Here is a 461,373-nt window from a genome sequence, read left to right as displayed (position 1 = left end):
ATAACCATCACGTCAGTGCGGAAGACTTATACAAACGCCTGATCGATATGGGTGAAGAGATTGGTCTGGCGACCGTGTATCGCGTACTGAACCAGTTTGATGATGCCGGTATCGTGACCCGACATAATTTCGAAGGGGGCAAATCCGTCTTCGAACTGACTCAACAGCATCATCACGATCACCTGATTTGCCTCGACTGTGGCAAAGTGGTCGAATTCAGCGATGACTCTATCGAAGCGCGCCAGCGTGAGATTGCCACTAAACATGGTATTCGTTTAACGAATCATAGCCTCTATCTTTACGGCCACTGCGCTGAAGGCGATTGCCGCGAAGATGAGCATGCGCACGACGGTGTTGCAAAATAAGTTTTGAATCACGTCAGTCCCCCGCTCAACGTTGAGCCGGGGATTAACGTATCAGTAAAATTTAAGTACGAAATAGTCACAATCACCGCCAACCATCCGCCGACTATCCGCAAAATGTGATAACCTCCCCCGCGGCTAAATCAAAATAACACGCGTAGAAAACGTGATGACTCAAAAACTCCAAATGAGCCATTATGTCCCACAACATTTTATTTTTGTTACTTTTATATGCGCACCAGACGTTAGAACCCGCATGGAACAGTTAAGAGGCTCACGGTGTTAAAAGAAGAGATCTTTGCATTTTTGGCAGAAGAGACCCGTCATTTTTCTTTTGACTCGCTGGACGACTTTCATACGGCCCAAACGATGGCAGAACACTTCAATGTGAAGCGTAATACCATCAGCCACTATCTGAATCAGCTCATTGACGATAATCTGGTCATAAAACTGAATACCCGGCCCGTCTATTTTCTGCACAAAGCCGTTTTTGAAGAACAGTTTTTTCGTGTCAGTCAGTCCGTCTTCTCAGGCGCCGCTGAGCTAAAAAAGCATCAATATAAACAACAAGACACGTTTGCCGGATTGATCGGTTCCCAGGGAAGTTTAGTCCCCGTTATAGAAAAATTGAATACCGCGATCTGTTATCCCCCTCACGGTCTGTCAGTAATGCTGTATGGCCCGACCGGCAGCGGTAAGAGCATGCTGGCACAATTATCCTGGCAGCGAGCTGTGGAGAAGAAAATCCTGCCCCCCACCGCGCCATTTATTGCGTTCAATTGTGCTCAATATGCCAACAACCCTGAATTACTTTCGAGTCACCTCTTTGGCTATATCAAAGGTGCATTTACAGGGGCAGATAAAACCAGCGAAGGACTTCTGCAAAAAGCCGATGGAGGGGTGCTATTTCTGGATGAGATCCACCGCTTACATCCGGAGGGTCAGGAAAAGTTATTCACCTTTATGGATACCGGGCGTTTTCGTCGCATGGGGGAAAGCGAAAAAGAAATCAGCGCTCAGGTCAGACTGGTTTTCGCCACAACCGTCTCGCCCAAAGAGTATTTTCTGGAAACGTTTATACGTCGTATCCCGCTGAATATTGCCATTCCTTCGTTGGAACAGCGCGGTGAAGCGGAAAAAATCCAGTTTATTTATGCCTTTTTCCTGCATGAGTCGAAACTGCTCAAGCGCAATATCAAACTGTCCCCACAGGTGCTGAACGTCTTAAAACGACACATCTACAGCGGAAATATCGGTGAATTAAAAAATACCATCACCTGCCTGAGTGCCACGCGTTTTGCAAAGTCTCAAGCAGATCAGTGCCTCTCTTTACACTTAGACGATCTACCAGACAGCTTTATGCCGCATGGTGTGCAAATTAATCACCAGGTTGTAGGAACCGCTGTCGTATTTACCCCTTCGATGACGCTACAGCAATTGGTTCTCCCTGTAGTACCGTTGAACCATTTTATTAGTGAATTCTGGGATAAGATCTTCAGCCTGTTTCAGCAAAATAGCGAAAATGTACTGCTCCCAGAAGTCTCTCGTGAAATCGATACGCTGTTCGATAAGATCATATTTAACCCAACGGCACAAAACGATCACCCGGCCATTTATTCACATCTCAATACTATCCAGGATATTGTTCAGCAGATAGAAAGCAAACATTCGGTCCAATTTAACGGTAATCGACTGTACGGCTTAGCATGGTATTTATTTACTAAAAATAAGCAGGGTAATGACGGCATCCTGGCGCATAAAAAAACGCTCAAAAATTTACATCAGTATATTAGCCAACATTTGGCAGAAGAGAACCTGATTGCGAGTATGTTATCAACACAGATCGCCCAGCGATTTGATCTCAAGATTACCCAGGAAGATGACGTTTTCTTCACGCTATATTTGAAAAGTATGAAGATGGTGACCGTTGCACCACGAACCAAAGCGGTCATTCTGGCACATGGCTATGCAACGGCCAGCAGTATTGCCAATGTCGTGAACCGCATGTTGGGTGAAACCCTTTTTGCCTCCTTCGATATGCCTATCGACACGGCCATCAAAGATATCGCCAGTAATATACTGCAGTACATTAATGATAATGATATGTCCAATGGGCTGGTCATTCTGGTAGATATGGGGTCGTTAACGGATATTTACTCTGAGTTCAATAAAAGCATCCATTTCCCTGTCGCCATTATTAATAATGTCTCCACGGCAATGGCGCTACACGTCGGTGAGTTATTATTAGATAACGCTCCGCTGGAAAGCATTGTTGAGAACGTCACCTCTTACCAAAAGAATGACAGTAAAATCATCTATTCAGAGCAGGTCAAACGTCCAGTAATCATTACCAGCTGCTATACCGGAATGGGTACGGCGCAGCGAATACAGACATTGCTGGAAGACAGTATTCCGAAAGAAGCAGGGGTGGATGTTATCGCCTATGACCACCAGCTACTGCTTTCAGAGTCCTCCCGCCAGTCACTGTCTCAGTTCTATGACATTATTGCTGTTGTCGGAACAGCTAATCCGGATATCCCCTTTATTCCCTATATTTCATTGGATGACCTGATCAGCGGCCGGGGTGATGTTCGCCTGGAAACGGTTTTCCAGGGCATTGCTGATACCGATATGATTCAGACCATCAACGACAGATTGGTACATAACTTTTCGCTCAAGCGGGTCATCGCTCAGTTGACGATTCTGGATACCGGAAAAATCCTTGAGCACCTTGATATCTGTATCAGTACTCTCGAAAGATTACTCAAAAAACGCTTAGCCAATGAGACGAAGATTAACCTGTATGTCCATGCCAGCTGCATGCTGGAACGTTTGATTCGTCAGATTCCTCTTGAGAACTACCCGGCACAGCAGACGCTTAGTCAAAGTGATAAAGAAACACTGTGCATGATTCAGGATGCCTTTAGTGTCATAGAAGATACCTATAGTGTCACCATTCCGTTCAGCGAAATTGGCTATATTTACGATATCATAAAATCAAATTAATCCTTTAAAATCATAATGATGGATTAACCCCCCCCCCTCTCACCTCCTTCCGCTTTGACATTAGCTGGCATGATTCCTGCTATCTCAATTCAGTCTCATCATTTATGGCGACACCTGTAGTGTCGTCACTCATTGTGGAGCATGGAGCGGTATGCGTAAGTTTTTGTTCGCCAGTCATGGCAGATTTGCTGATGGAATCAGGGATTCACTGGAAATGGTCGTGGGTAAAAATGAAGATATTTCCACGCTGTGTGCCTACACCGAGGATGTGCCTGATATCAAACTCAGCGTACAAAAATTCATGAGCACGTTGGGCAGCCAAGATGAAGCCATTGTGATCACCGATATCTCTAAGGGAAGCGTGACTAACGAGTTTATTACTCATCTTGACGATCCGCGCCTGCATTTAATCACCGGACTCAATTTACCGTTACTGATTGCATTGATTCTGGAAAACCCCGATACCGACGACACCCAAGCGCTAATTAGAACCGCCGTTCTGGAATCCAAAGAAACCATCCAGTACTGCAATGATGTGTTATTCAACAGCACCCCAAAATCAGATGATTTTTAATGCCAGGAGCGAACATGAAAAATAAAGTTGAAACGTTATTTGGTGACAATAAATTCATTCTTGCCATGCTGCATTTGAAAGGTGAAAACGACCGTGATGTCCTCGAAAATGCAAAAAAAGAGATCGCTATCTATCAACAAAATGGCGTAGATGCGGTGATTGTTGAAAACTATTTTGGCACCCCTGCACAAGTTGAAAGCGTGCTGCATTACCTCGACAGCACTCAACCGGGTATTACCTACGGCGTCAATCTGTTAGACGATGATAAGAAAGGGTTTGAGTTAGCCAAAAAATATCACGCCAGCTTTATCCAGTTAGATTCTGTTGCCGGACATTTGCCTCTCGATGAAGACCTCTCATTTGCCCAATTTATTGAGGAAAATCGTCGCAATGCTTCTTTTGCCGTATTCGGTGGTGTACGTTTCAAGTATCAACCCTACAAATCTGGACGCAGCTTGCAGGAAGACCTGACGCTAGGGATGCAACGCTGTGACGCCATTGTCGTCACCGGTGATGCCACCGGACAGGAAACAGATGAAGATAAAATCCGCGAATTCAGGGCCATCATTGGTGACTTTCCATTAATTATTGGTGCCGGGATCACCCTCGACAATTGTCAGCATCAGTTGACCATGGGTTCAGGTGCAGTGGTAGGAAGTTATTTCAAAGATACCTATAAAGACACCGGCGATGTCTGTGCCGAACACGTTTCACAGCTAATGCAAAAGGTTAAACAAAATGATTAAATTATTACGTGTAGACCATCGCTTATTACATGGCCAGGTAGCTTTTGCCTGGACTGCGGCGCTGCAGGCCGATTGCATTCTTATTGCCAATGATGACATCATCAATGATGAGTTAAAAATGACGGCCATGCGCCTGGCGCGACCGAATAACGTTAAATTGGTTATTAAAAATATTGCAGATTCGATCAAAGCCTTACAAAGCGGCGCGACAGAAAAATATAACCTCTTTATTGTTGTTGCATCGATTAATGATGCACACGCGTTGGCAATGGAATACGAAAAAATTGTCAGTATCAATCTGGGTGGGATTAAATCTGCACCGGGCACGCGTCAAATATCAAAAGCCATATTTATTACCGACCACGACGTTACACAATTAAAAGAACTGGATAACAAAGGTGTCGAACTTGAGATCAGGCAAGTACCGAACGATACCCGACTGAAAGCTATCGCCTTACTGGGATGAGGTAGTGGATATGAGCTTACTAATGCAATCCTTTTTATTGGGTGGTTTATCCTGTGTCGGTTACCTGGACTCCATCTTCGGTACCGCCATGCTCCGACGTCCGATCGTAATGGGGCCGTTGGTGGGGCTAATTATGGGCGATCTCACCAATGGCATCATTATTGGTTCGGCCATTGAACTTGTGCTGTTAGGCGCATTCCAGATTGGCGCATCTAATCCCCCTGATGTGACGTCTGGCGGTATTTTAGGCACCGCCTTTGCCATTGCCTCTGGGCAAAACGTGGCCACTGCCGTAGCTCTTGCGGTACCTATTGCTACGTTGGTATTGGTATTACAAAACGCCGTGTATATCTTTGTCTTGCCGATATTTTGCCGTCGCGCAGACAAACATGCGTTAAATGCCAATATCAGCGGCGTGGTCCGCATGCATATTTACTCTACCCTCGCCTGTTCCGTGCCGTTTGCGATTCTGGTTGGTTTTGCTTTTTATGTTGGGACGCCGGTGGTTAATGCCATTCTCGAATCGATCCCCAAAGATATTATGACGGGAATGACTATCGCCACGGGCATCTTACCGGCGCTCGGTTTTGCCATGCTGGCGAGAATGATCATCAACAAAAAAGTATTCCCCTATTTCTTCTTTGGTTTTCTACTAGCGGCATATTTAAAACTACCGCTGGTCGGGATCGCCCTGTTTGGCCTGTTCCTCGCAATCGTACTCGTTAATAACGAAGCAAAAAAACAAGAGGTCATCGATGACAACGAATTCTGATGTCAAAATTACCAAACGCGATCTCTGGAGCGTCTATTTCCGCTCATTGACCATGGAATCGTCGTGGAACTATGAGCGTATGATGCATATGGGTTATACCTTTTCGATGGTGCCCATTATCCGTAAAACGTGTAAAACCGACCAGGAAATCTCCGACGCGCTGGTCCGGCATTTGGAGTTTTTTAATACCACGCCTCACTTGTCGACGCTGCCGCTGGGGATTACGTCAGCCATGGAAGAGCGCCGGATGCTCGACGATGACTTCGACGCCAGCTCAATCAACGCCGTGAAGGCATCGCTGATGGGTCCATTAGCGGGTATTGGTGATTCATTCTTCTGGGGAACGCTGCGTATTATCGCCGCGGGGTTGGGGATTTCATTAGCATCATCCGGCAATATTCTGGGACCGCTACTGTTCCTGCTGGTGTTTAACATTCCCCACTACTTTATCCGCTACTTCTGTTTGATGGGCGGTTACCGACTGGGTGCTGATTTCTTCAAAAAAATGGAGGAGTCGGGAATGATGCAGAAAATCACCTACGGTGCGGCAATATTGGGGCTGATGGTCATAGGAGGAATGACCGCCACCATGGTCTCATTGAACGTTCCCTTTGTGATTGGCGAAGGTGCTTATGCCGTGCCGTTACAAAAGATTTTAAACGATATTATGCCGTGTCTGTTACCGATGGGGGCATTTGGCGTAATGTATTATCTGTTAGGGAAGAACATCCAAATTTCCCGCATTCTTATTGGCATCGTTGTCGTATCAATACTGGGTGCCTATTTGAATATTCTGGGTTAACAAAAACAGCAACGGGCGGAGACTATCCGCCCGTTTTTTACCTGTCATTTTACTGCGCTGTGTTCTTGCTGCGGATTTCCCGCCATACCTTGTCGCAATCAGCCGAAACGGCCTGATCGTTGCCCGTACGCGTCGCCTGGATACACTGCTGATAATCCAGTACGCGAACACTTTCTTCATTGGCAAACTGCTGGTGCTGCTTTTCTTTCTTCAGCACGTTTAACACGCTTTGGCAGGCCTCGATTTTCTCTGGCGATCCCTGTGCGGTGTTGATGCAGGCGCTGTAGGCTTCTTTCAAACGGCTGTCTTCTTTTGGCGCCGGAGATTGTGCGCAGGCCACCAGCCCAGATGCCATGACGGCGATGAGTATCAGTTTTTTCATAGAACAGTCCTCAACGTTGCGGCAGGCACCTGGCCTGCCGCGGTTGGCATTAGAAGATGGTGAATGGTGCAATCACGATGAACTTCACGTCGCGCTCATCCTGGAACATGTTGCCGTAACCACCACTCCAGCTTGGGATGTCTGAATGGTTGTCGTATTGGGTGAAGTGCAGTTTAAACATCGTGCCTTTCGCACGACCGTCCTGCAGGGTGTAGACCGCATCCAGGCTGTAAGACGATTCTTCGATGGTACGATTTTTGTCGTAGTATGCATCCGGGTTAGTCTGCCAGGTCGATGGCTTCGCGTCCCAGGCGTAAACATAGGAGGCACCCACAGCCCAACCCGGCAGGTTCCAGTTTTTCAGGTCATACATTGCGCCAAAGAAAACCGCTTTTTCGCCGTTGGCGTTGAAGTCAGAGCGGTTATCCCACCACACGTCCAGACGACCGTTTGAGGAGGCATAGGTTGGCGTCATACGCTGCAGGAAATAGCCCTGCTGTCCGTCCGCTTTCACCCAGGTACCTTCCAGACGCAGATCAACCACTTCTGCCACTTTGTAGCCAAAGGTCAGCGCCTGCAGCCAGGCGGTACCGTCATAAATATTGTTAACGGTACGGTCATCAACCTTATCGCGTGCGCCGTAGAACTGATAGCTGGTGGTGAATGGATTGCCGCCTAAATCAAATTTGTAACTGGCTTTCGCGAAGTATTGATCGACATAGCCTTCGGACTGACCAAATGCCGCTTCCAGCAACAGGTTGTTTTTGAAGTCATATTTCGCGCCGACCGAATGAAGGTAATCTACCTTGGTCTTTTTATCGGCCTGATAGAATTTATCGACTTCGATGTGCCACGGTGCTTTATATTCGTTGGCCCACATGTAGGAGAAGCTCAGCGCACCGGCATCACCATAGTCAAAGTTAGCACCGGCTTCAGCACCCTGATAAGTACCCGGCATAAAGCTCCAGTGCGGAGCCAGCAACGTCTGCCCGGTGGGTTGAATATAACCAGCGCGCGCCCAGGTTGGGCCGTATTTGAATTTAGCTGCTGCTTTATAAAGGCTAATCCCGCTCTTATCGCCGGAGTAATCTTCGTCATAGCCTTTATTTTTGGAAGAGAATGCGATTTCGTTTGGATGACCGCTTTCGCTACTTTCGTTCATTTCAATAGCGGTAAATGCAGCGATATCAATACCAAACATATCAGCCGCGTAACCGGACTGGAAGTCGAGGTTGGCGTTCCAGGTGGAGTGCGAAAGGTTGGTTTTGTATTTGTCATGATCGGTCACATCTTTACGGTCACGCTCACGCTGCCAGTAATAGATGCCGCCGGTTAAGGTTGAGTCATCAATAAATCCTTCGGCATGTACCTGGGGAGCGACAACAAAACCCGACATTGCTGTGATACCGGCGATAGCCAGCGCCAGCGTACTACGTTTGCCACTAAACGTACGCATATGTTAATCCTCTTTGACGTATAACCCTTCGTCTTTCAAGCCGCATCTGCGTTGGCGTTCCTCGCTCATCCCAGTCACGTACTGATGTACGCTCTTGGGAATTCGCTGCGTCGCCGCCTTGATGCAACTCGAAATCCATTGGGTATAAAATGCTGCCGGTAAAAGCGGTCAGCGAAAAAACAAAAAGTAAAAAAAGTAGCGCTGAGAAAACCTCATTGACTACAATGAATAGACTATTTTTCGCGACGCGAATTATCAATCTCTTTTTGTAACCAGTATGTAAGAATATGAGCAACCGCACATATTTGATTGCTTTCTGTTACATTTTCATGTGCAGATATAAAAACGTTGAAAAATGAAAAAAATGCTTGTTTTCCATATGGATGAAAGCAGTTACAGTCAGAGTCGTCCTCGGGCATAAGGTTTTGATAGGTAATTAACTAATTCTCAGGACACGACGTAATAATAATTAATTCGCTCTGCAAACAGAGCCAGTAATGCAGGATGTCGAGATAAAAAAAACGCCGCAGAGCGCGGCGTTTGACAGGGGGTATTGCAGCTTACTCGCCCACTTTAGCCCACGTATCACGCAGACCCACAGTACGGTTAAACACCAGCTTATCCGCCGTTGTATAGCGGCTATCGAGGCAGAAGTACCCTTCACGTTCAAACTGGAAGGCTTTACCCGCAACGGCAGCCTGCAGCGATGGTTCGCCATAGCCCTGTTTGATAACCAGTGAATCCGGGTTAATAACGGACAGGAAGTCATCCGCCGCCCCTGGGTTCGGCACGCTGAACAGACGATCGTACAGACGGATTTCAATTGGCAGTGCATGTGCCGCACTGACCCAATGAATAACGCCTTTGACTTTACGCCCATCGGCCGGATCTTTGCTCAGCGTGTCAGCGTCATAGGTGCAGAAAATAGTGGTGATATTGCCTTCTGCGTCTTTCTCAACACGCTCGGCTTTAACAACATACGCGTTGCGCAGACGCACTTCTTTGCCCATCACCAGACGCTTGTACTGCTTGTTGGCTTCTTCGCGGAAATCTGCGCGATCGATCCAAATCTCACCGCTAAACGGCACTTCACGGCTGCCCATTTCCGGTTTATTCGGATGGTTCGGCATAGTAACCAGTTCGCTTTCACCCTGCGGATAGTTTTCGATAACCAGTTTCACTGGATCGATAACCGCCATCGCGCGCGGTGCGTTTTCGTTGAGATCTTCACGAATACAGGATTCCAGAGAGGCGATCTCAATAGTGTTATCCTGCTTGGTCACGCCAATACGTTTACAGAACTCACGGATAGCGGCAGCAGTATAACCACGGCGACGCAGGCCAGAGATAGTCGGCATACGCGGATCGTCCCAGCCTTCAACGTGCTTGTCGGTGACCAGCAGGTTCAGCTTACGCTTGGACATCACGGTATATTCCAGATTCAGGCGCGAGAATTCGTACTGGCGCGGGTGAACCGGAATGGTGATGTTGTCCAGTACCCAATCGTACAGACGACGGTTGTCCTGGAACTCCAGCGTACACAGGGAATGCGTGATGCCTTCCAGCGCATCGCTGATGCAGTGGGTAAAGTCGTACATCGGGTAGATGCACCACTTATTACCGGTCTGGTGGTGCTCGGCAAATTTAATGCGGTACAGCACCGGGTCGCGCATGACGATAAACGGAGAGGCCATATCGATTTTCGCGCGCAGGCAGGCTTTCCCTTCTTCAAAACCACCGGTACGCATTTTTTCGAACAGCGCGAGGTTCTCTTCAACGCTACGATCGCGGTACGGGCTGTTTTTACCAGGCTGCGTCAAGGTGCCACGGTATTCACGGATCTCGTCAGCTGACAGTTCGTCGACGTACGCCAGGCCTTTGTTGATAAGCTCTACCGCATAGGCATGCAGCTGGTCGAAGTAATCCGACGAGTAGCGAATATCGCCAGTCCAGTGGAAACCTAACCATTCAACGTCATTTTTGATGGATTCAACGTACTCGATGTCTTCTTTAACCGGGTTCGTATCATCAAAACGCAGGTTGCACTGGCCCTGGTAATCTTGCGCAATACCAAAGTTCAGACAAATGGATTTCGCGTGGCCAATGTGCAGATAGCCATTTGGCTCCGGCGGAAAACGGGTATGGATAGTGGTGTGCTTACCACTGGCCAGATCTTCATCGATGATCTGACGAATAAAGTTACTCGGGCGGGCTTCAGCCTCACTCATCGTGGATTCCTCAAAGCGTAAACAACGTATAACGGCGTATGATCTTATAAGCAGGACTGACTGACAACCTTTAGTTACGCAAAATACGTATCAGACAGTCATTATGCGGGCATTTGCTGCAAAAAAAAGCGGCGGAGATTGCTCCCCGCCGCTGGTGACGCATTTCATGTTGCCGGATGGCAGCGCTTACGCCTTCTCCGGCCTACGCGCGATTACTTACTTTTAATCTCGTACAGTGGCGTTTGACCGGCAACCACATGGCCTTCGGCTTTAATCACCAGGCCACCGAAGTCATCGCTGTTGCTGCAGACAACCGGGCTAATCATTGAACGAGCATTGGCGTTCAGGTATTCCAGATCCATTTCCAGGATTGGCTGACCTGCTTTGACTTCCGCACCTTCTTCCACCAGACGCGTAAAGCCTTTACCTTCCAGCGCCACGGTATCGATACCCATGTGGACCACGATCTCCGCGCCTTTCAGCGTTTCCAGGCAGAACGCATGGTTGGTATTGAAGATTTTCACAATGGTACCCGCTGCCGGAGAAACCACGATTTTGTCGGTTGGTTTCACCGCCACGCCGTCGCCGACCGCTTTGCTGGCGAAGGCTTCATCAGGCACCTGCTCCAGCGCAACCACGTCACCGGTAATCGGAGAAACCAGCGCTTCAACGGTGACAGCATTCGCCACAGCCTGCGGTTTTGCAGCCGGGGCTGCTGCAGGCGCGCTGTCAGCAGACGCTGCGGCAACTGGACCACGTGCGACAACTTTCTTCATTTCGTCGCCAATAGATTCCGCTTTCGCGCCGACGATGACCTGAATAGTCTGCTTGTTCAGCTTAACCACACCGGAAGCACCCAGGCGTTTACACATTGCATCGCTCACTTTCGCGGAGTCGACAACGGTCAGACGCAGGCGAGTGATACAGGCATCAATGGCTTTCAGGTTATCGGTACCGCCAACCGCAGCAATGTAGCTGGTGGCCAGTTGGGCTAAACCTTCTTCAGTGTTGCTGTTGGCTTCGTCAGTAACAATTTCATCGTCTTTATCTTCGCGGCCCGGCGTTTTCAGGTTAAACATACGAATAACCGCGCTGAACAACACAAAATAGATGACGAAGAACACCAGCCCCATCGCAACCAGCATCCAGACGTTCTTACTTGCAGCCGGCAAGTTGTACATCAACACGTAGTCGATAGCACCTGCTGAGAAGGAGAAGCCCGCGTGGATCCCCAGTAATGTCGCAACGAACAGGCTGATACCCGTTAACAATGCGTGCAGGAGATACAGCAATGGTGCCAGGAACATGAACAGGAATTCCAGCGGCTCGGTCACACCGGTCAGGAACGCGGTGATGGCCACGGACAACAGCATACCGCCAACCATCGGACGACGCGCTTTCGGAGCGGCAAAGTACATTGCCAGTGCCGCACCCGGCAGACCAAACATCATGATCGGGAAGAAGCCGGACATGAACATACCTGCAGTGCCGTCACCCGCGTAGAAGCGGTTGATGTCACCGTGGAAGACCGCACCTGCCGCGTTGGTGAATTCACCAATCTGGAACCAGGCGATGGTGTTCAGAACCTGATGCAGACCGGTTGGGATCAGCAGACGGTTGATGAAACCAAAAATACCGGAACCCAGCGCACCAGCGCCCACGATCCACTCACCACCCGCATGGATGGCATTTTGTACCGGCGGCCATACGTAGCCGAAGATAGCCGCCAGAACCAAACAGAAGAAACCGGTGGCGATTGGCACAAAGCGTTTACCGCCGAAGAAGCTCAGGAAGTCAGGCAGTTTGATGCCAGACCAGCGGTTATACACGGCACCGCCGACCAGACCGGTAATGATACCTGCCAGCACACCCATATTGATCGCCGGGTTAATGGTAACCATTGCTTTGGTCAATATGAAATAACCAACGGCACCTGCCAACGCTGCCGCACCCGCACTGTCTTTAGACCAGCTGGATGCCACACCGATGGCAAATATTAACGCGAGGTTATCAAAGATGGCCCCACCCGCTTGCGCGATGAAGGCGACGTTAAGCAAATCTGGTTGGCCAAATCGCAGCAACAGTGCCGCGACAGGCAGCACAGCGATGGGGAGCTGTAACGCCCTACCCAGCCGCTGGAAAAAACCTAAAATATTCATTTTATTCCCCCTACGAGACCCCGATTAGGCTCCTTTGAAGCCATATTTTTATTGTGCGACCAATTCTGACAGCAAGATATTCTGGAACAACGATATTAACCATTCATCTACATTCAGAGTGTGTGGAAAATTAATTCGTATCGCAAATTAAAAGCGTGTTTTTTGTGATTACAGTCACCAAATATCGTTATTAACCCTCCCTTCCACTGGCTAACTACGAAAACTTATTTTATCATTCAAAAAATCGAAACGGATTGATCCTTACCGATGCAAAACCAGGTTACGCTTAATACTGCACAGCGACTCAATCCGCCAACTGCTTACATTGACTACTGAGGTGAAGAATGAGACTGATCCCCCTGAATACCGCTGAACAAGTCGGCAAATGGGCTGCTCGCCATATCGTTAACCGTATCAACGCGTTCAAACCAACGGCAGATCGTCCGTTCGTTCTGGGCCTGCCGACTGGCGGCACCCCACTGACAGCCTATAAAGCATTAGTCGAAATGCACAAAGCGGGCCAGGTTAGCTTCAAACATGTTGTCACATTTAATATGGACGAGTATGTTGGCCTGCCGAAAGAGCATCCAGAAAGCTACCACAGCTTCATGCATCGCAACTTCTTTGATCATGTTGATATTCCAGCAGAAAACATCAACCTCCTCAATGGTAACGCACCAGATATCGATGCAGAATGCCGTCAGTATGAAGAAAAAATCCGTTCCTACGGTAAAATCCACCTGTTTATGGGTGGTGTAGGCAACGACGGGCACATCGCATTTAACGAACCGGCGTCGTCTTTAGCCTCTCGTACGCGTATCAAAACGCTGACTCACGACACACGCGTGGCGAACTCTCGTTTCTTTGACGGTGACGTAAGCCAGGTGCCGAAATATGCGCTGACCGTTGGCGTGGGTACACTGCTTGATGCCGAAGAAGTGATGATTCTGGTGCTGGGCCACCAAAAAGCGCAGGCTCTGCAGGCTGCCGTTGAAGGTAACGTCAACCATATGTGGACCATCAGCTGCCTGCAGCTGCATCCAAAAGCCGTTGTGGTTTGCGATGAACCTTCCACAATGGAACTGAAAGTGAAGACGCTGAAATACTTTAACGAGTTAGAAGCCGAAAATATTAAAGGTCTGTAATGCTGTTTCCGCCCAGCCGAAAGCGTTGCAGGGCGGCATTTTTTTGAAATCGGGGGTCGGAATGTATGCTTTAACCCAGGGCCGGATCTTTACCGGTCACGAAATTCTTGATGACCATGCGATTGTCGTCGCTGATGGCCTGATAGCCAGCGTTTGCCCACTGGCTGAATTACCGCCGGAGATTGAACAACGCTCATTGAATGGGGCCATTCTTTCCCCCGGTTTTATTGATGTGCAGTTAAACGGCTGCGGCGGCGTGCAGTTCAACGATACGGCAGAAGCTGTGACCGTTGAAACGCTGGAAATCATGCAGAAAGCTAACGAGAAATCGGGCTGCACTAACTACCTGCCTACGCTTATCACCACCAGCGATGAGTTGATGAAACAAGGCGTTCGCGTGATGCGTGAATACCTGGCAAAACACCCGAATCAGGCATTAGGACTTCACCTTGAAGGCCCATGGCTGAATCTGGTGAAAAAAGGTACCCATAACCCAAGTTTTGTTCGTCAGCCTGACGCTGCGCTGGTCGACTTCCTGTGCGATAATGCCGATGTGATCACCAAAGTTACGCTGGCACCAGAAATGGTTCCTGCTGACGTGATCACCCGACTGGTCAATGCCGGTATTGTCGTTTCAGCAGGTCACTCAAACGCGACGGTAAAAGAAGCCAAAATCGGTTTCCGTGCGGGCATTACCTTTGCAACACACCTGTTCAACGCCATGCCTTACATTACTGGCCGCGAACCGGGTCTGGCTGGTGCCATCCTTGATGAAGCCGATATTTATTGCGGTATCATCGCCGATGGTCTGCACGTCGATTACGTTAACATCCGTAACGCTAAACGCCTGAAAGGTGACAAGCTGTGCCTGGTGACCGACGCCACCGCGCCGGCGGGTGCAAATATTGAACAGTTCATTTTCGCTGGTAAAACAATATACTACCGCAATGGACTGTGTGTGGATGAGAATGGCACCCTGAGCGGCTCGTCATTAACCATGATTGAAGGTGTACGTAATCTGGTTGAACATTGCGGCATTGCGCTGGATGAAGTGCTGCGTATGGCAACACTTTACCCCGCTCGCGCCATCGGCGTGGACAAGCAACTCGGCAGTATCGCCCCAGGCAAAGTCGCCAACCTGACCGCGTTCACACACGACTTTAAAATCATCAAGACCATCGTTAATGGCAACGAGGTCATTACAGAGTAAGAGAAAGAATGACACCAGGCGGACAAGCTCAAATAGGTAATGTTGATCTCGTAAAACAGCTTAACAGCGCGGCAGTTTATCGCCTGATTGACCAGCATGGGCCAATCTCGCGCATCCAGATTGCCGAACAGAGCCAGCTTGCTCCCGCCAGCGTAACTAAAATTACGCGCCAGCTTATTGAACGCGGGCTGATCAAAGAAGTGGATCAGCAGGCCTCCACCGGGGGCCGCCGCGCTATCTCTATCGTCACTGAAACACGCAACTTCCACGCCATTGGCGTGCGTCTTGGCCGTCATGACACTACGCTAACGCTGTACGATATGAGCAGCAAAGCCGTCGCTGAGGAGCACTACCCCTTACCCGAGCGCACCCAGGAAACGCTGGAACATGCGCTACTCAATACCATTGCCACCTTTATGGACAGCTGCCAACGGAAAGTCCGTGAGCTAATTGCCATCTCCGTTATTCTGCCAGGCCTGGTTGACCCAGAAAGTGGCGTCATTCGCTATATGCCGCATATTCAGGTTGAAAACTGGGGGCTGGTCGAGGCGCTGGAAAAACGGTTCCAGGTGACCTGCTTTGTTGGTCACGATATCCGTAGTCTGGCACTTGCCGAGCACTATTTCGGGGCAAGTCAGGACTGCGAAGACTCCATTCTGGTGCGAGTGCATCGCGGAACCGGTGCCGGGATCATCTCCAATGGCCGCATTTTTATTGGCCGTAACGGCAACGTTGGCGAGATTGGCCATATTCAGGTAGAGCCGTTGGGCGAGCGCTGTCACTGCGGTAACTTTGGTTGTCTGGAAACTATCGCGGCCAACGCGTCCATCGAGCATCGCGTGCAAAACTTACTCAAGCAAGGTTATCCAAGTCGGCTAACGCTTGATGATTGCAGTATCAAATCTATCTGTAAGGCTGCCAACAAAGGCGATAACCTGGCATCGGAAGTGATTGAGCACGTGGGCCGCCACCTGGGTAAAACTATCGCTATAGCCATCAACCTGTTTAACCCACAAAAAATCGTTATTGCTGGTGAGATTACAGAGGCAGATAAGGTCCTGCTGCCAGCGATCGAAAGCTGCATTAATGCCCAAGCGTTGAAGGCATTTCGCCACAATTTACCCGTGGTTCGCTCCACGCTGGACCACCGTTCCGCCATTGGCGCATTTGCGCTGGTGAAACGCGCCATGCTCAACGGAACGTTGCTACAACGTTTGCTGGAAAGCTAATACACCTCACTCTTCAAGCTGCCTCTGTATCGCTGAGGCAACTCGAATAATTGAGTGTATTTTATGTATAGTAACGCCTTCTTATTTTGATGTCGGATTGTCCATGGCCATTAAGAATGTAATTTGTGATATCGACGGCGTGCTGATGCACGACAATGTTGCCGTACCGGGTGCGGCAGAATTTTTGACCGGCGTGATGGAGAAAGGCTTGCCGTTAGTCCTGTTGACTAACTACCCTTCGCAGACCGGACAGGATCTGGCAAACCGCTTTGCCACCGCAGGTGTCAATGTTCCTGACAGCGTGTTTTATACCTCCGCCATGGCTACCGCCGATTTCCTGCGTCGCCAGGAAGGAAAAAAAGCCTATGTTGTCGGTGAAGGCGCACTGATCCACGAACTGTACAAAGCGGGCTTCACCATTACCGACGTTAACCCCGATTTTGTGATCGTCGGCGAGACGCGTTCCTACAACTGGGACATGATGCATAAAGCGGCATACTTTGTGGCCAATGGCGCACGTTTCATTGCCACCAACCCGGATACGCACGGTCGCGGTTTTTATCCTGCCTGTGGTGCGCTGTGCGCCGGTATTGAGAAGATTTCAGGCCGTGAGCCCTTCTACGTAGGTAAACCCAGCCCGTGGATTATCCGCGCGGCACTCAACAAAATGCAGGCGCACTCGGAAGAGACCGTCATTGTTGGCGACAACCTGCGTACCGATATTCTGGCTGGCTTCCAGGCCGGTCTTGAAACTATCCTGGTGCTGTCTGGCATTTCCACCCTTGATGATATCGACAGCATGCCGTTCCGACCAAGCTGGATCTACCCGTCCGTTGCCGAGATAGATGTTATTTAAGCAACGCTGTGCCGGATAACCCTAAGAACACGTTAACCGGCACACTAAATAACCCCATCTAATAAAACCGCCATTTTTCTGGCGATTCATCAATAAATACGCTCATTACATACTCTTTTTTCACTATTCAACAATCATCATTGAGTTTTTTCTTTTCTCCTCACCAAACTCCTTGCGCCCTCTGCGGCTTTACGGCATTTTCTTTATTAAGCAAACATAAAAAGCATCACGCAACGGGTTAACGGAGAAGGTTATGTGTTCTATTTTTGGCGTATTTGATATTAAAACCGACGCAGTTGAGCTGCGTAAAAAAGCCCTCGAGCTGTCTCGTCTGATGCGCCACCGCGGCCCGGACTGGTCGGGTATTTACGCCAGTGATAACGCGATCCTGGCACATGAACGTCTGTCCATTGTCGACGTTAACGCCGGTGCTCAACCGCTATACAACGTGAAAAAGACGCATATCCTGGCGGTAAACGGCGAGATTTATAACCATCAGGCGTTACGTGCTGAATACGGCGATCGCTATCAGTTCCAGACCGGTTCCGACTGCGAAGTTATCCTTGCGCTGTACCAGGAAAAAGGGCCTGAATTCCTTGACGACCTGCAGGGCATGTTCGCCTTCGCACTCTACGACAGCGAGCAGGATGCGTATCTGATCGGCCGCGATCACATTGGGATTATCCCTCTGTACATGGGTCATGATGAACACGGCAACTTGTACGTGGCGTCTGAGATGAAAGCGCTGGTTCCTGTTTGCCGCACCATTAAAGAATTCCCGGCCGGTAGCTACCTGTGGAGCAAAGACGGGGAAATCCGTCAGTACTATCAGCGCGACTGGTTCGAATACGATGCCGTAAAAGACAATGTGACGGATAAAGACGAACTGCGTCAGGCGCTGGAAGATGCGGTTAAAAGCCATCTGATGTCAGATGTGCCTTATGGTGTGCTGCTGTCTGGTGGCCTGGATTCGTCCGTGATTTCCGCTATCACCAAAAAATATGCAGCGCGCCGTGTTGAAGATCAAGAGCGCAGTGAAGCCTGGTGGCCGCAACTGCACTCCTTCGCCGTGGGCCTGAAAGGCGCACCGGATCTGAAAGCCGCTCAGGAAGTCGCCAACCACCTGGGGACCGTACACCACGAGATCCATTTCACCGTACAGGAAGGCCTGGATGCCATCCGCGATGTGATTTATCACATTGAAACCTATGACGTCACCACCATTCGCGCCTCAACACCGATGTACTTAATGTCAAGAAAAATCAAAGCGATGGGCATTAAAATGGTGCTGTCAGGCGAAGGTTCTGATGAAGTATTTGGCGGTTATCTTTATTTTCACAAAGCGCCGGACGCAAAAGAACTGCACGAAGAAACAGTACGTAAACTGCAGGCACTGCATATGTTCGACTGCGCCCGAGCCAACAAAGCCATGTCGGCCTGGGGCGTTGAAGCCCGCGTACCGTTCCTCGACAAGAAATTCCTCGATGTCGCGATGCGCATCAACCCACAGGATAAAATGTGCGGTAACGGAAAGATGGAAAAACATGTCCTGCGTGAATGTTTTGAATCCTACCTGCCAGCCAGCATTGCATGGCGTCAGAAGGAGCAGTTCTCTGACGGCGTCGGTTATAGCTGGATTGACACGCTGAAAGAAGTGGCGGCAGAGCACGTTTCCGATCAACAACTGGAAACCGCCAGCTTCCGCTTCCCGTACAACACACCATCGTCTAAAGAAGCGTATTTGTACCGTGAGATTTTTGAAGAGCTGTTCCCGGTAGCCAGCGCCGCCGAGTGTGTGCCGGGTGGCCCGTCCGTCGCCTGTTCTTCTGCCAAAGCCATCGAATGGGACGAAGCGTTCAAAACCATGAACGATCCATCAGGCCGTGCGGTTGGCGTGCACCAGTCGGCTTATAAGTAAGCCCATCATCCACTAAGAGCCCTGAGGGGCTCTTTTTTTATGTCGGTTTTACGTGCGGAAAAACAATTAATAACGAATAATTGCCGAATATTGCGTCACGCTGTTCGCAACCTAACCAAACAGTCACATTCCAGCTATTTTCAATGAAAAAGGGGTTGACGCTTCAAGGCTCAATACGCATAATGCGCCCCGCAACGCCGATAAGGTAACGCGAAAAAAAGATGGCTACGTAGCTCAGCTGGTTAGAGCACATCACTCATAATGATGGGGTCACAGGTTCGAATCCCGTCGTAGCCACCATCTTTTTTGCGGGAGTGGCGAAATTGGTAGACGCACCAGATTTAGGTTCTGGCGCCGCAAGGTGTGCGAGTTCAAGTCTCGCCTCCCGCACCATTCACCCGTAAGCGTTGCACGGATGGGGTATCGCCAAGCGGTAAGGCACCGGTTTTTGATACCGGCATTCCCTGGTTCGAATCCAGGTACCCCAGCCACTTTTCTTCGATATAGCGGTTCACCGCAACGGTCATTGGGGTATCGCCAAGCGGTAAGGCACCGGTTTTTGATACCGGCATTCCCTGGTTCGAATCCAGGTACCCCAGCCATCGAAGAATATGATAGTATTTGGCTACGTAGCTCAGCTGGTTAGAGCACATCACTCATAATGATGGGGTCACAGGTTCGAATCCCGTCGTAGCCACCATATTAAGGGCGTATCGATTTAATTCGGTAAATCCAAAAAATTGTTGGGGTATCGCCAAGCGGTAAGGCTCTGGTTTCTGATACCAGCATTCCGAGGTTCGAATCCTCGTACCCCAGCCAATTTCAAAAAGTCGTCCACTTTGTGGGTGCACCCGTTGGGGTATCGCCAAGCGGTAAGGCTCTGGTTTCTGATACCAGCATTCCGAGGTTCGAATCCTCGTACCCCAGCCATTTTAGAAAAGCTCGCTTCGGCGAGCTTTTTGCTTTTCTAACGCCGGGTGACGGCAAGCCTTACCCGGCCTACATGACGCGTAGGCCTGATAAGCGCAGCGCCATCAGGCACCACTTGAGCTACAACCCTAACGCATACTTCAGCGCCTGACGTTTTAACACGCCTGCACGCTCGGCGGCCATTAGACCAAGATTGCGCATAATACGCAGCGGCTGCAGGTTGTTGCTGAATCCGGCGTAAAACAGATCCATACCACTTTGCATGATGAAGTTATCGGTCATACGACGCGTTTGGTAGCGCTTCAGTACCCGCTGACTGGCCCACTGCTCACCATAGCTACGGGCGTTCACCAGCACATCAATTAACGCATCGACATCACGGTACCCCAGATTCACCCCCTGCCCGGCAAGCGGATGAATGGTGTGCGCAGCATCGCCCACCAGCGCCAGTCCTGGCTGTACATACTGCAACGCGTGGCGACGAGTAAGTGGAAACGCCCCTGCGGCAACAGGCGTAACGTCACCCAGACGTGAAGGGAAATATTTTGCGATTTCCGCCTGGAGCTGCGCCATATCGAGACTCTGCAACTGGCGGATGCGGGCCGGAGAGTCATACCACACCAGCGAAGCCCAGTTATCGAACAGCGGTAAAAACGCCCGCGGTCCGTCAGGGGTAAACTGCTGCCAGGTACTGTCTCCCGGTGAATTCTCACATTGCACGGTAATCAGCATGCAGGATTGCGCGTACTGCCAGGCATGGATGCCAATCCCGGCCATTTGACGTACCTGAGAATTCGCGCCATCGGCACCAATCACCAGTTTTGCCGTTATCTTTTCACCGCCAGTCAGTTCAAGCTCATGCCGATCGTTATGTTGATGCAGAGAAATCAGTGATGCCGGCACGCGCAGGGTCACGTTGGGATGCGCCTCCATCGCCTGCCACAACGCCTGTTGCAGGACGTTGTTTTCGACCATATAGCCCAGCAATGGGAGTTTTAGCTCTGCCGCATCAAACACCACATGGGCATTCTCCCACTCCCAGGTTTCCAGACGACGATATGGATGAGTGCGCATGCCCTGCACCGCATCCCAGACACCCAACCCTTTCAGCAACGATGCAGACGCGGAGCTAATGGCTGAAATACGGATATCGGGCTGACTGTCAGCCACAAACGGCACGGGCGCGGCGTGCTCTATTACCGTCACCCTGAATCCATGCTGCGCCAGTCCCAGCGCCAGCGCGCCGCCGACCATCCCCCCGCCGACAATGGCAATTTCCGTTGGTTGATTTGTCATGGTCAATCATCCTGTTACATGTATTGTGTAAGTTTACAGGATTTTTTACCCCTTGAGGCTGACATCCGTCATACTGGTCACAACCGCGCCAACGCAGTACACTATGCGCCCTGCATTTCAGCCACAATTTCGCAAGAGCAAGTCGATGACTAAAAAACTCCATATTAAAACCTGGGGCTGTCAGATGAACGAATACGATTCATCGAAGATGGCCGATCTGCTGGATGCCACTCACGGGTATCAACTGACCGACGTGGCGGAAGAAGCGGATGTGCTGCTGCTGAATACCTGCTCAATTCGCGAGAAGGCTCAGGAAAAAGTTTTCCATCAGTTAGGTCGCTGGAAACTCTTAAAAGAGAAAAACCCGAATCTGATTATCGGCGTGGGTGGCTGTGTCGCCTCCCAGGAAGGCGACCATATTCGTCAACGTGCACACTACGTCGACATTATTTTTGGGCCACAAACCCTGCACCGCCTGCCGGAAATGATCAACAAAGTGCGCGGTAGCACCAGCCGTAGCCCAGTGGTGGATATCAGTTTCCCGGAAATCGAAAAGTTCGACCGCCTGCCGGAACCGCGTGCTGAAGGTCCAAGCGCGTTTGTGTCCATCATGGAAGGCTGTAACAAATACTGCACTTACTGCGTGGTGCCCTACACCCGCGGTGAGGAAGTCAGCCGTCCGGCGGACGATATCCTGCTTGAAATTGCCCAACTTGCGGCGCAGGGCGTACGTGAAGTCAACCTGCTGGGGCAAAACGTTAACGCCTGGCGCGGTGAGAACTACGACGGCACGACCGGCTCATTCGCAGATTTACTGCGTCTGGTGGCGGCGATCGACGGCATTGACCGTATCCGTTTCACTACCAGTCATCCAATTGAGTTCACCGACGATATCGTTGAAGTCTATCGCGACACCCCGGAGCTGGTAAGCTTCCTGCACCTGCCGGTACAGAGTGGCTCAGATCGCGTACTAAACCTGATGGGACGTACCCATACCGCGCTGGAATACAAGGCGATCATCCGCAAACTGCGCGCTGCACGCCCGGATATTCAGATTAGCTCCGACTTCATCGTGGGCTTCCCTGGCGAAACCACACAAGATTTCGAGCAGACCATGAAGCTGATTGCCGACGTTAACTTCGACATGAGCTACAGCTTTATCTTCTCAGCTCGTCCTGGCACGCCTGCCGCCGATATGGTTGACGACGTCCCGGAAGAAGAGAAAAAGCAACGTCTGTATATCCTGCAGGATCGCATCAACCAGCAGGCCATGGCCTGGAGCCGCCGTATGCTCGGCACCACCCAGCGTATTCTGGTCGAAGGCACGTCGCGTAAAAGCGTAATGGAGCTGTCGGGTCGTACCGAAAATAACCGTGTGGTGAATTTTGAAGGCACCCCGGATATGGTCGGTAAGTTTGTGGATGTTGAAATTACCGACGTCTGGACTAACTCCCTGCGCGGTAAAGTCGTGCGTACCGAGGACGAAATGGGCCTGCGCATCGCAGAAAGTCCGGAGTCGGTCATTGCGCGTACCCGCAAAGAAAACGATCTGGGTGTCGGCATTTATCAGCCGTAATTACCATAACCCCTCCTCTATCCCCTAAAGCGACAAACGAGCAAATCCCCAGGAGCATAGATAACTATGTGACTGGGGTGCGCGAGTGCAGGCAACGCCTCTGCGGCTTGAAGTATGACGGGGAGGGTCTTGTATTTCCTCTCTACGCCCCCATCTTCATTGCAATGCTTGCGCCTTTTCCCTGTGGCGTGAATAATTTCCCTACATGCCGGTAAATGTTCGACGTCCGGCGATATCTGCATAAGAGGAACGGTTTGAACATAGACACTCGCGAAATTACCCTTGAGCCCGCAGACAATGCCCGTCTGTTGAGCCTGTGCGGTCCTTTTGATGACAACATCAAACAGCTTGAACGTCGCCTTGGTATCGAAATTAACCGCCGCGACAACCACTTTAAGCTGACCGGTCGCCCGATTTGCGTTACCGCTGCGGCAGATATTTTACACAGCCTGTACGTCGATACCGCGCCAATGCGCGGCAAGACGCAGGACATCGAGCCGGAACAAATTCACCTGGCAATCAAAGAAGCGCGTGTCCTTGAGCAGAGCGCAGACAGCGTGCCGGAGTTTGGCAAAGCGGTGAATATCAAAACCAAGCGTGGCGTGATCAAACCGCGTACGCCGAATCAGGCGCAGTACATCGCCAATATTCTCGACCACGACATCACCTTCGGCGTCGGTCCTGCAGGGACGGGTAAAACCTACCTGGCGGTAGCCGCCGCGGTCGATGCGCTCGAGCGTCAGGAAATTCGCCGTATTCTGCTGACCCGTCCGGCGGTTGAAGCCGGTGAAAAACTGGGCTTCCTGCCGGGCGATCTCAGCCAGAAAGTCGATCCTTATTTACGTCCGCTGTATGATGCGCTGTTCGAAATGCTCGGTTTTGAGAAGGTGGAGAAGCTTATCGAGCGTAACGTCATTGAAGTCGCCCCGCTGGCTTATATGCGCGGCCGTACGCTGAACGATGCGTTCATTATCCTTGATGAGAGCCAGAACACGACTATCGAACAGATGAAAATGTTCCTGACCCGTATTGGCTTCAACTCCAAAGCGGTGATCACCGGCGACATTACCCAAATTGACCTGCCGCGCAGCACCAAATCCGGTCTGCGTCATGCCATCGAAGTGTTGGCTGAGGTCGATGAGATTAGCTTTAATTTCTTCCATAGCGAAGACGTGGTACGCCACCCGGTGGTTGCCCGTATCGTGACGGCGTATGAAGCCTGGGAAGAAGCAGAACAAAAACGTAAAGCCGAACAGGCAGCGGAACGCAAGCGTGAAGCCCAGGAACAGGAACAAAAATGAGTCAGGTTATTCTCGATTTACAGCTGGCATGTGAAGATAACGCCGGTTTACCGGATGAGCGCCAGTTTCAGGCATGGCTGGATGCGGTGATCCCGCAGTTTCAGGAAGAGTCAGAGGTCACCATTCGCCTGGTCGATGACGCTGAAAGCCACGAACTGAATCTGACCTATCGCGGGAAAGACAAGTCAACCAATGTGCTGTCCTTCCCGTTTGAGGCCCCACCGGGCATCGAACTGCCGCTGCTGGGCGATCTGGTCATCTGTCGTCAGGTGGTCGAAAAAGAAGCGCAGGAGCAAGGTAAGCCTCTTGAAGCCCACTGGGCACACATGGTTATACACGGTAGCCTGCATCTCTTAGGCTACGACCATATCGAAGACGACGAAGCGGAAGAAATGGAATCCCTCGAAACAGAGATTATGCTTGCTCTGGGCTATGAGGATCCGTACATTGCCGAGAAGGAATAACCTGCTACCGGTCAAGCCGGTGACAGGTCACCACGCCGGGCACTGAGTTTACGTGCCTTGAGCAATCTATTAACTAACATGAGAACCCATACGACGCCATGAGCGACGACAATTCACACAGTAGTGACACCTTACACAGCAAAAAGGGATTCTTTTCCCTGTTACTGAGCCAACTTTTCCACGGTGAACCAAAAAACCGCGACGAACTGTTGGAGCTGATCCGTGATTCCGGGCAAAACGACCTTATCGATGAAGATACGCGCGATATGCTCGAAGGGGTGATGGACATTGCGGACCAACGTGTTCGCGACATCATGATCCCCCGGTCCCAGATGATCACACTGAAACGCAACCAGACTCTGGATGAGTGTCTTGATGTCATCATCGAGTCCGCCCACTCGCGTTTCCCGGTGATCAGCGAAGACAAAGATCACATTGAAGGGATTCTGATGGCGAAAGACTTGCTGCCGTTTATGCGCAGTGATGCCGAAGCTTTCAGCATGGAAAAAGTGTTACGCCCGGCGGTTGTCGTACCTGAGAGCAAGCGTGTTGACCGCATGCTGAAAGAGTTCCGCTCTCAGCGGTACCATATGGCTATCGTTATCGACGAGTTCGGCGGTGTCTCGGGTCTGGTGACCATTGAGGACATTCTTGAACTGATCGTCGGTGAAATCGAAGATGAATACGACGAAGAAGACGATATCGATTTCCGTCAGCTCAGTCGCCACACCTGGACCATTCGTGCGCTGGCCCCGATCGAAGACTTCAACGAAGCCTTCGGCACCCACTTTAGCGACGAAGAAGTCGATACTATTGGCGGTTTGGTGATGCAGGCCTTTGGTCATCTGCCCGCACGTGGAGAGACTATCGACATTGATGGCTACCAGTTCAAAGTTGCCATGGCCGACAGCCGTCGTATTATTCAGGTTCATGTCAGAATTCCGGACGACTCACCCCAGCCAAAACTGGACGAATAAACCCGAAACTGGATCAAAGACTACATGGCATTTGCCCCCTTAATTGAACGCCAGCGCATTCGCCTGCTGCTGGCGTTATTATTCGGTGCCTGCGGGACGCTGGCGTTCTCTCCGTATGACATCTGGCCTGCGGCGATTATTTCGCTGATGGGTCTGCAGGCCTTAACTCTCAACCGTCGCCCACTCCAGTCTGCCGCTATCGGCTATGTCTGGGGAATGGGTCTTTTTGGCTCCGGCATCAACTGGGTCTATGTCAGCATTGCGCAATTTGGCGGTATGCCAGGCCCGGTTAACGTATTCCTTGTGGTATTGCTTGCGGCATACCTCTCGCTGTACACAGGTTTGTTTGCGGGCGTTCTGTCGCGCCTGTGTCCAAAAACCAGCTGGCTGCGGGTGGCGATTGCTGCCCCGGTAGTCTGGCAGATAACCGAATTCCTGCGCGGCTGGGTGCTGACCGGCTTCCCATGGCTACAGTTTGGCTACAGCCAGATTGACGGCCCGCTGAAAGGCCTGGCGCCGGTAATGGGCGTCGAGGCGATTAACTTCCTGCTGATGATGGTCAGCGGCCTGCTGGCGCTGGCGTTAGTCACACGTAACTGGCGTCCTCTGGTTGCTGCCGTGGTATTGTTCGCTCTGCCCTTCCCGCTGCGTTACATCCAGTGGTATACGCTGGAGCCAGAAAAAACAACCCAAGTTTCGATGGTGCAAGGTGACATTCCGCAGTCGCTGAAGTGGGATGAAGGTCAGCTCATCAACACGTTGAAGATTTACCTTGATGCCACGCAGCCTGAAATGGGCAAATCACAGCTGATCATCTGGCCAGAGTCCGCTATTCCTGATCTGGAGATCAATCAGCAGCGTTTCCTCGACATGATGGATGACCTGCTAAAATCTAAAAACAGCACGCTAATCACCGGTATTGTTGACGCGCGCCTTAACAAGCAAAACCGCTACGATACTTACAACACCATCATCACGCTGGGTAAAGACAGTCCGTACAGCTATGACTCCAGCAATCGTTACAACAAAAATCACCTTGTCCCGTTTGGTGAGTTTGTGCCGCTGGAATCGATTCTACGCCCGCTGGCGCCGTTCTTTGACTTACCCATGTCATCCTTCAGCCGAGGGCCGTATGTGCAGCCACAGCTGCAGGCACACGGCTTTAAGCTGACGGCGGCAATCTGCTACGAAATTATTCTTGGCGAACAGGTACGGGATAACTTCCGCCCGGATACGGACTACTTGCTGACCATCTCCAATGATGCCTGGTTTGGTAAATCCATCGGTCCATGGCAGCACTTCCAGATGGCGCGCATGCGGTCACTGGAGCTGGCGCGTCCGCTGTTGCGTAGCACTAATAATGGCATCACGGCGGTGATTGGCCCGCAAGGTGAAGTGCAGGCCATGATCCCGCAGTTTACCCGACAGGTACTGACCACCAGCGTTACCCCGACAACGGGTCTCACGCCGTATGCGCGTACCGGAAACTGGCCGTTATGGCTGATTACCGCGTTGTTAGGCTTTGGCGCGATCATCATGAGTCTGCGCCAGCGTCGTAAATAATCTCTGCTCTCGTCATATTGCCGGATGTTGGCGCTCACGCGCCTTGTCCGGCTAACACATCCCCTCTCCACTCCCATTCTGGCACGCCTATTGCTTTGTTATACAAGGCAAACGCTGTTTTGGTTGAATGTGCAACCTGGTCGCACCAAATTTGAGCACAGGTAGCACCTGAAATGTGCAACAAGATATTTTTGCCCTCAAACGGTGCGGCGCACTTCGCAAAAATAAACAATAACACAGCAAATTCTTTACATTCATCCAAACTAAATGTTAACAAACACATACAAGACTGCACTTTTAAGTAGCAAACAATAACAACATCACAATGGGTATCAATGCGTCCCTGACGCAGACGATAAAGGAGTTGGATATGCAATTACGTAAGCTCGCCACTGCCATGCTGGTCGTGGGAATGTCTGCCGGTCTGGCGCACGCGGAAGATGCCGCCCCTGCGGCAAGCAGCACCCTGGACAAGATCGCTAAAAATGGCGTCATCGTCGTCGGACACCGTGAATCCTCGGTCCCGTTTTCCTACTACGATAATCAGCAGAAAGTGGTCGGTTATTCACAGGATTACTCCAACGCAATTGTTGAGGCCGTGAAGAAAAAGCTGAACAAACCTGACCTGCAGGTGAAGCTGATTCCGATTACCTCCCAGAACCGCATTCCGCTGCTGCAAAACGGCACCTTCGACTTTGAATGTGGTTCAACCACCAACAACGTTGAACGCCAGAAACAAGCGGCATTTTCTGACACCATTTTCGTTGTCGGCACCCGCCTGCTGGCGAAAAAAGGCGGCGACATCAAAGATTTCGCTGACTTGAAAGGCAAAGCGGTGGTTGTGACTTCCGGTACCACCTCGGAAGTGCTGCTGCATAAGCTGAACGAAGAACAAAAAATGGATATGCGCATCATCAGTGCGAAAGACCACGGTGACTCTTTCCGTACCCTCGAAAGCGGTCGCGCCGTCGCCTTTATGATGGATGACGCCCTGCTGGCTGGTGAACGCGCGAAGGCGAAGAAACCGGACAACTGGGAGATCGTCGGCAAGCCACAATCTCAGGAAGCGTACGGCTGTATGCTGCGTAAAGACGACGTCGCGTTCAAAAAGCTGATGGATGACACCATTGCGCAGGCACAAACTTCAGGTGAAGCAGAGAAGTGGTTTGATAAATGGTTTAAAAACCCTATTCCGCCAAAGAACCTGAATATGAATTTCGAACTGTCGAGCGAGATGAAGGCCCTGTTCAAAGAACCAAATGATAAAGCACTCAACTAACTAAAATAAATGGGGCGAGTTCACCTGGCCCTCACGATTGTCGGGAAGCATGGACAGACTATACGCTGAGTGGCCGTTCCCCACTCAGCGCGAAAAATGAGCTTCTCAACAATCTTCGAGGGTAGCGCTGCTACCCTTTTTTTTTCTGGAGTAGATTTATGTCTATAGACTGGAACTGGGGGATTTTTTTACAAGAAGCCCCGTTCGGCAACACCACCTATCTCGGCTGGCTCTGGAGTGGTTTCCAGGTCACCGTCGCGCTTTCAATCACCGCCTGGATTATTGCTTTCCTGATAGGTTCCCTATTCGGCATCTTACGCACCGTTCCCAACCGTTTCCTTTCCGGGATAGGCACGTTGTATGTTGAACTGTTTCGTAACGTTCCGCTGATCGTACAATTTTTTACCTGGTATCTGGTGATCCCGGAACTGCTCCCAGAAAACATTGGCATGTGGTTCAAGGCTGAGTTGGATCCCAACATCCAGTTTTTCCTCTCCTCAATGCTCTGCCTGGGGCTGTTTACCGCCGCCCGCGTTTGTGAGCAGGTGCGCGCCGCGATTCAGTCTTTGCCTCGCGGACAAAAAAACGCCGCGCTGGCGATGGGGCTGACGCTACCGCAGGCCTATCGCTATGTTCTGCTGCCCAACGCCTACCGCGTGATCGTACCGCCGATGACATCAGAAATGATGAACCTGGTGAAAAACTCCGCCATCGCCTCAACCATCGGTCTGGTCGATATGGCAGCACAGGCAGGCAAGCTGCTGGATTACTCTGCCCACGCCTGGGAGTCGTTTACGGCTATCACCCTTGCCTACGTCTTGATTAACGCCTTTATTATGCTGGTGATGAATCTGGTTGAACATAAAACTCGCCTGCCTGGCAATTTGGGAGGCAAATAATGTACGAATTTGACTGGAGTTCCATTGTCCCCTCCCTACCGTATCTGCTGGATGGGCTGATGATCACGCTGAAAATTACCGTTACGGCGGTCATTATTGGCATCGTTTGGGGAACTATCCTTGCGGTAATGCGTCTGTCCAGCTTCGCGCCCATTGCCTGGTTTGCGAAGATCTACGTGAACGTATTCCGCTCTATTCCGCTGGTCATGGTGCTGCTGTGGTTCTATCTGATTGTACCAGGGTTCTTACAGAACGTATTAGGCCTGTCACCGAAAACCGATATTCGTCTGATCTCAGCGATGGTGGCGTTTTCGATGTTTGAAGCGGCGTACTACTCAGAGATTATCCGTGCCGGGATCCAGAGTATTTCTCGTGGACAGTCCAGCGCCGCGCTGGCGTTAGGGATGACCCACTGGCAGTCGATGAAGCTCATTATTCTGCCGCAGGCATTTCGCGCGATGGTGCCGTTGCTGCTGACCCAGGGCATCGTTCTATTCCAGGACACCTCGCTGGTCTACGTATTAAGTCTGGCAGATTTCTTCCGTACCGCCTCCACCATTGGCGAGCGTGACGGCACACAGGTCGAGATGATCCTGTTTGCTGGCGCCGTCTATTTTGTATTCAGTCTGAGCGCATCGTTGTTGGTCAGCTATTTGAAGAAAAGGACAGTTTAATGATTACCCTGAAAAATGTTTCTAAATGGTATGGTCACTTTCAGGTTCTGACCGACTGCTCCACGGAAGTTAAAAAAGGTGAAGTGGTGGTAGTTTGCGGTCCGTCAGGCTCCGGTAAATCGACGCTGATCAAAACGGTAAACGGCCTGGAGCCAGTGCAGCAGGGTGTGATCACCGTTGACGGTACCGTCGTGAATGACAAAAAAACCGATCTGGCCAAACTGCGTTCTCGCGTGGGCATGGTCTTCCAGCACTTTGAACTGTTCCCACATTTGTCGATCATCGAAAACTTGACCCTGGCCCAGGTAAAAGTACTTAAACGCGATAAAAAGCCTGCTCGCGACAAAGCACAAAAACTGCTTGAGCGCGTAGGACTGTCGGCCCATGCCGATAAGTTTCCGGCCCAGCTTTCTGGTGGACAGCAGCAGCGCGTGGCCATTGCCCGGGCGCTGTGTATGGATCCTATCGCCATGTTGTTTGATGAACCCACCTCAGCGCTCGATCCAGAAATGATCAACGAGGTGCTGGACGTCATGGTCGAGCTGGCTCATGAAGGGATGACCATGATGGTGGTCACCCACGAAATGGGCTTCGCTCGGAAAGTGGCGAACCGGGTAATCTTTATGGATGAGGGTAAGATTGTGGAAGACTCGCCGAAAGAAGAGTTCTTTGCCAATCCAAAATCAGACCGCGCCAAAGACTTCCTCGCCAAAATATTGCATTAATCTTTCCGGCGCGCACATCAAAGTGCGCGCCAAATCACGCTTTCTTTCTTCGCATCTCGAATCACATACAGCCCGGCGTTAACCTTGTCACGAAGTCCCACCCACAAGGAGTCACAATGGCACTTCCGATCCTTTTTGATTGCGATCCAGGTCATGACGACGCTATCGCAATGGTTCTCGCCCTCGCCTCACCGGAACTTGATGTTAAAGCCATAACATCCTCAGCGGGCAACCAGACGCCTGATAAAACCCTGCGTAATGTGTTGCGTATGTTAACGCTGCTCAACCGATCGGATATTCCCGTTGCCGGAGGCGCGTTGAAGCCCCTGATGCGCGAGTTGATAATTGCCGATAACGTTCACGGAGAAAGTGGCCTGGACGGCCCCGTACTGCCGGAGCCGGCATTTGCCCCGCAAAGTTGTACAGCCGTGGAGTTAATGGCGAAAACCCTGCGCGAAAGTCCGGAACCGGTCACGATTGTATCAACTGGCCCCCAAACTAACGTAGCACTGCTGCTGAATAGCCACCCCGAGTTGCATAAGAAAATCGCCCGTATTGTGATTATGGGCGGCGCGATGGGACTCGGAAATTGGACACCGGCTGCTGAGTTCAATATTTATGTTGATCCCGAAGCGGCAGAGATGGTGTTTCAATCAGGTATTCCGGTAGTGATGGCCGGGCTGGACGTCACACATAAAGCACAAATTCATCGTGAAGACACCGAGCGATTGCGCGCGATTGGCAATCCTGTGGCGAGCATTGTCGCTGAGTTACTGGATTTCTTCTTCGAATATCACAAAGACGAGAAATGGGGATTCAAAGGCGCACCGCTACATGATCCATGCACCATTGCCTGGTTACTGAAGCCCGAACTGTTTACCACCGTTGAACGCTGGGTCGGCGTAGAGACGCAGGGAAAATACACGCAGGGCATGACCGTAGTGGATTACTATTTCCTGAGCGGAAATAAACCCAACGCCACGGTTATGGTTGACGTTGACCGGCAAGGTTTTGTCGATCTGCTGGCCGAACGGCTCAGGTTTTACGCCTGACATTTATCATTAAGTGCGTAGGCCGGATAAGACGCGTCGCGTCGCATCCGGCACAAAAATCACGGCTCAAATGGTCTGCGCTGGAACTGATCGTGACCACATTTCGGGCATAGCGGCAGCACGTCTGGCGTGTAAACGGCTAAATGGAAGTGGCATTTCTCACAGACCAGATTCCCCAACCCGACCACCTCACCACTGTGATAAACCCCGTGATGACTCAGGTCCTGGAATACTTCGCGCCATTCAAGCTGGGTTTTATCGGTAATATCTGCCAGTTCTTGCCAGATACTCTCTTTGATGACCCGCATAAAAACGCTGTCAGTCTCCTCATCAAGACTCTCTTCATAACTGATCGCGAACTCTTCAAGGTCGCGTCTGACGGCCCTGGTGAGTTCTTCTACCTCGGTTCGCGTTAACTCCCCGGTCTGCATAACTCGCTGACGTGCCTGGTCCACCAACGCATCGATATCGCGTTCACCATTGCGCAGACGTTCGCTAAGTGACGTCACCAGTTCACGGTAATATTGAGCAACCTTGTTCATCGCTTCGCCTCCTGGGTCGTTAACTGTCTATAATAATAGACGTTATTTACACTACGCTTTGCAAGACTGTCCACAGAGTATGTAAATTCGTGCAATATTTATCCTTGCGGGAATTCAATGCTGAATGCGCGAAAGGCTGTTTTGACGCGGACGTTTGGGCTATGCTATGCGGATCTGAAACACCACATCTAAAGCTACGTTTGTAGCTGTATTGAAAACAGGACCACTGGCTGCCATGCAAGAGCAATACCGCCCGGAAGAGATAGAATCCAAAGTACAGCTTCACTGGGATGAGAAGCGCACATTTGAAGTTACCGAAGACGAGAGCAAAGAGAAGTATTACTGCCTGTCTATGCTTCCCTATCCTTCTGGTCGACTACACATGGGCCACGTACGTAACTACACTATCGGTGATGTGATCGCCCGCTATCAGCGTATGCTGGGCAAAAACGTTCTGCAGCCGATTGGCTGGGATGCATTCGGCCTGCCAGCTGAAGGCGCGGCGGTGAAAAACAATACCGCGCCTGCTCCGTGGACGTACGACAACATCGCTTACATGAAGAACCAGCTCAAAATGCTGGGCTTCGGCTATGACTGGAGCCGTGAGTTCGCGACCTGCACCCCGGAATATTACCGTTGGGAGCAAAAGTTCTTCACTGAACTGTACAAAAAAGGTCTGGTGTACAAGAAAACCTCTGCGGTTAACTGGTGCCCTAATGACCAGACAGTACTGGCGAACGAACAGGTTATTGACGGCTGCTGCTGGCGTTGTGATACCAAAGTTGAGCGGAAAGAGATCCCGCAGTGGTTCATCAAAATCACCGCATACGCTGACGAACTGCTGCGCGACCTGGACCGTCTGGATCACTGGCCTGACACCGTAAAAACGATGCAGCGCAACTGGATTGGCCGCTCTGAAGGCGTGGAGATCACCTTTGATGTCAACGGTTATGACAACACGCTGACCGTTTACACCACCCGCCCGGACACCTTTATGGGTGCCACTTATCTGGCCGTTGCCGCAGGTCACCCGTTGGCGCAGAAAGCCGCGGCGAATAACCCGGAACTGGCGGCGTTTGTTGACGAATGCCGCAACACCAAGGTTGCCGAGGCTGAAATGGCGACCATGGAGAAGAAAGGCGTCGACACTGGCTTTAAAGCGATTCATCCGCTGACCGGTGAAGAGATCCCGGTTTGGGCTGCAAACTTCGTGCTGATGGAATACGGTACAGGTGCCGTGATGGCCGTGCCGGGTCACGATCAGCGCGACTACGAGTTCGCAACCAAATATGGTCTGAGCATCAAGCCAGTTATCCTGGCGGCGGACGGTTCAGAGCCGGATCTGTCTGAGAAGGCACTGACCGAGAAAGGCGTGCTGTTTAACTCTGGTGAGTTTAACGGTCTCGATTTCGAAGCGGCTTTCAACGCCATTGCCGACAAGCTTGTCGAAAAAGGTGTGGGTGAGCGTAAAGTTAACTACCGTCTGCGTGACTGGGGCGTTTCCCGTCAGCGTTACTGGGGCGCTCCAATCCCAATGGTCACGCTGGAAGATGGCACCGTGTTGCCAACCCCAGAAGATCAGCTGCCGGTTATTCTGCCGGAAGATGTGGTGATGGACGGTATCACCAGCCCGATTAAAGCCGACCCCGAGTGGGCAAAAACCACCGTTAACGGTATGCCGGCTCTGCGTGAAACCGACACCTTTGATACCTTTATGGAATCATCCTGGTACTATGCGCGCTACACCTGCCCGCAGTATCAGGAAGGCATGCTGGACTCTAAGGCTGCCAACTACTGGCTGCCGGTTGATATCTACATTGGCGGTATCGAACACGCCATCATGCACCTGCTCTATTTCCGTTTCTTCCACAAGCTGATGCGTGACGCGGGCATGGTAAACTCTGACGAACCGGCTAAACAGCTGCTGTGTCAGGGCATGGTGCTGGCGGATGCCTTCTACTACGTCGGTGCCAACGGCGAGCGTAACTGGGTTTCTCCGGTTGATGCTATCGTTGAGCGCGATGAAAAAGGCCGTATCGTGAAGGCGCAAGACGCCGAAGGTCATGAACTGGTCTATACCGGCATGAGCAAGATGTCCAAGTCAAAAAACAACGGTATCGACCCGCAGGTGATGGTTGAGCGTTATGGCGCAGACACCGTGCGTCTGTTCATGATGTTCGCCTCTCCGGCTGATATGACGCTTGAATGGCAGGAATCCGGTGTTGAAGGAGCTAACCGCTTCCTGAAACGTGTCTGGAAACTGGTTTACGAACACACCAGCAAAGGTGATGTTGCGGCCCTGAACGTTGACGCATTGAGCGACGATCAGAAAGCGCTACGTCGCGATGTTCACAAAACTATTGCGAAAGTGACCGATGATATCGGCCGTCGTCAGACCTTTAACACCGCGATTGCGGCGGTTATGGAACTGATGAACAAGCTGGCGAAAGCACCGCAGGAAGACGAGCAGGACAGAGCCCTGATGCAGGAAGCGTTGCTGGCCGTTGTGCGTATGCTCAACCCGTTCACCCCGCACGTATGCTTCACCTTGTGGCATGCGCTGAAGGGCGAAGGCGATATCGACAACGCACCGTGGCCGGTTGCTGACGACAGCGCAATGGTCGAAGACTCAACGCTGGTTGTGGTGCAGGTGAACGGTAAAGTACGTGGCAAAATCACCGTTCCAGTCAACGCCACCGAAGAGCAAGTTCGTGAGCGTGCTGGCCAGGAGCATCTGGTAGCAAAATATCTTGATGGCGTTACCGTACGTAAAGTGATTTATGTACCGGGTAAACTCCTCAATCTGGTCGTTGGCTAAGCGCGGGAGGAAGCGTGCGACATCTGACAACTCTGTTGTTATCCCTGGTGGTGCTGGTCACCGCTGGGTGTGGTTGGCATCTGCGTAGTACTACGCAGGTACCGCCCACAATGAAAACTATGATCCTGGACTCTGGCGATCCGAACGGCCCGTTAAGCCGCGCGGTACGCAACCAGTTACGTCTGAACAACATCGAACTGCTCGAAACAGGTTCTATGCGTAAAGACGTACCGTCCCTACGTCTGGGTGCGGTCAGCATTTCTCAGGATACGGCATCTGTATTCCAGAACGGTCAAACGGCTGAATATCAGATGGTGATGTCGGTCAGTGCCTCCGTTCTGATTCCAGGCCATGACATTTATCCGATCAGTGCCAAGGTCTATCGTTCGTTCTTTGACAACCCGCAGGCTGCACTGGCGAAGGATAACGAGCAGGATATGATCGTTAAAGAAATGTATGACAAAGCGGCCGAACAGTTGATTCGTAAGCTGCCAAGTATACATATTGCTGATACTCAGTCATCCAGTGATGACGTACAGCCTGCTGAGAATGAAACAGCCGCGCCAACGTCTTCTCCGGCACGTGTTTCCACCACGCTGGGTAACTGATGCTCAAGTTGTACCCTGAACAACTCCGCGCACAGCTCAAAGAAGGGCTGCGCGCGGCGTACTTATTACTGGGCAACGATCCCCTCTTGTTGCAGGAAAGCCAGGATGCCGTCCGTCTGGCCGCCACTGTGCAAGGATTCGAAGAACACCACACGTTCACCCTTGATACCAGCACTGACTGGGGGGCTATTTTTTCCCTCTGCCAGGCCATGAGCCTATTTGCCAGCCGGCAGACATTACTTCTACAACTGCCTGAAAACGGCCCTAATGCCGCCATTAACGAACAACTCGCCACGCTGGTTACCCTGCTGCATGACGATCTGCTGCTGATTGTTCGCGGCAACAAGCTGACTAAAGCACAGGAAAATGCCACGTGGTATACCAGTCTGGCGAGCCATGCTGTTCAGGTGAGCTGCCAGACGCCAGAGCAGGCGCAGCTCCCTCGCTGGGTTGCCGCCAGAGCGAAACAAAGCAACCTGCAACTGGACGAAGCCGCCAATCAGCTATTATGTTATTGCTATGAAGGTAACCTATTAGCCCTGGCGCAGGCGCTGGAGCGGTTATCATTGCTGTGGCCTGATGGAAAACTCACGTTGCCTCGTGTGGAGCAAGCGGTTAACGATGCGGCGCACTTTACCCCCTTCCATTGGGTCGATGCGCTGTTGATGGGCAAAAGTAAACGCGCGCTACATATCCTGCAGCAACTGCGCCTTGAAGGCAGTGAGCCGGTTATTCTGCTGCGCACGATACAGCGTGAATTACTGTTACTGGTCAACCTGAAAAGGCAATCAGCCCACACACCATTACGCGCCTTGTTTGATAAGCATCGGGTATGGCAAAACCGCCGCGGCATGATGGGTGATGCGCTAAACCGGCTGTCATCTGAGCAATTACGCCAGGCGGTACAGTTGTTAACGCGCACGGAAATTACGCTTAAACAAGATTATGGTCAGTCAGTATGGGCCGAGCTTGAGGGACTTTCTCTTCTGCTCTGCCATAAATCACTGGCAGATGTTTTTATTGATGGTTGATATGAAATCATTACAGGCTTTGTTCGGTGGCACCTTTGATCCGGTGCATTATGGTCATCTTAAACCCGTGGAAATTCTGGCTAATCTGATTGGCCTATCACGGGTGATTATCATGCCTAATAATGTGCCGCCGCATCGTGCGCAACCCGAAGCCTCCAGCGCACAGCGTAAACAGATGCTTGAGCTGGCAATTGCTGACAAGCCTTTGTTTATCCTGGATGAACGTGAGCTAAAACGAGATACGGCCTCTTACACCGCCCAAACTCTCAAGGAGTGGCGCGAGGAACAAGGGCCACTCGCGCCGCTGGCGTTTATTATTGGTCAGGACTCACTACTCACCTTTCCTTCCTGGCATGATTCCGACACCATTCTGGACAATACCCATCTCATCGTCTGCCGACGACCGGGGTATCCGCTGGAGATGGCGCAGGCGCAGCACCAGCAGTGGCTCGAACGTCATCTGACTCATTCGCCAGATGACCTGCACCAGCTTCCTGCCGGGAAAATTTACCTGGCAGAAACCCCCTGGTTCAATATCTCCGCTACCCTTATCCGCGAACGACTGGAACACGGTGAGCCGTGTGACGATTTAATGCCAGACTCCGTGCTGGACTATATCAATCAGCAAGGGTTGTACCGCTAAGCGCGTAGCGTAATGCCACCAGCAGGCGGTTGTTCTCTTCAGCGCCACGGACAGCCACCCGGTAGTAACGCGCATCCAGCCCCGGATAGTTAGCGCAACTGCGGATCAACACATGCTGTTCCAGCAATGATTTTTGCAAATCTAAACCCGGTCTTTCGCAGCGTAACAGGCGATAATTTGCCCGTCCGGGATACACCGTCAGGCCAGGCAGATTTTGCAGTTGTTGATCGAATCGGTTCCCCTCATGCGCCAGCCATTCCCATGTCGCCTGCTGATAGACGCTATCGTGGAGAATCATTTCGCCCGCCAGTGCGGCAAAGGCATTGATTGACCAGGGCATTTGCCGGCTGCGCAGGTGTGCTACCGCCTGCTCGTTGCTGTTAACCAGATATCCCAGGCGCAGGCCGGGTATCGCATAAAATTTGGTGAGTGAACGCAAAACCCAGATGTGCGGATTCTCTTGCAACAGCGGAATAAACCCCTGTTCCCCGGCGATAAAATCGATAAACGCTTCATCGAGGATCAATGCGATCCCGAGCTGTTTACAACGCCGAGCTATCTCCTGCAACAGGTGATGTTCGGGCAACAGCCCGGTGGGATTGTTAGGTGTACACAGGAACAGGCAATCCAGCTCCGGGGTAAGAGCATCGAGAATCTCTCCGGTCAGCTGCCAACCGTCCTCTTCGCGCAGCGCAAACTCGTGTATTGCGCATTCGCCCCATTGCAGTGCCCGGCGATATTCCGCAAATCCGGGAATGACGATCATCGCATGACGCGGCTTAAGACCATCAACCAACGTAAAGATCGACTCCGTCTCCCCGTTACCGGCGAGGATCCACGACGCAGAAACATGATGTTGCTCCGCCAGCGTGGCATGCAAGTGGGCGTAATCCACGTCCGGATAGCGCTCAGCACGGTCCAAATTGTCGATTAGTGCGCGTTTTAAGCTTGCCGGCATACCCAGCGGGTTAATATTCGCGCTAAAATCCAGCAATTGCTCAGGCGGGATACCCAACAATGCGGCGGCTTCCCGGGTGTTACCGCCATGCGCGCTCTTCAATAAAGACATCGTGCCGCTCCAGTTTAAAAAGGGTATTTTATTGAAAAATCTCTGCGTAATCAGGGCAAACATCATGTTTTATGCGAATAGCCTCACGAGGGAAAAATGAGACTCTGGTTAGTACGTCATGGAGAGACCGACGCCAACGTTGCCGGGTTATACAGCGGTCATGCCCCTACATCGCTCACTCAGCGGGGAATAACCCAAGCTGAAACACTGGCCGCACTGTTACACAACGTTCCTTTCGACCACGTCCTCTGCAGCGAGCTTGAACGCGCGCGCCATACCACGCAGTTGCTCTTAGCAGGGCGCGACGTTCCACTGCGGATCATGCCCGAGCTTAATGAAATGTTCTTTGGCGACTGGGAAATGCGCCACCATCGCGATCTGGCGCGTGAGGACGCAGAAAACTATGCGCTGTGGTGTAACGACTGGCAGAATGCGACCCCCACCAACGGCGAAGGTTTTCAGGCATTTTCACAGCGAGTTGAGCGCTTCATTGCCCAACTTGCTGATTATAAAAATTCGCAGAACCTTCTGGTGGTCAGCCATCAGGGCGTACTCAGCGTGCTGATCGCCCGGCTCATGTCAATGCCCGCGGCATCAATGTGGCATTTCCGCGTTGAACAGGGGTGCTGGAGCGCAATTGATTTTTGCGACGATTTTGCGGTGCTGAAAGTGTTAAACAGCCGGGCCATATGGCGCGAGGGGGAGTGAATACGCGGTTTTTTCTGTCGAAGGGGCTCGTGCCCATTGACACCCCATGACAGGCTGCTATTCTCCGCAGCCTGACTTTTCCCGCCTTTCAGAGCTTTGCAGAAATTGTTTTACAAAAATGGCGATGCATTCTGTTGCGTGGGGTGGGATGATAGCGCACCTCAAAAGCGCTTTCGGAGACATTTGTCCCGATATCGCCTCTGGTTCAGGTATACTAACAAGCCTTTTTAACTCTTTTCACCCAGGGGGAACACTTGCAGGGTAAAGCACTTCAGGATTTTGTAATCGACAAAATTGATGACCTTAAAGGTCAAGACATCATCGCCTTAGACGTTCAGGGCAAATCCAGCATCACTGACTGCATGATTATCTGCACCGGCACATCCAGCCGCCATGTCATGTCTATCGCTGACCACGTTGTTCAGGAATCTCGCGCCGCTGGCCTGCTGCCGCTTGGCGTTGAAGGTGAGAACGTGGCCGACTGGATCGTCGTCGATCTCGGCGAGGTGATTGTCCACGTTTTACAGGAAGAAAGCCGTCGCCTGTATGAACTGGAAAAACTCTGGAGTTAATGCGTGAAGCTGCAACTTGTCGCTGTGGGTACGAAAATGCCTGACTGGGTGCAAACCGGTTTTACGGAGTATCTCCGTCGGTTTCCAAAAGACATGCCTTTTGAGCTTATCGAGATCCCAGCAGGAAAACGCGGCAAGAACGCGGATATTAAACGCATACTCGATAAAGAGGGTGAACAGATGCTGGCTGCCGCTGGCAAAAATCGCATCGTCACCCTTGATATCCCAGGAAAACCCTGGGACACGCCGCAACTGGCAACCGAGCTGGAACGCTGGAAACTGGATGGTCGTGACGTCAGTCTGCTGATTGGCGGACCGGAAGGATTGTCTCCAGCCTGTAAGGCTGCCGCGGAGCAAAGCTGGTCACTCTCTGCATTAACCCTTCCCCATCCTCTTGTTCGGGTTCTGGTGGCAGAGAGTCTGTACAGAGCGTGGAGCATTACCACCAACCACCCTTATCACCGTGAGTGATCATTGAGTCTTGAGTAGATTAAGCAGCGGATGAAACTACAGAATTCTTTTCGCGACTATACGGCTGAGTCCGCGCTGTTTGTGCGTCGGGCGCTGGTTGCTTTTTTGGGGATTTTGCTGCTCACTGGCGTGCTGATCGCCAACCTGTATAACCTGCAAATCGTTCGTTTCACCGATTATCAGACCCGTTCAAACGAAAACCGCATCAAACTGGTGCCGATCGCCCCCAGTCGCGGCATCATTTATGACCGTAACGGCATTCCCCTGGCCCTCAACCGCACCATTTACCAGATAGAAATGATGCCTGAGAAGGTCGATAACGTTCAGCAAACGCTGGATGCGCTGCGGGAAGTGGTTGATCTCAATGACGACGATATTGCCGCCTTTAAAAAAGAACGAGCACGTTCCCACCGCTTTACGTCCATTCCGGTGAAAACCAATCTGACGGAAGTGCAGGTAGCACGCTTTGCCGTCAATCAATATCGTTTTCCCGGTGTGGAAGTCAAAGGCTATAAGCGCCGTTACTATCCCTATGGCTCTGCGCTAACTCACGTCATTGGTTACGTCTCAAAAATTAACGATAAAGACGTTGAACGCCTGGACAAAGACGGCAAGCTCGCCAACTACGCCGCTACCCACGATATCGGTAAGCTGGGTATTGAACGTTATTACGAAGACGTTCTGCATGGTCAGACCGGTTACGAAGAAGTTGAAGTCAACAACCGTGGTCGCGTGATTCGCCAATTGAAAGAAGTGGCGCCTCAGGCCGGACACGATATCTATTTAACGCTGGATTTAAAGCTCCAGCAATATATTGAAACCCTGCTGGCCGGCAGTCGTGCCGCCGTGGTGGTCACTGACCCGCGTACCGGCGGCGTGCTGGCGCTGGTTTCTATGCCCAGCTACGATCCCAACCTGTTTGTGGACGGTATCTCCAGCAAAGATTATGCAGGGTTGCTCAATGACCCCAATACCCCACTGGTTAACCGCGCGACGCAAGGTGTTTACCCCCCTGCCTCAACCGTTAAGCCTTACGTGGCGGTATCCGCACTAAGCGCGGGCGTGATTACCCGTAATACCGGGCTGTTCGATCCAGGCTGGTGGCAGTTGCCCGGTTCTGAAAAACGTTATCGCGACTGGAAAAAGTGGGGGCATGGTCATCTGAACATAACCCGCTCACTGGAGGAATCTGCGGATACGTTTTTCTACCAAATCGCCTATGATATGGGGATAGACCGTCTTTCAGAGTGGATGAGTAAATTCGGCTATGGCCATTATACGGGGATCGATCTGGCCGAAGAGCGAGCCGGTAATATGCCAACGCGTGAATGGAAGCAAAAACGGTTTAAAAAGCCATGGTACCAGGGTGATACTATTCCGGTGGGTATCGGTCAGGGGTACTGGACAGCAACCCCTATTCAGATGAGCAAATCGCTGATGATTCTTATCAACGACGGCGTGGTAAAAGTCCCGCATCTGCTGATGAGCACCACGGAAAACGGCAAGCAGGTGCCATGGGTTCAGCCGCATGAGCCGCCGGTGGGTGACATTCATTCCGGTTACTGGGAAATTGCCAAAGACGGTATGTACGGTGTTGCAAACCGTCCTAACGGTACCGCGCATAAATATTTTGCCGGTGCACCGTATAAAATTGCGGCAAAATCCGGTACCGCTCAGGTCTTCGGTCTGAAAGCCAATGAAACCTATAATGCGCATAAAATTGCCGAACGTTTACGCGATCATAAGCTGATGATCGCATTTGCGCCCTACGATAAACCCGAGGTCTCTGTCGCGATTATCCTCGAAAACGGCGGGGCCGGTGCGCCTGTAGGTACCATCATGCGCCAGATCCTTGACCATATTATGTTGGGCGACAACAACACCAATCTGCCTGCGGAAAACCCGGTGGCTACCGCAGCTGAGGACCAATAATCGTGACGGATAATCCGAACAAAAAAACGTTCTGGGATAAAATTCACATCGATCCCACGATGTTGCTTATTTTGCTGGCACTGCTGGTTTACAGCTCGCTGGTTATCTGGAGCGCCAGCGGCCAGGATATTGGCATGATGGAGCGTAAGGTCGGCCAAATAGCCATGGGTCTGGTCATCATGGTGGTGATGGCGCAGATCCCTCCCAGGGTCTACGAAGGCTGGGCCCCCTATCTCTATATTGTCTGTATTATTCTGCTGGTAGCGGTAGATGCCTTTGGGGCCATTTCTAAAGGCGCACAGCGCTGGCTGGACCTCGGCATTGTGCGTTTTCAGCCATCTGAAATTGCTAAAATTGCAGTCCCGCTGATGGTAGCACGCTTTATCAACCGTGATGTTTGTCCGCCGTCGCTGAAGAATACCGCTATTGCGCTGGTGTTGATTTTCATGCCGACACTACTAGTCGCCGCGCAACCTGACCTCGGGACCTCTATCCTTGTTGCCCTTTCCGGCCTGTTTGTACTGTTCCTGTCGGGCTTAAGCTGGCGCTTAATCGGCGTGGCTGTGGTTCTGGTCGCCGCATTTATCCCGATACTGTGGTTCTTCTTGATGCATGATTACCAGCGTCAGCGCGTGATGATGCTTCTCGACCCTGAAACCGACCCACTAGGCGCGGGATATCACATTATTCAGTCTAAAATTGCTATTGGTTCCGGCGGTTTGAGCGGCAAAGGCTGGCTGCACGGTACGCAGTCACAGCTTGAATTTTTACCCGAACGCCACACCGACTTTATCTTTGCGGTGTTAGCCGAAGAGCTTGGGCTAGTAGGGATCTTAATTCTGCTGGCGCTGTACATTTTGCTGATTATGCGTGGGCTATGGATTGCCGCCCGAGCGCAAACCACTTTTGGTCGCGTCATGGCCGGTGGTTTAATGTTGATATTATTCGTTTATGTCTTCGTAAATATTGGTATGGTGAGCGGTATTCTGCCCGTAGTAGGGGTTCCACTCCCGCTGGTCAGTTACGGAGGCTCTGCACTGATTGTGCTGATGGCCGGGTTCGGGATTGTGATGTCGATCCACACCCATAGAAAAATGTTGTCGAAAAGCGTGTAAGGGGTACGCAATGCGTAAGCAGTGGCTTGGAATCTGCATCGCAGCAGGAATGCTCGCGGCGTGTTCGAATGATGATGGTCAGCAACAGGGTGCTGTCGCGCCGCAACCAGCGGTGTGTAATGGTCCGATTGTTGAAATCAGCGGAGCCGATCCGCGTTTTGAACCCCTGAACCCAACGGCTAATCAGGATTACCAGCGTGATGGTAAAAGCTATAAAATTGTTCAGGATCCCTCTCGCTTTAGCCAGGCCGGATTGGCCGCAATCTATGATGCGGAACCCGGCAGCAATTTAACCGCATCCGGTGAGGCATTTGATCCCATGCAGCTCACCGCTGCGCATCCGACATTACCGGTTCCCAGCTACGCCCGAATTACCAACCTGGCAAACGGCAGGATGATCGTCGTACGGATTAACGATCGTGGTCCTTATGGCAACGATCGCGTGATTTCACTTTCACGCGCTGCGGCCGATCGTCTGAACACCTCGAACAATACGAAAGTGCGTATTGATCCGATAATCGTCGCGCAAGACGGTTCGTTGTCAGGCCCCGGTATGGCGTGTACGACGGTTGCAAAACAGACTTACGCCCTGCCGTCTCGTCCTGATTTAAGCGGGGGTAACACTATGCCTTCTGCACCGGACGCAGGCCAGCCGCAAGGCGATATTCGTCCTATCAGTAATTCAACGCTGAAAAGCGATGACGCTACCGGTGCGCCAGTTAACAGCAATGGTTTCCTTGGTGCGCCAACTACGCTCGCCGCAGGCGTGCTCGAAGGCAGCGAACCCACACCGGCTCCACAGCCCGTAACAACAGCGCCTGCAACAGTGTCAGCACCGGTATCTGCTCCGGCCGCTGCTACATCCGTTGCTGCAACCAATGGCCGTTATGTCGTTCAGGTGGGTGCCGTCAGCGAGCAGGCCCGTGCGCAGCAGTACCAAAAACGACTGAGCCAGCAGTTTGGCGTGCCGGGCCGCGTGGTACAAAACGGTGCCGTATGGCGTATCCAGATGGGGCCGTTCACCAGCAAAGCGGAAGCCAGTACATTGCAGCAGCGCCTGCAATCCGAAGCGCAATTACAGTCCTTCATCACTGGCGTGTAGTAACGTAAAGCAGGCACCCGTTCTGTCAATTTCTGTCAATGACATTAACAAAGTCATGTGGAAAGTCGGATGCCTGTAAGTTACGCATTTGCTATAGTAGGGCACTTTTTTTACTTTCATCACGGACGTCGTAGTTCAGACCATGAAGACCACTTTTTCCGCTCGTTTCGTGCAGCGCATCGCGCTCACCGCGGCTCTCTGCGCAGCCTCTCTCTCTGCTGCCCATGCCGATGACCTGAATATTAAAACCATGATCCCGGGCGTTCCGCAGATCGACGCGGAGTCCTATATCCTGATTGATTACAATTCAGGAAAGGTTCTGGCCGAACAGAATGCGGACACTCGCCGCGACCCCGCCAGCCTGACCAAAATGATGACCAGCTATGTCATCGGTCAGGCCATGAAAGCCGGGAAATTCAAAGAAACCGATTTGGTCACCGTGGGCAATGACGCGTGGGCTACCGGTAACCCGGTGTTTAAAGGTTCATCGCTGATGTTTCTGAAACCGGGAATGCAGGTTCCCGTTTCACAATTGATCCGTGGTATTAACCTGCAATCCGGCAACGACGCTTGCGTGGCAATGGCTGACTTTGCTGCCGGTAGTCAGGATGCTTTCGTCGGCCTGATGAACAGCTATGTTAATGCGCTGGGACTGAAAAACACCCACTTCCAGACCGTCCACGGTCTGGATGCTGAAGGTCAGTACAGCTCAGCACGTGACATGGCGTTGATTGGTCAGGCGCTGATTCGCGACGTGCCTAACGAATACTCTATCTACCGAGAAAAAGAGTTCACTTTCAACGGCATTCGTCAGTTAAACCGTAACGGCCTGCTGTGGGATAACAGCCTGAATGTTGACGGGATTAAAACCGGTCACACCGATAAAGCGGGCTATAACCTGGTGGCATCCGCAACCGAAGGTCAGATGCGTCTGATCTCTGCCGTCATGGGCGGTCGTACCTATAAAGGTCGTGAAACCGAAAGCAAAAAGCTGCTGACCTGGGGCTTCCGTTTCTTTGAAACCGTGAACCCACTGAAGGTCGGCAAAGAATTTGCCTCTGAACCGGCCTGGTTTGGTAATACCGATCGTGCCTCGTTAGGTGTTGATAAAGATGTCTACCTGACCATTCCGCGCGGCCGTATGAAAGATCTGAAAGCGAGCTATGTGCTGAACACCACTGAACTGCACGCGCCGCTGCAGAAAAACCAGGTTGTCGGCACCATCAATTTCCAGCTCGACGGCAAAACCATTGAACAGCGCCCGCTGGTGGTCCTGCAGGAAATCCCTGAAGGCAACTTCTTTGGTAAAATCATTGATTACATTAAATTAATGTTTCATCACTGGTTTGGCTAAAAATTGAGCACTTGAAAGTGTGATTTACGTCCCCATATACTAGGTATCCAGATAACTCCCACTCAGCGTGGGAGTTATTATTTTTTGATGTAACGCCGGAGCTGACATGAAAACCAAACTTAACGAACTGCTTGAATTCCCTACTCCATTTACTTACAAAGTAATGGGGCAGGCGTTGCCGGAGTTGGTTGATCAGGTGGTTGAAGTGGTACAGCGCCATGCGCCAGGTGATTACTCTCCAACAGTAAAACCGAGCAGCAAAGGCAACTACCACTCGGTCTCTATCACCATCACTGCTACGCACATTGAGCAGGTTGAAACCCTGTACGAAGAATTAGGCAACATCGACATCGTACGTATGGTGCTGTAACAGCCTGTCGGTTACCCGTTGCATTCTGCTCGGGTAACCTCTCTCTCCTTCCCCTGTGATATACTTTCCCCTCTTTATATTCTCTACTCGATGTGAGTATCTACGGAGATACCGTTTTGTATCAGGATAAAATTCTTGTCCGCCAGCTCGGTCTTCAGCCTTACGAGCCCGTCTCTCAGGCCATGCACGAATTCACCGATACCCGCGATGAAAACAGTCATGATGAAATCTGGCTGGTAGAGCATTATCCGGTCTTCACTCAGGGGCAGGCAGGCAAAGCAGAACACGTTCTGGTGCCGGGTGATATCCCCGTTATTCAGAGCGATCGTGGCGGTCAGGTAACGTACCACGGCCCAGGGCAACAGGTGATGTATGTCCTGTTGAACCTCAAACGCCGAAAACTGGGCGTTCGCGAACTGGTCACGTTGCTGGAACTAACCGTGGTAAACACGCTTGCAGAAATGGGTATCGATGCACACCCACGAGCCGATGCGCCAGGCGTTTACGTCGGTGAAAAGAAAATCTGTTCGTTAGGGTTACGGATTCGTAGAGGATGTTCATTCCATGGCTTAGCGCTTAACGTGGATATGGATTTGTCGCCTTTCCTGCGCATCAACCCTTGCGGCTACGCCGGAATGGAGATGGCGAAAGTTTCACAGTGGGACAGTCATGCCACCACCGAAAGCGTTCGTCCTCGTTTGCTGGCAAACATATTAGCGCTACTCGGTAACCCACCACACGAGTACGTCGCAGACTAAAAACGGGGCAGACATTGCCGCAGCATATGTTGTGGCAAATGGCACAAAACAACAACTATTTTACATTTTGCCAGCCTGTCAGGCTGCTTTCTGGCCCGTTTCAATGATATACTGCGTATCACTAATTCAAAAATAGTTGATAAATACAACATTCCCTTGAATTGAAACGCTTTCCTTCGTTATTCGCAACTGGAACACGCAAGCTATGAGTAAACCCATTGTGATGGAACGCGGTGTTAAATACCGCGATGCCGATAAGATGGCTCTTATCCCGGTAAAAAATGTGGCAACAGAGCGTGAAGCCCTGCTGCGTAAACCGGAATGGATGAAAATAAAACTGCCAGCGGACTCCACTCGCATCCAGGGCATCAAAGCGGCAATGCGCAAAAATGGCCTGCACTCTGTCTGCGAAGAAGCGTCCTGCCCTAACCTGGCTGAATGTTTCAATCACGGCACCGCAACCTTTATGATCCTCGGCGCGATTTGTACCCGCCGTTGCCCATTCTGTGACGTTGCCCATGGTCGTCCGGTTGCCCCGGATGTCAACGAACCGTTAAAACTGGCTCAAACTATTGCGGACATGGCGCTGCGCTATGTCGTCATCACCTCCGTCGATCGCGACGATCTGCGCGATGGCGGTGCTCAACACTTTGCGGACTGCATCACAGCTATCCGTGAGAAAAGCCCGTCGATTAAAATCGAAACGCTGGTACCTGACTTCCGTGGTCGAATGGACCGCGCGCTGGATATCCTCACCGCAACGCCGCCAGACGTGTTTAACCACAACCTTGAAAACGTACCGCGTATTTACCGCAATGTACGTCCGGGTGCAGATTACAACTGGTCACTGAAGCTTCTGGAGCGTTTCAAAGAAGCCCATCCGGAGATCCCAACCAAATCAGGTCTGATGGTGGGTCTGGGTGAAACCAACGCGGAAATCATTGAGGTCATGCGTGACCTGCGTCGTCATGGCGTTACCATGCTAACGCTGGGGCAGTATTTACAGCCAAGCCGTCACCATTTGCCGGTTCAGCGCTATGTTAGCCCGGATGAGTTCGATGAAATGAAAGCGGAAGCTATGGCAATGGGCTTTACCCATGCAGCTTGCGGTCCATTTGTACGTTCTTCATATCATGCAGACATGCAGGCAAAAGGGCTGGAAGTGAAGTAATCGCGTAATACTCACTTACATTTCAGCAATAAAAAAACCGGCAAATTGCCGGTTTTTTTCATGCAGAGTTTGCAGTACGAGCATCATGCTCCTGACATCACTCTTTATGAGAAAGCTTCTCAGCCTGAACGCTACCATCTGCATCTTTCTTCGCATCGGCATTTTCATCGTTCATCGCTTTCTTGAAGCCTTTAATTGCCGTTCCCAGGTCTCCACCCAGAGTACGTAACTTCTTGGTACCAAACAGCAGAACGACCAGTGCGGCAACCACCAGCAGTTTGGTAATACTAATCTCACCCATAGATACCTTCTTCACTTAAACCAGGCTGCATAAAGCGCCATATTAACCTGAGAATTTTAACGGCCTTTCGACGCGGGCACACAATAGCAATCTGTAACAAGGTGAATCAAGTCTTGTTTAAAAAAACGTCATAATAATTGCGGTGGCGCAAAGCGTCGGTTGCGTAACACCGGAAGTTGCGCCCTGACCTGTCGCACTCGCTCGGCAGAAACCTCAGTAACAATCAGCGCGGGTGTTTCTGCGGCAGCGGCAATCGTCACGCCAAACGGATCGATTATCCGGCTTTGACCAATATTCTTATTGCCACACTCACCGGCAGCAATCAGATAGCAGGTCGCATCCAACGCTCTGGCCGCCAGCAGCGTAGCCCAGTGATGTTCTTTTAGCGCACCGCGTACCCAGGCCGCAGGGAGTACCAGAATATCTGCCCCCTGCAAAGCATGTGCTAATGCCAGCTCAGGGAAGCGTAAATCGTAACAGGTCATCAAACCGACTTTAAGACCTTCCACGTCCAACAGCGGCGGTACGACATCGCCTGCATCAACATTACGCGACTCCTGAATCGAAAAAGCATCATAGAGATGTAATTTGGCGTAATGAGCCACAACCTGACCTCTTCGTAGCGCCACCAGCATGTTAAACGCCCGTCCCGGCAGCGAGGGAACATGAATCGTCAGGATCGTTGTCATCTCATTCTGCACGCTTTCTCGCAGTAATCGCGTCAGAAATCCCCCTTCCAGCCATTGAGCAGATTTCACTGACAGGTCAGGGTCAAGATCGTCACGGGCCAGCAACGCTTCGGGTAAGACCAACAATGAGACGCCCTCGCCCGCGGCCTGGGACATCAATGATACGCACGTTTCGGCATTTTTCTCCCATGAGGGACCCACGGCGAATTGCCCTGCAGCAACGAACATACTCCCTCCTGAAAAAACGGTTAGGCTCGCCAATAATGATTATTCAGCGTTACACTCACACTATATACAATCAAATAGCAGGATTATGCAGTGTCACAACTCCTTTTAGCGGTTTTTATTGGCGGTGGTACAGGTAGCGTAGCCAGATGGCTGTTGAGTATGCGATTTAACCCCCTTCATCAAGCGATTCCCTTCGGCACGCTGGCTGCAAACTTAATTGGGGCGTTTATCATTGGTATGGGGCTGGCGTGGTTCAATCGCATGACCCACATTGACCCTATGTGGAAGGTATTGATTACGACAGGCTTTTGCGGCGGGCTGACCACCTTCTCAACATTCTCAGCAGAGGTAGTGTTTTTACTGCAAGACGGACGTTTTGGCTGGGCAATGGTGAACGTACTGATCAATCTGTTGGGGTCTTTTGCGATGACCGCCCTGGCGTTCTGGCTGGTTTCCGCTTCTTCGGCACACTGAAGATAAAAAAACCCGCAATTAAGCGGGTTTTGAATTCTTGCTGTCGTATGCTTACAGAGCGGTTACGTTTGCAGCAGAAGGGCCTTTGGCACCGTTAGTGATTTCGAACTCTACACGCTGACCTTCAGCCAGAGTTTTAAAACCATTGGTCTGGATTGCAGAGAAGTGTACGAACACATCTTTGCTGCCATCTTCCGGAGTAATGAAACCGAATCCTTTGGACTCATTAAACCACTTAACGTTACCTTTAATCTTAGACATCAAAATTACCTTTACATGAAAAATAGACACAAATGCTGTGTCGGGTATCAGTACAACAATTGTGGTGGACTTTGTCCAGTCGAACTTTGCCAAAAAGTGATAAATGTCGCGTTATTTTTGCAGTAACGTTCGTAACCAATTGTTTTTTAATGGTTTATACTTAGCTGTATAACAATACACATCGTTCATCAAAACTGGAAACGCATCCAGGCAAAATAGACATTCCCGTTATTATACGTACCGGGTATGTAGGTCATCTGAAACGTTGCCGGACCATAACCTATCGATGCCAGTGGCAGTATCACCGGCACAGGAATGTAGTTCCAGTTATCACGCGCGGTGAAACCGGCGGTAAAGCCCAGACCAGTATGGAAGTTATCATCGGCCAGCGGGCGCCAGGTTTTTTCCCAGCCATATCCTCCGATGGGTTCCCACTTATTGTAGGAATCCTTAAAGGCCATAATATACAGCCCGTGCCAGTTGCCTTTATCATCCCAACGGGACTGACCAAATCCCGCTCCCCAGGGGCGTTCATTGTAACGATCTGTTTTATCTTTATCGTAGGCAAATCGCGCATGCCAGGTAATGGCGGGCACGTACAGGTCATAATGCTCCGGCTGCTGCCAGGTTTCACTGACATTATCTGTGAAGGTATCAAACCAACCTTTATCTTCAGCTGTGGCCTGTGGAATAACAGCCAACTGAATAAAAACAAATGAAATAAACAGGAAATAGCGCTTCGCGACAATCACAACGTAATTACCATTCTGGGGTTCTGCATTAATTGTAGCAAAGCCATCCTTAATGTTAACTTAACGAAAATGCTTAGGGTTAAAAATCAGAATATTCCCTTCGTATGCGCGTAGTTTATTTCCCTTATATTTCCCGAGCCTTATCTGAAACGGTCATTACTCTATTAATATCAATAAATTGTTCATTTTACATGCAAAAGTTAAATAAATTAACAATTAGAAAACAAAACAAGATCAATTCAATGTCAAATCCCACACAACCACAGACGACTTCACACTTTTTGATTGCAGCATTCCCGGTCCATCCGCTATGTTGAAAAAATGGCTCAGCCATTGGTTTAATCCGTATTTTTATTGATTTCAATCAGCGAGGGTTATCCGTTTATTAGGCACATTCTCTCACCGTTTTATGCTTTTTTTAGTTTTTTTACTTTCTGGGCGTCAATGTGACAGGGGAAATAATGTTGACATTTATAGAACTCCTTATCGGAGTTATGGTTATTGTGGGTGTAGCGCGCTACATCATTAAAGGTTATTCCGCGACCGGCGTACTGTTTGTCGGTGGCCTGGTTTTACTGATTATCAGCGCCCTGATGGGTCATAAAGTTTTGCCCGGTAGTGCTGAAAGCACGGGCTACACAGCAACAGACATCGTTGAATACATTAAAATTTTGCTGATGAGCCGCGGTGGCGATCTCGGCATGATGATCATGATGCTGTGTGGTTTTGCCGCCTACATGACGCATATTGGTGCAAACGATATGGTGGTTAAACTGGCTTCCAAACCACTGCAATATATCAACTCACCCTATGTGTTAATGATTGCCGCCTACTTTGTCGCCTGCCTGATGTCACTGGCGGTTTCTTCAGCGACGGGGCTGGGCGTACTGCTGATGGCAACCCTCTTTCCGGTCATGGTTAACGTGGGTATCAGCCGTGGTGCTGCGGCGGCCATTTGCGCCTCCCCTGCCGCCATCATTCTATCCCCCACTTCTGGTGATGTGGTTCTCGCCGCCAAAGCCGCAGAAATGCCGTTGATCGACTTCGCATTTAAAACCACGCTGCCGATTTCCATTGCCGCCATTATCGGCATGGCGATTGCCCACTTTTTCTGGCAGCGCTATCTGGACAAAAAAGAGAACGTTTCTCACGAAATGTTAGACGTGGCCGAAATCACCACCACCGCGCCATCGTTTTACGCCATCCTGCCGTTTACTCCGATTGTCGGGGTTCTCATTTTTGATGGTAAGTGGGGACCGCAACTGCACATCATTACCATTCTGGTGCTGTGCATGCTTATTGCCGCAGTGTTGGAGTTTGTCCGCGGGTTCAATACCCAGAAGGTTTTCTCAGGTCTGGAAGTGGCCTACCGCGGCATGGCTGATGCCTTTGCTAACGTGGTAATGCTGTTAGTTGCCGCCGGTGTTTTCGCCCAGGGTCTGAGCACTATCGGCTTTATTCAGAGCCTGATATCGATCGCCACCTCGTTTGGCTCCGCAAGCATTATTCTGATGCTGGTGCTGGTTATTCTGACCATGCTGGCAGCAATGACCACCGGCTCCGGTAATGCCCCGTTCTATGCCTTCGTTGAGATGATCCCAAAACTGGCGCACTCTTCAGGCATTAACCCCGCTTACCTCTCCATCCCGATGCTGCAAGCGTCGAACCTGGGGCGTACGATCTCCCCGGTCTCTGGTGTGGTCGTTGCCGTTGCGGGTATGGCGAAGATTTCACCGTTTGAAGTGGTCAAGCGCACGTCTGTGCCGGTGATGGTCGGGCTACTGATTGTCATTATCGCCACGGAAGTGATGGTGCCCGCTACAACCGCCGTGATTGGAGGTTGATAGCGAACAAAATGTAGGCCGGATCAGGCGGTTACGCCGCCATCCGGCATTGCAACCGCACGTTGCCGGATGGCGATGCTAAAGCATCTTATCCGGCCTACGTCAGAAATCCGCATTTAGCCGCCATGATAAATACGCTGCGGCCGCCCAACCTTCCCGTGAATAATCTCCGCAATAATCAAATGCCGGCTGGCACAGTACTCCAGATAACGCCTGGAGGTTGTGCGGCTGATGGTCAACGCCTGTGCAATGGTCTCCGCAGTATGGTGTACCGTCGGATCAGCGAATAATTTCAGCACCGCATTCAGCGTTAGCGCATCAATACCCGTAGGCAAATCCCCTTTTGGTTCACCCCGCGCATAAGCGTTAAACATTTCATCAATCTGCTTTTGACTGGCACTGTCGTTACCCGCCAGCATGCGTCTGCGCTGCTGATAGCGCGTTAGCGTCTGCCCCAGTCGCTCGTAGGCAATCGGTTTGACCAGATAATCAAACGCCCCGCCGCGCACCGCCTCTGACACCGTATCCATGTCACTGGCAGCCGTAGTAAACACCACGCCGCCAGGGTAGCGTGCCTGAGTCAACTCATGTAGAAGGGTAATGCCCTTACCGTCCGGTAAATAGTTATCCAGAAGAATCAGACCGGGCTTAAAACGCGCGATCATCATCCGCGCCTGCTCCAGGTTCCCCGCCAACCAAATCTGGCTGAAACCGGGTATATGGCGGATATATTCAGCATGCATCTCCGCCAGCAGCGTTTCATCCTCAACGATCAATAGCGTTAATGGTTCCGTCATCGTTTTTTTTCACTTTCGGAAGAAATAGAGAAAATAAAGTGCCGCAGGGGGTGTTATCTTCAAGCGTAATAACCCCATCACAGCGCCTCACATAACTTGCAATCAGATACAAACCGATGCCATGTTCACCTGGTTCATCGGTACGGGTGCTCACACCCTGTTCAAATATTTTTTCACGTAACGCTTCCGGTACGCCACACCCTTGGTCGGCAACTTCAATGATGACCTCATCCCCTTCATCACTCAGAAACAGTTCAACAACCTTATTCCCTTGCTGGGTACGTAAACTGGCCTCAAATGCATTATCAAGCAGATTGCCAACAATTGCTGCAAACTCTGTGCTATCCAGCCCTTCGGGAAGTTGATGAAGTTGACTTCCGGGAACAATCGTCATTTTGAGCCCCAATTCCCGCGCACGCTGGACTTTACCAAACAGCAGACCGGCAACCTGGCGATCGGCAAAGGCACCGCGCAGGTCATCAATCAGCTGCTGCTGGGCCTGGGATTCCCCCTGCACCATCTCAAGCACGCGATCGTATTCTTTCATTTGCAGCAGGCCATTAATGGTCGACATCCAGTTCAGATGTTCATGACGCAGTGTTCTCAGGCTCTCAACATATTGTTTGATTTGTGTCAGCTGGGCATTGAGGGTGGCTATTTCATCTTTGCTACGAAAACTGATAATCGCCCCGAGTAATTCATCGCCGGAACGAATAGCCTCACGGTTGGCGATAACGCTTAGCCCGTTAAAATTCACCATCGCATCCTGACGTTGCTCCGCAATCTGCTGCGTAAAAAAGTCCGACGGATTAACAACCTCATCAATGGGTTTCCCCAACCACTGCCGCCCTGGCGACGGAAGCCCCAGCATTTTTCGCGCACTGCGATTGATAGCAGTTATGCACCCGTCCAGGTCAACGGCAATCAAGCCTTCGTATACCGAGCTAAATAACGCGTCCTGTTGGCGCACCACACGGGCAATTTGTTTGGGCTCCATTCCCAGCATCTGGCGGCGAATATGGGCGGCAAAAAACCAGGAGAGCAGCATCAGTAACAACAGCAGCAGAAGAAACACACCCGCCATCGGCAGTAAAAAATCCGATCGCCAACTGTCGATTTTACTGATCAAATAACCTATCGAAACCACGCCAATAATCTTGCCATCATCATCAAAAATGGGCGTTTTAGCGCGCATTGCCAACCCAATAGATCCCGTCCCGGTAATAAAGTAGCTTTCCCCATTTGCCAACGCACCGGGCTTGGTGAACTGCATTGGGTAGCCAATTTTTTGCGGATTCGGATGGTAGAGGCGAATAGAGTTCTCATCACCGATCACCACATAATCGAAATCAGTCCCGCTCTGAAGCTTGTCGGCAATGGTCGCCAGACGCGTGTAATCGCGATGCTTCACCGCAGTGATGATACTGTCGTTAGAGGCGATGATTTTCGCCTGGTTCATTGCCATATCACGGACGTGCGTTGTCAGGTAGTCTTCAAAACTGGCGGTGAAGTATTTCGCCAGCGCGGCGATGATAAAAATGGAAACGACCAGGATCAGCAGGAAAATACGCAATGGAAACGCCAGTCTGCGGAAAAAAGAAAACCGTGTTTTATTTTTATGTTGTGACATAATTTTTCCTCAACGACGTTAACCGCAACTTATTTTTTTGTATTTGTAATGAAAATGTTTTATTTACAAGTCACGGCATAAAATAGGATCGTTACAGATTCCCCACCTTAAATCAATTAAACAAATTAAAACCACGCGCTATTTCAGGGTTAAATTAATTAAAAAACTTAAAACCATAAAACACATAAAAACCTTCTAACGTATTGTGAAATAAATCAAAATTTACCTCTAAAATACCCCTTACGATGTATGCAGTAGGGAAAAAAAGAAATACTCCGTAATAAAAAAAACTTCCCTTCATTTGCAAACAAAACGTTATCAGGTTGCTAAGCCTGGCAACAAAACCTAAAAGCCAGTAACAAATATACCATCAGGACACTTTTTACTATGTTCGGTAATAATATATTCTCGCACGTGAAGCGCTCAGAAAATAAAAAGATGGCGGCTATCGCTCAATTTCTGAAAGAGAATGATTTGAGCGTGGATACGACCGTTGAAATATTTATCACCGTCACCCGTGATGACCGCCTGATTGCCTGCGGCGGTATTGCCGGAAATATCATTAAATGCGTGGCTATCAGCGAAACCGTGCGCGGCGAAGGCTTAGCCCTGACGCTCGCCACTGAGCTGATCAATCTCGCGTATGAGCGTCACTGTACGCATCTCTTCATTTATACCAAAACCGAATACGAAGCGCTGTTTAAGCAGTGTGGCTTCTCTACGCTGACCAGCGTACCGGGCATTATGGTGCTGATGGAAAACAGCACCACGCGTCTGAAGCGTTACGCCGAATCGCTGACAAAACAGCGTCGCGAAGGAAAAAAAATTGGCTGTATCGTCATGAACGCCAACCCTTTTACCAACGGTCATCGTTTTCTGATCCAACAGGCAGCGGCACAGTGCGACTGGCTACATCTGTTTCTGGTAAAAGAAGACACCTCACGCTTTCCGTATGAAGACCGTCTGGATCTGGTACTTAAGGGAACAAAAGATATTCCGCATTTAACCGTGCATCGCGGATCGGAATACATCATTTCTCGCGCCACGTTCCCGTGCTACTTCATTAAAGAGCAGAGCGTCATTAACCACTGCTACACCGAAATAGACCTGAAAATCTTCCGCCAGTATCTGGCCCCGGCACTTGGCGTCACGCACCGCTTCGTCGGTACCGAACCGTATTGCACCGTCACCTCCCAGTACAACAACGACATGCGCTACTGGCTGGAGACCCCAACGCTCCCCGCCCCACCGATTGAACTGGTGGAAATTGAGCGGCTGTGCTTCCAGGAGATGCCGATTTCCGCCTCCTGGGTACGCAAGCTGCTGGTTAAAAAAGATCTCACGGCTATCGCCCCTCTGGTTCCTGAAGCCACGTTGCACTACCTGCAAAACATGCTTGAGAGAACCTCGCCAGGCGCGGTAGTCCGCCAAAATACCCCCGCATTAGCAACAGGTGAAAAATGAAAATAAAGCAGGCAGCCGTCGCAGGCACTCTCGAGTCCGGTGATGTGATGATTCGCATCGCCCCGCTCGATACGCAGGATATCGACCTGCAGGTTAACAGTAGCGTTGAAAAACAATTTGGTGATGCCATTCGCACCACCATCCTCGACGTTCTGTCCCGCTACAACGTACGCGGCGTGCAATTAAATGTTGATGATAAAGGCGCACTGGACTGCATTTTACGCGCGCGACTGGAAGCATTACTGGCCCGCGCCAGCGGCATTCCGGCACTGCCATGGGAGGATTGCCAGTGATTTCTGAATCTTTGCAACAACGTAAATCCCGCACACGCCGTAGCATGCTGTTCGTACCGGGCGCCAATGCCGCAATGATCAGCAACTCGTTTATCTACCCGGCAGATGCGCTGATGTTCGACCTGGAAGACTCCGTCGCACTGCGCGAGAAAGATACCGCGCGTCGTCTGGTGTACCACGCGCTGCAGCACCCGCTGTATCACGACGTTGAAACCATTGTTCGCGTAAATGCCCTCGATTCTGAATGGGGTATCAATGACCTCGAAGCGGTCGTTCGCGGTGGCGCTGACATCGTGCGTTTACCTAAAACGGATACTGCGCAGGATGTTATCGACATCGAAAGCGAAATTCTGCGTATCGAAAACGCCTGCGGTCGCGAACCTGGCAGCACCGGTCTGCTCGCTGCTATTGAATCACCGCTGGGCATCACTCGCGCCGTTGAAATCGCTCACGCCTCTGAACGTCTGATCGGTATTGCCCTGGGTGCAGAAGATTACGTGCGTAACCTGCGCACCGAGCGTTCGCCGGAAGGCACCGAACTGCTGTTTGCCCGCTGCTCTATTTTGCAGGCGGCACGCTCTGCGGGCATTCAGGCATTTGACACCGTTTATTCCGATGCCAATAACGAAGCCGGTTTCCTGCATGAAGCCGCACACATCAAGCAACTGGGTTTTGACGGTAAATCGCTCATCAACCCGCGCCAGATCGACCTCCTGCACAACCTGTATGCGCCAACGCGCAAAGAACTGGCGCACGCCCGTCTGGTTGTAGAAGCCGCTGAAGCCGCCGCTCGCGAAGGCCGTGGCGTTGTCTCCCTGAACGGCAAGATGGTCGACAGCCCGGTTATCGAGCGCGCCCTTCTGGTTATCTCCCGTGCAGAACTTTCCGGCATTCGCGAAGAATAAGGCAAAAAAATGACGCAGAAAATCGAACAGTCTCAACGACAGGATCGCGTGGCGACCTGGAGCCGTCATGCTGAAAGCGACCTTTCCGCTTTCCACAGCAGCGCAAAAGTCGCGTTACAGGCACAAAAACCCCGCGACAAAAAACTGTGCGCTAACCTGGAAGACGCTATTCGCCGTTCAGGTTTACAGGATGGAATGACTATCTCTTTCCACCACGCTTTCCGCGGTGGCGACCTGACCATTAACCTGGTGATGGATACCATTGCCGCCATGGGCTTTAAAAACCTGACGCTGGCGTCCAGCTCCCTGAGCGACTGTCACGCTCCGCTGGTGGAACACATTCGTCAGGGCGTCGTCAGCCGCATTTATACTTCCGGTCTGCGTGGTCCGCTGGCGGAAGAGATCTCCCGCGGTTTACTGGCTGAACCTGTGCAGGTCCACTCTCACGGCGGTCGCGTACACCTGGTGCAAAGCGGTGAGTTAAGCATTGACGTAGCCTTCCTCGGCGTACCGTCCTGCGACCAATTTGGTAATGCTAACGGCTACACCGGTAAAGCCTGCTGTGGCTCACTCGGCTACGCCCGTGTCGATGCCGATAACGCTAAACAGGTGGTCCTGCTGACCGAACAACTGCTGAGCTACCCGCATAATCCGGCCAGTATCACCCAGGATCAGGTGGATCTGATCGTGCAGATCGAGCAGGTCGGTGATGCGGACAAAATTGGCGCCGATGCAACCCGCATGACGACCAACCCGCGTGAGCTGCTGATCGCTCGCAGCGCGGCAGAGGTGATTGCCAACTCCGGCTACTTCAATGAGGGCTTCTCTTTGCAGACCGGTACCGGTGGCGCCTCGCTGGCCGTAACCCGCTTCCTGGAAGACAAAATGCGCAGCCGCGACATCCGCGCCGACTTCGCACTGGGCGGCATCACTGCCACCATCGTTGACCTGCATGAAAAAGGGTTAATCCGCAAACTGCTGGATGTACAGAGCTTCGACAGTGCCGCCGCAAAATCCCTGGCCCGCAATCCAAACCATATTGAGATCAGCGCTAACCAGTACGCTAACTGGGGTTCGAAAGGCGCATCGGTTGACCGTCTGGATGTCGTAGTGCTGAGCGCACTGGAAGTGGATACGAACTTCAACGTCAACGTGCTGACCGGCTCCGACGGTGTGCTGCGCGGCGCATCCGGTGGCCACTGCGATACCGCTGTCGGTGCTGCACTGTCGATTATCGTCGCCCCACTGGTTCGCGGTCGCATCCCGACGCTGGTTGATAACGTGCTGACCTGCGTCACCCCTGGCTCCAGCATTGACATCCTGGTCACTGACCACGGTATCGCCGTCAACCCTGCACGTCCTGAACTGGCTGAACGTTTGCAGGAAGCGGGGATGAAAGTGGTCTCCATCGACTGGCTGCGCGAGCGTGCACAGCAGCTTACCGGTCAGCCACGCGCCATCGAATTCACCGACCGGGTGATTGCCGTTGTGCGTTACCGCGACGGTTCAGTGATTGATGTTGTGCATCAGGTGAAGGAATAAGCCATGCACCTGCTCCCTGAACATGCCACCTGCCACGCGGTTTCTATTCCCGAGCTGCTCGCCAGCCGCGATGAGAGACAAGCACGGCAGCATGCCTGGCTCACCCGCCACTGCGCGCCACTGGTCTCTTTTACCGTGGTCGCACCGGGTCCGATTAAAGACAGCGAACTCACTCGTCGCATTTTTAATCACGGTATCACTGCCTTGCTCACGCTGGCGGAAAAATCGGGCTGGATAGTCAGGGAGCAATCTACGCGGGTTTCTGCCAGCGGGCCGGAAGGTCTGTTGTCTATAGAGGCCCCGGCACACGACCTCAAGCTCGCCACCATAGAGCTTGAGCATTCACACCCGCTGGGACGGTTATGGGACCTCGATGTCCTGACTCCGGAAGGAGAAATCCTGTCTCGCCGTCATTTCACGCTCCCTGCCCGCCGCTGCCTGCTGTGCGAGCAAAGCGCAGCCGACTGCGCGCGGGGTAAAACCCACACGCTTTCCGAGTTACTTATTCGCATGGAGGAACTGCTGCATGATGCCGATTCCCGCAACATCGACTAAATCCGCCGTTCTTCCTCAGGATTTACCAGAAGCGTACGCGACGCTCGCGTGGCGTGCCATGCTGACGGAAGTCAACCTGTCTCCCAAACCCGGTCTGGTGGATCGTATTAACAACGGCGCGCACAAAGACATGGCGCTGGATGACTTTCACCGCAGCGCCGAGGCGATCCACGCCTGGCTGCCGCGTTTCGTCGAATACGGGGCCTTCAGCGCGCAACTGGTACCTGAAGATGTGCTGAAAGGACTGCGTCCGGTGGGGATGGCCTGCGAGGCCGAGATGTTTCGCGCCACTGCCGGGGTGAACACCCATAAAGGCAGTATCTTTTCGCTGGGATTGCTGTGCGCCGCCATTGGTCGCCTGCACCAGCTCAGCCAGACCGTCACACCTGAAACCATTTGCTCTACAGCAGCAGCCTTTTGCCGCGGCCTGACCGAGCGCGAACTGCGCCAGAACAATCAACAACTCACGGCTGGCCAACGTCTGTATCAACAACTGGGATTAACCGGGGCTCGCGGTGAAGCCGAAGCGGGCTATCCATTAGTGATCCACCACGCACTACCGCACTACCGCGCATTGCTGTCTCAGGGTCGCGATCCTGAACTGGCATTGCTCGATACCTTACTGCTGCTTATGGCAATCAACGGCGATACCAACGTAGCTTCCCGCGGTGGCGCTGAGGGTCTGCGCTGGTTACAGCAGCAATCTGCCACATTATTGCAGCAAGGGGGAATTCGCACCCCCGCCGATCTCAATTACCTGCACCAGTTCGACCAACAGTGCATTGAACGCAACCTCAGTCCTGGAGGCTGTGCCGATCTGCTGATTGTCACCTGGTTCTTAGCTCAGATTTCACAAGTTCATCATTATCACCATTAAAGATCCTTTCCGGAGAATCATTCATGTCTTTATCAAAAGATAGTATATGGAAGTTACTGGCCCCGCTGGTCGTCATGGGTGTCATGTTTCTTATCCCCGTTCCTGATGGAATGCCCCCGCAGGCCTGGCACTACTTTGCCGTGTTTGTGGCCATGATTGTCGGTATGATCCTCGAGCCTATCCCGGCAACAGCGATCAGCTTTATCGCCGTGACAATTTGCGTTATCGGCAGCAACTACCTGCTGTTTGATGCCACAGAACTGGCGGACCCCACCTTTCACGCCGGCAAACAGGCGCTGAAGTGGGGTCTGGCTGGCTTCTCCAGCACCACCGTCTGGTTGGTGTTTGGTGCGTTCATCTTCGCACTGGGTTATGAAGTCACCGGTCTGGGTCGTCGTATCGCGCTGTTCCTGGTGAAGTTCATGGGGAAACGTACCCTGACACTGGGCTATGCGATTGTTATTATCGACATCCTGCTGGCGCCATTTACACCGTCGAACACCGCGCGTACCGGTGGTACCGTTTTCCCGGTTATCAAGAACCTGCCGCCGCTGTTTAAATCATTCCCGAACGATCCGTCAGCTCGCCGTATCGGCGGTTATCTGATGTGGATGATGGTGATCAGTACCAGCCTGAGCTCCTCTATGTTCGTTACCGGCGCTGCACCAAACGTACTGGGTCTGGAATTCGTTAACAAAATTGCCGGTATTCAAATCAGCTGGCTGCAATGGTTCCTCAGCTTCCTGCCAGTCGGTATTATTTTGCTGATCGTTGCGCCGTGGTTATCCTACGTTCTGTACAAACCCGAAGTCACTCACAGTGCAGAAGTTGCCGCATGGGCCGGTGACGAACTGAAAACCATGGGTAAACTGACCCGTAAAGAGATGACCCTGATCGGTCTGGTGCTGCTGAGCCTGGGTCTGTGGGTATTCGGCGGCAAGCTGATTGATGCCACCGCCGTGGGTCTGCTGGCGGTTTCTCTGATGTTGGCTCTGCACGTGGTACCGTGGAAAGACATCACCCGCTATAACAGCGCATGGAACACGCTGGTCAACCTTGCCACCCTGGTGGTAATGGCCAACGGCTTAACCCGTTCCGGTTTTATCGACTGGTTCGCTAACACCATGAGCTCACACCTGGAAGGCTTCTCGCCTAACGCGACCGTGATCGTGCTGGTGCTGGTGTTCTACTTTGCTCACTACCTGTTTGCCAGCCTGTCTGCGCATACCGCGACCATGCTGCCAGTAATTCTGGCGGTCGGTAAAGGGATCCCGGGCGTGCCAATGGAACATCTGTGTATTCTGCTGGTGCTGTCCATCGGTATCATGGGTTGTCTGACACCGTATGCCACCGGCCCTGGCGTGATCATCTACGGCTGTGGTTATGTGAAGTCCAAAGACTACTGGCGTCTGGGCGCCATCTTCGGCGTTATCTATATCGCCATGCTTCTGCTGGTCGGCTGGCCGATTCTGGCAATGTGGAGCTAATCGTACTTCTTAGTCCTTAGCAAAAACGCGTAACGAAAATGATGCCGCTCAGCTAAACCTGAGCGGCTTTTTTTATGATTTAATAGATGACATTCAGAAATTATATAAGTATCCGAATTCATCATGACATCGACATGGCGTTATTGCTCTTTGCTGGCGGCACTTCTGCTGCCGGTTTCTGCGGCCCAGGCCGAACAACTTCAGGCAAAACAGTACGGTGACTTTGATCGCTATGTGCTGGCGCTCTCCTGGCAAACCGGTTTTTGTCAGAGCCAACACGAACGTAATCGTCAGGAACCCGACGAATGCCGCCTGCAAAAAGAAACCGCAAATAAAGCTGATTTCCTGACCGTTCACGGTCTGTGGCCTGGCCTACCAAAATCGATTGCTGCCCGCGGTGTAGATAATCGTCGGTGGATGCGCTTTGGCTGCGCCACGCGCCCTATACCAAACCTGCCGGAGGCTCGTGCCAGTCGCAAATGCGCCGCGCCAGAAACGGGGCTTTCGCTGGAAAGCGCCGCAAAACTGAGCGCTGTGATGCCCGGCGCTGGCGGAACATCGTGTCTCGAACGTTACGAATATGCCAAACACGGCGCCTGTTTTGGTTTCGATCCGGACGCGTACTTTGGCACTATGGTGCGAATGAATAGCGAGATAAAAAATACCGAACTCGGCAAATTTATTGCCGACAATTACGGACAAACCGTCAGCCGCAACGCATTTGACGCCGCCGTCGCGAAAACCTGGGGTAAAGAAAGCGTGAAGGCAGTGAAGTTAAGCTGTCACGGTAATCCGGCCTACCTGACTGAAATCCAGTTTACGCTCAAGGCAGCCACCATTAATGCCCCGCTTTCCGCAGCATCGTTCCTGCCGCAAGCGCATCCTGGAAACTGCGGCAAGCAGTTTATCCTCGACAAAGTCGGTTATTGATCGCCTGAATGTGAACTAAATCACTTCAAACCTGGGGTAAGTCTCAGTATCATCATAAAAGCTAAACCCTTGCCGCCTGACGGTGAGGGTTTTCTTTTGGGATTATTTACCTGCGCACCCGCAGTATCGACGACATGGAGTAATAAATGTCCAGACCAACTATCATCATTAACGACCTCGATGCTGAGCGCATTGACCGCCTGTTGGAGCAACCTGCGTTTGCGGGTTTACCGATTGCTGACGCCTTAAACGCCGAGCTGGATCGCGCCCAAATGTGTTCTCCAGAAACCATGCCGCACGATGTCGTCACCATGAACAGCCGCGTGAAATTCCGCAATCTGAGCGATGGTGAAGTCCGAGTGCGTACCCTGGTGTATCCGGCCACGATGACCGACAGCAGTACTCAACTGTCGGTGATGGCCCCGGTAGGTGCTGCCCTGCTGGGTCTGCGCGTTGGCGACACGATCCACTGGGAACTGCCAGGTGGTACATCAACCCATCTCGAAGTCATCGAACTTGAGTACCAGCCTGAAGCTGCGGGCGACTACCTGCGCTAACTCTGTTATAGCAAAGCTACTCGCTTTATCTTACAGGGGATGCTTACGCATCCTCTTTCCGATGATATCCCCGCCCCTCATTGACATTATTGCTGCTTTCCCTTTCCTGCTCGCAAAACATAAATCTGTGTCGTGACTGACAGAATCATTTTTAATACTATGCTGTTATGTGTTCATGTAATGACAAGGAGAATGTTTATGTACAACACAATCATAATGCCTGTTGATGTATTCGAAATGGAACTGAGCGACAAGGCTGTTCGCCATGCAGAATTTCTGGCACAGGAAAATGGGATTATCCATCTTCTGCATGTGCTTCCTGGCTCCGCCAGCCTGAGCCTGCATCGTTTTGCTGCTGACGTTCGCCGTTTTGAGGAACATCTGCAGCACGAAGCGGAAACCCGCCTGCAAACGATGGTCGGTCACTTCAGTATTGATCCTTCTCGCATCAAACAGCACGTTCGCTTTGGTAGCGTACGTGATGTAGTCAACGAGTTGGGCGAAGAGCTGAACGCCGATGTGGTGGTCATTGGATCGCGCAACCCATCAATCAGCACCCATCTGCTGGGTTCTAACGCCTCCAGCGTAGTCCGCCACGCCACCCTGCCGGTGCTGGTCGTTCGTTAAAAAAAGGGGCTACCTTTCGGTAGCCCCTTTTTATTCCGCATCGATGTTATTTCATCGAATCGGTAAGCCTGAAACGCGTTTGCGACCTCAGGCATTTTCCTTCTTTTGCAGGTGAGTCTTACTTTCTTTCTTATTGTACGGTGGAGCGAATCAGGTAATCAAAGGCGCTCAGTGATGCTTTTGCACCTTCGCCGGTAGCTATGATTATCTGTTTGTACGGCACGGTGGTGCAGTCACCCGCAGCGAAAACCCCTTTCACGCTGGTTTCACATTTGGCATCAATAATGATTTCGCCCATGCGATTACGCTCAACGGCGCCTTCCAGCCAGTTGGTGTTTGGCAGCAGGCCAATCTGCACAAAAATACCCGCCAGTTCCACATTGTGGACGTCGCCGCTGACGCGATCGCGGTATTCCAGACCGGTCACCTTGCTACCGTCACCCTTCACTTCAGTAGTTTGCGCATTCAGAATAATGTCGACGTTTTTCAGGCTACGCACTTTATTTTGCAGAACCTGATCAGCCTTCATTTCCGGCGCAAACTCAATCAGCGTCACATGTTCAACTATACCGGCCAGATCGATAGCCGCTTCAACGCCCGAGTTACCGCCGCCAATCACCGCCACGCGTTTGCCTTTAAACAGTGGGCCATCACAGTGCGGGCAATAGGTTACGCCTTTGGTCCGATACTTATCTTCGCCCGGTACGTTCATGTTGCGCCATTTGGCACCGGTGGCAATAATAATGCTGCGTGCTTTTAGCACCGCGCCGGAGGCCGTTTCAATCTGGTGCAAGCCGCCTTCCTGCGCAGCAGGAACCAACTTGCTGGCGCTCTGGCTATCAATCACATCAACATCATAGTCATCAACATGTGCTTTCAGCGCGCCTGCCAGTTTTTGACCTTCGGTTTTCGGCACCGAGATATAGTTTTCGATATCAACGGTATCCAGCACCTGACCGCCAAAGCGTTCACCCATCAAGCCGGTACGAATACCTTTACGTGCGGAATACACTGCCGCCGCCGCCCCTGCAGGACCCGAACCGACGATCAGCACATCATAGGCATCACGTTTATTCAGCTCTTCTGCCGCGCGCTTCTCAGCACCGGTATCGACTTTGGCGACGATTTCCGTCAGCGTCATACGCCCCTGACCAAACTCTTTGCCGTTCATATACACGGCCGGAACACCCATCACGTTGCGATCGGTAACCTCATTCTGGAAAGTACCGCCATCAATCGCCGTATGCTTGATACGCGGGTTCAGCACCGACATCAGGTTCAGCGCCTGCACCACGTCAGGACAGTTGTGGCAGGACAGTGAATAATAGGTTTCAAACTCAAAATCGCCATCGAGATCGCGGATCTGCTCCAGCAGAGACTGCGCTTCTTTTGACGGATGACCACCGGTCCACAGCAGCGCCAAAACCAGAGACGTAAACTCGTGGCCCAGTGGAGAACCGGCAAAACGCGGTCCCTGGTGAGAACCTGGATTAGTAATCAGAAACGATGGCTTACGTACTGCCAGCGTGTTGTCTTCTTTAAAGGTTACTTTCTCTGACAGTTCAGCAATTTCAGTTAGCAGTTCCTTGATTTCTGCCGATTTAGCGCTGTCATCCAGCGTAGCAATCAGCTCAACAGGTTTGGTCAGTTTCTCAAGGTAAGCCCTGAGCTGGGTTTTCATATTTGTGTCGAGCATTGTTCTTCCCTCTCTGAAAACATCATCATGCAAGCCGATTTCACGGGACTGCATCAATGCAACTTGCGTCATGATGCTGGAATAAAATGGGCGCGCCTGCGCCCATGACTGACGTAATTTCCTAAGTATTTCGCGTCAGAGCAAGGCGGCTAGCCTGAGAATCCCCGGGAGCTTACAGAAGTAAGTGACCGGGGTGAGCAGGCGACGCCATCACGGCTATGACGTGAAAGACGACGGAAATTTAGATTTTACCGACCAGGTCCAGGGACGGCGCTAATGTAGCTTCACCCTCTTTCCACTTCGCCGGGCACACTTCGCCAGGGTGAGAAGCGACATACTGCGCGGCTTTAATTTTACGCAGCAGGTCAGACGCATCGCGGCCGATACCTTCAGCGGTAACTTCGATCGCCTGGATGATACCCTGCGGGTCAACAACGAACGTTGCGCGGTCAGCCAGACCTTCATCTTCACGCATGTTGTCGAAGTTACGGGTCAGGGCGCCAGTCGGGTCACCGATCATCGCGTATTTGATTTTAGCGATGGTGTCAGAGCTGCTGTGCCAGGCTTTATGCGTAAAGTGGGTATCGGTAGATACAGAGTAAACGTCTACGCCCAGCTTCTGCAGTTCTTCGTAATGGTCTGCCACGTCGCCCAGTTCAGTCGGGCATACGAACGTAAAATCAGCCGGGTAGAAGAAGAAAACACTCCAACGACCTTCGATATCTTTCTCGGTAACTTCGATGAACTCACCGTTTTTGAACGCCTGGTTTTTGAAAGGTTTAATTTTGGTATTAATCAAAGACATCTGTACTTCCTCCGTGTTTTCGTTGAGGGATAAGTTAACGAAAATCTTTCATCAGGGCTAATGCGTTTCCTTTATCAAATCAATAAGCGTTAACTAACAACCGACTCAACAAAATGTTGTGAAACCGTAGCAAAAAGTAAAAAGGCCCCCTTTGCAGGGAGCCCATTACCCGAGTTACCCGCAGATAACTTCAGTGCCAGCGGACTGGCTAAGTGTTGCGCTCTACATTACCTTAACAAAGGTTGTAACAGCGATTGGGATTACATCACCCCACTCAAGAAAGGGCAATCGACAGACCGTCGGTCTTACCTATGGCTGTGATAGGTTTTGCAATTCAGCCCCCTTTCCTTTTGATTTTATAAGGAAAATCAATGTTTAAACGTACATTACTCTTCGCTTTGCTCCCTGCCGTCGTGCACGCCGAAGAACTCCCTGCCCCGGTAAAAGCCATCGAAAAACAGGGCATTACCATCCTCAAGCCGTTTGACGCGCCAGGTGGAATGAAAGGTTACCTGGGAAAATACCAGGATATGGGAGTGACTATCTATGTCACGCCTGACGGGAAACACGCCATTTCCGGCTACATGTATAATGAAAAAGGCGAAAACCTCAGTAATACATTGATAGAAAAAGAAATCTATGCACCTGCAGGCCGTGAAATGTGGCAGCGCATGGAAAAAGCGTCGTGGATTCTGGACGGGAAAAAAGACGCGCCGGTTATTGTCTATGTTTTCGCCGATCCCTTCTGCCCATATTGCAAACAATTTTGGCAACAGGCACGTCCATGGGTTGATTCAGGAAAAGTACAACTCCGGACATTGTTGGTCGGCGTAATCAAGCCCGAGAGTCCGGCAACCGCCGCAGCAATTCTGGCCAGCAAAGATCCGGCTAAAACATGGCATGACTATGAGGCCTCTGGCGGTAAACTCACGCTGAAAATGCCAGAGACGCCCCCTTCCGAGCAGCTGAAGGTATTGAATATCAACCAAAAATTGATGGATGACTTGGGCGCTAACGTCACGCCGGCAATCTACTACATGAGCAAAGACAACACATTACAACAGGCCGTCGGGCTGCCGGATAAAGAAAAACTGGACATTATAATGGGTAATAACTAAAACTAATATTATGAGTGATTGTTATCATTCTCATTTCAATCACTCATGATGCATTTTCTACTCGTCAAATTAATACTGACTGTGATACTTTAGTTTAAGTTAACTATTCATTAAGCGTATAAAAGATTCTTAAAAGAAATAACTTGCAATTCAAATATATAAAAATGAAATATTTCCACATAAAATAACAATGAGAATATACATATGGCTAACCTCTATGACCTTAAAAAATTCGATCTCAACCTATTGGTTATTTTTGAGTGTATTTATCAACATTTGAGTATCAGTAAGGCCGCCGAAACGCTGTATATCACGCCATCCGCCGTAAGTCAGTCGTTGCAAAGACTACGCACACAGTTTAATGACCCTCTATTTATTCGGTCTGGTAAAGGGATCACGCCTACGGTGACAGGCATTAACCTGCACCATCATCTTGAGCAAAATCTTAACAATCTGGAGCAAACGATAAATATCATGCATAGCTCCAGCCTGAAAAAGAAGTTTGTCATTTACTGCCCACAACTTGTTACCGGTTTTAATATAAAAGAGTTAATTCATTATCTGAGAGAGGATGCCGATGTCGAAATTGAACATCATGATATATTAATGTCAGCAGAAACGGCTGAAAACATATTGGCTTATCGCAAAGCAGATCTGGTCGCTACTATTGTACCCGTGCGCAATCGTTCCATTATCTGCGCCCCGTTCAAAACCATCGAAGGTGTATTGGTTTGCAGTAGCAACCACCCCAGAATAAATGCTTCAAGCACACTTAAACAAGTACTGGAAGAACAGTTTACCTCTCTTCTCTCTGAAGAACTGGGTATGAAAGAGTACCAGTCAAAAACTAACGAATTTATGGCCAATCGTAATATAGGGTTTAGCAGCGACTCTCTTATTTCAATTACCAACGTCATTGCCAGTACTGATATCGTTGGTATTATTCCCAGAGTCATTTTCGAGCACTACGCACCTATTTTCAATCTAAAAGAAATAGATATTGGTATAAAGATACCGTCAGCCCAACTTTTTCTGATGTATAATCGCGTCTCACTTAACAACAGCGGCTTTGCTGAATATATAAAAAGAATTATACCCGCGAGCGAATGAGCCAACATCGTTCATTTTTTAATTCAATGCATGCGCGATATGAATCAACAGAACTCATACATCAAGTAAATATATTTAAAAAAGTTGCATGACACGTAAATTAGCATATCTTATTGCAACCATTTATTATGTATAAAAATAATAAAGTTACGACCTGAGCTTGATATGTCTGTTTATAAAATACCGCTAAGTAAAAATGTACTTGAAGCCGCTCAGGAGCGCATTACGTGGACGCTGGAAACGCTGCCGCGCATTTGTGTTTCATTATCAGGTGGCAAAGATTCAGGGGTGATGTTGCATCTGACGGCCACACTGGCCCGTCAGATGCATAAAAAAATTCACGTATTATTTATCGACTGGGAGGCCCAGTTTTCCTGCACTATCGACTATGTGCAGGCATTGCGCGAACATTACTCCGACGTTATTGAACGGTTTTATTGGGTCGCCTTGCCGTTAACCACGCAAAATTCACTCTCGCAATTTCAGCCGGAATGGCAGTGCTGGGAGCCGAATACGCAATGGGTTCGCCAACCGCCAGCAGATGCCATTACCGATCCCGAGTTCTTCCATTTCTATCAGACCGGAATGACCTTTGAACAATTCGTTCGCGAGTTCGCTGACTGGTTTTCAGAAAAGCGGCCGGCCGCAATGCTGGTCGGGATCCGTGCCGACGAGTCATATAATCGCTTTGTCGCGATTGCCAATTCACATAAGCAGCGGTTTGCCGATGATAAACCCTGGACCACCGCCGCGCCTGGGGGACATACCTGGTACATTTATCCCATCTATGATTGGAAAACGGCCGATATCTGGACCTGGTTTGCTAAAACCAATATGACATGCAACCCCTTGTATAACCTGATGTACCAGGCCGGTGTCCCGACGCGATACATGCGCATTTGCGAGCCCTTTGGCCCGGAACAACGCCAGGGCCTTTGGCTCTATCACGTTATTGAACCGCAGCGATGGGCAGCCATGTGCGCCCGCGTGAGCGGCGTTAAAAGTGGGGGTATTTATGCCGGTCATGACAACCATTTTTACGGACACCGGAAAATATTAAAACCGGATCATTTAAGCTGGCAAGAGTACGCCATGCTGCTACTAAACAGCATGCCAGAACAGACAGCTGAGCACTATCGCAACAAAATCGCCGTCTATATTCAGTGGTATAAGAAAAAAGGTATGACCGATATCCCGCAAAATCAAGACGGTGATATTGGGTCCAGAGATATCCCCTCATGGCGGCGAATCTGCAAAGTCCTGTTGAATAATGATTACTGGTGTCGGGCGCTTTCTTTTAGTCCAACAAAGTCAAAAAGCTACCAACGCTATAACGAACGCATGAAAACAAAACGTCAGGAATGGGGGATTTTATGCAACAACGATTAACACAGGAGCTCCTCGGTTTTCTTTCTGAACTCCCCGAAAAAGAGCGAATTGAGGCCATAAATGAATTCAGAATAGCCATCCACAGCGTCAGTCCTTTTCGCGAAGAGCCGGTAGATTGTGTGTTATGGGTCGAAGGAAATCATATTACGCCTAACGACTACAACCCTAATAACGTGGCGCCGCCGGAGAAAAGACTGCTGCTGAAATCCATCGAGGCAGATGGATTTACCCAACCCATCGTTGTGGTTCACTCAACGGAAGAAGAATATGAAATCATTGATGGTTTTCATCGACATGAATTAGGCAAAAGCAAACCCTCGCTGAGATCCCGACTAAAAGGTTATTTACCCATCACCTGCTTGCAGCGTGAACGCCATGAACGCATGGCGGCAACGATTCGTCACAACCGTGCTCGCGGACGGCATCAAATCCACGCCATGTCTGAAATTGTCCGTGAATTATCACTCCTCGGCTGGAGTGAAGAAAAAATCGGTAAAGACCTCGGGATGGACAGTGATGAGGTATTACGTCTCAAGCAAATCAACGGTCTGCAAGAATTGTTCGCCGACCGCCGATTCTCCAAAGCCTGGACGGTGAAGTAACTACAGCGCGGCCAGGCGTTCTGCTGCCGCCAACAGCGTCGATTCCTGCTTGGCAAAACACAGGCGAATCAACTTGTGTGGGAAAGGATCGGCGCAAAAAACTGACAGAGGGATCGCTGCTACCCCCACCTCTTTGGTCAGCCACTGGCAAAACGCCACATCATCGAGATCCGAGACGGCACTGTAATCGATCAGCAAAAAATACGTCCCTTCGCAGGGCAAAATGTCCAAACGACTGTCACGGAGTGCGTTCACCAGCACATCACGTTTTCGCTGATAAAACGCGGGCAGGTCGCGGTAATGCGTTGGGTCGGCCCGCAGCATATCCGCCAGTGCCAACTGCGCTGGCGTATTGACCGAGAAGGTCAAATACTGGTGTACCTTACGTAATTCGACGCTGATGTTTTTTGGCGCCACACAGTACCCAACCTTCCATCCGGTCATATGGTAGGTTTTGCCGAATGATGAGACCGCAACCGCACGCTCGCGCAGCTGCGGATGTGCCAGCACGCTGGCATGCCCTTGCGCGGCAAAGCAGATGTGTTCATAGACTTCATCGCTTACCACAAAAATATCGCGTGCTTTAATGGCCTGCCACAGCGCATCAAAGTCTGCTTTTTGCCAGACGGTGGCAGAGGGGTTATGCGGTGTGTTGAGGATCACCAGTCGGGTCCTGTCGCTCAACAACGCGGTAAATGCCTGCCAGTCCACGCGAAAAGATGGCGGCTGCAGCGCGATACGTTTAACCACGCCGCCAGATAGCGCCACCGCGGGCGCATAGCTGTCATAGCTCGGGTCAAAACAAATCACCTCATCGCCGGGTCGCACTAAGGCCGTAATCGCCGAGTACAGTGCTTCCGTCGCTCCCGCCGTCACCGTAACCTCACTGTCAGCATCCGGTTTATAGCCGTATAACTCGGCGGTTTTGTCGGCGATGGCTTCACGCAGCGGCTGCACACCTGTCATGGGGGCATATTGGTTCGCCCCTTGCGCTACATGGTACGCCAGGCGTTCTTGCAGATAGTGTGGGCCGTCAAAATCCGGGAATCCCTGCGACAGGTTAATCGCCTGATGTTCCTGCGCCAGGGCGCTCATTTGCGAGAATATGGTAGTGCCTAAATTGGGGAGTTTGCTTTGCACAATCAGCGAGTTATTACTCATTATTGTTATCCTGACGTGTGATGTTGTGGTTGAAGCCACTATAACACGATGTTAGTATTTGGCAATCAAGACGTTTAGACGTCTATATAAAAATAACCTGCGTGGACAGGACAGCCAAAAGGACAACACAACATGAGTCAGAGCGAAATTCGCGTCGTCGTCGGCCCGGCCAATTACTTTTCCCATACCGGCAGCCTGTCCAGACTGCATGATTTCTTCACCGCCGACATACTGTCGCGCGCCGTCTGGGTGTATGGTGAGCGTGCTATCGCCGCTGCCCGTCCCTATCTGCCTGGCGCATTTAATTGTGACGGGGCAAAGCACCTGCTGTTTACCGGTCATTGCAGCGAAACAGACGTTCAGCAACTGGCAGAAGATGCCGGTGATCACCGCAGCGTGGTGATTGGCGTGGGCGGCGGCACATTACTCGACACCGCCAAAGCGCTGGCCCGTCGTCTCGGTTTGCCTTTCGTGGCGATCCCAACCATTGCCGCGACCTGTGCGGCCTGGACGCCTCTCTCCGTGTGGTACAACGATGCCGGTCAGGCGCTGCACTTCGACATTTTCGATGACGCCAACTTTCTGGTGCTGGTGGAGCCGCAGATAATCCTCAATGCACCAGAGGAATACTTACTGGCGGGCATCGGCGACACGCTGGCGAAGTGGTACGAAGCAGTCGTGCTGGCACCGCAGCCCGAAACGTTGCCGCTGACCGTGCGTCTGGGGATCAACGGCGCGCTGGCCATTCGCGACGTGCTGCTGGAATACAGCGAGCAGGCGCTGGCTGATAAAAAGCAGGGGAAACTGAGTCAGGCGTTTTGTGATGTGGTGGATGCAATCATTGCCGGCGGCGGCATGGTGGGCGGTCTGGGCGAGCGTTACACCCGCGTGGCGGCGGCACATTCGGTGCATAACGGTCTGACGGTGCTCCCGCAGACGGGGGCGTTTTTACACGGTACCAAAGTGGCCTACGGCATCCTGGTACAGAGTGCGCTGCTGGGGCAAGACGATGTACTGGCTCAACTCACTTCAGCCTACCAGCGTTTCAATTTACCCACCCGGTTGGCCCAGTTAGACGTGGATATAAATAACCGTGCTGAGATCGATAAGGTGATTGCGCACACATTGCGCCCGGTGGAATCCATTCACGCACTGCCGGTCACGTTAACACCAGAAACCCTGCGCGCGGCGTTTGAGAAGGTGGAATCGTTTACGGTGTGAGTGCGATGTGGGTTACCTGATGGTGGGTTGCCTGATGGCGGCTTCGCCTTATCAGGCCTACGCAATGCGGTGTTGTAGGCCGGATAAGCGTCAGCGCCATCCGGCAAAAAATCAACAGCACTTCGCCCCACCCTTGCCCCCATAGCGCGCATCCTGACGCTCACGGAAGAATTCTTCGTAGGTCATCGGCGCCTGCTCCGGGTGCGTGACGCGCATATGCTCAACATAGTTGTCATAATCCGGCACGCCAATCATCAGGCGGGCGGTTTGACCTAAATATTTCCCGGCTTTTGCGAGTGTTTCAAACATAGTCATTCCCTGTCATGCAAACGCCCTCCCCGCTGCGGAGAGGGCTTGTGGGTTATGAGAATATTAGTGCGCGCCTTTCGCCTGCGCCACGATCTCTTCGACATTCTCTGGCATCGGTTCGTACGGCGTTTCTTTTGACGTCGGTTTGTCCTCTTTCAGCGCGGCCCTCGCCGTTTTAATGGCGAACAGACCCAGAACCACCACCACCACCATGAAGAAGATGGTCAGTCCAGCATCCAGACGGTTGTTAAACACCAATTGTGAAAGCTGCGACTGGGTGTATTGCGCCGGAATGTTACCGCTGTCGATCATCGCCTGGAACTTGTTGGCGATCGCCAGGAAGCCAATTTTGGTATCCGGGCTAAACGCTTTCTGCCAGCCGGCGGTCAGAGTACAAATCAGCAGCCAGGCGGTTGGCACCAGCGCCACCCATGCGTAGCGCTGACGTTTCATCTTGAACAGTACCACCGCACACAGCATCAGCGCCATGCCAGCCAGCATCTGGTTGGCGATACCAAACAGCGGCCACAGGGTGTTGATACCGCCTAATGGATCCACCACGCCCTGGTGCAGGAAGTAACCCCAGGCCAGCACGCACAGCGCCGTTGCCAACAGGTTCGCAGGCAGTGAATCAGTACGCTTCAGGCCTGGTGACACCACGCCCAACAGGTCCTGCAACATAAAGCGTGCAGCACGCGTACCGGCATCGACCGCGGTCAGAATAAACAGGGCTTCGAACAGAATAGCGAAGTGATACCAGAACGACACATCCATCATGCCACCCAGCGCACCGTGCAGAATGTACGCCATCCCTACCGCCAGCGTAGGCGCACCGCCCGCACGAGAAATAATGGATTGCTCGCCCACTTCGTTAGCGATTTGATGCAGGGTATCCGGGGTAATGGCAAAGCCCCAGCCACTGACCACCTGCGCCGCAGAAGCGACCACATCCACCGTGCCTGCAGGTGCCAGCACCGCCATCGGGCTGTTCATCGCAAAGTACACGCCCGGATCGATGATACACGCAGAGACCAGCGCCATGATGGCGACAAAGGACTCCATCAGCATCCCGCCGTAGCCGATAAAACAAGCCTGCCCTTCATTTGCCAGCATCTTCGGCGTGGTGCCGGACGCAATCAGCGCATGGAAGCCAGAAACCGCCCCGCAGGCAATGGTAATAAACAGGAATGGGAACAGGTTGCCCGTCCACACCGGACCGGTGCCGTCAACGAATTTGGTCAGCGCAGGCATGGTCAGCGTTGGACGCATGATCAGAATGCCCACTGCCAGGCCGACAATGGTACCAATTTTCAGGAAGGTAGACAGGTAGTCACGCGGTGCCAGCAGCAGCCACACCGGCAGTACGGCGGCCACGAAGCCGTAACCCACCAGCATCCAGGTCAGCTGTACACCGGTAAAGTCAAAGTACGGTGCCCAGGTTGGGCTTTCAGCCACCCAGCCGCCGGAAATAATGGCAAACACCAGGAATACCAGGCCGATAATCGACACCTCACCAATGCGACCCGGACGCAGATAGCGCAGGTAAATGCCCATAAAGATCGCCAGCGGGATGGTAAACGCTACGGTGTAGGTTCCCCACGGGCTGTGGGTCAGCGCTTTCACGACGATCATCGCCAACACCGCAAGGATAATCACCATGATCATAAAACAGGCCACCAGCGCAATCACACCCGCCGTTGGGCCCATCTCTTCTTTCACCAGTTCGCCCAGGGAACGGCCATCGCGACGGGTGGAGACAAACAGCACCATAAAGTCCTGCACCGCGCCCGCCAGTACCACCCCGGCCAGTAGCCAGATCATGCCCGGCAGGTAGCCCATTTGCGCTGCCAGCACCGGTCCGACTAACGGACCCGCTCCGGCAATCGCCGCAAAGTGGTGACCAAACAATACTTTTTTATCGGTAGGAACGTAATCCAGGCCGTCGTTATGCCGCACGGCTGGCGTCATACGCGTCGGGTCCAGTGCCAGCACATTTTTCGCGATGTACAGGCCATAAAAACGGTAGGCAATAAGATAGACACAGACCGACGCCACCACAATCCACAGCGCGTTGATCTGTTCACCACGGTTTAACGCAATATATCCCAGGGCAAATGCTCCGATAACGGAGAGCAATGTCCAGAGAAGGTATTTCCCTGATTTATTCATGGTTGTTGTCCGTTTGCGTGATCCAGAAAGATGTTACATTTTGTTTCTATAACACCTTTCCTGAATTTAACAACCTGACAACCACATAAACCCGAGACTCCACTGACTATTTACATTGCATTGTTAACTAGATCACTTCATTTACCTGTTAAGCCTGCAATTTCATTTTACGATGTCGGCAATGTCACCCCATCACCGCCGTGCCTAAGCGACAGGTACAGCAGCGCCGTCCTTGCTCATCAAAAATCACGATCTCCCAGCTTTGGTTCTGCCGCCCGAGATGCAGCGGCTGACAAACGCCGCGCACTTTTCCCTGCGATACCGCACGATGGTGGGTAGCATTGAGTTCCGTACCGACCACACATTGTCCATCGCGGGTCATCATGTAGCCCGCCATCGATCCCAGCGTTTCCGCCAGTGCCGCCGACGCGCCACCGTGCAGCAGACCAAACGGCTGATGGGTACGATGGTCCACCGGCATTTCAGCTTCCAACACGTCATCGCCCAGCCGGGTATAGACCACGCCTAAATGCGCCACCAACGTGTTCTGGCTGGTGGCATTGAGTTCATCGAGCGTGAGGTGTCGTTTCCAGATCATCATTACGCTCCCAGCGTCGAGCCGCCGTCCACCACGATATCCTGCAAGGTGATATGGCTGGCCAGATCGGAGGCGAGGAATAAGACAGTGTTGGCGATTTCCTGCGGACGAGCAATCTTACCCAACGGAATGCCAAGCTTAAACTGCTCGCCAAACCCGCGAATACGCTGCTGTTCGGCGTCGTCACTGACCCACAGCGTACGTTGCATATCGGTGTCGGTCGACCCCGGCGAAACCACATTACAGCGCACGCCACTCGTAGCCAGTTCCAGACCGACGGTCAATGCCAGGCTTTTCAGCGCGGCTTTTGACGCGCCGTAAGCGCTCATACCGATGCGTGGCGTATGTGCCGCATCCGATGCAACGGTGACTATCGCCCCGCCCTGCTGGCGGCGAAACTGCGCCATGGTGTGCTGAAACAGATTGAACGCGCCGCCCACATTGACAGCGAAGGTCTGCTGCCAGTCCTCAGCGCTCAGCGCGTCGGTTGGCCCCATACGTAAAATCCCGGCGGCGTTGACCAGCACGTCCAGCCGCTCGGTGTTCGCCAGCAAGCGCTCGCACACCTGCGCCACCTGCGGTGCATCCGCCACATTCATTACCTCGGTGGCAAACGGATAAGCTTCACCGTCAAACGCCAGATCGAAGCCGGTCACCCGCGCACCCGCGTCAACAAACGCCAGCGCCGTGGTGTAACCAATGCCTTTTCCTGCGCCGGTGACCCAGACGGTTTTGCCTGTGAAATCAAACCCAACCATTACTTCACCTCGCGGGAAAGCAGTTTCCACCAGGCGTCAATGGTCGGATTTTTCGCCAGCATCACGAAGTCGATATCGCCATGCACTTTACGCCAGCGGGCGGCCAGCGCCATCATCCGTACCGAATCCAGACCGTAGTCGATCAGATTTTCGTCATCCAGCGGCTCATCGGATTCATCCAGCAATGGCAAAATTACGCTGCGTAGCGCCTCTTTACTGGCAGGCACCGGCGTTGGCAAGAGTTCCTGCGTCATCACTACCCGACCAGAGCGTCCGGCAACATATTTCAGCGACATCAGGTGTTCGTCGCGGCTAAAGTCAGCCAACGCATCGGCCACCATAAACGGCTTAATGTCGCGCATGAACGCGTCGGTTGCGGTGGTCATACAGCCAATATGCGCGTAGACGCCGGTAATAATCAGCTGATTACGCCCAGTTTCTTTCAGCATCTGTTCCAGCGGGGAGCGATGAAACGCGCTGTAGCGCCATTTCACCAGGATTGTATCCGCTTCGTCCGGGGCCAGCGCGTCGACAATCTTCTGCTGTTCCGGCGAGCGCGTCAGCCCCGGTCCCCACATATCGTTCAACAGGGCACGGTCTTCATCGCTTTGATCTTTCGGCTGGGCAGTGTAATAGACCGGAATGTTATGCGCTTTGCAGTACTGGCGCAGCGCGGCGATATTAGCCACTACCTGCTCCATCATCGGGCAGTTATCGCCCCAAAAACCGATAAAATAGTCCTGCATGTCGTGGATCAGCAGCGCAGCACGCTCGGGTTCAAACGCCCAGTCAACTTTATTGGCGGGAACATCAAGCGCGGTGGGCAGCGCATAAGCCTGCAGTTTAGGAATTGCCATCTCTTTTCTCCTTCAGGCCAGTGAACGTGATGCCAGCCACTGACGTAATTGTTTTTTATCCACTTTCCCGACCGGGGTTAGCGGCAGCGACGCCACGCACTCGACGCGGTCCGGTAATTTGAACTCCGCCACGCCCTGCTCACGCAGGAAACGACGCACCTGAACTGCGCGCAGCGGTTCTTTCACCACCAGACAGGCACAGCTTTTCTCGCCCATCAACTCATCGTCCACGCTGACCAGCGCCGCATGAACCACCGCCGGGTGGCGCAGTAACAGGTTTTCTATCTCTTCGGCGGCGATCTTCTCCCCGCCCCGGTTGATCTGATCCTTCTCGCGCCCTTGTACGGTGATGTAACCATCATGATCGATGGCGATCAGGTCGCCTGAGCAGTAGAACCCGTTGGCATCAAAGGCGCTGGCGTTGTGTTCAGGACTGTTGAAATAGCCGCGGAAGGTATACGGCCCGCGCGTCATCAGGCGTCCGGTCTCACCCTGCGGCAAAGGATTACCGTCGGCATCAGCCACCCAGACCTCGTCATCCGGGCACATCGGGCGTCCCTGGGTATTGATGATTCGCTCAGGACTGTCGTCCAGACGGGTGTAGTTCACCAGCCCTTCCGCCATGCCGAAGACCTGCTGTAACTGACAGCCGATCTCTGCCGGAATACGGGCGGCAAGCGAAGCAGAAAGCCTCGCCCCACCGACCTGCAACAGTTTCAGCGATGCCAGTTGCGCATGACTGCCCCATTCTGCAATCGCCTGCAGCCACAGGCTTACCGCCGGGGGAACCAGCGCCGTGACGTTAACCTGATGCTTCTCAATCAGCGGGAAGCACAGCGTGGCGCTCGGGTCCGTCGCCAGCACCACGGTTCCACCGGCGAGGAACACGCCCAGCGCGCCCGGTGAGCTCATGGCGTAGTTATGCGCGGCCGGGATCGCACACAGATAGCGCGTTTCTTCGGTAAAATGGCAAATTTCGTTGCTGCGCCGCACGCTGTAGTAATAATCGTTATGGGTACGCGGGATCAGCTTCGGCGTCCCGGTGGTGCCACCGGAAAGTTGGAAATACGCCACTTCATCGGCAGGCGATGGCGTGGCGGTAAAATCGTGAGCAGGCTGGCTTATCGCATTTTGCAGGTTGTGTTCACCCTCGTCATTGAGCAGCAGCACCACGCGTAGCGAGCTGTGTTCACTCACAAATGCGTTCAGGAAGTCATCCGCAGCAAACAGCGCATGTGCGCGGTCAGCAATCAGCAGCACCGGTTTGATTTGCGTCGCGTAGGCGTTGAGCTCAGTGCGTTGATGGCTGTACAACCCAAAAACCGGAGCCACGCCCAGCTTGAGCAGCGCAAAGAAGGTGATATACAGCTCCGCCACATTGCCCAACTGCACCAGCGCGGTTTCACCGGGTTTAATGCCCTGACGACGCAGGCTGCTGGCAAGATTGTCCGCTGCCTGGTTAAGCTGGCGGTAGCTCAGATGCCGCGCTCCATCAATCACCGCCGTATGGTCACTGTCGGCATGACGGGTCAGAATGTCGGTCAGCGGCAGATCCTGCCAGTAGCCTTTTTCACGGTAACGGCGGGCAAATTCTTCCGGCCAACGGGTGAAAGGAATACTCATTATCGCTCCTTAGAGGCCTGGTCAATAAGGCTCTTAATGCAGTCCAAAAACATTCAACATGGTCGAAAGCTTGGCACCCGTTTCACGCCATTCGGCAACCGGGGAAGAGGCAGGCACAATGCCGGCACCGGCGAAGAAACGCACCTGATTACGCAACAGCTTCGCGCAGCGGATCGTCACCACCCACTCGCCATTGCCCTGCGCATCACACCAGCCGACAATGCCGCCAAACAGTTCGCGCTCGAACGGCTCCAGCTCGGCAATCAGTTTCTGCGCAACGTGATGTGGAAAACCGCTCAGCGCTGGCGTCGGATGCAGCAGGCAGGCCAGCGTCAGGGCGTTTTCCTCGGGATTAGCTTGACCCTCAAATGGCGTACCGAGATGCCAGAGCGTGGGCGTGGTGACCAGTTGAGGAGAAGACGGCAGTTGCAGTTCACGACTGCGATCGCGCAGTACCGTTTTCATAGCCTGCGTCACGAGATCGTGTTCATGGCGGTCTTTCTCGGAGGCCAGCAGGCGGATCCCGGCTTCTCTGTCCAACACGTCATCCGGCTGACGCCGCGCCGAACCCGCCAGTGGCAATGAACTGAAATGGTCACCGTCTTTACGTAACAGCAACTCCGGACTGGCGCCGATCAATACGCCGCCATCTTCGATCGGCACATGGAAGTTATAACTTGCCGGATTTTGCGCCACCAGACGCTCCAGCAGCGCACCGCTGTCAATGTTGGCGTCGGCGGTGATATCGATCAGCCGCGACAACACCACTTTGTCCACTTCCGGGGTGGCGGTCCGGGCCGCCGCCTGGGCGACCATGTGTTCAAATACGTCCTGTTCAGGAATCGCTTTACGTTCCACGACGCTCAGCGACTGATGCGCGGTAAAGTAGCGCGACGATTGTTGCTTCGCCGTGCGGGAGAAGCTCTGCCAGGACCGGGGGATAAACAGCGACGATGGCTGGCGGGTATCAAAGGGGATGGCCCCAACCATGATGGGATTCGCGATACCCTGCGATTTGGCATCGGCAAACAGGGCGTGCATTTTTTGCTGGAACGGGCTGTCCGGTGAATCCCCATCAACTGCCGGTTCCGCATAGCGGGCAAAGCATCCTGACGTCGTAAAGCTACGGTACGGCGACATAAAGAAAAAACTGTCGGGAGCGAGTGTTGCCATAGTCTGCGGTATTTCCTCGGCCAGTGACGTATCCATATCATCCTCCAAAAATGATAAAGGTTTTAATAATGATTATCATTTATATTTTCGGTCGCTAACCTAAAAGCAAAGCGCCGGTATGTCAACTCTTGCCGTCACACAATGTGCGACTTAGGCTTGCATCCCTGTCCGCTAACAATGAAAATGAGAAGCATTAACTACATTGATAACAGGAAACTTATTCGTGCGACTCCCCGCGTTTTACCGAACGGCGCTCTTATTGGTTGGGCTGTCTCTTTCAGGAATTTCTTTAAGCCATGCTGCTGACTGGCCGCGTCAGGTCACCGACAGCCGTGGGATTCATACGCTGGAACAGAAGCCACAGCGCATTGTCTCCACCAGCGTGACGCTGACCGGGTCGCTGCTGGCCATTGATGCGCCAATTATCGCCAGCGGGGCCACCACGCCGAATAACCGCATCGGCGATGCACAGGGTTTTTTACGCCAGTGGAGCGAGGTGGCAAAAGCCCGCAAGCTGAGCCGTCTGTATATTGGCGAACCGAGCGCCGAGGCCGTTGCCGCACAAATGCCGGACCTGATTCTGATCAGCGCCACCGGCGGTGATTCTGCCCTCGCCCTGTACGATCAGCTGTCCACCATTGCCCCCACGCTTATTATTAATTACGACGACAAAAGCTGGCAGTCGCTGCTGACGCAGTTAGGTGAGATCACCGGGCATGAACAACAGGCGGCGGCACGCATTGCCGAGTTTGATAAGCAGTTGCAGGCGGTTAAGCAGCGCATTACCCTGCCGCCACAGCCGGTCAGCGCGCTGGTGTACACCGCCGCCGCGCACAGCGCCAACCTGTGGACGCCAGAGTCTGCGCAGGGCCAGCTGATGGAGCAGCTCGGTTTCACGCTGGCACCGCTGCCTGCCGGACTGCATACCAGCCAGAGTCAGGGCAAACGTCACGACATTGTGCAGCTTGGCGGTGAGAATCTGGCAACCGGACTGAACGGCGAGGCGCTGTTCCTGTTTGCGGGCGACAGCAAAGATGCCGACGCCATTTACGCTAACCCGCTGTTGGCACACCTGCCAGCCGTGCAGAATAAACGCGTCTACGCACTGGGCACTGAAACCTTCCGTCTGGATTACTACAGCGCCACGCTGCTGCTGCAACGCCTCTCCGCACTGTTTTAATCTTTAGTGCCGGATGAGGTTTACGCCTTATCCGGCATTCACCGGCATCTGCCGAAAACGACGGACCTCACTCAACAGCAACAGCAGCAACAGACCAACGATAGCCAGGCCGAATCCACTGACGCTTGCCGACGCGACCGGCGTCATCATCGCACCCAAACCGCCTAACAGCGCTGCGCCGATGGCATCACCGGTGACGTTCTGTGCGGTCCACAAACCGTTAATGCGCCCGAGCATCGCTTCCGGCGTCTGCGTCTGTAACAGGGTGTACTGCAACAGAGAACTCACCGCGCTCAGCCAGCCAAACAGCGCCAGGCAGACCACGCCCAATTGCCAGACCGGCATCAGTCCAAACAGACCAATTGCGAGGAAGGACGCCACGGTCGACGTCAGCATAATCAAACCAGGACGCACGCTGTGCGCCAGTTGCCCGCTGGTCAATGCGCCGATGGCGGCACCCAGCGGGATCGCCGCATACAGCAGACCAATCTGGGCGCTCGACATCTGCCAGCTCATCGCCAGCGCCGGGTAAAGTACGCGCACAGCGCTGGCCATGGTCAGCAGGCCGCCCAACAGCGCAATGCCGCCAATCAGCGGACTGGCAAGCAGGAAACGAAATGCTGCCAGCAGGGATTTCAATGGGTGTTCACGTGGCTGGGGCGGCGGCGGTAATGCAGGAAGGCTCAACAACGGCAGTAAGGTAATAAAAGTACCTGCCGCCGCCAGACCATAGTTCCAGGCCACGCCGCCGGTGGCGAGCAGTACCCCACCTACCATCGGCGATATCACCGATCCCAGGCGCACCGTCAGCATGGTGATGGCCCCCGCCTGCATCAGGTTTTCACGCCCAACCAGCGCCGGCGTTGCCGCCAGCAGCGCCGTAACGCCCAATGAAGCAAAAAAGCCGTCCCATAAACCGAGGATATAAATTGCCAGCAGCGACGGTTCCGGGAGCAGCGCGTTCAGACACAGACCAATAAAGCCAATGCCGCAGGTGCCACGCGCCAGCAGGATCACTTTTTTACGCTCATAGCGGTCGGCCAGCACGCCGCCGATCATCAAGCCAATAAACATCGCGCTGCCGGTGAGCGTTACCGACAAACCAACCTGCCAGGTCGACTGTGTCATCACCTGGATCTGTACCGGCACCGCCACGCCGAGTAGTCCCAGAGAGACGATGGAAATAAAACGGGCAAGGAAAACGGCGCGAAATGCAGGGTGGGTCTTTAGCAGGCTGAGATTGAGCAGCCAGGATTGTCGATTCATTACAGAGCCTTACCAGGTACTTTTTCAATATCCATTCTATGGCTGCACATGCTAACATACCTAAATAAGATCGATAACGATAATTACTATCATTATCAAGGATAGTTGATATGTCATGCTCTGTTTCCGCGACACGCGCCTTTGCCGTGCCCGGACTGTTGTTATTACTTGTTGTCACCACGGTATTAAGTCTGGTTATTGGCGCCAGGTCGCTCCCTGCCTCCGTGGTGCTGGATGCGCTCACCGGCAGTTGTCATAGCGCTGATTGCACCATTGTGCTGGACGCGCGGCTCCCGCGTACGCTGGCAGGATTGCTCGCAGGCGGCGCGCTGGGACTGGCGGGTGCCTTGATGCAAACGCTGACCCGGAATCCGCTAGCCGACCCCGGTATTCTTGGCGTCAATTCTGGTGCCAGCTTCGCCATTGTGCTGGGGGCCTCGCTGTTCGGTTTCTCCTCCCCGCAAGAGCAACTGCTGATGGCCTTTTCCGGGGCGCTAGCCGCGTCGCTGATTGTCGCCTTTACCGGCAGCCAAGGGGGTGGTCAGCTCAGCCCGGTTCGCCTGACGCTGGCTGGCGTGGCGCTGGGGGCAGTACTGGAGGGATTATCGAGCGGCATCGCCCTGCTCAACCCTGACGTCTACGATCAACTGCGTTTCTGGCAGGCCGGTTCGCTGGACATTCGCAGTCTGCAAACCCTGAAAGTGGTCCTGATCCCGGTACTGATCGCCGGAGCCGTAGCCCTGTTCCTCAGCCGTGGCCTGAACAGTCTGAGCCTGGGCACGGATACCGCCACTGCGCTGGGCAGTAAAGTCGCCCGTACGCAGTTTATCGGTCTGCTGGTAATCACCGTCCTGTGCGGAAGCGCGACCGCGATTGTCGGCCCTATCGCTTTTATCGGCCTGATGATGCCGCATATGGCGCGCTGGCTGGTGGGAGCCGATCACCGCTGGTCGCTGCCCGTCACCTTACTGGCAACGCCTTCCCTGCTGTTAATTGCCGATATTATCGGTCGCCTGATTGTGCCCGGTGAGCTACGCGTATCGGTGGTCAGTGCGTTTATCGGCGCGCCGGTGCTTATTTTTCTGGTACGCCGTAAGCAGCGTGGAGGTGGCGCATGATGCACCTTTCTCGTCGACTGATGATCAGTTGCCTGCTGCTGGTTGTGGGCTGTATCGCCGTCGGATTATGGAGCCTGCGTAGCGGCGTTGTGACGCTGGAAACGCAGCAGATCATTGCCGCCCTGCTGGGCGATGCACCGCGCAACATTACGCTGGTGGTGACGGAATGGCGTTTACCGCGCGTGCTGATGGCACTACTGATTGGCGCGGCTCTGGGCGTCAGTGGCGCAATATTCCAGTCACTGATGCGTAACCCGCTGGGCAGCCCGGACGTGATGGGCTTCAATACCGGCGCCTGGAGCGGCGTGCTGGTGGCGATGGTGCTGTTTGGCCAGCATCTTACCGCCATTGCGCTGGCGGCCATGCTCGGCGGGGTCCTGACCTCGCTGGTCGTCTGGGCGCTGGCCTGGCGCAACGGTATAGAAACGTTCCGCCTGATTATCATCGGCATCGGCATTCGCGCCATGCTGGTGGCGTTTAACACCTGGCTGCTACTGAAAGCCTCCTTAGAAACCGCGCTGACGGCCGGACTGTGGAACGCCGGATCGCTCAATGGTCTGACTTGGGCGAAAACCTGGCCATCCGCGCCGCTGATTATTCTGATGCTGGTGTGCGCCACGCTGCTGGTGCGCCGCCTGCGCTTGCTGGAAATGGGTGATGACAGCGCCTGTGCGCTGGGCGTCAGCGTCGAACGTTCGCGTTTAATGATGATGCTGGTGGCGGTAGTACTGACCGCCGCTGCCACCGCGCTGGCGGGACCTATCTCGTTTATTGCCCTTGTCGCACCGCATATTGCCCGTCGCCTTAGCGGCACTGCTCGCTGGGGATTAACCCAGTCAGCGCTGTGCGGCGCACTGTTACTGCTGACGGCCGATTTATGCGCCCAGCAGCTATTTTTGCCTTATCAGCTTCCGGTCGGCGTTGTCACCGTAAGCCTCGGCGGTATTTATCTTATCGTCTTGTTAATTCAGGAGTCCCGCAAAAAATGACCGAATCAGTAGCCCGTTTGCGTGGCGACCAATTAACGCTAGGGTATGGCAAGTTTACCGTGGCAGAAAACCTCGACGTGTCGATCCCCGACGGCCACTTCACTGCCATTATTGGCCCCAACGGCTGCGGGAAATCAACGCTGCTGCGCACATTGAGCCGTCTGATGACGCCGGCGCACGGCAAGGTGTGGCTGGATGGTGAACATATTCAACATTACGCCAGTAAAGAGGTGGCGCGCCGCATTGGCCTGCTGGCGCAAAACGCCACTACGCCGGGCGATATTACCGTTCAGGAGCTTGTTGCCAGAGGCCGTTATCCGCATCAGCCGCTGTTCACCCGCTGGCGTAAAGAAGATGAAGACGCGGTGATGAACGCCATGAAAGCTACCGGGATCACCCACCTGGCAGCACAAAGCGTAGATACGCTTTCCGGCGGACAGCGCCAGCGAGCGTGGATCGCCATGGTGCTGGCGCAGGAAACGTCAATCATGCTGCTTGACGAGCCGACCACCTGGCTGGATATCAGTCATCAAATAGATCTGCTGGAACTGCTCAGCGAGTTAAACCGCGAGAAGGGCTATACGCTGGCCGCCGTGCTGCACGATCTGAACCAGGCCTGCCGTTATGCCACGCATTTAATCGCGCTTCGTGAAGGGAAGATTATTGCCGAGGGTGCGCCGAAGGAAATTGTTACGCCGCAGCTTATCGAAAAGATCTACGGACTGCGCTGCATGATTATTGACGACCCAGTGGCCGGAACGCCACTGGTGGTGCCTCTTGGGCGTCAGAAATAACGTTATTTATTGTATGGCGACGTGTTCGTCGCCATACAATAATAAATCACACCAGTTGCTGCCCAAGGATCGCAATATCACGTTTACGCGATAGCATGGCATAATTCAGCAGCGTCCCACCGCACGCCGCCATTCCCCCCAACAGCGCCGCCAGAATAACGATCATGGATTTCGCGGGGCCGTCTTTTTTCACTGGCAGAGACGAGGCAAGTTGATATTTAAACGGTGAGAATTTGACGTCGCTGACATTCATCGCCAAGAGCTGTTCAACGTGATACTGGCGGTTACGCAATTCACCGTTGATCTCTGCTACATCGGTTACTGATTTTTCGATTTCTAATTTACGCGCAATGCCATCCGCACCCAGCGAAATAGAGAAATCAGGATCGTCCTTCACGGCTTGTCCATTACTGTAAACCGGTTTTTTGATGCCAGCCGCATTCGCAATCTCGAGCGAATAATTCAATCTCTGAATGTTTGCATCCAATTGATTCTTCAGTCTGATTCGGTCCATCGCCAGTCGTTCTTTCTCAAAGCTGGTTTTGATGGCCAGTTTATTGCGAATATTCTCCAGCGTTTCTGTCACAACACGGTCAGAAATAAACTGGATATACCCTGCCAGCACGGCCTGCGCTTCTTCAGCCAGCGGTGCGGTAAAGCTTAGCGTCCACGCGATATACAGCGAGGTTTCATTCTTCTTACCCTGATTTGCATCAACCGCTTTCATTTTTTCACTGAGGCGTACTATCGCCCGATGCAAATCCATTTCGTCTATATCAGCGCCTTTCAGCTGATCCATCACATAAGGTGAAGAGCGCAGGTACTCTTCCAGTAGCGATGGCGACTGAAATTTCTTGATAAACAGGTTAAATACATCACCACGGTTAACGCTAATATCCATGTCCAGCACACGCAACTTGGTCAACGCATTCTCAAGTCCCTGCCACTGCACGGGTTCAGCTGGGGTAACAATTGCCTCACTGGTCCATTTTTGCGGAAGCAGAAAAGACACCAGAATCCCCACACAGGCAAACGCGAAGACGGTAGCAATAATCTTGTTCCTGGCGCGCCACAAAATCTCGAGCAGGTTGAATAAATCAATTTCATTACCGCTTAGCGTAGTCTGCGGATAAGCAGCTAATTCTGAATCATTATCTTTCTTTATTTTTAATGATGACATGTTGTGTAACCTGAATTTCTGGCCAAAAGAAACGTCTTCCTGTAGACAAAGTCTACCAGCTAATAAGAATTATCCGAAACACTCTTTGCCCCTAATAACCTGCCAGATATTATATTCAGAATTTATTAAGCCTTATGGTCTCACAGATCAGCATAAACAAAACAACCCCATAACATTTTATTTACATTATGAGGTTATTCAAATAAGCCAATAGTGAGTATTCCCGGCTACGCAGGCGGAGCGATCAACCTGTTTATTATCGGCCCAATACTCTCAAACGCTGCCGGCGAAATAATATCAACGTGTGCACAGTCCTGACGGTAGATATCCAGACTGGCTATCCACGGCGACCAGCTGTGTTTAGGGCTGACGCCCTGCGGTAGCGTACGTTCGGCCACAAACAACGTAGCATGACCGTCAAAAGCCACGCTGTGCGCGGTGGTTAACAGACGCACCGCATCGGCATAGTTACCCTCAATGGTGCTAAACAGCGTGTCGGACGCATTGCCCTGCTGGGCCGCCAGAAACGCCTCGCGTTCGCGTTCGATTTCCGCCAATACGGCAGGATCCAACCCATTGGCCTCTTTTTCCTGCCAGTTTTGCGTTTCCGGCGGCCAGGTATCCAGCAACCCCAGGAATGCAACCTTCTCTCCCCTGGCCTGCAAGCGTGCCGCAATACCCTGCGCCAGCGTGCCGCCCAGCGAATACCCCAGTAAATAGTAGGGGCCGTGAGGCTGCTGCTCCAGCAACGTTTTAAGATGGTATTCACAGACCTCATCGAGATTTGCTGCCGTCTGCATCGGCCCACTAGGCCGTGGCGACTGAATGCCAGTAATTGACCACTCAGGGTTCAAATAGCGCGATAACACGCTAAACTGCCAGGCAAAGCCGGACGCCGGATGGAAACAGAACAGCGTTGGGCCGTGGCTGGTGCGCAGCGGTAGCAGCGCTTCAAACCCCAGTTGCTGTGACTGTGCGTCATCGTTGCTGTCCAACAGCGTACTGAGTTGTTCAACGGTGGAAGCAACCATCACCTGCCCTGGCGTCACCTGGCGTTCAAATACGCGGCTCAACTGCGCCGCCAGCTTCATCGCCAGTAACGAATGACCGCCGAGCGCGAAAAAGTCTGCTGCTACATCATTAACTTCACAGCCCAGCAGCGCGGAAAAGGCCTCGGTAATGGTGGTCTCCGTGCCCGGGTATGGCGCGCGTCCTGCCGTGCGCGGCGTCAACTGCGGCATCGGTAAGGCTTTACGATCCAGCTTACCGTTGGCGCTGAGCGGTAACTCCGCCAGCTGCAATAACACGGTCGGCACCATATGCGCAGGCAGCGTTTCACGCAGTCTCGCCTGTAGTGCGGGAATATCCAGCGGTAACCCCGAATGCGACACCAGATACCCGACCAGCTGGCGCGCATCGCCGCCGGTAGCTACCGCCTGATTGAATACGCAGGCATGAGCCACGGCATGCTCGACATCCGGTAGCGTCTGCATTACCCGATCAATCTCACCCAGTTCAATGCGCTGCCCGCGAATTTTTAGCTGGTCATCGCTGCGCCCGAGGTATTCCACCGCACCATTATCCAGCCAGCGCGCCACGTCCCCGGTACGGTACATGCGTTCACCGGGCGCAAACGGATCGGCAATAAAACGACTTGCCGTCAGGTCCGGGCGGCCCAGATACCCCTGCGCCAGTTGGATCCCTGTCAGGTACAGATCGCCCGCCACGCCGACAGGCACCGAGCGCATCATGGCATCAAGGATCCGCAGGCCCGTATTCCAGACCGGATAGCCAATCGGCACGCTGTTGCCGGTCACGGCGGCAAGCGCATCTCCGCATGCCGGATACCAGCTGACATCCACCGCCGCTTCGGTCGGGCCGTACAAATTGTGCAGCGGTGCGTGGGTCAACTGTTCCCACTCGCGGCACAGTTCTGCTGGCAGGGCTTCACCGCTGCAGAACACCTGCTTCAGCGTAGCGCAGCTTTCCCGCGCCGTCTCCGGCGTCAGCGAGGCAACAAACGCCGCCAGCATCGACGGCACAAAGTGCGTGGTGGTTACGCCATATTGTGCAAAGAACTGCTGCATCGCCAGCGGGTCACGATGCGCCTCAGGCTCCGCCATCACCAGCTTTGCGCCCGCAATAAACGGCCAGAAAAACTCCCACACCGAGACATCAAAACTGCATGGCGTTTTTTGCGCCACCACATCATCGGCGGTCAGCGGATAGTGATTTTGCATCCACAACAGGCGGTTAACGATGGCGGTTTGCCCCACCATCACCCCCTTTGGTCTGCCGGTCGAACCCGAGGTAAAGATGATGTAAGCGGTATGCTCTGGACGCGACACCGCGCGCTGCGAGATATCCTCGCGAGACAGCGGCGCGTTATAGCACACACTGTCCAGCCCCGGAATATCGCGAAAGCGGGACAGCTGTTCTTCGGTAGTGATCAACAACGTAGGACGTGCGTCTTCCAGCATCATCCGCAGACGATCGTCCGGGTAGCCGGTATCCAGCGGTAGCCAGGCAGCCCCCGTCTCCACAATGCTGTGCAGTGCCAGCGTCAGGAACACAGAGCGCGGTAAGGCCACGGCAACGCTGTCGCCTGGTCGCACGCCGCGTTCACGCAGTACCTGCGCCAGTGCAACAACCTGCTCACGCATTTCGCGGTAGCTGAACTGATAGCGAGCGTCGGCCAGCGCCGGCGCATCCGGTGTTTTCGCGGCCTGTTCCGCCACCAGCGCGCTGAGCGTGGTGAACGGAATATCAATTGCCGTCTCGTTTATTTGCGCCAGCTGTTCCTGTTCTGACGGCAATAGCATATCGGCATCGCCGCAGCGCAGCGCCGGGTTTTCGGCAAACTGGCCCATCAGCGCGGTTAAACGCGACGCATGTTGCGCCAGCGTCGCCTCATCATAACGCTGTTTATTGGCGAGAATTTCAATGCTCAGACCGCCGTTTTCATCCGGGAACAGCGCCAGTTCCAGATCGTTAACCGGCCCGGTCGCCAGCGTATGGGTTTGCGCCTGGATGCCGGGAAGATCCAGCTGGTAGTCAAAGATTTTCACGTTCAGTACCGGACCAAACAGCGCCTCTTCACCGGCCGCTCGGCCGCCGTCGCGCACAATTTGCTCCGCATCATAACGCTGATGACGACGCATCTTCTTGAGCTGCCCGGCCAGTCGTTTCGCCAGTTCAGGTAGGCTTTCCGCGGCATCAAGATGCACACCGAATGGCAGCACATTCAACACCGGCCCGGTTGCCGTTAGCGCCGCCGACCCCATGCGGCGCATGAAAATAAACCCGGCGGCATAATCCATCCGGCTGCATAAACGCCCCAACCATAGTGCCACCAGCGCCAGTGCTAAATCCGCACGCTGAATGTCAGGCATGCGCGCGGCAAGCTGGCGGAATACGCCGTCGGGGGCGGTCAACTGCATGCGAATAATATCCGCACTGGTCGCCCGGCCCGGTAGGGGTTTGCCCGACAGCGAAGCCGGTGGCGGCAACTGCTCTCGCTGCCCGGCCCAGAATGCGCCGTCACGTTTATACGCCTCGCTGTGGCGATACTGCTGATACTCTTCCACCACCTCGGCAAAGGGGGTAAAAGGTGATTCCGGCGTCGGTTCGCCGCGCTGCCATGCGCGGTAAATGGCGGCTATCTGGCGGGTGATGGCAGGAAAACTGAAACCATCCACCAGCAAATGATGATAGCGCTGATACCAGTACCAACGGTTATCTGCCACTTGAATAAGTTGATGGCAGACCAGGGGTTTTGCGCCATCGGCACGAATGTCTTGCTGCAAGTCAGCCTGCATCAACGCCCGAGCGGCGTCGTGCGGACTGGCCATGTCACGGACATCGATAATCTCGGGTTGCGTAAAAGTGAACGTTGGATCAACCCACTGCCAAACCTCGCCGTTGTCTTCGCAAAACCGCATACGCAGGGTATCAGCATGCCCCAGACCGACAACAACCGCTTTCGCCAGCAGCGGTGCGTTCAGTTCCCCGGTTAATTCCACGTAGTGCGCGACGCTCCATGCTGAAGGCAGCGTGGAGAGTTTTTCCGCCATCCAGATCCCCGGCTGGGCCGCGACTAACGGTAAGCGCTGAGTCATTCTGCCTCCTGTACATCGGCATAATTTGCAGGTGTTAGCGTGGTCCAGTTTTCCGCGAGCCATTGCTGGCAGGCTTCCTGGGATTGCGGTTCGCATGCGATGGCCCAGCCAGCAGGAAGCGAGCACTGCTGCGGCCAAAGGCTAAACTGACGTTGGGGATTTTGCAGAATGTAAAACTGCCCCTGCGGGTTATCGAAAGGGTTACTGAATTCCATACTCAACTCCTGTCGTGGAACATCGTCCGGTTAAATCGTGTCGGTGAGCGGCTGCCAGAGCGTCATCAGCCCGTGCATTAAGCCGCCGCGCCAGCAAAGCGCGTCGTGTCCACCTTCAACCTGACGCCAGAAAATAGACCGTGGTGCATACGGTAACTGTGCGAAGAGCGCCTGATTGGCGCGAAAAATAATCGGTTCACGAATTCCGGCTTCCAGAACAATACGCAGCCCCTGCGCGCTCAACGTTCCGGCCCTCAGTTGTTCAATCACGATCCCATCCTGATGCCCTGCGCGATGCGGCCACCAGTAAGATCCGGACTGACTGAGCACGCAGCCAAAACGTTCCGGCCAGTTCAGACCGGCATACAGCGAGGACAAGCCCCCAAAGCTTTGCCCGGCGACGACCGTGCGCTGCGGATCGTCACTGAACGCGGCAGTCGCGTTCACCAGCGGCAATAACTCCTGCTGTACCGCCAGCCAGAAATCGGCATTGCACGGCAGCTCGCGACTGCGATGAGGCGTATCGATGGCATCAATCAGGAGATAAACGGCAGGAGGGAGCAGATGTTGTCGGGTCAGTGAGGTCAGCGCGGGCCAGACCGGCATGCTGTGCGCCCAAAACTGTCCGTCCAGCAGGACTGCCAGCGGACGTTCCCCGGGATTTGCCTCGCCGGTGGTAAACACCCACACGCGGCGCGTATTACCTAACCTTTCGCTGTGCCATTGCAAGCAAAGCGCTGGTGAATCCGGAGGTTGGGGACTGTCCCAGCCAGGCTGAACGGGGGCGTCGGGCATTTCCAGCGCTGAGACCGCATGCCCGCGCCCGCCTTGCCAGCTTTGAGGATTGAGGGGATCGGCGATGGCCTGCGGCAGCAACTGTCGCCAGCCTTCGCGTAATAACGTTTTGTCTGGAGTGTCGCCTGCGTTCAACGTGGCAAAAATGTCGTCTCGTGTAGAAGGGATGAAACAGTAACTGCCGCGCCAGCGGGCGTTCAGGGTAATGCTCCAGCACCAAACATCTGTACCGTCAATACGTTGCATCGACTGGGGAACGGCATTTTGATGGTGGTCGGTCACGCCGGTAATGTAGACCCACACGCGACGAATTGTTGAGTGTTTTTCCGTTCCCTGCGGGTCACGCCACCAAAACGTCACGCGGTAATCGCCGCTGTCCTCACGCACCCATTCCGGGCCATTTTTTGACTGCCACCACGCCTCGCTTCCCATCATTAACGCCGTCACCGTCATAACCCCATGTTTATTGTGCAATTTTAAATCTAATCGTGAAATATATTGATAATATTATTGATAACTATTTGCATTTGCAATAGCGTATTGTCGCGCTGTGGGAAGCGCGTACAGTTTTTCACCACTCATAAACCGACCTGACGCTGCGAACTTTTTCTGGAACGGATGGTTTTCGCAGGAGCGGGCGACATCAGGCCAAATGCCCCACAACGGCACATTGGTTCACGTGGCTAAAAGAAAGCAGGACATACAATGAACAACAAGATTCATTCACTGGCCTTATTGGTCAATTTAGGGATTTACGGGATAGCGCTGCCAGCCATGGCAGAAGATAAAACCGATAGCACCGCCGTCTCGCATGAAGATACCATCGTCGTTACCGCCGCCCAGCAGAACCTGCAGGCGCCAGGTGTTTCCACCATCACCGCTGATGAAATCCGTAAGAATCCTCCCGCGCGCGATGTGGCGGAAATCATCCGTACCATGCCTGGCGTTAACCTGACCGGTAACTCAACCAGCGGCCAGCGCGGCAACAACCGTCAGATTGATATTCGCGGCATGGGGCCAGAAAACACCCTGATCCTGATCGACGGCAAGCCGGTCACCAGCCGCAACTCCGTACGTCAGGGCTGGCGCGGCGAGCGTGATACCCGTGGCGATACAGCCTGGGTACCGCCGGAAATGATCGAGCGTATTGAGGTGCTGCGTGGTCCTGCTGCGGCGCGTTACGGTAACGGTGCTGCGGGTGGTGTGGTGAATATCATCACCAAAAAAGGCAGCAACGAGTGGCATGGTTCCTGGGATACCTATTTCAACGCCCCGGAACACAAAGAAGAAGGCTCCACCAAACGCACCAACTTCAGCCTGAATGGCCCACTGGGCGGGGATTTCAGCTTCCGTCTGTACGGTAATCTTGATAAAACGCAGGCTGACGCCTGGGACATCAACCAGGGTCACCAGTCAGAACGTACCGGGACCTATGCCAACACCTTACCGGCGGGTCGTGAAGGGGTCATCAACAAAGACATTAACGGCGTAGTGCGATGGGACTTTGCCCCACTCCAGTCTCTCGAACTGGAAGCCGGTTACAGCCGTCAGGGCAACCTGTACGCGGGTGACACCCAAAACACCAACACCAACCAGTTGGTGAAAGATAACTACGGTAAAGAGACCAACCGTCTTTATCGCCAGAACTACTCCCTGACCTGGAACGGCGGCTGGGATAACGGCGTCACCACCAGCAACTGGGTACAGTACGAACACACGCGTAACTCCCGCACCCCGGAAGGATTAGCTGGCGGTACGGAAGGGATCTTCGATCCGAAAGCGTCGCAAAAATATGTCGACGCCGACCTGAGTGACGTCATGCTGCACAGTGAGGTCAGCATTCCGCTGGATCTGCTGGTCAACCAAAATCTGACGCTCGGTACCGAGTGGAACCAGCAGCGTATGAAAGACATGCTGTCCAACTCGCAAACTTTTATGGGCGGTAATATTCCTGGTTTTAGCAGCACCAACCGCAGCCCGTACTCGGATGCCGAGATCTTCTCTCTGTTCGCCGAAAACAACATGGAACTGACCGACAGCACCATGCTGACGCCGGGCCTGCGTTTCGATCACCACAGCATCGTGGGCAATAACTGGAGTCCGTCTCTGAACCTGTCTCAGGGACTGGGCGACGACTTTACCCTGAAAATGGGCATCGCGCGGGCCTATAAAGCGCCGAGCCTGTACCAGCTCAACCCGAACTATATTTTGTACAGTAAAGGCCAGGGCTGCTACGCCACCGGTTCCGCCAGCGGCATCGGCTGCTACATGATGGGCAACGACGACCTGAAAGCGGAAACCAGCATCAACAAAGAAATTGGCCTGGAGTTCAAACGCGACGGCTGGTTGGCCGGAGTCACCTGGTTCCGCAACGATTACCGCGATAAAATCGAAGCCGGTACCGTGCCGTTGAACCGTATTAACAACGGTAAAACAGATATCTACCAGTGGGAAAACATTCCTAAAGCGGTAGTAGAAGGCCTGGAAGGTACGTTGAACGTCCCGGTTAGCCAAACCGTTAACTGGACCAACAACATCACCTACATGCTGCAAAGTAAGAATAAAGAGACCGGTGAACGTCTGTCGATTATTCCGCAGTACACGCTGAACTCCACGCTGAGCTGGCAGGCGCGCGACGATCTGTCCTTGCAGTCCACCCTCACCTGGTATGGCAAACAGCAGCCGAAGAAATACGATTACCAGGGCAAACCGGTGACCGGCAGCTCGGCTGATGAAGTCAGCCCGTACAGCATTGTCGGCCTGAGCGCGACCTGGGATGTCACCAAAAACGTCAGCCTGACCGGTGGCGTGGATAACGTCTTTGACAAACGCCTATGGCGCGAAGGGAATGCCCAGACCACGGGTGATATTGTGACCGGAAATTATATGGCGGGCGCAGGCGCGTACACCTATAACGAACCGGGCCGCACCTGGTATATGAGCGTTAACACGCACTTCTGATAACGTTTTTCCCTCTCCTCCATCGAGGAGAGGGAATTCGTGAGCCATCATGCACACAACCCACATTCCACTGTCCTTCGCCAGCCATACGCTGCATCTCGTTGAATTTGCCCCCGACAGCCTGCATGAACACGATCTGCTGTGGCTTCCTCATTACGCCCAGCTCGCAGCCTGCGGGCGTAAACGACAAGCGGAGCATTTAGCGGGGCGTATTGCCGCCGTCCATGCGCTGCGTGAATATAGCAGTAAAGCCGTGCCCGGCATCGGCGAACGCCGCCAACCGCTGTGGCCACCGGGTCTGTTTGGCAGCATCAGCCATAGCGCCTCGACCGCGTTAGCAGTTGTCTCGCCGCATCCCATTGGGCTAGACATTGACGCTATTTTTACACCCGACACCGCTACCGAACTGGCTGACAGCATTATCGACCACCATGAACGACAGGTTTTGCAAGGTTGCCCGGTCCCCTTTCCGCTCGCCTTAACCCTGGCGTTCTCCGCCAAAGAGAGCGTATATAAAGCGTTCAGTGCGCAAACTCGCGGACTGCCGGGCTTTGCCAGCGCCAAAATCATCGCCCTCACCGCCACGCACTTAACGGTGCAAATAATGCCGTCATTTTCGGCAAACCTCGGCGGACTGAACGTCAACGTGCGCTGGGCATCTCGCGATAACAGCGTCATTACCCTGTGTGACGCTACTTTTTAACAAACTCACCAATCGCCTGATACGTGGCCTGTGCTTCCTGCGGGACTTTATCTTCCAGCATCAAATAGGCATGAGTCATCCCCGGAAAGTGAACGTGCTGTACGGGAATGCCCTCAGCTTGCAGTTTGGCAACAAAGGCAAAGTCCTCATCGCGCAACGGATCCAGCCCGCCGCTAAAGAGTAATGTGGCCGGAAAATCTTTACGCAATGGAAAATAGAGCGGCGATGCCAGTTTACGATCTTCATCATTCTGGAAATACTGCTGGAAGTACCAGCGTATTTTGCTTTCATCGAGCAGTTTCCCTGTGCCATTTTCCTTCACGGACGGCCAGCCTAACGTGTAATCCAGACTCGGGTAGATCAGCACCAGCCGATTAATCAGCCCCGGCTGATGACGGGAAAGCGACGCGGCGAGCGTTGCGCTGAAAGCACCGCCACCGCTGTCACCGACCAGGGTCAGTTGACGCTGATAGGGAATGTGCTGACGCTCGAGCAATGAATAGACATTTTCGACCACGGCTTTAGCATCGGAGAGACCTGCCGGATACGGGTTTTCCGGTGACCGCCGATAGTCGACCGACACCACCGTGTTGCCGGTTGCCGTCGCCAGATGCCGGGCTACGGGATCGTAGACCTCCACTGACCCACTCAGGTGTCCGCCGCCGTGAATAAACACCAACACCGCTGGCGAACCGGCTAATGACGGACGATAAATACGTACCGGGATGCGACGCTCCCCGGTATCCACTTCATCATTGATGACCGCTGCCATGGGGTCGGAAGTGGTGACGTTGGCTTTGGTCAGCGCCGCTAATCCTGCTCGCGAACTGAGCGTGTCGTAAACCGGTTTATCCGTAGCGGGTTGGGCAGCGAGAAATGCCGCCAGAGGTGCTGGCGGGGCTTGCGTCAGCGGGCCATGTTCCTGTTGCCAGCGTTGCTGATAGCGCTGTTGCTGCTCCTGCAACGCGTCAGCGCTGACCGCTGCGCTGAAAAGACTCGCCGCCATGGCGACTGCGGCGGGTTGAACTAAGGCCTTGCCGGATAACCCGAATCGGCTACCTGATTTCATGGTACGTTCTCCGTTGAACCGTTTCGCGAAAGAGTATAGCCGTTGCTAATAATCTGTCTGAACGGTTATGGCGGATGACGGCGTTATCCCTGCCGACACGCAGCCAGCGACTGACGCTGCTGACCCTGCGCATCAAAGTTTTCCGCGGCCAGCCAGCGTTGTAAAACGGCATCACGTTGTGGCCATTCACCGTCAATCATCGATAGCCAGTCGCTGTCGCGGTTACGGCCCTTGCGCACAATTTTTTGGCGAAAACGTCCTTCAAAAACAAAACCTAAGCGTTCTGCCGCCCGTCTCGACGCATCGTTCAGCGAGTCACATTTCCACTCCACACGACGATACCCGAGGGCAAATGCCTGACGCAGCAGCAGCCAGACGGTTTCCGTCCCCAGCACCGTATTTTTCATCCGCGGCGACCAGGTTACATGACCAATTTCGACCGAGCCGTTCTCGCGGTCCATCGCCATAAAGCACACCAGCCCGACGGCGCGCCCCGAGCGCAAATCGATAACCGCGTAGGGAACCAGCCCGGCGTCAGTAGATTTTCCCTTCACCCAGTGGGCCGCTGCCGCAACGCTCGTCGGCCGCTCGCTGGCAAGCCAGGTCCAGTCACGTTCGTCCGGCGCTTGCGCATAGGCGTCAAATAAATCGGCGGCATGGCGGTCTGCATCCAGCACCTCAAGACGGCAATAACGACCCTCCAGTACAACCCGAGGCAGCACTGACGCCCCATTCCAGTCCGGCAGGACATCGCCTACCGTCTGTCCATACAGATTAATTTCCGGCACTGCTCACCCCCGTTGTGAAAGCAAAAAACAGTTATAGCACCTGTCATTTTGCGTTCAAAGCGCAGGATGTGGATTTCCCTTATCGTACGGAAAACCGCCAGTCCTTCTATACTCTAAGGATTTCGAGTTGCAGGAAGGCGACAAGACTGCAAATTCCTGGGAGCTTACTAAAGTAAGTGACCAGGATGAGCAAGCGCTGTCAACGCACCTGCGGCTCGAAAGACGACGAGTAAATACTGATTAAAAATCAACGCTCGAGGGAACGCTATGTCACTACCCGACTTTCATGTCTCCGAACCGTTTACATTGGGCATTGAGCTGGAAATGCAGGTGGTTAATCCGCCAGGCTATGACCTGAGCCAGGACTCTTCCCGACTGATTGACACCGTAAAACCGCAGCTCACCGCCGGAGAAGTGAAGCACGATATCACCGAAAGTATGCTGGAGATGGCAACCGGCGTCTGTCGTAATATTGATCAAGCGGCAGCAGAGTTTTCCGCCATGCAGCAGATAATCCTGCAGACCGCGGCGGAGTATCACCTCGACATCTGCGGCGGCGGCACGCACCCGTTTCAGACATGGCGGCGTCAGGAGGTGTGCGATGACGAGCGCTACCGGCGCAACCTGGAGAACTTTGGTTATCTCATCCAGCAGGCAACGGTGTTTGGCCAGCATGTTCACATAGGTTGTACCCACGGCGACGACGCCATTTACCTGCTGCACGGCCTGTCACGCTTTGTGCCGCATTTTATTGCGCTCTCTGCCGCCTCACCGTATATGCAAGAAGCCGATACGCGATTTGCCTGTGCTCGACTCAATATCTTCTCAGGATTTCCCGATAACGGTCCGATGCCGTGGGTTAACAACTGGCAGGAGTTTGAGGGATTATTTCGTCGACTGGCCTACACCAGCCTCGTTGACAGCATTAAGGATTTGCACTGGGACATCCGCCCCAGTCCGCACTTTGGCACGGTAGAAGTTCGCGTAATGGACACCCCGCTCACCCTCGAGCATGCGATCAACATGGCCGGGCTCATTCAGGCTACGGCCCACTGGTTGTTGAAAGAGCGTCCCTTCAAACATCAGGAGCGTGATTACCTGCTGTATAAATTTAACCGTTTTCAGGCCTGCCGCTTTGGTCTGGAGGGGATCGTTACCGACGTGCATACCGGCACTCATCACCGACTGGCGGATGACACACTTCGATTGCTGGAGCTTGTCGCCCCCTCGGCGGATAAAGTGGGTGCCGCCAGTGCCATTGACGCCTTACACCAGCAGGTAAAAAATGGGCACAACGAAGCACAGCGCATGCGTGATTTTGTGGCCGATGGCGGATCGCTAAGCGGACTGGTGAAAAAACATTGTGAGATCTGGGCGGGGCGTTAAGCGAGGGGTTTGCGTTAGCACGGGAGATCCCGGACAATGGCCTTTTAACTCAAGTTTAACAATGTTATGAAACACCCGCTTGAATCACTGATGACCGCCGCCGGGATCCTGCTGTTGGCCTTTCTGTCCTGCCTGCTGCTGCCCGCGCCTTCGCTTGGCCTGGTGCTGGCGCAAAAACTCGTCGCCACTTTACATTTGATGGATCTTAACCAGTTTTATACGTTGCTATTTTGCTTGTGGTTTTTACTGCTTGGGGTGATTGAGTATTTTATTCTGCGTTTTATCTGGCGACGCTGGTTCTCGCTGGCGGATTAGCCCCGCGAGAACCTTTCGTCGTTAATGCGTACGGCTGTGGTTTTCTTTGCGGTACGCCCCAGGTGGCTGGCTGAACGTACGGGTGAAGATACGCGTAAAGGTTTGTTGCGAATCGAAGCCGTACTTCAGGCAGATATCGTACACTTTCTGGTCGGTATCACGCAAATCACGCGCCGCCAGCAGCAGCTTACGCTCGCGAATGTAGCGCCCAAGGCTCTCGCCTTTATACTGCATAAACAGACGCTGCAGATGCCATTTTGAATATCCCGCGTGGCGGGCAATATCATCAATGCGCAATGGTTGATTCAAATTATCATCAATCCATTCGACAATCGTCTCGATAACTTGTGCAGAAATCGTCATCGTTATCTCCCTTTTTTCATTGAGCCGCTGGCTGCCACCAGGCCGTGAACGGTTGGTCCGGTTCGGACAGTACTACCGGCTCACCCAGCATCGGCGTCAGCAGACGGTAATCTTTGAGACGGCTGGCCAGCGCCAGACGCTTGTAGGGATCGTCCCAGCTATGTTTCGCCAGTACAAAACGACCGGCATGACCGGGCACAACGGCTTTGGCATGGAGATCGGCGGATGCCTGCGCGGTCTCTTCCGGCATCATATGAATGAACTTCCAGTCCTGGTCATATTGACCGTTCTCCATAATCGCCACATCGACCGTGCCGAACTGTTCGCCAATCGCTTTAAAATGCGGCCCGTAGCCGGAGTCTCCACTGTAATAAATATTTTGCTCTGGCGTTTCCAACATAAAGCTGGCCCACAGGGTCTGGTTACGCTTGATGCCGCGCCCTGAAAAATGCCGTGCCGGCAGGACATGCACAATCAGTGAGTCCGTCACTCTGACGGACTGATTCCAGTCCCGCTCTTCAATTATCTCGCTGTTCATTCCCCAGTACCGCAGATGCGACCCGACGCCAAGCGGCGTAATCACCCGCTTAATCTTCGGCATCAACGCCTTTATGGTGGCAAGATCCAGATGGTCATAGTGGTCGTGCGAGATGATGAGCAGATCGATTTCGGGCATGTTTTGAGCCGTCCACGGATACTCCCCGACAAAGGCTTTATTCAGAAATGAAAACGGCGCAGCGTAGTTGCTCAATACCGGGTCGATCAGAATGCGTTGACCCGCCAGCTGCAAATACCACGAGGAATGACCCAGCCAGACGAGAGTATCCTGCTGCGGTGACAGACGCGCGAGTTCGGTTGCCACCAGCGGCAATGGTTGCGCAGGGCGGGCATTTTCGCGCTTCGCGACCAGAAATTCCCACCAGGCTGCCAGCATGCTTTTGTTGCCGGTGTAACCCAGCGTGGGCACCTGATTATGAAACTGTCCGTCACGGTAGTGTGGTGACTGTTCAACCTCACTCAGTTGTGCCCCTTGCGGCGCCTGACCGAATCCGGCATTGAGTACAAACGGTAAACTTGCAGCTGCAGCAATGAGCATAATAACAACCACACAAACGGTGAGACGCCTCATATCCTGACCTTAAACGCGCCCCTTTCCGCTGGTTTGCGCGACTGACTCTTGATTATGAGTGAGTAAGCACTCATTATAGAAATCGCAAGTTCGCCGTCAAGATGATTTTCAATCTTTGACATTCACCGTTGCGGTGCTGCGAAGGCCGTGATTCAATCGTGTTTTTAACAGGCTTAAGGGTAAAGTGTAGTGGCTCGTCCGAAGAGTGAAGATAAAAAATTGGCATTACTGGAAGCAGCAACCATAGCATTTGCGCAGTCCGGCATTGCGGCCTCTACCGCCGTCATTGCCCGCAATGCAGGCGTTGCTGAGGGAACTTTATTTCGCTATTTCGCGACAAAAGATGACCTCATCAACGAACTTTACCTCCATTTAAAGCACGATATGTGCCAGTCAATGATGGCTAACCTGGACCGTTCAGTGACCGATGCCAAAACCATGATTCACTTCATCTGGAATAGCTACATTAGCTGGGGCCTGCATCACACCGCCGGACATCGCGCCATCCGTCAGCTTGCCGTCAGCGAGAAAATCACCAAAGAAACCGAGCAACGGGCTGAGGATATGTTCCCCGAACTGCGTGATTTTTGTCATCGCTCGGTGCGCCCGGAGTTTATGTCCGACGAGTATCGCGCCTTTGGTGACGCGTTTTTCCTGTCACTGGCTGAAACCACAATGGAATTTGCTACCCGCACCCCTGCCCGCGCCGATGAATACATTGCCATGGGGTTTGAAACCATGTGGCGCGCCCTCACCCGCGAGGAAAAATAATGGACGGTCAGACATTACATGCGTGCGCAAAACGCCTTGCGCTTGAACTGCCGTTTACCGAACACTGCTGGCCGTTTGGCCCGGAATACGACGTCTTTAAGGTCGGCGGCAAGATTTTTATGCTGGTCTCAGAGCATCACGGACGCCCGCTGGTCAACCTGAAGTCAGACCCGCAAAAGTCGCTGCTCAATCAGCAGATCTACCCCAGTATCGAACCCGGTTACCACATGAATAAAAAGCACTGGATTTCAGTTTATCCCGGTGACGATATTACCGAGTCCTTACTGGCAGACCTGGTGAACGACTCGTGGCATCGGGTGGTGGACGGCCTACCTAAGCGGGAACAAAAACGCCTGCGTCCCGTCTGATTTATCGCTAACCCCGATAAGTGTTTATGCCTTTTTCTGTCTTATCTTTTTGCCGCTTTCCCTGTACCCTGCTGAAACAAAACGCACCCGCAGGGTAAGAAAAACGACCAGGAGTTTTTATGGATATTGTTTCTGTCGCCTTAAAACGCTACTCCACCAAGGCATTCGATCCGACCAAAAAACTGACCGCTGAGCAGGCAGAAAAATTAAAAACGCTGCTGCAGTTCAGTCCGTCCAGCACCAACTCGCAGCCGTGGCATTTTATCGTGGCCAGCACTGACGAAGGCAAAGCGCGCGTAGCCAAAGCCGCCGCCGGCGGTTTTGTGTTCAACGAACGTAAAATCCTCGATGCGTCCCACGTCGTGGTGTTCTGCGCCAAAACAGCGATGGACGATGCTTGGCTGGAACGTGTAGTGGATCAAGAAGAAGTCGATGGTCGTTTCGCCACGCCGGAAGCCAAAGCCGCCAACCACAAAGGCCGAACCTTCTTTGCCGATCTGCACCGCAAAGAGCTCAAAGATGATGCGCACTGGATGGCAAAACAGGTGTACCTGAACGTCGGTAACTTCCTGTTAGGCGTGGCGGCAATGGATCTCGATGCGGTACCCATCGAAGGCTTTGATGCCGCGGTTCTCGATGCAGAATTTGGTCTGCAAGATAAAGGATTCACCAGCGTGGTTATTGTCCCGGTGGGCCACCACAGCGTAGAAGACTTCAACGCCGCGCTGCCAAAATCACGTCTGCCGCAGGAAACTACCCTGACGGAAGTCTGATCCTCACATTTGCATAACCTCCACACAGCGGTCATCATAGACCGCTGTTTATTAAGGAGACGTTATGCAGGAATTGATATCTCAGGTAGAAGACCTCGGCATTGAAATGAATCACACCACTTCGCTGGTGATGATTTTTGGCATTATTTTTATCACCGCCATTATTGTTCACGTTATTTTGCACTGGGTGGTACTACGCGCATTTGAAAAACGCGCCAACGCCAGCTCCCGCCTGTGGCTGCAAATCATCACGCAGAACAAGCTATTTCACCGCCTGGCGTTTACGCTGCAAGGTATCATCGTCAATATACAGGCCGCGCTCTGGCTACAAAAAGGCAGCGAAGCCGCAGAGATATTAGTCACCTGCGCCCAGCTGTGGATCATGATGTACGCCCTGCTGTCGGTCTTTTCTCTGCTCGACGTTATTCTTAATCTGTCGCAAAAACTCCCCGCCGCCTCGCAGTTGCCGCTGAAAGGCATCTTTCAGGGCATCAAGTTAATCGGCGCGATTCTCGTCGGCATTCTGATGATTTCGCTGCTGATTGGTCAATCACCCGCCATCCTGATAAGCGGTCTGGGTGCCATGGCGGCGGTCTTAATGCTGGTGTTTAAAGACCCGATCCTCGGTCTGGTAGCCGGAATACAGCTTTCGGCCAACGATATGCTCAAACTGGGCGACTGGCTGGAAATGCCGAAATACGGCGCAGATGGTGCGGTGATCGATATTGGTTTAACCACCGTCAAAGTACGCAACTGGGATAATACCATCACCACCATTCCCACCTGGTCGCTGGTCTCTGACTCGTTTAAAAACTGGAGCGGCATGTCAGCGTCCGGCGGCCGGCGAATTAAGCGCAATATCAGCATCGATGCCACCAGCATTCGTTTTCTCGATGAAGATGAGCGCCAGCGATTGCATAAAGCGCATCTGCTGAAACCGTATTTGACCACGCGCCTTCAGGAAATTAACGAGTGGAACCAGCAATTAGATGCGCCTGAATCCGTCTTGAATCATCGCCGGATGACCAATATCGGGACGTTTCGCGCCTACCTGAACGAATATTTACGTCACCATCCGCGCATTCGCAAAGATATGACGTTAATGGTGCGCCAGTTAGCTCCGGACGACCACGGGTTGCCGATTGAGATTTATGCTTTTACTAATACAGTGGTGTGGCTGGAATATGAAAGTATTCAGGCTGACATCTTCGACCATATTTTTGCTGTGGTCGAAGAGTTCGGATTACGTATTCATCAGTCGCCGACCGGGAATGATATTCGCGCCCTGTCAGGGGCGTTTCAGCGTTAATCTTTAGCTACTGGCGCGCGCAATATAGCGCCAGTCCATCATCACCCTTTCTGTTGGGGCATCGGGGTTATCGATTTTATTCAGTAATAACCCCACCGCCTTGCGGCCAATATCACGCGAAGGTTGCTCAATAGTTGAAAGCTGTGGGGAGACCATTTCAGCCAATTCCGTACCGTCAAAGCCCACCACGGCGATATCCTGCGGGATCTGTAACCCGGCGTTGCTAATAGCACGCATCGCACCGGCTGCCAGCGTGTCCGATACCGCAAACACCGCGTCGGGTTTCACCTCCGCCGCCAGCAGGTTTTCCATCGCCGCGATCCCGGCGCGGGAACTTAACTCACGGGCGTACTCCACTGCCTGATACTCCAGCGATAACGCATGCAGCGCCGCCTTGTAGCCGCGTTCACGCAAACGGGCGTATTTATAGCTCAGGTCATGGTTGATCAGCGCAATACGCCGATAGCCCTTGTCTACCAGATGCGATATCACCGACTGCGCGGCGTCTACATCGTTAATGCCCACACAGGAAACCGCGCCTTTATCGGCATATTCCGCACACTGCACCCACGGAGCATCGCCAATCAGGGTGGTCAGTTCCGGTAATTTTGAGAAGGCATCCATGGTGATGATGCCGTCAACAATTTTACCTGACAGCAGCTTCAGCGCTGACTTCGAACGCGCTGTATCGGAACCAGAATTACACAGCAGAATGCGATAACCATTTTTCTCCGCCTCCTCCTCAATACCTTTCACCACCTCGGCACAAAATGGGTTGGCAATGTTGGAGACCATCACGAGGATCATTGAGCTTCGCGCCGTGCGCAGTTGACGAGCCAGCAGGTTGGGCTGGTAATTACTTTCCTTAATAGCCTGCAGCACACGCTCACGGTTTCTGGCCTTGACGGACTCACTGTTATTCAGCACACGTGATACCGTCGCTACCGACACACCGGCAAGCTGGGCGATTTTTTGAATAGACATAACGACGACACATCCTGCGTTTTACGCTTTGTGCTGAGGCTACCATAAAATCACCGCCCGGCGAACCGGACCGGTTTAACGCTGTACCGACACCCAGCGCTGCTGTTGATGGCTTTTTATAATCGCATCAATGACGTACATCACGTCTGCACCATCCTTGAACGAGGCAAAACGTCGGGCCTGTGGCGCGGGCATTTGGCCTGTCTGTACGGCCTGATAGAACTGCAGCATCATATTTTTAAACGCATCCGGCCAGCCCTCAATATGCCCACCGGGGAAATGCGCGCTGGCGGCGACATCGGCATTCATTAGCCCCGGATCGTCCGTCAGGATCTGGTTCGCCTGCTGGCGGTGGCCCACCCACAGTTGCTGCGGCGTTTCCTGATCCCAACTCAACGCGCACTGGCTGCCGCTAATCTCAAAGCTCAGATGGTTTTTGCGCCCGGCGCTAACCTGCGAGACGCTAAAGCAGCCTTTGCTGCCGTCGTCAAACCGCACCAGCACCGACCCGCGGTCTTCGGTGGTCACCGGTTTATCCTCCAACTGCCGACCAACCGTCTGCGAATTAAACGTCGCACCACCGGCCGCGTCCGCTTTCCGCGTGGGCCAGACGATCGCGAGATCGGCCATCACCTCAACAATGCGTTTACCGGTGACAAACTGCACCGTGTCGCACCAGTGCGAGCCAATATCGGCCACCGCCCGCGAGCCGCCGCCCAACGCCGCATCAACCCGCCAGTTGTAGTCGGTCTCCAGCAGCATCCAGTCCTGTAAATAGCTGCCCTGCACGGCAAACAGACGTCCAACGCTGCCATTGCGTACCATGCTGGCCGCCTGCTGCACCATCGCAAACTGGCGATAGACAAAACTCACGCCGTGCACGACCCCCGCCTGCTCCGCCAGCGTCACCAGTTCATGGGCCTCTTCGGGGGTCATGCACAGCGGTTTTTCAGAAAATACGTGCAGTCCAGCACGCAGTATCTGCCGGTTGATGTCGGCATGCAGATGATTCGGCGTACAGTTGTGGACCACCTGTAGCCCCGGGTGCGCCAACAGCGCTTCCACACTGCCATATGCATGAGGCACCTGTAGCACACTGGCCCGCGCCTGAGCCACCGCCAGCGAACTGTCGCAGAGTGCCACCACCTGCACATTCCCCAGTCGACGCAGCGCCTCAATATGCGCAGGCCCAATAAACCCGCTGCCAATAATGCCAACCTGGATCATTTGCGTACCTCATCGCCTGCGGCGAAATCATCAAATGCGTGGGATGAAACCGGAATAATATGCCGCTGAATAAACTCACGGCCTTCGCGGGCACCGGTTTCTGCGTCTTTCAGGCAGCATTCCCACTCCAGTACCGCCCAGCCGGGATAATCATATTGAGTGAGCTTGCTGAAAATCGTTTTGAAATCAACCTGCCCGTCGCCTAATGAGCGGAAGCGTCCAGCGCGGTCGATCCACGGCTGGTAACCGCCGTAGACGCCGCTGCGGCTGCTGGCTCGATACTCCGCATCCTTGACATGAAACGCTTTTATGCGCGAGTGATAGGCGTCGATAAATCCGAGATAGTCCATCTGCTGCAACAGCAGATGGCTGGGATCGTAGAGCATATTGCAGCGCGGATGATTATCCACCAGCGCAAGAAAACGCTCAAACGTGATGCCATCATGCAGATCTTCGCCGGGATGAATTTCAAAACAGACATCAACCCCCTGCTCATCAAAACCGTCGAGAATCGGCCGCCAACGGTCAGCCAGTTCCTGAAATGCCTCGGCAAAACGCTGCGCATTATGCGGCGGCCAGGGGTAAAAATAGGGCCACGCCAGCGATCCGGAAAACGTGGCGTGCGCCGTCAACCCCAGTTTTTGCGAGGCTGCCGCGGCCTGGTGTAACGTCCGCGTCGCCCACGCCTGTCGGGCCTGAGGATTACCGCGTACCGCCTGCGGCGCAAAACCATCAAAAGCGTCATCGTAGGTGGGATGAACGGCAACCAGTTGGCCTTCGAGATGGGTGGATAATTCGCTGATCGTCAGTCCGTGCTGCGCCAGCATTCCACGAATATCATCGCAGTAAGTCTGGCTAACAGCGGCCTGTTCAACATCGAACAGCGACGCATGATTACACGGCATCTGTATGGCTTTGTAGCCCAGACCCGCGGCCCACTGCGCCAGCCCGTCCAGGGTATTGAACGGGGATTGCCCGCCGATAAACTGCGCCAGAAAAATCCCCGGTCCCTTAATGGTTCTCATAACCCCTCCTGAATATTACGCCTGCTCTTTCTCGTCATACTTGAAAGAGAAAAGGAAAATCACGGCAATCACCGCCGCTGCAACCGCCGGGATCCACCAGAACGGGATCCATGACTCAGGTACTGCCTGCCCCGCCACCAGACGGTTATACAGCGCACCGGAAATTTGCGAGCCCAGCAGCATACCGATCCCGTAGGTAAACATTACGATCATGCTTTGCGCCTGACCTTTCACCTTTTCCCCGGCAATACGGTCGGTGTAGATAAAGCCGACCACAAAGAAGAAGTCGTAACACACCCCGTGCAGCAAAATACCGAGATACAGCAGGATGCGCCCTTCTTCGCTGATGCCCAGCGCAAAGAAGGCGTAGCGCACAAACCAGGCACACATACCGATCAGCAGCATGTATTTCACGCCCAGCCGTCTGAACAGGAATGGGATCACCAGCATGAAGAAGATTTCGGACATCTGACCGAACGACATCGCGGTACTGACATCCCCAACGCCCGCATCCGCCAGAAACGATGCGGTGTACGCGTAGTAGGTCCCCAGTGGTACCGAGATTAACGTAGCGCAGAGTGAGAAGACGAAGAAATGACGGGTTTTGAGTAAGGCGAAAGCATCGGCGCAAAACAGATCGCGGACTTTTACCGGCAACCCTTTCGCGGGCGCAGGCGTGTTTGGCAGCGTCAGGCTGTAGAGCGCCAGAATCACAGAGATAACCGCCGCCAGCGTAAAGATGCCGGTGGTATCCGAAATACCGGTCACGCCGATAAAGATCCCCGCAACAATCCAGCCTATGGTGCCAAATACCCGCACTACCGGGAAGGTTTTGTCTTTATCCGACAGGCTGTGAAACGCAATATTATTGGTCAGCGCCAGCGTCGGCATGTAGCACAGCGTGTAGCCAAACAGCAGGCCAATCAGCAGCGCACCGTTTTGCGCTACCAGCGCCTGCGGCACAAACCACAGGATCGCCGCCCCGGCGAGGTGCATCACCGCCATCACTTTTTGCGAGGCGAAAAAGCGATCCACCAGCATACCTAAGACAAACGGCGACAAGATTGAGGCTATCGGTCCGGCGGAAAACGCATCGCCAATCAGCAGCGACATGTTGTGCTGGCTCATCACCAGCCCCAGCGTGACGGACCAACTTCCCCAGATAAAGAACTGTAAGAACATCATCAGCGACAGCCGCGGCACCAGCAGCCGGTACTGTACGCTCTGTTTTCCACTACTCTCGGTTGTCGACACCATTTTTTGCCCCACCCTTAAAAAAGTAATCGATTACAAATAAGTTCAAATGAAAAGTAATCGATTACAAAATAAAGATCCTGTCAGTAAGAACAGAACTGGGAGATCAATCACGATAAAGTTCAGGGAGTGACCGATCTCATCGCAAAGGATGAGATCGGTAAGGGATTAGCGGGCTTTACGGCGCAGCAGTTTGAAGGCCACAAACAGGAACAGGATCCATGCCGGTAGCAGCATCGCCGACAGACGCATCTCATCCATGGTGCACATCAGCACCAGAATCATGCCGAGGAACGCAATACACAGGTAGTTTCCGGCCGGGTACAGCAGCGCTTTAAACTGAGTGTCACGCCCTTTGCGACGCATTACCGCGCGAAAGCGCAGGTGCGCCAGGCAAATCATGATCCAGTTCAACAGCAGCGTCGCCACGACCAGCGCCATCAGCAGGCTGAAGGCCTTTTGCGGCAGCGCGTAGTTGATCAGCACCACCAGCGAGGTGATCGCCCCGGAAAGCACCAGAGAGTTAACCGGTACGCCGCGACGGCTGACGCGGGTCAAGAACTTCGGCGCATTGCCCTGCACGGAGAGGCCAAACAGCATGCGGCTGTTGGAGTACACGCCGCTGTTATACACCGACAGAGAAGCCACCAGAATAACGAAGTTCAGCGCGGAAGCCACCACGTTGCTGTCAAGATTATGGAAAATCATCACAAACGGGCTGCTGTTTGATTTCACTTCAACCCACGGGTATAGCGCCAGCAGCACCACCAGTGAACCGATGTAAAACAGCAGAATACGATACACCACCTGGTTTACCGCTTTCGGAATACTTTTTTGCGGATCCTGCGCTTCTGCCGCAGTAATACCGATCAGTTCCAGTCCACCAAAGGAGAACATGATCACCGCCAGCGAGAGGATCAGCCCGTTCCAGCCGGTGGCAAAAAAGCCGTTATAGCGCCAGAGGTTATCGATACTTGCCTGTTCGCCACCGTGACCAGAAAACAACATCCAGACGCCGAAGCCAATCATGCCAATAATCGCCAGCACTTTGATCAATGCAAACCAAAACTCGGTTTCGCCATACAGTCGCACGTTGACCAGGTTGATGGCATTGATGATCACGAAGAATACGGCGGCCCAAATCCAGGTAGGCACATCGGGAAGCCAGTATTGCATGTAGATCCCAGCCGCCGTCAGTTCAGCCATGCCGACCAACACAAACATCACCCAGTAGTTCCAGCCAGACAGAAAACCGGCAAACGGTCCCCAGTATTTATAGGCAAAGTGGGCAAACGATCCGGAAACGGGTTCTTCAACCACCATTTCGCCCAGTTGGCGCATGATCAGAAACGCGATGATCCCGGCTACGCCATAGCCCAACAGCACCGCCGGTCCTGCCATTTGAATCGCCGGGCCAATGCCCAGAAACAGACCCGTACCAATTGCGCCGCCCAGCGCAATTAACTGAATATGGCGGTTTTGCAACCCCCGCTGAAGCGTCGGCTCACTCGTTGACGCGGCATCGGACACGCTGGTGTCGGATGCAGATGACGCGTTTTTCACGCCCTACCCCTGTGTCGTTTATATTGAAGGGGCTTCTTTTAACATTTCAACCTGGTTGTCGCAAGGCGCAATCGTTTGGATACGCCGGGCATCCTTGCCCAACGCACCGAGGCGCAGGAAAAAAGTCACCAATCAACGGGCGTTAGCGGAAGCCAACGCGTTGTTGTTATTTATTCAGATCAATACGCACCACGTTATCGGGTGCATCCGTGGAGTGGTCTTTATTGAATTTCTGCTTCACAGTGACAAACAGCGTTTGCCCATCCGCAGAGAGCAGCAGGCTATTCGGGTTCGGCGGCAGATCCCAGCTTTTCTTCACACTGTAGTCGGTTGCATTCAGGCTAAGTAGTTTCCCGGCATCACGCTGGGTAATATAGATTTCGTTGCGCTTTGCATTGAATTTCACCGCTAACGAATCGCCAACATCGAGTTGCTTGAGCAATTTACCGGTGTGGATATCCAGCACCAGAGTCGTTTTCGCTTGCGAGTTATCGGTGACAAACAAACGGCCCGTTTGCGCGTCTTCTGCCATATTCAGCAACAGCGCAGGTTTCTCACCCAGCGGCTTCCAGCGTTTCTCTATACGCTGATTACGCGGGTTGATCACCAGTATTTCGCCGCCGCCATTGGCGGCATAAATACGCTGAGTGACGTCAGAGTAATGCAGACCGGTCATCCATTTACCGGTGTTTTTGATACGGGTTTTCAGCTTCAGGGTTTCGGCATCCACCACCCAAATTACCGCCGGGTCAGCCACCGCGCCAATATAGAGCAGGCCATTATGCAGCAGCACCTGGCGCGCACCGTACGGGAAACCTTCGGCATTACGTTCCGGGAACAGTACACGGTTTTTCACTTTACCATCGGCGGTATTCAGGGCGCTCAGGCCGCCGTCCAGTGAGTTGGTAACGTACACCGTTTTACCGTCTGGCGAGAGCGCCATACCAAAGTTTTTCATATCGGTATGGCTTAGACCGAGCGTCTTGAGCGTTTTCGGATCCAGTTTGTAAACCACCCCGCCCTGGACATCTTTAAATCCTTCCGCACTGGCAACATACAGTGCATCGCCCGCCGGACTCAGCGCCATTTCATACAGACCATCAGCCAACGCACGCTGCTGGACATCAGTAGCAGCTGGCGTCACCGCTTTTTCCTGTACCGCCGTACGACTGGCTGGCGTTGAATGTGCGGCACAGCCACTTAGCGCTGCGGCAATCAGCAATGCCAGAGCGGATGTTGTTTTTTTCATTGCGGGGATCCTTACCAGAGTGTACGGAAATGGTTAATAACAAAAGAGAATGAGAACTATACGCATTATCTTTATTGAATCAAGAATAATTAGATCGTGAATAAAAAAGATGAAACGGAGGTTTGAAGAGTGCGACTGACGCGCGCTACCTCCGCTTTCTTATAATTACCGTGAATTATTCTGGACGAAAAGGCACCGCAGGCCACAAAATGCACCTTACTGTTTTTTCAACATTTTTAAACGCGTTCCCCAGGTCAGGTTCCTGTCACGCGCTTTAAGCCACGCCGGGCAGCGACCGTCATGAATAAGATCATTAAACGTCTTGAAATCATCAAAAGTGCCATCGAACTGGAAGATGACGAGATCATTTTCCAGCAACTAGTGCATTTGAAAAATGACACGTTGACGGACGTACCGAAGACGATCGTTCAGGCGCTTGAAGCACGACGCTTCAGCGATGCCCTGCATGAAATCACCGGCTGGCTGCAATCACAGCGAGCGGTATCAACGTGGCAAGATCCCGGCATCGCTGCCAGCAAACTTGAGCTAAAAGCACTTGAAACACAGTTGCGCGACTTAATTGATAAACGCAATGCACGCATTCAAATCCTTGATGACTTCAACGACTTGTATCATCAGCACCTTGGGCCGCTGATGAGTCGTATTCTCGAGTTGCGTAAACATCTGGCCGCCAGTGCGCAACGTAAGCAGGAAGCCGAGCGCAAACGCCGGGAAAAAGATTATCAGTCCTGTCAGCACTTTATTTCTCAGGCGGTCGATCAACTGGCGCAGCTCAAACAGCAGTGGATGAGCCAGCGTTCAGACTCGCGCGAATCAGTGGAAACCCGGCAGCGCATTCAGCAGCAAACGGAGCTTATCACCGCCCTGCTGGCGGAAATTCGCGAACTGGAAAACGACTTTTCCCGCCAGGATGACAGCGCCACCCGCCAGGCGCAGGAAGAAGCCCGTCATGAATATGATGAATATCAGGAGCAACAGCAGGACGCGCAGCATCGTTATAACCGCGAACGGACACTTTCTCATGATGAGCGCAATGAACTAAAACGCCTGTGGCGTCAGGCCAGTCGCCTGTGCCACCCGGACGTGGTTGCGGATGACCTGAAAGATAAAGCGCACCAGATGATGGTACAGTTGAATCAGGCGCGACAAAATGCCGATCTGGCCGCCGTTCGTACGCTGCTTACCCAGTTGCAAAACGGTCTCGAACCGATGATGGCAAGCGACCGCCTTAACGATCTGCAACATTTACGCCGCAAGATACAGCAGCTCAGAGAGCAAATTAGCAGCTTGCTCAATGAAATTAGCGAACTGGAAGCTGAGAACGCCTGGCGCCTCGCCGCCTCTGTGACAGATAAGGAAGCCTACTTTGCCGACCAACAACGGGCGTTAACCGAGATCCGCAATACGCTGGAAGATCAGGTACGCCAGGTCGAGCAAGAACTGCTGGCCGGATAAGCCGACGACGTACAAAAAACAAGCTAATCGCTATTCTTTCGTGTGATTTTCAAATTAAGCACAAAAAGACAATTTTAGAATTAAATCCTTGAAACTTATAAAATCAAAGAACATAACACCATAAAACAAAATGAAGACGTAAATAAATTTGAATATGGCAATATTTTCATCCCTCCCCTATACACCCTCCGCGCCAGCCTGGTTTAAGTTAAGAATTATCTTACAGCGTTCTCATTGTGCTAAAAATGAGCCCTATCCAACTGAATTACGCTCTTTTTTGGCGACCTTCTTAGCCACACCTATCAGAATCCCCTGTGTCTCTAGGGTTATCCAGTCCGCAATTTTCTCGATTCATAAGCGAAATCTATCAATCAACTGCCCAGAGGTGATTTAAACGATTTATCTTAAATTTTAACAAAGTGTAATATCAACATTAAGAATAGTTAAAGATTTTAATAAATACAGAAAGTATCTGTTGAAACCGAAATTAATAAGGATACGTTCAAAACACAGAACGGAATATTCGTTTTAATTAACATTTCACGCATCGCGAGGAACTCTTTTTAATAAAAAAAAGAGGCGATTGCTTGCATCAAAATTTCAAGGAGATCGTTATGTCTAAAGCTGTATTTTTGGGTGACTCACTTTACCCGTGGCTTGGCATGCGAGAAATTTTACGTGGTTCAGCATTATTTACGGATATCACGTACCACTCCTCTCAGACGCTTTCTGCCGTCAACATACATTCTCATAAATTGGATTGCATCATTATTAATCCTGGCAATTCTGATTTTTTAAAATATGCCAGAGTTATCCGCAACATGGCCTTACGCCCTGCGACGATGATTATCGTTCTGGCCGATGAAGCCACTTTTTCACTTTTTCAAACCGTTTGCGGGATGAACATGCATTTTCTCGATCAAGACGACTCTCTTGATCAACTTTTGCACGCATTCACCTCTATCACTCAAATAAAAAAATCACGCACTATCAAAGCAGTACATAACAAAATAACCGCAAACGAATTTAACGTCATGATGATGTTGGCCCGCGGTTGGACGCTGACTCAAATCGCCGGCGCATCGCAAAAAAGTGAAAAAACCATTGGGGCGTACAAAAGCAACATTGCCAGAAAGCTTGGCAAAACCAATACCCGGCTCAAGTACACCATCTCGCACTATAGCCAGCCGTAACTGACTTATTTAAGGACGACCATAACGATTATTTTTTAAAAGGGACTCACTTTCAGTTCGTCTTTTATTCCGCGAAACCCGGAAGGGATCCCCATTTTTAAAAATCGACCTGCCAGGTAGCACTCCCGCGTGCCAACCATAGCCAACAACTCAACGTAATAACGCATGCAATATAAAATGCAGATAAGGGTTATATATGAATAAAGTTTACAGCATTATTTGGAACGCGGTACTCGGTATCTGGGTTGTCGTTTCTGAATTAACCAAAGGCAAGAAAAAAAGCAGTTCGCGTAAAACTGTCGCGGTATTGGCGGCCAGTGCATTAAGCGGTGCTTCAATGCTGGCATCTGCGGCACCGATTATCGATACAGGTGAGCACAATATTTATACTGACTATCAGAGAGGTATTTCAGCTGAGGTAAATGAAGGAATTCATAATTATGGCTTCTTATATGAAGATAACTCTACCGGTCAGGCGCTCAACATCAGCGGCGCAATCCCAACGATTGCCCCAGGTCAAAGCGGCGTTGTGGAGTCAACCACCATCAGAGAGCTGCTGCAAAACGGAAAAATCACCCTAAAAGCCACCGGGCCGGATCAGAACGTCAAAACGATCTCCACCGTGGAGCAACTGGCAGAATACCTGACTCATACTCAATCGGCGAAACCTTCGCAGAGCATAGATTTTGATGTTTTTGATCCGGCGCTTCCGGGAGAACCCGAGCCAATTAAAGTCTTCGATACCAGCGCATTAGCCGGTTTTATCACCGAATCACAAATCGGTGATGCGGTGTTGAACACTTATGATCCACAGCAAACGCAAGTCTATAAGCAATTTGGTATCGCTCTGGCGACAAACGGAGGCATCGCCAATCTGAATATTGGCAACGACACGCTTTACGTACGTGACAAGGCCAATACCATCGAATTGCTGGCCAAGGACTCCTCACTGCTGCAAGCGCAGGGTGCCAACAGCCAGGTGAACTGGAAGTCCGATAACTACATAAAATTCAACGCTGCCCCGGTTGTACCAACGGAAACATTTAACGGTTCACAAACCACCTCCGTATTTGGCACTGATGTAACGCTACTGGCTTACGGTTATAACGACACCGGTGAGGTTATCGAAACAGGTACCAAAACGTTCTCGATTACAACGGCCGCGGAGCTGGCTGAGTTCAATAGCTGGCTATTAGGCGAAAGTGATGACGCCGCACAAAAACCGGATGGACAAAAAGTCAGCCAGATCCAGCTGTGGCTGGATGCCGAAAATAGCCAAATAACGACGGTATCCGCTGCGCAAGCGAAGTATGCCGAGTTGATTGAAAACGTGCTTAGTTCCGGTAAAAAATCTGACGTTATCACCTGGGATTATGACGTCTGGACCGACGGCCTGTCGCATACGAATAACACTACCGCCGGGCGTGGTGAACTGCACGCCATCTATGCCAACGGCGCTGGGACTACCGGCACCCTGAACCAAGGTGCGATGATCGCCGTTGACGGCAGCATTAATGGCGTAATGAAAGCCATTGACGGTGGGGTTATCACTAACCTCGGCGAACTGAACGCATTGCGTTCCTCCGGCGGGCAAAGTCTGGCCATCGGCATGTTGGCGAAAGACGCCACTGCTACCAACCACGGCACCATCAACTCCGGGTTGTTTATTGATAAAGACGGTAATCAAAAGGTCAACAGCTATGGCGCATTTGGCATGCAGGGGCAAGGCGCCAGCACCATTACCAACAACGGCACCATCAACCAGGCCATCACCACCGATAACTTCGGTACCGCCTCTGCCGCCGATCCCTGGAGTAAAGATGATCCTGATACCTCGCTGACGCTGGCCATTGGCATGCAACTGTCCAACACTGCACAGGGCGTGAATAACGGCGATATCAATATCGTCGACGGGAGCAAAAACAGCGCATCCTTTGGTAAAGGCACCGCCTTTGGCGTAGAAGTCGCCGACAACGCGACATTTACCAACGCGCAGAATGCCTCTATTTATCTTGGCCGCGACGCCAATGACCTGTCCCTGGATGCCACCCTGCCAGGCGGCTCCAGCCCAAGCGCCGGGATCATGACCAAAAGTGCCAGCGAGGTCATCAATAAGGGGCTCATCACGCTGGGCGTCGGCATACGCAACGCTGCGGGGATCTTGATCGGCAACGCGACAGGCAACGTGCTGAATACCGGCAATATTGTGGTCAATGGCGATGGTCGTGGAGGGAATATCAAGAACTACGGCATCACTGTTCGTGACAGTGGCGCTGAAAATGGTCAGATCATTCGCAATGACGGCAAGATCAACGTCAATGGCACCAACAACGTCGGTATTCACGTCAGCGCGACGAAAAAAAATGCCCTGGTGACCACCAGCGACTCAGGCTCTATTGTGGTAGACGGTACCGGCGGTGTGGGTAACCGTAACTACGCTATCTGGGCTGAGGGTGGCGTTAATGGTCAGGCGACGGTCAACGTCGATTCCGCTATCACACTTAACAAAGCCGGGAACATCGGCGTGCACGTGCGTGATAACGCCATCGCGAATGTCGACACCCTGAGCAGTCCACTATTCAACAACACCAACCAGATTGGTTATTACCTGTATGGCAAAGGGGCTACCGCCAACATTGGTCAGGCGGTGATGAATGACAACGGCCAGGAGCGTACCACCATTTTCCGCATTGCCAATGGTGCAAAACTTGCAGGTAATACGACCAACCCGAAAGATAATTCGAGTTCCAATCTCGACCTGACCTTAAGCGGTAAAAACTCCGTCGGCGTCCTCGCCACCGGCGGAGGCAGTAGTGTAGACACCGGCGAAGCCACGTTTAGCGTGAAAGGCTCCGATTCCGCAGCCCTGCTGATTGAAGGCGGCGCGAAAGGGACCATCAGCGATAAAACCACCATCAATTTAACCGGTGAAAGAACCATTGCCGGGATTGTTGACGGTAAGGCACATAAGTTGAATGGCGACGACGAGCAAGGTAACCCGACTGAAACTACCCTCACCTCAAACGCGAAGATCACCTCTGAAACTGGCGGTAACGAGGTTATTGCCTATGTGGCAAGAAATCTCGGCAATCTGACCCTTGGTGCCAACGCCATTATCGATCTAGCCAGCACCGACAGCATCGGTGTTGATGTACAGCAAGGCGGGCGTTTCACCAACAATTCCGACAATGCCCTGCATGTCAGTAACGGTATCGGTGTTCGGGCTTCGGGAGCCAGTGCGCAGATTAATAAACTGGGCCAAATCCTGGTCGATGATGGTACTGCCGGTGTTCTACTGACTGAAGGTGCCAGTTTACTGATTAATGGCATTTCCGGTGACAGTATTACCACCAACGGTTCCGCTGACGGTATTCGCCTCGCCGATAAAGCCGGTGCGCTGTCCGCGCAAAGCGTGATGATCCGCGCCGATGGAACTGGCGCAGGCATTCAAAACGATGCCAACAACAACAATATCCTGCTGCGCAACGTGACCATTGACTCCAACGATGGCGCGGGGATCCGCACCAGCGTGGCGCTCACCATGACCGATCGTGACAGCGAGGGAAATATCCTCAACGTTCACGGGAAAGGTACCGGCTTCGCCTTTGAACAACGTAATGGCGGCGAAACATCGGGCGACCTGAGCATAGGCAAAGGCTATACCATTGAGGTCCTTAAGGCTGAAGGCAGCGGTATTCGCGCGAATACCGATGGCGCGCTCACCACCAATGCCGATATCAATGTACGTGACGGCGCAGGCGGCTCGGCGATCATCGCGAAGAACGTCCGCGCCGTCAGCAATAGCGGCAAAATTATCTCTGCCAGCACCAGCGCACCGGTGATTGATGCCAGCGGTGACAGCAATAAAAAAATCACCAACACCGGCACCCTGCAGGCCATCAACGACACGGCCGTAGCCATTCAGTCTGGTAAAGGCAATGACGCCATTGATATCAGCGGCGGTGTGACCAGCGGCGTGATCAACACCGGTGAAGGCACGGACACCTTTAACTGGCAAAGCGGCACCTTTGCGGGCGAGGTGAATTTCGCCGGCACCGGCGGTAACAATACGGCCAAGATCGGCGATGTATCACTGGATAAAACGCGCCATATCATTACCGCTGCGGGTACGGGCAACGCCCTCACCTTCACCAACACCCACGGCGACAGTGCAAAAATTGGCAGCCTGAACAGCGATAACCAGACCACCGGCACCAACATTGGCACTGGCTGGGACTCGCTGACCATTACCGGGTCAAACGCGGATGTCCGCGTCGTTGAAAATCTGAGTCTGGCGAGCAAAACCATTGCCGTAAACGATGGTGCAACGCTGCGTACCGGCGACCACGTCGAGTCCACCAGCACCGCCGCGACCATTGGCAATTATAACGTGAAAACCCAGGGCACCAGCAGCAGGGTTATCTTTGATACCCAGGGTGATACGTCAGCCGCGCAAATTTACGACGGCGTCATCAGCGGTGACGGGAAATTTGAACGTGCGGCAGGTGGGACTACGATCTTCACCGCCAACAACACCTACACCGGTTCCACCTCCATTGATCAAACGGGGACGCTGCAGTTAGGTTCCGGCGGCGATACCGGCGAAGTCAGCGCCGTATCAAACATCCTCGACAACGGCGTACTGGCGATTAATCGCGCCAATAATGTGCTGCTCGGCGGCGTCATTTCGGGTATCGGCGCGCTGCAGCAAATCGGCGGTGGCATTACGCGCCTGGCGGGCGATAACACCTATACCGGTGACACCACCGTCACCCACGGTACGCTGCTGGTAAACGGTAATCAGAGTGCGGCTACGGGCGCAACCACCGTCAGCGGCATGTCCACGCTTGGCGGTAACGGCACTATCGGCGGCAACGTGCTGATGAACGACGCCTCGACCCTCAGCGCGGGTGACGGCGGTGCGGGAACGTTAACCATTAACGGCGGCCTGCAACTGGGCAGCAAAACCACCTCCGCCTTCGAGCTGGGTCAGGCGTATACGCCGGGTGGCGCGCTGAATGACCTGATTACTGTCAGCGGCAATCTGCAACTGGACGGGACGCTGGACGTCACCACGTCTCAGGGCGGTAATTTTGGACCGGGTGTGTACCGTATTTATAACTACGGCGGCACGCTGGATAACCGGACGCTGGAGCTGGGCGCGGTGCCAGACAGTCAGGATAAGAGCAACATTTTTGTCCAGACCGCTATCGACAAACAGGTCAACCTGGTCAACGCCAACGGCGTCACGCTGCAATTCTGGGACGGCGCAACCGTCAACCAAAGCCACGGTAAATCGGGCATTGAAGGCGACAGCAAGATTGACGGCGGCGATGGCAAATGGATGGCGATTGGCGATCAGGGTGACAACAACTGGACAACGGCCACCGGCGAGGGCAACGCGCCGTGGGCGCAGAAATCCTTCGCCGTGTTTACCACCAAAGGCGGTACCGTCACCGTGGATGACGCCAAAGGTGACGTCAATTTCTCCGGAGCACAGTTTGACGCCGACGGCTATGTCGTGAAAGGCGATGCGCTCAACGCTTATGCCACCACCGAAACGGCCACACATGCGGGTCAAACGCCGGGCACCGGTGAACTGCTGCTGCGCGTCGGGGCCGGTGGCGCGGGACAAAACTATACCGCGACCATTGAATCTATCCTTCGCGAGGCCAGCGCCCGCGATCGGCTGACGCTGGTGAAAACCGACCTCGGCCGTCTGATCCTCAGCGGTGATAACGAATATCGCGGCGGCACGCGCATTGACGGCGGCACCTTGCAAATCTCCGCCGACAGCAACCTCGGCCAGAGTGGCACGGATTTGGTCATCAATAACGCCTCCACGCTGCAACTGGGCGCTGATTTGACCAGCAACCGTACCATCGAGCTGGGCGCCAATGCTAACGCGGCGGTATTTGATCTCAATTCGCACCATTTCACCCCAACCGGCGATATTACCGGAGATGGCAAGCTGAAAGTGACCAGTAGCTCAAGCGATGCGGGCAGCACCTTAACGCTTGACCGCGCCAACAGCTACCAAGGGGAAACCGAAATTGCCGGGACCGGGAATAGCCATAATGTGACGGTTAACGTCAGCAAAACCGGAGCGTTCGGCAGCAATGAAAGCAGCACTGTTAACGTCAATAACGGCGCAACGCTGAACATCAATGGTGCAGACACCAGCCTGACATCGCTGACCATGAACATCGCCGACAGTCTGTTAACGCTGGCCGATACCGTCACTGCCGCCAGCGCCAACCTGAATCTGACAGGTAAAGCGAAAGCAGTATTACGCGATAAAGCCACCGCTGCTAACGCGACGGTCAACGTAGCGAAAGACAGCACCCTGGCACTGGAAGACAACGCCAGCGGCGGCAATGCCACGGTAAACAACAGCGGCCTGATGACCGCGGCTGATAACGCGATGGCGGAAAATACGGTGGTCAAAAACCTGGCGGACGGCCTGGTGGATGTCAGCGCAGTCAACAGCGCCACCTCCATCGGTTCACTGTCCGGTGCGGGTAATGTCGAGCTGGGTAACAAGCAACTGTCGCTGGGTAATCTAAATCTGGCTGACACTATCAGCGGCGTTATCAGCGGCAACGACGGCAGCCTGGTGAAAATCGGCGACGGTACGCTGACCCTGACCGGCGACAACACCTGGACCGGCATCACGGATGTTGACCAGGGCGTGCTGCTGGTCAACGGTAATCAGTCTGCCGCAACCGGCCTGGTCACGGTGAAAACCGGCGCTACGCTCGGCGGTAACGGCATTATCGGCGGCGCGGTGGATGTGCAGGATAACGGTCACATTACCGCCGGTGCGGCCATCAACAGCGTCGGTAAACTGACCACCGGTTCGCTGACGCTAAGCGATAACGCACAGCTGGATTATCAGTTTGGTCAGGCCTATACCCCAGGCGGAGCTTTCAACGATCTGATTGATGTCAACGGCGATCTGACGCTTGACGGCAAGCTCAACATCGAGACCTCACCGAACGGCAGTTTTGACGTTGGGGTTTATCGCGTGATCAACTATACCGGCACGTTGACCAATAACGTGATGGATATTGCTAACGCACCGGAAGCCGCTGACAGCCTGTATGTACAAACCTCGGTTAAAAATCAGGTAAACCTGGTCAACCATGCCGGGCTGACGCTGCGCTTCTGGGACGGCACCGGCGGTGAGAACGGCAACCTGAAAAACAACGGCGTGATTAACGGTGGCGACGGGATCTGGCAATCCAGCCAGGGGAATGACAACTGGACCACCGATGAATCCACGCCAGAAGGCGCGCTGAACGCGCCATTTACCGATGCCGCGTTTGCCGTCTTCCAGGGCGAGGCAGGCAATGTGACGGTCGATAACAGCAAAGGCGATGTCATCATCAGCGGTGCGCAGTTCGCCACCGACGGTTATCGCGTTGGCGGTGAGGCTATCACCACCGATACCGCCAATACGCTGATCCGCGTTGGCGATGGTACGGTAGACGGCGTTAACTACACCGCCACCATTGACAGCGTGATCCGCGGCACCGGCGGCCTGAATAAAGGCGATCTTGGTACGCTGATCCTCACGGGCGACAATACCTACAGCGGTGGTACCACTATCACTTCAGGTACGCTTCAGGTAGCCGGTGATACCAACCTCGGCGCAGCAGATACTGGCATCACCTTTAATGGTGGTACGCTGAAATATGGCGACGCGTTCGATACCGCACGTCAGGTAACGCTGGAATCCGGTGGCGGGACGTTCGACACCAACGGGCACGATGTATCCCTGCTGACCGAAGTCGAAGGTCATGGTCAGTTGATTAAAACCGGCAAAGGTTCACTGACCCTGACGCTGGATAACACCTACACCGGCGGTACCACCATCAACCAGGGCGTATTACAACTCGGCACCGGCGGCGATATCGGCAGCATTCAGGGTGATATCGTTGATAATGGCGTGCTCAGCGTCAATCGCGCTGATACCCTGGCATTAACCGGTGATATCAGCGGCAAAGGTCAACTGCACCAGACCGGCAACGGCACCACCGAGTTGCAGGGTAAAAACAGCTACAGCGGCGCAACGCTGATTACCCACGGCGTGCTGCAAGCGGGTGATACCAACACCCTGAGCGCGGCGTCGCACCACTATGTAGTTGCGGACACTACGCTTAACACCCAAGGCTACAACCAGACGGTAGCCGGGCTGAGTAACGGCGGCGATGTGTCGCTTGTCGGTCAGCAAATTGGTACAACCTTAACCGTCAAAGGAGACTACACCGGCGAGAAAGGCACCCTCAACATGGCAGCCACGCAGAATGGTCGCGGCGCGGGTATTGCCGATCGCCTGATTATCGACGGCGGTAAAGCCAGCGGGAAAACGTTGCTAGATGTTGACGGCTCCGGCCTCGGCGCGCCTACCGTGGGTGACGGCATCGAAGTGGTCACCGCGCTGAATGGCGCCACCACCACCGCGCAGACCTCGCGAGACGCCTTCCATCTTGCCGCTGAACGCATGGCTGCGGGTGCATTTGAGTACCAACTGCACGCCGGTAACGCGCAAGGTCAGGGTGAAAACTGGTATCTGAGAAGCGAATACCGTCCGGAAACCATGCTGTACTCCGGCCTCGCCAGCGTCGTTCGCCAGGGTGACATCAGCCTGCTGGGTAACATGCACCAGCGTATGGGTGACGAGGTGAAACCGGGTATTGATGAAGATAACCGCGCGTGGGCCAGAATGATTGGTTACTCCGGCAAAACCAAGCTGGATGATGCGACAGGGACACAAACCAATTCACATACCATGGGCATCCAGGTCGGCGTCGATATGTACGCCAATGAAAGCTGGAATGCCGGGATGTATGCCAGCGTGCTCGACATCGACAGCAGTGTTAAAGGCACCAAAACCGGCAGCGATGGCAAAGGCGGTAATATCGATGACAACGCGTTTTATGTTGGCGGTTATGCCACCTGGTTCTCGGATGACGGAATGTATGTCGACAACGTCCTGCAGTACGGTAACCATAAATCCCGTCTGTCGGCATCCGGAAATAACGGCTCGCACACGGTGAAAGGCAATACGCTGACGGCCTCAACGGAAGTGGGCAAGTCATTCCGTTTAGGCGCCAGCGCCTGGAGTCTGGAGCCTCAGGCGCAGTTGATCTATCAGTACAGCAACTTCGATAACAGTACGTTGGATGGCGTCACCCAAACGAAGGTCAAGATGGATACCGCCGATTCGTTTACCGCGCGTCTGGGTGTACGTCTGGTCGCAGACTATGATACCAACCACGGTAAATTCCAGCCTTACGGCCGGGTGAACGTCTGGCAGGGTCTGGGTTCAAAAGACAAGACGCAGTTTAGCAATGCGGTTGCCACCACTACGCTGGAATCGTCACAGCAGTACTCCAGCACCGAAGTCGCCGCCGGACTGAGCTGGTCTATTGACCGGAATGTGCAGGTCTACGGTGAATTGGGTACGCAATTCAGCAACGGCAGCAGTAAGTCGCAGATTGAAGCCCCGGTGAATGCATCTATTGGCTTTAAGAAATCGTTTTAATCTAACGTAAACGTAGCCAGCCCTCTGTTATTACAGAGGGCTTTTTTATGCGCGAGGGAATCAACATCGGTTGTCCGGCGGTTGTCCGGATAACGCGCGTGCGCCGCCATCAGGAAAAAGGCGTTATAGCCCAGGGAGAGAGTGATTAACGGCTAAATTGGGTTAACAGTGCGGGAATGTCTTCGGCCATCACCGGAGGAGAGATGAAAAAACCCTGAATTTTATCGCAGCCAATCAGCGTCAAACGTTCTAACTGGGCATGGGTTTCTACCCCTTCCGCCAGCACTTCAATGCCAAAATTGTGCGCTAATGAAATAATACCCTCAACGATCTTTGCCGATCGGGTATCGGGCTCGATGCCTGCAACAAATTCTTTATCAATCTTTAAGGTATCAAACGGATACTTCAGCAGATAATTAAGGTTAGCGTGCCCGGTACCAAAATCATCAAGCGCCAGCTTCACCCCAATCGCCTTCAGTTCTGTCATGTTTTTAGCGGCTATCTGGCTGTCGCACAGCGGCGACGTTTCCGTGATCTCTATTTGGCATCGATGAGCAGGCAGTCCACTGGCGGCGAGATTTTGTCTGACACGTTGTGGGAGCAGTGGATCGCAGAATTCAAGGGCAGAAATATTAACAGAGAGAGAAAGAGGGTCTGGCCAGGAGGCGGCAATATCCCATGGAGGGTTGCTTACCATCTCCTCTATGGAAAATATATTGCCGCTATTTTCCAGCACCGTAATAAAAACATCAGGGGAGATCATGCCCATCTGTGGGCTATTCCAACGCATTAATGCCTCAAACCCACTAATAGTGTGGGTTTGTAAGTTAAAAATAGGTTGATAAACCATATAAAGCTGACTGGTATTGAATGCTTTTTCAAGCGCCGTTAGCACATCACTGGAATCTAACACACCCCTTCCCCCCCATCACCACAACAAAAACCAGTCGAAATCACTCCCAAATTGTATCTACTTTTACGTATTTCACATCAGAAAAGAATATTCAGATCAGGGTAAAAAAGACAAGCTATGGGTAAACCTAATAATTAATTTATTTAAATCAGAGGTATTGGCCAGCCCCAGTTTCGTAACGACCCGCATCTTGTGCGCTTGAATCGTTTTATAATTCAAACTGACTAATTCAGAAATTTCTCTGGCAGTATAACCACTTACCAACAGATTGAGGATCTGCTGTTCTCTTTCCGTGAGCCTTTTCTGCGACCGATACAGTCGGGGATTCCATTTCCCAGCCGCCAGCGTAGCCAGTTGTCCAAAATCACGCAGTGATGACTTTTCCGTCAGGACAATGGTCTTTTCCACATATAATAACTCAACACATAATTTCGCCACCAAACTGTCAGCGACAATGACAATAACGTTATTATAAAATTTAAATCGGTTTTTATTCAAAAACTGCACAATTGCAGAACACGGTTGTTCATTGTTAATGATATTAAAAACCATTGTTTGATGTTGGCACAATGATGATTGCTGCAACATATCCTCAAACGGGAATGTTTTGATAGGGATATGTTTACTTGTCAGATAGGCGAACATACCGCTGCCCACAAAATTATCAGTGCCGCACATCAACATCCTGTTCACCGTTCCTTATAAACTTCGAATCTTATTACTCATTAAAAATTTGATGATTATTTTCTCGACTTCCGCCTCTTCACGACGGTTCTTATAGTCAAACTCGCACGATATCTGGTAGCAGGAGTACAACTGATTATCATCATCAAACTCATTGATCATGACGACATCAATCACTTTGAGATCAAGCAGTAAACTGCCAAACACATCAAAATCCAGGGCGGCACCTTTAATAACCGCATCTTTATAAAGGAATCGTGCATTCACATCCTTAACGATTAATGCGCAGCCCCCCTGAGAAATATTTTTAACCTTCAGTGAGTAATTTTCGCCGTTTTTGTAACGACCAGAACAGAAAAAATCATAGCCCTTGAGGAAGGAGAAACGCTGATTTTGTCGCTGTTGCGCAAAGAAAATCATATCCGGGATAAGGTACGACAACCCTGCTTGCGCATCACCTGCGGACGCCTGTTCGTATCTGGCGCTAAATTTAACAATCCCGCTATCACTGTGCAGGATGAAGTATTGGACCTTTTCAGGAACGATGTCTTTGTGCGGAGAAAGCACAAAGCGCTCGAAATCAATCTTTTCTAACTGTGTGATAACGCTGTTGTTTTCACATAAGACTTCCAGTTTAGTCTTCTTGTGCAACTCTTCGCGCAGGATCGCTATGATTTCAAACTTGTTGTCCTTTGCTAATCCAAAGCTCATTCTCAAACCCTTATTTCCATATTTAAGAAATGTTCCGGTCTTGTTCGCAGACAAAAACACGAAATCAGCATCCACTCCTGGCGCTTAATTACCTTAGTGGATTCCATGTCAAACTGTTGATAAAAATTTAAGTTTTTAACTATCTTTAATGTTTTATTGATATGTAAAAACGTTTGATACGGGTTAATTCTAGCTGAAGTGAAGTCTAAAACCACGCGAAGTTGCGCAACAAGCATAACAAAAAAGAATAACAAGACGTTTTCAGCAGGGGTTTGGGGATAACGAATTTAGCTTATGGCAAAAAAAGCCAGCATCATGCTGGCTCCGGTAATTACCGTATTAAACTCTAGTGGCATACTATCTTACAGAGGGTACAACGTGAGAAAATCAGTACTGCTGCTTAACGAGGGTCCGAGCTGAATCCGCAATAATCATTACTGCACCCGCCAGCATTAATGTATCTTTTAACACTAGCCGCCCGGCCCCCGATAAATACGGGAAACCATGGTGCAGATCGCCTAGCGGCATAACCCATGCTTCCGGCGTGGTGATTAAAAAAGACAGGGTGACAATCGGTGTAGCGAATGCCAGAATCCCGCCGATTAATCCCAACCTGCGGCTGAGCGGATTTGCCAGCACCAACAAGGCAATAATTATCTCAACCACGCCCAGTCCATTAGAGAAGCTGTAGGTATTATTCGCTGCTTGCCATTCCCGCTCCTGCGGTTTAAATTCCCCTTCATGCGTCAAATGCTGCTGATACTCTTGCGGATGTTCATAAAAAAATGACATTAGCGGACTGTTGGCCACGAATGGCGTAATACTGTCGGCTTCGTATGGAACGAATTTTAATAATCCAATCCAGATAAACACAATGGCGATGCTCAGGCGAATCAGGGCTAATCCGATGCGATCGGCCTTGCCCAGTAAGCGAAGATATTTTTCCATACTAACCGCCCTTACTTGTACAAAATCGCCGTAGCGTAAGTGCTGCTGTCAATACGCATTGAGGTGATTTTCCACGATGATGCCTGTTTCTCCTGCGCCAGTTTTGCAATGGCCTCCTCAATCACAGAAGGCGCGGCTGAGACGGCTGACACGCTAACGTGGGCAATTTCGGTTGGCGACTGCGCCAGCGCGGAAAACGTGACAGGTGCAGTCAGTAAAGAGGTCATCAGTAAAGTTGCTTTCAACATATTCATTTCTATTTCCATTAACCAGTCAATTCAGTGTTAATATAATAAACTCACACATTCTATTTATTGCCATCCGTAACGCCAGAATAACTGTTCATACGTATTATTTAGGTACTGTGCTACACGCATAAAAAAAGCCCCACACGGGTGGGGCAAAAAGGCAGACACAGCGTTTTATTATTTAACTAATGCGAATAGATCGTTTAATGATTCGCTCATGCTCGGGTGGGTAAATATTTGGTCACGTAAAACGGTATAGGGTAATCCCGCATCCATAACGGTTTTAACGATATTAATCATTTCATGTGAATCCACACACAATAGCGAGACACCTAATATCCGTTGGGTATTCACATCAACCACGGCTTTGAGCATACCGCGCGTATCATCCATCACCCGAGCCCGCGGGATCGCCGTAACGGGTAACGTCACGACCTGAACCTCCGCCCCGCTGGCTCTGGCCTGCTCTTCGCTCATCCCCACGCGAGAAAGCGGCGGTGTCATAAACACGGAATACGGCACATTCTGGCGGTCGCCGGTGTTGCGCAACCCATCGCCCAATAAACTGTCGCGCACAATGCGGAAATCATCCAGCGAGATATAGGTAAATTGCAATCCGCCAGTCACGTCGCCCATGGCCCAGATATTATCTGCCGAGGTGCGCAGATATCTATTCACGATAATTCCGCCCCGATCGTTGACGTCCACGCCAGCATTTTTCAGTTGCAGTGCTTCCGTTGCCGGTTTACGCCCCGAGGCGATCAGTAGCGCGTCCACCGAATGCGTCTCTTCTGGCATCTGTATCTGTACCGCACCGTCCTGGGACGATACCGAGTGTACATTGGCATTCAGAATCAGCTCGACACCTTTGTCGCGCAAAATGCGGGCAATGGCATCAGCGACATCCCGGTCTTCACGCGGTAAAAATAGCGGCGCGGCTTCAAAGATAGTGACCTTGCTTCCAAAATTGGCAAACATGGACGCGAATTCCACGCCAATGTACCCGCCGCCCAAAATCCCCAACCGCTGAGGACGCTGCGCCAGATTCAGCAACCCAGTGCTGTCGAATACGCCAGGTGTGCTGGATAATCCTTTAATATCAGGCATCGTCGACTGCGCACCGGTATTAATGAAAATCTTCTCGCCGCGGAGTTCACGCGTGCCGGTCGCCTGGATGACCCGCACAGTATGGTTGTCAACAAACTCAGCGCGCCCTTCAATCACATCGACATTGTCCAGACCGGCAAGGTTATGGAAGTTTTTATCACGCAGAAAGCGAACAACGTCTGTTTTGCGTTGCATTGCGGCGGCAAAGTCATGCTGCATTTCGGCATCATGCACCAGCGTTTTAGTGGGTATACAGCCGATATTGATACATGTCCCGCCATACATGGTGTTGGACTGCTCAATAATCGCCACCTTCCAGTCTGCTTTTGCCAGCGTCGCCGCCAGCGTTTTACCTGCTTTGCCAAAACCAATAATGATCGCCTGATACTGATTCATACTGCCTCTTTGCAAAATCACTGTTCATTTGTTAACCCGAAGTATAAGGACTGACGAACATGAACAGCGTATCCATAACGCGCTTATTTATGTCAAATCGTCTAAAGTGAACCATGCAAATTTGTGAAAGCACAAACCATATTACCAACTAACCATTTGATGGTATTAATTTAATATAAAATTATAGCGATAATGGCGATATCTCCCTAAGGGTATAAAATTGTTCAGGAGTCTTGATGGACGCGCTTAGCCGATTATTAACGCTTAATGACCCGCAGGGGTCTATTGATAAAAACTGCTTGTTGAGCAGAGACTGGCAGTTGCCACATGCGGCGGGAGAGCTGTCGGTTATTCGCTGGCATACGGTAACTCAGGGTGCGGCTCAGCTTGATCTCCCGGACGGCTCGTCCTACACGCTGCATCCTGGCGCAGTGGTTATGCTGGCACAAAACTCCGCCCACCGGCTGTGCCAGTCAGGCGAGGAACAAACGCATCTCGTCTGCGGAAGCCTACGGTTGCAGTCATCTTCACGCTATTTTTTAACCGCACTGCCGGAATTGCTCATTCTGGCCCCTGAGGAAAATAGCCCTGTTGGTCAGTGGCTGAGAGCCATGATTGAACTGCTGCAACGGGAATCAATGAGCACGCTGCCAGGTTCTGAGGTGGTATGCAGCCAGCAATGCGCCACGTTGTTTACCCTTGCTGTACGCGAGTGGCTGACACGGGCCGCGCCGGGCAAAAACATGTTGAATCTGCTGCTGCATCCCAAACTGGGGGTTATCGCTAACCTGATGCTGGAGTTGCCCGCTCATCCGTGGACTGTCGAAGAGCTGGCGCAGCGCGCGCATATGTCGCGGGCCAGCTTCGCGCAACTGTTTCGTGAAGTCTCAAACTCCACGCCGCTCGCGGTCTTAACCACATTGCGTCTGCAATTCGCCGCCCAGATGTTAGCGCGTGATTCACGGCCGTTGATCGTGATTGCTGAGGCGGTGGGCTATGCCAGCGAATCATCGTTTCACAAAGTCTTTCTGCGTGAATACGGCTGCACGCCGGGTGAGTACAGAAAGCGGGTCAAGGCGCTGGAAAAATAGCGTTGCGCCGTATTACGTTCTCCGGCGCAACGCTATTCAGGCGTTATTTCTGCGAACGATGGCGGTGCAGCCACATCAGCTTATACGCCGCCGGAATGATAAACAGCGACAGCAGCGGCGCGGTGATCATACCGCCAATCATCGGGGCGGCAATCCGGCTCATCACCTCCGACCCGGCCCCGGTGCCCCATAAAATCGGCAGCAGGCCGGCAATAATCACCGCCACGGTCATCGCTTTGGGGCGCACACGAAGCACCGCCCCGTGATACAGCGCCTCATCCAGCTTAGCCACCGTAAAGGTCTGCGGATTTTCCAGCGCGGGCTCCGCCTCAATGGCGTGACGCAAATACATCAACATCACCACGCCAAACTCGGCGGCAACACCTGCCAGCGCAATGAATCCAGTGCCGGTCGCCACCGACATATGGAACCCCATCCAGTAGAGGAACCAGATCCCACCCACCAGTGCAAACGGCACGCTGGTGATAATCAGCAACGCTTCACCAAAACGACGGAACGCCAGATACAGCAGCACGAAGATGATCATCAGCGTCATCGGCACCATCAGTTTGAGCTTATGGCTGGCGCGTTCAAGCAGCTCAAACTGGCCCGAAAACGCCACGCTGGTCCCCGGTTTTAGCTGGACATTTTCGGCAATCGCTTTTTTCAGATCGTTTACCACCGAGACCATGTCACGATCGCGGGCATCGATATAGATCCAGCTGGTCGGGCGTGCGTTCTCGGTTTTCAACATCGACGGGCCTGAAACAACCTTCACATCCGCCACATCCGCCAGCGTGATTTGTTGCTTCATGGGCGTCAGGACCGGCAATTGTCGTAACGCTTCCGGACTGTCACGATAGCTTTGCGGGTAGCGAAGATTGATCGGATAGCGGGCAATCCCTTCCACCGTTTCGCCCACCATCGCACCGCCGACTGCCGAGGTAATGAACAGCTGTACATCACCTACGGTCATGCCATAACGCGCGGCCTTTTCACGTTGAATATCGACGCTGAGATAGCGCCCGCCTTCCAGACGTTCCGCCAGCGCAGACGCGACGCCCGGCACGGTCCTCGCCACCTCTTCGATTTGCTCCGCCGTGGCGTCAATGTCCGCCAGCACGGTGCCCGAGACCTTAATCCCGATTGGACTTTTGATCCCGGTAGACAGCATGTCGATGCGGTTACGAATCGGCGGTACCCACAGGTTCGCCAGGCCCGGCAGCCGGACCGTTTTATCCAGTTCCTCGATGATTTTGTCCATCGTCATCCCCGGACGCCACTGATCCTGCGGTTTCAACTGGATGGTGGTTTCAACCATTTCCAGCGGCGCGGAATCGGTAGCGGTTTCAGCCTTACCGGTTTTACCAAATACCCGCGCCACTTCCGGCACGGTCATGATCAGCTTGTCGGTTTTTTGCAGCATATCCGCCGCCTGCGCCGCCGAGATCCCCGGCAGGGTCGAGGGCATATACAGCAGGTCACCTTCGTTGATCTGCGGTAAGAACTCGCCACCGACTTTATTGAGCGGGAAAATAACCGTCAGGATCGACAACACCGCCACCAGCAGGGTGGCCTTCGGCCAGTGCAGCACCTTCAGCAACAGCGGATGATAAATGCGGATCAGAAAACGGTTAAGCGGGTTACTGCTTTCCGCCGGGATCGTGCCGCGGATCCAGAATCCCATCAGGATTGGGATCACCACAATCGCCAGCAATGCGGCCCCGGCCATGGCATAGGTTTTGGTGAACGCCAGCGGGCCAAACAGTCGCCCTTCCTGCCCCTCAAGGGTGAAAATAGGGATAAACGACAGGGTAATAATCAGCAAACTGATGAATAGCGCCGGTCCCACTTCCACCGAGGCGTTGGTGATCACCTGCCAGCGCGTGGCGTTATCCAGCTTTTCTCCCGGATGCTGATGCGCCCACTCTTCCAGCCGCTTATGCGCGTTCTCAATCATCACAATCGCGGCATCAACCATCGCCCCTACAGCAATGGCGATGCCGCCAAGCGACATAATGTTGGCGTTCAGTCCCTGGAAATGCATCACGATAAACGCAATACACAGCCCCAGCGGCAGGGAAATAATGGCGACCAGCGCCGAACGGATATGCCACAGGAACAGCGCACACACCAGCGCCACAACGATAAACTCTTCCAGCAACTTGTAGCTCAGGTTATCAATCGCGCGGTCGATAAGCTGACTGCGATCGTATGTTGTAACTACCTCAACGCCTTCCGGCAGGCTGCTTTTCAGCGTCTCAAGTTTGGCTTTGACGGCGGAGATTACGTCACGTGCATTTTTACCCGAGCGCAGGATCACCACGCCGCCCGCCACTTCACCTTCACCATTCAGTTCGGCGATGCCACGGCGCATTTCCGGTCCAATTTGCACGCGGGCAACATCGCGCAGGTAAACCGGCACACCGTCAGCCCCGGATTTCAGCACAATAGTATTGAAGTCATCGAGGGTTTGCAGATACCCGCTGGCACGCACCATGTATTCCGCTTCCGCCATCTCCACGGATGAGCCACCCGCCTCCTGGTTAGACGCATCCAGCGCCGATTTCACCTCAGCCAGGCTGATCCCGTATTGCGTCAGCTTCATCGGGTCGATAACCACCTGGTACTCTTTGACCACACCGCCTACCGACGCCACTTCTGCGACATTGGGAATCGTTTTCAACTCATACTTTAAAAACCAGTCCTGCAGAGAACGCAGCTCGGCCAAATCGTGTTTGCCGCTGCGGTCCACCAGCGCATATTCAAAGATCCAGCCGACGCCGGTGGCATCTGGCCCCATTTCCGCGCTGACGCCTGCGGGCAGTTTTCCCTGCACCTGGTTGAGATATTCCAGTACACGGGAGCGTGCCCAGTAAGGGTCGGTGCCGTCTTCAAAAATGACATACACGTAAGAGTCACCAAACTGCGAGAAACCGCGCACCGTTTTCGCACCAGGCACCGACAGCATGGTGGTGGTCAGAGGATAAGTGACCTGATTCTCAACGATTTGTGGCGCCTGTCCCGGATAGCTGGTTTTAATAATCACCTGCACATCTGAGAGATCCGGCAGTGCATCTACTGGGGTGTTGATAATGGTCCATGTTCCCCAAATACTGAGGAACAACGCCCCCATCATCACCAGAAAACGGTTAGCCACTGAGCGGCGAATAATCCATTCAATCATGTGTTATATCCTCAGTGTGAATGGGTCGCCGGGGTCGGCATTGCGGGCATAGCCGCGGCGTCTGGCGTCCCACTCTTCCGGGCGCGCATGCGGTCCAACGCCCCGGCGATATTCGCCTCGGAATCAATCAGGAACAGGCCGCTGGAGACCACCTTCTCACCTTCCGTCAGACCGGAGCGGATAGCCGTTAGCCCCTGAGATTCATGGAATACGGCAACCTGCTTCGGCACAAAGCGTCCGTCGTTATCCACGGTGATCACCCGCTGCTCGCTGCCCGTATCAATCAGCGCTTTGGACGGGATCAGCAGCATCGGCTCACTTTGTGTTTTCAGCTTGAGGTAAGCATTCATCCCCGGCTTGAGTGCCTCGTCAGGGTTTTCGACCTGCAAACGTAACTGGAGGGTACGCGTCGTGGCATCCACGCTCGGCAAAATACTCCACTTGCTGATGGTGAATGTTTTATCCGGCCAGGCGGGTACGGTAATCGCAAACTGCGAGGCGTCTTTAATCAGCCAGGCGATAGACTCCGGGACCGATGCGCTGACCCACACCGGATCCATGCCCTGAATTTTTGCTACCACGTTATCTTTCGAAATGTTCATGCCGGTGCGCAAATCAAAGGCGGTGATCACCCCATCGATGGGCGCGCGCAGGGTGAAGCGGGTTTGAATTTTCCGCGTCGATTTTAAGCGCTGGATGTCCTGTTCGGGCATCCCGGCCAGACGCAATCTTTCGAGAATACCATCGACTTGAATGGCGGTACCGCCGGTCTCGCGCAGCAGCAGATATTCGCTCTGCGCTTCAACCCAGTCGGGGATGGTCAGATCAATCAGCGGCGCGCCTTGCTTAATTTTATCGCCAACGGTCAGCGGATACACTTTTTCGATAAATCCCGCTGAGCGGGCCTGCACAATCACAAACTGATATTCGTTATAGCTAACGTTGGCCGGGAACGTTTGTGCATACTGCAGCGGTCCACGACGTACGGCCTCGGTTTTTAGCCCCAGATTTTGGGTTTGCGTCGGATCGATTCGCACCCCTGCGGCGGCGTCGCTCGCGGTCTCTTCATCGGCATATTTCGGGATCAGATCCATATCCATAAACGGCGATTTACCCGGCTTATCAAAACGGGTATTCGGATACATCGGGTCATACCAGAACAGGACTTTACGCGCTTCTTTTTGCGCATCGGGGCCACTGTCGGTCGGGACGTTTGCTGATGACAAATAAGGATAGATACCGACGGCAATAACCCCACCGACAATCATGCTGGCAAGAATAAGCGCGGTATTTTTAATATTTAAAGACGCCATAGTGATTTCCATTGCGCGAGTGTCTCACCCGCGTTCAGAGAAAACGGGTGAGAATAAAAGAGACCTGCGACTGCGTTATTGACTGACGTGAATATCACGTAATACAGAGAGATTTCCCTGTTGAACAAAGGTAAAGGCGACCTTATCGCCGGGCTTAATATCATCAGCCTTCGTTTCCGGGACCAGCGTAAATCGCATGGTCATCGCAGGCCAGTTCACCGCCGGAATAGGTTCGTGCTTGATGGTGATTTTTTTGCTCGCCGTATCAATAGATTCAATCACGCCCGTGGCGCTAATGACTTGCTCCTGCTGGGTAGCGGTCTGCATATTCATCATCTCGCCATGCTGATGCTCATTGGCCTGAGCGTTAAACATGACCACAGACAACACAGTAAACAAAGCGGCGTTAGCGGTACTTTTCATGTCATATACTCCTGAGAACTTATAATTAAATATCATTCAACCCAGCCGCCGCCTAAGGCAGCAAACAGCTTAATTTCATTAACCTGCTGGGCGTAATTAAGATCGAGCAGTGATTGCCGGGTAGCGAATAAAGAACGCTCAGCGTCCAGTACTTCGATATAACTCACCACACCATGTTGATAGAGCGCTCTGGCGCGTTGCAGCGTGATTTGCAAAGAGTCCAGATAGCGCTGTTGAGCGGTAATTTGATCTGCCAGGCTTTGGCGCAACACCAGCGCATCCGCCACTTCTTTAAACGCGTTCTGGATTTTTTGTTCGTAATTCACCACCGACTGCTGCTGACGAATTTCGGCCAAATCGAGGTTTGACTGATTACGTCCGGCGTTAAAAATCGGAATATCGATTTTGGGTACGAAATTCCACATGCCGCTGGCGGCATTAAATAAGCTGGAGAGGTCACTGCTGCTACCCGATAGCGAACTGGTGAGGGTAATGGACGGGAAAAAGGCCGCCCGTGCAGCACCGATGTTGGCATTTGCCGCCATTAATGCATGCTCGGCTTCTAAAATATCCGGTCGCTGAAGCAGTATTTGCGATGGCAGCGACGGCGGCAGCGTCACCGCGTTGATATCACCGTGGCTGCGTGCCCGGTCATCCGGTAATTTCCCGTAGGTGCCAAGCAACAGTTGCAGCGCATTATTCGCCTGCGCCAGTTCGCCTTTACGTTTGGCAATATCGGCGCGCGTGCTTTCAATTACGCCCCGCGCCTGTTCCAGCGCCAGCACATTGGTGCTACCGGTTAACAGTTGTTTCTCAACAAAAGCGTATGAACGCTGATAGTTTTGCAGCGTCTCTTCGGCAATTTTCAGCTGCGCGTAAGCCAGTCGCTGGTTGAAATAACTTTGCGAGACGTTGGAAATTAACAAGATATGCACCGCCCGACGCGCTTCTTCACTGGCAAAGAAATTCTGTCGTTCGGCTTCACTCATATTTTTCAGGCGACCGAAGAAATCCAAATCGAAACTGAGATTCAGCCCGGCCTCAAATTCTTTCTGCGTGCTGGTTTCGCCTTTAAATTTGCCGCTATAGGTACCGCTGGAGCCAGCATTAAGCTGCGGATAGCGGTCTGCGTCCGTCACCCCATATTGTGCTCGTGCTTCCTGAACCTTGAGGGTGGCCATGCGCAGATCACGGTTATTCAGCAACGCCTCACCAATCAGCGCTTTCACCTGATCATCAACGAAAAAGGTGCGCCAGCCCGTATCCTGGTATCCCTGTGGTGCCGGTACCAGCGCATTCTGGCTCAACGAAAATTGCTGCGGTATCGGCATTGCCGGACGCTGATACTCCGGCGCCAGCGAACAACCGGCCAGAATAAAAACAACGCTGAGAGTAAGAAGCTTAAATTTGCACATAGTTCTTTTCGTCCAAACCGGACTGGAATGTGAATTTATTACCGTGCACCTTACCGAATCGACTCTGTTTAAGCGGTGACAGGAAAATGACAAAGCTGTCATTTTCCCAATAACTCATTGCTATCCGATCCCGCTTCTCTAGAATTGAAACCCGCACAGCCAGTGGGTGAAGGAGAATGTGATGAAGATTTTGGTCGTCGAAGATGAGAAAAAAACCGGCGAATACCTGACGAAGGGCCTGACGGAAGCCGGTTTTGTTGTCGATTTGGCGGATAACGGCCTGAACGGGTATCACCTGGCCATGACCGGCGATTATGACCTGATCATCCTCGACATCATGCTGCCTGACGTGAACGGTTGGGATATCGTGCGTATGTTGCGCAGCGCTAACAAAGGCATGCCGATTCTTCTCCTCACCGCGCTGGGCACGATTGAACACCGGGTCAAAGGCCTGGAACTGGGGGCGGATGATTATCTGGTGAAACCCTTCGCCTTTGCCGAACTGCTGGCTCGGGTCAGAACGCTGCTGCGCCGTGGCGCGGCAGTGATTGTCGAAAGTCAGTTTCAGGTTGCGGATTTAATGGTTGATCTGGTCAGCCGAAAAGTCACCCGCAGTGGCACCCGCATTACCCTTACCAGCAAAGAATTTACGCTGCTCGAGTTTTTCCTGCGCCATCAAGGGGAAGTATTACCCCGCTCGCTGATTGCCTCACAGGTCTGGGACATGAATTTTGACAGCGACACCAATGCGATTGACGTCGCCGTAAAGCGCCTGCGTGCCAAAATTGATAATGACTTTGAACCGAAGCTGATTCAGACCGTACGCGGTGTGGGATATATGCTTGAGGTACCGGATGGCTATTAAACGCCTGCAGCGCCCTTTTTCGCTGGCCACGCGACTGACCTTTTTTATCAGCCTGGCAACCATCGCTTCGTTTTTCGCCTTCGCCTGGATAATGATCCACTCGGTGAAAGTCCATTTTGCCGAGCAGGATATCAACGATTTAAGAGAGATCAGCACCACGCTGGAACGGATCCTTAATCAACCCAACGAACCGGAATCCCGGCGGCTGGAAATCTTAAAAAACGTGGTTTCCGGTTACTCTAACGTTATTATTTCACTGGAAGATGCTAACCAAAAAGCCATTTTCCATTCACCTGGTGCGCCGGATCTGCGTCAGTTTATTACCCATGCGAAACCGGATAAAAACGCCGGTAATAATAATGTCTTTTTAATCTCCGGCCCCATGCTACGCACGCAAAATCACGAGCACGGGGAAAACACGCCCTCCAACTGGCGCATGATTCGTTTGCCGGTAGGCCAGTTAGCGGACGGCAAACCGGCCTGGACGCTGTATATGGCGTTATCGATAGACTTTCATCTGCACTATATTAACGATCTGAAAAACAAGCTAATTATGACGGCATCGCTGATCAGCATGATGATTATTTTCATCGTATTGTTCGCCGTCTATAAAGGTCATGAACCGATCCGTAACGTCAGTCGCCGTATCCAGAACATTACCTCCAAGAATCTCGATGTCCGCCTCGATCCCCAGGCCGTACCGATAGAGCTGGAGCAGCTGGTCGGGTCGTTTAACCATATGATCGAACGCATCGAGGATGTGTTTAAACGCCAGTCTAATTTCTCAGCGGATATTGCCCATGAGATCCGCACCCCCATCACCAATCTGGTCACCCAAACGGAAATAGCACTTAGCCAGCCCCGTAGCCAGAAAGAGCTGGAAGATGTGCTCTATTCCAATCTCGAAGAGTTTGGCCGAATGTCGAAGATGGTGAGCGACATGCTGTTCCTGGCACAGGCGGACAATAATCAATTGATCCCGGAAAAGACGGTACTCAACCTGGCGGATGAGGTCGGTAAGGTGTTTGACTTCTTCGAGGCGTGGGCAGAAGAGCGCGAGGTAAGTTTACGCTTTGAGGGCCGCGCATGCTGGGTGTCTGGCGATCCGTTAATGCTGCGCAGAGCCCTGAGCAATTTGCTGTCGAACGCCATGCGTTACACTTCCAAGGGCCAGTCGGTGACCGTACGGGTAAAAGAGGCGGACGAACAGGTACACATTATTGTCGAGAATCCCGGCACGCCCATCGCCGCGGAGCATCTGCCGCGACTGTTCGACCGTTTCTATCGCGTAGACCCATCACGACAGCGTAAAGGTGAAGGGAGCGGCATTGGCCTGGCGATTGTGAAATCAATTGTCGCGGCCCATCAGGGAAAGGTGGCGGTCACCTCTGACACCCACGCTACCCGCTTTATTCTGACACTGCCAAAACACGCAAATTAGCCCTGCAGGGTGGCACGAATGTGCCATCCGCTGACCTGCTGGCATCTTTATTGATTCTCTGACGTAACCGTCATAATTCTGTCACCTCGCTGAGCGCGCCTGCTTATTATCATTTCTTCCGTAAACCCATACTGGAGAAATATGATGAACAAGATGTCTTCTTTTTTTGCTATTGCATTTTTTATCTCAGCTGGCGTGAATGCCGCAGAAAGTGTTGATCCCCATCAACAGGCGGCGATGGCCCATGACATGATGAATAATAGCGATGCCTCTGCCCATCAGAAAATGGTGCAGGCACATCAGATGCAAGTACGTAATAGTCAGTCCACTAAGGCCGTTGCGCCGTCATTTTCACAAATGGATGAGCATGAAAAAGCAATGGTTGTACATGAGTCAATGAATAACGGTCATGCGTTTTCACATCAGCAACAGGCAGAAAAACATCGCCAACAGATCCCCGCACAGGGATAACTCATGTACTATTCTGGATGAATAACACCACTATCCCATTACGGATGGAAATTCCATGAATAAGCTATTCAGCGCCTTTGATTTTCAGCAAACACGTCAGCGCCTGCTGGCCAACATAAAATCACATGGCCTTGTTTTATTTGGCGAGTTTGATCATGCCAAAGCTGCTGCCGAGGTGGAGTTAATACTTCCACCCACTACGGTACTTATTTTTGGTAACCCCAAAGGGGGTACTGCTCTAATGTTGCAGCATCCAGAATTAGCGCTCGACTTACCCTTCAGAGTATTAATTAGCCAGCAACCGGACGGGCTGGTTTGGGTCGGTTTTCATCCGGTCGAAACGCTGGAGAAATACGGGCTGGATACGCATGCTATTCAGGCACTAAAAAAACTGGAAAATCTTGTAGAACAAAGCATTGCCAGCATTGACTGAGTCACACACGCAGGCTTATTGTTCAATAAGTCTGCATTTCTCATTACCTCCTTCATTCTTTATCTCCTCGATTAATGTCAATATTAATATTCCATTAAATCGCACATCAAAAATTAAACAACCTCCAGAATAATAAATAAATTGTATACAATACGTAAAATACCTACGTATTATGTTGTATATCCCCATGATTTAACGCCATCAGAAAATATAAATTAGGAATCCCCCTAGTATTCACCGTTAATATTTAATGGGAAACTTTCTTCGTCATAAACATGACAGCAATAAAATCAATATTCCTATAAATAAATTTAATGATGATAGTGAGTAACAGAATGAATAAACGTCTGCTGGCCATCTTTGTTCTGGGTCTGACAACCGCGACAACTGCATGCGCCATTACCCCGGCGATGCAGAAAAAATATGAACGCTCAGGCTGTACACAAATGAGTGAACTCAACGGTTGCGATGTGAATAAATCCTATGAGTGGAACCGCGATCACGGGTTTATCGACAATGCGGAAAACCATCATCAGCGCCATCATCGTCATGATGAAGACCGCCAGAACAGCGGTAATCAGGATAATCATGACCAGGCCGGTATCGACGGTAAGTTCACCGGTAATTACGTGGCTAAATTTGAAAACGGTCAACGCAGCGTTGATATTCACGTAGAAGATTCCGGCGTTTACATCAACGGCAATGAAGTACGCGATGTGAATACCTATAAAGATACGATGACATTCCGCGTGGGGTATGCCACTTACACCCTGAAAGCGAACGGCCGCGGTAGCTGGAACGATAGCGACGCCGGTAACGCTGGCAAGATTGTGCGTGAATAACGGATGACACCACAATGAAAAAACTGATATCTGCACTGGTAATCATGGCCAGCCTGGCAGGCTGTGCTGAGCATCCGTACCTGTCTGCCGCAGCCGCAGGTGTAGGCGCTGCAGCGGTTGCCACGGCGATTGCTAACCACAAGAATCGTGAATCCAAACGCGATAAAGAGCATAAACGCCAGGAGCAGGAAGACAGAGAAAACCAGCACGCCTGGCGACATCACCACCGCCATGACGACGACAAAGACCAGTACTATCGCCGCTGAGTAGCCCCGAAGAGCGCTGAGATCACAGCGCTCTTACCTTCTGTGCGTTACAGTATGATGCTTTAACGCCGGAGTCTGGTATGGCTTTAACCCTTACGGTATTGCTTGAAAACACACGCGCTGCCGGTGCTGACAAATCATTGCAGGCAGCCCCTGGGTTAAGCCTGCTCGTCCAGGATGAAACAACCTCTGTTTTGTTTGATACCGGGCCGGATGACAGCTTTAAGCTGAATGCCGCGAGAATGGGCGTTGACCTGTCTCAACTTACCGCCGTGGTACTCTCGCACGGGCATTACGATCACTGTGGCGGCGTGCCGTGGCTGGCGGATAACACGCGCGTCATCTGCCATCCGCACATTGCCTGCGAGCGTTATTCTGCAATCACCGTTGCCGGATATAGCCAAAAAATCAAAAAATTATCACGCGAGAATGATTACTCTCGCCTGCATATGACCTATACCCGCGAGCCATTCCCGATTAGTGAGCGCTTTCTGTGGTCCGGAGAAATAAACGTGCCGACGCCACAGGCTTACGGCGTTATTCAGGAGCAAACACCCCAACCGGATTACATCACCGACGAAGGCGTATTGATTTATCAGTCTGAGCGTGGACTGATCATTATTACCGGCTGCGGGCATCGAGGAATAGAGAACATCGTCCGCCATTGTCAAAACATTACGGGTATCACCAGGATCTACGCCCTGATCGGCGGCTTTCATTTACGCGCGGCGTCGCCGCAAAAATTGTGGAAAACGCGTCGGTTTCTCCGTCAACAAAAGCCCGAAAAGTTGCTCGGCTGTCATTGCACCGGTTCGTGGGGACGTTTTTGGCTGCCCGGAACAGACGCGCCAGCAACGGGAGATGTGATTGTTCTGGCTGAGTAAAAACGGCATACCCAATAAGGAAAACGGAAGCCTCGCGGCTCCCGTTTTATCTTCGTAACAGGAGTGAGTTAACTATCACTACATCGTAACGATAGCGGGCTCATCAAATACGGTCAGTTTTGGCGCTTCGCCGGTGTATTTTTCTGCATACACCAGACTGGTATTGCCTGCGCAGCCATTCGCCAGCCTTGAGGTTGGAATATCTGCCGTCAATACGTTGGCGCCGCCGTTTTTACAGATACCGTTTTCAATATCTGGCCAAGCCCCTTCATGAATACAGATGATCCCTGGTTTGATTCCATCGCTGACGTGCGCCCCAACCAGCACCTGTCCACGACCATTCCAGACGCGTACCAAATCCCCTTCGACGATACCTCTGGCTTTTGCATCGTCCGGGTGAATAGTCACCGGTTCGCGATTAGCAATCGCGTACTCTTTACGCAGCGCAGCGTAGTTCAGCTGGCTATGCAGACGATGCGCCGGATGCGCCGTCAGTAACTGCAGCTGATCCTTATCCGCAGAACCTTTCCACTCATCCGGTTCAATCCATGACGCATGCGGCGGACAGTCTTTGTATTTATAGCCCTCAATCGTTTTCGAGTAGATTTCAATCTTACCGCTCGGCGTACCGAGCGCGTTCATCACCGGATCGCTGCGGAAATCGGCGTAGCGCACATATTTGTTGTTCTTCTCATTTTCCCGCATTTCTATCAGTTTATTCTGCTGCCAGAATGCGTTGAACTGCGGCATAGCCACACGCTGGGCGCGGGCGGCTTTTTGCGCAACGTCGTAGAATTGCTTCAGCCACGCCATTTCGTCTTTGCCTTCGCTATAGACTGCTTTTCCGCCAGGCTTGAGCATTTCGGCCAGATCAGCAAATACGTCAAAGTCATTCCGCGCTTCAAATTGCGGCTCAATGACCTGCTTCATCGGCACCAGGTGCTGATTACTGTAATCGCCGGTCATGGTCAGATCGTTACGCTCAAACGAGGTGGTGATCGGCAGGACAATATCGGCATGTTTGGCTGCGGCCGTCCAGTAGCACTCCGAGATAACAACCAGTTCGGGCTTCTGCCAGGCTTTAATTAAGCGGTTGGTATCCTGATGATGGGTAAAGTTAGCGCCACCCGCCCACCAAATCATTTTGATCTCCGGGAAGGTCTGCTCTTTACCATTATGCTGATATTTTCCGCCCGGATTCTCCAGCGCTTCGACGATGCGCGCTACAGGCAGGTTCGTCACGGCATCAGAAACCGCCCAGTCATTTCCTGCTGACGAGCCACCCTCAATTTTGGCCGAAATCGCCGGTAATACCCCGCCGGTACGCGTCGGGTTTCCACCGTTGGAGTAGTGATAAGAGAAACCAAAACCACCGCCTTCGGTACCAATTTGCCCGAGCATTGCCGCCAGCGTCACCAGCATCCAGTGTTTTTGCTCACCGTATTGCTGACGTTGGATCCCCCACCCAGCCATCAGCATGGTTTTGTTACTGGAGAAAATGTCTGCCAGTTTCTCCAGCTGTTCCGCAGGTACGCCACACACACCTGATGCCCATGCAGCGGTTTTCTCAATACTGTCGCTCTTGCCCAGCAGGTACTCTTCAAACTGCGGATATCCGGTGGTGTATTTTTCCAGGAACGCTTTGTCGTGGAGATTTTTCTTCACCAGCGTATGGGCAATGCCGAGCATCATCGCAACGTCAGTGCCCATGTTAGGCGCGATCCAGGTGGCATTATCCCCAAAGAATTCAATCGTTTCAGAACGCATCGGATCGATTGCGATGACGCTTTTCCCTGATTTCTTCAGCAGATTAAAATATTCGATACCTTGTTCGTCCGTACTGCTCCAGGCAATTTTTAATGTATTCAGCGGGTTCATACCCCACAGCACTACGACCTGGCTGTGTTCCAGCACCATAGGCCAGGTGGTTTGCTGTTCGTAGACTTCAACCGATCCTACAACGTAGGGCATGATGACCTGCGCGGCCCCGGTAGAATAATCCCCGGTATGCCCGGCATATCCACCCGCCATGCTCATATAACGTTGCAGCAACGTTTGTGCTTTATGCAAAACCCCGCTGGAGCGCCAACCGTAAGAGCCAGCAAACACCGAGGCTGGACCGTAACTGCTGCGGATCCGGTTATGCTGTTCATGAATCAGTTTTAGCGCCTGCTCCCAACTCACCCGCACAAAAGGATCGCTGCCGCGTTTGCCGTCCGCTTTACCCGGATTTTCCATATAGCTTTTGCGCACCATCGGATATTTTACGCGGATATTGGTGTGCACCTGGTCCGGCGCAGTTTGTTGTAATGAATTCGGTACTGTTTTCGGTAATGCACCTTTTGAAGAAACAACCTTGCCGTCTTTTACTTCCACATACACAGCTCCCCAACGTGCGGCCGTCAGGATTGCCCCGCCATTTTGGCCTTCCGCCCAGGCTGGCATCGGGATCACCGAAGAAATCGCCATAGTCCCGGTTGCCGCGCCAGCCGTCTTGATAAAGTCACGTCTTGTGAGTTTCATGATTTCTCCTGGTGTTATCGCTTATTTGTTCATGTCTTTCGCGTTGTACTGGAAGTAACGGCTCAGGATATCCAGTTCGTTTTCACTGATATTGGTGCGCGCGCCCATCCCTTTTGCCACTGAAGGCCAGGCGTTGAGCGTAAAGTGATTAGCAGGAATCGGTGCATGGCAACCTGCGCAATACACATTGTCGAGCTTGCGGGCGTAATCCCACATCGGTTCACGACTGGCGAGCGCGGAGCCACTCCATTCTCCTTGCAGAGCCACGTCCCGCCACGTATTGCCGTAGTCATCCTTTTTCCAGTCGGAGAGAACCTTGAGCGATTGCTGTCCTTTTTCACTGAGGCTTGCAAGGATCAAACGCTGCCCAGCCGCGTAGTAAATAACCTGTTCACTTCCCTGCATCTGGCTGCCGCGGATCTCCACCAGCCGTGAATTTTCCATTGATTTCAGTACCTGCATTTGGGTCGCCGGATAAACCGTTCCCAGATCACCGAGCGGGGTATTACTGACGGCATAAAGTTTTTCTGCCGTTGCAGGCGTGGAGGCAGACTGTGCCTCGAGCCCTTTTAGGGCACTGTCATCCATTTTTATTTCAGGAGGGAAATGAGCGACGCCTTTGTGGCAATCAATACAGGTTTGTTTTTCCGCAATCCCCATTTTGTGCATTTTCTGCGCATCGGCGCTTTGTGCAGCAAGATCCATCGCATCCATACTGTGGCAACTGCGACAAGTCGCCGAGTCGCTGGCTTTCAGTTGCGCCCACACGGTTTGCGCCATTTCCAGGCGATGTTCTTCAAACTTTTCTGGGGTATCAATTTTCTTAGTAACGAACTGATGATAAACATCTTTTGTTGCCCGGAGTTTGGCAACCAGGAAATCAAGTCCTCCTTGTGGAATATGACAATCCGCACATTCAGCGCGAATACCTTTCTTATTTTGAAAATGGACCGAACCGGTATATTCCTCATAAGGTGCTTGCATCGTATGGCATGACAGACAAAATTCAGTACTCGACGTTTTATGTAATGTCCATTGCCCAGCCAAAACGATCACAGCCCCCAGAACAATGCACAGCAGCATTGTCCATAGAATAGTTTTATTTATTTTTCTCATTTTTCATTCCCACAGGCAACCTACCCTTTAATAGGTAGACAGTAATTACACTGGCTGGGTTACTTATTGATATTCATCAAGGCCAGAAGGAAATGAGAATCAGCAGATAGGCAAGTTTGAAGGCGATCGCATATTTATTACAACAGAGGTTTTTCTTTAAAATTCAACATAAAAACAGAACAATAAACCTAGCGATAAGTTTAATAACCCATTATTAAATAAAATATCAGTGTAAAAAGTGGAAGACCCAGTCCAGGGGCATCTATCCCCCCCAAAAAATACCACGTTATATAAATAAATACATAATGGAAAGAAAAAAAATGAATCTCTTTCACCAGGTATGAGATAGGGAGATAAGCACCTATTCTTGATCTGGCTGCTTATTATACAGGTTATCAATTCGCTACACTCAGGATGGCGGTATAACAAACAAGAGGTGGTGAATATGTATCGTTCTATTCTGGTGCCGATTGATATCTCTGAAACCGATGTAACGCGTCAGGTGATCCCACAGGTCGAGGCGCACGCAAAAACCGCAAAGGTCCATTTTTTAGCCGTTATCCCTACTGTCCCATTCTACGCATCACTGGGACTGGCCTACTCCAATGAATTCCCGGACAGAAGTGGCATTCAAGCTAAGGCCACCGAAAAGCTGCAAGAAATTGTTAAACAATTCAACATTCCTGCCGGCAGGACGGAACTGCACGTCGTTTACGGCCCGCCTAAAGATCAGATCTTAAAGTTAGCGGAAGCGGTAGATGCAGAACTCGTCATCATCGGTTCGCATAAGCCGGGTTTTAGCACTTATCTGCTGGGTTCAACGGCCTCCGCCGTGGTGCGCCACGCCAAATGCCCGGTGCTTGTAGTGCGGTGACATGCCGACAAAAGACCATACATACGGGAGCGAATCAGCTCCCGTTCTTATTCGTTTCGGATTTCCTGAGTCTCGCAGAAAAAGTCAAATACGGAGCGAATGGTGGTTTGTTGCAATGGCGAATACGACAGGGATGATTAGAGAGGAATGCTGTAAAATGGTACGCCCTGTAGGATTCGAACCTACGACCTACGGCTTAGAAGGCCGTTGCTCTATCCAACTGAGCTAAGGGCGCATTGCGAAGTGAAAACTTCATGCGGATGAAACGCGTGAATTATACGGTCAGCGCCTGCTGAGTCAATGCCTTTTGTTCTGGTTGCTTGCGAAGTGTACGAATGGTGGTTTTTTCTGCTCGTCCACGGGTATCCAGGAAATCACCTGGTAACAACTGAGGCGCCGTAAAGCCCGGTTTAAGGTTAAATGTATTTAGAAAATTAATGATTTTGCTTAACATTCTCCTACACCCTTCCCTGCGGTTTAGGATCCCTTCAATGTTAAGTATCGCCATCAAAGACGAAAATAATCACTTCGAACATGGTCTGAAAATCATCATTACTCGTCTGACGAATCAGTGGCGTCAGGAGATTTGCTTCTTGCCTGTCGACGATATCGATCGTGCAGACATCGCCTTTTTATCGCTGGATGAAGAGTGGCTCAGCGCGGGTTGTTACGAAATCCCCCTCCACACCCGTCACCAGCATCGGGTCATTATTTGCAGAAAATGCGATAAAGATAAGCTGATGTTCAGACCCTGCCTGTACATGCTACCGCTGATTTATCGCGAAGATGATGTCGAAGAGATCGGCAAAAAAATGGTACTCATTTTGCAAAAACGCGCACTCCGTACCAGCGTCCCTGCCACCATCTGTCACTACTGCACCACCCGCAACTTTTCCATTGCAGAGCGTCAGTTTTTAATGTTCCTCGCCAGCGGATATACCTCCGCCGAAACCGCACAGCTTCTTGCACTCAGTGAGGTAGAAGCGAAGGTAACGCGTCGGAGTATTATGAGAAAACTGCAGGTGAAAAATGAACAACAATTCTTAAGATACATCAGGGTTAACCTGAGTTTTCTACAAAATTGAACCGTTTCTTATGCACTGGAAACTTTATGAGAAATGTCTCATGTGCAATTAAGTATATGCGCCTACTGCCCCCATTTCTATGCTGCCACAATAATGCCTATGTGTTATTTCCGGGGTAAAAATAAAACACTCTCGGTAATATTTGCTCCGCGTGGGAGAATATCATGATGCCGAGCCTGTTATTGTGCAACGATAAATATGAGTACGCACATCCTTCAATAAAAAATGATGCTAACGTTCTACTTTCAACACTGAAATTAGAACCCATTGTCGAGTTATCGACTTCGCACCGATACGGCTTTGAAGTCCTGACCCACCTCCCGCGAAAAATGAATAGCGAGAACTATTTTCGCCAGCTTTCTTTCGCACAACAACAAAGCCTGTTTTATCGCCAAATAGCCAACATCGTACATTATCAGCCCGGCTACGTTTATTCACTGAACCTGCCGATGAAGGCCTTTCTGAACTGGACGTCATTTCATTGGCGTGATGTTACGTATCCACCTAACCTTGTCATCGAAATACAGGACCCTGCTACATTCTTTTTGCTCAATGTTGCTCAACGCCATGTGGCGTATAACGCTATGCAGCATGTTGAAGCGTCAGGCACCCCTATCTGGATGGATGACGTCAATGAAGAATTACTCATCGCATTCATTGAGGCTAATTGGCACCTGTCAGGCATTAAACTGGATAAAAATACCTTTTGGACACTGAGTAAAAAACCCAGCAGGCTCCAGCAGATCATTAAGAAAGGACAAGCAATCGCAAATCAGGTGATTGTCGAAGGGATTGAAACCCAAACGCACAAGGAAATTGCCCAGCGAGCCGGCGCAAATTTGGGGCAGGGGTATTTATGGCCCGCCATTTATCCAGGGCAGGAGAAATAAAACGGAAAGGAAAACAGGAAGGATGCGCAGCGTACTACGTCGGGAACGACATCGCCGTTTACAAAACACTCACTGTACCCATCAATATCATCACTGTGCGCCGCAGGTATTTGACCGGCTTGAGTATCTGGCACAAAAAATCAATTATACATTACCGGGAGACACTGTATCTCAGGCAATTATCACCACTGATTACTATCTCGCATTTACACTGAACCGCTATTTATTTTCAGGTACCCGTACGGCTGTTTTCCAGAATTTTGAGTCGGCGCTCGACAGTCTGCAATCCCCTGAATCCAGTCAGTTAGTGATTGATATGGAAGGATTGCCATTCTCGTATTTCGAGACGATCCAACAGTTACGCCTGCTGGTTAAACAGCGTAATGACATACAGATTTTTTTATTACTCAACGATAATGACGAAAGTCTGGGTAAATTTATTGCCATGACCGGTCCTTTTTATGTTCTCCCCCGCCGTCAGCGCCTTGCAGACATACGTCACGCTTTATTATCGCCAAATCTAAATAATATTCATTCTTCGCGTTTAAACCTGGCTGACTGGGAGATGGTTTCATTACTATTGCAAGGTGAATCCTTAAAAAAGATTGCCTGCATACAAAACCGGCCTTACCACCGGGTTATCTATCGTCTGAATCAACTGATTACGTACCTCGGATTGCCACACCGCCAACGTTTTTTGCATCTGATACACCGTCTTAACGCTACCTCTCATCATTTAATTTAACACCATAAACCTTTGTGAAATAAGATTTTTTAGGAAATTACTTATTTATCACTGAGACGCCCCATGTAATTTTTACATAAATTTAATATTTACAACTAATCCTGGTATTATGCCTGCGGCGTGCAACGCACTTAACCCTACGAACTCTGTGCATTACGTCGTAATGGCCATCTAAGACCTCCTTAACAAAACCTAAACAATCAGCCTGTTGTGTTGTTTTTAGTATTTTAAAAAAACTTTCAATCTGCCATAATTAAAACAGAAGGAAAATAATACTAACAATCGTAAGCATATTGGGTTCTTTCAGTATATCGTAACAACCATTAAGAAGTTACTTACCGCAAGACTTTTCCGAATGAGTAGAGTAGGTATAATCCCTACTGTTTAATGATTAATTGTAAATTTTTCCTGGTGTGAAATGGATATTCCACACACTCATTGTTCTTACCAAGAACGGCTGAATAAACAAGGATGAAGTCTTATTTATTCGGTTCTTCTCGCAGAACAACCCTTGGCTATTTGACAATATTAATAACGCCTGATGTTTTATCAAAATCGCAAGATACACGAACAGTTTGAGGCATACAACAATGAAACCAGCATCCGTTATCATTATGGACGAACACCCTATTGTCAGAATGTCGATAGAAGTGCTGCTCGAAAAAAATAGTAATATCGAAGTGGTACTGAAAACTGACGACAGTCGTACAGCAATTGATCACCTACGCACCTATCCTGTCGATCTCGTCATTCTGGACATTGAACTGCCTGGTGCCGATGGATTTACCCTACTCAAGAGAATTAAATCACTGCAGGAAAAGACGCGGGTTCTGTTTCTGTCCTCAAAATCTGAATCTTTTTACGCCGGACGCGCTATCCGGGCAGGTGCAAATGGTTTTGTCAGTAAACGCAAGGACCTGAATGATATCTACAATGCGGTGAAAATGATCTTATCCGGTTATTCTTTTTTCCCGTCAGATACGCTTAACTTTATTAATAACATTAATATACGTAAAGGAGAGCTGAATGACATGCCGCTTTCCAATCGCGAGGTCACGGTGCTACGTTATCTGGCAAATGGGTTATCCAATAAAGAAATTGCAGAGCAGCTATTACTCAGCAATAAAACGATCAGTGCGCACAAAGCCAATATCTACTCTAAACTTGGTTTGCATACCATTGTCGAGCTGATCGATTACGCGAAAATGCATGAATTAATGTAACCCCACTCCCGACGAGATGACATTCGGGAGTGAGTGGTCAGTTATAGTTGATCATAAACGTCGCATCAGCCCTGGCAAGTCCGGGCTGGACCCCATCCGCTAAGGCAATATAGTTGGCGAAAAAGGTCAGTGTGGCATTGCCATTTTCGTCAATACTCACCGTCTGGCTCGCCTGTTCGAGCGGCAACCGTGTACGATCGCTGTCATGCAGTTCAATCGCCACCTTTTGCGCCATCGCCGTATTATCCAGCGCCAGTAGCGTGGTACCCGCTGCCGGCGTACCGGAAAAGGTGATTGACGCCGACCCAGGCGGGCAGCCTTCCAGCTTTAGCGAAAAAGGAACCGGTTGGGTGGTATCACCACTGGTTTTTAACTGCTTTGTCGGCCAGGTACCGAGGTCCACGTATTTATTGCTGTCGCTGGCAATCACGGCACAGGTAAAGTCCACTACATTACCGCGCAACTCAATATTGATCTCGCCCAACGACGTATCCGCCCGACTTAGCGAGGTAAACGACAGCAAGGCAGCAACCACCAACAGTATGCGAATGACCATTGCGCGCCTCTTAGTCATAATCTACTCGCAGATATCCACGGGCAGTAAATGGCCCTTCCGCCGGTTTATTGCCCGTCACGCTAACCGGCCACGCCCGGATACTGACGCTCGCCGCGGCGTTATCATCCAGGCGAAACGGAATGGTGCTGGACAGGTTGTTAGGTGTTAGCGGTACGCCGCTGCTGTCGGCAACAATAAAGCCTAAATCGGCGTTGTCCGACACCATCATTTGCCCCGAAGATCTTTCAGCCTCCACGCGCATGGTCAGGTAGGCCTGCGCGGCAACATTGGTACATTTTATGGCCATCGTTTTAGTCTGCGGGTTAACGCCTTCTGGCCGATTTCCAGCCCCAGCTTTGCTAAACAACGACGCGCCGATATCACCAAAATCAAACTCGACAACCTGTCCGGCATTCACTTCGCAGTTTTGCGGCACCTCGACCTTGCCGCTGTAGCTGATGGTGTATACCGGCACACTCAGGGCATCGCCGATGCTGGTCGTGACATAGACCCTGAACATCGTTTGGCGGGGGATTGGTACCATGTTAATAAATGAGCGGATCACTTTTAATTTGAATACCAGCTTTGAATCCATGACGCCAAAGGGTTTCTGCTTGGGTACATTTGGGTGAGTCCCCATACGAATATCGTTACGTGGAGGATAAAACAGTCCGGCATAGCTGTCGGTGATACTCATAGCCCCCAACAGGTAATCATTCAGCTTTAAATACTGAAAGCCCCCTTCCGTACTTTGCACCGGGAGTTCCGTCACGTAGCTGCGGTAGGTGTAATTTACCGTCGTCCCCGCAGGACAGGTCGCATTAACCCCAACCCAACCGGACTTTTCCGGCAACGTCACGACCTGACCGGGGCGGTTATTACTGCTGTTAAAGACGTTCGACAGATCGTAAAACACATCCGTCGGCGTGCCGTTCGAATTCTGGCAGACCGTGGCCCATGACGAATTTGCCAGCAGCAGTAAAGCGCTCCCGAGTAACCAACCAGTTTGTCGTTTCATCGTATTATTCCTTTCATGCCGACGGGCGTTCGCAGGTCACATTGGTGAGCGTTACCGCCTGTTTCAGGCTCTCCTCAGGCAAGGCATAGTGCGCCGTACAGCGCGCGTTCGCGCCTTCGCCCCACTGGATCAGCAACTCGCCTTTTAGCGGCAAACCGCTCAGGTAGATTTGTCCATCGTCTCCCACCATGCTGGTTACGCCGCTGGCGGTTTCACGCACAATGGAGCCAAACGGTACCGGTTTTCCCGCCTGTTGCGCCGTAATTAACGCGCGCACGCCGATACGTGTATCAAACGCCGCTCTTACCAGCGCCCCCTGTGTCGGTACTACGCTGCTGACGTTATTTTCCACATCGGTATGGTTGTTCATTGAATTGGTATCCAGCGCCACACGGTTATAGCGATAGACGGTGGCGTACGGCATGACCGCGTAGCCACGCCAGTCGGTCTGCACCCCGGTCTGGTTCTCTATCCTTACGCCCTGGGCGCCTGGTGCTTTGATCAGCACATTGGTATCGCCCAGCGGCTGGCTCAGGGTGATTCCGTCCGCATGCCCAATCACGCCGCCGGAGAGCTGCCAGTTATAGTCATGCTGGTCGCGGTCGTAGTTGTATCCCATACCCAGCGTGCCATAGGTCGCCTGCCAGTTTGCGCTGGCGCTACCGCTGTAACCGTTGGTGCTGCTGTGCCCCTGGTTTACGCTGTAGCTCAGGTTGCGCCCGTCAAGCAACGTCCCGCCAATCCCGCTCTGCCAGCTGTTTTGTCCGTTGCTATTGCGGTTAGCGTTGAAGGTGGCATAGGTGCGATCGAGCGCGTTATCGCGCGTGTAGCGTCGCCCGGTCAACAGGCTAAACGGCACCGACATATTGAAGGCCAGAATCCTGTCGGTGTCGGCAATCCCTACCGATTCGTTCCACGACCAGGAGAGCGAATAGCTAATCCCCTGCCAGCCGCTGGCATAGCCGAGCTGATACCAGGTGTTGGTATCGGACGTATTCCAGTAAGTTTGCTGACTGCCTGAGACATACAGCGATCCGTAATCTCCTAGATTCTGCGAGATGTTGATCTGAAAACGGCCTTTTTTGCTGTAGCTCAGATTGTGATAGCTCTGGACCACCGGCACTTTATGGCGATTGCCGTCGCTGTCGTATTCGTACTCGTAACCTTCCATATTGCGATACGCCACGTCGTCAAGGGTATAAAACCCCCGGGTCGAATAGCGATATCCCAGTAACTGGAAGTTGGTGCCGACATTATTCAGTGATTTTGCGTACAGAAAACGCAGCGATTGCCCCTGGTGGGTGCTGTCATCCGCCAGTTGGCTGCGCGCATGGGTTAAATCGACGGAGACCGCACCCCAGTCGCCGAGGTTGCGCCCGGTACCGAACACCAGCGCGCGGTAACGAGAGGCCAACTGCGTGCCGCCATAGGCCGTATAACCTTCAGGTAGCCCGGCGATTAACGTGCCCTGGACGAAAAACGGTGATGACTGTTGGCTGTTACCGCTGCGGAAATCCCCGGCCACCAGGTCGTATTTCAGTCGCCCTTCGCGCTGTAACAGTGGAACCGTGGAGTACGGGACGGTATAGCGCTGCTGGCTGCCATCTTTTTCATCTACCGTCACCTCCAGGTCACCGCTGGACGACGTCGGGTTGAGATCGGTAATCGAGAACGCCCCAGGCGACACATAGCTTTGGTATATAACATAACCGTTCTGGCGAATGGTCAGTTTCGCCGCCGTACGGGCAATGCCGCGAACCGTTGGTGCGTACCCCTGCAAGCTATCCGGATACATGCTGTCTGACGAGTAGAGCCGCGCCCCGCGAAACCCGACGCTGTCAAAGACGTCGTTACCGGTGTTGCTGTCGCCCATCACCAGCTCACCTTTCAGCGGGATAATGGCGCGCTGAAGCCAGGTACCGATGTTTTTCCAGCTCTGCGAGTGATATCCGTCGCCTTTGGAATAGCTCCAGGCGCCGTTGTTTCTCAGCCGCCAGGGGCCATAGTTCAGGCCGCTCAACATGCTTAAGAAATAGCTGTCAGAATCGCTGCCACGACTGCCGGTAAAGCTGTAGTTCACCAGCGCAGCCGGGATCCCTTCATCCCATTCCTCAGGCGGAATATATCCCCGCGCGCTATTCAGCATACTGGCCTGCGGCAAGCTGATGTTCAGGCGCAGCGTAGAGAAATCGAAGGCGATTTCGCTGCCGGGGATAGCCTCGGGCAAATTAATACAGGTACTGTTCGGGTCCTGACTGAGCGCCGGAAACGCCGCCGTGTTGACCCCTAGGCGCTTAACCCAATCGAGACCAAAACATGGCGTCAGCCCACCAGATTTCTCGCCGGTACTCGCCTTACTGGTGGCAAAATGAACATCCTGGGTGGCAATAAATTCATCATTACGCCAGATATCCACGCGGTAGACGCCCTCAGGCTGGTGATTCCCTTTTTCAAAACGCGACAAATCCGCCACGGACGCCGTATCCGCAGATAAAAATGCCGGGTTAAAATAGCTTTCCCCGTGGCCTGACAGCGGAAATAAGGCAGCCAGCGTGGACAACGCCACGCCCGCCAGCGGTGGCGTAATCCCCGGTAACCGGCCAGGTAAGTACGTTGTCTTATTCATCGTTTATCAACGCACGCTAACCGTTTTGGCAGGTGTCACTGCGCCGTAGTCATTAACCGTCTGGAACGTCACGCTGCCCTGAACGCCCGCAGGCAGCGGGATCTGCGCCGCGTTCTTCGGTGCCACCATGACGTTATCAACCTTCGTTTTTCCCACATTGAGGTTAACCAGCGTGACGTAATACGCTGACGGATTCGTAATTTTCAGCTGTGTGCCGGAACGGGAAAATTGCAACATGCCGGGCGCGTCTTCCGGTACCTGTGGCAGGTTATTTGGGCGGACAAAGAGTTTAATACGCGACAAAATCGCCAGTTGCAGAACGTTTTTACCCTCAAGGCTGTCTTTATTGACTGACGGGATCGCCTTCACGTTCATCCAGAACAGCGATTCGCGGTCTGTAGGCAGTGGCTGACCGGCATAGATAATGCGCAGCGTATTTTCACTTTTGGGCTCGCTGACAAACAGTGGAGGCGTCACCACAAAGGCTTTTTCTTTAACGCCTGCGCTATTCTCAATCCATGAATTAACCAGGAAACGTTCTTTAGTATCGCTATTGCTAATAGCCAGCGATGTTTGTTTAGCCTCGGCGGGATAAATAACGCGGGTAGCACCTAATGCAATTCCCCCAGCAGCCTGAGCACTGCAGGAAACAAATAAGGTGAGGAAAATAATAAAACCTGATTTAAGATAATTAAACATGGCTACAAATACCTTTGGTGTGATTATCGTTGGTAAATAAATCAGGGATAGACCAACGTAAACCACACGTCTGAACGAAGCGTTCCCGGCGTTATCTTTTCCGAGACAGCCCGATAGCGCGCGGTGAAGTGAAACGTCATTTCCTGCGTTAAAATTGGGGCGTAATGACGCGGCAGCGCATTCGGAATAATTTGTCGTTGCCCCTCATCAAATAATGCCAGGCCAATACCCGAGGCCGCAGACGCCTCACCGCTGGCCAGAAAGACCTGCGGATCTTCTGCAGGCGTGACGCCGGCAAACGCAATCCCAACATGGTCATAAACGTCGGCGCTGCAGGATGTTAAGCGCAGTGAAAACGGTACGCTGGTCGAGGCAAAGCTTCCCGGTTCGCCAAATGCGTTGGTGCGATACTGCCCCATCTGTACCCGCAAGTTCTGGCTATCGGTGGCCACCGTACAGGCCCCATTGACCAGTTGCCCACGCAGGTGAAGGCGACCGCTTTCCAGTATTACCGTGTGTGCAAGCGCAGGCATTACGCACAGCATTCCCGCCAGCGTCATGCCTTTGAAAATCAGTTGCCACATCCTTCGTCATCCCCGGATATTGCCTCATCCATTGAGGCTGTCGTCTTCCTTGCGCCAATCAGAACGGCTTATTCGTACTTCATGATGAAGGTGGCGTCGGCGTTTGCCTGGCCTGGCGTGGCACTTGCAGCGGTCGCTTTATAACGTGCGGAGAAACGCAGGGTGTTGGTGCCTTCTACCAGCGCCTGGGCAGTAGAGAAGGTGGCACCATCTGGCTTCAGCGCGGTAGACGCGTTGTCCAGAATTTCGATACCTACACCGCCAGCCGTGGTGGTGTTATTCCCTGAAGATACCGCCAGCAGAGCTGAGTTGGAGGCATCCGCCTGACCCGAAAACGCCACAGCTGCCGTCGCGGCAACCGCAGGATCGCAGTCGTTCAGCACGATGGAGAACGGAATCTGTGCCGTGGTATCGCCGATGGCTGCAAAGCTGGCGGTACGATATTGCCCTAATGTCACCACCTGATCGGCTGACTGTGTGCTTACCGCACAAGCTGCATTGACCAGTTCACCTTCAAAATGAACAGTACCGCCGCTCACGCTGACCGGATCGGCTGCGACGGCGGCCCCTGCAACTAACATCAGGCTGGCAATAACAGAAGTATTTATTAATTTACGTTTCATGGATTTCCCTTGAATTACACACATCCGGTTCCGGTATCCTGCCGGCTCCGTTTGAATCATTATCGACATAAAATGTCAGGCAAATTATCTCTGCATCCTGTAAAGATATATATCGAAAGAGAATTAATGATGCTTGACCCCAACTCTCCTGAGCGCGAGATTCACTAATTAATCTTTACGAATATGACAATTCGTCACAGGGATAAATTAAACATTTCAATTAATGAAAAATACCTGCAAATCCTTGTAATGGCCCTGGCTAATTCTTATTGGGATCTAAGAAATGTCTGGGTAAATATTACTTAAACACCACCACAATGGTACGTAACAGACTGGTTTATGACGTATTACCCATGAAAACAGAAGGGTGATGAGTTGTTTCACTAACGTTAAAATTAATTAGCGTACTCAGTAATTATTCCTGTCTTTACGATATTGACACCTCACCCGTTCGCACAGCGAGACGTTCCTAATCTCACCTAAAAATGCAAACGAAAACTGACAGCACGCCGCGCTTCTGACAAAATAGTGACATCCCCTTCGATTTAACGTAACAGACGGAATCCTCTCTCTGATGGCAGCAAAGATTATTGACGGTAAAACGATTGCGCAGCAGGTACGCTCTGAGGTGGCTCAAAAAGTTCAGGCGCGTTTAGCGGCTGGATTACGCGCCCCAGGCCTGGCTGTTGTGCTGGTAGGTAGCAACCCGGCTTCGCAAATTTACGTAGCAAGTAAACGCAAAGCCTGCGACGAAGTGGGGTTCGTCTCCCGCTCCTATGACCTGCCTGAAACCACCAGCGAGGCGGAACTTCTTGAGCTCATTGATACGCTCAATGCGGATGCCGCCATCGACGGTATTCTGGTCCAGCTGCCGTTACCGGCGGGGATCGACAACGTTAAGGTGCTGGAACGCATTGCACCGGATAAAGACGTCGACGGCTTCCACCCGTATAACGTCGGTCGCCTGTGCCAGCGTGCACCGCGCCTGCGTCCGTGTACGCCTCGCGGCATCGTGACACTGCTTGAGCGTTACAACATCGATACCTACGGCCTGAATGCCGTGGTGATTGGCGCCTCAAACATTGTCGGTCGTCCGATGAGCATGGAGTTGCTGCTGGCGGGCTGTACCACCACGGTAACCCACCGCTTTACCAAAGATCTGCGTCGCCACGTAGAGCATGCTGACCTGCTGATTGTCGCCGTCGGCAAACCGGGTTTTATTCCCGGTGAATGGATCAAAGAAGGTGCGATTGTGATTGATGTCGGCATCAACCGTCTGGAGAATGGCAAGGTTGTTGGCGATGTGGTCTTTGAAGATGCCGCTGCGCGCGCCGGGTATATTACACCGGTGCCGGGTGGCGTTGGCCCGATGACGGTCGCCACACTTATCGAAAACACGCTTCAGGCGTGCGTTGAATACCATGATGTAAAGGACGTTTAAGATGGCCACATTTTCACTGGGTAAACACCCACACGTTGAACTCTGCGATCTGCTAAAGCTGGAAGGCTGGAGCGAAAGCGGCGCCCAGGCAAAAATTGCCATTGGCGAAGGGTTAGTGAAGGTCGATGGAGTAGTAGAAACACGTAAACGCTGCAAAATCGTTGCCGGACAGACCGTGAGCTTTGAAGGTCAAAGCATTAACGTCGTGGCATGATCCCAGGGCCGGATGGCGGTTCACACCACATCCGGTCCGTTCCCCCTGATTTTCAGATAATTAACTTCACCTTCACTTCACACCAGACTGTTAGCCTATCGTTTTCTTATACGAAGCGACTATCATGCCAACCATCGTTACCCACGCAGCTGTACCTCTTTGTTTAGGATTGGGTCTGGGGCTCAAAGTCATTCCCCCACGCTTGTTGTTTGCCGGGGTTGTACTGGCAATGCTGCCTGACGCCGACGTCCTGTCGTTTAAGTTCGGTATTGCCTACGGCAACGTGTTCGGTCACCGCGGATTTACCCACTCGCTACTGTTCGCCTTCGCGGTGCCGTTACTGTGCATCATGATAGGTCGACGATGGTTTAAAGCCGGGCTGGTTCGCTGCTGGTTATTTTTGACGGTGTCGTTGCTGTCACACAGCCTGCTGGATTCGGTGACCACCGGAGGAAAAGGCGTTGGCTGGCTGTGGCCATGGTCAGATGAGCGCTTCTTTGCGCCGTGGCAGGTGATTAAGGTTGCGCCGTTCGCGCTGTCACGCTACGCCACGCCGTATGGGCATCAGGTGATTATCTCGGAATTAATGTGGGTGTGGCTGCCGGGAGCCGTCATGATGGGTGTGCTGTGGTGGTACAGACGTCACTAATAGTGCCTGATGGCGCTACGCTTATCAGGCCTACCGATCATTCCATCGTAGGCCGGATAAGGCGTTAGCCGCCATCCGGCAATTGAGAGAATTACTTACGACGCCAGGTGGTGCCTTGTGGGCCATCTTCCAGCACAATACCCATCTCGTTCAGACGGTCACGTGCCGCGTCGGCCGCCGCCCAGTCTTTCGCTTTACGGGCATCTAAACGCTGTTGGATAAGCGCTTCAATCTCAGCGACCTCACCGTCATCCGCCTGCGCACCGCTTTGCAGGAACGCTTCCGGATCCTGCTCCAGCAGGCCCAGCACGCCGGACAGCTTGCGCAGATGCGCGGCCATGGCGTTAGCCGCCGCCATATCTTCACCCTTCAGACGGTTGACCTCACGCGCCATATCAAACAGCACCGAGTAGGCTTCCGGCGTATTGAAATCATCGTTCATTGCTTCAATGAAACGCGCTTCAAAGGCATCACCACCGGCTGGCGCCACGGATTTGTCAGTACCGCGCAGCGCGGTGTACAGACGCTCCAGTGCAGAACGTGCCTGCTTCAGGTTCTCTTCGCTGTAGTTCAGCTGGCTACGATAGTGGCCGGACATCAGGAAGTAGCGAATGGTTTCGGCGTCGTAGTATTTCAGCACGTCGCGCACGGTAAAGAAGTTGCCCAGTGATTTGGACATTTTCTCACGATCAACCATCACCATCCCGGAGTGCATCCAGTAGTTGACGTATTCGCCGTCGTGCGCACAGGTGGACTGGGCAATTTCGTTTTCATGATGCGGGAACATCAGGTCAGAGCCGCCGCCGTGAATATCGAAATGGTTGCCCAGCTGTTTGCAGTTCATCGCAGAACATTCGATGTGCCAGCCCGGACGGCCTGCTCCCCACGGGGACGGCCAGCTCGGCTCGCCCTCTTTGGACATCTTCCACAGCACGAAGTCCATCGGGTTACGTTTCACATCCACCACATCCACGCGGGCACCCGCCTGCAGCTGATCCAGATCCTGGCGCGCCAGCTGGCCGTAGTGCGGATCGGTCGGCACGTCGAACATCACGTCGCCGTTATCAGCCACGTAAGCGTGACCTTTGGCGATCAGCTGTTCGGTGATTTCAATAATTTCCGCAATATGATGCGTCGCACGTGGTTCGAGATCCGGGCGCAGGATATTCAGCGCGTCGAAGTCGTTGTGCATTTCCGCGATCATCCTGTCGACCAACGCCACAAAGCTTTCACCATTTTCATTAGCGCGCTTAATGATTTTGTCGTCGATATCGGTAATGTTACGCACGTACTTCAGCTTATAGCCGAGGAAGCGCAGATAGCGCGCAACCACGTCAAAAGAGACGAAGGTACGTCCGTGACCAATATGACAGAGATCGTAAACGGTGATACCACACACGTACATGCCGACTTCCCCGGCATGAATAGGTTTGAATTCCTCTTTTTGGCGCGTCAGTGTATTAAAGATTTTTAACATCGAAGATTCCGTGTAGACGTGTGTGGATAACAAAGCCCTATAATACCTATAAATTGGCCCCGAAGCAGCACACTTTGCAAGGTGATCGAATCTTGCGGTTATGCTATAACACACCCCTAACTCTGACCCTGACCAGGGTCGAAGCACCACTCTATCGGAACAGGATGCAAAAATGGTTACTTTCCACACTAATCACGGCGATATCGTAATCAAAACATTTGATGATAAAGCGCCTGAAACAGTTAAAAACTTCCTGGACTACTGCCGCGAAGGTTTCTATAACAACACCATTTTCCACCGTGTGATTAATGGTTTCATGATTCAGGGCGGCGGTTTTGAGCCTGGCATGAAGCAAAAAGAAACCAAAGAGGCTATCAAAAACGAAGCCAACAACGGTCTGAAAAACACCCGTGGTACGCTGGCGATGGCCCGTACTCAGGCTCCGCACTCCGCAACGGCGCAGTTCTTCATTAACGTTGCCGACAACGACTTCCTGAACTTCTCCGGCGAAAGCATGCAGGGCTGGGGTTACTGTGTATTTGCTGAAGTGGTTGAAGGTATGGACGTGGTTGATAAAATCAAAAACGTTTCTACCGGTCGCAGCGGCATGCACCAGGACGTACCGAAAGAAGACGTTATTATCGAAAACGTGACCGTCAGCGAGTAATCGTGGCGACACTGTTTATTGCAGATCTTCACCTCTGCACGGAAGAACCGGCGATTACCGCCGGTTTTCTGCGTTTTTTAGCCGGTGAAGCACGAAAAGCCGATGCGCTGTATATTCTTGGCGATCTGTTCGAAGCTTGGATAGGCGACGATGACCCCACTCCGCTGCACCATGAAATCGCCGTCGCAATAAAATCGCTAGCTGATTCCGGCGTCCCCTGCTTCTTCATTCACGGCAACCGTGATTTTCTGCTCGGCAAGCGTTTTGCCCGCGAGAGCGGCATGACCTTGTTACCCGAGGAAAAAGTGCTCGACCTGTATGGCCGCAAGGTGCTGATCATGCATGGCGACACGCTGTGTACCGATGATGCCGGTTATCAGGCATTTCGCGCTAAAGTGCATCAGCCCTGGCTACAAACACTGTTTCTTGCTCTGCCGTTGTTTGTTCGCCAACGCATTGCCGCAAAGATGCGCGCCAACAGCAAAGCCGCCAACAGCAGCAAATCGCTGGAAATTATGGATGTGAATCCGCAGGCCGTGGTTACCGAGATGGAAAAACACCAGGTCCAGTGGTTAATTCACGGGCATACCCATCGCCCGGCGGTGCATGAACTGACAGCCAATAGACAACCTGCGTTCCGCGTAGTATTAGGTGCGTGGCACAGCGAGGGTTCAATGGTTAAGGTCACGCCCGACGACGTTGAGCTGATCGCGTTTGCATTTTAATTCCCTTTTTATCTATATTCTCATGATTTAGATCATCACTTCTACTATCTACAAAGTTATGCTGATTAAAATAAGTTAATAAGGGATTATTATGAAAATAGACCGTGATTTTATTCATGAGATAGTTAATAATTTTCATGGCAGCATTATGCTTGATGGAGATTTATGTGATTACTCTCATTTTTCACCTGACAATGAAAACTATGATGATAAAATATATCAGAAAATTTATGCTCTGAAATATATCCCTGCATATTATTTTGAATATTGCGTACTCGCATGGGAATTATCTGAGAGATTAATGAAAAATGACATCAAAAATATAAATATTTCTTCCTTTGGCTGTGGATTACATCCTGACTACTTCGCTCTTTTACATAATTTAAAGAATGTTAAATTTGATTACCATGGATATGATACCTGTCAGTGGACAACAAGAGAATTACTCCCCCCCTCCAATGACAACCTATATTTACATACAGTCTCGGCTTCAGCAATAACCCAAGACTCGATTAATAAAACAGATGTTTTCATTTTCCCTAAATCCCTCGGTGATATTGCCGAGAATATAGATATAAAAGATTTTTCTGCTAGAATTTCAAATTCAAAAAAAAACAGAGTTTTCTTTTTGAATTCTTTTATTACTGTAGACCATAAACTAAACAATCATCACACAGAAATATTCTCTCTTTTCCATAAAGAAATGTTAAAAAAAGGATTTATAACTTCAGACTCTAATGAAAGAACATATTACCGTGGTGACCATATATATCAAGGATTAAAAGGAATTGATTACTCGTTTGACTACCCGCAAAACATACAGCTTTGTGAAGATGTAGAAAAATACGATTGTAAATGTCGAGTTGTACACAACCCTGTACTAACAAATAGTTATATGAACTATCAAATCCTGGAATATTCGCGATGATCATCAGCGCCAGTCGCCGTACTGATATACCTGCATTCTATAGCGAATGGTTGATGAACCGTATTCGTACCGGTTTTTTACTCACCCGAAACCCATTCAATTATCATCAAGTATCTCGGGTATCCCTACGACCAGAAGACGTGGATGCTATTATATTCTGGACACGGAACCCAACGAAACTACTTCCCTACATTGACGAAATTATTGATATTGGGCATCGTTTCTACTTCCAGTTCACTATAACTGGCTATCCGCGCTTGCTTGAGACAAAAATGCTCAATCCACATAAAGCGATCGGTGTGTTCAAACAGCTTTCGGAAAAAATTGGGGCAGAGAAAATCATCTGGCGTTATGACCCTATCCTGCTTTCAAATATACTTCCTTTTGACGAACACCTTCGCCTGTTCAGCAAACTTGCGGATGAATTAGAAGGATATACTCGCCGCGTAGTAATTAGTTTCGCAGATATTTATCAAAAAACAGAAAGGAACCTTAAAACTATCGACTCGCTAATTTATAGCGATATTACACAAAACCATGAACTCTGCTTATCTCTTGCGCAACATTTTTCCGAAATTGCCCAGCAACATAGTCTATCTATTTATTCCTGCGCTGAAGAAATAGACCTTGTTAATCAAGGCATTCTACATGGAAAGTGTATTGATGAAGCGCTTATTAACGATTTATTTGGATTGTTATTACCCAATAACAAAGATCCCGGTCAGCGCGAAGCATGTGGTTGTATTAAAAGTATTGATATAGGGGATTATAATACCTGTATGCATGGCTGCAAATACTGCTATGCAACCTACAATCACAATCAAGCCAACAATAATTTCAAAAAACACAACCCCCAGAGCCCGTTTTTGCTGGGTAATGCTGACGATGTGGATCCCCATCTGTTAGAACCAGTGGCTTTTCAACAAAAATTGTTCTGACCTCTTTAAAATGCAGCTGCTCAGCACGCGCAATCGTTTTCCTTGACGTTAAAACATGCTATTCTCTGTGGCCTCAAAAGTCGAGTGTTGTGCACCACAGGAGTTTTCAGACGCATGTCTTCCCGCAATAATCCGGCGCGTGTCGCCATCGTGATGGGGTCCAAAAGCGACTGGGCTACCATGCAGTTCGCCGCCGAAATCTTCGAAATCCTGAATGTCCCGCACCACGTTGAAGTGGTCTCTGCCCACCGCACCCCCGACAGACTGTTTAGCTTCGCCGAAAGTGCTGAAGAGAACGGCTATCAGGTGATTATTGCAGGCGCAGGCGGTGCAGCACATCTGCCCGGTATGATTGCCGCCAAAACGCTGGTACCGGTATTAGGTGTTCCGGTGCAAAGCGCAGCGCTGAGCGGCGTAGACAGCCTGTACTCCATCGTGCAGATGCCGCGCGGTATTCCGGTGGGCACGCTGGCGATTGGTAAAGCGGGCGCGGCGAATGCGGCCCTGCTGGCGGCACAAATTCTGGCGACACACGATAAAGAACTGCATCAGCGTCTGCACGACTGGCGTAAAGCACAGACCGACGAAGTACTGGAGAACCCGGACCCGCGAGGTGCGGCATGAAGCAGGTTTGCGTACTCGGCAACGGTCAGCTAGGACGCATGTTGCGCCAGGCCGGTGAGCCGCTGGGGATTGCGGTCTGGCCCGTCGGGCTGGATGCCGAACCCGCTGCAGTTCCCTTTCAGCAAAGCGTGATTACCGCCGAGATTGAACGCTGGCCGGAAACCGCACTAACCCGCGAACTGGCGCGCCATCCGGCGTTCGTCAACCGTGATATTTTCCCTATTATTGCCGACCGTCTGACGCAAAAGCAGCTGTTTGACAAACTGAAGCTGGCTACCGCGCCGTGGCAGCTGTTGGCAGACAAAAGCGAATGGTCTGCGGTATTTGAAACGCTGGGAGAGCTGGCGATCGTCAAACGCCGCGTCGGCGGCTACGACGGTCGCGGGCAGTGGCGTTTACGCGCCCACGAAACAGAACAACTGCCGGATGACTGCTACGGCGAGTGTATCGTCGAGCAGGGTATTAACTTCTCCGGCGAAGTATCGCTGGTTGGCGCCCGCGCCCACGACGGCAGCACCGTCTTCTATCCGCTGACTCATAACCTGCATCAGGACGGCATTCTGCGCACCAGCGTCGCGTTCCCGCAGGCCAATGCCAAACAGCAGGATCAGGCCGAGGCGATGCTGTCTGCCATCATGCACGAGCTGGGCTATGTTGGCGTAATGGCGATGGAGTGTTTTATCACCCCGGAAGGCTTGCTGATCAACGAACTGGCCCCGCGCGTACACAACAGCGGACACTGGACACAGAACGGCGCCAGCATCAGCCAATTTGAACTTCACCTGCGCGCCATTACCGACCTGCCGTTACCTGTGCCGGTGGTGAACAGTCCGTCAGTGATGGTGAATTTAATTGGCAGCGACCTGAATTATGACTGGCTGAAACTGCCACTGGTGCATCTGCACTGGTATGACAAAGAGGTGCGCGCAGGTCGTAAGGTCGGTCACCTGAACCTGACCGATGGCGATACCGCTCGCCTGAGCGCCACGCTGGAAGCGCTGATTCCCCTGCTACCGCCGGAATATGCCAGCGGCATTATCTGGGCACAGTCCAAACTGAAATAAGCCATTAATGCCGGGGAATGGAATTTGTCCTTCCCCGGCCCCTCCTCTGGCGCGTAAAATCCCCTCCATTGCTGTTTTGTATTTTCAGGATTGAACATGAACGATGGAACGGACTATCGCGCGATTCTGCTCGCCGGTACGCCCTTAATCGATGTACGCGCCCCCGTTGAGTTTCAACAAGGTGCGATGCCGGGTGCAATCAACCTTCCCCTGATGAACGATGACGAACGTGCCGCGGTCGGGACCTGTTACAAACGTCAGGGACCGGACGCTGCGCTGGCACTGGGACATCAGCTTGTGAGCGGTGACATCCGCCAGCAGCGAATGAATGCCTGGCAAGCGGCCTGTCGCCAACACCCTGAGGGAATTTTATGCTGCGCACGCGGCGGTCAGCGTTCACACATTGTGCAGCAATGGCTGCGTGAATCCGGCATTGACTACCCGCTGGTCAGCGGCGGTTATAAAGCCCTGCGTCAGGCTGCGATACAAATAACTGAAGAGTTGGTGCAAAAACCAATTGTCTTAATTGGCGGCTGTACCGGCAGCGGTAAAACGCAGTTGGTGCAATTGCAGCCAAACGGCGTGGATCTCGAAGGTCTGGCGCACCATCGCGGCTCTTCTTTTGGTCGCACGGTTGAGCCGCAACTGAGCCAGGCCAGTTTTGAAAACCTGCTGGCGGTCGAGATGCTGAAAACCGACGGCCGTCAGGACCTGCATCGCTGGGTGCTGGAAGATGAAGGCCGCATGATTGGCGCCAATCATTTGCCCGAGTGCTTGCGCGAGCGCATGACTCAGGCCACGATTGCGGTGGTTGACGATCCCTTTGAACTGCGCCTTGAGCGGCTGCGTGAAGAGTATTTCGTGCGCATGCACCACGATTTCACCCAAGCGTACGGGGAAACCCAGGGCTGGCAGGAATACAGCGAATACCTGCACCACGGTCTGTTCGCCATCCGCCGTCGTTTAGGGTTACAACGTTTTGCGGAACTGACCGAACTGCTCGACGTCGCGTTGAACGAGCAACAGGCCAGCGGCAGCACCGACGGTCACATGGGCTGGCTGGTGCCGTTACTCAACGAATATTACGATCCGATGTATCGTTACCAGTTAGAGAAGAAAGCCGCGAAAATCGTCTTTCGCGGCACATGGCAGGAGGTGAATGACTGGGTTCAGACGCATTAATGCCGGTCGCGCTTATCCGCGCGTTTCGCCAGCCAGTCGCCCAGCACCTGAACAACCTGTACCAGAATAATCAGCGCCACCACGGTGACGATCATGACCTGGGTTTCGTAGCGGTAATAACCGAAGCGAATCGCCAGGTCACCAACGCCGCCGCCACCAACAATCCCGGCCATCGCGGAATAGCCGATCAGGCTGACCAGCGTTATCGTCAACCCACGCAGCAGGCCGGCACTGGCTTCCGGTAACAGCACCGTACAAATGATGCGCATCGGGCTGGCGCCAAAGGCCTCCGCCGCTTCAATAATGCCTTTATCGACCTCGCGCAGGGCGCTGTCCACCAGTCGGGCATAAAATGCAATCGCCGCTACCGACAGCGGTACCGACGCCGCAATCGGCCCGATGGTATTGCCGAGCAAAAACTGAGTTAACGGCAGCAGCAGCACCAGCAGGATCACAAACGGCACCGAACGGATGATATTCACCAGCACGGAGCTGAGCAGATACACAAAACGGTTCTGCCAGAATAAATGACGGTCGGTTACGAAGATTAAAAAACCCAGCGGCAGGCCGCCAACAATTGCCAGCACCGTTGAGATGCTCAGCATCTGGAAGGTTTCATTGAACGCCAGCGTCAAATCCGGCAATAAATCATCCACGAATCACCTCCACCTGTGCGGTACGTTGACGAATGTGCTCCACGGCGACATCGACCGCCGCAGGATTATGCGGCGCGGTCAGTTGCACCACCAATATCCCCAGCGCCCGCTCGCCAATATATTCAATTTTGCCGTGCAGGATATTCACCGCCACGCCAAATTTCACCGCCACCTCGGACAGCACCGGCTGTTCTGCCGAATCGCCAATAAACAGAATTTTTAACAGCTGCCCCGGCAAATGTTGCCGCAGGCGATCCGGTAGCGTCAGGTTGAGCGTGTGTGATACCAGCTGTTGGGTAAACGCGTGCTGCGGATGGGCAAAAACATCAAACACCTCGCCGGATTCCACCACCTTGCCACCGGACATCACCGCCACGCGATCGCAGATAGATTTGATCACGTTCATCTCGTGGGTGATCAGGACGATCGTGATCCCCAGTTGGGCGTTGATCTGCTTGAGCAGTGCCAAAATGGTAGCGGAGGTTTCCAGATCCAGCGCCGAAGTCGGTTCATCGCAGAGCAGCACATCCGGGTGGTTGGCAATCGCACGGGCAATACCCACACGCTGCTTTTGCCCGCCGCTGAGCTGCACCGGATAACGGTTGGCCTTATCAGACAGTCCCACCAGGGCCAGGATCTCCGTCACGCGTGGGGCAATTTTACTGCCCTCCCAGCCTGCAGCCTTCAGGCTGAAGGCCACATTTTGCGCCACGGTGCGGGTATGCATCAGGTTAAAGTGCTGGAAGATCATGCCGATACGCTGACGCGCCTTGCGTAATTGACGTCCCTCAAGCGCGGAGATTTCCACGCCATTCACTTTTACGCTTCCCTCGCTCGGGCGCGTTAAGGCGTTCAGGGTACGCAGCAGGGTACTTTTTCCCGCGCCGCTGGTCCCAACAATACCGAATATCTCGCCTGCGCCGATCCGCAGGCTGACGTCATCAACCGCACGGGTTGACGGCCCACGGCCTGCGGCGAAGTCCACGCAAACCTTCTCTATCTCAATCATAGCCACCTCAGAAATGCGAAAAGGGCAGTCATCGCTGCCCTGTTAACCCATTGGCGCAGCGATTACTGGGCTGCCGACATCCATTCCGGTTTCTGGAAGGCGCTGTAAATATTTTTCGGGTCGTCAATCACCGCGCGATAAGCCGGTGATTTCACCGCCTCAACAATGTCTTTGGCGAACGGTTTATCCGCATCTTCACTGCGTACCGCGATGATATTTTTCAGGTTTTCATCCAGATTCTCTTGCTTCAACGCACTTGCGAGATCCAGTTTTGCGGCAACGGCGAAGTTACCGTTGACCAGCGCGCCGGTCACGCCGTCGAGCGTACGCGGCAACTGCGCAGCTTCCAGCGGTTTGAAAATCAGCCCTTTCGGGTTGCTGGCGATATCACGCTCGGAAGCTTTAGTGGGATCGATATTATCTTTAATGGTGATCAAATCGATAGATTGCAGGAAGCGCAGCCCGCGAGCCAGGTTGGTGGGATCGTTGGAAAGCGTAATCACGTCCCCTTTTTTCAGCTCATCCAGGCTTTTGATTTTATGTGAGTAGAACCCCATTCCGGCCGTCGGGACCACAATCAGTTTGCTCAGTTTCAGGCCTTTGTCGGCAGTGAATTTGTCAAAGTACAGCGAGTGCTGGAACAGGTTAGCGTCAATGCTACCGTTGGAAAGCGCCATATTGGGCTGGACGTAGTCGCTGAATTCGCGCACCACCACCTTGTAGCCCTTTTCTTTCAGCGTCGGGGCAATAGCCTGTTTTACCATGTCACCATAAGGACCCGGCGCGACGCCGAAAACGATAGTCTGTGGATCGCTATTGGCGTGAGCAAACTGTAAGCCGCAGGCCAGTAATAATGCTCCGGTCGCGATGCGTAAATTGTGGCGCAATCCCATAATCTCTCCATTTTAACGTTGTGATGTGGTGTCTCACGCCGTTCATGCGGCGTTGTTGTTGTTGACCTGCCTAACAGGCTGATTGTTAACATGACACAGATCACAACCTGCTGTCCTTGAAATTATTTCATGATGTTGCAGAGTGTGTAATTGAAGGGGAAGGCATGAAAAAAGCCGGATGGCGGCACAAGCACCTTATCCGGCCTACAAATAACTCGATTACGCTGCTCTCGTAGGCCCGATAGCACACGTGCATCGGGCATTCCGTTTGGCAGGTGTTCGATTAGAAATCGTAACGCAGACGCACCAGGTTCATGTCGCCCAGGTTGTCGGTGCTGGAGGTAAAGACGTGTTCGTAATCTACACGGAAGCCGTAGTCCAGCTGGAAGCTGATCCCCACGCCGTTGTCGGTGCGCAGGTAGTTACGGCCATTCACGTATTCAATACGATCGCCCATAAAGTAAGGCTGAACGGATTTCAGTGCATACTGGCCAACCGGGAAAGTGTAACCGGCAAAGTATTCCAGACCCCACGCGTCACCGGCAAAATAGTCGTTAACCGACACTTTCTTGGTGGTCATGAAGTTTTGATACCAGCCGCCCCCCAGGGAGAAGGTCCAGTTGTCCGGTTTCCAGCTCAGCGCAGTACCCACGATGTTCTGATCGTACGTTTTGCTGCTGTTGCCGCGCATTTCCGCACGGGTGTAGTTCCACGCCGTACCCCAGGTTAAGTCATCGGTAATGTGGTAATCGGCACCCAGCGAGCCGCCGCCTTTACGTTTGTAGCGCAGACCGTTGTTCGGGTTGTAATCATCGCTGAAAAGATAAGAGGCGTAGAGATCTACATCGCCCACGGTTTTCTTATACTTCAGTGATTTACGCGTACGATATGAACCATCGTAGTCGCCATTAATCCCGTTACCTGGTGCCTGACCGATCATGTCGTAGTCCCAGATATCTGTTTTCGCACCGACCACATCATAGTAAATGCTGTTCTGTTGACCAAAGGTCAGCGTACCCCAGGTCGCACTCTTCAGCCCGGTGTACAGCATACGACGCGTGGTGTCGTTGGCGCCGTCGGCATGGTGATTATCCCAGTCGAACATCGCCGGGAAGTTAACACCCAGCTCGTAGTAGCTCACCCAACTGATGTCATCAAACAGATAGTAATCTGCGGCGAAGCGGAAACGGGTACCGCCATCGAAACCGTTACGCTTGTAGCCATTCTTGCCATCGTCGCCCGCCATGTTCTGGAACTGGGGACGGATACTGCCACCGACGGTGAAGTTAAGACGGCTCAGCGGATTACCCGCCTGCGGATCTTGTTTCAGGACGGTGATTTCCGCCTGGGCGGCGAACGTCGTTAATGCCACTGCTGCGCCGATCGATACCGCCAGCGCTGTTTTTTTTATAGTCATGGATTGTTTCACCTTGATAGATAGCCTGCCAATTATTCAGCATACAAATATTAACGTTTATTAATACTCGCGTGTTGGCGGGTTTTTATTGTTCCGTGCGGTTAAATATCAAGGAGTTATCAATTTGTGCGGGATAAACGAAAAATACGCACCGGTGTAAAAACCGGTGCGTAATCATCACTAAAATGAATTAATTGTTAAACTGACGAAACAGGGCCTTGCCTTTTAGCAGACGTGCGCCGAGCCACCCACCGCATAATGAGAGCAGCAACGCCCCGCAAACCGGTAAGATGACCCACAGCCGCCAGTCAGGCTCCCACGGGAAATCAAACACGCGGGTTTGCAGAACCGCCAGCGCGGTTTCTGCGCCAATGGCCGCGACCAGCCCGGAGACCATCCCCAGCATGGCAAACTCGCACCAAAGCGTGGTGCGCAGCAATTTCTTGCCCGCCCCCAGCGTCCGCCAGACCACCAGTTCCTGATGCCGCTGACGCATGCCGACCTGCACCTGAGCCAGCAGCAGCAGCATGCCACAAGCGGTAACCAGCACCACCATCACCTCCAGCGCCCGGCTGACCTGTTCAAGCACCTGGCCAACCTGTTTGAGGATCGCGCCGATATCCAGCAGGCTGATGGTCGGAAACTCGCGGTTAAGCTGCGTCAGCATGCCGTTGCCATTTTCCCAACGGAAGCTGGTCAGCCAACTTTGCGGCTGCCCGTCCAACGCGCCCTGCGGGAAGATAAAGAAGAAGTTAGGCCGCAGGCTTTCCCAGTCCACCTTACGCAGGCTACTGACCGTAGCGCTGAAATCCTGGGTGTCACCCATAAAGGTCACGCGATCGCCAAGTTTGACGTTCAGTCGCTTCGCCAGCCCTTCTTCCATCGACACTTCACCTGCTTTTGGCGGCCAACTTCCGGCGGTTAACGGGTTATGATCCGGACGGGTATCCTGCCAGGTCAGGTTCAGTTCGCGGTTGAGCGACTCATCCTGATTACCTTCGGTTGCCTTGTCATTGATGGCGGTCAGACGCGCCCGCACAATCGGGTAGAACGACTCAGGGATCACCTGATGCTCGGACAGGAACGCCTTCAGCGGCCCCACTTGTTCAGTGGCAATATTGATGAGGAAGTAGTTCGGGCTTTCCGGCGGCATTTGCTGCTGCCAGCGGTCGAGCAGATCGCCCCGTAACACCAGCAACAGCGCCAGTAGCATAAAAGAGAGCGAAAAGGCCGACAGCTGACTCAGCGTTGACCACGGCTGGCGCAGTAAGCGACTGACCGCCAGACGCAGCGGCAGCGAGGTGAGCGTCAGGCCGCGCAGCAGGTTGAGCAGCATCCAGCCCAGCACGCCGCACAACAGCGCCAGCACCACCGCACCGGCCAGCACCGCCCACAGTAGCATGCTTCCGCCCATCAGCCCGGCCAGCAGCGCAACCACCACGATCGTCGCCACGGGCAAATAGATCTTCAGCGGCCAGACGTTGGCCACCACGTCGCGGCGCAGCACCCGCAGCGGCTGCGTGGCCAGCAGCAGACGATAGGGACGCAGCCCGACCAGCAGTGAAATGACGGTCATGGTGCCGAACGCCCACAGCCACGGCCACAGGCTGGCAGGCGGCAATTCACCCGGTAAAACGGGCCTGAGCAGCAGCACCAGTATGCGTTCAAACAGCAGACCACACGCCCCGCCGGTGATACCGGACAACGCCAACACCATCAGCCACTGGCCGACAATCAGCTTGCGTAGCTGCGCCCTGCCCGCGCCGAGCGTTTTTAGTATCGCCACCAGATCGTAGCGGCTGCGGCAGTAATGATTCATCGCCACGGCAACGGCGGCAACCGCCAGCAGCAACGTTAACAGTGCCGACAGCAGCAGGAACTGTTGCGAGCGTTCGAGAGATTTCCCCAGCGCGCCTTCATCTTGTTCCAGCCCGTACCAACGCTGCTCCGGTTTTAACTGCGGCAACAGCCACTTTTCATAATCTTCCAACTGCTGCGGCGTGCCGCCAAATTTATAACGCCAGGTCACACGGCTTCCAGGCTGGACGGCCCCGGTTTTTTCGACATCGGCAAGATTCATCATCAGACGCGGCGCGATCTGGAACGGGTTAAACCCGGAATCCGGCTCCTGTACCACCTCGCCAGCAATACGCAGCGTGGCGTCCCCGACATCAATGGCATCACCGATTTTCAAATTGAGCAGCGCCATCAGACGCGGGGCCAGCAGCACCGAACCGGGCTGCGGTTTCAGCCCTGGCGGGTTGGTTTGCAGCGCGCCATACAGGGGGTACACGTCATCCACCGCTTTGACGTTCGCCAGTTGCGGAGTATCGGCGGCAAAGGTCATGGTGGCGAAGGTCAGCTGTTCGCCCACCTTCAGGCCGCGCTGTCGCGCCTCGTCAATCCAGGCTTTCGGCACGTCCCGCGAGCTTTGCAGCGCCCGGTCGCCCGCCATAAATTCGCGGCTTTGCTGACTCAGCCCTTTTTCCATGCGGTCGCTGATATTCCCCAGCGCCAGCACGCAGGCCACCGCCAGGCTGAGCGCCAGCCAGACAATTAATAATGAGGGCGAGCGCCATTCGCGCCAGAACCAGCGTGCAATCATGCCTCCTCCTGTAGCAGCCCGTTAACCAGACGTAAACGCCGGTCGCAGCGCGCCGCCAGCTGCGGGTCATGCGTGACCAGAATCAGGGTGGTGCCGTGTTCACGGTTGAGAGAGAACAACAGATCGGCAATTTTGTCTCCGGTTTGCCGGTCGAGGTTGCCCGTCGGTTCGTCGGCAAACAGCACGTCCGGGCGTCCATTAAACGCCCGCGCCAGCGCCACGCGCTGCTGCTCCCCGCCGGACAGCTGGGCCGGAAGGTGGTCAAGGCGTTTGCCTAGCCCCAATTGCTCCAGCAAAGCTTTGGCTCCAGCCTGACTGCTGCCACTATTTTCCCCGCGCAATAACGCCGGTAGTTCGACGTTCTCGAGTGCGTTGAGGGTCGGAATGAGCATGAAGGACTGAAAGACAAAGCCGACATGCTGCGCGCGCAGCTGCGCCCGGGCTTCTTCGTCCATACCGTGCAACGGTTGCCCAACCAGGTTGACTTCGCCGCTTGTGCCATCGTCCAGCCCGGCGAGGATCGCCAGCAGCGTGGATTTCCCCGAACCCGACTCACCAATCAGCGCAATGGTCTCGGCGCGTTTGACAACCAGTTCAACTCCGGTAAGGATGGATAGCTCCTGATCACCCTGACCGACGGATTTCTTAAGATGATGAACTTCAACGATGTTTTCCGCTGGCATTTGCCCTTCCTGTTCCTGGTTCTGTTAACTTTCCGCGCCGCCGCGGCGGACACGTTATTAATTCTGGGTGACAGCCTGAGTGCCGGATACCGAATGTCGGCCAGCGCAGCGTGGCCAGCGCTGCTGCATGACAAATGGCAAAACAAAACATCGGTGGTGAATGCCAGCATTAGTGGCGACACCTCACAACAGGGCCTGGCGCGTCTGCCCGCATTACTGCAACAACACCAGCCACGCTGGGTGCTGGTCGAACTGGGCGGCAATGACGGCCTGCGCGGGTTTTCACCTGCGCAAACTGAACAAACCTTGCGTAAAATTTTACACGACGTCAAAGCGGCAAAGGCCGAACCGCTGCTGATGCAAATTCGTCTGCCAGCCAACTACGGTCGCCGTTATAATGAAACCTTTAGCGCAGTTTATCCAAAGCTCGCCAGCGAGTTTGATATTCCTCTGCTGCCCTTTTTTATGGAAGAGGTCTATCTGAAACCCCAATGGATGCAGGATGATGGTATCCACCCTAATCGTGACGCCCAGCCGTTTATCGCCGACTGGATGGCGCAACATCTCACACCTCTAGTAAATCACGACTCGTAAAACAACGGAGATCCTGACAGGTAAAGTTATGCAAAAATCGGTCTTAATAACAGGATGTTCCAGTGGAATCGGCCTGGAAAGCGCGCTTGAGCTAAAGCGCCAGGGTTTTCAAATTCTGGCAGGCTGCCGCAAACCCGACGATGTCGCACGCATGAACGGTATGGGATTCACCGGCATCTTGCTGGATCTGGACTCTACAGAAAGCGTGGATCGCGCAGCCGATGAGGTGATCGCCCTGACCGATAATCGTTTGTATGGGATCTTTAATAACGCCGGATTCGGCGTGTATGGCCCGCTGCCGACCATCAGCCGTGAGCAGATGGAACAGCAGTTTTCCGCCAACTTCTTTGGTGCGCATCAGTTGACCATGCGCCTGCTGCCCGCCATGTTGCCCCACGGCGAAGGGCGTATTGTGATGACGTCATCGGTGATGGGCCTGATCTCCACGCCGGGACGTGGGGCCTATGCCGCCAGCAAATACGCGCTGGAAGCCTGGTCCGATGCGCTGCGTATGGAGTTACGCCACAGCGGCATCAAAGTCAGCTTGATTGAACCCGGCCCTATCCGCACCCGTTTCACCGAGAACGTTAACCAGACACAGAGCGATTCCCCGGTAGAAAACCCCGGTATTGCCGCACGGTTTACGTTAGGACCTGAGGCCGTGGTCGCCAAAGTGCGTCATGCTTTTGAGAGCGATAAACCGAAACTGCGCTACCCCGTCACCCTGGTGACCTGGGCAGTCATGCTGTTGAAGCGCCTGTTGCCAGGTCGCGTAATGGACAAAATTTTACAGGGCTGAGTTGAAGCCAGCGCGTCTGCCCCCATGTAAAAACAAATCGACGAATAGAGAGTGACTCCATGTCCGTACAAAATATTGTCAATATTAACGAATCTAACCTGCAGCAGACCCTTGAACTGTCGATGACCACGCCGGTCCTGTTCTATTTCTGGTCTGAACGCAGCCAGCACTGTCAGCAATTGACGCCGGTGCTGGAAAGCCTGGTCGCGCAGTACAACGGTCAGTTTATTCTCGCCAAGCTGGACTGCGACGCCGAGCAGATGATCGCCTCGCAGTTTGGCCTGCGTGCCATCCCAACGGTGTATCTGTTCCAGAACGGTCAGCCGGTGGACGGTTTCCAGGGTCCGCAGCCGGAAGAGGTGATCCGTGCGCTGCTCGAGAAAGTCCTGCCAAGTGAAGAAGAGCTGAAAGCACGCCAGGCCATCGAATTCATTGAAGCTGGCAACCACGCTGACGCACTGCCGCTGCTGAAAGAAGCCTGGCAGATGTCCAACCAGAGCAGCGAAATTGGCCTGCTGCTGGCAGAAACGCAAATCGCCCTGAACCGCTCCGACGATGCCGAAGCGGTGCTGAAAACCATTCCGTTACAGGATCAGGACACCCGCTATCAGGGTCTGGTCGCCCAAATTGAACTGCTGAAGCAGGCAGCGGACACGCCGGAAATCCAACTGTTGCAGCAGCAGGTCGCAGACAACCCGCAGGATGCCGCACTGGCCACCCAACTGGCGATCCAACTGCATCAGGTCGGACGTAACGAAGAAGCGCTGGAGCTGCTGTTCAGCCACCTGAGAAAAGATCTTGCTGCCGCTGACGGCCAGGCGCGTAAGACCTTCCAGGAGATCCTCGCCGCATTGGGCACCGGCGATGCGCTGGCGTCGAAGTATCGTCGTCAGCTGTACGCGTTGTTGTACTAATCCGCGTGATGTTGCCCGATGGCGCTTGCGCTTATCGGGCCTACAAATTCTACAAATACCGATCCCGTAGGCCGGATAAGGCGGTAGCCGCCATCCGGCTTCACATTACGTCTTCTTCAGATGCGTTACGACTAATTGGTGACGCGAATTATAGAACTTCCGATAGGTTAAATAGCAGGCGATAATGGTCGACAGGCTGGCGGTAGAAAGCAGCATGAAGGTCACCATAATCTGATATTTGATCGCTTTTACCGGATCGATACCGGCAAAGATTAACCCCGACATCATCCCCGGCAAGCTCACCAGACCGACGGTTTTCGCGGAATCAATGGTTGGGATCAACGACGCACGAATACTGTCGCGAATTAACGGCGCGGAGGCAATCTTCGGCGTGGCGCCGAGACTCAACTTTTCCTGAATTTGCTGCTGTTCGCTGTTAAATCGCTGGCCCAGATTGTTATAACACAGCCCGACCGCCACCATCGCGTTGCCCGCAATCATGCCGGAAATCGGGATCACCTGCATCGGCGTGAACGCAATGGAGCCTGACAGCACCAGTACCGCCAGCGTCAGTCCGGCCCCTGCCGTTATTGCAATAAACGACGAGATAAAGGCGTTGCCGATATATTTACTGCGTTTTTGCGCGTTATAGGCGGCGTTAAGACAGATAAACAGCACCATCAATAAGGTCAGAATACTGTGATTCACGCCAAAGATATATTTCAGCACGTAGCCGACGATAATAAGCTGGATAACCGCCCGACATACGCTCCAGAGAATATCTTTTTCCAGCGCCAGTTTTTCTTTATGGCTAATCAGAATAGCCACCACCACCAGCATCATCGCTAATGCCAGCGACTCATTGGTAATATTATGCTCGTTCATTGCGTGTTTCCTGCATTTCTCCGGCATGCGGTTGGAGGGTTATGACATTATCCGCATGATTAATTTCATCTTTGTCGTGCGTCACCCACAACACCGCCATATTTTTCTCGCGAACGTAGCGATGTATAAGCTCATTTACATTCCGCTTATTGGTTTCATCCAGCGCGCTGGTGATTTCATCGAGCAGCAGAATTTTGGGCAAAAACTGCAAATTACGAATGAGCGAGACGCGTTGCTTTTCACCGCCGGACAGTTCATTGATGCCTTTTTTGAGGATCGTCTCGGGCAGCTCAAAGCGCGCCAGATCGGCGAGAAATGCCTCTTCTTGTGGGTGTTTATGCCGAATTTGCCACGGAAAAATGAGATTGTCGTAAACGGTGTCGCCAAACAATGCGGGGGTTTGCGCACAATACGAGACCTGCTGTCGATACGCTTCGGGTTTGAGCGTGGATATCTCCTTTCCCTCAAAGAGGATCTCACCGTTGCTTGGGCTAATTAACGAGGCCACAATCTTCAGCAATGTGCTTTTACCGCAGCCGGATGGGCCTGTTATGAGCTTAAATTCCCCGGCGTGGAGATTAAAACAGATATTATTGAGAATCTTCGTGTTACCCGCATGCCAGCCGACATCGTTGAGCTGGAGCAAAATACTGCTTTCTTCCATTATCATTCCCTTTTCACCGCTTTCGTGCAGACAGTCTATCCCTGTAATTTATTATTGGGGAGCCACCTTGATAAATCGGGTATAATTTGACTTATCAGGCAGTAAAGGACAGCGTAACAGGAGGTTTTATCGATGCTCATTTTCATCCCCATTCTCATTTTTGTCGCGCTGGTGATTGTTGGCGCAGGCGTCAAAATCGTCCCTCAGGGATACCAGTGGACGGTGGAACGCTTTGGTCGTTACACCAAAACCCTGCAGCCAGGCTTAAGCCTCGTGGTACCGTTCATGGACCGGATTGGTCGTAAGATCAATATGATGGAGCAGGTTCTCGATATTCCGTCGCAGGAAGTTATCTCCAAAGATAACGCCAACGTGTCCATCGATGCGGTGTGCTTTATTCAGGTGATTGATGCGCCAAAAGCGGCGTATGAAGTCAGCAATCTGGAACTGGCGATCATCAACCTGACGATGACCAACATCCGTACCGTTCTCGGCTCGATGGAGCTGGACGAGATGCTTTCCCAGCGCGACAACATCAATACGCGTTTGCTGCATATCGTTGATGAAGCCACCAACCCGTGGGGCATCAAAATTACCCGTATTGAAATCCGCGATGTGCGCCCACCGGCCGAGCTTATCGACGCCATGAACGCCCAGATGAAAGCCGAACGAACCAAGCGCGCCTATATTCTTGAGGCCGAAGGGATCCGCCAGGCCGAAATCGTCAAGGCCGAAGGTGAGAAGCAGTCGAAAATCCTGAAAGCGGAAGGTGAACGCCAGTCCGCGTTCTTGCAGGCCGAAGCGCGCGAACGTTCCGCCGAAGCTGAAGCCCGTGCAACGCAGATGGTGTCTGAGGCCATTGCCGCCGGGGATATTCAAGCCGTGAACTACTTCGTGGCACAGAAATACACCGAAGCGCTGCAACAAATCGGTTCGTCCAATAACAGCAAAGTGGTGATGATGCCGCTGGATGCCAGCAGCCTGATGGGCTCCATTGCCGGTATTAGCGAACTGATTAAGGACAGCGCCAGCGAGCGGAACAAATCATGATTGCGATGATTCTGGTTCATCCACACCTCTTCTGGCTCAGCCTCGGCGGTCTGTTACTGGCCGCTGAGATGTTGGGCGGCAACGGCTATCTGCTGTGGAGCGGTGTGGCGGCAGTCATCACCGGTCTGGTCGTCTGGCTATTGCCGCTCGACTGGGCATGGCAGGGCGCGATGTTCGCCGTCTTAACGCTGCTGGCAGCCTGGCTGTGGTGGAAGTGGTTGGCAAAGCGTGTGCAGGAACAAAAACCGGCAGACAGCCATCTCAACCAGCGCGGACAGCAACTGGTCGGCCGCCGGTTTGTGCTGGAAACGGCGCTGGTGAACGGGCGCGGACATATGCGCGTGGGCGACAGCTCCTGGCCGGTCAGCGCGCGTGACGATTTGAGTGCAGGAACACAGGTTGAGGTGATTGCCGTTGAAGGCATTACCCTGATTATCAGAGCCTTATAACCCACATAATGACAGGAATAAAGATTATGGTCAGGAAGACACCCCTCGCCTTTGCCGTGTGTACCTTGCTGGCGGGTGCCCCACAGGCATTCGCCTCTTTTGATATGGAAGACTGTAAATGGAGCGATGCGAGCTGTCTGCTGAAAGGCATCCCGGTACTCAGCCCGGAAAACGACACCCGTGATAACCTGCTGCGTCTGTTGAGCCAGGAAAAATCATTCACCCTGCCAGTGCAGTCACTGCCTGCGGATGTTACCCGCTCCCGCGATTACTATTTTGCATATCATCCACAGTGGGATGAAATATCTCCGCCGCCAGCCGACGCCCCAGTGCAAAGCAAAGATGATGCGCTTGCCCGCCAGATGGCCGAACTGCAGATTACCGTCGAAGAGACAAACGCCGACGACGCAGAGCATGAGAACCGCCATGTGTCGAATACGACAGCCAGCGTCAGCCAGTTCTTTGCCGCACTGCTGGCGGATACTACGTTAACAGCTGAACAACGCCAGGCGTTAGCCCGGGCACGCCTGGGACTACTGTCCGGCGCGAGCGCTGAGCAAATTACATCCTCGCTTGCCACCATCCCTGCCGACGGCTTTGCGCAACAATACAAAACCTATCTGATCGCCGCCGCCCGTTTCTATGAAGGCGACTACGTCACTGCCGAACAGGATTTCACGCAGCTAGCCACCAGCAGTAGTCCCTGGTTGGCAGAAACCGCGCAATACATGCTGATGCGCACGGCGCTGAACAAAAGCAGCAAGTATAGCGACGGGCAGTACGGCGATTTTAATATCGACAATGTCAACCGCAAAGACGCCACTCAGGCACAAAAAGAGGCACAGAGCTATTTGCAACGCTGGCCGGAAGGAGTCTACGCCAATTCCGCACGCGGCATGCTGCGCCGGATTAACTGGTATTTGCAGGCATGGCCGCCGCTGGCTGGGCTGTATGAACAAGCCTTCCAGCAGACAACCGACGCACAGCAGCTGCGCGATACGGTCATCGAGTACGATAATGTTTTCGGTATGCAATTCTTTGAAGGCCCCGTGGTGGAGGCCTTCCCCGACGCGCCGCTGGTCAGCTATATCGAACTGCTGCGCGCGCTGCGTTTGAATGGTGATTACAAACTGACATTAACCCAAGAACAACTCGACGCCAGCAAACCGGTATTTGAGAAGAGCGGAAAACTCGCCCTGTGGCAGGATCTACAGCTGAATATGTGGATGGCAACGGGCAATTACGCAGCCATTGTGCAGGCGGTGACCCCTGCGCAAAAACTCCCCGCACACGACATTCTCGCCTTCAGTGAGCAGGTGCTGTACGGCGCAGCGCTGATGGGGCAACAGCAGTGGCCCGCCGCCCGCGCGTTCTGGCAGCAGCTACTGAAAATCAGTCAGGACCCCGAACAGCAGCAGTATGTACAGGCCAAGCTGGCGGCAACGCTGGTTTACAGCGGCGACATTGCGTCTATTTTCGCCCCGGACAGCGCGGTGACGAACCTGCGTTTTCGTTCGCAGGTGTTAAAAGCACAGGCAACACCAGAGCTGCTGCGCCAGCAGGCCACTCGCGGCCCCAACAACGAAGAACGCACCATCGCCCTGCATACATTGTTGGTACGCGATCTCACCGAGAATCGTTTTAGCGACTGGTTGAACGACAAAAAGCTGGCTGGCGCGATTACGCCACCGGTGATTGGCGAGTCGTTTGCTGATGTGAATCTGAGTACCTTTGACTGGAACGGCGACGCCGCCCAGGCCGGTTACACCTGCCGTAGCCTCGATGAAACGGTCACTGTGCTAAGCAAAAAAGCGGATGATGCCCACGCGCTGAACTGCCTGGGGGAATTCTTCCGCACTTCGCAAACCCATGTTGCTCTGCAGGCAGACCGCGCCGGTAACGACGTGCTGGTCACGGCCATCTCACGCAAAGAGCCGTTCGGACAGTTTGACCGCCAGCGTTATTATCAGCAGGTGATCGCTTCCCCCAACGCAGAAGTCGAAGACAAGAGTTTTGCGCTGTACCGGGCCATCATGTGCTATGCGCCATCGGGTTATAACGAATGCGGCGGTGAAAAGGTGGACAAGTCGCAGCGTAAAGACTGGTACACACAGTTGAAGACGCAGTATCCAGGAAGCCCGTGGACGCAAAAACTCAAATACTACTGGTAATTGCGCTGCTGAGCGGACAGGCTCAGGCCGCAGAAACGGTAGCTGCCCGTGAACATCAGGCTTTTTGGTTATGGTCCGGGGTAAAAGCCAGCGACGAGCTGCGGGACGCGCAAACGGTGTATCTGCACCAGGGGGAAGTGCTGACCCGCTCGGGCCAGGTGGTCTTTCAGCGTCTGGGTCTGCCGGTCAGCCGCCTGACCTTTCCGTCAATTTGGCTGACCGTGCGTTTTACTACCCTCGACGTACCGGATGCGATCCCGGCACGTATCGTGCGGCTGTTGCAGCGCTGGCAGGCCGCAGGCAACCACGTGGTCGGTCTACAGGTTGATTTTGACGCGGCAACCCATCAGCTCGCCGATTACGCCCGATTTCTGCAACAGCTGCGCCAACAATTGCCGCCGGAGTTCGCTCTTGGGGTAACCGGACTGCTGGACTGGGCCAAGACCGGCGATGTCGCCACGCTGAATGCGCTACCGGTTGATGAACTGGTGGTGCAGAGCTATCAGGGACGTCACACGGTAGCCAATTATCAGGCGTATCTGCCCGCACTCACCCGGTTACACATTCCGTTTAAGCTCGGGCTGGTACAACACGGTAGTCGGGATGTGCAGGCGGAAGCGCAGTTGGAGACATCACCATGGTTTCGTGGCACGGTGGTCTTTATGCTGCAACCGCCTCGCCTTTAGGCCTTCGCTTTGTGGTGGCAGCAGCCGGAGAGATTATCAATGATCGGACATTCGGCGCTGTCATCGCCGGGACAGCTGTCCGCCAGCGCCAGCAAATGCGTGCGCATCGCCTGGAGTTCGTTAATGTGCCGCTCAATGTCCGCCACTTTTTCCAGGGTGCGCTTTTTCACATCCGCGCTGTGGCGTGCCGGATCGTTAAACAGGTTTACCAGCTCACCGCACTCTTCAAGGTTAAAGCCAACCTGCCGCGCCTGACGCAGCAACGTCAGTTCGTTCAGATGTTGCTGCGTATAGGTGCGGTATCCGTTTTCGCTGCGCAGCGGCGGCGTCACCAGCCCTTTCTCTTCATAAAAGCGGATAGCTTTACTGGTTAAACCGGTTTTTTTAGCAACATCGGATATATTCACATCTTCCCCCTTGACCTTCCCCTTGATGGAAGGTTTAACCTTTATAACAGTTAGTCAAAACGATTGCCAAGGTCAATAAACCACCGACCAATCATAGAGGATTATTGTTATGTCTCAAACCATCGACCTGACCCTGGACGGATTGTCCTGTGGTCACTGCGTTAAACGCGTCAAAGAAAGTCTCGAACAACGTCCGGACGTTGAGCAAGCGGATGTCACTGTTACCGAAGCACACGTTACCGGTAGCGCCAGCGCTGAAGCGTTAATTGAAACCATCAAACAAGCCGGCTATGGCGCAGAGTTAAGCCACCCAAAGGCTAAACCGCTGGCGGAGTCATCAATCCCGTCGGAAGCGCTGACAGCGGTCTCTTCTGAGCTTCCGGTAGCGACGGCTGAAGATGACAGCCAACAGTTGTTGTTGAGCGGCATGAGCTGCGCCAGCTGTGTTTCCCGGGTACAAAATGCGTTGCAAAACGTACCGGGCGTCACGCAGGCACGGGTAAATCTGGCGGAGCGTACTGCGCTGGTAATGGGCAGCGCTTCCGCCGAAGAATTAGTCCAGGCCGTAGAGAAAGCTGGCTACGGCGCTGAAGCCATCGAAGACGATGTTAAACGTCGTGAACGCCAGCAGGAAACGGCCGTTGCCACCATGAAACGCTTTCGCTGGCAGGCAGCCGTTGCGCTGCTGCTGGGCGTACCGGTGATGGTGTGGGGCATGATGGGCGATAACATGATGGTCACCGCCGATAACCGTAGCCTGTGGCTGGTCATCGGTCTGGCGACGCTCGCCGTGATGGTCTTCGCAGGCGGTCACTTTTACCGCAGCGCATGGAAAAGCCTGATGAACGGCACCGCCACCATGGATACCCTGGTGGCGCTCGGAACCGGGGTGGCCTGGCTCTATTCAATGAGCGTTAACCTCTGGCCGCAGTGGTTCCCGATGGAAGCACGCCACCTCTATTATGAAGCCAGTGCGATGATTATCGGTCTGATTAACCTCGGACATATGCTGGAGGCGCGCGCCCGTCAACGCTCCTCCAAAGCACTGGAAAAACTGCTCGACCTCACGCCACCGACCGCGCGCGTGGTGACAGAAGAAGGCGAAAAAAACGTCCCGCTGGCCGATGTTCAGGCAGGCATGTTACTGCGCCTGACCACCGGTGACCGCGTCCCGGTGGACGGTGAAATCACCCAAGGCGAAGCCTGGCTGGATGAAGCCATGCTCACCGGTGAGCCAATCCCACAACAAAAAGGCGAAGGCGACAGCGTCCACGCCGGTACGGTGGTTCAGGATGGCAGCGTGCTGTTCCGCGCCAGCGCTGTCGGCAGCCATACCACCCTGTCGCGCATAATTCGCATGGTCCGTCAGGCGCAAAGCAGCAAGCCAGAGATTGGCAAGCTGGCTGACCGCATCTCCTCGGTGTTCGTTCCGGTGGTGGTAGTGATTGCGCTGGTCAGCGCCGCAATCTGGTATTTCTTTGGCCCGGCACCGCAGATTGTCTATACGCTGGTGATTGCCACCACCGTACTGATTATCGCCTGCCCGTGTGCGCTGGGTCTGGCAACACCGATGTCGATTATTTCCGGGGTCGGTCGTGCCGCAGAGTTTGGTGTTCTGGTCCGCGACGCCGATGCGCTGCAGCGTGCCAGTACGCTTGATACCGTGGTGTTTGATAAAACCGGGACGCTGACCGAAGGGAAACCGCAGGTTGTCGCCATCAAAACTTTCGGTGATATCGATGAAGCGCAGGCCATCCGTCTGGCCGCAGCCCTTGAACAGGGTTCCAGCCACCCGCTGGCCCGCGCGATTCTGGATAAAGCCGGCGATGCGGCCCTGCCGCAGGTCAATGGGTTCCGTACGCTGCGCGGCTTAGGCGTTAGCGGTGAAGCGGAAGGTCATAGGCTGCTGCTGGGCAACCAGACGCTGCTCCATGAACAGCAGGTGGTCACCACAGAGATGGAAGCTGAAATCACCGCGCAGGCCACTCAGGGGTCGACTCCGGTGCTGCTGGCGATTGACGGCAAAGCGGCCGCACTGCTCGCGGTACGTGACCCGCTGCGCAGCGACAGCGTGGCGGCACTGCAGCGCTTGCACCGCGCCGGGTATCGTCTGGTGATGCTCACCGGGGACAACCCAACCACCGCTAACGCTATTGCCAAAGAAGCAGGCATCGACGAGGTGATCGCGGGCGTTCTGCCGGACGGAAAAGCAGAGGCGATTAAACGCCTGCAAAGCCAGGGACATCAGGTGGCGATGGTCGGTGATGGGATCAACGATGCGCCAGCACTTGCCCAGGCTGATGTAGGGATTGCCATGGGCGGTGGCAGCGATGTCGCCATTGAAACCGCGGCGATTACGCTGATGCGCCATAGCCTGATGGGCGTAGCGGATGCGCTGTCTATCTCGCGGGCCACCCTACGGAACATGAAGCAAAATCTGCTCGGCGCATTTATCTATAACAGCATTGGTATTCCCGTTGCCGCCGGGATCCTGTGGCCGTTTACCGGTACCCTGCTTAACCCAGTAGTGGCTGGGGCGGCGATGGCGCTCTCTTCCATCACCGTGGTAAGCAACGCGAACCGACTGCTGCGCTTTAAACCCAAAGAGTAACCCTGTTCCGGATGACGCTAACGCTTATCCGGCCTACAAAATGCAGGTGATATCGTAGGCCGGATAAGACGCTTTCGCGTCGCCATCCGGCGATTCACGCATTGCACCTTCCTGGACCACGCGCTAGCATGTGATTTTTCAACGGGAGGTCGTATGGATCTGTTATACCGGGTAAAAGCATTATGGTCTGCACTACGCGGTCACCATTATACCTGGCCTGCTATCGACATCTCGTTGCCCGGTAATCGCCATTTTCATCTGATTGGCAGTATTCATATGGGCAGCCGTGAAATGGCCCCTCTGCCCGCCAAACTCCTGAAAAAGCTCTACCGCGCCGACGCGCTGATCGTCGAAGCCGATGTTTCCGGTGACGATGCCCCGTTTGCTAACCTGCCCACGTTTGCCGCTCTGGAAGACCGCATCAGCGACGAACAGCTCCGCCACGTGCAAAAAGTCAGCGCTGAGTTGGGCATTTCCCCTTCCCTGTTTTCCACCCAACCTTTGTGGCAAATCGCCATGATATTGCAGGCAACCCAGGCGCAGCAGTTGGGGTTACGTGCGGAATACGGAATTGATTACCAACTGCTGAAACAGGCGAAGCAGGCGCAAAAGCCGGTTATCGAGCTGGAAGGTGCTGCCAGCCAAATCGATCTTTTATGTCAGCTACCGGATAACGGTCTGGCGTTGCTGGACGATACCCTGACACACTGGCATACCAATGCCCGTCTGCTGCAACAGATGATGGGTTGGTGGTTAAAAACACCGCCGCAAAATAACGATCTCACGTTACCCAATACGTTCAGTCAGTCGTTATATGACGTCCTGATGCACCAGCGAAATGAGGCATGGCGGGACAAGCTTAACGCGTTGCCCGCAGGCCATTATGTGGTGGCAGTAGGCGCACTGCATCTTTATGGAGAAGGGAATTTGCCGGAGATGTTGCGATAAAAAAATGGCCAATATTTCTATTGGCCCGTCAAAGAGGAATTTCATCATTATTATTATGCCGACGCTTAAAGCATCGGTGTAGGTCGATTGTCGCTCAAAGTCAGCATCCTGCCAATACTATTGCGCAAGATGGTACTATTTTTTCGACCGCCATCAGGCGTATGCTTTAGTCGTATTTTGTCTGAGCCAGGAAAAATTGCTATGACACCCGCCGTTAACTTACTCGAAAAAAACAATATTTCGTTCCAGATCCATACCTATGATCACGATCCGTCAGAGACTAATTTTGGTGATGAAGTGGTGCGTAAACTGGGTCTGAATGCAGATCAGGTCTATAAAACGCTGCTGGTTGCCGTGAATGGCGATATGAAACATCTGGCCGTCGCCGTCACGCCGGTAGCCGGACAGTTGGATCTGAAAAAGGTCGCCAAGGCGCTGGGCGCGAAAAAGGTCGACATGGCCGACCCGATGGTGGCGCAGCGTACCACCGGCTATCTGGTGGGCGGCATCAGCCCATTAGGGCAGAAAAAAAGATTGCCGACGCTTATCGACGCCCCCGCCCGGACGTTTGACACCATTTATGTTTCCGGCGGCAAACGCGGGCTGGATATTGAACTGGCGGCGGACGATTTGGCCAAAATTCTGGATGCGAAATTCGCCGATATCGCACGCCGCGATTAACCTGTTTTGGAATGATTGCCTGATGGCGCTACGCTAATCAGGCCTACAACTGAATACTCTACAGACTCGTAGGCCGGATAAGGTGCTTGCACCGCCATCCGGCACTGCGCTCAGTTATTGCCAGCTAACTTCACCCTTCGGCTCAAACGCACTGGCATCCAACGGTGAATTATTCTGCACATACTCTTTCAATACTTCCGCATCGATAAACCCGGTATTCACATAACCCGGTTTGTTATCAATTCGCGGATAGCCATCACCGCCGGTGGCGTTGAAACTCAGCGTCGCCATGCGATAGGTTTTGGCCGGGTCGACGGGCTCGCCGTTGATTTTCAAATCGTTAAGCTTGCCGTCCTTCGCCACAAAGCTAACGTTGGCAAATTGCGGATAGGCACCCGAGTCCGGCTTCATTTGCGCGACGGCGGTCAGATAGTCAACCACCTCTTTACCACTCATATCGGCATAGACCACTATGTTGCCAAACGGCTGAACCTTGAGCACGCTTTTATAGGTAATATCGCCGCCTTCAATGGAGTCACGGACGCCACCACCGCTCATCACGCCAAAATCAGCACCGGTGCGCGCCATTTGCGCCGCCAGTAGCAGACGCCCCATATTGGTCTGAACAAAACGGACTTTGCTGCGGTCTCCTTCCAGACGCCCATTAACGCTACCAATTTTGACCTCCAGCTGCGCTTTGCCTTTATTCTGGAACGGCGTTAGCAGGGAAAGCATTTGCGGGTTTTCAGCGATTTCCGGGGTGAAAAGTACGCGCTCACTTTTGCCGTTATCCCAGGTCACTTTCTTCTTCAGGTTTACCGGAATGAGCTGGTAGTTGACCATTTTCATTTCGCCGTTGCGGAATTCAAAGTCCGCGCGGCCTACGTATTTTCCCCACTCGTGCGCTTGGACGATCCAGATACCATTTTGTTTATCTGGCGCACACGGGGTACCTGGTACGTAATCCACCTGCTTTTTGTTTTCCGATGCCATGCACACCGGATCCTGTGAGTGACCACCCACAATCATCGCCAGCGCGCCTGCGGGCAGGCTACGCGCCATTTCCACATCGCCTGGAGCGTTGGAGCCGTGGTTGCCGTTGTCGTAATGCCCCATGTGCGTGGTGGCAATAATGACATCGGGCTTTTCACCCATATTGAGTTCCTGAATCACCAGCTTGGCTTCATCCGCAGGTTTACGGAACTCGATATCGATGAAGAACTCCGGGTTGCCAATTTTCGCCGTGTCGTCGGTGGTTAAACCGATAACGGCAATTTTTAAATCCTGACGCTTAAAGATGGCCCAGGGTTTGAATAAACGCTCACCGGTGCTTTTCTGGTAGATGTTGGCGGAGAGGAGCGGGAATTTGGCCCATTTTTCCTGCTGTCGCAACACGGTCAGTGGATTATCAAATTCGTGGTTTCCCACCGCCATCGCGTCATAGCCAATCAGGTTCATGCCGCGAAAATCCGGTTCAGCATCCTGAAGATCGGACTCCGGTACACCGGTATTAATGTCACCGCCGGAAAGCAACAGGACGCTTCCGCCCTCGGCTGCCACCTCATGACGAATACCGTCCACCAGCGTTTTTTGCGCCGCCAGCCCGTATTCGCCGTATTCGCTGCGCCAGAAGTGGCCGTGATGATCGTTGGTATGCAGAATGGTTATTTTATAGGTTTTATCTTTTTCGTAAGCCTGAGCAGGCTGACCTGCCAGCGCAAAGGCGGCAAATAATGCCAGCGTCACGCCCCGTTTCAAAAATTTCATGCTTCTCTCCCTGACCCAATATCAACCGCTGAAATTACAATGATATGAAATAATAGCCGAAAATGTTTTCAGAAATGAGACTTCCTTCAAACACCTTCCGCAGGTATGTTAGTCGGATAATAATTACACCTGTTCCTGTCTCATCATTACTGAAGTGGACCTATGGCTACCAATCAAACCGCTCAACCGCTCCCCGGCTCTGCTGCGCCGTCGCAAAAAGCACGCACCTCGTTTGGCATTTTAGGGGCGATCAGCCTTTCTCACCTGCTCAACGATATGATCCAGTCGCTGATCCTGGCGATTTATCCGCTGTTGCAGTCAGAGTTCTCGCTGAGCTTTATGCAGATCGGGATGATTACCCTGACTTTCCAGCTCACCTCCTCGTTACTTCAACCGGTGGTAGGTTACTGGACAGACAAATATCCGATGCCATGGTCACTGCCTATTGGCATGTGCTTCACGCTGAGTGGACTGGTATTACTGGCAATGGCCGGTAATTTCCATATGGTGCTGCTCGCCGCTGCGCTGGTCGGCACAGGTTCATCGGTGTTTCACCCGGAATCGTCTCGCGTGGCACGGATGGCTTCCGGCGGTCGCCATGGTCTGGCCCAGTCTATTTTCCAGGTGGGCGGTAACTTCGGCAGTTCTCTGGGGCCATTGCTGGCGGCTGTCATCATCGCGCCATACGGTAAGGGTAATGTAGCGTGGTTCGTGCTGGCCGCGTTGTTAGCGATTGTGGTACTGGCGCAAATCAGCCGTTGGTATTCGGCCCAACATCGGATGAGTAAAGGTAAGCCGAAAGTCGCCATCGTTAACCCGCTACCGCGCAACAAGGTGGTGCTGGCGATTAGCATCCTGCTGGTGCTGATTTTCTCCAAATACTTCTATATGGCGAGCATCAGCAGCTATTACACCTTTTATCTGATGCAAAAATTCGGATTATCGGTACAAAATGCGCAGTTCCACCTGTTTGCGTTCCTGTTTGCCGTTGCGGCAGGGACGGTTATTGGCGGACCGCTAGGTGATAAAATCGGTAGAAAATATGTCATTTGGGGCTCTATCCTCGGCGTAGCGCCGTTTACCCTCGTTTTACCCTATGCAACGCTGGAATGGACCGGGATTTTAACCGTGATCATTGGTTTTATCCTGGCATCGGCCTTTTCTGCCATTCTGGTATACGCTCAGGAGCTGCTTCCGGGGCGTATCGGCATGGTTTCTGGGCTGTTTTTTGGTTTTGCCTTTGGCATGGGCGGCTTAGGGGCCGCGGTGTTAGGGCTGGTTGCCGACCATACCAGTATTGATTTGGTCTATAAAATATGTGCTTTCCTGCCTCTTCTGGGGATACTGACCATATTCTTGCCTGATAACCGACATAAAGCCTGATTTTATGGCGGCCAAAAGTAAACTTTGGCCGCCATCACTTACAGTGACCATCAGCGTTTGCTCTATGCTCCCCCCCGCAGTTATCCGATCCGTGCTTTTTTACGACTAAATTCCTGTTTTCATCAAATTTCAATAATTATTCATAAACATAAACATTAAAATTGTCATAAACTATTACTCGTAATTAGGGTTTTCAGGATCACCACAGCAATCAAAGGAGACGGAATGCATCACGCCACCCCGCTTATCACCACCATTGTTGGCGGCCTTGTGCTCGCTTTTATATTTGGCATGCTTGCCAATAAACTGCGTATTTCTCCTCTGGTGGGATATCTGTTAGCGGGCGTTCTGGCCGGTCCATTTACACCTGGTTTTGTTGCGGATACCAAGCTTGCGCCGGAACTGGCAGAACTTGGCGTGATCCTGCTGATGTTCGGCGTGGGGCTACACTTTTCGTTGAAGGATTTAATGGCGGTAAAGTCCATCGCCATTCCCGGTGCGATAGCCCAGATAGCCGTGGCGACGCTGCTGGGTATGGCGCTTTCAGCTGTGCTGGGCTGGTCGCTGATGGTCGGTATCGTCTTTGGATTATGTCTGTCTACCGCCAGTACCGTGGTGCTACTGCGCGCGCTTGAAGAACGACAGTTGATTGACAGCCAGCGCGGGCAGATCGCCATTGGCTGGCTGATTGTTGAAGACCTGATGATGGTGCTAACGCTGGTTCTCCTGCCAGCCATCGCCGGTATGCTGGAAAAAGACAACGTTGGCTTTGCGTCACTGGCCGTTGATATGGGCATCACCATCGGTAAAGTAATCGCGTTTATCGCCATTATGATGCTGGTCGGTCGTCGCCTGGTGCCGTGGATCATGGCCCGTAGCGCCGCCACGGGCTCGCGTGAACTGTTTACCCTGTCGGTACTGGCACTCGCATTAGGTATCGCGTTTGGTGCCGTAGAAGTATTCGATGTTTCCTTCGCACTGGGCGCGTTCTTCGCCGGTATGGTGCTGAACGAATCTGAACTGAGCCACCGTGCGGCGCATGACACCCTGCCGCTGCGTGATGCATTTGCGGTGCTGTTCTTTGTTTCCGTCGGCATGCTGTTCGACCCATTGGTCCTGATCCAGCAACCGCTGGCTGTGCTGGGCACGCTGGCAATTATCATCTTTGGTAAATCCCTCGCCGCCTATTTCCTGGTGCGCCTGTTCGGTCACTCTCAGCGCACAGCGCTCACCATTGCCACCAGCCTGGCGCAGATTGGCGAATTTGCTTTTATCCTCGCCGGCCTTGGCATGGCGCTTAACCTGTTACCACAGGCGGGACAAAACCTGGTGCTGGCCGGGGCCATCCTGTCCATCATGCTAAATCCAGTGCTGTTCGCCGTGCTGGAAAAATACCTCGCAAAAACCGAAACGCTGGAAGAGCAGACGCTGGAAGAAGCTATCGAAGAAGAGAAGCAAATCCCGGTCGATATCTGTAATCATGCCCTGCTGGTCGGTTTTGGCCGCGTCGGTAGCTTGTTAGGTGAAAAACTGATGGCTGCGGGTATCCCGCTGGTGGTTATCGAAACGTCGCGGACTCGCGTGGACGAGCTACGTGAACGTGGGATCCGCGCGGTACTGGGCAATGCAGCCAACGAAGAGATCATGAACCTGGCGCATCTGGACTGTGCGCGCTGGCTGCTGCTGACCATCCCGAATGGTTATGAAGCCGGTGAGATTGTGGCTTCCGCGCGTGAGAAGTGCCCGACGATTGAGATTATCGCCCGCGCGCATTATGACGATGAAGTGGAATACATTACCGAGCGTGGTGCTAATCAGGTGGTGATGGGTGAACGTGAAATCGCGCGCACCATGCTGGAACTTATTGAAACGCCACCAGCGGGTAACGTTGCTACCGCCAGTTAATGTTGTGTGCCGGATGGTGCTAGCGCTTATCCGGCCTGCGGGTACACCGCATAATGCAGGCCCGGTAAGCAATAATGCCACCGGGCAATGTCGCGCAATACCGCTTAACGCTCCCAGTAAGCCTCTTCGAGGCTGTCTTCCTTCTCCGGCAATCCGCGCGTCAGGCGCGGTGAATGCTGGTTCAGCACCTGATAACTCACGCGATTGGCATATTTACACACCTGCGCTAACGAGGAATAGGTCAGCCAGGTGTACTTGTGCTTGCTGGAGTTCGGCACATTGCCGCGATGGTAGCTGTTTGCCGTAATATCATGCAGCAAGGCCGCCAACGCACCGTCACCCGCGCCGTTGGTGTTCATGATTTTCTCCGGGCCACCCATGTACGGGGCAATGTGCGAATAAATGCGCAACGGGTTGATACAGTCTTTATGGCGCATCGCGCGGCTGAACTCGTACTGGTTGAATTCGGCAATGGCGCCCGGCAGCAGCGGATGCTGCGTTTTGCGTTTGACCTCATCTTCCGTAAACCCAGCCATATACAGGCCCACCGGACCGGCGGTACACAGCACCAAATCCACCCAATCCAGCGCTTTGTCAGATGCCAGCAGCGGGTCATTCAGGCCGGTCAGCGCTTCGGCTTCTTCTTCGTTCATCGCCAGAATGGAGACATTCTCTTTCAAGAATTCCTGCCACCACTGCGGGTTATCCGCAATAACGAATTTGGTTCCTAAGGTCAGCACCACCGGGACATTGTGCTTTTTGGCGAACTCAATGGCCTTCATGGTCGCTTCCGGCATCGGCTCGCCCGGTTCGCAGCGCACCAGATATGAGGTCAGCACCAGCGCAGAGGCACCGGCAATCACCGACTCGGGAATGCTGTCTGCCCGCAGTTTGTTCATGTGACCGGGGCTGATGGCGAAGGTACGCTCGCCGGATTCGCCAATCAGCGTGAAGCAGCGACCAATCGGCCCGTCAACGCCCTGCAGGTAGTTCAGATCGGTACGGCTGGAGGTATTGCATAAATAGCGATACGCGTAGCTACCAATCTCAATGTTGCTACACATGACGCCCAGCAATACAGAGCGGTCATCCGCCAGTACCGAATAGTTGTGCATGGTGTTACCGATGGTTCCGCCCGCAAACTGATGGGTGATTAAATTGTCACGCACCAGTTCCTGATAGAGCGCCTCAGCAACATCATCAGCAATCACCAGAGAATGCCCGGCGCTTAATCCATAACGCTTCACAAAGTCGTCATCGACTTTGGCTTCTATATCCACCAGAGTCTGGTCGATACCGACGACCCAGGCGGCGCTGGTCTCGTTTTCAGGCTGAATTTGTTGCAGCAACGGATCGCGCGCGCTGACGGGAAAATAGTGTTTGGATTTGCGTTTGCCGGGAAATTTCATGGTCGATTTTACGGGTGGTTAACTGAGCGATGCATGGTAGCACATTCCCTCCTGCGCGCGCGATGCGGTGCTAATTTTCAATATCGGGCGGTGAGATCGCAGTTTATCTGCCGTTAATTTCTACAATACATCACCTTTTACAAGGAGCGTTTTATGCAGCCGGAAAACAAGATCCCCGTCCTCGACCTTATTTCAGACGAGATGAAAAGCGTGGTGAACTTTCATCGCGATGACCTGCCGCCGTGGCCCGCCGCGGATGATTTCGTTGCCCAACGCCAACACTACGTGCATGAGCGTCAGTTCTGGAATGCCGATGCTCCGCAGATGAGTACCCGGGAGTGCGTCATTTCTACCGCGTGCGGCCCGGTGGCGACGCGGATTTACTCCCCCCAACCCCATAGCCAGGCCACACTGTACTATTTGCACGGCGGCGGTTTTATTCTCGGTAATCTGGATACGCACGATCGCATTATGCGCTTGCTGGCGAGTTACACGCGCTGCACGGTAATTGGCATCGACTATTCACTTTCGCCGGAAGCGCGCTTTCCGCAGGCCATCGAAGAAATTGTCGCGACCTGCCAGTACTTTCATCACCATGCCGCTGACTATGCGCTGAACGTAGAGAATATCGGTTTTGCCGGTGATTCCGCAGGCGCCATGCTGGCGCTTGCCAGCGCACTGTGGCTACGCGATAAGCAAATTGCCTGCGGTAAGGTCGCGGGCGTGCTGTTGTGGTACGGGCTGTACGGTTTACGGGATTCGATCAGCCGACGACTGATGGGCGGAGAATGGGATGGCTTAACGCGAGACGATCTGCAGATGTACGAAGACGCCTATCTGCGCAGCGTCGATGACCGCGAGTCGCCGTACTATTGTTTATTTAACAACGATCTCACCCGCGATGTGCCGCCGTGTTTTATCGCCAGTGCAGAGTTTGACCCGCTGATTGACGACAGCCGCTTACTGTTCCAGACGCTCCAGGCGCATCGGCAGCCCTGTCAGTACAAAATGTACCTCGGCACGCTGCACGCCTTCCTGCATTACTCGCGGATGATGAAAACCGCCGACGATGCCTTGCGGGATGGCGCGCGTTTCTTCAGAGCGCAGCTTTAGCGATAGGCAGCGGTCAGTTTCAGCATCATTTCGATGTGTTCCGGTGCGTCATTCAGCGCCGGAATATATTCGTATTTCTGCCCGCCCGCTTCGAGGAAAATTTCTCGGTTTTGCTCGGCGATTTCTTCCAGCGTTTCAAGGCAATCAGCAGCAAATCCCGGACACATGACCTGGATATGTCGGGTTCCTTTTTCCGCCAGCATTTTAAGCGTTTCGTCGGTATACGGCGTCAGCCATGGTTCCCGACCGAAGCGTGACTGGAAGGTCATCATCACCTTTTCCGGCTGCAGCCCTAACGCCGACACCAGCTCCCGCGTGGTGTCGCGACAGCGTTGCGGGTAATCATCGCCTTCATCAGCGTAGCGCTGTGGAATACCGTGGTAAGAAAGCAGCAGTAAATCGGGTTCGCCGTGCCGGGCAAACGCATCTCGGGCGCTTTTGGCCAGCGCATCAATATACGCGCTGTCGTCTGCATAATCGCGAATAAAGGAGACGCCGGGGATCGCACGCTTGCGCGCTAAAATGCGCGCCAGTTCATCCCACACCGCGGCCACCGTTGAGCAGGAGTATTGCGGATACAGCGTTAACACCACAATGTGCTCAACGCCGCTCGCTAGCAGTTCGTCGACCGCGCTTTCCAGCGAGGGGGAACCGTAGCTCATCCCCAGCGCAACCGGCGTATCCGGCAGGCATTTTGCCAGCGCCTGTTGCTGACGGCGGCTGTAGACCATCAGCGGCGAGCCTTCATCCATCCAGACTGACTGGTATAGCTTCGCGACGCGCGGCGCGCGCAGCGGCAGGATCACTCCGCGCAGCAGCGGCCACCACAGCAGACGGGGAGTATCGACCACGCGTGTGTCGCTTAAAAACTGGCGCAGATAACGTTTAACTGCTTCGGGTGTGGGGGCATCGGGGGTGCCGAGATTTGCCAGCAGGATACCGGTTTTCGTCTGACGCATTACCGCCTCGTATTGATTCAAATTGTTGATAATTGTAGCGGAAAAGCGAGGAAGAAGAACTAATTGCTGCGAGAGGTAAGAATATGCCTGATGGCGCTGCGCTTATCAGGCCTACGAGATAATGGCAGGCCTGATAAGGGGTTCACAACGCTAAAACTTAACCGAGGATTTTTTCCAGGTCAGCGCGAACAGCGGCAACAGCCTGCGTACCGTCAACTTTCGCGTATTTGGTTTGACCCGCTTCAGCTTCTTTCTGGTAGTAACCAATCAGCGGGGCAGTCATCTGATGGTATTCAACCAGACGCTTACGCACGGTCTCTTCCTGGTCATCTTTACGGGTGGTCAGTTCATCGCCGGTCACATCGTCTTTGCCTTCAACTTTAGGTGGGTTGAATTTGATGTGATAAACACGGCCAGATGCCGCGTGAACGCGACGACCAACAATACGGTCAACGATCAGTTCGTCCGGTACCGCGAATTCCAGAACGTAATCCACAACGATACCCGCTTCTTTCATGGCGTCAGCCTGCGGAATAGTACGTGGGAAGCCGTCCAGCAGGAAACCATTACGGCAGTCTTCCTGTGTAATACGCTCTTTGACCAGCGCGATCACCAGCTCATCGGTCACCAGTTTACCGGCGTCCATGATGTCTTTCGCTTGTTTGCCCAGCTCGGAGCCAGATTTCACGGCAGCACGCAGCATATCACCGGTGGAGATTTGCGGAATACCATATTTCTCCATGATGAACTGAGCCTGAGTCCCTTTACCCGCGCCCGGAGCGCCAAGCAGAATGATACGCATTACGAAAATCCCCTTAAAGGTTGTCGATATTTTAAAAAAGCGCTAAACGATACCACCATCACGCAATTGGCTCAAGAAAGGCGCTTGACGCTGAAACGTTTAACAGCAGGATATCGTGAAATATCATTAATTGCGTACGCTATATTCTACCCAAACACCCCGCGCTTACCCCCGACGCACGGTCTTTCCTGCGTTCTGATTCAATTTTTCCAGTGCCTGTGCCACAGTTGCCTCATCCGGTACGCTAATCGTGCATACCGGGATCTGTCCAAGCTCACGATGTTTCGCCATGCCGAGATTATGGTAGGGCAATATTTCACTGTGCAGGATAGCCGCATAGCGTTCGGTTATCGTGCGGATCGCCGCCAGATGCGCATCATTGAGGTTATATCCCGGAATCAGCGGGCAGCGCAGGATCACCTGTGCGCCAATCTCATTAAGCGTGTCCAGCGTGCTCTCCACCACGTGTTTCGCAATACCGGTATGGGCTTTATGTGCACGCGCGTCGGTCACTTTGTAATCGAGAAGAAACAGATCCACCCACGGGGCGATTTCGCGATACCGCTCGGGACGAGAGGCGCCGTTCGTTTCAAGACAGACGTGCAAACCGGCGGTTTTCGCCGCTTTTGCCAGCGCCAGCGCAAAGGGAAACTGGAACATCGCCTCCCCGCCGGACAAGGTTATGCCGCCCCCGGTTTTGTCAAAGTAGGGTTTATCCTTGATGACCTCTTCAAGGATCTCAGTCACCTTCCGGGTCTGCCCATAGATTTTAAGCGCCTGCGCCGGGCATGCCTCAACGCAGCGTCCGCACGCCTGACAGGCGGCATAATCTATCTCATGCCGCCCTTGGGCAAACTGGTGGCATCCGTGCGGACAGACCTCTGCGCAACGCTGACATTGCAGGCACTTATGTTCCAGAAACGCCAGCTGCTTTTCGGCTCTCAGCGACTCCGGATTGTGGCACCAGACGCAGCGCATCTGGCATCCTTTCAGAAAGACGGTGGTGCGGATCCCCGGCCCATCGTGCAGTGAAAATTTCTGAATATCAAAAACCGTGCCCGCTTCGCTCATCATCCACCTCAGTCGTTCAGCGTACGGTTCAGGATTTCCTGCTGTACATCTCGGTCCAGATTGACAAAACGCGCACTAAAACCACCGACGCGAACAATCAAATTAGGGTAGTTTTCCGGGTGTTGGTACGCCGCCTCCAACTCCCCCTTACCCACCACGCTGACCATCAACTGCGGCCCGCCGCGCTCAAAATAAGAGTGCATCAACGCCTCCACCAGCGGGCGACGGGTGTTGAATAACCCTTTGCTGAATTTGATGTTTTGTACCGAACCGGCGTGATATTTTGCCTCCAGTTTCAGCAGTGAGTTCAGCATCGCCGTCGGACCATTTTTATCCGCCCCACTCTGCGGGTTGTTGGCGTTGCTCATATAAATACCTTTATGCCGCCCATCGGCTGAAGCGCTGGTTGCACGCCCCCATTCGGTATTCACCTGATTGTTGATGATCACCACCAGATAGCTGTCCAGCCCTACTCGCCTCGCCGCATCGCGTACGCCGGTACAAACATAGCGATGCATCATCACCGCCAGGTCATCCGCCGCATTGTCATCATTACCAAACTTAGTCGCCGCGATCAGTGCCCGCTTGAGGTCGTCATAGCCCACGAAATCCGCTTTCAGCGCCGCAATCAACGTTGTGTAGTCATAACGCTGCTCGGTAAAAATAACCTGTTTGATTGCCGCCAGTGAATCTGCCGCATTGGTATTGCCATAGGTTTCGTTAGTACCGCCGAGGTAGCGCACGCCGCCGTCAAGCAGCGCCTTATCGCGCGCCACGCAGTCTGCCGTCAGGATCGAGGTAAACAAGAAGCCGACCTGTTCATTCATCACCCGATACGACAACGCCTGAGCGTGCGCCGTGATATCAATGTAGTAATCCAGCAACCGCTGGTAGTTATTCAGCACGTCATCAAAGCACGATATCTGTTCTGGCGGGGTTAACGCCACACCGCCGCTTTTTTGTTTATCATCCCAAAAATCGATGCCGCCGCTGAGCGAGATATTGAGAATTTTAAGCAGGTTAATACAGGTATTCGGCGTGCCTACACTTCGCCCGGCCAGCACAAACTCGCCGCAGCCAAAAGGAACATACTGCTCGGCCTCCGTTTCCCCCACCTGCATCGCGTCCATCACCGCCGGAATATTGACGTCATCGTTATACAGAATGGGATAGGTCAGGCCGGTGCCAATCACCGTCAATGCCTGTTGCCAGATTGCGTTGTCCATTCCCTGATAAATACGTAAAGTAAATTGCGGTTCCGTATCACCATTTTCCTCAACGGCTTGGATCGCCAGTCGACAATAGACATCCGCATTTTTCGGGTTACGCCGCCCTTTCCCGCCAACCACCACGCGACCATTCACCGTGGTTTTCCGCGCTTCAATCAGGCGGTAGTGGGAACGGATACACGCAATGGCCTGGCGTTCGCTTAGACGTCCGGCGTCAAGATCGGCCACCAATAAATCACCCAGGTAGTCATCCATACGGCCATAATTCACCACGCCAGCACACAGGCTGTAGAGCCAGCTCAGTTCAATCCCCTGGATGAAAGTTGCAGGTTTGTCATGACGAATAGCGCCCAACTCGCGCATTAACAGCAGCAGATGCTTACAGCGCTCCACATCCGTGCATTCCACCATCTCATCGGCAGCTATTTCAATGTGACGGTCAATCACCTGCTGCAAAATGCCCAGTACGTCCTTGAAAGATTGCTGTAACTGCACCGCGGCCTCATCCCCGGCGCGTTCAGCCTGCAGTTGCTGCTGTTCGATGCGTTGCAGCAACCCACCGATCCCAAGCGTCATCAACTGCGGATAATCCAGATACATGCCGCTTAAACGCGCCGTCGCAATCGCCGGAAAGTTAACGTCAACGAATTTGCCGAGCGTGTCATCGGTCAGCGCCTGGCGAAAATAGACGGAACGGGTGTCATGCTCGCGCCAGAAGCGCTCAAGCACATCGATTCGGTATTGTTGGTCGGGGAACTCCAGCATTTTCCGCAGTTCGTCCAGCCGGGCAAAATTGCAGTAATGACCCACACCGCCAACTGAGGTGACGCAGCCAAAACCAATCGGCAGCGCATCGACGCGTCCCAGGATCAGATCGTCAGCACAGGGACGGCGGAACAGCGTGGGGTAAAGCGCCTGCAGACAGCGGACCTCGCGCTGAAAACGCTCCGGGGTTGACTGAAACGCCTCGGTGTAGGCCTCCATAATCGCGAGTTGTTCTTCCGGGCTTTTTTCGCACGGGATCTTTTTATTCACATCAACTTGTTCGGCGATAATCGCTTGTTTGCTCACGGCCCTGCCTCCAAAAGAAACGCCCCCTATTAACTTGTAATTACAAATTACGATCCTTGACCTAAATCAAAAATCAATAAACGAACAAATCATCATCAATCACATTGTGTGAAACAGCCTGCATAACCGAAATAACAGTCAAATACGCATCTAAAGAGATGATCAATATCAAGATCATTTCGCAGGTAAACTTTTAGCCTCTGCGAAAGTTGTAAATACAAATAATCATAGAGAGTCTACTGTGAAGATAAACGACCTTGTTCAACCGGCGTTGATTTGTCTGGATCTCAAATCAAACCAAAAAGACGCGGCACTTGCTGAACTCGCCGACCTGTTATTGCGCGCGAATAAAATTCGCGACACCGACGCGTTTCTCCAGGAGGTATGGGCACGAGAAGAGACCGGGAATACTGGATTTGAAGGCGGCGTTGCGCTGCCGCACGCACGTTGCGACAGCGTTTTATCACCGGCGGTGGCGATAGGTATCAGCCGTCAGGGCATTGATTATGGCGCGGAAGATGGCCAGCCGACACATCTGATCCTGATGATCGCCTCAGCAAAACAGGCCAGCACTGCGCATATCGATGTGTTGGCACAGATCTCTTCACGTCTGGTCGAAGAGGACAGCGTCAGGCAGATCCTGGCCTGTCAGGACGTTCAGGCGGTCGTGGACTATTTCTGCCAACAAGAGGCGTGTCACGAAAAGGTTAGTGCTGAGGCCTCTCGTGGGCTGATTATCGGCGTAACCGGCTGCCCGGTGGGTATCGCGCACACTTACCTGGCCGCTGAGATGCTGGAAAAAGCCGCTGCGGAAATGGGTTATGAAGCCATTGTTGAAACCAACGGCTCTATTGGCGTCAAAAATGTACCCAGCGACGCTGATATCGCCCGGGCTGACGCCATTGTCGTCGCCTGCGATAAGCAGGTCGATTTGGACCGTTTTAATGGCAAAAAGGTGGTGATTACTGGGGTCAAAGCGGCCATCAAAGATGCACAGGGATTGATTCACCAGGCCCTGGCGGCACAGCCTTACCAGGCGAGAGCCACAACGAAGACCCAGACGTCGAGCACCACGGTACGCAGCCAGTTGTACAAGTCTCTGATGAATGGGGTCTCCTATATGATCCCGTTTGTGGTCACCGGCGGGTTAATGATTGCCCTCGCGCTGGCACTGGGTGGCGTGCCGACACCGTCCGGACTGGCTATCCCGGAAGGAAGCCTGTGGAATCAAGTACTGAATGTCGGCGTCGTTGGCTTCACGCTGATGATTCCAGTCCTCGCCGGGTATATTGCATTCGCCATTGGCGAGCGGCCCGCCCTGGCTCCAGGGCTTATCGGCGGCTGGATTGCCAATACCGGTTCGTTTTACGGAGCCAGCGCCGGCTGCGGGTTTATCGGTGCAATTATTGCCGGACTGCTGGTGGGTTATTTCATCCGCTGGCTGACCCACCTTTCATGGCACAAAATGCTGCTGCCGCTGGTGCCTATCATGATCGCGCCGATTGCGGGCACCGCCTTCATCGCCGCATTATTTATCTTTGTTATTGGTGCACCAGTTGCTGATCTGATGGCCTTCCTGAATCATCTGCTGACCAACCTTTCCACGGGTAATATTATTTTAATCGGTCTGGTGATGGGGCTAATGCAGGGCTTTGATATGGGGGGACCGTTTGGCAAAGTGGTCTTCATGTTCAGCGTGGGTCTTATCGCCCAGGGGCAAACTCAGTTTATGGGCGCGCAGGCAGCGGCCATTCCGGTTGCGCCACTGGGTATGGCGCTGGCGGCCTTTATTGGCAGACGCTTTACGTTATTTGATGACGAGGAGTTCGAAAACGGTAAGGCGGCAGCGGCGATGGGACTGGTCGGAATTTCTGAGGGCGCGATTCCCTTTGCCGCCCGCGATCCGCTGTCTGTTATTCCAGCCAACATGATTGGCTCTGCGGTGGCATGCATCCTCGGTTTTGTTTTCGGATTACATTGCAATGTCGCACATGGTGGGCCAATTATCGTGCTGCTCGGCGGTTTCGATCAGCCACTGATGGCGTTGATCGCAATGAGCGGCGGCATTATCACCACAGCCGCAATTGCTATTGTGCTCAAACGACTTAGAATGGCGAAAAAGCAGCAATTACTCGTTCAATCGCAAGCCTAACCAAGGGCGCGTCGTCAGACGCGCCAGAACGGACGCCATGAAGTATCTTGATATCTACCTGTTGTTAAGAGAGAAAATCCTCAAAGGGGAATACGCTGCCGGTGAACCGGTCGAAGGTGAACATGCGCTGGCAGAACGCTATGGCGTCAGTCGACCGACTATTCAGAAAGCCGTTGCGCGGCTGAAAAGAGAGTCATTTGTCCATACCCGGCAGGGTTCAGGGATCTTCGTGAACCCGCCAGAGTTTTATCAGGACAACAATGTCATTACCTTGTCAGAGCGTATACACCGCGATCAGGCGCTGGACAACGTGGTACTCAGTTACGACGCACTTTCGAGCGATCCCGAGATCGCCGCGCTTTTCGACTTACCATCAGATACACCGCTGATCCACTATCGTCGCATGCGCATCATTAACCAGCAGCCGACTATCATTGAAGAAACCTGGATGCCGCGGGCGTTGTTCCCGGCGTTCACTGAGGAAAACTGTCGCCAGTCGGTGCTGCACTATATTGAGCAAACCTGCGGCTACGCCATCAGTCACGATGTAAAAATCTGGTCGGGGAAAATACTCAATGCAGATGAGGCGTGGCTGTTACGTTTACCGGAAGGACAAATCAGCTTGTGTATTAAGCACAAAGTCTATTTGCAAAGCGGCGAGCTGGCACAGTACACCCAGGAAACGCTGGCAACCAATAGCGTAACCACGGTGTCGATGCGTTAAGCATAAAAAAGGGCAACCTGCGTTGCCCTTTTACGATAATGCTCAATCTGTGGTGAAATTACGACACCAGCAGCTGGTTCATGCGACGGATAAACTGGTTAGGATCTTCCAGCGTGCCGCGTTCTGCGAACAGCGCCTGATCCAGCAGCAGTTCAACCCACTCTTTAAACTGCTCATCATCCTGGGTATCCGCCGTGCGTTTAACCAGCACGTGGTCCGGGTTGAGTTCAAAGATATATTTCACTTCCGGTACGGCCTGACCCGCAGCGGCAAACAGCTTCGCCATTTGCGTGCTCATTTCGTCCGCATCGGTGGTTACGATAGCCGGTGTGTCGGTCAGACGGTGCGTCAGGCGCACTTCTTTCACGCGATCGCCCAGCAGGTTTTTCACGCGCTCAACGAACGGGGTCAGCGCTTTTTCAGCTTCTTTTGCCGATTCGTCGACTTCATCCGCCAGTTTGTCGATAGACTCGTCAGCTTTAGCAACGGACTGGAACGGCTTGCCGTCGAACTCGGTCAGGTAGTTCATCATCCACTCGTCGATGCGATCGGACAGCAACAGAACTTCGATGCCTTTCTTACGCAGCAGTTCCAGGTGCGGGCTGCTCTTCGCCGCCGCATAGCTGTCAGCGGTGATGTAGTAAATCTTCTCCTGTCCTTCTTTCATCCGCGACACGTAGTCTTCCAGCGACACGGTCTGTGCAGAAGAGTCGGTGTGCGTAGAAGCAAAGCGCATCAGCTTGGCGATGGTTTCCTGGTTGGCGTGGTCTTCCGCCGGACCTTCTTTCAGGACCAGGCCAAACTGTTTCCAGAAGGTCTGGTATTTTTCTGCATCGTCTTTCGCCAGTTTTTCCAGCATCTGCAGTACGCGTTTGGTCAGCGCGCTGCGCAGGTTACGGGTGACGGTGCTGTCCTGCAGGATCTCACGGGACACGTTCAGCGGCAGATCGTTGGAATCTATCAGACCGCGCACAAAACGCAGGTAGTTCGGCATGAACTGCTCGGCGTCGTCCATGATGAACACGCGCTGGACGTACAGCTTCAGACCGTGCTTGTGATCGCGGTTCCACATATCCCACGGAGCCTGCGACGGGATGTACAGCAGGCTGGTGTACTCCTGCTTACCTTCCACACGGTTGTGGCTCCAGGTCAGCGGGTCGGTGAAGTCATGAGCGATGTGCTTGTAGAATTCGTTGTACTCGTCGTCTTTGATTTCCGACTTGTTACGCGTCCACAGCGCCTGCGCCTTGTTGATTTTCTCCCAGGAAACCACGGTTTCACCGTCTTTCTCTTCCTGTTTTTCAATCTCTACCGGCAGGGCGATATGGTCAGAATATTTGCTGATGATGGAGCGTACACGCCAGTCATCGAGGAACTCATCTTCCCCTTCACGCAGGTGCAGGGTGATTTCGGTGCCGCGATCGTCTTTGGTAATGTCGGCCACGGTGTATTCACCTTCGCCCGCAGACTCCCAGAACACGCCGTTCTCCGGCTTGTCGCCCGCTGCACGGGTGCGCACGGTGACTTTGTCAGCCACGATAAATGCAGAATAGAAACCAACCCCGAACTGGCCGATCAACTGGCTGTCTTTCGCCTGATCGGAACCCATAGATTCGAGGAAAGATTTGGTACCGGATTTAGCAATGGTCCCCAGATGATCGATAACGTCATCGCGGTTCATCCCCACGCCGTTGTCGGCGATGGTCAACGTACGCTTATCTTTATCGAAGGAGACACGCACGCGCAGTTCACCGTCACCTTCATACAGGTCCGGGTTAGACAGCGCACGGAAACGCAGCTTGTCTGCCGCATCGGAGGCGTTAGAGATAAGCTCACGCAGGAAGATTTCTTTATTGGAATACAGAGAATGGATCATCAGGTGCAGAAGCTGTTTTACTTCTGACTGAAAACCACGAGTTTCTTGTCCTTTCATGTAGATCTACCTCAACAATGCCATTTTTAATGGTAAAAACACGTTGAGAGTGAAATGGGGACAGGGAATGATAATTTCAAGCGGAAACCGCCGTCGCGGCTTCCGTTTGTTCAGAATTTAATCTTATGACGCCCGGCAAGAGAGTGCGACAGCGTGGTGCCATCGACCATTTCCAGCTCACCGCCAACCGGTACGCCGTGGGCGATACGGCTGGCTTCAACGTCATATTGCATGCACAGCTCAGCAATGTAGTTGGCGGTAGCCTCGCCTTCGACCGTCGGGTTGGTCGCCAGGATCACTTCATTGATGTGCTCAGACGCCAGTCGCTGCTCCAGACGATCAAGCCCGATATCATCAGGCCCGATGCCATCCAGCGGCGACAGGTGTCCCATCAGCACGAAATAACGGCCGGAAAACTGCCCCGTTTGCTCAATGGCGTAGATGTCCGCAGGACTCTCTACCACGCAAATTTGGCCGTTTTCCCGGCGACGCGGATTCGCACAGATGTTGCATACTTCTTGTTCTGTGAAGGTGCGGCAATCAGCACAGTGGCCGATTTCCGACATCGCCTTCGTTAACGACTGCGCCAGACGCATCCCGCCGCTGCGATCGCGCTGAAGTAGCGCGAACGCCATGCGCTGCGCTGACTTCGGGCCAACGCCCGGTAGGCAGCGCAGTGCTTCCATAAGCTGAGTTAACAGCGGGCTGGTTTGCATCAGAACGGCATCTTAAAGCCAGGCGGCAGCTGCATACCAGAGGAAACGGAGGCCATTTTCTCTTTCTGGGTCTCTTCAATGCGACGAGCCGCATCGTTGAATGCCGCAGCAACCAGATCTTCCAGCATGTCTTTGTCGTCTTCCAACAGGCTTGGGTCGATTTCCACACGACGGCAGTTATGCGCGCCGTTGATGGTCACTTTCACCAGACCCGCACCCGATTCGCCGGTCACTTCCAGCTTGGCCACTTCTTCCTGCATCTGCTGCATTTTTTCTTGCATCTGCTGGGCCTGTTTCATCAGGTTACCCAGACCGCCTTTACCAAACATAGGCTTCTCTCTCAATCACGTTAAGGGATGACAACCATAAAACCATGGAAAATGGCTTACGATCAAATGGGGCGAATACTCTCTTCGTCCAGCTCCGCATCGAAGAAACGACGCAGCGTCTGAATGTTATTATCCGCAATAATTGACTCACGCGCCTGCGCAAGTTTCTCTTCATAAATGGCCTGACGCCACTCCAGCGGCGTGCGCACCGCAGGATTATCATCTTCAACGATGGTCAATTCAACCGCTGAGCCCGTTAAGCTGCTCAATGCTTCAGCAAGTCGTTGCTGCGCACCGCTGGAATTGAGGTGCCGCTGCGTGGAACGCAGGTGCAGGCGAACCTCGTTGCCATTCTCTTCTTTCCAGGCATTGAGCGCCACCTGCTCCACCAGCTTAGGCAATGACAGCTGACTGACCTGCGCGGCCCACGGGTCGCGTTCAATGGCTTCCGCCGCCAGTTTTGCCGCCAGTTCCGGTGTTTTTTCATGTTCCAGCGCTTTTTTCAGCGCCTTTGGCGTGGCAACAACTTCTTTGACTTCTGCAACCGGATTGGTCGTCTTCCAGCGATAGGCTTCTTTTTTCGCTGGTGCCTTCTCCAGCGTAGAGGCCGCCGGGCGCGCCTGAACGCGTTCCGTCACCGACGCCAGTCTTTCCAGCGCAGCATTATTCACCGGCCGCGCGCGGGATGCGGCTGCCGGTTCACTCTTTTTTGCTTTGGTCGCTCCCTGAGCACGCTGCAGCTGACTACGCGCAGCCAGCACCTGGCTGGTTGCCTCAGACAACGGCACGTCCTGATGCGCAGGCGCAGGTTGTTGCTCCGGGGCCTGTGTCGGTGCCATGATCGCGGTAGGAGCCGCGGGTGCAAACGACTGGCGGGGAACTTCGGGTTCCGGTAGCGGGACGCGCGGGTGAAAAGCCAGCGCCCGCAGCAGCGTCATTTCTACGCCCATACGCCTGTCCGGCGCATACGGCAGCTCTTTACGTCCAATTAACAGAGTCTGGTAATACAGCTGAATATCGGTCGGCGGCACGGTCCGCGCCAGTTCGCGCATACGTTGTTCAATGGCGGCCATATCGCTACCGAGCGCGGAAGGCGTGAGCTGAACCATCGCAATCCGGTGCAGCAACGCCAGCATCTCAACCAGCAGCGCTTCCCATTCAATACCACGCGCGGCAGCGTCATTAACCAGCGTCATGGCGCGTTCGCCATTCCCGGAAACCACCGCCTCAACCAGAGACAGCGCTTGATCGTCGTCAAGCGTACCGAGCATGGTACTCACCGCCTGAGTTGAGACCTGGCCGTCGCCGCTGGCAATCGCCTGATCGGTCAGGCTTAGCGCATCGCGCAGGCTCCCGTCCGCCGCGCGCGACAGCAGCTGCAGTGCACGCGGTTCGTGGGCGATGTGTTCCTCATTGAGGATATGCTCAAGCTGATGGCGGATCTGCTCAACGTCCAGCGCTTTAAGATGAAATTGCAGGCAGCGCGACAGGATAGTGACCGGCAGCTTCTGCGGATCGGTAGTCGCCAGCAGGAACTTAACGTGCGCTGGCGGCTCTTCGAGCGTTTTCAGTAAGGCGTTAAAACTGTGGCGCGACAGCATGTGCACTTCGTCGATCAGATAGACTTTAAAGCGTCCACGTGCGGGCGCGTACTGGACGTTATCCAGCAGGTCGCGGGTATCTTCGACCTTGGTACGCGACGCGGCGTCAATTTCAATCAGATCGACAAAACGTCCCTGCTCGATTTCACGGCAGTTGTCACACACCCCGCAGGGCGTGGCGGTAATGCCGGTTTCACAGTTGAGTCCCTTCGCCAGCAGACGGGCGATAGAGGTTTTACCGACGCCACGGGTGCCGGAAAAAAGATAAGCATGATGAATACGCCCTAACGACAAGCCGTTAGCCAGTGCCGTCAGCACATGTTCCTGGCCGACGACGTCAGCAAAGGTTTGTGGGCGCCATTTTCGGGCTAAGACCTGATAACTCATTGGCAGGCTCTGAAAGGCTGGAGGGTGGATTCACAGGGGAGTAATGCTAACACAACCTCGCAGCGACGGCGAGGTTGACACGTTATATTCGGGCGTTATCGTTGCAGTCAGTTTGGTTTCGGGCAGCGCACAGAAACCGGAGCGTACACGTAGTACGTGAGGATTTTGAGCACTGACCGGGGCCAAAATGGCAAAAAAGATAGTCCGACTTAGTGGCCCGGGAAAGGGACCAGGCTGTAGCAGGCCAGCCCTTGTTTTTCCAGGCGCTGTTCGCCACCCAGATCGAACAAATTGATGATGAACGCCGCATCGGTCACTTCACCACCCAGACGGCGGATCAGCTTCACGGTCGCTTCGATGGTTCCGCCGGTCGCCAGCAGATCGTCTACAACCAGAACTTTGTCGCCCGGTTTGATAGCATCAACATGGATTTCCAGCTGATCTGTGCCGTATTCCAGCTCATAGCTTTCAGCAATTACTTCGCGTGGCAGTTTATGGGGTTTACGCACCGGAACAAACCCGACGCCCAACCCCAGGGCGACTGGTGCGCCAAAGAGGAAGCCGCGCGCTTCGGTGCCGACAACTTTCGTGATACCCGTATTTTTGTAACGCTCAACCAGCAGTTCAATGCTGAGTGCGTAAGCTTTCGGGTCTTCCAGCAAGCTGGTGACATCGCGGAAAAGAATGCCCGGTTTTGGGTAGTCGTTGATGCTTTTGATGCTATCTTTGAGAAACTCAAGCTGCTGTGCAGTTGCGGTCATAAGTTTGTGCCTGATTGATACGGTATTACTTCACGGCGCACTATATACTCCATCCTCGACGCGTCTTGAATGATTTTTTGTATATATAAAGAGCAAAGGTTACATCTGTTTAACCTTTGACCGCCTGCGCCTGTGCTCGAAAACGGTCAAATTTACTGGCTGCGGGAGACAATTGCAACAGCGATTATTATGCTTCAGTGCTTTTGTTGCTCTTCATCAACCACCGGGATCCGCCACATAAAAATCAACAAGCAGGCGAGAATAACCAACAGCAGTCCGCGTACCCACATCATCTCAACCAGCCACAGCGAAACGCCAAACGTCAGCAAAATAAACACAATGGCGCGCGGCTTTGCCCCTGACGGCATCGCACGGTGTTTCTGCCAGTGGCGCAGATAACCGCCGAACCATGAACGGTACAGCAGCCAATCGTGAAAACGCGGCGATGAGCGGGCAAAGCACCAAGCGGCCAGCAGCATAAACGGTGTTGTGGGCAACAGGGGCAAAACCACACCCAGCGTGCCTAACACTACCGCTATCCAGCCAATGATGATTAGAATAATGCGTCGCATAATATCAATACTTAACACAGAGAATCGCTACTTTAGCATAACGGTTCTCATTTTCATCGGAGTGTTATCGTGAAAACCGCCCTGCTGCTTCAGACGCTCGAAAGCCAGCTCAACAGCCTGCGGCAGCGTTGCGCCCCTCTTGCGCATCACGCAACGCTTAGCGCCCGCTTCGATCGCCAGCTTTTTCGCACCCGCAGCACACGGTTACAGGCCTGCCTGGATGAAGCCGATGCTAACCTGAGCGCGTTACGCCATGCCGTTGAACACCAGCAGCGTCCCCAGGTAGCCTGGCTGGCTGAACATTTAGCGTCTCAACTGGAAGCCATTTCCCGTGAGACCGCCACCTGGTCGCTCAGAGAATGGGACAGCGCGTCGCCAGGGCTTGCCCGCTGGCAGCGCAAACGCGTTCAACATCAGGAATATGAGCGCCGACTGGTCGAGATGACACGCGAACGTAAGGCTCAACTGGCTCGGGCAACTAATTTTGAGGAGCAGCAGCGCCTGCTACGAGAAGTGGAAGCCTTCGAGGCGCGTCTGGCACGCTGTCGCCATGCGCTGGAAAGAATAGAAAACGTGCTCGCACGTATCACCCGTTAATCGTCGGAGAATGTATGTCACTTGAAAGCGCCCCGGACGAAGTCAAACTGGCCGTCGATTTGATTGTCTTACTTGAAGAGAATCAGGTTGCGCCTGAAACCGTGCTGAAAGCACTAGAGATCGTTAAGCGGGATTATGAAACGAAACAGCTCGCATCATCCAAAAAAGAACGGTAGCAGGATTGCCTGATGGCGCTGCGCCATCAGGCAATCACATTTCCTATTAGCCTACTGAAGGCGTCGGATCATCACCGTTGATGATGTCACGCTTCACCTCGGTCACGGTATCCCCTTTGGCGTTGTGCAAGTGCACTTCGAGTTGGTTAAAGGCGATATCAATGTTGTTTTCACGGCACAAGCGGTCAACCGCGCGGTTAAGTTCATCAACCGTGTGGCTGCGGTCGCGCAGTTCACGGACATACAGACGCAGTTCGTGATCCAGCGTGCTGGCACCGAAGGCGGTGAAGAACACGGCTGGCTCAGGATCGTGCATCACTTTCGGGTGTTCCATTGCCGCCTGCAGCAGCACTTTCTTCACTTTATCGAGATCTGAACCGTAAGCGACCCCAATGCGGATAACCAGACGCGTGGTGGTATCTGAAAGCGACCAGTTGATCAGTCGCTCGGTCACAAACGCTTTGTTCGGGATGATCACTTCTTTGCGATCAAAGTCGGTAATGGTGGTCGCACGAATACGAATCTTACTGACTGTCCCGGAATAAGTGCCAATCGTGACGGTATCGCCGATACGCACCGGGCGTTCGAACAGAATGATCAGACCCGAGACAAAGTTACCGAAGATTTCCTGTAAGCCAAAACCGAGACCGACCGACAGAGCCGCGGCCAGCCACTGCAATTTATCCCACGATACGCCGAGCGACCCGAAGACCGTCATCGCACCGATAGCAATGATCGCGTAGTTGAGGATTGTGGTGATCGCATACGATGCGCCCTGGCGCATTTTCAGGCGCGACAGCACCAACACTTCCAGCAGACCCGGTAAGTTGCGGATCAGCGCCCAGGCCACCATTGAGGCAATAATCGCAAACAGCAGGCTGCCCATAGTGACATCTTTCACCACCGCGGCACCGGCTTCTGTGCCGTTGTAATGCCAGAGCGTGATACTGTCGAGATAGCTGAACACGGTGATCAGATCGGACCATATAGCCCAGAACAGCACGCCAAACAGGGCCACCATCAGCAGCATGGTAATACGCAGCGTTTGCTGGTTGACCTGCTCCAGCGCAATGGTAGGTTCTTCCTGCGGCTCAGCGCCTTCGGCCCCTTCTTTCACCAGGTTCTCACGACGGGCAAGTGCACGACGCCAGGCAATTCGGCGCGCCGCAACGCTCAATCCGCGCAGCACCGTCTGGTACAGCAGGTTCCAGATGATCACCAGATACACGGTCTCAATCCAGCGACCGGATAAACGCAGCGTGGTATAGAAATAACCGGTCGCCGTCAGCACCATTAGCGCGATCGGAATAATCGACAATACGGTTATCGTCACCAGGCGCAGACCGTGCGATTCCTTATCACGCCAGCTCTCACGACACATTGGCCATACCAGGAAGGCAATAAGTAGCAAGTTAAAGAAAATAACAATCTGCCCAAGCACATCATCCATCAGATTGAGAGGCGAAAGCTCAGCGACCACCGACCAGAAATTCAGCGGCAGCAGTGCCAGGCTAATACGCACAATCTGGCGACGCCAGTGGCTGGTCTGTTTCGCGGGCATGCCGAAGTGGCGGATCGCCACGCCGTCTTTTTCCAGCACCTTCCAGCACAGGCCAAACACCAGCCAGAAGACGGCCATTTTCTTGCTAAATGCCCATAGCAGATCGCTGACGTTCAGTTGCATAGTCAGCAGAATCAAGCCCACGGCAAGGATAATCAGGCATGCGGGCAAGGCGCGAATCAGATCGATCAGTATCGCTTTAGGTGTGTTGAGCTGGCTGTCATTGCGCAAGTTACCCACCGCGGCGGCGAGTTTCGCCTGGTACGCTTTCAGCCACTTCAGGCGCCAGCGGATAAGCCCGGCTACCAGCAGCAGCGGCAAACCGGCCAGGAATGCGATAAACACCGCCGGCCAGGCTTTTTCCCAGTTCACGGTGATTTTCATCGACTTAAACTGGTCTTTGAGCGTTTGCGGGAAGGATTTCACCCAATCCCAGTCCATTGGGCGGTTGCTGTTAACCCAGAAAATTTGCTGAGTGAGGATGCTCTTGAGGTTCTTCGACACGCTCATTAACTGCTGCTGGTTGATCTGCAGGTTAATCGCCATCATCAGCTGATTTCCCAACTGCTTATTCAGCTGGTCCAGCAGTTCACGGCGCATATCCACAACCTGCAGCAGCGCATCATGAACTTCGCCGTTCACTTCATTGCTGTGCCCTTCTTCCAGTTTGGCAACGAAGGCATCATTCTGGAACAGCGCATCACGCTGCTGGTTGACTTCAAATTGCTCCAGACGCAGATCGGCAATGCGGTTAGTCATATCAGCAAGCTCGTCTGCCGACGGCAGCGTTTGCTGCTGCTGATACAGAATGCGCGATAGCAGCAGACTGCCCTTCAGCACAGCGATTTGTTCTTTAATATTGCGTTCCGATTGCAGCGCACGATCAAGCCAGTTTTTGACTTTAATGTTTTGCTGCATCAGTGAGTTGCCGTTTTCCGTGGCGGAAATCAGGCGCTGGCTAAGCTGATGGTTAATATCCAGTTCCTGTTTTACCAACGGATTGGTCTGGATACGATCCGCTTCATCTGGCGTCACTGCTTCCTGCGCGGTTTTTTCGGTTAACGTCAGACGTTTGCTGTTCACCGCTTCCTGCAGCAACTGGAGCTGATGCTCGAGCCTGTTGGTGTTGGACGTCACGTAATCCCGTTGTTTTTGCAGGGTATCCTGCAAAACCGTGTTGCCCTCCAGGCTTTTACGCTGCTGGTCGATTTGCGCATTCAGCAATGCCTGCTGCGCCTGAAGCAGCACCTGCTGGCTGGGGCGTAATGCCGCCTCGCCAACGCTGGTTCCATCCAGGCGATTGCGGATTTGCTGCATTTGCTGCGAGGCGGTGTACATCGCGTTTTGCACGCGCTCAGGCTGCGTCTGCAACGAGACCAGTTGGCTGTTATAAGCGGCCAGATCGTTTTGCGCGCTTTGCAGGTCATCCAGCACCTGGGCGACGCGCGACTCGAGTTGTCGCAGAGAGAGCGCGCTCAGTGTTTTTCGCGTTTCATCGTCATTATCGACATCGCTGAGCGAATTTAACGCCGCCGTCGCCTCGCGCATTTTTTCCGGCGCCTGGGCCACTTTCTGGCGTAGTTGAACGGTCTCGTCCTTCACGCGCTCAATTTTATCGAGCGTGGCGAGGGTATCGATAAGATCCTGCTGAACCAATTTATCCTGCGCAGAAAGGTCTTTTTGTTTATTCAGCGTGTCTAGCTGGCTCTGAATATCCGCTTTCGTCGGCAGTTCGCCATTCTGTTGCGCTCGCGCAAATGCTGATGACTGGCAAGACAGCAATAGAATGAAGAAAATAATGGTAATAGCAATGAGATGCTGTGAACGTTTATAAAGCTGCAACATAGTCATGAGGATGAATGTTTCTAACCAGAAAAGTGACCGAAAATAGTCAAGCAGCTAGAATATCACGGCTGTGATGGACAAAATAGCAGGGGTGAAAATGTCCAGGAAAATTCCTGGAGTGAAACCCTCTGGTCAGCAGGTCTCAGGCACGCGAAGCGTAGGGCACAGCAGACACATTTCCAGCAGCACAGCGACATATTCACGCGCGTCTTTTTTCAGATCAAAAGACTCTGGTGCAAATAACCAGTTTTCTAAAATGCCGGAAAGATAGCTGCGCAGTAACACCGCCACACGACGCGTGTTCAGATTCTCCGGCAACATTTTTGCGTTCATACAGTTGCGAAGGGTTTGCTCGATGCGATCATAGTTTTCAAGACACAGGCTACGTTGTGCCAACTGAACAGAGGCTATTTCCCCGACAAACTCGCATTTGTGGAATATAATCTCCATCAGCAAACGCCGGCGTTCTTCTGTCACGGTAGCTTCAAGAACGTAAACTAAAATTTCTCTTAATACTGATAGTGGATCGTCAGGGAATTTTGCCTGATACTCAGACTCTAGTTCATCAATATTGGGTTTTGCCAGCTCCCAGATTTCACTGAATAAATCCGACTTGTTTTTGAAATGCCAATAGATTGCACCACGCGTGACGCCAGCGGCTTTTGCGATCTCTGCAAGCGAGGTGGAAGAGACCCCTTGTTGCGAGAACAAACGCAGAGCTACATCGAGAATGTGTTGACGCGTTTCCTGCGCTTGTTGTTTGGTTTTTCGTGCCATATGTTAGTGAATTTACAGGCGTTAGATTTACATACATTTGTGAATGTATGTACCATAGCACGACGATAATATAAACGCAGCAATGGGTTTATAGGCTTTAAGCCATTGATCAATTTGAAATCGGACACTCGAGGTTTACATATGAACAAAAACAGAGGGTTAACGCCTCTGGCAGTCGTTCTGATGCTCTCAGGCAGCTTAGCGCTAACAGGATGTGACGACAAACAGGCCCAACAAGGGGGCCAGCAGATGCCAGAGGTTGGAGTTGTGACGCTCAAAGCTGAACCTCTACAGATAACAACTGAACTCCCGGGTCGCACCAGTGCTTTCCGCATTGCAGAAGTTCGCCCTCAGGTTAGCGGCATCATCCTGAAGCGTAATTTCACAGAAGGCGGTGACATTGAAGCGGGTGTGTCTCTCTATCAGATTGATCCTGCTACTTACCAGGCCGCATATGAAAGTGCAAAAGGCGATCTGGCTAAAGCGCAGGCGGCAGCTAATATCGCTCAGTTGACGGTGAATCGTTATCAGAAACTGTTGGGTACCAAGTACATCAGTCAACAGGAATACGATACCGCCAAGGCCGATGCGCAACAGGCAAATGCGGCCGTTATTGCCGCGAAAGCCGCAGTAGAAACGGCGCGTATTAACCTGGCGTATACCAAAGTCACGTCGCCAATTAGCGGCCGTATTGGTAAGTCTGCCGTTACGGAAGGTGCCCTGGTGCAAAACGGTCAGGCGACCGCGCTGGCAACCGTACAGCAGTTGGATCCGATCTATGTCGACGTCACACAATCAAGCAACGATTTCCTGCGACTGAAACAAGAGCTGGCGAACGGCAAACTGAAGCAAGAGAACGGTAAAGCGAAAGTGGAACTGGTGACCAGCGACGGCATTAAATTCCCGCAATCCGGTACGCTGGAGTTTTCTGACGTGACGGTTGATCAGACCACCGGTTCTATCACGCTGCGCGCCATCTTCCCTAACCCGGATCACACCTTACTGCCGGGTATGTTCGTCCGTGCTCGTCTGGAAGAAGGGATCAACCCAACGGCAATACTGGTTCCGCAGCAAGGCGTAACCCGTACACCGCGCGGTGAAGCCAGCGCGTTAGTTATCGGTGCAGATGACAAAGTGGAAACCCGCCAGATTGTGGCAGCACAAGCAATTGGCGATAAATGGTTGGTCACAGAAGGACTTAAGCCAGGCGACCGCGTGATTGTCACGGGGCTGCAAAAAGTACGTCCAGGCGCGCAGGTAAAAGCGCAGGAAGTCACCGCGGATAACAACCAGCAAGCCGCAAGCGGTAGCCAGCCTGAACAGTCCAAGTCTTAACTTAAACAGGAGCCGTTAAGACATGCCTAATTTCTTTATCGATCGCCCCATATTTGCGTGGGTGATCGCCATTATCATCATGTTGGCAGGGGGGCTCGCGATCCTCAAATTGCCGGTAGCGCAATATCCAACTATTGCACCGCCTGCAGTGACGATCTCCGCGACCTACCCTGGCGCTGATGCGAAAACAGTACAGGATACTGTTACGCAGGTTATCGAACAGAATATGAACGGTATCGATAACCTGATGTACATGTCCTCCAACAGTGACTCCACGGGTACCGTGCAGATCACCCTTACCTTCCAGTCAGGTACGGATGCGGATATCGCACAGGTGCAGGTACAGAACAAACTGCAGCTGGCGATGCCGTTACTGCCTCAGGAAGTTCAACAACAAGGGGTTAGCGTAGAGAAGTCTTCAAGTAGCTTCCTGATGGTTGTCGGTGTTATCAACACCAACGGCACCATGACCCAGGAAGATATTTCAGACTACGTGGGCGCTAACATGAAGGACGCCATCAGCCGTACTTCAGGTGTGGGTGACGTTCAGCTGTTCGGTTCCCAGTACGCAATGCGTATCTGGATGGATCCGAACAAACTGAACAACTTCCAGCTGACGCCGGTTGATGTGATCAACGCCATTAAAGCGCAGAACGCCCAGGTTGCAGCCGGTCAGTTAGGTGGTACGCCACCGGTGAAAGGCCAGCAGCTTAACGCGTCAATCATCGCGCAAACCCGTCTGACCTCTGCCGATGAATTCAGCAAAATTCTGCTGAAAGTGAATCAGGACGGTTCTCAGGTTCGTCTGCGTGACGTGGCGAAAGTGGAGTTGGGTGGCGAAAACTACGACATCATTGCGAAGTTTAACGGCAAACCGGCTTCCGGTCTGGGTATCAAACTGGCGACAGGTGCTAACGCCCTGGATACCGCTAGCGCCATCCGCGCTGAACTGGCGAAGATGGAGCCGTTCTTCCCATCAGGCCTGAAAATTGTTTACCCGTATGACACCACGCCGTTCGTGAAAATCTCAATTCACGAAGTGGTGAAAACGCTGGTGGAAGCAATCATCCTCGTGTTCCTGGTTATGTATCTGTTCCTGCAGAACTTCCGCGCGACGTTGATTCCGACCATTGCCGTACCGGTGGTCTTGCTGGGTACCTTTGCAGTGCTGGCCATTTTCGGCTTCTCGATAAACACCCTGACGATGTTCGGGATGGTGCTCGCCATCGGCCTGTTGGTGGATGACGCCATCGTGGTGGTCGAGAACGTTGAGCGCGTTATGGCGGAGGAAGGACTGCCGCCGAAAGAAGCGACGCGTAAATCAATGGGCCAGATTCAGGGCGCACTGGTGGGCATCGCGATGGTGCTGTCAGCGGTATTTATCCCGATGGCATTCTTTGGCGGATCTACCGGGGCAATCTACCGTCAGTTCTCCATCACCATTGTTTCTGCAATGGCGTTGTCAGTACTGGTGGCGTTGATTCTGACGCCGGCTCTTTGTGCCACCATGCTCAAACCGATCGCTAAGGGCGATCACGGAGAAGGCAAAAAAGGCTTCTTCGGCTGGTTTAACCGCATGTTCGATAAGAGCACCAACCACTATACCGACAGCGTTGGCGGCATTCTGCGCAGTACGGGTCGTTATTTGGCGCTGTATCTGATCATTGTCGTCGGCATGGCTTATCTGTTCGTTCGCCTGCCAAGCTCCTTCTTGCCGGATGAAGACCAGGGGGTATTCCTGTCCATGGCTCAGCTACCTGCAGGTGCTACGCAAGAGCGTACCCAGAAGGTGCTGGACGAAATGACGGATTACTATCTGACCAAAGAAAAAAATAACGTTGAATCGGTATTTGCCGTTAACGGCTTCGGTTTTGCGGGACGCGGTCAGAACACCGGTATTGCCTTCGTGTCGTTAAAAGACTGGAGCGAACGTCCGGGTGATGAGAACAAGGTCGAGGCAATCACCGCTCGCGCGATGGGGGCGTTCTCGAAGATTAAAGATGCGATGGTCTTCGCCTTTAACCTGCCCGCAATTGTCGAACTGGGTACCGCAACTGGTTTTGACTTCCAGTTGATTGACCAGGGTGGTTTGGGCCATGACAAACTAACACAGGCGCGTAACCAGCTGTTTGGTGAAGTGGCTAAGCATCCGGATCTGTTGGTCGGTGTTCGTCCTAATGGCCTGGAAGATACGCCGCAGTTCAAGATCGATATCGATCAGGAAAAAGCGCAGGCGCTGGGCGTTTCCATTAGTGATATTAATACAACGCTGGGTGCAGCATGGGGCGGAAGCTACGTGAACGACTTCATCGACCGCGGTCGTGTGAAGAAAGTTTACGTCATGTCTGAAGCGGAATACCGTATGTTGCCGGAAGATATTGGAAACTGGTACGTTCGCGGTAGCGATGGACAAATGGTACCGTTCTCCGCCTTCTCCACTTCGCGTTGGGAATACGGTTCACCGCGACTGGAACGCTATAACGGTCTGCCTTCCATGGAAATCTTAGGCCAGGCCGCACCGGGTAAAAGTACCGGTGAAGCAATGGCAATGATGGAGCAACTGGCAAGCAAACTGCCGTCCGGTATCGGCTATGACTGGACCGGGATGTCCTATCAGGAACGACTGTCTGGCAACCAGGCTCCGGCCTTGTATGCCATTTCACTGATCGTCGTCTTCCTGTGTCTGGCAGCACTGTACGAGAGCTGGTCAATTCCGTTCTCCGTTATGCTGGTGGTTCCGCTGGGGGTTATCGGTGCGTTGCTGGCCGCGACGTTCCGCGGATTAACTAACGACGTTTACTTCCAGGTAGGCCTGCTCACAACCATTGGGTTGTCGGCGAAGAACGCGATATTGATCGTCGAATTCGCCAAAGACTTGATGGATAAAGAGGGTAAAGGGTTGATCGAGGCGACGCTGGATGCAGTTCGTATGCGTTTACGTCCGATCCTGATGACCTCGCTGGCCTTTATTCTTGGCGTTATGCCGTTGGTTATCAGCTCCGGCGCAGGGAGTGGCGCGCAGAACGCCGTTGGTACTGGCGTAATGGGCGGGATGGTTACAGCAACCGTACTGGCTATCTTCTTCGTTCCAGTGTTCTTTGTGGTGGTTCGCCGCCGCTTTAGCCGCAAGAATGAAGATGTTGAACACAGCCACCCGGTTGATCACCATTGATTCATCGCTAATGAAAAGGCCGCGCAAGCGGCCTTTTTTCTGGAAAAATCATAAAAATCACTTATTGTGATTACGTTTATTTTCTGCCGAGTGAATAAGCGATATAATCCCTGTAGGCTTAAAGGCTATTCTTAAGAATTCTTGAGGTTTCTTATTTTACCTGAATAATTATTAAGATTAATCCTAGCAGCTAATCTGCATTGTTAGAGGTTGCCTTTGATTGCTAAAGCTAACTCCGTTAACCTGATGATTGCCCGAACAATAAAGAAGTTGTTCCATTTCGAATACCTTCATTTTTAAGGTAAAATGTAAAAAGGGTGCCACATCATAATTTTACGCAATTGTAATTTTTCATGATATGACGATGAAATCTTTTTTAGAGTAGATTATAGTTAAATCATCAGGCGTCACGGGCAAGTTTCAGGTAGTTTGTTGTATCCACCCCGAAGGTGTTCGGTTAGTTTAAACCACTAAGAAGGGGATGCGCTATGGACGAGTACTCACCCAAACGGCATGATATCGCGCAGCTTAAATTTCTCTGCGAAACCTTGTATCATGACTGTCTTGCAAACCTTGAACAAAGCAACCATGGCTGGGTTAATGACCCGACTTCAGCAACCAGCCTGCAGCTCAACGAACTGATAGAGCATATTGCAACCTTCGCACTTAATTATAAAATTAAGTACAATGAGGACAATAAGCTGATTGCGCAGATTGATGAATACCTGGATGACACTTTTATGTTGTTCAGCAATTATGGTATTAATACGCAGGATTTGCAGAAATGGCGAAAGTCCGGAAATCGACTGTTTCGCTGTTTTGTCAATGCCACCAGGGCTAATCCTGTTAGTTTGTCTTGTTAAAAAATATTACAATCATAGGTAAGAGTTATGTCTGATAAACCATTAACTAAAACAGATTATTTGATGCGTCTTCGACGCTGCCAGACAATTGACACGCTCGAGCGCGTTATTGAGAAAAATAAATATGAATTGTCCGACAATGAACTGGCTGTATTTTACTCAGCAGCAGATCATCGCCTTGCTGAATTGACGATGAATAAGCTGTACGACAAGATTCCAACTTCCGTTTGGAAATTTATTCGCTAATTGTTCACGAGGTTAAGTCAGGTATCGCGTTAGATTTGTTTGTCTGGCTGACCACCTCCTCATATTTACAATAGTTATTTAATTCAAATCAGGTGACTTCGATCACAATAAGGTAATGGGAACGCTCCCCTGTGCGCATTGCGTTTTATTGTTTTGCCATAATGAACGTTCGGCAAACAGAAGATGCAGACTGTCCTGCATAACCTGTTGGGTCAAAAACACCGTTGTAGGCGGCAATCCTGCGCGCCTCATCAAAACGCTATACGTTCAAATGTAACTGTTATGCTAAATTGTGGTTAATCTGTTACTTTTTTCAGGCACTATCCCCTCTTAAAATGGGTCGATCCCACCTGAATATTGAAGACATCACGAAGGCAAGAGATGACAGAAATACAGCGCCTGCTCACCGAAACAATTGACGACTTAAATGTGCGCGAAAAGCGCGATAACAGACCGCGCTTTAGCATCAGCTTCATTCGCAAGTATCCGGGACTGTTTATTGGCATGTATGTCGCCTGGTTCGCCACGCTGGCGGTTATGCTGCAATCAGAAACGCTGGTCGATTCAGTGTGGCTGCTGGTGGTATTGTTTGTCATCCTCAATGGTTTTTTCTTTTTTGACGTCGCGCCGCGTTACCGTTTCGAAGACATCGACGTGCTGGACTTCAGAGTCTGCTATAACGGCGAATGGTATAACACCCGTTTTGTTCCGCCAGCGCTTATCGAGACCATTCTGCATTCACCGCGGGTGGATGGCGAACGTAAAGCCCAATTGCAAAAAATGATGGCGCGGAAAGGCGAACTCTCTTTCTACGACGTCTTCACGCTAACTCGCGCAGAAGCTGCCGGTCAGTAGCTTGCCTACCAGCCAATAAAAAAGTGCGTACCCGCTGGCACGCACTGGTTTCCCTGAAATGTTGGCAAAATGTCTAACGTCTTTTCTTCCTGCCCTGCACCGCTTTAAATCGCGGATTCGTTTTGCAGATAACATACAAACGCCCTTTGCGTTTGACTATCTGACAGTCAGGGTGGCGCTGTTTGGCACTGCGAAGTGAATTAAGAACCTGCATATTAACCTCGCTTAGTGCCAATAAAATGGCCAAAACGTTTCTGGAAGCGCGCCGCACTGCCCTCGTTGTCGAACGTCTTCTGCTTCCCGGTGTAGTACGGGTGTGATTTAGACGAAATATCAAGGGTCACGTAGGGATACGTTTGTCCCTCAAATTCAATCTCACGTTCCGTTTTGATGGTCGAACCGACCTTAAAGTACTCATTGGCACTGGTGTCGTGGAATACCACAGTACGATAAAAAGGATGGATATCCGGTTTCATAGCAACCCCTAATTGTTACATTATAACATAACAATAAAGTACACTACTCTCGTCCCTGGCTCAACCTCATTTACACTGTGGGTAATTAATCTGGAAATACCCCTCTTAAATCTATTAGGTCATTCGAATAGATTTTTCACTTTCGGATATACTTTCCCTACGCTGTGTAAATAAGGATATCACTGTGACAACACGACATTTGATCGGCCTGGTGACCGGAATACTGATTCTGTCCATCCTTGCGCCAGTGGGTTTGAGTCTGTGGCTGGCGTATCGTCAGGTTGAAACTAAATTTATGGACGAGCTTGATTCTTACACCAGCCGGGTTGCTTTGCGCACAGAAAGGGTCGGCGAGCAGGCGAAAAAAGCATTACGCCAGATTGAGACCTTCAAGGGAGAACCTTGCGGAACGGAACATTTACTGGAAATGCGTCGTTTGTCATACAGCTATCGTTACATTCAGGAAGTGGTGTACCTCAAGGACAACGTCCCGCAATGCTCTTCCCTCGAGAATAAAAGCCGTGCTGTCGCCTTCCCTGCGGCGATGAAAGTCACCGAGGATGGCTACCGTGCCTGGTTAACCACGGATAACGACTTAGGTATCCAGCGTTTTATGGCTGCATTAGGCAGCGAAAACTATGTGGTGATGGTCGATCCCGCCACGTTCATTGACGTTGTTCCGTTTGGTTCGTGGCCGATTGATGTCGCCATTATTGGCGCCGATAAAAGCAGGATTGTCACCAGTAGCGGAACGCTACCAGAAGATATTTTGCAAAATTTTCAACAAGATAATGCCACTACGCATTTGCAAAAAGAGGGCGTTATTTACAACGCCCGCCCCTTCCCTGCATTAGGTATTACCGTCGTCAGCTGGGCATCTACGCTGCCGCTGAAAAAAATATGGCACCGACAGGCGCTTATCTGGCTCCCGGCGGGAATTCTTATCGGTCTGCTGACCGCCGCCTTTGTTCTGCGTATTTTACGTCGTTTGCAGTCTCCCCATCATCAGTTGCAGGAGGCTATCCAGCGCCGTGAAATTAAGGTGTACTATCAGCCGATCATTTCTCTTCGTACCGGGAAAGTGGTAGGTGCCGAAGCGCTGGCCCGTTGGCCGCAGCCCGATGGCAGTTTTCTCTCACCAGAGATTTTCGTCGCGCTGGCACAGCAGACCGGCCTGACAACCCCTCTCACTCGCCTGATTATCGAAAGCGTGTTTGACGATCTGGGCAAATGGCTTCATCACCATCCGGAGCAGCATATCTCCATCAATCTTGAAGCCGATAATCTGACATCAGAAACGCTGCCAGGTCTGCTCAGCCGGAAGGTGAATCACTATCAGATAAACCCGTCGCAAATTGCACTCGAACTCACAGAACGCGCCTTTGCCGATCCGAAAACCAGCGCTCCGTTCATCGCCAAGTACCGCCAGGCCGGCCATTCGATTTACATTGATGATTTTGGCACCGGTTATTCCAGTCTCAGTTACTTGCAGGATCTGGATGTCGATATTTTGAAGATCGATAAATCGTTCGTGGATGCGTTGGGATACAACAACGTGACGCCGCATATTATCGAGATCGCAAAAACGCTGAAGCTGGAAATGGTGGCAGAAGGTATCGAGACGAAAAATCAGGAAGAGTGGCTACGACAGCATGGCGTGCAGTACGGCCAGGGCTGGCTATACAGTAAGGCATTGCCAAAGGCAGAGTTTATCCTGTGGGCGGAGACACGACTGTAGCCGACATGCGAAAAGATTGAGATGGCTGGCGGCACGCCGCACAGCCAGTCACGTCAGTCACGTCAGTCACGTCAGTCACGTCAGTCATCCATAATGGGCGAGAATCCACCGTAGATCATGCGCTTGCCATCAAAGGGCATCGATTCGCCAAATTCCTTCATTCGGGGATCGGACATCATCTTCTGATTCGCCGCGTCACGGACTTCTTTTGAAGGATACTCAATCCAGCTGAATACCACTTCTTCATGATCCTGCGCTTTTACCGCCATGCGAAAATCGGTCAATTTGCCGTCAGGGACATCGTCTGCCCAGCATTCCACCACGCGCAATGCACCGAACTCCTTGAAAAGCGGAGCCGCTTTTGCCGCCATCGCGATATACGCCTCCTTGTTTTCAGCGGGTACGGCAACCACAAAACCATCAACATACTTCATGAGAAAAGCCTCCGAAGTTTACTGCGCGGCAAGCCAATTCTGGCCGCGTCAGTCGAGATTAAGTTTAGTCGTCAGCCCGCGATCATGCCGTAGGTTCATTCCGAACCCGAATGCGTGACTGCGGCTGATACCGAAACCACGGCAGGCAAAGCTGAATGAGCGGACCAATCGCCAGTGCATACAGCACCGTACCAACGCCCAGGGTTCCCCCGAGTAGCCAACCGATAAGCAACACCGACACTTCGATGGCCGTTCGAATTCGCCTCACCGGCCAACCGGTACGCGCGTGAATGCCGGTCATCAGACCATCTCGTGGGCCAGCACCGAACCCCGCACCGATATACAGACTGGTCGCTAAGGCGTTCAGTATCACCGCAGATACCAACAGACCGCTGCGGGCAAACAGGGATTCAAATCCCGGGATTACCATCAGCGCCACATCAGCCGCCAGCCCAATCATAATGACATTACTCAATGTGCCAAACCCCGGACGCTGGCGTAGTGGGATCCATGCCAACAGGACCAATACGCCCACGGCAATAATCACCAAGCCGATGTTCATCGACAACAGATTTGCCACACCCAGATGAAAAACGTTCCAGGGATCAGCGCCTAAATCCGCACGCACAAACATCGCCGTCGACACGCCGTAAAGCGTCAGCCCGATAAACAATTGCAGTAAACGACGCAGCATGCTTTTCTCCTCTCCCTGCGCAGACAGTCTTCATCTTCAACGCAATTGGCACTATGATTAATGACCAGTTTCCAAAAAGTGGACTGCAATGTCATCTCGCCGTTATGGAAGTCAGTCTCTCCAGCGCCTGCTCGGGCACTGGCAGGAGAGTCCCTCACGTACCCCAATCTGGCGACAGCTGGCCGAAGCCTTGCGTCTGCTGATACTGGATGGCCGGCTGGCGCTGGATAGCCGGCTTCCCGGCGAGCGCGAACTTGCTACGGTGCTGGAAGTCAGCCGAACAACTATCGCCAGCGCAATGGCACAGCTGCGGGAAGAAGGATATCTGGAAAGCCGCCAGGGTAGCGGCTCACGGGTGATCCTGCCGGAACATATTCGCCATGTACCGACTCGCACCGTCACCGGTACCGCACTCGATCTGTCCACCGCCGCGCTCAGCGCGGGTCCCGAAATTCATCAGGCTTACCAGCAGGCGCTGTTTGCCATACCGCAGCATCTGTTAAGTTCCGGGTATCTGCCCCAGGGGCTACCGTCTTTGCGCGAATCCATTGCCCGGCATTACTGCGAACGCGGATTATCCACGCAGCCGGATGAGGTTATGGTGGTCAATGGTGCAGTCAGCGGGCTGGCGCTGATCCTGCGGTTGCTTACCGGTCCAGGCGATCGCGTAGTGGTTGATCATCCCACTTACCCGCTCGCTATTGCGGCGATTCAGGGGGCCTCCTGCCGACCCGTGGGGGTGTCGCTGCCCGAACAGGGGTGGGATACTGCGGGTCTTGTCGCCACCATCGCACAAACCGCCCCACGCATGGCCTACCTGATGCCGGATTTTCACAATCCTACCGGACGTTGCATGGACGCCGCCACACGCCAGGTGGTGGCCGATATCGCCGCCAAAACGCACACCACGCTGGTGGTGGACGAAACCATGGTCAATCTGTGGTATGACGCCCCGCCACCACCGCCGCTTGCCGCCTTCAATCGCGATGCACCCATCATTATGTTGGGGTCTGCCGGTAAAAGTTTCTGGGGAGGATTACGTCTTGGCTGGGTGCGGGCGTCATCACGGACTATTGCCGCACTGGTGCAAACCCGCGACACGTTCGATTTAGGCTCACCGGTGCTGGAACAGCTCGCTACCGGCTGGCTGCTGGATAACGCCGCGCAGTTTCTCCCGGACAGAAGACAACTGCTCACCGCCAGACGCGACCAGTGCCATACTCTGATGCGATCGCATTTCCCGGAATGGCAATTTACCCAACCGCAGGGCGGGTTATCTTTCTGGGTAGAATTGCCCGATACGCTGGCGACGCTGTTTGCCACTCGCGCCGACAGCGCCGGTATTCAGTTAGGTACCGGAACGCGCTTTGGGTTAGCGGGTGCATTCGATCGTTTCTTACGCATGCCCTTCGCGCTGCCGGATGACACGATGCGCGCCGCCTTCAACACATTGCAGCCGATCTGGGACACTCTGCGTTCACAGGCAAGTCATGGGAAAATACGTAAAATAATCTAAGTGACGAGGAAAGGTGAAAGAGATTGCCGAACGGCAGAATTGGGTGGGGGCCCTGCCAGCTACATCCCGGCACACACGTCATCTGCCTTGGCTGCTTCCTTCCGGACCTGACCTGGTAAACAGAGTAGTGTTGCGGGAGAACCAACAGAGCCCCCATTGAGAGCGTTGTTAACCAACGCGCAGGCGCATTATCACTGCTGCACCGTGTAATTGCAACCCATCCAGCACCAGATGCTGTTTTCTTGTGCAATGCGGCTTCACTCACCCGCCATTCCAGATTATGCTGGGGAATTAGCGCAGGAATAACTGATGGATATACAAGACTCTTTCCCCCAACGCGTCTGGCAAATTGTCGCCGCAATCCCCGAAGGATTCGTCACTACCTATGGTGATGTCGCCAGACTTGCCGGATCTCCGCGCGCAGCGCGTCAGGTCGGCGGCGTCCTCAAACGGCTTCCCGAAGGCAGCACCCTGCCGTGGTATCGAGTCGTTAATCGCCATGGTGCTATATCGCTGACCGGGCCGGATCTACAGCGCCAGCGTCAGGCATTGCTGTCTGAAGGGGTGGTGGTTTCGGGAAGTGGGCACATCGATTTACAACGTTATCGCTGGGTGTATTAACCCTCCCCTGGCGGAGAGGGTTATGCCAGTCTTAGTACTGCGTAGGTGCAGGGACGGCTGAAGACGGATTCACCTGCGTGGGAGACGTTGACGGCACCGTAGTTGCCGCACCACCGCTGGCCTGAACCGGAACTTCCGTCTGCTGAACAGGAACCAGCGTCAGATCGGCCTTGGTACCGCCCTGGTTGATAACCGGCTGCACGGTGTCCGTAATAAACACCAGTTTGTCGTTCACCATAATGGCTGCACTCAACAAAATACGGGCGTTCGGCTGAATATCTGCCGGGTTAAACGGCAGCACAAAGCTAAATGGCGCCTGCTTCCCTTCAGTACGCACCGCTTTTTGCGACAGAACTTTTGACGGGGCATCCGCCAGCGAAGCGTCCGACAGTGTGACGGTCAGTACGGCATCCGGTGGCAGCGCAACTTTCTGGCGGATCCACACCGTACCAGAAACATTCGGCTGTTGAATTTTTGACTGTGTGTCAGCAATTGACGTAGTAGGGCTTGGCGCAGGTGTCTGAATATCTGCACTTTTATCAGCACAGGCCGCCAGCGCGACCGCAACGGCTAAACCACTTACCATGTGCACGAGTTTCATTAAATTCTCCTTATCGTCAATGCACCAGCGAGAACTTTCCTCGCCAGAAGAGTGGTTAACAAAAACATAACGTGACTAAGTGTGGCACAAAGTAGCTATTTTTGCCTGCAATCGACCGGTAATTCAGACAATTGCACCCATCGGACCACTTTCAAAATTGCGTTATACTCTGCCTACTTCGCTGCGACATCGACATGACCTGGAGAGCACCTATGAGTCTGGCACTAAAAAGTTTGCTGACATTGTTGAATTTGGAAAAAATTGAAGAAGGACTCTTTCGCGGCCAAAGTGAAGACTTAGGATTACGCCAGGTTTTTGGCGGGCAGGTCGTCGGACAGGCGCTGTATGCCGCTAAAGAAACCGTACCGGAAGAGCGGCTGGTGCACTCCTTTCACAGCTACTTTTTACGTCCTGGCGATAGCCAAAAACCGATAATTTACGATGTCGAAGTGCTGCGCGATGGTAACAGTTTCAGCGCTCGCCGCATTGCCGCCATCCAGAACGGGAAGCCCATTTTCTACATGACCGCCTCTTTTCAGGCGCCGGAAGATGGCTTTGAACATCAAAAAACCATGCCGCACGCACCTGGGCCCGACGCGCTGAAATCCGAAACCGAAATTGCCCGTTCAGTAGCGCATCTGCTGCCGCCGCTGTTGAAAGAGAAATTTATCAATGACCGCCCACTGGAAGTGCGTCCGGTGGAGTTTCATAACCCGCTCAAAGGCCATGTCGCCGAACCGGCACGCCAGGTGTGGATCCGCGCCAACGGTACGGTGCAGGACGACCTACGCGTGCATCAGTATCTGCTGGGTTACGCCTCCGACCTGAACTTCCTGCCTGTGGCGCTACAACCGTACGGAATTGGTTTTTTGGAGAAAGGGATTCAGATAGCCACTATCGACCATTCGATGTGGTTCCATCGTCCTTTCAATATCAATGAGTGGTTGCTGTATAACGTCGAGAGCACCTCTGCCTCCGGTGCCCGGGGCTTTGTGCGCGGGGAATTTTATACACAGGACGGCGTGCTGGTTGCCTCTACCGTACAGGAAGGGGTGATGCGCAATCGCAACTGATGTCTTATCCGGCCTACAGACTACATCTGTCGTAGGCCGGATAAGCGTTTAGCGCCATCCGGCAGAGTGAAATATCAAGCGTTGTAGGCGTTTTCACCGTGGCTGTTCACATCCAGCCCTTCGCGCTCCTGCTCTTCCGGTACGCGCAGCCCTACCGTCATGTCCGCCAGCTTATAGCCGATGAAGGCCACCACACCGGACCAGACAATGGTAATCGCCACGCTTTCGAGCTGCACCAGCACCTGATGCCCCATGGTCACGCCCTCAGCAAAACCTACGCCACCCAGCGAACTGGCGGCGAACACCCCGGTCAGAAGACAGCCGACAATGCCGCAAACGCCGTGCACACCGAACACATCGCACGGGTCATCAACGCGCAGAAAACGCTTCAGCATCGTCACGCCCCACAGCCCCGCCAGACCGGCAATTGCCCCGATGATCAACGCACCGCCGACGCCAATGTAACCACAAGCAGGGGTCACGCCAACCAGGCCCGCAATGGCACCAGAACACGCCCCCAGCAGCGACGGTTTACCGCGCAGCGCCCACTCACCGAAGATCCAGCCGAGAATGGCAGCAGCGGTCGCCACCACGGTATTCACAAAGGCCAGCGCAGCGATTTCATTTGCCGTCCCCGCAGAACCTGCGTTAAAACCAAACCAGCCGATGTAGAGAATTGCGGTCCCGGTAAAGACCATCGGCAGGTTATGCGGTTTGAAAGCCTCTTTGCCAAAACCCACACGCTTGCCAATCAGATAAGCGCCCACCAGCCCGGCGATCGCGGCGTTGATATGCACCACCGTCCCGCCCGCAAAATCCAGCGCGCCATGGGAGGCCAACAGACCACCACCCCAGACCATATGCGCAATCGGAATGTAGGACAGCGTCAGCCATACCACCACAAAAATCAGTACCGCAGAGAAGCGAATGCGTTCAGCCAGCGCCCCAACGATAAGTCCAACGGTGATGCAAGCAAATGAGCCCTGGAACGCAACGTGAATGTACTGGTAGAAACTCCCCGTTACCGCCGTCAGGGCAATGTTTTTCAGCATCACCCAGTTGAAGTTGCCGAAGAAACTATTCCCCTCGCCAAAGGCCAGCGAGTAGCCATACACCACCCATAAAATGCAGACCAGTGCGAACGTCACCGTCACCTGCGTCAGCATCGACAGAACGTTCTTGCCACGAATCAAACCGCCGTAAAACAGCGCGATGCCCGGAATGGTCATAAACAACACCAGCGCGGTACATATCATCATAAAGGCGTTATCAGCTTTGTCCGCGACGGCTGGCGCTGCCATCGCCAGTCCCGGCAGCAGTGCCAGTGAAGCGATACCCGTTTTCATCGTTGCTATCTTCATTTTTTGGTTTCCTATCACTGTGTGCCAGAAGTTACAGTGCGGCTTCGTCGGCTTCGCCGGTACGAATACGAATCACACGTTGCAGCTCGGCGACAAAAATTTTGCCGTCGCCAATTTTTCCGGTATAGGCCGACTTGCTGATGACGTCGATCACCTCATCAAGCTGATCGTCGGCAATCGCCACATCAATCTTCACCTTCGGTAAAAAATTGACGCTGTATTCGGCTCCCCGATACAACTCGGCATGGCCTTTCTGTCGACCAAAGCCCTTCACTTCGGTGACGGTCAGCCCCTGAATACCAATAGAAGACAGTGCTTCACGGACGTCTTCCAGTTTGAACGGTTTGATTACCACGGTAACCAGCTTCATAGATCCCCTCCAGTCAGAATTCAGTAGTGGCTGCAGATACACAGGATGAATATTGCAAGGGGTGTGCCAGAAATGAAAAACGCGGGGTGATTCAGGCTCGCAGGGCGCGGCCGGGGTAGAAAAAGAAAAAACGCACTATAACGGTGCATAGTGCGTTACATTTTTGCACCAGATTGTTGATGCCTCTTGAACCAATTTAGCCGTAGGCCTGAAACGCACTGCGCCATCAGGCAATAATGGAATCCTCATGCGCACTGGCCGCCAGCTCTTCACCGGCCAGTTGCAGCTGATACATTTGCCAGTAGCGGCCTTGCGCCGCCAGCAATTGCTGATGTGTGCCGCGCTCGACGGCCTGCCCCCGGTGCAGCACCAGAATGGTGTCTGCTTCCACGATCGTGGAGAGTCGATGGGCAATCACCACCAGCGTAGTGTGTTCGCGCACAGCAGCCAGCGCCTGCTGAATGGCCTGCTCCGTGCCGGAGTCAATACTGGCAGTGGCTTCATCCAGAATCAGTACCTGCGGCGTTTCAACCAGAACCCGCGCCAATGCCAGCAGCTGTTTCTGCCCCACGGACAAATTATTGCCCTGTTCGCCCAATCGGGTGTGAATACCGTCACTCAGACCGCGTGCCAGCTCAGCCAGCTGTACGGTCTCCAGCGCCTGCCACACTCGATCTTCAGAAATATCGCGGCCCAGCGTGACGTTTGCCAGGAAGGTGTCCGCCATCACAACCGGATCCTGCTGCACCATCGCGACGCCCTGACGTAAGACGCCGTGACTCAACGAGGAGAGGGGGCGCCCGTCCAGACGGATCTCCCCTTGCGTCAGCGGATAGTAGCCCATCATCAGGCTGGCGAGCGTACTCTTGCCACTACCGGTATGCCCAACCAACGCCACAAAACTGCGTGAAGGCACGGACAGGCTAATATTTTTCAGCACCAGATTGTCATCGCGATAAGCAAATGACACGTTATCAACCTCAATGTTGCCACTCTTCAGCGGCTGATCATCATCGCCATAATGCTGACGCGGTCTGTCCATCAGTTCGAAGACGCGCTCACCGGCGACAACCGCTTGCTGCAGCATAGATTGTTGGGTCGTCAGCTCAATCAGCGGCTCGTTCAGACGCCCGAGATAGCTGATAAACGCATACAGCACGCCAACCTCGATGGACGAGCCAGAGGTCACGCTGAACAACATCAGTAAACCACAGAGGATCAGGGCGGAAAACAGGCTCAGCAACGGACGCAGTAAAAAACCGTCCAGCCGCAAGGTCTGCATGCGTGCCATGTAGTGCGAACGGCTGGCCTCGCCCATGCGCTCCCCAAAGCGCGCCTGCTGGCGAAACTGTTGGATCACGCTCATACCGTTAATGACTTCATTGAAGCCATCATTGATATCGGCCAGATAGGCACGAACGCGGCGCACAATCGGCGTGCTGTAGCGCTGATAAATCACCATCACCACCATCACCGCCGGGAATATAGCCATCGCCACCAGCGCCATACGCCATTCGAGGCTAAACATCGCCACCAGCATGGCACCAATCAGAGCCGCACTGCGCAGTACCGTTGCCACGACCGTCACGTACAGGTCGCGGATCACTTCAGTATCGTTGGTTACACGAGAGATAAGCTGTCCGACGGGCTGGATGTCAAATTCACTCAACGGTTGGCGCAGCGCAGCATCCATTACATCCGTGCGTAGCTGTTGCACCACACCGACGGCAGCCTGGTTAAACAACAGTGACTGCGCATAGTGCAGTCCCGCCGCCAGCAGTTGCAGACCGACATAAGCCGCAACCAGACCGGCTACCATCGCCAACGGCAAATTGTTTTTCGCCACCATGTTATCAATAAAGTAGCTTATCAGCAGAGGACCGCTGACTTCTGCCGCCGCCGCCACCCACAGCATCACCACCGCAATGCCCAGCGGTTTTCGCCACGGTGAACCATAGCGCAGCAGCCGTTTCAGCGTCGGCCATAATTGCCCAAAGCTACGCATTCGCCGCCTCCTCATTTAACGTAGGGGCATCAGACAGCGCGGCTTCCAGCTGCTGATAGCGATACATATCGCGGTACCAACCGGGTTGCTGGCCCAGCGTGTCATGGTCGCCACGCTGGGCAATATGTCCGTGCTGCATCACGATAATCTCGCTGGCTTCCGTCAGCGCCGACAAGCGGTGGGCGCTGATAATAACCGTTCTTCCCTCGCCCCACTGGCGCAGGTTATGCAGGATCTGATGTTCGGTACGGCCGTCTACCGCCGACAGCGCATCGTCAAGAATCAGAATTTCCGCATTAAGCAGCAGCGCGCGGGCAATAGAAATTCGCTGTTTTTGCCCGCCCGAGAGCATCACGCCCCGCTCGCCCACTTCGGTGTCATATCCCTGCGGCAAACGTAAAATATCCTCATGCACGCTGGCGAGGCGCGCCACATGTTCGATTTCGGCCTGCGTCGCCTGCGGGCGTCCAAGTGCAATGTTATTGCCGACGGTGTCCGAAAACAGGAACGGCGTCTGGCTAACAACTGCCAGCCGACTGCGCCAGCTATCAAGCTGTAAGCGCGTCAGCGGAATGTCATGAAAGCGCACGTCGCCCTGGGTAATATCAAAGTGGCGCTGGATCAGCGACAGAATGGTACTTTTTCCCGCACCGGTCGGCCCACAAATACCCAGCATCTGCCCAGGCTTAAGCTGGAAATTAACGTTTTCCAACGTCGGGCGCGCCATCAGCGGGTAGCTGAATTCACGAATCGCAACCGCCAGTTCCCCGCGCCCTTCCGGCACGGGTTCCGTGCCATCATTAACCACGGGAGCTTCCGCCAACATGGCGCGAATACGGCTGTAGGCGGCGCTACCGCGCTCGACGATATTAAACATCCACGCCAACGCCAGCATCGGCCAAATCATCAGACCGAGATACATCATAAAGCTGGTCAGCTGACCGAGCGTCAGCGAACCGTGAACCACCATCCAGCTTCCACCGCCAATCGCCAGCAGGTTCGCCATACCAATAGCGATATAAATGGTGGGATCGAAGCGGGCGTCGATGCGCGCGACGCGCATATTTTTCTTACCGGTATCCTGCGCATCTGCGGCAAATAAGGCTGACTGCCGGTCCTCCAGACCAAAGGCTTTAATCATGCGAATGCTGGTCAGGCTCTCCTGAGTACGATCGTTGAGGCTGGAGAATGCCGCCTGCGCTTGCTTAAAGCGGTTATGAAGCCGATCGCCGTAACGCTTAATCATCAGCGCCATCACCGGCATCGGTAGCAAGGCAAATAGCGTCAACTCCCAGCTTATTTGCGTAGACATGACGATAAGCACCGCACAGCCCATCACCAGCGAGTCGACCAACGTCAGCACACCTTCTCCGGCGGCGAACACCACCCGGTCAACATCGTTGGTGGCGCGCGCCATCAGATCGCCCGTGCGATGGCGCAGATAAAATTCAGGATGTTGACGGCTCAACTGACGGTAATAATCTTCGCGCAGCTCAACTGCCAGCTGGTAGGATGCCCCAAACAGCAGCACGCGCCAGACGTAGCGCAGCAAATAGACCACCACCGCAATCAGCGCAATTGTGCCAACCCACATTAGCAGGCGTTCGGTCGTGAAGCGTTGAGCCGTCACGCCATCAACAATAATTCCGACCACTTTAGGCGGAATAAGTTGAAGGATAGCGATGATGATAAGCAGGGCCACTGCCCCGAGGTAGCGACGCCACTCCCTGCGAAAGTACCAGCTTAATTGAGCAAATAATCGCACGCGTTATGTCCTGACATGATTTCCGACAATGAGCGCCGGGAGAATTATTCAATAGGTAGAGCAGTTGTGTATTTAATCTGTTCCATCGCAAAGCTTGAGGTAACGTCCGACAACCCCGGCACGCTGTTCACCAGCCGTTTGTAGAAGTCATCATAGCGTTTCATGTCGGCGACCTGCACTCGCATCAGGTAGTCATACTCCCCGGCCATGCGCCAGAATCCCAGTACCTCTGGCATCCCGGTCACTTCAGTCACAAAGCGACAGTACCATTCACTGCTGTGATGCTGCGTTTTGATCAGCACAAAGGCCGTTAACCCAAGTCCCAGCTTTTCGGGATCCAGCAGCGCAACTTTGCCAAGCAGAACGCCGTCATCCTCAAGTCGCTTGAGTCGTTTCCAGCAGGGGGTGGTTGTCAGATTAACGGCATCTGCGAGTGCCTGCAAAGAAAGGGTACAATCCTGTTGCAGCAAGCTGAGCAGCTTGCGGTCAATTTTGTCTAACATATCCACTCCACAGAGAAGAATTTTCTCCCTACATTCTATTTTAAAGGCTAAATGGCAACAATTTTTTCCGTGCTTTTCGTTACTCTAGGCACAAAATGACAAATGGATATTAATGATGAATAGCTCCTGGGTTAAAAACGCCATCAATGAAATCAATGCGGATTATCAACGCTCCGCAGATACTCATCTTATCCGCCTGTCACTTCCGGCGTTCCCGGGGATTCAGCTGTACCTGAAAGATGAAAGTACACATCCGACCGGTAGCCTGAAGCATCGACTGGCGCGTTCACTGTTCCTGTACGGACTGTGCAATGGTTGGATCAAAGAAGGCACCACCATTATTGAGTCGTCTTCCGGCTCCACGGCGGTTTCTGAAGCCTATTTCGCCCGCCTGCTGGGGCTACCGTTTATCGCCGTCATGCCGTCCTGCACGGCAAAACGCAAAGTTGAGCAGATTGAGTTTTACGGCGGTCGCTGCCATTTCGTGGAAAGCGCCTGCGAAATTTATGCCGCGTCTGAACAGCTGGCCCGTGAACTCAACGGCCATTATATGGATCAGTTCACCTACGCCGAGCGCGCTACCGACTGGCGCGGCAATAACAATATTGCCGACAGTATCTTCCGCCAGATGTCATGCGAGCCACATCCCGTTCCCCGCCACATTGTGATGAGCGCCGGAACCGGCGGCACGTCAGCAACCATTGGGCGCTACATTCGCTGCCAGGGTTACGACACCAGGCTGATGGTGGTCGATCCGGAAAACTCTGTTTTTCTGCCATACTGGCAGGCGCGTGACGCCACATTACGCAGCCCGGTGGGCAGTAAAATCGAAGGTATCGGTCGCCCGCGCGTCGAGCCCTCTTTCATTCCGGACGTGGTTGATGAAATGCTGCGCGTGCCGGATGCCGCCAGCGTCGCTACCGCGCACTGGCTGGAAACGCAGTTGGGCCGCAAAGTCGGAGCTTCAACCGGGACCAATATGTGGGGTACGCTGCAACTTGCCGCCCGCATGCGTGAGGCTGGAGAAACAGGTTCACTGGTAACGTTACTGTGCGACAGCGGCGAACGTTATCTTGAGACCTACTACAACCCAGAGTGGGTTAATGCGCATATTGGCGATTTGACACCATGGAAAGCGGAAATCGCCCAACTGCTGAATACCCAGTAAACCGGCAAAAAAAAGCCAGACCTAATGGTCTGGCTTGCTGGAAGGGATCTCTCATTCGGGGGAATAAGGTAGATGCGGATTATCCAGCCAATGTGTTAAAAAGTGCGATACCGCCTGATTGCGACAATGTCCAATCACCGGTAAATCAGGAAGCTCAGCAATTAATTGCGGCATGGCGTTGCCCATAATCAAACCTCGCCCCACGCTGCCCAGCATCTCGCGATCGTTCATCGCGTCACCAAATGCCATGCACTCAGCCATAGAAAAACCTAAATGGTCACTCAGTACCGCCAGCGCGGAGCCTTTGTTACAGCCCAGCGGCAGCACTTCAAGACAGTCTACGGCGGAAAAACAGAGATTTGCCTGCTCACCCAGCGCCTCATTCAATTGAATGCGCAGGCGTATCAGGTCGTCATGATCGCCGCAGAAGCAGATCTTCGTCACCTGATGCGCGGGGATACGTTTCACATCCACGACCTGATAACGGAATCCGCTGTACACATGCGCCTTGAGGATCGACGGGATCTCCTGCCCGGTGAACCATCCATTGTCATTGAAGACATGCATGCTGGCCTGGGTATCCCACTTCTGATGCAGGACGATATCTGCTGCCTCGGGTGCCAGATCCTGACGATGCAGTACATCCCCTTCCAGCGAATGAATACGCGTCCCGTTACCCGTTATCAAAAATGCGTCCAGCGAGAGGGTCCCTAAGATATGACGCATCTCCAGCACATGGCGGCCAGTGGCAAACGTCAGGGTGATGTCGCGTTCACGCAGGCGCGCCAGCGTCGAGAGTGTTTCGTCACCTAAATGGTGATTCGGCATCAGCAGGGTGCCATCCATATCAAATGCAGCCAGACGAGCCATTTCTTTCTCCACACTGTGACGCGGTTAACTTGTGGTTCAGTATCACCTGAGATATACGGAAGTAATAGTGAATAGATAAAACGAATTGTTCCGGGTTTATGTTGCCCGAAGGATGAAGTGCAAATGCGACTTTTGAATCGATTGAATCAGTACCAACGCCTCTGGCAGCCCTCAAACGGAGAGCCGCAGTCGGTCACCGTCGGCGAACTGGCTGAACGCTGTTTTTGCAGCGAGCGCCATGTCCGTACGCTGCTACGCCAGGCACAGGAGGCGGGCTGGCTGGCATGGGAAGCACGCTCAGGACGCGGAAAACGGGGACAATTGCGCTTTTTGGTCACGCCCGACTCGCTGCGTAATACGATGATGGAGCAGGCGTTGCAAAAGGGAGAACAGCGTAGCGTGCTGGAGCTGGCGCAGCTGGCTCCCGGAGAATTAAGAACGCTGCTGCAGCCGTTTATGGGCGGCCAGTGGCATAACGATACGCCAACCCTGCGTATTCCCTACTATCGCCCACTTGATCCCCTCCGCCCCGGCTTTCTCCCCGGTCGTGCCGAACAACATCTTGCCGGGCAAGTCTTCTCCGGACTGACCCGTTTTGACAGTACGACCCAGCGCCCCTGCGGTGATTTGGCCCACCACTGGGATATCTCCGCCGACGGCCTACGCTGGGATTTCTATATTCGCTCCACGCTGCACTGGCATAACGGTGACGTGCTCAGCACCTCGCAGCTACATCAACGCCTGCAACAGCTGCTGGAGCTGCCCGCGCTCAATAAATTATTTATCAGCGTGAAGCGTATTGAGGTGACTCACCCTCAATGCCTGACGTTTATTTTACATCGCCCCGACTTCTGGCTGGCACACCGTCTGGCCAGCTACAGCAGTCATCTGGCGCACCCGGAACAGCCGCTCGTCGGCACCGGTCCGTTTAGGCTGACGCTGTTTACACCGGAACTGGTCCGTATCGAGAGCCATGACCACTATCACCTCAGCCACCCGTTGCTGAAAGCCATTGAATTTTGGATAACACCGCAGCTTTTCGACCAGGATCTGGGTACCAGCTGCCGCCATCCGGTGCAAATTGCCATTGGCAAGCCTGAGGAACTGCCGATGCTTAGCCAGGTCAGTAGCGGGATCAGCCTCGGATTTTGTTATTTAACACTCAGGAAAAGCGCACGACTGAACGTGCTTCAGGCGCGTCGGCTGGTCAATATCATCCACCGCTCTTCCCTGTTGCAGACGCTTGAGGTGGAAGAGAATCTGATTACCCCAAGCAATGCGCTGCTGCCAGGGTGGACCATTCCGCAATGGGATCAGTTGGATGAAGTGGCCCTGCCGGAAAAACTGACGCTGGTATATCACCTGCCAGTAGAGTTGCACGCCATGGCCGAACAGCTTCGCCAGGTACTGGCAACGCTGGGCTGCGAGTTAACGCTGATTTTTCACAATGCCAAGAACTGGGACGGTGACCATCCTCTGGCCCAGGCCGACCTGATGATGGGCGACCGGCTGATTGGCGAAGCACCAGAATATACACTTGAACAGTGGCTACGCTGCGATCAGCTCTGGCCACATGTTCTGGATGCCCCGGCATTCTCTCATCTACAGGCCACGCTGGATGCGCTGCAAACCCAGGCTAATGAGGATCATCGTCACGCGGCGTTACAGCAGGTTTTCACTAACCTGATGAATGACGCCACGCTAACGCCGCTGTTTAATTACCATTACCGCATTAGCGCCCCACCGGGCGTCAACGGCGTGCGACTCACTCCCAGAGGCTGGTTTGAATTCACCGAGGCCTGGCTGCCGCCGCCTTCATCGTGAAGAAGCTGGTCGACGCCGCGCCCAGGCGCTACCATAGGGTTTTCGTTATTTGTCAGGAAAAACCATGAAACGTGCCGTTGTCGTATTTAGTGGAGGTCAGGACTCCACCACCTGTCTGGCGCAGGCGCTGCATCAGTATGATGAAGTGCACTGTGTGACCTTTGATTATGGTCAGCGCCATCGCGCTGAGATTGATGTCGCACGTGACCTGGCCTTAAAACTCGGCGCACGCGCGCACAAAGTTCTCGACGTCACGCTGCTTAGCGAACTGGCGGTCAGTAGCTTGACCCGCGATAACATTCCGGTACCGGATTACGAACCAGAAGCCAACGGCATTCCCAACACCTTTGTGCCCGGACGTAATATTTTGTTCTTAACGCTGACAGCGATTTATGCATATCAGGTGCAAGCGGAAGCGGTCATTACTGGCGTTTGCGAGACCGATTTCTCCGGCTATCCTGATTGTCGCGATGAGTTTGTCAAAGCACTGAATCATGCCGTAAGTCTGGGCATGGCAAAAGATATCCGCTTTGAAACCCCGTTGATGTGGCTTGATAAAGCCGAAACCTGGGCACTGGCCGACTACTGGGGCAAGCTGGATCTGGTGCGTGAAGAGACGCTGACTTGCTATAACGGCGTTAAGGGCAACGGTTGCGGCCAGTGTGCCGCCTGTAACCTGCGTGCCAACGGCCTGAAACATTATCTGGCGGATAAACCGGCAGTGATGGCGGCCATGAAGCAGAAAACCGGGTTAAAGTAATTTATCGCGATGATAATGCCGGATGGCGACGCTAATGCGTCTTATCCGGCCTACAAATCGGTATCATTTGCAGGCCTGATGTTTGCAGGCCCGGCAATCTTCCCTTACTTCACCATCTGCTCCAGCTTTTCGCGCAACTCCCCTTCCAGCGGCAGCGCTTTCTGCGTTTTTAAATCGATACAGACGAAGGTAATCAACGCATCGGCCACTACCTGCCCTTCCGGCTCTAACGTGATGGTCTGGTTTAACACACCGCTTTTGCCATTTAACTGTTGTACCTGACTGGTGACCGTCAGCAGATCACTCAGCACGGCGGGGCGCCGGTAGTTGATATTAATGTTAACCACCACAAAAGCGATGTTGTGCGCGGTCATCCACTGGAAGCTATCACTGTTTTCCAGACCGTCCCAGCGGGCTTCTTCCAGAAACTCAAGGTAGCGGGCATTGTTAACATGTTGATAGACATCGAGATGAAAACCACGAACTTTGATTTGTGTTTGCATAGCGCAGGAACCCTAATTTGTTTTTATAGGAATAGACTTGAGGATAAGGAGGCCATAACTGGTATGACCTCTACAGTCTGGCAAATTTTCAGCGCTCTGCAAGTTATTAAAGTGTTAAAACAGCCAGGTTACGCTCCACCAGTGAACTGCCCATTCCCGGCACCTGTTTTAAGTCATCAACCGTTTTAAACGGCCCGTACTCCTCCCGATAGCTGACAATCGCCTGCGCTTTCTTTAGCCCGACACCATTCATGACCCGCGCTAAATCCTCCGCCGACGCGGTATTGATGCTTACCCTGGTGCCTTCATCATCGCTGGCTTTCGTCGGTACCGTCGCTTTGCTATGCGCCGCACCCGCGCCCTCAGCTTTGGTCTGGACCGCCTGGCTTTTGGCGACCGGTTCCGCGGCCAGAGTACTTTGGCTCACGCCAGCACAGGTTAATGAAAGGGTGATAAGCAGTGCTTTGATTCCATGTTTCATACTGTTTTCTCCTTGTTTGTTAACAGTGGAATCACGATAGCGAGGTGGAGAACGGCAGACAAATGGCAAAATTCAGAAATGGAAAAGGCCGCGAAAGCGGCCTTTGGTGTATACAACTTTTTGCAATTTTTTGCGAAGCGTCTCGATTATTGCTGCTGCTCCAGCGCGTCACCGACTTTAATTTTTGCCGCTTTACGCAGGTTACTCATCAGCGCTTCGAAGACAATCTGCGCGTTGTTCTGAGTAATCCCCTGAACCATTGCTTTCTTCTGCTCTTCTGGCATTGAACCCGCTTTCACCGCGTCGAGCGCCAGCAGAACAACGTTGCCCTGCATATCGTTCGCTACGCCGTAGCTCGGCTTGTCATTCGCCGGCAGCGCCAGACCAAACGCCGCCTGGCTCAGCGGATCCTGACCTGTACGGCTCAGGGTTTTCGCTTCACCAAAACTCAGACCTGCCGCTTTCATTGCTTCATCGCCTTTACCGGCTTTCAGCGCAGCCAGCAGTTTGTCGGCATCCAGCTTCGCTTGCTGCTCTGCTTTGTTATGCTTAACAAGCGCGGTTACCTGATCTTTCACTTCAGCCAGCGGCTTAACAGCTTCCGCTTTGTGCTCAGCAATACGCAGCACAAACGCGCGATCGCCATCCACGGTGATGATGTCAGAGTTGCTGCCCGGAGTGCCATTCTCACCAACCAGGCCACCATTGAAAATGATGTCTGAAACCGGTTTGAAATTCAGCTCTTCAGGCAGGCTGTCACGGCTAAACCAGCCTGTTTCAACGGCTTTCATACCCGCTGCCTGCTCAGCCCCCGCGAGGGATTCGTTATCGTTGCTTGCCGCATCGCTGACTTTCTGCTGCAGCGCATAGTAGGCATCCAGCGCTTTTTCCTGCTTCACTTTCGCCGCAATCTCGTCACGTGCTTCGCTCAGCGGTTTAACCTGCGCTGGCTGGACATCATCAAGACGAGCAACCAGGAAACCCACAGAAGACTTGATCACGCCTGACAGTTGGCCTTTTTCTTTCAGACCCGCATTCTTCAGCTCTTCTGGCGTGGTGGATTCTTCCAGCCATCCCATATCACCGCCGTTACGGGCAGAGATAATGTCGGCGGATTTTTCCTTCGCCAGGGCGGCAAAATCACCACCTTTGTTCAGCGCATCCAGTACCGCTTTGGCTTCATCTTCCGTTTTGGTCTGGATGATGCTGTAGCGATTACGCTGCGGTTGAGTGAACTGATCCTGATGCTGGTCATAATAAGACTGAATATCCGCATCGCTGGCTGTTTCCTGCATAGCTGCAGCATCCAGCTTGATGTAGCTCACACGGAACTGCTCCGGCATCATAAAGTGGTTTTTATTCTGCTCGTAGTAGCTGGCAACTTCCTGCTCGGAAACCGACTGTTTCGCTGCAAGTGCGTTGACGTCAATAGTCGCTTCACGCACGATACGCTGCTGTGCAACCAGCGCCGCCAGTTCGTCCGTTTCACCCTTCAGCATGAACTCTGTCCCGGCTACGCCGTTGATCAACTGCTGGGTGGTGAGCTGGTTACGCAGCGCCTGAGCATACTGGTCTGCGGTCATCCCCATCTGATTTACAATTGCGTTATAGCGGTTGTTATCAAATTTACCGTCAACCTGGAAAGCAGGCGTTGAGAGGATAGCCTGTTTAACCTGCTCATCGCTGATGCTGAGCTTCAGTTCGCGAGAGTATTGGTCCAGCAGCGCTTCGTCTACCAGACGATTCAGCACCTGCTGACGCAGCGTTTTCATGTAGCCTTCATTCGCCGCCAGCTCAGAGAACTGATCGCCCAGCTGCTGCTGCATGCGATTACGTTCACTGTTAAACGCATTCTCAAACTGCCCGCGGCTAATTTCCTGGCCATTCACTTTTGCGGCGTAGTTGTTGCTTCCGCCAATCAGGTAACCACTCACGCCGGTCAAAATGAACGACACGATAATGATACCGAAAATAATCTTGAGCACGAGACTGTTAGCAGCCGTGCGTAAGCTGTCCATCATGGTGTAACCACACTCCGCTGTAGGTGACTGTATACCTCACGCAGCATAGCGTTTTCTGAACGCTGCGTGGAAAGGTCTATTGTGACAAGAAACAGGGGCGATTGTCAGCCCACAACACGTAGAAAGTCCCGGAATCACAAATAAAAAAGGCACATCTGTTGATGCGCCCTTGTACTTAGTCACATCCCCAAAGGGGGAATCACTTAGTTTACCGCGTCTTTCAGTGCTTTACCTGCACGGAAACCCGGTACTTTAGCCGCGGCGATAGTGATCTCTTTACCAGTTTGCGGGTTGCGACCAGTACGGGCAGCACGCTCTTTAACGGCAAAAGTACCAAAACCTACCAGCGCTACGTCATCACCTTCTTTCAGGGATTCGGTAACAGAAGCAATAATTGCATCTAACGCACGTCCAGCCGCAGCTTTAGAGATATCAGCCCCTGCAGCAATTTTGTCGATCAGTTGAGATTTATTCACTCTTCTCTTCCTCTTTATAATTTATATCGCACCTGAATCCTTCAAAGTGCGAACGCGCAGCAGTTATATCAGGCCTGCCATGCCCTTACAACACCCGTTAATGATGGCAAGCCTAATCCGTCATCTAAATTAGCTATACAAAAAAAGGCTGGCAAGCCCGAAATGGCCTGCCAGCCCTGTTTTTATTGACGCTCTTTGCGCGAGGTCACTATTTTGCCGTCACAACCTGCATACCTGAAGGTTCGTTTTGCAGTGCCAGAGTCAGAACTTCCTCAATGCGCTTCACCGGATGGATGTCCAGATCGGCGAGAACGTTGTCCGGAATCTCTTCCAGGTCACGTTTGTTTTCATCAGGAATTAAGACCGTTTTGATACCACCACGGTGTGCTGCCAGCAGTTTTTCTTTCAAACCACCGATCGGCAAAACCTGACCACGCAGGGTGATCTCGCCGGTCATGGCAACATCCGCACGAACCGGGTTACCGGTCAGGCACGATACCAGTGCGGTACACATAGCAATACCTGCGCTTGGACCATCTTTCGGCGTTGCCCCTTCAGGGACGTGAACGTGAATATCACGTTTTTCGTAGAAGTCCGGGTTAATACCCAGTTTCTCCGCACGTGCGCGTACCACGGTCAGCGCTGCCTGAATGGATTCCTGCATTACTTCGCCCAGAGAACCGGTGTAGGTCAGCTTGCCTTTACCCGGCACACAGGCGGTTTCGATGGTCAGCAGATCGCCACCCACTTCAGTCCACGCCAGACCAGTGACCTGACCTACGCGGTTTTCGTTGTCCGCACGGCCGTAGTCAAAGCGCTGCACACCCAGGTAGTCGTGCAGGTTATCGCCATTGATCTCGATATGTTTCAGTGACTTATCAAGCAATAGTTGTTTCACCGCTTTGCGGCACAGTTTGGAGATTTCACGCTCCAGACTACGCACGCCCGCTTCACGGGTGTAGTAACGAATAATGCCCACAATGGCGCTATCGTCGACCGTCAGTTCACCTTTTTTCAGCGCGTTACGCTCAATCTGCTTCGGCAGCAGGTGGCGTTTAGCAATATTCAGCTTCTCGTCTTCGGTATAACCGGACAGACGGATCACTTCCATACGATCCAGCAGCGGTGCCGGAATGTTCATGGAGTTAGAGGTCGCAACAAACATCACGTCGCTGAGATCGTAGTCCACTTCCAGGTAGTGATCGCTGAACGCCACGTTCTGTTCGGGATCCAGCACTTCAAGCAGTGCAGACGCCGGATCGCCACGCATATCGGAAGACATTTTGTCGATCTCATCGAGCAGGAACAGCGGGTTTTTAACGCCCACCTTGGCCATTTTCTGGATCAGTTTGCCCGGCATTGAACCGATATAGGTCCGGCGGTGACCGCGGATTTCCGCTTCGTCACGCACGCCACCCAGCGCCATACGGATGTATTTACGCCCGGTCGCTTTAGCAATGGACTGCCCCAGAGAGGTTTTACCCACCCCCGGCGGCCCTACCAGGCACAGGATCGGCCCCTTGATTTTGTTGACTCGGCTTTGAACCGCAAGATACTCAAGGATGCGGTCTTTCACGCGCTCCAGACCATAATGATCGGTATCGAGGATCTCCTGCGCCTGACGCAGGTCTTTTTTGACCTTGCTACGCGCGTTCCACGGTACCTGCACCATCCAGTCGATGTAGCCGCGAACCACGGTCGCTTCTGCCGACATCGGAGACATCATTTTCAGCTTCTGCAGTTCTGCTTCCGCTTTCTCTTTTGCCTCTTTCGGCATTTTCGCCGCGTCGATTTTACGCTTCAGCGCTTCGTTTTCATCCGGCGCGTCGTCCATCTCGCCGAGTTCTTTCTGAATGGCTTTCATTTGCTCGTTCAGATAGTACTCACGCTGGGACTTCTCCATCTGCTTTTTCACGCGGTTGCGAATACGCTTCTCAACCTGCAGCAGATCGATTTCAGATTCCATCATTGCCATCAGATATTCCAGACGTTCGTTAACGTCTGACATCTCCAGCACGGACTGCTTATCCGCCAGTTTTAGTGGCATGTGCGCAGCGATGGTGTCCGCCAGGCGTGCAGGATCGTCAATGCTATTAAGCGACGTCAGCACTTCTGGTGGGATTTTCTTGTTCAGCTTGATATAGCCTTCGAACTGGCTGATTGCGGTACGCACCAGCACTTCCTGTTCGCGCTCATCAATGGCCGGCGAATCAAGGTACTCCGCTTTCGCAGAGAAATGCTCGCCGTTATCAGACAGCGCAGAAATACGCGCGCGCTGTAACCCCTCGACCAGCACCTTTACGGTGCCGTCAGGCAGTTTCAGCATCTGCAAAATAGAGGCCACGGTCCCGACGGTGAAAAGATCGTTTACACCCGGCTCATCCGTTGATGCTTCTTTCTGTGCGACCAGCATGATTTTTTTATCATGGTCCATGGCCGCTTCCAGACAACGGATAGATTTTTCCCGCCCTACAAATAAGGGTATGACCATGTGCGGATAAACCACCACATCGCGCAACGGCAATACGGGGATTTCAATGCGTTCAGAACGCTCAGGATTCATAGAGCTCTCTCTTAGTTTAGTGTCCGCCAGGTAATCAGGTGGCATTGCTGTGCTTCTTATTACCACCTTTAACATGTATGTCAGTATATGGGGATGTTTCCCACACATTCAACGCCATGTTTACGGAAAAATAAAAGGGGAGATAAAATCCCCCCTTTTTGATTAACCGATTGTATAAAATGGTTAATTATTCGCCAGATGCCTGCTGCGCTTCCGGCTTACCGTAAATCAGTAATGGCTTGCTCTGACCACCGATAACGGACTCGTCGATAACCACTTTTTCGACGTCTTCCATAGAAGGCAGATCGTACATGGTGTCGAGCAGTGCAGCTTCAACGATAGAACGCAGACCACGTGCACCGGTTTTACGCGCCATCGCTTTCTTGGCGATAGCATCCAGCGCTTCGTCACGGAATTCCAGATCCACGCCTTCAAGATTGAACAACGCCTGATACTGCTTGGTCAGGGCGTTTTTCGGCTCTTTCAGGATTTGGATCAGCGCATCTTCGCTCAGCTCGGTCAACGTTGCCACCACCGGCAGACGTCCGATGAACTCAGGGATCAGACCAAATTTGATCAGATCTTCCGGCTCAACCTGCGACAGCAGTTCACCTTCGCTGGCTTTATCAGACTGGGCTTTTACCGTCGCGCCAAAACCAATGCCGGAGCCGGTTTCAACACGGTTAGCAATCACCTTATCCAGACCGGCAAATGCACCGCCACAGATAAACAGGATCTTAGAGGTATCAACCTGCAAGAACTCCTGCTGCGGATGTTTACGTCCGCCCTGCGGAGGCACAGCAGCAACCGTACCTTCGATCAGTTTCAACAGCGCTTGCTGGACGCCTTCGCCGGAAACATCACGCGTGATGGACGGGTTATCTGATTTACGCGAAATCTTGTCGATCTCATCAATATAGACAATGCCGCGCTGCGCTTTCTGTACGTCGTAATCGCACTTCTGCAACAATTTCTGAATGATATTTTCAACGTCCTCACCCACATAACCTGCTTCGGTCAGGGTGGTGGCGTCGGCCATAGTGAACGGAACGTCCAGCAGGCGCGCCAGCGTTTCAGCCAGCAGCGTTTTACCGGAACCCGTCGGGCCGATCAGCAGGATGTTACTTTTGCCCAACTCGACGCCATTGCTGGTGTCGCCGTTGCGCAGACGTTTGTAATGGTTGTATACCGCGACCGCCAGCACTTTCTTCGCCTGCTCCTGACCGATAACGTAATCGTCCAGGTGGTTGCGAATTTCATGCGGCGTCGGCAGCGCACTGCGTTCACGATGCGGTGCGACTTCCTTAATCTCTTCGCGAATGATGTCATTACATAAATCAACACATTCGTCGCAGATATACACGGATGGTCCGGCAATCAGCTTGCGCACTTCATGCTGGCTTTTGCCGCAAAAAGAGCAGTACAACAATTTGCCCGAGCCATCTTTGCGTTTATCTGTCATGGGTCAAAACCTCTTCTTTGTTCTTTGTGCCGCACACGACGACGCAAATGCCATTCTCAGGCGCAAGCCGCTTGTCAGCGTTGTGCCGCCCTTCATTAGTATATACACAAAATCATTCGAGCTACATCGAGGCGGCAACTAAGCGACTCCCCAGGCGCTTACATAAGTAAGTAACTGGGGGGAGCGCTGGCAGCCAACAAAGAGGTAGCGTGAAGGATGAAGTGTATAGCGACACACTTGCGTCCTGGGCATCAATTACGATGGGTCAAAATCGAGTCGACCAGACCGTACTCTACTGCTTCAGAAGCAGAGAGGAAGCGATCGCGCTCGGTGTCACGTTCAATCTGCTCAAGCGATTGACCCGTATGATGCGCCATAAGTTCATTCATGCGCCCTTTCACTTTAAGGATTTCACGGGCATGAATTTCAATATCCGTTGCCTGGCCCTGGTAACCGCCCAGAGGCTGGTGGATCATGACGCGAGAGTTAGGCAGGCAGAAGCGTTTATCTTTTGCCCCTGCAGTCAACAGGAACGCGCCCATTGAGCACGCCTGGCCCATACAAATGGTGCTAACGTCCGGCTTAATAAACTGCATGGTGTCATAGATAGACATCCCTGCGGTAATTACCCCACCCGGGGAGTTGATGTACAGGTAGATATCTTTTTCTGGGTTTTCCGCTTCCAGGAACAGCATCTGCGCCACGATCAGGTTAGCCATATGGTCTTCGACCTGGCCGGTCAGAAAAATGACGCGTTCCTTAAGTAGACGAGAATAGATATCAAAAGAGCGCTCGCCACGTGAGGTCTGTTCAATGACCATCGGCACCAGCGCCATATGGGGTGCAAAGTTATCTCGTTCGCCGCTGTATGACATTTCCGTCTCCTGGATAAAATTTGAAAAAACCTGCTGTGCTGATTGTAACCTTATGGACGGATTATCAGCTAGTCCCTCAGTAATGGGTACGACATCGCCATAATTCAAGCATAACAATCTTTTGTTGTAACGCTAACACTGAAACGCTGTTTTCGCACCCTTCCCATGCAAAATGCGTGACAAAAAAAAACCCGCCACCGGAAGGTGACGGGCTTATGTGCGAATTTCGTGCTAAAAACGCGACGAATTACGCCTGCTGGTTCATCAGTTCGTTGAAGGTAGTGGCTTTTTCCGTCACTTTTGCCTTCGCCAGAACCGCTTCAACAGCCTGCTCTTCCAGAGCGACGTTACGCATGTTTTCCATCAGCTCTTTGTTCTTGCTGTAGAATTCAACCACTTCTTTCGGATCTTCGTAAGCAGAAGCCATCTCTTCGATCAGGCCTTTTACGCGTTCTTCGTCAGCTTTCAGCTCGTTGGTACGAATAACTTCGCCCAGCAGCAGGCCAACAACAACGCGACGCTTAGCCTGTTCTTCGAACAGTTCACGCGGCAGTTCCAGAGCTTGTTTCTCGTTGCCACCGAAACGCTGTGCAGCCTGACGACGCAGAACGTCGATTTCGTTGTCAATCATGGCAACAGGAACGTCGATGTCATTCGCTTTTACCAGACCTTCGATCGCCTGAGACTTAACGCGGTTACGCACGGCGCCTTTCAGCTCGCGTTCCATGTTTTTACGCACTTCAGCACGCAGACCGGCAACAGAACCATCTTCCACGCCGAAACGCTTGATGAATTCTTCAGTCAGTTCTGGCAGTTCACGTTCTTCAACTTTCTTCAGGTTGATAACGAATTTAGCCGCTTTACCTTTCAGGTTTTCAGCGTGGTAGTCTTCCGGGAAGGTCACTTCGATAGTGAACTCTTCGCCAGCTTTGTGACCTTTAACGCCTTCTTCGAAGCCTGGGATCATACGACCCTGACCCATTGCCAGTACGAAGTCAGACGCTTTGCCGCCTTCGAACTCTTCGCCGTCTACAGAACCGGTGAAATCGATGGTGACACGGTCTTCTGCATCAGCAGCGCCGTCTTTGTCTTTCCAGGTCGCCTGCTGCTTACGCAGGGTGTCCAGCATGACGTCAACGTCAGCGTCGGTGACTTCAACAACCGGTTTTTCAACTTCGATTGCGTCCAGACCCTTCAGCTCAACTTCCGGGTAAACTTCAAACTCTACCGCGTAAGTAAAATCTTCACCCAGTTTGTATTCGCCCGGAACGTAGTTCGGAGAGCCAGCCGGATTAATTTTTTCTTTGATGATTGCATCAACGAAGTGACGGCTCATCAGGTCGCCCAGAACGTCCTGGCGAACAGAAGCGCCATAACGCTGAGCAACAACATTCATCGGTACTTTTCCCTTGCGAAAGCCGTCAATACGCACTTTCTTCGCTACGTTGACCAGCTCGCTTTTCACAGCGTTTTCGATGCTGTCAGCAGCGATAGTAATCGTTACACGGCGGCCAAGGCCTTGAGTGGTTTCAACTGAAACTTGCATCTTGTTACCTCAAAAAATCACAGTGCTCGGTCAACTCTTCTCCGCAAGCACAGGTTGTTGGCTTCGCGGAACCGGGATGTTCTCAAAATCAATCACATTCCCTGTCGTCAGAATCATCCCGAAGACATTCCGAAAAATAAGACGCGCATTATAGCGGCATCACTTTTATGAGTCGAGAACGGTTATCGCGCGTTGCTGCGGCTTTTTTCACAATTCCCGGCTAATTTTTGTCTGAATACTGTACGACTGACTCAGAATTCAGACAAAATAAAACGGCCCGTAGGCCGTTTTCACATAATCTGTAGCAACATACTGGAAAAGCGCCGGTTGTTGCAAATCCGTTTTTCTACGCGATGCTTCCCGCTCCACGACAGGGAGGCGATGCAAAAATCGTGTCCTGCAACGCTTCCCACTCCTTGGTGGTGTAGGTATGCAGGGCTAACGCATGTACGGTTGTGGAGAGTTCCGCCGTTAACGTACTGTAAATCATCCGATGACGATTAAGAAAACGTTCACCTGTAAAGCGATCGCTGACCAGCACAACCTTAAAGTGGCTTTCAGAACCTGCCGGAACATTGTGACGATAGCTTTCATCCACAACTTCGAGGAACACGGGTTGGAACGCTGCCCTTAATTTTTCTTCTATTTGCTCACGAATCATCATGAAATTTTTCCTCCGACAACGCTGAGATGTCACCCATCCCTTTAAATACTAGCCGCTTTTACCGTTTCCATTACACCTTAGCAACAAAAAATTAGCGTTTATCTGATTTTCTCAGCCAAACGAATGAAGTTCACTGATTCAACTGTCCGGTTTATTGCAAAAAGTCCATTTATGGTCTCATCAAAGTAGATAAACGGACAACGCAATGAATTTACATGCGTTACCCACTTCCCCTCGTCTCTGGCAATGTTATGATGGCGGGAATTTTCTCTAACCATAAAATGTAGATCCACTGAGAACCCCTGGCATGTTTAAAAAAATCCTCTTTCCGTTAGTCGCGCTGTTTATGTTAGCTGGATGCGCAACGCCACCGACCACCATTGACGTTTCGCCAAAAATTACCCTGCCGCAGCAGGACCCTAGCCTGATGGGTGTGACCCTCAGCATTAATGGGGCCGATCAGCGTCAGGATCAGGCTCTGGCCAAAGTCACCCGCGACAATCAACTGGTAACGCTGACTGCATCCCGCGATCTGCGTTTCCTGCTGCAAGAAGTGCTGGAAAAACAGATGACCGCACGCGGTTATATGATTGGTCCAAACGGTGCTGTTAACCTGCAAATCATCGTGAGCCAGCTGTACGCCGACGTGTCTCAGGGTAGCGTGCGTTACAACATCGCCACCAAGGCAGACATCGCCATTATTGCTACCGCAGCCAACGGCAACAAGATGACCAAAAACTACCGCGCAAGCTATTCTGTTGAAGGCGCGCTGCAGGCCTCTAACAAAAATATTGCTGATGCCGTTAACAGCGTCCTGACCGATACCATCGCTGATATGTCTCAGGACACCAGCGTTCACGATTTCATCAAGCAGAACGCACGTTAATTTCTGCCCTTATGGCCCGGCGCACGTCGGGCCTAAAGACGCCATGTCCAGTCACTACTTACGTATTTTTCAGCAACCTAAGTCAGCAATTCTGCTGATGCTGGGTTTTGCTTCCGGTTTACCGCTCGCGCTGACCTCCGGTACGCTTCAGGCGTGGATGACGGTCGAGAACATCGATCTTAAAACTATCGGCTTCTTTTCTCTGGTCGGTCAGGCCTACGTCTTTAAGTTCCTCTGGTCCCCTGTGATGGACCGCTACACACCGCCGTTTTTGGGTCGACGTCGAGGCTGGCTGCTGACCACACAGATTTTGCTGCTGGTTTCTATTGCTGCAATGGGTTTTCTGGAGCCAGGCACGCAGTTGCGATGGATGGCAGCACTTGCGGTAGTAATCGCCTTTTGCTCAGCGTCGCAGGATATCGTCTTTGATGCCTGGAAAACGGATGTTTTACCCGCCGAAGAACGCGGCACCGGCGCTGCCATCAGCGTGCTCGGCTACCGCTTAGGGATGCTGGTTTCCGGTGGCCTGGCGCTGTGGATGGCCGATCGCTGGCTTGGCTGGCAAGGCATGTACTGGCTGATGGCGGCTCTGCTGGTACCGTGTATTATCGCCACCCTGTTAGCCCCCGAACCCACAGATGCGATTCCGGTCCCTAAAACGCTGGAACAAGCAGTTGCCGCGCCGCTGCGCGATTTCTTTGGCCGTAACAACGCCTGGTTAATCCTGCTGCTGATTGTGCTGTATAAGCTTGGCGATGCCTTCGCCATGAGCCTGACCACCACCTTTTTAATCCGCGGCGTCGGATTTGACGCCGGTGAAGTTGGGGTGGTCAATAAAACGCTGGGGCTGCTGGCGACAATTGTTGGCGCACTGTACGGCGGGATCCTGATGCAACGCCTGTCGCTATTTCGCGCATTGCTGATTTTCGGCATTTTGCAGGGCGCATCGAACGCGGGTTACTGGTTGCTCTCCATTACCGACAAACATATGTTTAGCATGGGTGCGGCAGTATTCTTCGAAAACCTGTGCGGTGGGATGGGGACAGCAGCATTTGTCGCTCTGCTGATGACGCTGTGCAATAAATCCTTCTCCGCAACGCAGTTTGCCCTGCTCTCCGCGCTTTCCGCTGTGGGGCGCGTTTATGTCGGCCCGGTCGCGGGCTGGTTTGTCGAAGCACACGGTTGGCCCACGTTTTATCTGTTCTCCGTCTTTGCCGCGATCCCAGGCCTTATTCTGTTGCTGGTCTGTCGCCAGACGCTGGAACATAGCTGGAAAAACGAAAGTTTTATCCCGCGCACGGAGTTTCGTAGCGCGTACAACCTGGCATTGATGACGCTGGTGGCGGGCTGTTGTTTGCTGGTGGCCTGGCTGTTACTGCTGACAATGAACGCCCTGGACTACACTAACTTCTCCTTCCTGCCGGAACTGCTTGAAGTTGCGGTCGTGGTCGCAGTCTGCGGTGTGGTATTCGGTGGATTGCTGGATTATCTGGCGCTGCGCAAAACGCGTCTGGCGTGATGTTGCATATTTATGCTCTAAATAATTCGAGTTACGGGACAAAAGGCGTGAGCGTTTTGAACAGCGCTTGCGCTGGCCCCGTAGGGGAGAGTCCGAAAGGCCGAATCACGCGGCGACGCAGCAAATCCCCAGGAGCTTACATAAGTAAGTGACTGGGGTGAGCGAGGACAAATTCGTCGGGAACGAATTTGAACGCTGTTCACAGCGCCCATAAGGGTGAGGCCCAGGATGGGCCGAGTTATTGCCAACACACCCGTAGCTTGAAGTATGACGAGCATATTTGGCCGTTGTAATAACTCTGCGTAATTATAACGGCTAAATAAACAACACTTAATAAAAATATTATTTGTTGTTTTGTGCGCCATAGATTTTGGAAATTATTGACGCCTTTTATAAATTCTATTTTCCTTACTCGATTCAGCCAACGCCATTCTATTTTTTGTTCTCTAATTGTCCTTTTAATGATAATCAATTGTTAATTAATTGTTTTATTTTAGCATTGGTTATACCAATTGCCCTTCGCACTGCCCCCGCATGCCCGCTTTCGTTATAACGTGATGTTGCAACAGGTTCTTAAAGTCAACGCGGTATATATTGCAACATATGTGACATGCACGGCAGAACCCGGTAACACAGATCCAATGATGTTTACAGTAATGTAACCTTCCCGTAAAATGCCCTCACACTTTAAACGCCACCCGGTCCCGTGGAATTGAGGTCGTTAAATGAGACTCAGGAAATACAATAAAAGTTTGGGATGGTTGTCATTAATTGCAGGCACTGCATTACTCAGTGGCTGTAATTCTGCGCTGCTTGACCCTAAAGGACAGATTGGTCTGGAACAACGTTCATTGATACTGACGGCATTTGGCCTGATGTTGATCGTCGTTATTCCTGCCATCTTGATGGCTGTTGGTTTTGCCTGGAAGTACCGTGCAAGCAATAAAGATGCGAAGTACAGCCCGAACTGGTCACACTCCAATAAAGTGGAAGCTGTGGTCTGGACGGTGCCTATCTTAATCATCATTTTCCTTGCCGTACTGACCTGGAAAACCACGCACGCGCTTGAGCCAAGCAAACCGCTGGCGCATGACGAGAAGCCCATTACCATCGAAGTGGTTTCCATGGACTGGAAATGGTTCTTCATCTATCCGGAACAGGGTATCGCTACCGTGAATGAAATCGCCTTCCCGGCGAACACTCCGGTTGAATTCAAAGTGACATCCAACTCCGTGATGAACTCCTTCTTTATCCCGCGTCTGGGTAGCCAGATTTATGCCATGGCCGGTATGCAGACTCGACTGCATCTGATCGCCAACGAAGCCGGTACTTATGATGGTATCTCCGCAAGCTACAGCGGACCAGGCTTCTCCGGTATGAAGTTCAAGGCTATCGCAACAAAGGACCGCGCCGAATTCGACCAATGGGTTGCTAAAGCTAAACAGTCCACGAACACCATGAGTGACATGGCAGCGTTCGAGAAAGTGGCTGTACCAAGCGAATACAACCAGGTGGAATATTTCTCCAACGTGAAACCGGATTTGTTTAAAGACGTTATTAACAAATTTATGGCTCACGGTAAGAGCATGGACATGGCCAAACCAGAAGGTGAGCACAGCGCACACGAAGGAATGGAAGGCATGGACATGAGCCACGCGGAATCCGCTCACTAAGGGGCCGAGGAAGAATACGATGTTCGGAAAATTGACACTGGATGCAGTCCCGTTCCATGAACCAATCGTCATGGTTACGATCGCTGCCATTATCATCGGTGGGGCGGCCTTACTGGGCCTCATTACTTACTTCGGTAAGTGGACCTACCTGTGGAAAGAGTGGCTGACTTCGGTTGACCACAAACGTCTTGGCATCATGTATGTCATCGTCGCCATCGTCATGTTGATTCGTGGCTTTGCTGACGCCATCATGATGCGTAGTCAGCAGGCGCTGGCGTCTGCAGGTGAAGCGGGCTTCCTGCCACCTCACCACTACGACCAGATCTTCACGGCTCACGGCGTGATCATGATCTTCTTCGTCGCCATGCCATTTGTTATCGGTCTGATGAACCTGGTGGTTCCGCTGCAGATCGGCGCACGTGACGTTGCCTTCCCCTTCCTGAACAACCTGAGCTTCTGGTTCACCGTTGTCGGCGTTATCCTGGTTAACCTGTCTCTGGGCGTAGGTGAATTCGCACAGACCGGCTGGCTGGCCTATCCGCCGCTCTCGGGAATAGAGTACAGTCCAAGCGTCGGGGTTGATTATTGGATATGGGCGGTGCAGTTGTCCGGTATCGGTACAACCTTAACCGGTATCAACTTCTTTGTGACCATCATCAAGATGCGTGCACCGGGTATGACGATGTTCAAGATGCCGGTATTTACCTGGGCATCTCTGTGCGCCAACATCCTGATTATCGCCTCCTTCCCAATCTTGACGGTTACCGTCGCGTTGCTAACCCTGGATCGCTATCTGGGCACCCATTTCTTTACCAACGATATGGGCGGCAACATGATGATGTACATCAACCTGATTTGGGCCTGGGGCCATCCGGAAGTGTACATTCTGATTCTGCCGGTCTTCGGGGTGTTCTCCGAAATCGCAGCGACCTTCTCGCGTAAACGCCTGTTTGGCTACACCTCGCTGGTGTGGGCAACCGTGTGTATCACCGTTCTGTCGTTCGTTGTTTGGCTGCACCACTTCTTCACCATGGGTGCAGGCGCTAACGTTAACGCCTTCTTCGGTATTACCACCATGATTATCGCCATCCCTACCGGGGTGAAGATCTTCAACTGGCTGTTCACCATGTATCAGGGCCGTATCGTATTCCACTCAGCGATGCTGTGGACGATCGGCTTCATCGTGACCTTCTCAGTCGGCGGTATGACCGGCGTACTGCTGGCGGTTCCGGGTGCGGACTTCGTACTGCACAACAGCCTGTTCCTGATTGCGCACTTCCACAACGTTATCATCGGCGGCGTGGTATTTGGTTGCTTCGCCGGTATGACCTACTGGTGGCCAAAAGCGTTTGGCTACACGCTGAACGAAACCTGGGGCAAACGCGCATTCTGGTTGTGGATCATCGGCTTCTTCGTGGCATTTATGCCGCTGTATGTGCTGGGCTTTATGGGTATGACCCGTCGTCTCAGCCAGCAGATTGACCCGCAGTTCCATCCGATGCTAGTCGTTGCCGCCTGTGGTGCCGCGCTGATTGCACTGGGTATCCTGTGCCAGCTGATTCAGATCTACGTGTCTATTCGCGACCGCGAGCAGAACCGTGACCTGACCGGTGACCCGTGGGGTGGTCGTACGCTGGAGTGGGCAACCTCTTCCCCGCCTCCGTTCTACAACTTTGCCGTTGTGCCACACGTTCACGAGCGTGATGCCTTCTGGGAAATGAAAGAAAAAGGCGAAGCGTATAAGCAACCTACGCACTATGAAGAGATTCATATGCCGAAGAACAGCGGCGCCGGTATCGTCATTACCGCCTTCGCAACACTGTTTGGTTTCGCCATGATCTGGCATATCTGGTGGCTGGCAATTGCAAGCTTCGCAGGCATGATTATCAGCTGGATCGTGAAAAGCTTTGATGAAGACGTGGATTACTACGTGCCGGTCCCGGAAGTCGAAAAACTGGAAAATCAGCATTTCGATGAGATTACTAAGGCAGGGCTGAAAAATGGCAACTGATACTTTAGCGCACGCGAATGCCCACGCGCACGAACACGGGCACCACGATGCAGGTCAGAACAAAATCTTCGGATTTTGGGTCTACCTGATGAGCGACTGCATTCTGTTCTCTATTCTGTTTGCAACCTATGCCGTTCTGGTGAACGGCACCGCAGGTGGCCCAACAGGTAAGGACATTTTTGAGCTGCCGTTCGTACTGGTAGAGACCTTCCTGCTGTTATTCAGCTCCATTACTTACGGCATGGCGGCGATCGCCATGTACAAGAACAACAAGAGCCAGGTGATTTCCTGGCTGGCGTTGACCTTCTTGTTCGGTGCCGGATTCATCGGGATGGAAATCTATGAATTCCACCACCTGATTGTTAACGATATGGGCCCGGATCGTAGCGGTTTCCTGTCGGCGTTCTTCGCGCTGGTTGGTACGCACGGTCTGCACGTCACTTCCGGTCTTATCTGGATGGCGGTGCTGATGGTGCAAGTTGCCCGTCGCGGCCTGACCAGCACTAACCGTACCCGCATCATGTGCCTGAGCCTGTTCTGGCACTTCCTGGATGTGGTGTGGATCTGCGTGTTCACTGTTGTTTATCTGATGGGGGCGATGTAATGAGTCATTCAAACGTGAGCGGCGGCGCATCCCATGGCAGCGTAAAAACCTACATGACAGGTTTTATCCTGTCTATCATCCTGACGGTCATTCCGTTCTGGATGGTGATGACAGGTTCTGCCTCTCCTGCCGTTATTCTGGGGACTATCCTCATTATGGCAGTGGTACAGATACTGGTTCACCTGGTGTGCTTCCTGCACATGAATAGCAAATCTGATGAAGGTTGGAACATGACGGCCTTTGTCTTTACTGTGCTAATCATCGCCATTCTGGTTGTGGGCTCCATCTGGATTATGTGGAACCTGAACTACAACATGATGATGCACTAAGAGCGGCGATTATGATGTTTAAGCAATACCTGCAAGTAACGAAACCAGGCATCATCTTTGGCAACCTGATCTCGGTGATTGGTGGATTCCTGCTAGCCTCTAAAGGTAGCATTGATTATCCCCTGTTTATCTACACGTTGGTTGGGGTGTCACTGGTTGTGGCGTCGGGTTGTGTATTTAACAACTACATCGACAGGGATATCGACAGGAAGATGGAGAGGACCAAAAACCGTGTGCTGGTTAAAGGTCTGATTTCTCCTGCGGTCTCGCTGGTATACGCCACCTTGCTGGGTATTGCTGGCTTTATGCTGCTGTGGTTTGGCGCGAACCCTCTGGCCTGCTGGCTGGGGGTGATGGGCTTCGTGGTCTATGTTGGCGTGTACAGCCTGTACATGAAACGCCACTCGGTCTACGGTACGCTGATTGGCTCACTCTCCGGCGCTGCGCCGCCGGTGATTGGCTACTGCGCCGTGACGGGGAGCTTTGACAGCGGTGCGCTGATTCTGCTGGCGATTTTCAGCCTGTGGCAGATGCCGCACTCTTACGCCATCGCGATTTTCCGCTTTAAGGATTATCAGGCTGCCAACATTCCGGTACTGCCGGTGGTGAAAGGCATTTCGGTGGCGAAGAACCATATCACGCTGTATATCATCGCCTTTGCTATCGCCACGCTGATGCTGTCTCTGGGCGGTTACGCCGGCTACAAATATCTGGTTGTGGCGGCTGCGGTCAGCGTCTGGTGGTTAGGCATGGCGCTGCGTGGGTACAAAGTGGAAGATGACAGAGTCTGGGCGCGCAAGCTGTTCGGTTTCTCCATCATTGCCATCACCGCACTGAGCGTCATGATGTCCGTCGATTTTATGGTGCCAAACTCGCAGAACCTGCTGACTTACGTCTGGTAAGTTAATCGTCACATCTTCTATGCCGGATGGCGGCTAACGCCTTATCCGGCCTACAAAAAGCACATTGCTTGTAGGCCGGATAAACGTAACCCCATCAGGCATCTTCCAGTTTATTATTCGTCCAGATTTCAAACAGCCATTTCCCCGCTTCAGCCGACTCAGCAAACATCCTTACAGTTAACGGTAAACGTGTTGCTTCCACTTCTTCCCGTTTAGCTTTGAACCATCTCGTGAATAGTGGCAGATTGTGCCATGGATAATAAGGTTTCCAGTTCACACATGATAAATCGACTTTGAACTCTTTCTCATATCTATCCAGAGCACTGTGGAGATCATCACCGGGGGCGTCAAACAATTCTGAGTCGAGTTCTAAAGGAACCTCCTTCCAGTTTTCATCCAAAAACCCAGGTATTTCTTCCCTGAAAAGCTTTAACACATCGTCTTGAATACTCATTAGAATGATGTCCACTGAATGCGATCTTTAGGTCGAGCAATTAAATTGTATTTTAGCTGCGTCTTTCTTGATACTTGCACAAGTGCATTTACTAGACCAATCCACCCAAGCCAAGGTATATACCGAGCAATCACAGCAGCAAGTTTGTTAGTGCTTTGTATCCTGAAACCCACTGGGGTGGGGACTTTAATACCAAATGGAACCCGCGCATCTCTCAGAAGCATTCTCCCATATTTGGAAACAACACTTGTTCCTTCAATAGCCCCAGAAGGTTTCTGTCTTGTCTTCAACCAAGGTTGACCAGCCAGAATAGCGGCTCCCGATTCAATACCAATTCCTAACTCATCACAAAACTGTTCCAGAAAGATGAGATCGAACAATTCCCCAGCTGATAGATTGCTGTGACCGTGATACCAATAGGTACCCTTAGCTTCTTCCGTAGTGTCCATTCAATCACCTATTATGCCGTCTGCCGGTCATTCCATGCATCGGTATAGATAATGTTCCCGTCGCAATGCTTCCAGGTGATTTTTTCGTAGCGTAATTCGATGGTTTCAAGATGGTTATTGTTCATGTCCTCTGGACCAGCCATTGTGGGAGAAACGGAGACAATCCGCACGCCTTCGAGCAGCATATTGAAATACTCCACCTCCTGACCCGCATCATTAATCTTGTACCAACGAATCTCAGCAGACTTAAGATTTTGGCCTGTTGCAACCGCTTTGTATAAATACGGACTAGAGTAGTCGAACTCTTTGGCAATCATCATCGGCGAATGCTGGCGTGTGCCTGTTGGCTTACCCGTTGCATTATCGGTAGGGATAGAGAGATTATGATGAAACCCCTTAAATTCAATACTGTTTTCTCGTCCCTTCACGTCGCACCCGCCTTTGATCAGCGCGCCGCCATCGTCATACATCCACATATTGCCCGGAATCGCCATTTTCCCTGTTCCTTATTCCGTAAAAAAAGACCACAAAAAATGTACACTTGAAATTATTGCATGTAAATTAGTTGCCATCGTAACAACAGTTTTTACACCTCTTCACGGCTCCACATATTGTAGTGGTTTACCCCATCCTCTCCCCGCTTTACACTAGGCGCGAAATTAAAACAGAGGTGGGAATGAACGATTATAAAATGACGCCCGGTGAGTTGCGCGCCACCTGGGGTTTAGGGACCGTATTCTCGTTGCGCATGCTTGGCATGTTTATGGTCCTGCCGGTTCTGACCACCTATGGCATGGCGCTGCAGGGCGCCAGCGAAGCGCTGATCGGGCTTGCCATCGGCATTTATGGTCTGGCACAAGCGGTCTTCCAGATCCCCTTCGGCTTGCTTTCCGACCGCATCGGTCGTAAACCGCTTATCGTCGGTGGGCTGGCGATATTCGTTTTCGGTAGCGTGATTGCCGCGCTCTCGGACTCTATCTGGGGAATTATACTCGGACGTGCACTGCAGGGTTCCGGGGCGATTGCCGCCGCGGTGATGGCGCTGCTGTCTGACTTAACCCGCGAACAAAACCGCACAAAAGCGATGGCGTTTATTGGCGTCAGCTTTGGTATCACCTTCGCCATTGCCATGGTGCTTGGGCCGATCGTTACCCACGCGCTGGGATTACATGCGCTGTTCTGGATGATTGCCGCACTGGCAACCACCGGTATCGTACTGACCATTTGGGTGGTTCCCAATAGCACCACCCACGTGCTGAACCGCGAATCGGGCATGGTCAAAGGCAGCTTCAGTAAAGTCCTGGCGGAGCCTAAACTGCTGAAGCTCAATTTTGGCATCATGTGCCTGCATATTTTACTGATGTCCACTTTCGTCGCCCTGCCAGGCCAGCTGGCAAAAGCGGGCTTTCCCGCCGCCGAACACTGGAAGATTTATCTGGTGACGATGCTGCTGTCCTTTGTTTCCGTGGTGCCGTTCATCATCTATGCCGAAGTAAAACGCCGGATGAAGCGGGTATTTCTATCGTGTGTGGTGCTGATCCTGGCTGCTGAGATTGTCCTGTGGAGCGCTAACATTCGTTTCTGGGGGCTGATTGCAGGTGTTCAGCTCTTCTTCCTCGCCTTTAACCTGATGGAAGCACTTCTCCCCTCGCTCATCAGCAAAGAATCACCGGCGGGGTATAAAGGAACGGCGATGGGCGTTTACTCCACCAGCCAGTTCCTCGGCGTCGCCATCGGGGGTTCGCTGGGTGGTTGGGTGGTCGAAATGTTTGATGGTCAGGCGGTATTTTTGGCAGGCGCATTACTGGCTGCAATCTGGTTACTGGTGGCCAGCACGATGAAAGAGCCGCCGTATGTCAGCAGCCTGCGCGTGGAAATCCCCCCTGAGATCGCCGCAGATGACACACTAAAACAGCGACTGCAGGCAAAAGAAGGCGTGAGTGAGGTGTTAATTGTGGCAAAAGAGCATTCTGCCTATGTGAAAATCGACAGCAAAGTGACCAATCGATTTGAAATTGAGCAGGCGATAAGCCAGGCGTGAGGATTGCCGGATGGCGACTATCGCCTTATCCGGCCTACAAATAGCGTGTGCGATCGGTAGGCCTGATAAGCGTAGCGCCATCAGGCAGAACGGCTTAGTCGCGGAAGTTCTTGAACTGGAACGGCTGGCCGAGATCGCCGCCACGCACCAACGCCATGACGGATTGCAGATCGTCACGCGCTTTGCCGGTCACACGAATTTCTTCGCCCTGAATCTGCGCCTGCACCTTCAGTTTGCTGTCTTTAATCAGCTTGACGATTTTCTTCTGTACCGCGCTTTCAATGCCCTGCTTCAGCTTCGCTTCCACAAACCAAGTTTTTCCGCTGTGCGTAAAGGTTTCCGGTACGTCCAGTGACGTCCCTTCAATCCCGCGCTTCAGCAGCTTGGCGCGCAAAATATCCAGCAACTGATTAACCTGGAAATCAGACTCGCTCAGCACCTTAATGGTCTTATTGGCTTCATTCAGCTCAAAAGTGGCTTCAACGCCACGAAAATCGAAGCGTGACTCCACTTCGCGGCTCGCGTTATCGACCGCGTTACGCGCTTCCTGAAGATCAACTTCAGAGACAATATCGAAAGATGGCATCTTTTCCTCTCCCTTCGTTTTTGATGCGAAGCATAATACCTGCAAAGTTACTCAACAGACAGCGCTATACTAGGCTGTATCCCCTAATTGTACGTGCCAATGGTAGCGGCGAACAATAATGGGATGCAGACGATATGGATTAGCACCTGGTGCTGTTGCAGGTGAGGAGGATGAATGAGAATTACCGTACTGGGATGCGGAGCCTTAGGGCAGCTTTGGCTTACCGCGCTATGCAAACATGGACATGGGATTCAAGGGTGGCTACGCGTGCCACAACCTTATTGCAGCGTGAATTTGATTGACACGGATGGGTCAGTTTTTAATGAATCCCTGACGGCAAACGATCCCGACTTTTTGGCAAAAAGCGATCTGTTACTGGTGACGCTGAAAGCCTGGCAGGTTTCTGATGCGGTAAAAAGCCTGGCAACTATTCTGCCTAAGACCACCCCAATTCTGTTGATTCACAACGGAATGGGCACCATTGATGAGCTGCAAAGCATTACGCAACCACTGTTGATAGGCACCACCACGCAGGCCGCTCGCCGTGATGGCAACATCATAATCCATGTGGCGAAAGGAACAACGCGCATCGGCCCGGCGCGTGAACAGGATGGCGATTTCAGTTATCTGGCTGAGATCCTGCAAGAGGTGCTGCCTGACGTTGCCTGGCACGACAACATCCGCGCGGAACTGTGGCGCAAGCTGGCAGTGAATTGCGTCATTAACCCACTCACCGCGCTGTGGAACTGCCAAAACGGCGAGTTACGCCAGCATCCTGAAAAAATAGCGCAGATATGCGAGGAAGTGGCGGCGGTTATCGAACGCGAAGGCCACCATACATCCGTGGATGATTTACGCTATTATGTTGAGCAAGTAATTGACAGTACGGCAGAAAATATCTCATCCATGCTGCAGGACATTCGTGCTCTGCGCCATACGGAGATTGACTACATTACCGGTTATTTGTTGAAACGCGCGCGTGCGCACGGCATCGCCGTCCCGGAAAATGCCCACCTGTTTGAAATGGTAAAGCGAAAGGAAAGTGAATATGAGCGCTCAAGCACTGGTATGTCTCGCCCCTGGTAGTGAAGAGACCGAAGCGGTCACCACTATCGATCTGCTGGTTCGAGGCGGGATCCAGGTAACAACCGCCAGCGTAGCCAGCGATGGCGACCTGACGATTGTCTGCTCGCGCGGTGTCAAGTTGCTGGCGGATGCACCGCTGGTTGAAGTCGCCGACGGCGATTACGACATTATCGTGCTGCCCGGCGGTATTAAAGGCGCAGAATGTTTTCGCGACAGCCCGCTGCTGATTGAAACCGTTAAACAGTTTCATCGCTCCGGGCGTATTGTGGCAGCTATATGTGCCGCAGCCGCCACCGTGCTGGTTCCGCATGACATTTTCCCCATCGGCAATATGACCGGCTTCCCGGCGCTGAAAGACAAAATCCCCGCTGAACAATGGCAGGACAAACGCGTCGTCTGGGATCCGCGCGTCAACCTGCTGACCAGCCAGGGGCCAGGAACATCAATTGATTTTGGCTTAAAAATCATTGATCTGCTGGTCAGTCGCGAAAAGGCTCATGAAGTGGCGTCACAACTGGTGATGCCCGCAGGCATTTATAACTACTACGAGTAACACTTAGGCCACTCCCTCTAAAAGGAACCGTTATGAAAGGATATCTGAGCGGAGTGGTTTTACTGCTCCTTTCCAGCACCACCGCCGCAACCCAGCTTGAAATTAAGAGCCTTGAGTACCGTTATCCCAATAGCACTGAAATGCAGTATCGCGTGCCATGGTTTTCCTCAACGGATAACCCGCAGGTTGCAAAACGCATTAACGATTATATTTTCGCAAGCTTCATCAATCGGTTACCAGGGAATAACCCGCAGGCGACAGTGAATCAGTTTGCGAAATCAGAGATGAATGCCACCGCCAACCTTGACTACACGGTCGAGTATCGCGACGCCAACGTGCTGACCCTGAATATGTTTGCCGAAGGCTGCGGGGCCTATTGCGAGTCGTATAACGTGCCGATGAGCTTCGATTTAGCCAATGGCGCGGCAATTACCCTTAACGATCTCTTTTCTCGCGCCACGATGGCCGAATTAAATACCCGCATCAGAAAAGATATCCGCAGCCAAATTGATACCTTTGTTGCCGCACAGAAATCACAAAAGTCGGAGCCAATAAAAGAGGAAGACGGTGAAGATTTGGGCTATGACGACTTCTACGCCTCATGCGCCACCTACACCGAGGGGTTGTACTACATCGACAAATTCTCCCTGCAAAAAGATCATCTGGCTTTCCTGAACGGACGCTGTAGCAACCACGCCAACCGCGCGGGTGATGAACTGGGCGATTTCACAACAAAAATCCCGACCGCAGATCTGCATAATCAGTTCACGCCATACGGCCAGTATCTGACAGGCGCAAAGGGTACAACACCGGTTGAGCCCGCGCCCGGCATCGACGGCAAGGTGATGTACGGCACGCTGGGAAAAAGCCTGCGTATTGTGTTGAAGGTGGACTGCAAATACGGTGATTATTTTGAAGGGGCTTACTTCTACCAGAAATTTGGCGCACCGATTGAATTAACCGGCAAGTGCGACACCGCCAACAATCAACATTATGAACTGAAGACCTCTGACGCAGAACAGGCGCAAGAGAAGATGACGCTGGAATTGAAAGACGGTGTCTATCAGGGCGTCTGGGAGTCGAACGGGAAGACGCTTCCCGTGCGTTTTGAATAATATCGTGATATTGCCGGATGGCGGTGTAAACACCTTATCAGGCCTACAAAGACGTACAGTTTGTAGGCCTGATAAGCGCAGCGCCATCAGGCAGAAGTCACTACGGGCGATACACCTTCACGTTTGCAAAACCCTGCTCGCGCAGATACAGCGCCTGCAGGCGGCTCATCACACCGCGTTCACACCACAGCAGCCAGGTTTTATTCTGGTCCAAATCGCCAAAGTGGGTGCTCAGCTTGTAGAACGGCAGCGAAACCACGTCCACGCCTTCCACTTTCAGCGGCTTATCATCCTGTTCATCCACAGAGCGGATGTCCAGAATCACGTCGTTGGGGCCAAAACCGCTCACGGTTTCAACTTCCACCACGGCCTGCTCGGTCTGCTGAGCGATATCGCGGATATCGATATTATTGGCTTCTTCCACCACTTTATCGAGGATGGCAAAATCGAAGTTTTGTTCTTCGGCTTCAATCTTCGCTTTAATGGCTTTTACCGTCGGGCTTTTTGAGATAACACCGCAGTATTCCGGCATGGTACGAGCAAAGTCTTCGGTACCAATTTCACGCGCAAGATTAATGATGTGTTCTTTATCGTGCGAGATCAGCGGACGCAGGATCAGCGTGTCGGAGACGTTGTCGATCAAACGCAGGTTAGTCAGCGTCTGGCTGGATACCTGCCCAAGCGCTTCACCGGTCACCAGCGCCTGGACGCCGTAGCGCTCGGCCACTTTAGACGCCGCGCGAACCATCATGCGCTTGAGGACCACGCCCATCTGGCCATCGTCAACTTTCTCGAGGATCTCACCCACCACCGGTTCAAAGTTGATGGCGACAAAACGTACGCGATGCGAACTCCCGAAGCGGTTCCACAGGTAATGCGCCACCTGACGAACACCGATTTCGTGCGCCGCACCACCGAGGTTAAAGAAGCAGTAGTGCACGCGGCAGCCGCGACGCATCAGCATATAGCTGGAAACGCCAGAGTCAAAACCGCCGGAAATCAGCGACAGTACGTCTTCCTGGGTGCCAATCGGATAGCCGCCAATACCTTCGTAGCGACCTTTCACCAGCAGCAGTCGGTCGTTTTCGATTTCAAGATTGACGGTCACATCAGGTTTGGTCAGCTTCACGCGCGCGGATTCAATATGTTGATTCAGCCCACCGCCAACATAACGTTCCACTTCAATGGAGCTAAACTCATGCTTACCACGGCGCTTCACGCGCACGCAGAAGGTTTTGCCTTCCAGTTGATCGCGGTACTGCACCAGCGCTTTCTCGAAGATATCGTGCATATCGGTAAACGGCACGTCTTCCACTTCGAGAATATGGTGGATACCCGGAATGCGGGTCAGCGCGTCACGAATATCCAGACGCTGGGTTTCATCTTTGGCGCGAACCTCAACATGGTCCCAGTGGCGGACGACAGCAAGGTCTTCATCATAGTGTTTTAAAACGTTACGGATGTTCCCTGTCAGAATTTTTATAAAGCGCAAACGCACAGATTGGCTTTTGATGGTGATTTCTGGGAACAATTTAATGATAAACTTCATGGCGGCAATGGTTCTTTGGCAAGCATCAAAGGCTTGTATTGGGGAATAATACAGCAGCCCATACCTGCGGCTGCATCCAGGCGCGGAAGTATACCACTACGCGAGCTTCCTGTGCACATTGCGCATTATTTGATAATTGCCCGAAGTCCGTTACCATGGCTTGGGCTGAAAATATTGAGAGTCAGACATTCATTATGCCGAAGAAAAATGAAGCGCCCGCCAGCTTTGAAACAGCGCTGAGCGAGCTGGAACAGATTGTTACCCGTCTGGAAAGCGGCGACCTGCCGCTGGAAGAGGCGCTGAACGAATTCGAACGTGGCGTACAGCTGGCGCGTCAGGGACAGGTTAAGTTGCAACAGGCTGAACAGCGCGTGCAAATCCTGCTGTCTGAGACGGAAGATGCCGCCCTCACGCCTTTTACACCGGATAATGAGTAAATGGATTTTACGCAGCAGCTACAGGCTTGCGTTGAGCAGGCCAACCAGGCACTGAGCCGTTTTATCGCGCCATTGCCCTTTCAGAACACTCCCGTGGTCGAGACCATGCAGTATGGCGCATTATTAGGCGGTAAACGTCTGCGCCCATTCCTGGTATACGCAACCGGTCAGATGTTTGGCGTCAGCCTGAGTACGCTCGACGCTCCCGCCGCGGCGGTTGAGTGCATCCATGCTTATTCGCTGATGCACGATGATTTACCCGCGATGGACGACGACGATCTGCGACGCGGCCTGCCGACCTGCCACGTTAAGTTTGGCGAGGCGAATGCGATTTTAGCGGGTGATGCGCTGCAAACGCTGGCGTTTTCCATTATCAGTGACGCCCCCATGCCGGAGGTCGCCGACCGTGACCGCATCGCCATGATCTCTGAACTGGCTCAGGCCAGCGGTATTGCCGGCATGTGCGGCGGTCAGGCGCTGGATCTGGCGGCTGAAGGCCTCCAGGTTGAGCTGGAGGCGCTGGAGAAAATCCATCGCCATAAAACCGGGGCCTTGATTCGCGCCGCCGTGCGTCTGGGGGCATTAAGTGCCGGAGACCAAGGCCGAAACGTCCTGCCGATACTCGACAAGTACGCCGAAAGCATCGGTCTGGCGTTCCAGGTTCAGGATGACATACTGGATGTGGTAGGCGATACTGCAACATTGGGTAAACGTCAGGGTGCCGACCAGCAGCTTGGCAAAAGTACCTATCCTGCACTTCTGGGTCTTGAGCAAGCCCGGAATAAAGCCCGGGATTTAATCGAGGATGCCCGCCAGTCACTCAGTCTGCTGGCCGCACAGTCACTCGATACCTCGGCACTGGAAGCGCTAGCGGACTACATAATCCAGCGTGATAAATAAACCAACATATCCGATGAGCTTGCGATGAGTTTTGATATAGCCAAATACCCGACCCTGGCGCTGGTCGACTCCACCCAGGAGTTACGCCTGCTGCCAAAAGAGAGCCTGCCCAAGCTTTGCGACGAACTGCGCCGCTATTTGCTCGACAGCGTGAGCCGTTCCAGCGGGCATTTTGCCTCCGGTCTGGGCACGGTGGAGCTGACCGTCGCGCTGCACTACGTCTACAACACCCCGTTTGACCAGTTAATCTGGGATGTGGGACATCAGGCGTACCCGCACAAAATTCTGACGGGGCGCCGCGATAAAATCGGCACCATCCGCCAAAAAGGTGGCCTGCATCCGTTCCCCTGGCGTGGCGAGAGCGAGTATGACGTTTTAAGCGTCGGACACTCCTCCACCTCCATCAGCGCCGGTATTGGCATTGCGGTTGCCGCCGAGAAAGAAGGCAAAGAGCGCCGTACCGTTTGCGTGATTGGCGACGGTGCCATCACTGCCGGCATGGCGTTTGAAGCCATGAACCACGCGGGCGATATTAAGCCCGACATGCTGGTTATCCTGAACGACAACGAAATGTCGATTTCAGAAAACGTCGGCGCGCTGAACAACCACCTGGCACAACTGCTCTCCGGCAAACTGTATTCCTCATTGCGTGAAGGCGGGAAGAAAGTCTTCTCCGGCGTGCCGCCGATAAAAGAGCTGCTTAAACGTACCGAAGAACACATTAAAGGCATGGTAGTGCCGGGTACGCTGTTTGAAGAATTGGGCTTTAACTACATCGGCCCGGTAGACGGTCACGACGTGCTGGGACTGATCACCACGCTGAAGAACATGCGCGACCTGAAAGGCCCGCAGTTCCTGCACATCATGACCAAAAAAGGTCGTGGCTATGAGCCTGCAGAAAAAGATCCAATCACGTTCCATGCGGTACCCAAATTCGATCCGTCCAGCGGATGTCTGCCGAAAAGCAGCGGCGGCCTGCCGAGCTACTCCAAAATCTTCGGCGACTGGCTGTGCGAAACGGCGGCCAAAGACAACAAGCTGATGGCGATTACCCCGGCCATGCGCGAAGGCTCCGGTATGGTGGAGTTTTCACGTAAATTCCCGGACCGCTACTTCGACGTGGCGATTGCCGAGCAGCACGCGGTCACCTTTGCTGCCGGACTGGCAATTGGCGGCTATAAGCCGGTGGTCGCGATTTATTCCACCTTCCTGCAACGCGCCTACGATCAGGTGCTGCATGATGTCGCCATTCAGAAACTGCCGGTCCTGTTCGCCGTGGATCGCGCGGGGATCGTGGGCGCAGATGGACAAACCCACCAGGGCGCGTTCGATCTTTCTTTCCTGCGCTGCATCCCGGAGATGGTCATTATGACCCCGAGCGATGAAAACGAATGCCGCCAGATGCTGTTTACCGGTTATCACTACACTAACGGCCCGGCCGTGGTGCGCTACCCGCGCGGTAATGCGGTTGGTGTTGAGCTGACACCGCTGGAAAAATTACCTATTGGTAAAGGCATCGTGAAGCGTCACGGGACAAAAGTGGCAATCCTTAACTTCGGCACCCTGATGCCAGAAGCCGCTCAGGTTGCGGAATCGCTGAACGCCACGTTGGTCGATATGCGCTTTGTCAAACCACTGGACGAAACGTTGATTCTGGAGATGGCGGCCCGTCACGAGGTGCTGGTTACGCTGGAAGAAAACGCCATTATGGGCGGCGCGGGCAGCGGTGTAAACGAAGTGCTGATGGCGCATCGTAAGCCGGTTCCGGTGCTTAACATTGGTCTGCCTGACTTCTTCATCCCACAGGGGACACAGGACGAAGCGCGCGCCGATCTCGGTCTTGATGCCGCCGGCATTGAGGCCAAAATCAAGGCCTGGCTGGCATAATCCCCTCCCCGCTCCTGCTATGCTTAATGATTAACACGCTAAGCAGGAGCGGAATATGCAATACAACCTCTTAGGAAAAACTGACCTTCGGGTTTCTCGCCTTTGTCTGGGCTGCATGACGTTTGGCGAACCCAATCGCGGCAACCACGCCTGGACGCTGCCGGAAGAAAGCAGTCGCCCAATTATCAAATATGCTCTTGAAGGCGGTATTAACTTTTTTGATACTGCCAATAGTTACTCCGCTGGCAGCAGCGAAGAAATTGTCGGTCGCGCCCTGCGTGACTTCGCCCACCGCGACGAGGTGGTGGTCGCCACAAAAGTATTTCACCAGGTGGATGATTTAGCGGAAGGGTTATCCCGGGCGCAAATCCTGCGTTCTATCGACGACAGCCTGACTCGCCTTGGCATGGACTATGTCGATATCCTGCAAATTCACCGCTGGGATTACAACACGCCTATCGAAGAAACCCTGGAAGCGCTCAACGACGTGGTGAAGTCCGGCAAAGCACGCTATATCGGCGCCTCTTCGATGCACGCCTCCCAGTTTGCGCAGGCGCTGGCCTTGCAGAAACAACACGGCTGGGCGCAATTTGTCAGCATGCAGGATCACTACAACCTTATCTACCGTGAAGAAGAACGCGACATGCTGCCGCTGTGCTACCAGGAAGGCGTGGCGGTGATCCCGTGGAGCCCACTGGCGCGGGGACGTCTGACGCGCCCCTGGGGTGAAACGACCGCGCGCGTTGTGTCGGATGAAGTCGGCAAAAATCTGTACCGCGAGAGCGATGAAAACGACGCGACAATAGCGGAACGGTTAACCGGGGTGAGTGAGGAAATCGGCGCTTCGCGCGCGCAGGTAGCGCTGGCGTGGCTGCTGAGCAAACCGGGCGTCGCTGCGCCCATAATTGGCGCCTCGCGCGAAGAACAGCTGGATGAGTTGCTCAACGCGGTCGATTTAACGCTAAAACCGGAACAGGTTGCCGAACTGGAAATGCCGTACAAACAGCATCCGGTGGTGGGATTTAAATAATCTGGTATTGCCCGATGGCGCTGCGCTTATCGGGCCTACAACATAACCCAGGGAAGGATTAAATAATGCCAAGCGGCCAGTGATGCCCGATAAAATAGAGGATCCCTGCGGAAAATATCCCCGCCACAATATCGTCGATCATAATCCCCGTACCGCCATGCACGTTACGATCGAACCAGCGGATCGGCCAGGGCTTCCACATATCCAGAATGCGGAAAATCACAAATCCGGCGGCGACCCACTGCCAGTCGAGTGTCGGCAGAGCCATCAGGGTTATCCACATCCCGACAAACTCATCCCAGACGATACTGCCGTGATCGTGTACACCCATATCTTTCGCCGTTTGATGGCACAGATAGACACCGATACAAATAGCCAGCATGACGACCAGTGAATACAGCTGCCACGGCAGAAACGTCATCAAATACCAAAATGGGATCGCCGCCAGCGATCCCATGGTACCGGGTATAATTGGACTTAATCCGCTGCCGAATCCGGTGGCCAACAGGTGCCACGGATTACGCATACTCAAACGGCTTTTTGCGACATCTTTTTTAAGGCGCAGCAAAATGGTCATATCCTTTCCAGTCAAACGTGACAGGCTTACCGTCACGCGTAAAGTGCATCCCTTCCACGTCCGCACTCATCTGCCCAATGCAGGTAAATGATACGCCAAGATGCCCCAGCGCGACGTCCAGTGCACCACGGTTTATTTCCGGTACGGTAAAGCATAACTCATAATCTTCACCACCTGAGAGCGCCCAGCGCAGCGCCTGCTCCGGCTCAACGTGCTGAGATAATGCCGTGGAATACGGTAACGCATCGACATTAACGCGTGCGCCGCAGCCGCTGGCATTAACGATATGTCCAAGATCGGAAATCAGACCGTCGGAAAGATCGATAGCCGCACTGGCCAGGTCGCGCAGGGCCTGCCCCTGTAAAATTCTCGGCGTGGGACGCAGGTGACGTTTAAGCAGATACTCCGCGTCTTTGGCATCTGTTACCTGCAATCGGTTTTGCAGAATAGCCAAACCGGCAGCGCTGTCGCCCGGCGTACCGGTAACGTAAATCCAGTCACCCGGCTTCGCACCCGAGCGTTTTAAGGCTCGCCCGACCGGGACGTAGCCATGGATACCCAACGTCATCGACAGTGGCCCACGCGTGGTATCACCGCCAATCAGCTGCATATCATAGTAATTAAGGAGTTCAAACAGGCTGTCACTGAAGGCTTCGAGCCAGGATTCATCAACGTCAGGTAACGTGAGCGCCAGCGTCAGCCATGCCGGGTCAGCTCCCATCGCCGCCAGATCGCTTAAATTAACCGCCAGCGCTTTCCAGGCCAGGTCCGTTGGATCAATATCGGGAAGGAAGTGATTGCCTGCCACCAGCGTGTCGGTGCTGATCGCCAGCGTTTGTTTTTCAGGGATGTTCAGGAGTGCGCAATCGTCACCAATGCCGGTTTCGACGTCAAGACGAGAGCTTCTAACACGGTCAAAATAACGGGCAATCAGGGAGAATTCGCCACATGCCATACGTTATGCCTCAGCAGGAAAAAAGAAAAGGCCGGCGACAGCGGAAATAGATTCCGCCATCCTGCCGGCCTGGCGATCACTTTTTGTTGGGGCGAATCGCAGGTGCTGCTTTATCCAGTACGCCGTTGACGAACTTGTGGCTATCTTCGGCACCGAAGGTTTTCGCCAGTTCAATCGCTTCGTTGATGGCCACTTTATACGGCACATCACTACGTTTAGACAGTTCAAACAGTGCAATACGCAGTACGGCTTTCTCTACCTGACCCAGCTCTTCCAGCAGACGAGACAGGTAAGGCTTCATCAGGCCATCCAGGTACGCGCTGTTAGTCGCCACCCCGGACAGCAGTTCACGAAAATACAGGACGTCGACATCTTTCACGTCCTGTTCCGCCAGGAACTGGTATTCAACATCAGAGATGTCGTTCTGGGACAACTGCCAGGAGTAGAGCGCCTGGACGGCACACTCACGGGCGCGGCGACGAGCAGCAGGTTTCACGGATTTCCCCTTACAAAAATCAGGCCTTAATGGCTTTCAATACATTAATCATTTCAAGCGCGGTCAGTGCAGCTTCTGCGCCTTTATTACCGGCTTTCGTGCCAGCACGTTCGATGGCTTGTTCAATACTTTCGGTGGTCAGAACACCGAAGGCTACCGGAATACCGCTGTCCTGAGCGACGTGCGCCAGGCCATTGCTTGCACCGCCAGCCACATATTCGAAGTGTGCGGTACCGCCACGGATAACTGTACCCAGCGCAATCACCGCGTCATATTTACCGGTTTTCGCCAGTGCATCAGCTGCCAGCGGCAGCTCATACGCGCCTGGAACCCAAACGACGGTAATGTTTTCATCTTTAACCTGGCCAATACGCTTCAGGGCGTCGATAGCACCTTCCAGCAGGCTGTCATTGATAAAGTTGTTGAAACGCGCAATGGTGATGGCGACGCGAGCGTCCGGAGTAGCAACGTTAGCTTCAATAATGTTCATATTCTTCCTTCGGATTCACTAGACCCCGCAGGGGGGCGGATTTTATCATAATAATCTGTGCGCTGCTTCCCTTTCGAACCGGGAGATCATGCGCTCACTAAATGCAGGCAAACGTCCGGACCTACATGGCGTATCTCGTTGAATTTGAAATGGGGGGCATCGGCCAGTTTCTCAAGGCCTGGCAGCACACATAATCCTCGCGCGTCACTGCCTAACAGTTTAGGCGCAACATAGACGATTAGCTCATCCACCACCCCGGCCTGCAATAATGCGCCTGCAAGCGTTGGGCCAGCCTCAACCCAAATGCTGTTAATTTGCTGCTTGCCCAGTTGCATCATCAACACCACCAGATCCAGATTGCCGTTATGCTCCGGCACATTCAGCGTGCGAACACTCTCCGGCCAGATACGCGAACCGTCGCTGCTGCGCGCAATCCAGGTTTCTCCCGGCTGCTGCACAATACGATGTTCAGGTGTGACCTGGTTTTGACGATCGAGAACAATGCGGATTGGCTGACGCAGGTTTTCCTGCGGATACAGCGCCTGGGTCGATTCATCAAGCTCCGACCAACGGACGGTAAGCTGGGGGTCGTCAGCCAGCACCGTGGCGCTGCTGGTTAAAATAGCATGGCTTTGCGCACGCAGGCGCTGAACGTCGCGACGTGCCTGTGGTGAGGTTATCCACTGGCTTTCGCCGCTGGCCATCGCCGTACGGCCGTCAAGCGATGCGCCGAGCTTAAGCTGAACATACGGAAATCCGGTGCGCATCCGCTTGAGAAAACCTTTATTCAGCTGTTCGACGTCGTTCATCATCATGCCGTGGCTGACATCAATACCGGCCTGCTGCAAGCGGTAAAGTCCACGCCCCGCCACCTGCGGGTTAGGATCCTGCATCGCAGCAACAACACGCGTCACGCCCGCAGCAATCAGCGCATCGCAGCACGGCGGCGTACGCCCGTGATGACTGCACGGTTCGAGCGTGACGTAGGCGGTTGCCCCCTGCGCTTTAACACCGGCCATACGCAGCGCATGGACCTCGGCATGGGGTTCGCCCGCGCGGTGATGGTATCCTTCACCGACGATTTCCCCGTCTTTAACAATGACACAGCCCACGTTGGGATTAGGGTGGGTCGTGAAACGTCCACGCGCGGCCAGCTTCAGCGCTCGCGCCATGTACAACTCATCCTGCATGGCTTAATCCTGTAGGCGAGCAATCTCTTCGCCAAATTCTTTGATATCTTCAAAGCTCCGGTAAACCGAAGCAAAACGGATGTAGGCCACTTTATCGAGCTTTTTCAGTTGCTCCATCACCAGATTACCGATCATTTTACTCGGCACCTCGCGCTCGCCCGTCCCACGCAGCTGTGATTTTATATGGTTTAACGCCATTTCGACGTCATCTGCGCTGACCGGCCGTTTCTCAAGCGCTCTCAGCATGCCGCTGCGCAGCTTCTCTTCATTAAAAGGCTCGCGCACGTCGTTGCTTTTTACAACGCGTGGCATAACCAGTTCTGCCACTTCAAAAGTGGTAAAACGTTCGTTACAGACCAGACACTGCCGACGGCGGCGTACTGAAGAGCCCTCGCCGACAAGACGAGAGTCAATTACCTTTGTGTCTACGGCGAAACAGAATGGGCAATGCATACGGCGTCCTGTACCTCAGTGGTTCATAGAGATCTATTTTACCCTGAACTGGCGCGACAACAAAGGCAGAGCGCTTTTGAGACAAAGGATCGATGCCTTCGTGCTCTGAGCACACTACCATTATGCTATCGCGACAATGTAGGAAGTAATCATAATGACAAGACGTTACCTAAGAATTCTCCTGGTGGGAAGCCTCTTTAGTCTTAATGCCTGCGCACAGCAAGCTGAAGTACGACAGATGCATCAAAGCGTAAGTACCTTGAGCAAAGAGATGACCCAGCTCAATCAGGAAACGGTAAAAATAACGCAACAAAATATGTTGAATGCGAAATCCACCCGCGGCGTCTATTTATTACCGGGTTCGAAAACCCCCGCCCGCCTGAACAGCCAGATTGGTACGCTCCGCATGTCACTGGTCAATATTGCACCGAATGCGGACGGTACGCGCCTGACGCTGCGCATTCAGGGAGAATCCAACACACCGTTACCGGCATTTAGCGCCACCGTAGAGTACGGGCAAATCCAGGGCACCACGGACAACTACCAGGAAGTGAACGTTAAGAATGAATTGATCAACGCTCCGGCAAGCCTTCTTGCCCCCAGTGACGTAGACATTCCGCTGCAGCTCAATGGCCTGTCACTTGACCAACTCGGCTTTGTACGCATCCATGACATCCAGCCTGTGACCCAATAAACTTTTTTGCGGAGCGTTTTGTGCGTTCCGCAACACCCATCCCCGTCATTTTGTTACTCCGCTGACATCACCGATATTTTTAGTAAAACTTGGCAACATTCATGGGAGTCAGTACAATTCGCCGCCTAAAGTACGCAAACGTGAACGCAATCGATTACGTAAATGATAGAACTGTGAAACAAGACATATTTTTGTGAACAATGATTTTTATAATAGGCTCCGAAGAATTACGAAATATTTAGAAACGCAAATTGCGCCTTTTTCACTCCCGAAAGGGATTTCAAACAGTGGCATACATATGAAAAAAACATTACTTGCAGCCGGTGCAGTGCTGGCGCTCTCCTCGTCTTTCACTGCTAATGCAGCAGAAAACAACAAACCGGAATACCTGTCCGACTGGTGGCACCAGAGCGTTAACGTTGTCGGCAGCTACCACACCCGTTTCGGACCGCAGATCCGTAACGATACCTACCTGGAATATGAAGCTTTCGCTAAAAAAGACTGGTTTGACTTCTATGGTTACATGGATGCGCCGGTATTCTTCGGTGGTAACACCGATGCGAAGGGTATCTGGAACCACGGCTCCCCGCTGTTTATGGAAATCGAACCACGTTTCTCCATCGACAAATTGACCGGTGCCGATCTGAGCTTTGGTCCGTTCAAAGAGTGGTATTTCGCCAACAACTATATCTACGATATGGGTCGTAACAAAGATGGTCGCCAGAGCACCTGGTATATGGGTCTGGGTACTGATATCGACACCGGCCTGCCGATGAGCCTGTCCATGAACGTGTACGCCAAGTACCAGTGGCAGAACTACGGTGCCGCGAACGAAAACGAATGGGATGGCTACCGTTTCAAAGTGAAATACTTTGTCCCGATTACCGAACTGTGGGGCGGTAACCTGAGCTATATCGGCTTCACCAACTTTGACTGGGGCTCCGATCTCGGTGACAAAGACTTCACCGATGTAAATGGCAAGAAAGCACGTACCAACGATTCGATCGCCTCCAGCCACATTCTGGCGCTGAACTACGATCATTGGCACTATTCTGTTGTTGCCCGTTACTGGCACAACGGCGGCCAGTGGAAAGATAACGCGGACGTGGTCTTTATGAACGAAAACGTTCGTTCTACCGGTTGGGGTGGTTACTTTGTTGTAGGTTACAACTTCTAAATTGAGGTTGGTTGTCGCCGGATGGCGCTATGCTTATCCGGCCCAGGTATACAAAAGCCAGCTTAATTGCTGGTTTTTTTGTCTAAAGAAAACCCATAGACAATTTGTAGGCTTTCTTCAGGCAAAAAAATCCCGACCTTGCGATCGGGATTCCAGTGTAACGCCCTGCGTCGGTTAAGGCAGAATAGACGGCTGATCCGCCCCTTCTTTCTCAACTTTCTGCTGCAGCATGTGCTCACGCTTCATACCCAGCTTCAGCGCCAGTGCCGATGCCACGTAGATAGACGACGCGGTACCGATGGACACACCGATAAGCATAGTCAGCGAGAAGCCTTCCAGTACCGGACCACCAAAGAGGTACAGCATCAGAATAACCACTAACGTTGTACCGGAGGTAATCAACGTACGGTGCAGCGTTTGGGTCAACGACACGTTAAAGATTTCATAAGGCGTCCCGCGGCGGATTTTGCGGAAGTTCTCACGAATACGGTCAGAAACCACGATGCTGTCGTTTAGCGAGTAACCGATAACCGACATCAACGATGCGACGATAGTCAGGTCAATCTCGATATGGAACAACGACAGGATCCCAAGCGTGATGATCACGTCGTGCGCCAGCGAGATAACCACGCCCGCCGCCAGTCGCCACTCAAAGCGGAAACCGACGTACACGAGGATGGAGATCAGCGCCACGATCAGCGCCATCGCACCGTTTTGTGCCAGATCGGCACCGACGCTAGGCCCGACGAATTCGATACGCTTCACCGCTGCATGCTGGTTGGTGGCTTCGTTAATGACGCTCAGCACCTTGCTACCCAGCACTTGCCCACCGTTTTCACCTTCGGTTGGCGGCATACGTACCATAATGTCGTGGCTGCTACCGAAGTTCTGCAGCAGCGGCTCAACGAAGCCCGCTTTCTCCAGCGCATCGCGCATCACGTCCATTTCCGCCGGTTTTTCCAGCGTGATTTCAATTACCGTACCACCGGTGAAATCGAGCCCCCAGTTAAAGCCACGTACGCCCATCACCACGATGGCCGCAATCAGCAGGAAACCAGAGATGCCGAAAGCCCAGTAGTCCCAGCGCATAAAGTCGATGACTTTACGGCCGTGGTTCAATTGTTCAACAGTATATTCCTGTGCCACTTCGCACTCCTCAGATTGACAGCTTTTTGACGCGCTTGCCGCCATACAACAGGTTTACGATGGCACGTGTCCCGACGATCGCGGTAAACATCGACGTCGCCACACCAATACCGGTAGTAATCGCGAACCCTTTAATTGCCCCGGTACCGACTGCATACAGGATCAGAACTTTAATCAGCGTCGTGATGTTCGCATCGAAGATGGAACTGAATGCGCCCGCATAACCTTCGTTGATCGCCTGCTGAATCGAACGTCCGTTACTCAACTCTTCTTTGATACGTTCGTTGATCAGTACGTTCGCATCGACCGCTACGGCAAGGGTTAAGACGATCCCCGCGATACCCGGCATACTTAGCGTAGCGCCCGGCAGCAGCGACATGATACCCACAATCAGTACCAGGTTCGCAATCAGCGCGCTGGTCGCAATCAGACCAAACTTCTTGTAGAAGAAGATCATAAACAGAATAGAAACAGCCAGACCAGCCAGACACGCTTCCAGACCCTGCTTGATGTTCTGCATACCCAGAGTCGGGCCGATGGTGCGTTCTTCAACAATCTGAATCGGCGCAATCAACGCACCGGCACGTAGCAGCAGTGAAAGCTGACGCGCTTCATTCGGGTTGTTGATACCGGTGATACGGAAGCTGTTGCCCAAGCGAGACTGGATGTTGGCGATGTTAATCACCTCTTCCTGTTTCACCAGCACTGAACGGCCATTCGCATCTTTTTTACCGCTGTCTTTGTACTCCACGAACAGGGTCGCCATCGGCTTACCGATGTTATCCTTGGTGAAGTTAGACATGATGTTACCACCCGCGCTATCCAGCGAGATGTTAACCTGCGGCTGATTGTATTCGTCCTGGCTGGAAGTGGAATCGGTGATATGGTCACCGGTCAGGATCACGCGTTTATACAGCACAACCGGCTGTCCTTCACGAGACTGTTTCACTTCCGAGTCACCCGGTACGCGCCCGGATGCCGCCGCAGACTGGTCCACGTTGGTGTTTACCAGACGGAACTCCAGCGTCGCCGTTGCGCCCAGAATCTCTTTCGCACGCGCGGTGTCCTGAATACCCGGCAGTTCGACCACGATGCGGTCGGCGCCCTGGCGTTGAACAACCGGCTCAGCGACACCCAGTTGGTTAACACGATTACGCAGAATATTGATGTTCTGCTGTACCGCGTACTCACGGGCTTCACTCAGACGTGCATCGGTCATCACTGCACGCAGCGCATTGCTGCCCTGGCTGGAAATAACCAGATCCTGATGACGCTTGCTCAGATAAGAGATCGCGTCGTCACGCGCCTTGCCATCACGGAAGGTGATGCTCAGACCGTAGTTATCTTCTTTACGAACGGTAGTATAAGGAATGCCTTTTTCACGCAGATCGCTGCGCAGGCTATCGATATTTTGTTCCTGCAGTTTACCCAGCGCGGTGTCCATATCCACTTCCATCAGGAAGTGAACGCCACCACGCAGATCAAGACCGAGTTTCATCGGTTCCGCGTGAATAGCAGCCAGCCAGCGAGGGGTTGCCGGAGCAAGGTTAAGCGCCACGACGTATTGATCACCCAGCACGCCCAGCAGCACTTCACGTGCGCGCAATTGGGTATCGGTGGAGTCGAAGCGCGCAAGAATAGCGCCCTCTTCCAGAGCCACAGACTTAGGTGTGATTTTTTCTTCTTGTAACGTTTTCTGGACCTGGATCAGCGTTTGCTCACTGGCGGCGGCACCGCGCACACCAGTGATTTGAACAGCCGGATCCTCACCATACAGGTTGGGAAGTGCGTAAAGCAGGCCGACGATAATCACGACGACCAGCATGATGTACTTCCACAAAGGATAACGGTTTAACACGGCAGTTCCCTTTGGGAAAACGGAATATTACAGCGCCTTCATGGTGCCTTTCGGCAGAACGGCAGCTACGAAGTCACGTTTGATAACCACTTCAGTGGTGTCGTTCAGTGCGATAGAGATGTAGCCAGTTTCCGCTACTTTGGTCACACGACCGACCAGGCCACCGTTCGTCAGGACTTCATCACCTTTGGCAATGGAGCTCATCAGATTTTTATGCTCTTTGGTACGCTTTTGCTGTGGACGCAGGATCATGAAGTAGAAAATCAGACCAAACACCACCAGCATCAGAATCAGAGACATCGGGCTGCCCTGCGCCGGAGCACCTGTTGCCGCTACCGCATCAGAAATAAAAAAGCTCATTCAAATTCCCTCATTATTAAAATTAATCAACGTTCACAGGTGGAACAGGTCGACCCTGACGTTGGTAAAAATCGGTTACGAAGCTCTCTAATTTACCCTCTTCAATAGCCTTGCGTAAACCCGCCATCAAGCGCTGGTAGTAGCGAAGGTTATGAATGGTATTGAGTCGCGCGCCCAATATTTCGTTGCAACGGTCAAGATGATGCAAGTAAGCGCGTGAATAATTGCGACAGGTGTAACAATCGCACTCAGCGTCGAGTGGACTGGTGTCGCTTTTATGTTTCGCGTTACGAATTTTTACCACGCCGTCAGTCACAAACAAATGGCCATTACGGGCATTTCGCGTTGGCATCACACAGTCAAACATATCGATACCACGACGCACGCCTTCAACCAGATCTTCTGGTTTGCCGACGCCCATCAAGTAACGAGGTTTATCTGCCGGAATTTGTGGGCAAACATGTTCCAGAATACGGTGCATGTCTTCTTTCGGTTCACCCACAGCCAAACCGCCGACAGCGTAGCCATCAAAGCCTATATCTACCAGACCTTTAACAGAGATATCACGTAAATCTTCGTAAACGCTGCCCTGAATGATGCCAAAAAGCGCATTTTTGTTGCCGAGGCTATCAAAACGGTCACGGCTACGCTGTGCCCAACGCAATGACATCTCCATCGAGCGTTTAGCATAGTCCCAGTCAGCCGGGTACGGTGTACATTCGTCGAAAATCATCACGATATCGGAACCGAGATCGTATTGAATCTCCATCGATTTCTCAGGATCGAGGAAAATCGGATCGCCGTTGATCGGGTTGCGGAAATGTACACCCTGCTCGGTAATCTTACGGATATCGCCCAGGCTGAATACCTGGAAACCGCCAGAATCGGTGAGGATCGGTCCTTTCCACTGCATGAAGTCATGCAAATCGCCATGCAGCTTCATGATTTCCTGTCCTGGGCGCAGCCACAGGTGGAACGTGTTGCCGAGAATAATTTGTGCGCCGGTCGCTTCAACTTCTTCCGGCGTCATACCTTTCACCGTACCGTAGGTACCGACAGGCATAAAAGCAGGCGTTTCCACTACGCCACGATCAAAAACAAGGCGTCCGCGGCGAGCGCGACCGTCTGTGGTATCCAGTTCAAATTTCATCTTAACTCCTGCGTCAGAAAAACAGTCCGACGTAAAATACTCATGCCGGGAACTTACTCCCCGACACGCTCAGAAATAGCCTGCGGATTGTACGTGATAAACATCGCATCACCGTAACTAAAAAAGCGATATTCCGCTTTAACCGCTTCATGATAGGCGTTCATGGTGTTTTTATAACCTGCAAACGCCGAAACCAACATAATCAATGTCGATTCAGGGAGATGGAAGTTGGTTACCAGCGCATCGATGACGTTGTACTGATAGCCCGGGTAGATAAAGATTTGCGTATCCCCGAAGAACGGTTCGATCAGATCATTTTTCGCCGCCTGAGCCGCGCTTTCCAGCGAACGAACTGAGGTCGTCCCTACCGCGATCACGCGATTACCGCGCGCTTTCGCCGCCAGTACTGCGTCGACCACGTCCTGCGGAACCTCCGCATATTCGGAATGCATGATGTGATCTTCAATGGTGTCTACGCGCACCGGCTGGAACGTCCCCGCCCCAACGTGCAGCGTCACAAACGCCATCTCAATGCCCTTTTCACGCAGTTTTGCCAGTAACGGATCGTCAAAGTGCAGACCCGCTGTCGGTGCCGCCACGGCGCCAGGTTTTTCGCTGTATACGGTCTGGTACAGTTCGCGGTCGGCGTCTTCATCCGGGCGGTCGATATACGGCGGCAGCGGCATATGGCCGATGGCGTTGAGGATATCCAGTACGCTGCGTTCGTCGTCAAACGCCACTTCAAACAGCGCATCATGGCGCGCAACCATCGTCGCTTTAATGCTTTCATCATCGCCCAGCAACAGTTCAGCACCCGGCTTCGGCGCTTTGGATGCGCGAATATGAGCCAGAATACGTTTGTCATCGAGCATGCGCTCAACCAGCACTTCAATCTTGCCGCCGCTGGCTTTACGCCCAAACAGGCGGGCCGGGATCACGCGGGTATTGTTAAAGACCAGAAGATCTCCGGGGTTGAGCTTGTCGAGCAAATCGGTGAAAGTACCGTGCGTCAGCGCGCCCGTTGGCCCATCCAGCGACAGCAAACGGCAGCTACTGCGCTCTGCTTGCGGATAGTGGGCAATCAGGGATTCAGGAAGTTCAAAGGTGAAATCGGTAACGCGCATGACACTGACTCAGACTAAAATAAGAGGCGGGTAGTCTAGTGCCGGGGCGCTTTCCCTGCAACCTTTACCCCGCTTTTGGACAGATAATCGATAATGAATTTTCTTGCACATTTACATCTGGCGCATTTAGCCGACAGTTCACTCTCCGGCAACCTGCTGGCGGATTTTGTTCGCGGAAACCCGGCATCCAGTTTTGCGCCTGAGGTGGTGGACGGCATTTTCATGCATCGTCGAATCGACGTCATGACCGACAACCTGCCGGAAGTCCGTGAAGCTAAAGAGTGGTTTCGCAGCGAAACGCGCCGCGTCGCGCCGATTACGCTCGACGTGATGTGGGATCACTTTTTATCGCGCCACTGGGCAGAAATCTCGCCCGACTTCCCATTAGCAGCCTTTGTCCGCTACGCCCATACTCAGGTTGCCACAATCTTGCCTGAATCGCCGCCGCGCTTTGTCAATCTGAACAATTACATGTGGTCAGAGAAATGGCTGGAGCGCTATCAGGATATGGATTTTATCCAGGATGTGCTCAATGGCATGGCCAGCCGCCGCCCGCGTCTCGATGCCCTGCGCGACTCGTGGTATGACCTGGACAGACATTACGACGCGCTGGAAGAACGCTTCTGGCGTTTTTATCCGCAGATGATGGAACAGGCCCGCCGTAAAGCACTTTGATCGCCCGACAGCACTGGGCCGAATAAGGTGACGCCACCATCCGGCAAAACATTGATAGCCAAAACCTGTCTCATTGATTGTCAGCGCCTCTTTGTCTTATTCCCGAACACTCTCTATACTGGCCCGCGTTGCGTTCCAAAAAACCCTTAACTTTGCAGGAGAATTATATGGTACTGGTAACTCGTCAGGCTCCGGATTTCACAGCAGCTGCGGTACTGGGTAGCGGTGAGATTGTTGATAACTTCAACTTCAAACAGCATACCAACGGTAAAACCACCGTTCTGTTCTTCTGGCCGATGGACTTCACCTTCGTTTGCCCGTCTGAACTGATCGCGTTCGACAAACGTTACGAAGAATTCCAGAAGCGCGGCGTTGAAGTGGTTGGCGTTTCTTTTGACTCTGAATTTGTCCATAACGCATGGCGTAACACCCCTGTCGACAAAGGCGGCATCGGTGCAGTGAAATACGCAATGGTTGCTGACATCAAGCGCGAAATCCAGAAAGCTTACGGCATCGAGCACCCGGAAGCAGGCGTTGCTCTGCGCGGTTCTTTCCTGATCGACGCGAACGGCGTTGTTCGCCACCAGGTGGTTAACGATCTGCCGCTGGGTCGTAACATCGACGAAATGCTGCGTATGGTTGACGCGCTGCAGTTCCACGAAGAGCACGGTGACGTTTGCCCTGCACAGTGGGAAAAAGGTAAAGAAGGTATGAACGCGTCTCCGGACGGCGTGGCAAAATACCTGACCGAAAACGTCTCCAGCCTGTAATTGGCATGAATTGAACAAGGCCCGCAAATGCGGGCCTTTTTTTATCTCAATGACCCGACCACACCGACGCTGAGATTGCAGGCAACGTCAGTACATCGCCCATAGTCTGGCCTTTGCCCTCTTCGTGCCGCCACTGCGCGACATTGAGCAACGGCGACGACGGCAGCACCACTTCACAGGCGTGTCCCCGGTTAATCGCCACCAGTACGCGCTGCTGGTTAAGTACCCGGACAAATACCACCACGTTATCTTCGGCGTAAATTACCTGACAGCCGCCGTGGCGTAGCGCCTTGCTACGATGACGTAATTTCGCCAACCGCTGGTACAGCGCCAACAGTTCGCCGTCCTGTTGATCCTTCTGCCACGGGAACGGTTTACGACAGAACGGATCGTTATTTCCATCCAGCCCCACTTCATCACCGTAGTAAATACACGGCACGCCAGGCCACGTAAACAGCCACACCACCGCCAGTGGCAGGCGCGCAACATCTTTGCCCAGTAAAGATTTAAAACGAGCGGTATCGTGGCTGTCGAGCTGGTTGAACATACGCAACTGCTGCTCATGCGACAATCCCGCACGGTAGTTATCCATCCACGCCATGCACGTTTGAGCATCAATAGATTGCGGATCGTAAGAGATGTCGGTGTTGGCGAGAAATCCCCAGAGCGGGAAGGTAAAACCACGGTAGTTCATGGCGGCATCTTCGGCATCGGCCTGTAACCACTGGCGCGCATCGCCAAAGTGTTCACCGACCACATAGGCTTCTGGCTGCGTTTCTTTCGCCGCCTGGGTGATCCCGGCCACATGCTGCAGATTGTTGCGCGATCCACCGGCTTCTCCCAGCATGTGCACAACATCAAGCCGCCAGCCGTCCATGCTCCACGGCGCTTTTAACCAGTGACGGACAATGCTGTCCTCGCCGCGATAAATTTCGTTCACCAGGCTTTCCGAGGCAAAATCCAGCTTCGGCAGGCTGGCGTAACCCAGCCAGTCCAATGCGACGCCGTCGTCAGAGAAATGGTACCAGTCGCGCCAGGGCGAGTCCGGGTTATGGCACGCCCCGTCTGTTCCCTGATGATGCCTGTCGAACCAGGCGTGCGAATCGCCACTGTGATTGAATACGCCGTCCAACACCAGGCGCATTCCCTGTTGCTGCGTGTTATGCCTCAGGCGTAATAGCGCCCTGTCGCCACCAAACCGGGGGTCAACATGGCGATAATCTTCAGTATCGTATTTATGCACGCTCGGTGCGGTAAACACCGGGTTCAGATACAGTGCTGTTACCCCTAAGCTTTTCAGGTACGGCAGCTTCTCGCTGATCCCGTCCAAATCACCACCATAGAACGTTGAGCCTCCGGCCTGTGCATTCAGCGGTTCATCCCAGTCGCGCTGCACAATATCGTGCCCGGCCGCGTGGTGGTAATAGACGTTATCCTGTTCTGTATCGCGCGACTGACCGCGGGCAAAGCGGTCCGGGAAAATCTGATAGAAAACCTGGTCGGCCACCCATTGCGGACCATTGTCCGGCACATCCACAGCAAACTGTTCCAGCCGCGCGGGCGGAAATCGGCTGAACCCTTGCGGGGTAAACCACAGCTGGCGATCGAGCCACAGCAGCTTAAAGCTATAGCGTCGACGTGGCTGGCCGCAGGAGAGATTGATTGCCGCGCGCCACGCGGTCACGCCAGGCTGCGGCTGGCTGCGTTGCTTATGCATGCCGAGCGAGATCTCTTCGTTATCATTTTCTGCGCGTAACGTGACCCGCTGGGGTGGATTGTCCCCTGACAGCCAGAGCGTAATCGTCAGTTTATCGTTGTTTTGCTTAACAAATGGGGCAACCGGAAGGTGCCAGGCGTTCAACATCACGTATCCCCTTTGATGAAAATGAAGTCACCTTGCCATAGGAAAGTTAAGGATCACTCATCATCTTAACGTTTATTGGGGGAGGAGTTCGGGGGAGGAGAAAATGCCGGGAGGCGCAAGCCTTACCCGGCAAAAAAATTACTGTGCTTCAGCCGGTTGACGCTCACGGCGGCGTTTGAACACCCACCCCACCAGCAGCAGGGCAATCCACGCAAAACCAACGTACAGTGAAATACGGGTATCCGGATGGTAGCCAATAAGCCCGATAATAAAGACCAGGAAAATCAGGCCAATCACCGTCGTGACCACACCGCCCGGTACTTTAAACGTCAGTGCTTTGACCTCTTCCGGCGGCAGACGACGGCGGAAGGCGATCTGCGACAGCAGGATCATGATCCACACCCACACCGTGGCAAACGTCGCCAACGAGGCGATCACCAGGAAGATGTTCTCCGGCATGATGTAGTTGAGATACACCGCAAACAGCAGGGCAATGGTCATCACCATCACCGTCACCCACGGCACGCCGCGACGCGAGGTTTTGGCGAACATTTTCGGTGCACTTCCCTGCTCCGCCATACCGTGCAGCATACGGCCCACGCCAAAGACATCAGAGTTGATCGCCGACAGCGAGGCGGTCAGCACCACAAAGTTAAGGATACCTGCCGCAAAGGTAATGCCCATATGCTGGAACGTCAGAACAAAAGGACTCCCGTCGGTGCCCACCTGATTCCATGGGTAAATAGACATAATGACGAACAGCGTGCCCACGTAAAACACGAGGATTCGCATCGGCACGGAGTTAATTGCACGCGGGATCGACTCCTGCGGGTTCTTCGCTTCACCGGCAGTAATGCCGATGATTTCAATGCCACCATAGGCAAACATCACCATTTGCAGCGACATAATCATGCCCAACCAGCCGTTACTGAAGAACCCACCGTTGCTCCACAGGTTATGGATGCCGGTTGGTTGCCCACCGTTGCCGATCCCCCAAATGATGATGCCAAAACCGGCGACAATCATAATGATGATGGTGGCGACCTTAAAGAATGAGAACCAGAACTCCAGTTCGCCAAACACCTTCACACTCATCAGGTTGATGGCGCAGATAATCAGCACTACGCTCAGAACCCAAATCCAGTGCGGCACCGCCGGGAACCAGACGCCCATATAAATACCGAAGGCGGTCACGTCGGCAATAGCGACAATCAGGATTTCAAAACAGTAGGTCCAGCCGGTAATGTAGCCTGCCAACGGTCCGAGGTTTTCCTGCGCATAGCGCGAAAACGAGCTGGCTGCCGGGTTATGAACGGACATTTCGCCCAGCGCGCGCATGATAATGTACGCCGCCGCGCCGCCGATAATATAGGCCAACAACACGCTCGGCCCTGCCATTTTGATGGCATCGGCTGAGCCATAGAACAGCCCGGTACCAATTGCCGAACCTAATGCCATAAAGCGGATGTGCCGGGTGCTCAGCCCACGCTTTAGCTTGTTATTACTTTCCATCGATTCCTAACCTGTTAACACAATAAAAAAACCACGGGGCCATATTAATAGCCCCGTGGTTAAAACTTATTGTCAGTGATATTAGTGTGCGCTGGAGGTCACTTGTCGACCTGCTGCGCGGTCCCAAATTACGGCCAGGACCACCATCACGACTGTTGGCATCAACCACGCCAGACCTTGCTCTGCCAGCGGTAAACGCTGGGTCCAGGCCGGTAACACGTCGCCAATTGCAGAAGCTTTAATGCCATCAAGGATACCAAAAATCAGGCTGATAAACATCGCAGGTGCAATGACGCGGGAAGAATTATGCCACCATGAGCGGGTAAAGCTTAATACAACCAGTGCGATACAGGGCGGATAAATAGCCGTCAGGACCGGAATCGAGATCTGAATCAGGTGGCTCAAGCCGAGGTTTGACACCACCATCGAGAAGCCGCCAAGGATAAACACCAGCGTACGGTAAGACAGTGGAATGTACTGCGCAAAGAACTCAGCACACGCACAAGTCAGGCCAACCGCCGTCACCAGGCAAGCGATGAAAATCAACGCGGCCAGCAGCAGGCTACCTGCACCGCCGAAGGTGTGCTGAACATACGCATGCAGAATTGCCGCGCCGTTAGCAGACTGATCGACCAGAATCGCGCTGTCTGAACCCAGACGGAACAAGGCGAGGTACAGCAGCGTTAAGCCGACACCAGCCATCAAACCTGCCCAGACGGTATAACGTGTCAGTAGGCGTGCTTCAGTAACGCCACGCGAACGCGCGGCGTTCACGATAACAATACCAAAGACCATCGCCCCCAGCGTATCCATCGTCAGATAGCCGTTCACGAAGCCGTTGGAAAACGCCGCAGTTTGATAGGCTTCTATGGCATTGCTGATCGGACCGGCAGGCCAGATAATCGCAGCAACAGACAGCACAACCAGCGCCAGAATTTTCAGCGGCGCGAGGAAATTCCCCACGGTATCCAGCAGTTTGCCCGGATAGAGCGACACCAGGATGACAATCGCGAAATAGACCACGCTGTAGATAAACAGCGGCAGCGCGGAGTCACCGGTCAGCGGGGCAATCCCCACTTCAAAGGAGACCGTTGCGGTACGCGGCGTTGCAAATAACGGCCCAACGGCCAGATAACAGACGGTAGCCAGTACTAAACCGGCCACTTTGCCGATCGGAGTGCTGAGGCTGTCTACACCACCGCCGACTTTCGCCAGCGCCACAACGGTGAGCACCGGCAGGCCAACAGCGGTAATCAGAAAGCCAAAAGCCGCAGTCCAGACGTGTTCGCCGGCCTGCAAACCAACCATTGGGGGGAAAATAATGTTACCTGCACCTACAAACAGTGCAAATGTCATAAATCCCAGTGCGATGATATCGCGCGATTTTAACTGATGGGTCATAAAGTCTTACAGCCTGTGGATGTGAATGTGGTGTTGTAAAGGTTAAATTTTTGCCCTTCCCTTTTGGGACGATACAGCGGCATTTTTAATCAATTCCAGCGGGAAATTCTCCCAGCCGGGCGCGGCGAAGAATAGTTTTTCGATTTACCGCGTAAATGCAGTCGGTATGACAGCACATGGTGCGCAATTTAAACGCTTATAACGTTTTAAAGCAAGGTGGGATCTAAAAACCAGAACAATATAGCGATATGAAAAATCCAGTTAGAACAAAACACCATTTCCTGGAAAAAGGTATGGGTAATAATGCGAACAAAAAACAATCAGACGTCGTAAAATTCAGGATGACTGTATTGACCCGCGTAAAAAAGCCAGCTTTCGCTGGCTTTTGGAAAGATAATCTTACGGATACGCCTCAATCGTTACTTTTGGCAAGTAAACGTTCCGCTAGCACAAAGCTAAACCGCGTCCCTTTGCCCGGCGTACTCTCGATATTCAATCGGCTGTCGTGATGATTTAAAGCATGCTTCACAATAGCCAGCCCCAGCCCGCTACCGCCCGTTTGCCGCGATCGCGCTTTATCCACGCGGTAGAAACGCTCGGTCAAACGAGGAATGTGCTCAGGCGCAATTCCAGGCCCATTATCTTCGACGCTGAACTCGGCTCCCGCCGTCGCCCGCTGCCAGCGCACGGTGATGTGCGTTCCCGCCGGCGTATGGTTCACCGCGTTATAGATAAGATTCGAGATTGCGCTACGCAGTTGCTCCTCGTTACCCATCACGCTCAGGCGATTATCCACGTCGAAGGTAAACGTGTGTTTATTCTGGCTCAGCGTTTGTGCTTCGTGCTCAGCCACGCGCAGTATCATCGGCACATCTACTTTTTCATTCTGCGGCAGTGTCGGTGCGGCTTCTATTTTCGATAGCGTCAGCAGCTGCTTCACCAGCCCTTCCATACGCTGCGTTTGCTCACGCATGGTATCCAGCGCTTTCTCTCGCGTTGCTCCTTCCAGGGGATGCTCCTGCATCATCTCCAGATAACCTTGCAGCACCGTCAGCGGCGTACGCAACTCGTGGCTGGCGTTGGCAAAGAAATTACGCCGCGCGCCTTCCAGTTGGTGCATCTGCGTGACATCGCGCGCCACCATCAGCAACTGCTTGTCGGTATACGGCATCACCCTAATTTCCAGATGCCGCCCGGTATTAAGTACCAAATTAATTGGCCGACTAAAGTCGCGCGTTTTCAGGTATGAGGTAAATTCCGGGTAGCGAAGCAGGTTAAGAATATTTTGCCCACTATCGTCCGGCCAACGCAGTCCCAGAACCTGCTGTGCCAGGCCGTTACACCAGAAAATCCCACCCTCTTCGGTGGTCAGTACCACCGCATCAGGCAGCGATTCAGCCCCGCTGCGAAAACGCTTAATCAGATTACCCAGTTCGCGGCGGCGTTTTTTGTTACGCAGTTGCATTTGATGCAGGCCGTAAAGCAGCGGTTCCCAACTGCCCCGCCCCGGCGGAGGCGTCATACTCCTGTCGACCCACAGCCACCAGGACAAACGCAGTAAATTCCAGAAATGCCAGATAAGCAGACCCGTTACCGATGCCAGTAAAAACCACGGCAGATAACCGAAAAAAGCACTAAGGATAAAAGCCGGAATGCAGCAAAGTATCAGCTCCAGTACCAGCCTTTTCCATGACAATCGTTCCAGCAAACGTCGCACTCCCTATACAACTTGATCTAATGGGCTATTTTCCGTGCCGGTCAGAAGCGGGTTGAAAAACGGTATCCCGTTCCGCGTACCGTCTGCACCATGCGATCGTGGCCGCTGTGCTCCAGCGCCTTACGCAAGCGGCGGATATGCACGTCAACCGTCCGGTCTTCTACGTACACGTTGGTGCCCCAGACATGATTAAGTAGTTGTTCGCGGCTGTAGACGCGCTCAGGATGAGTCATAAAGAAATGCAGCAGTTTGAACTCAGTTGGCCCCATATCCAGCGGTTCTTCGCCGGTCATTACACGATGCGAGGTGGGATCAAGGCTCAGCCCCTGCATCTCAATAACTTCTTCAACCGCCATTGGTGAAATACGACGCAGTACGGCTTTAATGCGCGCCACCAGTTCCTTCGGGGAAAACGGCTTGGTGATATAGTCATCCGCACCGGTTTCCAGCCCACGTACGCGATCTTCTTCATCACCTCTTGCCGTCAGCATCATCACCGGGATGTCCCGCGTCATCGCTTCACGTTTGAGGTGTTTAATGAACTGTAACCCCGAGCCGCCGGGAAGCATCCAGTCAAGCAGGATAAGATCCGGCCAGGGTTCATTGAGTTGATTCACCGCACTGTCATAGTCTTCGGCTTCTACAGGTTGGAACCCGTTTTGCTCGAGCACGAAGCAGACCATTTCACGAATTGGAGCTTCATCTTCTACGACCAGAATACGTCTCGCCATGATTTGCCCTGTTTTAATTTAATCGTTCATACCCTCTATACGCCGCCATTATGCGTCAGATTTATGACAGATTTATGAAAAAGATAGTCCAGGCTTAACCAATGTTGTTGAATTATGACAGCCCGGAAACAAGATATTCACGCCATTGCAAGGGTATAATCCCCCTCATTGCTTTTTCGTCATGGAACTCGTATGCGCATCCTTCATACCTCAGACTGGCATCTGGGCCAAAACTTCTACAGCAAGAGCCGCGCCGCCGAGCATCAGGCCTTTCTTGACTGGCTGCTGGAGACCGCACAATCCCATCAGGTGGATGCCATTATTGTGGCAGGCGATATTTTTGATACCGGCTCACCGCCGAGCTATGCCCGCGAGATTTACAACCGCTTTGTCGTCAATTTGCAGCAAACAGGCTGCCACCTGGTGGTGCTGGCAGGCAACCATGACTCGGTCGCCACGCTTAATGAATCACGCGATATTTTGGCGTTTCTGAACACCACGGTGGTCGCCAGCGCAGGCCATGGACCGCAAATACTGAAACGCCGCGACGGCACGCCAGGCGCCGTGCTGTGCCCGATTCCCTTTTTACGCCCACGCGACATCATCACCAGCCAGGCGGGACTCACCGGCAGCGAAAAACAACAGCATTTGCTGGGGGCAATTACCGACTATTACCAGCAGCAGTACCTGGACGCCTGTGAACTGCGCGGTGAACGCAACCTGCCGATCATTGCAACCGGGCACCTGACGACCGTCGGTGCCAGCAAAAGTGACGCGGTACGTGACATTTATATTGGCACACTGGATGCCTTTCCGGCGCAGAATTTCCCGCCAGCAGATTACATCGCGTTGGGACATATTCACCGGGCGCAGGTCATCGGCGGAACAGAACATATTCGCTACTGTGGCTCGCCGATTGCCCTCAGTTTTGACGAATGTGGCAAAAGCAAAGGCGTGCATCTGGTGAGCTTCGAAGACGGCAAGCTACATACCGTCGACAATCTCACCGTACCGGTCACGCAGCCGCTGGCAGTATTGAAAGGCGATTTAGCCGCCATTACCGCCCAGCTTGAGCAATGGCGCGATGTAGAGCTGCAAACGCCCGTCTGGTTAGATATTGAAATCACCACCGACGATTACCTGCACGACATGCAGCGCAAAATTCAGGCGTTGACGGAAGACCTGCCGGTAGAGGTTCTGCTGGTGCGCCGCAGTCGGGAGCAGCGCGAGCGTATTATGGCCAATGAGCGGCGTGAAACGCTGAGCGAACTGAGCGTGACGGAAGTCTTTGACCGCCGTCTGGCGCTGGAGGAACTGGAAGCGCCGAGGCGGGAACGTCTTAATCAGCTGTTTAATGACACGTTACAGACGCTTGCCGGGGAGGCTGACGCATGAAAATTCTTAGCCTGCGCCTGAAAAACCTCAACTCCCTGAAAGGGGAATGGAAAGTCGACTTCACGGCAGAGCCTTTTGCCAGCAACGGTCTGTTTGCCATCACCGGGCCTACAGGGGCCGGAAAAACCACCCTGCTTGATGCGATTTGTCTCGCGCTGTACCACGAGACACCGCGCCTGAATACCGTATCACAGTCGCAAAACGACCTGATGACCCGCGACACCGCCGAGTGTCTGGCAGAGGTCGAGTTCGAAGTTAAAGGCGAAGCCTACCGCGCGTTCTGGAGCCAGAATCGGGCGCGTAATCAGCCTGACGGCAATCTGCAGGTCCCGCGCGTGGAACTTGCCCGCTGCGCCGACGGAAAAATCCTCGCCGATAAAATCAAAGATAAACTGGACATGACCGCCACGCTCACCGGGCTGGATTACGGACGGTTTACGCGTTCGATGCTGCTGTCGCAGGGGCAATTTGCCGCCTTCCTTAACGCCAAACCCAAGGAGCGCGCTGAGCTGCTGGAAGAGCTGACCGGCACCGAAATCTACGGACAAATTTCGGCAATGGTGTTTGAAAAACACAAAGCGGCGCGCAATACGCTCGAAATATGCGAAGCGCAGGCGGCGGGTGTCGTACTGTTAAGCGAAGAGCAGCAACAGCAGTTGCAGCAAAGTTTGCAGGTACTTACTGACGAAGAAAAAATTTTGCTGGCGCAGCAGCAACATCAGCAGAAAGATTTTCAATGGGTTACGCGCAGCGAAGAACTGGTTCGTGAACAGCAGCGCGTGGCTAGCTTAGCGCAGCAGGCCCAACAGGCGCTTGCGGACGCCGCGCCTGAGCTGGCAAGACTCCAGCTCGCTCAGCCTGCCAACCAGCTTCGTCCACTGTGGGATCGCCAGCAGGAGCAGACTGCACGCCTGGCGCAAACAAAGCAGCGGATCATTGAAGTAAATACTCGCTTACACGCTAAAACCTCGCTGCGCGCGCGCATCCGCAACGGTGCACTGCGCAGCCACGAGCAACTTCAGACCGAACTTACCGCACTGGCGCAGTGGTTGGCGGAGCATGATCGATTCCGCTTATGGGGCCAGGAGATTGCGGGCTGGCGCGCACTTTTTTCTCAGCGTAGTCGCGATAAGCATCAGCTTACGGCGCTCGCTGCCCGTATCGCTGAGTTACGCCAGAAACTGGCGGCGTTGCCGGAAAATGCCCTGACGCTCACCGCGGATGAGGTTGCGGTCGCGATGGAACAGCAAGCGCAATCACGGGCTTTCCGTCAGCGTCTGACCTCACTTCATGCTCGCTATCAGCCGTTGCAAAAACGTCTGCGTCAGAACGGTGAAAGCGTGCAAAAAGCGCAGGCGCAGCAGGCCGCGCTCAATGAAACGCTCACGCTACGCCGACAGCAATATAAAGAAAAAAATCAGCACTACCTGGACGTTGAAACGCTCTGCAAACAGGAAGAAAAAATCAAAAGTCTGGAGGCAGAGCGCGCGCTTTTGCAGGCCGGACAGCCCTGCCCGTTATGCGGCTCTACTGCACATCCTGCGGTCTCGGAGTATCAGGCGCTGGAACTGAGTGCAAACCAGCAACGTCGCGACCAGTTAGCCAAAGAAGTCGCAGCACTGAAAGAGGAAGGTCTGCTGGTTCTGGGGCAGGTCAATGCCCTGACACAGCAAATCCAGCGTGAGACAGAAGAGATACAGACGCTCTCTCAGGAAGAGCAAGCACTCACTAAAGAGTGGCAGGACGTTTGCACCGCTCTGAATATTACGCTGAATATTCAGGAGGATATTACCGGCTGGATGGGCGAACAGGAGCACTACGAGCGCCAGCTTTATCTGCTCAGCCAGCGCCTGACGCTGGAAAACCAGTTACACGATCAGCAACAACAGGAACGCCAGTATCAACAACAGCTGGCGACGACGCATCAGGGGCTGGAAAGCGCCTTGTCCGCGCTGTCACTGACTGCACCGGAAGACGGCACAGAGGCAGCCTGGTTAAGCGCCCGCGAAACCGAATTCGCGCAGTGGCAGGAGAAACAGACGCAGCATGGCGTGATTCAGGAACGCATTCACGCCCTGAAGCCGCTGCTCGACACGCTTCCGGCAACGGACACCGCAGAAGCCGAAACGGTTATCCCTGAAAACTGGCGCGAAATTCACGACGACTGCGTGTCGCTGCAAAGCCAGCTTGCTGCACAGCAACAGCAGGAAACGCTGGAAAGCGAACGCTTGCAACAGTCGCAGGCGCAATTTACCGCCGCCCTGGCGGCCAGTTGCTTTGCCGATCAAGAGGCGTTCCTCTCCGCGCTGCTGGATGACGATACCGTCCGCCGCCTTGAGCAGTTAAAACAGACGCTGGAAAATCAATCGCAGCAGGCAACGGCGCTGTCCGGGCAAGCCAGCCAACAACTGCAGACGCATCAGGCGCTGCGCCCGGAGGGGCTGGACGCCGACGCACAAACCCTGCAAGCCCGGCTGCAACAACTGGCGCAACAACTTCGAGAGAACACCACCCAACAGGGGGAGTTACGCCAGCAGCTTAAGCAGGACAGCGATAACCGCCAGCGTCAGCAGGCATTAATGCAGCAGATTAAAGAGGCGGCCAGCCAGGTCGAAGACTGGGGCTATCTGAATGCGCTAATTGGCTCGAAAGAAGGGGATAAATTCCGCAAGTTTGCCCAAGGCCTGACGCTGGATAACCTGGTGTGGTTGGCTAACAATCAACTGACCCGCCTGCACGGTCGCTATCTGCTACAGCGAAAAGCCAGCGAAGCGCTGGAGCTGGAAGTGGTTGATACCTGGCAAGCCGACGCCGTTCGCGATACCCGCACGCTGTCCGGCGGTGAAAGCTTCCTGGTAAGTCTGGCCCTGGCCCTGGCACTGTCCGATCTGGTCAGCCACAAAACGCGCATTGACTCCCTGTTCCTTGATGAAGGTTTTGGCACGCTGGACAGCGAAACGCTGGATACCGCGTTGGACGCGCTGGATGCGCTAAATGCCACCGGCAAAACCATTGGCGTTATAAGCCACGTCGAGGCCATGAAAGAACGCATTCCGGTGCAAATCAAGGTGAAGAAAATCAACGGGCTGGGTTATAGCAAACTCGACAAGATGTTTGCGGTGGAGTAGTCGACAGACGGGTGCGGCTTCACAGGCCGGATAAGCGTTAGCGCCATCCGGCACAATATGTAGCATAATATTGCATACTCAGAGACGGATATGAAATGGCATTTCATTTCACTTATCCGCAAGCTATGCTCTTATTGGCGGCGAACGTTCGCCGCTGTGGCGCACATCTGCGCTGATATTGCTGGCAGGTCGTATGAAAAAAGTGATTTTCTCTTTAGCCCTCGGGACGTTTGGGCTGGGCATGGCCGAGTTTGGCATCATGGGTGTGTTAACCGAGCTGGCGCGAGATGTAGGAATTTCCATTCCTGCGGCGGGCCACATGATTTCGTTTTACGCCTTCGGCGTGGTGCTGGGTGCGCCGATTATTGCGATCTTTTCCAACCGCTTTTCGCTGAAACATATTCTGCTGTTTCTGGTCACGTTGTGTGTAATAGGTAACGCCATCTTCACCCTCTCCTCATCCTATTTTATGCTGGCGGTCGGCAGGCTGGTTTCCGGTTTTCCGCACGGCGCATTCTTTGGCGTCGGGGCCATTATTCTGACTAAACTCGCACGCCCGGGGAAAGTCACCGCCGCCGTCGCTGGCATGGTCAGTGGGATGACCGTCGCCAACCTGATTGGCATTCCCGTCGGTACCTGGCTGAGTCAGGCATTTAGCTGGCGCTACACCTTTTTGCTGATCGCCGTGTTTAACATTGCAGTCATTGCGTCGATTGCCTTCTGGGTGCCCAACATCAGTGACGAAGCAAAAGGCAAACTGCGAGAGCAATTTCACTTTCTGAAAAGCCCGGCACCGTGGCTTATTTTCTCCGCTACGATGTTTGGCAACGCCGGCGTGTTCGCCTGGTTTAGCTATGTGAAGCCATACATGATGTATATCTCCGGTTTTTCTGAAGCGCTGATGACCTTCATCATGATGCTGGCTGGATTAGGCATGGTGCTGGGCAATCTGCTGAGTGGGCGGATTTCGGGCCGCTATACGCCGCTGCGCATTGCGGTGGTGACCGACTTCGTGATTGTGCTGGCCCTGGTGATGCTGTTTTTCGTCGGCGATATGAAAGCCGCGTCGCTGACCTTCGCCTTTATTTGCTGCGCGGGTCTGTTTGCGCTGTCGGCCCCGCTACAAATTTTGCTGCTGCAAAATGCGAAAGGCGGCGAACTGCTGGGTGCCGCCGGTGGGCAAATGGCCTTTAACCTCGGTAGCGCGGTTGGCGCATACTGCGGCGGCATGATGCTGACGCTGGGTTTTGCCTACAACTACGTAACCCTCCCAGCGGCCCTGCTGTCGTTTTCCGCCATGTCATCGCTGCTGCTGTATGGGCGTCTGAACCGCCCTACAGGCGTAAATTGTATGCCGGATAAGCGCCATCCGGCATAGCAAAATTACCCCTGCGGCCACAGCCAGGCCGCACCGCGAACCCCGCTGGAATCACCGTGCAACGCCTTGCGTAAAGGCGTTTCACACTCACTGCCAAAGACGAACTGTTTAATCAATGACGGAACGGTCTGATACAACCTGTCGACATTACTCATCCCGCCCCCCAGCACGATGACGTCCGGGTCAAGGATGTTCACCACATGAGCCAACGATTTTGCCAGGCGCAATTCATAGCGGCGTAACGCCTGTTCCGCCAGCACATCACCTTCGCTCACCAGCCGAATAATATCGCTACCTTTCAGTTTATTACCGCTCAGGCGATGATAATCCGTGGCGAACCCGGTCCCGGAGATGAAGGTTTCAATACAACCTTGCTTCCCGCAGTAACACGGTACTTCCTGCCGATAGCGCAATTCATCTTCGTCCATCCACGGCAGCGGATTATGCCCCCACTCACCCGCAGTACCGTTGCCGCCGATATGCGCCCGACCATTAAACGCCACCCCGGAGCCGCAGCCGGTACCGATAATCACCGCGAACACCGTTTGCGCGCCCGCCGCAGCGCCGTCTACCGCTTCAGAGACCGCCAGGCAGTTAGCATCGTTAGCCAGACGGACCTCCCGGTTCAGACGCACGCTTAAGTCTTTGTCAAAAGGCTGCCCATTGAGCCAGGTTGAGTTGGCATTCTTCACCACCCCCGTGTAAGGGGAAATCGATCCGGGGATCCCCATACCAACGGTTCCGGTCTGTCCGGTGGCTTTTTCCGCCATATCCACCAGTGCGGCAATAGTTTCTATGGTTTGCCGGTAGTCATCACGCGGCGTGGGCAGGCGATGGCGGAAAAGTTGCTCCCCCGCATCACTCAGCGCGATAACTTCTGTTTTGGTACCACCTAAATCGATTCCTATACGCACACGCTGGTCCTCATTTTTTGGGAATATCAACAGAGTAGAGGCGAGCATGGTGTTAGGCAATGCACGCCCGCCGACAATTCGTTATTATGCCCGCTGAATTTAACGACAAGGCCGTGGAAATTATCATGCTGTGGTTCAAAAATTTAATGGTTTACCGTCTTAGCCGCGATGTTTCTTTGCGCGCCGAAGAGATGGAAAAACAGCTTGCCTCAATGACGTTTACCCCTTGTGGTAGCCAGGATATGGCAAAAATGGGCTGGGTTCCGCCGATGGGATCGCACAGCGACGCATTGACGCATTCTAACAATGGCCAAATTATTATCTGCGCCCGCAAAGAAGAAAAAATTCTGCCGTCGCCGGTGATCAAGCAGGCGCTGGAAGCCAAAATCTTCAAGCTGGAAGCTGAGCAGGGTCGCAAACTCAAGAAGACCGAGAAAGACTCGCTGAAAGATGAAGTGTTGCACTCCTTGCTGCCGCGTGCCTTTAGCCGCTTTAGCCAGACAATGATGTGGATAGACACCGTTAATGATTTGATCATCGTCGACTGTGCGAGCGCCAAGAAAGCGGAAGATACGCTGGCACTGCTGCGTAAAAGCCTGGGCTCACTGCCGGTAGTCCCGCTGACCCTGGAAAACCCGATAGAGCTCACGCTCACTGAATGGGTCCGTTCCGGGACGACTGCGCAGGGATTCCAGTTGCTGGATGAAGCCGAACTGAAAGCTATGCTGGAAGACGGTGGTGTGATCCGGGCGAAGAAACAGGACCTGGTGAGTGATGAGATCGCCGTGCACATTGAAGCCGGAAAAGTCGTCACCAAGCTGGCTCTCGACTGGCAGCAGCGCATTCAGTTTTTGATGTGTGACGATGGCTCGATTAAGCGTCTGAAGTTCTGCGATGAGCTGCGCGACCAGAACGAAGATATCGACAGAGAAGATTACGGTCAGCGTTTTGATGCCGATTTCATCCTGATGACCGGTGAACTGGCAGCGTTGATTAAAAGCCTGGTGGAAGGATTAGGCGGCGAAGCGCAGCGCTAAGCGCACCCGTCTTGCCGGATAACGCCACAAGCGGCTTATCCGGCATATTACGCTTACAGGTAACGGCAAAGATAGGACGTCGGCTCTGCGACCTGCAGATGAAATTCACTGTGCCCAGGCACGTTAAACGTCTCCCCGGCAGCATACACTTTCCACTCAGTTTCGCCCGGCAGCAATACATTCAATGCCCCGCTCACCACCGTCATCTCTTCAGGTGCCGCCGTGCCAAAGGTGTACTCGCCTTCCACCATCACACCCACGCTGGCGCGGCCAGTACTGCTGCTGGTAAAACCAATCGATTTTACTTTGCCGGAAAAGTATTCATTACTTTGAAGCATACCACTGGCCCTATCTCGTTATTAAGTTAACAACCAATATAGGGGCCTGACGTTCCCTCTGTCACGCAAAATTACGCCAGAAGTTCCGAAGCCAGACGGGCTATCAGCACATTCGACAACAGTACCGGAACGTCGAGTGATTTTTGCAGTACATCACGATGACGCTGATTAAACCCCAGGCAGTCGAGCATAATCACGTCGGCACCTTGCTCAAGAAGTTGCTTTCCAGCATCAATCAGTTGTTGTTCAGTGCCATCAATGGGATTGGCCACGGCATAGACTGGCGGCGTTTGTAGCACCTGCCATTTCTGCGTCTGGGCGGCGAGTAATTCAGTGACGGGGACAATCACACCAACCTGATGCCCGTCGACAATCGACGCCACCAGAGGGGGAATAATACGTAAGGGCTCCAGCAGGATGCCGTTTCGGATCGTCAGACGAGTAATGACCGCAGTGCTCATCAATAAAATGACGTCAAAGCCCTGATTATCCAGCACCTCAACGATACCTTGCAGCGCGCGTTCCACTTTCTGGCGCGAAACGTGCGCCAACTGTTGGTCACTGAGCAGCGTTAATAACACATCGTCGCCCGGCGAGATGGCGTACTCGGCCATCACCTCTTCCCGCCGCATCTGCCCTAGCAAACTATGGTGGGTAATGTGTTGCTCATCGATATATTCCGTCAGGAGCGGTAATACCTCACACATCGGCACAACGCCAATCGTGAGGATAGCCAACGACGTACTCATGTGTTGCTCCACCGTCTTCTTACTTTGCTGTGAATTCCCGGATAAATGCCGGGCACTGACCTGCGCTACAAATGTTCAAAAGCGTAGCAGCAGATAAGCAATACATTGTGTAAAGATTCCAAATCATTCTAATAATTTATTGTTATCGTTTACTTTTCATTTTTCGCACTCTCCAGAGACGTGCGAAAAATGTGACACAGACAGCGTCCGACCTCAGGTTTTCTGCGGATCCTCATAGCGTTTTTTGGCATCCATTGCTTCCTGCGCGGACGGATGTTCGCTAATCAACGAATTCGGCTTCGGGTGGTCAGCGCGGAGTTGATACCAGGTGACCGTCTGGCCTGGCGTACCTTTTTCAACAGTAACAATCGTCGCTTTACGTGGATAAGGGGGGTTTGTCGGCATAGCGCTTCCTTTTGAATGGATAAGCGTTAAGTATAGACCCCACCCTGCAACCGCGGCGCAGCCTGGGACATCATCGCCAGGATATCAGCCACAACCTGAGAGGGTTCGTGCGTTGCATCAACAATAAAGTGCGCCGCTTGACGATACAGCTCGTCGCGTTGCTCAAGCACTTCCTGCACCTCTTCGGTCAGCGGTTTACCGGTTAAGGTTGGCCGCAATCCTTCCTCAGGCGCGGCTTCCAGACGACTCACCAGTACCGAGACCGGCGCGCTTAAATAAATGACCATGCCGTTATTTCGCATGTAGTGACGGTTATATTCGGTAAGAATAATGCCGCCACCGGTCGCAATAACCGTTGAGGGGCCGGTCACGGCCTGCAAAGCGGTCGTCTCCTGAGCGCGAAATCCTTCCCACCCCTCTCTTTCAACGATTTCGGCAACGGTCATTTGCACATGTGATTGCAACCAGCGATCGGTATCAACAAACTGGAAGTCGATAGCTTTCGCCAGCGCCATACCGGTTGTCGTCTTACCACACCCCCGCGGGCCAACAAGAAAAAGAGGTTGCGTCATCGAAGAAATTCCCCAGAGAGCCGCCCACAAGCGGGATCTGATGCTGTTAAAGTTATAATCATACCATCAAACTAGTACATCACCAAAACGTAAAGAATAAGTTCCACCACAGACTAAAAAGCCCATTAATTCTCACTATAACAAGATTTCACAATGATGAAAGTGTAAAAAATAAATTACAGTCGTTATTTTCTACGCTGAACTTCCAGCCACCACTTATCCAGTTCAGCAGCAAAATGCTGTCGGTCGCGCGGTGAAAGCGTGTCCGGGCCTCCGGTCTGGATCCCACTGGCACGGAGTGTATCCATAAAATCACGCATCATCAGACGTTCACGGATGGTGGCTTCGGTATAGCGTTCGCCACGAGGATTCAGCGCCGCGGCCCCTTTTTCAATCACTTCAGAAGCCAGCGGTATATCCGCCGTTACCACCAAATCGCCTGCGCTACACTGGCGCACAATCTCGTTATCGGCAACATCAAACCCGGCAGGAACACGTAATGTACGGATAAAACGCGAAGGCGGCACGCGCAAACTCTGGTTGGCGACCAAAATCAGCGGCATCTGCATACGCTCTGAAGCCCGGTACAAAATATCTTTAATCACATTCGGACACGCATCCGCATCCACCCATATTGTCATAACACCTCCTGGTTCCTGTGCAATCGCACATTGTCTCGTGCTTTTACTTTCCGGCAAAGTGCTGTTTCTCCTTCTGAACATATCCATTCCGCGCTAAGCTTAACTTTCCCAGGTATACCCTAAGTAATTCAAAAGTATGACGGGTATAAAACAATGAATATCACGCATAGGGAGTGACAAGATGGACAAGAAAATTGGTTTTATCGGCTGCGGCAATATGGGCAAAGCCATTCTTGGAGGCATGATCGCCAGTGGTCAGGTTCTCCCCGGACAAATCTGGGTCTATACCCCCTCTCCTGATAAAGTCGCCGCATTACACGACCAGTACGGCATCAACGCCGCGCAGTCGGCGCAGGAAGTCGCCCAAATTGCCGATATTGTCTTTGGTGCTGTGAAACCCGGCATCATGGTTAAAGTGCTGAGCGAAATCACCTCCAGCCTGAACAAAGATTCACTGGTCGTCTCTATTGCCGCTGGCGTCACGCTCGATCAGCTTGCCCGCGCGCTGGGTCATGACCGTAAAATTATCCGCGCGATGCCCAACACACCGTCACTGGTTAATGCGGGCATGACCTCCGTAACGCCAAACGCGCTGGTGACGCCGGAAGATACGGCTGACGTATTAAATATTTTCCGCTGCTTTGGCGAAGCTGAAGTGATTGCGGAATCGATGATTCACCCGGTCGTCGGCGTCAGCGGTTCTGCGCCGGCCTACGTGTTTATGTTTATTGAAGCGATGGCTGATGCGGCCGTCCAGGGCGGCATGCCCCGTGCGCAGGCGTATAAATTCGCCGCACAGGCGGTGATGGGGTCAGCAAAAATGGTTCTCGAAACAGGAAAACATCCTGGAGAACTGAAGGATATGGTGTGCTCACCAGGTGGAACAACCATTGAGGCCGTGCGCGTTCTGGAAGCCCGTGGTTTCCGTTCTTCAGTCATTGAAGCGATGGTTAAGTGCATGGAACAGTCGGAAAAACTAAGCAAATCCTGAGTGGGCAACCGGACGTCAGGCCGCCGCTTCAGTGCGGTTACGTCCGGAATTCTTTGCTTTATAAAGCGCCATATCCGCCGATTTCAGCCATTCTCGATAGTGTTCCGTTTCTGAAGTCAGCGGTGCGACGCCGACGCTGATACGCAGAGCAACCTGCGGAGCACAGGACAATCGCAATAGGCTGAGTCGTTCGTGGACACGAGACATGGCGGCGATGGCGCTGCTCGCCGGGGTACCGCACATAATCACAGCAAATTCATCGCCACCAAAACGCCCTATGACATCGCTGCCGCGCAGCGTCATCTGCAACTGACGCGTTAGCGCGACAATAGCCTCATCGCCAACGTCATGGCCCCAGGTATCGTTAATACTTTTGAAGTGGTCGATATCGATAATCAGTAACGTGGCGTCGCGCTGATAACGGCGGCAGTTATCAAATTCATTGCGCAGCAAAAGCTCCCAATGACGTCGGTTATACACACCGGTCATACCATCTCGCGTGCTCATCACCTGCAACCGACGCTTGTGCTCAGCCAGTTTGATGACCGTCTTATAGCTCACCCACGCAAACAGCAGCGGATACAACACCAACACCGGCAGCGACAACATCACACTCAGTTGCGTACTGCTAAACACCACGGGGATGTCCGTCAGTTGCAGGGTGACCAGACATGAGACAATCGTCAACACCAGACCGGCGATGAATAACCGTATTCCCCCTGCGCCCATCAGGTTAATACAGATAATCATCAGTAGGGCCGTCGACGGTAGCAGGTTTACCCCCATCAGCCCTATCCACATTCCGGTCAGAATCGCATCGGCTTTTAAGTTGGTGAATTCGCTATGCATCGGGTCATCTGCTTTGCCCGCCAACTGCCATGCCAGATGCGGCCAGACAAAAGCCCATCCTACCAATAAAAGCCACCAGCCTCCGGTGATCGGCTGAGACACCAGGACCGACGCGATAGGGAAAAACATCCCGCCCAATCCCACCGCGCGCGGCAGCCTGATCCGTCGGGCAAATCGCAGTCCGGAGCGCTGATGGTCATTTTGATGAAGCGATAAAACCGCTTCATTTGGGACGACCTTTTTTTGATAGAAACTTTCATCATTCATCGTATTTAGGAACATTCTGAAACAAATTTCCCAAATTATAGAAAGGAGGACGTGCGCGGGAGTATGATATTTCGGGTGAGCGAATTTCGCTGCTCACCCTTATGTACTACGCAATTACGCTGCTTTTTTCAGGCAGGCACTCATAAATTTATTGCGATCATCACCTTTCAGCGACTGTTCCGTTGCCTGAACATTACATTCACGCATCTTCTGTTGCTGTGGCGTCAGGCTTTTTTCCTCGGGGGCCGATTTACTGTTTTTCAGGCAATCACTCATATAGCTCTTACGCGCATCCCCTTTTAAGGTCTGCGCTGTGGCCTGCTGGTTACAGGTGGTCATTCGTTGTTGTTGCGGGGTTAGCGTTTTCTCGGCGGCGCCAACAGTCGCTAAAAAAAGCAGACCAAAAAGCAACGTCATGACTAATGATATTTTCATAGCACCTTCCTTTTCTGAACGACGAGACACAGATAAGTCTGGCTGCTAACGATAAAAAAACCACCCGACAGCAAAAGTAATGCCGCCGGGCGTGTACTTATTTCAGCCCTAAAGCCGATTTCATGGTGTAGAACAAATCGGTCTGGTCGGTCAGGCCAACCACATTCGCCGCATGCGGCCCATAGGCGGCAATACGCAGTTGGCTGCCCGTATGCTCCTGAGATTCTTCTTCAGAGTTGCCGTAGCTGATGACCATCACCGCGCCATCTTTGGTGTTCAGCGCCTGAGTCAGGCCCGGCGCTTTGGTATCTGGCGCCACTATCTGGCTGGCATGCGCGTGATCGGCGGTTACCACCACCAGCGTATTACCGTCTTTCTTCGCAAAGGCCAGCGCGCGCTGTACGGCTTCGTCCAGATCGACCGTTTCGCCAATCTGCCCACACGGGTTAGCAGCATGATCCTGTTTATCGATTGACGCGCCTTCCACCTGCAGGAAGAAGCCTTTTTCATTTTTGCTTAACAGCTCAATCGCTTTATCCGTCATCTGTGCCAGCGTCGGCACCGTGTCGTTGCGTTTGGCATTTGGCGTACAGGTCACAGCCGGCTTATCAATGTTGCCATGATACGAGGCTTTTGGTCCTTCCCAACGCACCGGCATATTACCTTCAGAGAACAACCCCAGCAGCGGTTTATCCTGACTGGCGTCAGTGATTGCCGCAAGCGAGGTCGCGTCGCTCACCAACTGATAGCCACGCATCTGCGCCTGCTCACGCAGCGTCTTGCCCTGCCATTCACCCGCAGCAGCGGTTTCAGCAAACGTTTTTGCCCCGCCCCCCAGCGTGACGTCGGCACGGGCATTCAACAATTGTTCAGTGATTGACCCTTTACCGCCGTTTTCCAGCGCATTAGTCGGGCATTTTTCACGGGTCACGCTCGGACCGTAGCATTTACGTGACGTAACATGCGCAACCAGCGCAGCCGGAGTGGCATCCTGTAATTCAGCAGTAGAAACGTTGCCGGTAGCCAGACCTGCGGCTTTTGCCATTTCCAGAATCGTGGCGTGATCTTTTTCATGGATATCAACGCCCAGCGCACCATTATAGGATTTAACCCCGGTGGTCCACGCCGTTGCCGAAGCCGCTGAATCTGTCACGTAATCGGGTTTACCCGTTTTCTTATCCAGCGAATAGTGGGTGTATTGTCCAGTCAGGGGTAGCGCATCAATCCCTTTAAAAAAGCCGCCCGCGCCTTCGGCATAATTTCGCGCTGCAGTAATTTCTGAGTCACCCATACCATCGCCGATCAGCAAAATAATATTTTTAGCCGGTTTATTAATCAGTGAATCACGCAGAGCGGCCGTTTGATCGCCGGCTAATCGGCGAGCGCCACCCGGCATGGTGATATCCCCCTGAGCGGCGCGATTATCCATAACCGGCACAGCAGATGATTCTGCATAAATAACCGGGGTAAACAGCAAAGGTAACAGGGCAATAGCGAGTGCGCTTTGTTTCACTTTATTTTCTCCATGTATAAATACGGTAAAATTAAAACAAAGCGACTATAAGTATTTGATGTGACACTTTTATGATGATTCAACGTCGTGAGGCGCTACGCAAACCTCAATACGCTTTGGGTACCCTCTCGCCGACGTCATGCAAGGTTGTTAAACAGGCTGGCATGCGGCTTACGCCTGCCAGTGTACCCTCAATATGACGAATCAGTGTTTGCTGCTCATGCGTCGCCATCGTATGCAGCATTTCCATGATAACGCGCTCTAAGGTTTCTACCTGAGCGGCGAGGTCCTGTGACTCTTCTTCTTTTTGGGCGAGCTTAAGTAACAACTCAGTGACGAGATTTTTCATTTGTGTATTCCCTTAACAAAATATGGGTCACGGTAGCATTATGGCTCCCAACTGCCTAGGGGATGAAAGTTGTATTTTTAGCAGAAATAAAACGTTTTGCGAAAACAATCACACCGCAAAATAAGATGAATTGGGAATTACGACAGAATTATTCAATATAAAAGGGTGAGAAGCTTAATAATCACCCAATAATATAATACAAACTTATGGATAAACCCCGCTGACAGCCAACGGGGTTTATTCGCCATTCAGCGCGTGCGACGCCGACGTCGTAACGCGACAGCCAGTTGCCAAATGTTGATCAGCACAATGCTCGCGGTCGCGATAAACACCCAGCGAAAACCCGCCATGGCCGACACAGTGGCTCCCATTAACGGTCCGGCGACGTTGCCCAGATACATAAACGACTGGTTATAGCCAAAAATACGCCCAGTTACCTGGTCGCTGGAGTATTTCACCAGTAGCGTTTGCACGGCAGGAAGCATTGCGCCATCGGCAAAGCCTAGCAGGAAACGCAATACCCCCAACTGCAACGGCGTTGTGACCCAGGACATGGCGAAAAACAGCACCACGGCAAAGATAAGCGTCGCCATGAGGATCCGTTCAGTTCCCACCCGATCGCCTAATTTGCCCAGCCGGGGGGCTGAAATCAGCGCCGATATACCAGGCACCGAGGCAATCAGCCCGCTGAGAAAGGCAATATTGCCGCTGTCTGGCACCATCGATTTAATAAACAGTGCCAGAATGGGACCGATTGATCCGTTGCACAACTGGATAACCAGGGTAGTAAAAAACAGGCTGATCACCAGCGCCGGATAAGGCAACGAGGCGAACACAGCCTTGCCGCTTAAGCGTTCACTTTTTTTAATCGTTGGGCGCACACCCTCTTTAATGAAGAATAGCGTGACCATGAAACTGACCACCAGCAGCCCGGCGGTAATACAAAATACCGCGCGCAAGCCCACGTGGTCGGCAATAAAACCGCCCATCAGCGGCCCACCAATCACCCCGCTAATCTGTGCCGTAGAGAGCGTACTTAGCGCCCAACCGCTGCGTTCACGCGGAACCTGCGACGCCACTAACGCCATCGCATTAGGGATGTATCCCGACGTTAATCCCATCACACCACGCAGCAGGAAAAGCTGCCAGACATTAGTGGCAAAGGCCTGCAATAAAATCGCAATCGCCATCCCCAACGAGGCGCGCAGCAGCATCAGCTTACGCCCTTTACGATCGGCTAAACTGCCCCACATCGGCGAAACAATGGCGGAAATCAGAAAGGTGACGCTAAACGTTAACCCGGACCACATCGATAGCGCTTCATGCGAGGTCACCCCGAGCAGGGAAACATAGAGCGGTAAAAAAGGCAGGATTTGGCTGATCGCCAGTCCGGTAAAAAAGCACCCGAACCAAACGGAAATAAGGTTAACTCTCCAGGATTCCATAGGGACTCATAACGATAAGTAGCTGAAAACTGCGAGCAGCTTAACAAATTACGTGTCCGGACAAGGGCCCAGAGGTGCGATACCTCACAGTTTAGTATTTTATCTCCCCGCTCATCATATTTGTGATATTCATCACACATAACCCCTATTTATTGCAGGGGAATATGCTTTGAGGCTCCAGCGCAGATTTGTGAGTTTCCTTTCCCTGGCGACGCACGAAAACATTCTGCCAGAAGCCGAGGAATCCTGCGTTTTGTCGTGGTAATGTATGTGCTTTGCATTCATGGAATGGGTTTTTAAGATGGCAAAGTTGCGGGTAGGAATCGTATTTGGTGGTAAATCAGCAGAACATGAAGTGTCATTGCAATCGGCAAAAAATATTGTCGATGCCATCGACAAGACTCGCTTTGATGTTGTGCTGTTAGGTATTGATAAAGAAGGGCAATGGCACGTCAGCGATGCCAGCAACTATCTACTTAATGCCAACGACCCGGCGCGTATTGCGCTGCGTCCTTCGGCAACCAGCCTGGCGCAGGTACCGGGAAAGCAAGAACACCAGTTGATTGATGCGCACAACGGTCAGCCGCTGCAAACCGTCGATGTTATTTTCCCGATTGTGCACGGTACGTTGGGCGAAGATGGTTCCCTGCAAGGTATGCTGCGCGTGGCAAATCTCCCGTTCGTCGGTTCCGACGTGCTGGGCTCAGCGGCATGCATGGATAAAGACGTGACTAAACGTCTGCTGCGCGACGCCGGATTAAACATTGCCCCCTTTATTACGCTCACCCGCGCTAATCGTAATAGCATCAGCTTCGCAGAGGTTGAATCGCGCCTGGGCCTGCCGCTGTTCGTCAAGCCGGCTAATCAGGGCTCGTCCGTTGGGGTCAGTAAAGTCACCAACGAAGCTCAATATAACCAGGCCGTGGCGCTGGCATTTGAGTTCGACCATAAAGTGGTGGTGGAACAAGGGGTCGTTGGTCGTGAGATCGAATGCGCGGTGCTGGGGAACGATCATCCGCAGGCCAGCACCTGTGGCGAGATCGTTCTGAACAGCGATTTTTACGCCTATGACACCAAGTACATTGACGATAACGGTGCCAAAGTCGTGGTCCCGGCGGCCATTGCGCCGGAGATTAACGACAAGATCCGCGAGATAGCGATCCAGGCTTACCAGACGCTGGGTTGCGCTGGCATGGCACGCGTAGATGTGTTCTTAACCGCGGAAAATGACGTGGTGATCAACGAGATCAACACGCTACCGGGCTTCACCAATATCAGTATGTATCCAAAACTGTGGCAGGCGAGCGGCTTAGGTTATACCGATTTGATCACCCGTCTGATCGAACTGGCGCTGGAGCGTCATGCGGCAAACAGCGCGCTGAAAACCAGTATGTAAACCCCCGCCAGGGTGCCCGATAGCTATTGGGCATCCTGCGTTTCGTCATCTTCCGCGCGGCGGCGGATAATCAATCCGGCAAGCCAAAAGCTAATCACCCAGGTAACCAGCCCCACCGCATAGGTTTGCCACCCCTTCGCTTCAAATCCCAGTAATCCCACCACCCCGTTGAGAATAAAGATAAGCCCAATAGCAAACGCGTAGTAGTGCCAGTCGCGGCGAAGTTTTACAGGCAGGTTCATAACAGCTCCGGGGATCACAACGTTATAAAGACGCATCCTCGCACATTTCTCTCTGGCGGTCTGTGGCGTAGGCAGAATTTCTTAGATGTAATCTAATTTCACTTAAGGTTACATATTTGTGACGACAGGCAAAAAAACGAAATCCAGGAATAATCCCTGGCTGAAATTACCATCATTCTGATATTGACAATCCCGATCACCTGTCAGACTCACTGTCAGTTACTGGCATTACGTCAAGAAAAGCAGGTTGTTGCTGGAGGTCTTTATGGCTGATTTTACGCTCTCAAAATTCCCGTTTAAGGGCAAGCATCGGGATCCCTCCTCGCTGACCGGCAACATTGTCTATGCCGTCTTTGTGCTGTTTTGCTTTTGGGTCGGGGCGCAGGTATTAACCCTACTGGCTCACGCACCCGGTATTTATGAACAGCTAATGCAACTGCAAATGCAGGAGAGCGGACGCCCGCACATCGAGATCGGATTGGGCGTAGGAACAATTTTTGGTTTGATTCCCTTCCTGGTCGGCGGTCTAATTCTTGGCACCATCGCAGCCGTGTTGCACTGGCGCCAACGCCATCACAAAGATGACTGACCCATACATTTTGCCCGTCGCTCATCCACCCGTTTCGCAAACCACGCGGTGGTCAGATTACGGGTAATCTTTGGACTTTCGAGCTGAATACCCGGCAGCATTTCGCGGGGTAAGGTTTTGCCCGTTTTCGCTTCCGCTAGCTTATACACGTTCTTGTACAACGCGGTCTCTTCAAACGCGAGGCTGTCACCTTTTTGCAACTGCCGATGGATATCACTCTCGCTCATGTCCAGCTTCCCGGCCAGCTTACGTACCGCCAGCTCTGTTTTGCCCGGATCGTTGCTGTCGTAGCGAATCAAATCACCGTCCAACGCCAGTTTCACGCCGCTGGCCTTAGTCACCGCGTTCTGGAAAGCCGCATTACGACTGGCGTACCAGCCCGCATTAAAATCAGCGAAACGGAAGATAGGCGCGCTATAGTTCGCCGGGTAATTCAGCAAATGATAGGTCCCGAACCACAGCCCACCACGACGGGTGAAGACTTCCTGACGTACCGTCCCCGCCATTTTCCACGGATAGCCTGAAGCGTGTTGTTCAGCAAACGCGATGCTGACCTGCATCGGACCGCCTGTATGCACCGGATTAAGCGAACCGAATAGCGTCTGCCCCATCGGCACCATATTGATAAAATCATCAAAAATAGCGCTAAGCTGCTTTTCCGTTTTTACCGAATCCAGACGCTCGCTGTAGGTTTTGCCGGTCGGCGAGTTAATCTTCAGCGCGGTGTGCACCACAAACAGCGGAATATGCATGCGCTCAGCGCGGCGGTCGATCTCTTTCCAGGCTATTTTATTTAAGCCCGGTACCGCCGGGTCCGCCTGATAGTTAGACTCCTGCTGCGCTACCGCCAGCACCGAACAGACATTCTCAACCGTCGGTGCCAGCTTCTGGCTTTCAAACGTCCTGGCCAGATCCTGCGCCCAGGCGTCTCTGTCCTTCACGCTGGCCGGCATCTTCTGACGGACCACGCTCGCCACATCGACGGCTTTCTCCCCTTTTTTTAACGGCTGCGAAGACTGGCTACTGCATCCCACCAGCACCAACGCCGCCAGACAAGACCAGGGGTAAAGACGGGAAACCGTCGACATAACATCTCCTTTTGTTAGCTAAGCGTATGGGTTACGGCCTGAATATCCTGACCATCCAGCTCACGTTCGAAGCTGCGCAGACGCTTATAGATAGACATTAATTCCACTAACGTCGTCCAGGAGTTAATCAGATACTGGAACGATCCGCGCACCTGACCAAACACGTTGGTGATTTGCGTCATCAGACCGAGCGTAATCGTACCGGCAACAATTGACGGAAACAGCAGGAACAAACCGAAAACGTTATCCACCTGCAGGTAAAGAATACGGGCGATATTAAAGTACATATAGTGAAAATAGAGGCGGAAATAGTTCTGACGCACCGCGTGAAACAGCTCGCGCACGGTCGGCGGCGTTGCGCGATTAGCATCATCTTCGCCGTAGACCAGTTCTTTACGGTAAGCGGCTTCCACGCGCTGGTTTTTAAACTCCAGACCCGGGAGTTTGATCCCCACCACCGCCAGCAAGCCGGTCCCCATCAACGACCAGACAATGGCAGCAATCACCAGACCATAGGGAACATGGCCAACAATCGGCAGATCAGGGACATGCGCAGACAGCGTGACCAGCACCGGTAAGAAGGCAATCAGCGTCATAATCGCGTTGATAAAACTGACGCCCATATCTTCCAGCGTAGAGGCGAAGCGCATGGTGTCTTCCTGCACACGCTGCGCGGCGCCTTCGATATGACGCAGATGCTGCCAGTGCGCCATATAATGTTCGTTCATCGCGGTACGCCAGCGGAACACGTAATGGCTGACGAAGAAATTGTTCATCACCCCAATTACCACGGCAATCAGCGCGATGCCAAGGAAGATCCCCACTTCATGATAGAACTGTTCAATCTTCACCTTATGAGGAGCGCTCAGTGCGGTTTGAATCAGGTCATAGAACGGCGCATACCAGGCGTTGACGGCAACCCCGACTTCAACCAGAAACCAGGTCACAAAGATAATCAGCGACGTGCCCAATATGGACCAATACTGCCAACGGTGTGGACAGTAGATAAACCAGAACGCGGCGAACAGGCCGACGCAGAGAAGGTAATATGCATAAAAAATCAGATAATCCAGCGACCAGAACCGGGCGGCGCTGATAGGCACATCACCCGATGCGCCGGTGATATGTGCAACCCAGGCTCCCCCACCTGCCTGCCAGAATACAACGGCGACCAGCGCCCAAATAAATGCCGAAATAAAGAACGGTCCCGGCTTTGGGAAAAAAGACGTAAACATAGTGCTCTCCTGCTAACTTCTTATCGTTATGACGACTGCTGTGCATTTGCCAGCGTGCAAACGATGGCAAGACGGCTAACGCCCAATAAACACATGCTGAAACCGACAATTGTGACCAGAACCGACGCGCTTAGTTCGCTACCGGCCCTGAAGAATTGTTTCTATGGTTTTCATACCTGACAGCGTTCCGGCATATTCAGATTATCGCAGCGTGAGATCACAAAAGCGAACATCCACTCCGGGGGAAAAGGTAACGTTTACTCATCGTTACGTTTTTCACACTATGATTGGCGTAATAGCACTTTGCAATATGCCGATGAGTAGTATAAATACGCATACGCACGTCATCCTTTTTTACTACCCCTAACTCATGGACACCACCGTTGAAACGTAGTCTGCTTTTTTCTGCCGCGCTGTGTGCGGCGTCATTGACATCTGTCCAGGCGGCACAGCCTATCACCGATCCGGTCTTCGCCTCTGATATCGTCGATCGTTACGCCGATCATATCTTCTACGGCAGCGGGGCGACGGGAATGGCGCTCGTGGTCATTGACGGTAATCAGCGTGTATTTCGCAGCTTTGGCGAAACACGCCCTGGCAATAATGTTCATCCGCAGCTGGATTCGGTGATCCGCATCGCCTCAATTACCAAATTAATGACCAGTGAAATGCTGGTCAAATTACTCGATCAGGGCACGGTAAAACTGAACGATCCATTGAGTAAATATGCACCGCCCGGTGCACGAGTCCCGACCTGGCAGGGAACGTCGATCACGCTGGTGAATCTGGCGACTCATACCAGCGCCCTACCCCGCGAGCAGCCAGGCGGTGCGGCAAAACGCCCGGTATTTGTCTGGCCAACGCGCGAGCAGCGCTGGAGTTACCTCTCTACCGCCACGCTGAAAGCTGCTCCCGGATCGCAGGCCTCCTACTCGAATCTGGCGTTCGATCTACTGGCCGATGCGCTGGCAGCCGCGTCCGGTAAGCCTTATCAACAGCTGTTTGAAGAGAAAATTACCCGACCGCTCGGGATGAAAGACACCACGTTTACGCCTTCACCCGATCAGTGCAAGCGCCTGATGGTCGCCGAAAAAGGGGCCAGCCCGTGTAACAATACGCTGGCGGCTATGGGCAGCGGCGGCGTCTATTCGACGCCTGGCGATATGATGCGCTGGATGCAGCAGTATCTCTCTTCAGACTTTTATCAGCGCAGCCAGCAGGCTGACCGGATGCAGACGCTGATTTATCAGCGTACACAGTTAACCAAAGTAATTGGCATGGACGTGCCAGGCAAAGCCGATGCGCTGGGCCTGGGCTGGGTCTATATGGCACCGAAAAATGGCCGCCCGGGGATTATTCAAAAAACCGGTGGGGGTGGTGGATTCATTACCTATATGGCGATGATCCCGCAGAAAAACGTAGGGGCCTTTATTGTGGTTACCCGTTCTCCGCTGACCCGATTTACCAATATGAGCGATGGTATCAACGATCTGGTGAGTGAGTTGAGCGGAAACAAACCCCAGGTTATCCCCGCATCCTGATTTAGTACTCAAAAGGCAAACGGTTAATATTCACCAGTTTGCCTTTATTCATTTCAATGTAGCCGCCTTTACGCAGTGCCGCGAGAATTTCTGCGACGACAGAGCGTGAAATACGTGTTCGTTGGTGGATATAGTTCATAACACCAACGCGAGAGCGCAGTAACTCATCCCATTTCATCATGGATATCAGCGTGGCGCGGATTTGATCGTAGGAGTTATTGCCAATTAATTGCAGATCGCGTAATTCAAGCATGCAGTGCTGCCATGCTAACCAGCTAAAGGCCTCGCGCCATAGCTGGCATTGTTCAATAATATTAATCGTTTGGGACGCGGGCAGATAATAACCCGTACAGTAACCTTCTGTTATTAATCTATATTGAATATCTGTTTTCATCACACCATCAGCAAGTCCCATAATAAACGGTGCCTGTGTAATGCCAACCAGTATGGTTTCTCCTCGCCTCAGCGAGACAACCCCCTTTAAAACAACAAAAGTGTCGTTTTTATTTACATCACTGGAATATATTATTTGTTTTTCATTTTCATATTCAAAACGCTCGCCATATTTCGACAAACATTTATCCAGCTTACCAAATTCCAGAAAAGGCTTATCTACAGATAACATTTACGCATTCCTTGCATAAAAGCCCGTCAAATCCTTGACGGGCTTATTGGGATTAAAATACCGAGTCCTCTAATAGGAATTCTTACCAGGTATATTTAACGCCTGCATTCGCAGACCAGTCTTGATCTACGTCACCACCGCCGAGGTAGCTGGCATCGGTATATGCGCTGAAGTTTTTGGTAAAGCTGAACTGAGTACCCAGTCCAACACGTACCGCAGAACCTTCTGTACCATTGTCGATGGAATCACCGTTGACGTTAGCATCGTTACCCGCATCGTCATAAACGTACGCCAGTTTGAAGTACGGAGTCAGCGCCTGGTCATCGCTGTAAGCGAAGGTATAACCGGCATCAACACCCAGTTCATAACGCATGCTGTCATAAGACTGACCGTCAACTTTCATGTCGTTGCTCAGCTTATAGTCATCACCAGACTGGAACAGACCGGATACGCTACCGTAAGGCGTCACGTAACCTGCGTCACCCAGTTTCAGGTCATAACCCAGTTTCAGACCGAAGCCCCAGGCATCAGAAGCACTGCTACCGTCAACGTACTGACCGTTGCTCATGTTAGCAGACAGATCGTTGTTGAAATGAGAGTAGTTCAAAGAACCATCAATAAAGAGGTTGTTTGCGAAGCGAGCAGAAGAGTAGATATAGGCAGTCTGGCTATCCTGATCCACCTGTCCGCTGTTATCGCTTACGTCACCTTTCGCAAAGCCCGCTGCGGCACCGACAATCCACTGTGCATTGTTACCGTCAACTTTGGTATCAAGGCCGACCATGATGCCGTTAACGTCCTGATCGTAGTTAATGGTGCCGTTGTCGCCGTTGAAGCTGCCGCCGAAGTAGCTCACCCACGCGCCACCGTTATCCGCCAGACCGTGACGTGCATTGGTCAGACGCGTACCGACAGTATCCTGTTGCAGGTTCCAGATGTTGGTATTTGCAGACGGGATGCTCAGCGCCATGTTCGCGTAATCCGTCAGTTCCATCTGTTGCATCACAACAGTGTTGCCCACCTGTTGAGCCTGATAGGTGTATGCACCCAGGTCAGCTTTGTTTGCCGCAGAGAAGGTGGCGTTGGTGTTGACATCATCAACGTAAATCAGCTCTTTGCCTTTATAGTCAGCAACGGAACCAGTACCCGTCGCGTTATCAATGCGAACTTTGTAGTTACCGGTTGCAGCTGTAACGTTGTCGCTGGTGCTGCTGGCATCCGCTTCGTCACCGCTGTTGATATCGCCATTGCCGTTGACGGTCAAGTGGCCATCAGAATTCATCGCAATCACACCGTAACCGTAGTTAGCCTGAGTGGTATCCCAGGTACGATCGTTGACGAGGTCAGAATTCAGCACGTAGTTATTGCTGTTAATGTTGAACACACCGGCGTACACGTTGCCGTTGTTATCAGCAACATTACCGCTAGTCAGTTCCAGTGTACCGGCAGTGAACAGGCTGGATGCGCCGTTGTTGCTAGTCTCGACATTCAGCATACCGCCGTTAGTTGCGGTAATGGTGTTGGCATACAGAGCAGTGCCCGTCCACGCTGAGCTGACGTCATCAGACAGCGTCACGGTACTGTTCGTGTTAATCGTCAGATGATCGGTATCCACTGCGCCGTCTTCGCCGATATTCATCGTAGAAGCGCCATTTAGCGTAATGGTATCAGACGTTAAGTAAGAACCGTCGGCAACATTCACCTGAGAGCCGCTGTTGATAGCCAGGGTATCAATCAGAGACGTTTTGGTGGTATTCCAGACTGAACCGTTATTCAACGCGATATCAAACACACCGCTCTGGAAGGAGTTTGCACTGTTAACACGGTTCCAAGAATCAGAACTTGTCGCACTTGGATCTAAGCTGTTAGCCGCAATGTCATAGAACTGGGAAGGGGTCACAACGGTGTCGTAATCAATATACGCAGCCCCCGTCCAGCTGGTGTTATTCAGCGTCAGGTTCAGGTGATCGACGTTTTGATCATCATCTGCCCAGCCGCCGTGGGTATATACCGAGGTGGACCCATCAACCAAATGACCTGTAGGGTCAAAATTACTGTTCCAGGTACTCGTAAACAGAACATCGCCTAACAGCTGAGAATTATTCAGCGTGACGGTGTTTACCATACGGTTAGCAGAAGCGCTGTTATCGGTGAACGATAACGCAACATCATCCAGGGTAGAAGAATTACTGTAATCACTCGGCTCGGTAGAATTACCAAAATGTCCGGTTGATTCATTGGCAGTATAAGAACCCGATGTGACGGTTGAGTCATTTACTGTAATGGTGTTATCCCACTGAGTTGCGCCAGTGGTGTAGGTAGCATTCGTGGTATCACCCTGTTCCAGGCTAATACCCGCAACATGCGAATTATTGCTAATATTGATGGCGCTTTCGACATCCAGCGTTACCGCCGTTCCCAGTCCTGCAACAGAGTATGTTTCATAGACTGATTTCGAATTGGTACCATCCAGATAGGTATCGGTGTAATAGAATGCTTCATAATCATCATCAATCGTAGAGTGATCGATATTTAACGTGAAGACATCACCGTCAACCCAATCATGAGCAACGGCATCCCCAAAGCCAGATACCGGCTTAGAAGTAATCATACCGTGAATAGTGGAATTGGTTACATTGACAGTATTTGCCGTGCTGTCTGCGTAATCGCGGTTCAGATAATACGTAGAAACAACGCCATTAACCGTATCACCAGAGAATGCGGTATCAAAATAGCTGCTATCCGTTGCAGGGTTGTTATAAATATAACCACTGTAGGTCAGGTAGTCAGTATCTAACGCGCCATATGACGTCGCGTCGTCATGAAAAGCAAAGGTATCATAAGTCGTCGCATTCGCCTGAGAAGTGATTGCCAATGTGCAGGCTAATGCTAATTGTGAGACTACGAGTTTCTTTTTCCAAGTGTGCATTTGTCATCCCTCCTCAGGGACGTAATATAGTTGATCCATCAATTATTAATGCATAGTAAACATATTATGTTTCGCCGAAAGATTATGCGGCGTCATAGATAAAAGGTTCAATTATTCTTTACTTTAAGTCCGAATGCGGACAATAAACGAAATACAAACAAAAAAAGCATAAACCCTTTACTTTCAGTAAATTATGGGAAAATTAATAAAATAAACCATACAATACAATGATAATTAAAAACAAAACCACAAGGACAGCAAATAAACACACGCACAATGAAAGGTATTTAATCAACTATTAAACAAAATCAAACCCACAGCAAAACCTATTGATATTAAAAATGATAAATTCAATAAAGTATAAATAACGCATATTAAATTTTTAAAAATACGGTACGCGGGTTTCACTCGCATAAGGCCAACTTTCGTAAAACACCCACACACAGGTTGAGGTATACTACGGCCTTCGATTCCACAAACATCAGGCATACCATGACAGACCTAATCCAACGCCCTCGCCGCCTGCGCAAATCCCCTGCGCTGCGCGCCATGTTTGAAGAGACAACACTCAGCTTAAATGACCTGGTGTTGCCGATCTTTGTTGAAGAAGAACTCGACGATTACAAAGCCATCGAGGCCATGCCCGGCGTGATGCGCATTCCAGAGAAACATCTGGCACGCGAAATCGAACGCATTGCCAACGCCGGTATCCGCTCGGTGATGACCTTTGGTATTTCCCACCATACCGATGACACCGGCAGCGATGCCTGGAAAGAAGACGGACTGGTGGCGCGCATGTCACGCATTTGCAAGCAAACCGTGCCGGAGATGATCGTCATGTCCGACACTTGCTTCTGCGAATATACTTCGCACGGTCACTGCGGCGTATTGTGTGACCACGGCGTAGATAACGATTTAACCCTCGCGAACCTCGGTAAACAGGCAGTGGTTGCCGCCGCGGCGGGCGCCGACTTTATCGCACCGTCCGCCGCCATGGACGGTCAGGTGCAGGCTATTCGCCAGGCGCTGGACGCCGCGGGCTTCACTGATACCGCGATCATGTCCTACTCCACCAAGTTCGCCTCCTCCTTCTACGGTCCATTCCGCGAAGCCGCGGGCACCGCGCTGAAAGGCGATCGTAAAACCTACCAGATGAACCCGATGAACCGTCGTGAAGCCATTCGCGAATCACTGCTGGACGAAGCCCAGGGTGCAGACTGCCTGATGGTGAAACCGGCCGGTGCATACCTGGATATTCTGCGTGATATTCGCGAACGTACCGAACTGCCGATTGGCGCCTACCAGGTCAGCGGCGAATACGCGATGATCAAATTCGCGGCCCTGGCAGGGGCAATAGATGAAGAGAAAGTCGTGCTGGAAAGTTTAGGCTCGATCAAACGCGCAGGCGCGGATCTGATCTTCAGTTACTTTGCCCTGGATCTGGCTGAGAAAAAAATTCTGCGTTAATGACGCGGTGTTGCCGGATGGCGGCTTCGCCCTGTCCGGCCTGCACGCCGGGGCCCGGTGGGCAAAGCGCCATCGGGCACGTTAGCTCGCACGATAGTAAGGTTTGTCTCCGAGAATCGTCGCCCGGTGCATAATGCGCCGCTGCGGCAGGTAGTCTGCATTGGCATAATGCTGCGTCACGCGGTTATCCCAAATCGCCACATCGTCAGGCTGCCAGCGCCAGCGTACCTGAAACTCCGGTTTGGTGATGTGGGCAAACAGAAATCCGAGCAGCGCCTCACTCTCTTTTTCCGTCACATCGACAATTCGTGTCGTGAACCCTTCATTCACAAACAGCGCCTGTTTGCCGCTCACCGGATGCGTTCGCACTACCGGATGCAGCAACGGTGGGTGCTTTGCCACCGCCTCCAGCCAACGCTGATGCTCTTCTTCGGTATTACGGTATTTGAACTCCTGAAACGATTTACGGAAATCATGTTCGGCCCGCAGGCCGCTCAGCAGTTGGCGAAAAGGTTCTGAAAGCGCTTCAAAAGCGGCAATGCCGCTGGTCCACAGCGTATCGCCACCTGTTGATGGCAGCTCTTTTGCCGCCAGAATCGCCCCGGCAGGTGGCGTCTCAATAAAGGTTACATCGGTGTGCCAGTTGTCGTTATCCGGCGGATTGTCGTTGTGAGTATCGAGGACGATGATCTCCTCAACGCCCTGCGCATGCGGGTAAACCGGATGGATATGCAAGTCGCCAAAACGCAACGCCAGCGCCCGCTGCTGCTGTGGTGTGATCGCCTGCTCGCGCAGGAACACCACCTGATGACGAAGTACCGCGTGGTACAACTGTTCAAACTGGTTATCGCTCAGCGGTCGCGTCAAATCCGCCCCGGTGACCTGCGCACCTATATAGGGCCCCAGCGGGATAATGCTCAGACGTTCACTCATTGTACTTCTCCATGCCAGGGCGTCAGACGGCGCTGAAGCGCACGCAAACCCAATTCTAAAATAAAGGCGATCACGGCAATCACCATAATTCCCGCCAGCACCACATCCGTTGCCAAAAACTCACCCGCTGACTGCACCATAAACCCCAGACCTCGCGTCGCGGCAATCAGCTCCGCCGCCACTAATGTCGACCACCCCACACCCAGTCCAATCCGCAGCCCGGTAAGAATTTCCGGCAAAGCACCCGGTAAAATCACAAACCACAATACCTGTGCGCGGCTGGCCCCCAGCGACTGAGCGGCCCGCACCCGCACCTGCTGCACACTTTTGACGCCCGCCAGCGCAGACATCGTCACAGGGGCAAAAATCGCCAGATAGATCAGCAGGATCTTCGAGGTTTCGCCGATGCCAAACCAAATAACCATCAGTGGCAAATAGGCCAGCGGCGGCACCGGACGATACAGTTCGATGATCGGATCGACGATCCCGCGCACCGTCGGACTCAGCCCCATCGCGATCCCCACCGGCACGCCGAGCAGCACCGCGGCCAGCAGAGCAATGACGATACGCGTCAGGCTGGCGGCCAGATGCTGCCACAGCGTGGCATCCATAAAGCCCTGCGGTCCGGCAATGACGATAAGTTTTTGCAGTACCTGCCCCGGCGGCGGTAAAAACAGCGGGCTGATGAATTGCAGTGCCGCCACTGCCCACCACACCACCAGAAACACGCCCAATGTGCCAACACTTAACGTCATCTGACGTGAAAGCGGCCAGCGCCAGCGCAACGCACGCGGACGGGGTTTGTCGTTAATCACCACGCTCATGAGAACGCCTCCCGTTGCGCGAAAACGCGGCCTAGCACGTATTCACGCATGGCAATAAACTGCGGATCGGATTTAATGCTGCGACTCGGCTCCCCGGCCACAAAACGGCGGGCGAAATTTAGCGGTAAGCGTTCCAGCACCCGGCCCGGTCCCGGAGACAACAGCACCAGTTCGGTCGCCATAAACACCGCCTCTTCGATATCGTGGGTAATCAGCAGCACCTGTTTGCCGGTCTCCTGCCACAGCGTCAACAGCAGGGTTTGCATCTGCTCGCGGGTAAAAGCATCCAGCGCGCCAAAAGGTTCATCCAACAGCAACAGTTGCGGATTTGCCGCCAGCGCCCGGGCAATGCCGACGCGCTGACGCTGACCACCGGAAAGCTGCCAGATAAAGCGCTTTTCCGCGCCTTCCAGCCCAACCTTCTTCAGCATGTCCTGCGCAATGCGTTGACGCTGTAACTTCTCTACACCGGCCAGTTGCAGGCCAAATCCGACGTTATCCTGCACGTTACGCCACGGCAGCAAGCCTTCGTTCTGGAACACCACGCCGCGCTCGGCCCCCGGGCCTGTCACTTTTTTACCCGCCAGCACGATGCTGCCGTGCTGATACGGCACAAACCCGGCAATCAGATTCAGCAGCGTGGTTTTGCCGCAGCCGGAAGGCCCGAGCACCACCAGCAGTTCACCGCCGTCGAGCGTCAGGTTGATGTCGTCCAGCACCGGCTTTCCGTCATAGCGGGCGGCAAGATGAGAGATTTGCAGCATCAGCGCCCCCTTATTGCACGAAGCGATCGGTAACGTACTGGCTGTAATCCGTCGCCACAGCGGGCACTTTGCCCTGCTCTTTGAGGAACTGCGCAGTGTCGATAATCGCTTTATTCACCGGTCCGGTCAGCTCGGCGGTTTGCTGCTGCTGTGTCAGGTAGGTGTTACCTTTTACCAGTCCCGGAATATCCGCTTCCGGCACGCCGCTTAAGCGCGACAGCTTGCTGATGTTGTCCGGCTGCTTTAGCCATTCATCGGGATCAGTAATATAGGGCTGTTGGGCATCAATCGCGCTTTTGGCAAAGGCCTTCACCACCTCAGGATGCTGCTCGGCAAAATCTTTGCGCACGACCCACACATCCAGCGTCGGCGCGCCCCACTCACCTACTTTTTCCGAGTCGGTTAACACCTTGCCGTCTTTTTCCAGCGCGTTCACCGCCGGTGCCCAGACGTAGGCGCCGTCAATATCCCCGCGCTGCCAGGCGGCAATAATCGCTGGCGGCTGCAGGTTCACAATCTCCACCTGACCGGGCTTGATGCCCCAGTGTTTTAACGCGGCCAGCAGGCTGTAATGGGTGGTGGAGATAAACGGCACGGCAATACGTTTACCGATCAAATCCTCAGGTTTGTTGATGCTTTTCTTCACCACCAGCGCCTCGGAGTTACCGAGTTTGGACGCCAGCAGGAACACCTCAATCGGTACCTGTTGGCTGGCCGCAACCGCCAACGGGCTGGAGCCAAGATTGCCAATCTGTACGTCGCCAGACGCCAGCGCCCGGACGATGCTCGCCCCGCTGTCGAACTTACGCCAGTCAACGGTGGCCCCGCTCTCTTTAGCAAACGTGTTGTCCGCCTGCGCCACTTTGGCCGGTTCAGCGGAGGTCTGATACGCGACGGTGACGTTCACCGCCTGCGCCTGAAATGCAACCACTGCCAGTACGGCAAGGAGTGTATTACGCGATGATATAGCCATGATTGTCTGCTCCCCTGTCTTGTTATGTGGGGCAGTATTTCGTTACGGCACACTTTGATAAAGGAATTAAAAATTCTGGCTAAGAACAAAGCGTTTTTAGAAAAAAAGCGGCAATAGTTAGCTATTTCGCTCATGACAGATGGAATTCGTAGGCCTGATAAGCGCAGCGCCATCAGGCACTGTTGCCGGATGGCGGCGTAAGCGCCTTATCCGGCCTACAACACCCGGCAAATTATTGCGATTTTGTTACATTCGTTACATAACAGCATCCCGGTGATTGCCAGCGTAATGCTGGCAGGCATCATAGGCGCCATTGTCAGACAAGAGAGCAAGAAAATGATCCAGTTTGATCTTACCTCGCTGTAAGTGACCCACGATCAGAGCGAAGCTTTCACGGTGTCCGACACCGTACTGGTGATGAGCAAGGGACATATCATGCAGATCGGCTCACCGCAGGATCTGTACCGCCAGCCCGCCTCGCGCTTTATGGCGAGCTTTATGGGCGATGCCAACCTGTTCCCGGCCGCGTTCAGCGAGGCGTTTGTCGATATTTACGGTTATCGCCTGCCAAGGCCGCTGCATTTCGCCACCCAGGGAGAAGGTACGGTTGGCGTGCGTCCGGAGGCAATTACGCTCAGCGATCGCGGCGAGGAGAGCCAGCGCTGTGTGATCCAGCACGTCGCCTATATGGGGCCACAGTATGAGGTCACGGTAGAGTGGCACGGGCAGGAAATTCTATTGCAGGTCAACGCCACGCGCTTACAGCCAAACGCTGGCGAGCAGTATTACCTCGAAATCCACCCGTACGGCATGTTTGTGTTAGCAGATACCGTGTGATTGATGCCGGGTGGCACACGTTGTAGGCCGGGTAAGGCATCAGCCGCCACCCGGCACAAATTCAGCGCTGGACGTTCAATTCAGCAATATCCGCAGGCGTGGTGCGACAGCACCCGCCAATCAACCGGGCGCCCGCCGCACGCCACTGGGGTAAATAATCCGCCAGCGTTTTACACGCTTCACCGTGAGTGTGCCAGGTTTTGCTCTGCGCATCGTAATGCTCGCCGGAGTTGGGATAGACCACCAGCGGCAGCGCCGTTAAGCCGTGTAAATGCTGCAACGCCTCGGTAGTGTTTTCCAGCGCAATGCAGTTGATACCAATAGCCAGCACCTGCGGGTAGTTTGCCAGTAACGCCACCACTTCGCGCAGCGGCGTGCCGTCGCTCAGGTGTTCGCTGTCACGTAGGGTAAACGAGAACCACGCACGCGCACGCGGGTATTCCGCCAGCAGTTCAGCCAGCGCCTTAATCTCAGTAAAATTCGGCAGCGTTTCGCAGGCTAACAGGTCAGCTCCGGCGTCCAGCAGCGCTTCAACGCGCGGTCGGTGAAACGCCTGAAACTCGTCTTTGCTGCGCACGTAATCGCCACGGTATTCCGAGCCATCCGCCAGATACGCGCCATACGGTCCCACAGACCCGGCCACCAGCAATGTACCCGCCTGCGGGTTTTCCGCCAGATACGCCTCGCGCGCTTTACGCGCCAGCTCCACACTTTTGCCAATCAGTGCCTTCGACTGCGCCTCATCCAGACCTCGGGCGGCAAAACCTGCCGGCGTGGCCTGATAGCTGGCGGTGATCGCACATTGAGCACCCGCCCGGTAGTAATCTAGATGGACTTCGCGGATAAGCTGCGGGTTTTCTACCAGCACTTTCGCTGACCACAGGCTATCGGCCAGGTTACAGCCGCGCGCCTCCAGTTCCGTCGCCATCGCACCATCCAGCAACAGGAAATCCTGTTTCTCAAGAAGGGTACGTAACGGATTATTCTGCGACATGGTGTGGCTCCTGTTTTACTTTACGGGGTTGAGTAAGGAAATAAGCACCATAGCACAACGCCACAAACGGTAACCCGCACCACAACGCAATTCTCTGCGCGGGATCGAAGGCCAGGCCGACACAGGCCACCAGGCACAGCACAAACCCCAATACGGGAACCAGCGGATACCACGGCGCACGATAATGCAATTCACTCACAGCCTTTCCTTGCTGTAAGTGACGGCGGCGAAAAACAAAATGCGAAGCGCAGATGCTCAGCCACACCGCCACCACCGCAAACCCGGAGATCGCCGACAGCGCCACAAATACCGTATCCGGGGCGATCACGCTGGAAAACAGCGCCATCACGCCGCCGAGCATGCTGACCGATATGGCTGTCAGCGGCACGCCGTTTTTGGTTACCCGCGCAAAACAGGCGGGCAGCGTACGTTCATTCGACAGCGACCACAGCATGCGCCCGGAAGCATACAGTCCTGAATTCGCAGCCGAAAGAATGGCCGTCAGGATCACGACGTTAAAAATATCCGCCGCATATGGAATCCCCACCTTCTCAAACACCAGCACAAACGGGCTTTTCTCCACTCCCGCCTGCTGCATCGGGATCAATGCCGCCAGCACAAACACGGTGCCAATAAAGAAAATAATCAGTCGTGCGATAGTGGTACGAATCGCCACCGGAATCACCTTGCGTGGGTTTTCCGTTTCGCCCGCCGCGATGCCGATAAGCTCGGTTCCCGAGAAAGCAAAGTTCACCGCCACCATGGTCATCAGGATCGGTAGGCCGCCATGTGGAAACCAGCCTTCTGCGGTGAGATTGCTCAACCCCGGCGCGGGTGAACCATCCTGCATCGGGATAAAGCCAAAAATGGCCGCCCCGCCGAGGATAATAAAGGCGATGATGGTGATGACTTTTACCAGCGAGAACCAGAATTCCCCTTCGGCAAAAAAGCGCGTAGAAATGACGTTCAGGCCAAAGATAACAACGCAGAAAACCACGCACCAGATCCACACCGGCACCTGTGGGAACCAATACTGCATGCAGAAACCGGCGGCGGTAAAGCTGGAGCCAAGCGCCACGGTCCAGGTCAGCCAGTAGAGCCAGGCTACGGTGTAACCCGTCGCCGGGCCGAGGTAGCGCGCGGCATAAACGTGAAACGCGCCGGTTTCCGGCATCGCCACCGACAGTTCACCCAGACATTGCATCACTAGCCAGACCACCAGCGCGCCAATCAAATAGGCCAGCAGCGTCCCCGCCGCCCCGGTGGTGGAGATGATGTACCCGGTATTAAAGAATAACCCTGTGCCAATCACGCCACCTAAAGAGAGCATAATCAGGTGACGCGTTTTCATTGTGCGCTTCAGTGGCGCATTTTGTTGTGTTGTTTGCATATGACCTTCTAAACGTATGGACATCTAAACATCCAAAGAAGGTTTGTTATACCGCGTTTGTAAACACAATGCAAAGTTAGCCCTGCACCAGACGCAGATGCCCGCGCCGGGCGCTCAACACAGGACGAGGATTAACAATAAGATACAAAAAAGGTCGCCAGGCCATAACGCCTCCGCTATCAGGGTTTATTCAACTCTGGCAACGGAGACGTCCAATGACGTTCCCCCGAAAGTAGGAACCGCGCGTCACACCTCATACGTCCGGATGAGCGCACGGTCAGGAGTCGCTGGCTTGAACCTGTATCTGTGATTTACGGCTCATCAGCACAAACACCGCCAGCCCGGCCAGCAAAATACCCGGTGCGGAGGCCGCCATCACGCCTACCGTTCCGGTGCCCAGCGCCAGCATTTTCCCCGCCAACAGTGGACCACTCATCGCCCCGAGGCGCCCAACGGCCACCGCGGTGCCTACGCCGGTGGCGCGGATGGGGGTGCTGTAAAACAGCGGAGCCAGCGCATACAGCACGCTTTGGCCGCCGGTGGCAAACATCCCTGCGACAAATCCGGCCACCAGCATACCGCTCAATGACGACACCGTACCGAGCGCCAGCAGTGAAGCCAGCATCCCAGTGTAAATCAGTAGCGACATCACCACCGGGCGCAGTTTATCCATCAATGCACCGAGGATTAACGTCCCGCTGGCCGCGCCGATTTGCAGGGCAAACATCACGCCCGCCGCCTGTGAGGGGCGAAAGCCCTGTTCAACCAGTAGCATCGGCAGCCAGTTGATCAGCATATACACCACCAACAGGGTGAAGAAATAACACAGCCACAGCAGCAACGTGGCGGTCGCGGTGGCAGGGGCAAACAGCGCACGCAACGGTGCGGCGGCGGCCTGCGTTTGCTGGGCATACACATGTGATTCCGGTAGCCATCGCATCAGCAACGGCACCAGCAGCAGCGGGATCACCCCACCAACCCAGAACACAGTTTGCCAGGCGGAGGCCACACCGCTAAAACCCAGCGCCGCCGCCAGCGCTGCGCCAATCGGCACCCCGCAGTACATCAGGCTCACCGCGGTGCCGCGAAAGCGCGGGCCTGCGGCTTCGGAGGTCAGCGCGATCAGGTTCGGCAACGCCGCCCCCAACCCGACACCGGTCATCAGGCGGGCAAACACCAGCGACGAGAAATCCCAGGATATCGCCGTCGCCAGCGAAAACAGGCCAAACAGCGCCACGGAGCCAATAAGGATCCGCTTGCGCCCATAGCGGTCAGCCAGCATACCGCCCACCAGCGCGCCGGGCAGTAATCCCAGAATACCGGCGCTGAAGATCCAGCCCATCTGCATTTTATCTAACGCAAAAGCCTGGGCGATGCCGACGGCAGCGATACCGGCGGCCTGTAAATCCAGCCCTTCCATCAGGGCGACTAAAAAACACAGCCCGACGGTCAGCGTCAGACGGGATGAGGATGCGGGGGTACGGGTTGTCATGAGGTGTACCTCTGAGGTCACGATGCAGGTGAAGCGCGGCTGATACGTTGCCAGCCGCGTCATTATTTTTATTTGCTGTTGCGCAGATCCAGCGCCACGTCGACGATCATATCTTCCTGGCCGCCCACCATTCGGCGTTTGCCCAGTTCAACCAGAATATCCACCGCGCTCAGACCATAGCGCGCCGCCGCCACTTCACAATGACGCAGGAAGCTGGAATAGACCCCGGCATAACCCAGCGCCAGCGTTTCGCGATCCACCCGCACCGGGCGGTCCTGCAGCGGACGGACTAAATCGTCGGCGGCATCCATCAGCGCGTAAAGGTCGGTGCCGTGCTGCCAGCCGAGCTTATCCGCAGCGGCGATAAACACCTCCAGCGGCGCATTGCCCGCCCCTGCGCCCATGCCCGCCAGACTGGCATCAATACGGTCACAACCCTCTTCCACTGCGGCCAGGGAGTTCGCCACACCGAGGCTCAGGTTGTGGTGGGCATGCATCCCGGTTTCCGTTTCCGGCTTCAGCACCGCTTTCAGGGCGCGGAAGCGATCGCGAATGTCCGTCATGTTCATTGCCCCGCCGGAATCGACCACATAAATACAGGTCGCACCGTAGTTTTCCATCAGCTTCGCCTGCTGCGCCAGTTTCTCCGGCGTGGTCATGTGGCTCATCATCAGAAAGCCGACGGTGTCCATGCCCAGCTCGCGCGCATACTGAATATGCTGGGCCGACACGTCCGCTTCGGTGCAGTGGGTCGCCACGCGCACCACCCGCGCACCGGCCTGGTATGCGTTTTTCAGGTCATGAATCGTGCCGATACCCGGCAGCAACAGCGTGGCGATTTTTGCGTGCTCCACCACGTCCGCCGCCGCTTCAATCCATTCCAGATCGCTGTGCGCGCCAAAGCCGTAGTTAAAGCTGGAGCCCTGTAACCCGTCGCCGTGCGCCACCTCAATGGAATCGACACGCGCATCGTCCAGTGCTGTAGCGATTTGGCGGACGTTTTCCAGCGAATATTGATGACGAATGGCATGCATACCGTCACGCAAGGTCACGTCAGAGATATAGAGTTTTTTACCGTTCATGCTGCTTCTCCTGCCTGACGCGCGAGTGACTGTGCCATCTTTTCAGCGGTCGCCAGCGCGCTGGAGGTCATAATATCGAGATTGCCCGCGTAGGCTGGCAGGTAGTGCGCCGCACCTTCCACTTCCAGATACACCGCAGTTTTCAGGCCGGAGAACTGGCCAATACCCGGCAGATTCACCGGTTTATCCTGTGGGATGACCTCAAACTGCACGCGCTGTTTCAGGCGGTAGCCCGGCACGTACGCGTGTACCGCCGCTGCCATTTGGTTAATCGACGCCTCAATTTCTGCCTGAGAAGCCTCTTCGCTCAGCACATACACCGTGTCGCGCATCATCAGCGGCGGCTCCGCTGGGTTGAGCACAATAATCGCTTTGCCTTTCTCGGCACCGCCCACCACTTCAATCGCCTTCGAGGTGGTTTCGGTAAATTCATCAATATTGGCGCGCGTACCCGGTCCCGCGGACTTGCTGGCAATAGAGGCGATAATCTCGGCGTAATACACCCGCGCCACGCGGGACACCGCCGCCACCATCGGGATGGTCGCCTGGCCGCCGCAGGTCACCATATTGACGTTCAGCCGATCCACGTTGGCCTCGAGATTCACTACCGGCACGCAGTACGGGCCAATCGCCGCCGGCGTCAGGTCGATCAGGCGGATCCCCGGCTTAACCGCGCGTAAGGCGGCGTCATTTTTCACGTGCGCACCCGCGCTGGTGGCGTCAAACACGATGTCGATATCGGCAAATTCCGGCATTGCCATCAGCCCCGTTACCCCTTCATGGGTGGTGGCGACGCCCATGCTTCTGGCGCGCGCCAGACCGTCGGATCCCGGGTCGATACCGACCATCACCGCCATCTCAAGCTGCTTGCCGTGACGCAGAATTTTAATCATCAAATCGGTGCCGATGTTACCGGAGCCGATAATGGCAACTTTACGCTTACTCATGACTGACTTCCTTTTGTAACCGCCGCAGAGAACGTGGCGGCGACTGAACCAATACCCTCGATATGGGCCTCAAAACGATCGCCCGCATTTACCGCGACCATCGGGCCTAACGCCCCAGTGAGAATGATGTCTCCGGCACGTAGCGGCTCGCCGAGGCTGGCCATTTTGCGCGCCAGCCAAACGGCGGCGTTGATCGGATGCCCCAGACATTCGCTACCGCGCCCGCTGGAAACCTCCTCGTTATTACGCGTCATTTTCATCGTGCAGTTTTTCAGATCTAACCCCGCCGGGCGCTGCGCCGGGCCGCCAACCACGTACACGCCGCAGGAGGCGTTATCCGCCACGGTATCAACAAATTGAATCGACCAGTCGCGAATACGGCTGCCGACCACTTCCATTGCGGGCAGCACCCACTCGATGGCGTTAACCAGCTCATCAAAAGTGGTGTCGGTCGCAGGCAGGTCGCGGTTCAGCACCAGCGCAATCTCCGCTTCAATCCGCGGTTGCAGCACGCGCTCAAACGGGATGGTGTCGTTATCGCCGTAACACATGTCGGCAAACAGCGTGCCGAAGTCGGGCTGACTGACCCCCAGTTGCTGCTGGACTTTCGGGTGCGTCAGCCCCACCTTACGCCCAACCACGCGACGCCCCTGCGCCACGTCGTGCTGCACGTTGATGTGCTGAATGGCGTAGGCCGCCTCGGCGTTGTCCACACCAATCAATTCGCGCAGCGGGGCAATCGCGACACCCTGCTCCTGTGCCTGGCGTAAATCAGCGGCTAACTGTTCAAGATTACGATTCGTCATTTCCGTTCCTTAAGGTCGCGCGAGGAAGTTCAGCACCAGCTGATTAAAGGCGTCCGCATGTTCCCACTGCGCCCAGTGCCCGCAGTCGCGGTAAATGTGCAGCTCTGAACCCGCAATTCCGGCGAGCAGGCGCAGCCCGGCGTCCATCGGCACGAAGCGATCGTTGCGTCCCCAGACAATCAGAGTCTGGGCTTTGATCTCCGCCAGACGCGGACTAAAGTCCGGGAACTGTTTTGGATTGGCTTCCAGGCTCTGGACAAAGTTTTCCAGGTGATCGCGACGCGACAGCATGTTATTGAGTCGTGCCTCAAACAGCGCGTCGGTCAAGTCGCTGGTGTCGAACACAAAGATGTCCATCATCAACTTCAGATTCTCGATGGTCGGCTCGCGATACAGCTGGTTCAGGCGCTTGATGCCTTCAGTTGGCATCGGCGTAAACAGGCTCATACCGCCCGTCCCACCGCCCATCAGCACCAGCTTGCCCACGCGCTCCGGCCAGCTCAGGGTGAACGCCACGGCGCTGTGGCCGCCCATCGAGTTGCCCAGTAAGTGGACTTGCTGAAGATCCAGCTGATCGACCACACTTTTCAGGATGCGGGCGTTCAGATCTGATCGCGACCCGCGGTTAACGATCCCATCGCTTTTCCCCCAGCCCGGGCAATCCAACAGGATCACCCGGTAACCGGCCTCAACCAGCGGATCGATATTGCGGCTGAAGTTGGCCCAGCCCGTGGCGCCCGGGCCGGATCCGTGCAGCAGCACAACGGTCTCTTCGCCCTGCCCACAGTCATTGACATGTACGCGTAGGGTTTCGCCAGCTTCCTGCACCTCAAGAAAACGGCTGCTGGCGGCTTCGGTTTGCGGTTGGTAAGTCATGATGTTCTCCTGCATGTTCAGTTCTGTTTCAGTTCTGTGTGGCGGCGCTCAACGAGCCAAATCCGGCGATCCACTCCGGGATCGGACGGTAGTAACGGCCTTCGCTGCGCCAGTGACCAAAAGCAGAAATAGCGGCGAAGGCGGCAACCCAGGTTTTCACTTCGTGCGTCGATTTGCCCGCCATCGCGGACAGCTCTTCGTTGCTGACGCCGTCCAGTTCCGCCAGACGCCCCTGCTCAAGCAGAGTCATAAAGCGGTTATCCCAGACGGGGTTGAGCGGGTGCAGCGTGTTCTGATCTTCAACAAACTTTTCGGCGGCGCTGATCACCCGCTGCTGGCGTAGCTGGCGTTCGTTTTCTGGCAACTGCTTACCGCTGCCAAGCAGACGGTCGCGCATGTGGGCGTCGGCCTTCGCCAGCTCGGGCACCGGCGGCTGGTGCGACAGCCCACCGGAGCCTATAAACAGCACGCGTTTATTCAGTGAGCTGGTGAACCGACCAATCGCCTCGCCGAGCAGGCGAGTGCGCTGGAAGCCCGGCAGCGGCGTAGCGACGCCGTTAATAAACACCGGCAATACCGGGACCTTATCCAGCCCGCCGAGCAAAAACTCCAGCGGCTGAGCAAAGCCGTGATCGACCTGCATGTTGTACGACACGGCAAGATCGATGCCGCTTTTCATCACCGCGTGGGCGCAGGCTTCCGCGAGATCCGCCGGCACCGGCAGTTCTCCCGCCGCGCTGCCAAAATCACCGATCGCCGTGGCGCCAATGCCTAAGCAAAACGGCGGCATCACATCGTAGAAAAAACCGTTGTAGTGATCGGGGGCAAACAGCACCACCAGTTCGGGATCGAACGCCGCAATGCGCGCACGGGCGCTGGCGATCACCCCGTTGACCTCGTCGAGCACGGCCTGTGCCGGGTCGACATAGCCCACCAGCGGCGAGTGGGAAAGACAGTGAAGATAAGCGTGCATATCAGGCGACCTTTTCGACAGGAACCGCGACATGAGTGCGGGTGAGCGTCATCACCGACGCCAGTTTATTCAGGGTGCTGCCCAGGGTTTGCGGAATGGCAACCGCAGCAACGAAGCGATCCGGACGCATCACCACCAGCGCGGCTTTATGTTGGGCAAACCACGCGCGCAGGCGATTTTGCGTATCACCAATACGGATAACCCCGTCGTGGTTATCCTGTGAGGTATTGATCTGCGTGTCCGGCACCACCTGGATAAACCGCGTGCCGAGCGCGCACCACAGCTGGATTTGCTCGTCACTCATACCCCACAGCGGATTACAGCCCCAGCCAATCACCGCAAAATTCGGCCCGATGACGTTGTCGAGCAGCGTCACGTCACCCGTTTCCAGCGTCACCTTTGGCTGAATAAACATCTTGCCGACCGGGGATGCTTTCGCGTCGCCTTCACGCACCAGCGCCCCGACGTGATATTGCGGCATCGGCTTGAAGCGCATTTCAAGGAAGTAGCGTTTGACCGGCGGAATGTAGTTCAGCAGCCAGGAAATGCCGTCACGCACCGCGCCATGCCAGCGTTTCGGCGGTGCCAGCACGTTACCCGCAGTCACCGACAAATCAATCATGGCTTTGGCGTGATCGCGGCGTTCCTGCTGGTAGGTGTCCAGCAGCGCATCACCGGCTTTGCCCTCAATGACCAGCGCCAGTTTCCACGCCAGGTTGAAGGCATCGCGCATGCCGCTGTTGTACCCCTGCCCCTGCCAGACCGGCATAATGTGCGCGGCATCGCCCGCCAGCAGCACGCGGTCAATACGAAAACGTTCGGCCAGACGGGCGTTATGGGTATACACGCGCTGGCGGATCAGCTCAACGTTGTCCGGGTTCGGCAGCACTTTGCTCAGCAACTGGCGCATATTCTGCGGCTCGCTAAGCTGCGCTTCGGTTTCCCCCGGCATCACCATAAATTCAAAGCGGCGCACCGCGTGTGGCAGTGCGGCGGAGACATACGGACGCACCGGATCGCAGCACAGATACACGTGTGGGGTGCTGAGCGGATCGTTGGCGATATCCACCACAATCCACTGATTTGGCGCGGTTTTACCTTCGAATGGCACATTCAGCGAGCGCCTGACGACGCTGCCGCCGCCGTCGCAGGCCACCAGCCACTGGGCCTGCACCGTTTCACGCTGACCGTCCGGTGCCTTCAGGTTCAGCGTCACTTCGCCATCCTTCTGACTGAACGCCTCCAGCTCGCGAGAGAACAGGCAACGCACGTTGGGAAACCGCGACAGCCCTTCCAGCATCACCGCGTCTACCTGCGGCTGAATAAACGCATTACGGCGCGACCAGCCAAACTCGTCGGTCATCGGCTGGATATCAGCAAAGCAGCGGCCCTTGGGGGTAAGAAAGCGCATCGCATGCCATGGCGTGGTGTGCGGCAGCACGTTTTCGACCAGACCAACGGACTGCAGGGTGCGCAGCGCTTCATCGTCAATGCCGATGGCGCGCGGATAGTCGATTAGCGCATCGAGCTTCTCCACCACCAGCACCTCAATGCCCATCTGGCCGAGATAGTTCGCCATCATCAGCCCCACCGGACCGGCTCCGGCAATCGCCACCTGCACGGTGTGTTGCACAGCGGGTTGGATATCCGGGTTTATCGTTGTCATTTCAGAACCTCACTACGCGGACATAACGTCATGGCAGCCTCTGGAGAGACGCACCTGGCTTTGTTAAAAATATGTGAATAATTTTTTATTGTGCGGTCAGTATAGGAGGGTGTTTTTGCGCTACAATCAAAACATACTTGGATGTGCACTTAGTGCACAACGTTGTTTTATCTGTAGATTTGTCAACGAATATGAAAAGTGACGAGAGTACCGAATACAAAACCGTGCGCGGATTAACCCGCGGGTTAATGTTATTAAATATGTTAAACCGGCTCGACGGTGGGGCCAGCGTTGGTCTGCTGGCAGAGCTGAGCGGCCTGCACCGCACCACGGTCAGACGACTGCTGGAAACGTTGCAGGATGAGGGTTACGTCCGGCGCAGCCTGTCCGATGACAGCTTTCGCTTAACCATCAAAGTTCGCCAGCTCAGCGAGGGATTTCGTGACGAGCAGTGGATTTCCGCGCTGGCCGCGCCGCTGCTGGGGGATTTACTGCGCGAGGTCATCTGGCCGACCGACGTTTCCACGCTCGACGTCGATGCCATGGTGGTGCGTGAAACCACCCACCGCTTCAGCCGCCTGTCATTTCACCGGGCGATGGTCGGGCGTCGTCTACCGTTGCTGAAAACCGCCTCCGGCCTGACCTGGCTGGCGTTTTGTCCGGAGAATGAACGTCAGGAGCTGATCGAAATACTGGCATCGCGACCGGGAGAAGAATTCCAGCTGGCGCGCGAACCGCTGAAGCTGGACGCTATCCTGACCCGCGCGCGCAAAGACGGTTTTGGACAGAACTATCGCGGCTGGGATCAGGAGGAGAAAATCGCCTCTATCGCCGTGCCAATCCGCAGCGAACAGCGGGTGATCGGCTGCCTGAACCTGGTGTATATGGCCAGTGCGATGACCATCGAACAGGCCGCGGAAAAACACCTTTCGGCCTTACAAAAAGTGGCGAAGCAGATCGAAGACGGCGTGGCGTCACAGGAGATTTTGGTTGCCGGGAGGTGAGATGGATCACATTTCCCCTCCCCCTCTGATTAAGAGCCACGTTCACTGCGCAATGTGTCGTCGTTATCTGTCAGCAGAGACGTTCGCGATTTACCGTTTCTGATTTTTCCATCAATACCAGGTTGAGGTTTACCAAACAGATAGCCTTGTGCGAAATCGCAGCCCAGAGCCTGAAGACTTTCCAGTTGTTCCTGCGTTTCAACCCCTTCTGCAACCGCCTTCATATTGAGAGATTTCGCCATACCGGTGATAAGTTTGATGATGTTAAGGGCGTCTTCCTGTGTAGATATCGAATGCACAAAGGACTTGTCTATTTTGATTTTATCGAAGGCAAGCCTGCTCAGCCGCGAAAGCGAAGAGTATCCCGTACCAAAATCATCAATGGAGATTTTCACGCCCAGGGCTCTGAGCCTGTTAAGCGTATTCATCGGCGTATTGCTGTCAGTAAAGAGAGAGGATTCCGTCACTTCCAGTTCAAGACGATCAGCCGGAAGTCCTGTTTCTTTCAGAATAGACAACACTATTCCGGCAAAGGCTTTGCTGCTTAGCTGGACAGGCGAGACATTGACTGAAATTTTAGCTGGAACCGCCCAGGAAGCCGCTTCCCTGCAGGCCATTTCAAGCACCGATTTCCCCATTTCATTAATCATTCCTGTCTTTTCAGCAACAGGAATAAAGCTATCCGGCGACAGCAGGCCTTTAAGAGGATGTATCCAGCGGATAAGGGCTTCATAGCTGTAAATTTCCCTGCTGAAAGAATCTACAATCGGCTGGTAATAAACCACGAATTCTTTATTCGCTATTGCCATCGCCATATCATGCTCAAGGGTTCTGCTTTCTTGCAACTTATCTAACATGCGTTGCCGGAAGACTTTTATCTTACCAGAACCTTCTTTTTTGGCTTCATATAGGGCCAGATCGGCAAATTTATATAGATAGTCGGAGCGGCGTTCAGTTTCGGAAATAACAATGCCAACGCAGGTGGTAATGTTGATAATCGTGTTATAAATCGTGTAGGGCTGGTTGATAAATTCACATATTTTTTGCGCGCGAGAAACAGCATGACTCTCAGTCAGACCCGTCGAGAGAAACGCAAACTCATCCCCACCTAAGCGATAAAGCGTATCTGAAGTCAGGCTCATCGAAACCAGGCGATGGGATATCTGACGTAACAATGAATCACCGACATCATGACCATACGTATCATTGACCTCTTTGAATCGGTCTAAATCAAACAACATCACTGTCACAGAACTATTATTCTTTTCTGCCGTCTCGATGGTTTTATTTAAATCTTCCCAAAAAAGCTGGCGGTTATTCATCTCGGTAAGAGAATCATGGTAGACGTCATATTCCAGTTTTGTATTCTGGATTTGCAGTTTTTCTTTAGATTTCTGCAATTCTTCAGCAAGACGCTTAACCTGAAGATGCGCCTGCAAAATATTTCTGTTCTGATAGAATATCAGCACGCCCAGTATCGCACTCAGTATAATCAGCAGTACTGAGATCGCTGAATAAATATAGTACAGCGCTTGAATTTTGAGGTTTGTACTATTAATCGAGTTAACATCTTTATTTAGCGCACCGGATGAAAGGCGGCCTAGCGGCGCATCCAGCGCATGCATTTTTTTCAAGTATGTCTGGAGCTCTGAACGATTCATTTTCTCAAGATGAACATCCAGATAGTTAAGTGTGTTTTCCAGTTGTAAAGCCAGTTCACCATGCGCTTCATTATTTTGTATATAATGTCCCAACTCACCTTCTTTCATTAAATCATTCTGGCTGAGCATGATGTCGAGGCGCAGACGTACATCATCGAGGTTCATAGAATCATCGATAGTGTAAAGACCAAGCCATGACTCAAAACGGTAGTATTCTGATACCAGTTGTGCAGCGGACCATGAATCGGTGTAGTGAGTCAGTTTCTGTAACTCTTGTTGCCGTTCATGCACGAGGTAAGAGATATACCCGGTAGATATAAAAAGAGAAAATATGATGCCCGCCAGTATTCTGTTCATGATGTTCTTCTGAACTCCTACTCAATATTCATTCTGCTGACCTGCCATGCTGAGCGTGCATAAAAAACCTGATTATTCAGTTCAGGCATGCTGTCATAGGGGTACACAATGAATAAGGGACCTTTATCACGGACGCGAATGTATTTTTCGTTGATTTTTACAGCCAGGATAACATTATATTTTTTGAAATCACTGAGTGGGATAACCGTGGTGTAGTCATTGAGCGCGGTGACCTTAACCACAGAACCTTTCGCGCCAACATAATCCATGAGCTTTTGCAGTGGAATACCCGTAAAGGTAGTGCGTCCATTATACCAGGGCGAGGTGGTCTGGAAACTGACCATGCCCAGCTTCTCAAGGCTGGCAATATCAAAAACGGCTTTCCCGTCTTCATTTGTATTTTCTATATTACCGGACAGCGTTAAAAGGGCTTTACCGGCAGGTTTAGAAAGTTCACCCGCCCAGAGCTGTGTGGAGACGACAAAGCTTAACAACATAACAATTAATCGCATTTTAACCTCGCCTGCCGACCGGATGTAAACGAATTATAATTTAGTTATAATGCTATTTACATATGCTGCCTGGATATTATTGGTGCAATAAACCCATTCATATTTTAAATCATCAAAATCAACAGGTTAGCCATCACTCCATTTTTATACTAATTAATAGCTCAGACAATGTCCGCCTGCCACCATGCAGGCCAAAAAAAACCGAAACCCCGCTCATAAAATGAGCAGAATTTCGGCACACGTTCAGCCTGGAGCGCTTTAGACTTTAAGCAGCTTTACCGTTTCTTCGATGTCTATCTCATCTTCCGAGAAGATCAGCGTCGTACCCTGGAAGGTAGTAATGGCCAGCTTTTTCAGCGAACGCATTTCGCCAGGCTTGACGTCTGACTTCGGCTTAATGCTGTTCATCAGCGCGCCCACGGACAGCACCGCATTTTCTTTATCAATGCGGGTTTCAACCGGCACTTCTTCGCTATACACCACCCAGGACTTGATCGCCGTGAGTTTCAGGCGCTCACCCGCGATATAGATGTATTTGCTGTCGGGCACCACTTTCACCGCATAGGCTGACAGGCCTTTGTTGTTAGTGGTCGGCTCGAAGGTCACCGCCGCGTCTTTCTTGATCAGCTCAGGATTAGCAACCTTAATCACATGAAAATAGCGGTTATCGCCGTTTTCATCTTTGATAAATCCAAAGCCTTTATCTTTAAACCACGTTGTGATTGTTCCGTTCATTGCTGTTTCCGCCTGATTAAAACGTCATACTCGTAAAATTTGCGCGCAGTGTAAAACATCGGCCACGTCTTTGGCTACTCGTTGCCCCAGCGGTTGAGGAACTCGGCGATATCATCGATACGCTGTGCGTCAATCCCGGCCACGGTCGCCATCTCTTGCTGCGCGTCTTCGCCGATCTCTTCGTTGTTCATCAAACGGACGATCAACTGTTGGAAGTAGTGCGCCAGCGCGTCGCGTTCCGCGTCGCTAACCGGCTTTGCGGCCTCGGTCGCGTACTCGTCGGCGATATCATAATATTTTAGCGGAATGTCGTTGTTCATCAGGTGCTCCGGGGTGAATGCGTGTGCCAGCAGTTGTCTGCCGCGTCTGGAGTGAATGATAGCATTCTTATTTCACCGTTAGCGATCTGTTTTATTGACTGCAATATGTTTCATATATCCGCAATATTTTCTGGAGCCACTTCGCATTTAATAAATCTCATTACGTTTAAATGACCCCATTTTTATTCAGCACGGTATAATAGCCGCAGGTTAAATAAAGCAGCAACGAAGGAAATATAAGATCATTTTAAATCTAATCGCCTGAATAATTCGAGTTGCAGGACGGCGGCAAGGGAGTAAATTCCCAGCAGCATAGATAACTATGTGACTGGGGTGAACGAGCATAGCCAACGCACCTGCAATTCGAATTATGACGGGGATTCGCGGCATGAAGGTGCAGCAACACCCTCACACCGCTAACCACAAAACAACTAAACACAGGAGTTGATTATGGCTGACGCGAATTTTATGCCAGAACCCGCCGTGGCCCAAGCAGATTCTGAGGTTTTGCCGGATGAGTCGCAAAACCCCGAGCTGCTACGCAAAAACCACCGCAACCGTCTGCACGGCAAGCGCACCGTGGAGGCCAGCATTCATCCACGAGCGGAATCGGCGCAGGACAGTTCCGCCTGCTGCGAACTGTATTCACGGATGGATAATAATTATCTGCCACTCAGCGGAGAATGGCTGCCCAATGCCGGATTTGTTAATGGTATGCCGGTAAAAATACGGGTGATGAAAGATTGCATCGTTATTACGCCACAGCATACGAGAGAGTTATGGGGCTGTATAGAAGGAATGAGTGTGGTGAATATTAATAAGCAGAAAGTGTCCCAGTGGTTAAAAACCTTTCCCGGCGCGTTGCATGATTTGGGCGATATACCGATGATTAAACGCAGCAAATAAAGCTTCGTCCCGTAGGCCTGATAAGCGCAGCGCATCAGGCCTGTTACGCACCACCATCTCTTCGCCGGATGGCGGGCAAGCGCGAGTCTATTCCTTCATTTCTAACGTTGACCATCTGGCTCCCGCATGTCTGACCGTAAAGTCCGCTTCGTTATGAATATCCCTGAAACCCAGCGTCCCGGCTGTTTTTATCCGCCGTCGCCCGCTAACAGCCCCTTCTGCTCCTGCACCGAGGCGTAATTTCTCAATCAGCATTGTACTGGCACTGAGTCATTTCCTGAGCACGGGATTTGTTTTGAGCAACACTCAGCGTATTATTCTCCACGATTAAAATCCTTTAATCTTAAAAAGACGACATAAAACGATCCCAATGCCAATAATAAATCCACCGCCACCACCTACTTTTAGATTATGCAGGACTTCAGGCAAAGAAAAATCGAAGCTACCCCGTATGAAATAATCAGTAATAAGTAATGAAAAATAAGCCAGTTCAGCCATGATAATCCCCGCAACTACAGAGAAGATAAAAAAGAGAACATTAATCATTTATCTCCCTCTCCCACAGAGCCCGTAGGTTTTTCTATACCTTTGCCTGTTATTTCAGAGAAGAATGAGCCACCAAAATCACCAAAAGAACCAGGAACACGGCTAGGGGATATTTCCTTCGAAATCCCAAAATCACCTTTTACTTCAGTATACTTCTGAAGTGTCGGGTTAAATTTCGGATCCCAGCCACCTTTCCACCAGTTTGCCCCGGCATTAACACTCCATGAAAGTCCTTTACCAATGCCATAACCGATACCAGAACCGGCACCATTAATAATCGCCCCAGACAGTGGATCTTTGTTGTCAATCCAGTTACCAAATGCACCACCCGCCGCATTCCAGCCTACCGTTCCCACCACACGATTCCCCATACTGAACACATTCACCCAGCCAGCCACTACCGCGCTGGAAGGGTCAACCGAACCATCCGCCAGGTAGCCAATTCCAGCATTTGCCCCCGCGCCCAGTCCCCACATCGCCTGGGCACTGCCAGGAAACAGAGCCACTGTACTTGTTGCCAGCGCCAGCCCTACCGCATCACGCTCATTTATCGCTTCCTGACAGGCGGCTCCACCAGGATTATCCGAACAACTCGCCATATCTATCCCATGCTGACATATCCATGCTGCCTGAGCATCCTCACTCCCGCCCATCAGGTTATTCTCAACAACTAAATTTAATTGTTACGCCAATGTAAAAACCAACTTACTGCATTACATAAGAATGAGCAATATCCACCAATTTTCAAAGCATTTAATACATCACTATAAGAGAATAAAAAACGACCTCCAATCAAATAATAGGAAATCACTCTCAAGAGAAAAAATATTGATATTGTTGTAATAAACACACAAATAAACCATAACAGAAAAGACATAAGAAATCGCAATGGAGGATGAAATGATTTCATTTTTTCTGCTCCTGTTGATTTTTAATTTGCTCCTGAAGAATAACACCTGCGCCTTCAGAACCAACAGAAGAACCAATATTCCCAGAAATTTCTGGAGCTGGGTTTAGTGATAAAGGTTTGCTAATACCTTTACCTATATCGACCCATTCCCAGTTTTTCCAACCCGGGTTAATTATATTCTCTAATGGTCGTTGGATAATTTTTCCTACGCCATACCCTATTGCGGATCCCCCGCCATTAATAATCGCCCCAGACAGTGGATCTTTGTTGTCAATCCAGTTACCAAATGCACCACCCGCCGCATTCCAGCCTACCGTTCCCACCACACGATTCCCCATACTGAACACATTCACCCAGCCACTACCGCGCTGGAAGGGTCAACCGAACCATCAGCCAGGTAGCCAATTCCTGCATTTGCCCCCGCGCCAAGTCCCCACATCGCCTGAGCACTGCCAGGAAGCAGAGCCACTGTACCTGTTGCCAGCGCCAGCCCTACCGCATTACGCTCATTTATCGCTTTCTGACAGGCGGCTCCGCCAGGGTTATCCGAACAGCTCGCCATATCGATACCATGCTGACGTATCCATGCCGCCTGCGCATCCTCACTCCCGCCATCAGGTTATTCTCCGCAACATGTCAGAACCCCTTAACTTTCATGATATGCAACAAACCAATACCCAAGCCTAAGACCGCCCCTCCATACACACTCATTTTTAACAGTCTAGAGAACTGAAAAACTTCAAATGATATTGAGGTATTCAAATAAAAGTACATGAATATCTCCAGAAGAAGATAAAAAATCGAACCAACTATAAATAAACCAAATATGCATACAGCCACTAATAAGACAACAATAAGGAGATTCTTCATTTCCCAGCCTCCATTGTATTTTTCTTTTTCTGGATAATGGAACTGCCAAACTCAGATGATAAACTACCACCCGCATTACCCACAGCACCCGGAATCATACTCGGTACCATTTCTTTAGATAGACCTAACTGCCCTTTAACTTCAGTATATTTTAGTAGAGTAGGATCGAATTTAGGATTCCACCCACTGGTTATCCATTTACCAATTGTATTTGCAACAGGCTTCACCACATAATTGCCAACACCATCTCCAAACCCGGCTCCCGCTCCATTTGTTATCACCCCTGTAAGAGGATCATCTCCGTTTATCGCGTTGGTTAATGCTCCACCTGCCGCATTCCAGGCTATTGTCCCTTTCCAGCCCTGCCCCATGGTTATTACATTTATCCAGCCTGCTGCCACCGAGTTGACTGGGTTTATTTCACCGCTGTCAGCATACTGCATCCCAGCATTTGCCCCCGCGCCAAGTCCCCACATCGCCTGAGCACTGCCAGGAAGCAGAGCCACTGTACCTGTTGCCAGCGCCAGCCCTACCGCATCACGCTCATTTATCGCTTTCTGACAGGCGGCTCCACCAGGATTATCCGAACAACTCGCCATATCTATCCCATGCTGACGTATCCATGCTGCCTGAGCATCCTCACTCCCGCCCATCAGGATATTCGTCACAACAAACAGCTATTAAAACCCTTTTAATCCTAAACACCTGGCTATAACACATCCAACACCGATAAATGAGCCAATCACACACCCCATGAATAAAACACGGCTTACACCATTCCATGTAATGTTCAACTTTCCTGTAACTATCCACTGAAAAATAGAGAAAAGGATATCTATACAAAGAAAAGAAAGGATAATTGATAAAAATGCGATCAAAAAAATAACCGATAAATCAGTTAAACTTGTCTGCCGATTACTCATTTTTTTCTCCCTGAATATGGGATTCGATTCTTTTACTCTCATATTCAGATGCGAAAGAAGCTGCTACATCACCAGCAATGCCAGGAATTTGGCTTGGTGTAATTTTCTTCGAAATCCCAAAATCACCTTTTACTTCAGTATACTTCTGAAGTGTCGGGTTAAATTTCGGATCCCAACCTCCTTTCCACCTGTTTGCCCCAGCATTAACTCCCCATGAGAGCCCTTTACCAATGCCATAGCCGATACCAGAACCAGCACCATTGATAAGCGCACCAGACAGAGGGTCTTTGTTGTCTATCCAGTTACCCAGCGCACCACCCGCCGCATTCCAGCCTACCGTTCCCACCACACAATTTCCCATACTGAACACATTCACCCAGCCAGCCACTACCGCACTGGAAGGGTCAACCGAACCATCCGCCAGGTAGCCAATTCCTGCATTTGCCCCCGCGCCCAGTCCCCACATCGCCAGGGCACTGCCAGGAAACAGAGCCACTGTACCTGTTGCCAGCGCCAGCCCTACCGCATCACGCTCATCTATCGCTTCCTGACAGGCGGCTCCACCAGGATTATCGAACAACTCGCCATATCTATCCCATGCTGACGTATCCATGCTGCCTGCGCATCCTCACTCCCACCCATCAGGTTATTCTCCGCAACAACTCTTTCCGACGTAAGCTGCTGCGATGACCCCGATTTTCTCCTGCACTTTCAGTGACTTACAACCGGTTTTCCCTGCTGTACATCTGACGCAGCAACATTTTTTCCAGATACGCCTTTCCACCTAGACACACTATCGCATGGAAAAGAACCCTCCGGGTAAATAGTTAGATTCCACGTAACACGCAGAAATTAACCGATCAATTCTTCTTTCGTCTGTTCTAAAATTTTTAAAAAATCGTCAACAGGAAATTTCATAACTACAGTTTCAGCCAAAATTCGGCTATCAGAAAAAAACTCTATTTCAATTGAATCAACCCCTTTATCTTTGTTCAACTGACATAGAATTTGCCCTTTATAAGATATTTCCGCTGTCAGTTCCTCATAACGAGAGTCACTAAAAAAATCCACTTCAAATCCGTCATTCATGCGCCTTACCTTCTTGGATCTAAGAAACCAGAAAACGAGCCATCAGAGTTATAGCGAATACCTTGACCACTTGGTAGACGATATTCCACGCCACCACGAGATAACTCTGTTCTGACAGTACCTGGATTACTCAATACATCACTAACAAACTTACTCGCAGATTCATTTTTTTGAGCCACATTTCCTTTTAAAGGTTCAAACGTTCCACCCTCTCTGCCAGCATGCTTTTCCCAGGCTCTTGCTGCAGCAGACATACCTTGCCCGTTAATTGGTTTATTTGCTGATGAAATAAGACTATCTTTCGCAGTGAGGCTGGCTTTACCATTTTTAGCAACTCCACCGCCGCCTTTCAGTAACTCTCCGTCAGCATCCTCAATCCCGATTTTCAGCATCGGGTTGATATCAAAGATATCAACTTTGTCTTTCTTACTCAGTGAGTTATTCTCAACCGCATTCTTCCCGGCCTGCGCGCCCGCTGCCGCAGACGACGTACTGTCTCCCGCCAGAGCGCCCGCCATTCCCGCGGACAGACTCGCCAGCATGCCGATGGTCTGCTTTTCCGCTTCGCTCAGCTCACTGACCCGCTTATCCGGGTACATCACCTCCATTATCGCTTTCGCCGCCAGCTCGCCCGTGACGGCCCCTGCCGCTCCCGCCGCCGCGCTGTTTCCCTGCATCGCCGCTGCCGCGCCACCCAGTATCGCATGCGCTATCAGCGCCGCATCATCGCTTAATCCCGAATCATGACCAATAATATTCGCCAGGTACGGGGCCGATGCCCCCGCCAGCGCCGCGCCGGCATCTCCACCCGCCAGCCCCTGAAGCGCTGCCGTCGCCGCCTGAATACCACGCTGAAAATCACTCCCTGTACCATATTCTGCCTGTGCATCACGCCAGGTCTGCGTCTCTTTCAGCTCTTCCGCCGTTTTATCCGGGTAAACCTTCCGCGCTTCCTCCAGCGCATTCAGCTCCCCCTGCGTCCGTGCGATATCTGCCGCCTGGCTGCCCATCTCCCCGATGAGGCTCACTTCCTGCAGCCGCTTCTGCTCTTTCTCTTTGTCAAAAATCGGGCTGATGCTGTCGTTCGCATGCTCCGTGTCACGGCTCAGACCCGCCACATCCTGCTGCTGATTCGCCGTGTCGCGAGCCGTTATCGTCCCTTCCGCTACCGCCGCCTGCGTCGTCCCGTCCGCATGACCGCTGTTGCCCCCGACCGTAACCATCCCGACCGGCATGTTGCCTTTGAACCCGCCGCCCGTGTCTCCACCGCCAGCGCTCACGCTGGCTCCCGCATGGCTGACCGTAAAGTCCGCTTCGTTATGAATATCCCTGAAACCCAGCGTCCCGGTGTCCAGACTGTTTTTATCCGCCGTCGCCGTCGAAGCGATTACCGCGCCGTCCAGCTGCGTGTGCCCGCCCACCGTCACGTCAAATCCACCGTCGCCGGCAAACAGCCCCGTCTGCTCCTGCACCGAGGCATAGTCGCTCTTCATCTGGTCCTGGCTGGCGCTGATATAGCCTGAGCCGGACATGCTGCCGTAGGTAAAGCTGCCCCCGGCCGCCGCGCTGCTCTGCTTCGACCGGTAGTCATTGCTGTCCTGGGCGCTGCTCATCCACAGGTCGCCACCGATGTCAGCCACCACGCTGTCACCGCTGACCTGCGCCCCGTTCAGGATGGCGTCACGCCCGCTGACCAGCGAAACCGTACCGCCGCTGTCCAGCGTGGTCTCCGTCCACGCCGTGCCGTTGCCCTTTTCACTGCCTTTTGCGCCGTTGACGTTGGCGAAGACGCTGATGCCGTAACTGTCTACGTTGACGCCGATACCGACGCCCACCCCGCCCCCGCTGCTGCTGTTTGTACCGGTCGTCTGCTGGGTGTTTGCCGCACCGCTCAGCACAATATCGTTCGCCGCCACCAGCGTGGTGTCCCCGCCCGCCTTTATCTGGCTGCCGCCGATCAGGATGTTGCCGCTGTTGCCGCTTTGGCCGCTGCCCGTCGCGGCGATAATCAGGTTATTCCCGGCATTCAGGGTACTGCCCGTCACGGTATCAGTCTGAACATGTTGTTCAGATTTGGCGCTCTGCGACGTCAGCGAGACGCTGATACCCAGCCCGCTGTCCGCTTTGTCGCTGGCCCGGGCAACCGCTGCCGCCTGCACCGCCTGCGCGCCAGAAAGCACCGCTTTGGTGGCCTGCAGCGCCGCCAGACGGTCATCGCTCTCCCCCTTCGCATCCTGTGAGGTTTGCACCGCGCTGTTTACTGCGCTGCCTGCTGCACCTGACAGCGCCACCGTCAAGCCGCTGCTCTTCTGCTCAAACGTCTCATCGCGGGTACATTTGTCATGGCCGGGCTCAATCACCACGCTGTCGCCGAGCACGGCAATATCTTTCTGTGCGATGATATCCGCGCCGCCGATGTGCACCTGCTGACCGGCGGTAATGCTGACGTTGCCGCCGGTTGACCCGACCGTGCTGAAGCTCTCGCTCTGGGTGGTGCCCTGCTCGCGCAAATCATGCGTGGTTTTACTGCTGCCGATGGAAAAACCGATGCCGCCTGTTCCCATCACGCCGCTTTTTTTCGTTTCTTTAAATCGCCATGCGGTGTCGGTATTGGTTGCGGCAATAATATCGACGTTGTTTCCGGCACCGAGCGCCACATCGCCATCACCGACGACGGCTGAGCCCTGTACCAGAATGTTGTTCCCGGCAGCTACAGTCACATTGTCACCGCTCAGCAACGTGCCTTTTTCACGCGTGGCGCTGTCCTCCTCAATCGTGTGGGTGGTCTTTTTATTGAGGAATCCTTTTTTGGTTTTGGTGGTTTCTTCGTAGTGGTAGTCACTTTCCGTCGCCGTAATGAGATTCACATCCCGGCCCGCCGCTACGCCGATATCCCCCTGAGCAATCACATCGGTTGCCTGAGCATTCACATCGCGCCCGGCGATAATGACCGTGTCGCCACCGCTGGCAACTTCCGTTCCCTGCTGGCGCACGGACTCATTGATGATGGTTTTTTTCTTCGCGTGGTAACTGTCGCCTTCGGCCGTGGCCTCGGCCAGCAAATTGACATCGCGTCCGACCTGCAGACCCACATCATTTTCCGCCGCCAGGCCAGCAGCGTGGGCGTTAATATCCTGACCCGCGATCAGGACCAGGTTATCGCCCGCAGAAATAGTGGTGCGATCCAGTCCAGAACGGTGCGATTCACTGCCCCCGTCGCGGCTGTTCTCAAGCGTGGTGGCCGCATTCAGGTTGAGATCGTTACCCGCAGTCAGCACCGCACTACCGCCAGCGTTCACGTCGCTTGCCGTCAGGTTGAGATTATTCCCGGCATTGATGCCAAGGTCCCCTCCTGCGCTGATGCTGCTTCCCTGCCAGCCTTGTGATGAACGGCTGGTCTCGTCAGTCCAGCGTCCGGCATGGCTCTGCGCATCGTTAATGTGATTCGCATTCACCGCAATATCTCCCGCGGCATTCATCTGCAGTGAATCGCCCGCCGAAAGCGTTGCGCCCGTGACGGTGATATTCTTGCCTGCCGAGAGCGACAGCCCATCCTGTGCGGTAATCGACGCCGTCGTGCCCAGCAGCGTGTCTTTAAAACTCACATTGCCGTATTTATCCCACGCATTGATGTCTATCTGCTCCACCTGCGTCAGGTTATTAATGCTGCCGTCGAGACTTGCCAGCTGAACCGTTTTTCCGCTAATAGCGGCGCTGATGTTATTGATATCACCAATAGCGCTCAGGTCGAGGTTGCCCCCGGCCTGCATCAGGCCATTGTTGAGATTGTTAATGCTATTCTGGCTATCGAGGGTCAGGGTGTTATTCGCCAGCAGCGTACTGCCGGTGTTAGTGATAGTGCCGCCTGCCAGTTGGACATTATTTCCAGAGATGACGCTCCCGTTATTGACGGTGATATCCTTCGGCGACAGATAGAGCTTCGGTATCATCACCGTTTCACCGTTGACGGTCGCCGCTTCCCACCACAGCATGCTCTGCTCAAGAGAGGCAATTTGCTCCGCCGTCAGGGCCACGCCAAATTTCAGCCCCAGCGACTGCTGTGCGCTGGCGGCGCTATCCATCAGATAACGCATTTGATCCAGATCGGAACCTATACCGTTGATATAACGGCTTCCTGTCTGATTCAGCATCGCATTACTGACGTAACGGGTATCGAACGCCGCGTCACCGAGAAAACGGTAATCGTATTCCGGATTCAGGTTGAGACGGTCCAGCATATACGCCGATCCGAGGAACTGATTTTGATCGGTATAGGCGCTGTTGGTTTCACGTGGGGCATCGCCAGGCGTAATCCCCAGCAGTACGTTCAACTCGGCAAACAGAGCCGGATCCAACTGCCCCAGGCCGTTAAGCTTAGGATTAATGTTGATCAGGTACGGGCTTTGCGGATCGTCAGAGACAACAAAGTAGCCGTTTTGACCAAAAGGCAATGGATACGCGCTAGTATCCACCGCTTCCCCCTGATTAATCTGGCTGTTCTTATCGGTAGAGACGGTGTCCAGCGTTGTATCCGCGACATTCCCGGCATCCAGCGTGCCACCGTTAATCTGCTGCAGGGCATCTTGCAGTTGATCGTTCCACTGCGGCGAATTAACGCTAACCGCTTCACTATCTGCCAGTGTCTGCTTTTGCACCCCGGCGTCGATGGTCTGGTTACTGAGAGTATTCAGGGTTGGGGTAACGAGGGTATTTATCGCCCCACCCGCACTCGGGGTGGTTGTGGTATTGCTGATATCCTGCGAAAAATTAGCCAGAATTGTTCCGCCAGACTGAATAACAGCGCGGTATGCCGTTCCTCCAGAGGTTTCCTCCCGGTCATTACCCTGAGCGATATAGTGAATCAGGCCGCTATTATATCTATCCGCGTCTACCGAAGCGGCAGGGGTCTCCCAGGTAAAACCTGATTGCTCAGCAACATACGTCCGATAACGGGTGATCGTCCCGTCAGTCCAGGACTGATTTTGCAGGGTTGAACCGGAAAGGGACATATCCCCGCCCGCAAGCAACGTGCTGGCATTATTTTCCAGATGATCTGCCTGGATTACCATCCCGCGCGCGGCACTGATGCGCCCGGCACCGCCGTTTGCGGAGACTGAAAGGGTAGAACGTGAAATAGCGATCTCTTTCGCAGGGCTGTTTTTCATCGCCAGGGGTATTGCGACATCGCTACAGTTTGGGCCTGCGCCGTGCCCTGGGCTACCGCCTCCGCTGCAGGATCGACTAACAACATAGCCGTAGTCAGTTCCCAGAATAAGTTCTGACAGAGGAATGTCGGCATATCCCTCATTCAGCCATGCATACTGTTGTGTCAGATCTTCAGTGTTACCATTACTTACCACCAGCCCGTCCCTCTGGTTCAGAAGATGTCCGGTTTTAATCGTGATATCGCCGCTCTGCGTCTCGATGGTGCCGGAGGTGTTGATGACCTCGCGGTTGGCATTTCCCGCCGCATCTTTCTGCATCCACAGGCTGTTGCCCGCAAGAATATCGCCGCGCTGATTGGTGATAGAGTCGGCATACAGCGCCATGTTATTTGCCGCATACAGCAGCGCCGTGTTGATGATCGCCCCCGGTGTATTGAGCGTGAGCGTTCCGCGCGTGCCGGTAAAACCGTCTACGGTAATAGTGTCGCGACTGGTGACCATGATGTCACCCCCACCCTGTACCGTTCCGGCGGCATTAAGCGCCACGTTGCTGCCGCTGAGGCTGCTCGTACCGCTGCCGGTGGTAATTTGCCCATTGTTGCTCAACTGCCCGCCCGCGGTCAGGTTTACCACCTGCCCCTGCATGACATTGCGGTTGTCGATGGCACCCTCGCTGTTAACAGTGAGCGTGTTGCCCGCAGCAAGCGTACTGTTGGCGGTGAACGCATTCACCAGTTTCAGCGTCAGATTACCCAGCGCAACCACCTGCCCGAAGGCGTCCAGAGATTGGCTATTGAGAGTCAAATCGCCACCGCTGAACAGTTTGCCAGCCGTATTCTGGCTCACCCGATCGGCATTAACGGTCAGTTGGGTCGTTCCTAACACCGTACCGTTATTGGTCAACTGCTGGTAATTGAGCGTCAGTTGTCCCGCCTGCGTCGTCCCCTGGTTAGTGAACTGACTGCCCGTCAGCGTTGCGCTGTCGGCAAGCCAGTTCCCGTTGTTGGTGGCCATTGCCGCATTCAGAATGAGATTTGTCGCCTGTAGCCAGCCCGCGCCGGAATACTGCGGCGTGGTGAGTCTCAACTCGGCGCCGGAAAGCAGCTGCCCCTCGTTCAGCGCTCGGGTTGTGGCGTTAAGACGCGTGTTGCCGCCGCCCTGAATCACGCCGTAGTTAAACAGTACGGGCGTGGCAATCGTCAGTCCCTGACGGCTGACAATTTCACCACCAGCCAGGTTCGTCAGGTCACCGCTCAGCGCCAGCGTGGCGTCATTATCCCCCTGCAGGCGTCCGCCATTGGTTAACGCTCCGGACGTTATGTTCAGCGTCGTCCCCTGAATGCTGCCCGCGTTAGCCACCGATGCCGCATTGAGATCCAATGCGCCGCCGGTGAGCATGCTGCCCGACGCCTGTTGGCTGACCGCGCCATTCATGGCTAACGTCAGGCCATTGACCCCGCTGATTGCCCCGGCGTTATCCAGCGTTGTTCCGTTTAACGTCAAATAACTCGCCGCCCATTGCCCGTTATTCGTCAGGGATAGCGCCTGTAGCGTGGCATTGCCGAGGGCGGTGACTTTGCTGCCCTCGGCAGAAGTGAGATTTTTGACGAGCATAAGCTGTAGCGCGTCTGCGCTTTGGATTGCTCCGCTATTAATCAGCGACTGCGCATTGAGCAGAATCGACTGCCCCTGCCACGTTCCTGCGTTGGTCACATCACCGGACGTCACTTTCAGCATTCCCTGGGTTAGCAGCGACCCGCCCGCCGCATTCATCAGTTCCTGCTGCGGGGCTGCCACCGTCAGGCTTTGCAGACCAATCAATACGCCCTGGTTATGAATACGATCCTGGCTTAGCGTCAGGGTATTTCCCTGTACCACCCCAGTATTTGTAAGCTGCTGACCATCAAGCGTAATGTCACTTTCACTGAGGATGTTTCCGGCATTATTCAACTGCTGTGCAGCTAACGACATGGCTCCCTGACTCATCAAGCCGCCCGGCAGGGCAAATCTGTTACTGATGTCAGCCGTCAGCGCACCAAGGCTGACCAACGAACCCGCGTGCTGCCAGTTATCAGACGTCACCGCGACCTGTTGTCCCTGTAACGTACCTTGCGTAATCATCGTACCGACATCAACGGTCAGCGCGCCGCCGCTCAGCGTCAGAGACGTCGTGCCCGTGCTAAGCGTATCGCCGCGTAAAGCCAGTCCGTTCGCCCCCTGCCACAAGCCATTGTTGCGCAGCGTCGTTGCCGCAAGCATGAGCGAATCCCCCACGATACGCCCGGCGCTGATCAGGTCGTTTGCGGTGAGCGAGAGTCCGCCGCCGCTTTGAATTTGTCCGACGTTGGTCAGTTGCCCGGTCAGTATCCCTTCCAGGCCACCTAACCCGTTGAGCACACCGCTGTTATTCAGCGCATCGGCTGCCAATGTAAGGGTATTCCCCTGCATCACCCCGGCGTGCTCTACCGTACCCGCGTTCACCGTCAGCGCATTACCGGTTAGCCATTGCCCCGTCGTCTCCGTCGTCAGAGCACCCGCAGAAATCAATGCGCTGTCATTCCCCTGAACCAGACCACCGTTCTGAACAGTGTTTCCTTCGAGAGTGATAGTATTCGCCACCAGCATGCCGCTATTTTCCAGCGTTTGCGCCGTGAGTTGCGCACTCTGGTGCGCGAGCAGACGCCCAGAATTATTTACCGCGTCGCGCAATTGCAGCTCAAGCGTGTCGGCCTGAATGTCGCCAGCGTTAATCAACTGAAGACCACCAAGGCGCAGATCGCCATCGGTAGCAATAATCCCGTCGTTAGTCAGGTACGGAATATCCAGCGCCAGAGCGGTAAGGCTGTAGATCGTACCGCCGCTCAGGTTTTGCAGATTATCAGTATGCAAAGCCAACGCCGCGTTACCCTGCAGCAGGCCGCTGTTAGCAATATGCTGGCTGTCGAGACTGAGGTTGTCTGCCAACAGCGTGCCGTTTTGAGTGATTGTTTGCGCCACGTTCAGGTTCATCTGCGTGGCACTCGATTTTCCGTCATGGGTGAGGGTGTTTGCCATCACGGTCAGGTCATTTTTCGCCGCGTGGGTGCCGTTCAGATTTACCGTCTCGGCTTGCAGGGCGATATTCTTCCCACTTTGCACCTGAGCATCCGTGGCTGTAGAGATACGCTGGCCTTTAATCGTCAGCGTATCTGCCGCATTGAGCTGACCACTAAGATCAACATCACGCGTGGCGGCAATATCCAGCGATTTCCCCTGCATCACACCGCTGTTGGTCACGCTGCCGCCCTGAATACGGGAAGCATCCCCCGCACTCCATTGGCCGCTGTTACTCAGCGAATCCGCCTTCACACTCAGCTGTTTTCCGGCAGTGACCGTTCCCTGCGTGGCAACATGATTGCGCCCGGTCAGCGAAACATTTCCAGCGGCATCTATTTGCGCCGCACGCTGCTGGGCTATATCGCCGGCCGTCAGCACAATATCCTGACCCGCAGTAAGCGCGCCGCCATTCTGCACCAGCGTTCCTTGCGCAGTAAGCTGCAGGTTTTTATCACTGACCAGGGCGCTATCAGTCAGGGCGATAGCACCCTGACTGGTGATGGATAAATTATCCCCCGCTTTATGATCGCCAGAAAGCGCAACCTCTTGCCCTTTCATGGAAACAGCCCCACTGGCCAGGCTGGACTTAACGGTTAATTTTCCATTTGCATCAAGCGTGATATCACCCTGACGGGCGTTCAGATTCCCGAGGTTGACCCCCAAACCTTTCTCGCTGGAAACCAGACGGATCCGGTTGGCATACATTCCGCCTAGCGCACCGGTATCTACCGCGATTTTCGGTACATCCCCTTCGCCTTGCAGTTGACTCACCTGCCCCTTCGCCGTTATGCGGTTAGCTCCGGCTATCACACTGAGATTTTTTGCATGCAGTGCCGCGTTAATTTCCGTGGCGCGGGCAATAATCGACACCGCATCGCTCTGGCTACCATCCAGCCCTTTGCCTTCGATGGTAATGCTGCCTTTGCTTACATCCAGCGACTGCAGATTACCGTTAGCATCTAACACCGGTTTACCGGTAGTCAGGGTGGCGTTAGGCGTGTTGATAAATCCGCACCCGTTACAGGTAATGCCATAAGGGTTGGCGACCATGACGTTGGCGGCTTTCCCCGCTACTTCGGTATAGCCCTGGAGCTGTGAACGGCTATTCCCGGTAACTTCGTTGATGATCCCTGTCGCTTCTTTTCCTGAACGCAGGTTCGGGTTGTTCTGGATAATGCCGCCAAGCTGGGTCTGATTTAATTGCCCGGTGGCGTTGTTAAGAATCAGCCCCTCTTTTCCCACGTTGTAGTCGTTATATTTGTTGTGTGAAATCCCGGACGCGTTCGGCGTAGCGATGTTCACTACCGGAACACCGTTGGCCGCCTTATCCATTTGCGTATTGCCGACAGGGGTGATGGTGGCGGCAATGGCCGGAAACAGCGGCTGCGTGGCCAACAGGGCGCTCAATACCCCACTAAGTACACGCTGAGAGAAACGAATCTGATCCTTTGTCATTATCCTGCTTCCTTAAAATGCCACGGCCACGCGGTAATAAATATTGAGATGATCCGGTGCCAGCCAGTCCGGGTACTTCACCGGCGTTCCAACGGTAAACTGACTGGAGAACCAGCGCCCTGAACTGGTTAATCCCAGCGCAGCGCCCCACAACGTGCCGGAGGCATAGCTATCAACGCCATCCTGTTTCAGCCAGCCGCCGTCGAATGCCGCCATCGCGCCAATCTGCCCAAATACCGGCAGCGTAAAGAGCGAATAATTCACTTCGTTGCGCCAGTAACCGCCGTTGTCCCCGGAAATGTATTGTTCTTTAAAGCCACGTACTGACGTTTCACCGCCCAGCGTCAGGCGCTCGCTGCCATAAAGGCGGTCCGGTGACCACTGAAAATAGACGCTGCTCAGCCACCACAGATTCTCTGTCAATGGGCGTTGAAAGCTGCCGCTAGCGCTCCATTTGCGAAATTCGGCCTTCGGGACATCACCCTGTTTATTATTGTCATTCTCTGCGCCAAACCACGGCACACCCTGGGTAAACGTGGGGTTAAGCGTGGCAACGCCGGAGGCGATTTTTTGCGTATGGTTGATACCCAGCGAAATACTGGAAAGCTTGCGGCTACTGGTTTCCAGCAGGACATCATTCAATTTGTTACGGTTAATTCGATGCGTCAGGCCCAGCGCTGCCGCGGTTTTGATATCACCATTGCGAAACAGCCCCCAGGTGCCGGTCAGACGATGGGTTTCGCTGTCGCCAGTTGAACGCCAGGCATAGCCATTGTTATCAATGGTGCTGAGGTAATTACTCCAGCTGTAGTTGTAATCAAATAGCCCGTAGCCGTAAGGAATGCTCACGCCCGCGGCAACGTTCTGCGCATCTTTACTGCTGGAAAAATCGCTGCTGCGTCCACCGCTGATAAACCATTTATCCGCCAGGCCGAACGGGTTATTGGCAAATAACGCCCCGCTCAGTTGCCCCGTTCCGGTACTCTTTTGCCCGCTGTTATCAAAACTGACTGAGCCAGTAAGCGGCGATTCAGGCGCAGCCGTCAGGTTTACTATCGAGAAGCCTTGTTGGCTGCCAGGTAAAATTTCTATTTCAACCGGCGTCTGGCGAACCCGGTTCAATTGCTCCATACCCTGTTCAATATCGCGCAGATTGAGAATCTTTCCTTCCAGCCCAGGAAAGGTCATTTTCAGCGTGCGTGACGGGACACCTTCGAGACGAATCTCCTGCAATTTTCCCTCAAGTACCGTAATGCGCAGCACACCGGAGGAGAGATCCTGCTCGGTTAAAAAAGCACGGCTGGTGATAAAACCGCGGCTGATGTACCAGTCAGAAATCGCGTTCGTCAGCGCCGTCAGGCGAGCGATGTCCAGACACTGATTTACCCACGGTGCGGTTAGTTTTCTGGCGGCTTTGGGTGATAACTGGCTTGCGCCCTCAATATCGATACGAGAGGTCGTAAAACAGGCCCCAGAGGGCGTGGCAGGAAGCGTTGCTTTTTCCGATTGAGGGAGGACAACGCTACGGCCTAACTCTTCGCGCTGACGCTGGTTCTCATCAAGTAATTGCTGCTGCTGTTGCTGAACTGAACTGCGATCGGCAGGTGATAAAGGCGCTGCGTGCCCCGTCATGGTCAATGACAGAGCCCACCCTGACAGTAAAAAAGTAATCCCGACGTCCCTGATCTTCACCCGCAGCCCCACTTTCCATAACCCATCATGGCTGTTAAAAAATGAGCAAACTAGGTTAAAAGGCACAAAATGTAAATAAATGACACAGTGATATTCAGTTTGTAACCGTTTTCCTATTGCTTTTTAGGAAAAGTGCCCAGCTTAAATATCAAGTTTTCACCTGGAGGGCTTTATTTTCCCAGCGATTGGCCCAATCCCATCGCTAGTCGCCCATTTGCCCACATTCATCTTCTGGACAACACTCCAGGATGACACCACTGACCCAACACGTGGAGCAAACACCATGAACATCACGCAAATCCGTAATGCCACACTGCACATCACCTTTGGCGGCAAGACCTTCCTCGTTGATCCAATGCTGGCCCCGAAAGGTGCGTATCCGGGTTTTGCCGGAACGGCGCGCGCAGAGATCCGCAATCCGACCGTGGAGCTGCCCGTTGACATCGACACCCTGCTTAACGTCGATGCGCTGATCGTCACCCATCTGCATGAAGATCACTGGGATGAGGTTGCCGCGCGCGTTGTGCCGAAAGACAAGCCGATCTACGTACAAAATGATCAGGATGCGCAGGTGCTGCGAGGACAGGGGTTCACCCAACTGAGCGTATTGACAGAAAATACCGCGCTGGGGGACATCACCCTGCGTAAAACCGGCGGCCAGCACGGGTCGGATCGCGCCTACGCCGTGCCGCAAATGGCAGAACGCCTGGGTGACGCCTGCGGAGTTATCTTCCAGCATGCAGCAGAAAAAACGCTGTATCTGGTTGGCGATACTATCTGGCGCGATGAGGTAGAGGCCAATATGCAGACCTTCCAGCCTGATGTCGTGGTACTGAACGCCGGTTTTGCCCACGTCATCGGCTTTGGGCCGATCATTATGGGCGCGGAAGATGTGCTAAAAACCCACTTTGTGCTGCCTGAAGCGCAGATTGTGGCGACCCATATGGAAGCCATTAACCACTGCCTGCTGACGCGCGCGGCGCTGAAAGAATATGCGTTCGACAACCAGATTGCGCAATTCGTCAACGTGCCGGAAGATGGGGAAACCCTGACCTTTTAATGCCAACAGAGGAATCGTATGCGCCCGCTTACCGTCGCCATTGTCGCCGTGGAAGATTTCAGCCCGTTTCATTTTTCGGTGCCGTGCATAATTTTCAGTGACAAAATGGCGGCGAAAAAGCGCTTTGAGGTGCAGATATGCGCCGAAAATCCCGGCATCGTCTCTTCGCAGGATGGCTTCTCCGTCACCGCCTCTCACGGTTATGAGGCGGTGACGGCAGCCGATATTGTGGTGGTCCCCTACTGGGGCACTACCGGGCATCGCCCGCCGCAGGGTCTGCTCAATGCCCTCAATTGCGCGCGGCAAAACGGCGCACAGATTGTCGGGCTGTGTCTGGGCGCGTTTGTCCTCGGCTACGCGGGCCTGTTAGACGGAAAGCGGGCCGCGACGCACTGGGAATTTGAGCAAGATTTTCAGACGCGCTTCCCGGCGGCGCGTCTGGATATCAACGCCCTGTACGTTGATGACGACGGTATTATTACCTCGGCAGGTACCGCCGCCGCACTGGATTGCTGCTTGTACGTCATTCGCCAGCACTTTGGCAGCACGGTAGCGAACCAGATTGCCCGACGGATGATTGTGCCACCGCACCGCGAAGGGGGACAGGCGCAGTTTATTGAGCAGCCGGTGGCGAAAAATACCCAGGATCAGCGCATTAACACCCTGCTCGATTATTTACGCCAGCACCTCCATGAGCAGCATAACCTCGACACGCTGGCGCAGCGGGTGATGATGAGCCGTCGCACCCTAACCCGCCATTTTATGAAGGCCACCGGGTCAAGCGTGGCCGAATGGCTTATTACCGAGCGCCTGCGACGCAGCCAGGAGCTGCTGGAGTCCAGTTCGTTACCCGTCGAACGTATTGCTGAACAGGTCGGTTTTCTCTCTCCGGTCACCTGGCGCCAGCATTTTAAAGCCCACTTCGGCGTCAGCCCGGCTGAATGGCGCAAGACCTTCCGCGGCGCAGCGTAAACAGGCTCAGCCTCTTTTTTGCGCCAGCCACACCGTATGCCCGGTGCACTGTGGGTCTTCCATGATCACGTCAATGACCTCAAAGCCGTGCGCGGACAACAATGCACGGTACTCATCGGGCGCCAGGCTTGCATGAAACAGCGGCTCACCTTCAAATTGCCCCATTGCGATGCCGTTTCCGGTACCGCTGGTGAACATCAGCGCGCTGCCGGGATGACTGAGCTGGTCAAAGATCGGAAACATCCTGTGTTGGTCCTGCTGGGGTAAATGGAAAAAGCTGTCCCACGCAATCAGGCCATCAAAGGTGCCATCAAGCGCGAGCTCACGCATATCCTGCTCCAGCCAGCACTGGTCGGGAAAAGATTGCCGGGCGCGCGCCAGCATCGCCGCGGAACCATCCACTCCTGTTAGGTGAAAACCTTGCCGGATAAAATACCCGGCAATCGGCTGACCATTCCCACAGCCGATATCCACAATACTGCCCTTCCCGCCCAGTACCGCGATGAACTTATCCAGCCACGGTTTCTCAAACAGCGTGCGTGAACGCTGGCTGGCAAAGGCATCAGCATGGCGTCGGTAGATAGACAGAATGTTCTGGGCCGCAGAGTCGCTCACGATTTCCTCACTGTTTTACTCGTTCTGCCATCATGTTAAGCATAAAGACGCCATGCCCGCTATCACGCGTCACTGGCCCTGGAATGCGCCTCGCAGAACCCAACCACAAATACGCCAAAACCCTACGTGCTGTGGCATGATAGCGCGTAGATAACGTAATGAAGGGTGAAGAATGTGAAACCGGTAACGCTATACGATGTGGCAGACCATGCAGGTGTCTCTTACCAGACCGTCTCGCGCGTCGTGAATCAGGCCAGCCACGTTTCCGCCAAAACCCGTCAGAAAGTTGAGGCCGCGATGGCGGAGCTCAATTACATCCCCAACCGCGTTGCCCAGCAGTTGGCCGGTAAACAAACGCCATTGATTGGCGTGGCGACGGCGAACCTTGCCCTGCACGCGCCCTCGCAAATCGTTGCGGCTATAAAATCCCGTGCCGACCAGTCCGGGGCCAGCGTGGTGATCGCCATGGTCGAGCGAAGCGGCGTAGACGCCTGCAAAGCAGCGGTGCATAACCTGCTCTCCCAGCGGGTGACCGGGCTTATCATCAACTATCCGCTGGATGAAGACGACGCAATTGCCGTCGCCGCCGCCTGCGGTACGGTACCGGTGCTGTTTCTGGACGTCTCTGACCAGTCGCCGGTTAACAGCGTGATTTTCTCCCATGATGACGGCGCACGCCTCGGCGTTGAGCACCTGGTCCAGCACGGGCATCAGCGTATCGCCCTGCTGGCCGGACCGCGCAGCTCAGTCTCGGCGCGGTTACGGCATGCGGGCTGGCATAAGTATCTGGCGCACTATCAGCAGCAACCCGTCGCGGAACTGGAAGGCGACTGGAGCGCAATGTCCGGCTTTACACAAACCATGCAGATGCTGAACGACGGCGTCATCCCGACCGCCATGCTGGTTGCCAACGATCAAATGGCGCTGGGCGCGATGCGGGCCATCAGCGAGTCCGGCCTGCGGGTGGCGACCGATATCTCGGTGATTGGCTACGACGATACCGAAGACAGCTCCTGTTATATCCCGCCACTCACGACCATCAAGCAGGATTTTCCGACGCTCGGGCAAACCAGCGTCGATAAACTGCTGCAGCTTTCACAGGGGGGTGAGAGCCTCGGCAATCAACTCCTGCCGGTGACGCTGGTCGAGCGTAAAACGGTGCTGCCCCCGAACAGACAACAGGCAACGCCGCAGGCGCTGGCGGAGTCGCTGATGCAGCTGGCACGTCAGGTTTCTCGGCTGTAACGTTTCCACAGCGAGCGCTCACATCTGCTATTACTGAGCTGAATTACTGTGAGTCAGCTCACTGATTACCTACCCCATCCTTTACAGGATAATCTCAATCCTCGTATGTTCAGTTAAATTGTGAGCGGATAACAAATTTACACAGGATACTGCCATGACCCTGAACACGGATTCACTCGCCGCCGTACTGGCACGTCGCGACTGGGAAAACCCCGGCGTCACTCAGCTTAATCGTCTTGAAGCGCACCCGCCGTTTTGCAGCTGGCGCTCTGCGCAGGACGCCCGTAACAACCACCATTCGGCACAGTTACAGTCGTTGAACGGCGAGTGGAAGTTTGCCTGGTTTGCCTCACCTGAAGCGGTGCCGGAAAGCTGGCTTGCGGGCGATTTGCCGCAGGCCGATAGCGTAACCGTACCGTCTAACTGGCAAATGGACGGTTACGATGCGCCGATCTACTCCAACATTACCTACCCGTTCCCGGTCAATCCGCCGCACGTTCCAACGGAGAATCCGACAGGATGTTACTCGCTCACATTCAAAGTGGATGCCGCGTGGCGACAGACGGGACAGACGCGTATTATTTTTGACGGCGTGAACTCAGCGTTTCATCTGTGGTGCAATGGCCGCTGGGTCGGCTACGGGCAGGACAGCCGCCTGCCGTCCGAGTTTGATCTCAGTGATTTCCTGAGCGACGGCGAAAACCGTCTGGCGGTGATGGTGCTGCGCTGGAGCGACGGCAGCTATCTGGAAGATCAGGACATGTGGCGCATGAGCGGTATCTTCCGCGACGTCTCGCTGCTGCATAAGCCGGACACGCAGATCCGCGACCTGCGTATCCACACCCGTTTTAACGATGATTTCAGCCGCGCGGTGCTGGAAGCCGACGTCAGAATGGCGGGCGAGCCGCGCGATGATTTACGTGTGACGCTGCAACTGTGGCAAGGCGATACGCTGACCGGTGAAGCCACTTCGCCTTTTGGTAGTGAGATTATTGATGAGCGCGGCGCGTATGCCGATCGCACCACTCTGCGCCTGAACGTTGAACGTCCGGCGCTGTGGAGCGCTGAAACCCCGAATCTGTACCGCGCGGTAGTGCTGCTACATACCGCCGACGGCACGTTGATTGAAGCCGAAGCCTGCGACGTTGGCTTCCGCCAGGTCAGCATTGAAAACGGTCTGCTGTTGCTCAATGGGCAGCCGCTGCTGATCCGCGGCGCCAACCGTCATGAACATCACCCACAAAACGGTCAGGTGATGGATGAAGAAACGATGGTGCAGGACATCGTCCTGATGAAGCAAAACAACTTTAACGCCGTGCGCTGCTCGCATTATCCAAACCATCCGTTGTGGTACACCCTGTGCGACCGCTACGGCCTGTACGTGGTGGATGAAGCCAATATCGAAACCCACGGCATGGTGCCGATGAACCGCCTGAGCGATGACCCCACCTGGCTACCGGCGATGAGCCAGCGCGTGACGCGCATGGTGCAGCGCGACCGCAACCATCCGAGCATTATTATCTGGTCACTGGGCAACGAATCCGGGCACGGCGTAAATCACGACGCTCTCTACCGCTGGCTGAAATCCGAAGACCCGTCCCGCCCGGTGCAGTATGAAGGCGGCGGGGCGGATACCGCTGCGACCGACATTATTTGCCCAATGTATGCCCGCGTTGACCAGGACCAACCCTTCCCGGCGGTACCGAAATGGTCTATCAAAAAATGGCTGTCGATGCCCGGCGAGCAGCGCCCGCTGATCCTCTGCGAATACGCCCACGCGATGGGGAACAGTCTCGGGGGTTACGCCAAATACTGGCAGGCATTCCGTCAGTATCCGCGTCTGCAGGGTGGGTTTGTCTGGGATTGGGTCGATCAGTCGCTGACAAAATATGACGACAACGGCAACCCGTGGTCAGCCTACGGCGGCGATTTTGGCGACACGCCGAATGACCGTCAGTTCTGCATGGACGGGCTGGTATTTGCCGATCGCACGCCGCATCCGTCGCTGTATGAAGCCAAACACGCGCAGCAGTTTTTCCAGTTTACGCTGTTGCCGGGCGACGAACGCCAGATTGAAGTGCGCAGCGAATACCTGTTCCGCCACAGCGATAACGAAATCCTGCACTGGTCTGTCGCCCAGGACGGCAATCTGCTGGCCACCGGCGAGGTCACGCTGGATATCGCCCCGCAGGGTTGTCAGCGGGTTACCCTGCCGGATCTCCCCATGCCGGACACCGCCGGTCAGCTGTGGCTGACCGTGCGCGTGGAACAACCTCAGGCCACCGCGTGGTCAGACGCCGGGCATATCAGCGCCTGGCAGCAATGGAAGCTGGAAGAGAAACTCAGCCTGACGCTCCCCCCACGCGCCAGCGCCGTGCCACAGCTCACCGTCAGTGACGATACATTCGCGGTGACCGTCAGCGATAAAGGTTGGGAATTCTGTCGTCAATCAGGATTGCTGACGCAATACTGGCTGGGCGGCGACGCGCAACTGTTAAGCCCGCTCATTGACCAGTTCACCCGCGCGCCGCTGGATAACGACATTGGCGTCAGCGAAGTGACGCGCATCGACCCTAACGCCTGGGTCGAACGCTGGAAAGCCGCCGGCCATTATCGCGCAGAACCTCAGCGGGTGTTGTGCGAAGCCGAATCCCTGTCGGAAAGCGTGCTGATTACCACCGCGCACGCCTGGCTGTATCAGGGCGAAACGCTGTTTATCAGCCGCAAGTCCTACCGTATCGACGGCCATGGCAAGATGCATATCACGGTGGATGTCGATGTCGCCAACGGAACGCCGCACCCGGCACGTATCGGCCTCAGCTGCCAACTGGCGCAGGTTGCCGAACGCGTAAACTGGTTAGGTCTCGGCCCGCATGAGAACTACCCGGATCGCCTGAGCGCGGCCTGTTTTGACCGTTGGGATCTGTCGCTGGATGAGATGTACACCCCTTACGTCTTCCCGAGCGAAAACGGCCTGCGCTGCGGTACGCGCGAGCTGCGCTACGGGGCACATCAGTGGTGTGGTGACTTCCAGTTCAACATCAGCCGCTACAGCCAAAAACAGTTAATGGAAACCAGCCATCGCCATCTGCTGTCGCCGGAGGCGGGAACCTGGCTCAATATTGACGGTTTCCATATGGGCGTCGGCGGGGATGATTCGTGGAGCCCTTCCGTTTCCCCGGAGTTTCTGCTGAGCGCAGGGCGTTATCACTACCAGGTTATCTGGGGCTAAACATAATAATAATGGGCAGGTTACGACCTGCCCTTATTTTGCCTGAGGAAGTCTATTATGTATTATTTAAAAAACACTAACTTCTGGATGTTCGGTTTTTTCTTCTTCTTTTACTTTTTTATTATGGGTGCTTATTTCCCTTTCTTCCCGATTTGGTTACATGATATCAACCATATCAGTAAAGGCGATACCGGCATTATCTTCGCCTGTATATCGCTGTTTTCGTTGCTGTTCCAACCGGTATTTGGTCTGCTATCTGATAAACTCGGCCTGCGTAAGCATCTGCTGTGGATAATCACTGGCATGCTGGTGATGTTTGCCCCGTTCTTTATTTACGTGTTTGGGCCATTATTACAGTTCAATATTTTAGTAGGCTCGATTGTCGGTGGCATCTACCTGGGCTTTATTTATAATGCCGGGGCGCCCGCGATTGAAGCTTATATTGAAAAAGTCAGTCGCCGCAGCAATTTTGAATTTGGCCGGGCGCGAATGTTTGGCTGCGTTGGCTGGGCATTGTGCGCATCCATTGTCGGCATTATGTTTACCATCAACAATGAATTTGTCTTCTGGCTGGGTTCTGGCTGTGCGGTAGTCCTCGCCCTGCTGCTGTTTTTCTCGCGCACCGATACCTCGTCATCAGCAGAGGTCGCCAATGCCGTCGGTGCAAACCACTCTGCCTTTAGCCTGAAGCTGGCGCTGGAATTATTTAAGCAGCCAAAGCTGTGGTTCCTGTCGCTGTACGTGGTTGGCGTGTCCTGCACCTACGATGTGTTTGACCAGCAGTTTGCCAATTTCTTCACCTCGTTCTTTGCAACCGGTGAACAAGGCACGCGGGTATTTGGCTATGTCACCACCATGGGGGAATTACTCAACGCCTCGATCATGTTCTTTGCGCCGTTGATCGTAAACCGTATTGGTGGGAAGAACGCTCTACTGCTGGCCGGGGCGATTATGTCGGTACGTATTATCGGCTCATCATTCGCCACCTCGGCGCTGGAGGTCATCATCCTCAAAACGCTGCATATGTTTGAAATCCCGTTCCTGATCGTCGGCTGTTTCAAATACATTACCAGCCAGTTTGAGGTACGGTTTTCTGCCACCATTTACCTCGTGTGCTTCTGTTTCTTCAAACAGCTGGCGATGATTTTCATGTCGGTGCTGGCGGGCAATATGTACGAAAGCATTGGCTTCCATGGCGCGTATCTGGTGCTGGGTATTATTGCGCTGACTTTTACGCTGATTTCGGTGTTCACACTGAGCGGGCCGGGGCCGTTGTCTCTGCTGCGTCGCCGGGAAAGCCCGGCGCTATAACGCGGGGTTTGAGAGGGTGTAATAACAAGCCCGGTAAGCATCGCGCTACCGGGCCGTTTAACGGGGATTATTCTTCGATTGCCTGGCGAATTTGCTGCAACGACGCGGGATCGTCGATGGTGGTCAGATCGCCGGGATCGCGGCCTTCACAGATCGCCTGGATCGTACGCCTTAGCATCTTGCCCGATCGCGTCTTCGGCAGTTGTGACACAAACCAGACATGTGCCGGACGGCCAAAGTTACCAATCTGGCTGTCCACCAGCGCCATAATCGCCTTCTCTTCTGAATGCGCAATGTCGCGGTCTTCCAGACTGTCACTCTGTTTAGGGATAACAAACGCCACCGCCACCTGCCCTTTCAGCGCATCTTTCACGCCGACCACCGCCACTTCCGCGACGTTCGGATAGCTGGAAATACTCTCCTCTATCTCACGGGTGCCCAGCCGGTGTCCGGCCACGTTTATCACATCATCGGTGCGGCCTAAGATGAAGTAATAGCCGTCTGCGTCGCGGATCCCCCAGTCGAAGGTGGCGTAAACCTGGCGGGAGAACAGCGACCAGTAGGTGTTCACAAACCGTTCGTCATCGCCCCATATGGTCTGAATACAGCCCGGTGGCAGCGGCCCTTCAATCACCAGCATACCCTTTTCGTTCGCTTCGCAGGGTTCACCGGTCACTTCGTTGAGCAACTGCACGTTGTAGCCATACATCGGCACACCGGGGCTGCCCAGACGCGACGGCCTGTCGTCCACGCCACGGGCAATTGCCATAATCGGCCAACCGGATTCAGTCTGCCAGTAGTTGTCGATCACCGGCACGCCCAGTGTTTGGGTTACCCAACTCGCAGTGGGTTCATCCAGCGGCTCGCCCGCCAGATACAGCACCTCCAGCGAGGAGAGATCGTGATTGCGGATCTGCGCGGTCGGGAACTTCTTCAGCACGCGAATGGCGGTCGGCGCTGAGAACATTCTGCTGACCTGATATTTTTCGACAATCTTCCACCACACACCGCAGTCCGGGTACGTCGGCAGCCCTTCGTACACCACCGTCGCCATCCCCGCCAGCAGCGGGGCATAAACGATGTAGGAGTGTCCGACCACCCAGCCGATATCCGAGGCACAGAAGAACACGCCGCCCGCTTTGCCGCCAAAGATGGTCTCCATCGACGTCGCCAGCGCCACCGCATAGCCGCCAACGTCACGCTGCACGCCCTTCGGCTTGCCGGTCGTGCCGGAAGTGTAAAGTATGCAGGAGGTTTCGTTCGACTCCAGCCACACCACCGGCACGCGCGCCCCGAGATGCTGCTGACGCAGCGCGGCAAAATCGAGATCGCGCCCCTCGACCCGCGCCATTCTCGCCAGCCCACGATCGACCAGTACCACGTGGTGCGGCTGATGCTGCGCCTGGTCAATAGCCTCATCGAGCAGCTTTTTATACGGCAGGATCTTGCCCCCGCGCGCCCCGGCATCCGCCGACACGATGACCTTCGGTCGGGCATCGTCGATTCGCGCCGCCACGCTGTGCGAGGCGAAGCCGCCGAACACCACCGAGTGGATCGCGCCAATGCGTGCACAGGCCAGCAGCGTAATGTGTGCCTCGGCGATCATCGGCATGTACACCAATACCCGATCGCCGCGCTGCACGCCTAGCGACAGCAGAATAGCGGCCGTCACGTTGACTTCGTCATACAGCTGACGAAAGGTAAACGTGCGCTCTTCTTCGGTTTCCGAGGAAACAGCAATCAGCGCCAGCGCATCGGGCTGCTTCTCCAGCCAACGGTCAATGGCGTTATGGCACAGATTGGTCGTCCCACCGCAAAACCAGCGCGCAAACGGCGGATGGCTATGGTCCAGCACCTGAGTAAACGGCTGCTGCCAGTCAATACGCTGGGCCTGCTCGGCCCAGAATGACTCAGGTTGAGTGATAGATCGTTGATAAAACTCGCTAAAAGACATAATGCTCTCCTGTTGAACTTACGCCTAATGAGTCAGGTTTTAGATAATGAACAAATCCATGTACTCATTAACCGGCATCTGTTCCAGGCGAGTTCTGTCCAGGGAAACATCCAGAATGCGCTGTTGTTGGCGGGTCGGGAACTGGCGCGCCAAGTTGATTTTGAATTTCTCAACCAGCTTCGGCATGCCGTCAGTCCGACGACGCGCGTGGCCGATCGGGTATTCCACCACCTCTTCGTCAAAACGGGAGCCGTCGGTAAACTCCAGGGTGATAGCGTTGGCGATGGCGCGTTTTTCCGGGTTGTGATAATCGGCGGTAAAGGCCGGATCTTCGAAGCAGTTAATTTTCTCACGCAGCGCGTCGATGCGTTTATCCTGCGCCACACCGTCTTCATAATCAGCCGCCGTCAGGCGTCCGAACAGCAGCGGGATCGCCACCATGTACTGGATGCAGTGGTCGCGATCCGCCGGGTTATCCAGTGGGCCTTTTTTGTCGATGATGCGAATGCAGGCTTCGTGTGTACGAATCGTCACTTTTTCGATATCGGCGGCCGTCTTACCAGCAGCCAGCAGTTTTTCATGCAGCGTCATGGCGGCTTCTACCGCGGTCTGGGAGTGGAACTCAGCCGGGAAGGAGATTTTAAACAGCACGTTTTCCATCACGTAAGAGCCGTACGGACGCTGGAAGCGGAACGCTTCTCCTTTGAAGGAGACATCATAGAAGCCCCAGGTTTTCGCCGTCAGCGCAGACGGGTACCCCATCTCGCCGGTTTTGGCCATCAGCGCCAGACGCACCGCCCGGGATGTGGCATCCCCCGCCGCCCAGGATTTACGCGTACCGGTATTCGGCGCATGACGATAGGTTCGCAGCGACTGTCCGTCGACCCACGCCAGCGAAACCGCGTTGAGGATCTCATCGCGGGTCAGTCCCAGCATCTCGGCGACTACGGCGGTCGAGGCCACTTTCACCAGCAGAACGTGGTCCAGGCCGACGCGGTTAAAGGAGTTTTCCAGCGCGATACAGCCCTGAATTTCATGGGCTTTGATCATACCAGTCAGCACGGTTTTCATAGTCAGCGGCGCTTTACCCGCTGCTACCGCATTGCGCGACAGCCAGTCAGCGGTGGCCAGAATCCCGCCAAGGTTATCGGAAGGATGGCCCCATTCCGCGGCAAGCCAGGTGTCGTTGAAGTCCAGCCAGCGGATCATCGCGCCAATGTTAAACGCTGCCTGCACCGGGTCGAGCTGAAACTGGGTGCCCGGCACGCGAACACCGTTCGGCACCACCGTCCCCGGGACAATCGGCCCCAGCAGTTTTTTACAGGCCGGATATTCCAGCGCTTCCAGCCCGCAGCCGAGGGTGTCGAGCAGACAATAATGCGCGGTGTCATACGCCACCGTCGAGGTGATGGCGTAATTCATCACGTAATCAACGATATCAACGATTTCACGGTCAAATTCAGGGCGAACATTCGAAATATGAGCGGACATAGGGTACGTTTCCTGTTTTTTATCTTTAGAGGTTTTGCATTAGCAACGCTTTTCAATAGCGACAAATACGCGATCTTCCGGGCCGGTGTAGTTGGCGGAAGGCCGGATGATTTTATTATCCTGGCGCTGTTCAATGATGTGCGCCGCCCAGCCGGTGACGCGGGCGATGACAAACAGCGGGGTGAACATTTCGGTCGGGACGCCCATCATGTTGTAGGAAACCGCCGAGAACCAGTCGAGGTTCGGGAACATCTTTTTGGTATCCCACATTACCTCTTCCAGACGGTCGGCGATGTTGTACATTTTCAGCGAACCGCCTTCCTGGGAAAGCTGCTTCGCCACGCGCTTGATCACCTGATGCCGCGGGTCAGCAAGGGTGTAGACCGGGTGACCAAAGCCAATCACCACCTCTTTGTTTTCTACACGTTTACGGATATCAGCTTCGGCTTCATCCGGCGTTTCGTAGCGCTGCTGAATTTCCAGCGACACTTCGTTGGCCCCGCCGTGTTTCGGACCGCGCAGCGCGCCAATGGCGCCGATAATCGCGGAATACATATCCGAGCCGGTTCCCGCAATCACCCGTCCGGTAAAGGTCGAGGCATTGAATTCGTGTTCGGCATACAGCACCAGCGAGATGTGCATCGCTTTTTCCCAACTGGCCGACGGTTTTTCGCCGTGCAGCAGGTGCAGGAAATGACCGCCAATGGAATCGTCATCGGTTTCCGGCTGGATACGCTCACCGTTGTGGCTGTAGTGATACCAGTACAGCAGGATCGAGCTGAGCGAGGCCAACAGCTTATCGGCAATGTCGCGCGCGCCGGAGACGGTATGCCCCTCTTTTTCCGGCAGCGTGCAGCCCAACGCAGAAACGCCGGTACGCATCACGTCCATCGGATGCGAAGCGGCAGGCAACGCTTCCAGAACGGTACGCACGTTTGCCGGGAGGCCACGCAGCGCTTTTAATTTAACCTTGTAGGCGTTGAGTTCATCGCGGGTGGGTAATTTTCCGTGGATCAGCAGGTGCGCCACTTCTTCAAATTCGCACTGTTGCGCGAGGTCGAGAATATCGTAGCCACGATAGTGTAAATCGTTACCGCTTTTACCAACGGTGCACAGGGCGGTATTGCCGGCGGTCACGCCGGACAGCGCGACCGATTTTTTCGGCTTAATAACATTCGTACTATTTTGCAGGATCGTTGTGTCGCTCATGTTGTCCTCGTTATTTTTATATATAGGGTATTGAGGGTATGCATCGCGTCGTACGTTGTAGCCCGGATAAACGTAGCGCCATCCGGCATTGCCTGATGGCGGCTGCGCCTTATCAGGCCTACGGCTTCGTGGCGTACAACGCGTCGAGTTTCTCTTCGAACTGGTAGTAGTTGATGCTTTCGTACAGCTCGTTGCGCGTCTGCATGATGTCGATAACGTTCTTCTGCGTGCCTTCCTGGCGCAGCACGTTGTACACCTGCTCGGCGGCACGGTTCATGGCGCGAAATGCCGACAGCGGATACAGCGCCATTGCCACGTTCGCACTGCGCAACTCATCGGTGGTGAACAACGGCGTTGCGCCAAATTCAGTAATGTTGGCAAGGATCGGTACCTGCACGGCATCGGCAAATTGGCGGTACATTGCCAGCTCCGTAATGGCTTCCGGGAACAGCATGTCAGCGCCCGCTTCGACATACGCCTGCGCACGATCGATAGCGGCGTCTAACCCTTCCACCGCCAGCGCATCGGTACGCGCCATAACAACAAAGTTCGGATCAGTACGCGCATCCACCGCCGCACGGATCCTGTCGACCATCTCTTCTTTCGATACGATCGCCTTGTTCGGACGATGCCCACAGCGCTTGGCGCCGATCTGATCTTCAATGTGCAGCGCAGCGGCCCCGGCTTTGATCATCGATTTCACAGTGCGTGCCACGTTAAACGCGGATGATCCGAACCCAATATCGGCATCCACCAGCAGCGGCAGCGGGCAGACATCGGTGATACGGCGGATATCGGTCAGTACATCATCGAGGGTAGAGATACCGAGATCCGGTAACCCTAGCGACCCGGCAGCCACGCCGCCGCCAGAGAGATAAATCGCCTGATACCCAGCGCGCTGGGCCAGCAGAGCGTGGTTCGCATTGATGGTGCCAACAATTTGTAATGGATTTTCTTTAGTGAGCGCGGCGCGAAACGCCAGCCCCGGAGAGTGCAGAGACATATCCCATCCTCTTGTTATCAACTTGTTATCGTTCGTTGATTAACCTAAAGCAAGGGGTATGCCAACACCTTTATTGAGTGCGTTATTTTTACTTACTTATTTTAAAACAATTAATTACAATTTAACTCTGCATTTTTGTCGCACAAAAGCGTGTCAGCACGCGTTTCATGAAACCGGCCTGAACGTTTCATTGCAACATTTATGAAACACAACTAAACCCAATATTCGGTTCTTTAATTTTGGGGTTAGCGATGGCTGAGACACATCTTCCACCACGCATGAATGACGACAAACCGGTTATCTGGACGGTCTCCGTCACACGCCTGTTCGACCTGTTTCGCGACATCAGCCTGGAGTTTGATCACCTCGCAACCATTACCCCAATTCAGTTGGGTTTTGAAAAAGCGGTGGCCTATATCCGCAAGAAGCTCGCCAGCGAACGTTGCGATGCCATCATCGCCGCGGGTTCCAACGGCGCGTATCTGAAAAGCCGCCTGTCGATTCCGGTGATCCTGATAAAACCCAGCGGATTCGACGTGCTACAGGCGCTGGCGAAAGCCGGTAAGCTAACCCCGTCGATTGGCGTCGTCACCTATCAGGAAACACTGCCCGCATTAACCGCCTTTCAAAAGACGTTCAATTTGCGCCTGGAGCAGCGCAGCTATATCACCGAAGAGGATGCGCGCGGGCAGATCAACGAGCTGAAAGCCGGCGGAACGCAAGCGGTGGTTGGCGCGGGCTTGATTACCGATCTGGCGGAAGAAGCGGGGATGACCGGGATCTTTATCTATTCGGCGGCCACCGTACGTCAGGCCTTTAGCGATGCGCTGGATATGACCCGCCTGACGCTCCGACGCAACGGGCAATACGCCAGCGGCGATACGCTACGCACCCGCTATACGCTGGGTGATATGCGCGGTCATTCGCCGCAGATGGAGCAGGTTCGCCACACCATCATGCTGTACGCCCGCTCGCGCGCACCGGTGCTGATTCAGGGTGAAACCGGGACGGGGAAAGAGCTGGCGGCGCAGGCGATTCATCGGGAATATTTCACCCGTCAGGACTCTCGACGTGGCAAGCCCTCAGCGCCATTTGTCGCCGTTAACTGCGGGGCTATTACCGAATCATTGTTGGAAGCGGAGCTGTTTGGCTATGAAGATGGCGCGTTTACCGGCTCTCGTCGGGGCGGTCGCGCGGGCCTGTTTGAAATTGCCCACGGCGGGACGCTGTTTCTCGACGAGATCGGTGAAATGCCGCTGCCGTTACAAACCCGACTGCTGCGCGTGCTGGAAGAAAAAGAGGTCACTCGGGTGGGCGGGCATCAGCCGATCCCGGTCGATGTGCGGGTGATCAGCGCCACCCACTGTCATCTCGAGCAGGAGATGAAACAGGGCCAGTTTCGAACCGATCTGTTTTATCGCCTGAGCATTCTGCGCCTCACACTGCCGCCACTGCGCGAGCGCCTGCCCGATATCCTGCCGCTGGCAGAAGGGTTTTTAAAACAGTCACTGGCGGAACTCGACGCGCCGTTTTCTGATACGGTGCGTAAGGGACTCGGGCTGAGCCAGCAGACGCTACTCAATTATGGCTGGCCGGGAAATATTCGCGAGCTGCGTAATATGATGGAGCGTCTGGCGCTGTTTTTGAGCGTGGAACCGCAACCTGAACTGAACATCCATTTTTTGCAGCAGTTGTTACCGGAGTTAGCCGTTACCTCCGAAGCGCCTCAGGTTTCATCATCACTGACACCGCAGCAGGTGCTGGCGCAATGTAATGGCGATAAAACCGCAGCCGCGCGGTATTTAGGTATCAGTAGAACCACATTCTGGCGGCGATTAAAACAATAACCCGCCGGTACGATGACCAGCGGGTTGTTTGTCTTTCAGTTCAGCGCGTTATTTTTTCTTGTAAATATTAGCCGTGCCATGGATTTTATTGTCCGTTTGACCGGAGGTTAATACCAGGACGTCTGCGCCTTTCTCATCGGCTTTCTTAATCAAGTCTGCTTTAGCATCTGCGGCAGACATTTCATTGCTGGTAGAAATCGTGCCAATCTTGGTGTACTGAGACTCAACCTTATCAAAATCGACCTTCATCATCAGTTCCGCGGCATAGGCGTTGGAAACGACAAAAGCTAACGCACCAATTAATACCTTATATCCAGTTTTCATATAAAAGCTCCAATTTTTATGTTTTTACGCCATCATCGACCCCTGAACATCGATAGTGCGAGTCAAGGATGATTAATAAGTAGTTCAGCTTGTTCAAAAAATCCAGAGCTAACGGAAATATAAAGAGATTTTGCGAAACGGAGATAACCGACGATCCTACGCCGTTGCGTTCCCCGCCGCACCTGGCCGCGAATAATCGCCTGACATACCCGCTTGCAACAGCGCTATTGTTTCATAATACAGTGTGAGTAAATCCTCAGAAAAATGTACGTTGAAAACGTAGAGTAGCTGACGACGCAGAATAGTCTTAATCCAGACTGCGCATCACATACCCCTCTATTCTCACTGATGGAATCGTTGTTTATGGAACCTCTACACGCCGTCGTACTGACCGTCAGTTTGTTCGTGTTAACCTTTTTTAATCCCGGTGCAAATCTGTTCGTGGTGGTGCAAACCAGTCTGGCATCGGGACGCCGGGCGGGCGTGATGACCGGTCTGGGGGTGGCGCTAGGCGATGCGTTCTATTCTGGCCTCGGGTTGTTTGGCATGGCGACACTTATCACCCAGTGTGAAGGCGTATTCTCACTGATTAAAATTGTCGGCGGCGCGTATTTACTGTGGTTCGCGTGGAACAGCATTCGACATCAGGCGACACCACAAATGCCAACGTTACAGCAGCCGATTTCTGCACCCTGGTACGTCTTCTTCCGGCGCGGGCTGTTAACGGATTTATCCAATCCACAAACCGTGCTGTTTTTTATTAGTATTTTCTCGGTCACGCTGAGTGCAGACACGCCGACATGGGCAAGGATGATGGCGTGGGCGGGGATTGTGTTGTCTTCCGTCATCTGGCGTATTTTTCTCAGTCAGGCGTTTTCTTTACCTGCAGTTCGCCGCGCATATGGGCGGATCCACCGGATTGCCAGTCGGGTGATTGGTGCCATTATCGGAGCCTTCGCCCTGAGGCTGATTTACGAAGGCATCACCCATCGTTAACGCACCTGAAACACAGTTTCGCTTGACCATCGTGACGTAATTGTCCGTAATATCGCCTGGATTTTTAAACGTATTTTTGAGTGGCTGTGAGATGGAACAGGTTGCCCCCGCAAACGACACATTACTACTGACTGAATGGCAGGCGCTGCTGCGCCAGACGTCTCCTGACGTCCATACGATCCTGACTTCGTTAAGCGATGAGGAGATCCGCCATTTAGTGACCGTGTTTTATGACTACATGCTCTCCCATGCCGAGAGCGCATTGTTCCTGAATACCGAACAAGTCAGTACGCGGCTTAGCGGCAGCATGTTTAACTGGCTGCGCAGCGTGCTGGGTAGCGCGCAGGAAGACCTCTCACAGTTGCTGCTCAAACAACGCGAAATCGGCGTGGTCCATGCGCGTATCGGCCTGCCCATCGATCTGGTCAATCGCGGCGCGCGCAAGCTGAAAGATGAGTTGTATCGGGTGCTGAAAAAGAAAGCAGACTACCCGCCTCACCTGTTGAGTGACGCTATCTGCTTTAGCAGCCTGGCAATGGATACCGCACTGGAGGCGATGACCGTCTCCTATTCGCCAAGCTATCAAAACTCCCTGAACACGCAAGAACAGTATCGCCTGCAAACGATTTATGACGACGTCAACGTCGAGCGCGAGCGGCAAATCCGCTCGTTTACCGACTGGGAAAATCAGTTTATCTACAACATTGCCACCGGATTACCCGTTGGGGAACTGGTCTTTCTGGCAAACTCCGATTTTGGTATGTGGTTCTCCCATAAGGGAAAACATATATTCGGTAACAGCAATCTGCTTGCCGAAATGGAATCTGTGATTGCAGAAATTGATAACCGTCTGACCCAGACACTGTTGAATCTACAGCAACCTGCAGAAGCCGTACGGATGAGTTTATTGCAGGATGTCCGCCAGCTGTCGGCAAAAATCCATTACCTTCTGGCCTCGATGTTTGAAGCGCTGGTCAAACAGGAAAACGGTAAAGACTCGCTGACCCAGCTGCTTAACCGCCGCTTTATTCCGACCATTATGCGGCGCGAAATTTCGCTGGCATTACATGCGCGCAAGCCGTTCACCCTGGCCATGTTAGACATTGATTACTTCAAACAAATCAACGACAGCTATGGGCATAACACCGGCGACATGGCGCTGAAAAGCGTGGCGGCGGTGATTTATGAGCATATCCGCAGCAGCGACTACGTTTTCCGCTACGGCGGTGAAGAGTTTATGATCCTGCTGGTCGAGTCAGAGGTTTCACAGGCCAGTATTATTCTGGAAACCCTGCGTAAAAAGATTGCCGACCTGCGCATGGCGGCCTCGACGACGGAATCCTTCTCGATTACCGTCAGTATCGGTATCGCCGAATATGACTACCATCCGGACTACAAACAGTTGGTGGATAAAGCCGACCGCGCACTGTATCTGGCAAAAAGCCGTGGCCGTAACCGCGTCGAAACCTATCAGGAATAACTTTTCCCTTTCCGCAGAAATAAATACCCCCTTCAGGGTATTTATCTGACCCGTGTTAATACTCGTGCTGTTATTTTTAATAGGGCTTTTGCCTGGCGCAAAATAACAGCCGCTGAATAAGATGCAAATCAAATACATGATATCTTTATCGCGTTAGCATATCCCGGTGATGCGTCCTCCTGAATGCGGGAAGGAAACGATGAGGGATAATAAAATCATGAACGGGAATAAGAGAACACGCTGGCAGCGCCGTCCAGGCACCACCGGAGGAAAACTGCCATGGAATGACTGGCGGAATGCCAGCACCTGGCGAAGAGCCACCCAGTTTCTTCTGCTGGCGATTAATATCTATATTGGTGTGACCTTTTATTACTGGGTCCGCTATTTTGAGACCGGCGGCACCAGCGTGTATATTCCCAGACCGGGTGGGATTGAAGGGTGGCTGCCTATCGCCGGGCTGATGAACATCAGGTATACGCTGGAAACCGGATACCTTCCGCCGATCCACGCCGCCTCCATGCTGCTGCTCGTCGCGTTTATTCTGATAAGCCTGCTGTTAAAAAAATCATTCTGCTCGTGGCTCTGTCCGGTGGGGACGCTGTCAGAGTTGATTGGCAATCTGGGTAAAAAACTCGTTGGCCGCCATTTCACACTGCCGCGCTGGCTGGATCTGCCGCTGCTGAGCCTGAAATATCTGCTGCTGAGCTTCTTTCTGTATATTGCCCTGTCGATGCCCGCGCAGGGGATCCAGTACTTTTTGATGTCGGCCTACGGCATGATTATCGACGTCAAGATGCTCGATTTCTTCCGCCACATTGGCACGGCAACGCTGGTTTTCGTGGTGATTATCAGCATCATGAGCCTGTTTATTCGTAACGCCTGGTGTCGCTATTTATGCCCGTATGGTGCCCTGCTCGGCCTCTTCTCCCTGCTCTCTCCATTTAAAATCCGGCGTAATGCAGACAGCTGCATCGACTGCGGAAAATGCGCGAAGAACTGCCCGTCAAACATTCCGGTGGACAAGCTTATTCGGGTCCGCACCGTTGAATGTACCGGCTGCATGACCTGCGTTGAATCATGCCCAGTCGCCTCAACGCTGACGTTTTCACTGCAGAGACCGACCGGCAACGCCGCACCCAAACCGTGGTGGCAACGCGTCGCTTTACCTGGATGGGGAATGACGCTACTGCTGCTCGGTATTCTATTTGCCGTCATTGGCTATGCGATGTATGCCAACGTCTGGCAGACGCCGGTACCGGAGCATATGTATTTCCAACTGATACCGAAAGCCAGAATGATCGGGCATTAACGTTTACCGCCTTGCAGACCATCAAACACCCTGCCAATTCTGGCAGGGTTTCCGCCTTTTTCGACCATTTTAAGATTAATGAACTTGTGCCATCGGCGTCCCGTTTATACAACCTTAAATAGCCTCTGGAATAATTCTATTTTTATTTCATGTTCGGCAATAAGGGACCTCAATAATGCGCGGGAATAAAACCATGACTAAAATGAAACTGGCACTGTTATTACCTCTTTTTCTGGCTGGCTGTTCAATGAGCGACGGGGAGTTAAGAAACGCCTACGCTCAGCATTATCAGCAGCCGACGGCTTATGTTGAGGTCTATAAGCAAAAAATAGCCAGTATGGACATTAATGCACTGGCGCAATATGCCGCCACAGAAGATAAGAAGAAAATGCGCGGACAGCCGCGGCTGAAAATAGACAACTTCATTACCATTGAGAACGTACAGGCGAAGGGAAATCGGGTGGTATACGATTACTCGTTGTCAGAAAGCTGGCAGGCGTTACCCGCCGATAAGCAGCGCGAGAAGCAGACTAATATGAACAGGGATTTGATTTATCGTACCTGCTCGCTGGAAACAGTGCGTCTGGCACAGGCGAAAGGGCTGGAAGAGGAGCATAACTACTACAGCCAGTACCCGGACAAGCTCGCCTTTACCCTGAGAACCAGCGCCCAGATTTGTATCCAGAACGGCTTTACGCAATAACCGGTCTGGTCATCAACGGGCCATCAATGCCTGATGGCGCTTCGCTTATCAGGCCTACATGAGTGTGCACCCCGTAGGCCGGATAAGGCGCCAGCGCCGCCATCCGGCTAAAAACCGATGGTTAACATCAGAATTTCCACGACACGCTACCAACGATACTGCGCTCCGCACCGAAGTAGCAATACGAGAGCGAGTTACAGGCCGCCACGTAGCGTTTATCGGTCAGGTTGTTGACGTTCAGTTGCGCACTCAAACCCTTAATCCCAATATTCGTTAAGTCGTAGCCTACCGCCATATCCACCAACGTGTACGACGGCAGAGTATGGGTATTCAGGCGATCGCTGGTGATCCCGTTGACGTAGCGCACGCCAGATCCCAGCGTCAGGCCGTCCAGCGGACCACTTTTCACATCGTAGCTCAACCAGGTGCTGGCCTGATTACGCGGGGCGTACACCGCACGCTTACCCTGCTCCTCCGGACTGCTCTTCTTGTAGCGAATGTCGGTGTAGGTGTATGCCGCCTGCAGGCGGAAGCTCTCCGTCAGTTGGCTGATCGCCTCCAGCTCGACCCCTTCCGATTCAATTTCGCCAATTGAGCGGTACGGGTCGGTCGGTTCTTCTTTGGTGGCGATATTGGTCTGATTGATACGGAATACCGATGCGCTAAACTGGCTGTTCAGCCCCTCCGGCTCATACTTCAACCCGGCTTCCCACTGCTTGCCTTTCATTGGATCCAACAGGTTACCGTTTTCGTCGGCAAAGCTGGTCGGTGTGAACGCGGTGGAGTAACTGATGTACGGCGCAAAACCATTATCGAACAGATAGAGCAGCGCGGCACGAGTGCTGAAGTTGTTTTTATCCAGATCGCTGCGGGTATCGTTTATCTTATCAATGTTCGACACGCTGACCTGATCGTAACGGCCACCGAGCGTAATGCGCCAGCGATCCCATGACATCTGATCCTGCAAATAGTAGCCCGTCTGGCGCAGCTTGTGTTTTTCACGCGCGTACATGTTGATGTAATCCGGCTTCGCGCCGTACACCGGGTTAAAGGCGTCAATCGGCGGGAAAGCACCGTAATAGCCGGTGGTGTTGTTGCTGCGACTCTGATAGTCAATGCCCACCAGCAGGCGGTGGTTCACCTGCCAGGTATCCACGCTGCCGTCGAGTTGGTTATCCAGCGTAATGGCCGACATATTCTCATCGGAGCCGGAATAGCCGCGGTTGAGTTCAGTGTCATTCAGCCAGCCCGCCGCATACACCTGATTAAGTTCAACATCGGTATGCAGATAGCGCAGCTTTTGTCGTACCGACCAACCGTTGTCGAACATGTGCTCGATGTTGTAGCCCACCATGTTCTCGCGACGATCGTATTTGTCGTAGTCATCCTCACCTTCAAAGAAGGTATTGGAAATCTTTCGCCCGTCGTGCGGCACCACGGTGCCATCATATGGCAGACCCGAGTGGCTGCCACCTTCCGGATCGCGGTGCAGGTAGGCCATCAGGTCGAGACGCGTCTGGTCGGTGATACGCCAGGTCAGGCTGGGCATCAGCGCGTAGCGTTCTTCCTTCAACGGACCAAACTGCGAGTCCGCATAGCGTGTCATCCCACTCAGACGCGCCGCCACGCGATCGTTATCATCCAGTGCGCCGGTGACGTCAAAGGCGGCGCCACGCTGGTTGTTATTGCCGGCAAACAGCTTCACTTCACCACCCGCATCAAACGACGGTTTACGTGAGGTCAGCGCCACAATGCCACCCGGTGAAGAACGGCCATACAGCACCGAAGCCGGACCGCGCACCACTTCAATATTGTCGAGGAACCACGGATCGACCACCAGTGAGCTGTGCGAGTTGGTATCACCCATCATCTTCAGGCCATCGAGATAGACGTTATCGAGGCTACCGTCGGAGAAACCGCGCAGCACAATATAGTCAAAGCGGTTAGAGGCACCAATCTGATTGCTGTACACCCCTGGCGTGTAGCTGACGGCCTGGCGCACGCTGGTGGCACCCTGCTCTTCAAACTGTTCACGAGTAATGATGGACACCGACTGCGGGGTTTCAATATCCGGCGTGGCAAGCTTGGTGGCGCCGCTCTGCATTTGCGAGGTGACCACCACCGTATCGTTTTTTGTTGTTTCCTGCGCCAGCAGAGGAAAAGCCACGCTGCCGGTCACCCATCCCACCAGCAGCGCCAACCGAGTCTTCGCGAACATGAACATCTCCCAAGGCATTTCTAATTGTAAATGAGAATTATTGCGCTTTTTATGCCAGAGATAGCTATGCCGGATGCCAGGTTACGTATGCGCAGCGCCAAAATGCGATTCAGACGCGCGCATAAAACGGAGAAATGGATTAGCAAGGTTTGAGGATATCGCCAGGCGAGAAACCGTAGCGGCGACGAAAGGCGGTCGAAAAGTTGGTGGCGTGCTGGTAGCCCGACATCCATGCCGCCTGCTGTACGCTGTACCCTTCTAATAAATACCCCCGCGCCCGTTCCAGACGGCAGTCGCGCAGGTAGTCAAATACGGAGCAGCCATACGCCGCACGAAACTTGCTGCGCAGGCTGCTGGGGCTCATCGCCGCACGCTGGGCCAGTTCGCTGAGGGTGTAGTCATTTTCCGGCGTCTGTTCCAGCAAACGACGCACAATCTCGAGGCGTTGCTGTTCGCCGCTGGCAGCCTGGCGTCTGCTGCTCTCCACCTGACAGACGCTGAGACCGTGGCCGAACAGTTGCAAAATAAGCCCTTCCAGCATCAGCTGGCGGGATACATTACTGAGCGTGCTCTGCTGGGCGTACTGTAATCCACTGAGCAAAAAGCCCGGCACTTGCCAGATAAGCGTTGGTGTCTGGCATCTTTCCCATTCAACCATTAACGACTCCAGCAACCCCGTGCGCCACGCGCCGTCCGGATACAACCCCAGCGATAACGTTCGCAGCTTGCAGTCCGCGGAGTGACGGGCGCTCATGGTCTGGTGCTCGCTGAGGCGCGAACTAAACGCCATGCCGGAACGCACCACATGCTGCTGCCCATTGAGAGTCAATGTCACACAACCTTCCAGCACCACCAGCATATACAGGGGAGTGCTGTGGCGGGAGGTGGTTTCGTAGGGTTGCAGCACCTGCACATCGGAGTGGGTAACACACATCCCGCAGGGCAGCGTCATCTCTTCGACTTTGCCCTGTAGCACGGGGCTGGCATGGGGGAAATCCAGCTGTTGCGAAAGCTGCGGAAAGCGGTAATCAATGCCGTAACGCTCACCAAAATCCATAAACTCACTGACGGAGAAGGTTCGTGCCAGCCGTGCGGCTGTATTTTGGCCGGTGGTGTTGTTCATACAGTTTTCTGCACAGGGAATGGGGTTCGCTATTTCGGGTTGGTGGCAACATTACCATTACCTACAGAATGCAACAATAATAATGAGAATTATTATCAATAATAATCTTAAAGATAAGGCTGAGAGATACCGCTAAGGTTGACCGCCCTACCGTCGGTATAGCCGAAGCGGTTATACCGACGTGCAGATTTACCAGTCAGTTACTTCATTAATACATCAACAAATTTGGCCAGCCATTCAGGATGTGCTGGCCATGCCGGTGCGGTGACCAGATTGCCGTCAACGTGAGCCTGGTCAATGCCGATATCCGCGTAATGCCCGCCACTCAGGCGAATTTCAGGCGCACAGGCAGGATAGGCACTACAGGTGCGGTTTTCTAACACGCCGGCCGCCGCCAGCAGTTGTGGTCCATGACAGACAGCGGCGATCGGTTTGCCCGCCGCGTTGAAGTCCTGAACCAATTGAATGACATCCGGATTCAGCCGGAGATACTCCGGCGCCCGCCCGCCGGGGATCAGCAGCGCGTCATAATCGGCCGCCCGCACATCAGCAAAATTCGCATTCAGGGTAAACCGATGCCCGGGTTTTTCGCTGTAGGTCTGCGCCCCGTCAAAGTCATGAATAGCGGTTTGGACATAGTCGCCCTCGCGTTTATCCGGGCAGACGGCGTCCACGCGGTGACCTAACATTTTCAGCGCCTGAAAAGGCACCATCGTTTCATAATCTTCGACATAATCTCCGACCAGCATCAGTATTTTTTTCATCAACGTCCCCGCCCATAGCGATTAAGTGCAGAAATAACGGCCCTTTTTACTATAGTTCACGTGCTATACGTCATTAATAAATACCGTAGAATAATCGGCCGGATCACAATCTGCACAGGGGCACGTCAGAAGGTCGCATTCATCTTAAGCGCAAGGGAAAGCGCTACTAATAAATATAAATTATCTATAAATATATAATTGAGAAATTTTAATACCAGCCTGTTACGCCCATTAATTAAGAGTGAATGAATTGCATGTAAGAATTCCTGTGTTATATTTCGACTGAACTTTCACGACATATAATTATTTATTATTTAATAAATAAATGCTGCCTATTATTTATCATCTATTATTATTCTGTTCAGCGTAAATCGGCGAATAGACAAAAAAGGTTTTCCCATGATCACAAGACGTTCGTTCGTCAGACAGAGTCTGGTGACGTCAACGAGTATGTTACTCGCCAGTATAACGGGTATCGGCTTCAGTAAATTGGCCAGCGCAGCAGAAACCCACCGCTGGCTAATGCCAGATGAAGGTGCGCCCCATGCGGCAACCTGGATGGCATTTGGCGCCAGTGCAGAGATCTGGGAGCCTCACCTGCTGCCGGTAGTCCAGGGAAACCTGGCCCTGATCGCCAAAACCATCGCCGCATTTGAACCGGTAAATATGCTGGTTCGCGAAGAAGACAGCGACCTCGCGGCAAAGCTGTGTGGGCCATCGGTCAATGTGTTGGTGCAGTCAATTGACGATCTGTGGATCCGCGATACGGGGCCGGTGTTTGTGAAAAACACTGCCGGCACACTCGGCGGAGTCGGGTTTAATTTCAACGGTTGGGGCGATAAGCAGCAACATGCACGCGACGCCGACGTCGCAGAATTTGTCACCGACGATGCTAAGGCCGAATTTATCCGCTCGTCGCTGATCCTGGAAGGCGGCGGTATTGAAGTCGATGGCGAAGGCACTGCGATTATTACCGAGAGCTGCGTTCTCAACCCGAACCGCAATCCCGGCGTGAGCAAAGCGGAATGTGAATCCGAACTGAAACGCCTGCTGGGGCTGGACAAAATCATCTGGTTACCGGGCATTGCCGGGAAAGATATTACCGATGGCCACACGGACTTTTATGCGAGATTCGCGCATCCCGGCACGGTAGTGGTGGGACTTGAGCAGGATGCTTCCTCATTTGATTACGCCGTGACCCGGCGACATCTGGCAGTCTTACGCACCGCGACGGACGCGAAAGGACGCCGCCTGAACGTCGTCGCGCTGGAAGGACCGTCTACCCTTCGGCAAACCTATGCCAACGATGATTTTGCCGCCGGTTATATCAATTTTTATCTCTGTAACGGCGCCGTTATCGCGCCGGAGTTTGGTGACAAACGCACCGATCGTAATACCCGTGCGATTTTGCAGGCGCTGTTTGCTGAGCGTGAAATTATTCAACTGAATATCGACGGTATCGCGGCGGGCGGCGGTGGTATTCACTGCGCGACGCAGCAGCAGCCTCATTAAAGCGCAGCGTATTACAGCTTACGCGATCGCCTTGGGGTTTAAGTTCTTGGGCTGTAAACCCGACGCACAGGGCGATCCCCCTGTGCGTTTTTTTATTTCTGGAACACGGTGATGGGCAACGTTCGTGAAGTACTACAAAAATAAACGGCAGGTCATTTTTTGACATCAATAATCAATAAAAGCATGCCCTGTACTGTTCCGGCATGCCGGAATCTCCCTTCACACACGCACAGGACGGGATCATGAAAATGCAATTCGCTACAAAATATCTGCCGCTGATTTGTCTGGTCTCAAGCGGGCTGCTCTATTCAGCTTCGGTAAACGCCATGGGAAATGACGATACCACGACGCCAACCTGCCCGAAGGGCCAGGTTTACGACAACAAAACCAAAAACTGTTTGCCCGAAAAAAGCAGTATGATCGACGATCAGGATAAAACACAGTATGCGTATCACCTGGCGAAAACCGGTCACTATCAGGACGCTATCAATTTACTCGATACCTTACAGCAACCCAATACGCGTGAGGCCTGGAACTATCGGGGTTATGCCACCCGCAAACTGGGTCGTACGGATGAAGGGATTGGCTATTATCAACGCTCGATTGCCCTTGATCCGCATTATGCCAAAGTACGCGAATACCTCGGTGAGGCATGGATAGTTAAGGGTCGCCCCGATCTGGCAAAAGCGGAACTGGCCACCATTAAAACCCTCTGCGGCACTCAATGCGAAGAATATCGCGACCTTAAAGCCGCGATCGACGGCCCACCCGAGTCATAGGCCAGAAAGGAACGAGAAATAGCGGCAAAGGCGTGCGTTTATCTTCATTGGGGGCATCTTTCTGAACCGAACACAGAATGCCCCCATTGATGCCACCAACAGGAACGTGATGTCGGCTGAGGCCGATTAACGCTGGAGTTTTAGAAACATGTCAGAAGCGGAAAAACACGGACTTTGAGTTGATTTCGGTAGACCTGGGAAGAGTTTGAAATGGTGCCGATAATAGGAGTCGAACCTACGACCTTCGCATTACGAATGCGCTGCTCTACCAACTGAGCTATATCGGCACTGATAAAGACATGCCCACGATTGTGAACACGGGGTAGAAGGTTAAAACTAACCGGGCGACGCGTCAATGGCCTTGCGAATCAAACGCCTATTTTTGCATCACCCGGTTTCAATTACGCACGAATCGTGTCGTCACCGAAGCCGATCCACTTGTATGTGGTCAGTGCTTCCAGCCCCATCGGTCCGCGTGCGTGTAATTTCTGCGTACTGACTGCCACTTCCGCACCCAGTCCAAACTGGCCGCCGTCGGTAAAACGGGTGGAGGCGTTAACGTACACCGCAGACGAATCCACCTCGTTAACGAAGCGGTTGGCGTTGTGCATATCGCGCGTCAGGATCGCGTCGGAATGCTGGGTGCCATGTTCGCGAATATGGCCGATGGCCTCATCCAGATCGGCGACAATTTTCACGTTCAGATCCAGGGACAGAAATTCGTCGTCGTACTCTTGCACTTTCACCGCTACCACGTTAGCCGGGCCGGCCTGCAATGGGGTCAGCGCCGAGTTGTCGGCATGCAGCGTAACGCCGCTTTGCGCCATCTGCTGGCTCAGTGCTGGCAGGAAGCGGCCGGCGATATTCTGCTGCACCAGCAGCGTCTCGACGGTATTACAGGTGCTCGGGCGTTGTGTTTTGGCATTAACGATAATTCGGAGTGCGGCGATAATATCGGCGCTTTCATCCACATAGATATGACAAACGCCAATACCGCCGGTGATCACCGGAATGGTCGATTGTTCGCGGCACAGCTTGTGCAGGCCCGCACCGCCGCGAGGGATCAGCATATCGATGTATTTATCCATGCGCAGCATTTCTGTGACCAGCGCGCGGTCCGGGTTATCAATCGACTGCACGGCGGCCGCCGGTAAACCACAGGCCTCCAGCGCCTGCTGAATCACTGCCACGGTTGCCGCATTTGTCCGGTACGTCTCTTTGCCCCCGCGCAGGATCGCCGCATTGCCGGTTTTCAGGCACAGGGAGGCGACATCAACGGTGACGTTAGGACGCGCTTCATAAATCACGCCAATCACGCCCAGCGGGACGCGACGACGCTCCAGACGCAGGCCGCTATCCAGCAGACCGCCGTCAATCACCTGCCCGACCGGGTCGGCGAGGTTGCACACCTGACGTACGTCGTCGGCGATGGCTTTCAAACGTGCCGGGGTCAGCGCCAGACGGTCAAGCATTGCTTCACTCAGACCGTTTTCCCGCGCCTGCTCAACGTCTTGTGCGTTAGCGCTGAGGATGCTTTCGGTTTGTGCTTCCAGTTCATCGGCAATCTTTTCCAGCACACGGTTTTTTTCGCGGCTGGAGAGTAGCGCCAGCTTATACGACGCTGCTTTGGCAGCAATGCCCATTTGTTCCAGCATATGCCTGCTCCTTAACGGGTGATCATGTCATCGCGATGGACGGCAACCGGGCCATATTCATAGCCGAGGATCGCGTCAATCTGTTGAGAGTGGTGTCCGGCAATACGGCGCAGCGCGTCGCTGTTATAGCGAGTGACGCCGTGGGCAATATCGCGCCCTTCAAGATTGCAGATACGAATCACTTCACCACGAGAGAAGTTGCCTGTCACGCTTTTAATGCCTTTGGGCAATAACGAACTGCCGCGTTCCAGAATGGCTGAGGTTGCGCCTTCATCGACGGTGATTTCCCCGGCGGGCGGTGCGCCGAAGATCCAGCGTTTGCGGTTCTCCAGCGGAGAAGCCTGAGCATGAAAACGCGTCCCCACGGACACGCCTTCCATTACATCACCAATCACGCCAGGCTTGCTGCCTGCGGCAATAATGGTGTCGATACCGGCGCGGCAGGCCACGTCTGCCGCCTGCAGTTTGGTGCCCATACCGCCGGTGCCGAGGCCAGAGACGCTGTCTCCGGCGATAGACCGCAGCGCGTCATCAATCCCGTAGACATCTTTAATCAGCTCAGCCTGCGGATTGGTACGCGGGTCAGCGGTGAACAGGCCCTGCTGATCGGTGAGCAGCAGCAGCTTATCGGCCCCGGCCAGAATCGCCGCCAGCGCCGACAGGTTGTCGTTATCACCGACTTTGATTTCGGCGGTTGCCACCGCGTCGTTCTCATTGATGACAGGAACGATGTTGTTATCCAGCAGCGCACGTAACGTGTCGCGAGCGTTAAGGAAACGTTCTCTGTCTTCCATATCCGCACGCGTCAGCAGCATCTGCCCGACATGAATGCCATAAATGGAGAACAACTGTTCCCAGAGTTGAATCAGTCGGCTCTGCCCTACCGCCGCCAGCAGCTGTTTAGAGGCGATCGTTGCCGGGAGTTCAGGGTAACCAAGATGCTCACGCCCGGCGGCAATCGCGCCCGATGTAACAATAACAATGCGATGCTCTGCGGCATGGAGCTGCGCGCACTGGCGGACCAGTTCTACGATGTGGGCACGGTTCAGGCGGCGCGATCCGCCCGTTAGCACACTGGTGCCAAGTTTTACCACCAGCGTCTGGCTGTCACTCATGATTCTCTGCCATTCAAGATTGGGGAAATGATATCAAACGAACGTTTTAGCAGGACTGGCCCCGGTTGCCAACAGCCAGCGCACAAAGCATGAAATTTTATTGCGCAGGATCAGCAAGCGTAGCGGCAAGTTTTGACGTTTTTATGACAGAAACAAATAAACATTCTTTTTTAAAAATATTCTTACTTTGTCATAAAACGTTCATTGCCAGACGTTAAAAACCCTCCTGTCTTTGAACGGGGAACACACCCAGTAAATATTCGCGCGTACTTTAAATCAGGAATGAAAATGAAAAAGAGCACTCTGGCATTAGTGGTGATGGGTATTATGGCATCGGCATCCGTACAGGCAGCGGAAGTGTATAATAAGAACGGAAATAAACTGGATGTGTACGGCAAAGTTAAAGCCATGCACTACATGACCGATAATGACAGCAAAGACGGCGACCAAAGCTATATCCGTTTTGGTTTTAAAGGCGAAACTCAAATTAACGATCAGCTGACCGGTTATGGTCGTTGGGAAGCAGAGTTCGCAGGCAATAAAGCCGAAAGCGATTCTAACCAGCAAAAAACACGTCTGGCCTTCGCGGGTCTGAAATTGAAAAACCTCGGTTCCTTCGACTACGGTCGTAACCTGGGTGCGCTGTACGACGTTGAAGCGTGGACCGATATGTTCCCGGAGTTCGGCGGGGACTCTTCCGCGCAGACCGATAACTTCATGACCAAACGCGCCAGCGGTCTGGCGACGTACCGTAACACCGACTTCTTCGGCGTCGTTGATGGCCTGGATCTCACCTTGCAATACCAGGGTAAAAACGAAGACCGCGATGTGAAAAAACAGAATGGCGACGGTTTTGGTACGTCGGTGACCTATGACTTTGGTGGCAGCGATTTCGCCATCAGCGGCGCCTATACCAATTCCGATCGTACCAATCAGCAGAATCTGCAAAACCGTGGCGCGGGCGATAAAGCCGAAGCCTGGGCAACCGGTTTAAAATACGATGCCAACGATATTTATATTGCCACGATGTACTCTGAAACACGCAAAATGACGCCTATATCCGGTGGCTTCGCCAATAAAACACAGAACGTCGAAGCAGTGGTTCAGTACCAGTTTGATTTTGGTCTGCGTCCGTCCCTGGGATATGTGCTGTCGAAAGGCAAAGATATTGAAGGTATCGGTAATGAAGATCTGGTGAATTATATCGACGTTGGCGCGACCTATTATTTCAACAAGAATATGTCAGCATTTGTTGATTATAAAATCAACCAGTTGGATAGCGATAATAAGCTGGCCATCAACAATGATGATATCGTCGCAGTGGGGATGACCTACCAGTTCTGATCTAACATAAAAAATGCCGGATGGGGTTGCGCCGCCATCCGGCATTTTGCTGTTCACTATGCCGTTAATTTAACCGGCCGATCTTTAAAGTCGTCCGCAGGTTCCAGCGCCAGATTCAGCGACGTTAGCAACCCACGCAATTTTTCATGAAACTCACGTAAGGTGTACTCCAGTCGATCTACCACTTCAGTCTCTTTGATGGGCACGGCGGTCCAGTTGCCGTCTTGATCAAACAAACCAAACTGGTAGCTGTACGTGAAGCGTTTTTCCTGTGCTTCTAACTCCATCCACCAGCCCCAGAATTCACGCTTCTCCGGCGCGGGTTTCACGTTGACGCAAACAGCCAGACAATCGAAAAAAAATCGATTATCTTCGCACTGCCCTTCCCGGATGTAGGGGCCAAGCGCGGTGAATTTCTTGATCAATCTGCTTTTCGGGTGTCCACTCGGTAACGTCATTGCGATCTCCTTAGGTGAAGCAACTGTTTTACCAAATCAATAAAATTTAGCAATCTATTAACACAATCTATGATTGATCCATCCGGTTATTTCTTGCAGCGCTTTATCAAAATTGCGATACACCGGGTTGAACGGGATCTCCATCAGCTTACCGTCAGAAGATGACGATGTGATTAAGCGAGACTCCTCTTCCGGACTAAACGGATCGTTTTTCCAGAAGCCCGACAGCATCGGCGTTGGACAACGTCGGCCCAGCAGGCCTTGTACCTTTAATGAATAGCGATTGAGCTCGACACGCAGCGCGTCATCGGAGGCGTCGTGCATACCCAGACGGCTGGCCAGTACATCAAGATACATTTCCGGGACGCTTGCCTGCCGCTGCGGGTCGCTGAGCAGCGCATGCACCACCGGCCCCAGACACGCCACCGCTTTCAGGCGCGAAGATTCGAGATACGCCAACCGTACCGCCACGTTGGCGCCAAAGCGAAAACCAAATGCCGCCACGCGGGTGTGATCGACCCAGGGAATGTTGGGCAGTGCTTTTAATACGTGCTGATGCAGCAGGCTGGAATCCTGGGTCAGTTTCCATTTCGACGAAAAACCGACCGAGGGCATGTCCAGCGTCAGCATGGCAATACCACGCGGGGCAAAATAGCGTTCATACAGGGTGTAGTAATCCGTTTGCATGGAATCCAGCCCCCCGCACATCAGCACCGTCGGGAACGGGCCGTCACCTTTTGGCATATGCAAAAAACCGGTGATCGGCGCACCGCCGGGAACCGTGAATTCCAGTTCGCGCAGCTTACCGGGCAAGCGCTGAGCCGCCTCTTCATACGCGCGATTCGCCAGGGCCTGCGCCTGTTCAGCCAGCTCGTCGCCTTTCAGATGCGGATACGCCGCAATGTTGTACAGCGTAGAGGCGTGCAGCCAGTGGCGTCCGCTAATTTGTGGGTCCTGTTCTGCCATGGCCTTCTGTTGCCAGTCCATCGCCTGCTTCGCCCACTCGTAGATCCAGTTCCCGCCACGATAGCCAATGACCGTGTCATAGAGCTCTTTATCCGTGCGCTCTGCTTCGCTCATGACGATACGCGCCTGCACCTCAAGGATTTCGCGCGGATCGACGCCGCGCCAGATCCACATCAGGCGATTCACCATGCGGTACCAGTGCGGGATGGTTGTGCCATCCAGGGCAGATTGCACAGACGGCTGCGCGCCGTGATTAAATCGACGAACCAGCGTTGACGTTTCAGGGTGTTTGAAGCGGGGTTTAAACAGGACTTCGCTGAGGTTAGCCTGTGACATAATTACGGCCTCCATGAGTACTCACTAAGGCATAGTGTAACCTGACACGGCACAAAAAGAACAACGCCCGGCATAGCCAGGCGTTGAAAACGATTTAGATTAGCGGCCTGAAATCGGCGGGACGAACACGACGCCCATATCCCACGGCTGCTCGATCCAGGTATCCTGAGGGATATCAACAACATAATCATTCACCAGCGGACGGCCTGCCGGTTTAGCGAAGATGGTGACGAAATGCGCTTTAGGGTACATTTCGCGAATCGCAACCGCGGTACCACCGGTGTCAACCAGGTCATCGATTACGATGAAACCTTCACCGTCACCTTCGGCACGTTTCAGAACGGTCAGTTCGCGCTGATTGTCGTGATCGTAGCTGGAGATGCATACGGTATCGACATGACGAATACCCAATTCACGCGCCAGCAGCGCGCCTGGCACCAGACCACCACGGCTAACGGCAATGATGCCTTTCCATTGTTCAGAAGGCATCAAGCGGCTTGCCAGTTTACGTGCATGGATCTGCAACATGTCCCAGGTGACGACGTATTTTTCGCTCATGTGAAGTTGTCCCAGCCTGTTTATCTACGGCTTAAAAAGTGTTCGAGGGGGAAATAGGTTGCGCGAGATTATAGAGATCTGACGCGCTAAAAACCAGTGTTAAGCGGAATCCAGGCCTCTTTTTGCATGCTTTTTGCTAGCCGTGAGCAGAGAAAGTGGTATTCTCAATTGCATCGCGCAAGCCTGACTTGTGGTGTTTTTAATTCTGCTAACCCCGTGGCCTGTAAGTCAATTTTGCAGGGCATCGCCAAGGAGACTCAACGTGTCTGAACTGTCTCAATTATCCCCGCAACCGCTGTGGGATATTTTTGCCAAAATCTGTTCTATTCCTCATCCGTCCTACCATGAAGAGCAACTCGCTGAACATATTCTGAGTTGGGCCCAAGAGAAAGGTTTCCACGTCGAGCGCGATCAGGTGGGTAATATCCTGATTCGCAAACCCGCTACCGCAGGAATGGAAAACCGCAAGCCGGTTGTTCTGCAGGCGCACCTGGATATGGTGCCGCAAAAAAACAACGATACCGTTCACGACTTCACCAAAGATCCGATCCAGCCTTATATTGACGGCGAATGGGTGAAAGCCCGTGGCACCACGCTGGGTGCGGATAACGGTATCGGTATGGCCTCTGCGCTGGCCGTTCTGGCGGATGACAGCGTGGTTCACGGCCCGCTGGAAGTTCTGCTGACCATGACCGAAGAAGCGGGCATGGACGGTGCGTTTGGTCTGCAGGCTAACTGGCTGCAGGCAGATATTCTGATCAACACCGACTCCGAAGAAGAAGGTGAGATCTACATGGGTTGCGCGGGGGGGATCGACTTCACCGCCAATCTGCCGCTGTCTCGTGAAGCCATTCCTGCAGGTTTCCAGACCTTTAAGCTGACGCTGAAAGGCCTGAAAGGCGGTCACTCCGGCGGCGAAATCCATGTTGGCCTCGGTAATGCCAACAAGCTGCTGGTACGCTTCCTGGCTGGCCACGCTGAAGAACTGGATCTGCGTCTGGTTGATTTCAACGGTGGTACGCTGCGTAACGCGATCCCACGTGAAGCCTTTGCTACCCTTGCTGTTGCCGCAGATAAAGTCGATGCGTTAAAAGCGCTGGTCAGCACTTATCAGGAAATCCTGAAAAACGAGCTGGCAGCAAAAGAGAAAAATCTGGCACTGCTGCTGGATACCGTCTCTAACGACAAAGCCGCACTGACCGCTCAGTCCCGCGATACCTTTGTTCGTCTGCTGAACGCGACACCAAACGGCGTGATCCGCAATTCAGACGTGGCAAAAGGCGTGGTGGAAACCTCCCTGAACGTCGGTGTTGTCACCATGACTGACGACAACGTGCAGATTCACTGCCTGGTTCGCTCGCTGATCGACAGCGGTAAAGACTATGTGGTAAGCATGCTGGATTCTCTGGGCAAGCTGGCAGGCGCTAAAACCGAAGCCAAAGGTGCGTATCCGGGCTGGCAGCCGGACGCGAACTCGCCGGTCATGCACCTGGTGCGCGAAACCTATCAGCGTCTGTTCAACAAGACGCCAAACATCCAGATTATCCACGCGGGTCTGGAATGCGGTCTGTTTAAGAAGCCGTATCCGGAAATGGACATGGTTTCCATCGGGCCAACCATCACGGGTCCGCACTCCCCGGATGAGCAGGTTCATATCGAAAGCGTTGGCCATTACTGGACGCTGCTGACTGAACTGCTGAAGTCTATTCCGGCGAAGTAAGTCCCTGCAATAAATGCCGGATGGCGCTGCTGCTTATCCGGCCTACGATCGCGTAGGTAAGCCGGATAAGGTATTTATGCCGCTATCCGGCAATACATCCAACTCAAAGCCCCAGTACCAACTGCCTTTCCAGCTGTGGATCCAGCAGCGTGACGTGTAATCCTACCAGCCTGACCCCACGTCCTCCCCGACGCTCATCCCAGGTTTTGCGCGCCGTGGTAATCAAATCGTCTTTACTTAAGCGCGGCCAGACGTGCTCCTGAGTGGTCTGCTGAAAGTCATTAAACTTTAATTTAATGCCCTGGCGAGCAATACATAAATCCGGTTTTACCTTTGCCAGACGCCGCTCCAGCTCCGGATAAAGCCGCTCGATAATCGCCTCACATTCTGACCACTCATGAATATCCTCTGCCAGCGTGCGTTCAACACCGACGGATTTGCGCATTCTGTCGTTATTCACATCCCGCTCGTCAATACCCTGGCTGCGCTCCCACAGCACGCGACCAAATTTACCAAAACGCTTAAGCAATATCGCCAGGTCGCACTGTTGTACATCTTCACAGGTACGTAATCCCATGGATTCCAGCTTAGCGGCGGAAACTTTGCCGACGCCGGGGATTTTCCCCAGCGGGAGCGTTCTGATAAATTCCGGCACATCATCCGGTGTGATCACATATTGCCCGTTGGGCTTATTGAGATCGGAGGCGATCTTGGCCAGAAACTTGACCGGTGCAATCCCCGCGGAGGCGGTGAGCTGTAGCTCGTCAAAAATCGTCTGGCGAATTTGCTGGGCAATCAGTGTGGCCGATCCGTGACAGTGCGTGCTGTCGGTGACGTCCAGATAGGCTTCATCCAGCGAAAGGGGTTCGATAAGCGAGGTGTAGCGTGCGAAGATCGCCTGAATCTGGCGAGACGCTTCTTTATACGCCTCATAACGACCGGGTAATAAGGTGAGATGCGGGCACAGTTTTAGCGCCATCCCCGTGGGCATCGCGCTGCGTACGCCAAATTTCCGCGCTGGGTAATTGGCGGTGCTGATCACCCCCCGGCGTTCACGGCTGCCACCGATAGCGATCGGGATATCACGCAGCGCGGGGTTATCACGCATTTCCACCGCCGCGAAAAAGCAGTCCATATCGACATGTATAATTTTACGCATCGCCCCTCCCACAACACTGTTTAAGTATACAGTATCTTTATGTAATGAGAAGTCTGAACACGTATTACGGTACTGCGGGTCCATTCATAACGAAACGGGCATCACACAGATAACGCACAACCTCTTTTGACGCATGCTCTGCAGGGTTACCCGCCGTACTGACAAACAGCTTATTCACTTTTCGCACATTCGCCTTAAGCAGATTTTCAATGGTCATCCGGCGAAAGGCATCATTTTCAACGCAGAAAAGTTCATAGTCTCCCAAACGCTCGCCGCAAATTTCACAATGGTTCATCCAGTAGCGTAGTCCGGTGGTTTTACTCTTATCCAGGTAGTAATTGCTGGCCTTGATGTTCTTCATTATCTCTTCTGGCAGCACATTAATATGGAACAGAAACGTATTCCGCCTGACGGACAGCCAGCCTTCACCATCCTGTATTTTTTTAATATAACGGGTAAACATAACCCCATGGATTCGGGTGATTTGATGGCAGTTCCAGCAGTGCATCTTTGAGGTAATGACCAGATAGTAGGGCGCGATGATGTTGTAACTATCCATAGTGTAGGCATAGTCCAAAAGCCCCTCCTTTAGCCCATCAGGCTCGGTGTACCAGATCCCTGATACATTATCGAAATGCGCGCCCTGACAGGCCACATCTGTAACATTATCTGATTGAATATTCAGTGGAATAATTTGAGTTACAGCTATCACATTACCTTCCTTAGCAATAATATGCCCCCACGTTGCGTGGGGGACGAGAGAACAGAATTAATGAGGCACAACAACGGGGGGTTGACGTAAGGAAGTCACCTGCTTTTGTTTATCCAGCTTATCCACCAACGGCTGCACGACCTTCTCGCCGTGCTGACCAAAGTATTGATACAGCGTGTCGGACGCACTTTGCGTCAACACCATAATCTCAATGCGGCGGTTACCCGCGCTCTCTGGATTTTTCGCATCCAGCAGCATCTGGTCCGCCATGGCGCTGACCTGCATGACTTTATCCTGCGGCATCCCCGCTTCTTCCAGCACACGTCGGGCGGAGAGCGCCCTGTCACCAGACAGATTCCAGTTGTTATAAATATTATTTTTATAGCCCATCGCATCCGTGTGACCGGTGATGATGATCTTATTGTCCAGCGTGTCAAAAACCGGTGCCAGTTCAACCAGTAACGATCGGAAGAATGGCATGATCCGCGCGCTACCGCGTTCAAACATATTGCGGTTCTGGTCATCTTTAATCAGCACGCGTAACCCCTGAGGGACGATCTCCATCTCCAGGTTAGTTTCCATATGCGCATTGCGGGCGATGGTGTTGATGTTAGTCGCCAGCTCTCCCAGTTCAGTCGCGGACTTTTTCTTCAGCAACGCCGTCTTCTCATTCACATCCATGACTTTTTTGGCCGTTTCTTCCGTCACTTTAGCCGTTTCCTGCGGTAGCGCTTGTTTATCTGACTTGCTGCGAGTGACATTTTTACTGCTGGCCCCCGGTGCAATCGGCTGTTTGCCAATTTTATTTAACGGTGCGAGCCCTCCCCCGTTGAAGATGGACTGGCCGTGCAGCGCCGCAACGATATTTTCGCGATCGGATTTACTGACGCTGTTGACAATCCACAGCGTCATAAACAGCGCCATCATCGCCAGCGTAAAGTCGGCAAATGCCACCTTCCACGCACCGCCATGATGACCTGCATGATTCTTTTTAATTTGTCGCCGAATAATGGTGGTCTTCGCACCACGGTCGCGACGATTTGGCGCCTTCCTCATGCTTATTCCTGCTCCAGCATCGCATTCACCCACGCGTCCAGATTGGCAAACGTTGGTTTAGATGCCAGATGCAGAAGTTTACGCCCTGCATCCACCGCCAGCAGCGTTGGCTTACCGCCAGCATGCGCCACCAGCACAGTACGCACACATTCCAGCAGAGAATGTTCCGCACGCGCCTGTTGCTCCATCGAGTTCGCCAGCGGATCCATCAGGCAGTAGCAGATAAATACCCCCAGGAAGGTCCCTACCAGCGCCGCTGCTACTTTCAGGCCGATCAGTGCAATGGAGCCATCAATAGATTGCATGGTAATAATGATGCCAAGTACCGCGGCGCAAATACCGAATCCCGGCATAGCTTCAGCCGTACGCTGTAATGAACGAGACGGTGTCAACAGCTCTTCTTCTACGGTATCCAGTTCCTGATCGAGGATCCCTTCCAGTTCGTGGGCGTCAATTTTGCCCATTGCCATCAGGCGGAAGTTATCAGCGATAAAGGTCACCAGTCGCTCTTGAGTCAGCACCAGCGGGTACTTTTGGAAAATGGTACTTTCAGCCGGTTTTTCAATGTGCTGATCCAACATGCGTAAGCCGCCGTTTTGTACCAACTCCAGCAGTTCAAACAGGCACATTAATAGTTGGCGCTGAAACTCTGGCCCCAGCTGTTTCTTGCTGAGGACACCTTTCAACTGATGGCCGATCTCTTTCAGCACGTGCTTCGGGTTGCCGATAATCATGGCACCAAATCCGGCGCCGAGAATAATAACAATTTCAGCAGGCTGCCAGATGGCAATTAATTGTCCACCCGCTTCAAAATAGCCGCCAAAAACACAGCCAATAACCACCAACAAACCTAAAATCTTTTGCATTCACTTCTCCGCATTTCAATTCGAAATTGTTAATCTTGATATAAACAATCACGAATTTTGTGCGTGATTTTTTTATTCATTTGACAAATTCTGGCTTCAGTTACGCCTAACACCAGCGCAATCTCTTTTAAATTCATATCGTGTTGGTAATACATGGAGAGCACGAGGCCCTCTTTTTCACTGAGTTGACCGAGGGCATAGCTCAGCATCTCTTGCGTCACAAATTGTTCTTCCAGCCCCCGCCCTTCAAGCGGTGCAATTGGCAGGTCGCCATTCAGTAACTCATCCAGGCTGGCCAGCGTTTCGGCCCCTTCCAGCTGTTGAAATTCCAGGTAATCCTCAGACGATAGCCCCCATTGCGAAAGCTCCTCCCGAGTGGGTTCGTGTCCGAGTTTTGTGCGCGCTTCACGAATCACATCCTTAATTTGATGATATTTCTGCCGTAACTGGCGCGGCCGCCAGTCAAGACTGCGCAATTCATCCAGAATAGCCCCGCGAATGCGGTGTACGGCGTACCCCGCAAAGCCTTCATCGGGCTGGCCGTAGCGGCGAATCGCATTCAGCAATCCCATCAGCGCCGTTTGCTCCATGTCCTGCCGGTCCATCACGCAGGTACATTGCGGCGCGAGTTGGCGCACGACTTTGCGCACCAACGGAAGATAAGCCTGTAAATAATGACTCTCTTGCTGTGGGGTGAGCACCGGTGTCGCGCTGAATTCCTCTGACTCGTAAGCGTCTTGCATCATTTAAATTCCTGACTCATCGCTTACTGGAACACGACTTTTTTCACCAATATATCTTTATACGGTGCGGTTATTTTTCGATTCTTTAATTCTTCCTTCAACGCTTCAGCGATTAACGCCCTTATTTGCGATATTTTCATCGCGCGAACTTCTTCATATTTCATTTCAGACAGTCGCTCAACGGCAATGCTCTGATACAGCGGCTCTTGCTGTTTTATTTTCTCCGATTCTTTTTCAGTGGCGACAACCAGCACTAATTCCGCTGACATATAGTGATCGGCACCTTCATTATCGTGCAGGGTGACAATCGTCTCCTGTAACGAAACAAACAGGCTGTTACTTTCATCCATTGATTCCACGGCATCAGTATGCGCGGCTGCCGCAGGTTTTCCATTTCCGACGAAATGGTACATCCCCCATCCAGCCCCGCCACCCACGACGAGGGCCAGGACAGAGCTAATTACACTCGCTATCACGATTTTCTTCATTTGGCTTTTACACTTTGATCAGAACGGATTCATTCCGTTGAAATTGAGGCTCGTCATTAAGCATTAATGCCGATGTCACCTCGTCCTGTTGATGATCAGACTGCTGTTGTTGCTGCTGCTGCGATTGCCCCTCGGAGGAGACCTGAACATTGACCTCCATGAAGTTCTGCGCCGTCAGATGCTGGCGTAAGTTCTCGCTAAATTGCTGCAGCGAACGGCAAACATCGCTTTGGTTTGCGCCGATGTGCACCATGAGTTTTCCCGCATCCAGCTGTACGGCAATTTCCAGTTTGCCAAGCGAAGGTGGGTCAAGACGGATGGTAGACACTTGCTGCTGCTGGCCGAGCTGGAATTGGATCCGGTCTTTCAGTAGCGCCGTCAGTTTTTCACCGAGTTCATCAGGCGACATCTCCACCGGCTGCGCGGTGTGCGTGGTGATTGCGCTCGTATCCGCTATCGCACTAACCGACTGATTACCTTGTACCGCCACGTTGACCAGGTTTTGAGCTACTGCCGGCTGGGTCACGTTAAGGGCGGCGTTCTTTTTCACCACCTGCGGGCGCGGGGCAACGTGACTTTCAGTCTCTTTCACTCGCGCGGTAATTTGCTGAGAAGTCGACAGCGTCGGCTGCTGGGGTGCAATGGCGCGTAAATCCTGCGCCGAAAAGCTCGCCAGTTTCGCCTGTTGCTCAGGTGTGGCCGGTTGCCCTGCCGTCGCCTGCTGCGTCAATGCCGTCAGCGCACTCTGTAATTTTGCCGGTAGCAACGACAAGTCTGCCGCATCCAACTGGGCTGGCGTCGTGCCATTGGCCTTCTGTTCTACCGCGCTCGACAACTGACGCAGGGCCGGTGACCCTGGGTTTGCGGACCGTGCCGCGATCAGCGCTTTCAACGCATCACCATCCGGTTGTTTTTGCAAACCAGCAGACACCGCTGACTGCACCGGTTGGGCCAGAAAAAGCGCCATCAACGCCTGCATCGCCGCCGGATCGTTATCGTGCTTTTGTGCCGCTGATGATTGCTGCTGGTTGGTTTTCGCACTATGGATACGTTCAGCCACCGCGTTTAGCGCCATTTGTGGCAAGGTAAACGCCCCACCGCTTTCGGCTGCCACCGGTGCTGAAATCGTGGCGTTTTCCGGCGTGGCATCGGTCAACGCACTGGCCGTGGCCAGCAATACAGGGTTCATGCCTTCTCCGAAATAATATTAACCATTGAATACGCCAGCACGCCTTCCTGATTTCGCTGATGCGTATCCATACGCGCTTTCAAGATTTCTGCACGCCGGGTTCGCCGCTCAATGAGGGCGGCAAACCCGGTGCGCAATGTCGCTTTTACCTTCCGCAACTCTTCTGCTGACGTCTCTGCGACTTCATATTCATGAAATAAACGCATCAACTGCTGATGCTGCGCGGGCAATCGTCGCCAGCGCTGCTGATCCAGAGATTCGTTCATCGCGTCGATCAGGGCGAAAAGCTGTTGCTGCTGGCCGTGTCTGTCCATTGCCTTACCCGAGCTTGGCTGACAGGCCATCCCAGCCTTCACGCAAATTCGTCAGAATGACAATCACCTCATCGATCTTCTCAATCGATAATTCCCCGCTGGCTTCATACAGGCGGTAGACACAGTGGTCGTAAAGACGTGACAGATTCACCACCAGCTCGCCGCCGGTTTCAAACTCCAGCGAACTGGTTAAGGCATTGAGAATATCGATGCATTTGTTGATGCTTTGCGCCTTCTTCTCAAAGCGCTTGTTTTCAATATGGCTTTTGGCGCGTTCCAGCTCGTCCATCAAACCGGAAAACAGAACCAGCACCAGTTCTAGAGGCGAGGCCGCTGCCGTGCGGGCGGCGAGATCGATCTCTTTATATTGCGAATAGCCATCCTGTGTTTCGTACATATTTACAGTAAATCCTTGAGTGAACTCGGTCGGTTACGAGAATGCAGCCATGCTCATTTTCATGGTGTACACCTCAATAATGGTGTTGGTGTACTCCGTCACATAGCGGTCGTAGTTGGTGTTGTAGGTCTCGGTCAGCTGGTCACTTCTGTCATCAATGCGGGTCTGATCGTCATCCAGACCTTGTTGACGTTGGGCGATGATGCCGTTGCTGGAATCGAGATAGCTGTCCATCAGGTTATCGAGTTGGGCGACCATGCTGTCATCACCCACAAAGATTGAGGTCAGACCGTCCGGATTTTCTTCCATGGCGTCATCGAAGGTGTCAGCGTCGATCTGCAAATGGCCGTCGCTGTCCAGCGTGATGCCGTAATCCACAATCGAGGAGCCGTCGTAGTAAGAGTGAACAATGTCATCCATCTGACTGGTGAGCGATTTGAGACCAGCATCACCAGCGAATACACCTGCCGAGGTATCGTCGTCCCCGTAAGTGGTCAGCGAGTCAATGGTATCGACCAGCGAGTTATAGGCGTCGACAAAGGTCTGGACCTTGGCTTCAGAGGCAGAAGAATCTTCAGCAACCGTAAAGGTGGTGAGATCCGTCGGATCATCCAGATCGCTGACTTCACTGAACGTCATCGTGACGCCCGGGATGACATCATCAAATGTATTTGTGCTGTTAGTAATCGTCGGCCCCGTTGAACTTCCCAGATGAATAATCGCATCCTGCGATTCGGTCAGGGTGTCCAGCGTGGGTACCGTCGTACTGGTGTCATTGGTCGGATCGTGATCGATAACCGACACCGAAAAAGCGCTCTGCTCGCCGGTAGTGTCAGAGGTGAGCATGATGGTCGTCGTACCGTCCGTTTTCACCAGCGCGGCCGACACGCCAGGGTTATCGTCGGAATCATTAATCGCGCTGACCAACTCGCTGGCATCGATAAACCCATCACCATCGCCATTGGCATCTGCTGACGCCAGGTCGATGTCCATGGTGCTGTCACCCATCGTCAGTTCAAACGTCCCCGTCGCGGAATAGGTGTCATCAGTCATATCAAAAGTCGACTGCTGCGCTTGCGCTAACTGCTCAACGAAAAAAGAATAGGTTCCCGGCTGGGCCTCTGAGTTGGCAGAAACGGTTGCCGAGTCATTATTGCTCGTTGCAGAAAACACCACCGGCCCGTCGGTGTCGCTATTGAGCGCATCCACCGCAGACTGAAAATTCGTCAGCGCCGTGCTGAGCGAATCAAGCCCATTGCTTTCCGCAGTCAGATCGCTCTGCTGCTCTTGCAGGCTCGCGACCTGATTCGAGATATCGGCATATGCCATTTTCTGCGCCATTGCTTGAACAGCACTTGTGTAACCCATGATGATTGACTCCGTGCAACGTTATTGAGGTAACAGCAAAACTCATGCCAACATTTTATATATTGATAAATCAGTTAGTTATAAATGTGATGGAAGCTAAACTTCCGTTTATCAGGAAGGTTTGCCAAAAAATATCGCGCCGCTGAAAGCACAACACCGCCAGCAGGCGGTGTTGTGTATACGTGGCTTCACCACTAAACAGAGATTACTGCAGCAGGCTGGAAACCATGCTGGACATGCTGTTGGACTGCTTAAGCATGGTGATGCCGGTCTGCGACAGAACCTGCTGTTTAGTCATGTTGGACGCTTCCGTCGCGTAGTCGGTATCCATAATGTTACCGATAGCCACTTCCGTGTTGTCCTGCATGCTGGTCAGGTTGTTGGCGGTGTCGTTCAGACGGTTGATAGACGCACCCAGCTTGGACTGGATCTTCGACACGTCGTCCATCGCAGTAGAAATGCTGTCAATCATGGTGTTCGCGGAGCCAGAAGCGGTCAGCTCAGTACCGCCAGAAACGCCTGCGGTGCCGGTGGTATCAGCCTGGTCAGCAGAGAAAGAGGCACTGATGCCTTTCAGATCGGCGGTCAGATTACCCAACTGGCTGGAGATATCGACCGTCATGGTATCAGAAGATTCTGCGCCGACCTGGAAGGTGACAGAGCCCTGGAACAGGCCATCTTCACCGGTGTTGCTGGTGCCGGAGGTACCAAACAGGTTGGTGCCGCCGTAGGTGGTGTTTTGCAGCATGTCAGACATCTGCTGACCCAGTTCGTCGTATTCGTCCTGCATCGCCTGCAGGTCGTCGTCGTTGTAGGTTCCGTTCGCTGCCTGCGTGGCCAGGTCGCTCATGCGGCCCAGTACGTCGGTCATTTCATCAAAGGTGCTGTCAGCAGTTTGCAGCATGGCGGTCGCATCATCGATGTTGCTCAGCGCAACGCCCATACCGCTGGACTGTGCAGTCAGACGGTTAGCAATCTGTTTGCCCGCAGCATCGTCAGAAGAAGAGTTGATGCGGTTACCTGTCGCCAGACGTTCCATTGAGGTGGACAGAGAATCCATGCTGGTGTTGATGGCGTTAACGGCGGCCATTGAGGCGCTACTGGTATTAATAGATAACATGATACTGCTCCTTGGGATTAATCGTCTTTGTTTCGATACTCTGTAAAAACGACCATCCGTTTGGAAAACTTAACGCACCCTAAAAAATTTTTTTACGCCTCCCCCTCTCTTTATTACCTCCATATAAAATCACTCACCCGCATTAATTTAGCTTTGCGTGCTCATCTCCTTCATTAACCCACCACTACAGTAAGATCTCAATCAAGTTTTAATTAAAAGATTATTAGAAATATCTAATAATGCTTTAACAACCCGCCCCATCAAAGGTTTAAGATTATGAATCAAATGAGATTATCCTTAATCCGACACATTCTAAATTCATCATTTAATCCGTTATTTTACATTTAGTTGCAAATGCCATCAGCCTTGTATGTTGTGAGTTTCAGGCTCTTTCGCTACATTTCAAATCTGATTTCGGACTGCAAAAAAAACAATACTGATTATGCTGTCACTTCCTCATCCGAACAGCCAGAAAGACATCGCAGTTCATTTATGATTCTAATACGTTGATTTTTAACAGCGTGACGCAAAGGATCTAAAAAACCTTGCATGGGCAAATAACACTATGAGTATTGTTGTCAACCACTGGCGGATGGATTCTTCGCTTAATGCATTAATCCATTGTGAGACAGGTGAAACCCGTCGTCTCGGCGAGTACCATTTTATTCTGTTAGAAACATTAGCTAAAAATGCCGATACCGTTTTAGCGCGTTCGTTTTTAATGACCGAAGTTTGGAAAAACCGCATCGTCGGGGGAAATAGTCTTCCCACTGCTATTCATGCTTTGCGGGTCGCTATCGATGATGATGGTAAACAACAGGAAATCATTAAAACCATTCCCAAGAAAGGCTATTTATTTAATAAAAATTACCTCACTGAAACTGTTAACAACAATAAGTGCAATGTTAATAATGACAACATTGAAGCGGTGGCAGAGCACGCTGCACTCCCCGAGAGCACAACGGAGGATAAGCAGCAAAATGGCAATCAGGTGCTGATGTCCCCGGCATTCGACACCGCTACAGACACACTAAAAACGCCACGCACTGCGGTTAAAAAACGCCCTTATCAGGCAGCTATGATGGTAGGTTCGGTTATCGCCATTGCCTTATTTTTGTTCACATTTATGTATTACTTTAACGCACAGCCAAAAATGACAACCGCTGAAACACCACAATTAATAAAAGAAAACCTGAATAACGCTAAACGTATTACCGTTTACCACCTTTACGATCCTGATACCCAACCGGCCGCCGTTACGCCATTTTCGCAGCATATGTCACCGGGTATTCAAGGGATTAATCAGTTGCTGGACACGCATAATGCGTCAATGGAACTGTATTACCGGGTATCGCTGAATAAATTTGTTTTGGATATAGTGCTGAGTAACCAATGCAATGACAGTTGGCAGTTAGCGTTGAGCTTTGAACGCTGGCAAAACAAAGATAATGAAATGAATAATGTTATGTATAAAGAAGTGGAGAAAGTGTTGAATGAAATGCCAAAATGCAAATAATTACTTTTTCTATGCCCTTCCTGTTATTGCAGCATTCACCATCTTTACCGCCAGTGCGCGTATTGAGAATACGATTATTGCGAACTATGACCTCGAGGCGGGAACCAGCGCACATTATGAAATGATGGTCAGCCCACCGGGCAAAAACACCACCGTGACCTTGATTCCTCTCGATACCAATAAAAAAACGCCGTCCATTTTTAAAATCTCGGCCTGCGTTAACCGCTACTCTGGAGCTGTTAAACAGGGGGAGTTTCGTTTCAGTGGTGCTGAAACCGACCAGAATGATTTGCGTTTATCAAATTTAGGTTCATTCGTTAATGAACACAATCTGCGAACGTGGTGGATTCATTTAAATAAACAACAAAATTTACTGTTTAATCAAGATGTCGGTGGCCTGATTGTTTCAGACCCTTCCTCATTTTCCTTCACCGCAAAAGCCTGCCAGCCTGACTAACGTAATAAACTACGGACGGTTTGGCTGGACAGTCGAGCCTGGCCGTTAACTGCTTGCGCTAACACCTGATAATTATGATTGGCGTGATCCAACACCCCGCCAAGTGTTTCTGACGCTTTGACCGCGCTTTCGGCCTGCGGGAAACGCGCCATCCCGTCAATCAGCTGCCGGGCCTTCTCCTGCTGCGCCGCCATTTGTGAGCGCTGTTCACCAATGGTGTCCAGCGCCAGCTGAATCCCCTCCAGGCTACGGGAACTCCCCTGCTGCAAGGTTTGCAACAGCGCATCCGTACGTGAAGGATCGGCGAAAGTTTTCAGCGGGGTAAAGGTGGAAGGTTTATCACCCTCTTCATGCACGCTCAGCGTCTGTGCCAACTGCGCCCATTGTGTTTCGGTGGTGGAGAAGGTGATAGCCCCCTGATTCTCATGCGTTTGCACACCAACACGGCGTAGCGCGTTGCCGATCATCATTTTATATTGCCCAGAATCAGCATCCTCCCCAACAACCACGGCAGAGAGCTGCGTCTGACGACCGTCTGACACACTGAACATTTTCGCCCCGGTTGAACGCTGCTGGAACATTTTCTCCAGTTCGGGCGACTGAAACGTCACCCGCGCATCTCCCTGCAATACCGATTTCAGTTGCCGATCGACGGCGCCTCCTGACAAGGTTGAACGCTTATCCAGCCACTGCACCACATCGGCCCTTTTCTGCTGCTGCGCCTGGCCGCCGCGTCGTGAGGCATGACGGTAATCCAGCAACTGCTGCTCAAGCTGCCCCAGATAGTGGTCAGCCTGTTGCAGCGTGGTGAGCTGATCGTTTAGCTGAACGCTGTAACGCTGTGGGCGTGTAGTGATCAGCGGCGAAGCCGGATAATCACTCGCCGTTGCGGGTAACTTTTGACGAACCGGGGCGTTCTGCGCAACAGCATGCTGCTGCACCGAAGGATTGAGCGCTCCGCTACCGGAGAGGGATGTTGTATTTAAACCGACCTGCATAGTATTCCTGAACTGCTGTTGACTATTGTTGCCGGATGACGGCGCACACGCCTTATCCGGCCTACAAACTCATCGGGTATTTAAGAGACTTAAAGCTGACTAAAGAGGTTTAACTCACTCACCTGCGAGTACGTTTTTAAGGTGGCTTCCATTGCCATCTCCAGACCGGTAAAGGTAATGGAAGCCGGACCGTAATCGAGATCGCTCAGCGAGCTCATTAACTGCTCGTTAGAGGTGGAAATATCCGTCTGCGCGTCACTCATCATCGTCATCGTGTTCTGCGACTCGCCCAGTGATGCGATAGAAGCGTTCAGTGAATCCGACGCGTCGTCAACCACGTCAATGGCACTGGAGATGTCGCTTTGCACCTGCGGATCAGCCGGGTCGACAGACGGATCCTGCAACTCCTGCGACAACGAGGTCAGCGTGTTAAGCACATCCAGATTGTTGCCAAAGAAATCGCTCACTGCCACGTTGGTATCCACCTCAACACCATTCGACACGGTGGTCTCGCGATGATCGCTGTTACCCTGATAGCTGTAGCTGTCGGTGACGCCGTCGCCATCATCGTCCACCGCCACAATAGGCGGCTGGTCATTTACCGTCCCACCGAAGACATAGTGGCCGTCTTCATCCTGGTAATTTAACGCCGCGACCATCGATTCTGTCAGGGATTGAATATCCTGACCGAGGCTGGACAGCGAGTCAGCGGTATTGGTGCCGTTAGCCGCCTGCAGCAGATCGTCACGCACAGCCAGCAAACTGTCATTGACGCCATCGAGGATCGACTCCTGCTGGCTCATCCCCGCCGAGGCGGAATCGATATTCGTCTGATACTGTTCAATCGCTGACTGCTGGCGATCCAGCTGCGTCATGCGGGTATAAGCAATCGGATCGTCCGAGGGCAGCAGAATGCTTTTTCCCGTCGCCATCTGGGTGACAACGTGTGCCAGGTCGGTGGAAAGCTTATCAAAGCTCTGATTCATGGATGTATAAGATTGTTGCGCAGTCACTCGCATGATAACTCTCCAGGTTAGCTACACATTTCCAGTACGGAATCGAAAATATCCGCACCGGCGGAAATCACTTTCAGGTTGGCCTCATAAATTTGCTGATAGGTAATGAGGTTCACCGCTTCTTCGTCCATGCTGACGCCGCTGACGCTGCTTTGCTGATTCTGCGCTTCGGAATAGACGTTGGCTGCCGCTTCCGCCTCGGTCTGGTTTTGCTGGCTATAGATGCCGATATTGCTGATGATCGACGAACACGCTTCCCCTACCGTCACGCTTCCGAGTCCGTCAATCTCCAGCGGTTCGGTGGAGATGTTGATTAACGCCTGCAGGTTATCGCTGTTGCCGCTTTCGTCCGGTGAGCTGGAAAATGCCAGTTCATCGGCGGTGATATCCGGGTTAACCTCCAGCGGGCCATCGGCTGAATTTTCATCATAAATAAACAGCGGCTCCCCGGGATTACCGTTCAGATCGTAACCCTGGGCCAGTTGGGTGTTGACGGCATCGGCAAACTGCGACGCCATGCTGTTGATGGTATCCGTCAGCGGAGTCAGCACGTCATTTTGATAATCAAACAGCGCCCCCATTGATCCACCGGTATCGGTATTCATGGTGGAGGTGGTGCCGGCGAAGGTCAGCGACATCGTTTGTGAGCCATCGGCATTGGTTTCGAGCGCAATGGTCGAACTCTCTTGCCCGCTAACTAACGGCTGACCGTTTTTCAGCGTTACGTCGTAGTTACCCTGATCGTCAGTGTTGACCTGTACGTCCATGATGCCGCTGAGCTGTTCGACCATCTGATCGCGGGCGTCATACAGCGCGGAAGCGTTATCGCCGTTGGCTTCTGCCTCAGCGATTTGCTGGTTGTAGCTGGCAATCCCACTGGTCAGGGTGTTGACCTGCGCCACCATCGCTTGCTCCTGGCTGACGATTTCACTGCTTTGCGAGTCAATATAATCCAGCGTGTTATTGACTCGCAGCGCCAGCGCGCCGGATTCGCTGATCACCTGCTCGCGCAGGGCGGAGTCATCGGGGCTGGAGGTCGCGGCATTGAGCGCGGCAAAAAAATCATCAAAACCGCCGCTCAGGCTGGTGTTGTCGTCGCTGAGCACTGTTTCCAGCTGGGTTAAATATTCCTGCTGGGTGCTGTAGTAGCCGTTATCGCTGGCGGCGTACCATACCTGGCTGACCTGATACTGGTTGGACACACGGCGAATACTGTCGACCTGCACCCCGTTACCCGCGCTGTTTGACGAACCCGAGCTGGCGCCAATGCTGCTGATCATCGCCACCTGGCGGGTATAGCCATCCGTCATCGCGTTAGCGGTGTTTTGCGCCGTTACGTTCAGCTCTACCTGCGCCGTACTGGCGCCGCTGTAGCCGATACTAATCATATCCATCAAAAAATCCTCGCCGGCCTGCTGCCCGGTGTCTCGTTAACAACCTTGCTGATAAAGAGCGGCGAAAACCTGACGGTTCTTAAGTCGCCGCCGGGCTTTACCCTTTGTGATGGGGCGACAGCTGCTTCACAATCATCGCCGCAATCCCGATACCGTGCTGCTGCGACAGCGAGTTACACAGTTGGTCATCATAAAAACCCTGCATCATGCGCACCGAGTCACTGTTGAGCGGGTTATCTTTTGAATCAAAGATTTCGTTGGTTTTACGCATCTCTTTCAACATATTGCGTAAGAAAATCGCCTCAAACTGCTGTGCGGCTTTCTGCAAATCGTTGCTTTTGATTTTGGGACCCATTAAGGCATCGCTGCCATCCGTGCCGCCGCTGCGATTCACTTTGATATCTGTCATTAAATAACCTCCAGATCGGCATCCAGCGCACCCGCTTCATGCAACGCCTGCAAAATAGACATAATGTCGTCCGGCGTGGCCCCGAGGCTATTTAGCGCATTAACCAACGTTTTCAGGCTGCTGGATTCGGGCAGAGAGATGATGCCAGGGCGCGCGTGGTTAACCGAAATGTTGCTTTGCGGCGTGACGGCAGTACGTCCTCCCGCCAGTGCGTTCGGCTGACTGACGTTGCTGGATTCATTGATCGATACCGTCAGGCTGCCGTGAGATACCGCCGCCGCATGCAGCGCGATCCCCTCACCCATCACCACGGTGCCGGTACGCGAATTGAACACCACACGAGCGCGGACTTTCTCAGCCTGCACCTGCACATCATCCAACTGCGACATAAACGCCACGCGCGCACCGGGACTGGTCGGGGCGGTGACGACGACGTTGGTCGAGCTTTGCGCGGTAGCAATGCCGCCAAACGCCGCATTGATCGCCCCGGCAATATTATTGGCGTCTTTAAAAGAAGGGCGTTTCAGGTTTAGGGTGATAGTGTTGCCCAACTGGAAGTCGCTGGGAATTTCACGTTCCACCGACGCCCCATTGGGGATAAGTCCGGCGGTAGGCGTATTCACCGTCACGCTGGAGCCACTGGCGCCGGTCGCATTCATCCCGCCAACCACCACACTTCCCTGCGCTAGCGCATAAACTTCACCATCTGCACCATGCAGTTGGGTTAACAATAAGGTGCCGCCACGCAGGCTTTTAGCATCACCAATAGACGAGACGGTGACATCAATGGTCTGCCCGCGTGAGTACATCGGCGGCAGCACGGCGCTCACCGCCACCGCCGCGACGTTTTTCACCTTCGGATCAATCTTGCTCGGCAACTGCACGCCAAATTGACGCAGCATGTTGGTAATGGTCTGGTTAGTGAACTTCACCTGGTTTTTATCACCGGTTCCGTCCAGCCCGACCACCAGGCTGTAACCCACCAGTTGGTTGGTCCTGACGCCCTGCACATTGACCAGCGATTCAAGAGATTGCGCCTGCGACGTGCCCGGTACCACCAGACACAGAGCGATCACGACGGCGTTTAACGCTTTCATCCAGCGCCCGCGTAAGTGTTGCATAGTAAAATCCTGCATTAGATCGGGAACAGTGGATGGTTAAACAGACGCGTCAGCCACCCCGCCGCGTTGGCATCGCTTAATGCCCCGCGTCCGGCGTAGGAGATGCGCGCATCCGCAATCCGTTGTGATGACACCGAGTTGTCGTTCTGAATATCGTCAGCGCGTACCAGGCCACTCAGTCGAATGTATTCATCCCCCTGGTTAAGGGTGAGCCACTTCTCGCCGCGAATTTCCAGAATGCCGTTCGGCTGCACAGAATGGACTGACACCGTAATCTCGCCGCGTAAGCTGTTCTGTTGCTGCGAGGTGGCGCTGCCGTCAAAGTCACGGTTGGCATCTATCGAGCCGGACAGCTTGTCTTTGGTATGCCCAAAGATGGTCGGCGCGCCGATGTCGACGGTATTGCTCTTACCGAAGTTGGTTTTCGCCTGCTTGCTGGACTGGGTAGATTCTTCCAGGATGACGGTCAGGATATCGCCCACCCGATAGGCGCGTCGGTCCGCCGTCAACGACCAGTTATAGCCTGTTTCAAACACACCGCCCGCACGACCATCCGCCGGAGCCGGGGCCTCTGTTTTGGGGGGCGCAAAGAATTCGTCATTTTTTTTGACCAGGATAGCCTGCGATTCACACCCACTGAGCAGGGGAAGCAGCACCATCAGCCAGAGATAATTTTTCACGTTCTGCCTATTTCGTTTAAACCTTGCCGGATGGCGCTGTGCCATCCGGCATTTCACGTTGTTGCGTTACAGCGTCTGACTAATAAACTGCAGCATGTCATCTGCCGCAGAGACCATTTTGGCGTTCATCTCATAAGCACGTTGCACCGTGATCATCGCCACCATTTCGTTGACGATATCCACATTGGAGCCTTCCAGTGCCCCTGACTGCAGCGTGCCAAGCCCATCTTCACCTGGTACCCCTTCCGTTGGCTGGCCGCTGGCGGCAGTCTCCAGATACAGGTTGTCCCCTTCGGCAGAAAGCCCGGCAGGGTTAGCGAAGTTCACCAGCGTCAGCTGGCCCAGTTCAGTGGTGTCAGTATCGCCAGGTAAGATGGCCGTCACCGTGCCATCCTCACCAATTGACACGCTGGTCGCGCCGGACGGCACGTCGATTTCCGGCTGCAACGGCAAGCCCTGGGAGTTGGTCATTACCCCATCAGCATTGACCTGTAGGTCGCCGTCGCGGGTGTAGGCAATATCGCCGTTGGCCTTCTGCACCTGCAAAAAACCCTGTCCCATAATGGCGACATCCATCGAGTTCTCGGTCGTTTCCACATTGCCTTCACTGAAGGTTTTCTGGGTTCCGACAATTCGCACACCGCTGCCGAACTGCATGCCGGTCGGCATGATATTGTTTTGATCGAGCATCGAGCCCGGCGCTTCCTGAGTCTGATAGAACAGATCCTGGAACATCACGCGGTCACGCTTAAAGCCTGTGGTGTTGACGTTGGCGATGTTGTTGGCAATCGCACTCATCTCAGCATCCTGTGCCGACAGGCCGGTCTTACTGATCCATAACGCTGCATTCATAATGCTTTATTCCTGATGGGTCACGGCGGCTCAGGAGCCGGTTAACAAACGGTTGCCCGAATCACTGATCTCTTCGGCGGTTTTCATCATCTTGATTTGCGCTTCAAACTGGCGGTTCATCGCAATGGAGGACATCATTTCACTAACCGCCGACACGTTGCTGCTCTCAAGAAAGCCCCCGCTCACTTTGATGTTTTCATCGCGCTGGGCTGGAACGCCATCGGCGGTGATCAGCATGCCCTGCGCGTTTTTCGCCAGATTGTTCACTGGTATATCCACCAGCTTCAGGCGGTCAATGTCCATGGTAGCGGTGACATCACCGTCGTCTGGCGTCACCGAGAGCGTGCCGTCGCTGCCAAAAGACGCAATGGCATTCGGCGGCAGGATGATCGGGCCGTTATCGCCTAACACCACGTTACCGTTGATGGTGAGCTGCCCCTGATCGTCCTGCTGGATATTGCCGTTGCGGGTATAGATTTCGTTACCGTCTTTATCCTCAACCGCGATATAGCCAGTGCCCTGCAAGGCTACGTCGAGTGGACGCTCCGTTTTCTCCGCGATACCGCTGCTGTCGTTCACCCCGCTTGGACTCTCCTTCGCCATATAGCGCGTATCGAATCCGCCGCCTTTCACTTTGTCATTACTCGCCATCGCCATATCCGCGCGAAACCCCGTGGTGTTGACGTTAGCGAGGTTGTTGGCGCTGATTTGCTGCTCTTGCAGCGTCTGGGTGGCCCCGCTCAGGGCGGTATATATCAAGCGATCCATTTATCCGCGCCTTACATTGCCTGGAACAGCGCATCATCAAGCTGCGTACTGGTGGAGATCACTTTCGTGTTCGCCTGGTAGTTACGCTGGGCCGTCATCAGGTCAACCAGTTCAGTGGTGATATCAACGTTGGAGCTTTCGAGCATGCCGGAGGAGAGCGTGCCGCAAGAACCGGATCCCGGTGTACCAATCAGCGGCGTGCCGGATTCCCCCGTTTGCACCCAGGCGGTGCCGCTCACCGCTTCCAGCCCATTTTCGTCGGGGAAGGTCGCCAGCACGACCTGACCTTGCAGCATGCGTTCGCCGTTGCTGTAGGTGGCGTAAACTTTTCCGTCGTCATCAACCTGCACGCCGTTTTGGGTTGCAGACGCATAACCATTCGCGGAGTTGGTGGTGACGGAGAAATCGGAACCGTACTGGGTGCAACTGGAGTAATCGACGGTCAACTCAATCGGCGCGGCCGCATCGGTAGTGAATTCAACGGTCTGCGGCGTGGTCGGTGAGGTCAACTTGCCGGTGTTCGGATCGAACGTTAAGGTGGTTGGTGCTGCGCCGTCCTGAGCAGCACCATCAAAGGTATAATCAACTTCCCAAGTGTTATCCGAGGTTTTAGTAAAGTACTGGCAAACCGAGTGCTCGTTACCCAGTGAGTCATAAACTGTGGTGGTATAGCTGTCGGAATAAGACGCGCTGTTGGTGGGATCAAACGCGACCGTGGAACGATCAATGGTGGCATCACTGGCGTCAAAGTTAGCCGTAAAGGACAAGCTGTCTGACGCTTCTGCCGGAATGTTGCCGGTCTGAATTTGGATATCGGACACCGTCCCGGTTTGCAGCGTACCGCTGTCATCAACCGGATAGCCCTGCAGGTAATCGCCGGACGCATTGACGATATAGCCATTTTTGTCCGTTACGAAGGAACCGGCGCGGGTATAGGAGATGTTCCCGGCGCTGTCACACATCACGAAAAAGCCATCATCGTTAATGGCCAGATCTAGCGCATTGCCCGTTGAGACCATAGAACCACCGGTGGAGATACTTTGCGCTGAACCCGCCACGCTCACGCCCATGGCCTGCGTCCCGGCATACATCGCAGAGAATTGGGTGGTCATCGATTTGTAACCCACCGTACCGGAGTTAGCGATGTTGTTACTGATCCCATCCAGTTGTTCGTTAACGGCGTTTAACCCCGTCGCTGCAATTTCATAACTCATTATTTATTCCTGTAATGTAAAATCAGATAACGTTATCGCTGTCAGAATTATCACTGCCACCGTCGGTATCAGGTGGCGTGGTGTCATCGGAACCGCCGCTGCCATCAGTGCTATCCGGCACGCCGAACTGGGTGATCATGGTGAAAGGCACTTCCCCGACGCCGTCCACGTTAAGAACCGGTGTGCTGCCATCGAGCGGAATACGCACATCCTCAACCTCACCGGTGACTTCAATAGGTACTTCCGCTTCCCCGGTGTTGGTCACCACCGACACGTTGTAATCACCCGCCGGAATACCGTAATCAGCGGGATTAATATCGAAATCCACCTGCCCAGGTCCGACGGAGGTTTCCCCTTCAGGGATCAGCGATACGGTGTAGTCATCACCGGCGGCGTCAGTGAAATGCAGATCCACATCGGTACAGCTGTCGTCCAGCGTGACGCGCCCCTGAATCTCTTTGGTGTTGTCGGCAATATCCAGCGTGGTGGTTTGCACCATAATGTCGTCACCCACCAGATTCCCTAACGCCATGACCTGAATGTTGCTCATCAGCACGGCGTTGGTATTGGCCTGAACGCTCATCTCTTCCATCATCGCCACCTGCGCCATTGAGGCGAGCTGGTCGATATAGTCTGTCGGGTCCGCTGGATCGGTGGGATCCTGATTCTCAATCTCCGCCACAAACAACGTCAGGAACGTGTCCACGCCTGAGGAATCCGTGGAGGTGGTTGTGGTTGTCGTAGTGGATGACGTGTCGCTGGTATCCGTGGTGGACGACGTGCTGCTATCACCCAGGTTACTCGTGGAACCGACATTGTTCTCCGCCACCGCTGTCGGCTCTTGGGAAGAAGCCAGCGACTGCGATTGGGCATACAGAGCCAGAGCGTTCATTATGCTTCTCCTAATTTGAGTAAACTTTGCTGCATACTTTTGACGTTATTCAGCACATCAACATCCGTTTCAAAGTCACGGGACGCAGACATCATGTCAGCCATTTGCTCAACCACGTTGACGTCCGGGTACCAGACAAAACCATCCCGGTCTGCCATGGGATGGTGAGGCTCATAACGCTTCACCGCCCCGCCGCTTTGCATGACGTCCTGCACCTGAACGCTGGCGCCGTCAATCGCGTGGCGGTTATGCGCACCAATCAGGCTATTGTGGTAAACGGCGGCAAAGACTGGACTACGCGCTTTGTAAGCCTGCGCCTCGCTGCTGGCGGGCGCTTCGGCGTTCGCCATGTTACTGGCGACGGTATTCAGGCGAATGGTTTGCGCCGTCATCGCCGAACCTGAAATCTGATAAATATCAGTAAACGACATGGTTATTTCCCTTCAATGGCCTCGTTGATACCGCTAAGTTGCAGGTTCAAGAAGGTCAGACTGCTTTGATAATCCATACTGTTTTGTGAGAACCGAGCCTGCTCGGTATTCAGCTCTACGGTATTGCCGTCCTCTGAGGGTTGCATCGGCACGCGGTACTTCACATCAACCTCTGGCATTACATTTGTTCGACTTGCCCGTTGCATCTCAGCGGCAAAATCAATATCTTTAGCTTTGAAATTTGGCGTATCGACGTTTGCCAGATTCGCAGTCAGTAACTCGGTCCTCTCAAGACGTAATTTCACTGCCTGCGGATGTACCCCCAACGCTTGCTGAAAACTGATTCCCATTTCTCGCATCACTCCTGCATCAATATCGCTGTTATAAGCAATATGTATGCCAACTTTTAAGTGATTGATGAGAAATGATTTTATGAAACTATCGTCCCGCAGCAGGAAGCCTTCCTTCCCCTTTGTCGCAATAACCCTGCTGGCATTAAGCATTGCCTTACCACTGCATGCCGCCGTCCATCCCGTTCAGCACAGCGCCCGGGAGCAGATCAACGCGCAGGTCCTCACCGCAGCAAGTCAGCAGATCGACGCCCTGGCACAAAAACAGCAGTGGCATGACTACCGCTATACCTTCAATGTCTACATCCCTTCGATGGTTGCGACCGCCCCACTCTGTCCTTCTGAGCCGCACATTAGCGCGTCATCTCCCGCCGAAACGGCCTTAAGCCGGATGAATTTTGAAGTGAGCTGTCCAGGCCACACAGGCTGGAAGGTCAGCGTGGCGGTGCGCCCGGATGTGTTTGTGCCAGTAGTGATGCCGAAATCGTTGATTGAGCGCGACACCGTGCTGACGGTGGATGATTTACAGTTGAAGAAATATCACATCAGCGGGCAGAGAAATGAGCTGTTGATGCAACTGGACGATGCCGTCGGGCTCACCAGCAAACGCACCCTGCAGCCAGGTAAACCGCTGACTCGCGCTGAATTAGTACAACCCATTCTGGTTAAGCGCGACCAACCGGTAACTATCGTGTCGCATATGGCGGGGATCACCGCATCAATGCCCGGCGTAGCGTTGAAAAACGGCCGTAAAGGAGAAGTGATTAAAATCCGTAACACCAGCAGTCAGCGGGTGATTAGCGGCGTGGTGGATGATACGGGCATCGTCAGCACGCTAACGGCAACGCAGTAACGGGATTTTTTGTGATGGAATTAAAGTTTTCTCCTTCACGGTCGCTTTTAGCAAGTAACAGAAGAATACGCACGAGGTTGCTATGAAAATAACCCCAACGCTGTCCGGTAACCGCCCTACGCCAACGACGTCCGGGAGCAGTGCTGCCGACAAAAGCACAACGAAATCCAGCACCGTCAGCACCACGTCACTAACGGCTGATGATGTGACTCAGGCCGGGCTGCAGTCCGCTCAGCAGACGTTGAATGAAGACACGCAGGGCGATGTTGATTACGACAAAGTCGCACAAATGCAGGCTGCGCTGGCCAATGGCGATCTGCAGGTTGATACCGATCGGCTGGCAGGTGACATGCTCAGTTTTTTCCAGAAATAAGAGGTCAGAACCGTGAGTACTAAGCTGCAACAGGTGAAATTGTTGCTTCAGGGCATTCGGGAAGACGAAACGCTGTATGACACACTGCGAACTCAGTTGGAACAGCAGCGTTTGTGTATGATTCGTCGAGCCAGTGACGAGCTGTTGAGCGTCAATGAAGTCATCCAACAGCATTATGAACAGTTAAATAGCAGTAGCCTGCAGCGCCGCGCGATCCTGCAACAGCTGGGCGTGAGCGTCAATCGTCGCGGTCTGGAACAGGTATTTAGCTGGTTGCCCGGCCCACAAAAAAACGCCGCGCAAAGCTGGTGGCAGCGTCTGGAACAAAAAGCGGAACGCTGCAAATCCTATAACGAAAAGAATGGCGATCTGCTGATTCGCCAGTGCGAATTCATTCAGTCGTTTTTGGGCACCGAGCCTGATTTTATTTACCAGCCTTAATCCTGCCACCTTCCGTTTTTAACGGAAGGCGCCTTTCCCCTGCAAATCTAACCCATTGATATATTAATTAAAAAAAACAGGCACGCAAATTGCAATACAGTGCCCAGATTTGAATATTGGAATTTCTGAGAACACGTTATGAGTACGATTAATTGCTACGAGCCTGACTTTGTCCGTGCATTTTTAGCCCACAACCCGGACTCTCCCTTGCATGTCCAGATGACGTGGCAACATGAAATCCGCCAGAGCCTGGCGTTAACAGACATCGCCAGTTGCACAGCCGCCCTTGGCGATGCCAATGCTTTTGTATTGCATGTCACCCAGAGTGATTGCAACTCACAGAGCGCCCTGTTATCACCACGCGATCGGGTGCTGAATCAGGCCGCACTCAATGCCGTAACGATTGCCGGTTTAACGCCAGACCTGCGTCTGTACGCGCTGGGCATTATGCTTTCGTGGTCCGAAAAGCTGCCGGGCGACGACGCCGACACGCTGGCAAAAATTGCCTCACAGCCCAACGTCCTTGCTGACTATGCCGCAACGGGAAAATTGCAGAATCAATTTTCACGTCTACCGGCCCTGCCACAATTGCAATGCCATTTGCTGTCTCTGATGGGCGGCTTGACCTTCGACTGGGAGATCCTGCCCGAAAGCCCGCGCAAAATGACGCTGCCGCTGCAGTTGAGTTTGCTCATGATGCAGGATGCCAACAGCGAAGCTTTGCTGCTCCAGCAATTACAGAAACAGTGGCATAAAGCCCATCAGCAGTACTTTGCCGAGGAAGCCTGGATTTTCAGTAACTATCTGATCTATCGCCTCTACCATGACACCTTCCCGCAGCATGAGAGCGCCAGCATCACCCAACGTCTGTTTGAGCTGGTCACCGATTTTTACCTGATCCGTACCCTACTGAGCCTGTGGACGCTGGACGGCTCGCCGCTGAGCCAGGCTGACATTTTCGCGCTGTTTACATTGCTTGAGCGCTGGCGCCACAGCGAGGAATCAGCCTCAGTGCGCCAGCAGGTGCAGGCCATACTGCCAGCGGATTATCTGCTGTCTGCTTTTTCACTGCTTATTTGTTAGCGCCCCTTGGCCGGGAATCTACCGGCCCTTTTTTCCGTGAAGTCATCATGTCCAAATCCGCTAAAACTCGCACTATTTTGCCTGGCGTCGTTAAGACTCTGGATACCGGTCGTGAAAAACCGTTTGTCAGCGTCGTTACGCCGACCTGGAACCGTGCCGCTTTCTTGCCATGGCTACTGTATATGTTCCGCTATCAGGATTATCCGGCGGATCGCAGAGAGCTGGTGATCCTCGATGATTCACCGCAAAGCCACCTGCCGCTTATTGAGCAACTGACGCAAGGCAAACCTGGCGCATTTAATATCCGTTATATCCACCATCCGGAAAGGCTGGCGCTGGGTAAAAAACGCAATATGCTCAATGAACTGGCGCAGGGTGAATATATTCTGTGTATGGACGATGATGACTTTTATCCGGCGGATAAAATCACCTATACCCTTGCGATGATGCAGCGCCATCGGGCGCTGATTTCCGGTTCAGACCAGATCCCTATCTGGTACAGCCACATCAATCGTATTTTTAAAACCCACCGTTTTGGCCCACAAAATATTCTCAACGGGACCTTCTGCTATCATCGTAACTATCTGAAAAAACACCGTTATGATGATGAGTGCAACCTAAGTGAAGAGGCAGGGTTCACCCATAATTTCACCGTTAACCCGCTGCAACTCCCTGGAGAACGCACCATTCTGTGTATCTCACACAGCCAGAATACGTTTGATAAAGATTTTGTACTGGGAGCCAGTGAACCGTTGCAGACCAGCCTCGAGCAGGCAATCCCCGATCCGATGCTGAAAAACTGGTATCAGAGCCTGCATAACGCCACCCACCATCAGCCGATCCGCTGGGATGCCATCGATCAGGTGGTGATCGTCAACCTTGATGCGCGCACGGATCGTCTGGGACAGATCCAACAGGAACTTGCCCGACTGAATGTCCCGGCGGAAAAAATCACCCGCCTGGCCGCCTGCGAAGACGTAAATGGTCAGTTGGGCCGTCGCCAGTCTCATTTGCAGGCCTTGCATCTGGCACAACAGCAAGGCTGGAAAAACTACCTGTTACTGGAGGACGATAGCGTCATTCTGAAGCAAGAGAAGCACATCAGCGTGCTGAATGCGCTGCTCAGCGCCCTGCCAAAATTACCCTGGGAAGTGATCCTGCTCGGCGGTGAAATCAAACAGGGCACGGTTTTGAAAAGCCTCAACGGGATGATCCATGCCCGCGATTGCCGGAAAGTGTGCGCCTACCTGGTTAACGACCATTATTACGCCTCGCTTGCAAGGCAGATGGCGCAGGATCCGTCCGAGTCGCTGGAAGCACAATGGCAGCCCCTGCTGCGCGACGGAAAATGGCTGGCCTGCTATCCGAGTATCGCCTACCAACGCGCGGGCTATAGCGACATCGAAAAGCAGGAAACAGATAATATTCGCTTTTATTTCAATAAAATAAATAAAGCCCCCGCTAACTTTCAATCGGTAACTAGCGCACCCTCTCAGCCCGTTAACGCGAGAGATAATACGATCGCCTTCTTTATGGAGACCTCGTTTCATTATGCCGTCTATCAGCCAATAATTGCCGCACTGCAAGCAATGGGCCAGACATGTTCGCTGCTGGTTAACGATCGCATCCATAAGCCATTTCTTGATGAAATGGCCGCAACCATTAACGCTATCAACGACCCAACATTGGGTGGCGCACGTATTTCTGAAGTTATTCAGCAACGTAAACGCTTCAAATGTCTGGTCAGCCCCTACTACACGCCGGCTCTGAAAGATTTGGCCGATATTCACGTTCGCGCCATGTACGGACTGGCAAAAGAAGAGTGGAATCATGCCTGGTGGAATACGTTCTACCACCGTATTTTGTGTTACAGCCATTACAGCAAACAAGCGCTGGATATTAACGGCAGCGCGAAGGTGGTCGGAAATCCCCGCTTTGATCGCTGGCATCAAGGACACGTTGAGACATCTCTCCCGGCATCGCTGAAATTTGATGCCAAAAAACCGACGCTACTGTATGCCCCAACCTACGGCGCATTAAGCTCACTACCGCACTGGGCGGAAAAGCTGAGCCATTTAAGCCATGACTTCAATATCATCTGCAAATTGCACCACGGTACCTGCTCTCGACCGGAAGAGGCCGCTTCGCTGACGTTGGCGCGCAAGTGTTTTAAAAACCGAACAGATGCGCCGGATCACGTCCTTCCGCTGCTCGCGAAGGCCGATTACGTCCTCACCGATAACAGCGGATTTATCTTCGATGCCCTTCATGCCAACAAGCGCGTCATCCTCCTCGACTGGCCGGGTATGCAGGCGTTACTGGATGGGCAGAAAAGTTACTCCAGCCCCCGCAGTGCCGACCAGCAGATCCGAGCGATTTTACCGGTCGCCAGCGATATGGTGGAACTCAGAAACCTGCTGTCCAGCTCAAACGACTGGAACGCGTTACAGGCGCCATTGGACGAGATCCGCCAACATTATTGCGACGCGTTTATGGATGGTAAGGCGGGGAAGAGAGCGGCCAGTGAGATTGCAGAGGTGCTGGAAAACAGCTCTCTGGTGTCAATGAATACGCTACTGCTCAGTCTGCAGAAAAAATTATTCCCATGATGCTTCCAGACTTCACAGGATAGAGATAAATGACCAGCCCATTAGTGAGTATTATCGTCACCAGTTATAACCACGCTCAATATCTTGAAGAGGCACTGGAAAGTGTTTACAAACAAACATGGAAAAATATTGAGGTTATTATTGTTGATGATGCCTCTACCGACAACTCTCAAAAAATCATCAAGAAATACCAAAAAAAACATCAGTGTAAAACGATTCTGAGAGAAGAAAATTATTATTCCCAACACATTAAAAAAGGTGAAAAACCAATAATACAAGCAATGAATCTTGCACAAGGAAAGTACATTGCTGTCGTCGACTCAGATGATCTAATCATGCCCACAAAAATCTCGCATCAGGTAAACATGATGGAGAAAAACACCAACTGTTCAATGTGTTACAGTGCTGTGCAAGTTATCATGCCTGATGGCTCGATCTTTCCATACAATAATATATTCCTCAATGGCGATGTGTTCGAACATATGCTCATCACGGGTAATTTAAGCCTCTATATTGGATCACTTATCCGCCGAGATGCTTATTTAAGAATTGAACGCTCCCCTCCTGATTTAGTACAGGAGGACTGGGACATGTTTTTAAAGCTTGCGAAACAAGGGGAGTTTATATCTTCTGAGCGAGTCGTGGCCAAGTATCGTCGCCATAATAATAACACATGGTTCAGAAGAGATAATAGCAAGTTAATGTACCGTAACAGAATGATGATCCTCAACCAATGGAAGCATGAACCTGCATGGGTAAAAGCAATAGATAGCCGTTGGAAACAATATGCGCATCCAGATCATACATTGTTAAATAAAGACATTGATGACTTACTTATTGACGATCCGACTGATGCTCTTTTACATTACCAAGGGTATTTAGTTGCCTTAAATCATAATAACGTTAACAAAATAACATATCACATCGTACAGGCAATTATCCATTGCGATTCACGCTTACAGATCTTGCCAGAACTTTATCGCATAGCGCTTCATCATATTGATGACCAGAAAATCAGAGAACTCATTATTTTAAGTATCAAGTCGAGATTACCTGACTCTTATCAAACAATAATCAATAACTTATCTCAGGAACATTAATAATGAAATCTTTGCAGCAGAATCCCATTACGGTTACAAAACCCTTTATGCCTCCGCTTGAAGAGTTTTTACCTTATTTAGAGGATATTTGGTCATCACGACAATTAACTAACAATGGCAGCATGCATCAGCGACTTGAGGAGCACTTAGCCACTTATTTGAACGTCCCGTATATTTCATTATTTTGTAACGCAACAATCGCACTCATTGTAGCGATGCAAGCACTAAGAATTAAAGGTGAAGTCATTACCACCCCTTACTCATTTGTTGCAACTACCCATAGTATACTCTGGAATCAATTAACACCGGTATTTGTTGATATTGATCCTGAGACTCTTAACATTAATTCCAGGCTCATTGAATCCGCAATCACCAAAAACACCGGATTAATAATGCCTGTTCATGTTTATGGGCAGAGCTGCAAAACTGAAGAAATAGAAGAAATATCAAGCAATTATGGCATTCCTACCCTCTACGATGCTGCGCATGCTTTTGCGATCGAAGATGTTGGTGGCAGCATCCTGCGTCATGGCGATCTTTCAGTACTCAGTTTTCATGCAACAAAAGTTTTCAACACGTTTGAAGGCGGCGCAATCGTTAGTTACGATAAAAAGACAAAGACACGAATTGATTACCTTAAAAACTTTGGTATCGCCGACGAAGTCACTATTGTGGCTCCCGGTATCAATGGAAAAATGAATGAGATACAGGCTGCATTCGGTTTATTACAATTGAATTATGTAGATGATGCTATCGCTAAACGTAAAAAAATCGATCAGCTATATCGTCAAAACCTGGTCGGTATCAAAGGCATAAGAATACTGAATAATACCAATTATAAAAGCAACTACAGCTACTTTCCGGTATTCATCGAATCAGACTATAAAATATCCAGAGACGAACTTTACACACGCTTAAAGAACAATAATATCCTGACCCGACGATATTTTTATCCACTACTGTCTAATTTGATGATGTATCAAAAAATGCCCGGAGCACAAAAAGAAAATCTACCGGTAGCAAACTATGCTTCGGAACACATCCTGTGTCTACCAATCTACCCGGATATGACATCTGAGGAGATTAATACAATTATCGAGTTTATTGCAGCATGACTAATATACTTATATTTCCGGCAGGGACAGAAATTGGTAAGGAAATCTATTACGTCTTACGCCATGATAAGCACATCAATATTACACTGGCCGGGTCTGATTACGACAGCCACGCCCGTCACTGTGCTTGCGCATATCATGTCATTCCAGACATAGCGCAACCGAATTGGCTGGATGCCTTGCAGCAACTACTCCAGTTAGAAAAGATCGATTATATTTTTCCGGCACATGACGATGCTCTACTTGCACTCTCTGAAAAAAGAGATGCTCTTTCAGCAACGGTGTTGTGTCCCCCCCATGAGACCTGCCAAACCACCCGTTATAAAAGCAAAACATATCAGTCTCTTAGAAAAATATTACCTGTTCCTGCTGTGTATACTGACAGTAACAAAATTACGCAGTGGCCGGTTTTTGTGAAACCCGATCGTGGACAGGGAGCACAAGGCGCCAGCTGTATTGAAACGCCAGAAGCCTTAGCGTCGCTTCTTGCCCAACAAAGTGATCTGATCGTTTGCGAATACCTTAGCGGGGATGAATATACCGTTGATTGCTTTTCCGACCGCGACCGGGGATTGCTGTTTTGCCAGCCGCGCACCCGCTCACGGATTCGTGCTGGAATTGCGATGACGTCGAGGCTGGTCACGCTTGAACACGTCGAGGAATATGCTCGTGCTATTTCAGATCGATTTCACATGCGTGGAGCCTGGTTTTTTCAGCTAAAACGCGCCGCGACAGGTGAGTTGACATTATTGGAAGTCGCTCCACGTATTGCCGGTACAATGGCGCTAAATCGCGTGAATGGCATCAATTTTCCTCTACTTACTGTCTATGAAGCAATGCGGAAAAAGATTGCTTTGCTCCCCGTCTGTAAAGAACTTCAGATTACCCGTAGTCTGTCTAATCAATACAAGCACAGCATACAATTTCAGCATGTTTATATCGATTATGATGATACCGTTATTATTAATGACAAACTCTGCCTGCTTGTCATTACCTTTTTATATCAATGTATTAACCACGAAATATCAATCCACTTAATCACTCGTCATGCTGGAGATATCCATCTCGAACTTAATACACGTCGTATTAGCATGCTTTTTGATTCAATAATACATTTAGATAAAGATGCAAAGAAAAGCGACTGGATTAAACAGCAAAACTCTATTTTTATCGATGATAGTTTTTCAGAACGGATGGAAGTCTTTAACGCTAAAGAAATCCCAACCTTTGATATAAACATGCTTGAACTCTTAATTCGTGATTAAAAAATGAATAAAAACATCATATTTCTACATCTTGAAAGTCTCAATCAGACAATTTTTAGCCACAGGGAATGGTTTCCATTCCTTAGTAAAATAAATTCGCAATCCATTAGGTTTAACAACTTCATATCCAGCGCGACATCTTCACTTATGGCCTTTAGCGACCTGTTACATGGCGAAGACAATACGCTTGAGCATAATACTCACCTCGAGACAAATATTACCCTTAAGCGTCGCTGCCCACCACTTTTTGATACCCTGAAACAACATGGTTATCGTACCGCAGGAATGGGATATCCTAAAAACTGGGCCAATGTTGATTCAATATGGAGCGAAACAGACTCATTCAACTGGTACGACACATCGGCGACCATGCTCGCTGAAATGCGCCAGGTCGTGTCACAGACTGAGCCTTTTGCTTTATATTTATGGAACTTAAGCAGCCATCTTTGTTACCACGATGAGATAAAAAAAGGCGGTAAAAACAGTCTCGACAGATGGCAACGCGGATACCAAAGTATGGATATAATGATTGGCCAAACGATTAAAATACTACTCGATGCAGGAAAACTGGACAATACTATTATTGTCGGGTTCGGCGACCATGGTGATGATTTCTGGGGGCATGGATTTAATGGTGGATACGCCCATGGAATAGAGCCATACACTTCATTAGTGCACACCCCCGCGTTTATTTTCTGTCCGGGAATGAAATCCTTCGATATAAATCACATGGTTAGCATGGTTGATCTGCATAACACTGCTTTAAATTTACTGACGATTCCTACAACACCTTGTGAAGATAATCAATTTTTCGCCTTAACGCCCAAACGTAAGGTCTGTTTTAGTCGTAATCTCTTTTCCCAACAAAAAAGTCTGCACAATGGTAGCCCATTAAAGAAGGGGTATGCTGCCACTAATGAGTATTTCCATTTATTGAAGGTGAATACAAAATATCAGATGTTTTTATGGAAAACTGACCCAACAAACCAGCTTGATATTTTAAGTTTATTAAAATATAACAAATCTGCAATCCCTTTTATCGATCTTGAAAAAGTAAACCGACAGCGAGTGGGAGGAGCACACCCACATATCACACATTTTTTCTCTCCCGATATGGCACAGGTTATCGCTGATAATTTTCATGATTTGCAGCAACAACTTGAATTATGGATTGGTGGAAAGAAAGTCCTGCGATAACAAATATCAATCATTAACCTATTTTTTATTAAGAAAATAATGAAATTACATACTACTTCATCACCACATTGCAAAATTTGCGATACTGAAGCTGATATTTATGGCGTAACTGACTTTAATGTTTCTTGCTATGGAAACAACGTTCACCGATATAACTATCCGCTAAGCGGCCATGCCGTCTATTATTATAAATGCAAGAACTGTGGATTGATATACAGCCACGCCTTTGATAAATGGTCTGATGCAGATTACTCCAGATACATTTACAATGACGAATATATAAAACATGATCCTAATTTTATTTGCAAAAGATCTCTTCACAACTTCAACTTACTTCGCAATGCATTCAAAAATCTACAAAATTTCCGTATGCTAGATTTTGGTTGCGGTGACGGACAGCTGGTACAGTTATTACAAGAATATGGCACAGATGTGGTTGGTTGGGACCCCTTCAATAATTCAGCCCCCATACCAAATGAAAAGTATGAGTTTATAACGTCATTTGAAGTCATGGAGCATACACCAACGCCAGTAAAGACTATGGAGATGATAGACTCTCTTTTAGATCAAAATAATGGTAAATATTTCTTTTCAACACTGACTAACGATTTCCATCTAAATAAGCTGATGAATTTTTGGTATATAGCGCCACGTAATGGACATATCACCATTTACTCTAACAAATCCCTCGATATACTTTTTTCCAAATTCGGAATGAAAGTAAAGCATATTTCAGAGCTTTATCACTTGGCTTACAAGCATAGTGAATAAATAGAAAATCATTGTATTCCATAGCAGAATAATGCCTTGGCACATATGTCCTACTTATATGTCTTGACCACCTCAATAATCGTGGTGGTCGAAATGGCCGGTGTCCGAGGGAAATAAACGACGTCACAAAGATACGAGAAGCTATCAAAGCGGCCCGCCCAGTCATCCCCCATCACTAACATGTTGGCATTGAACTGGCGGATATAATCGGCTTTTAGTTCCAGCGACTCTTCGAGAAACACGCGATCCACGCATTTTAACCCCGCCACAATTCCCATCCGGTCAGACTGGCTGTACACCGGTGTCCGGCCTTTCTTAGCGATATTGAGCGCATCAGAGGAGACCCCTACCACCAGTTGCCCGCCTAACTGCTTCGCCCGTTGCAGGATATTGAGATGACCAACGTGAAATACATCAAAGGTGCCAAACGTGATGATTGTTTTCATTCTTGCCGAAAGACCTTATTACGTAACCAACACTGCGTGGCAATCTCATCCACGATCTTCTGTTCCTTGATAGCGACTTCGTCCTGCAGATCTTGCCGTTTTTCATCCAGCGTCATGGCAACGATTTTTTCCTGGCAGGCTGCTGCGATCAGGTTTTTCTGGATACGCACTTCTTTAATTTTCGCCAGCGTCTTTTCCTGCTCTTGCCAGGCAATCACCTTGCGCAGCGTGCTTTTATAGCCGGACACATTTTTGAGAGATTCAATGCCAGGAGCATCAACGCCGGGACCGGTTTTTTGCACCAGGTAGCCTAGCGCTTTGATGTTGTTTTCATAGCCAGAGCACAGCTGTTGTTGTTTCGCCAACTGCACCGTGATGTCTTTTACTGATTTATCTCGCAGGCGCTGGAGTTGCGCCAGGGTATCAAGAATCTGTCGCACGGTTATTTACCTTCTGCTTTCGATTTGGCGACCGGGAAAAGGGCCTGCAGACGATTTTGTACCAGCTCCAAAGAGGCGGGTTCGCTCACCTCCTGACGCAGAAAACGCTCAATCGCCGGGAAAATTTTGACCGCTTTGTCAACGCCGGGGTCAGCGCCTGCAACATAGCCACCGAGCGGAATCAACGGTTTGATTTCCATGTAGGCGGCGTAGTTCTGTTTTAGCGCCCGAGCGGCCTGCTGGTGCTCCGGGCGGGTGACCTGGGTCATGCAGCGACTGATCGACTGGGCAATATCGATAGCGGGGTAATGCCCGCCTTCCGCCAGCTTGCGGGTCAATACGATGTGCCCATCCAACACCGCGCGCGCGCAGTCAACGATCGGATCCTGCTGATCGTCCCCTTCCGCCAGCACCGTATAAATAGCGGTCATCGATCCTGTGCTTTCGCTGTTGCCCGCGCTTTCAACCAGCTTTGGGATCATGCCAAATGCCGACGGCGGATAGCCTTTGGTCGCCGGGGGTTCCCCCAGAGAAAGCGCTATTTCGCGCTGCGCCATGGCGTAACGGGTGAGTGAATCCACCAGCAGTAAAACGTGGTGGCCGCGGTCACGAAACCACGCGGCGATAGAATGACACAGCTCGGTGGCTTTTAAGCGCATGAGGGGAGATTCATCCGCCGGGGCGGCGACGATAATCGATTTTGCCAGTCCTTCTGCCCCCAGCGAGTGATCGATAAATTCTTTTACTTCACGGCCGCGCTCGCCGATAAGCCCAACCACCACGATATCAGCCTTGGTCTGGCGGGTGATCATCCCCAGCAGCACGCTTTTGCCGACGCCACTCCCCGCCATTAACCCAACACGCTGGCCCTTACCGATAGTTAGTAATCCATTGATGGCCTTCACACCGACATCCAGCGGTTGATTGACCGACTGGCGGGTAAGCGGGTTGATTGACGGGGCTTGAGATGGCAGTACGTCATTGCCGGTCAGACGCCCTTTGGCATCCAGCGGTTCGCCGAGGCCGTTGACCACCCGACCCAACCAGCTTTCGCTAATCAAAATTTCCTGGGCTTTTTCTTCGGGGAACACGCGTGCACCTGCCATCAGCCCGACTGGATGTTTGAAGGGCATCAGGTAGGTAATGTCACGATTAAACCCCACTGCCTGCGCATCAATTAACGTATGGTTGGCACTTTCAACGCGGCACAGTTGGCCGGTCATCAGCGGGCATCCCACGCTCTCGAGCAAAATACCGTTCACCCGCACCAGTCGGCCGGCAACCCGGGCAAGCGGAATCGACTCAATAGCGCGCAACGCGTTGTCAAAGAATGAAGGGTCACTCACCCTGCGGCTCCGGCAGCAACGTCTCTTTCAGTGCCGACATGCATTGATCGAGCCGGTGTTCGCAGCCGATATCCAGCTCGGACTTATCGGTAATGACCCGGCATTCGCCCGCCTGCAAATCGGCTGAAGGCGTCAGCCCCCATTCATTCACCTTTTCCGGCGCAGCATCTTTGATGCGATTAAACTCGTCGTTACTCAGCAGCACCTGTAACGACTCGGGCAGGGTCGGAAAGGCCGAGATCGCCTCTTCGACCAGTGAGAGGAGTTGCGTCGGTTGCAGCGCCAGTTCACAGCGAATCACCTGACGGGTCACCTTTTCAACCAGTTGCAGCAGGTCTTCCCGTTGTTTACGCTGAATGTGCGCCAGGTAGTCATTCACCCGGCCAGAAATACCGTCCAGCGGTTGTGCCGCGAGGGCAAATTGTTTGCGCCCTTCCTGCTGCCCGGCGAGGCTGCCTTCGGTATACCCCTGACGAGAGCCCTCTTCCTGGCCCTTTTGATGCCCTTCCTGAAAGCCCTGTTCATGACCTTCAGTCATTCCCTGTTCAAAGCCTTTTTGCAGCCCTTCCTGGAAACCGTCCATTAACTGGCGTTGATAATCCGCCGGGGTAATCCCCGGCGTGAGCTGCTCTGTTTGCAAATGGCGCTGACGCGGAGGAAAGCGGTGCAGTCGGTAACGACCACGAATGGTTTCAATCGCCATGGTTTACTCCGCCGTCTGTTCAGCAAACAGCTGTAGCTGAATTTCACCCGCTTCTTCAAGTTCACGGGCAATCCCCATGATTTCACGGCGGATTTGTTCAATGCGACTCACCGGCACCGGGCCAAGACGCGAGGTGATCGCTTCCAGTTGCTGCGCCTGACGCTTCGGCATAACCGCATAAATAGAACGACGTAGCAGCGTCTCGGTGCCTTTCAGCGCCACCGCCCAGTCTTCCATCGGCACTTCGTCGAGCAAGCGACGACGTACCTCATCAGTTTGACGGCTCAGAATAAAGAAGTCGTACATCTCATCCTGTAGCTGTTCCAGCACATCTTCATCGCGTTCACGCAGCTGGTCGAGGATCACCTGCTGGTTGCCCTGGAAGCGGTTGACGATGTCGGCCGCCTGTTTGATACCTTTCACTTTCGAACCATGTTCGGACAGCACCGATAAACCACGTTCAATCAGACGATCCAACTCATCGACGACGTCCCGATTCACGTCATTCAGTTTCGCCACCCGATAGAGGATCTCATTCTGCACCGACTCGTTCATATACGAGAGCACCGTGGCCGAAATTTCCGGTGTCAAAAAAGCGAGAAATACCGCCTGCAATTGCAGGTGTTCTTCCGAGATCAAGATCGCCAACTGACGCGGCTCGACCCACTGCAAACGCGCCATACGTGAGCGGATCTCATCGCCATAGATCCCATTGATTACGCTACTGGCGATTTCAGTGCCCAGCGCTTTATTTAAAATACCTTGCAGCATCGAGCGCGATGCACCATTGATGCCACTCTGCTCGCGGAACTCATCAAAGAAATTATTGATGACCTTTCTCGCCATGCTGGTTTTTACCCCGGACAGACGCGCCATATTTTCACTCAGGCGAACCACCTCTTCACGGCTGAGCTTTTGCATCACCGTCGCTGCCGCTTCCTCTCCCAGACACAACAATAGAATTGCGGCCTGTTCCAGGTAGCTGTTGGTACTGCCGTTACTTGTTGTCAATTCGCTCATTGCTGGTAATCCATTGTCTGAGAACTTCAGCTACGCGATCGGTGTCGCTCATCGCCAGTTTTTGCAGGAACTCCAGCTTCACTTCCAGACCGGAACTCTGCGAAGGCAGGCTGTCGTCGCCAGGGAAAGAAGGCAGTTCAATATTTTTGCGTTCATCATCCGCAGCGGTAAGTTGCGCTGCCGGGACAGGCAGTACATCCACGTCCATCACAGGCTCATGAGGACGCGGTTTTTGCCGTATCGCCGTCAGACGCTTCATCACCGGGCGCACCACGAACAACAGGAGCAGCAGCGCTAGCAGGCCGCAGCCGATCATGCGTACCCAGGCCAGAATGCTGTCATCCTTCCAGAACGGGATAACCGGTTCTACCGGGACCGCCTGCGGCACAAAGTTAAGCACGGACAGAGACAGATTATCGCCACGCTGGGCGTCGATACCCGCCGCATTGTTCAGCAACGCGGTCAACTGCGCGGTTTGCTCAGGCTTCCAGCCTTTCAGCGCCGGTGCGCTCTGATTAAGCACTACCGCCACATTCAAGCGGTTAACTGTAAATCCAGGACGCTGGATGTGCTGCACGCTGCGGTCATAGGAGTAATCGCGCTTGCTTTCGCTGTGTTTTGACAGCGCGGCAGGATCGCGTGAGTCGGCAGTGGTATCAGTCGCTCCAGTCGCAACCTGATTGGGGGCCAGCGGCGGACGATTGCTGAGTGAACCCGGGATCCCCATCGCGATTTGGTTGGTATCGCTATCCAGAACATTCTCTTCGCGGTTGAGTTTCGGATCGTTGCCGTAATGCTCTTTTGTTTCGTCAATATTGCTCAGATCGAGATCGGGCATCACGCTCACCCGGTAATTACCTGCCCCCACCAGCGAATCGAGCACGTTCGCCAGGCTGGCACGCGTTTTATCCTGAATGTCTTTGAGGATCTGATCGTGTTTGCGGGTCGCGGCTGAAACGGCCTCGCCCGAGGCGATCCCGTCAGTCAGCAGATTACCGGCCTGATCGACGACGCTAACTTTCGACGCATTCAGACCCGGAATACTCCCGGAAACCAGATGCACAATGGCATTGACCTGATCCATATTCAGCTTCGCGCCATAGTGCAGTCGCACCACCACCGAGGCGCTGTTTTGCGGCTCATCGCTGACGACAAACGAACTTTCTTCATTCAGTGCCAGATGCACGCGCGCGCTTTCGACAGAATCCAGCGTCATGACGCTTTGCGCCAGTTCACCTTCAAGGCTGCGCTTATAGCGGATGTTCTGCACAAATTGGCTGCTGCCCAGCACTTCGTCTTTGTCCATCAGCTCGTAGCCGCTGGGCAACATCGCCTGCACACCTTTGGCGGCAAGGGTCATTCGCGTTTTGGACAGCGCATCGTCAGGAACCAGAATCTGCCCACTTTGCGGATCGATACGGTATTCCAGCTTTTCGCCATCCAGTACGGTGACTATCTGGGATACCGGCAGGTTTTCCTGTCGACCGTACAGCGAAACGTAGCCGTGATTCCCATTCCACAGCACGCTGACAATTATCGCCGTAGCCGCAATGGCCGCTGCTGCCAGTAACGCCCAGCGCTTATTGCCGTCCAGTTTGAACGACACGGCCGGGAAGGATTGCGTTATTTTTTTTATTAATTCATTCATAGCGTTAGACTGACATGCTCATCAGGTCATTGAATCCAGAAGCGACTTTATTTCTGACCTGAACCAGCGCGGAGAACGACAGCGATGCCTGTTGGCTGGCGATCATTGCCCCCGCCAGATCATCGCTTTTGCCCATCTCAACGGCCGTTTGTTGTTGCTCGGCGACCTGCTGATATTGATCAACATGATTCAGCGCCCCTTGCATAATCTGGCCAAAGGAGACCTGAGATGATGCCGACTGCGCACCAACACGGTTAATCTGCATCGGCGAGAGGATGGGCGACTGCGCGACCTCCTTCATCTGCTGCATGTCCTGCATCATTTGCGTCTGCATCGTACTGGCTGGGGCTAGGATATTTATGCTCATGACCTACTCTTAAAATGAAAAAAGTGCTCGCTGCACGACCAACGGATTCAGGAGAAGATTTCGATTCCCTGTTTTCTCATTGACGCCAGACGATAACGAAGCGCACGTGGGGTAATGCCTAGTAAATCCGCAATTTTGGTTTTATTGCCCTGATATTTGCGCATCAAGTCAGCGATATACTGATATTGCGCGCTGCGGCCATGCTGGCCCAAATTATCGCCTTCGCTTATTTGCGGACTGGGCTTAGGTTGCCATTCAGGCTCGCTCCAGGAATCGGATCCCACAGACGGAAGCCCCAAGGTATCGGGATAAATTACGCCATCTCGATTCAAAATCATGCCACGTTGAATGGCATTTTCGAGCTGGCGTACATTGCCCGGCCAGGCGTAGCTGAGTAATGCTCGCCGTGATGATTCCGAGAGCTTGATATTCTTCGCCAGTACCGTGGAGTATTTTTTGATAAAGGATTCAGCCAGAGGAATAATGTCTTCCATCCGCTCGCGCAGCGGCGGCATCGTCACCGGGATAACCGACATGCGATAATAGAGATCTTCTCTGAAACGTCCTGCGGCAACTTCGGCTTCAAGATTTTTATTGGTGCAGGCAATAAGGCGGAAGTTAAGTTTAATTAAACGATTACTGCCCAGACGTTCAACCTGTTGTTCCTGCAAAACACGCAAAATCTTCGCCTGTAGTGCTAACGGCATGTCGCCGATTTCGTCGAGCAGTAAAGTGCCATTATTGGCTAATTCCATTTTTCCCGGTACGGTCGCGACGGCCCCAGTAAATGCACCTTTGTCATAACCAAATAACGTAGCTTCGAGCATATTTTCAGGAATAGCAGCACAGTTAACGCCGATATAAGGCGCCTGAGAGTCCTGTGCAAATGCAATAGAATGTATAAATTTCGCAACACATTCTTTACCCGTCCCCGTTTCACCATGAACAAGGACAGGAACATTAAAAGCAGCAATACGCTTAGCTAGTGCAAATGCATTGATGCTGGAGGTTGCTTCGGCAATAAGTTCAAACATGATTATTTTACACTTAGAAGTAAAGTTAACATCCATAACGAGAAATATACAAATTATTCCAAAGCGAGCACATTATCGAATAATAGATATCGCCCGTGCCATGTTTTTCATCCAGTCCCTGTTCATGTTTTACTGCCCTTCCACATGGCAGCCCCTTCGAAGACTATTTTCAAATAGGTTTTTTCCTAAAAAAAGATTACCACTGGTGCTGTTAACAATCTTAAATTAAAAGATAATAAAAATATTATTCATTTAAAAACAATGAGTTACAATGATTTGCGTGTAGAAATTAAGCATGGAAAAGGCATTTGTAGCGCTGCCGCTAACTGGTGAGAATGTCACAGTTATATGATTAATAATTTTTTAATTATAGAACCGCACCATTAATAACTTGCAGAAGAGAGGGGTAGAATATTTAATATCCAGCCCGAGATTATCGATGTTCCCATGCACCTCATTTTATAGGTCATGGTTCCCAACAATAAGAGAATAGCGTCAAGGATGCTCAAAAAATTAAATGGATTTGTATTTTCTTTGATAACGTCGGGATGTGATATTTATTCATCCACCAACAAAATTACGGCTGAGAACGTGTACCATGCTGAAATATAGTCAAACACCCGGAATCTTTAAGCTTGAAGGAAACCGGCTTGGGCGTCCATATCATCGTCTGCCGACTATGTTTACGGGTAATTTTGATACAATTGAATCACATCTCGGAAACTATTTTCTGAAGAAACACCGCACAAATATAACACTCAAGAAGATACACTGCGAGATGGATGTTATTAACAAGAGTGCTGAGTTATTAATTTCGCAAGTTGGCCATTTGGCATTTGATATTGACCGCACATTATTGTTAATGCTGCTAGGTAACTTCTATGGTCTGACGTCATCAATGATTGACGAAAAGTCATCAGAAGATTTACCCACCAAAACCGAAACCCGGTTGAAAAGTCGGCTGGCACTTGATACCTGTAATATCATTTTTAATAAAAACATATCCGGTATCCCACTCACGCTTAAACCCGACAGCAGCACCGTCCAGACCCACTGGGCTTATCAACTGATATTTATACTAGGCGATGATGAGAACGCCAGTTTCAGGATCTTACTCGATGATTCACATACTGATTATATTTTGAATTTGATTCGTCGTAGTGAACACGGTGATAAAAAAAAGCTGGTTGATAAACCCCACGCCCAAGCGCGTAAAAAAACGCTGATCAAAGAGATTATTAATACGCTGCCGCTGACCATGAACGTGAAGATAGCCGAGATCCCGCTCAATGTTGCCGACCTGACGGCCATTAAGCCGGGAGATATTTTACCCATTGCGATGCCAGATACGTTCCCGGTTTATATCGGGAAGTCCGAATTATTTAACGCCCTGATCGTCGAAGATAAAGACAAACTGTTTTTGTCCGAGTTAACGAGTAAGACTGAGAAATCCTATGAGTAAGCAACAAGATATTTTAGAGCAAGGCTTCGAGTTAACCCCGGAAGCCACCACAGCGTCTGCGGTGTCGGTCACCGAAACACTGGTGACGCGGTTAGAAGATCGTTTTTCCGAATCCATGACCCTCCTCAAGCGTATTCCGGTAACGTTAACGCTGGAAGTCTCCTCGGTAGAGATCATGCTGTCTGACCTGCTGAACATTGATGATGACACCGTCATTGAGATGGACAAACTCGCAGGGGAGCCGCTGGATATTAAAGTGAATAATATCCTGCTGGGTAAGGCCGAAGTGGTGGTAGTGAATGAAAAATATGGCCTGCGGGTCCTTGAATTCAACACGCATGAAATCAACGATCTGGCCCCATGAAACGCGCACCTACCTTCACTCTGGTACTGGGTATCTCGTTGCTCATCCTTTCTCCCTTTGCCTGTGCGCAAGGGGGAGATATCCCGTTGCTGAATGTGATTTCACACGGTAATAGCCAAGAATACAGCGTCAAGATTCAGGTTCTGCTACTGATGACGCTGGTGGGCATTCTGCCTACGCTGGTGCTGATGATGACCTGTTTTACCCGCTTTATTATTGTCCTCTCGTTGCTACGTCAGGCGCTGGGGCTGCAGCAAACGCCGCCCAACCGCATCCTGATTGGCATCGCACTGTCGTTAACCATGCTGGTAATGCGGCCCATCTGGATCAACATCTACGATCATGCCGTGGTGCCTTTTGAAAACGACCAGATTACGCTTTCTGACGCGCTAAGCACCGCCGCCTCACCGCTAAAACGCTTTATGTTGGCGCAGACCAACAAAAAAGCCATTGCGCAGATCATGACCATCGCCAATGCGCACGGTAACGCGGCAGATCAGGATCTCTCCATTGTGGTTCCCGCCTATGTCCTGAGCGAGCTGAAAACGGCCTTTCAGATAGGCTTCATGATTTACATTCCGTTCCTGGTGATCGACCTGATCGTCGCCAGCGTGTTGATGGCAATGGGCATGATGATGCTGTCACCGTTGATCGTTTCACTCCCCTTTAAGCTGATGCTCTTCGTGCTGATCGATGGCTGGGCGCTGACCGTCGGGACGCTCACCTCCAGTATTCGTGGCCTGGGGCTGGGATAATTATGTTAACGATTGATGTAGCAGCCGATATTGTCGCCAGCGGCATAAAAGTCGTGATTATCCTGGTCTGCGTGCTGGTCGTGCCCAGCCTGTTGGTCGGCCTGTTGGTCAGCATTTTCCAGGCGGTGACGCAGATTAACGAACAGACCCTCAGCTTTTTACCCAGGCTGATTGTCACGCTGGCAGTATTGGGGATTGCCGGGAAATGGATGATCGTCCAGTTGAGCGATCTCTGCGTGCATCTGTTCACTCAGGCCGCCATTCTGGTGCACTGACATGCGCGAAACCGATATCACACAGCTAAGCAGCCTGATCCTGGGCATGTGGTTTCCCTTCGTGCGCATTATGGCGTTTATACACTATGCGCCGGTGCTGGATAACGCCGCGCTGACGGTCCGCATACGTATCGTGCTGTCACTGGCGCTGGCATTCATCATTACGCCGTTGATCCCCCACCCCGTCCCCAGCAGCCTGCTGTCAATAAACAGCATCATCCTGACCGCAGAACAGTTTCTGTGGGGTATGTTGTTTGGCCTGATGCTGCAGTTTCTGTTTTTAGCACTCCAGTTAGCCGGGCAGATCCTCTCGTTTAATATGGGGATGAGTATGGCGGTGATGAACGATCCCAGCAGCGGCGCATCGACGACGGTGCTGGCGGAAATGATCAACATTTACGCGGTAATTCTGTTCTTCGCGATGGATGGGCATCTGCTGCTGGTGAGTATTTTATTCAAAAGCTTTACCTACTGGCCGATTGGCAATGCGCTGCATCCGCAATCTCTGCGCACTATTTCCCTGGCGCTGGGCTGGGTATTTGCAGCCGCCACGCTGCTGGCGCTACCAACCACGTTTATCATGCTGGTTGTTCAGGGCTGCTTTGGTCTGCTGAACCGCATTGCGCCCCCACTCAACCTTTATTCCCTGGGCTTTCCTATCAATATGCTGGCGGGTCTGGTCTGTTTCGCCACCCTGCTGTACAACCTGCCCGACCACTATCTGCACCTGGCGAATTTCGTCCTGCAGCAGCTCGACGCGCTAAAGGGACACTATGGCGGATAGCAGCAGCGAAGAAAAAACAGAAAAACCCTCGGCGCAAAAACTTCGCAAAGCCAGAGAGGATGGGCAAATCCCGCGTTCAAAAGACATGGGGCTTGCCGCCAGCTTGTTTGCCGCGTTTATGGTGATCTCCAGCAGCTTCCCCTGGTATGAAGATTTCGTGCGCGAAAGCTTCATCAGCGTGCATCAGTACGCACAGAATATTAATGACCCGGACATCATCGGACAGTTCCTCGAACATCATCTGCTGATTCTGGCGAAATTTATTCTGACGCTGTTGCCGATGCCCGTAGCCGCCCTGTTTGCCTCGCTGGTGCCGGGTGGATGGCTGTTCCTGCCGAAGAAAATTTTACCGGACTTCAGCAAGTTAAGTCCGATTAAGGGCATAGGGCGTCTGTTCTCCACAGAGCATCTGGTGGAAACCGGAAAAATGACGCTGAAGGCTATCGTGCTTTTAATCATGCTGTGGATAACCCTGCGCAATAACTTTGCCTCGTTTCTCGGGTTACAAGAGCTGTTTTTTAAACAGGCGATTAGCGATGGTCTATCACTCTACAGCAGCGTGATGCGCAACTTTGTCATCTTGTTTATCTTTTTTGCTCTCGTGGACGTTCCTCTGGCGAAAAAAATGTTCACCAAAGGACTGAAGATGACCAAGCAGGAAATAAAAGAAGAATATAAAAACCAGGAAGGTAAACCAGAGGTTAAAGCGAGGATCCGGCGTTTGCAACGGCAAATGGCGATGGGCCAAATTCGCAAAGTGGTACCGAAGGCCAACGTAGTGATCGTCAACCCAACGCACTACGCCGTCGCCTTACAGTATGACCATGCTCGCGCCGCCGCGCCGTTCGTTGTCGCCAAAGGCACGGATGAAATTGCACTGTATATCCGCCAGGTCGCTGCAGAGAACAACATTGAAGTCGTTGAGTTTCCCAAGCTGGCACGCTCTGTTTATTACACCACCCAGGTGAATCAGCAAATTCCGTTTCAACTTTATCGGGCGATTGCCCACGTCCTGACCTACGTCCTGCAAATGAAACACTGGCGTGACGGAGCACAAGCACGCCCTTCACTGAACAGACATATTTCCATTCCAAAAGAGGTTCTTAAACTGGATGCCGAAAATAACTAAACAATTCATGGCGCTGCTGCGTAACGGCAATATCGGCGTGCCGCTGGTGATCCTGTGTATTCTGGCGATGGTGATCCTGCCGCTACCACCTGCACTTTTGGATATTCTGTTCACCTTTAACATCGTGCTGGCGGTGATGGTGCTATTGGTGGCCGTTTCCGCAAAACGACCGCTCGAATTCAGCCTGTTCCCGACCATTTTGCTGATTACCACCCTAATGCGATTGACGCTAAACGTGGCGTCAACGCGCGTGGTGTTACTGCATGGCCATATGGGTGCCGGTGCCGCCGGTAAAGTGATCGAGTCCTTCGGTCAGGTGGTGATCGGCGGTAACTTCGTGGTCGGCTTTGTGGTGTTTATCATCCTGATGATCATCAACTTTATCGTGGTCACTAAAGGTGCTGAACGTATCTCCGAGGTGTCTGCCCGCTTTACGCTGGACGCGATGCCCGGTAAACAGATGGCGATTGATGCCGATCTGAATGCCGGGTTGATCAACCAGGCGCAGGCGCAAACACGACGCAAAGACGTGGCGGGTGAGGCAGATTTCTACGGTGCGATGGATGGTGCTTCAAAGTTCGTGCGTGGGGACGCCATCGCCGGGATGATGATCCTGGCCATCAACCTGATCGGCGGCGTCTGTATTGGGATCTTTAAATACGATTTAAGCGCTGAGGCCGCGTTCCAGCAATACGTGCTGATGACCATCGGTGACGGCCTGGTCGCGCAAATCCCGTCTTTGCTGCTGTCGACGGCGGCGGCGATTATCGTCACGCGCGTCAGCGACAGCGGCGATATTGCTACCGACGTACGTAGCCAGCTGCTGGCCAGCCCTTCGGTGCTCTATACCGCCACCAGCATTATGTTCGTGCTGGCCGTTGTGCCGGGCATGCCACATTTCCCGTTCCTGGCTTTTACGGCGCTGTTAGGGTTCACCGCCTGGCGCATGAGCAAGCGTCCGAAAGTCGCCGAGACTGAAGAGAAAAATCTCGAAACGCTGACCAAAACCATCACCGAAACCACCGAGCAGCAGGTCAGTTGGGAAACCATTCCGTTAATTGAGCCCATTAGCCTGAGTCTGGGCTATAAGCTGGTGGCGCTGGTCGATAAATCGAAAGGTAATCCGCTGACCCAGCGTATTCGTGGCGTGCGGCAGGTGATTTCTGACGGCAACGGCGTGTTGCTGCCTGAAATTCGTATCCGCGAAAACTTCAGACTGAAACCCACGCAGTACGCCATTTTCATCAATGGGATTAAAGCGGATGAGGCGGATATCCCCTCAGATAAGCTGATGGCGCTACCCTCCAGCGAAACTTACGGCGAAATAGATGGCGTGTTAGGGAACGACCCGGCCTACGGGATGCCCGTTACCTGGATTGTGCCGGCGCAAAAAGCCAAGGCATTAAATATGGGGTATCAGGTTATTGACAGCGCCAGCGTCATTGCCACGCACGTGAATAAGATTATTCGTCGCTATATTCCCGATCTGTTTAATTACGATGATATTACGCAGTTACATAACCGCCTGTCGTCCATGGCACCGCGTCTGGCGGAAGATCTCAGCGCGGCGCTGAATTACAGCCAGTTATTGAAGATTTACCGGACGCTGCTTATCGAAGGCGTTTCATTACGCGATATCGTTACCATTGCCACCGTGCTGGTTGCCAGCAGCGCGACCACCAAAGATCCCATTCTGCTGACGGCAGATGTCCGTCTTGCGCTGCGTCGCAGTATTACTCACCCGTTTGTACGCAAAGATGAGCTGGCGGTCTACACGCTCAATAGTGAACTGGAGAATTTACTGGCAAACGTGGTCAATCAGGCACAGCAAAGTGGCAAAGTGATGCTCGACAGCGTACCGGTCGATCCGAATATGCTTAATCAGTTCCAGACCAATATGCCGCAGATAAAAGAACAAATGAAAGCCGCGGGGAAAGAACCGATATTGTTGGTCGCTCCACAGTTACGTCCGCTGCTCGCTCGCTATGCTCGTCTGTTCGCGCCGGGGCTACAGGTGCTGTCTTATAATGAAGTGCCGGATGAGCTGGAATTAAAAATTATGGGCGCGTTGAGCTAACGCGTGATGAGGCGGTGCTGAAAGTACCGCCTGACTATTACAGAATTGTATTTTCCGTCAGAATTCGTCGGGCACCGAGATAATGATCCTGCCAGAAAGGTTCGGACAAGGTGCTGACCCGGATCGTTTCGCCGGTACGTGGCGACTCAATAAATTGCCCCTGCCCCAAATAGACCCCCATATGATCGGCAATATCCCGGCTGTGAATATGGAAAAACAGTAAATCACCACGACGTAAATCGCGATTAGAGACAATTGTCGCCCGCCGATAGTGATACATTTCATTGGCAGTACGGGGCAGTTTCGCCGCCAGAATTTTATTGTAGGCATAGAAAACGAGCCCGCTGCAGTCAAAGCCTTCATCCGGACGGGTTCCCCCCCACAGATACGGTTTACCTAACTGTTGCTCAAGGCGATGAATCGCCACTTCGGTGATGTTGTGCAGGTGATCGCTGCTGAGAAAATGAGGATTTTCGGCGAGTTCCTGCCAGCGATGATCGCTGGCTTTAAGCGGACCTGGGAACCACTCCGGGTGCTGTTTAATCTGCACGCGATTCTGCTGGCGCAGTGCCTTTTTACTTTCCGCATTACCTTCTACCACGTAGCTGGCCTGCTTTTTTACCTGCACATGATACTGCTTGAGTAACCGGGCACGATTACGCATACGCAACTGCGCCGCATAGTTTAAGGGGGTATTTGATAAGACAGGCTGAACTTTGGCGATACACGGTAATGACAACACGACACACAAAGACAGCAGGCCCGGCAAAAGGCGTCGGGGTGCAGTGGCAAAAGACATGAAAAAAGAATACCTGGTCAAACACGTTCGGCGCAGTGTACTGCTATTGGCGGGATATCTTTTTTAATATTTGATTATTAATAGATTAATTTTTTAAATTCAATAGATTAGAAAGTCAGTATTAATCTTATGCAATGGACGGATAGCAGCGACAAATTACGCCGCTGTCTGACTGCCTTTAAGTCCAATGTTGCGTATAAAGAGAAACTAAAGTGTAAACGCAGCACGAGAGACTTGCGAAAAACTTTCTTGGTGCTAATGTGAGCGCTCCAAATCCAGATTTATCCGATTTGGCGACTCTATTTGCCGTCCTGGCGTGTGTAACCGTTTTATCAAGGAATAAGCAGTATGCGTAAAATCGCATTTTTTCTTGCGATGCTTTTATTACCGTGCGTTTCATTTGCCGGTTTGCTGAGCAGTAGCAGTCCAACTGCACCTGTCAGCAAAGAATATAAGCAGCAATTGATGGGATCTCCTGTCTATATTCAGATCTTTAAAGAAGAACGCACGCTGGATCTGTACGTCAAGATGGGCGAACAATATCAATTGCTCGACAGCTACAAGATCTGTAACTATTCCGGCGGGTTAGGACCCAAGCAGCGCCAGGGCGATTTTAAAAGCCCGGAAGGGTTTTACAGCGTACAACGCGGTCAGCTCAAGCCGGATAGCCGCTTCTATAAAGCGATTAATATTGGCTTTCCCAACGCCTACGATCGTGCGCACGGATACGAAGGTAAATACCTGATGATCCACGGCGCCTGCGTTTCTGTCGGCTGCTATGCCATGACCGACAACGGCATTGATGAGATTTTCCAGTTTGTCACTGGGGCGTTAGTATTTGGCCAGTCCAGCGTGCAGGTCAGCATTTACCCGTTCCGCATGACCGATGCCAACATGAAGCGCCACCAGAACTCGTATTACAAAAAGTTCTGGTCACAGCTAAAACCGGGATACGACTATTTTGAACAGACGCGTAAGCCACCGACTGTTTCCGTGGTCGATGGTCGTTACGTCGTTAGCAAACCGTTGAGCCATGAAGTGATTCAGCCACAGCTGGCGTCAAACTACACGCTCCCCGAGACAAAATAGCGCCCATTCACCTGGCATAATCTTTTGCCAGGTTTCATTGCCCGTCAGCGGCTGCGTCGCGATCACGGTGACCACATCATTGGGTGTGGTCTCGGAGCTAAAGTCGATTTCTACATCCTGATCCAATAACGTCGCCACGCCGAAAGGTGCGCGGCGGGTGATCCAGAACAGATTGGTCGAACAGAACGCCATCACGTAGCGCCCGTCGGACAACAACATGTTGAAGACGCCCTTCTCACGCAGTTCCCCGGCCAGGACGGCAATATATTTAAACACCGCAGTCATGTTGCCCGGCGTACGCGGATAACGTTCAACCAGCTTATGTAGCAGCCAGCAGAACGCTTTTTCGCTGTCGGTTTCTCCGACCGGACGAAAATTACCGGTTTCCAGCGATTTATAACCGCTTAGCTGTCCGTTATGGGCATAGGTCCAGTTGCGCCCCCACAGTTCACGCGTGAACGGATGGGTATTTTCCAGCGCCACTTCTCCCCGATTCGCCTGACGAATATGAGCAATCACGGAACAGGATTTGATGGGATAGTCTTGTACCAGTTTGGCGATAGGCGAATTAAAGCTGGGTTGCGGATCTTTAAATGTACGGCAACCCTTACCTTCATAAAACGTAATCCCCCAGCCGTCTTTGTGCGGCCCGGTACCTCCCCCGCGCTGAACCAGCCCGGTGAAGCTAAAGCAAATATCGGTTGGCACGTTGGCGCTCATCCCGAGCAGTTCGCACATATATCACCTACCTTAAAACGCTGAACTGCCTGATGGCGTTACGCTTATCAGGCCTACGCAAAACGCAAGTAGGCCGGATAAGGCTTCAGCCGCCATCCGGCAATAGCCTTCTTACTTAACCATCTCTTTTTCGATCAGCTGAATCAGAATATGAATCACTTTAATGTGAATTTCCTGAATACGGTCAGCATAGCCAAAGTGCGGGACGCGAATTTCAATGTCGGCGCTGCCGGCCATTTTGCCGCCATCTTTCCCGGTCAGGGTGATGACTTTCATTCCTTTCTCACGCGCAGCGGCAATGGCTTTAATCACGTTTGCCGAGTTACCGGAGGTCGAAATGCCTAACAGGACATCCCCTTCACGCCCTACCGCTTCAACATAGCGAGAGAAAATATAATCGTAACCGAAATCATTGCTGACGCAGGAGATATGGCTGACATCAGAGATAGCGATCGCCGGATAGCCCGGACGGTTTTCACGGTAGCGCCCGGTCAGCTCTTCAGCAAAGTGCATTGCGTCGCAATGGGAGCCGCCGTTACCGCAGGAAAGTACCTTGCCACCCGCTTTAAAACTGTCTGCCAGCAGGACCGCCGCGCGCTGAATAGCGTGAATATTGGCGTCATCTTTTAAAAAATTAGCCAGCGTTTCCGCCGCTTCGCTCAGTTCGTTACGAATAAGATCCTGGTACATGAGGATATCCTTCAGCATGAATGTAAATGACAAGATGCAGTGTACCGGATAGCACTACAGGCGAGAAGCATAAGCCACAGGAATGGCTGTGGCTTTTGATTTTTTGTGCCGGTGAAAACAACAACAATGTGAGCTTTGTTGTAATTATTTTGTAAACACATTGCTAAAAGAATTTACATCCACTACAACCATATCATCACAAGTGGTCAGACCTCCTACAAGCAAGGGAGCTTTTCGATATGATGATTTTGAGTATTCTCGCAACGATTGTTCTGCTCGGCGTATTGTTTTATCACCGCGTGAGCTTGTTTCTCAGCAGCGTAATTTTGCTCGCATGGACGGCTGCGCTCGGCATAGCTGGCCTGTGGTCGGTCTGGCTGCTGGTTCCTCTGGCCATTATTCTGGTGCCGTTTAACTTTACGCCGATGCGTAAATCCATGATCTCTGCGCCAGTGTTCCGCGGCTTCCGTAAGGTTATGCCGCCGATGTCGCGCACCGAGAAAGAAGCAATTGATGCCGGTACCACCTGGTGGGAAGGCGATCTGTTCCAGGGCAAACCGGACTGGAAGAAATTGCACAGCTATCCGCAGCCACGCCTGACGGCAGAAGAGCAGGCCTTTATTGACGGTCCGGTCGAAGAAGCGTGCCGCATGGCAAACGACTTCCAGATCACCCATGAATTAGCGGATCTGCCGCCAGAACTGTGGGCGTATCTGAAAGAGCACCGCTTTTTCGCGATGATCATCAAGAAAGAGTATGGCGGTCTGGAATTCTCTGCTTATGCACAGGCTCGCGTACTGCAAAAACTCTCCGGCGTCTCCGGGATCCTGGCGATCACCGTTGGCGTACCTAACTCATTAGGCCCGGGTGAACTGCTGCAACATTACGGCACCGAAGAACAGAAAAACCATTATTTGCCGCGTCTGGCGCGTGGTCAGGAAATCCCTTGCTTTGCGCTGACCAGCCCGGAAGCGGGCTCCGATGCAGGGGCGATTCCGGATACCGGCGTAGTTTGCATGGGTGAATGGCAGGGTCAGCAGGTGCTGGGTATGCGCCTGACCTGGAACAAACGCTATATCACGCTGGCCCCTATCGCCACCGTGCTGGGCCTGGCGTTTAAACTCTCCGACCCGGAAAAACTGCTGGGCGGCGAAGAAGATCTGGGCATTACCTGCGCGCTGATCCCCACCTCAACACCGGGCGTAGAAATTGGTCGTCGCCACTTCCCGCTGAACGTCCCGTTCCAGAACGGTCCGACGCTGGGTAAAGATGTTTTTGTACCGATTGATTACATTATCGGTGGCCCGAAGATGGCCGGTCAGGGCTGGCGTATGCTGGTGGAATGTCTGTCTGTGGGGCGCGGCATTACGCTGCCATCTAACTCGACAGGTGGCGTGAAATCGGTTGCCATGGCAACAGGTGCCTATGCGCATATTCGTCGCCAGTTCAAAATCTCTATCGGCAAGATGGAAGGTATTGAAGAACCGCTGGCGCGTATTGCCGGTAACGCCTACGTGATGGACGCCGCGGCGTCGCTGATTACCTACGGTATTATGCTCGGCGAAAAACCAGCGGTACTTTCCGCCATCGTGAAATATCACTGTACCCACCGCGGGCAGCAGTCAATCATCGATGCGATGGATATCACTGGCGGTAAAGGCATTATGCTGGGCGAAAGCAACTTCCTGGCGCGTGCTTACCAGGGCGCCCCGATCGCCATCACCGTTGAAGGTGCCAATATTCTGACCCGTAGCATGATGATCTTCGGCCAGGGGGCAATTCGTTGCCATCCGTACGTGTTGGAAGAGATGGCGGCGGCGCAGAACAACGATGTGAATGCGTTCGATAAGCTGCTGTTTAAGCACATTGGTCACGTCGGCAGCAATAAGGTACGCAGTTTCTGGCTCGGTCTGACGCGCGGGCTTACCAGCAGCACGCCAACCGGTGATGCCACCAAACGTTACTACCAGCACCTGAACCGTCTGAGCGCCAACCTGGCATTACTCTCAGATGTCTCCATGGCCGTGCTGGGCGGTAGTCTGAAGCGTCGCGAGCGTATCTCCGCGCGTCTGGGCGATGTATTAAGTCAGCTGTATCTGGCTTCCGCCGTGCTGAAGCGTTATGACGACGAAGGCCGCCATGAAGCCGACCTGCCGCTGGTTCACTGGGGCGTACAGGATGCGTTGTATAAAGCGGAACAGGCGATGGACGATCTGCTGCAAAACTTCCCGAATCGTTTCGTTGCCGGGCTGCTGAATGTGGTTATCTTCCCGACCGGTCGCCACTACCATGCGCCTTCTGACAAACTGGATCATAAAGTTGCGAAGATTTTGCAGGTGCCGAGCGCAACCCGTTCACGCATCGGTCGCGGTCAGTACCTGACGCCAAGCCAATACAATCCGGTCGGCTTGTTGGAAGAAGCGTTGCTGGACGTGATTGCCGCCGACCCTATCCACCAGCGTATCTGCAAAGAGCTGGGTAAAAACCTGCCGTTTACCCGCCTGGATGAACTGGCGCGTAACGCGCTGGCAAAAGGGTTGATTGATAAAGACGAAGCCGCGATTCTGGTGAAAGCGGAAGAGAGCCGTCTGCGCAGCATCAACGTGGATGATTTTGACCCTGAGGAGCTGGCGACCCAGCCGGTAAAGTTGCCAGAGAAAGTGCGTAAAGTCGAAGCGGCATAGCGATCGCGCACGACTTCCAGCCCCGCTTAACGCGGGGCTTTTTATTGCCACATTTTCGGTAATGCTCATGCTACAGTGTCAAAATGCTGTTCAACGAGGAGCCTCGATTGTGCCTGGTTTGAAAATTACCCTACTGCAACAACCACTGATCTGGATGGATGGCCCGGCTAACCTGCGCCATTTCGACCGACAGCTTGAAACCATCACCGGACGAGACGTCATTGTATTGCCCGAGATGTTTACCAGCGGCTTTGCGATGGAAGCGGCCAGCACGTCGCTTACGCAGGAAGAGGTTGTTCGCTGGATGCACGCCAAAGCGCAGCAGACAAATGCGCTAATCGCCGGCAGCGCCGCGTTACAGTCAGAACGTGGCCCGGTAAATCGTTTTTTACTGGTAGAACCCGAAGGATGCGTTCATTTTTATGATAAACGCCACCTGTTCCGCATGGCGAACGAGCACCAATATTATCAGGCTGGAGAAGAACGCGTCATTGTTCAATGGCGCGGCTGGCGTATTTTACCGCTGGTCTGTTATGACCTGCGGTTTCCGGTATGGTCACGCAATCGCGAGGATTATGACCTGGCATTATATGTCGCAAACTGGCCTGCACCACGCTCACTGCACTGGCAGGCACTGCTGGTCGCCCGGGCAATTGAGAACCAGGCTTATGTAGCAGGATGTAACCGGGTTGGTAGCGATGGCAATGGCCATCATTATCGCGGGGACAGCCGGGTAATTAACCCGCAAGGGGAAATTATTGCCACCGCCGAGGCGCACCAGGCCACGCGGATTGATGCTGAGCTGTCGCTTACAGCATTGCGGGAGTATCGCGAGAAGTTTCCAGCCTGGCAGGATGCCGACCCGTTTACGCTATAGAGATATCTCTTCTCGCCCGTTACGGAACGGTTTCCTCGTGGCGGGATTGTTTCACTCCGTAACTAACCGCAAAACAAATTCGCGTGGCGACATGCCTCAGGCAACGTATTCTGAAAATGATAATCACACGTAAATTCCCTTATCAGGATATCAAAATGAAGAAATTTGTACGCATGACTTTGCTGGCTGCTACCCTGGCGGGTGCCTCCTTTAGCACACTTGCAGCAAACGTATCCAACGTTCCGGCCCCGGCCCAGGATCCAGTGGTACAGCACCTGAAACTGAGCAATGACCAGGTGGCGCAGATTAAAAAGCTGCACCAACAGCTGGAAACCAATGTCAGCCAGATTTCGGTGAACGACGTTAAAGACGGCGTGCTGATTGACGTGATCAAGTCCGGAAAATGGGATGATGCCGCTGTTAAGAAACAGCTTGCCGCGTTCAGCAACATCGAACAGCAGGCACGTTACTACCGCGTGAAATACTACTTTGACCTGAGCAAAGTCCTCACACCAGAGCAGCGTAAGTTGGTGCAAAAAGATATCGCACAGACGCTGGGCGAGTAATGGCATAAGCCTGAACCAGCAATGGTTCAGGCTGTCAGCTCAGGCATTATTTCTTGCGCAAACAGAAATCCCTGCACGGCATCGGCACCGCTTACGCGACAGATGGCATAATCCTCCGGCGTTTCCACCCCCTCGATCACCACCCGCTCGCCCAGCCCGCGAAACTGGTTGATGAGAACTCTCAGCTGCCACTCCGATTCTCTGAACTGATGAAACATTCCGCTTTCAATTTTGATGGCATCGAACCGAACCCCAGACAGTCGCCAGACAAAAAATAGCTCGGGCGATACATCATCCAGCCAGACGCGGAACCCGTGGCGCACCAGGGATCTTATCGCAATACACACCGCCTGCTGTTCTGACTTTTCCAGACGCATCATGGTGCCTGGGTCCTGAATTTCGATCACAATACGCCCTTGATGCGCCCGTTTAATCAATCGTGTCACCCACGACATGCAGGTCAGCATCCGGACAGACACATTCAGGGAGTAGCTTCCCGGCAGCGCCAGTACCCGCTGCATTTGCCAAAGAAAGAGTTGCTGCTTCGCGGTTGTGGAAAGGTGCTTGAAAAAAAGATCCAGCGGTAACGACGTCCGAACCTGACTCAACACCTCACGGACATCCAGCGAGGCGTCATCAAAAAAATGAATGTGCTGTAAACGGATCCCGGTTATCCGCAGCAGCTCGGCATTGCGGGGACGTGCGGGTAGATATTGAGCCTGTTCGTTTGGTCTGTTCATGTCATTCCATTTTTTGATTAAAAGGACGTCGGGCATCCTGCAGCCAGGGGATACGGCGATCGTTCGGGTATTCACGATAAAAGCGTGCCGCCAGACGACGTGCTGCGGGCATGTCGCGCTGCTTGAGCGCCAGCAAGATTTGGATGTAGGAGACGTTCGGGTCAGGATGAACACGTACATAGTCAGGCGCCCAGCGTTGAACGTGCGCCAGCCAGCGGGTATCCCGGGTTCGCTGATAACGTTGCACATCGCCCATTGCAACATCAAACCGGTAGCGACTGACCAGCAACCAGCCCCCTACCGGGATCGATTTGGCCAGTCGCCACTGCTCTGCCCGCCGCTCCACCATCGTCAACTGCTGCTGCGTTTGTAGCGTGAGGAGCAATACCGGTGTTAAAAGCAAAAATGTAATAAACGCGGTCACGCACATCCCTTTCGTCACCGACAGCGCCAGCCGATACGCGTTTTCCGTGCGATCCGCACAACGTAGCAGCAGGATCAGCAGCAGCCAGTGAGGCGTCGACTGCCTGACGGGATATTCAGTCAGCATATGAATCGCCACCGGCAGCGCCGCCACCATGCAGGCGCGGTGCCAGCGATCGCCACGCCGCCAGAGCCAGAACCCTCCGGCAATAAAACAGAGCGTGCCCGCCAGTCCGACCATGCCGCCTTCGACCATCCATAGCACCAGCTCGTTGTGCGGGTGCGACATGCTGCTCAGTCCCAGATGGCCCGCGCGGTCAAGAAACAGAGCGGGAAAGCTGCCGATGCCCCAGCCCGTCCACGGTCGCGCCATAAACAGGGCCAGCGACGTTTTCAATACCGTCCAGCGCACCTGCGATGACGTCAAGTGCTCGACCGTCGCAACGGACATAACATGGCGCGCGGCCGCTCCTGCTAGCATTCCGACCACCAGCGGCAGCACAAGAAGCAGTAACGTCCGCCGCCGGGCGGGGAAAATCATCAGCAGCAGCGTTTCACCGACGACCAGTGACAAATACCCGGTTTGCGACTGTGATTCATGCAGCACAAACCCCATCACACCAAGGGCAAACACCATGGCGATTATCTTTCTGCCGCGTAGTCGCAGGGCCAACACTACCGACAGCAGGGTGCCGCAGGCGGTGAAGCTGGCCATCAGGTTAACCTGCTGAAAAATGCCGTAGGGCCGCGTACTGCGCCACCAGGCAAACTCCCAGTAGCCCACGCCCGGTAGATGCCAATACTGATAGACGAAGACGAGGCACTCGATAAGGCTGGCTCCCCATAACAGCGCCAGTAATGTCGTCAGGGTGTTCGCCGCCAGCGGAATTTGCAGCACCACCAGATAAACCAGCACACCGCCCAACAGCGCCCCAACCACCAACAGTGACTCAGGTTGCCAGACTGCGGGCGTCATCAGACAGAGCAACGTCAGAATGAGTGAGCCTGCGATAAACCCGACGGCAGGCAAGGTGACGCGCCAGACCTGGCGAGGGGGTCGTACGGATACGCAGCCGGCTAATACAACTGCGTAGATCCAGGCCAAAATATTGAGCGGTAACGACAGGCCGCTGCCGCCATTATTCGGCCAGTAAAGGTGCATTGCCCCGCACCAGTAAAACAGGCTGAGCCCGAGAAATACTCTCTGCGCAGGCAGCGGGGCAAGGCGATTCAGTGTATTTTTCATACTATTGATAGTTCAGCGTCCAGGTCCCACTGGCGCTAAAAGGACCGTACTCAAGGGACTGATTTTTCAACGCTGTCGGCTGGGCCTCGACCCACGCCAGAAAATTCAGCGTCATCGATCCTTTGGTAATGTCTGTCACTGACGTACTCTCATCAAGCCGGATTGCCGCGCCGTCTTCTTCGCTCATCCCTATGCCGATCCCTGATGCGCCCCCCTGCTCGTGACTATCCAGTGCCAGATGATCGGGCAGTTCCGCATCTTCAGTGCCGCCGAAGGTCACGGAGATCCCACGAAAGACATCAGGATCGCAATCACGGAGCTGAATACTGAATTTTTCCGGCTTACCGCGCCCAGCAAGATAAAGATCCTGGGTCGCGATTTGCCCGAAATCGACCTCGATTTTGTCGCCACCCGGCGCAATACTACAGGCCAGCGCCCTGATGGTGCCGTGGAAGTGCATATCGCCGCCGACCAGTTTGGTGTCGGCCTGCACCGTACCGCCGATCAGCAGCGCGCTGAGCGTGATTAACGTCCTGAATATCATGGCATTACCTTACTGAAACTGCGCAACAACGGTGGCCGAAGCTTCAAACTCCCCCACCTTAACGCTACCCACGCCTGGCTTCGCTACCGGCGCGGCGGTGAGGTTCCAGTCGCCCTGATTCTGGTAAAAGCCCTTGACGTTATAGAACTGATTCGGCACCACAATGCTTCCACTCTCATCCTTCAGGACAATACCGAGGTCGTCGCGTTTTTCTCCGCTGCTGAGGGTGCCGAGGAAATGATCGTTAAACCCCGCCGTGCCTGAAGCCGTGGTGGTTTGTACGCCCAAATTGATGTTCAGCGCCCCTTGATCAAAACTGCCGCCTTCGCAGGACACATGAATCGGGATCGACTTGCTGAAATTGGAACCATTGAGCCGGGCGGCAGAACCGGGCAAATCGCCAAATTCGATACTGATTTTATCGCCCCGGTTAAAGGTGCATTTATCCGGCACGGTAATCAGCCCGGATTTAATCACCACGCGGGAAATCGCCGTTGTGGGTGTGGGTCCACCGCTTCCCATGCGCCCGGCGACCTCCAGCAACGACTGAGAAGTGATACTGATACCGTTAATAATGGGTTTGGTGACAATAAACGTCACTTTCCCTTTCGAACCACTTTCAACATTACTGGCGCGCACGTAGCCCTTTCGCTTTTTGCAGGTGTTGCTGTTGTTGCGGTTTGAAACATTGGTAAAGGGAGCCTGGACATATTTCTTATAGCCCCCGGCGACCCATACCTGAACATCGACATCCAGATACTCATTGAGTCGGAAACGGTTCGCCCCCTGACTTGAAGGTGGCATCGTGGTGGTGGTGGTGTAGTAAATAGGTTCTCGTGAGATATCGGCCTGCTGGCAATAAAAATTCACTACATACCAGCTCCCCAGATTCCATGGAAACGGCTCCGTTCGACCACCAACGTGGTTTTTGCTGACATCCAGCGAACTCAGTTCAATATCGTACTGATGCGGTGCCCCGCCCTCTGGTTCACCCTCTCCCTGGCTAAATGCGTGCGCCGTCAGCGGACAGCAAGCCAGCGCTGTCCAGAACAACGTTTTATGCCAAACGCTCATAGATACTCCAGCTTAAGTCTCACCAGACCGCGAAATTCACCAGCGCTGACCTCGCGCCCGATAGACTCCAGCGCGGCAAGAAAGTGAATAGCGTTATCTCCAGGTTTGAGGATCCACATGCGCTGCGGTTGGCTTAGATGGATCGGTTGCTGACGTTCGGTCATCAGCCGAATGCCTGCTCCTCGCACATTGCCATGGATCCGGGCCAGATCGCTGTTTCCCGGAGAACTGTCGGCCATCAGCGTCAGCGAGACGCCACGCTCCACCGTGCTGTGCGCCAGCTTAGGCATTTCGCTGGCCTGCCCGGGAAAATCCTGCAGGGCATGACCTGAGCCCTTTAAGCAGTCGTTCAGATACAGCGTGACCAACACCGAATCGCTACGATCGCCTCCCTGGTGAAACCGGCGGGCAGAAATATCGCCAAGGTTGATGGTTTGATCGCGCGATGCCATATCCAGCACGCACGGTGAGACATAAACACGACCGTGAAAGCGAACGTTGCCATACTCGCCGGACACATGGCTCATATCCTGACGGCCGCTTTTGGCCTGAACCATCCCGGCCACTCCCAGCATCAGCAGGGCGCAAAGCATTTTTTTCATTTACCGAGTCCTGTTACCGGGGCTGTTGCTCCATCGGCAATGCCTGACACACATTGCCTGTACAGCGGTATTTCAGTTCGGGATGGCCGCCAAAATCGTTCACGTACATCATGCTGAACTGGCTGACATCGCCCTCTTTCACGCTGAAATCGAGAGACGACTTAGGCGAGATCATTATTCCGGGGAAGTCAGTCAGCCTGCCGCCGCCCTGCGCTTCCGGCTTGCGGCTCAAGCCAATTAAGGTCACGAAGTAAGGCGTCGGGTTATTCACGGTCCAGCGGGCACCCTGCTTGTGGAACACCAGCTGGTTTTGCCATACCGCTCCGGGTGTATCAGGCACAATTGCCGACGGACGGTAAAACAGTTTGATGCGTGACTGCATCGCCAGTTGCAGCACGTTTGGCTTATCTGGCTTAGGTGGAATCTCACGAACATTCAGATAGAACAGGCTTTCGCGATCCTGCGGCAATGCGTTAATGCCGCCGGTTTTTGTTACCCGGGCAATGCCCTTTTGCCCGCCATTAATGCGCTGCAACGGCGGCAAAACCATCAGCGGCGAGGTGATTTTTGTCCCGCTCGCGTCCTCCACCCATGACTGCGCGAGGAATGGAATGCTCGGGCTCGTATTGCTTAAGTTCGCACTAACAGAGCGCGCATCGCCGGTGATGATCAGCCGGGTACGGTCAAGCGCAATGCCCGCCCACGCGGAATGGATGTCCGCGGCAAACAGCAAACCGCAGGCGACCGGCTTCAGCCAGCGCTGCACGGAGTAAATAGCTTGGTTATTCATGGTTCGCTTCATTCAGGTAGTTAATATTATTCACAAGGCAACAGGACGTTACCTTCCGGGTTAGGTTGCAAAGGCACCGCCAGATAGCACTGCGCGCGCCCTCCCCAGGCAACGGAAAGGCGTTCGGCAGGTTTCACACCAGCAATCCAGGCCTCACCGTTTTCCATCACCATGGCGACACTCACGCCGTTGGCGTTAAACACCTCGGCGCCAAACGGTGGTACCGAGCCATCTTTCATACGCAGTTGGGCCATCATTTTTAGCCCCTGTGCGACGGCAAAGCGCTGATAGCCAATCGCTCCTTCGGTCAGGGTGTTGGTGACGATGGCTTTGGCTGCGGAAATATCCTCATCCATTGTGTCCACGTCGATACGGGTATCAAAGCTGTGGTAACTCACGACATCCGGTACCACGGCAATGCCAAAGCGGTTCGAGTGTGCCTGTTCGCCGTTCAGCGGCACGTTAGCGACGCCGTCGGTGTCAACCATTACGCGGGCGGTATTCATCGATGCCTGGCTATTGTGGAGCGCCGCGCCGTGACGGGTTGCAGTAAAACCACCACGCAAGGTGCCGCCCACGGAGAAGTAGCGTGACTGCTGCCAGCTGACATTAGATTCCAGCTCGGCCATCATGCTCCGGTGCTGGTAGTAGCCGTCAAAGGCGGTATGGCCTTCGCCGGAGAGTCCGGCGCGCAGGCGCCACGGATTATTTCGGTCACGGTTATCGGAATACGAAACCATCTGGCTGGTTTGGTTGCCGTTGTTCTGCAGCTCATAGTCCATTGAGCGGCTATCGCTCCACGGAATAGACAGCGAGAGCGAGAGGCTGTCATCCCGTTTTCCCTGGTACTCGGAGCGATATGCGGCAAGGTTGGTGCTGATCCCCTGAATGCCTGCAAATGAAAAGCTATGACCCACCGACAGCCCATAGCGATCCTGCGAACGGCGATCCCAGTAGTTCTGGTGGGTATAGGTCAGATACAGCGTCGTGGAGAGGCGCGGATCGTCTGCAAAGAAGGTCTTATTACCGGTGATGGTGTACATCTCTTTCTCGTTCCCGGCGCTGTTATTATTTTTATATTGCTCATCGAGAAACTGCGAGAAAGAACGGAAGCTACGCTGTGAAAAACGATAACCGGCAAAAGTGATGGCGCTGTTGTATTCATCGAAGGTTTTGGCATAGCTCAGCTTAAAGGACATGCCTTTTTGTTCGTCCTGATGCTTCACCCGGCTGACGGATTGCGTCGCATCAGCCGACAACGCACCCAGCCAGCTCAGATCCCGCCCGATGCCCATCGACCAAGCGTTGTAGCGTTCACCTGTTAGCAGTGCCCCGCCGTACAGGGACCAGGCATTACTCACTCCCCATGAAAAATCACCGCTGTAAAATGCCGGCCCCTGGACATCATGGTTATAGAGTGAAGGCTTACCGACGGCGGTGTTGTAGCGAACATAGCCCGGACGTGTCAGGTAAGGAATATCAGCGGTATTGACCTGAAAAGTTTGCACGCTGCCATCTTGCTCTTCTACCCGCACATCCAGCGTGCCGCGTACCGAAGCATGCAGATCCTGAATATTAAACGGCCCCGCAGGAACGGTCGTTTGGTAGATCACGCGCTTCTGCTGGCTGACGGTCACTTTGGCGTTACTGCGGGCAATGCCGTGAACTTCAGGCGCGTAGCCTTGCAAATTTGGCGGTAGCATACGCTCGTCGCTGGCGAGGTTAACCCCGGTAAAGCGAACAGAATCAAAGACCTGAGAATTCAGATAGATTTCACCCACCGTCAGCTTCGCAGCCTGCATGGGCAATGGACGATAGGCGTAGATCTGATCCCAGTTAATCTGCCCGTGCTGATTATCAGAAGAGTAATCGGCCTGATACTGCCCGCGAAAACGCCAGCCACCAAGGTTGAACCCCGTTTGCCCATAGCCCGACAGCGAGCGGTAATGACCTCCGCCTTGTTCGTAGTGGGTGGCCTGACCCGACACGCTGTAATCAAAAATCAGCCCCGCGACGCCATTATCCCAACGTTCCGGCGGCGTCCAGTCAGGATCGGTATATTTCATCCATGCCTGCGGCACGGTAATGTCCAGAAGTCCGGCACTGTTATTCAACACCACGCCCGGCAGGCGGGATATGTCATGACAGGTCGCGGTAATCGGATGAATATGCGCCAATGCGTCTTCTTTGAGCGCAAGTAATTCGAGCTGTAGTGGTGACAGGCACGCCAGAGATTTATGTTTATTGTCAGGATCGGTGATATAGCGAATCGACTGCTGTGGGATCTCCTGCCCGTTAATACGAACATCCAGCAAATATTCCCCGGGGGTGACAAAGTTGCCTTCAGAAAAGCGCTGCAAATCTACGTTTTGCCTGTCGCTGGCATCCAGGACGTCGGTATTAAATTCAATAGCCTCATCCGCCTCAGCCCATGAAGCGCTGCAGACCAGAGCAATAATAAGCGCCAGACGTTTTTTATCTGTTTTCAGCGTAATCATTTTCGTTCGCAAACCTTCAGATACCCAAATTGCCGGAGCAGCTCAGAGATAATTCACAACAAAATGCGTAACCGCAGTAAATTCGCCGGATGTCATTCGTCCGTCGCGGGAGATTAAATAAGCTGTAAAATTGAGCGTATTTTTTCCAGGGTTTAGGACATAATCCGGAGAAGGCTCCCCCAGATGAATTTGCTGTCCGGTGCTATCAAATATTTCTATCGCTAAATCTTCAGTCGTCGACTGCACGCTCAGATAATCAGGGTTGTCGCGATCGGGCATGCCGGAAAAAGTGATATTTGCGCGCTGAAACACATTCTCTGAATGTCGAGAATCCCCTAATGAACATCCCAGCAAATGAATACTGAAACCATGCGCAGAGACTTTTTCTGGTCTCCCGGATATATCCCGAGCGGAGATATCATTAAATTCAACCAACAACGAACGATCGCGCGGATCGACATAGCAAGCAGCCTCAATAATATGTCCCCGCATGCGCATTTTGCCGGGCGTGCTGGCGACAGGCGCAGTGCCAGCCATGACCCACGCAGGCGAGATAAAGATAAAAAGCAGTAACGTTCGCCATTCAGGCATAACCGCATTTCCTTTCATTTATTCGCGGGAAGGCGTAAGCAGGCGCATTAATGCGCCTGCTGCAGACCATTACTGGTAGTCAATCTGGAAATTAACGGTAGATTCAAAATCACCCGGTGTGACCGCTGCGGAGGCATTATTTGCCTGCAGGTAAGCCACAAAATCGATGTCACTTTCACCATCGGTAATATTAACCTGAGAGGCAGCTTCACCCCATTTTACATCCTGGTTGCCGCTATCAATCATACCGATGCCCGCACCCTGTGCAGTACCTGAAGTAAATGCAGCCAGCGCGCTATTGTCCTGGTCAATTGTTGCTGGGGTATATGTTACGGTTGCGGTTTTGGCGACAGTGGTATCACAGCCCTGCAGAACGATTTTGGCGTGTTTAACACCAGCACGCTGGTTGTCTTTTAACTGAGACGTTGGGATTTCACCAAAGTTTACCTGTACCGGGCTGGATTCCGGTGCCAGGCCACATGCTGAATTCACCAGTGAACCGGTGAAATGAATTTTACCGTTGGTCGGCTCTACACTTTTTGCAGCGAAAGCAGAAGAGGCAGTAAAAGTCATTCCTGCCATCAGTGCACAGACGACGGCCACATTTTTCATTTTCATATTACTTCTAAACCTTATTTCTGTTCTGGTTATTTTGACGTGCTATTTCCACAGGCTACTTTTCCTGGGAAATATGGGTCTTCAGGTGGTAGACGCGCATTACCTTGCAAACATTCCTTCTCGAACCACCCTTGATTTTGAACGTTACTGGCATTTCATCCGAAATACCCTCCGCAGCCGTTCACGCTGTTTCGGGGCTTATATTAAATCGGCAATAAAATGAGACAACGAAAAATCGTGCTTTCAATCAAACTCAGGGAATCATGTTGCCTCCCCGCTATCACACCGATCTATCGCGCAAAAACCGCCTAAAATCGCAAGAAAACCAGTGTTAATACCTATCATTTATATCTTTTATAGTGTTTTTATCTATTGGATATTTTTTTATTTAGCTTAAAAAGGAGGAGCAATGTATTTATGAAAGTTTTGTAAAAATGCCAATGGATATCAAAAACGAGGAATGACAATAAGATAGGAGAAATGGGAAAGGATAATAGCGCACGTTCAGATAAACATTGAAATATTGTTATAAAAACATTAATAAAACGTTCAATAACACAGTCATTTTTAATAAATAAATTATGTTATGCTATTGCTTCAACCACTCGACTGTGAGATTCCATGCTTTGTTGCATCAAAGGAGATATCCGTGATTTCTCATATACCAATAAATAAGATTAAATCCGTAATTATTGGTGATGGATTAGTATTTAAACCACATAAAAATACGCTAAAAGATATCTCATCTGGTGAGATAGCCACATTGAATAATGTAGCAGTACAATTACTGATGTATTTGTTGCAAAATGGTAAAGATATCTCCACGCGCGACGAGATTCTACTCAATGTATTCCAGCATAATGGCGCTAGAGCGACAGATGCTAATCTCAATCAGCACATTTCATTTCTGCGCAAAGCAATAACGTCGACGGGGCACCCGGCAGAATACATCGTAACGATTCCGCGTACGGGATTTCGAATGGGTGACGTCAATATCAATATTCAGCAGCAAGAAGAAAAAAAGCCCCTCACCAGTACCGCTTCTTTTACATCGGTACGAAAGACAAAAAAACAAAACCGATGGCCTATAGCAATCACCGCATTAATTACCGGCATCGCCGTACTGGCAACAGCCTGGTTAACGTGGATACCAAATGAAATTGCCATGACCGATGCCTCTATTTTGCGTACCATCGATTACGAGCAATGCCGGGTACATATATTAGGGAATGCCCTCACAGACACCATTACTGAAAAGAAGGCGCTGGATATTTTTAAATCCGTCGGCATTAACCCGAACTGTTCAACCCCAAAAGAGCTGTATCTCAATACCTGGTCGAGCAACCATAATCTGGTTGACTGGTCGTTTGCGGCAGAATGCGGACTCAACCTCGGCTACTACCATTGCATCAGCCAGTATCGCCATCATGAGGAATAATATGAAACAGGAAAGCGATCGCTCTCCATTATTGTGGTCCGTCATGATTGCCATTTGCGGACTGGCGGCTATCGCTTTTCTCGTCGTCGCCGGAGATGCTAAGAAAAAGGAAATCAGTTTTTCCTGTTCCTCGGAATTCACGTCGATACTCGACATTCATAATACAAAAAAGGAGCTCAATGGGATCCTGCTGATAACCAGCTACAATTCCGGGCATCTCTCATTGTCCGTACAAGGGAAATTAAAAAGTGATGAAGGCGAGTTCAGCGTTAACCGCAAACTGTTCTTCCGTTACGCACGGCCGCTCGGCCATACCGCGGGGGTCTTCATGCTAACGCCCGAGGGACGTGAGAAATCGCCTGATGATAACGCAACGGATGCTGTGGATTATCTCTTCTTCGATGCCTACGAACGTACTGACAAACTGTATATGTTGAAGCACCTGAATAAAGAGACGGTTCTGATTGGCGATAATTTTTCACCCCGCTTTGCCTGCGTAATGAATCGCTTCTCCAGTTAAGCACACTGCGCTATTCATCAGGTTAAGGATGACCTGATGTGCTGCCGGGATCGACAGGACAGGGAGATTGATAGCCAGCCAGGGGGGATGGGTATTTTGGGCGGATTAAAACGACGAAAGCCTGAATCATTGCTGATTCAGGCTTTCTGAATAGTGGCGGAATGGACGGGACTCGAACCCGCGACCCCCTGCGTGACAGGCAGGTATTCTAACCAACTGAACTACCACTCCGCGTTGTGTTCCGCTTGGGAACGAAGCGAATATTACGGATTGCCTCGCCCCTCGTCAACGCTTTTTCTCACGTTTTTAATCGTTTGCTGCAAAAATCACCCGAATAGCCATTTCTGCACGGTAAACGCGCAAACTATGCCCGCCAGAGGCAACTTCCGCCCTTCTTCTGAACCAGGTCAAGGCGCGACTCATGGGCCGCTAACTCTTCATCAGTGGCGAAAACAACACGTAACTTGCCGGACTGACGCATAATCCGTTGGATCCCGGTATCATTCTGCTGCTGGCTGTCACCTTCCATGGAAAATGCCATCGTGGTCTGCCCACCGGTCATCATCAGATAAACGTCGGCCAGAATCTGAGCATCGAGCAATGCGCCGTGCAAGGTACGCTTGCTGTTGTCTATCTCATAACGCGAGCATAGTGCATCAAGGCTGTTACGCTTGCCAGGAAACATCTTCCTCGCCAGCGCCAGGCTATCGGTCACTTTACAGAAGGTGTTCGTTTTCGGGATATCGCGATGGAGCTTTGCAAACTCATAATCCATAAAGCCGATATCAAACGATGCGTTATGGATGACCAGCTCCGCACCGCGGATGTAGTCAAGAAACTCATCGGCAACATCAGCAAAAGTGGGCTTATCGAGCAGGAATTCATCCGCGATGCCGTGTACGCCAAACGCTTCCGGGTCCACCAGCCGATCGGGCTTCAGGTAAACGTGAAAGTTATTGCCGGTCAGGCGTCGGTTCACCACTTCAACCGCACCGATCTCAATAATCTTGTGGCCTTCGTAGTGGGCACCGATCTGGTTCATACCGGTGGTTTCGGTATCGAGGACGATCTGCCGTGTAATTCCAGTGCTCATAGCGGTCATTTATGTCAGACTTATCGTTTATATCGATCTCTAAAACAGGAAGTCTACCAGAGATGCTTAAACAGGTAGAAATTTTCACCGACGGTTCTTGCCTGGGAAATCCAGGGCCAGGCGGCTACGGGGCAATTTTACGCTTTCGCGGGCGAGAAAAAACCTTTAGCGAAGGATACAACCTCACCACCAATAATCGCATGGAGCTAATGGCGGCCATCGTCGCGCTGGAAGCACTTAAAGAACAATGTGAAGTGGTGCTCAGTACCGACAGCCAGTATGTGCGCCAGGGTATTACCCAGTGGATCCACAACTGGAAAAAACGCGGCTGGAAAACCGCAGACAAAAAACCGGTCAAGAATGTCGATCTCTGGAAACGCCTGGATGCGGCGCTGGGTCAGCACCAAATCAAGTGGGAATGGGTCAAAGGCCACGCTGGCCACCCGGAAAACGAACGCTGCGACGAGCTTGCCCGCGCCGCGGCGATGAGTCCTACACAGGATGATGTTGGGTATCAACCCGAAGCTTAAGCGTCCGGTTTACGGTATTGCCGGGTTGCACCAACGGCCTGACGGATACGCGCTTTGCTTTTGTTTTGTTTCATTGGGTTAAGCGTAAGCGGGATAGTTCGCTTGCGCGCGACCACCAGCTGCATACATCCCAACGCCGGAATATGCGCACTTAACATTTTCCCCCCGTGCTTCTTCCAGGGCAAAACGTGAAAACGGCTGACGTGCAACACTTCGAAATTCAGCAACGAAAGCCAGTCCAGCTGGCGCATCAGCGTAAACATCCGGCTGTTGTAAGGTGATGTTTTACGTAATACCGGTACCAGCTTGCGCAGGCCCATCAGGCTGACCGGGTTGAATCCGCTCAGTATTAACCAGCCGTCATCGATAAGCACACGATCGGCCTCACGCAGTAAGCGATGCGGGTCGGAGCACCACGGCAGCGTATGCGCCAGCAGGCACACATCAACAGATTTATCGGCAAAGGGAAGATGCAGAGGATCCGCCAGCACCTGCATCGGCGAGCCTTGCGAAGAAACATTGACCTGATGAGAAACCGCGCACGCTTCGGAATTGATTTCTGCGCTTAAATTACCAATCTTAAGCAGATGAAAACCGTACATTTTCGCAAACCACGGGTTAAGCTGATACTCCAGCGCCTCACGATAGTGTTCGCCCCAGGGTAAATCATCCCAGCTCACGGGCGCTACGACAGTTTGAGGGAGCCTTGCCGGTTTCATTACAACCTTCCGTTTCGCATTGAGAGGTAATTTATGAATCTTAACAGTATTCCCGCCTTTGATGACAATTACATCTGGGTCCTGACCAATAATGAGAATCATTGCCTGATTGTCGATCCTGGCGAGGCGGCTCCGGTGCTACAAGCCATTGCTGAGCACAACTGGGTACCAGAGGCTATTTTACTTACCCACCACCATCATGATCACGTTGGCGGCGTGAAAGAACTTGTGCAGCGCTTTCCACAAATAGTGGTCTATGGACCTGCTGAAACACAAGATAAGGGAACCACACGTGTAGTCGAAGAGGGTGATATCGCACTCGTTTTAGGGCATGAATTTAGCGTATTTGCCACGCCGGGTCACACTTTAGGACATATCTGTTACTTCAGCCACCCTTATCTGTTTTGCGGCGACACGCTGTTTTCCGGCGGCTGCGGCCGGCTTTTTGAAGGCACAGCATTACAAATGTATCAATCACTTAAAAAAATAGGTGCCCTTCCGGATGATACGTTAATTTGTTGCGCACATGAGTACACTTTAGCAAATATGAAGTTTGCCTTAAGCATCCTCCCGCACGATCCGTCTATAAATGATTATTATCGTAAAGTTAATGAGTTACGCGTAAAAAACCAAATGACACTACCCGTAATTCTGAAAAATGAGCGCAGAAATAATATTTTTTTAAGAACGGAAGATATTGATTTAATTAATGAAATCAACAAAGAAACAATATTGCAACAACCTGAAGCGCGTTTTGCGTGGTTAAGGTCAAAGAAAGATACGTTCTGACAATTCCGGGTTGCCTTTTGAAAACTTCGCCGTTATGATCGGTCGTCTTTTAAGCAACTATTGACACACACATGAAGGCAAAAGCGATATTACTCGCCTCTGTCCTGCTTGTTGGGTGCCAGAATACTGGTAACGTCCAACAACACGCACAGAGCCTTTCTGCAGCTGGTCAAGGGGAAGCAGGAAAGTTTACAAGCCAGGCGCGCTGGATGGACGATGGGACATCTATCGCTGCCGATCAGGATTTGTGGGCTTTCATTGGTGACGAGCTAAAGATGGGAATTCCGGAAAACAACCGGATTCGCGAACAGAAACAGAAGTATTTACGCAATAAGAGCTATCTCCACGATGTAACGTTACGGGCAGAGCCGTATATGTACTGGATAGCCGGGCAAGTTAAGAAACGTAACATGCCGATGGAGCTGGTACTCCTACCCATAGTGGAGAGCGCTTTTGATCCTCACGCAACGTCTGGCGCCAATGCCGCAGGCATTTGGCAGATCATTCCGAGCACGGGGCGCAATTATGGTTTAAAGCAGACCCGCAATTATGATGCACGTCGCGACATTGTGGCTTCCACCACTGCCGCGTTGGACATGATGCAGCGTCTGAACAAGATGTTTGATGGCGACTGGCTACTGACCGTTGCTGCTTATAATAGCGGTGAAGGTCGCGTGATGAAGGCAATGAAAGCGAACAAATCTCGTGGCAAGCCCACCGATTTTTGGTCACTCCCTCTGCCTCAGGAAACGAAGCAGTATGTGCCCAAAATGCTGGCATTGAGTGATATTCTCAAGAACAGCAAGCGTTATGGCGTGCGTCTGCCAACCACAGACGAAAGCCGCGCGTTGGCACGTGTTCGCTTGAACAGCCCGGTTGAGATGGCTCAGGTTGCCGATATGGCGGGTATTTCCGTCAGCAAGCTGAAGACCTTCAATGCTGGCGTGAAAGGCTCCACGTTGGGTGTCAGCGGCCCGCAATATGTGATGGTGCCAAAGAAGCACGCGGAGAAACTGCGTGAGTCCCTGGCGTCAGGCGAAATTGCAGCCGTACAGTCAACGCTGGTCGCGGATAACACGCCGCTGAACAGCCGTAGCTACAAGGTTCGCTCTGGCGATACGCTTTCCGGCATCGCTTCACGTCTTGGCGTGAATACGAATGAGCTAAAGCAGTGGAATAATCTGCGTAGTTCGACTCTGAAAGTGGGCCAAAGCTTGACCGTAGGTGCAGGCACCAGCGCGCAGCGACTGGCTAAAAACAGCGATAGCATTACCTATCGTGTACGTAAGGGCGATTCGCTTTCGAGCATTGCTAAACGTCACGGGGTCAACATCAAGGATGTGATGCGCTGGAATAACGATACCGACAATCTGCAGCCGGGCGATCAGCTGACGTTGTTTGTGAAAAACAACGGTATGCCGGACTCCTGATAGCAGTATAAACATTAAGGCACTGGTTTCCCCCCAGTGCCTTTTTTATTTATGCCGCTTTATGCGCCTCAACCATAATCGTGTCACTGGTGAACGACCCGTCCTGCTGTAACGCGAAGTAGGCCTGCACTTCGGCAGACGCACTCTGCTGGTATAAACGAACCGCGTCAATCAACACCTGCGGGGTACGCATCCGCGCGACCCATGAGCTAAACGCCAGCGGCAGGCGGTCCGTCAACACCGTATCGGCAATCAGATTGGCATCATTCATCAATGACAGCCACTCACCGCTGGAATAGTTGCGCACATGTGAGGTATCGCGTAACGCTTCAACGGTTTGCAGCCAGATGTCCCGCACCGGGTGCCCAGGTGACATGACATCCATCACAATCACCACACCGCCAGGTTTCAATACACGATTCACTTCTCGCAGCGCGCGTCCGACATCATGCCAGTGATGAGCAGAATAGCGGCTAATCACCACATCAAAAGAGCCATCCTCAAACGGCAGGCTTTCGGCATATCCTTGCCGGGTAGCGATATTGTCTAATCCCTTCTCTTTTGCCGCCTGCGCGACCACGTCGAGCATCTGCGCCGATAAATCATACGCCACGACCTGTTTTACCTGATGTGCCGCCGCAAAGCTGGCGTGTCCCGCACCACATCCCATGTCGAGAACGCTGGCCTGTGGAAATGCCGACAGCCTTTCCGCCAGCCGTTGTAAATCACGGCCAGAGGCGTGTACCGTGCTGGTTAAATAGGCATTCGCTTGCGAGCCAAACTGCTTTTCGACGTTGTCATGATGAGAGCGTGTAGTCATTGTGTTGTCCTTCGGTTGTGGTGAAAGATAAAGGACAGCACCCTAACAGGCCTGCCCCACGGCAGACCTGACACACCTTTATTGTTCAGGCTTGCCGGGACTAAATTCAACGAGTAGTGGATTGTGATCGGATGCACGCGTCACCAGCACAGAGGCTTCACTGACGTTCAAACCACGATAGAACACAAAATCGAGCGGGCGACCAAACGCGCGTCGGCGCTGATCGTCGGTAAAGCGCACCTGGCGTAGCGACATTTCACGGGCGAAACGGTACAACGCATTCATCCGTCGACGGCTCCAGGCGTTGAAATCACCGGCCATAATCACCGGACCGCTGTGATGAGCAATCTGATCGCCAATGGGAAGTAACTGCTTACTATAGACATCCACCCCGAGGCTGAAGTTAACCGCGTGAATGTTCACTACCATCAATAAACGTGAGTCTGGCAGAGGATATACCGTCACCAGCGCGGACTTTGCCAGCCGTAAAATAGGCTCACGCTCTCGCAGAGGACAACAGTAAACAGGATGTGCCGCCGACAGCGTCATGACGCCAGAGGGGTGCTGAGGCAGCACAAAGGCGGGAACCTGATCGGCAGCAAGATAGTTAGCGGTCGCAAACTGCACCAGTTCCGGCGTGGTTTGGGCTTCCTGCAATAACACCAAATGCGCGTCTTTGCCAAAGTTCTTCAGCACCGACAACCATTCTGCCCGCTGCTGTTTAAAAATATTCCACACCAGCACGCGAATACGGTCTTCACTGCTTAAGGGAACGCCGGCGGGTAATGCCTGACCAATATGCGCAAACGACCGTGGCGGTAAGATCCGCTCAACGGGTTGTCCGGCAACATAGCGCATAGCATAGGTGTTTTTTCGCACTGTAGACTTTCAAACCTCTGTAACGTCAACCAGTCCGCAGCCGGACTGGTTCTTCAGTTATAGGGACTTTAAGGCTTACTTTCAACGAGCAATTGCAGTTTGTTTTGTAAGTGGGTACTTACATCAATGAGTTATCCCAGCGTGATCCGCGCAGGTTTATCAAGACGACCGCTGATGCCCATCAGTAAGAAAGCAGCCAGTACGATAAGCGCGCCAATCCACGGCGTCTGCGCTAAGCCATAATGCTCTACCGTTTGCCCGCCAATCACCGAACCCAGTGCAATACCGACGTTAAACGCCGCAATGTTCAGTCCGGAGGCGACATCAACTGCATTGGGGGTAAATTGTTCCGCTTTCTGCACAACATAAACCTGTAATCCCGGTACGTTACCGAAGGCAAAGATCCCCATCACCAATATCGTTACCAGCGCCGCGTACTGCGTGGATGCCGTTAACTGGAATAGCATCAGCAGAACAAACAATGCAGCAAAAATGAACTTCAATGCAGGGACTGCACCATGTTTATCCGCCAGTTTACCGCCCCAGATATTACCGATAGCCACAGAGACGCCGTATCCCAATAAGATCCAACTTACCGCTGTCGGGGAGAATCCGGCCAGATCCTGCATCATCGGTGCAAGGAAGGTAAACGCCGTAAAGACGCCACCATAGCCCAGCGCCGTAACCGCATAAATCAACAGCAGACGAGGATGGGTTAAGACTTTCACCTGATCGCGGATGCTGGCGGCAGCCCGACCTGGAATATTCGCCGGGATCAGCAACTGGCTGCTAATTAGCGCAATGACGCCCAGCATTGAGACTGCGAGGAAGGTTTCACGCCAACCAAAATGCTGACCGATAAATGTGCCCAGCGGGACGCCCGTCACCAGGGCCACCGTTAAACCGCCAAACATAATGGCGATGGCCGAAGCCGCTTTCTCTTTAGGCACCAGACTTGTTGCAATGGTTGAACCAATCGAGAAGAACACGCCGTGTGCAAGACCGGTCAACAGACGGGCGACAATTAAGGTCATATAGCCCGGAGCCTGCCAAGCCAGCAAATTACCGGCAGTAAACAGCACCATCAGCGCAACCAGCAGCTGTTTACGCGGCAGGCTCCCTGTCAGAGCGGTCAGCACTGGTGCGCCAATAGCCACCCCCAGCGCATAAATTGAAACCAGCATCCCCGCAGAAGGCAAAGAGATGGCCAGTTGTTCAGCAATAGTCGGTACCAGGCCGACAATCACAAATTCGGTCGTGCCAATGGCGAAGGCACTTATAGTCAGTGCGAATAAAGCGAGTGGCATAAATAAACTCCATATCATCAGTAATCAGATGACATGCAGTATGCCGGGATGCTTTAATAACAAAAATATTCAAAATCTCAATATAATTTTGCTTCAGGTGCAAAAATGAAAGCAACCTCAGAAGAACTGGCGATTTTTGTGGCTGTTGTGGAAAGCGGTAGCTTTAGCCGCGCCGCAGAGCAGTTGGGACAGGCCAATTCTGCCGTCAGTCGGGCCGTAAAAAAACTGGAGATGAAACTGGGCGTCAGCTTGCTCAATCGGACCACCCGACAGCTAAGCCTGACCGAGGAAGGTGAACGTTACTTCAGGCGCGTACAGCTAATCTTGCAGGAAATGGCCGCCGCAGAGACGGAAATTATGGAGTCTCGCAATACGCCGCGTGGCTTGCTGCGCATTGACGCCGCTACGCCGGTTATGCTGCATTTCCTGATTCCGCTCATCAAGCCCTTCCGCGAACGCTATCCTGAGATGACGCTGTCGCTGGTCTCTTCAGAAACGTTCATCAATCTTATTGAACGAAAAGTGGATGTAGCTATACGTGCAGGCACGCTGACTGACTCGAGCCTACGCGCACGTCCATTGTTTACCAGCTATCGTAAGATTATTGCTTCGCCTGACTATATTGCGAAATTTGGTGTTCCAGAGAGCGTCGAAGCGCTTAAGCAGCACCTGTGTCTCGGTTTTTCTGAACCGGTTTCACTCAATACCTGGCCGATTGCCTGCAGCGATGGGCAGCTTCATGAGGCTGAATGCGGACTATCTTCTAACAGCGGCGAAACGCTAAAACAACTTTGTCTGAGCGGAAACGGTATTGCCTGTCTTTCAGATTATATGATTGATAAGGAGATCGCACGAGGTGAACTGGTCGAATTGTTGGCGGATAAACGCCTGCCAGTAGAGATGCCGTTCAGCGCTGTTTACTACAGCGATCGGGCAGTAAGCACTCGCATTCGGGCATTTATCGACTTTTTGAGTGAACATATAAGAACAGCTCCCGCAGGAGCTGTGAAAGAGGGTTAAAGGGCACAGAGGGTCGCTGGGTCAGGTCATTAGTCCCACTCGGGTGCCAGACCTTCCGGGCTAACCAGACGATCGTTGCAGTCCAGCGCCGCGATCGCCGCGTTGTCTTCAGCATCCAGACGCAGATCCAGCGCCAGCAGGTTACTGGCCAGGTTTTCTCGCTTGGTCGAAGAAGGGATCACCGAGTATCCCTCACCCATCGCCCATGCCAGAATCACCTGAGCCGGTGTCGCATTATGTTTCGCGGCAATACCGGCAATGACTTCATCTTTCAGTGCCTTACCGTATGCCAGCGTCATGTAAGACGTGATGTGAATACCGTGCGCTTTGGCCCAGTCAACCACCTGACGGCTTTGCAGATACGGGGACAGCTCAATCTGGTTGGTCGCGATGTTCTCTACGCCCACTGCAGCAATGGCTCTTTCCATTAGCGGAATGGTAAAGTTAGAGATACCAATTTCGCGAGTCAGGCCCTGTGCTTTAGCTTCCAGTAATGCCTGCATAAATTCTTCAACAGAAACCGCATCGTTTGGTGAAGGCCAATGGATCAGCGTCAGATCAACGTAATTGGTACGCAGTTTCTTCAAACTCTCTTTCAGGCTCGGGATCAGTTTTTCTTCGCTGAGATTCTCAATCCAAATCTTGGTGGTGATATACAGCTCACTGCGCGGCACACCACTTTCAGCAATCGCCTGACCAACCGCGGCTTCGTTATCATAGATTTGTGCGGTATCGACGGCACGATAGCCCAGTTCCAGAGCTGTTTTAACAGAAGCGATAACGACGTCGTCTTTCAGGCGAAAAGTACCTAAACCGAATGCAGGGATAGTCATAAATTTCCTCTTTTTAATCACAGTCTTCGTTAGTCGGAGGAGTATGGCCTTCTAACGTGTAGATAAAAAGAGCGTATAACGCAGAGGATTTTTGCAGATTTAGCAATAATTGAATGACAGCAAAAGAAAAAGCCCTGAGCGTTAACTCAGGGCTTTC

416 protein-coding genes, 10 tRNA genes, 1 other RNA gene, 6 pseudogenes and 1 other annotated feature (1 of these 434 only partly in view) are annotated in these 461,373 nt (G+C 52.8%); of the genes and pseudogenes, 201 read left to right on the top strand and 232 right to left on the bottom strand.

Annotated features, from left to right (window positions below; genetic code table 11):
* The 7 genes from fur to FCH32_RS05900 all read left to right on the top strand — a co-directional run.
* A protein-coding gene (gene fur, locus FCH32_RS05930; protein WP_115259076.1) for a ferric iron uptake transcriptional regulator crosses the window boundary here: on the top strand, positions 1-365 show its 3' portion. Its footprint begins 88 nt before the window's first position; only the last 365 of its 453 coding nucleotides appear in the window; its start codon lies beyond the left edge, outside the window; it ends in the stop codon at positions 363-365.
* A 276-nt stretch (positions 366-641) separates the two neighbouring features.
* Positions 642-3,368, top strand: a complete 2,727-nt coding sequence (locus FCH32_RS05925) for a sigma 54-interacting transcriptional regulator (RefSeq protein WP_174360641.1) — start codon at positions 642-644, stop codon at positions 3,366-3,368.
* A 151-nt stretch (positions 3,369-3,519) separates the two neighbouring features.
* On the top strand, positions 3,520-3,942 hold the full coding sequence (locus FCH32_RS05920; protein WP_115259080.1) for a PTS sugar transporter subunit IIA: 423 nt from the start codon (positions 3,520-3,522) through the stop codon (positions 3,940-3,942).
* Between the two features lie 14 nt (positions 3,943-3,956).
* Entirely contained in the window at positions 3,957-4,688 is a 732-nt protein-coding gene (locus FCH32_RS05915; protein WP_217438923.1) for a BtpA/SgcQ family protein, read from the top strand.
* Complete coding sequence (locus FCH32_RS05910) at positions 4,681-5,154, top strand: PTS sugar transporter subunit IIB (protein WP_115259083.1); 474 nt, start codon at positions 4,681-4,683, stop codon at positions 5,152-5,154. The genes FCH32_RS05915 and FCH32_RS05910 overlap by 8 nt, the downstream gene beginning before the upstream one ends.
* Before the next feature lie 10 nt (positions 5,155-5,164).
* Positions 5,165-5,926, top strand: a complete 762-nt coding sequence (locus tag FCH32_RS05905; protein ID WP_115259084.1) for a PTS mannose/fructose/sorbose/N-acetylgalactosamine transporter subunit IIC — start codon at positions 5,165-5,167, stop codon at positions 5,924-5,926.
* Complete coding sequence (locus FCH32_RS05900) at positions 5,910-6,728, top strand: PTS system mannose/fructose/sorbose family transporter subunit IID (protein WP_115259085.1); 819 nt, start codon at positions 5,910-5,912, stop codon at positions 6,726-6,728. Before FCH32_RS05905 ends, FCH32_RS05900 begins: the two co-directional genes overlap by 17 nt.
* Before the next feature lie 49 nt (positions 6,729-6,777).
* On the opposite strand, the gene FCH32_RS05895 is transcribed toward FCH32_RS05900, so the two are convergent.
* The 4 genes from FCH32_RS05895 to nagE all read right to left on the bottom strand — a co-directional run bounded on the left by FCH32_RS05895 (position 6,778) and on the right by nagE (position 12,953).
* Positions 6,778-7,110 carry a ChiQ/YbfN family lipoprotein gene (locus tag FCH32_RS05895; RefSeq protein ID WP_115259086.1) on the bottom strand — a complete coding sequence of 111 codons (333 nt, stop codon included), beginning with the start codon at positions 7,108-7,110 and terminating at the stop codon, positions 6,778-6,780.
* Positions 7,111-7,159: 49 nt separating this feature from the next.
* Positions 7,160-8,566, bottom strand: a complete 1,407-nt coding sequence (chiP, locus tag FCH32_RS05890; protein ID WP_115259087.1) for a chitoporin ChiP — start codon at positions 8,564-8,566, stop codon at positions 7,160-7,162.
* Positions 8,567-9,126: 560 nt separating this feature from the next.
* Positions 9,127-10,794: a glutamine--tRNA ligase gene (gene glnS, locus FCH32_RS05885; protein ID WP_117342232.1), complete on the bottom strand. Its 1,668-nt coding sequence runs from the start codon at positions 10,792-10,794 to the stop codon at positions 9,127-9,129.
* A 212-nt stretch (positions 10,795-11,006) separates the two neighbouring features.
* Entirely contained in the window at positions 11,007-12,953 is a 1,947-nt protein-coding gene (gene nagE, locus FCH32_RS05880; RefSeq protein WP_117342231.1) for a PTS N-acetyl glucosamine transporter subunit IIABC, read from the bottom strand.
* Positions 12,954-13,297: 344 nt separating this feature from the next.
* Here nagE and nagB point away from each other — a divergent pair, with 344 nt between their 5' ends.
* The 12 genes from nagB (at position 13,298) to FCH32_RS05820 (ending at position 20,241) form a co-directional block, all read left to right on the top strand.
* Positions 13,298-14,098, top strand: a complete 801-nt coding sequence (gene nagB, locus FCH32_RS05875) for a glucosamine-6-phosphate deaminase (protein ID WP_003022803.1) — start codon at positions 13,298-13,300, stop codon at positions 14,096-14,098.
* Positions 14,099-14,159: 61 nt separating this feature from the next.
* Entirely contained in the window at positions 14,160-15,308 is a 1,149-nt protein-coding gene (gene nagA / locus FCH32_RS05870; RefSeq protein WP_174360639.1) for an N-acetylglucosamine-6-phosphate deacetylase, read from the top strand.
* A gap of 8 nt (positions 15,309-15,316) precedes the next feature.
* Positions 15,317-16,537: a DNA-binding transcriptional regulator NagC gene (nagC, locus tag FCH32_RS05865; protein ID WP_115259091.1), complete on the top strand. Its 1,221-nt coding sequence runs from the start codon at positions 15,317-15,319 to the stop codon at positions 16,535-16,537.
* A gap of 103 nt (positions 16,538-16,640) precedes the next feature.
* Complete coding sequence (gene nagD / locus FCH32_RS05860; RefSeq protein ID WP_096757877.1) at positions 16,641-17,393, top strand: ribonucleotide monophosphatase NagD; 753 nt, start codon at positions 16,641-16,643, stop codon at positions 17,391-17,393.
* A gap of 253 nt (positions 17,394-17,646) precedes the next feature.
* Entirely contained in the window at positions 17,647-19,311 is a 1,665-nt protein-coding gene (asnB, locus tag FCH32_RS05855) for an asparagine synthase B (protein WP_096757878.1), read from the top strand.
* 223 nt (positions 19,312-19,534) lie between these two features.
* Positions 19,535-19,611 (top strand) — tRNA-Met (locus FCH32_RS05850).
* A gap of 8 nt (positions 19,612-19,619) precedes the next feature.
* A tRNA-Leu gene (locus tag FCH32_RS05845) sits at positions 19,620-19,704 on the top strand.
* Between the two features lie 23 nt (positions 19,705-19,727).
* Positions 19,728-19,802 (top strand) — tRNA-Gln (locus FCH32_RS05840).
* A 36-nt stretch (positions 19,803-19,838) separates the two neighbouring features.
* A tRNA-Gln gene (locus tag FCH32_RS05835) sits at positions 19,839-19,913 on the top strand.
* Positions 19,914-19,934: 21 nt separating this feature from the next.
* Positions 19,935-20,011 (top strand) — tRNA-Met (locus FCH32_RS05830).
* 44 nt (positions 20,012-20,055) lie between these two features.
* Positions 20,056-20,130: transfer RNA gene (locus tag FCH32_RS05825), tRNA-Gln, on the top strand.
* Between the two features lie 36 nt (positions 20,131-20,166).
* A tRNA-Gln gene (locus FCH32_RS05820) sits at positions 20,167-20,241 on the top strand.
* 120 nt (positions 20,242-20,361) lie between these two features.
* Here FCH32_RS05820 and ubiF read toward each other — a convergent pair.
* Positions 20,362-21,537, bottom strand: coding sequence for a 3-demethoxyubiquinol 3-hydroxylase (gene ubiF / locus FCH32_RS05815; RefSeq protein WP_115259092.1), 1,176 nt, complete (start codon positions 21,535-21,537; stop codon positions 20,362-20,364).
* A gap of 145 nt (positions 21,538-21,682) precedes the next feature.
* On the opposite strand from ubiF, the gene miaB reads away from it, so the two are divergent.
* The 5 genes from miaB (at position 21,683) to lnt (ending at position 27,418) form a co-directional block, all read left to right on the top strand.
* On the top strand, positions 21,683-23,113 hold the full coding sequence (gene miaB / locus FCH32_RS05810; protein WP_096757880.1) for a tRNA (N6-isopentenyl adenosine(37)-C2)-methylthiotransferase MiaB: 1,431 nt from the start codon (positions 21,683-21,685) through the stop codon (positions 23,111-23,113).
* 254 nt (positions 23,114-23,367) lie between these two features.
* The gene (locus FCH32_RS05805) at positions 23,368-24,414 is read left to right on the top strand and encodes a PhoH family protein (RefSeq protein WP_167456046.1); all 1,047 of its coding nucleotides are present in this window, start codon (positions 23,368-23,370) and stop codon (positions 24,412-24,414) included.
* Entirely contained in the window at positions 24,411-24,878 is a 468-nt protein-coding gene (ybeY, locus tag FCH32_RS05800) for an rRNA maturation RNase YbeY (protein WP_096757883.1), read from the top strand. The genes FCH32_RS05805 and ybeY overlap by 4 nt, the downstream gene beginning before the upstream one ends.
* Positions 24,879-24,976: 98 nt before the next feature.
* Positions 24,977-25,855, top strand: coding sequence for a CNNM family magnesium/cobalt transport protein CorC (corC, locus tag FCH32_RS05795; protein WP_096757884.1), 879 nt, complete (start codon positions 24,977-24,979; stop codon positions 25,853-25,855).
* Between the two features lie 24 nt (positions 25,856-25,879).
* Positions 25,880-27,418, top strand: coding sequence for an apolipoprotein N-acyltransferase (gene lnt, locus FCH32_RS05790; RefSeq protein ID WP_174360638.1), 1,539 nt, complete (start codon positions 25,880-25,882; stop codon positions 27,416-27,418).
* Positions 27,419-27,452: 34 nt separating this feature from the next.
* Here the strand turns inward: lnt and FCH32_RS05785 are convergent, their stop codons facing one another.
* A complete protein-coding gene (locus FCH32_RS05785) occupies positions 27,453-27,794 on the bottom strand; it encodes a hypothetical protein (protein WP_153880589.1) in 342 nt (113 codons plus the stop codon).
* Here FCH32_RS05785 and gltI point away from each other — a divergent pair.
* From gltI to rihA, 5 genes are all read left to right on the top strand, one after another.
* Positions 27,789-28,697, top strand: coding sequence for a glutamate/aspartate ABC transporter substrate-binding protein GltI (gene gltI, locus FCH32_RS05780; protein WP_096757887.1), 909 nt, complete (start codon positions 27,789-27,791; stop codon positions 28,695-28,697). The two genes, FCH32_RS05785 and gltI, sit on opposite strands and share 6 nt — an antisense overlap.
* A gap of 158 nt (positions 28,698-28,855) precedes the next feature.
* Positions 28,856-29,596, top strand: coding sequence for a glutamate/aspartate ABC transporter permease GltJ (gltJ, locus tag FCH32_RS05775; protein ID WP_174360637.1), 741 nt, complete (start codon positions 28,856-28,858; stop codon positions 29,594-29,596).
* On the top strand, positions 29,596-30,270 hold the full coding sequence (gltK, locus tag FCH32_RS05770; protein ID WP_096757889.1) for a glutamate/aspartate ABC transporter permease GltK: 675 nt from the start codon (positions 29,596-29,598) through the stop codon (positions 30,268-30,270). The genes gltJ and gltK overlap by 1 nt, the downstream gene beginning before the upstream one ends.
* Positions 30,270-30,995 carry a glutamate/aspartate ABC transporter ATP-binding protein GltL gene (gene gltL, locus FCH32_RS05765; RefSeq protein WP_096757890.1) on the top strand — a complete coding sequence of 242 codons (726 nt, stop codon included), beginning with the start codon at positions 30,270-30,272 and terminating at the stop codon, positions 30,993-30,995. Before gltK ends, gltL begins: the two co-directional genes overlap by 1 nt.
* Before the next feature lie 116 nt (positions 30,996-31,111).
* Positions 31,112-32,047 carry a pyrimidine-specific ribonucleoside hydrolase RihA gene (rihA, locus tag FCH32_RS05760; RefSeq protein WP_117342226.1) on the top strand — a complete coding sequence of 312 codons (936 nt, stop codon included), beginning with the start codon at positions 31,112-31,114 and terminating at the stop codon, positions 32,045-32,047.
* A 59-nt stretch (positions 32,048-32,106) separates the two neighbouring features.
* On the opposite strand, the gene FCH32_RS05755 is transcribed toward rihA, so the two are convergent.
* Positions 32,107-32,589 carry a zinc ribbon-containing protein gene (locus FCH32_RS05755; RefSeq protein WP_115259097.1) on the bottom strand — a complete coding sequence of 161 codons (483 nt, stop codon included), beginning with the start codon at positions 32,587-32,589 and terminating at the stop codon, positions 32,107-32,109.
* A gap of 235 nt (positions 32,590-32,824) precedes the next feature.
* Between FCH32_RS05755 and leuS the strand changes: the two genes are divergently transcribed.
* From leuS to nadD, 4 genes are read left to right on the top strand one after another with little or no spacing between them, the layout of a single operon-like run.
* Positions 32,825-35,407, top strand: a complete 2,583-nt coding sequence (gene leuS / locus FCH32_RS05750; protein ID WP_174360636.1) for a leucine--tRNA ligase — start codon at positions 32,825-32,827, stop codon at positions 35,405-35,407.
* Between the two features lie 14 nt (positions 35,408-35,421).
* Complete coding sequence (gene lptE / locus FCH32_RS05745; RefSeq protein ID WP_115259099.1) at positions 35,422-36,015, top strand: LPS assembly lipoprotein LptE; 594 nt, start codon at positions 35,422-35,424, stop codon at positions 36,013-36,015.
* A complete protein-coding gene (gene holA, locus FCH32_RS05740) occupies positions 36,015-37,046 on the top strand; it encodes a DNA polymerase III subunit delta (RefSeq protein WP_137362430.1) in 1,032 nt (343 codons plus the stop codon). The genes lptE and holA overlap by 1 nt, the downstream gene beginning before the upstream one ends.
* Before the next feature lies 1 nt (position 37,047).
* On the top strand, positions 37,048-37,689 hold the full coding sequence (nadD, locus tag FCH32_RS05735) for a nicotinate-nucleotide adenylyltransferase (RefSeq protein WP_115259978.1): 642 nt from the start codon (positions 37,048-37,050) through the stop codon (positions 37,687-37,689).
* On the opposite strand, the gene cobD is transcribed toward nadD, so the two are convergent.
* A complete protein-coding gene (gene cobD / locus FCH32_RS05730) occupies positions 37,664-38,758 on the bottom strand; it encodes a threonine-phosphate decarboxylase CobD (protein ID WP_174360635.1) in 1,095 nt (364 codons plus the stop codon). The two genes, nadD and cobD, sit on opposite strands and share 26 nt — an antisense overlap.
* 96 nt (positions 38,759-38,854) lie before the next feature.
* On the opposite strand from cobD, the gene FCH32_RS05725 reads away from it, so the two are divergent.
* From FCH32_RS05725 to lipA, 10 genes are all read left to right on the top strand, one after another.
* Positions 38,855-39,466, top strand: a complete 612-nt coding sequence (locus FCH32_RS05725) for an adenosylcobalamin/alpha-ribazole phosphatase (protein ID WP_117342222.1) — start codon at positions 38,855-38,857, stop codon at positions 39,464-39,466.
* Between the two features lie 254 nt (positions 39,467-39,720).
* Positions 39,721-40,038, top strand: a complete 318-nt coding sequence (gene rsfS / locus FCH32_RS05720) for a ribosome silencing factor (protein ID WP_096757898.1) — start codon at positions 39,721-39,723, stop codon at positions 40,036-40,038.
* A 3-nt stretch (positions 40,039-40,041) separates the two neighbouring features.
* The gene (rlmH, locus tag FCH32_RS05715) at positions 40,042-40,509 is read left to right on the top strand and encodes a 23S rRNA (pseudouridine(1915)-N(3))-methyltransferase RlmH (RefSeq protein ID WP_003022725.1); all 468 of its coding nucleotides are present in this window, start codon (positions 40,042-40,044) and stop codon (positions 40,507-40,509) included.
* Between the two features lie 30 nt (positions 40,510-40,539).
* Positions 40,540-42,441, top strand: a complete 1,902-nt coding sequence (mrdA, locus tag FCH32_RS05710; RefSeq protein WP_096757899.1) for a peptidoglycan DD-transpeptidase MrdA — start codon at positions 40,540-40,542, stop codon at positions 42,439-42,441.
* A 2-nt stretch (positions 42,442-42,443) separates the two neighbouring features.
* A complete protein-coding gene (gene mrdB, locus FCH32_RS05705; RefSeq protein ID WP_096757900.1) occupies positions 42,444-43,556 on the top strand; it encodes a peptidoglycan glycosyltransferase MrdB in 1,113 nt (370 codons plus the stop codon).
* 10 nt (positions 43,557-43,566) lie between these two features.
* On the top strand, positions 43,567-44,658 hold the full coding sequence (gene rlpA / locus FCH32_RS05700) for an endolytic peptidoglycan transglycosylase RlpA (protein ID WP_174360634.1): 1,092 nt from the start codon (positions 43,567-43,569) through the stop codon (positions 44,656-44,658).
* A gap of 142 nt (positions 44,659-44,800) precedes the next feature.
* Positions 44,801-46,012 carry a D-alanyl-D-alanine carboxypeptidase DacA gene (gene dacA / locus FCH32_RS05695; protein ID WP_096757902.1) on the top strand — a complete coding sequence of 404 codons (1,212 nt, stop codon included), beginning with the start codon at positions 44,801-44,803 and terminating at the stop codon, positions 46,010-46,012.
* A 106-nt stretch (positions 46,013-46,118) separates the two neighbouring features.
* Positions 46,119-46,382: a DUF493 family protein YbeD gene (ybeD, locus tag FCH32_RS05690; protein ID WP_003022706.1), complete on the top strand. Its 264-nt coding sequence runs from the start codon at positions 46,119-46,121 to the stop codon at positions 46,380-46,382.
* 116 nt (positions 46,383-46,498) lie between these two features.
* Positions 46,499-47,140, top strand: coding sequence for a lipoyl(octanoyl) transferase LipB (gene lipB, locus FCH32_RS05685; RefSeq protein WP_117342219.1), 642 nt, complete (start codon positions 46,499-46,501; stop codon positions 47,138-47,140).
* A 205-nt stretch (positions 47,141-47,345) separates the two neighbouring features.
* Complete coding sequence (gene lipA, locus FCH32_RS05680; RefSeq protein ID WP_117342218.1) at positions 47,346-48,311, top strand: lipoyl synthase; 966 nt, start codon at positions 47,346-47,348, stop codon at positions 48,309-48,311.
* A gap of 97 nt (positions 48,312-48,408) precedes the next feature.
* Here the strand turns inward: lipA and tatE are convergent, their stop codons facing one another.
* Together tatE and FCH32_RS05670 are read right to left on the bottom strand one after the other, a co-directional pair.
* Positions 48,409-48,612, bottom strand: a complete 204-nt coding sequence (gene tatE, locus FCH32_RS05675; RefSeq protein ID WP_045441030.1) for a twin-arginine translocase subunit TatE — start codon at positions 48,610-48,612, stop codon at positions 48,409-48,411.
* A 128-nt stretch (positions 48,613-48,740) separates the two neighbouring features.
* Complete coding sequence (locus FCH32_RS05670) at positions 48,741-49,529, bottom strand: deaminated glutathione amidase (RefSeq protein WP_117342217.1); 789 nt, start codon at positions 49,527-49,529, stop codon at positions 48,741-48,743.
* 90 nt (positions 49,530-49,619) lie between these two features.
* Here FCH32_RS05670 and crcB point away from each other — a divergent pair, with 90 nt between their 5' ends.
* Complete coding sequence (gene crcB, locus FCH32_RS05665; protein ID WP_096757905.1) at positions 49,620-50,003, top strand: fluoride efflux transporter CrcB; 384 nt, start codon at positions 49,620-49,622, stop codon at positions 50,001-50,003.
* A gap of 51 nt (positions 50,004-50,054) precedes the next feature.
* Here crcB and cspE read toward each other — a convergent pair whose 3' ends face one another.
* Together cspE and pagP are read right to left on the bottom strand one after the other, a co-directional pair.
* Positions 50,055-50,264 (bottom strand): transcription antiterminator/RNA stability regulator CspE, encoded by a 210-nt coding sequence (gene cspE / locus FCH32_RS05660; protein ID WP_000034826.1) that lies wholly within the window; start codon positions 50,262-50,264, stop codon positions 50,055-50,057.
* Positions 50,265-50,452: 188 nt separating this feature from the next.
* Entirely contained in the window at positions 50,453-51,016 is a 564-nt protein-coding gene (gene pagP, locus FCH32_RS05655) for a lipid IV(A) palmitoyltransferase PagP (protein ID WP_117342216.1), read from the bottom strand.
* A 461-nt stretch (positions 51,017-51,477) separates the two neighbouring features.
* Here pagP and dcuC point away from each other — a divergent pair, with 461 nt between their 5' ends.
* The gene (gene dcuC, locus FCH32_RS05650; protein WP_096757907.1) at positions 51,478-52,860 is read left to right on the top strand and encodes an anaerobic C4-dicarboxylate transporter DcuC; all 1,383 of its coding nucleotides are present in this window, start codon (positions 51,478-51,480) and stop codon (positions 52,858-52,860) included.
* 116 nt (positions 52,861-52,976) lie between these two features.
* On the opposite strand, the gene dpiA is transcribed toward dcuC, so the two are convergent.
* On the bottom strand, positions 52,977-53,657 hold the full coding sequence (gene dpiA, locus FCH32_RS05645; protein WP_096757908.1) for a two-component response regulator DpiA: 681 nt from the start codon (positions 53,655-53,657) through the stop codon (positions 52,977-52,979).
* Positions 53,626-55,287, bottom strand: a complete 1,662-nt coding sequence (gene dpiB / locus FCH32_RS05640; protein ID WP_115259107.1) for a sensor histidine kinase DpiB — start codon at positions 55,285-55,287, stop codon at positions 53,626-53,628. The genes dpiA and dpiB overlap by 32 nt, the downstream gene beginning before the upstream one ends.
* Before the next feature lie 387 nt (positions 55,288-55,674).
* Here dpiB and citC point away from each other — a divergent pair, with 387 nt between their 5' ends.
* The 10 genes from citC to uspG all read left to right on the top strand — a co-directional run bounded on the left by citC (position 55,675) and on the right by uspG (position 64,524).
* The gene (citC, locus tag FCH32_RS05635) at positions 55,675-56,751 is read left to right on the top strand and encodes a [citrate (pro-3S)-lyase] ligase (RefSeq protein ID WP_115259108.1); all 1,077 of its coding nucleotides are present in this window, start codon (positions 55,675-55,677) and stop codon (positions 56,749-56,751) included.
* Positions 56,748-57,044: a citrate lyase acyl carrier protein gene (citD, locus tag FCH32_RS05630; protein ID WP_096757911.1), complete on the top strand. Its 297-nt coding sequence runs from the start codon at positions 56,748-56,750 to the stop codon at positions 57,042-57,044. The genes citC and citD overlap by 4 nt, the downstream gene beginning before the upstream one ends.
* Complete coding sequence (locus FCH32_RS05625; protein ID WP_115259109.1) at positions 57,041-57,949, top strand: aldolase/citrate lyase family protein; 909 nt, start codon at positions 57,041-57,043, stop codon at positions 57,947-57,949. Before citD ends, FCH32_RS05625 begins: the two co-directional genes overlap by 4 nt.
* Positions 57,950-57,958: 9 nt before the next feature.
* Positions 57,959-59,491, top strand: a complete 1,533-nt coding sequence (gene citF / locus FCH32_RS05620; protein WP_137362436.1) for a citrate lyase subunit alpha — start codon at positions 57,959-57,961, stop codon at positions 59,489-59,491.
* A 3-nt stretch (positions 59,492-59,494) separates the two neighbouring features.
* The gene (gene citX / locus FCH32_RS05615) at positions 59,495-60,046 is read left to right on the top strand and encodes a citrate lyase holo-[acyl-carrier protein] synthase (protein ID WP_135912400.1); all 552 of its coding nucleotides are present in this window, start codon (positions 59,495-59,497) and stop codon (positions 60,044-60,046) included.
* Positions 60,018-60,923, top strand: coding sequence for a triphosphoribosyl-dephospho-CoA synthase CitG (gene citG / locus FCH32_RS05610; protein WP_115259112.1), 906 nt, complete (start codon positions 60,018-60,020; stop codon positions 60,921-60,923). Before citX ends, citG begins: the two co-directional genes overlap by 29 nt.
* Before the next feature lie 23 nt (positions 60,924-60,946).
* On the top strand, positions 60,947-62,410 hold the full coding sequence (citT, locus tag FCH32_RS05605) for a citrate/succinate antiporter CitT (RefSeq protein ID WP_115259113.1): 1,464 nt from the start codon (positions 60,947-60,949) through the stop codon (positions 62,408-62,410).
* Between the two features lie 123 nt (positions 62,411-62,533).
* Positions 62,534-63,340 (top strand): ribonuclease I, encoded by an 807-nt coding sequence (gene rna, locus FCH32_RS05600; RefSeq protein WP_174360633.1) that lies wholly within the window; start codon positions 62,534-62,536, stop codon positions 63,338-63,340.
* A gap of 146 nt (positions 63,341-63,486) precedes the next feature.
* Positions 63,487-63,897, top strand: a complete 411-nt coding sequence (gene rnk, locus FCH32_RS05595) for a nucleoside diphosphate kinase regulator (RefSeq protein WP_003022104.1) — start codon at positions 63,487-63,489, stop codon at positions 63,895-63,897.
* A gap of 198 nt (positions 63,898-64,095) precedes the next feature.
* A complete protein-coding gene (gene uspG / locus FCH32_RS05590) occupies positions 64,096-64,524 on the top strand; it encodes a universal stress protein UspG (protein ID WP_096757918.1) in 429 nt (142 codons plus the stop codon).
* 130 nt (positions 64,525-64,654) lie between these two features.
* On the opposite strand, the gene ahpF is transcribed toward uspG, so the two are convergent.
* Both ahpF and ahpC read right to left on the bottom strand, forming a co-directional pair.
* On the bottom strand, positions 64,655-66,220 hold the full coding sequence (gene ahpF / locus FCH32_RS05585; protein ID WP_174360632.1) for an alkyl hydroperoxide reductase subunit F: 1,566 nt from the start codon (positions 66,218-66,220) through the stop codon (positions 64,655-64,657).
* Positions 66,221-66,461: 241 nt separating this feature from the next.
* Complete coding sequence (ahpC, locus tag FCH32_RS05580) at positions 66,462-67,025, bottom strand: alkyl hydroperoxide reductase subunit C (protein ID WP_115259117.1); 564 nt, start codon at positions 67,023-67,025, stop codon at positions 66,462-66,464.
* Between the two features lie 371 nt (positions 67,026-67,396).
* Here ahpC and dsbG point away from each other — a divergent pair, with 371 nt between their 5' ends.
* The 4 genes from dsbG (at position 67,397) to FCH32_RS05560 (ending at position 71,244) form a co-directional block, all read left to right on the top strand.
* Positions 67,397-68,143: a thiol:disulfide interchange protein DsbG gene (gene dsbG, locus FCH32_RS05575; RefSeq protein WP_115259118.1), complete on the top strand. Its 747-nt coding sequence runs from the start codon at positions 67,397-67,399 to the stop codon at positions 68,141-68,143.
* A 204-nt stretch (positions 68,144-68,347) separates the two neighbouring features.
* Positions 68,348-69,253, top strand: coding sequence for a DNA-binding transcriptional repressor CitR (gene citR / locus FCH32_RS05570; RefSeq protein WP_174360631.1), 906 nt, complete (start codon positions 68,348-68,350; stop codon positions 69,251-69,253).
* A gap of 165 nt (positions 69,254-69,418) precedes the next feature.
* Complete coding sequence (locus FCH32_RS05565) at positions 69,419-70,642, top strand: phosphoadenosine phosphosulfate reductase (protein ID WP_137400279.1); 1,224 nt, start codon at positions 69,419-69,421, stop codon at positions 70,640-70,642.
* Complete coding sequence (locus FCH32_RS05560; protein ID WP_096757924.1) at positions 70,627-71,244, top strand: IbrB-like domain-containing protein; 618 nt, start codon at positions 70,627-70,629, stop codon at positions 71,242-71,244. Before FCH32_RS05565 ends, FCH32_RS05560 begins: the two co-directional genes overlap by 16 nt.
* Here the strand turns inward: FCH32_RS05560 and FCH32_RS05555 are convergent, their stop codons facing one another.
* The gene (locus FCH32_RS05555; protein WP_117342206.1) at positions 71,245-72,405 is read right to left on the bottom strand and encodes a pyridoxal phosphate-dependent aminotransferase; all 1,161 of its coding nucleotides are present in this window, start codon (positions 72,403-72,405) and stop codon (positions 71,245-71,247) included.
* Between the two features lie 132 nt (positions 72,406-72,537).
* Here FCH32_RS05555 and FCH32_RS05550 point away from each other — a divergent pair, with 132 nt between their 5' ends.
* Positions 72,538-73,626 (top strand): oxidoreductase, encoded by a 1,089-nt coding sequence (locus tag FCH32_RS05550; protein WP_174360630.1) that lies wholly within the window; start codon positions 72,538-72,540, stop codon positions 73,624-73,626.
* Positions 73,627-73,737: 111 nt separating this feature from the next.
* Here the strand turns inward: FCH32_RS05550 and FCH32_RS05545 are convergent, their stop codons facing one another.
* The 7 genes from FCH32_RS05545 to entC form a co-directional block, all read right to left on the bottom strand.
* Positions 73,738-73,935: a YbdD/YjiX family protein gene (locus FCH32_RS05545; protein ID WP_096757928.1), complete on the bottom strand. Its 198-nt coding sequence runs from the start codon at positions 73,933-73,935 to the stop codon at positions 73,738-73,740.
* A gap of 63 nt (positions 73,936-73,998) precedes the next feature.
* Positions 73,999-76,104: a pyruvate/proton symporter CstA gene (gene cstA / locus FCH32_RS05540; RefSeq protein ID WP_174360629.1), complete on the bottom strand. Its 2,106-nt coding sequence runs from the start codon at positions 76,102-76,104 to the stop codon at positions 73,999-74,001.
* A gap of 184 nt (positions 76,105-76,288) precedes the next feature.
* Positions 76,289-76,702: a proofreading thioesterase EntH gene (gene entH / locus FCH32_RS05535; RefSeq protein ID WP_115259979.1), complete on the bottom strand. Its 414-nt coding sequence runs from the start codon at positions 76,700-76,702 to the stop codon at positions 76,289-76,291.
* Positions 76,703-76,704: 2 nt separating this feature from the next.
* On the bottom strand, positions 76,705-77,460 hold the full coding sequence (gene entA, locus FCH32_RS05530) for a 2,3-dihydro-2,3-dihydroxybenzoate dehydrogenase EntA (protein WP_117342203.1): 756 nt from the start codon (positions 77,458-77,460) through the stop codon (positions 76,705-76,707).
* On the bottom strand, positions 77,460-78,317 hold the full coding sequence (locus FCH32_RS05525) for an isochorismatase (RefSeq protein WP_115259126.1): 858 nt from the start codon (positions 78,315-78,317) through the stop codon (positions 77,460-77,462). The genes entA and FCH32_RS05525 overlap by 1 nt, the downstream gene beginning before the upstream one ends.
* A 12-nt stretch (positions 78,318-78,329) precedes the next feature.
* Positions 78,330-79,940, bottom strand: coding sequence for a (2,3-dihydroxybenzoyl)adenylate synthase EntE (gene entE, locus FCH32_RS05520; RefSeq protein WP_174360628.1), 1,611 nt, complete (start codon positions 79,938-79,940; stop codon positions 78,330-78,332).
* Positions 79,941-79,973: 33 nt separating this feature from the next.
* Positions 79,974-81,149, bottom strand: coding sequence for an isochorismate synthase EntC (gene entC, locus FCH32_RS05515; RefSeq protein ID WP_117342200.1), 1,176 nt, complete (start codon positions 81,147-81,149; stop codon positions 79,974-79,976).
* Between the two features lie 187 nt (positions 81,150-81,336).
* On the opposite strand from entC, the gene fepB reads away from it, so the two are divergent.
* A complete protein-coding gene (gene fepB / locus FCH32_RS05510) occupies positions 81,337-82,293 on the top strand; it encodes a Fe2+-enterobactin ABC transporter substrate-binding protein (protein ID WP_115259129.1) in 957 nt (318 codons plus the stop codon).
* Between the two features lie 27 nt (positions 82,294-82,320).
* On the opposite strand, the gene entS is transcribed toward fepB, so the two are convergent.
* A complete protein-coding gene (entS, locus tag FCH32_RS05505; RefSeq protein WP_174360627.1) occupies positions 82,321-83,559 on the bottom strand; it encodes an enterobactin transporter EntS in 1,239 nt (412 codons plus the stop codon).
* A gap of 110 nt (positions 83,560-83,669) precedes the next feature.
* On the opposite strand from entS, the gene fepD reads away from it, so the two are divergent.
* From fepD to fepC, 3 genes are read left to right on the top strand one after another with little or no spacing between them, the layout of a single operon-like run.
* Positions 83,670-84,677, top strand: a complete 1,008-nt coding sequence (gene fepD / locus FCH32_RS05500) for a Fe(3+)-siderophore ABC transporter permease (protein ID WP_096757936.1) — start codon at positions 83,670-83,672, stop codon at positions 84,675-84,677.
* Positions 84,674-85,666: an iron-enterobactin ABC transporter permease gene (fepG, locus tag FCH32_RS05495; protein ID WP_170974162.1), complete on the top strand. Its 993-nt coding sequence runs from the start codon at positions 84,674-84,676 to the stop codon at positions 85,664-85,666. Before fepD ends, fepG begins: the two co-directional genes overlap by 4 nt.
* Complete coding sequence (gene fepC, locus FCH32_RS05490) at positions 85,663-86,460, top strand: iron-enterobactin ABC transporter ATP-binding protein (protein ID WP_115259131.1); 798 nt, start codon at positions 85,663-85,665, stop codon at positions 86,458-86,460. The genes fepG and fepC overlap by 4 nt, the downstream gene beginning before the upstream one ends.
* 46 nt (positions 86,461-86,506) lie before the next feature.
* Here fepC and wzz(fepE) read toward each other — a convergent pair whose 3' ends face one another.
* From wzz(fepE) to fes, 4 genes are all read right to left on the bottom strand, one after another.
* A complete protein-coding gene (gene wzz(fepE), locus FCH32_RS05485; protein WP_174360626.1) occupies positions 86,507-87,640 on the bottom strand; it encodes an LPS O-antigen length regulator Wzz(fepE) in 1,134 nt (377 codons plus the stop codon).
* Between the two features lie 227 nt (positions 87,641-87,867).
* Positions 87,868-91,758 carry an enterobactin non-ribosomal peptide synthetase EntF gene (gene entF, locus FCH32_RS05480; RefSeq protein WP_174360625.1) on the bottom strand — a complete coding sequence of 1,297 codons (3,891 nt, stop codon included), beginning with the start codon at positions 91,756-91,758 and terminating at the stop codon, positions 87,868-87,870.
* Positions 91,755-91,973 carry an MbtH family protein gene (locus FCH32_RS05475; RefSeq protein ID WP_096757939.1) on the bottom strand — a complete coding sequence of 73 codons (219 nt, stop codon included), beginning with the start codon at positions 91,971-91,973 and terminating at the stop codon, positions 91,755-91,757. Before FCH32_RS05475 ends, entF begins: the two co-directional genes overlap by 4 nt.
* 30 nt (positions 91,974-92,003) lie before the next feature.
* Entirely contained in the window at positions 92,004-93,221 is a 1,218-nt protein-coding gene (gene fes / locus FCH32_RS05470; RefSeq protein WP_174360624.1) for an enterochelin esterase, read from the bottom strand.
* Positions 93,222-93,473: 252 nt separating this feature from the next.
* Between fes and FCH32_RS05465 the strand changes: the two genes are divergently transcribed.
* Together FCH32_RS05465 and entD are read left to right on the top strand one after the other, a co-directional pair.
* Entirely contained in the window at positions 93,474-95,729 is a 2,256-nt protein-coding gene (locus tag FCH32_RS05465) for a TonB-dependent siderophore receptor (RefSeq protein WP_115259136.1), read from the top strand.
* A gap of 49 nt (positions 95,730-95,778) precedes the next feature.
* Entirely contained in the window at positions 95,779-96,432 is a 654-nt protein-coding gene (entD, locus tag FCH32_RS05460) for an enterobactin synthase subunit EntD (protein WP_174360623.1), read from the top strand.
* Here the strand turns inward: entD and FCH32_RS05455 are convergent.
* Positions 96,422-97,501 carry an alpha/beta hydrolase gene (locus tag FCH32_RS05455; protein WP_174360622.1) on the bottom strand — a complete coding sequence of 360 codons (1,080 nt, stop codon included), beginning with the start codon at positions 97,499-97,501 and terminating at the stop codon, positions 96,422-96,424. The genes entD and FCH32_RS05455 overlap by 11 nt on opposite strands.
* Positions 97,502-97,584: 83 nt before the next feature.
* Positions 97,585-98,289, bottom strand: a complete 705-nt coding sequence (locus tag FCH32_RS05450; RefSeq protein WP_137362451.1) for a GNAT family N-acetyltransferase — start codon at positions 98,287-98,289, stop codon at positions 97,585-97,587.
* Between the two features lie 267 nt (positions 98,290-98,556).
* On the opposite strand from FCH32_RS05450, the gene FCH32_RS05445 reads away from it, so the two are divergent.
* Complete coding sequence (locus FCH32_RS05445) at positions 98,557-99,675, top strand: YbdK family carboxylate-amine ligase (protein ID WP_117342190.1); 1,119 nt, start codon at positions 98,557-98,559, stop codon at positions 99,673-99,675.
* A 66-nt stretch (positions 99,676-99,741) separates the two neighbouring features.
* The gene (locus tag FCH32_RS05440; RefSeq protein WP_115259141.1) at positions 99,742-99,990 is read left to right on the top strand and encodes a DUF1158 domain-containing protein; all 249 of its coding nucleotides are present in this window, start codon (positions 99,742-99,744) and stop codon (positions 99,988-99,990) included.
* 21 nt (positions 99,991-100,011) lie between these two features.
* Here FCH32_RS05440 and FCH32_RS05435 read toward each other — a convergent pair whose 3' ends face one another.
* Both FCH32_RS05435 and FCH32_RS05430 read right to left on the bottom strand, forming a co-directional pair.
* On the bottom strand, positions 100,012-100,353 hold the full coding sequence (locus FCH32_RS05435) for a RamA family antibiotic efflux transcriptional regulator (protein ID WP_045440915.1): 342 nt from the start codon (positions 100,351-100,353) through the stop codon (positions 100,012-100,014).
* Between the two features lie 16 nt (positions 100,354-100,369).
* Positions 100,370-101,482 carry an MBL fold metallo-hydrolase gene (locus FCH32_RS05430; RefSeq protein WP_174360621.1) on the bottom strand — a complete coding sequence of 371 codons (1,113 nt, stop codon included), beginning with the start codon at positions 101,480-101,482 and terminating at the stop codon, positions 100,370-100,372.
* Between the two features lie 189 nt (positions 101,483-101,671).
* On the opposite strand from FCH32_RS05430, the gene FCH32_RS05425 reads away from it, so the two are divergent.
* The 4 genes from FCH32_RS05425 to FCH32_RS05410 all read left to right on the top strand — a co-directional run bounded on the left by FCH32_RS05425 (position 101,672) and on the right by FCH32_RS05410 (position 104,703).
* Positions 101,672-102,253 carry a TetR/AcrR family transcriptional regulator gene (locus FCH32_RS05425; protein WP_115259143.1) on the top strand — a complete coding sequence of 194 codons (582 nt, stop codon included), beginning with the start codon at positions 101,672-101,674 and terminating at the stop codon, positions 102,251-102,253.
* Positions 102,253-102,621, top strand: coding sequence for an MmcQ/YjbR family DNA-binding protein (locus FCH32_RS05420; RefSeq protein ID WP_096757953.1), 369 nt, complete (start codon positions 102,253-102,255; stop codon positions 102,619-102,621). The genes FCH32_RS05425 and FCH32_RS05420 overlap by 1 nt, the downstream gene beginning before the upstream one ends.
* A gap of 119 nt (positions 102,622-102,740) precedes the next feature.
* Complete coding sequence (gene nfsB, locus FCH32_RS05415) at positions 102,741-103,394, top strand: oxygen-insensitive NAD(P)H nitroreductase (RefSeq protein ID WP_115259145.1); 654 nt, start codon at positions 102,741-102,743, stop codon at positions 103,392-103,394.
* A gap of 64 nt (positions 103,395-103,458) precedes the next feature.
* Positions 103,459-104,703 carry a mechanosensitive ion channel family protein gene (locus FCH32_RS05410; protein ID WP_174360620.1) on the top strand — a complete coding sequence of 415 codons (1,245 nt, stop codon included), beginning with the start codon at positions 103,459-103,461 and terminating at the stop codon, positions 104,701-104,703.
* A gap of 3 nt (positions 104,704-104,706) precedes the next feature.
* Here FCH32_RS05410 and FCH32_RS05405 read toward each other — a convergent pair whose 3' ends face one another.
* The 6 genes from FCH32_RS05405 to FCH32_RS05380 form a co-directional block, all read right to left on the bottom strand.
* Positions 104,707-105,687 (bottom strand): LacI family DNA-binding transcriptional regulator, encoded by a 981-nt coding sequence (locus FCH32_RS05405; protein ID WP_174360619.1) that lies wholly within the window; start codon positions 105,685-105,687, stop codon positions 104,707-104,709.
* A 75-nt stretch (positions 105,688-105,762) separates the two neighbouring features.
* The gene (locus FCH32_RS05400; protein WP_174360618.1) at positions 105,763-106,914 is read right to left on the bottom strand and encodes a Gfo/Idh/MocA family protein; all 1,152 of its coding nucleotides are present in this window, start codon (positions 106,912-106,914) and stop codon (positions 105,763-105,765) included.
* A complete protein-coding gene (locus tag FCH32_RS05395) occupies positions 106,911-107,939 on the bottom strand; it encodes a sugar phosphate isomerase/epimerase family protein (RefSeq protein ID WP_117342187.1) in 1,029 nt (342 codons plus the stop codon). Before FCH32_RS05395 ends, FCH32_RS05400 begins: the two co-directional genes overlap by 4 nt.
* Positions 107,940-107,954: 15 nt before the next feature.
* Positions 107,955-109,196 (bottom strand): MFS transporter, encoded by a 1,242-nt coding sequence (locus FCH32_RS05390; RefSeq protein ID WP_115259150.1) that lies wholly within the window; start codon positions 109,194-109,196, stop codon positions 107,955-107,957.
* A 165-nt stretch (positions 109,197-109,361) separates the two neighbouring features.
* Complete coding sequence (pheP, locus tag FCH32_RS05385) at positions 109,362-110,756, bottom strand: phenylalanine transporter (RefSeq protein ID WP_174360617.1); 1,395 nt, start codon at positions 110,754-110,756, stop codon at positions 109,362-109,364.
* Positions 110,757-110,922: 166 nt separating this feature from the next.
* Complete coding sequence (locus FCH32_RS05380) at positions 110,923-112,005, bottom strand: YncE family protein (RefSeq protein ID WP_115259151.1); 1,083 nt, start codon at positions 112,003-112,005, stop codon at positions 110,923-110,925.
* Between the two features lie 300 nt (positions 112,006-112,305).
* Between FCH32_RS05380 and FCH32_RS05375 the strand changes: the two genes are divergently transcribed.
* The 3 genes from FCH32_RS05375 (at position 112,306) to FCH32_RS05365 (ending at position 124,224) form a co-directional block, all read left to right on the top strand.
* On the top strand, positions 112,306-113,481 hold the full coding sequence (locus tag FCH32_RS05375; protein WP_153879365.1) for a coiled-coil domain-containing protein: 1,176 nt from the start codon (positions 112,306-112,308) through the stop codon (positions 113,479-113,481).
* Positions 113,482-114,095: 614 nt separating this feature from the next.
* A complete protein-coding gene (locus tag FCH32_RS05370; RefSeq protein ID WP_115259153.1) occupies positions 114,096-114,674 on the top strand; it encodes a helix-turn-helix transcriptional regulator in 579 nt (192 codons plus the stop codon).
* A 196-nt stretch (positions 114,675-114,870) separates the two neighbouring features.
* On the top strand, positions 114,871-124,224 hold the full coding sequence (locus FCH32_RS05365; RefSeq protein ID WP_174360616.1) for an autotransporter outer membrane beta-barrel domain-containing protein: 9,354 nt from the start codon (positions 114,871-114,873) through the stop codon (positions 124,222-124,224).
* Positions 124,225-124,369: 145 nt separating this feature from the next.
* On the opposite strand, the gene FCH32_RS05360 is transcribed toward FCH32_RS05365, so the two are convergent.
* From FCH32_RS05360 to rclA, 6 genes are all read right to left on the bottom strand, one after another.
* A complete protein-coding gene (locus FCH32_RS05360; protein ID WP_117342181.1) occupies positions 124,370-125,137 on the bottom strand; it encodes a putative bifunctional diguanylate cyclase/phosphodiesterase in 768 nt (255 codons plus the stop codon).
* A gap of 96 nt (positions 125,138-125,233) precedes the next feature.
* On the bottom strand, positions 125,234-125,815 hold the full coding sequence (locus FCH32_RS05355; protein ID WP_174360615.1) for a helix-turn-helix transcriptional regulator: 582 nt from the start codon (positions 125,813-125,815) through the stop codon (positions 125,234-125,236).
* 21 nt (positions 125,816-125,836) lie between these two features.
* A complete protein-coding gene (locus FCH32_RS05350) occupies positions 125,837-126,532 on the bottom strand; it encodes a PilZ domain-containing protein (RefSeq protein ID WP_117342180.1) in 696 nt (231 codons plus the stop codon).
* A 387-nt stretch (positions 126,533-126,919) separates the two neighbouring features.
* Positions 126,920-127,480 carry a reactive chlorine resistance membrane protein RclC gene (rclC, locus tag FCH32_RS05345; RefSeq protein ID WP_174360614.1) on the bottom strand — a complete coding sequence of 187 codons (561 nt, stop codon included), beginning with the start codon at positions 127,478-127,480 and terminating at the stop codon, positions 126,920-126,922.
* 11 nt (positions 127,481-127,491) lie between these two features.
* The gene (rclB, locus tag FCH32_RS05340) at positions 127,492-127,728 is read right to left on the bottom strand and encodes a reactive chlorine resistance periplasmic protein RclB (RefSeq protein WP_170973021.1); all 237 of its coding nucleotides are present in this window, start codon (positions 127,726-127,728) and stop codon (positions 127,492-127,494) included.
* Between the two features lie 177 nt (positions 127,729-127,905).
* Positions 127,906-129,231: a reactive chlorine resistance oxidoreductase RclA gene (gene rclA / locus FCH32_RS05335; protein ID WP_135912420.1), complete on the bottom strand. Its 1,326-nt coding sequence runs from the start codon at positions 129,229-129,231 to the stop codon at positions 127,906-127,908.
* A 236-nt stretch (positions 129,232-129,467) separates the two neighbouring features.
* Between rclA and rclR the strand changes: the two genes are divergently transcribed.
* Positions 129,468-130,322: a reactive chlorine-specific transcriptional regulator RclR gene (gene rclR, locus FCH32_RS05330; RefSeq protein ID WP_174360613.1), complete on the top strand. Its 855-nt coding sequence runs from the start codon at positions 129,468-129,470 to the stop codon at positions 130,320-130,322.
* A 43-nt stretch (positions 130,323-130,365) separates the two neighbouring features.
* On the opposite strand, the gene FCH32_RS05325 is transcribed toward rclR, so the two are convergent.
* From FCH32_RS05325 to FCH32_RS05310, 4 genes are all read right to left on the bottom strand, one after another.
* Positions 130,366-133,509, bottom strand: coding sequence for a CusA/CzcA family heavy metal efflux RND transporter (locus FCH32_RS05325; protein WP_174360612.1), 3,144 nt, complete (start codon positions 133,507-133,509; stop codon positions 130,366-130,368).
* Between the two features lie 11 nt (positions 133,510-133,520).
* Positions 133,521-134,822 (bottom strand): efflux RND transporter periplasmic adaptor subunit, encoded by a 1,302-nt coding sequence (locus tag FCH32_RS05320; protein WP_174360611.1) that lies wholly within the window; start codon positions 134,820-134,822, stop codon positions 133,521-133,523.
* Positions 134,823-134,897: 75 nt separating this feature from the next.
* A complete protein-coding gene (gene cusF / locus FCH32_RS05315) occupies positions 134,898-135,245 on the bottom strand; it encodes a cation efflux system protein CusF (protein WP_174360610.1) in 348 nt (115 codons plus the stop codon).
* 32 nt (positions 135,246-135,277) lie between these two features.
* Positions 135,278-136,660: an efflux transporter outer membrane subunit gene (locus tag FCH32_RS05310; protein ID WP_174360609.1), complete on the bottom strand. Its 1,383-nt coding sequence runs from the start codon at positions 136,658-136,660 to the stop codon at positions 135,278-135,280.
* 181 nt (positions 136,661-136,841) lie between these two features.
* Between FCH32_RS05310 and cusR the strand changes: the two genes are divergently transcribed.
* The 7 genes from cusR (at position 136,842) to FCH32_RS05275 (ending at position 141,862) form a co-directional block, all read left to right on the top strand.
* Complete coding sequence (gene cusR / locus FCH32_RS05305; protein ID WP_096757976.1) at positions 136,842-137,525, top strand: copper response regulator transcription factor CusR; 684 nt, start codon at positions 136,842-136,844, stop codon at positions 137,523-137,525.
* Positions 137,515-138,966 carry a Cu(+)/Ag(+) sensor histidine kinase gene (locus FCH32_RS05300; RefSeq protein ID WP_174360608.1) on the top strand — a complete coding sequence of 484 codons (1,452 nt, stop codon included), beginning with the start codon at positions 137,515-137,517 and terminating at the stop codon, positions 138,964-138,966. The genes cusR and FCH32_RS05300 overlap by 11 nt, the downstream gene beginning before the upstream one ends.
* Positions 138,967-139,110: 144 nt before the next feature.
* Positions 139,111-139,437, top strand: a complete 327-nt coding sequence (locus tag FCH32_RS05295; RefSeq protein WP_174360707.1) for a copper-binding protein — start codon at positions 139,111-139,113, stop codon at positions 139,435-139,437.
* Positions 139,438-139,492: 55 nt separating this feature from the next.
* Entirely contained in the window at positions 139,493-139,870 is a 378-nt protein-coding gene (locus FCH32_RS05290; protein ID WP_117342171.1) for a DUF302 domain-containing protein, read from the top strand.
* 335 nt (positions 139,871-140,205) lie between these two features.
* Complete coding sequence (locus FCH32_RS05285) at positions 140,206-140,712, top strand: hypothetical protein (RefSeq protein ID WP_117342170.1); 507 nt, start codon at positions 140,206-140,208, stop codon at positions 140,710-140,712.
* Positions 140,713-140,726: 14 nt separating this feature from the next.
* The gene (locus FCH32_RS05280; RefSeq protein WP_174360607.1) at positions 140,727-140,978 is read left to right on the top strand and encodes a membrane lipoprotein lipid attachment site-containing protein; all 252 of its coding nucleotides are present in this window, start codon (positions 140,727-140,729) and stop codon (positions 140,976-140,978) included.
* 80 nt (positions 140,979-141,058) lie between these two features.
* Positions 141,059-141,862 carry an MBL fold metallo-hydrolase gene (locus tag FCH32_RS05275; RefSeq protein ID WP_135912425.1) on the top strand — a complete coding sequence of 268 codons (804 nt, stop codon included), beginning with the start codon at positions 141,059-141,061 and terminating at the stop codon, positions 141,860-141,862.
* 78 nt (positions 141,863-141,940) lie between these two features.
* Here the strand turns inward: FCH32_RS05275 and FCH32_RS05270 are convergent, their stop codons facing one another.
* A complete protein-coding gene (locus FCH32_RS05270; RefSeq protein WP_174360606.1) occupies positions 141,941-144,385 on the bottom strand; it encodes a trimethylamine-N-oxide reductase 2 in 2,445 nt (814 codons plus the stop codon).
* 21 nt (positions 144,386-144,406) lie between these two features.
* Positions 144,407-145,501 carry a NapC/NirT family cytochrome c gene (locus tag FCH32_RS05265; protein ID WP_135912427.1) on the bottom strand — a complete coding sequence of 365 codons (1,095 nt, stop codon included), beginning with the start codon at positions 145,499-145,501 and terminating at the stop codon, positions 144,407-144,409.
* A 445-nt stretch (positions 145,502-145,946) separates the two neighbouring features.
* Here FCH32_RS05265 and uspF point away from each other — a divergent pair, with 445 nt between their 5' ends.
* A complete protein-coding gene (gene uspF, locus FCH32_RS05260; protein WP_096757984.1) occupies positions 145,947-146,375 on the top strand; it encodes a universal stress protein UspF in 429 nt (142 codons plus the stop codon).
* A gap of 158 nt (positions 146,376-146,533) precedes the next feature.
* Here the strand turns inward: uspF and FCH32_RS05255 are convergent.
* Together FCH32_RS05255 and FCH32_RS05250 are read right to left on the bottom strand one after the other, a co-directional pair.
* Positions 146,534-146,610 (bottom strand) — tRNA-Arg (locus FCH32_RS05255).
* A 39-nt stretch (positions 146,611-146,649) separates the two neighbouring features.
* Positions 146,650-146,829, bottom strand: a complete 180-nt coding sequence (locus FCH32_RS05250) for a hypothetical protein (protein ID WP_115259164.1) — start codon at positions 146,827-146,829, stop codon at positions 146,650-146,652.
* A gap of 37 nt (positions 146,830-146,866) precedes the next feature.
* Between FCH32_RS05250 and fimW the strand changes: the two genes are divergently transcribed.
* From fimW to fimZ, 4 genes are all read left to right on the top strand, one after another.
* Entirely contained in the window at positions 146,867-147,460 is a 594-nt protein-coding gene (gene fimW, locus FCH32_RS05245; protein WP_174360605.1) for a fimbria biosynthesis transcriptional regulator FimW, read from the top strand.
* Positions 147,461-147,624: 164 nt separating this feature from the next.
* Positions 147,625-148,350: an EAL domain-containing protein gene (locus FCH32_RS05240; RefSeq protein ID WP_174360604.1), complete on the top strand. Its 726-nt coding sequence runs from the start codon at positions 147,625-147,627 to the stop codon at positions 148,348-148,350.
* Positions 148,351-148,372: 22 nt separating this feature from the next.
* Entirely contained in the window at positions 148,373-149,095 is a 723-nt protein-coding gene (gene fimY, locus FCH32_RS05235) for a fimbria biosynthesis regulator FimY (RefSeq protein ID WP_135912430.1), read from the top strand.
* A gap of 590 nt (positions 149,096-149,685) precedes the next feature.
* Positions 149,686-150,318 carry a fimbria biosynthesis transcriptional regulator FimZ gene (fimZ, locus tag FCH32_RS05230; protein WP_117342165.1) on the top strand — a complete coding sequence of 211 codons (633 nt, stop codon included), beginning with the start codon at positions 149,686-149,688 and terminating at the stop codon, positions 150,316-150,318.
* Between the two features lie 37 nt (positions 150,319-150,355).
* Here fimZ and sfmF read toward each other — a convergent pair whose 3' ends face one another.
* The 6 genes from sfmF to fimA all read right to left on the bottom strand — a co-directional run bounded on the left by sfmF (position 150,356) and on the right by fimA (position 156,424).
* A complete protein-coding gene (sfmF, locus tag FCH32_RS05225) occupies positions 150,356-150,874 on the bottom strand; it encodes a fimbria assembly protein (RefSeq protein ID WP_117342164.1) in 519 nt (172 codons plus the stop codon).
* Positions 150,875-150,884: 10 nt separating this feature from the next.
* On the bottom strand, positions 150,885-151,892 hold the full coding sequence (gene fimH, locus FCH32_RS05220) for a type 1 fimbria D-mannose specific adhesin FimH (RefSeq protein ID WP_117342163.1): 1,008 nt from the start codon (positions 151,890-151,892) through the stop codon (positions 150,885-150,887).
* A gap of 13 nt (positions 151,893-151,905) precedes the next feature.
* Positions 151,906-154,518 carry a fimbrial biogenesis usher protein gene (locus tag FCH32_RS05215; RefSeq protein WP_135912431.1) on the bottom strand — a complete coding sequence of 871 codons (2,613 nt, stop codon included), beginning with the start codon at positions 154,516-154,518 and terminating at the stop codon, positions 151,906-151,908.
* Positions 154,519-154,524: 6 nt separating this feature from the next.
* A complete protein-coding gene (gene fimC / locus FCH32_RS05210) occupies positions 154,525-155,217 on the bottom strand; it encodes a type 1 fimbria chaperone FimC (RefSeq protein ID WP_117342161.1) in 693 nt (230 codons plus the stop codon).
* A 41-nt stretch (positions 155,218-155,258) separates the two neighbouring features.
* Positions 155,259-155,792, bottom strand: a complete 534-nt coding sequence (fimI, locus tag FCH32_RS05205) for a type 1 fimbrial protein subunit FimI (RefSeq protein ID WP_096759453.1) — start codon at positions 155,790-155,792, stop codon at positions 155,259-155,261.
* Positions 155,793-155,869: 77 nt separating this feature from the next.
* Positions 155,870-156,424: a type 1 fimbrial major subunit FimA gene (fimA, locus tag FCH32_RS05200; protein ID WP_115259167.1), complete on the bottom strand. Its 555-nt coding sequence runs from the start codon at positions 156,422-156,424 to the stop codon at positions 155,870-155,872.
* Positions 156,425-156,998: 574 nt separating this feature from the next.
* Here fimA and folD point away from each other — a divergent pair.
* The 3 genes from folD (at position 156,999) to FCH32_RS05185 (ending at position 158,728) form a co-directional block, all read left to right on the top strand.
* Positions 156,999-157,865 (top strand): bifunctional methylenetetrahydrofolate dehydrogenase/methenyltetrahydrofolate cyclohydrolase FolD, encoded by an 867-nt coding sequence (folD, locus tag FCH32_RS05195; RefSeq protein ID WP_096757996.1) that lies wholly within the window; start codon positions 156,999-157,001, stop codon positions 157,863-157,865.
* Position 157,866: 1 nt separating this feature from the next.
* On the top strand, positions 157,867-158,079 hold the full coding sequence (gene ybcJ / locus FCH32_RS05190) for a ribosome-associated protein YbcJ (protein WP_096757997.1): 213 nt from the start codon (positions 157,867-157,869) through the stop codon (positions 158,077-158,079).
* Between the two features lie 124 nt (positions 158,080-158,203).
* Positions 158,204-158,728: a metal-dependent hydrolase gene (locus FCH32_RS05185; protein WP_096757998.1), complete on the top strand. Its 525-nt coding sequence runs from the start codon at positions 158,204-158,206 to the stop codon at positions 158,726-158,728.
* Between the two features lie 91 nt (positions 158,729-158,819).
* On the opposite strand, the gene cysS is transcribed toward FCH32_RS05185, so the two are convergent.
* Complete coding sequence (gene cysS / locus FCH32_RS05180; RefSeq protein ID WP_174360603.1) at positions 158,820-160,205, bottom strand: cysteine--tRNA ligase; 1,386 nt, start codon at positions 160,203-160,205, stop codon at positions 158,820-158,822.
* Between the two features lie 172 nt (positions 160,206-160,377).
* Here cysS and ppiB point away from each other — a divergent pair, with 172 nt between their 5' ends.
* From ppiB to mnmH, 7 genes are all read left to right on the top strand, one after another.
* Positions 160,378-160,872, top strand: coding sequence for a peptidylprolyl isomerase B (gene ppiB / locus FCH32_RS05175; protein ID WP_115259171.1), 495 nt, complete (start codon positions 160,378-160,380; stop codon positions 160,870-160,872).
* Between the two features lie 2 nt (positions 160,873-160,874).
* Positions 160,875-161,597 (top strand): UDP-2,3-diacylglucosamine diphosphatase, encoded by a 723-nt coding sequence (gene lpxH, locus FCH32_RS05170; RefSeq protein ID WP_174360602.1) that lies wholly within the window; start codon positions 160,875-160,877, stop codon positions 161,595-161,597.
* Positions 161,598-161,688: 91 nt separating this feature from the next.
* Positions 161,689-162,525, top strand: a complete 837-nt coding sequence (locus tag FCH32_RS05165; protein ID WP_174360601.1) for a hypothetical protein — start codon at positions 161,689-161,691, stop codon at positions 162,523-162,525.
* A complete protein-coding gene (locus tag FCH32_RS05160; RefSeq protein WP_137362761.1) occupies positions 162,522-163,463 on the top strand; it encodes a DUF1848 domain-containing protein in 942 nt (313 codons plus the stop codon). The genes FCH32_RS05165 and FCH32_RS05160 overlap by 4 nt, the downstream gene beginning before the upstream one ends.
* Positions 163,464-163,577: 114 nt before the next feature.
* Positions 163,578-164,087 carry a 5-(carboxyamino)imidazole ribonucleotide mutase gene (gene purE / locus FCH32_RS05155; protein ID WP_096758002.1) on the top strand — a complete coding sequence of 170 codons (510 nt, stop codon included), beginning with the start codon at positions 163,578-163,580 and terminating at the stop codon, positions 164,085-164,087.
* Complete coding sequence (gene purK / locus FCH32_RS05150) at positions 164,084-165,151, top strand: 5-(carboxyamino)imidazole ribonucleotide synthase (protein ID WP_135912435.1); 1,068 nt, start codon at positions 164,084-164,086, stop codon at positions 165,149-165,151. Before purE ends, purK begins: the two co-directional genes overlap by 4 nt.
* A 96-nt stretch (positions 165,152-165,247) precedes the next feature.
* Complete coding sequence (gene mnmH / locus FCH32_RS05145) at positions 165,248-166,333, top strand: tRNA 2-selenouridine(34) synthase MnmH (protein ID WP_174360600.1); 1,086 nt, start codon at positions 165,248-165,250, stop codon at positions 166,331-166,333.
* Here the strand turns inward: mnmH and FCH32_RS05140 are convergent.
* The 6 genes from FCH32_RS05140 to ybbA all read right to left on the bottom strand — a co-directional run bounded on the left by FCH32_RS05140 (position 166,330) and on the right by ybbA (position 173,596).
* Complete coding sequence (locus FCH32_RS05140) at positions 166,330-166,989, bottom strand: methionine ABC transporter permease (protein WP_005125237.1); 660 nt, start codon at positions 166,987-166,989, stop codon at positions 166,330-166,332. The two genes, mnmH and FCH32_RS05140, sit on opposite strands and share 4 nt — an antisense overlap.
* A complete protein-coding gene (sfbB, locus tag FCH32_RS05135) occupies positions 166,982-167,998 on the bottom strand; it encodes a virulence-associated ABC transporter ATP-binding protein SfbB (protein ID WP_137362757.1) in 1,017 nt (338 codons plus the stop codon). The genes FCH32_RS05140 and sfbB overlap by 8 nt, the downstream gene beginning before the upstream one ends.
* A 62-nt stretch (positions 167,999-168,060) precedes the next feature.
* Complete coding sequence (locus tag FCH32_RS05130) at positions 168,061-168,891, bottom strand: MetQ/NlpA family ABC transporter substrate-binding protein (RefSeq protein WP_117342153.1); 831 nt, start codon at positions 168,889-168,891, stop codon at positions 168,061-168,063.
* A gap of 283 nt (positions 168,892-169,174) precedes the next feature.
* Positions 169,175-170,308: a porin gene (locus FCH32_RS05125; RefSeq protein ID WP_174360599.1), complete on the bottom strand. Its 1,134-nt coding sequence runs from the start codon at positions 170,306-170,308 to the stop codon at positions 169,175-169,177.
* 190 nt (positions 170,309-170,498) lie between these two features.
* Positions 170,499-172,913 carry a putative ABC transporter permease subunit YbbP gene (gene ybbP / locus FCH32_RS05120; protein WP_117342151.1) on the bottom strand — a complete coding sequence of 805 codons (2,415 nt, stop codon included), beginning with the start codon at positions 172,911-172,913 and terminating at the stop codon, positions 170,499-170,501.
* Positions 172,910-173,596, bottom strand: a complete 687-nt coding sequence (gene ybbA / locus FCH32_RS05115) for a putative ABC transporter ATP-binding protein YbbA (RefSeq protein WP_174360598.1) — start codon at positions 173,594-173,596, stop codon at positions 172,910-172,912. Before ybbA ends, ybbP begins: the two co-directional genes overlap by 4 nt.
* Between ybbA and tesA the strand changes: the two genes are divergently transcribed.
* The 3 genes from tesA to FCH32_RS05100 are packed head-to-tail and all read left to right on the top strand — an operon-like array spanning position 173,564 to position 175,903.
* On the top strand, positions 173,564-174,190 hold the full coding sequence (gene tesA / locus FCH32_RS05110; protein ID WP_217438920.1) for a multifunctional acyl-CoA thioesterase I/protease I/lysophospholipase L1: 627 nt from the start codon (positions 173,564-173,566) through the stop codon (positions 174,188-174,190). The genes ybbA and tesA overlap by 33 nt on opposite strands.
* A gap of 28 nt (positions 174,191-174,218) precedes the next feature.
* On the top strand, positions 174,219-174,989 hold the full coding sequence (locus FCH32_RS05105; RefSeq protein ID WP_096758010.1) for an SDR family oxidoreductase: 771 nt from the start codon (positions 174,219-174,221) through the stop codon (positions 174,987-174,989).
* 59 nt (positions 174,990-175,048) lie between these two features.
* Positions 175,049-175,903: a co-chaperone YbbN gene (locus FCH32_RS05100; RefSeq protein ID WP_115259180.1), complete on the top strand. Its 855-nt coding sequence runs from the start codon at positions 175,049-175,051 to the stop codon at positions 175,901-175,903.
* 105 nt (positions 175,904-176,008) lie between these two features.
* Here the strand turns inward: FCH32_RS05100 and fetB are convergent, their stop codons facing one another.
* Both fetB and fetA read right to left on the bottom strand, forming a co-directional pair.
* Entirely contained in the window at positions 176,009-176,788 is a 780-nt protein-coding gene (fetB, locus tag FCH32_RS05095; protein ID WP_117342149.1) for an iron efflux ABC transporter permease subunit FetB, read from the bottom strand.
* The gene (gene fetA / locus FCH32_RS05090; RefSeq protein ID WP_174360597.1) at positions 176,775-177,452 is read right to left on the bottom strand and encodes an iron efflux ABC transporter ATP-binding subunit FetA; all 678 of its coding nucleotides are present in this window, start codon (positions 177,450-177,452) and stop codon (positions 176,775-176,777) included. The genes fetB and fetA overlap by 14 nt, the downstream gene beginning before the upstream one ends.
* Positions 177,453-177,584: 132 nt before the next feature.
* Between fetA and FCH32_RS05085 the strand changes: the two genes are divergently transcribed.
* From FCH32_RS05085 to FCH32_RS05070, 4 genes are read left to right on the top strand one after another with little or no spacing between them, the layout of a single operon-like run.
* Positions 177,585-178,502, top strand: coding sequence for an SPFH domain-containing protein (locus FCH32_RS05085; protein WP_096758014.1), 918 nt, complete (start codon positions 177,585-177,587; stop codon positions 178,500-178,502).
* Entirely contained in the window at positions 178,499-178,951 is a 453-nt protein-coding gene (locus FCH32_RS05080) for an NfeD family protein (protein ID WP_117342146.1), read from the top strand. Before FCH32_RS05085 ends, FCH32_RS05080 begins: the two co-directional genes overlap by 4 nt.
* Before the next feature lie 26 nt (positions 178,952-178,977).
* Positions 178,978-181,122 (top strand): PA5441 family protein, encoded by a 2,145-nt coding sequence (locus FCH32_RS05075; protein WP_174360596.1) that lies wholly within the window; start codon positions 178,978-178,980, stop codon positions 181,120-181,122.
* Positions 181,092-181,808, top strand: coding sequence for a DUF3142 domain-containing protein (locus FCH32_RS05070; protein WP_174360595.1), 717 nt, complete (start codon positions 181,092-181,094; stop codon positions 181,806-181,808). The genes FCH32_RS05075 and FCH32_RS05070 overlap by 31 nt, the downstream gene beginning before the upstream one ends.
* On the opposite strand, the gene cueR is transcribed toward FCH32_RS05070, so the two are convergent.
* Positions 181,805-182,215, bottom strand: coding sequence for a Cu(I)-responsive transcriptional regulator (cueR, locus tag FCH32_RS05065; protein WP_096758018.1), 411 nt, complete (start codon positions 182,213-182,215; stop codon positions 181,805-181,807). The genes FCH32_RS05070 and cueR overlap by 4 nt on opposite strands.
* Positions 182,216-182,324: 109 nt before the next feature.
* Between cueR and copA the strand changes: the two genes are divergently transcribed.
* From copA to ybaK, 3 genes are all read left to right on the top strand, one after another.
* Positions 182,325-184,826, top strand: coding sequence for a copper-exporting P-type ATPase CopA (gene copA, locus FCH32_RS05060; RefSeq protein WP_117342143.1), 2,502 nt, complete (start codon positions 182,325-182,327; stop codon positions 184,824-184,826).
* Positions 184,827-184,979: 153 nt separating this feature from the next.
* The gene (locus tag FCH32_RS05055; protein WP_137362748.1) at positions 184,980-185,774 is read left to right on the top strand and encodes a TraB/GumN family protein; all 795 of its coding nucleotides are present in this window, start codon (positions 184,980-184,982) and stop codon (positions 185,772-185,774) included.
* A 201-nt stretch (positions 185,775-185,975) separates the two neighbouring features.
* Entirely contained in the window at positions 185,976-186,455 is a 480-nt protein-coding gene (gene ybaK, locus FCH32_RS05050; RefSeq protein WP_146717221.1) for a Cys-tRNA(Pro)/Cys-tRNA(Cys) deacylase YbaK, read from the top strand.
* A 114-nt stretch (positions 186,456-186,569) separates the two neighbouring features.
* Here ybaK and ushA read toward each other — a convergent pair whose 3' ends face one another.
* Positions 186,570-188,222 carry a bifunctional UDP-sugar hydrolase/5'-nucleotidase UshA gene (gene ushA / locus FCH32_RS05045; protein WP_174360594.1) on the bottom strand — a complete coding sequence of 551 codons (1,653 nt, stop codon included), beginning with the start codon at positions 188,220-188,222 and terminating at the stop codon, positions 186,570-186,572.
* A gap of 162 nt (positions 188,223-188,384) precedes the next feature.
* Between ushA and FCH32_RS05040 the strand changes: the two genes are divergently transcribed.
* Together FCH32_RS05040 and ybaL are read left to right on the top strand one after the other, a co-directional pair.
* Positions 188,385-189,605: an MFS transporter gene (locus tag FCH32_RS05040; protein ID WP_115259189.1), complete on the top strand. Its 1,221-nt coding sequence runs from the start codon at positions 188,385-188,387 to the stop codon at positions 189,603-189,605.
* A 225-nt stretch (positions 189,606-189,830) separates the two neighbouring features.
* Positions 189,831-191,510, top strand: a complete 1,680-nt coding sequence (gene ybaL, locus FCH32_RS05035) for a YbaL family putative K(+) efflux transporter (RefSeq protein ID WP_115259190.1) — start codon at positions 189,831-189,833, stop codon at positions 191,508-191,510.
* Positions 191,511-191,614: 104 nt separating this feature from the next.
* On the opposite strand, the gene FCH32_RS05030 is transcribed toward ybaL, so the two are convergent.
* Positions 191,615-192,919 carry an inosine/guanosine kinase gene (locus FCH32_RS05030; protein WP_135912448.1) on the bottom strand — a complete coding sequence of 435 codons (1,305 nt, stop codon included), beginning with the start codon at positions 192,917-192,919 and terminating at the stop codon, positions 191,615-191,617.
* A gap of 153 nt (positions 192,920-193,072) precedes the next feature.
* On the opposite strand from FCH32_RS05030, the gene aes reads away from it, so the two are divergent.
* A complete protein-coding gene (aes, locus tag FCH32_RS05025; protein WP_115259191.1) occupies positions 193,073-194,032 on the top strand; it encodes an acetyl esterase in 960 nt (319 codons plus the stop codon).
* Here aes and hemH read toward each other — a convergent pair.
* The 4 genes from hemH to FCH32_RS05005 form a co-directional block, all read right to left on the bottom strand.
* Complete coding sequence (gene hemH, locus FCH32_RS05020) at positions 194,029-194,991, bottom strand: ferrochelatase (RefSeq protein WP_137400398.1); 963 nt, start codon at positions 194,989-194,991, stop codon at positions 194,029-194,031. The genes aes and hemH overlap by 4 nt on opposite strands.
* A gap of 157 nt (positions 194,992-195,148) precedes the next feature.
* On the bottom strand, positions 195,149-195,793 hold the full coding sequence (gene adk, locus FCH32_RS05015; protein ID WP_115259192.1) for an adenylate kinase: 645 nt from the start codon (positions 195,791-195,793) through the stop codon (positions 195,149-195,151).
* A gap of 165 nt (positions 195,794-195,958) precedes the next feature.
* Entirely contained in the window at positions 195,959-196,867 is a 909-nt protein-coding gene (locus tag FCH32_RS05010) for a glycyl-radical enzyme activating protein (RefSeq protein WP_244958389.1), read from the bottom strand.
* 5 nt (positions 196,868-196,872) lie between these two features.
* Positions 196,873-199,164, bottom strand: a complete 2,292-nt coding sequence (locus FCH32_RS05005) for a pyruvate formate lyase family protein (RefSeq protein WP_153879384.1) — start codon at positions 199,162-199,164, stop codon at positions 196,873-196,875.
* Between the two features lie 241 nt (positions 199,165-199,405).
* Here FCH32_RS05005 and FCH32_RS23355 point away from each other — a divergent pair, with 241 nt between their 5' ends.
* Entirely contained in the window at positions 199,406-201,316 is a 1,911-nt protein-coding gene (locus FCH32_RS23355) for a fructose-specific PTS transporter subunit EIIC (protein ID WP_174360593.1), read from the top strand.
* A 37-nt stretch (positions 201,317-201,353) separates the two neighbouring features.
* Complete coding sequence (locus FCH32_RS04995) at positions 201,354-202,040, top strand: GntR family transcriptional regulator (protein WP_174360592.1); 687 nt, start codon at positions 201,354-201,356, stop codon at positions 202,038-202,040.
* A gap of 58 nt (positions 202,041-202,098) precedes the next feature.
* Here FCH32_RS04995 and htpG read toward each other — a convergent pair whose 3' ends face one another.
* The 6 genes from htpG to FCH32_RS04965 all read right to left on the bottom strand — a co-directional run bounded on the left by htpG (position 202,099) and on the right by FCH32_RS04965 (position 208,339).
* A complete protein-coding gene (gene htpG, locus FCH32_RS04990) occupies positions 202,099-203,973 on the bottom strand; it encodes a molecular chaperone HtpG (protein WP_117342134.1) in 1,875 nt (624 codons plus the stop codon).
* Between the two features lie 110 nt (positions 203,974-204,083).
* The gene (gene recR, locus FCH32_RS04985) at positions 204,084-204,689 is read right to left on the bottom strand and encodes a recombination mediator RecR (protein WP_096758029.1); all 606 of its coding nucleotides are present in this window, start codon (positions 204,687-204,689) and stop codon (positions 204,084-204,086) included.
* On the bottom strand, positions 204,689-205,018 hold the full coding sequence (locus tag FCH32_RS04980) for a YbaB/EbfC family nucleoid-associated protein (RefSeq protein ID WP_046276079.1): 330 nt from the start codon (positions 205,016-205,018) through the stop codon (positions 204,689-204,691). Before FCH32_RS04980 ends, recR begins: the two co-directional genes overlap by 1 nt.
* 62 nt (positions 205,019-205,080) lie before the next feature.
* Entirely contained in the window at positions 205,081-207,006 is a 1,926-nt protein-coding gene (gene dnaX / locus FCH32_RS04975) for a DNA polymerase III subunit gamma/tau (RefSeq protein ID WP_117342133.1), read from the bottom strand.
* Positions 205,684-205,748 (bottom strand) — a sequence feature (DnaX frameshifting element). It overlaps the preceding gene by 65 nt.
* A gap of 209 nt (positions 207,007-207,215) precedes the next feature.
* Complete coding sequence (gene apt / locus FCH32_RS04970) at positions 207,216-207,767, bottom strand: adenine phosphoribosyltransferase (RefSeq protein WP_174360591.1); 552 nt, start codon at positions 207,765-207,767, stop codon at positions 207,216-207,218.
* A gap of 194 nt (positions 207,768-207,961) precedes the next feature.
* Complete coding sequence (locus FCH32_RS04965; protein WP_135912453.1) at positions 207,962-208,339, bottom strand: DUF454 family protein; 378 nt, start codon at positions 208,337-208,339, stop codon at positions 207,962-207,964.
* Positions 208,340-208,408: 69 nt separating this feature from the next.
* Between FCH32_RS04965 and priC the strand changes: the two genes are divergently transcribed.
* The gene (gene priC, locus FCH32_RS04960) at positions 208,409-208,936 is read left to right on the top strand and encodes a primosomal replication protein N'' (protein WP_096758033.1); all 528 of its coding nucleotides are present in this window, start codon (positions 208,409-208,411) and stop codon (positions 208,934-208,936) included.
* A gap of 14 nt (positions 208,937-208,950) precedes the next feature.
* Positions 208,951-209,112 (top strand): pleiotropic regulatory protein RsmS, encoded by a 162-nt coding sequence (rsmS, locus tag FCH32_RS04955; RefSeq protein ID WP_117342132.1) that lies wholly within the window; start codon positions 208,951-208,953, stop codon positions 209,110-209,112.
* 46 nt (positions 209,113-209,158) lie between these two features.
* Here the strand turns inward: rsmS and mscK are convergent, their stop codons facing one another.
* Both mscK and acrR read right to left on the bottom strand, forming a co-directional pair.
* Positions 209,159-212,524 (bottom strand): mechanosensitive channel MscK, encoded by a 3,366-nt coding sequence (mscK, locus tag FCH32_RS04950; protein ID WP_115259200.1) that lies wholly within the window; start codon positions 212,522-212,524, stop codon positions 209,159-209,161.
* 126 nt (positions 212,525-212,650) lie between these two features.
* Entirely contained in the window at positions 212,651-213,295 is a 645-nt protein-coding gene (gene acrR, locus FCH32_RS04945) for a multidrug efflux transporter transcriptional repressor AcrR (RefSeq protein WP_096758037.1), read from the bottom strand.
* A gap of 141 nt (positions 213,296-213,436) precedes the next feature.
* Between acrR and acrA the strand changes: the two genes are divergently transcribed.
* The 5 genes from acrA (at position 213,437) to FCH32_RS04920 (ending at position 219,766) form a co-directional block, all read left to right on the top strand.
* Positions 213,437-214,630, top strand: a complete 1,194-nt coding sequence (gene acrA, locus FCH32_RS04940) for a multidrug efflux RND transporter periplasmic adaptor subunit AcrA (protein ID WP_096758038.1) — start codon at positions 213,437-213,439, stop codon at positions 214,628-214,630.
* A 22-nt stretch (positions 214,631-214,652) separates the two neighbouring features.
* Positions 214,653-217,802 (top strand): efflux RND transporter permease AcrB, encoded by a 3,150-nt coding sequence (gene acrB, locus FCH32_RS04935; protein ID WP_096758039.1) that lies wholly within the window; start codon positions 214,653-214,655, stop codon positions 217,800-217,802.
* A gap of 488 nt (positions 217,803-218,290) precedes the next feature.
* Positions 218,291-218,665: an Hha toxicity modulator TomB gene (tomB, locus tag FCH32_RS04930; RefSeq protein ID WP_115259201.1), complete on the top strand. Its 375-nt coding sequence runs from the start codon at positions 218,291-218,293 to the stop codon at positions 218,663-218,665.
* A gap of 27 nt (positions 218,666-218,692) precedes the next feature.
* Positions 218,693-218,911 (top strand): HHA domain-containing protein, encoded by a 219-nt coding sequence (locus FCH32_RS04925; protein ID WP_002892050.1) that lies wholly within the window; start codon positions 218,693-218,695, stop codon positions 218,909-218,911.
* Positions 218,912-219,292: 381 nt separating this feature from the next.
* Positions 219,293-219,766 (top strand): YlaC family protein, encoded by a 474-nt coding sequence (locus FCH32_RS04920; RefSeq protein WP_096758041.1) that lies wholly within the window; start codon positions 219,293-219,295, stop codon positions 219,764-219,766.
* 73 nt (positions 219,767-219,839) lie between these two features.
* Here the strand turns inward: FCH32_RS04920 and ykgO are convergent, their stop codons facing one another.
* Entirely contained in the window at positions 219,840-219,980 is a 141-nt protein-coding gene (gene ykgO / locus FCH32_RS04915; protein WP_005125190.1) for a type B 50S ribosomal protein L36, read from the bottom strand.
* A gap of 1 nt (position 219,981) precedes the next feature.
* Positions 219,982-220,242 carry a type B 50S ribosomal protein L31 gene (locus FCH32_RS04910; protein WP_115259215.1) on the bottom strand — a complete coding sequence of 87 codons (261 nt, stop codon included), beginning with the start codon at positions 220,240-220,242 and terminating at the stop codon, positions 219,982-219,984.
* A gap of 184 nt (positions 220,243-220,426) precedes the next feature.
* Here FCH32_RS04910 and FCH32_RS04905 point away from each other — a divergent pair, with 184 nt between their 5' ends.
* A complete protein-coding gene (locus FCH32_RS04905; RefSeq protein ID WP_115259216.1) occupies positions 220,427-221,980 on the top strand; it encodes an EAL domain-containing protein in 1,554 nt (517 codons plus the stop codon).
* A gap of 80 nt (positions 221,981-222,060) precedes the next feature.
* On the opposite strand, the gene FCH32_RS04900 is transcribed toward FCH32_RS04905, so the two are convergent.
* Both FCH32_RS04900 and yczE read right to left on the bottom strand, forming a co-directional pair.
* Positions 222,061-222,414 carry a DUF1428 domain-containing protein gene (locus tag FCH32_RS04900; RefSeq protein ID WP_115259217.1) on the bottom strand — a complete coding sequence of 118 codons (354 nt, stop codon included), beginning with the start codon at positions 222,412-222,414 and terminating at the stop codon, positions 222,061-222,063.
* Positions 222,415-222,496: 82 nt separating this feature from the next.
* Positions 222,497-223,108: a membrane protein YczE gene (gene yczE / locus FCH32_RS04895; RefSeq protein WP_174360590.1), complete on the bottom strand. Its 612-nt coding sequence runs from the start codon at positions 223,106-223,108 to the stop codon at positions 222,497-222,499.
* An 88-nt stretch (positions 223,109-223,196) separates the two neighbouring features.
* Here yczE and yczR point away from each other — a divergent pair, with 88 nt between their 5' ends.
* Positions 223,197-224,624 (top strand): MocR-like transcription factor YczR, encoded by a 1,428-nt coding sequence (yczR, locus tag FCH32_RS04890; protein ID WP_174360589.1) that lies wholly within the window; start codon positions 223,197-223,199, stop codon positions 224,622-224,624.
* A gap of 50 nt (positions 224,625-224,674) precedes the next feature.
* Here yczR and ffs read toward each other — a convergent pair.
* An RNA gene (gene ffs / locus FCH32_RS04885) (signal recognition particle sRNA small type) lies at positions 224,675-224,771 on the bottom strand.
* Between the two features lie 162 nt (positions 224,772-224,933).
* Here ffs and FCH32_RS04880 point away from each other — a divergent pair.
* Positions 224,934-225,245 (top strand): MGMT family protein, encoded by a 312-nt coding sequence (locus FCH32_RS04880; RefSeq protein ID WP_153879390.1) that lies wholly within the window; start codon positions 224,934-224,936, stop codon positions 225,243-225,245.
* A gap of 31 nt (positions 225,246-225,276) precedes the next feature.
* Here the strand turns inward: FCH32_RS04880 and FCH32_RS04875 are convergent, their stop codons facing one another.
* The gene (locus tag FCH32_RS04875) at positions 225,277-225,846 is read right to left on the bottom strand and encodes a YbaY family lipoprotein (RefSeq protein ID WP_115259223.1); all 570 of its coding nucleotides are present in this window, start codon (positions 225,844-225,846) and stop codon (positions 225,277-225,279) included.
* Positions 225,847-226,058: 212 nt separating this feature from the next.
* On the opposite strand from FCH32_RS04875, the gene tesB reads away from it, so the two are divergent.
* Positions 226,059-226,919 carry an acyl-CoA thioesterase II gene (tesB, locus tag FCH32_RS04870; protein WP_115259224.1) on the top strand — a complete coding sequence of 287 codons (861 nt, stop codon included), beginning with the start codon at positions 226,059-226,061 and terminating at the stop codon, positions 226,917-226,919.
* Positions 226,920-226,993: 74 nt separating this feature from the next.
* Here tesB and amtB read toward each other — a convergent pair whose 3' ends face one another.
* The 5 genes from amtB to decR all read right to left on the bottom strand — a co-directional run bounded on the left by amtB (position 226,994) and on the right by decR (position 232,923).
* The gene (gene amtB, locus FCH32_RS04865; RefSeq protein WP_096758050.1) at positions 226,994-228,280 is read right to left on the bottom strand and encodes an ammonium transporter AmtB; all 1,287 of its coding nucleotides are present in this window, start codon (positions 228,278-228,280) and stop codon (positions 226,994-226,996) included.
* A 31-nt stretch (positions 228,281-228,311) separates the two neighbouring features.
* Positions 228,312-228,650, bottom strand: a complete 339-nt coding sequence (gene glnK, locus FCH32_RS04860) for a P-II family nitrogen regulator (RefSeq protein WP_096758051.1) — start codon at positions 228,648-228,650, stop codon at positions 228,312-228,314.
* A gap of 226 nt (positions 228,651-228,876) precedes the next feature.
* On the bottom strand, positions 228,877-230,655 hold the full coding sequence (locus tag FCH32_RS04855) for a SmdB family multidrug efflux ABC transporter permease/ATP-binding protein (RefSeq protein ID WP_174360588.1): 1,779 nt from the start codon (positions 230,653-230,655) through the stop codon (positions 228,877-228,879).
* Positions 230,648-232,420: a SmdA family multidrug ABC transporter permease/ATP-binding protein gene (locus tag FCH32_RS04850; RefSeq protein WP_174360587.1), complete on the bottom strand. Its 1,773-nt coding sequence runs from the start codon at positions 232,418-232,420 to the stop codon at positions 230,648-230,650. The genes FCH32_RS04855 and FCH32_RS04850 overlap by 8 nt, the downstream gene beginning before the upstream one ends.
* A 44-nt stretch (positions 232,421-232,464) precedes the next feature.
* On the bottom strand, positions 232,465-232,923 hold the full coding sequence (gene decR, locus FCH32_RS04845) for a DNA-binding transcriptional regulator DecR (protein WP_164496612.1): 459 nt from the start codon (positions 232,921-232,923) through the stop codon (positions 232,465-232,467).
* A gap of 112 nt (positions 232,924-233,035) precedes the next feature.
* On the opposite strand from decR, the gene FCH32_RS04840 reads away from it, so the two are divergent.
* The gene (locus FCH32_RS04840) at positions 233,036-234,091 is read left to right on the top strand and encodes a PLP-dependent cysteine synthase family protein (protein ID WP_219921364.1); all 1,056 of its coding nucleotides are present in this window, start codon (positions 233,036-233,038) and stop codon (positions 234,089-234,091) included.
* A gap of 51 nt (positions 234,092-234,142) precedes the next feature.
* On the opposite strand, the gene cof is transcribed toward FCH32_RS04840, so the two are convergent.
* Entirely contained in the window at positions 234,143-234,961 is an 819-nt protein-coding gene (cof, locus tag FCH32_RS04835; RefSeq protein ID WP_115259227.1) for an HMP-PP phosphatase, read from the bottom strand.
* A gap of 123 nt (positions 234,962-235,084) precedes the next feature.
* On the opposite strand from cof, the gene FCH32_RS04830 reads away from it, so the two are divergent.
* Together FCH32_RS04830 and queC are read left to right on the top strand one after the other, a co-directional pair.
* Positions 235,085-236,785 carry an SgrR family transcriptional regulator gene (locus tag FCH32_RS04830; protein ID WP_174360586.1) on the top strand — a complete coding sequence of 567 codons (1,701 nt, stop codon included), beginning with the start codon at positions 235,085-235,087 and terminating at the stop codon, positions 236,783-236,785.
* A 64-nt stretch (positions 236,786-236,849) separates the two neighbouring features.
* Entirely contained in the window at positions 236,850-237,545 is a 696-nt protein-coding gene (queC, locus tag FCH32_RS04825) for a 7-cyano-7-deazaguanine synthase QueC (RefSeq protein WP_174360585.1), read from the top strand.
* A gap of 104 nt (positions 237,546-237,649) precedes the next feature.
* Here the strand turns inward: queC and fadM are convergent, their stop codons facing one another.
* From fadM to bolA, 9 genes are all read right to left on the bottom strand, one after another.
* The gene (gene fadM, locus FCH32_RS04820) at positions 237,650-238,048 is read right to left on the bottom strand and encodes a long-chain acyl-CoA thioesterase FadM (RefSeq protein WP_096758059.1); all 399 of its coding nucleotides are present in this window, start codon (positions 238,046-238,048) and stop codon (positions 237,650-237,652) included.
* A gap of 106 nt (positions 238,049-238,154) precedes the next feature.
* Positions 238,155-238,529, bottom strand: coding sequence for a helix-hairpin-helix domain-containing protein (locus FCH32_RS04815; protein ID WP_096758060.1), 375 nt, complete (start codon positions 238,527-238,529; stop codon positions 238,155-238,157).
* Positions 238,530-238,675: 146 nt separating this feature from the next.
* Complete coding sequence (ppiD, locus tag FCH32_RS04810) at positions 238,676-240,550, bottom strand: peptidylprolyl isomerase (RefSeq protein WP_174360584.1); 1,875 nt, start codon at positions 240,548-240,550, stop codon at positions 238,676-238,678.
* Positions 240,551-240,753: 203 nt separating this feature from the next.
* Positions 240,754-241,044, bottom strand: a complete 291-nt coding sequence (gene hupB, locus FCH32_RS04805; protein WP_219352570.1) for a nucleoid-associated protein HU-beta — start codon at positions 241,042-241,044, stop codon at positions 240,754-240,756.
* A 190-nt stretch (positions 241,045-241,234) separates the two neighbouring features.
* Positions 241,235-243,589, bottom strand: a complete 2,355-nt coding sequence (gene lon / locus FCH32_RS04800; RefSeq protein ID WP_096758062.1) for an endopeptidase La — start codon at positions 243,587-243,589, stop codon at positions 241,235-241,237.
* Positions 243,590-243,776: 187 nt separating this feature from the next.
* Entirely contained in the window at positions 243,777-245,051 is a 1,275-nt protein-coding gene (clpX, locus tag FCH32_RS04795) for an ATP-dependent protease ATP-binding subunit ClpX (RefSeq protein WP_096758063.1), read from the bottom strand.
* A 251-nt stretch (positions 245,052-245,302) separates the two neighbouring features.
* Positions 245,303-245,926 (bottom strand): ATP-dependent Clp endopeptidase proteolytic subunit ClpP, encoded by a 624-nt coding sequence (gene clpP / locus FCH32_RS04790; RefSeq protein ID WP_096758064.1) that lies wholly within the window; start codon positions 245,924-245,926, stop codon positions 245,303-245,305.
* 247 nt (positions 245,927-246,173) lie between these two features.
* A complete protein-coding gene (gene tig, locus FCH32_RS04785; protein WP_096758065.1) occupies positions 246,174-247,472 on the bottom strand; it encodes a trigger factor in 1,299 nt (432 codons plus the stop codon).
* 346 nt (positions 247,473-247,818) lie between these two features.
* Positions 247,819-248,136: a transcriptional regulator BolA gene (gene bolA / locus FCH32_RS04780; RefSeq protein ID WP_096758066.1), complete on the bottom strand. Its 318-nt coding sequence runs from the start codon at positions 248,134-248,136 to the stop codon at positions 247,819-247,821.
* A 307-nt stretch (positions 248,137-248,443) separates the two neighbouring features.
* On the opposite strand from bolA, the gene FCH32_RS04775 reads away from it, so the two are divergent.
* From FCH32_RS04775 to cyoE, 7 genes are all read left to right on the top strand, one after another.
* Positions 248,444-249,022 carry a lipoprotein gene (locus FCH32_RS04775; RefSeq protein ID WP_096758067.1) on the top strand — a complete coding sequence of 193 codons (579 nt, stop codon included), beginning with the start codon at positions 248,444-248,446 and terminating at the stop codon, positions 249,020-249,022.
* 43 nt (positions 249,023-249,065) lie between these two features.
* The gene (gene ampG / locus FCH32_RS04770) at positions 249,066-250,541 is read left to right on the top strand and encodes a muropeptide MFS transporter AmpG (protein WP_135912463.1); all 1,476 of its coding nucleotides are present in this window, start codon (positions 249,066-249,068) and stop codon (positions 250,539-250,541) included.
* A gap of 725 nt (positions 250,542-251,266) precedes the next feature.
* Positions 251,267-252,214 (top strand): cytochrome o ubiquinol oxidase subunit II, encoded by a 948-nt coding sequence (cyoA, locus tag FCH32_RS04765; RefSeq protein ID WP_115259235.1) that lies wholly within the window; start codon positions 251,267-251,269, stop codon positions 252,212-252,214.
* Between the two features lie 19 nt (positions 252,215-252,233).
* Positions 252,234-254,225 (top strand): cytochrome o ubiquinol oxidase subunit I, encoded by a 1,992-nt coding sequence (gene cyoB / locus FCH32_RS04760; RefSeq protein ID WP_096758070.1) that lies wholly within the window; start codon positions 252,234-252,236, stop codon positions 254,223-254,225.
* A complete protein-coding gene (locus tag FCH32_RS04755) occupies positions 254,215-254,829 on the top strand; it encodes a cytochrome o ubiquinol oxidase subunit III (RefSeq protein WP_096758071.1) in 615 nt (204 codons plus the stop codon). Before cyoB ends, FCH32_RS04755 begins: the two co-directional genes overlap by 11 nt.
* Positions 254,829-255,158, top strand: a complete 330-nt coding sequence (locus tag FCH32_RS04750) for a cytochrome o ubiquinol oxidase subunit IV (RefSeq protein ID WP_096758072.1) — start codon at positions 254,829-254,831, stop codon at positions 255,156-255,158. The genes FCH32_RS04755 and FCH32_RS04750 overlap by 1 nt, the downstream gene beginning before the upstream one ends.
* An 11-nt stretch (positions 255,159-255,169) precedes the next feature.
* A complete protein-coding gene (gene cyoE / locus FCH32_RS04745; protein ID WP_096758073.1) occupies positions 255,170-256,060 on the top strand; it encodes a heme o synthase in 891 nt (296 codons plus the stop codon).
* A 94-nt stretch (positions 256,061-256,154) separates the two neighbouring features.
* Here cyoE and FCH32_RS04740 read toward each other — a convergent pair whose 3' ends face one another.
* The 3 genes from FCH32_RS04740 to FCH32_RS04730 are packed head-to-tail and all read right to left on the bottom strand — an operon-like array spanning position 256,155 to position 257,457.
* On the bottom strand, positions 256,155-256,514 hold the full coding sequence (locus FCH32_RS04740) for a DUF1493 family protein (RefSeq protein WP_174360583.1): 360 nt from the start codon (positions 256,512-256,514) through the stop codon (positions 256,155-256,157).
* Complete coding sequence (locus FCH32_RS04735; protein ID WP_174360582.1) at positions 256,514-256,963, bottom strand: STM2901 family protein; 450 nt, start codon at positions 256,961-256,963, stop codon at positions 256,514-256,516. Before FCH32_RS04735 ends, FCH32_RS04740 begins: the two co-directional genes overlap by 1 nt.
* Before the next feature lie 11 nt (positions 256,964-256,974).
* On the bottom strand, positions 256,975-257,457 hold the full coding sequence (locus tag FCH32_RS04730) for an Hcp family type VI secretion system effector (RefSeq protein WP_174360581.1): 483 nt from the start codon (positions 257,455-257,457) through the stop codon (positions 256,975-256,977).
* Positions 257,458-257,639: 182 nt separating this feature from the next.
* Here FCH32_RS04730 and FCH32_RS04725 point away from each other — a divergent pair, with 182 nt between their 5' ends.
* Positions 257,640-259,004 (top strand): MFS transporter, encoded by a 1,365-nt coding sequence (locus FCH32_RS04725; RefSeq protein ID WP_174360580.1) that lies wholly within the window; start codon positions 257,640-257,642, stop codon positions 259,002-259,004.
* A gap of 94 nt (positions 259,005-259,098) precedes the next feature.
* On the opposite strand, the gene FCH32_RS04720 is transcribed toward FCH32_RS04725, so the two are convergent.
* Entirely contained in the window at positions 259,099-259,590 is a 492-nt protein-coding gene (locus FCH32_RS04720) for a YajQ family cyclic di-GMP-binding protein (RefSeq protein WP_096758076.1), read from the bottom strand.
* 174 nt (positions 259,591-259,764) lie between these two features.
* Here FCH32_RS04720 and panE point away from each other — a divergent pair, with 174 nt between their 5' ends.
* Genes panE through FCH32_RS04705 form a run of 3 tightly spaced genes read left to right on the top strand, consistent with a single transcriptional unit; the run spans position 259,765 to position 262,344 of the window.
* The gene (gene panE / locus FCH32_RS04715) at positions 259,765-260,676 is read left to right on the top strand and encodes a 2-dehydropantoate 2-reductase (RefSeq protein WP_174360579.1); all 912 of its coding nucleotides are present in this window, start codon (positions 259,765-259,767) and stop codon (positions 260,674-260,676) included.
* Entirely contained in the window at positions 260,639-261,229 is a 591-nt protein-coding gene (yajL, locus tag FCH32_RS04710; protein WP_096758078.1) for a protein deglycase YajL, read from the top strand. Before panE ends, yajL begins: the two co-directional genes overlap by 38 nt.
* Positions 261,230-261,261: 32 nt before the next feature.
* Positions 261,262-262,344 (top strand): hypothetical protein, encoded by a 1,083-nt coding sequence (locus FCH32_RS04705; protein ID WP_174360578.1) that lies wholly within the window; start codon positions 261,262-261,264, stop codon positions 262,342-262,344.
* 100 nt (positions 262,345-262,444) lie between these two features.
* Here the strand turns inward: FCH32_RS04705 and thiI are convergent, their stop codons facing one another.
* Entirely contained in the window at positions 262,445-263,893 is a 1,449-nt protein-coding gene (thiI, locus tag FCH32_RS04700; protein ID WP_135912466.1) for a tRNA uracil 4-sulfurtransferase ThiI, read from the bottom strand.
* 194 nt (positions 263,894-264,087) lie between these two features.
* On the opposite strand from thiI, the gene xseB reads away from it, so the two are divergent.
* From xseB to FCH32_RS04680, 4 genes are read left to right on the top strand one after another with little or no spacing between them, the layout of a single operon-like run.
* Positions 264,088-264,330 carry an exodeoxyribonuclease VII small subunit gene (gene xseB, locus FCH32_RS04695; protein WP_096759458.1) on the top strand — a complete coding sequence of 81 codons (243 nt, stop codon included), beginning with the start codon at positions 264,088-264,090 and terminating at the stop codon, positions 264,328-264,330.
* Positions 264,331-265,230 carry a (2E,6E)-farnesyl diphosphate synthase gene (gene ispA, locus FCH32_RS04690; RefSeq protein WP_115259240.1) on the top strand — a complete coding sequence of 300 codons (900 nt, stop codon included), beginning with the start codon at positions 264,331-264,333 and terminating at the stop codon, positions 265,228-265,230.
* Between the two features lie 24 nt (positions 265,231-265,254).
* Complete coding sequence (gene dxs, locus FCH32_RS04685) at positions 265,255-267,117, top strand: 1-deoxy-D-xylulose-5-phosphate synthase (protein WP_115259241.1); 1,863 nt, start codon at positions 265,255-265,257, stop codon at positions 267,115-267,117.
* A 55-nt stretch (positions 267,118-267,172) separates the two neighbouring features.
* On the top strand, positions 267,173-268,147 hold the full coding sequence (locus FCH32_RS04680; RefSeq protein ID WP_174360577.1) for an aldo/keto reductase: 975 nt from the start codon (positions 267,173-267,175) through the stop codon (positions 268,145-268,147).
* A 58-nt stretch (positions 268,148-268,205) separates the two neighbouring features.
* Here the strand turns inward: FCH32_RS04680 and pgpA are convergent, their stop codons facing one another.
* The 6 genes from pgpA to nrdR all read right to left on the bottom strand — a co-directional run bounded on the left by pgpA (position 268,206) and on the right by nrdR (position 272,308).
* Positions 268,206-268,724: a phosphatidylglycerophosphatase A gene (gene pgpA / locus FCH32_RS04675; RefSeq protein WP_174360576.1), complete on the bottom strand. Its 519-nt coding sequence runs from the start codon at positions 268,722-268,724 to the stop codon at positions 268,206-268,208.
* Positions 268,702-269,679, bottom strand: coding sequence for a thiamine-phosphate kinase (thiL, locus tag FCH32_RS04670; protein ID WP_137400414.1), 978 nt, complete (start codon positions 269,677-269,679; stop codon positions 268,702-268,704). Before thiL ends, pgpA begins: the two co-directional genes overlap by 23 nt.
* Positions 269,680-269,755: 76 nt before the next feature.
* The gene (nusB, locus tag FCH32_RS04665) at positions 269,756-270,175 is read right to left on the bottom strand and encodes a transcription antitermination factor NusB (RefSeq protein ID WP_096758086.1); all 420 of its coding nucleotides are present in this window, start codon (positions 270,173-270,175) and stop codon (positions 269,756-269,758) included.
* A 19-nt stretch (positions 270,176-270,194) separates the two neighbouring features.
* On the bottom strand, positions 270,195-270,665 hold the full coding sequence (gene ribH, locus FCH32_RS04660) for a 6,7-dimethyl-8-ribityllumazine synthase (protein ID WP_003021575.1): 471 nt from the start codon (positions 270,663-270,665) through the stop codon (positions 270,195-270,197).
* Between the two features lie 86 nt (positions 270,666-270,751).
* Positions 270,752-271,855: a bifunctional diaminohydroxyphosphoribosylaminopyrimidine deaminase/5-amino-6-(5-phosphoribosylamino)uracil reductase RibD gene (gene ribD, locus FCH32_RS04655; RefSeq protein WP_174360575.1), complete on the bottom strand. Its 1,104-nt coding sequence runs from the start codon at positions 271,853-271,855 to the stop codon at positions 270,752-270,754.
* Positions 271,856-271,858: 3 nt separating this feature from the next.
* The gene (gene nrdR / locus FCH32_RS04650) at positions 271,859-272,308 is read right to left on the bottom strand and encodes a transcriptional regulator NrdR (protein ID WP_096758088.1); all 450 of its coding nucleotides are present in this window, start codon (positions 272,306-272,308) and stop codon (positions 271,859-271,861) included.
* 154 nt (positions 272,309-272,462) lie between these two features.
* Here nrdR and FCH32_RS04645 point away from each other — a divergent pair, with 154 nt between their 5' ends.
* Positions 272,463-273,002: a SadB/YajI family lipoprotein gene (locus FCH32_RS04645; protein ID WP_117342111.1), complete on the top strand. Its 540-nt coding sequence runs from the start codon at positions 272,463-272,465 to the stop codon at positions 273,000-273,002.
* A 298-nt stretch (positions 273,003-273,300) separates the two neighbouring features.
* Positions 273,301-274,179, top strand: coding sequence for a nucleoside-specific channel-forming protein Tsx (locus FCH32_RS04640; protein ID WP_115259246.1), 879 nt, complete (start codon positions 273,301-273,303; stop codon positions 274,177-274,179).
* Between the two features lie 174 nt (positions 274,180-274,353).
* Here the strand turns inward: FCH32_RS04640 and secF are convergent, their stop codons facing one another.
* Genes secF through queA form a run of 5 tightly spaced genes read right to left on the bottom strand, consistent with a single transcriptional unit; the run spans position 274,354 to position 279,817 of the window.
* The gene (secF, locus tag FCH32_RS04635; protein ID WP_096758091.1) at positions 274,354-275,325 is read right to left on the bottom strand and encodes a protein translocase subunit SecF; all 972 of its coding nucleotides are present in this window, start codon (positions 275,323-275,325) and stop codon (positions 274,354-274,356) included.
* A gap of 10 nt (positions 275,326-275,335) precedes the next feature.
* Entirely contained in the window at positions 275,336-277,183 is a 1,848-nt protein-coding gene (gene secD / locus FCH32_RS04630) for a protein translocase subunit SecD (protein ID WP_096758092.1), read from the bottom strand.
* Between the two features lie 27 nt (positions 277,184-277,210).
* Positions 277,211-277,543 carry a preprotein translocase subunit YajC gene (gene yajC / locus FCH32_RS04625; RefSeq protein ID WP_052283894.1) on the bottom strand — a complete coding sequence of 111 codons (333 nt, stop codon included), beginning with the start codon at positions 277,541-277,543 and terminating at the stop codon, positions 277,211-277,213.
* A 22-nt stretch (positions 277,544-277,565) separates the two neighbouring features.
* Positions 277,566-278,693 (bottom strand): tRNA guanosine(34) transglycosylase Tgt, encoded by a 1,128-nt coding sequence (gene tgt, locus FCH32_RS04620; protein ID WP_096758093.1) that lies wholly within the window; start codon positions 278,691-278,693, stop codon positions 277,566-277,568.
* Between the two features lie 53 nt (positions 278,694-278,746).
* Positions 278,747-279,817 carry a tRNA preQ1(34) S-adenosylmethionine ribosyltransferase-isomerase QueA gene (gene queA, locus FCH32_RS04615; RefSeq protein WP_096758094.1) on the bottom strand — a complete coding sequence of 357 codons (1,071 nt, stop codon included), beginning with the start codon at positions 279,815-279,817 and terminating at the stop codon, positions 278,747-278,749.
* 93 nt (positions 279,818-279,910) lie between these two features.
* On the opposite strand from queA, the gene acpH reads away from it, so the two are divergent.
* Together acpH and FCH32_RS04605 are read left to right on the top strand one after the other, a co-directional pair.
* A complete protein-coding gene (gene acpH, locus FCH32_RS04610; protein ID WP_096758095.1) occupies positions 279,911-280,492 on the top strand; it encodes an ACP phosphodiesterase in 582 nt (193 codons plus the stop codon).
* 167 nt (positions 280,493-280,659) lie between these two features.
* Positions 280,660-281,262: a peroxiredoxin gene (locus FCH32_RS04605; protein WP_048212444.1), complete on the top strand. Its 603-nt coding sequence runs from the start codon at positions 280,660-280,662 to the stop codon at positions 281,260-281,262.
* A 46-nt stretch (positions 281,263-281,308) separates the two neighbouring features.
* Here FCH32_RS04605 and malZ read toward each other — a convergent pair whose 3' ends face one another.
* From malZ to phoB, 5 genes are all read right to left on the bottom strand, one after another.
* Entirely contained in the window at positions 281,309-283,126 is a 1,818-nt protein-coding gene (gene malZ, locus FCH32_RS04600) for a maltodextrin glucosidase (protein ID WP_174360574.1), read from the bottom strand.
* A gap of 138 nt (positions 283,127-283,264) precedes the next feature.
* On the bottom strand, positions 283,265-284,638 hold the full coding sequence (gene proY / locus FCH32_RS04595) for a proline-specific permease ProY (protein WP_115259248.1): 1,374 nt from the start codon (positions 284,636-284,638) through the stop codon (positions 283,265-283,267).
* Positions 284,639-284,719: 81 nt separating this feature from the next.
* On the bottom strand, positions 284,720-286,039 hold the full coding sequence (brnQ, locus tag FCH32_RS04590) for a branched-chain amino acid transporter carrier protein BrnQ (RefSeq protein ID WP_135912471.1): 1,320 nt from the start codon (positions 286,037-286,039) through the stop codon (positions 284,720-284,722).
* A 412-nt stretch (positions 286,040-286,451) separates the two neighbouring features.
* Entirely contained in the window at positions 286,452-287,747 is a 1,296-nt protein-coding gene (gene phoR / locus FCH32_RS04585; protein ID WP_096759459.1) for a phosphate regulon sensor histidine kinase PhoR, read from the bottom strand.
* Between the two features lie 50 nt (positions 287,748-287,797).
* On the bottom strand, positions 287,798-288,487 hold the full coding sequence (gene phoB, locus FCH32_RS04580; protein WP_096758099.1) for a phosphate response regulator transcription factor PhoB: 690 nt from the start codon (positions 288,485-288,487) through the stop codon (positions 287,798-287,800).
* A 192-nt stretch (positions 288,488-288,679) separates the two neighbouring features.
* Between phoB and sbcD the strand changes: the two genes are divergently transcribed.
* The 3 genes from sbcD (at position 288,680) to araJ (ending at position 294,388) form a co-directional block, all read left to right on the top strand.
* Positions 288,680-289,882 (top strand): exonuclease subunit SbcD, encoded by a 1,203-nt coding sequence (gene sbcD, locus FCH32_RS04575; protein ID WP_115259250.1) that lies wholly within the window; start codon positions 288,680-288,682, stop codon positions 289,880-289,882.
* Entirely contained in the window at positions 289,879-293,010 is a 3,132-nt protein-coding gene (gene sbcC, locus FCH32_RS04570) for an exonuclease subunit SbcC (protein WP_174360573.1), read from the top strand. The genes sbcD and sbcC overlap by 4 nt, the downstream gene beginning before the upstream one ends.
* Positions 293,011-293,203: 193 nt before the next feature.
* Complete coding sequence (gene araJ / locus FCH32_RS04565; protein ID WP_153879404.1) at positions 293,204-294,388, top strand: MFS transporter AraJ; 1,185 nt, start codon at positions 293,204-293,206, stop codon at positions 294,386-294,388.
* Positions 294,389-294,393: 5 nt separating this feature from the next.
* On the opposite strand, the gene mak is transcribed toward araJ, so the two are convergent.
* On the bottom strand, positions 294,394-295,302 hold the full coding sequence (gene mak, locus FCH32_RS04560) for a fructokinase (protein ID WP_117342106.1): 909 nt from the start codon (positions 295,300-295,302) through the stop codon (positions 294,394-294,396).
* A 125-nt stretch (positions 295,303-295,427) separates the two neighbouring features.
* Between mak and rdgC the strand changes: the two genes are divergently transcribed.
* Complete coding sequence (gene rdgC / locus FCH32_RS04555; protein ID WP_096759460.1) at positions 295,428-296,339, top strand: recombination-associated protein RdgC; 912 nt, start codon at positions 295,428-295,430, stop codon at positions 296,337-296,339.
* Between the two features lie 53 nt (positions 296,340-296,392).
* Here rdgC and ppnP read toward each other — a convergent pair whose 3' ends face one another.
* The 5 genes from ppnP to FCH32_RS04530 all read right to left on the bottom strand — a co-directional run bounded on the left by ppnP (position 296,393) and on the right by FCH32_RS04530 (position 299,044).
* Positions 296,393-296,677, bottom strand: a complete 285-nt coding sequence (gene ppnP / locus FCH32_RS04550; protein ID WP_115259253.1) for a pyrimidine/purine nucleoside phosphorylase — start codon at positions 296,675-296,677, stop codon at positions 296,393-296,395.
* A 71-nt stretch (positions 296,678-296,748) separates the two neighbouring features.
* A complete protein-coding gene (locus FCH32_RS04545) occupies positions 296,749-297,426 on the bottom strand; it encodes an AroM family protein (protein WP_115259254.1) in 678 nt (225 codons plus the stop codon).
* Between the two features lie 213 nt (positions 297,427-297,639).
* Complete coding sequence (gene yaiA / locus FCH32_RS04540) at positions 297,640-297,831, bottom strand: protein YaiA (RefSeq protein WP_096758106.1); 192 nt, start codon at positions 297,829-297,831, stop codon at positions 297,640-297,642.
* 26 nt (positions 297,832-297,857) lie between these two features.
* Positions 297,858-298,403, bottom strand: coding sequence for a shikimate kinase AroL (aroL, locus tag FCH32_RS04535; RefSeq protein WP_115259255.1), 546 nt, complete (start codon positions 298,401-298,403; stop codon positions 297,858-297,860).
* A gap of 185 nt (positions 298,404-298,588) precedes the next feature.
* Entirely contained in the window at positions 298,589-299,044 is a 456-nt protein-coding gene (locus tag FCH32_RS04530; protein ID WP_096758108.1) for a YaiI/YqxD family protein, read from the bottom strand.
* 181 nt (positions 299,045-299,225) lie between these two features.
* Between FCH32_RS04530 and proC the strand changes: the two genes are divergently transcribed.
* Positions 299,226-300,035, top strand: a complete 810-nt coding sequence (gene proC / locus FCH32_RS04525; RefSeq protein ID WP_096758109.1) for a pyrroline-5-carboxylate reductase — start codon at positions 299,226-299,228, stop codon at positions 300,033-300,035.
* A 15-nt stretch (positions 300,036-300,050) separates the two neighbouring features.
* Here proC and adrA read toward each other — a convergent pair whose 3' ends face one another.
* The 5 genes from adrA to FCH32_RS04500 form a co-directional block, all read right to left on the bottom strand.
* Positions 300,051-301,166, bottom strand: a complete 1,116-nt coding sequence (adrA, locus tag FCH32_RS04520; RefSeq protein WP_115259256.1) for a diguanylate cyclase AdrA — start codon at positions 301,164-301,166, stop codon at positions 300,051-300,053.
* 99 nt (positions 301,167-301,265) lie between these two features.
* Positions 301,266-301,586, bottom strand: coding sequence for a phosphate starvation-inducible protein PsiF (gene psiF / locus FCH32_RS04515; protein ID WP_096758111.1), 321 nt, complete (start codon positions 301,584-301,586; stop codon positions 301,266-301,268).
* Positions 301,587-301,683: 97 nt separating this feature from the next.
* On the bottom strand, positions 301,684-303,099 hold the full coding sequence (phoA, locus tag FCH32_RS04510; RefSeq protein ID WP_174360572.1) for an alkaline phosphatase: 1,416 nt from the start codon (positions 303,097-303,099) through the stop codon (positions 301,684-301,686).
* 106 nt (positions 303,100-303,205) lie between these two features.
* A complete protein-coding gene (locus FCH32_RS04505; protein WP_137362719.1) occupies positions 303,206-303,448 on the bottom strand; it encodes a sigma-S stabilization anti-adapter protein IraP in 243 nt (80 codons plus the stop codon).
* Positions 303,449-303,696: 248 nt separating this feature from the next.
* Positions 303,697-304,893: a multidrug efflux MFS transporter gene (locus tag FCH32_RS04500; protein WP_174360571.1), complete on the bottom strand. Its 1,197-nt coding sequence runs from the start codon at positions 304,891-304,893 to the stop codon at positions 303,697-303,699.
* Between the two features lie 301 nt (positions 304,894-305,194).
* Here FCH32_RS04500 and ddlA point away from each other — a divergent pair, with 301 nt between their 5' ends.
* Complete coding sequence (gene ddlA, locus FCH32_RS04495) at positions 305,195-306,289, top strand: D-alanine--D-alanine ligase (protein WP_096759461.1); 1,095 nt, start codon at positions 305,195-305,197, stop codon at positions 306,287-306,289.
* Positions 306,290-306,312: 23 nt separating this feature from the next.
* Here ddlA and FCH32_RS04490 read toward each other — a convergent pair whose 3' ends face one another.
* Positions 306,313-306,531, bottom strand: coding sequence for a DUF2754 domain-containing protein (locus FCH32_RS04490; RefSeq protein WP_115259258.1), 219 nt, complete (start codon positions 306,529-306,531; stop codon positions 306,313-306,315).
* A 265-nt stretch (positions 306,532-306,796) separates the two neighbouring features.
* Between FCH32_RS04490 and FCH32_RS04485 the strand changes: the two genes are divergently transcribed.
* Positions 306,797-307,120, top strand: coding sequence for a DUF2755 family protein (locus FCH32_RS04485; RefSeq protein ID WP_115259259.1), 324 nt, complete (start codon positions 306,797-306,799; stop codon positions 307,118-307,120).
* On the opposite strand, the gene FCH32_RS04480 is transcribed toward FCH32_RS04485, so the two are convergent.
* A complete protein-coding gene (locus FCH32_RS04480) occupies positions 307,105-308,208 on the bottom strand; it encodes a DUF1615 domain-containing protein (RefSeq protein WP_096758117.1) in 1,104 nt (367 codons plus the stop codon). The genes FCH32_RS04485 and FCH32_RS04480 overlap by 16 nt on opposite strands.
* Positions 308,209-308,222: 14 nt before the next feature.
* On the bottom strand, positions 308,223-309,443 hold the full coding sequence (sbmA, locus tag FCH32_RS04475) for a peptide antibiotic transporter SbmA (RefSeq protein WP_096758118.1): 1,221 nt from the start codon (positions 309,441-309,443) through the stop codon (positions 308,223-308,225).
* A gap of 383 nt (positions 309,444-309,826) precedes the next feature.
* Here sbmA and ampH point away from each other — a divergent pair, with 383 nt between their 5' ends.
* Entirely contained in the window at positions 309,827-310,984 is a 1,158-nt protein-coding gene (gene ampH, locus FCH32_RS04470; protein WP_174360570.1) for a D-alanyl-D-alanine-carboxypeptidase/endopeptidase AmpH, read from the top strand.
* Between the two features lies 1 nt (position 310,985).
* Here ampH and iprA read toward each other — a convergent pair whose 3' ends face one another.
* Positions 310,986-311,609, bottom strand: coding sequence for a hydrogen peroxide resistance inhibitor IprA (iprA, locus tag FCH32_RS04465; RefSeq protein WP_115259261.1), 624 nt, complete (start codon positions 311,607-311,609; stop codon positions 310,986-310,988).
* Positions 311,610-311,691: 82 nt separating this feature from the next.
* Positions 311,692-314,538 carry an autotransporter outer membrane beta-barrel domain-containing protein gene (locus tag FCH32_RS04460; protein WP_174360569.1) on the bottom strand — a complete coding sequence of 949 codons (2,847 nt, stop codon included), beginning with the start codon at positions 314,536-314,538 and terminating at the stop codon, positions 311,692-311,694.
* A 492-nt stretch (positions 314,539-315,030) separates the two neighbouring features.
* Here FCH32_RS04460 and hemB point away from each other — a divergent pair, with 492 nt between their 5' ends.
* Positions 315,031-316,005: a porphobilinogen synthase gene (gene hemB, locus FCH32_RS04455; RefSeq protein WP_117342100.1), complete on the top strand. Its 975-nt coding sequence runs from the start codon at positions 315,031-315,033 to the stop codon at positions 316,003-316,005.
* 81 nt (positions 316,006-316,086) lie between these two features.
* Here hemB and tauD read toward each other — a convergent pair whose 3' ends face one another.
* From tauD to tauA, 4 genes are read right to left on the bottom strand one after another with little or no spacing between them, the layout of a single operon-like run.
* Positions 316,087-316,938: a taurine dioxygenase gene (gene tauD, locus FCH32_RS04450; protein ID WP_137400425.1), complete on the bottom strand. Its 852-nt coding sequence runs from the start codon at positions 316,936-316,938 to the stop codon at positions 316,087-316,089.
* Positions 316,935-317,762, bottom strand: a complete 828-nt coding sequence (tauC, locus tag FCH32_RS04445; RefSeq protein WP_174360568.1) for a taurine ABC transporter permease TauC — start codon at positions 317,760-317,762, stop codon at positions 316,935-316,937. The genes tauD and tauC overlap by 4 nt, the downstream gene beginning before the upstream one ends.
* Complete coding sequence (gene tauB / locus FCH32_RS04440; RefSeq protein ID WP_096758124.1) at positions 317,759-318,526, bottom strand: taurine ABC transporter ATP-binding subunit; 768 nt, start codon at positions 318,524-318,526, stop codon at positions 317,759-317,761. Before tauB ends, tauC begins: the two co-directional genes overlap by 4 nt.
* A 10-nt stretch (positions 318,527-318,536) precedes the next feature.
* On the bottom strand, positions 318,537-319,499 hold the full coding sequence (gene tauA / locus FCH32_RS04435; RefSeq protein WP_174360567.1) for a taurine ABC transporter substrate-binding protein: 963 nt from the start codon (positions 319,497-319,499) through the stop codon (positions 318,537-318,539).
* Positions 319,500-319,841: 342 nt separating this feature from the next.
* Here tauA and FCH32_RS04430 point away from each other — a divergent pair.
* Positions 319,842-320,336: pseudogene (locus tag FCH32_RS04430) on the top strand (TOBE domain-containing protein); the annotation flags it as partial.
* Between the two features lie 61 nt (positions 320,337-320,397).
* Here the strand turns inward: FCH32_RS04430 and mmuM are convergent.
* The 9 genes from mmuM to FCH32_RS04385 all read right to left on the bottom strand — a co-directional run bounded on the left by mmuM (position 320,398) and on the right by FCH32_RS04385 (position 330,562).
* Positions 320,398-321,330 (bottom strand): homocysteine S-methyltransferase, encoded by a 933-nt coding sequence (gene mmuM / locus FCH32_RS04425; protein ID WP_174360566.1) that lies wholly within the window; start codon positions 321,328-321,330, stop codon positions 320,398-320,400.
* The gene (mmuP, locus tag FCH32_RS04420) at positions 321,317-322,720 is read right to left on the bottom strand and encodes an S-methylmethionine permease (RefSeq protein ID WP_174360565.1); all 1,404 of its coding nucleotides are present in this window, start codon (positions 322,718-322,720) and stop codon (positions 321,317-321,319) included. Before mmuP ends, mmuM begins: the two co-directional genes overlap by 14 nt.
* Positions 322,721-322,997: 277 nt before the next feature.
* A complete protein-coding gene (mhpT, locus tag FCH32_RS04415) occupies positions 322,998-324,212 on the bottom strand; it encodes a 3-(3-hydroxy-phenyl)propionate transporter MhpT (RefSeq protein WP_096759464.1) in 1,215 nt (404 codons plus the stop codon).
* Between the two features lie 68 nt (positions 324,213-324,280).
* Entirely contained in the window at positions 324,281-325,294 is a 1,014-nt protein-coding gene (gene mhpE / locus FCH32_RS04410) for a 4-hydroxy-2-oxovalerate aldolase (protein WP_174360564.1), read from the bottom strand.
* Entirely contained in the window at positions 325,291-326,241 is a 951-nt protein-coding gene (gene mhpF / locus FCH32_RS04405) for an acetaldehyde dehydrogenase (RefSeq protein WP_174360563.1), read from the bottom strand. Before mhpF ends, mhpE begins: the two co-directional genes overlap by 4 nt.
* Positions 326,238-327,047, bottom strand: a complete 810-nt coding sequence (gene mhpD, locus FCH32_RS04400; protein WP_115259290.1) for a 2-keto-4-pentenoate hydratase — start codon at positions 327,045-327,047, stop codon at positions 326,238-326,240. The genes mhpF and mhpD overlap by 4 nt, the downstream gene beginning before the upstream one ends.
* A gap of 9 nt (positions 327,048-327,056) precedes the next feature.
* Positions 327,057-327,923 carry a 2-hydroxy-6-oxonona-2,4-dienedioate hydrolase gene (gene mhpC, locus FCH32_RS04395; protein WP_096758137.1) on the bottom strand — a complete coding sequence of 289 codons (867 nt, stop codon included), beginning with the start codon at positions 327,921-327,923 and terminating at the stop codon, positions 327,057-327,059.
* Between the two features lie 28 nt (positions 327,924-327,951).
* Positions 327,952-328,896, bottom strand: a complete 945-nt coding sequence (gene mhpB / locus FCH32_RS04390) for a 2,3-dihydroxyphenylpropionate/2,3-dihydroxicinnamic acid 1,2-dioxygenase (RefSeq protein WP_096758138.1) — start codon at positions 328,894-328,896, stop codon at positions 327,952-327,954.
* Between the two features lies 1 nt (position 328,897).
* Entirely contained in the window at positions 328,898-330,562 is a 1,665-nt protein-coding gene (locus tag FCH32_RS04385; protein ID WP_174360562.1) for a bifunctional 3-(3-hydroxy-phenyl)propionate/3-hydroxycinnamic acid hydroxylase, read from the bottom strand.
* A 191-nt stretch (positions 330,563-330,753) separates the two neighbouring features.
* On the opposite strand from FCH32_RS04385, the gene FCH32_RS04380 reads away from it, so the two are divergent.
* Positions 330,754-331,566, top strand: a complete 813-nt coding sequence (locus FCH32_RS04380) for a DNA-binding transcriptional regulator (protein WP_174360561.1) — start codon at positions 330,754-330,756, stop codon at positions 331,564-331,566.
* 29 nt (positions 331,567-331,595) lie between these two features.
* Here FCH32_RS04380 and FCH32_RS04375 read toward each other — a convergent pair whose 3' ends face one another.
* The 4 genes from FCH32_RS04375 to FCH32_RS04360 all read right to left on the bottom strand — a co-directional run bounded on the left by FCH32_RS04375 (position 331,596) and on the right by FCH32_RS04360 (position 335,151).
* On the bottom strand, positions 331,596-333,584 hold the full coding sequence (locus tag FCH32_RS04375; RefSeq protein ID WP_153879417.1) for a putative bifunctional diguanylate cyclase/phosphodiesterase: 1,989 nt from the start codon (positions 333,582-333,584) through the stop codon (positions 331,596-331,598).
* A gap of 17 nt (positions 333,585-333,601) precedes the next feature.
* Positions 333,602-334,096 carry a putative pterin-binding protein gene (locus tag FCH32_RS04370; RefSeq protein WP_096758142.1) on the bottom strand — a complete coding sequence of 165 codons (495 nt, stop codon included), beginning with the start codon at positions 334,094-334,096 and terminating at the stop codon, positions 333,602-333,604.
* A 258-nt stretch (positions 334,097-334,354) separates the two neighbouring features.
* The gene (locus FCH32_RS04365) at positions 334,355-334,831 is read right to left on the bottom strand and encodes a cold-shock protein (protein WP_096758143.1); all 477 of its coding nucleotides are present in this window, start codon (positions 334,829-334,831) and stop codon (positions 334,355-334,357) included.
* A gap of 74 nt (positions 334,832-334,905) precedes the next feature.
* Positions 334,906-335,151 carry a YmjA family protein gene (locus tag FCH32_RS04360; RefSeq protein WP_115259298.1) on the bottom strand — a complete coding sequence of 82 codons (246 nt, stop codon included), beginning with the start codon at positions 335,149-335,151 and terminating at the stop codon, positions 334,906-334,908.
* 450 nt (positions 335,152-335,601) lie between these two features.
* Between FCH32_RS04360 and FCH32_RS04355 the strand changes: the two genes are divergently transcribed.
* On the top strand, positions 335,602-336,057 hold the full coding sequence (locus tag FCH32_RS04355; protein ID WP_117342087.1) for a SymE family type I addiction module toxin: 456 nt from the start codon (positions 335,602-335,604) through the stop codon (positions 336,055-336,057).
* A gap of 327 nt (positions 336,058-336,384) precedes the next feature.
* Here the strand turns inward: FCH32_RS04355 and FCH32_RS04350 are convergent, their stop codons facing one another.
* The 9 genes and pseudogenes from FCH32_RS04350 to FCH32_RS04305 all read right to left on the bottom strand — a co-directional run bounded on the left by FCH32_RS04350 (position 336,385) and on the right by FCH32_RS04305 (position 351,743).
* Positions 336,385-336,603: a hypothetical protein gene (locus FCH32_RS04350; protein ID WP_174360560.1), complete on the bottom strand. Its 219-nt coding sequence runs from the start codon at positions 336,601-336,603 to the stop codon at positions 336,385-336,387.
* Positions 336,600-337,271, bottom strand: a pseudogene (locus FCH32_RS04345) (VENN motif pre-toxin domain-containing protein); the annotation flags it as partial. The gene FCH32_RS04350 and the pseudogene FCH32_RS04345, both read right to left, overlap by 4 nt.
* 238 nt (positions 337,272-337,509) lie before the next feature.
* Positions 337,510-338,126, bottom strand: a pseudogene (locus FCH32_RS23415) (VENN motif pre-toxin domain-containing protein); the annotation flags it as partial.
* Positions 338,127-338,379: 253 nt separating this feature from the next.
* Positions 338,380-339,051: pseudogene (locus FCH32_RS04330) on the bottom strand (hypothetical protein); the annotation flags it as partial.
* A 12-nt stretch (positions 339,052-339,063) separates the two neighbouring features.
* A complete protein-coding gene (locus tag FCH32_RS04325; RefSeq protein WP_174360558.1) occupies positions 339,064-339,306 on the bottom strand; it encodes a hypothetical protein in 243 nt (80 codons plus the stop codon).
* Positions 339,299-339,963 (bottom strand): annotated as a pseudogene (locus FCH32_RS04320) (VENN motif pre-toxin domain-containing protein); the annotation flags it as partial. The pseudogene FCH32_RS04320 and the gene FCH32_RS04325, both read right to left, overlap by 8 nt.
* Before the next feature lie 195 nt (positions 339,964-340,158).
* The gene (locus tag FCH32_RS04315) at positions 340,159-340,395 is read right to left on the bottom strand and encodes a hypothetical protein (RefSeq protein WP_146717465.1); all 237 of its coding nucleotides are present in this window, start codon (positions 340,393-340,395) and stop codon (positions 340,159-340,161) included.
* Positions 340,396-340,400: 5 nt separating this feature from the next.
* Positions 340,401-350,111: a hemagglutinin repeat-containing protein gene (locus FCH32_RS04310; protein WP_174360557.1), complete on the bottom strand. Its 9,711-nt coding sequence runs from the start codon at positions 350,109-350,111 to the stop codon at positions 340,401-340,403.
* Between the two features lie 12 nt (positions 350,112-350,123).
* Positions 350,124-351,743, bottom strand: coding sequence for a ShlB/FhaC/HecB family hemolysin secretion/activation protein (locus FCH32_RS04305; protein WP_115259306.1), 1,620 nt, complete (start codon positions 351,741-351,743; stop codon positions 350,124-350,126).
* Between the two features lie 343 nt (positions 351,744-352,086).
* On the opposite strand from FCH32_RS04305, the gene FCH32_RS04300 reads away from it, so the two are divergent.
* Positions 352,087-352,863 (top strand): MBL fold metallo-hydrolase, encoded by a 777-nt coding sequence (locus FCH32_RS04300; protein ID WP_174360556.1) that lies wholly within the window; start codon positions 352,087-352,089, stop codon positions 352,861-352,863.
* Between the two features lie 18 nt (positions 352,864-352,881).
* The gene (locus tag FCH32_RS04295) at positions 352,882-353,835 is read left to right on the top strand and encodes a GlxA family transcriptional regulator (RefSeq protein WP_115259309.1); all 954 of its coding nucleotides are present in this window, start codon (positions 352,882-352,884) and stop codon (positions 353,833-353,835) included.
* 6 nt (positions 353,836-353,841) lie between these two features.
* Here FCH32_RS04295 and FCH32_RS04290 read toward each other — a convergent pair whose 3' ends face one another.
* Positions 353,842-354,450, bottom strand: coding sequence for a class I SAM-dependent DNA methyltransferase (locus tag FCH32_RS04290; RefSeq protein ID WP_137362700.1), 609 nt, complete (start codon positions 354,448-354,450; stop codon positions 353,842-353,844).
* Between the two features lie 174 nt (positions 354,451-354,624).
* Between FCH32_RS04290 and FCH32_RS04285 the strand changes: the two genes are divergently transcribed.
* The 3 genes from FCH32_RS04285 (at position 354,625) to FCH32_RS04275 (ending at position 360,238) form a co-directional block, all read left to right on the top strand.
* On the top strand, positions 354,625-355,695 hold the full coding sequence (locus FCH32_RS04285; RefSeq protein ID WP_174360555.1) for a LacI family DNA-binding transcriptional regulator: 1,071 nt from the start codon (positions 354,625-354,627) through the stop codon (positions 355,693-355,695).
* A gap of 154 nt (positions 355,696-355,849) precedes the next feature.
* Complete coding sequence (locus FCH32_RS04280; protein WP_174360554.1) at positions 355,850-358,927, top strand: beta-galactosidase; 3,078 nt, start codon at positions 355,850-355,852, stop codon at positions 358,925-358,927.
* A gap of 57 nt (positions 358,928-358,984) precedes the next feature.
* On the top strand, positions 358,985-360,238 hold the full coding sequence (locus FCH32_RS04275; protein WP_117342077.1) for an MFS transporter: 1,254 nt from the start codon (positions 358,985-358,987) through the stop codon (positions 360,236-360,238).
* A gap of 67 nt (positions 360,239-360,305) precedes the next feature.
* Here FCH32_RS04275 and prpE read toward each other — a convergent pair whose 3' ends face one another.
* The 4 genes from prpE to prpB all read right to left on the bottom strand — a co-directional run bounded on the left by prpE (position 360,306) and on the right by prpB (position 365,895).
* Entirely contained in the window at positions 360,306-362,192 is a 1,887-nt protein-coding gene (gene prpE / locus FCH32_RS04270) for a propionate--CoA ligase (protein WP_174360553.1), read from the bottom strand.
* Between the two features lie 39 nt (positions 362,193-362,231).
* Positions 362,232-363,683, bottom strand: coding sequence for a bifunctional 2-methylcitrate dehydratase/aconitate hydratase (locus FCH32_RS04265; RefSeq protein ID WP_174360552.1), 1,452 nt, complete (start codon positions 363,681-363,683; stop codon positions 362,232-362,234).
* A gap of 39 nt (positions 363,684-363,722) precedes the next feature.
* Positions 363,723-364,892 carry a bifunctional 2-methylcitrate synthase/citrate synthase gene (gene prpC / locus FCH32_RS04260; RefSeq protein WP_115259321.1) on the bottom strand — a complete coding sequence of 390 codons (1,170 nt, stop codon included), beginning with the start codon at positions 364,890-364,892 and terminating at the stop codon, positions 363,723-363,725.
* A gap of 118 nt (positions 364,893-365,010) precedes the next feature.
* On the bottom strand, positions 365,011-365,895 hold the full coding sequence (prpB, locus tag FCH32_RS04255) for a methylisocitrate lyase (RefSeq protein ID WP_115259323.1): 885 nt from the start codon (positions 365,893-365,895) through the stop codon (positions 365,011-365,013).
* A 251-nt stretch (positions 365,896-366,146) separates the two neighbouring features.
* Here prpB and prpR point away from each other — a divergent pair, with 251 nt between their 5' ends.
* Complete coding sequence (gene prpR / locus FCH32_RS04250; protein WP_117342075.1) at positions 366,147-367,742, top strand: propionate catabolism operon regulatory protein PrpR; 1,596 nt, start codon at positions 366,147-366,149, stop codon at positions 367,740-367,742.
* Positions 367,743-367,790: 48 nt separating this feature from the next.
* Here prpR and yahO read toward each other — a convergent pair whose 3' ends face one another.
* Complete coding sequence (gene yahO / locus FCH32_RS04245; RefSeq protein WP_115259327.1) at positions 367,791-368,066, bottom strand: DUF1471 family periplasmic protein YahO; 276 nt, start codon at positions 368,064-368,066, stop codon at positions 367,791-367,793.
* A gap of 363 nt (positions 368,067-368,429) precedes the next feature.
* Between yahO and FCH32_RS04240 the strand changes: the two genes are divergently transcribed.
* The 4 genes from FCH32_RS04240 (at position 368,430) to FCH32_RS04225 (ending at position 372,554) form a co-directional block, all read left to right on the top strand.
* Positions 368,430-369,062: a LysE family transporter gene (locus FCH32_RS04240; protein WP_115259329.1), complete on the top strand. Its 633-nt coding sequence runs from the start codon at positions 368,430-368,432 to the stop codon at positions 369,060-369,062.
* A 91-nt stretch (positions 369,063-369,153) separates the two neighbouring features.
* Positions 369,154-370,542 carry a diguanylate cyclase gene (locus FCH32_RS04235; RefSeq protein ID WP_174360551.1) on the top strand — a complete coding sequence of 463 codons (1,389 nt, stop codon included), beginning with the start codon at positions 369,154-369,156 and terminating at the stop codon, positions 370,540-370,542.
* A 217-nt stretch (positions 370,543-370,759) separates the two neighbouring features.
* The gene (locus FCH32_RS04230) at positions 370,760-371,851 is read left to right on the top strand and encodes a 4Fe-4S binding protein (protein WP_117342269.1); all 1,092 of its coding nucleotides are present in this window, start codon (positions 370,760-370,762) and stop codon (positions 371,849-371,851) included.
* 193 nt (positions 371,852-372,044) lie between these two features.
* The gene (locus tag FCH32_RS04225) at positions 372,045-372,554 is read left to right on the top strand and encodes a hypothetical protein (protein WP_115259990.1); all 510 of its coding nucleotides are present in this window, start codon (positions 372,045-372,047) and stop codon (positions 372,552-372,554) included.
* Between the two features lie 127 nt (positions 372,555-372,681).
* Here FCH32_RS04225 and foxA read toward each other — a convergent pair whose 3' ends face one another.
* The 3 genes from foxA to FCH32_RS04210 all read right to left on the bottom strand — a co-directional run bounded on the left by foxA (position 372,682) and on the right by FCH32_RS04210 (position 376,659).
* Positions 372,682-374,790: a ferrioxamine B receptor FoxA gene (gene foxA, locus FCH32_RS04220; RefSeq protein WP_174360550.1), complete on the bottom strand. Its 2,109-nt coding sequence runs from the start codon at positions 374,788-374,790 to the stop codon at positions 372,682-372,684.
* 121 nt (positions 374,791-374,911) lie between these two features.
* Complete coding sequence (locus FCH32_RS04215) at positions 374,912-375,895, bottom strand: helix-turn-helix transcriptional regulator (RefSeq protein WP_174360549.1); 984 nt, start codon at positions 375,893-375,895, stop codon at positions 374,912-374,914.
* A 200-nt stretch (positions 375,896-376,095) separates the two neighbouring features.
* Complete coding sequence (locus FCH32_RS04210) at positions 376,096-376,659, bottom strand: DJ-1/PfpI family protein (protein WP_174360548.1); 564 nt, start codon at positions 376,657-376,659, stop codon at positions 376,096-376,098.
* 399 nt (positions 376,660-377,058) lie between these two features.
* Between FCH32_RS04210 and FCH32_RS04205 the strand changes: the two genes are divergently transcribed.
* Entirely contained in the window at positions 377,059-378,171 is a 1,113-nt protein-coding gene (locus tag FCH32_RS04205) for an agmatine deiminase family protein (RefSeq protein WP_174360547.1), read from the top strand.
* Positions 378,172-378,413: 242 nt separating this feature from the next.
* Positions 378,414-378,950, top strand: a complete 537-nt coding sequence (locus FCH32_RS04200) for a tetratricopeptide repeat protein (RefSeq protein WP_174360546.1) — start codon at positions 378,414-378,416, stop codon at positions 378,948-378,950.
* Between the two features lie 211 nt (positions 378,951-379,161).
* On the opposite strand, the gene FCH32_RS04195 is transcribed toward FCH32_RS04200, so the two are convergent.
* The 3 genes from FCH32_RS04195 to proB form a co-directional block, all read right to left on the bottom strand.
* Positions 379,162-379,237: transfer RNA gene (locus FCH32_RS04195), tRNA-Thr, on the bottom strand.
* Positions 379,238-379,351: 114 nt separating this feature from the next.
* Positions 379,352-380,605: a glutamate-5-semialdehyde dehydrogenase gene (gene proA / locus FCH32_RS04190; protein ID WP_174360545.1), complete on the bottom strand. Its 1,254-nt coding sequence runs from the start codon at positions 380,603-380,605 to the stop codon at positions 379,352-379,354.
* An 11-nt stretch (positions 380,606-380,616) separates the two neighbouring features.
* Positions 380,617-381,720 (bottom strand): glutamate 5-kinase, encoded by a 1,104-nt coding sequence (gene proB, locus FCH32_RS04185; RefSeq protein ID WP_174360544.1) that lies wholly within the window; start codon positions 381,718-381,720, stop codon positions 380,617-380,619.
* A 288-nt stretch (positions 381,721-382,008) separates the two neighbouring features.
* Between proB and phoE the strand changes: the two genes are divergently transcribed.
* Positions 382,009-383,064, top strand: coding sequence for a phosphoporin PhoE (phoE, locus tag FCH32_RS04180; protein ID WP_117342053.1), 1,056 nt, complete (start codon positions 382,009-382,011; stop codon positions 383,062-383,064).
* 56 nt (positions 383,065-383,120) lie between these two features.
* On the opposite strand, the gene crl is transcribed toward phoE, so the two are convergent.
* The 3 genes from crl to gpt form a co-directional block, all read right to left on the bottom strand.
* Entirely contained in the window at positions 383,121-383,522 is a 402-nt protein-coding gene (gene crl, locus FCH32_RS04175) for a sigma factor-binding protein Crl (protein WP_174360543.1), read from the bottom strand.
* Positions 383,523-383,579: 57 nt separating this feature from the next.
* Complete coding sequence (frsA, locus tag FCH32_RS04170) at positions 383,580-384,824, bottom strand: esterase FrsA (protein ID WP_096758191.1); 1,245 nt, start codon at positions 384,822-384,824, stop codon at positions 383,580-383,582.
* 99 nt (positions 384,825-384,923) lie between these two features.
* Positions 384,924-385,382: a xanthine phosphoribosyltransferase gene (gene gpt, locus FCH32_RS04165; RefSeq protein WP_115259349.1), complete on the bottom strand. Its 459-nt coding sequence runs from the start codon at positions 385,380-385,382 to the stop codon at positions 384,924-384,926.
* Positions 385,383-385,644: 262 nt separating this feature from the next.
* Between gpt and pepD the strand changes: the two genes are divergently transcribed.
* Positions 385,645-387,102, top strand: coding sequence for a cytosol nonspecific dipeptidase (gene pepD / locus FCH32_RS04160; protein ID WP_117342051.1), 1,458 nt, complete (start codon positions 385,645-385,647; stop codon positions 387,100-387,102).
* 103 nt (positions 387,103-387,205) lie between these two features.
* Here the strand turns inward: pepD and dinB are convergent, their stop codons facing one another.
* The 11 genes from dinB to lafA form a co-directional block, all read right to left on the bottom strand.
* Positions 387,206-388,261 (bottom strand): DNA polymerase IV, encoded by a 1,056-nt coding sequence (gene dinB, locus FCH32_RS04155; RefSeq protein ID WP_137363208.1) that lies wholly within the window; start codon positions 388,259-388,261, stop codon positions 387,206-387,208.
* Positions 388,262-388,325: 64 nt separating this feature from the next.
* Positions 388,326-388,973, bottom strand: a complete 648-nt coding sequence (locus FCH32_RS04150; protein ID WP_174360542.1) for a DNA primase — start codon at positions 388,971-388,973, stop codon at positions 388,326-388,328.
* A 57-nt stretch (positions 388,974-389,030) separates the two neighbouring features.
* Positions 389,031-390,029: a putative lateral flagellar export/assembly protein LafU gene (gene lafU / locus FCH32_RS04145; protein WP_135912521.1), complete on the bottom strand. Its 999-nt coding sequence runs from the start codon at positions 390,027-390,029 to the stop codon at positions 389,031-389,033.
* A 2-nt stretch (positions 390,030-390,031) separates the two neighbouring features.
* Positions 390,032-390,895: a flagellar motor stator protein MotA gene (motA, locus tag FCH32_RS04140; protein ID WP_117342047.1), complete on the bottom strand. Its 864-nt coding sequence runs from the start codon at positions 390,893-390,895 to the stop codon at positions 390,032-390,034.
* Positions 390,896-390,924: 29 nt separating this feature from the next.
* Positions 390,925-391,641, bottom strand: a complete 717-nt coding sequence (locus tag FCH32_RS04135) for a FliA/WhiG family RNA polymerase sigma factor (RefSeq protein ID WP_117342046.1) — start codon at positions 391,639-391,641, stop codon at positions 390,925-390,927.
* Positions 391,642-391,661: 20 nt separating this feature from the next.
* The gene (locus FCH32_RS04130; RefSeq protein ID WP_135912522.1) at positions 391,662-392,126 is read right to left on the bottom strand and encodes a flagellar basal body-associated FliL family protein; all 465 of its coding nucleotides are present in this window, start codon (positions 392,124-392,126) and stop codon (positions 391,662-391,664) included.
* Between the two features lie 7 nt (positions 392,127-392,133).
* The gene (locus FCH32_RS04125; RefSeq protein ID WP_174360541.1) at positions 392,134-393,315 is read right to left on the bottom strand and encodes a flagellar hook-length control protein FliK; all 1,182 of its coding nucleotides are present in this window, start codon (positions 393,313-393,315) and stop codon (positions 392,134-392,136) included.
* A complete protein-coding gene (locus FCH32_RS04120) occupies positions 393,312-393,629 on the bottom strand; it encodes a flagellar protein FliT (protein WP_117342043.1) in 318 nt (105 codons plus the stop codon). Before FCH32_RS04120 ends, FCH32_RS04125 begins: the two co-directional genes overlap by 4 nt.
* A gap of 4 nt (positions 393,630-393,633) precedes the next feature.
* Positions 393,634-394,026 (bottom strand): flagellar export chaperone FliS, encoded by a 393-nt coding sequence (gene fliS / locus FCH32_RS04115; RefSeq protein WP_117342042.1) that lies wholly within the window; start codon positions 394,024-394,026, stop codon positions 393,634-393,636.
* Between the two features lie 33 nt (positions 394,027-394,059).
* Positions 394,060-395,394: a flagellar filament capping protein FliD gene (gene fliD / locus FCH32_RS04110; protein WP_117342041.1), complete on the bottom strand. Its 1,335-nt coding sequence runs from the start codon at positions 395,392-395,394 to the stop codon at positions 394,060-394,062.
* A 205-nt stretch (positions 395,395-395,599) separates the two neighbouring features.
* Positions 395,600-396,514: a lateral flagellin LafA gene (lafA, locus tag FCH32_RS04105; RefSeq protein ID WP_117342040.1), complete on the bottom strand. Its 915-nt coding sequence runs from the start codon at positions 396,512-396,514 to the stop codon at positions 395,600-395,602.
* Between the two features lie 565 nt (positions 396,515-397,079).
* Between lafA and FCH32_RS04100 the strand changes: the two genes are divergently transcribed.
* Positions 397,080-398,030, top strand: a complete 951-nt coding sequence (locus FCH32_RS04100) for a transcriptional regulator (RefSeq protein WP_135912525.1) — start codon at positions 397,080-397,082, stop codon at positions 398,028-398,030.
* Positions 398,008-398,487 carry a hypothetical protein gene (locus tag FCH32_RS04095; protein WP_135912526.1) on the top strand — a complete coding sequence of 160 codons (480 nt, stop codon included), beginning with the start codon at positions 398,008-398,010 and terminating at the stop codon, positions 398,485-398,487. Before FCH32_RS04100 ends, FCH32_RS04095 begins: the two co-directional genes overlap by 23 nt.
* Here the strand turns inward: FCH32_RS04095 and FCH32_RS04090 are convergent.
* The 12 genes from FCH32_RS04090 to FCH32_RS04035 all read right to left on the bottom strand — a co-directional run bounded on the left by FCH32_RS04090 (position 398,484) and on the right by FCH32_RS04035 (position 408,612).
* Positions 398,484-399,485, bottom strand: a complete 1,002-nt coding sequence (locus FCH32_RS04090) for a flagellar hook-associated protein (protein WP_135912527.1) — start codon at positions 399,483-399,485, stop codon at positions 398,484-398,486. The two genes, FCH32_RS04095 and FCH32_RS04090, sit on opposite strands and share 4 nt — an antisense overlap.
* Before the next feature lie 89 nt (positions 399,486-399,574).
* Positions 399,575-400,504, bottom strand: a complete 930-nt coding sequence (gene flgL / locus FCH32_RS04085) for a flagellar hook-associated protein FlgL (protein ID WP_117342036.1) — start codon at positions 400,502-400,504, stop codon at positions 399,575-399,577.
* Between the two features lie 14 nt (positions 400,505-400,518).
* A complete protein-coding gene (gene flgK / locus FCH32_RS04080) occupies positions 400,519-401,895 on the bottom strand; it encodes a flagellar hook-associated protein FlgK (protein WP_117342035.1) in 1,377 nt (458 codons plus the stop codon).
* A gap of 97 nt (positions 401,896-401,992) precedes the next feature.
* Positions 401,993-402,295: a rod-binding protein gene (locus FCH32_RS04075; RefSeq protein WP_117342267.1), complete on the bottom strand. Its 303-nt coding sequence runs from the start codon at positions 402,293-402,295 to the stop codon at positions 401,993-401,995.
* Positions 402,296-402,303: 8 nt separating this feature from the next.
* Complete coding sequence (locus FCH32_RS04070) at positions 402,304-403,440, bottom strand: flagellar basal body P-ring protein FlgI (protein ID WP_117342034.1); 1,137 nt, start codon at positions 403,438-403,440, stop codon at positions 402,304-402,306.
* Positions 403,440-404,105: a flagellar basal body L-ring protein FlgH gene (gene flgH / locus FCH32_RS04065; RefSeq protein WP_117342266.1), complete on the bottom strand. Its 666-nt coding sequence runs from the start codon at positions 404,103-404,105 to the stop codon at positions 403,440-403,442. The genes FCH32_RS04070 and flgH overlap by 1 nt, the downstream gene beginning before the upstream one ends.
* A gap of 66 nt (positions 404,106-404,171) precedes the next feature.
* Positions 404,172-404,957: a flagellar basal-body rod protein FlgG gene (flgG, locus tag FCH32_RS04060; protein WP_117342033.1), complete on the bottom strand. Its 786-nt coding sequence runs from the start codon at positions 404,955-404,957 to the stop codon at positions 404,172-404,174.
* Positions 404,958-404,987: 30 nt separating this feature from the next.
* Entirely contained in the window at positions 404,988-405,725 is a 738-nt protein-coding gene (locus FCH32_RS04055; protein ID WP_174360540.1) for a flagellar basal body rod protein FlgF, read from the bottom strand.
* A gap of 11 nt (positions 405,726-405,736) precedes the next feature.
* A complete protein-coding gene (flgE, locus tag FCH32_RS04050) occupies positions 405,737-406,939 on the bottom strand; it encodes a flagellar hook protein FlgE (protein WP_117342031.1) in 1,203 nt (400 codons plus the stop codon).
* Positions 406,940-406,961: 22 nt separating this feature from the next.
* Entirely contained in the window at positions 406,962-407,831 is an 870-nt protein-coding gene (locus FCH32_RS04045) for a flagellar hook capping FlgD N-terminal domain-containing protein (RefSeq protein WP_174360539.1), read from the bottom strand.
* Positions 407,831-408,262 carry a flagellar basal body rod protein FlgC gene (gene flgC, locus FCH32_RS04040; RefSeq protein ID WP_117342029.1) on the bottom strand — a complete coding sequence of 144 codons (432 nt, stop codon included), beginning with the start codon at positions 408,260-408,262 and terminating at the stop codon, positions 407,831-407,833. Before flgC ends, FCH32_RS04045 begins: the two co-directional genes overlap by 1 nt.
* Before the next feature lie 2 nt (positions 408,263-408,264).
* On the bottom strand, positions 408,265-408,612 hold the full coding sequence (locus FCH32_RS04035; RefSeq protein ID WP_117342265.1) for a flagellar basal body protein: 348 nt from the start codon (positions 408,610-408,612) through the stop codon (positions 408,265-408,267).
* Between the two features lie 82 nt (positions 408,613-408,694).
* Here FCH32_RS04035 and flgA point away from each other — a divergent pair, with 82 nt between their 5' ends.
* From flgA to FCH32_RS03985, 10 genes are all read left to right on the top strand, one after another.
* Positions 408,695-409,465, top strand: coding sequence for a flagellar basal body P-ring formation chaperone FlgA (gene flgA / locus FCH32_RS04030; protein ID WP_146717494.1), 771 nt, complete (start codon positions 408,695-408,697; stop codon positions 409,463-409,465).
* Positions 409,466-409,547: 82 nt separating this feature from the next.
* A complete protein-coding gene (flgM, locus tag FCH32_RS04025; protein ID WP_117342027.1) occupies positions 409,548-409,838 on the top strand; it encodes a flagellar biosynthesis anti-sigma factor FlgM in 291 nt (96 codons plus the stop codon).
* 12 nt (positions 409,839-409,850) lie between these two features.
* Positions 409,851-410,279, top strand: coding sequence for a flagellar protein FlgN (flgN, locus tag FCH32_RS04020; protein WP_117342026.1), 429 nt, complete (start codon positions 409,851-409,853; stop codon positions 410,277-410,279).
* 138 nt (positions 410,280-410,417) lie between these two features.
* Positions 410,418-411,362, top strand: coding sequence for a lysine-N-methylase (locus FCH32_RS04015; protein WP_135912532.1), 945 nt, complete (start codon positions 410,418-410,420; stop codon positions 411,360-411,362).
* A 47-nt stretch (positions 411,363-411,409) separates the two neighbouring features.
* Entirely contained in the window at positions 411,410-413,971 is a 2,562-nt protein-coding gene (locus tag FCH32_RS04010; protein ID WP_174360538.1) for a glycosyltransferase family 2 protein, read from the top strand.
* Positions 413,972-414,000: 29 nt separating this feature from the next.
* Positions 414,001-415,071: a glycosyltransferase family 2 protein gene (locus FCH32_RS04005; RefSeq protein ID WP_174360537.1), complete on the top strand. Its 1,071-nt coding sequence runs from the start codon at positions 414,001-414,003 to the stop codon at positions 415,069-415,071.
* A 2-nt stretch (positions 415,072-415,073) separates the two neighbouring features.
* A complete protein-coding gene (locus FCH32_RS04000) occupies positions 415,074-416,186 on the top strand; it encodes a DegT/DnrJ/EryC1/StrS aminotransferase family protein (protein ID WP_174360536.1) in 1,113 nt (370 codons plus the stop codon).
* A complete protein-coding gene (locus FCH32_RS03995) occupies positions 416,183-417,451 on the top strand; it encodes an ATP-grasp domain-containing protein (protein WP_174360535.1) in 1,269 nt (422 codons plus the stop codon). The genes FCH32_RS04000 and FCH32_RS03995 overlap by 4 nt, the downstream gene beginning before the upstream one ends.
* 3 nt (positions 417,452-417,454) lie before the next feature.
* Positions 417,455-418,648, top strand: coding sequence for a sulfatase-like hydrolase/transferase (locus FCH32_RS03990; protein ID WP_174360534.1), 1,194 nt, complete (start codon positions 417,455-417,457; stop codon positions 418,646-418,648).
* 39 nt (positions 418,649-418,687) lie between these two features.
* Positions 418,688-419,419 (top strand): class I SAM-dependent methyltransferase, encoded by a 732-nt coding sequence (locus tag FCH32_RS03985; protein ID WP_117342019.1) that lies wholly within the window; start codon positions 418,688-418,690, stop codon positions 419,417-419,419.
* A 50-nt stretch (positions 419,420-419,469) separates the two neighbouring features.
* Here FCH32_RS03985 and FCH32_RS03980 read toward each other — a convergent pair whose 3' ends face one another.
* From FCH32_RS03980 to FCH32_RS03945, 8 genes are read right to left on the bottom strand one after another with little or no spacing between them, the layout of a single operon-like run.
* On the bottom strand, positions 419,470-419,865 hold the full coding sequence (locus tag FCH32_RS03980; protein ID WP_174360533.1) for an FAD synthase family protein: 396 nt from the start codon (positions 419,863-419,865) through the stop codon (positions 419,470-419,472).
* The gene (gene fliJ, locus FCH32_RS03975; protein ID WP_117342017.1) at positions 419,862-420,305 is read right to left on the bottom strand and encodes a flagellar export protein FliJ; all 444 of its coding nucleotides are present in this window, start codon (positions 420,303-420,305) and stop codon (positions 419,862-419,864) included. Before fliJ ends, FCH32_RS03980 begins: the two co-directional genes overlap by 4 nt.
* Positions 420,306-420,307: 2 nt before the next feature.
* Positions 420,308-421,651: a flagellar protein export ATPase FliI gene (fliI, locus tag FCH32_RS03970; RefSeq protein ID WP_117342016.1), complete on the bottom strand. Its 1,344-nt coding sequence runs from the start codon at positions 421,649-421,651 to the stop codon at positions 420,308-420,310.
* Positions 421,644-422,354: a flagellar assembly protein FliH gene (gene fliH, locus FCH32_RS03965; RefSeq protein WP_117342015.1), complete on the bottom strand. Its 711-nt coding sequence runs from the start codon at positions 422,352-422,354 to the stop codon at positions 421,644-421,646. Before fliH ends, fliI begins: the two co-directional genes overlap by 8 nt.
* A 3-nt stretch (positions 422,355-422,357) precedes the next feature.
* Positions 422,358-423,374, bottom strand: a complete 1,017-nt coding sequence (locus FCH32_RS03960; RefSeq protein WP_117342014.1) for a flagellar motor switch protein FliG — start codon at positions 423,372-423,374, stop codon at positions 422,358-422,360.
* The gene (fliF, locus tag FCH32_RS03955; RefSeq protein WP_174360532.1) at positions 423,352-425,022 is read right to left on the bottom strand and encodes a flagellar basal-body MS-ring/collar protein FliF; all 1,671 of its coding nucleotides are present in this window, start codon (positions 425,020-425,022) and stop codon (positions 423,352-423,354) included. The genes FCH32_RS03960 and fliF overlap by 23 nt, the downstream gene beginning before the upstream one ends.
* A 4-nt stretch (positions 425,023-425,026) precedes the next feature.
* The gene (gene fliE / locus FCH32_RS03950) at positions 425,027-425,389 is read right to left on the bottom strand and encodes a flagellar hook-basal body complex protein FliE (RefSeq protein WP_117342012.1); all 363 of its coding nucleotides are present in this window, start codon (positions 425,387-425,389) and stop codon (positions 425,027-425,029) included.
* A 47-nt stretch (positions 425,390-425,436) separates the two neighbouring features.
* Positions 425,437-426,423, bottom strand: coding sequence for a sigma-54 interaction domain-containing protein (locus tag FCH32_RS03945; protein ID WP_117342011.1), 987 nt, complete (start codon positions 426,421-426,423; stop codon positions 425,437-425,439).
* Between the two features lie 598 nt (positions 426,424-427,021).
* On the opposite strand from FCH32_RS03945, the gene FCH32_RS03940 reads away from it, so the two are divergent.
* Genes FCH32_RS03940 through FCH32_RS03910 form a run of 7 tightly spaced genes read left to right on the top strand, consistent with a single transcriptional unit; the run spans position 427,022 to position 433,269 of the window.
* The gene (locus FCH32_RS03940; protein WP_174360531.1) at positions 427,022-427,885 is read left to right on the top strand and encodes a FliM/FliN family flagellar motor switch protein; all 864 of its coding nucleotides are present in this window, start codon (positions 427,022-427,024) and stop codon (positions 427,883-427,885) included.
* Positions 427,878-428,249: a FliM/FliN family flagellar motor switch protein gene (locus tag FCH32_RS03935; protein WP_117342009.1), complete on the top strand. Its 372-nt coding sequence runs from the start codon at positions 427,878-427,880 to the stop codon at positions 428,247-428,249. The genes FCH32_RS03940 and FCH32_RS03935 overlap by 8 nt, the downstream gene beginning before the upstream one ends.
* Complete coding sequence (gene fliP / locus FCH32_RS03930; protein WP_117342008.1) at positions 428,246-429,004, top strand: flagellar type III secretion system pore protein FliP; 759 nt, start codon at positions 428,246-428,248, stop codon at positions 429,002-429,004. Before FCH32_RS03935 ends, fliP begins: the two co-directional genes overlap by 4 nt.
* A 2-nt stretch (positions 429,005-429,006) precedes the next feature.
* A complete protein-coding gene (locus FCH32_RS03925; RefSeq protein ID WP_117342007.1) occupies positions 429,007-429,279 on the top strand; it encodes a flagellar biosynthetic protein FliQ in 273 nt (90 codons plus the stop codon).
* Position 429,280: 1 nt separating this feature from the next.
* Entirely contained in the window at positions 429,281-430,063 is a 783-nt protein-coding gene (gene fliR, locus FCH32_RS03920) for a flagellar biosynthetic protein FliR (protein ID WP_117342006.1), read from the top strand.
* Positions 430,053-431,192: a flagellar biosynthesis protein FlhB gene (gene flhB / locus FCH32_RS03915; protein WP_137363204.1), complete on the top strand. Its 1,140-nt coding sequence runs from the start codon at positions 430,053-430,055 to the stop codon at positions 431,190-431,192. Before fliR ends, flhB begins: the two co-directional genes overlap by 11 nt.
* The gene (locus FCH32_RS03910; RefSeq protein ID WP_135912541.1) at positions 431,176-433,269 is read left to right on the top strand and encodes a flagellar biosynthesis protein FlhA; all 2,094 of its coding nucleotides are present in this window, start codon (positions 431,176-431,178) and stop codon (positions 433,267-433,269) included. Before flhB ends, FCH32_RS03910 begins: the two co-directional genes overlap by 17 nt.
* A gap of 37 nt (positions 433,270-433,306) precedes the next feature.
* On the opposite strand, the gene FCH32_RS03905 is transcribed toward FCH32_RS03910, so the two are convergent.
* Positions 433,307-434,068 carry a C40 family peptidase gene (locus FCH32_RS03905; RefSeq protein ID WP_096758196.1) on the bottom strand — a complete coding sequence of 254 codons (762 nt, stop codon included), beginning with the start codon at positions 434,066-434,068 and terminating at the stop codon, positions 433,307-433,309.
* A gap of 348 nt (positions 434,069-434,416) precedes the next feature.
* Between FCH32_RS03905 and dpaA the strand changes: the two genes are divergently transcribed.
* Entirely contained in the window at positions 434,417-435,157 is a 741-nt protein-coding gene (dpaA, locus tag FCH32_RS03900; protein ID WP_174360530.1) for a peptidoglycan meso-diaminopimelic acid protein amidase, read from the top strand.
* Here dpaA and FCH32_RS03895 read toward each other — a convergent pair.
* Together FCH32_RS03895 and lpcA are read right to left on the bottom strand one after the other, a co-directional pair.
* Positions 435,128-435,895, bottom strand: coding sequence for a class II glutamine amidotransferase (locus FCH32_RS03895; protein ID WP_115259356.1), 768 nt, complete (start codon positions 435,893-435,895; stop codon positions 435,128-435,130). The two genes, dpaA and FCH32_RS03895, sit on opposite strands and share 30 nt — an antisense overlap.
* Before the next feature lie 111 nt (positions 435,896-436,006).
* Positions 436,007-436,585, bottom strand: a complete 579-nt coding sequence (gene lpcA / locus FCH32_RS03890; RefSeq protein ID WP_096758199.1) for a D-sedoheptulose 7-phosphate isomerase — start codon at positions 436,583-436,585, stop codon at positions 436,007-436,009.
* Positions 436,586-436,824: 239 nt separating this feature from the next.
* Here lpcA and fadE point away from each other — a divergent pair, with 239 nt between their 5' ends.
* From fadE to FCH32_RS03875, 3 genes are all read left to right on the top strand, one after another.
* Positions 436,825-439,269, top strand: coding sequence for an acyl-CoA dehydrogenase FadE (fadE, locus tag FCH32_RS03885; RefSeq protein WP_174360529.1), 2,445 nt, complete (start codon positions 436,825-436,827; stop codon positions 439,267-439,269).
* A 109-nt stretch (positions 439,270-439,378) separates the two neighbouring features.
* Positions 439,379-440,146, top strand: a complete 768-nt coding sequence (locus tag FCH32_RS03880; RefSeq protein ID WP_115259360.1) for an amidohydrolase — start codon at positions 439,379-439,381, stop codon at positions 440,144-440,146.
* Between the two features lie 155 nt (positions 440,147-440,301).
* Positions 440,302-440,712 (top strand): Spy/CpxP family protein refolding chaperone, encoded by a 411-nt coding sequence (locus tag FCH32_RS03875; protein ID WP_096758202.1) that lies wholly within the window; start codon positions 440,302-440,304, stop codon positions 440,710-440,712.
* A 26-nt stretch (positions 440,713-440,738) separates the two neighbouring features.
* Here the strand turns inward: FCH32_RS03875 and FCH32_RS03870 are convergent, their stop codons facing one another.
* The 9 genes from FCH32_RS03870 to FCH32_RS03830 all read right to left on the bottom strand — a co-directional run bounded on the left by FCH32_RS03870 (position 440,739) and on the right by FCH32_RS03830 (position 449,838).
* A complete protein-coding gene (locus FCH32_RS03870) occupies positions 440,739-441,452 on the bottom strand; it encodes an EAL domain-containing protein (protein WP_228758121.1) in 714 nt (237 codons plus the stop codon).
* A 1-nt stretch (position 441,453) separates the two neighbouring features.
* Complete coding sequence (locus FCH32_RS03865) at positions 441,454-443,121, bottom strand: O-antigen ligase family protein (RefSeq protein WP_174360528.1); 1,668 nt, start codon at positions 443,119-443,121, stop codon at positions 441,454-441,456.
* Position 443,122: 1 nt separating this feature from the next.
* Positions 443,123-443,665, bottom strand: coding sequence for a fimbrial protein (locus FCH32_RS03860; RefSeq protein WP_117341999.1), 543 nt, complete (start codon positions 443,663-443,665; stop codon positions 443,123-443,125).
* A gap of 9 nt (positions 443,666-443,674) precedes the next feature.
* The gene (locus FCH32_RS03855) at positions 443,675-444,739 is read right to left on the bottom strand and encodes a fimbrial protein (protein ID WP_117341998.1); all 1,065 of its coding nucleotides are present in this window, start codon (positions 444,737-444,739) and stop codon (positions 443,675-443,677) included.
* The gene (locus FCH32_RS03850) at positions 444,736-445,341 is read right to left on the bottom strand and encodes a fimbrial protein (RefSeq protein WP_117341997.1); all 606 of its coding nucleotides are present in this window, start codon (positions 445,339-445,341) and stop codon (positions 444,736-444,738) included. Before FCH32_RS03850 ends, FCH32_RS03855 begins: the two co-directional genes overlap by 4 nt.
* A gap of 13 nt (positions 445,342-445,354) precedes the next feature.
* On the bottom strand, positions 445,355-446,131 hold the full coding sequence (locus FCH32_RS03845) for a fimbrial biogenesis chaperone (RefSeq protein ID WP_174360527.1): 777 nt from the start codon (positions 446,129-446,131) through the stop codon (positions 445,355-445,357).
* Positions 446,132-446,157: 26 nt separating this feature from the next.
* Positions 446,158-448,629, bottom strand: a complete 2,472-nt coding sequence (locus FCH32_RS03840; RefSeq protein ID WP_174360526.1) for a fimbria/pilus outer membrane usher protein — start codon at positions 448,627-448,629, stop codon at positions 446,158-446,160.
* Positions 448,630-448,671: 42 nt separating this feature from the next.
* On the bottom strand, positions 448,672-449,220 hold the full coding sequence (locus FCH32_RS03835; protein WP_117341994.1) for a fimbrial protein: 549 nt from the start codon (positions 449,218-449,220) through the stop codon (positions 448,672-448,674).
* 69 nt (positions 449,221-449,289) lie between these two features.
* Positions 449,290-449,838: a fimbrial protein gene (locus tag FCH32_RS03830; protein ID WP_117341993.1), complete on the bottom strand. Its 549-nt coding sequence runs from the start codon at positions 449,836-449,838 to the stop codon at positions 449,290-449,292.
* A gap of 649 nt (positions 449,839-450,487) precedes the next feature.
* On the opposite strand from FCH32_RS03830, the gene FCH32_RS03825 reads away from it, so the two are divergent.
* On the top strand, positions 450,488-451,276 hold the full coding sequence (locus FCH32_RS03825) for a winged helix-turn-helix domain-containing protein (RefSeq protein WP_117341992.1): 789 nt from the start codon (positions 450,488-450,490) through the stop codon (positions 451,274-451,276).
* Between the two features lies 1 nt (position 451,277).
* Positions 451,278-451,796 (top strand): hypothetical protein, encoded by a 519-nt coding sequence (locus FCH32_RS03820; RefSeq protein ID WP_117341991.1) that lies wholly within the window; start codon positions 451,278-451,280, stop codon positions 451,794-451,796.
* A gap of 154 nt (positions 451,797-451,950) precedes the next feature.
* On the opposite strand, the gene FCH32_RS03815 is transcribed toward FCH32_RS03820, so the two are convergent.
* Positions 451,951-452,027: transfer RNA gene (locus FCH32_RS03815), tRNA-Asp, on the bottom strand.
* Positions 452,028-452,160: 133 nt separating this feature from the next.
* Positions 452,161-452,889, bottom strand: coding sequence for a DNA polymerase III subunit epsilon (gene dnaQ, locus FCH32_RS03810; protein WP_181883346.1), 729 nt, complete (start codon positions 452,887-452,889; stop codon positions 452,161-452,163).
* Here dnaQ and rnhA point away from each other — a divergent pair.
* A pseudogene (gene rnhA, locus FCH32_RS03805) lies at positions 452,843-453,419 on the top strand (ribonuclease HI). The gene dnaQ and the pseudogene rnhA sit on opposite strands and share 47 nt — an antisense overlap.
* Here the strand turns inward: rnhA and FCH32_RS03800 are convergent.
* A complete protein-coding gene (locus FCH32_RS03800; protein WP_115259365.1) occupies positions 453,416-454,138 on the bottom strand; it encodes a class I SAM-dependent methyltransferase in 723 nt (240 codons plus the stop codon). The pseudogene rnhA and the gene FCH32_RS03800 sit on opposite strands and share 4 nt — an antisense overlap.
* A gap of 33 nt (positions 454,139-454,171) precedes the next feature.
* On the opposite strand from FCH32_RS03800, the gene gloB reads away from it, so the two are divergent.
* Both gloB and mltD read left to right on the top strand, forming a co-directional pair.
* Complete coding sequence (gene gloB / locus FCH32_RS03795) at positions 454,172-454,927, top strand: hydroxyacylglutathione hydrolase (RefSeq protein WP_174360525.1); 756 nt, start codon at positions 454,172-454,174, stop codon at positions 454,925-454,927.
* A gap of 71 nt (positions 454,928-454,998) precedes the next feature.
* The gene (mltD, locus tag FCH32_RS03790; protein WP_174360524.1) at positions 454,999-456,357 is read left to right on the top strand and encodes a murein transglycosylase D; all 1,359 of its coding nucleotides are present in this window, start codon (positions 454,999-455,001) and stop codon (positions 456,355-456,357) included.
* Positions 456,358-456,406: 49 nt separating this feature from the next.
* On the opposite strand, the gene FCH32_RS03785 is transcribed toward mltD, so the two are convergent.
* From FCH32_RS03785 to FCH32_RS03775, 3 genes are all read right to left on the bottom strand, one after another.
* Positions 456,407-457,177 (bottom strand): class I SAM-dependent methyltransferase, encoded by a 771-nt coding sequence (locus FCH32_RS03785; RefSeq protein ID WP_115259369.1) that lies wholly within the window; start codon positions 457,175-457,177, stop codon positions 456,407-456,409.
* 78 nt (positions 457,178-457,255) lie between these two features.
* Positions 457,256-458,056 (bottom strand): endonuclease/exonuclease/phosphatase family protein, encoded by an 801-nt coding sequence (locus FCH32_RS03780; protein WP_115259371.1) that lies wholly within the window; start codon positions 458,054-458,056, stop codon positions 457,256-457,258.
* A gap of 131 nt (positions 458,057-458,187) precedes the next feature.
* Positions 458,188-459,363 (bottom strand): MFS transporter, encoded by a 1,176-nt coding sequence (locus FCH32_RS03775; RefSeq protein ID WP_137363201.1) that lies wholly within the window; start codon positions 459,361-459,363, stop codon positions 458,188-458,190.
* 105 nt (positions 459,364-459,468) lie between these two features.
* Here FCH32_RS03775 and yafC point away from each other — a divergent pair, with 105 nt between their 5' ends.
* The gene (gene yafC, locus FCH32_RS03770; protein WP_096758211.1) at positions 459,469-460,383 is read left to right on the top strand and encodes a DNA-binding transcriptional regulator YafC; all 915 of its coding nucleotides are present in this window, start codon (positions 459,469-459,471) and stop codon (positions 460,381-460,383) included.
* Between the two features lie 29 nt (positions 460,384-460,412).
* Here the strand turns inward: yafC and dkgB are convergent, their stop codons facing one another.
* Positions 460,413-461,216 carry a 2,5-didehydrogluconate reductase DkgB gene (gene dkgB, locus FCH32_RS03765; protein ID WP_137363200.1) on the bottom strand — a complete coding sequence of 268 codons (804 nt, stop codon included), beginning with the start codon at positions 461,214-461,216 and terminating at the stop codon, positions 460,413-460,415.
* Between the last annotated feature and the right edge of the window lie 157 nt (positions 461,217-461,373).

The organism is Citrobacter gillenii (genome assembly GCF_013337685.1).
In the GTDB taxonomy this organism is placed as follows: Bacteria; Pseudomonadota; Gammaproteobacteria; order Enterobacterales; family Enterobacteriaceae; genus Citrobacter; species Citrobacter gillenii.
Note: the sequence above shows the minus strand (reverse complement) of the source record. Positions and strands in the feature narration are given on the sequence as shown.

Coding starts and splice junctions, on each gene's coding strand:
- FCH32_RS05920 (WP_115259080.1), top strand. CDS start 3,520: ATGCGTAAGTTTTTGTTCGCCAGTCATGGCAGATTTGCTGATGGAATC.
- FCH32_RS05915 (WP_217438923.1), top strand. CDS start 3,957: ATGAAAAATAAAGTTGAAACGTTATTTGGTGACAATAAATTCATTCTT.
- FCH32_RS05910 (WP_115259083.1), top strand. CDS start 4,681: ATGATTAAATTATTACGTGTAGACCATCGCTTATTACATGGCCAGGTA.
- FCH32_RS05905 (WP_115259084.1), top strand. CDS start 5,165: ATGAGCTTACTAATGCAATCCTTTTTATTGGGTGGTTTATCCTGTGTC.
- FCH32_RS05900 (WP_115259085.1), top strand. CDS start 5,910: ATGACAACGAATTCTGATGTCAAAATTACCAAACGCGATCTCTGGAGC.
- FCH32_RS05895 (WP_115259086.1), bottom strand. CDS start 7,110: ATGAAAAAACTGATACTCATCGCCGTCATGGCATCTGGGCTGGTGGCC.
- chiP (WP_115259087.1), bottom strand. CDS start 8,566: ATGCGTACGTTTAGTGGCAAACGTAGTACGCTGGCGCTGGCTATCGCC.
- glnS (WP_117342232.1), bottom strand. CDS start 10,794: ATGAGTGAGGCTGAAGCCCGCCCGAGTAACTTTATTCGTCAGATCATC.
- nagE (WP_117342231.1), bottom strand. CDS start 12,953: ATGAATATTTTAGGTTTTTTCCAGCGGCTGGGTAGGGCGTTACAGCTC.
- nagB (WP_003022803.1), top strand. CDS start 13,298: ATGAGACTGATCCCCCTGAATACCGCTGAACAAGTCGGCAAATGGGCT.
- nagA (WP_174360639.1), top strand. CDS start 14,160: ATGTATGCTTTAACCCAGGGCCGGATCTTTACCGGTCACGAAATTCTT.
- nagC (WP_115259091.1), top strand. CDS start 15,317: ATGACACCAGGCGGACAAGCTCAAATAGGTAATGTTGATCTCGTAAAA.
- nagD (WP_096757877.1), top strand. CDS start 16,641: ATGGCCATTAAGAATGTAATTTGTGATATCGACGGCGTGCTGATGCAC.
- asnB (WP_096757878.1), top strand. CDS start 17,647: ATGTGTTCTATTTTTGGCGTATTTGATATTAAAACCGACGCAGTTGAG.
- ubiF (WP_115259092.1), bottom strand. CDS start 21,537: ATGACAAATCAACCAACGGAAATTGCCATTGTCGGCGGGGGGATGGTC.
- miaB (WP_096757880.1), top strand. CDS start 21,683: ATGACTAAAAAACTCCATATTAAAACCTGGGGCTGTCAGATGAACGAA.
- ybeY (WP_096757883.1), top strand. CDS start 24,411: ATGAGTCAGGTTATTCTCGATTTACAGCTGGCATGTGAAGATAACGCC.
- corC (WP_096757884.1), top strand. CDS start 24,977: ATGAGCGACGACAATTCACACAGTAGTGACACCTTACACAGCAAAAAG.
- lnt (WP_174360638.1), top strand. CDS start 25,880: ATGGCATTTGCCCCCTTAATTGAACGCCAGCGCATTCGCCTGCTGCTG.
- gltI (WP_096757887.1), top strand. CDS start 27,789: ATGCAATTACGTAAGCTCGCCACTGCCATGCTGGTCGTGGGAATGTCT.
- gltJ (WP_174360637.1), top strand. CDS start 28,856: ATGTCTATAGACTGGAACTGGGGGATTTTTTTACAAGAAGCCCCGTTC.
- gltK (WP_096757889.1), top strand. CDS start 29,596: ATGTACGAATTTGACTGGAGTTCCATTGTCCCCTCCCTACCGTATCTG.
- gltL (WP_096757890.1), top strand. CDS start 30,270: ATGATTACCCTGAAAAATGTTTCTAAATGGTATGGTCACTTTCAGGTT.
- rihA (WP_117342226.1), top strand. CDS start 31,112: ATGGCACTTCCGATCCTTTTTGATTGCGATCCAGGTCATGACGACGCT.
- FCH32_RS05755 (WP_115259097.1), bottom strand. CDS start 32,589: ATGAACAAGGTTGCTCAATATTACCGTGAACTGGTGACGTCACTTAGC.
- leuS (WP_174360636.1), top strand. CDS start 32,825: ATGCAAGAGCAATACCGCCCGGAAGAGATAGAATCCAAAGTACAGCTT.
- holA (WP_137362430.1), top strand. CDS start 36,015: ATGCTCAAGTTGTACCCTGAACAACTCCGCGCACAGCTCAAAGAAGGG.
- nadD (WP_115259978.1), top strand. CDS start 37,048: ATGAAATCATTACAGGCTTTGTTCGGTGGCACCTTTGATCCGGTGCAT.
- cobD (WP_174360635.1), bottom strand. CDS start 38,758: ATGTCTTTATTGAAGAGCGCGCATGGCGGTAACACCCGGGAAGCCGCC.
- FCH32_RS05725 (WP_117342222.1), top strand. CDS start 38,855: ATGAGACTCTGGTTAGTACGTCATGGAGAGACCGACGCCAACGTTGCC.
- mrdA (WP_096757899.1), top strand. CDS start 40,540: ATGAAACTACAGAATTCTTTTCGCGACTATACGGCTGAGTCCGCGCTG.
- rlpA (WP_174360634.1), top strand. CDS start 43,567: ATGCGTAAGCAGTGGCTTGGAATCTGCATCGCAGCAGGAATGCTCGCG.
- dacA (WP_096757902.1), top strand. CDS start 44,801: ATGAAGACCACTTTTTCCGCTCGTTTCGTGCAGCGCATCGCGCTCACC.
- ybeD (WP_003022706.1), top strand. CDS start 46,119: ATGAAAACCAAACTTAACGAACTGCTTGAATTCCCTACTCCATTTACT.
- lipA (WP_117342218.1), top strand. CDS start 47,346: ATGAGTAAACCCATTGTGATGGAACGCGGTGTTAAATACCGCGATGCC.
- tatE (WP_045441030.1), bottom strand. CDS start 48,612: ATGGGTGAGATTAGTATTACCAAACTGCTGGTGGTTGCCGCACTGGTC.
- FCH32_RS05670 (WP_117342217.1), bottom strand. CDS start 49,529: ATGTTCGTTGCTGCAGGGCAATTCGCCGTGGGTCCCTCATGGGAGAAA.
- cspE (WP_000034826.1), bottom strand. CDS start 50,264: ATGTCTAAGATTAAAGGTAACGTTAAGTGGTTTAATGAGTCCAAAGGA.
- dcuC (WP_096757907.1), top strand. CDS start 51,478: ATGTTGACATTTATAGAACTCCTTATCGGAGTTATGGTTATTGTGGGT.
- dpiA (WP_096757908.1), bottom strand. CDS start 53,657: ATGACGGAACCATTAACGCTATTGATCGTTGAGGATGAAACGCTGCTG.
- dpiB (WP_115259107.1), bottom strand. CDS start 55,287: ATGTCACAACATAAAAATAAAACACGGTTTTCTTTTTTCCGCAGACTG.
- citC (WP_115259108.1), top strand. CDS start 55,675: ATGTTCGGTAATAATATATTCTCGCACGTGAAGCGCTCAGAAAATAAA.
- citD (WP_096757911.1), top strand. CDS start 56,748: ATGAAAATAAAGCAGGCAGCCGTCGCAGGCACTCTCGAGTCCGGTGAT.
- citF (WP_137362436.1), top strand. CDS start 57,959: ATGACGCAGAAAATCGAACAGTCTCAACGACAGGATCGCGTGGCGACC.
- citX (WP_135912400.1), top strand. CDS start 59,495: ATGCACCTGCTCCCTGAACATGCCACCTGCCACGCGGTTTCTATTCCC.
- citG (WP_115259112.1), top strand. CDS start 60,018: ATGATGCCGATTCCCGCAACATCGACTAAATCCGCCGTTCTTCCTCAG.
- citT (WP_115259113.1), top strand. CDS start 60,947: ATGTCTTTATCAAAAGATAGTATATGGAAGTTACTGGCCCCGCTGGTC.
- rna (WP_174360633.1), top strand. CDS start 62,534: ATGACATCGACATGGCGTTATTGCTCTTTGCTGGCGGCACTTCTGCTG.
- rnk (WP_003022104.1), top strand. CDS start 63,487: ATGTCCAGACCAACTATCATCATTAACGACCTCGATGCTGAGCGCATT.
- uspG (WP_096757918.1), top strand. CDS start 64,096: ATGTACAACACAATCATAATGCCTGTTGATGTATTCGAAATGGAACTG.
- ahpF (WP_174360632.1), bottom strand. CDS start 66,220: ATGCTCGACACAAATATGAAAACCCAGCTCAGGGCTTACCTTGAGAAA.
- ahpC (WP_115259117.1), bottom strand. CDS start 67,025: ATGTCTTTGATTAATACCAAAATTAAACCTTTCAAAAACCAGGCGTTC.
- dsbG (WP_115259118.1), top strand. CDS start 67,397: ATGTTTAAACGTACATTACTCTTCGCTTTGCTCCCTGCCGTCGTGCAC.
- citR (WP_174360631.1), top strand. CDS start 68,348: ATGGCTAACCTCTATGACCTTAAAAAATTCGATCTCAACCTATTGGTT.
- FCH32_RS05565 (WP_137400279.1), top strand. CDS start 69,419: ATGTCTGTTTATAAAATACCGCTAAGTAAAAATGTACTTGAAGCCGCT.
- FCH32_RS05560 (WP_096757924.1), top strand. CDS start 70,627: ATGCAACAACGATTAACACAGGAGCTCCTCGGTTTTCTTTCTGAACTC.
- FCH32_RS05555 (WP_117342206.1), bottom strand. CDS start 72,405: ATGAGTAATAACTCGCTGATTGTGCAAAGCAAACTCCCCAATTTAGGC.
- FCH32_RS05550 (WP_174360630.1), top strand. CDS start 72,538: ATGAGTCAGAGCGAAATTCGCGTCGTCGTCGGCCCGGCCAATTACTTT.
- FCH32_RS05545 (WP_096757928.1), bottom strand. CDS start 73,935: ATGTTTGAAACACTCGCAAAAGCCGGGAAATATTTAGGTCAAACCGCC.
- cstA (WP_174360629.1), bottom strand. CDS start 76,104: ATGAATAAATCAGGGAAATACCTTCTCTGGACATTGCTCTCCGTTATC.
- entH (WP_115259979.1), bottom strand. CDS start 76,702: ATGATCTGGAAACGACACCTCACGCTCGATGAACTCAATGCCACCAGC.
- entA (WP_117342203.1), bottom strand. CDS start 77,460: ATGGTTGGGTTTGATTTCACAGGCAAAACCGTCTGGGTCACCGGCGCA.
- FCH32_RS05525 (WP_115259126.1), bottom strand. CDS start 78,317: ATGGCAATTCCTAAACTGCAGGCTTATGCGCTGCCCACCGCGCTTGAT.
- entE (WP_174360628.1), bottom strand. CDS start 79,940: ATGAGTATTCCTTTCACCCGTTGGCCGGAAGAATTTGCCCGCCGTTAC.
- entC (WP_117342200.1), bottom strand. CDS start 81,149: ATGGATACGTCACTGGCCGAGGAAATACCGCAGACTATGGCAACACTC.
- entS (WP_174360627.1), bottom strand. CDS start 83,559: ATGAATCGACAATCCTGGCTGCTCAATCTCAGCCTGCTAAAGACCCAC.
- fepD (WP_096757936.1), top strand. CDS start 83,670: ATGTCATGCTCTGTTTCCGCGACACGCGCCTTTGCCGTGCCCGGACTG.
- fepG (WP_170974162.1), top strand. CDS start 84,674: ATGATGCACCTTTCTCGTCGACTGATGATCAGTTGCCTGCTGCTGGTT.
- fepC (WP_115259131.1), top strand. CDS start 85,663: ATGACCGAATCAGTAGCCCGTTTGCGTGGCGACCAATTAACGCTAGGG.
- entF (WP_174360625.1), bottom strand. CDS start 91,758: ATGACTCAGCGCTTACCGTTAGTCGCGGCCCAGCCGGGGATCTGGATG.
- FCH32_RS05475 (WP_096757939.1), bottom strand. CDS start 91,973: ATGGAATTCAGTAACCCTTTCGATAACCCGCAGGGGCAGTTTTACATT.
- fes (WP_174360624.1), bottom strand. CDS start 93,221: ATGACGGTGACGGCGTTAATGATGGGAAGCGAGGCGTGGTGGCAGTCA.
- FCH32_RS05465 (WP_115259136.1), top strand. CDS start 93,474: ATGAACAACAAGATTCATTCACTGGCCTTATTGGTCAATTTAGGGATT.
- entD (WP_174360623.1), top strand. CDS start 95,779: ATGCACACAACCCACATTCCACTGTCCTTCGCCAGCCATACGCTGCAT.
- FCH32_RS05455 (WP_174360622.1), bottom strand. CDS start 97,501: ATGAAATCAGGTAGCCGATTCGGGTTATCCGGCAAGGCCTTAGTTCAA.
- FCH32_RS05445 (WP_117342190.1), top strand. CDS start 98,557: ATGTCACTACCCGACTTTCATGTCTCCGAACCGTTTACATTGGGCATT.
- FCH32_RS05440 (WP_115259141.1), top strand. CDS start 99,742: ATGAAACACCCGCTTGAATCACTGATGACCGCCGCCGGGATCCTGCTG.
- FCH32_RS05435 (WP_045440915.1), bottom strand. CDS start 100,353: ATGACGATTTCTGCACAAGTTATCGAGACGATTGTCGAATGGATTGAT.
- FCH32_RS05430 (WP_174360621.1), bottom strand. CDS start 101,482: ATGAGGCGTCTCACCGTTTGTGTGGTTGTTATTATGCTCATTGCTGCA.
- FCH32_RS05420 (WP_096757953.1), top strand. CDS start 102,253: ATGGACGGTCAGACATTACATGCGTGCGCAAAACGCCTTGCGCTTGAA.
- nfsB (WP_115259145.1), top strand. CDS start 102,741: ATGGATATTGTTTCTGTCGCCTTAAAACGCTACTCCACCAAGGCATTC.
- FCH32_RS05410 (WP_174360620.1), top strand. CDS start 103,459: ATGCAGGAATTGATATCTCAGGTAGAAGACCTCGGCATTGAAATGAAT.
- FCH32_RS05405 (WP_174360619.1), bottom strand. CDS start 105,687: ATGTCTATTCAAAAAATCGCCCAGCTTGCCGGTGTGTCGGTAGCGACG.
- FCH32_RS05400 (WP_174360618.1), bottom strand. CDS start 106,914: ATGATCCAGGTTGGCATTATTGGCAGCGGGTTTATTGGGCCTGCGCAT.
- FCH32_RS05395 (WP_117342187.1), bottom strand. CDS start 107,939: ATGAGAACCATTAAGGGACCGGGGATTTTTCTGGCGCAGTTTATCGGC.
- FCH32_RS05390 (WP_115259150.1), bottom strand. CDS start 109,196: ATGGTGTCGACAACCGAGAGTAGTGGAAAACAGAGCGTACAGTACCGG.
- FCH32_RS05380 (WP_115259151.1), bottom strand. CDS start 112,005: ATGAAAAAAACAACATCCGCTCTGGCATTGCTGATTGCCGCAGCGCTA.
- FCH32_RS05375 (WP_153879365.1), top strand. CDS start 112,306: ATGAATAAGATCATTAAACGTCTTGAAATCATCAAAAGTGCCATCGAA.
- FCH32_RS05370 (WP_115259153.1), top strand. CDS start 114,096: ATGTCTAAAGCTGTATTTTTGGGTGACTCACTTTACCCGTGGCTTGGC.
- FCH32_RS05365 (WP_174360616.1), top strand. CDS start 114,871: ATGAATAAAGTTTACAGCATTATTTGGAACGCGGTACTCGGTATCTGG.
- FCH32_RS05355 (WP_174360615.1), bottom strand. CDS start 125,815: ATGTGCGGCACTGATAATTTTGTGGGCAGCGGTATGTTCGCCTATCTG.
- FCH32_RS05350 (WP_117342180.1), bottom strand. CDS start 126,532: ATGAGCTTTGGATTAGCAAAGGACAACAAGTTTGAAATCATAGCGATC.
- rclC (WP_174360614.1), bottom strand. CDS start 127,480: ATGGAAAAATATCTTCGCTTACTGGGCAAGGCCGATCGCATCGGATTA.
- rclB (WP_170973021.1), bottom strand. CDS start 127,728: ATGTTGAAAGCAACTTTACTGATGACCTCTTTACTGACTGCACCTGTC.
- rclA (WP_135912420.1), bottom strand. CDS start 129,231: ATGAATCAGTATCAGGCGATCATTATTGGTTTTGGCAAAGCAGGTAAA.
- rclR (WP_174360613.1), top strand. CDS start 129,468: ATGGACGCGCTTAGCCGATTATTAACGCTTAATGACCCGCAGGGGTCT.
- FCH32_RS05325 (WP_174360612.1), bottom strand. CDS start 133,509: ATGATTGAATGGATTATTCGCCGCTCAGTGGCTAACCGTTTTCTGGTG.
- FCH32_RS05320 (WP_174360611.1), bottom strand. CDS start 134,822: ATGGCGTCTTTAAATATTAAAAATACCGCGCTTATTCTTGCCAGCATG.
- cusF (WP_174360610.1), bottom strand. CDS start 135,245: ATGAAAAGTACCGCTAACGCCGCTTTGTTTACTGTGTTGTCTGTGGTC.
- FCH32_RS05310 (WP_174360609.1), bottom strand. CDS start 136,660: ATGTGCAAATTTAAGCTTCTTACTCTCAGCGTTGTTTTTATTCTGGCC.
- cusR (WP_096757976.1), top strand. CDS start 136,842: ATGAAGATTTTGGTCGTCGAAGATGAGAAAAAAACCGGCGAATACCTG.
- FCH32_RS05300 (WP_174360608.1), top strand. CDS start 137,515: ATGGCTATTAAACGCCTGCAGCGCCCTTTTTCGCTGGCCACGCGACTG.
- FCH32_RS05295 (WP_174360707.1), top strand. CDS start 139,111: ATGAACAAGATGTCTTCTTTTTTTGCTATTGCATTTTTTATCTCAGCT.
- FCH32_RS05290 (WP_117342171.1), top strand. CDS start 139,493: ATGAATAAGCTATTCAGCGCCTTTGATTTTCAGCAAACACGTCAGCGC.
- FCH32_RS05285 (WP_117342170.1), top strand. CDS start 140,206: ATGAATAAACGTCTGCTGGCCATCTTTGTTCTGGGTCTGACAACCGCG.
- FCH32_RS05280 (WP_174360607.1), top strand. CDS start 140,727: ATGAAAAAACTGATATCTGCACTGGTAATCATGGCCAGCCTGGCAGGC.
- FCH32_RS05275 (WP_135912425.1), top strand. CDS start 141,059: ATGGCTTTAACCCTTACGGTATTGCTTGAAAACACACGCGCTGCCGGT.
- FCH32_RS05270 (WP_174360606.1), bottom strand. CDS start 144,385: ATGAAACTCACAAGACGTGACTTTATCAAGACGGCTGGCGCGGCAACC.
- FCH32_RS05265 (WP_135912427.1), bottom strand. CDS start 145,501: ATGAGAAAAATAAATAAAACTATTCTATGGACAATGCTGCTGTGCATT.
- uspF (WP_096757984.1), top strand. CDS start 145,947: ATGTATCGTTCTATTCTGGTGCCGATTGATATCTCTGAAACCGATGTA.
- FCH32_RS05250 (WP_115259164.1), bottom strand. CDS start 146,829: ATGTTAAGCAAAATCATTAATTTTCTAAATACATTTAACCTTAAACCG.
- fimW (WP_174360605.1), top strand. CDS start 146,867: ATGTTAAGTATCGCCATCAAAGACGAAAATAATCACTTCGAACATGGT.
- FCH32_RS05240 (WP_174360604.1), top strand. CDS start 147,625: ATGATGCCGAGCCTGTTATTGTGCAACGATAAATATGAGTACGCACAT.
- fimY (WP_135912430.1), top strand. CDS start 148,373: ATGCGCAGCGTACTACGTCGGGAACGACATCGCCGTTTACAAAACACT.
- fimZ (WP_117342165.1), top strand. CDS start 149,686: ATGAAACCAGCATCCGTTATCATTATGGACGAACACCCTATTGTCAGA.
- sfmF (WP_117342164.1), bottom strand. CDS start 150,874: ATGGTCATTCGCATACTGTTGGTGGTTGCTGCCTTGCTGTCGTTTACC.
- fimH (WP_117342163.1), bottom strand. CDS start 151,892: ATGAAACGACAAACTGGTTGGTTACTCGGGAGCGCTTTACTGCTGCTG.
- FCH32_RS05215 (WP_135912431.1), bottom strand. CDS start 154,518: ATGAATAAGACAACGTACTTACCTGGCCGGTTACCGGGGATTACGCCA.
- fimC (WP_117342161.1), bottom strand. CDS start 155,217: ATGTTTAATTATCTTAAATCAGGTTTTATTATTTTCCTCACCTTATTT.
- fimA (WP_115259167.1), bottom strand. CDS start 156,424: ATGAAACGTAAATTAATAAATACTTCTGTTATTGCCAGCCTGATGTTA.
- folD (WP_096757996.1), top strand. CDS start 156,999: ATGGCAGCAAAGATTATTGACGGTAAAACGATTGCGCAGCAGGTACGC.
- ybcJ (WP_096757997.1), top strand. CDS start 157,867: ATGGCCACATTTTCACTGGGTAAACACCCACACGTTGAACTCTGCGAT.
- FCH32_RS05185 (WP_096757998.1), top strand. CDS start 158,204: ATGCCAACCATCGTTACCCACGCAGCTGTACCTCTTTGTTTAGGATTG.
- cysS (WP_174360603.1), bottom strand. CDS start 160,205: ATGTTAAAAATCTTTAATACACTGACGCGCCAAAAAGAGGAATTCAAA.
- ppiB (WP_115259171.1), top strand. CDS start 160,378: ATGGTTACTTTCCACACTAATCACGGCGATATCGTAATCAAAACATTT.
- FCH32_RS05165 (WP_174360601.1), top strand. CDS start 161,689: ATGAAAATAGACCGTGATTTTATTCATGAGATAGTTAATAATTTTCAT.
- FCH32_RS05160 (WP_137362761.1), top strand. CDS start 162,522: ATGATCATCAGCGCCAGTCGCCGTACTGATATACCTGCATTCTATAGC.
- purE (WP_096758002.1), top strand. CDS start 163,578: ATGTCTTCCCGCAATAATCCGGCGCGTGTCGCCATCGTGATGGGGTCC.
- purK (WP_135912435.1), top strand. CDS start 164,084: ATGAAGCAGGTTTGCGTACTCGGCAACGGTCAGCTAGGACGCATGTTG.
- mnmH (WP_174360600.1), top strand. CDS start 165,248: ATGAACGATGGAACGGACTATCGCGCGATTCTGCTCGCCGGTACGCCC.
- sfbB (WP_137362757.1), bottom strand. CDS start 167,998: ATGATTGAGATAGAGAAGGTTTGCGTGGACTTCGCCGCAGGCCGTGGG.
- FCH32_RS05130 (WP_117342153.1), bottom strand. CDS start 168,891: ATGGGATTGCGCCACAATTTACGCATCGCGACCGGAGCATTATTACTG.
- FCH32_RS05125 (WP_174360599.1), bottom strand. CDS start 170,308: ATGACTATAAAAAAAACAGCGCTGGCGGTATCGATCGGCGCAGCAGTG.
- ybbP (WP_117342151.1), bottom strand. CDS start 172,913: ATGATTGCACGCTGGTTCTGGCGCGAATGGCGCTCGCCCTCATTATTA.
- tesA (WP_217438920.1), top strand. CDS start 173,564: ATGATGAACTTCAACGATGTTTTCCGCTGGCATTTGCCCTTCCTGTTC.
- ybbA (WP_174360598.1), bottom strand. CDS start 173,596: ATGCCAGCGGAAAACATCGTTGAAGTTCATCATCTTAAGAAATCCGTC.
- FCH32_RS05105 (WP_096758010.1), top strand. CDS start 174,219: ATGCAAAAATCGGTCTTAATAACAGGATGTTCCAGTGGAATCGGCCTG.
- FCH32_RS05100 (WP_115259180.1), top strand. CDS start 175,049: ATGTCCGTACAAAATATTGTCAATATTAACGAATCTAACCTGCAGCAG.
- fetB (WP_117342149.1), bottom strand. CDS start 176,788: ATGAACGAGCATAATATTACCAATGAGTCGCTGGCATTAGCGATGATG.
- fetA (WP_174360597.1), bottom strand. CDS start 177,452: ATGGAAGAAAGCAGTATTTTGCTCCAGCTCAACGATGTCGGCTGGCAT.
- FCH32_RS05085 (WP_096758014.1), top strand. CDS start 177,585: ATGCTCATTTTCATCCCCATTCTCATTTTTGTCGCGCTGGTGATTGTT.
- FCH32_RS05080 (WP_117342146.1), top strand. CDS start 178,499: ATGATTGCGATGATTCTGGTTCATCCACACCTCTTCTGGCTCAGCCTC.
- FCH32_RS05075 (WP_174360596.1), top strand. CDS start 178,978: ATGGTCAGGAAGACACCCCTCGCCTTTGCCGTGTGTACCTTGCTGGCG.
- copA (WP_117342143.1), top strand. CDS start 182,325: ATGTCTCAAACCATCGACCTGACCCTGGACGGATTGTCCTGTGGTCAC.
- FCH32_RS05055 (WP_137362748.1), top strand. CDS start 184,980: ATGGATCTGTTATACCGGGTAAAAGCATTATGGTCTGCACTACGCGGT.
- ybaK (WP_146717221.1), top strand. CDS start 185,976: ATGACACCCGCCGTTAACTTACTCGAAAAAAACAATATTTCGTTCCAG.
- ushA (WP_174360594.1), bottom strand. CDS start 188,222: ATGAAATTTTTGAAACGGGGCGTGACGCTGGCATTATTTGCCGCCTTT.
- FCH32_RS05040 (WP_115259189.1), top strand. CDS start 188,385: ATGGCTACCAATCAAACCGCTCAACCGCTCCCCGGCTCTGCTGCGCCG.
- ybaL (WP_115259190.1), top strand. CDS start 189,831: ATGCATCACGCCACCCCGCTTATCACCACCATTGTTGGCGGCCTTGTG.
- FCH32_RS05030 (WP_135912448.1), bottom strand. CDS start 192,919: ATGAAATTTCCCGGCAAACGCAAATCCAAACACTATTTTCCCGTCAGC.
- aes (WP_115259191.1), top strand. CDS start 193,073: ATGCAGCCGGAAAACAAGATCCCCGTCCTCGACCTTATTTCAGACGAG.
- hemH (WP_137400398.1), bottom strand. CDS start 194,991: ATGCGTCAGACGAAAACCGGTATCCTGCTGGCAAATCTCGGCACCCCC.
- adk (WP_115259192.1), bottom strand. CDS start 195,793: ATGCGTATCATTCTGCTTGGCGCTCCGGGCGCGGGTAAAGGGACTCAG.
- FCH32_RS05010 (WP_244958389.1), bottom strand. CDS start 196,867: ATGATGAGCGAAGCGGGCACGGTTTTTGATATTCAGAAATTTTCACTG.
- FCH32_RS04995 (WP_174360592.1), top strand. CDS start 201,354: ATGAAGTATCTTGATATCTACCTGTTGTTAAGAGAGAAAATCCTCAAA.
- htpG (WP_117342134.1), bottom strand. CDS start 203,973: ATGAAAGGACAAGAAACTCGTGGTTTTCAGTCAGAAGTAAAACAGCTT.
- recR (WP_096758029.1), bottom strand. CDS start 204,689: ATGCAAACCAGCCCGCTGTTAACTCAGCTTATGGAAGCACTGCGCTGC.
- FCH32_RS04980 (WP_046276079.1), bottom strand. CDS start 205,018: ATGTTTGGTAAAGGCGGTCTGGGTAACCTGATGAAACAGGCCCAGCAG.
- dnaX (WP_117342133.1), bottom strand. CDS start 207,006: ATGAGTTATCAGGTCTTAGCCCGAAAATGGCGCCCACAAACCTTTGCT.
- apt (WP_174360591.1), bottom strand. CDS start 207,767: ATGACCGCAACTGCACAGCAGCTTGAGTTTCTCAAAGATAGCATCAAA.
- FCH32_RS04965 (WP_135912453.1), bottom strand. CDS start 208,339: ATGCGACGCATTATTCTAATCATCATTGGCTGGATAGCGGTAGTGTTA.
- rsmS (WP_117342132.1), top strand. CDS start 208,951: ATGTCACTTGAAAGCGCCCCGGACGAAGTCAAACTGGCCGTCGATTTG.
- mscK (WP_115259200.1), bottom strand. CDS start 212,524: ATGACTATGTTGCAGCTTTATAAACGTTCACAGCATCTCATTGCTATT.
- acrR (WP_096758037.1), bottom strand. CDS start 213,295: ATGGCACGAAAAACCAAACAACAAGCGCAGGAAACGCGTCAACACATT.
- acrA (WP_096758038.1), top strand. CDS start 213,437: ATGAACAAAAACAGAGGGTTAACGCCTCTGGCAGTCGTTCTGATGCTC.
- acrB (WP_096758039.1), top strand. CDS start 214,653: ATGCCTAATTTCTTTATCGATCGCCCCATATTTGCGTGGGTGATCGCC.
- tomB (WP_115259201.1), top strand. CDS start 218,291: ATGGACGAGTACTCACCCAAACGGCATGATATCGCGCAGCTTAAATTT.
- FCH32_RS04925 (WP_002892050.1), top strand. CDS start 218,693: ATGTCTGATAAACCATTAACTAAAACAGATTATTTGATGCGTCTTCGA.
- FCH32_RS04920 (WP_096758041.1), top strand. CDS start 219,293: ATGACAGAAATACAGCGCCTGCTCACCGAAACAATTGACGACTTAAAT.
- ykgO (WP_005125190.1), bottom strand. CDS start 219,980: ATGCAGGTTCTTAATTCACTTCGCAGTGCCAAACAGCGCCACCCTGAC.
- FCH32_RS04910 (WP_115259215.1), bottom strand. CDS start 220,242: ATGAAACCGGATATCCATCCTTTTTATCGTACTGTGGTATTCCACGAC.
- FCH32_RS04900 (WP_115259217.1), bottom strand. CDS start 222,414: ATGAAGTATGTTGATGGTTTTGTGGTTGCCGTACCCGCTGAAAACAAG.
- yczE (WP_174360590.1), bottom strand. CDS start 223,108: ATGCTGCGTCGTTTACTGCAATTGTTTATCGGGCTGACGCTTTACGGC.
- yczR (WP_174360589.1), top strand. CDS start 223,197: ATGTCATCTCGCCGTTATGGAAGTCAGTCTCTCCAGCGCCTGCTCGGG.
- FCH32_RS04880 (WP_153879390.1), top strand. CDS start 224,934: ATGGATATACAAGACTCTTTCCCCCAACGCGTCTGGCAAATTGTCGCC.
- FCH32_RS04875 (WP_115259223.1), bottom strand. CDS start 225,846: ATGAAACTCGTGCACATGGTAAGTGGTTTAGCCGTTGCGGTCGCGCTG.
- tesB (WP_115259224.1), top strand. CDS start 226,059: ATGAGTCTGGCACTAAAAAGTTTGCTGACATTGTTGAATTTGGAAAAA.
- amtB (WP_096758050.1), bottom strand. CDS start 228,280: ATGAAGATAGCAACGATGAAAACGGGTATCGCTTCACTGGCACTGCTG.
- glnK (WP_096758051.1), bottom strand. CDS start 228,650: ATGAAGCTGGTTACCGTGGTAATCAAACCGTTCAAACTGGAAGACGTC.
- FCH32_RS04855 (WP_174360588.1), bottom strand. CDS start 230,655: ATGCGTAGCTTTGGGCAATTATGGCCGACGCTGAAACGGCTGCTGCGC.
- decR (WP_164496612.1), bottom strand. CDS start 232,923: ATGTTAGACAAAATTGACCGCAAGCTGCTCAGCTTGCTGCAACAGGAT.
- FCH32_RS04840 (WP_219921364.1), top strand. CDS start 233,036: ATGATGAATAGCTCCTGGGTTAAAAACGCCATCAATGAAATCAATGCG.
- cof (WP_115259227.1), bottom strand. CDS start 234,961: ATGGCTCGTCTGGCTGCATTTGATATGGATGGCACCCTGCTGATGCCG.
- FCH32_RS04830 (WP_174360586.1), top strand. CDS start 235,085: ATGCGACTTTTGAATCGATTGAATCAGTACCAACGCCTCTGGCAGCCC.
- queC (WP_174360585.1), top strand. CDS start 236,850: ATGAAACGTGCCGTTGTCGTATTTAGTGGAGGTCAGGACTCCACCACC.
- fadM (WP_096758059.1), bottom strand. CDS start 238,048: ATGCAAACACAAATCAAAGTTCGTGGTTTTCATCTCGATGTCTATCAA.
- FCH32_RS04815 (WP_096758060.1), bottom strand. CDS start 238,529: ATGAAACATGGAATCAAAGCACTGCTTATCACCCTTTCATTAACCTGT.
- ppiD (WP_174360584.1), bottom strand. CDS start 240,550: ATGATGGACAGCTTACGCACGGCTGCTAACAGTCTCGTGCTCAAGATT.
- lon (WP_096758062.1), bottom strand. CDS start 243,589: ATGAATCCTGAGCGTTCTGAACGCATTGAAATCCCCGTATTGCCGTTG.
- clpX (WP_096758063.1), bottom strand. CDS start 245,051: ATGACAGATAAACGCAAAGATGGCTCGGGCAAATTGTTGTACTGCTCT.
- clpP (WP_096758064.1), bottom strand. CDS start 245,926: ATGTCATACAGCGGCGAACGAGATAACTTTGCACCCCATATGGCGCTG.
- tig (WP_096758065.1), bottom strand. CDS start 247,472: ATGCAAGTTTCAGTTGAAACCACTCAAGGCCTTGGCCGCCGTGTAACG.
- bolA (WP_096758066.1), bottom strand. CDS start 248,136: ATGATGATTCGTGAGCAAATAGAAGAAAAATTAAGGGCAGCGTTCCAA.
- FCH32_RS04775 (WP_096758067.1), top strand. CDS start 248,444: ATGTTTAAAAAAATCCTCTTTCCGTTAGTCGCGCTGTTTATGTTAGCT.
- ampG (WP_135912463.1), top strand. CDS start 249,066: ATGTCCAGTCACTACTTACGTATTTTTCAGCAACCTAAGTCAGCAATT.
- cyoA (WP_115259235.1), top strand. CDS start 251,267: ATGAGACTCAGGAAATACAATAAAAGTTTGGGATGGTTGTCATTAATT.
- cyoB (WP_096758070.1), top strand. CDS start 252,234: ATGTTCGGAAAATTGACACTGGATGCAGTCCCGTTCCATGAACCAATC.
- FCH32_RS04755 (WP_096758071.1), top strand. CDS start 254,215: ATGGCAACTGATACTTTAGCGCACGCGAATGCCCACGCGCACGAACAC.
- FCH32_RS04750 (WP_096758072.1), top strand. CDS start 254,829: ATGAGTCATTCAAACGTGAGCGGCGGCGCATCCCATGGCAGCGTAAAA.
- cyoE (WP_096758073.1), top strand. CDS start 255,170: ATGATGTTTAAGCAATACCTGCAAGTAACGAAACCAGGCATCATCTTT.
- FCH32_RS04740 (WP_174360583.1), bottom strand. CDS start 256,514: ATGAGTATTCAAGACGATGTGTTAAAGCTTTTCAGGGAAGAAATACCT.
- FCH32_RS04735 (WP_174360582.1), bottom strand. CDS start 256,963: ATGGACACTACGGAAGAAGCTAAGGGTACCTATTGGTATCACGGTCAC.
- FCH32_RS04730 (WP_174360581.1), bottom strand. CDS start 257,457: ATGGCGATTCCGGGCAATATGTGGATGTATGACGATGGCGGCGCGCTG.
- FCH32_RS04725 (WP_174360580.1), top strand. CDS start 257,640: ATGAACGATTATAAAATGACGCCCGGTGAGTTGCGCGCCACCTGGGGT.
- FCH32_RS04720 (WP_096758076.1), bottom strand. CDS start 259,590: ATGCCATCTTTCGATATTGTCTCTGAAGTTGATCTTCAGGAAGCGCGT.
- panE (WP_174360579.1), top strand. CDS start 259,765: ATGAGAATTACCGTACTGGGATGCGGAGCCTTAGGGCAGCTTTGGCTT.
- yajL (WP_096758078.1), top strand. CDS start 260,639: ATGAGCGCTCAAGCACTGGTATGTCTCGCCCCTGGTAGTGAAGAGACC.
- FCH32_RS04705 (WP_174360578.1), top strand. CDS start 261,262: ATGAAAGGATATCTGAGCGGAGTGGTTTTACTGCTCCTTTCCAGCACC.
- thiI (WP_135912466.1), bottom strand. CDS start 263,893: ATGAAGTTTATCATTAAATTGTTCCCAGAAATCACCATCAAAAGCCAA.
- xseB (WP_096759458.1), top strand. CDS start 264,088: ATGCCGAAGAAAAATGAAGCGCCCGCCAGCTTTGAAACAGCGCTGAGC.
- ispA (WP_115259240.1), top strand. CDS start 264,331: ATGGATTTTACGCAGCAGCTACAGGCTTGCGTTGAGCAGGCCAACCAG.
- dxs (WP_115259241.1), top strand. CDS start 265,255: ATGAGTTTTGATATAGCCAAATACCCGACCCTGGCGCTGGTCGACTCC.
- FCH32_RS04680 (WP_174360577.1), top strand. CDS start 267,173: ATGCAATACAACCTCTTAGGAAAAACTGACCTTCGGGTTTCTCGCCTT.
- pgpA (WP_174360576.1), bottom strand. CDS start 268,724: ATGACCATTTTGCTGCGCCTTAAAAAAGATGTCGCAAAAAGCCGTTTG.
- thiL (WP_137400414.1), bottom strand. CDS start 269,679: ATGGCATGTGGCGAATTCTCCCTGATTGCCCGTTATTTTGACCGTGTT.
- ribH (WP_003021575.1), bottom strand. CDS start 270,665: ATGAACATTATTGAAGCTAACGTTGCTACTCCGGACGCTCGCGTCGCC.
- ribD (WP_174360575.1), bottom strand. CDS start 271,855: ATGCAGGATGAGTTGTACATGGCGCGAGCGCTGAAGCTGGCCGCGCGT.
- nrdR (WP_096758088.1), bottom strand. CDS start 272,308: ATGCATTGCCCATTCTGTTTCGCCGTAGACACAAAGGTAATTGACTCT.
- FCH32_RS04645 (WP_117342111.1), top strand. CDS start 272,463: ATGACAAGACGTTACCTAAGAATTCTCCTGGTGGGAAGCCTCTTTAGT.
- FCH32_RS04640 (WP_115259246.1), top strand. CDS start 273,301: ATGAAAAAAACATTACTTGCAGCCGGTGCAGTGCTGGCGCTCTCCTCG.
- yajC (WP_052283894.1), bottom strand. CDS start 277,543: ATGAGCTTTTTTATTTCTGATGCGGTAGCGGCAACAGGTGCTCCGGCG.
- tgt (WP_096758093.1), bottom strand. CDS start 278,693: ATGAAATTTGAACTGGATACCACAGACGGTCGCGCTCGCCGCGGACGC.
- queA (WP_096758094.1), bottom strand. CDS start 279,817: ATGCGCGTTACCGATTTCACCTTTGAACTTCCTGAATCCCTGATTGCC.
- acpH (WP_096758095.1), top strand. CDS start 279,911: ATGAATTTTCTTGCACATTTACATCTGGCGCATTTAGCCGACAGTTCA.
- FCH32_RS04605 (WP_048212444.1), top strand. CDS start 280,660: ATGGTACTGGTAACTCGTCAGGCTCCGGATTTCACAGCAGCTGCGGTA.
- malZ (WP_174360574.1), bottom strand. CDS start 283,126: ATGTTGAACGCCTGGCACCTTCCGGTTGCCCCATTTGTTAAGCAAAAC.
- proY (WP_115259248.1), bottom strand. CDS start 284,638: ATGGAAAGTAATAACAAGCTAAAGCGTGGGCTGAGCACCCGGCACATC.
- brnQ (WP_135912471.1), bottom strand. CDS start 286,039: ATGACCCATCAGTTAAAATCGCGCGATATCATCGCACTGGGATTTATG.
- phoB (WP_096758099.1), bottom strand. CDS start 288,487: ATGGCGAGACGTATTCTGGTCGTAGAAGATGAAGCTCCAATTCGTGAA.
- sbcD (WP_115259250.1), top strand. CDS start 288,680: ATGCGCATCCTTCATACCTCAGACTGGCATCTGGGCCAAAACTTCTAC.
- sbcC (WP_174360573.1), top strand. CDS start 289,879: ATGAAAATTCTTAGCCTGCGCCTGAAAAACCTCAACTCCCTGAAAGGG.
- araJ (WP_153879404.1), top strand. CDS start 293,204: ATGAAAAAAGTGATTTTCTCTTTAGCCCTCGGGACGTTTGGGCTGGGC.
- rdgC (WP_096759460.1), top strand. CDS start 295,428: ATGCTGTGGTTCAAAAATTTAATGGTTTACCGTCTTAGCCGCGATGTT.
- ppnP (WP_115259253.1), bottom strand. CDS start 296,677: ATGCTTCAAAGTAATGAATACTTTTCCGGCAAAGTAAAATCGATTGGT.
- FCH32_RS04545 (WP_115259254.1), bottom strand. CDS start 297,426: ATGAGTACGTCGTTGGCTATCCTCACGATTGGCGTTGTGCCGATGTGT.
- yaiA (WP_096758106.1), bottom strand. CDS start 297,831: ATGCCGACAAACCCCCCTTATCCACGTAAAGCGACGATTGTTACTGTT.
- aroL (WP_115259255.1), bottom strand. CDS start 298,403: ATGACGCAACCTCTTTTTCTTGTTGGCCCGCGGGGGTGTGGTAAGACG.
- FCH32_RS04530 (WP_096758108.1), bottom strand. CDS start 299,044: ATGACAATATGGGTGGATGCGGATGCGTGTCCGAATGTGATTAAAGAT.
- proC (WP_096758109.1), top strand. CDS start 299,226: ATGGACAAGAAAATTGGTTTTATCGGCTGCGGCAATATGGGCAAAGCC.
- adrA (WP_115259256.1), bottom strand. CDS start 301,166: ATGTTCCTAAATACGATGAATGATGAAAGTTTCTATCAAAAAAAGGTC.
- psiF (WP_096758111.1), bottom strand. CDS start 301,586: ATGAAAATATCATTAGTCATGACGTTGCTTTTTGGTCTGCTTTTTTTA.
- FCH32_RS04505 (WP_137362719.1), bottom strand. CDS start 303,448: ATGAAAAATCTCGTCACTGAGTTGTTACTTAAGCTCGCCCAAAAAGAA.
- FCH32_RS04500 (WP_174360571.1), bottom strand. CDS start 304,893: ATGGAATCCTGGAGAGTTAACCTTATTTCCGTTTGGTTCGGGTGCTTT.
- ddlA (WP_096759461.1), top strand. CDS start 305,195: ATGGCAAAGTTGCGGGTAGGAATCGTATTTGGTGGTAAATCAGCAGAA.
- FCH32_RS04490 (WP_115259258.1), bottom strand. CDS start 306,531: ATGAACCTGCCTGTAAAACTTCGCCGCGACTGGCACTACTACGCGTTT.
- FCH32_RS04485 (WP_115259259.1), top strand. CDS start 306,797: ATGGCTGATTTTACGCTCTCAAAATTCCCGTTTAAGGGCAAGCATCGG.
- FCH32_RS04480 (WP_096758117.1), bottom strand. CDS start 308,208: ATGTCGACGGTTTCCCGTCTTTACCCCTGGTCTTGTCTGGCGGCGTTG.
- sbmA (WP_096758118.1), bottom strand. CDS start 309,443: ATGTTTACGTCTTTTTTCCCAAAGCCGGGACCGTTCTTTATTTCGGCA.
- iprA (WP_115259261.1), bottom strand. CDS start 311,609: ATGTTATCTGTAGATAAGCCTTTTCTGGAATTTGGTAAGCTGGATAAA.
- FCH32_RS04460 (WP_174360569.1), bottom strand. CDS start 314,538: ATGCACACTTGGAAAAAGAAACTCGTAGTCTCACAATTAGCATTAGCC.
- hemB (WP_117342100.1), top strand. CDS start 315,031: ATGACAGACCTAATCCAACGCCCTCGCCGCCTGCGCAAATCCCCTGCG.
- tauD (WP_137400425.1), bottom strand. CDS start 316,938: ATGAGTGAACGTCTGAGCATTATCCCGCTGGGGCCCTATATAGGTGCG.
- tauC (WP_174360568.1), bottom strand. CDS start 317,762: ATGAGCGTGGTGATTAACGACAAACCCCGTCCGCGTGCGTTGCGCTGG.
- tauB (WP_096758124.1), bottom strand. CDS start 318,526: ATGCTGCAAATCTCTCATCTTGCCGCCCGCTATGACGGAAAGCCGGTG.
- tauA (WP_174360567.1), bottom strand. CDS start 319,499: ATGGCTATATCATCGCGTAATACACTCCTTGCCGTACTGGCAGTGGTT.
- mmuM (WP_174360566.1), bottom strand. CDS start 321,330: ATGTCGCAGAATAATCCGTTACGTACCCTTCTTGAGAAACAGGATTTC.
- mmuP (WP_174360565.1), bottom strand. CDS start 322,720: ATGCAAACAACACAACAAAATGCGCCACTGAAGCGCACAATGAAAACG.
- mhpT (WP_096759464.1), bottom strand. CDS start 324,212: ATGACAACCCGTACCCCCGCATCCTCATCCCGTCTGACGCTGACCGTC.
- mhpE (WP_174360564.1), bottom strand. CDS start 325,294: ATGAACGGTAAAAAACTCTATATCTCTGACGTGACCTTGCGTGACGGT.
- mhpF (WP_174360563.1), bottom strand. CDS start 326,241: ATGAGTAAGCGTAAAGTTGCCATTATCGGCTCCGGTAACATCGGCACC.
- mhpD (WP_115259290.1), bottom strand. CDS start 327,047: ATGACGAATCGTAATCTTGAACAGTTAGCCGCTGATTTACGCCAGGCA.
- mhpC (WP_096758137.1), bottom strand. CDS start 327,923: ATGACTTACCAACCGCAAACCGAAGCCGCCAGCAGCCGTTTTCTTGAG.
- mhpB (WP_096758138.1), bottom strand. CDS start 328,896: ATGCACGCTTATCTTCACTGTCTTTCCCACTCGCCGCTGGTGGGCTAT.
- FCH32_RS04385 (WP_174360562.1), bottom strand. CDS start 330,562: ATGACAACGATAAACCCGGATATCCAACCCGCTGTGCAACACACCGTG.
- FCH32_RS04380 (WP_174360561.1), top strand. CDS start 330,754: ATGAAAAGTGACGAGAGTACCGAATACAAAACCGTGCGCGGATTAACC.
- FCH32_RS04375 (WP_153879417.1), bottom strand. CDS start 333,584: ATGAACAGAATACTGGCGGGCATCATATTTTCTCTTTTTATATCTACC.
- FCH32_RS04370 (WP_096758142.1), bottom strand. CDS start 334,096: ATGCGATTAATTGTTATGTTGTTAAGCTTTGTCGTCTCCACACAGCTC.
- FCH32_RS04365 (WP_096758143.1), bottom strand. CDS start 334,831: ATGAACGGAACAATCACAACGTGGTTTAAAGATAAAGGCTTTGGATTT.
- FCH32_RS04360 (WP_115259298.1), bottom strand. CDS start 335,151: ATGAACAACGACATTCCGCTAAAATATTATGATATCGCCGACGAGTAC.
- FCH32_RS04355 (WP_117342087.1), top strand. CDS start 335,602: ATGGCTGACGCGAATTTTATGCCAGAACCCGCCGTGGCCCAAGCAGAT.
- FCH32_RS04350 (WP_174360560.1), bottom strand. CDS start 336,603: ATGATTAATGTTCTCTTTTTTATCTTCTCTGTAGTTGCGGGGATTATC.
- FCH32_RS04325 (WP_174360558.1), bottom strand. CDS start 339,306: ATGAGTAATCGGCAGACAAGTTTAACTGATTTATCGGTTATTTTTTTG.
- FCH32_RS04315 (WP_146717465.1), bottom strand. CDS start 340,395: ATGAATGACGGATTTGAAGTGGATTTTTTTAGTGACTCTCGTTATGAG.
- FCH32_RS04310 (WP_174360557.1), bottom strand. CDS start 350,111: ATGACAAAGGATCAGATTCGTTTCTCTCAGCGTGTACTTAGTGGGGTA.
- FCH32_RS04305 (WP_115259306.1), bottom strand. CDS start 351,743: ATGACGGGGCACGCAGCGCCTTTATCACCTGCCGATCGCAGTTCAGTT.
- FCH32_RS04300 (WP_174360556.1), top strand. CDS start 352,087: ATGAACATCACGCAAATCCGTAATGCCACACTGCACATCACCTTTGGC.
- FCH32_RS04295 (WP_115259309.1), top strand. CDS start 352,882: ATGCGCCCGCTTACCGTCGCCATTGTCGCCGTGGAAGATTTCAGCCCG.
- FCH32_RS04280 (WP_174360554.1), top strand. CDS start 355,850: ATGACCCTGAACACGGATTCACTCGCCGCCGTACTGGCACGTCGCGAC.
- FCH32_RS04275 (WP_117342077.1), top strand. CDS start 358,985: ATGTATTATTTAAAAAACACTAACTTCTGGATGTTCGGTTTTTTCTTC.
- prpE (WP_174360553.1), bottom strand. CDS start 362,192: ATGTCTTTTAGCGAGTTTTATCAACGATCTATCACTCAACCTGAGTCA.
- FCH32_RS04265 (WP_174360552.1), bottom strand. CDS start 363,683: ATGTCCGCTCATATTTCGAATGTTCGCCCTGAATTTGACCGTGAAATC.
- prpC (WP_115259321.1), bottom strand. CDS start 364,892: ATGAGCGACACAACGATCCTGCAAAATAGTACGAATGTTATTAAGCCG.
- prpB (WP_115259323.1), bottom strand. CDS start 365,895: ATGTCTCTGCACTCTCCGGGGCTGGCGTTTCGCGCCGCGCTCACTAAA.
- prpR (WP_117342075.1), top strand. CDS start 366,147: ATGGCTGAGACACATCTTCCACCACGCATGAATGACGACAAACCGGTT.
- yahO (WP_115259327.1), bottom strand. CDS start 368,066: ATGAAAACTGGATATAAGGTATTAATTGGTGCGTTAGCTTTTGTCGTT.
- FCH32_RS04240 (WP_115259329.1), top strand. CDS start 368,430: ATGGAACCTCTACACGCCGTCGTACTGACCGTCAGTTTGTTCGTGTTA.
- FCH32_RS04235 (WP_174360551.1), top strand. CDS start 369,154: ATGGAACAGGTTGCCCCCGCAAACGACACATTACTACTGACTGAATGG.
- FCH32_RS04230 (WP_117342269.1), top strand. CDS start 370,760: ATGAACGGGAATAAGAGAACACGCTGGCAGCGCCGTCCAGGCACCACC.
- FCH32_RS04225 (WP_115259990.1), top strand. CDS start 372,045: ATGACTAAAATGAAACTGGCACTGTTATTACCTCTTTTTCTGGCTGGC.
- foxA (WP_174360550.1), bottom strand. CDS start 374,790: ATGCCTTGGGAGATGTTCATGTTCGCGAAGACTCGGTTGGCGCTGCTG.
- FCH32_RS04215 (WP_174360549.1), bottom strand. CDS start 375,895: ATGAACAACACCACCGGCCAAAATACAGCCGCACGGCTGGCACGAACC.
- FCH32_RS04210 (WP_174360548.1), bottom strand. CDS start 376,659: ATGAAAAAAATACTGATGCTGGTCGGAGATTATGTCGAAGATTATGAA.
- FCH32_RS04205 (WP_174360547.1), top strand. CDS start 377,059: ATGATCACAAGACGTTCGTTCGTCAGACAGAGTCTGGTGACGTCAACG.
- FCH32_RS04200 (WP_174360546.1), top strand. CDS start 378,414: ATGAAAATGCAATTCGCTACAAAATATCTGCCGCTGATTTGTCTGGTC.
- proA (WP_174360545.1), bottom strand. CDS start 380,605: ATGCTGGAACAAATGGGCATTGCTGCCAAAGCAGCGTCGTATAAGCTG.
- proB (WP_174360544.1), bottom strand. CDS start 381,720: ATGAGTGACAGCCAGACGCTGGTGGTAAAACTTGGCACCAGTGTGCTA.
- phoE (WP_117342053.1), top strand. CDS start 382,009: ATGAAAAAGAGCACTCTGGCATTAGTGGTGATGGGTATTATGGCATCG.
- crl (WP_174360543.1), bottom strand. CDS start 383,522: ATGACGTTACCGAGTGGACACCCGAAAAGCAGATTGATCAAGAAATTC.
- frsA (WP_096758191.1), bottom strand. CDS start 384,824: ATGTCACAGGCTAACCTCAGCGAAGTCCTGTTTAAACCCCGCTTCAAA.
- gpt (WP_115259349.1), bottom strand. CDS start 385,382: ATGAGCGAAAAATACGTCGTCACCTGGGACATGTTGCAGATCCATGCA.
- dinB (WP_137363208.1), bottom strand. CDS start 388,261: ATGCGTAAAATTATACATGTCGATATGGACTGCTTTTTCGCGGCGGTG.
- lafU (WP_135912521.1), bottom strand. CDS start 390,029: ATGAGGAAGGCGCCAAATCGTCGCGACCGTGGTGCGAAGACCACCATT.
- motA (WP_117342047.1), bottom strand. CDS start 390,895: ATGCAAAAGATTTTAGGTTTGTTGGTGGTTATTGGCTGTGTTTTTGGC.
- FCH32_RS04135 (WP_117342046.1), bottom strand. CDS start 391,641: ATGATGCAAGACGCTTACGAGTCAGAGGAATTCAGCGCGACACCGGTG.
- FCH32_RS04130 (WP_135912522.1), bottom strand. CDS start 392,126: ATGAAGAAAATCGTGATAGCGAGTGTAATTAGCTCTGTCCTGGCCCTC.
- FCH32_RS04125 (WP_174360541.1), bottom strand. CDS start 393,315: ATGAACCCTGTATTGCTGGCCACGGCCAGTGCGTTGACCGATGCCACG.
- FCH32_RS04120 (WP_117342043.1), bottom strand. CDS start 393,629: ATGGACAGACACGGCCAGCAGCAACAGCTTTTCGCCCTGATCGACGCG.
- fliS (WP_117342042.1), bottom strand. CDS start 394,026: ATGTACGAAACACAGGATGGCTATTCGCAATATAAAGAGATCGATCTC.
- fliD (WP_117342041.1), bottom strand. CDS start 395,394: ATGGGTTACACAAGTGCTGTTCAAGCAATGGCGCAGAAAATGGCATAT.
- lafA (WP_117342040.1), bottom strand. CDS start 396,514: ATGTTATCTATTAATACCAGTAGCGCCTCAATGGCCGCCGTTAACGCC.
- FCH32_RS04100 (WP_135912525.1), top strand. CDS start 397,080: ATGAGTATTGTTGTCAACCACTGGCGGATGGATTCTTCGCTTAATGCA.
- FCH32_RS04095 (WP_135912526.1), top strand. CDS start 398,008: ATGAAATGCCAAAATGCAAATAATTACTTTTTCTATGCCCTTCCTGTT.
- FCH32_RS04090 (WP_135912527.1), bottom strand. CDS start 399,485: ATGCAGGTCGGTTTAAATACAACATCCCTCTCCGGTAGCGGAGCGCTC.
- flgL (WP_117342036.1), bottom strand. CDS start 400,504: ATGCGAGTGACTGCGCAACAATCTTATACATCCATGAATCAGAGCTTT.
- flgK (WP_117342035.1), bottom strand. CDS start 401,895: ATGGATATGATTAGTATCGGCTACAGCGGCGCCAGTACGGCGCAGGTA.
- FCH32_RS04070 (WP_117342034.1), bottom strand. CDS start 403,440: ATGCAGGATTTTACTATGCAACACTTACGCGGGCGCTGGATGAAAGCG.
- flgG (WP_117342033.1), bottom strand. CDS start 404,957: ATGAATGCAGCGTTATGGATCAGTAAGACCGGCCTGTCGGCACAGGAT.
- FCH32_RS04055 (WP_174360540.1), bottom strand. CDS start 405,725: ATGGATCGCTTGATATATACCGCCCTGAGCGGGGCCACCCAGACGCTG.
- flgE (WP_117342031.1), bottom strand. CDS start 406,939: ATGAGTTATGAAATTGCAGCGACGGGGTTAAACGCCGTTAACGAACAA.
- FCH32_RS04045 (WP_174360539.1), bottom strand. CDS start 407,831: ATGAACGCTCTGGCTCTGTATGCCCAATCGCAGTCGCTGGCTTCTTCC.
- flgC (WP_117342029.1), bottom strand. CDS start 408,262: ATGTCGTTTACTGATATTTATCAGATTTCAGGTTCGGCGATGACGGCG.
- FCH32_RS04035 (WP_117342265.1), bottom strand. CDS start 408,612: ATGGGAATCAGTTTTCAGCAAGCGTTGGGGGTACATCCGCAGGCAGTG.
- flgA (WP_146717494.1), top strand. CDS start 408,695: ATGAAACTATCGTCCCGCAGCAGGAAGCCTTCCTTCCCCTTTGTCGCA.
- flgM (WP_117342027.1), top strand. CDS start 409,548: ATGAAAATAACCCCAACGCTGTCCGGTAACCGCCCTACGCCAACGACG.
- FCH32_RS04015 (WP_135912532.1), top strand. CDS start 410,418: ATGAGTACGATTAATTGCTACGAGCCTGACTTTGTCCGTGCATTTTTA.
- FCH32_RS04010 (WP_174360538.1), top strand. CDS start 411,410: ATGTCCAAATCCGCTAAAACTCGCACTATTTTGCCTGGCGTCGTTAAG.
- FCH32_RS04005 (WP_174360537.1), top strand. CDS start 414,001: ATGACCAGCCCATTAGTGAGTATTATCGTCACCAGTTATAACCACGCT.
- FCH32_RS04000 (WP_174360536.1), top strand. CDS start 415,074: ATGAAATCTTTGCAGCAGAATCCCATTACGGTTACAAAACCCTTTATG.
- FCH32_RS03995 (WP_174360535.1), top strand. CDS start 416,183: ATGACTAATATACTTATATTTCCGGCAGGGACAGAAATTGGTAAGGAA.
- FCH32_RS03990 (WP_174360534.1), top strand. CDS start 417,455: ATGAATAAAAACATCATATTTCTACATCTTGAAAGTCTCAATCAGACA.
- FCH32_RS03985 (WP_117342019.1), top strand. CDS start 418,688: ATGAAATTACATACTACTTCATCACCACATTGCAAAATTTGCGATACT.
- FCH32_RS03980 (WP_174360533.1), bottom strand. CDS start 419,865: ATGAAAACAATCATCACGTTTGGCACCTTTGATGTATTTCACGTTGGT.
- fliH (WP_117342015.1), bottom strand. CDS start 422,354: ATGGCGATTGAAACCATTCGTGGTCGTTACCGACTGCACCGCTTTCCT.
- FCH32_RS03960 (WP_117342014.1), bottom strand. CDS start 423,374: ATGAGCGAATTGACAACAAGTAACGGCAGTACCAACAGCTACCTGGAA.
- fliF (WP_174360532.1), bottom strand. CDS start 425,022: ATGAATGAATTAATAAAAAAAATAACGCAATCCTTCCCGGCCGTGTCG.
- fliE (WP_117342012.1), bottom strand. CDS start 425,389: ATGAGCATAAATATCCTAGCCCCAGCCAGTACGATGCAGACGCAAATG.
- FCH32_RS03945 (WP_117342011.1), bottom strand. CDS start 426,423: ATGTTTGAACTTATTGCCGAAGCAACCTCCAGCATCAATGCATTTGCA.
- FCH32_RS03940 (WP_174360531.1), top strand. CDS start 427,022: ATGCTGAAATATAGTCAAACACCCGGAATCTTTAAGCTTGAAGGAAAC.
- FCH32_RS03935 (WP_117342009.1), top strand. CDS start 427,878: ATGAGTAAGCAACAAGATATTTTAGAGCAAGGCTTCGAGTTAACCCCG.
- fliP (WP_117342008.1), top strand. CDS start 428,246: ATGAAACGCGCACCTACCTTCACTCTGGTACTGGGTATCTCGTTGCTC.
- FCH32_RS03925 (WP_117342007.1), top strand. CDS start 429,007: ATGTTAACGATTGATGTAGCAGCCGATATTGTCGCCAGCGGCATAAAA.
- fliR (WP_117342006.1), top strand. CDS start 429,281: ATGCGCGAAACCGATATCACACAGCTAAGCAGCCTGATCCTGGGCATG.
- flhB (WP_137363204.1), top strand. CDS start 430,053: ATGGCGGATAGCAGCAGCGAAGAAAAAACAGAAAAACCCTCGGCGCAA.
- FCH32_RS03910 (WP_135912541.1), top strand. CDS start 431,176: ATGCCGAAAATAACTAAACAATTCATGGCGCTGCTGCGTAACGGCAAT.
- FCH32_RS03905 (WP_096758196.1), bottom strand. CDS start 434,068: ATGTCTTTTGCCACTGCACCCCGACGCCTTTTGCCGGGCCTGCTGTCT.
- dpaA (WP_174360530.1), top strand. CDS start 434,417: ATGCGTAAAATCGCATTTTTTCTTGCGATGCTTTTATTACCGTGCGTT.
- FCH32_RS03895 (WP_115259356.1), bottom strand. CDS start 435,895: ATGTGCGAACTGCTCGGGATGAGCGCCAACGTGCCAACCGATATTTGC.
- lpcA (WP_096758199.1), bottom strand. CDS start 436,585: ATGTACCAGGATCTTATTCGTAACGAACTGAGCGAAGCGGCGGAAACG.
- fadE (WP_174360529.1), top strand. CDS start 436,825: ATGATGATTTTGAGTATTCTCGCAACGATTGTTCTGCTCGGCGTATTG.
- FCH32_RS03875 (WP_096758202.1), top strand. CDS start 440,302: ATGAAGAAATTTGTACGCATGACTTTGCTGGCTGCTACCCTGGCGGGT.
- FCH32_RS03870 (WP_228758121.1), bottom strand. CDS start 441,452: ATGAACAGACCAAACGAACAGGCTCAATATCTACCCGCACGTCCCCGC.
- FCH32_RS03865 (WP_174360528.1), bottom strand. CDS start 443,121: ATGAAAAATACACTGAATCGCCTTGCCCCGCTGCCTGCGCAGAGAGTA.
- FCH32_RS03860 (WP_117341999.1), bottom strand. CDS start 443,665: ATGATATTCAGGACGTTAATCACGCTCAGCGCGCTGCTGATCGGCGGT.
- FCH32_RS03855 (WP_117341998.1), bottom strand. CDS start 444,739: ATGAGCGTTTGGCATAAAACGTTGTTCTGGACAGCGCTGGCTTGCTGT.
- FCH32_RS03850 (WP_117341997.1), bottom strand. CDS start 445,341: ATGAAAAAAATGCTTTGCGCCCTGCTGATGCTGGGAGTGGCCGGGATG.
- FCH32_RS03845 (WP_174360527.1), bottom strand. CDS start 446,131: ATGAATAACCAAGCTATTTACTCCGTGCAGCGCTGGCTGAAGCCGGTC.
- FCH32_RS03840 (WP_174360526.1), bottom strand. CDS start 448,629: ATGATTACGCTGAAAACAGATAAAAAACGTCTGGCGCTTATTATTGCT.
- FCH32_RS03835 (WP_117341994.1), bottom strand. CDS start 449,220: ATGCCTGAATGGCGAACGTTACTGCTTTTTATCTTTATCTCGCCTGCG.
- FCH32_RS03830 (WP_117341993.1), bottom strand. CDS start 449,838: ATGAAAATGAAAAATGTGGCCGTCGTCTGTGCACTGATGGCAGGAATG.
- FCH32_RS03820 (WP_117341991.1), top strand. CDS start 451,278: ATGAAACAGGAAAGCGATCGCTCTCCATTATTGTGGTCCGTCATGATT.
- dnaQ (WP_181883346.1), bottom strand. CDS start 452,889: ATGAGCACTGGAATTACACGGCAGATCGTCCTCGATACCGAAACCACC.
- FCH32_RS03800 (WP_115259365.1), bottom strand. CDS start 454,138: ATGAAACCGGCAAGGCTCCCTCAAACTGTCGTAGCGCCCGTGAGCTGG.
- gloB (WP_174360525.1), top strand. CDS start 454,172: ATGAATCTTAACAGTATTCCCGCCTTTGATGACAATTACATCTGGGTC.
- mltD (WP_174360524.1), top strand. CDS start 454,999: ATGAAGGCAAAAGCGATATTACTCGCCTCTGTCCTGCTTGTTGGGTGC.
- FCH32_RS03785 (WP_115259369.1), bottom strand. CDS start 457,177: ATGACTACACGCTCTCATCATGACAACGTCGAAAAGCAGTTTGGCTCG.
- FCH32_RS03775 (WP_137363201.1), bottom strand. CDS start 459,363: ATGCCACTCGCTTTATTCGCACTGACTATAAGTGCCTTCGCCATTGGC.
- yafC (WP_096758211.1), top strand. CDS start 459,469: ATGAAAGCAACCTCAGAAGAACTGGCGATTTTTGTGGCTGTTGTGGAA.
- dkgB (WP_137363200.1), bottom strand. CDS start 461,216: ATGACTATCCCTGCATTCGGTTTAGGTACTTTTCGCCTGAAAGACGAC.